Here is a 461,373-nt window from a genome sequence, read left to right as displayed (position 1 = left end):
GGGAAGAACCTTCTCACGTAAAGAAGCACATGATTTAATGAAAACAGCAAAAGGCAGGGAGCTTTTATCTCCAAAGAATGGTGCTGTAAAAATTGATCAAGCCCTATTACATTTAGGAAGAAAGTCATTTTACGAAGAAACATTTGGAAATGAAGTCTTTTTAACTGATATTCTTGGTGCTTTTAACGGGCCGCTTACGATTGAAAATTTTCAGAAAGCGATAAAAGGGTTAAACGGAAAGGGCACAACGAATTTACAGGTGGAATTAGCAGAAACCGTAACGATTGGTAGGAAAACATATAAAAAAGGAACGAAAGTGGATACCGGGTTTGATGTGGCGAAAGGTTCGAATGAAATTCTTGGTTTGCCGATGGTAAGATCAGAGGGAAGATTAAAAGTTGGACTTAGCTGTGCAGCATGCCATGCTACTGTTGACCCTATTAATAAAAAAGTCATAGAGGGTGCTGTTAATACGGATGCTAATTTCGGTCTGCTCCTTGCTTTAGGTACCAACACAACTGCTTATTTTGCGCGTACTGAAATTGCCTCTTTAAAGGATTATATTAGGAATTTAGATAAAACGGTTGTAACGAGTGAAGGGAAAAGAGAACCATTACCTGATCCATTGGCGTTAGAAGAGGCCGTTGATGATAGTGTAATTAAATGGCCAAAAGGAAACTTTGATATTACTACTGATTTTATCAGCAATCCGACGCAGATCCCGGATTCTTTCACTTTAGGAGACCATCCATACAGTTGGAGCGGGTTTGCCATGGCTGGACCGTTTAAAGGATTAAGTGCATTAAATAATGCTGTTCACGCCCAAGGCTCTGATTTGACTACGATCGCTGACGCCAGTCGAGCTCTTCTTGGCATCGACAAAGAGGTCTATCTAGGAACCCTTCTGCAAAATGCAGCAAATCGGAAATATCGTTTTGTTCCAAACAAAGGGTTGAAACCCTCTAAATTTTTTGCCCAAGTGGATCCTACCCCAGAGGCTCCAGGAGTATCTAAAGCGATCACATTACCAACTTATCCGAGATCATCACTTGTTTCTCCAAATGGGCTAATCGTTAGCACCCCAGGCACTAATGTTGGAGAACAAAACAATGCAATGTCAGCTTTTCAAAATACCTTTGTTCCTCCGAAATCACCAATTAAGATAACAGATATGGAAAAGAAATTAGGCCAACAGGTATTCCTACGCGGATCCTGCATAACGTGTCATGCAGGAAGTTTTTATACCAATAATAAAATCATACCTGTAGAAAAAATAGGTACGGAACCGGCTCGCGCAATTGGCTTAAGAAAAGCAGGCGAGTTTTTAACAGATCCACTTATTTACTCACCTGATACACCTGTGCCTGTACCAAAACGCGCATTAGTGTTAAAAGTTCCAACGCGGGGATTTGACCCTAATCAAATCAAACTTGCATATGGAATTGGAAAGACAAAGGGGGGCTATAAAGTCCCTAGTCTTATAGGCCTTTATTGGTCTGCCCCATATCTCCATGACGGAGGTGTAGCGGTTGGAGCAAATGCTAAAAATCAATTAGGAATAGCAGGAACGTTAAATACAGGCGTTTTACCTGATCCGTATAATAGTTTACGCGCTTTAGTTGACAAAAATTTGAGATCTCAGGTTGTAAAAGTGAATGAATCCACAGAAAGCCTAATGAAATCAAATGTAACTGGACAAGGGCACGAATATTGGGTAGATGATTCAACAGGTTTTTCTCAACAAGAACAAGATGCTTTGATAAAGTATTTACTAACGTTGAAACAATAAACCTTCCAATGACTTTAGAAGGATTAGAAGCTTGTCGTTATCTTACAGGAAAAGATGTTAAAACCAACGTAACCCTTATCTTTACAGTAAATCAAGCACTATTAGTTGCTCGAGCAGGTGCTACCTATGTTTCACCTTTTTTAGGTCGGTTAGATGACATTTCAAAAGATGGAGTACAATTAGTTGCAAAAATTGCAGAATTATTCCGTATCCACCAATTAGATTCTCAAATTATTGGTGCATCTGTTCGACATCCGGATCATGTAACTCGTGTTGCTATGGCCGGTGCTCACATTGCGACTATTCCATATTCAGTAATTGAGCAGCTTTCTAAGCATCCACTAACAGAACAAGGCATTGCAAAGTTTGTTGCTGATTGGGAAAGAGTTCCCCAAATTTAAAAGAAAACATTTTCATTATTCGACATATATGTAATTAGATGTTTTGGGAATACAATCATGGGTGCCATCCAATCTGGATGGTTTTTTATTTTGTAGATACATTTGTTTCTCGACAACAAATTAGAAAGATTTGCGAACAAGTCGAAAATATATAAAGATGAACAAAGCCTTATATATTTTCGACTTGATGCTAAAGGTCCGGTTTATCATCCACAACTATACTTGAACTTAGGCTCTGTTTGAATATAAAAAGCATTTCTTACATGTGCACTCCAGTTTGCAAAGGCTGATTTCCATTCAGGCGTGTTAAAGAATTCATCTACCGTTTGAGTTTCAGAATGCCAAACGATAAAGAGGTTGAGTGGGGCAATTCCTCCTGCCCAAATTCCATTATTTGCATCAGTATCTTCTTCCCTTACTAATAATAAAGGTAGTCCAAATTGAAAAGCCATTGAAGGTTCTACTTGTGAATAAACGGATCCAATCCAGAATGGAGGGGAGGGTGGAGGGGGTCCTTCATTGGTATCAACTGTTTGAATTTTAAATCGACGAAGGTTTACGGCCAACATTCCATAGCTTGAAGAAACTAACCGACGAATATCAGTTAAAATGGATTCAGGATAACTTTCACTTAAAGGTAATGTACGCGGAAAAAGCAAAGCATCCTCAATCTCTAAAATGAGGCGGTTTAGAAACAGTTGCTGGTTGTCATTTAAATGAGTTGTCGTACTTAAAAATACGGGAATACGATAAGCACGGTCAATACACTCTTGGTGTGCCGAATTTATTTTACGTAAAGAGCTTTGCTCATTAGTACTCACTTCCTCTTCATCCTTGCGTGAAGAGCTATTCTTATTTTTACTCACTTACTCATCTCCTTTTTTATTAGTATATGGGGAAGGAATAAGTGAGCTTGGACATAACAGCTAAGAGGAAAAAAATAAACCACAACAGGGTTGTGGGAAATGGATTATAGATATGAGTACTTTGTACATAAATTAAAGATAACTCTCCAATAAATCCAATAGCTCTTTAGGTGTGTGGATGATTTTGTCTGGTTGAATAGTAGAGATGGGTTTATCTTTATTTCGATGATTCATCCAGATTGCCTGCCATCCCGCTTTTTTTGCGCCTATTACATCATTTTCAAACGAATCCCCTATGTATACGGTTCTGTCCGCTTTTAAGTTGAGCGTTTTTTCAACAATATGGAAAGCCTCGGGAGCCGGCTTAGCACTTCCCATGGCTCCTGAAATGAAAATATTTTCTTCAGGAATCCACCTGGTCAAACCCAGCTGGTTTATTTTCATAAGTTGATGTTCGTGAGGACCATTTGTTAGGATCGCAAGCTGTTTGCCCATTTTGCTAAGTAGTTCGAGGAGCCTTTCGATTTCGGGAAAAAGGACTATTTTTTTTTGCTCATTTTCATAAGCTTTTTGAAAATCCATTGCCTCTTGATCGTTGATTTCAATTTCAAAATCCCTGCAGGCCGTCTTAATACGATAAGTATGCAGCTCTGCTAATGATATGGTCCCTGCTTCGCTTTCATTAAATAAGAATTCGCTATGCTTTCTGCTGGAAATATAAAGCTTTTCAATGGGTGCATTCTTAAAATGGCTAAACTGTCTTCCGAATGCAATTTGAAAAGGTTGTAACTGATCATAAATCGTGTCATCTACATCAAATATAATCGTATCCATCTATCAAACCTCGCTACAAAATAATTTTCCTAATCTAGTAAAGATATCATAGCATCTTTCATTCGTTGCTGCAGATTTAATAATTGCAACAATGATGTTGTAATAGTCTGTTATTAACGAAAAAAATCTGCCAGTCGCTTTTATGCAGGAAATCATTGGATGCTTTTCTTTTTTTCTTGTACAAACGGAATTTATCATTTATATTTATACATTATAATGTAATTTTATTAGTACTAAAGGGGAGTTTGTACAATGAAGGATCTTTTAACAAAATATATAGATGACATCCAAACAAAGCTTTGGGAGATCAGTGATTCTCTATACCATCATCCTGAGCTTGGGGATGAAGAATATGAATCTATGAAAAAATTAGTGGATTTCCTGGAAGCGCAGCAGTTTACGGTTGAAAAAGGAATCGTTGGCCGCCCTACTGCCTTTAAAGCTGTATATGATAGTAAAAAAGCGGGGCCGACCATTGCTTATTTATCAGAATATGACGCCTTGCCGGGTGTCGGACACGGGTGCGGCCATAATATGATCGGTACGATGAGTGCCGGCGCCGGAGTTCTCTTAAGCAAAGTAATCGATGAAATCGGCGGCCGCGTTGTCGTGTTAGGAACACCTGCCGAAGAAACGAATGGTGCGAAGGTTCCGATGTCCGAGCAAGGAATCTTTGATGATATCGATGCAGCGATGATCCTGCATCCAGCCGGTGAGTCCTATGAGAGCGGCGAATCCTTAGCCATGGATGCGATTCAATTTGATTTCCGCGGCAGAACGAGCCATGCGGCAGCTTCTCCTGAAAAGGGAATCAATGCTCTTGATGGTGTACTTCAATTATTTAATGGGATTAACGCTCTTCGCCAGCATGTGACCTCAGATGTGCGCATTCATGGAATCATTAAAGAGGGCGGAGTTGCCGCCAACGTCGTGCCTGATAAAGCAGTTGCCCAATTTTATATTCGTGCCAACGACCGCCAGTATTTAAATGAAGTGGTGGAAAAGGTGAAAAACATTGCCAAGGGTGCCGCGTTAATGACGGGTGCAGAAGTTCATATCAGTAATTATGAATTGAGCTATAATAATATGGTCACCAACCAAACCTTATCTCAGCTGTTTACGAAAAATCTCTTATCTACCGGTGTGAAGAAAATCAAAAAATCGAAGGATTCCTATGGTTCGATTGATATGGGGAATGTCAGCCAGGTGGTTCCGGCCATTCATCCATATATCGGTCTTGACAATCCTGAATTAGTCGGCCATACAAAGGAATTCGCGGACACGACGATTACAGATAACTCTCATATGATTCTTTCCAACGGTGCCCTAGCCCTCGCCTTAACAGGGTATGATTTAATAAACAATCCAGAAGTGTTTGAAAAGGTGAAAAATGAATTTCGTGAAATAATAAAAAGCTAAGCTTCACTGAAAATGCGCCTTTATACGCAAGGGCGCTTTTTTATTTATAAACAGCCATATTACATGTATATAGTATGATAAGAATTGGTAATTTAATAAAAAAATATTCTTCTTTTCAAATAATAATTCATGTGTTAAAATTCACTTTGTTGAATAAAAATCCAATTATTTAAAAAGAGGAACAACTATTATAGGGGGCACACAACAATGAAAAAAACATATTTATTCATTACCATGGTTTTTGCATTAGTCATGATGGCTGCTTGCAGCAATGCCAATAATCAAGGGGCAAACCAACAGAAAGTTTTAAAGATGGGCACATCTGCTGATTTTGCACCATTCGAATCAACCGATCCTTCAGGTAAAATTATTGGCTTTGATGTCGATTTGGCAAATGCTATTGCAAAAAAATTAGGATACAAACTTGAAATCACAGATATGAAATTTGATGGATTAATTGGAGCATTACAAACAAAACGTGTCGATGTCGTTCTTGCCGGGATGTCTGCTACAGAGAAGCGTAAACAAAACGTAGATTTCTCTACAGAGTATAATCGTTCTGGTGAAATGTTTATTACGTTAAAGGGTGCTAATATTAAATCAATCGCTGATCTTAAAGGAAATACAGTAGGTGTCCAGCTTGGAACAATCCAGGAAGAAGGAGCCAAAAAGCTTCAGGGAACAATGAAATTTGATATTAAGGCAGAGGATAATGCACAAACCTTAATACAAGACCTATTATCAAAACGAATTCAAGTGGCTTATATGGATAAGTCAGTAGCTACAGGCTATATCAAAAAACAAAACTTAGCAGGATTTGATGACCCAACAAGCAGTTCACCAGGAATGGCCGTTGCTTTTCCTAAAGGAAGCAAATTAGTCAATGATGTGAATAAGGTTCTAAAAGATATGGAACAAAACGGACAAATGAAAGCATTAAAAGATAAGTGGTTAAAAAATCAATAAAATATTGAAATGAGGTGTAAGGCATGAATTTGGATTTTAGCCAAATCGTGCCTTATATCCCTTATATCTTACAAGGGATATGGGTTACGCTTAAATTTGTAATTGTATCGATTATTTTTGGTTTTACACTTGGGACCATTTTAGCTCTGTGTAAAATTTCTCATATAAAAGTGTTAAACGTCATTGGAGATGTCTATACCTCGATTTTCCGCGGGACGCCATTGATTTTGCAATTAATGATTATTTATTTTGCGATTCCACAATTAACAGGCTATGATATTTCTCCATTTCTTTCGTCTATTTTAGCTTTTGGACTCAATTCTGCTGCATATGTTTCCGAGATTATTCGAGCCGGAATTCAAGCGGTGGACAAGGGGCAGACAGAAGCGGCACAAGCGCTTGGTGTTCCTTACCGGATGATGATGAAGGATTTGATTCTGCCGCAGGCATTAAAAAATATTTTACCGGCGCTTATGAATGAATTTGTCACCCTGACAAAGGAATCCGCCCTCGTCTCGACGATTGGTTATTTAGATTTGATGCGCAGGGCCCAGGTGGTTGGTGCAGATATCTATCGTAATTTTGAACCTTTGATTTTTGTCGGCGTCATTTATTGGGTATTGGTTTTTATCTTAACTCTGGCTGGCAAACAGGTTGAGAGGAGGTTGAAATACAGTGATTAAAGTAGAAAACCTCTTTAAAAAGTTTGGTGAAAATGAGGTATTAAAAAATATTTCAACCCAGATTGATAAGGGAGAAGTGGTTGCGATTATTGGGCCATCCGGGTCTGGTAAGTCTACACTTCTTCGGTGCATGAATTTGCTTGAAACCCCAACGAAAGGAACTGTACTGGTCAATAATCAAGATATTACGGATCCTAAAACGAATATTATGAAAGTCCGCGAGCAAATCGGTATGGTGTTTCAGCACTTTCACTTATTCCCGCATATGACGGTTTTAGAAAACCTGACATATGCGCCGATGAAGGTTAAGGGTGAGTCGCGTGAGCTCGCCGAAAAGAAAGCGCGGGACTTATTAGCCAGAGTGGGGTTAACGGAAAAAGAAACGGCTTTTCCCAATAATCTTTCGGGCGGACAGAAGCAGCGTGTTGCGATTGCCCGTGCCCTGGCGATGGAGCCGGAGTTGATGCTATTTGATGAACCGACATCGGCACTTGACCCGGAAATGGTCAAGGAAGTTCTGAACGTTATGAAAGACCTGGCCCAGTCCGGCATGACCATGGCCATCGTCACACACGAAATGGGCTTTGCCCGAGAAGTAGCCGACCGCATCCTCTTCCTTGAAGGCGGCCAGCTCCTTGAAGAAGGCACCCCAACAGAATTTTTCAACAACCCAAAAACAAGCAGAGCAAAAGACTTTTTGGAAAAAGTTTTATAAGTGGCCATAAATGGTAAAAACATTTTTAATAATCTGGAATTTCAATACGAAAAACCTAAAAAAACTCCTTAAGCTAACGTGTGCTTAAGGAGTTTTTTTTATAATGTGATTTGAAATCGATTCCTTCTAGTAGGATCGTGTTGTAAGAATTCAAGGGATTAAATGTGCTTCAGATAGTGAGCCTTCTTTGTTCAGGCCATTCTATAGGCCTAAATTATCAACTATTTATAAAATCACTGAATTTATATTTTTAAAATAGCAGAAAATTTAAAAAAGACAAGATTTTGTCAAATAGTTGACAGACTATACGGCTTCATTTTTTTATCATAAGACTAATAAAACAAAATGGTTTATTTTACAATGGATAAAAGTGAATACATTCCATTTTGTTTACTGATCACACCTTTTTCTTGTAACCCATTCATTACATACGACACGCTTACACGCGAGGAACCTACTACGTAAGCGAGTTCTTGATGGGTGAATGGAATGGTAATGGTCAGCCCTTTAGCTGTTTTTATACCGTAAGACGACGCCAATTGATGAAGCATCGAAAGTACACGCTGCTCCACATCCGAAAAACTCATAAGTTTCGTCTGAAGAAGTAGAGCCGATTGTTTTTGGCTTAACGAACGCAGCATCCTTAAGGAAAGTTTTGGATCGTTTAGGATGACATCACAAAATGCGTTTTTCGGAATTCGAAGCAAACGAACATTCGACGAAGTGGACGCACTAAACTCACAATTTTCATCTGTCCATACGGTTGATTCACAAAGTAAGTGACCAGAGCCAACAATATACAAATGGCGCTCAGCCCCTGTTGGTGACAACAAAAATACGCGAACGCGTCCTTCAAGCACCAAATACACGTATGGTTGCATCATATCCTGTTGAAACAAAAGGGTTTCGCGTGGAAAAGTCAATTCGGTACCGTGCTCGGAAAAAAGTAAGGAGGTCCAATCGCCTCGTTCGAGCCATAACGATTGGGTCATTTGTTCACCTCGTATCTGTATTAAACAAAATGTAAACGCTTATAAAATGACAAAAGGATGATGACACATGATTCACCCATTTCAAGACAAACGAACACTGTTTCCTACAATAGGAGAAACGATTCATTTATCGAGTTGTTCTCAAAGTGCGATCTCAATTCCCGTCAAGGAAGGGATTGATTCGTACCTGACGAGCTGGACCGAAAACGGGATGGACTGGGACGGCTGGATGACGAAAGTATATGAAGCAAAAGTTGCATTTGCCAACCTGATTAATGCATCACCTGATGAAATTGCTGTGTTGTCCAGTGTATCCGATGCCGCTTCTTCCTTTGCTGGTTCCCTTGATTTTTCAGAGAAGCGCAAAAAGGTAGTGACAACAGACATTGATTTTCCATGTATCGGTCATGTCTGGCTTTCACAAGCACACCGAGGTGCAAAGGTTACATTTGTACCAGAAAGTAACCATATGATTTCGCTCGAACAATACGAACAAGCAATTGATGATGCAACCCTTGTCACATCAATCCCGCATGTTTCTTATTATAACGGGTTCATTCAAGATGTGAAAGCCGTTTCGGAGATTGCACATGCAAATGGATCCCTTCTGTTTGTTGATGCTTATCAGTCTGCTGGGAGTGTGCCAATTGATGTAAAAGAAATGGGCATAGACGCTCTTGCAACGGGCGCCCAAAAGTATTTACTTGGTATTCCAGGGATTTCGTTTCTTTATGTAAAAAAGGAGTTAGCTGAAGTACTAGAACCAAAAACTACTGGTTGGTTCAGCCGGGTGAATCCGTTTGCGTTCAATCATAAATTGCTTGATTATGCAGAAGGCACAAGTCGCTTCGACACAGGTACCCCAATGATGATTAATGCGTATGCCGCCCATGCCGGGATTATGCTTTTAAACGAAATCGGGGTAGGCCAGATTAGAAGCTATTTAATGAAATTATCGACAGTTGCCATCGAAACAGCGAAAAAACTTGATTTATCAATTGCGAGCCCTCTTGATGTGAATATAAAAGGGAGTAATACCGCAATACGCGTCGAAAACGCTTCGCAACTTGAACAATTCTTAAAAACAAAACGCATTGTAGTCTCTGCAAGAAATGATGTCTTACGTGTTGCCCCACATTTTTATAATACAGATGAAGAAGTCGAACGGGCAATTGAGGAAATCTATCATGCGATTCGACATCACTAGAAACAGTTACATAGGAAAAGCACTTGTAATCGTGTTTGGAACGATGCTTGTTGCGTCATCTTATTATCTGTTTCAGCAACCAAACGGCATCGTCGCACCTGGTCTTGGCGGAATTGCCATGATTCTTGCCAAATGGTTACCGTTTTCTCTCGGACTCATTTATTTTGTGCTAAACATCCCTCTCTTTTTAATTGGGTACAGAGCTGTCGGACTATTATTTGCCCTTCTTAGTTTAGTAGGGATGAGTAGTTTGTCTCTTTGTTTAAGTCTTTTTAACCACATACCTGGTGTTCACTTCCCCCTTCTTGGCTGCATTCTGAGCGGCATCCTCTCAGGAATCGGGATTGGAATGGTGATTGCTGCAGGTGGAACAACCGGCGGATTGGATATTGTGAGTGTTGTCATCAGCCGGATTTCACCACGATTTACTATTGGCAAAACCATGATTGTGGTGAATGGTCTTGTTTTATTATTTTCATTACTGAGTAATGGGGTCGAGCAGGCGATTTTCACCTTTGTCAGTATGTTTCTTGCCGGCAAGAGTGTGGATGTGACGCTCTCCTATACAAAACAATTTGTGAAGGGTGGGGGACTAATTGGCTAATGAAAAAGTATTAAATCGTGAAGAAGGATTAAGTCGTTCTCTAACAAGTGGACAGCTAACCATGATTGGGATTGGCGGGGCTATTGGAACTGGGCTCTTTATGGGAAGCGGGATTGCAATTGGCTACGCGGGACCTGGCGTCCTATTAAGCTATATCGTTGCTGCATTTATCGCCATCATTATGATGTTTAGTTTATCTGAAATGGCCGTTGTTCATCCAACAGCTGGTTCATTTGGAACGTATGCTGAAATGTATTTAAGCCCATGGGCCGGCTTTTTAATTCGGTATACTTACTGGGCAGCACAAGTGATTGCAATCGGTGGAGAAGCGGTAGCCGTTGGACTATACATGCAGTACTGGTTCCCAAGTATTCCTGTCTGGCTTTGGACACTTGGTTTCGGGATTGTGATTGTATATTTGAATACTCGTTCCGTTAAAAATTTTGGACAACTTGAGTACTGGTTTGCGATGATCAAAGTCATTGCAATTGTCCTATTCATTATTTTGGGTTTATCAATGGTGTTCGGAATTGGTCATTCACATGCTGTCGGTTTTCACCACTATACTGATCAGAAAGGTTTCATGCCAAATGGATTCCACGGAGTTTGGATGGCGGTTCTTATGGCAATCTTCTCATTTTACGGCGTAGAAATTGTGGCTGTCACTGCTGGCGAATCAAAAGATCCTCAAAAATCCGTTCCAAAAGCAATGAAAACGATGGTTTTACGTTTGTTCTTATTCTATATTTTATCCCTTGCCATCATTGTTGCCGTTGTTCCTTGGACACAAGCTGGTGCTCACGAAGTATCGGGTTCACCATTTGTGAAAATCTTTGAAGGGTCAGGCATTCATTATGCAGCGGGCATTATGAATTTTGTTGTTCTAACGGCGGCGTTATCAAGTATGAATGCTAACCTATATTTAACGTCACGGATGCTGTTTTCATTATCAAGGGGAAACTATGCACCGAAATCATTTGGCAAGTTATCAAAAAATGGTACCCCCGTTGTTGGGATCTTAATCTCTAGTGTCGGAGTATTAATTGCAACAATTTGTTCAATGTACTACCCAGATACATTTAACAAATTATTTGGGATTGCTATTTTTGGCGGGATACTCGTATGGTTAATGATTTTAATTAGTCACTTACGTTTCAGACAAACAGTCCATCTTCATTTTAAAGGACCGTTACCGGTTAAAGCACCAATGTTCCCGGTATTTCAATGGGTTGGAATTCTATTACTAAGTGGTATTCTCATTACGATGTTGTTTTATCCTGAATGGGTAGATGCATGGAAAATCGGTGTTCCATGGGTTGTTCTTGTGACAATCGGATACTTTATCCAAAAAAGTCGAGTGCAATCAAAAGAAAAAAGCGAAAGCCTAATTATGAAGCAAAGAACGCCTTAAATGGCATTTTCAGACTCAAGACAAATCCAAAGAAAAAACGGATTTGTCTTGAGTTTTTACGATTAGTCGGGAAGAGCCATAGGCTTAAATCTATCGAAATAAAAACTTTTTGCTTATTAAAAAGATATTTTGCCACTATCTATTAGTGATTTTTCATAATTAATTTGTCCTTCTAATAAATTACATTATATATTCATCCATTGTTTAGGATCCCTGAACTATACTTAATAAAAGGAAAGATGGTGGGGAGATGGGGAAAAGGCATGAGGGTCCTGACAGGAAATCGGATTTAAATGTCATCTATATCGTCCTAGATGATGTGGGCTATTCTGCGTTAGGTTGCTATGGCTCTGAGATTGAAACACCGAATATTGACTCATTAGCTGAAAATGGCCTCCGTTACAATAACTTTAATGTCACTCCATTGTGCTCACCTACTCGCGCCTGTCTCTTGACTGGCCGCAACTGCCACTCGGTAGGCGTGGGGATGATAACGGAAATTGATTGGGGCCCGGAATACCCTAATAAACGAGGGCGAATATCAGAGTCAGCGGCCACGCTTGCAGAGGTCCTGCAACGGAATGGGATGGCTACCTATATGGTTGGAAAGTGGCACCTCGTACCAGGTCATGAAGCCGCTTCAAGCGGGCCCTTTGAAAACTGGCCGCTTTCAAAAGGCTTTGACCGATTTTACGGCTTTTTATTAGCAATGACGGACCAGTATGCGCCTGATTTGGTCTATGATAATCATCGTGTTCCCAAGTCTGATCATCCGAATTACCATTTATCCGAGGACCTTGTGGATAAAACACTTGAGTTTTTGACCGATCATCTCTCCGTCACGCCGGACCGCCGCTTCTTTCTGTACCTGGCCTTCGGGGCCACTCATGAGCCCCATCAAGTACCAGCGGAATTAATCGATAAATATGAAGGGGTATACGATAAAGGCTGGGATCAGATTAGGGAAGAGCGGTTCAAACGGCAAAAGGAAATGGGAGTCATCCCACCGGACACGAAACTTGTTGAACGAAATCCGGGGATTAAGCCGTGGGACGAATTGACAAGGAAAGAAAAAATATTGTTTAGTCAATTTCAACAGACATATGCCGGCTTTCTGACCCATACAGATCAGCAAATTGGCAGACTGCTCGGTTTTTTAACATCCAAAAACCTCCTTGAAAATTCGATCATCGTGTTGCTTTCTGATAACGGAGGCAGTCAGGAAGGAGGCTGGAACGGCTCTATTAATGAGACTGCCTATTTCAATGGGATCTGGGAAAGCGTAAATGAAATGTTTCATCATATCAATGAAATCGGCGGCCCTAACGTAAGTGCCAATTATCCAAAAGGCTGGGCGCAAGCCGCCAACACCCCTTTTAAATATTATAAGCAAAATACCTTTTATGGCGGCACGCATGTCCCCCTCATCATTCACTGTCCTCCGAGTATTCCTGACCGCGGCTCCATTCGTTCCCAATTTTATCACGCGATTGATATTACTCCGACCATCCTGGACCTTCTCAACATGGAGGCGCCAACAATTTTTGAGGGTGTTCAGCAGATGCCGCTTCATGGTGTCAGTATGCTGGAAACCTTTTATGAGCCGAATGCTCCATCAAAAAGACAAACACAATATTTTGAAATGCTGGGAAACCGGGCGATTTGGCAGGATGGATGGGTGGCGGTTACCAATCATCAAACAGGGGTTCCTTTTGATCAGGATCAATGGGAGTTATATCATGTAAACGAAGATTTTTCGCAAAAGTTTAATCTGGCAGAGAAATATCCTAGAAAGTTAGAAGAGCTTCAAGCCTTATGGTGGGAGGAAGCAGTAAAATATGGTGTTCTTCCGCTGGATGACCAGCCCTTTAGAAAGGGGTATGAAGGCCTGCAGGAAGGAAGAACAACGTTTATCTTTTATCCCGGAATGGCTCATTTGCCATCAATGGCTGCTCCCAAAATCAACCTGTCTTCTTACTCGATCACCATTCGCATCTTTCGTTCCAACCGTACTGCAGAAGGGGTATTAATTGCCCATGGAAATCATTCAAGCGGGTATACCTTATATATAAAAGATAACCTCCTATTCTATGAATATAATTATGTTGGCACCATTTATAAAATCCAATCTTCCACGGAAGTACCGACTGGTTATTCCACGATTCGATTTCATTTTGCACGAAAAATGTTGATTCAAGGAACAGGCAAGCTTTCGATTAATGGCCAGCTGGTTGGAACCGTTTATATGCCGCGGACATTACCCTTTATTCTTTCTTTTGAGGGATTGGATATTGGCCGGGATCGACTAACCCCCGTCAGCGCTAACTACCCTCTGCCTGAATTTCCGTTTAGCGGGCAAATTGAAAAAGCGGTTATTGAAATTTATGAAGAACCGATTTTTAAAAGGGATTCCATTCGCATATCGATTAATGGAACGACGCTTTATCTTTAAAGGAGGGACGAATTTGGGTAAGTTCAGCCCATTCCACCTGCTGGCAAAGCCAACGGGCCCCATCTGTAATCTTGATTGCCAATACTGCTTTTACACAAAAAAGGAAGAGGATTATCCAAAAAATCATTCTTTTCATATGACGGATGAAATTTTGGAAATGTATATTCAGCAATATATCGCCTCCCAGGATACAGAGGAAATTATCTTTGCCTGGCAGGGTGGCGAGCCGACCTTAATGGGGGTGGATTTCTTTCGCAAAGCCGTATCACTGCAAAAAAAATACGCAGACGGGAAACAAATCAGAAACACGCTACAAACCAACGGTACACTTTTAAATGACCGATGGTGTGAATTCCTGGCAAACCATCATTTTTTAGTAGGAATCAGCTTGGACGGACCTGAGTCGATCCATGATCAGTATCGGGTGGACCGCGGGGGAAAGCCAACATTTGAATCCGTGATGAGAGGGCTCTCCCTGTTAAAGAAGCATCAGGTTGAATTTAATGTCCTTGCCTGTGTCACAAGGGATTCTGCTTATCACTCCCTTGAAATCTATCATTTTTTTAAAAAACAAGGCATCGAATTTATTCAATTTATCCCTATTGTAGAACAGAATAAGGGGCAGGTATCCCCCTGGACCGTGGAGCCCGACATGTATGGCGTATTCCTCATTCAAATTTTTAATGAGTGGGTGCGGCACGATATCGGCTCTGTTTTTGTCATGAATTTTGAATGGGCGTTAGCCGCTTGGGCAGGAATCCCGTCTCCAATCTGCATTTTTTCAGAAGAGTGCGGTCGGGCCATGGTGATGGAACACAATGGCGACCTGTTTTCCTGCGATCATTACGTTTATCCTGAATATCGATTAGGGAATATTAAAGACGGCTTGGCGAACATGGCAAACCTGCCATTCCAGCAGGCCTTTGGAAAGGAGAAGCGGGAATCGCTTCACTCGGATTGCCGAAATTGCGAGGTTCGCTTTGCCTGTCATGGTGAATGCCCGAAAAATAGATTTGTCGTTTTGAATCCAAATGAACCAGGAATAAATTACTTATGTGCCTCCTATAAAAAATATTTTCGGCACATTGCTCCTTACATGAAAGTGATGAAGGAGCTACTAGAAGCAGGCTTACCGGCTTCTTTCATTAAAGAAATTTTATGATCTTTCTATCAAACCATGCTCTTTTAACGATTCGACCAGCATCGCTTTTGGTTGAAAACCGGTAATCCGTTTTACAAGCTCTCCATTTTGAAAAAGCAACAGGGTCGGTATTCCCAGTACTTGAAACTCGCTGATAAAATCCTCATTATCATCGGCATTCACTTTTACAATTTTCATATCATATTCCAAATCGATTTCCTCCAACACGATGCCAATCATTCTGCAAGGGGGACACCACGGGGCCCAGCAATCGATCAGCACGGAATCGCTCGTTTGGATTTCCTTCAGAATTTCTTGCCCCTCAGCATGCAAAATACTCATGAAACTTCCTCACCTTTCCTTTGTTGTTGATTGTAGTATATGTTGAGTGATAACATAAGTAAAATTAATACTTTTAATGGTATCTATAAGTAAAAACTAATGTGAGGTATACCATGACACTGTTTCAATTAGAAGTATTCCTAAAGGTAGTGGAAACGAAAAGTTTTACGAAAGCCGGAGAGCAAATCGGTCTCTCGCAATCAGCCGTCAGTCAAGCCGTCGCCGCATTGGAATCCGAGTTAAATATCAAATTATTAAACCGGCACAAGAAGGGAGTAAGTTTAACAGAAATCGGCGAACGCATTACCAGTCTGATTCGAGACTTAATCATGATTAAAACAAAAATCATCAATGAAGCAACCGGAATCACGGAACTTGAAACGGGGACGATCAGAATCGGAAGTATTTCTGGCATGTCAGCTAAACTATTGCCAGGAATGATCAGTTCCTTTAAAAAACGATTTCCCGGGGTTGAAGTTATTCTCTATGAAGGTAATTATGAAGAGGTGCAAAATTGGATTAAATTGTCGGTTGTGGATGTTGGCGTGGTCACCGAGGAAAAGCATGAATTTGAATTTATTCCCTTGCTGCAGGATAAAATGGTTGTTTTTGTACCGGAGCATCACCCATTGAGTCATCAAGCAACGATACAATTAAAGGAAATCGCCAGCGAGCCTTTCATCATGCCAAAAGAATGTAATCGTGTCCTGCGAGCCATCTTTAAGGAGCAAAGGATATCTCCAAACATCCAGTTTGAAGTCAGTGACATAGCCACTATCATTGCGATGGTTCAAGAAGGAGTGGGAAATACGATCCTCCCGGAGTTGGCGATCCCCTCAACATTATCTAAAGTCACTGCATCATACTTATGTCCGCAAATGTACCAAAATTTAGGTCTTGAGATCCATTCAACAGAATACATGAATCCCGCATTAAAGGCTTTTATTCAAGAGGCACAAGAGTTCACAAAAAATTTATCATTAAAATTATATAATAGCTATCACTCTGTTATTGTGAAAAAAGGATAAACAATCTGCCCCGTTTAATTAATCGTTTATTATAAAGTAAGGCTTGCCTCAGACCATTACCTGAGTAAGCCTTTTTTTATGCGGATTTCCGTTGACAGTGTCTAGTCAATTCAGGAAATTTTGAAATATCTTTTGGATGGTAATTAAAATATCAAATGAACAATATTACTGTTTAATTCAGTCCCTCCGGACTAGATAAGCCCTCTGAATGAGTTTATTCGGGCCTATTATACTATTTTTACACTATTAATATTATTAAACTCTGAATTTATAATTTTTAAAAAAATATAGCATTGTATTTCAATTATATTTATGATATTTTATTAATGTAATTTACGCAAACGTTTGCTCTAAGGAAATTAAAATGTAATAGTTAAAAATCGGAAATAATCCAACAAATATCATTCAATTATGGTTTGGTAACTGAGAGTCAAAAATTAATTTTATTAATAATGTATGGTATATTATGCAAGCGATTGCTTTACCATCAATTATTTTATTTAAGTATTAATTTATTTTTGGTACAAAAAATAAATTAATATATTTTAAGTTTGTTTTGAAAACGTTTACTAATATGTGTAATTAAAAGGAGGAAAATCATGAAACTTTGGTCGAAAGTGGTATCTGGAGTGGTTTCTGCTGGTTTGATAGGAGGCATGTTGGCGGGTTGCGGTAACAGTAATTCAGTTTCGAAAGACGGTGCTGGTAATACGAGCGGTAAAATCACTAGTGGACAAACCTTAACCATATGGTCATGGGATGGAAAGCCGAAAATCGATGTCTTAAAAAAGACAGCTGAAGAATGGGCTAAAAAACATGGCGATACTGTTAAAGTTGTCGATCAGTCCGGAAACTCAAATGGTTTCCAGTTCTTTGCCACATCGGCTAGAACAGGCAAAGGTCCTGATTTGGTTTTCGGTATGCCGCATGATAACAATGGTCAGTTTGCTCAACAAGGATTGATAGAACCTGTACCGAGCAATGTGATCAACTCAAGCGATTATAACCAAACGGTACTCGATGCCGTAACGGTCAATGGTAAAGTTTACTCCATGCCAGTTTCTGTTGAAACAACGGCCTTATACTATAACACCGATAAAATCAAAACAGCTCCAAAAACTTGGGACGAGTTTGTCCAAGATGCGAATCAAAGCGGTTTTGGATTTGAAGTGACCAATCTGTACTACGATTTCGCTTTCCTAGGCGGACTTGGTGGCTATGTGTTTAAAAATAACAGTGGAACCCTTGATCCAAAGGATATTGGTTTAGCGAACGACGGAGCCGTACAAGCATTTAATCTTTTCCATGATATGAATGCTAAATATCATTGGATGACAGCCGATGTAACCGATGCGATTGCCAAAGCTCAGTTTACTTCCGGTAAAATTGGAATGTATATTAGTGGTCCTTGGAACGTTCCTGATATCAAAAAATCAGGTATCCATTATGCGATTGCACCACTTCCAACGTTATCAAACGGACAAGCAGCCACTCCTTTTATGGGTGTAAAGACTGCATTTGTTAATGCACGCAGCCCACAAAATCTGCGTTCAGCTGAATGGAGCTTACTGCAAGCCGTTACAAACGCGTCAACACAAGAGCAGCTGTTCAATGCAAGTCAAGCCATCCCAGCCACCCTGAAAGTTCAAAATGAAACAGCAGTTCAAAATGATCCAAATAGCAAGCCTTTTGCAGATCAAGTAAAAACGGCTGTGCCAATGCCGAATATTCCTCAAATGCAAGCCGTATGGGGTGCACAAAGTGTAATTAAAAATATTGTTAGCGGCAAGGTGTCTCCAAACACAGGTGCTAAGGATTTTGTTAAAAACATTCAAAAAGGGATCCAGGTTCAAGGTTCTTAAAATCCAATGAAAACAAGAGAAGGTGACAATCCGTTACCTTCTCCCTTGGTTACATAGAAAACACAATTTACGCAAACGAATCCTCCTTATTATAGGAACCTTTTTATTAAAAAATTTTTTATTAGCATTTAAACACCTCAGATACTGTTTGTCACATCTCATCACCTCAGAAATGCTAAATTAATCTTCTCTACTTTTCCAGAAATCAGACACCATTTATAGACAAAATACGAAGATTTTTATCTCGAGTCAGGGTAGGTCCATCTATTAAATTTTTAAAAATAACGGATTTTAATAAAAGAATAGAAGGTGAGTTATAAAATGTCGTTCATTTGTTTGAAATATAATCGATATTTCAATCTTCTTATAGTTGCTATTTTGTTCTTAACAATTTGTATAGGGTCGTTTCCTGCCAGTAGAACTTTAGCGGATTCTACTTCGACTAAAGTTATTGTTCATTATCATCGTTTTGATTCCAACTATACGAATTGGGACGTCTGGATGTGGCCTTATCAGCCTGTTAATGGTAATGGAGCAGCTTACCAATTCACTGGTACAAATGATGATTTTGGCGCTGTTGCAGATACGCAAGTGCCTGGAGATAATACACAAGTTGGTTTGATTGTTCGTAAAAATGATTGGAGCGAGAAAAATACACCAAACGATCTCCATATTGACCTTGCAAAAGGCCATGAAGTATGGATTGTACAAGGGGATCCAACTATTTATTACAATCTGAGCGATGCACAGGCTGCCGCAATACCATCTGTTTCAAATGCCTATCTTGATGATGAAAAAACAGTACTAGCAAAGCTAAGTATGCCGATGACGCTGGCGGATGCTGCAAGCGGCTTTACGGTTATAGATAAAACCACAGGTGAAAAAATCCCTGTCACCTCTGCTGTATCCGCAAATCCGGTAACTGCCGTTCTTGTTGGAGATTTACAACAGGCTTTGGGAGCAGCGAATAATTGGTCACCAGATGATGATCACACACTGCTAAAAAAGATAAATCCAAACCTTTACCAATTATCGGGGACACTTCCAGCTGGTACATACCAATATAAGATAGCCTTGGACCATTCTTGGAATACCTCCTATCCAGGTAACAATGTAAGTCTTACTGTTCCTCAGGGAGGGGAAAAGGTTACCTTTACCTATATTCCATCTACCAACCAGGTATTCGATAGCGTCAATCATCCTAACCAAGCATTCCCTACATCCTCAGCAGGGGTCCAGACAAATTTAGTCCAATTGACTTTAGCGAGTGCACCGGATGTCACCCATAATTTAGATGTAGCAGCAGACGGTTACAAAGCGCACAATATTTTACCAAGGAATGTTTTAAATCTGCCGCGGTATGATTATAGTGGAAATGATTTGGGTAATGTTTATTCAAAGGATGCAACATCCTTCCGGGTATGGGCTCCAACAGCTTCGAATGTCCAGTTGCTTTTATACAATAGTGAGAAAGGTTCAATAACTAAACAGCTTGAAATGCAAAAGAGTGATAACGGTACATGGAAACTTCAGGTTTCTGGTAATCTTGAAAACTGGTATTATCTATATCAAGTCACAGTGAATGGGACAACACAAACGGCAGTTGATCCATATGCGCGTGCTATTTCTGTCAATGCAACACGCGGTATGATTGTGGACCTAAAAGCTACCGATCCTGCAGGGTGGCAGGGAGATCATGAACAGACACCTGCGAATCCAGTAGATGAAGTGATTTATGAAGCGCATGTACGCGATTTTTCGATTGATGCTAATTCAGGTATGAAAAATAAAGGGAAGTATTTAGCGTTTACAGAGCATGGAACAAAAGGACCGGATCATGTAAAGACAGGTATTGATAGTTTGAAGGAATTGGGCATCACCACTGTTCAATTGCAACCTGTTGAGGAGTTTAACAGTATTGATGAGACCCAGCCTGATACGTATAACTGGGGCTACGATCCAAGGAACTATAACGTACCAGAGGGAGCTTATGCCACAACTCCAGAAGGAACAGCGCGTATAACAGAATTAAAGCAATTAATTCAAAGCCTTCATCAGCAGCGGATTGGTGTCAATATGGATGTTGTTTATAACCATACCTTTGATGTGATGGTTTCTGATTTTGATAAAATTGTCCCGCAATATTATTATCGTACCGATAGTAATGGCAATTATACGAACGGATCAGGTTGCGGCAATGAATTCGCGACTGAGCATCCAATGGCACAAAAGTTTGTGCTTGATTCAGTTAATTATTGGGTAAATGAGTACCACGTGGATGGCTTCCGTTTTGACTTAATGGCTCTTTTAGGAAAAGACACGATGGCAAAAATATCAAACGAGCTGCATGCCATTAATCCTGGTATTGTTTTATATGGAGAACCATGGACTGGCGGCACATCGGGATTATCTAGCGACCAGCTTGTAACGAAGGGTCAACAAAAGGGATTAGGAATTGGCGTTTTCAACGATAATATACGTAATGGGCTCGATGGGAACGTGTTTGATAAAACGGCACAAGGCTTTGCAACAGGAGATCCAAACCAGGTGGATGTCATTAAAAATGGAGTAATCGGTAGTATTCAAGATTTTACTTCAGCACCTAGCGAAACGATTAACTATGTTACAAGCCATGATAACATGACGCTTTGGGATAAAATTTTAGCAAGTAATCCAAGTGACACTGAGGCTGACCGAATTAAAATGGATGAATTGGCACATGCCGTAGTATTCACTTCACAAGGTGTACCATTTATGCAAGGTGGAGAAGAAATGCTGCGGACAAAAGGCGGAAATGATAACAGTTATAACGCTGGAGATAGTGTGAATCAGTTCGACTGGTCAAGAAAGGCGCAATTTAAGGATGTTTTTGACTACTTTTCTAGTATGATTCATCTTCGTAATCAGCACCCGGCATTCAGGATGACGACAGCGGATCAAATTAAACAGAATCTTACATTCTTAGAAAGCCCAACAAACACGGTAGCTTTCGAGTTAAAGAATTATGCAAACCATGATACATGGAAAAATATAATTGTCATGTATAACCCAAATAAGACTTCCCAAACCCTTAATCTACCAAGTGGAGATTGGACCATTGTAGGATTGGGAGATCAAATAGGTGAGAAATCATTAGGGCATGTAATGGGTAATGTTCAAGTACCGGCTATAAGTACGCTTATTCTCAAACAATAAACCTCTTAAAATGTTAAAGATTAAAACGTTTAAAAGAAATAATTAGAAATACGTAAAAAATGTAGATCCATTTACATGAAGTATTATGTAGATGGATTTTTTTATCAATTCCCCCTATTAATTTTATACGAAAGGGATCCTGGAAGTACTAATATTCTTTAGTCACGATAAATATTAGTAAACTTTGAATAAACTAAAGTTTACTGAGTATTAAAAATTAATCGTTGTATTTCAATTTTATTTATGATATTTTAAATATATAGTTTTATGCAAACGTTTGCTTTAAGTTATTGATAGAAAAATAGTATAATTCAATGTGATTTGAAACGATTGTTTAAATGGTAATTTTGTTAATAAATTAATATTTTTATGCAAGCGATTGCTTTGAATGGAATTCTTTCAATTATTCTTCACGTTCATTTTGGCCCATTAGGTTTAGAAGTAAATGCTTGAAGTAGCAAAGATATAAAAAATGGTAACGAATACACTAACAAAAAAACAGTATTGTAAACGGTTGCTTATTGAAATTCTTGCTAAATTATATTTTCAGGGGGAAAGAATATGAAACTTTGGTCAAAAGTAGTATCTGGTGTTGTGTCTGTCGGTATGGTAGGTGGCATGTTGGCAGGTTGCGGTAACAGTAATTCAGTTTCGAAAGACGGTGCTGGTAATACGAGCGGTAAAATCACTAGTGGACAAACCTTAACCATATGGTCATGGGATGGAAAGCCGAAAATCGATGTCTTAAAAAAGACTGCTGAAGAATGGGCTAAAAAACATGGCGATACTGTTAAAGTTGTCGATCAGTCCGGAAACTCAAATGGTTTCCAGTTCTTTGCCACATCAGCTAGAACAGGCAAAGGTCCTGATTTGGTTTTCGGTATGCCGCATGATAACAATGGTCAGTTTGCTCAACAAGGATTGATAGAACCTGTACCGAGCAATGTGATCAACTCAAGCGATTATAACCAAACGGTACTCGATGCCGTAACGGTCAATGGTAAAGTTTACTCCATGCCAGTTTCTGTTGAAACAACGGCCTTATACTATAACACCGATAAAATCAAAACAGCTCCAAAAACTTGGGACGAGTTTGTCCAAGATGCGAATCAAAGCGGTTTTGGATTTGAAGTGACCAATCTGTACTACGATTTCGCTTTCCTAGGCGGACTTGGTGGCTATGTGTTTAAAAATAACAGCGGAACCCTTGATCCAAAGGATATTGGTTTAGCGAACGACGGAGCCGTACAAGCATTTAATCTTTTCCATGATATGGATGCTAAATATCATTGGATGACAGCCGATGTGACCGATGCGATTGCCAAAGCTCAGTTTACTTCCGGCAAAATTGGAATGTATATTAGTGGTCCTTGGAACGTTCCTGATATCAAAAAATCAGGTATCCATTATGCGATTGCACCACTTCCAACGTTATCAAACGGACAAGCAGCCACTCCTTTTATGGGTGTAAAGACTGCTTTTGTCAATGCACGCAGCCCACAAAATCTGCGTTCAGCTGAATGGAGCTTACTGCAAGCCGTTACAAACGCGTCAACACAAGAGCAGCTGTTCAATGCGAGTCAAGCCATCCCAGCCACTCTGAAAGTTCAAAATGAAACAGCCGTTCAAAATGATCCAAATAGCAAGCCTTTTGCTGATCAAGTAAAAACGGCTGTTCCAATGCCGAATATCCCTCAAATGCAAGCCGTATGGGGTGCACAAAGTGTAATTAAAAATATTGTTAGCGGCAAGGTGTCTCCAAACACAGGTGCTAAGGATTTTGTTAAAAACATTCAAAAAGGGATCCAGGTTCAAGGTTCTTAAAATCCAATGAAAACAGGAGAAGGTGACAATCCGTTACCTTCTCCCTTCCTTAATATAAAGGTGGGATTAACATGGAAAGTACAGTTAACACGAATAACCATATAAAGTCAAAACTAAAAGGCAAAAAACGGAAAAAAACAGATTGGTCAGCATATGGGTTTTTATCTCCTGCTATCATCTCTATTTCCGTATTAAGTATTGCTCCGATTCTATACACGATGTACATTGCTTTTACTAATTTCAACTCTTCGCATTTTCTTGACTTTCAATGGGTCGGCTTGAAAAACTTCGAGGAGATTTTAAATCCTAATAATCCTCTATCCACTCTTTTTATTCCGACTTTTATCTGGAGTATCGTATTTGCAGTTGTCTCAACTCTTCTTAATTATTTGGTGGGATTAACCTTAGCGGTAATCCTTAATAACAAAAATATGAAGGAGTCAGCGATTTATAGGTCCATTTTAATCATCCCTTGGGCGGTTCCTGCACTTATTAGTTTGCTTGCATGGCAGGGCCTTTTAAATGAGTCTTATGGACAAATTAATACACTTTTGCATTCGATAGGACTTCCTCGTATTCCATGGCTAAATGACCCGACATGGGCAAGGATTTCCATCATTATGGTGAACTTATGGGCAGGCTTCCCTTACATGATGACAGTTTGTTTAGGAGGATTACAGGCGATTCCAACTGAATTGTATGAGGCAAGTGCAATCGATGGTGCTGGATGGTTACAACAATTTCGAAAAATTACGATGCCAACTATTTGGAAAATCAGCCTTCCACTTATTATCCCGAGCTTTGCATTCAACTTTAATAACTTTAATGCAGTCTACTTGTTGACACAGGGGAACCCTGCTCGGTCTGATAATCAGTTTGTTGGTTATACCGATAACTTAGCATCTGCAGCTTATAAGATGACCTTGCAATTTAACCGGTTTGATTTGTCGGCGACGATTTCTATCATTTTATTTATATTCGTGGGTGTCCTTACATTAATCCAAATGAAGTATACCCGTGCTTTTGAGGAGGATAACTAATGAAAGTGCAACGTAAGAAATTAAAACCGGGTGAAGGTGTTGTTCTTTGGATTTCTCGTTTGGTTATTTGGTGTGTTATTTTGCTCACGATCATTCCTTTGCTTTTTGTTGTTACAGCTTCTTTTAATTCATCAAATACGTATTTCTCAGCATCACTAATTCCGACACATCCATCATTAGCCAACTATACTAAGCTTTTTCAAGATGGACAATTTCTTATCTGGGTGAAAAATAGCATGATCGTTGGTTTGAGTGTCGCTATTGGTCAAGTTTTCTTTACAGCGACCTCCGCTTTTGCCTTTTCAAGATTACGCTTTTTTGGTCGGAAATATGGATTAATGACTCTTTTGATTTTGCAAATGTTTCCAAACTTCTTGGCGATCGCCGCAATTTATGGAGTTTTATCCCAGTTCGGAATGATTGATAATATTTCCTCTTATATTCTTGTCATGCTTGGGGGAAGTGCTTATAATATTTGGCTTCTAAAAAATTATTTTGATACGGTTCCGAAAGAACTGGATGAATCAGCCATCATTGATGGTGCAAATACTTGGCAAAGATTTATTAAAATCCTGCTTCCATTATCGATGCCGATGTTGGTTGTCATCTTCCTATTCACGTTAATGGGCGCATTTGGTGAGTACGTTTTAGCAGGGACGATTATTCAATCGCCTGAAAATTATACTTTAGGTGTAGGTATGTATCAGATGATCAGTGGGAAATTTGCGCAAAGCTGGGGAGAATTCGCTGCGGCAGCGTTACTATCTGCATTGCCTTTAACCATATTGTTCGGATTGCTACAAAAATACATTGCTTCCGGGTTGGTTGCTGGTTCCGTCAAAGGATAATAAACGGCGTACTGAAACGATTTGTAAAAATAAAATCTGTTTACATGAAGTACTGTGTTTACGGATATTAATCGAGTGAGGAATCATACAAAATGAGTAAAAAATGGTGGAAAGAAAGTGTCGCCTATCAAGTGTATCCAAGAAGTTTTATGGATTCCAACGGTGATGGTATTGGAGATTTAAAAGGTGTAACCTCCAAGTTAGATTATCTTAAAGATTTAGGCATTGATGTCATTTGGATTTGCCCAATGTACAAATCGCCAAATGATGATAATGGTTATGATATTTCGGACTATCAGGATATTATGGATGAATTTGGGACAATGGCAGATTTTGATGAGCTTCTTGAAGAAGTTCATAAACGGGATATGAAATTGATCCTGGACTTAGTTATCAACCATACTAGTGATGAACATCCATGGTTTCTTGAGTCAAGATCATCGAAGGACAATCCAAAACGAGATTGGTATATTTGGAGAGATGGAAAAAATGGCAAGGAACCAAACAATTGGGAATCCATTTTTAGTGGTTCTGCTTGGAAATATGATAAAGAAACAGATCAATATTTCATGCATATTTTCTCTACCCGTCAGCCAGATTTGAATTGGGAAAATCCTGACGTAAGAGATTCTTTACAATCCATGGTAAATTGGTGGCTGGAAAAAGGGATTGATGGTTTCCGTGTTGATGCCATTTCTCATATCAAAAAAGAACCTGGAATGCCGGATATGCCTAATTCTGAAGGTTTAGATTATGTTCCTTGCTTTGACTACATGATGAATGTGGAGGGCATTGATGATTTTCTTACCGAATTTTCGCAAAAAACCTTTAAAAAATATGACATTATGACTGTTGGAGAAGCAAATGGTGTAGGGCTTGATGATGCGGATAAGTGGGTTGGTGAAGAAAACGGCTATTTTGATATGATTTTCCAATTTGAATTTTTAGGTCTTTGGGATAAGGATTCAAGAAGAGTCAACGTACCTGCTTTAAAGAAGGTTTTAACCAAATGGCAAACCGGATTGGAAGGAAGAGGCTGGAACGCATTATTTATTGAAAACCATGACCAGCCGAGGAGAGTTTCAAGCTGGGGAAATGACCGTAAATATTGGAAAGAAAGCGCGAAAATGCTTGGGACTATGTATTTCCTCATGAAGGGAACTCCATTTATCTATCAAGGTCAGGAAATTGGCATGACAAATGTTAAATTTCCATCGATTAATGATTACAATGATGTAGGCATGATTAATTACTATCATATTGAAACAGCAAAAGGACGTTCACACGAAGAAATTATGGACGTAATTTGGAACCAAGGCCGTGACAATTCCCGGACTCCAATGCAATGGGATTCATCGAACATGGGAGGGTTTACAAAAGCAAATCATACTTGGTTTGGTGTGAATCCAAACTATACTGAAATCAATGTAGAATCTCAAATAAATGATCCTGATTCCATTTATCACTTTTATAAAAAAATGATTCGCTTAAGAAAAGACAATCCTGTTTTTGTTTATGGTAAATACGAATTGTTATTAGCCAATCATCCAAAATTATTTGTTTATTTACGTCAGTTGGGCAGCAAAAGAGCCATTGTTATTAATAACTTTAGTGAAAAACCTACAAGATTTAGAGTCCCAGGAAAAGTATCGTATTCTACATCAGAACTTATTCTTAACAATTATGATACAGCGGGACCAAAATTACGGAAGGAGTTTACACTAAAGCCTTATGAAACAAGAGTATATTTATTGAAATAAAAAAGGGGCAATGCCCCTTTTTTATTATGATGATTTGGATTAATTAGAACTAAGAGTAATTAATTCTTTACAAGACTGCCGTTTTACAATTTTATATGGGACGATAATATTTTTAGGTAAAAGATTTGGAGATTCGATCTTTTCTACTAAACTTAGCGCAGATTCATATCCTAATTGAAAAATCCGAACATCTACTGAGGTTAATGGGGGATTGGAAATTTCAGAAAAAATAACATTATTAAAGCTAACAACGGATATATCATCTGGCACAGTGTATCCTTTTTCAGATAATGCACTTAGAACCCCAAGAGTCATAAGGTCATCTGTTACAACAATAGCTGTTGGCGGGTGATTGAGTAAAAGGAGCTGATCAACCGCTTCTTTTCCGCCCTCTTGTAAAAATTCCATATGACAAATATATTCGTCGGGAATATCCAAGCCGGCAATTTTAAGGGCATCTTTAAAACCAGATAACCGTTCTTTTGTCACCATTAAATTGGGATTTCCTCCGATAAAAGCTATATGTGTATGTCCGAGACTTATAAGATATTCTGTTACATCTTTTCCAGCCGAATAGTTGTCGTTGTCTATATACGTGATATCCTCGCCTGATTGTTGAGGTTTTCCGATTAAAACAAAAGGAAATTTTTGCTCAATTAAATATTGCATGACCTTATCATTAATTCTGGAGTAGAGAAGGACAATGCCGTCGACCCGTCTCCCCTGTACCATTTTGACAACACCATTGTAAATTTCCTCTTCGGTTTCTCCAGTTAACATGTATAAGGAGTATTCTCTAGTATGAATAAAAGAACTAATACCACGAATAACCTCTGGGAAAAAAGGATTTTGGAATGTCTTACTTGCAGAGCCAGGCATGACAATTCCAATTGCATTTGTCATTTGATTGATTAAACTTCTGGCGTTTAAATTCGGAATGTATCCTAGATCATCTATTGCTTTTTGGACTCGTTTTTTTGTTTTATCACTAATAGTAGAATTATTTGCTAGAACACGTGATACTGTAGATGGGGCGACATTCGCCAATTTTGCAACGTCCTTTATGGTAACAGTCATTTTATGCATCCTTTCATCATTATTGCTCACTAATAATCTTTTCATATATTCAATAAATATTTGTTTTTAATTGAATTTTTTATTTACAAGGAAGCGCAAACGTTTGCAATCCTTATTATTATAAAACTTTAGTACCGCTTTTATCAACTTTAATTTGATTAAATTTATTACTTATTTGTTTATATTTGGTGTTTTTTAATCGGCGTAACTCTCTTATTTTGAAGCGATTACTATTTGGAAATCCCTACATACCTTGTTCATATCCACTTTAAAAAGTACCTATATTAATATTATAATGATAAAAGTATATTTAGCTAGAAGAAAAAATATAACAATTCAAAATTTGCTTTCAATAACATTGACTTTAGTAGTTTTAAATACTACCATTAAATAAGAAATGCAAACGTTTGCTTAATTAAAATAGGATAAGGAGAACTATTAATTATGTTGAAAGAAGCAATTTATCACAGGCCCAAAAATAATTTTGCTTATGCTTATGATAACAAAACCTTACATTTGCGTTTACGGACAAAGCGTAATGATGTGGAAAAAGTATATGTAGTCTCTGGCGATCCATACTCATGGGAGAAAACGCAAGAAGACAACTGGTGTTGGAAACCATCGGAAAAGGCAGAGATGATAAAAAAAGGCAGCACTGATTTATTTGATTACTGGGAAGTTGCCATTCAGCCAAAAACTAGACGATTAAAATATGGATTTGAATTATTGGCTGGTGAAAATAAGCTGATCTATACGGAGAAAGGATTTTTAGAAGAAGCTCCTCTAGATGATAACTCCAGCTACTTCACCTTCCCATTTCTTAATGAAGAGGACGTTTTTCAAATTCCTGCATGGGTGAAGGATACGGTGTGGTACCAAATTTTCCCGGAACGCTTTGCGAATGGGAATCCACTAAATAATCCTGATGGGACATTACCTTGGGGAAGTACGGAACCTACTCCAACCAATTTCTTTGGGGGCGATTTTGAGGGTGTGATTCAACACCTTGATTATTTAGTGGAATTAGGGATTTCAGGAATCTACTTCACTCCTATTTTTAAAGCTCATTCCAACCATAAATATGACACCATCGATTACATGGAGCTCGACCCGCAGTTTGGTGATAAAGAAACATTTAAACGTCTTGTCCAAGTCTGTCATGAAAAGGGAATCAAAGTAATGCTTGACGCCGTTTTTAATCATAGTGGTTTTTACTTCCCTCCCTTTCAAGATGTTCTTGCGAATGGGGAAAAATCCAAATATAAAGATTGGTTTTATATTCACGATTTCCCTGTACAAACAAAGCCAAAACCGAATTATGATACATTTGCGTTCACACACGCAATGCCAAAATTAAATACTGGGCATCCAGATGTTAGAGCCTACTTGTTAGAAGTAGGACGCTACTGGGTGAAGGAATTTGATATTGATGGCTGGCGTTTAGACGTAGCAAATGAAGTATCCCATGACTTTTGGCGGGAATTTAGGAAAGAAGTAAAAGCGATCAAGCCGGATCTCTATATATTAGGTGAAATTTGGCATGATGCCATGCCTTGGTTACAAGGGGATCAATTCGATGCCGTCATGAATTATCCATATACGAACGCTGCCATTCAATTTTTCGCTAAAGGGAAAATAGCTGCAGAAGAATTTGTGAATAAAACAACGGAAGCCCTCCTGATGTATCCAGAAAATGTAACAGATGTGGCATTCAATTTACTGGGAAGTCATGATACACCCAGAATTTTAACGGAATGTAACGAAAATAAACAGAAGATGAAACAGCTGTTTTCATTTTTGCTTTCTTCACCAGGATCGCCATGTATTTATTATGGAGACGAAATTGGAATGACAGGTGAAATGGACCCAGGATGCCGTAAGTGTATGATTTGGGATGAGGAAGAACAAGATCAAGATTTACGTAATTTCGTCTCTCAATTAATCCGATTGCGCAAAGAAAATTTGGCATTTGGAAACAATGGAACACTCCAATTTCTTTCCGCCGATAATGAGACAAATCATGTCATCTATACGAAAACCTATCAGGATCTTAACATAGTATTTATTTACAATAATTCCGATAGGACAATCACGGTAGCTCCACTACTTAACCTAAAGGGCAAAAAAGTAACAAATTTACTGTCAGATGATGAGTTTATTCCGAAAAAAGATAAGCTGGATGTTGTTTTGCCTCCATATGGAATGAGTATCTTATCATTTAACTAGTTTAGATTGACTACATGGGCGGTACAGAACGTATCGCCCCATTAAGCATTGGATATTATAAACGTTTCCTATACTGGTTGAAAAACACATTTAAGGGGGGATTGTGTGAAAATGAAATGGTGGCAAACGGCGGTGGTTTATCAGATTTATCCTCGAAGCTTTCAGGATAGTGACGGTGATGGTATTGGTGATTTAAAAGGGATTATTCACCGATTGGATTATTTAGCAAAGCTCGGGATTAATGCGATTTGGCTTAGTCCAGTATATGAATCGCCGAACGATGATAATGGTTATGATATTAGTGATTATCAAAATATCATGAAGGAATTTGGCACGATGGATGATATGGACGAGCTGATTAAGCAAGCTGAACTTAGAAACATCAAAATTATTATGGATTTAGTTGTGAATCACACATCAGATGAGCACAAATGGTTTATCGAATCTCGGAAAAGTAAAGACAATCCGTATCGTGACTATTATGTTTGGAAGGATCCAGTAAACGGCGAAGTGCCTAATTCACTGAGCTCGGTCTTTAGTGGTCCAGCCTGGGAGTTTGATCAGGAGAGTGGACAATACTACTTGCATCTTTTCAGCAAAAAGCAACCGGACTTAAATTGGGAAAACGATAAAGTGAGACAAGAAGTTTGGGATATGATGAATTTTTGGCTGGAAAAGGGTGTTGGCGGATTTCGGATGGACGTGATTGATTTAGTTGGCAAAATTCCTGATGAAGAAATAACAGGAAATGGACCGAAATTGCACGATTACTTACAGGAAATGAATCGAGAAACCTTTAGTAAATACGATGTGTTGACAGTAGGAGAAACCTGGGGCGCAACTCCAGAAATTGCAAAACTTTATTCTGACCCAAAACGCAATGAGTTATCGATGGTCTTTCAGTTTGAACATGTTTGTCTGGACCAACAACCCGGTAAAGAAAAATGGGACCTAAAGCCGCTAGAGGTAGAGGAGTTAAAACAGACCCTTACTAAGTGGCAAACTGCTCTAGGAAATGAGGGTTGGAATAGTTTGTTTTGGAATAACCATGATCTACCCAGGATTGTATCCCGTTGGGGAAATGATACCAACTATCGCGTGGAAAGTGCGAAAATGTTTGCGATAGTCCTGCACTTGATGAAGGGCACGCCTTACATCTATCAGGGTGAAGAAATTGGCATGACAAATTACCCGGTAGATGATATTAGTGAAGTGGAAGACATTGAAAGTGTGAACATGTATCATGAGCGTTTGGCGAAAGGCTATGAAAAAGAAGATATTATTGCTTCAATCAATGCTAAGGGACGGGATAATGCAAGGACACCAATGCAATGGGATGATTCCATAAACGCTGGATTTACAACTGGAGATCCTTGGTTACATGTTAATCCAAATTTTCATGACATTAATGTAAAAGATAACCTAGAAGATTCGAATTCTATTTTTTACTGCTATCAAAAATTAATTCAACTAAGAAAGGAAAATCCAATTGTTGTCTGGGGAGATTTTGAATTAGTGAAGGATGTACCTGTGAACGTCTTTATGTATTTACGTCACTATAAAGGCGAAACTTGGGCTGTTGTAGCCAATTTTGGAGAAGAGAATACAACCTTACATCTATCGGATTTTGGCCAAAGTAATGATGTGATTATTAGTAATTATAAAAAGTCATCTGCAGATTTTGATCAAATTGACTTAAACCCATACGAAGCATTCGTTGTAAAGCTATGATTATTTCGAAAAAAGATGAGGCTGTCCCAAAAGGGTCTGACCCTTTTGGGACAGCCTCATTTAGTTTAATTACAACAAAACCGCTTAATACAAAATCATCTTTCTCTGAGACACTATATAATGGTAAATTCCGCTTCAGAATGGCATTTACGACTTGAAGTTCGTTTAACAGAATACATGAATCCCACCCTGCCGGCTTTTATTCATGAAGCACAGGAATTCACAAAGGACCTATTATTTTAACAGCTATTATTCAGTCATTGTGAAGGGGGCCAGTCCCCCGTTGCTCTAACTCTGTAAAATAGCGGGGGACTGACCCCCGTGATTGTTGCCTAAAGCAAAATGAAAGGGCCATGCATATTTTATTGAAAGACTATTACTATCTTAGGATAGTTGTTAATGGTATTCAATAAATTGGCGTGGTTTATTTTGCTTGAAGGGACTGGTTTTTATTGGCGCGAACACCATTGGCTAGTATTCTGCAAAAATCGTTTGCAGCGGCATGCATGGAAATGGAGGAGCGTGTAAGTTATGGACAAGCTGGTGATTTTTCAGAAAATGCACTTGTCCATTCAAAACGTGAAAATGTATATGAAATGGGAGATAGCACTCCAAAAATCGTCATTGTGGGAGCAGGTTTGGCGGGGCTCACGGCTGCTTATCGCCTAAAGCAGCAAGGGATCATCACGACGATTTACGAAGCGACGGATCGCGTTGGCGGACGGTGCTTAACAATGAGGGGCTTCTTCAAAGAAGGGCAAATAATTGAACGGGGAGGGGAATTGATCGATACGGGCCATAAACAGATACAGGAATTGGCAAAGGAGCTTGGCTTAGAATTAGATAATGTCATCCTGGCAGAACCCGCTGGTACCCAACCATTTTATTATTTTAATCAAGCTCCTTATTCCTTTCAAGAAGTGACAAACGATTTTAAAACGATCTTCCCTAAACTCCAAAAGGATTTAAAAGTAGTAGGGGAAGCTACACTATATAATCAATATACAAAACGTGGATATGAACTGGATCATATGTCGATTGTTGACTATATCAACGAAATCGTTCCAGGCGGAAGCCAATCGAGATTTGGGAAGTTATTAGAACTTGCCTATACTATTGAGAATGGGGCGGATGCGAAGGAACAGAGTGCTTTAACTCTTCTTTATATGTTAGGCTATGCTCAAAAAGACCACTTTCTGATTTACGGAGACTCGGATGAGTGTCTCCATATTAAAGGGGGGAATGATCAGCTCCCGGCATTATTAGCTAAAAATCTCGTTGGACAAATAAGATTCCATTCCCCGCTGATTAAGATTGAACAATCCGCTCAAAATAAGATTAAACTCGTTTTTGAAAATACCGGAGAGGTTTTGGCGGACAAGGCCATTCTCGCGATCCCTTTTAATATTTTAAGAACCATAGATTATGAGAATGCTAGCTTTCGCCCGTTAAAAAAAATAGCGATCGAAGAACTGGGTATGGGGATTAACACGAAGCTTCACGTCCAATTTCGCAAACGCTTCTGGAATGAGTTTGGAAATAATGGGGAAACCTTTGCCGATACAGGGTACCAGCAGACATTCGAATCGACACGTACACAGGCCGGCACGTCAGGCATTCTCGTTAATTTTACGGGGGGAGAAACCGCTGCGAAACAGCTAGCCGCCACAGATAAGGAAATTGGCGAAACAACGAAGGATTTTTTGGACAAGCTCAGCTCATTATTGCCTGTTAGTGTGAATTACTGGAATGGTTTGGCAACGGTTGATCACTGGCTTAGTAACCAATGGACAAAAGGGTCCTATTCGTATTGGAAGGTTGGTCAATATACCAAATTTGCCGGTATTGCGGGGGAGAGGGAAGGCAATATCTTCTTTGCCGGCGAGCACACATCGATTCACTCTCCCGGTTATTTAAATGGAGCTGTCGAATCCGGGGAACGGGCTGCAAAAGAAATTATCAATGATCTCTTTATTGAGGACTAAAATATGGAGTCAGATGTATACCAGATAGGATTCACTTCGGTTTTGTCCTTCCATTCACAGTGGAAGGGCATTTTTGTCGTGGGGTCTTGTCGTAGCGTCTTATCGTGGGGTCAGTCCCCCGTTGGGTTAATGCGGTAAAGCACCACACCAGAAACTTACAATTGTTCTAATTATCCTTTACATAATTTTGATATTTTTTTAAATAATGAGAATAATAATTAGTTATAGGATAAAAACCGCTGATTAATAGAAACTGCCAAAAAAATCATTTGCGTTTTGTTCAAACGCTACTTAACATTTGTTCAAAATATATGCTATAGTATGTTTTGTGATAAAAAATGTTTGCAAACTTTTAATGGTGAAGTAGATTACATCCGTAATCGTTAATATGTTTAATAATTTTGTTGAAAAAGCAATTTCTATTGCTTTTTCTTATTTAAAGGAGAGAAATGCTGTGGGTTTTGTTGGCTTGTTCTTATCGGGTGCCGTATTATTTCTCAACAGCCTCATGTTATTAGGCAAGGCGGAAGCGAAAAGTGTAGGGATTTTTAATCTCTTCGTCGGGGCCATCCAAGTGATCATCCCATTTTATTTAATGGTAGCTTTGGGACATAATCACTGGGATTTTTATAATGATGCATCGATATTTTTATTCGGCTTAACATATCTATATGTCGGGATGACCTTATTGAAGGGACTGGAGGGCACTGGTCTCGGTTGGTTTAGTTTATGGGTTGCGATGATTGGGATCGTTTATACGATTACTTCTATTATTCAGTTTCATAATGTTGTTAATGCACTGACATGGGGCATGTGGTCATTTTTATGGTTCCTGTTCTTTTTATCCAATGCCTTAAATAAGAAAATAGATTCTTACATTGGTATTGTTGCCTTCGTCCAATCATGGGTCACACTAACCATCCCCGCCTTGCTTTATTTCTTAGGCATATGGAATAAACCAGTCGTCAATCAAATTTTCACCTACGTTTTAACTTTAGCCTTTGTCTATTTTGCAGTAAGTCTAATAAAAATGAAATTTTCATTTAAAAGAGAAAAATTGGGGGTCAGTCCCCCGCTCGTTTAATGCGTTAATGAATAGGGGGACAGTCCCCCACCTGTTTAAAGCGTTAATCTATGTGGGGTCTGACCCCAAAAAGGTGCCTGTCACCAACCGAGCATTACGGTGGTGAAGGCACCTTTTTTATTTTTAAGCTATGGTTTTCTCCACTTTTTCTTCGAGGTTTTTACTCTCCCATTTTGTAATAACAAGGGCTGCAAGTGAGTTTCCGACAATGTTGACAGCGGTACGGGCCATGTCAAGGATTCGGTCGATTCCGGCAATAAAAGCAAGTCCTTCCACAGGGATGCCTACACTACCAAGTGTCGCAAGCAATACAACAAACGATACGCCTGGAACTCCGGCAATTCCTTTGGATGTGAGCATCAAGACAAGCACTAAGGTAATTTGATGGCCGATACTTAAATGAATTCCGTACATCTGGGCGATAAACAAGGCCGCAATTGCCTGATAAAGGGTCGAACCATCAAGGTTAAAGGAATAACCCGTTGGAATTACGAAGGAAGTGATGGCTTTTGGACAGCCGAGATTCTCCATTTTTTCCATGATTCTAGGCAGTACAGTTTCTGAGCTTGCCGTGGAATAGCCTAGTAACAATTCGTCCTTTAAATATTTTATTAATTTTAAAATATTATATCCGACAAGCTTCGCCACCAATCCCATCACGACGAGAATGAAGAAGATCATGGCCCCGTATACTACAAGGACCAGTTTCCCAAGTGGAATTAAGGATGATAATCCGAAAGTTGAAACAGTCACACCAATTAACGCAAATACCCCAAGAGGAGCAACCTTCATAATTTGGTTGGTGACATAAAACATGGCATCCGCTGTTCCTCGGAAAAACTGAAGAACCGGTTTTCCTTTTTCCCCAATGGCTGCTATCCCTAATCCAAACATAACGGAAAAGAAAATAATCGCGAGCATATCGCCATTGGCTAACGATTGAATGATATTGGTAGGAACGATATTGACCAATGTGTCGACCATCGAATGTGATTCGGATGTTTTAGCTGTGCTTACATACGCGTTAATATCCGCTTTGCTTAAGTGAGAGCGATCGACACCTGTTCCTGGATGGAAGAGGTTAGCGGCCAAGAGTCCGACTACGATGGCAATCGTGGTAATGATTTCAAAGTACAGGAGGGTTTTCCCGCCGAGTTTACCTAGTGACTTCATGTCGCCCACCCCAGCAACACCGACGATCAGACAAGAAATCACTATTGGAATGACGATCATTTTAATTAAGTGAATAAATATAGTTCCAATTGGTTGCAGGTAATTAGCTAAGTGAGGATTTCCGTAAAAAAACCCTCCAACCGCAATACCCAGTACCAAGCCTATGAAAATTTGCCATGCTAAACCTATTCTTTTCATTTCTAGCACCTCTTTGCTGAAATTTTACATATTTAATTGTAGTTTTCCCTATTTATATTAACAATATATAATATAGATAAAAATCATCTCAATTTGAGATAGGAGGATATTGGTTTGGAATTAAGACAGTTAAAGTACTTTGTTGAGGTTGCGAGACTCGAGCACTTTTCAATGGCAGCAGAAAACCTTCATGTTGCACAGTCTGCTTTAAGCCGTCAGATTGGACTGTTAGAAAAAGAATTAGGTGTTGAGTTGTTTGAAAGAGAAGGGAGGAATGTTAAATTAACGTTCATTGGAAAATTATTCGCAGAGCAGGTGATGCTTGCATTAAATGCGGTTGACAATGCCACGCAGCTCATCGAAGAATATCTGGAGCCGGAGCGCGGAATGATTCGGATTGGTTTCCCATCCAGTTTAGCGAGCAGTACCCTGCCATCCGTCATTTCCGCTTTTAAAAAAGCGCACCCAGACGTTAGATTTCATTTGCGGCAAGGATCGTATGATTTTCTAACGGAAGGTGTAAAGAATCGAGAAATTGATTTATCATTTATCGGTCCTGTGCCGCCTAACGAACCTGATCTACAGGTAGATATCCTTTTTTCAGAGCGCTTTTTAGCTCTTTTGCCTGAAACACACTCGCTCGCAACTGAAGACAGCTTATCTTTACGTCAATTAGAGCACGATCTATTTGTATTATTCCCAAAAGGCTTTGTTCTTCGCAAAATTGTTGTGGATGCTTGCCACCAAGCTGGATTCCGCCCAATCATTCCGTTTGAAGGAGAAGATTTGGATGCCATCAAAGGGCTGGTTTCATCAGGAATCGGCGTCACACTTCTTCCCGAAAGTACCCTCTTTGAAAATCGGCCAAACGGAACCGCTCCCTTAAAAATCATCCACCCAGAAGTAAAAAGAACAGTGGGCGTCGTTACCCCAAAAACACGCCAGCTCTCTCCATCAGAAAAACTGTTCTACCAATTTGTGCTCAAATACTTTAGAAATTTAAGCTTGTGGACATAATGGGGCCAGTCCCCCACTGGTTTAAAGCGTTAATCTGGAGGGGGACTGACCCCCTAAACTAAAATTTTTACTAAAAAAGTTGACCTCAATTTTTATTTCTATTACATTATGTTATATAAGAAAGGGGGATGGCTATGGCGACGATTAAGGATATTGCCGAGCGTGCGGGGGTATCGATTGCAACGGTATCAAGGGTGCTTAATTATGATACGACGCTTTCTGTCAGTGATGATACGAAGAGGAAGATTTTTCAGGTGGCAGAAGATTTATCGTATCGTAAAAAAACAGAACGCCGCCCCTCCTACAGGATTGCCATTGTGAATTGGTATACCGAGGAAGAGGAATTGGATGATCTGTATTATATGTCGATCCGCCTGGGGGTAGAAAATCGCTGCGAGCTTCATAAGCTGCAATTTATTAAGCTTTCACTGGATCACCTCTCTACCATCCAAAATGAAGAGATTCATGGTGTGATCGCCATCGGAAAATTTAGTCCAAAGCAGGCGGAAGAGATAAAAAAAATAACTGACAAGATTGTATTCGTTGATTCTTCTCCAGATGACGACCAATATGATTCCGTGATTAGTAATTTTGAGAAGGCAACGATGAATGTTCTTCATTATTTCCTCGACCAAGGCCATCAACGAATCGGCTATATTGGCGGGCGCGAAATTTTTAAAGATCATACTTCTGAAATTCCAGACCTAAGGGAAGCAACCTTCAGAAATTATATGAAGCAGCGGAAGCTCCTAGATGAGTCTTGTGTGTATATTGGCTCTTATTCCGTTAATAGCGGATATGCCTTAATGAAAAAAGCGATCAAAGAGCATAAGGAAAACCTCCCGACTGCTTTTTTTGTTGGCAATGACCCATTAGCGATTGGATGTTTAAAAGTGCTGCATGAAGAAAACATTTCTGTTCCCAATCAGGTAAGCATTATTGGGGTTAACGATATCAGCATCTCGAAATATGTTTTCCCATCGCTAAGCACAGTGAAAGTCTATACGGAATTAATGGGAGAAACAGCAGTCGATTTGCTGTTAGAAAGAATGACAGAACGGCAAGTTGCCAAAAAAGTAATCCTTTCCACACAGCTCGAAATTCGAGAAAGCAGTAAATAATAAAATCTCACTTGATAAATTTTTAGTTAATTTTTTACTAAAATCATTGACCGTTTTTTACCCGCCTTGATAAAATAAAGATATCATTTAACAACAAAATCAATTGAGGTGAACGGTTCTAATGGATAGAAAAATGCTGGTAGAAAAATTCTGTGGAATATTCCCAGGCGGCGGGGAACTGCGTACATTCTTTTCTCCGGGGAGAATTAATTTAATAGGTGAACATACAGACTATACTGGCGGCCATGTTTTTCCTTGCGCGATTACATACGGAACCTATGGTGTCGCAAGAAAAAGGCAGGATCAGCTCATCCGATTGTTTTCCATGAATTTTGAAGAGAAGGGCATCATCGAATTTTCACTAGATGATATGAAATATGATGCGGCTCATAGCTGGGCGAATTACCCAAAAGGTATGATCCATTTTATTCAGGAAGCAGGCTTTGAATTGCCTTTCGGGCTTGACCTGCTTATCTATGGTAATATTCCAAATGGGGCAGGTCTCTCTTCATCAGCTTCACTCGAAATGCTGACAGGTGTCATCGTCAATGAAATTTTTGATTTCCACTTGAAGCGCCTTGACCTGGTTAAGCTTGGGAAGAAAGTGGAAAATGATTTTATTGGTGTCAACAGTGGGATTATGGACCAATTCGCCGTTGGAATGGGCAAAGAAAATTGCGGAATTCTGCTAGATTGTAATACATTAACATATGAGTACGCTCCATTAGATATAGAAGGACACAAAATCATCATCATGAACACGAACAAGCGCCGGGAGCTTTCCGACTCTAAGTATAATGAGAGAAGAAGTGAATGTGAAGCGGCTTTAAAGCTTCTCCAGCAGGGGAAAGATATTCAAACTTTAGGCGATTTAACAGAGGAAGAATTTGAAGCGCACAAGAATCTGATACAAGATGAAATTTTAGTAAAAAGGGCTAAACATGCCGTATATGAAAATCAACGTACCTTACAGGCGCTGCTTGCCTTAAGGGAAGGCAATTTGGCTGAGTTTGGAAAGCTGATGAATGCGTCGCATGTTTCATTAAGAGATGATTATGAGGTGACAGGCGTCGAGCTTGATACTCTTGTCGAGGCGGCATGGAATCAAGCGGGAACCATTGGTGCCCGGATGACAGGGGCCGGTTTTGGCGGCTGTGCCATTGCGATTGTCAAAGAAGAGGAAGTGGAAACGTTTATTTCGGAGGTAGGTAACGACTATCTGGCGAAAATCGGCTATGAAGCTACTTTCTATACAGCGAGTATTGGGGACGGAACGAAGGAACTATTCAAATAGAAGCGGAGGATTTTAAAATGAGCATATTAGTTCTTGGTGGTGCAGGTTATATTGGGTCACATGCAGTTTACCAGTTAATTGATCAAAAATATGATGTCGTCGTAGTGGATAATTTACAAACGGGCCATGAGGATGCCATCCACCCGCAAGCGAAATTTTATAAAGGGGATATTCGCGATAAAGCCTTTTTACAAACCGTGTTTGAAAAAGAGCAAATCGACGGCGTGATTCATTTTGCCGCCAATTCCCTTGTCGGTGAATCGATGACCAATCCGATTAAGTACTTCGATAATAATGTTTACGGAACACAAGTACTATTGGACGTGATGAAGGATTTCGGCGTCAAAAAAATCGTCTTTTCCTCTACTGCGGCCACCTATGGTGATCAAAAGGTCATGCCGATCACCGAAGAAGCGGTCACCCTTCCAACCAATGCTTATGGGGAAACAAAGCTGGCGATGGAAAAATTAATGAGATGGTGTGACGAGGCGTACGGAATTAAATATGTTGCGTTACGGTATTTCAATGTGGCCGGTGCAAGAGCCACGGGAGAAATCGGCGAAGACCATCATCCTGAAACTCACTTGATTCCGGTGGTTCTGCAGGTTGCCTTGGGTCAGCGCGAATATATCTCCATTTTTGGCGAAGATTATGATACCGAGGATGGAACATGCATCCGCGATTATATTCATGTAGAGGATTTAATTAATGCCCATATCTTAGCTCTTAGTTACCTGGCTGAGGGTGGAGAAAGCAATGTGTTTAACCTTGGCAGCGGCGGCGGGTTTTCGGTGAAGGAAATTGTCGAGGCTGTTAGAAAAGTGACGGGTCACCCCATACCGGCAAAAATTGAGGGAAGACGTGCCGGCGACCCGGGTTCTTTGATTGCGTCCTCCGAAAAAGCGAAACGTGTTCTCAGCTGGAATCCAACGCGGACTTCCATTCATGAAATTATCGAGCATGCGTGGAATTGGCACCAGGCCCATCCAAACGGGTACGCAAAGTAAATGATGAACGTTTTTTTGGACATACAGCAGCTTGTCGGGCGGGCCATTTCATTGAATATGATTCAAAAAGAGGACGAAATCTATGCCAGGAATCAGATTATGGCTCTTTTAAATTTGACGGATTTCCCTGATATACAAGTGGAGAATACAGGGCTTGATATTCCTGATCTTTTGGATAAGCTGGTAGAGTTTGCGGTTCAAGAGGGAGTTATCGAGGACCTATTTGACGAAAAAGAAATATTGAGCAGTAAGATCATGAATGTTTTTATGCCAAGACCCTCCGATGTCAATAAGAATTTTTATGAAAAATATCGGGAGCAGCCTGAAAAGGCAACGGAATTTTTCTATGAGTTAAGTCAGAGGAGCAATTATATACAGACGAAACGAATCAGTAAAAACATTAATTATAAAGCGGATACTCCTTACGGGAAGCTCGATATAACCATCAATTTATCGAAGCCGGAAAAGGATCCTAAGGAGATTGCTAGGGAAAAGGAAAGAAAAACGGTTACTTCTCAATACCCGACATGCCTGCTTTGTGCGGAAAATGAGGGATATGCCGGAAGAATCGGCCACCCGGCAAGGTCGAACCATCGAATGATTCGCCTCGAGCTAACGGAGGAGCCTTGGTTTTTCCAATACTCGCCATATGTTTATTATCCTGAGCATTGTATTGTTTTGTGCCGGGAGCACCGGGATATGGTCATTAACCGGGAAGCTTTTCAAAGGCTGTTAGAATTCGTCGAGAAATTCCCGCATTATTTTATCGGATCGAATGCGGATCTGCCGATTGTTGGAGGCTCCATCCTTACCCATGACCATTATCAGGGCGGCAACTATGAGTTTGCGATGGCGAAGGCGGAAGAGGAATTCACTTTTACCATCGATGCCTTTCCGGCGATTCATGCCGCTATTATTAAGTGGCCGATGTCAGTCATTCGATTAAGAAGTGCCTCAAAGGAAGAGCTCGTCGAGACATGCGATTTCATACTTGGAAGATGGAAGAATTACTCAGACGAGAGTGTCGCTCTCATCGCCTATTCGGGTGAAACGAGGCATAATACGATTACGCCGATCGTTAGAAGACGGGAACAGGAATACGAGGTCGACCTTGTTTTGCGCAATAACCGCACAAACGAGGAGCATCCGCTAGGGATTTTCCATCCACATGCAGATGTTCACCATATCAAGAAAGAGAATATTGGTTTAATTGAAGTGATGGGCTTGGCTGTCCTGCCGGCGCGCCTGAAGACAGAATTGCTGGAGCTGGAAAAATATTTACTGGAAGAGTCAAATCAGATTGAAGCCTATCATATCCCTTGGGCCGATGAATTGAAAAAACGATATCAAGAGGAATTGACCGCTGATTCCGTAAAGAAAATTGTGCAAAAAGAGGTAGGGCACAAATTTTTAAGGGTTTTAGAGGATGCGGGCGTCTTTAAACGGAATGAGGAAGGACAAGAGGCTTTCATAAAATTCATTTCTTCTTTAAATAGATAGGAGACAGTGCAATGAAAATTTTACAACAGCCTTTTGGTGTGCTGGATGGCCAAACGATTACAGCCTATACGTTAATCAACGCTCAAGGAATGGAAGTCACAAGTATTGACTACGGGTGTATCATTACCAAAATCGTGACCCCTGACCGGAACGGGGTATTCGAGAATATCGTGCTTGGTTTTGATACGATTGAAGAGTACGTGGAACATTCCCCTTATTTTGGGGCTGTTGTCGGAAGATTCGCAGGGAGGATTAAAGGGGCGGAATTCGTACTGAATGATCAAACCTATCGATTAGCCGCCAATGATAATGGAAACCACCTTCACGGCGGTGTAAAGGGCTTTGATAAAGTCCTGTGGAAAACGAATTTGGTTGAAAACGAGGATTCTGTAAGCCTGGAATTTTCCTATTTAAGTAAGGATGGGGAAGAAGGTTATCCCGGGAATCTCTTGATGAAGGTTACCTACACATTGAATAATGAGAATGAACTGGTGATTAGCTATACAGGCGAAACGGATCAGACCACTTTGCTGAATGTCACGAACCATACGTATTTTAATTTAAGCGGGAATGGGAAAAGGGACATCGTCCAGCATGAATTAACATTAAAGAGCAGCCGTTTTCTTGAACTGGATGAACAGCTCATTCCAACGGGTGAGTTTTTACAAGTCGAGGAGACACCGTTTGATTTCCGTGCTGGAAGAAAAATTATTGATGGTGTGGAGTCCAGCCATCCCCAGAATCTTCTTGCCGGAAAGGGCTATGATCATCCGTTCCTATTAGATGAAAACAATCACGGGGAAATCACTCTAGCCGATCATGAAAGCGGCCGGGTTTTAATGGTCGAAACCGACCAGCCAGCCGTCGTCCTCTACACCGGCAATCAAATGGGAGATCAATTCTCCATTCAGGGAGTCCAATCACAAAAATACCTGGGCTTATGCCTCGAAACCCAAGGCCTGCCCGACTCCATCCACCACCCGCACTTCCCGTCCAGCATTTTGGAAAAGGATGAAGTGTTTACTTCGGTGACAAAATATAAATTTGGGGTCAGACCCCCGCTACGTTAAAGCAGCGGGGGACTGACCCCCGTTGCTTTAATGTGATAAAGTCTGGCACACACTTTTAGTCCCATTTTTCTTTTTTCTTTTTAATTTTGTGATTAATATCTTAAATTCTATTGTAAAATGAGAAAGATGAAATACTTAGTCGAAGGTATATAGCGTTCCATATTACTTTGCGGGGTTTTTACAACAATGAATGACAGATATTACCGAGTGATTGGAGTTTGTGTAAATGGTAAAGGACCAAACGAGGTATTCTCGGCTTGCGAATATTACAAAATTAATTAATATGAAGCTGGAGCTTCGTGATGTATTAGAGCACGTGACAACCGCCATATCGGAGGAAATCGTCCAGTGTGATGCTGTTGGGGTTTTTTTACCACAGGGAGATGGGACCTATCGCGGCTATGCTGGAAAACCAAAAACCATTAATGGATTAACACTTGATTCACAGTTGATTGATCCTAATATAGATAAGTTGGCAAGAGAAGTAATTGAAACAAAGAAAACCATCTACATCCCTGATACTTCAAAGGATCATCGGCCAGATACTGTGCCGGTCGAAGCCTTTCAAATCAAATCCATGCTAGCTCTCCCAATTTCATTTGAGGAAGAGCTATTTGGCTTAGTTTTTTTGTTTGATTATGGGATCCCAATGAATTTAACCGATTCAGAAATTCAAAGTGTTGAGGCCTATGTGAATATGGCGGCAGTGGCGATTCGAAATGCCAATTATTTAACACAGAAGGAAGATCTCCTTACAGAAAAGCAACTGCTGCTGGATGCCACTCGGGAGCTTTCAATGTGTGCCTCGATGCAGGAAAGTATAAAAAAATGTTATTTCTATTTAGAAATGGTGTTGGATTCTGATCAAATGGGTGTCCACCTATTAGCTGAGAACCGTTTTAAATCAAGTAATCTTGAAGAAGATCTGATTGGAAAATTTGCGAAGAAGAATTTTAATGACTTGATTCAAATGGTGATTAAAACAAAAAGGGCGATCAACGTCCCGGATTTAGCGGCTGATGGGAGGTTTAACCAAGATTTTTCCATAAAAGGTCTATTTATAATTCCACTCGTATCCATGTCCGAGGTTCTAGGGATTATCGCCGTTGTGAATATGGAAGAAGATGGACTCGTATATACCGAATCGCAAATCCAACTGGCGCAATCGATCGTTGATGCCACTGCTTCAACATTAACCAGCCTTTTGTATTTGAACCAATTGGAAAACGTGGTTGAAGAGCGGACAAGGGAGCTTGCTGATGCCCATGAGAAAAATATAAATGTCATTGAAAATATTTCAGATGGATTTATCGCGTTAAATAAAGAATGGAAATTTATTTATGTCAATCAACAGCATTCATTACCTCTTAATAAAAAGCCAATAGAAGTATTAGGCAAAAGTATCTGGGAGGTATATCCGGAGTATGTTGATACTGTTTTCTTTAAAGAATTTCATCGGGTCATGTCGGAGCGGATCCCCGTGCACTTTGAAACACGCTCTGCCTATAGTGATATATGGTATGAAATCGTTGCCTACCCATATGGTGATGGAGCTTGTGGTCTGATTAAAGACATAACGGAAAAAAAGAAGTATGAGATGGAACTGAAAAGGTTATCGGGGCTGGAATTAATCGGGCAAATGGCTGCAGGGATCAGCCATGAAATCAGAAACCCTTTAACAACCGTCCGGGGATTTTTGCAAATATTAAAGGATGAGAAAGAATTTGAAGGGTATAAACATTACTTGGATTTAATGATGGAAGAGCTTGATCGTGCCAATTCCATCATAACTGAGTTCCTTTCCATGAGTAATACAAGAACTTCGGATTTACAGCAGCTAGATTTAAATTCCATCATACATGATATGACTCCGTTAATTCAGGTTGATGCATATAATCAAAAAAAATATATCCATATCGATACGCAAACTATCCCATCATTGCGTTTAAATCGAAATGAGATCCGCCAATTAATCATCAATCTTTACCGAAACGGCTTAGAAGCGATGGGTGAAGGGAAGGTCTTATCCATCAGAACCTACCAAGAAGATGGTTTTGTCGTTCTTGCCATTGTGGATCAAGGTGACGGGATCAAACCGGAAGTACTAGAAAAATTGGGTACTCCTTTTTTCACAACCAAAGAAAAAGGCACCGGCCTGGGGTTAGGGGTCAGCTACGCCATCGCTGCCCGCCATCATGCAAAAATTGATATTCAGACGGGGGAAGAAGGGACCACCTTTTATGTTCGGTTTCATTCTCCTGAAGGTGGGAACGCTGAAAAGTAAAAAGAACCTCATTCCTTTTTGGGAGTGGGGTTCATTCGTATGTGATGGGGGTCAGTCCCCCGCTCCTTTAATGCGTTACAGTAACGGGGGACTGACCCCCATGGACTAGCCCCCATGGACTAGCCCCCATGGACTAGCCCCCATGGACTAGCCCCCATGGACTAGTCCCCGAAAAGATGCGCTTGTTTCCAGTGAATGCCGCCGTCTGATGTGGTGTACATGATGCTTGGTTTTGTGTTCTCGGTTGTGATCCACCAGCCGTGATTGGCATCAGCGATGGCCAGGTACGATTCACCGTATCCTGATAAGGCCACTTTGCTATTGACCCATGTTTTTCCTCCATCTTTTGTCCAGCCGATGGAATTCGGTTGATCGCAGGCAGGGCATGACCCGCTCATGAAAGCTACTTGTGGGTTTACGACATAAAGAGTTCCTGGCTTCGACCCTTTGTTGGTTGGTCCTTTATTATACCCAAGGCTAAATCCAGGAGCTGGTCCGCCGCCTGCAGTAGAATTGGCGATGACTGTTCTCCATGACTTTCCTCCATCAGTTGTGTGGAAAACAGAGTAAGAAGTTTGAGTCATTCCAGTGCCGCCAATTAGCTCAATCCACGAATCATTCGTTCCTGCTGACCGGATAATCGCACCTGCAAGAGGGGATTCAAGCTTTTTGGTCATCACCACTTTCCACGATTTTCCCCCATCTGTCGTTCTATTTACATAAAAAGCATTATTACGTTGAGTAACGGCCCAGCCATTATTCACGTCATGAAAATACGCGTCTCCGGCCATGTTTTTGGGTATCAGAAGTGAATGCCAGGTTTTCCCGCCGTCAAGTGAAACGGCATTTCCACTCAAAGCGGTTGTTTTTGAGGTGAAATGAAGAAAAGCTTTATTGGGCGTCGATCCGGAAGACACCCAGTGCTGGCCGCCATCACTGGAGTGAAGGAGCGTCAAATTGTTTCCACCTTTGTTAATAGTTGCCCAAATATCTGAATGATTTAGAGCAAATAATTGCTGAACGGTACCCTTATCTGTGTAGACAACTGTCCATTTTGCCCCTCTCGACGTTGTTTTTGCTATCCATCCATTTCCACCGAGCCAGCCGGTATTAAAGTCAGCTAATCTGACGGCAGTGACCATGCTCATATTGATTTTACTTTGTGCTGATGTATTTGTTGTAGGAAGAGTTGATGATGGTGCACTCGTTTGACTAGATCCAGTATTTGTACTGTTAGCGGAAGAATTTGATGTTTGATGAGTGGGTGGTTTGCTGGTTACTGAGACTGTGTTACTTGTTTTTTGGTTATCCGCTGGCCCGCATCCGGCAAGGACAATGGAAAGACCGAAAACCATCAATAGGATCTTATTTTTCAACACGTTGAAATCCCCCCTTTTATAAATATTAGACTTAGTTTATTCAAAATGAGTTACACTACAACCTGCAACAGTCATTTATGGAAAAAAAAAGTACCTCCCTCCATAAGACAGGAGAGAGGTTTTTTCAAGTTACGCTTTTAAATTAGCTGTTTTGTTTTCTTTCACCGTCATTTTGCGAAGGAATGGAACGACCCAGCGGTCAAGACCAACGCGGCCTGCGTTGTAGCCGGCAGCAATGATGATCACACCTAGTAAAATATCTAATGGATTAGTAGATACGGTTCCGGCCATCACATAAGAGAAGTTCATCACTAAACCGAAGAACACTGCCGAGGTTGTTAAGCAGCCAAGAATTAATCCTAAACCAACGAGAAATTCACCTAATGGAACGATTGTGTTAAAGATATGTGCGTTTGGTAAGGCAAAGTGTTGTAAGAATCCTACATAGGTATTGTAAACGATGCTGCCATCTGGACCTTTCACTGGATTCGCTACGGCGCCTTTTAGGAAGCCGGTCGCATCAAATCCCCCTGATAATTTGTGGAAGCCGGCCATTAAGAATTCGTAGCCAAGATATAAACGTATGACCGTAAGAATGGTTGCAGCAGCTTTGTTTTCTCTTAAAAATTTGTTAAACATATAAAAGACTCCTTTATGAAAAAGTATTATTAATAACTTGATTACACTGTTATTATAATCCTTTTATCTTGAATTGAGAGTTTATTGTTCAATGTTTCACATATTTGTAAAAAAGATTTGAACAATTTATTACGGGGGCAGTCCCTGCTGCTTTACAGGAGGCTACTGAAAAAGCACATTTTCACGATCCTGATAAAAGACCAGCAGGAAATGGCTCATTAGATTTTCTTGCACCCTTTTTATTCGAGATAAAAATAGGCCAAAAAATTGTATTGCAAAGCGCTTACATTTCTTTTATACTTTAAATAAATCGATTTACTAAATCGATTTAGTGATAAAATTTACCAAAAAACAGCAAAGAAAGGATCTTTAACATGCAAAACGTGATTGTCCCGTTGAACGCTTTTGATAGATTCGAAGTGTTAGAGAATGGGCAAGTATCCTTTATAGAATTGATTGCACAATCAGGCGCTCTTGGGGTTGAGATTCGTCGTGAACTATTGCCGGTAGGAGAACAACAGTTAGAAACGATTCGAAATGAAATTGACAAATATGGACTTTTTACCGTTTACTCTGCTCCGGTTGAATTATGGAGAGAAGACCATCGATTCAATGAAGTGGAAATCACTGAAGTGTTTCAAGAGGGGAAAACGCTTGAAGCAAAGTGGCTGAAGGTGTCGCTTGGGCATTACAATAAGGCGAAATCGAAGGTCAGGGAATTAACCACCTTTTTAAATAAACATAAGGAAATTCAATTACTGGTCGAAAATGACCAGACCCTACATGGCGGGAATATCAATCATTTAACCACCTTTTTCGAAAGCGCTGCTGAAGACAATATCCCGGTTAAAATGACCTTTGATGCTGGGAACTGGTTTTATTCTGGTGAGGACGTTGAAGCTGCTTTGGAGAAGCTTTCACAATATGTCGTATATCTTCATTTAAAACAAGTGGAAAAAGGGCCAATTACGGTGCCAATTCAACAGGAAGGGAACGACAGTTGGCAAAGAGTATTACGTCATTTTCCGCTTGAGATGGTAAAAGCGTTGGAATTCCCGATAGAGCCGAAGGAGAAAATTGCAGATTATATTCGGTTAATGACGGATTTAGCAACTAGAAGTGAGGTGATCGTATGAAACAGCTGGATGTGATTACCTTTGGTGAGGCAATGGCGATGTTTATGGCCATTCAGCCAGGGGCATTGCATGAATCCAATCAATTTACACTTGAACTCGCCGGTGCTGAAACCAATGTAGCGATTGGACTTGCAAGATTAGGTCTTCAAGCTGGATGGGTCAGCAAAGTAGGCAGGGATGCTTTTGGCAGGTTTATTGTTAACCGGCTGTTGGATGAAAACGTTGACATAGACCAGGTTTTAATGGATGAACATCATCCAACAGGATTTCAATTGAAATCGAAGGTGACCGAAGGGGATCCTGAGGTTCAATATTTTCGTAAGGGCTCAGCTGCCAGCCATCTTCAAATCGTTGATTTTCATGAAGAGTATTTTCTTTCTGCTCAACATTTGCATATGACTGGGATTCCATTAGCCATTTCGGAGCAGACAAGAGCTTTCGCTAAACATGCTTTATCATTTATGAAGAAAAATGGCCGAACGGTTTCATTTGACCCGAACTTAAGGCCATCCCTTTGGTCAACTGAGAAAGAAATGGTTGAGCAAATCAATGCGATTGCTTTCCAAGCAGACTATGTACTGCCGGGGATTACTGAGGGTGAGATGTTAACAGGTTTTAAAAAACCTCGTGATATTGCGTCCTTTTACTTAGAAAAAGGTGCCCAGCTTGTCGTCATTAAGCTCGGTGAAGAAGGAGCCTTTTATAAAACAGCAACAGTAGAGGGAACAGTTCCTGGTTTTAAGGTGCAGGAAGTAGTAGATACGGTTGGTGCTGGCGATGGTTTTGCCGTAGGTGTCATTAGCGGAGTGCTTGAATCCTTATCCGTTGAGGATGCCGTTTTAAGGGGGAATGCGATTGGTTCTTTAGCTGTTCAATCTCCAGGCGACAATGATGGCTATCCAACCAAAATACAGCTGCACAAATATATAGAAAACTACTTACAGGGAGTGAAATGAGATGAAACAAACAATTGCTAAACAAAGATGGCTGCGCTTAATTCCGATTGCCTTCATCACGTATAGTCTAGCCTATCTTGACCGTGCCAACTATGGATTTGGTGCGGCGGCAGGATTAGCCAAGGACTTGCACATTACACCAGGCACTTCTTCCTTACTTGGTTCACTGTTCTTCTTAGGTTATTTCTTTTTCCAGGTTCCTGGAGCTCATTATGCGGAAAAAAACAGCGCGAAAAAGTTGATTTTCTGGTCGTTGATTTTATGGGGCGCATTAGCATCCTGCACGGGCCTTATTCGCAATGTTCATATTTTATTTGTCATTCGTTTTGCTTTAGGTGTTGTTGAAAGCGCTGTTATGCCATCGATGCTCATCTTCTTAAGTCACTGGTTTACGAAGTCTGAGCGTTCACGCGCCAATACCTTCTTAATCTTAGGAAACCCAGCCACTGTATTATGGATGTCGATTGTTTCTGGTTATCTGTTAAAGGCTTTTAACTGGAGATGGATGTTTATTTTTGAAGGGCTTCCTGCAATCATCTGGGCCTTCCTTTGGTGGAAATTAGTTCAGGATAAACCGAAGGACGCAAAATGGTTAACTGAACAAGAAAAGCTAGATTTAGAGCAACAGATGGAAAAAGAACAAGAAGGCTTAAAACCTGTTAAAAATTATCGTGAAGCATTTAAATCGAAACCAGTTATTTTATTAAGTTTCCAGTATGCATTATGGAGCATTGGAGTTTATGGATTTGTTATGTGGCTCCCTTCAATTATTAAAGCAGCTCCGAATATGGGGATTGTGGAAACAGGCTGGTTGTCATCTATACCTTACATCCTTTCCGTTATTTTAATGTTAGTAGCTTCTTACTTCTCAGATAAAACATTAAACCGTAACGCTTTTGTTTGGCCATTCCTGCTAATAGGAGCAGTAGCCTTTTATATCTCTTATGCCATTGGAACAAATCATTTCTGGATTTCCTTTATCCTGTTGGTAATCGCAGGCGGTGCGATGTATGCACCATATGGTCCATTCTTTGCAATTATTCCGGAAATCCTTCCTCGTAATGTTGCTGGAGGCGCGATGGCCCTGATCAACAGTATGGGCGCTTTAGGTTCGTTTGTTGGTTCTTATGCAGTAGGTTACTTGAATGGGGTCACAGGAGGATTTGGTGCATCTTACGTCTTTATGGCAGGTTCCCTATTCCTTTCTGCGATTCTAACAGTTTGGGCGGTAAGCGCAGCAAAAAAGCAAAGTAAAATTAATGGTGTCAAAGTAAGTGCATAAAACAAGCAGGCAGCTTTAGAGGTCACTCTAAGGCTGTTGCTATTAAAGGAGAGGTTTGGATGAGTGTTGAGGAAATCAAAAGAAGAGCGGTGGTTGCTGTCATTCGGGGAGCGTCGCTCGAGTCCATTATTCCGATAGGGAAAGCATTAAAGGAAGGTGGAGTTACGGCTCTTGAAATAACAATGGAAACTCCAAAGGCACTGGCAATCATAGAAAAAGCAGCCGATGTGTTTGGCGATGAACTTTTGGTAGGAGCCGGTACTGTTCTTGATGCTGTGACGGCAAGGGCAGCGATTATGGCAGGCTCGCGGTTTATTTTTTCACCGACAGTCAATATCGAGACCATCCGGATGACGAAACGATATGGCGTCATCAGTGTTCCTGGCGCCTTCACACCAACGGAAATTTTGAACGCCTATGAACATGGTGCCGATGTCATAAAAGTATTTCCAGCAGGGTGTGTTGGCCCAGGCTATTTTAAAAATATCGCTGGACCGCTGCCGCAAATTCCGCTCATGCCAACAGGAGGAATTAATCTGGAGAATGCAAAGGAATATATGAAGGTTGGTGCTGTAGCGGTTGGGGTAGGGACTTCTTTGGTCGATCCCAACAGGGAATTATCGGAGACTTATTTAGCGGAAGTAACCGAAAAGGCAAGAAAGCTGATGAAAGAGGTTCGGTTAGCCCGAGGATGAGGGGATCATCTACTTTCTTCTTCTAAACTGGAAATATAACCGATTTATAGCTAAAATGAAGTCATTGAAGCATGGTGAAAGAGGAAGATAGAATGGAAAAAGTGACTATGGCCGACGTAGCGAAAGAAGCTGGTGTGTCAAAAAGCACCGTTTCGCAATTTTTAAATAAACGGTTTGAATATATGGGAGAAAAAACCAAGCAAAAAATTGGAGAAGCGATTGAAAGGCTTGGATACCAACCGAATTATATTGCCAGAAGCTTAAAGCAAAAGCGGACTTCGATGGTTGCGATTATTGTGGCCAATATTATGCACTATTTATCAACAGAAATCAGCCGGGCGATTGAGGATTTCTGTCAAGACAATGATCTGCATGCCATCGTTTGTAATGCTGATGATGATCCGGAAAAGGAGAAGCGCTATATTGAAATGCTGCGAGCAAAGCAGGTAGATGGGCTGATTATTTTTCCAACCGGACAAAATAATCATTTATATGAAAGTATGATCAAGGAAGGTTACCCGGTCGTGTTTGTCGACCGAAAAGTAGAGACCTTTGATGCCTTTTCCGTGGTAACGGATAATGTCGAGTCTACTTATAAGGCGATTCAAAGCTTTATTGCAAAAGGTCATCAACACATCGCCTTTGCCGTCCAGCCGCTAACCGTTAGCACGCGAAAGGAGCGGTTAGAAGGCTATAAAAGGGCACTAACGGATGCTGGTTACCCTATTCGACCTGAGTTCATGATCGAATCAAGTATTGATGAGATGAAAGGCAAATTGGAAACACTCTTTTCCTTGAAGGAACGGCCAACGGCACTGTTTGCTGGTAATGACCGTGTATTTTTAACGGTTGTTGAATTTTTAAAAGAAAAGGGACTAAAACTTGGACAAGATATCGACTTGATCGTCTTTGATAATATTCCGTTTGCTCATTTGGTGGAAACGCCAATCTCATTTATTGTCCAGCCAGCGTCGGAAATGGGGAAAAAAGCAGCTGAATTGTTGTTTGACCAAATCAATAAAGTGGAGATTGAACCAGAAGAGTACGTGTTCCCGAGCAAGATGGTGTAAGAGGTTAATGGTGCCTGACACCATCTTGGATTCTTCATTGAAAAATAGATAGAAGAGGAGTACAATTTTAATAAACCGATTTAGTAAATCGATTTATTTGTGTTAAAAGGAGCTCAAAACATGAAAATACAACTAGCCTTGGATCGGCTGGAAATCGCCGATGCCATACAAATAACGAGAATCGTAGAGGATTCCATTGATTGGGTAGAAGTCGGTACCTCTTTAATCAAAGAATTCGGGATGGCGAGTGTGCGAGAGTTGAAACAAGCTTTTCCCCATAAAGCCATCGTAGCTGACATGAAAACGATTGATAATGCCCGATATGAATTTGAAATGGCCTTTCAGGCGGGAGCCGATATCGCCACCGTCATGGGGGTTTCCCCGTTAGTAACGATTGATGCCTGCATGGAAGTTGCCGCTCATTATGATAAAAAGGTGATGTTTGATTTATTAAACACATCTGATGATCAGGTAAGGGGATTATTGAACTATCCGGACGCCATCTTTTGCGCCCACGTTAGTAAGGATGAACAAGAGGAATCCGGTGCACGGAATAGGGGGATAAAGAGGGAGCTCTTTACAGGTACCTCCATTGAAATTGCTGCAGCAGGTGGAATTACCATTGATTCGTTAGCCGATTTAAGGAAGTCCTTGAATCCATCGGTGGTCATTGTAGGCTCAGCGATTACCAAAGCAAGTAATCCAGCAGAAGCCGCAGCAAAATTGAAACAGGCCATTTTAAAGGGGGAATAGAAGATGTTAGTAGTTCCAACGATTTTAAAGGAAGTAGAAACTGTTCTAAGTCAGGTGGCAGAGGAAGAGCTCCAGCAATTGGCTTTAGAATTGCAAAAAGCAAAGAGGATTTTTATCATTGGCGAGGGCCGCTCCGGGTTAATGGCCAAATCGTTCGCGATGAGATTAATGCACTTGGGTGCAACTGTATTTGTCGTTGGTGAAACCATCACTCCATCGATTGCAGAAGGTGACCTTCTTGTGGCCGTTTCTGGCTCAGGAACGACGAAGAGTGTGGTCTGGACGGCTGAAAAAACACAATCGCTGGGCTGTTCAGTTATTGCGGTTACAACCAATCCTGAGTCAGCGCTGACGGTGTCAGCCACCAAGGTCCTTCATGTACCGGCAGCAACTAAGTACCGTCGTGAAAATGAGCTGCAAACGATTCAGCCGCTCGGATCCTTATTTGACCAATGTGTTCATATTTTGTTTGATACGATTTGTTTACTGTTCAGTAAGTTGAACGAGGTCGATCATACTGCTGCATTTGGGAGACATAGCAACTTGGAGTAGAATGAACACGAAAAATCAATAAAGTTTTGACTGGAAAAAATGCAGTTTATTGTCAGTATCCGGACAATAAACTGCATTTTTTATATCTACATACAATGACAAGCATTGTAATCTTAGATTTTCAGTGGACTCCTTTAAAGCGGCGGGGGACTGACCCCCAAATTTTTTTGAATCCTTTTCAAAGTTGATACGTAAGATATTATGGGTTAGAATATGAGAATTATATTATTTTATTTTCAATTGATAGGAGAATTATAGAATGAAAAAATTGATTGTGATATTTGTTTTGCTTTTTAGTTTTGTTGGCCCAAGTTTTTCGGAGGCGAGGGGTTTCAGCGGGGGGCATAGTTCGTTTAGCCACAGCTCTTCCTCATTTGGCTCGCATTCAACAACGACAAGGTCGAGCAGCTATCGTTCAGGTTACAAAGCGCCTCCAAGCAGTGTGTCCAGGTCACGATCCTATACGCAAAATCGCTCTTCAAGCAGGGGAAGTTTCTGGAGTCATGCAGCCGCCTTTGGGGCAGGGACCTTTTTGGGCAGCATGTTTCACCCGTTTGGCGGGCACTATTACGGTCAAACCTATGGTTTCTCGATGTTTGGATTCCTAATAGATTTATTAATTTTATTCATTATTATTAAAATCATAAAAAGCATTTTTTCAAGAAGAAGGTATTAGGGGGCGCTAAGAAAGTGGAATTATTTTTAAATGAGCAGGACGTTGTCGATAGCGTTTGTGTATTTACCGCTGCAAAAGAATATACCAATCCGGAAAACATTGACGTTGAATTAGCTTATCATCCTTCTTACGGGATTTCTGCTGATGCACGCTGCCACGGCCGAACAAGAAATCTCAATGAGCAGGATGTCATTGATGCTGTGGCCGTGTATCTACGTGATTACCATAACTTTGATCCCAATCGGTTACTCGTGGAATTAAGCTTTACGGAAGCCGTTGGAATTACGGCATCTGTCCAACTAAAAGATTACTAGTCACACAAAAGCCCCGACCCTTTGCAAGTAAGGATCGGGGTTTTTAAAGTTAATTGCTCAATTCTTCCCCGGCTATGACCACCGTGCTGCAATCTTTCTTCAATTGCTTGATAAACCAGAAGTGGATCAGAGCCCCTAAAATAAGACCCATTAAGCCTTCTCCATTCATATAGATCAAATTTCCGTTCATCATACTATGCTTATTGAAGTAGATATCCCCAAGGACGTATGTATTTCGTAACAGTACGATATTTGTGACGGTTAAAGATAACGGTGTAGGCTGTGATGATATTCCGAAAACGCATGGCCTTCGGGGAATCGAAGAAAGAATCGAAGCCTTAAAGGGGACTGGCATTGATGCGACAAAGGCGGTTAAAGAAAGATATCCTGGTGTGAAAGTGATTATTTTAACCACCTTTAATGAAGATGAGTATGTGTTTAACGGCCTTAAGAATGGGGCCGATGGTTTTATCCTCAAAGACTCTGATTCAAAAGAAATCATGAAGACGATCAAAGTCGCACTCGAAGGGAATATGCTGCTGCATTCACAGGTCACAAGCAAACTCATCAATGCCCTAAAGACCGTTCCAAAGCCTCTTGCTGAAGAAAAGAAGGATTTGTCGAAGCTTCTGACATCAAGGGAATTGGAAGTCGTTGAACAAGTGATGGAAGGAAAAAGCAATAAAGCCATCAGTGATACGTTATTTTTAACAGAAGGCACTGTAAAAAACTATGTTTCTCGCATTCTCGATAAATTAGAGCTCAAAAGCCGAGCGGAGCTTATTATTTATTTAAAGGGTAACCAGTAAAGGTTTTTAGGAAGCCTTAATGAACAATTTGTTTCCTCTTTTGGAAAAATATTTCATTTGCAGGTTTATAAGCTTGTCTAACTCTTGGCTGCATGTCAGGGTCTGGTGGCTGTTTAATCCGGTTTTATTAGCTGTTTCTATTAATTTTTTCTTTATGCGATTGATTCGTTTTAATAGTAATAATTCTAGTGAAATTTTGTTCATGGCCGATTCAGTCTCTCCTATTATTTAATGTAATATTGATTATATAAGATATTTTGAATAACGAAATAGCTTCGACAGATGTTCTAATAATAAGACATAAAGCAACAGTTATTATTAACAAATATTTGTAAGTACTGTAAAAATAAAGTGTTAATTGGAAATTTTGAGAGTCTGTTTTTCAAGGAAATGCTGAACCATTGATGATACATTTTCTTAATCCTTCCTTTACATTAATTTAAACTCCCTTAATACAAGCTTTACACTCCGAGAGTAAAGTAGGGAATGTAAATAATGAACTGATAGGGGGAGCTTTAATGAAAGGCAAGAAATTGTTAAAAATGATAAATGTACTAAGTGCTGCGGCTTTGGGAACTTTGTTATCTGTGTCTCCAGCTGTTCATGCCCAAGTAGAGGGCGGAAAAAAGGCAGAAACCACTACCACTCCGATTAAGCATGTTGTCGTTATTTTTGGTGAAAATGTTTCCTTTGACCATTACTTTGGTACATATCCGTATGCGCTAAACATAAAGGGGGAACCTCAGTTCAAGGCTAAAGCTAATACGCCGGAAGTAAACAATTTATTAACACCAAAGGATTATAATGGGACGCAGCCGGATATTTCAAAAACAAACCTTATTACCAATAATCCAAACGCAGCTAACCCTGTCCGCTTAGATCGTTCGCAGGCGATGACGGCTGATATGGATCACACTTATCATGATGAAATCGCTTCTACTGATGGCGGAAAAATGGATAAAGCTGTCGAGACAACCGGAAAAGGGGATAACCCGGATATCGTTATGGATTATTATGATGGCAACACGGTCACAGCCCTCTGGAATTATGCGCAAAACTTTGCGATGAGTGATAATTCTTTTGGAACAGTTTATGGACCTTCGACACCTGGTGCTTTAAACTTGATTTCCGGTGAGACTCATGGTGCTACTTTATATGATAATAGTGGTAAGCCAGTAACCAATGATATATTAAATGAGTTTGAAAATGGTACGATTACCGGAGACCCCAATCCACACTTGGATAAGGCTTCAACCGGCGTAACCGCTCAAATGGACGATACTAATAAAAACGTGGGCGATTTGCTGAATGCAAAAGGAATTACGTGGGGATGGTTCCAAGGCGGCTTTGCGGATCCAACGGCAAAGCATACGAATATCGGCGGTGCTGCTGTGACCGATTATAGCCCGCACCACCAGCCTTTCGAATATTATAAGTCTACCGCAAACCCTAATCATTTGGCGCCAAGTTCTCCTAGCATGATCGGAAAGACGGACCAAGCCAATCACCAATATGATATGAAGGATTTCTGGACGGCAGTGGACCACGGCAATATGCCAAGTGTCAGCTATTTGAAGGCCCCGATGTATCAGGATGGACATGCAGGCTATTCTGATCCATTAGATGAGCAGCAATTTATCGTCAATACGATTAACCATCTTGAAAAAACACCTGAATGGAAGGATACCGCGGTAATCATTTCTTATGATGATTCCGATGGCTGGTATGATCATGCCTATGCGCCAGGCAACGGTGAATCCGTTGAGTCCGGTAAAGCTGGTTACGGCCCTAGACTACCGCTTTTAGTGGTATCACCATATGCGAAGAAGAATTTTGTTGATCATACTTTAACGGATCAAAGCTCTATTCTTAAATTCGTTGAGGATAACTGGAATTTAGGCCGCATCGGCGGCGATTCGTTGGATGTCAAAGCAGGTAGCTTGAACGGCCTGTTCGATTTTAAAAAGGGACCGCAACAGAAAAAGCTTTTCCTTGATGAAAAAACAGGTGAGCCTGTAAAAGGGCAAAGATAAGGCCGAAAAGACTGGAGAATGAAAATTCCCCAGTCTTTTTTATTAGGTCTGTTTTTCCGTCAAGTACGTTTTTACGATAGGCGGTTCATAATTTAGGAATTGGTCAAGCAGGCTTTTTGGATCATCGTCCACAATTGCCATCGACCTGAACTTTTCATCCAGGAATTGTTCGTTCGTCATATGATTAAATAAGGAAACCATCGGATCGTAATAATGGTTGATGTTTAAAAATCCACAAGGCTTGTGGTGGAGACCTAACTGGGCCCATGTGAAAATTTCAAAGAATTCTTCCAGTGTTCCGGGACCTCCCGGCAAGGCGATAAAACCGTCGGCAAGCTCAGCCATTTTCGCTTTTCTCTCGTGCATCGAGTCCACAACAATCAACTCTGACAAGCCTTTGTGGGATATTTCTTTCCGTTCCAAAAAGCCAGGGATCACCCCGATAGCTTGACCGCCCTCATCTAAAACGGAATCGGCAACGGCACCCATAATCCCCACACTCGACCCGCCATAAACAAGGGCAATATTGCGTTTTGCTAATTCTTTACCAAACTTTTTCGCCTCTTCTTTATAGATGTCAGAGGCACCAATTCGCGATCCACAAAAAACAGCAACATTTTTCAATGCCTATCCCCTCCTATAAATTAGCACTTTCATTATACAGAACATTCAGCATTTTGTTAAACTTAATATCGATACCCTGGGTTTTGTCCTTACATTAAATATTTATGATAAGAAGAGAAATCTTTACCAGCTAATTGAAAAAAATCGTATAATTTATTACAAATGATATTGACAAGTATTGCAGTGCTGAAGGAATTAATTTGAAAGATAATATTTGAAAAAAGATAGAATGGGGGGATGTTAACGTGAAGACATCTGGGATGAACCATCAACAAATCTGCACGCATTTAGGGGATCAGTATGATCGCTTTCATGGCGCTGTTGTGCCGCCTATTTATCAAAACTCACTATTTGTCTATGAAAATTTTGATAGCTTTGTAGAGGCCATGCAAGATGAGCAGCACAACTATCTTTATTGGAGAGGAACAAATCCAACGGTGGAAATTGCTGAGCAGAAAATAGCCGCACTTGAGAAAGGGGAAAAGTGTAAACTGTTTGGCTCAGGTATGGCTGCTATCTCGTCCGCTATCCTCACGTTTGTAAAATCCGACGATCATATTGTAAGCGTAGGAAATATTTATGGTCCGGCAACCAAGTTCTTTCAGTATATCGAGAAGTTTGGTATCAGCCATACCAATGTCCAATCAGCAGATGTGGAGGAAGTGGAAAAGGCTATAACACCGGCAACTAAAATGCTCTATCTGGAGAGCCCGACTACGATGACCTTTAAACTAATTGATCTTGCTAAAATGGTCAAGCTTGCCAAACACTATAATCTCCGTACGATTATTGATAATACTTGGGCAACGCCGATTTTTCAAAACCCGTTGGAGCTTGGAATTGATATCGTTGTTCATTCTGCTTCCAAGTATTTAGGCGGCCATAGCGATATTGTTGGCGGTGCTTTAATTACCAGTGCTGATATCATGAATCGCCTTTTCTATGATGAATATCAATTATTCGGAGGTGTCATGCCTCCATATGAAGCATGGCTTCTAACAAGGGGACTGCGCACGCTGCCGCTTCGCATGAAGGCACATCAAGAAAGTGCACTTCAGGTTGCGGAATTTTTGGAGCAGCATTCTACGGTCAAACAAGTCAATTATCCCGGACTGCCAAGCCATCCGGATTATGAGTTGGGGCAAAAACAACTGAAAGGCTGCTCCGGATTATTCAGCTTTGAACTGAAACAGGGTACATATGAATCCGTAAGAGCCGTTTTAAACGGATTAAAGCAATTTCAAATTGGCGTTTCATGGGGCGGCTTTGAAAGTCTTGCACTATCACCGAATTATGGCTATAACACCGAATCCCTAATCGCCTCCCAAATCAGCCCAGGCCTCATCCGCATCTCCGTAGGCCTGGAAGATTGCAGCGACCTCATTTGTGATTTGGAACAAGCTCTGTCGAGGGTCTAGTCGGGGGTCAGTCCCCCGGCGGTTTAACGCGGTACAGTAATGGGGGTCTGACCCCAAAAAGGGGGAAATATGAAATTATTTCATTATCATTTTTGGACACCGCATCTCGAGGAAATGGAAGACTTTTATACTGAAAGCGGCTTTGCTGTTAAGCTTCGCTTGGGTAAAAGGGATGGCAAGTTCACTTCTTTTAATCCGCCGTTAACATGGGGGGATTTTCGGCCAAACCCGCCGTTATTTCGCATTATTGAAATGGTGTCAGGCAGTGTGAATGTAACGTTTGGGTACGGTAAGGCCACAAAATTTGATCACCTGGGCTTCCTCGTTTCACAAGAGGAGTATGACTTGATTTGTCAAAATGCCAAAGGGCAGTCGCTAACTGTAGAAGAAGGAGAGCGCCGAACCTTTGTTTACACCCCTTTTGGTTTTAAAATTGAGCTGCAGCTTAGGGAAGACGCCGTTGCGTCTATCCATGGTGAAGAGATACAGAGAATGGTGCTCATTATCGCAGACCCAAGAATTCCTCAGCTTTTTCAAGATCTGTTATGCGATGTGCCAATTCAGTTAGAATTTGTGCAGGGTGAGGCGACTAGAGTAGGGCTTATCGAGTTGAGCTCTCCACGCAATGTTGAAAAGGCCGATCCTTGCGGGGTTCTTCTCAAATAAACTGATGAGTTCCTACAAAAAGTGGGAGCTCTTTTCCTTAATCTTGTAATGCAAGCCACTCGCTAAGGTATGGAACAAACGATAACTTCTTTGGCTTTCCATCCAGCATCGCAATAAATTCAAGCTTATTTCCATCAGGGTCTTCGAAATAAACCGAAGCAGCAGGAATCCATGCCTGGACGATGGGTTCAATATTTTCTTTCCCCTGTGATCCAATCACGTTTATATTTAACTCTTCCAACCTTTTTTTGGCTGTTAGTAATTCATCCAATTCAACTTGGAAAGCAAAATGCCGTTTTTGAATCGGCTGTTCTTTTGGGCAGGGCCAAAGTCCAATCGTTTGATTTTTTGATTCATTTACCCACATAAAGGCGGCTCTCTGATTCCTATATCCAAAAAATTAGACCCAAGCTTTTATAGAAATCGACTGAGCGCTCCACTTCATGAACCTGCAGATGTGTTTCATATAATTCCATTCCTCTCTCCTCCTCTTCTTATACTCTAATTTTATAAAAATAGAAAAAGAAAATACCATTCAGAGGATGGAATCTATCTCGGACTTTAGTATGATGAGGTCGTCTGTTGGGGACTGACCCCCACTGCGTTAAAGTGCTATCACAGCGGGGGTCAGACCCCTCAAATAAACTTCCTATGTTAATTGAATTATCTTATACTGTAGGTATCTTGTTTGTAAAGGATTGCAAAGACAGATAATAAATTAGGTGTTTTTTGTATATTCATACTAAAAGGACAACATGAGGGATGATTTATGAGAATTTTGATTGCTGATGACAATGCAGCATCTCGAAAAATATTGAAGCATTTCATTAAATATGTGCCGATTTATGAAATTGTCGGCGAGGCTGTAAATGGTGAGGATTTAATTAACAAGGTCATGATGGAAAAACCGGACATTGCTTTAGTGGATATTCAAATGCCATTATTGAACGGCATGGAGGCAGTAAAGTCTTGTAAAAAAATTGTTCCTTCTTTACAGGTAATCTTTATTACCGGCCATGATGAATATGCTTTAGAGGCCTTTGGTGTGCATGCAATCGATTACATTATCAAACCAATTGAGCGGGACAGGCTATATGCGGCATTGGAGCGCGCGTCTGCCTTCAAAAATCGCCCTGTTACGATTCAAGACCCGCCAATTAAAAAGGATTTAATGATTAAGCAGCACAATCAATATTCCTTTGTTCCATTAGATGAAATTATTTTTATCGAAAAAGCAGACCGCAAGTCTGTTATTCATACAATGAACCAAAAAATCGAGTTTAATGAGGCTTTAACTAATCTTGAAGAAATCCTTGATTCACGATTTGTTGCTTCTCACCGATCTTATATTATTAATTTGCAGTATTTATCAAAAATTGAAGTGTCAGGCCAAACGTATTTAGCACATTTTAAAAATTACAAGGGGACAGCGAAAGTCTCCAAACATAAATTAGTGGAATTACAAAAAAATAAATCATTGTGAGACTCAGTTAATCTGGGTCTCATTTTTTATTTTCTAAAAAATCATGAAAATTTTGTCCAAATGGATGATAGATATGCCTAAAGGGTAAAAATATCGGTTTCAATGCACGAAAGGCTTGTCTGAAGCTCGTTAGACAACAATTTTGTAAACGATTACAATCCGATTATAGAAAGATGAAAGGAAAAGAACAAAGATGGTTGGGATTGTAGACGTAGCAAAAATAGCAAAGGTTTCAACAGCCACCGTCTCCAGAGTACTTTCAAACAACATTAACGTTTCAGTTAAAACACGTGACAAGGTATTGGAGGCAGTTAACAGGCTCGAATATAAGCCAAACCGTCTGGCAAGTAATCTTAGGAAATTGTCTTCAAATACCGTTATGGTGGTGGTACCTGATATCACAAATCCTTTTTTCTCTAGTATTCTCCAAGGATTTAAAGATGTTGCTTTAGAAAACGGCTACCATGTTTTATTGGGAGACACAGGTAATAGTCTTGAACAAGAGAGAGAGTATATCAATCTTGTAAAAGAGCGCGTTGTAGATGGTCTGATTCTTGCCACAGCCAGACTCCCAAAAGAGGAGATTTTGGCGGCAAGTCAGGAAATCCCTGTTGTTCTTGCTTGTGAGTACATTGATGGCTTCGATATACCAACGGTTTCAATTGATAATGTCAGTGCAGCCCGTGAAGCAGTTGAATACTTGATCCATAATGGCCACAGAAGAATTGGGCTGATTACCGGACCATTTTCAGTAATCCTAAGCAAGGATCGTGTGAAAGGCTATTATCAGGCAATGAATTTAAATGAAATCCCAATCGAGGGAGTGTTGATTCAAGAAGGCGATTTCACGGTTACTTCTGGATATGAAACCATGTTGAAGCTACTGGCGTTGGAGGAAACACCGACAGCGGTATTTGCAACAAATGATGAAATGGCTGTTGGGGCAATGAAAGCGATTAAACAAAAGGGGCTGGATGTTCCGAGGGACATATCCGTTATCGGTTTTGATAATATTCCACTGTGTGAGCTTATCGAACCAGAACTGACAAGCATCTCACAACCGAGATATGACATGGGGTATCAGGCAATGCAAATGTTGTTAAAGATCATTAAAAAAGAAGATTTGACTCGAAACCAAATTGTATTACCTCATCGTTTGATGATTAGAAAAACATGCTGTACCCATTACCCTTAATTAAATAAGAAGTTTAATAGTTATATTGGAAAATAGAACAATTGTAAGGAGGTGGTTCCAGAGATTCAAACGTTTTTTGAAGTGTGATTCCTTTTTAAAACGAGCACATATTTTAAAATTCAATGTAATCGATTACAAAAAGGAATATATGAAGGTCTGGAGTCATTACGTTTAGCAAAAAAACTATTAATGGAGGAAATTACTCGATGAAAAAAAAATCTAAAGTTTTAGCCACATGCCTTACCGCTGCGATGTTAAGTACTGTTGCATTAACTGGTTGTGCTTCACAAAATTCTCAATCTGCTTCTAGTTCATCTAGCAGCAATTCTTCAAATGGCAAACAAATTACAATTGGATTTTCGTTTGGAATGAATTTAGTTAAGCACTGGAATCTTGAAGTAAAAGGTGCTGAAATGGCTGCCAAAGATAACGGGGCAAAACTTGTTTGGAAAAGCGCTGACTTAAACCAACAAACTCAAGTTGCTGATATCGAAAATATGACACAGTCTGGGGTAAAGGCTTTAATAGTAGCACCTGTCGATTCACAGGGAATCGTCCCAACTGTAAATGAAGTAAAAGGAAAAAATATACCTGTATTAACGAGCGATATCGGCGTAAGTGGAACTGACGTTAAATCCCATGTATCCTCTGATAACGTTAAGATCGGAGAAATGGCTGCAGATGAATTGGCAGCATTAATGGGCAAGAAAGGTGATGTTGGAGTTATTACATGGACAACTGTCTCTGCTACCCAAGACAGGGAAAAAGGCTTTTTAAATGAACTCAAAAAATATCCGAATATCCACGTCGTTGCTTCACAAGACTGTGGCGGCGACAGAAATCAAGCCCTTTCAGTAACTGAAAATATGATCCAAAAGAATCCTCATCTTAATGGTATTTTTGGCGTCAATGCATCTGCTGCTATGGGAGCTTATGGTGCTACTACAGCTGCAAATATGAAACTTCCAATTATGGGTGTTGACTCCGATGACGATTTACTAAAAGCAATAAAATCAGGTGGAAACGTAAAAGCGACTATCGCTCAAAACCCTTACGAAATGGGCTATACAGTAGTAAAAACAGCACTTGCTGCACTTAAGGGCGAAAAGGTAGAACCAAAAATCGCCATTCCTGCAGAGTTGGTAACAAAGGATAACGTTGACAAGATCCTTGATCGTGATAATGCATTTTTAGCTAAAAAATAATTGCTTAGAAAACCATAATATAAGGCTGTCCCAAAAGAGAGGGTTCAAACCCCTTATGAGACAGCCTCATATTAACCGGTGTTTGAAAGGAGGCAGGGCCACTTGAGTGAAGAAGTTTTACGAATGAAAAATATATCGAAAAGCTTTTCTAGTGTGAAAATCTTGGAAAAAGTGGATTTTGACCTAAAAAAAGGTGAGGTACATGTATTAATTGGTGAAAATGGTGCTGGTAAGTCCACTTTAATGAAAATATTGACGGGTGTTTATCCAAAGGATGAAGGTGAAATCTTCCTGGAAAACAAGGACAGCGGGAAGCTTGAATCCATTGAAATTTCAAATCCTAATGCTGCCATACATCTTGGGATCAATATGGTCTTTCAGGAAACGAACTTACTGGAAGAAATGACGGTGGCTGAAAATATCTTTATTGGATATGAACCAACGAAAAATGGGTTCCTTGATAAAAAGACTATGTATAGTCAAACAATAGAATTGCTTAAAAGGGTTCATTTAAACATTTCACCAAATTCATTAGTAAGTAATTTAACTGCTGCACAAAGGCAATCAGTAGAAATTGCCAAAAGCCTTTCGCATAACGGAAGGATTCTCATTCTTGATGAACCTACATCAAGTTTAAGTGAAAGGGAAGTTCGTACCCTATTTGAAATTATTGCCGAATTAAAAGCGCAAGGAGTTAGTATTGTTTATATTTCTCACCGGATGGAGGAACTATTTGAAATCGGTGATCGCATTACGGTTTTACGTGATGGAACCTTCGTGGGCACTCTTAATGTAAGGGAAACAAATGAAGAAGAAATCGTCAGTATGATGATCGGAAGAAAACTGGAGGATACCCAAAATAGTTCTAATCGAGGAAAGAGAATCGATTACTCAAAAATAGCCTTTGAATGTAAAAATGTCACGATTGGAAATTTTAAAGACACAGTCGATTTAAAAGTCCATAGTGGTGAAATTGTTGGATTATACGGGCTTGTTGGTTCCGGACGGTCTGAACTGGCACAAATTTTTTACGGAATTGATTCGATTCGGAAGGGCACTGTGGAAAAGGCAGGCAGAAAGCTTTCCATCCGTAATCCGGAACAAGCCATCAAGAATGGAATTGCTTTATTATCTGAAGATCGAAAAAAATATGGCTTTATTGGAGGAAAAAGTATACGAGATAATATTGTCTTAATGAAATTAAGAGAATTGTCTTTCTTCCGCCCTTCTTTAAAAGAAGAGACTAATATTGCCTTAAAATATATGAACGATTTAAAAGTTGCCGCATCCAGTGAACACCAAGCGATCTCAAGTCTGAGTGGAGGAAATCAGCAAAAGGTTGTTTTCTCCAAAATCTTAGCTATGAATCCGGATATCCTCATCCTTGATGAGCCAACCCGTGGAGTCGATGTTGGAGCAAAAGCTGAAATTTACGACATTATCAATGATCTGGCTGAATCCGGGAAAGCCATACTAATGATTTCTTCTGATTTGCCCGAAATATTGAGAGTCAGTGACAGAGTGGTTGTTATGCATGATGGAAGTATCAAAATGAATGAAGTAAATGATAATCTTAGTCAAGAAAAAATTCTACAGGCAGCATTAAGCTAATTATATAAGGTGGTGGTTTCAAAATGGCTCAACAAGCTTTTGCGAATAATAAAAATGAGACAATCGAAATTAACAGTGAACAAGCTAAATTAACAAAAAAGAATAAGAGAAAAGAAATATTACGACAGTTTTCACTTCTTTCTATTCTTATATTACTAATCGTATTGTTCTCAGTCACAACGGAAAGCTTTTTTTCAATGATGAACTTTACAAATATATTAAGGCAAGTAGCAGTTACAACTATAGCATCAATTGGTGCATTTATGATTATCTTGTTAGGGGACATTGACTTATCGGTGGGGTCGTTATATGCACTGATTGGTGTCTTGGCAGCCTTTGTCTGGCAAGGAACCGGAAGTCCCATTTTAACACTAGTAACAGCACTGGCAGCAGGAGCGGTTATTGGATTCGGAAATGGATTTATTACCGCAAAAGGGAAAATCCCGGCTTTCGTCACAACGCTTGCAACCATGGGAATAGCCAGAGGGATTGCCTATATCGTAACAAATGGAACGCCAATTGGTATTGTAGATCCGGGATTTACGGTGTTTGGAACAGGTTATGTTGGCGGCATTATCCCAGTCCCAGTAGTCATCATGATTGTCGTCTTCATTTTGGGATATATCATCATTAATAATACAAGATTTGGAAGATACGTCTTTGCAGTTGGCGGAAATGCCCAAGCCAGTCACTGGTCTGGACTTAATACAAATAAAATTCGAATTATCGTGTTTACCATTGCAGGATTATTGTATGGCTTAAGCTCTATTATTCTTGCAGGACGATTAGGTGGTGCCTTGCCAACAGCCGGGCAAGGGGCAGAAATGGATGCTATTACGGCAGTTATTCTTGGCGGTACCAGTTTATCTGGCGGTAAAGGTAAAATCGGCGGCGTACTCATTGGTTGTTTAATCATTGGTGTTTTAAACAATGGTCTGGATTTAATCGGCCTTTCCTCCTATTGGCAGCAAGTTATTAAAGGAGCCATTATTATTGCCGCAGTCCTTTATGATACAAAATCAAAAAATAAAAATTAATTTTGCTAGATTCACTTTCAAATAAAAAAATCATAAAAAGAAGGGTTGAAAGCTATGAAGTACTCTTACAACACACTTGTTTACGCAGGAGAGGATATTGAAACAAGCATTGCCCGACTTGCGAAATTTGGTTATGACGGTGGTGAGTTCGTCGGAGAACCTGAGAAAATGGATGCGAACCGGATTAAGGAATTACTAGATAAATATAATATTGAGGCCTCCACCATTTGTGCGATTTACAATGCTGAAAGAGACTTGGTTTCCAGCAATGAAAATATTAGAAAAAATGCAGTTGAATATATTAAAAGCTGCGTAGATTTTGCTAGCACAATTGGTGCAAAGGGTATATCTCTGACCCCTACTGCTTGTATGAAAATCTACGGAGAAGCTGATCGGGAAACTGAGCTGAATTGGGCTGTGGAAGGAATAAGAGAAGCTGGAATTTATGCGGGTGAACATGGCGTTCGATTGACAATTGAAGCATGGAATCGCTACGAAAACTATCTTATAAATCGTTTAGAGCAATCACTAGAGTTGGTTAATCGTGTTAATCTGCCAAACGTAGGAGTTATGGGTGATACGTATCATATGAATATTGAAGAGGTAGATATTGCAGACACAATCAGAATGATTGGAGATAAATTATATCACCTTCACATCGCTGATAGTAATAGGGCAGCACCAGGCAGAGGACATATCGATTTTACACCGATTGCTCAGGCATTAAGGGATATTAACTATAACGGGTATTTAACCATGGAGCTATTGCCTCCGTTTGCAGATCCATTTAATGGCAGTAAATGTGAAGAGTTTTATGATCAATATACCGAAGAGTCTATTACTTTCCTAAAAAACTTATTTGAGGAGATAAAATAAGATGAAAACGACAATGAAAGCTGCTGTGTTGTATGGTAAAGAAGACTTACGGATGGAAGAAATTCCAGTTCCTGAACTTGGGGATACAGATGTATTGATAAAAGTAAAATATACCTCAATCTGTGGTACGGACCCGCATATTTATGAACGCCGTTTTCCATCACCACTTCCATTAATCATGGGTCATGAATTTTCCGGTGAAGTGGCAAAGGTGGGTTCCAATGTAAGCTTTGTACAACCTGGTGATCGGGTTACAGCAGACATCAATATTGCCTGCGGTACATGCTATTATTGCCGCCATGGGCAAAAATTGCATTGCGAAAAGATTACTCAATTAGGGGTGCATGTAAACGGGGCTTTTGCAGAATATGTTAAAGTTCCTGAGAGTAATATTCATAAGATGCCTGAATCTATGACATGGCTCGAGGGAGCTTATATTGAGCCGCTCGCATGTGCGATCAGCGGTCAGGATAAAGCGAATGTTCAATATGGTGAAAACGTTGTTATCATCGGCGGGGGTCCTATGGGTATCGCCCATGCATTACTTGCAAAACTGAAAGGCGCAAGCAAAGTAATCCTTACTGAACTAAATCCTGTCAGAATTGAACTGGCTAAAAATATCGGTGTGGATTATGTCATCAATGCAGGTGAAGAGGATCCTATCGAAGCGGTTAAAGGATTGACAGACGGACGTGGCGCTGACGTTGTCATTGAAGCTGTTGGTTCTGCCTATACTTACGCGCAAACTTTTAAATTTGTAAGAAAAGGCGGAAAAATCCTTGTTTATGGAGCTGCGCCTGCAAATGTAACAATCCCTGTAAGTCCATTTGAAATCTATAGCAAGGAATTAACAATTGTTTCCTCCTATGCAGGAACTTATGACACATTCTCTAAAGCTATTGATTTAATTGCAAGCAAACGTTTCAATCCGGCTCCAATCATCACAACTCAATTTGATTTTGCTGATGTGAAACAAGGAATTGAAAATGCAGAGCATAATAAGGATATCCTGAAAACGGTTGTGAAAATTTCAGATTAAGTATGTTAGTGGTCAGAGTTCCTTGCGGGATGAGCAGGAACTCTGATTTTTACATTATCCAAGAGGTGAATTCGAATGTATAAATACAGTGTGACACAATGGATCTTTGGCAATGAGCCACTTAAAACAAGTTTAGATAGATTAAAGAAACATGGATATTATGGTGTTGAATTGGCAGGCGAACCAACAAAAATAGATGTTAAGTCTACAAAAAAATTGATAGATGAATATGGACTAGTCACTTCATCCCTATGTGGGATCTTCCCGGAAGAAAGAAACCTTTCGTCTGATTCTGCTGCTATAAGGCAAAATGCAGTTGATTATGTAAAAGCGAACATTGATTTATGTGCAGAACTTGGTACTGATGTTCTAATCGTTGTTCCATCGTCAGTGGGGAAACTTGCTCCAGATACAAGCTATGAACAAGCCTGGAATTATGCTCTGGAAAGTGTGAACAGCGTGGCAGACTATGCCGCCAAAAATAACGTTTATTTGGCGATTGAAGCCTTAAACCGCTATGAAACGTATCTTGTCAATAATCTAACGTTAGCAAAGAAATTTGTCGAGTTAATCAATAAGCCTTCAGTAGGAGTTATGGCTGACCTCTTCCATATGAATATTGAAGAACGTAATAGTGTTGAATCGATCCTTATGATAAAAGACTATTTAAAGCATGTCCATTTTGCAGACAACACCAGAGAAGGGGTCGGGGTTGGTACGATTGACTTTAAACAAGTTCTTAAAACCCTTTCTGACATTGGATATGAAAAATTTATCGCGATGGAATTCCTGCCGCGTGTTTCTAATCCATATGTTCAGTCTGGTGCTACAGGACAAAGTGATCTATATGATGAATTTACCAAGATTTCAATTGAAAACTCAAAAGCTTATGAAAAAGAGTTATTAATCCTTTAAAGACAAATGAAAGGAGAATTAGATGATCATCATTCATGCCTATTTCAAAGTTGATCCCAAAAAACGTGATGAGTTTCTTGAACAGGCCCAACGTGTAACGGTCTCCACCCAAGCAGAAGAAGGAAATATAAGCTACACTTTCTACGAAAACCCAGAAAAAAAAGGTGAGTTTGTATTACTAGAGAAGTATAGGGACCAAACTGCGGTTCAGCAGCATGAGGAAACAACAGCATTTAAGGTTTTTGTCAGTCAATTATCAAACTATTTAGTTGAACCATTGATTGTTGAATTATTTGAAGCGCAAAAAATAGAGAAATAGCTAGGTAAAACAGCAACCAGAGAAACGAATAGTTCAACAGATGTAACCGATTACAATTCTGAAGGAGACAGAGCCATGAATAAAATAAAAGTAGGAATCATCGGAACCGGTTTTATCGGCCCAGCACATATTGAAGCGATTCGAAGACTTGGATTTGTAGAAGTCTTGGCATTGGCGGAAACAAGTCAGGAATCCGCAGAACAAAAAGCGGCACAGCTTGAAATTCCAAAAGCATATGGTGATTACCGTGAAATGCTGAAAGACAGCGAAATCCAGGTTGTGCACAATTGCACACCGAATCACCTTCACTTTGCGATTAATAAAGAGATTATTTTGGCAGGAAAGCATGTCATTTCTGAAAAGCCATTGGCCATGAACAGTGAAGAATCAGCAGAATTATTGGCATTAGCTGAACAACATGGGATCGTCCATGGGGTGAATTTCAATTATAGACAGCATGCAAGTGTCCAAAACTTACAGGCAAAAATTGCAAACGGAGACCTTGGAAAAGTAAATTTGGTCCACGGAAGTTACCTGCAGGATTGGTTGTTATATGAGACAGACTTTAACTGGCGCCTTGCTCCGGAAGTTGGCGGCAAATCCCGTGCCGTTGCCGATATTGGGTCGCATTGGTGTGACACGGTCCAATTTGTAACCGGAAAGCGGATTGTAGAAGTTTTTGCTGATTTAGCAACAGTTATCCCAGTAAGAAAGAAAGCAAAAAATAATATTGCTACCTTTACTACACAAAATTTAGAAGATCAAGAATACGAAGATGTTCCGATCAATACAGAAGATTACGCATCTGTTCTTGTCCGTTTTGAGGATGGATCTAGAGGAGTTTTTACGGTATCACAAGTAAGTGCTGGCCGGAAAAATAGATTAAGCTTTGAACTTAACGGAAGTGAAAACTCTGTTTTCTGGAATCAAGAGGAACCGGAAAAATTATGGATCGGCCACAGAGATCGTGCAAATGAAATTTTGTTGGCTGACCCTTCCTTGTTTACTCCAGAAGCAAGGTCTGCGATTCATCACCCGGGCGGACACAATGAAGGATGGCCGGATGCTTTGAAAAACATGATGTTGAACTTTTACTCATTTGTCCGTGATGGCAAGAGCTTAAAAACCGACAAGGTTAATTTTGCGACATTCGAGGACGGACATGTGTCCATGTGTATTACAGACGCTATTTTAGAAAGCCATCAGCAGCAAAAATGGGTGAAGGTTCAGACGGTCAGGGAGGCGCTAGTATGAAACTAGGAGTTTTTACCCCTTTATATCAAAATCTTTCATTAGAGGAAATGCTCGATAAATTAGCTATTATGGGTGTTGAGGCGGTTGAATTAGGGACAGGGAATTATCCCGGCAACCATCACTGTAATCCGGATGAATTGCTAGCCTCTCCTGAGAAAGCAAGATCCTTCATGCATGCAATTGAAAGCAGAGGTATGATCATTAGCGGGTTAAGTTGTCATGGCAATCCGCTGCACCCAGATAAAAAATTTGCGAATGATTCCCATAAGGTCTGGAAAAAAACCGTTTTGTTAGCAGAACGTTTGGGAATACCGGTTGTGAATGGTTTTTCCGGCTGTCCAGGGGATTATGAAGGGGCAAAAAATCCAAACTGGGTAACCTGTTCCTGGCCGCCTGAATATTTAGAGGTACTGAACTGGCAATGGAACGATGTCGTAATTCCGTACTGGAAAGAAGAAGCCCAATTTGCCAAATTACATGGCGTAAATGTTGCCTTTGAAATGCATCCGGGTTTTGTCGTGTATAACCCTGAAACCTTGCTGAAATTAAGAGAGCATGCTGGAGAAAACATTGGTGCCAATTTTGATCCAAGTCACCTAATTTGGCAAGGCATTGAACCGGTTGAGGCGATTAAAAAACTGGGCCGCGAAAATGCGATTTTCCATTTCCATGCGAAAGATACCTATTTAGACCGTGCCAATATTAGTGTAAATGGAGTATTGGATACAAAACATTACAGTAATATCTTAGATCGTTCCTGGACGTTTAGATCCGTCGGTTACGGTTCTGATGAAAAATTCTGGAAGGACATTGTTAGTACCTTACGGGCTGTCGGCTACGATTATGTCATTTCCATTGAACATGAGGATATGCTTGCCTCAACAGATGAGGGTCTAAAGAAAGCGATTTCCCTTTTAAAAGGAGCCCTGTTCAAAGAGCAACTAACAGAGATGTGGTGGGCGTAAGCCAATGCGTGAAAAAGGCTGGGTTTCCAGCCTTTTTTCGTTTCACTGCAATAAATATTAAGTTTGTAAGTATTTTCTGATGGCATACGGTGCTTCTTGACGATAAGCCATTTTCCAAGCCTTTAAGACATTTTCTCTTGTTACACATATTGCAGGTACAACATAGTATGAAGCTACTTCCTTGCCAAGTAATGAATATCCCGCAATAATGGCTTGAGCGACTCCGTTTTCATAAGGCAGCTGAGCACCTAGACCCTTTACATTTCCTCCGGAAGCAATTTCAATTGCAACGTTCGTTCCCAAATCAACGGTCGTAATAACTAAATCTTTTTTTCCAGCTTTGTGTGCTGCGGCTAGTACCCCTTCTGCAGGTACATCCCAAATGGCAAAAATACCATCTAAATCAGGGGCTCTTGCTAATAATCCTGAAGCAGTTTTTTCAGCATCGTTAGGAGTGCTAATTCCAGCATGTTCAATGATACTAATATTTGGATATTTTTCTTTAATCGTAGTTTCGAATGCCTCTACACGCTGATTGTTTACAAAGAAATCCAAATCATGGAAAATTACTCCGATTTTTCCTTCTCCATTGAGTGCTTTTCCCATAATGTCGCCGGCGAATACACCATTTTGATAGTTATCTGATGTAACGACGCTTACATAATCTTTACCCACTTCTAATCCTTCAGGCATGCTATCCATAAAGATCAGTTTGATTCCAGCTTTTGCAGCTTTTTTAAAAACGGGAGCTGTTGCAACTCGATCAACCGGCAAACTTACGATAACATCCGGTTTTTTCGCGATAATTGTTTCGATATCTGAAATTTGTTTTTCAGGCTTAAATTTTGCATCTGTAACAGCCATAACTTCTATACCCATTCTTTTGAAAGTATCTTTTAAACCATTGATAATCGCTGTTGAAAAATCATTTTCTGTATAGTGCATCGCGATAGCAGCCTGATAATTCTTTTCCTTCAGCTTTTTCAAGTCTTTCAATGATAGCTGGAGTGTTTTGGCCGAAACGGCCACTTCACCGTATGGTCCTGTACTTAGAATTTTTTGTTCGGGAATGTTTTGATTGATTGTGCTTCTTAAAGTCTCGTTTACGGTTGCCAAAAACTCTTTTACATTAAAGGGTTTTGTTACATAATTATCAAACCCCATGTCTAATGCGGTTTGAATATCTTGCGGCATCGCATTGGCACTTACAGCTATAACAGAAATATCCTTCGTTTGTTTGCTTGATTTTAACAATTCCAACACTTCATAGCCATGGATATCCGGGAGGTTTAAATCTAAAAGTATTAAATCTACTTTATCATTTGCGGCCTTTTCTAATCCTTCTTTTCCGGTCCGGGCTGGTAAGAGTGTGTAGGAGGGCTGTACTTTCATGAGGCTGTGAACTAAGTGCAAGTTGGACTCGTTATCTTCAATATAAAGCAAACGGTAGTGATCGGCCTTACCTTCATTTACTTCAGCTGGGATAACATCTTCCCCCCATCGCATGGCAGCTTTTAAATCATTGGGCAGGGGGAGACTAAAGTAAAAATCACTGCCTATTCCTTTTTGGCTCGTTACACTAATTTCCCCGCCCATTTGAAGCACAAGCTGTTTTACTAAAGACAATCCAATGCCGGTGCCTTCTTCTTGTGTTCCTTCTATTCGATAAAATGGAACAAACACTTTTTGATATTCCTCATTGGAAACTCCAAACCCTGTATCCACGACATGTATAATCTGTTCGTTTCCTTTCAAATGAGAGAAGATAATCACTTTGCCGCCTTCCCGGTTATATTTAATCGCATTATCAAGAAGGTTAAGAAGGATTTGCTTAAGACGAATAGGATCAGCAAGAACTATGGTATTTTCCCGTTGATCAAATTGTTTATGAATGGTAATTTTCCTCAAATTCGCCCTTGGCTGAATGATTCTGATACATTCATTGATAATGACTAGAAAATCAACTTCTTCAATCAACATTTTTAATTGGCCAGTCTCGATTCTGGATAAATCTAAAATATCATTAATCAGGCTTAATAAAAGTCGTCCACCGTTTAAAATTTCCTGGACGAAATCCTGCTGCTCATCATTTAACGTTTCTTCTAATTCTAATAGCTGTGCAAAACCAAGGATACCATTCAATGGTGTACGGAGTTCATGACTCATCTTCGATAGAAAGTCTGACTTGGCCATATTCGCTTTTTCGGCTTCTTCCTTGGCTTGCAAAAGGTTATTTTCCGTGTTTTTCCATAATGTAATATCAGAAATTGTAACAAGGGCAGCCTGTCCTTCATCTATTTTAAGAGGAGTTGAATTGATGGAAAGCCATTTAATGCCACTTTCACAGTAGTTGACCCCTAAGATAAAATTTTGGAATGAAGCACCCTGCTCGAGTGTGATGACTCCAGGCAGTTCAGAATAGGGTAAATGTGACATGTCTTCTCTTACAAATTCTAATTGCATCAAGCTGGATTCATTTAATAAATCCGATTTAATGCCCAGTATTTTTTCAACATTTTCATTCAGTGCAACGATTCTACCCGATTTTTCATGAATAATGACACATTCGGACATAGTCCGAAGAACTTCCTTTGCTAAATTATCGTTGTCGGTGACTTCCATAATTTCCACCTAGCCCTTGGATTGTCATGAGTTCTTGAAAGCATAGCTTCAACTACATGTTACTATTATTTCAGTTTGTTTCAAAATCGGGGAAAGGAGGGGTCAAGGAAGGGGGTCAGTCCCCCACTGCGTTAAAGTGATATAACAGTGGGGGACAGGCCCCACACAAAAGCACCTCTTTCCCAATTTGGAATGAGGTGCTTTATTGTGTTATGCGCAGTGATTAGCTGTTTTGTTTTCTTTTGCTGCTGTAGTTTTGCGAATGAATGGTACCACCCAACGGTCTAGACCGATGCAGCCTGCATTGTAGCCGGCGACAATGATAATCACACCTAGTAAAATATCTAATGGGTTCGTAGATACAGTTCCGGCCATTACATAAGAGAAGTTCATCACTAGTCCGAAGAACACGGCAGCGGTGGTTAAGCAGCCAAGAATTAATCCCAAACCAACGAGAAATTCACCTAATGGAACGATTGTGTTAAAGATATGTGCGTTTGGTAAAGCGAAGTGTTGTAGGAATCCTACATAGGTATTGTAAACGATGCTGCCATCTGGACCTTTCACTGGATTGGCAACGGCACCTTTCAGGAAGCCGGTCGCATCAAAACCACCTGATAATTTGTGAAAGCCGGCCATTAAGAATTCATAGCCAAGATATAATCGTATGACCGTAAGTATGGCTGCAGCAGCTTTGTTTTCTCTTAAAAATTTGTTAAACATATAAAAGACTCCTTTATGAAAAAGTATTATTAATAACTTAATTACATTGTAATTATAATCCTTTTATCTTGAAACAAGTGTAATTTGTTCATCATTTCACATATCTGTCAATAAGGTTTGAACATTTTATTACGGACTATAACATTATTCGTAATTTTTGAAAAATTATTATTTTTTAACGCAATGTTATAACAAAATAACGTGTTTTGCAGAAGATAATGAGGTTTTAAAAGTATTGATATGACCGACATTTTCTTCCTTGATATATTAATATTATTTGTTATTTTTTCAAATATTTTTACTTTAAGTTTTCATATTCTCATGAAAAAAACTCTATGGTACGATCAAGAAGGTTACTTGTCATGCTGCTAACAAAGTTCCATACATATTGGGTCAAGTCATCATTATGATTACCTGAATCAAAATAAAAATAATCATTTCGAGGTGTATGATGAGTGCAATAGAGAATGATCAACGTGAAAATATGAAGCTTTTAATGGAAATTTTTAATCTCAAAATAAAATTAGGAGAATTATACCTTCAAACGGGACCATCCAGTTCAACCTATATATCGCTGAAAATAAAGCTGGATATGCTTATTGAAGAATACATGGAAGAAAAGCTGCTAACTTTGGGGTCATACTCATCTTTAGTAGAACCTGACCCGGTGCCGGTTACAAGCTGATCTTTTATATAAAATGAAAAAACTGCACAGTCTATTCACTGTGCAGTTTTTTTTAGTAATAATGTACGATCAAGATTCGATTAGATTTGTGACAGAAACACTTTGTTTGCTAGTAGGCTGGTCGAGCGGATGGATAGTTGCTGTACAGTTTTGTTGATCGACGTGCTCGATATAAATCGGTGTTCCGTTATACGTAACATTCGCCATAGAAGTTGAATTTGCTATTTCTTGTGCTCGTTTTGCGTCCATTGTCAAGTCTCCTTTTTGTTTTTAACAATTACAGTATTTGCTGAGAACTCCTATATATACATTTTTTAAAAGAAAGAGGAAAAATATCAGCGCACCCATTTTATGTTATTGCCATCGTTACCAATCAACATTGTCTTCCTACACACATACAATACTAAAAATGGTGAGGAGATGAAGATTCTTGTCAAATTGGTATGGAGGGAAAACTTTTCCGGCATACGCGTATGTAACACTGACAGGGACGGAGCCTATCAAGGTGAAACCCGGGGAAAGTATTAAATTTAATCAAAATGGGGCAATACGAAATATTAAGTTTAATGATCCCAGTGATACGATAACGATTCTGAAATCGGGCGATTATCAGATTGAATATACAATATTGCTCGGTGGTCCTGCCTCTACTTCGGTATATGGACTATTTTTAAATAATTCCTTAGTGGGCGGAGAGCTTACCAACTATGGTATTCAAAGACAGGTTGATGGCGCTAATCTAATGCTGGTTGGACAAGCGATTATCCATATTTCAAAGCGGTCAAAACTACGACTTACCAATATAGGTCCATCTACGGATACGCTATTACCTGTTCTGGGCGGAATAGGAATCAATGCGGCATCATTATCCATTGTAAAACTTAGCTAAATTTGTTTATAGGAAAATAAAGCAGGCCGATCTCTATTTTTATAGATTAAAAGTGTATAAACTTTGTATTTTTGGTTCATACTAGTACTACAATTTTAATCGAAAGGGAGAAGCTGGTGGTGGAAAACTAATAGATTGTTTGTCCAAGTTGTCTTTAATATGTAGGATTTTGATTTTGCATATTAATTCGTTTAATTGCATATCAATTTTTGAAACCGTAAATAAATTGTTGTTATTGCTTGCTTGGATGGTTTTGTCAAAATTTGTTTTATGAATTCTTTTGAATATGCAAACGCTTTCAATTATAATTAACACAGGTGGATGGCATGTGTGGCCATCATGGTATACGGCGTAGGACGGGGCCGATACTCTCATTGAATACTAGGATCACTAGACATTGGACCGAAATGATTGACTACCATTTATCAGAAGAAGCCTTTTGTATAAAGAGACGGATGGATAAAAAAAGAAAGGGGAAAAAATCATGGAGAATGGAAAAATCTTGTTTGATAGTTTTGTTAAGGAAGACCGTTTTGAACTTAATTCCTATCTTACTTATTTATTTGAGCTAATCTATGACTATTTTCCAGAGCAAGATGATAGGTTGGCAAATTAGGGGCCTGACCCCCGGCAGAGTAATGCGTTAAAGCAATGGGGGACTGACCCCACACAAAAGCACCTCATTTCCATTTGGGAATGAGGTGCTTTTGTGTTATGCGTGATGAGGCGCTGTTTTGTTTCCTTTTGCAGTTGTAGTTTTTCGTAAGAATGGTACAACCCAGCGATCTAAGCCGATACGGCCTGCGTTATAGCCTGCAGCGATGATAATCACACCTAGTAAAATATCTTATGGGTTCGTAGATACGGTGCCGGCCATTACATAAGAGAAGTTCATCACTAGTCCGAAGAACACGGCAGCGGTGGTTAAGCATCCAAGAATTAATCCCAAACCAACGAGAAATTCACCCAATGGAACGATTGTGTTAAAGATATGTGCGTTTGGTAAGGCAAAGTGTTGTAGGAATCCTACATAGGTATTGTAAACGATGCTGCCATCTGGACCTTTCACTGGATTCGCTACGGCGCCTTTTAGGAAGCCGGTCGCATCAAATCCCCCTGATAATTTGTGGAAGCCGGCCATTAAGAATTCGTAGCCAAGATATAAACGTATGACCGTAAGAATGGCTGCCGCGGCTTTGTTTTCTCTTAAAAATTTGTTAAACATATAATAGACTCCTTTATGAAAAAGCATTATTAATAACTTGATTACACTGTTATTATAATCTTTTTATCTCGAATTGAATGTAAAATGTTCACTGTTTCACATATTCGTCAATAAGTTTTGAACATTTTATTACGTGGGGTCATTAAGTGGGGTCAGTCCCCCGCTCTGATACAACTTTAACGCAGTAACGGTGTGGGGGACTGACCCCTAAAGTAATTTATCGAAATAAGGAGGAAAACGAGGAAGGATGTTGAATTATGTAATTTGTGAATGAATAATTTTTAGATTTGAAAGAGGTGTGTTAAAAGTTGGCAAGAAAACTCCGTTTTTGGATGCCTGGTGCTATGTATCATATCACAAGTCGAGGTAATCGAAAGTCTGTCATTTTTTATGATGATGAAGATCGTTTGGTTTATTTGGATTTATTAGAAAAAACACGTGATTATTTCCCTTTTCACCTCCACACATATTGCCTCATGTCTAACCACATTCATCTCCAATTAGAGACCATTGAACATCATCTTAAGGATATTATGAAGATGCTAAATTCAAGGTATGCCATTTATTTTAACAAACGACATCAGATTGATGGACATGTTTTTCAAGGTAGATATAAGGCAGATTTTATTGATTCGATTGATTATCTTTTGAAAGTAGGACGGTATATTCATTTGAATCCTTCCGAAGCATGTATTGTATCATCCCCCGAAGCCTATCAGTGGAGCAGCTATTCTGCCTATATTTCAGATTACGACAATCCGCATATTACAACCACCAAAATTTTATCCTATTTTCCAGAGCCGCAGAAAGAAAACTATCGTAAATTTGTGGAAGAAGATTTATTACCCCATTTTAAATTAGCCGAGCAACAGAACAGAATGAGCGAATTCAATTGTTAAAAATGAATGTTCCATTATTTTATCCAATATGATAAAAAATATGGGGTCAGTCCCCCGCTGCTTTAAAGCGGCGGGGGACTGACCCCGATTAAAGGAAATTTATTTCTAGTGTCGAAATAAATAGAGGAGAAGTCATTTTACATTGGAGGCATCGGTTATGGCAGGGATAAGAGGAATGGAGTCAGAGGATTTGTATCAATTGAAATCGGTGGTGAATCCGCAGTTTTCTCCTGATGGTGAGTCGTTTGTTTATGTTCAAACTTCGATTGACAAGGAGCATGATGAGTACCAGGCACATCTTTTTTACCAAGTGCTTGATCATAGCAGGCAATCTGTTCAATGGACTTTCGGAAGAGGGAAAAATCACTCACCGAGATGGTCACCGGATGGAAAAGAGCTTGCTTTTGTATCGAACCGCACCGGGAAAAATCAAATTTATGTTTTGAGTTTAAATGGCGGAGAAGCAAGGCAGATAACATTTCTTCCAAGCGGGGCGAGCAATCCTGTATGGTCTCCAGATGGAACAAAGCTTGCTTTTACAACTTCTGTCCAAGCGAATAAATTTGGCCAGGAAGAGGAAAAACAGGAAAAACCGGTTCCGCTTGAAGTGACGATAATGAAATATAAATCCGATTCTGAAGGATTTTGGCAGGGAAGATATAAACAAGTTGCTTTGGTGGAACTGAATGGCGGGCAAGTCACTCAGCTAACGGAAGGGGATTACGATGTAACCCTTTTTAGCTGGTCACCAGACGGGAAATATCTTGCATTAGGAGCAGACTTAACAGAGAATGCTGATTTATCATTCATACATGATATCTACCTCTTTGATATAGATAAAAAAGAATTCAACCTAATCACCGATGGTGCCGGCCATTTTGGAAATGTGAGCTGGTCGCCAGATGGAAACTATTTAGGGATGATTGGGCACGATCGGAAATTTGAGAATGCGACACAGGCAAAGATCTGGCTTTATCAATTAAATACAAAGAAGTTCTCTTGTGTAACATCTGAGTTGGATTTTCCGGTAGGAGATTTTATGGTAGGTGACTTTCAACAGGGCGCAACCGCTCCAGGTTTAATCTGGTCACATGATAGCAAAGGATTTTATTTTATCGGATCAGACCATGGAAGTACCAATATTTACTTTGGAGATATTGGTGGTGAAGTACGCGAAGTATTTGTAGGTCAGCAGCATGTATATGGACTATCCGTGCATACGGAATCACAAAAGGCACTGATTGCAAAAAGTACACCAACAGAAATGGGGGATTTGTATTTGTTATCGTTGGCTGAAGATGGGGAACTTCAAAAGCTAACTGATGTCAACGAAACGGTGTTAACGGATATAGAGCTGGTCGAGCCGGAGCCTATTGAGTTTGAAGGAGCAAAGGACTGGAAGATTCAAGGCTGGCTGATGAAGCCCGTTGGATTTGAGGAAGGAAGAACATATCCATTATTGCTGGAGATCCATGGTGGTCCGCATGCTATGTACGGAGATACCTATATGAATGAGTTTCAAATTTTAGCTGCAAAAGGATATGCGGTATTGTATGTAAATCCACGTGGCAGCCATGGTTATGGCCAAGAGTTTGTCAATGCTGTTCGCGGTGATTATGGCGGCGGTGACTATCAGGACTTAATGAAGGCGGTTGATTACGTTTTAGAAAAGTATGATTTTATTGATGGTGAACGAATCGGTGTGACCGGCGGAAGCTATGGCGGCTTCATGACGAATTGGATTGTTGGACATACCAATCGCTTTAAGGCTGCTGTCACCCAGCGTTCTATTTCAAACTGGATTAGTTTTTATGGAGTAAGTGATATTGGGTATTATTTTACAGAGTGGCAGATTGATGGTGATTTTCGAGATATGCCAAAGCTTTGGGAGCATTCACCGCTGGCCTATGTAGAAAATGTTGACACACCTTTATTAATTCTCCATAGCGAAAAGGATTACCGCTGTCCCATCGAGCAGGCAGAGCAATTATTTATTGCATTAAAACGATTAGGTAAAGAAACAAAGTTCATCCGTTTCCCTGAAGAAAATCACGAGCTTTCCCGCAGCGGCAAGCCGTCATTAAGAAAAAGCCGGCTGGATTGCATTGTAAGCTGGTTTATGGAAAAAATATAAGCAGCAGGGCCAGTCCCCCACTGCTTTAATGTAGTAAAAAAGCGGGGGACTGGCCCCCGCTGCTTTAACGCGTTATAAGAACGGGGGACTGACCCCTAAAAGTACTTCGACATGATGTCATTGATTTCTTGCGGGTTTATGACGATTTGTGAGTTGTTGGCTTTTAGGATATCGTCATACATGGTTTGACTGACGCCGTGTAGTTGATGGTAGGTCAGCTGTTTGTTGGCATCAAAGTTTTTCACTGCAAGGCCAAGACTTAGGATGTCAGATGTTGACATGTTGGTTGCAACGACAAAGTCTGGAATTGAGTTGGCCAATGAAGGAAGTCTTGGAATATTTGTTGGATCAAGCGCCTTTTTGGCAATTCCTTTAAGCGCTTCTTCCTGCATTTGCTGACGGCCATACTCTCCAGTTGCAAGCGAGTGGCGTTCGTGAACGATTTCTGCAACCATTTCACCATCAAGAGTATGAACACCTTTTGTAATCACTTTGTCTTTATTATGTTTATACCATGGTGCAGTTAAGGTCACATTCGTTGGTACATCCATGGTAATGCCGCCAATCGCGTCAACCATCGATTGGAAGCCCTGATAATTTGTTTCGACATAGTAGTTGATCGGCACGCCTGTAAGCTCGCCGACAGCTTTGACAGCTGCTTCAATTCCTGCTTTTGTTCCTTCTGTTGCCTGCATAATATATTGAACACTTGTCAATTTTGTATAACCATAACCATCAAGGTGAACGCGTGTATCACGCGGAATACTTACCACTTGGTATTGATTATTTTTTAAATCAACGTGAATGAGCATCATTGAGTCTGAGTGGCCGATCTTTTGCCCTTTTCGTTGGTCCGACCCAATCAGTAATGCGTTAAAAACTGAATCTTTTGGTGCTGCTACTTCATTTTTATTAGCTGAACTTACGACAGGGATATTTGTAAAATGATTCTTTGGCTGCAAACGATTATACTCATAGCCCAGTACACCGGCCGCAATAATGACCACGCCTAGAACACCGGCAACAGCCTTTTTCCATTTCGGTTTTTTTGCATGTTTTTCGCTTCTCATCGTTCTCCTCCGTTCTTTCTAGCATTCTATTAATGAAACTCCATACTAGAATTCAACAAATTTTTTACAAGGTTAATGATTCAAAGGCAGAATTATTAAGGATATCTATTTAACGTTTGATTAAAATCGAATTCATAGTGATGCTGTCGAAAAATGTAAAATTAGTAAACAAGGAATATCATACGGTAATGATAACATAATTGCAATGTTAATAATAATCCCAGTTCACAACCATTTTTCATATTTAGGAAGGATTATCCACACAGGATGATTGGGAAATTTTCTTTCGATAGGATAATTGACCCTAAATCTTTCATTTTTGAAAAAATTCCTCAAAATCCCAATAATGTAATAGTATAATAGTCTAGTATATTTAAAAAATTGGGGAGGAAAAATGAGAAAGACAGTCATCTTAGTTATTGCAATGTTTATGCTTTTCCCGCATTTACTAGTGGAGGGAAGCACGAGTTATCCTGACGTGAATCAATATATCGCTTCTAAGAAATTAGCACCTGTAAAAGTAGAATACAATCATAAAGATTTTCCAATCTTTAATTATCGTTATGGCAAAGGGATGGTGGAAGGGGTTGTCGCCCATGAAACGGCGAATGATTACTCGACCCTTTCGAGTGAAATTGCCTATATGTCCAAACATTACGATAATGCATTTGTACATGCTTTTGTTGATGGATCCCATATTGTTGAAATCCATTCTCCGGATTATGGTGCTTGGGGGGCAGGGAGCTATGCCAATCAACGGTTTGTGCATGTCGAATTAGTACGAGTACATACTTTTGACCAATTCGCCCGTTCGATTAATAACTATGCCAGTTATATTGCTTCCATTCTCTATCACTACGACTTGCCGGTTACAAGTGCCGAGAAAAATGGCATCGGGACGTTGTGGTCACATAACGCAGTGACAAAATTCCTTGGTGCGACCACCCATGGAGATCCCCTTGGATATTTTACTAAGTGGGGGTATAGCTGGGATAAGTTTGCTCAATTAGTAACGAGTAAATTTAATCAGCTGCCTGACAAAGTGGATTCTACGAATAAACTGGGCATGCTTCGAAGCGGGAACGCGGTGATTTACTCTGTCATACCCGATACAGTTTCGGCGGCCACCGTTTCGACCGATACTGTTTATTACATAAAAAAGGTGAAAATTGAAAAGGGTCAAATCTTTTATTTATTAAGTAATGATACGGGGGATATAGGCTGGGTAAAAGAATCCAATGTATCAACCTTGCCGGCTACCGTTGTCGATAACACGACAAAAATGTTTCTGATTAAAGGAACCGGGAGTGCGTTTAGAAAGGAATGGGGTGGAAAACAGGATACTGTATTTGCCAATCTTTCCGCCTATAAAGGACAATTTTTCAAGGTGCAATTAACGGAAAAAGTCGGAGCTTCAATTTGGTATCGCGGACTGTTAGGCGGGCAAACCGTCTGGATTGATTCGAATGGTGTGGAAGCTATTAAAGAGATCAATACAAGTCAATTAGGTCATATTAAAAATAGCAGCACAAAGATTTACAAATATATTGGCGATGAATCGACGGTGGTTACAACTGATTCCACTTATTTAGGAACCGTATATAGCTTGAACAAACAAGCCATTGCCAACGGTCAAACCTACTACTTGGTTAGTGGCGATCATGGAGTCGTCGGCTGGATGAAGTCTTCTGATTTAACGGTCATGCCGTCTGCCTTGCTCGATACAAAAGTCAAAATGCTTCTGATAAAAGGTACGGGCAGAGCATATAGCAAGGGATGGGGCGGAAGCAAAGATATCGTTATTGGGAATCTTTCGGGGTATCATGATCAATGGTTGAAGGCTGTGGCAACGGAAAGAATCGGAACGGCCTTGTGGTATCGTGGGGTTCTGGGCGGAAAAACGGTGTGGATTTCGTTGAGTAACCTATTTGCCATCAAGGAGAGCAGTACAAGCCGTTTAGGATTTGTGAAAAGCGGAGGGGGCAAAATCTATAAAAGGATTGGTGACAGCTTCTCCTCATTTTCAGCCGGTTCGACATATACCAATTCAGTCTTTTATATAATGAAGCAAGCTGCAGTAAAAGATCAAACTTATTACTTACTAAGTAAGCTGCCCAGCAGTGTGTCAGGAGTGATCGGCTGGGTAAATGCGACGGATTTATCGACACAGAGCCATACTGTCGTGGATCACCGCAGCAAAAAATTCGTAGTAAAAGGTGCAGGAACGGCCTATAGCAAACCATGGGGCGGTAAGAAAGACATTATCTACCTAAACCTCTCTAAATATAAAGGGAAAATATATCAAGTCTCTTCTACCGAAAAAGTCGGCCAAACCACTTGGTATTGCGGAGTCCTGAGCGGCAAAAAAGTTTGGATAGGGTCAGTCCCCTACCGCCTTACCGCAATAAAATAGGGGTCAGTCCCCCACTGCATTAAAGTGTTATCACAGTGGGGGACTGACCCCTGAAGTTTAACTCATGTATTTACACTTTTTTGTTTATTTCTTTATAGGCCACTACCTTTAAGGCGGTTATTTCGTCTGGTGTTAGTTTGCTGCGCAGGATCTGGAGGACTTGGGCTTTGGTCATAGTTCCGGCTTGGACTTTTGAGTACATATCTTTTAGCTGGGACAGACCTATTCTTGATATTAATAATTGTGCCGCTTGTTCTTTTGTGTCGAATGGCAGCTTTTTGCTTTGGAAATTGGTTGTGCTGCTATTACTGGTGGTATTACTTGATTTTCCAGCAACCTCGGTGGCTTGATTCGCCTGGCTTGAGCTAGTACCCGCAGCTGAATTTGACTTATTAATAAGATTTTTTAACTGTGGATCGTTTTCGATTGATTTTTTCAAGTTAGGGTCGTTCTCAATTGATTTTTTGATTTTTTCCATCTCACCGGATTTTTTAAATTCCGTTGATACATTGTCAATCAATTTATTGGAGGCAATATTCAAGGCGACCCGATAGACTCCGAAACCGATTCCAGCTAAAAGAACGAGTGAAGTGACAATAATAATTAATTTCTTCATTATAAACTCCTTATTTATGAAAAAAATTACTTTATCCTATTAAAAAGGGCCGGACCCTCAACGTACAATATATCGACACTTGGCAAGCGACTCTATATTGTCTGTAAAACGAGGGGTCAGACCCTTTTAGGAGATCCTCTTTTTTATCTAGCTGCTTTAACAACTACGACTGTAGCTTTGCTCACATTTTTCGCTTTATCCTTCGCGGTTATATAAAGAGTGGTGCCTTTTCTTTGAGCAGGAATTTTCACGCTGAAAGTTCCTTTGCTGGAGACAGTTCCAGTCGCCAACACTTTTGAACCATAACCGATGGTAATTGTTGCGCCAGCTTCTGCTTTACCATTGACTGCACGATCATTCGAGTCAACAGAATAAACAGTTGGTTTTACAGGAGCAGTCTTATCAATTACAGTTACTGTTCTTGCCTTGCTCACGTTGCCTGCGACATCCTTCGCGGTTACCGTTAGAACTGTACCAGCCTTTTGGGCTTTAATCTTAATGGCGAAAGTACCTTTAGAAGATGTTTTTCCTGTCGCAACCGTTGTTTTTCCATTTTTGATGGTAATGAGAGAATTCGCCTCTGCCTTCCCGTTGACTACTGTGTCATTGTCATCCACTGTATAAACAGTTGGCACACCTGTATACTTATCAAGGACTTTGATTGTTTTCGCCGCACTTACATTGCCAGCGGCATCCTTTGCGGTTACCGTTAGGATTGTATTGCCTTGTTGTGGCTTAATGGAAAGGGCGAAAGTTCCATTCGCGGCTGCTTTTCCGGAAGCAACGGTCGTTTTTCCACTCTTCACCGTAATGTAGGAATTAGCCTCAGCTTTTCCGGAAATCACATGGTCAAGGTTACTGAAAGAATTAACTGTTGGCGTAGCTGGTGCCTTAGTATCTTTAATGGTTATTTCTTTTGTAATAATTGGCAGGTTCAAATAGTAAGCCTGTACTTTGACTGTTCCTGTCTTTTTGGCAGTCAGCTTATTGCCGGAAAAAGTTGCAACGGAAGAGTCGTTTGTTTTCCAAGTAATACCTTTACTAAGGTCAAAAGAAATGCCTTGTTGGATTACTTTAAAGCTGTAGCTTGCACTTGAGCCAAATTCAATTGTGCTCGCACCATAGATGTCGCCGCCTTCAGAACGAATCAAAGCAGATGAAAACCCTGCAGAAGCAGCTTTAGTTGGGTCGATCACGGTTTCCGCTTGAGCTTTGATGCCAAGCAGGTTTTGCATAGATACGTCTAATTTCTTTGAGAATAAGCCGACAAGACTTTTGAATTGCGGATCAGCAAGGGTCGCATCAATTGCAGCATTGACAACATTATCAAAGCTTTTGGGTTGAGCTTCGAAGAAGTTTTTCACTAATTCCTGCTCAAGGTTTTGCTCAAAGCTAGCAAATAATAAAACGGCCTTGTCAACGGAAAGCTCTCCGTCAAAAATCTTTGTGAAATCGGCAGCGTGGTCTTTTTTAAACTGATCAAGCGCAGCCTTGAATTCAGTGGTATTTGTTTTGTATTCAAGCTTAGCTAGGTCGGTGGCTATTTTAACCGCTGTTCCTTTTACTGTTTTATTGTCGATTTTTGCTACTAAACTAGCTCCCAGAATAGTAGCAAAGTTAACTTTTGCTATATTGCTATAAGCGGCCTTAATATCAGCAATATCGGAAGCTGTTAGTTTGCTATAGATTTTACTGTGGTAGGAGACAATGTCTGTTGTCATCGTCGCAGCATATGCGGTATGAGATGAAACAGCTAAGTCAGCTGCCATTGGTGTTAAGACGAGTGTACCCGCCAAGATAAATTTAAAAGCATTCTTATGTAGTGGTGTTTTCATTAGTATGTCCTCCAGTATTTTTCACTTCTATTATTATACTGTAAAAAATAAAAGGATTAAAGTTTTTGTGGCGAAAAATGTAAAATTTTTAGATAATTATTCATCCTACAAAAAGACTATAACAAATCAAAAAAAAGACGGTGTAAAAAAGAATCATTGAAAAATGCTCTTTTTACATCGTTCTTTTTTTTTACAGCCTCAATCAAAATGATTTTTATCAATCTGTTATAAATTTATAGCGCAAAATGGCTGCTAGCCCTGCACCATGTTTGAATTCACCTTGCTGTACCAGGGTTTTCAACTTTTCCATGCTTATTTTGTGCACTTCAATTTGTTCACTGCTCTCTAGGTTTTGTTGAGCAGGTATTAAACCGGCTGCGGCAAACAAAAATATTTCTTCACTTGTGGAGCCGGGAGAAGGATAAAAGCTGCCTAATTCGAGCCAATGTTCAGCTGAATGACCTGTTTCTTCTTCAAGCTCCCGTTTAGCGGCTTCAATCGGAGTCTGGTCATCGGCGTCAATCATACCGGCCGGCAGCTCCCATTCCCAGCTTTTTATGGAATGACGGTATTGTTTTAAACAAAGGACCTCATTATCCTCCGTAATCGGGAGGATACAAACTCCTTTGGCAAAACTCAAATAGGAAAAAGTCTTCTCTTCCCCGTTCGGCAAAGTAACCTCATCTGTAATAACCTCAAAACGATCAATCTTTTTCATTATAGAACTGTTGATTTTCCAATCCATTTATATCACCTTTCTGGGGCCAGTCCCCCACTCTGATACCACTTTAAAGCGGTGGGGGCCAGTCCCCCATTCTGATATCACTTTAAAGCAGCGGGGGTCAGTCCCCCTTTTTTATCTTTATACATTTCCTGGTCGGCTAGTTCGAGTATTTCTTCGACCGTTATGATGGTACCTGGTTTATAGTGGTAAAGGCCGTGGCTCGCTGAAACTGGGTAGGGTTTATTGATTTTCCGGAATTCTTTTTCAATGTTTTCCCATATTTCTCGGACTTTTTTGATTTCCTTGTGGAAAAAAATAATGATAAATTCATCGCCGCCTTGGCGAAATAATACATCATCATGGTTAATACAACGAATGATGGTTTCACAGCATGTTTTTATTAAGTCATCACCAGTGGAGTGGCCGAAACGGTCATTGACTAATTTTAAATTGTTGATATCGATATAGCAAATAATGAACTCTTGAGAGCTGCATCCATCATAGAAGTACTTTCTAAGCAATTCCATTCCGCTTCTCCGGTTCATCACACCAGTCAGTATATCAATCGAAGCGTGCATTGAAAGCTCTGCTTCTTTCTTTTTCAGATCCGTTATATCCGTCGTCCCGATTAAAATGCATACGTCATCTAAGTAATCCACCAACTCAAAATTCAGAATGGACCAAATGGACCTTTCATGACTAATTTGCTGTTCGGTCACGTAGTGCTTAATGCTGGGCTGCACTTCTAACTGTTTGAATAAACGATCCCTTTCCTTTGGGTCTTTAATCAAGAAATCAGTATTTATCTGGTTAATATTTTTTTCCTCAAGATGGTAATATTCCATTGCGTATTTATTCACTAGTAAAATTTCGCCAGTCTGTCGCTTTGCAAGGATTAAGGGAGTTGGATTCATGTTAAATAATCTGATGAAGCTTTCTTCATTCCTTTTTAATTTAAGCTTGTTTGAAAAATCATTTTGTCGGAACTTATAAAATGAAAAAGCGAGTGTAAAGGAAATGACGGCAGCACCTGTAGAGTTTATCATTTTTGATAGAAACAATAAATAATGGTGTTCCATGAAAAATAACCCTATAAGGAAAAATAAATGGATTCCTAAAAACATAGAACATAATGTTCTTGGTCTAATCGGAAAAATAACAGCAACGGATAATAATATAATGATATAGGCATATATATTCCCGGTGAATAACTGACTATTAAGGGACGAGACTGCACCGATCATTAAATAAAGAAAGATATAGAGATGAATGATGAATCTCTTATTTACGTTTTTATACCAATGATAAATCAAAAGAAAACAGAGTGAGATGAGCAGCCCTGTTATATGTACGGCAGAAAGCGTGAATTTAAAAATTGGATTCTTTATGGGTCGAAAAAAGAAAAAATCTACAATAAAAAAACAAGGATAGGTTATGATTAGCATATAAGAAACGAGCTTGATCCGTTCAAATAAAACCTTATTATTAAAATCAAAAAATTCATTATCTGGAAAAATGAGAAGTTTCTTAACCAACAAAAATCCCTCCAAGGATCTCAGGCAGGGGTATTTCCTACTATCTTCATATAGAAAAATGATACCATAAATTTGCTTGGGGGTCAGTCCCCCGCTGCGTTAAAGTGATAATAGAGTGGGGGACTGACCCCGGAAGGGTTTTTAAATGAAAAAAATTGTATTACTGTTAGTTTTGGTGTTTTTGGTGGTGTTGGGGATTTTTTTTGTGAATGCGGGGAGGTTTTTGGTGATTCCTGATGATATTCATAAGTCGGATGCGATTATTGTGTTGAGCGGGGACCGTGGCGAGCGGATTGAAAAGGCGGCTGAACTTTATCATCAGGGGTATGGAAAGTATTTTGTCATTTCGGGCGGTATTGTTTACAACGATATCACGATTGCTCAATTGATGAAGGAGCATGCGATGAAGCTGGGGGTTCCTGAAAAGGCCATCATCCTGGAGGAACGTGCCGATAGCACGTATGAAAATGCGCACTTTACGAAGGCCGTGCTTAAGCCTTATCCGATTCATTCAGCGATCGTCGTTTCTTCCAACTATCATATGAAAAGGGTCAAAATGCTATTTGATCGGGAATTTAAAAATACCAATATCAAACTTTATTATGCGAGCGCAAAGGATCGTTATTTTAACGAAACCCGGTGGTGGAGTAATAATAAGAGTATAATGACCACGATTAATGAATATATCAAAATGCTTGGATATGCCTTGGGGAAGAATTATTAGAAGAAAATCCATCCCACTTTTCGGGGAGAAGTGTCGTGCAGCGGCACTTCTTTTTTTATGGTTGTTAACTCTTTTAAAAAGGGTCCCGAGTGGTCTTACATAATCTCTCCCAATGGAACCAATAATAAATTCGTTTGTGTGAATTTATTAATAGGAGGAATTGAGGATTGGCCAAATATTTTTTCATCATTATTATAATCGTGTTAGTGGTGGCAGGGCAGATGATTCCTCCCCGGGCATTTGGGGCAAAGTCAGACAGCACGGTTCAGCTGCGCTTGCTGGAAACGACCGATGTGCATGTGTTTTTGGCGAATTATGATTATTATCAAACCAAGCAGGATGACAAGGTTGGCTTAGTGAAAACGGCGACCCTCATCAAACAAGCTCAAAAGGAAGTGAAAAATTCGCTGTTGTTCGATAATGGCGATCAGATTCAAGGAAATCCTTTGGGGGATTATGTGGCGAAAGTGAAGGGATTAAAGCCGGGCGAGGTCCATCCGGTCTATCGCTCATTTAATCTGTTGGGCTACGATGCCACCACACTCGGCAACCATGAATTTAATTATGGCTTGGATTTTTTAAAGGAGACATTGAATGATGCAAAAATGCCGGTGGTCAATGCGAATGTGGTCAAGGCCGGTACCGACCAGCCGTATTTTAAACCGTATGTGATTTTAAAAAAGACGGTTGTGGATGAGCGCGGGAAGAAGCAAACGTTTAAGGTTGGGGTAATTGGCTTCGTGCCGCCGCAGATTATGGAATGGGATAAGGCGAATCTGGAAGGAAAAGTAGAGACGAAGTCAATTGTCGAATCGGCGCAGAAATATGTGCTCATGATGAAAAAGAAGGGGGCCGATGTGATTGTGGCCCTTGCCCATACGGGAATCAGCGACGAGCCTTATCAGCCTGGGATGGAGAATGTCGGTTATTATGTCACTCAGATAAAAGATATTGATGCGGTGTTTACCGGCCATCAGCATAACACCTTCCCAGGGCCGATTTATAAGGATTTACCGAATACGAATCTCGAAAAAGGAACGATTAATGGGAAGCCGGTAGTGATGGCCGGGGCGTTCGGCAGTCATCTTGGTGTGATCGATCTGCAATTGGAGAAAAAGCGCGGAAAGTGGCAGGTGGTTGATAGTAAAGGATTTCTACGCCCGATTGCAGATGCTGCAGGCAAATCACTTGTGCAAACGGACGAGACATTAATGAACGCAATCAAACCGGAGCATGAAGCTACGATTAAATATGTTAAACAGCCTGTTGGCGAAACAACGGCACCGATTTATAGCTATTTTGCGCTCGTTCAGGATGATCCTTCTGTGCAAATTGTCAATAATGCACAAACGGAGTATTTGCAGGGAGCCTTAAAGGATCCGGCTTTTAGCAAGTATGCTGGTATCCCTGTGCTCTCGGCGGCGGCGCCGTTTAAAGCGGGCGGCCGAGGCGGTCCGGAATATTACACAGACATTCCGGCAGGAACATTGGCTATTAAAAATATCGCGGATTTGTATTTGTACCCGAATACACTTCAGGCGAAATTAGTCAATGGGGCACAGCTTAAGGAATGGCTGGAAATGAGCGCGGGGCAATTCAATCAAATGAACCCGGCTGCGAGCGGCGATCAGCCGTTAATTAACCTTTACTTTCCGTCGTATAATTTTGATGTGATTGATGGTGTGCAGTATCAAATTGATGTGACGAAACCAGCAAAATATGATGCAAACGGGAAAGTCATTAACGCGGGTTCCAGTCGGATTCTGAATTTAACCTATCAAGGAAAACCGGTTGCAGCTGACCAAAGGTTTATTGTTGCGACGAATAACTACCGTGCCTCAAGTACTACCTTCCCTGGAGTCAGTCAGGGGGAAGTAATCTTCAAGGCACCTGATGAAAATCGACAGATCGTCATGAACTATATTCAAGCGCACAAGCCGCTGAATCCTTCTGCGGATCAAAATTGGTCGCTTGCCAAATTCAAAGGGACTGCAACAACTGTGTTTGATTCTTCACCGAAGGCTCAGGCCTATGCCAACCAGTCCCCAATTATTAAATATATGGGGCCATCAGCCGGTGGATTTGCGAAATATTCGATTGATTTGACGGAATAGGTTGCGGTGTTTCACGTCTTGAGTTTTAAGTCAGTAAAAAGAGACCTTGGGTTTTCACCAAGGTCTCTCATCGTTGTCAGGAGGAATTTCAGCCCAACCAATCCCAGTTTTCCAGGTCGTTCAAATCGATATGCCGCGGTATGGTGCCGTCCATAACTTCTCCTTCATGCATCAGGTAGTAGTGCCGGATGGGCTTCAGGTTATCGTCGAATTCATAGACGAGAGGGGTACTGTTAGGAATATTAAGGCTTGCCACACCGTCATTGGGAAGGCAGTCGAGATATTTCACGAGGGCCCTTAACGTATTTCCGTGAGCGGAAATAATGATATGCTGGTTGCGTTTTAAGTCAGGGACAATACGTTCGTGCCAGTAGATTAAAGCACGCTTTTCTGTATCGAGAAGGCTTTCTGTAAAAGGAATGTTTTCCTCCCCGATACCGGCATATTTTGGGTCGGATTGGTCACTTACATGCCCTTCGCTGGAAATGGCCGGCGGCTGAACGGCGGCAGATCTCCGCCATTCATTGACCTGTTCTTCCCCGTATTGTGCGATGACTTCGTCTTTGTTCATTCCCTGCAATGCGCCATAATGCCGTTCGTTTAGTCTCCAGGATTTATGAATGGGGATCCAGACTAAATCCATTTCATGCAGCATAATCCATAATGTTCGTATCGCCCGTTTCAGAACGGAGGTATGGGCAACATCAAAGGTAAATCCATGCTTTTTAAGAATGGATCCCGCCTCCCTTGCCCCCTGATAGCCATCATCGGTGAGATCGATATCCTTCCAGCCGGTAAACCGGTTTTCAAGATTATAAAGACTCTGTCCATGACGAATTAAAACAAGTTTCTTCAAACGTAACCACCCTGAATTTGTTTTTCTATCAGTTTGTGCATATCCCGCTGGAAAGATACCGAGGCAATCCGGATATGGAAGTGTCCACCTCACGTGGACAAAAGCGGGGGAATGTCCACGAACGGTGCCTGTCACCAATCACCAATTTTCTGTATGGAATCCATTCCCAAGGTGAATAATTACTTAGTGAGTGCTATGAAAGTGAAGGATGGAGTTATGGGACATTTAGTTGTAGTGACAATGGTTCGTACGTTTGTTTCTTATTTTATTTTAATGGTGGCCACGTTTTGGATTGGCAAGCATGTTAATGCACATAAAAATTATTATAATTTTGCGCTGTCGATTTTCTTTGGGTCATTTATTGCGAATATGGCTTTTGATGTGGACCTTAAATTTTTCCCAATGCTGGCGTCCTTTTTAACAACAATGATTATTTATTTCGTATTGGCAATCGCATCAGCTAAAAGCAGGAATTTCCGTAAGTGGATATCGGGGCAACCCATCGTGATCATCGAAAATGGTAAGCTATTAGATCAAAATATGAAAAAAGTGAAATACTCAATTGATTATTTGAACCAGCAGCTTCGCGAGCAGGGAATATTTGATATTTTTGAAGTGGAATATGCTTTATTAGAGGTAAGTGGAAATATATCCGTTTTAAGAAAAACACAATATCAGCCTATAAATAAGAAAGACCTTAATCTGGGCAATCCCAGTCAAAAAAATGATCTTCCAGTTGAACTAATCATGGATGGGGTCATTATCGAAAAAAACTTTCAAGGGTATTATTCAAAGCAATGGCTGGATCAAGAACTGAAAATAAGGGGGTTGCAAGTAAAAGAGATTCAATATGCCGTTATCGGGACCAACGGTTCTCTTTTCATTGACCTGTATCAGGACAAACTCACATCTCCCGCGGATATGGAATAGGTGCCTATCAACATAAGAATTCAAAAAAGGAGAACCAGTAAAATTGGTTCTCCTTTTCCAAGGCTTTTATTAAGAATGGCCCTGCTGCCCATTGATTGCTTCTATCATTTCGTTTCGACCCATTCCTCTCGAATCCACAAACCTCTGTATTCGCTTCAACGCCTCCTGAAGCTGGGACATCGAGGCTGCATAAGAGCATCTCACATACCCTTCACCGCTCTCACCGAAAACATTACCGGGAACGACCGCCACTTTTTCCTGCATCAGCAGTTGTTCGGCAAATTGCTCTGAGCTTAGGCCGGTTTTCCGAACAGAAGGAAAAACGTAAAAGGCGCCGCCTGGTGAATGACAATCGAGTCCGATTTGATTCAGTGCCTGGACGACATAATTTCGCCTTCTGCGATAACTTCTTCGCATCGCTTCCACTTCATGATAGCTGTTTCGGAGCGCCTCCACCGCACCATGCTGGAGCATATGCGGGGCGCACATCGTCGTATATTGATAAATCTTCAGCATGACCTCCACCAATTCCTTCGGAGCGGCAAGGAACCCTAAGCGCCAGCCAGTCATTGCGAAGCCCTTTGAAAAACCGTTTATTAAAATCGTCCGTTTATACATGCGCTCCACTGCCGCAAAGCTGGTAAAGGTGTCGTCATAGGTCAATTCCGCGTAAATTTCGTCGGAAACAACCAACAAATCGTGCTTTTCAATCACTTTTGCGATTTCAGTAAGCTCATCCCCAGTCAACGTACTGCCAGTCGGGTTGTTCGGGGAGCACAGCAAGATGGCCTTTGTTTTTTCCGTAATAGCCTGTTCGATTTGCTCGGGTGTGACCTTAAATCCATTTGCGGGAGAGGTGGAAACAGCGACAGGTGTTCCGCCCGCTAAAGTAACCAGCGGGGCATAGGCCACAAAGGCCGGCTCCACAATCAACACCTCATCACCCTCATTTAAAATGGCGCGAAAGGCTAAGTCGATGGCCTGGCTCGCCCCCACGGTGACAATAATTTGCTGTCCGGGATCATAATGGACCGCAAACCTTTTCTCCAGGTAGGTGGAAATCTCCTGCCTTAGCTCCAATAATCCCGGGTTTGCCGTATAGGAGGTGTAGCCTTGTTCCAGCGATAAAATCGTGGCTTCGCGGATATTCCAGGGGGTGATAAAGTCCGGTTCCCCGACCCCTAACGAAATGACACCCTCCATGCTGGCAGCCAGATCAAAGAATTTCCTGATCCCGGAAGGCTTTAGCTCTTTGGCTGTATTGGAAAAATAATTGGCATAGTTCATGGTGAAACCACCATTCGGCGGTCCTTCTCATCGCCGCCGCTAAAGCGCACCCCATCATGTTTGTATTTTTTTAACATGAAATGAGTCGTCGTAGAAATAACATTATCAATGGTCGATAATTTTTCGGAAACAAAGGTGGCGATTTGGTTCATGGTTTTTCCTTCAATTGTAATGGACAGGTCATAGGCACCTGACATGAGATAAAGAGAAGAAACCTCAGGGAACCGGCTGATTCGTTCAGCTACTTCATCAAAGCCTACACCTCGTTTTGGCGTGACCTTCACATCAATCATCGCGATGATGCTTTCTTGACCCTCGACTTTGCTCCAATCTATTAACGTCGGATAGCTCATGATGATGTTTTTTTCTTCCAGATTTTTTATCGTGTTTCTGACTGCGTCTTCACTGCTCTGAACCATGGCTGCAATGGTCTTGACTGGTATTTGGTGATTTTCTTCCATTATTTTTAGAATTTCAACTGCCTCGTTGCTTAGTTTCATTTGCTGTGGTCCTCCTCAAGATGTCCCCATGGCCTTGGGGAAATGTGTCGAATTAATAATCAGTTAGATAATATTAACTATGATAATTGATTTTTAAAAATCGCACAATTCAATAAACATTATCTTTTAATTAAAATTTGTATAGGTGCCGGATTTCACACACTTTTCACATATTTGTTCCTCAGTTTTTTCGAAAGTTTTGTCTATACTTAAAATGAAGTCGGACAAACAAAGGAGCGATGGAGTTGAAAAAAGGAATCATTGCTGGCGTTGGAGCGGTGATATTGCTAGGGAGCGTCTATGGAATTAAAAGTGTATCTGCTGCTGAGAATCCACAAAAGGTCCAAACCCAAGCAGTGTCTCATTCCAGTCTTTCATTAGGGAAAAAGCTGCGTACACAATTTAAGGATCAAATTCAACAGGTCAAAACCATACGTGCGGAACGTGTCAGTTTAAAAAAACAGGTGGCTGGCAAAAGGAAGCAGCTGCATGAACTGCTTCTAGCTGCGAAACAAAGCAAAAATAAAAACGTATTAAAGCAAGCTAAGGCAGTGAACCATCAACTAAAGGTGATAAACAAGGATCGAAAAGCATTGTTAAAGGAAGCGCGTGCTGAACGAAGGGATCTTAAGCAGGACCTTAAAAATCATAATGGTAATGCGCTGGCCCAATTTGACAAATTTATTGCCACACAGAAGCAAGTGAATGGAAAAATCAAAGAGGAAATTACCCAACTTAATAAGGCCATTGACCTTTTAAACTAGTGGATTTCAAAAGAGATAGTGTTACAGGACTATCTCTTTTTTATTATATAATGGGACGTGAGGTGATTCATGATGAAGCATGTTTTTGTAATAGACGATGAACGAAATATTCGTGATATTTTACAAAAATACCTTGAAAACGAAGGTTACAAAGTGACGCTTTTTTCCGATGGCGGGCATGTTTATGAAGAAATGCTGCGCTTACGGCCTGATTTATTGATCATTGACATCATGATGCCTCATGTCAATGGCCTTGATCTATGTAAAAAAATCAGAAAACAAAGTGATATTCCACTTATTTTTATATCAGCACGAGATAGCGAGTTTGATCGGATTTTGGGATTGGAGCTTGGTGGGGATGATTATTTAACAAAGCCCTTTAGCCCAAGGGAGCTATTGGTGCGAATTAAGAACATCTTTAAACGAATGGAGCGGAACAATGTAAGCGGCGGGCAATTCATAAACGTCCGTGATGTGGCGATTGATACTGAACGACGGTACATAGAGAAGGACGGGCAGGAGATCAAATTAACAACAAAGGAATATGACCTGTTTGTTTTTCTTGCCCGCAATAAGGGAAAGCCATATACGAGGGAAGAAATGCTGGAGTATATTTGGGGCTATGATTTCTCCGGGGATGGCAGGTTGATTGATGATCTTGTAAAACGTGTTCGAAAAAAATTGGAAATGCATGATTCCATGGTGGAGCTGTCAACGATTTGGGGTTATGGGTACCGATTGGATGAATAATATGAAAATCGGCCCAAAACTGTTATTAACTTATTTCCTGTTAATTATCAGTCTCTTTTTTATTACCAGTCTATCGTTCCATTTTATCTCACAGCGATATTTAATTCATGAAACTGAGGTCCAGCTCCAAAAAGAAGCAAAGGTCATGAGCGGTTTCCTAAGCAACGCGGCTTTTTCTAACGAGATTGCTCAAAGGAAACTGTCCAATCGTAAAGCGGTCACGGTTTCGAAAAAGTTATTGTCTTCAAAAATAATCATTTGGAATAATCAACGTGAGATTATTTATACGGACTTAAATGATGCTGCAAGAAAGCAGTTTTTACAAGAACGTAATGGAGAAAAGTTTGTTTCGAAAACAGATGCCATCAAATCAAAAAATGGCAACAGGAAAGGCTATGTCACACTGATTGCCCGTCTTGATGAGCTCCAGGCTATCAATTCTTTGATGAGGAAATCGCAGCTGATCAGCCTGGTTATTTCAGCTCTGATAGCGGTCTGTTTAGGGCTGATTTTCGAAAAAAGCTTAACCAAGCCAATCCGGCAACTGACAAATTATATGAAAAATTATTCAGTTCTTGGAGAAGGCAAGGAGATAACCCTTCATACTAAGGATGAAATTGGTGAATTGGCAGCTAGTTTCAATGCTTTGGCACGTAAATTAAAACAGTATGATGCCAACCAAAAGCAATTTTTTCAAAATGCCTCCCATGAATTGAAAACGCCCTTAATGGCGATCCAAGGAAATGCGGAGGGGATTTTAGACGGGGTTGTAACGGGCGGGGACGTTCACCATAGCCTGCAGGTGATTGTCACGGAGAGCCAGCGGTTAAAGCGGATTGTGGAAGGCATCACTTATTTAGCCAAGCTGGAAAGTGTGGAGGAAACTTTTGTTTTTAGAGAGGTACCACTGGATGCATTGATTCAGGAGTCTGTTCAAAGTGTCGCGGCGCTGGCTGAAAAAAGGGGAAATAGAATCATCGTTGAAAGTAATGTAGTGGAATCCGTCCGGGTCGATGAAGAAAAAATGAAACGGGCTTTTATTAACTTGTTAGGCAATGCCATTCGCTATGCAGAATCGACCATTGTTGTCAAAAGTTATCATGTTAATCACCGGGTTGTCATGGAGGTACAGGATGATGGCAGAGGATTGCTTCCCGGAGAAGAAAATAAGGTGTTTCAACGATTTTACAGCGGCGAAGCAGGGGGAACGGGGATTGGATTAGCCATTACAAAAGCAATCATTGAAGGGCATAACGGGACAATTACAGCCTATAATGGAGATCCTAAAGGAGCTGTGTTCCGCATTATTCTGTGACAAGGCAATCGGCATAAGTGCCTGTCACCATTATATAGAAAGGGGTAATTTTATTGAAAAAATCTATTGCCAAAGTTAATGCAATTTTGATCGGGGATATCCCTGAATCCTTTGTGACAAGGATAATCCCGGAAGCGCATCTGGAGTTTGGGGGGTTAGAGGGTGACCGTCACTTTGGTTTAACTCGCCCGGCCGATTCCAGACAGCTGATGTTTCCCAAGGGAACAGAGATTTTCAATCGCCGGCAGATTACCATCGTTTCAAAAGAAGACTGTGAAAAAATTGCGGAAGAATTGGGTGTGGAACAGATTCAGCCGGAATGGATAGGCGCCAATCTTTTGATAAGCGGATTTCCTGGACTGACAAAATTAACGATGGGATCAAGAATTCTTTTCCCCAGCGGTGCCAGTTTAATGTGTATGGGTGAAAATTTACCTTGTACCTTTGCGGGTGAGGAGATCCAGAAGCATTATCCACATCATGATAAGCTTGCTTTGAGATTTGTTAAGGCAGGTTATCAGCGGAGAGGGATTGTTTGTTTAGTCGAAAAAACTGGCGTTATTTATGATGGTGATGAAGTACAGATTTTAATCAATGATTTTCATAATCCGATGCAATAATATTTTTTGAAAGGGGAGCTGGACCAGCTCCCCTTTTTTGTGTATCCACCTTTATGCCGTTCATGCCCACACGCGAATCCCCCCATTCGAATACATTGTCTAACGAGAATGTCGAATGGAGGGAAAGTATGAAAACACAAAAATGGTTTTGGCCAATCGTTTTATGTGCCATATTGGTTCTCCCCTTAATTCTTGTTATGTTCCATCCAAACTCCACGCATAAGAATCCGGATTCACCACCTTCAGCACAGACGCATAAGGGGAAGGATTCAACGAAAAATCCAACACTACACATCTACTGGGGTGCTGATTCCACAACCAAAACGAATCAGGCATTTCTTAAGTGCATAAAGGATCACTATGGTAAGCCTTCTGTAATGGGCCGATATTTGAGGACAAAAGATGGGGTCTCGACCGGATTGACAGCAAAAGAAGCCACTTTTCTTCATAAGCAGGGGATAAAAATTATTCCTATCTTTAATCACTTCACCAACGCTACTTCCTATAAAAATGGAACGGCGGAAGCAAAAGAAGCAATTGCCTATGCCAAAAAGCTGGGAATTCCAAAAGGGACTGCTATTTTTGCCGATATCGAGCCGAGCTATCCGGTTGATGAAGCCTTTATTCGCGGCTGGATCGATACCTTGTTATCGTCGCCCTATCGACCAGGGATTTACGGGGTTTTTACAAATGACAATGCAATCAGTTCAGCCTATCTAAAGGCTGCTGCAAAGGATAAGAAGGTTCAGCAGCAATCCGTCATATGGAGCAGCAATCCAAACCCGGGCATCACGAAAAAGAGCAAGGCCCCAAAATATTTGCCGAATGCTCCGAAAAACGTGAAGGTGACCATCTGGCAATATGGAATGGACGGAAAAGCCTGTAATATTGATACCGATTTGATGAAGTCTGCCGGCATGACATTTCTATGGTAAAAGAATTGAGGATTGGGGGGCGCCCAATCCTCTTAAACTTTTTTTATTTACCAATGATGATGGTATCCAAAACCGCCGTAGAAAGGGAAATAGTGATGATGGAAGCCGTATCCATAAAAATATGAATTAAAGCCGACTCCAACAACGGGAACACCGACAATTATAAGCATTTTTGCACTTGCTTTCGCTTAGTTTATTACATTTTAGAGATATGTCATTAATGTCATAAATGAGCATTTTCTTTAAAAAATGGGCAGTGCCTAAAAGATTGACAGGATATTCAAAACAAATAATCAGAAAAATCATTTATAATAATATAAAAAATCGTTTTTCTAGTTAATTTCTGGGGGGGACCCGATTTGTCTATGAGGGAACTGTGCAAAACACTTATTGTGGACGATGAATTGTTAATCAGGCAGGGTGTAAAGCATTGTATTAATTGGGAGCAGGAAGGCTTTACGATAATTGGTGAAGCCGCGAATGGACAAGAAGCACTTGATTTAATCGCCAAAACGAATCCACATATCCTGATCACGGATATTGTCATGCCGATTATGGATGGCGAAGAATTAACGAGAATGGTAAAGGAACGTTATCCACATATTGAAATCATTATTTTAAGTAGTTTTGGAGAATTCGACTATGTCAGGTCTGCTTTCCAAAATGGCGCCGTTGATTATATTTTAAAACCAAAGCTTGAAGCAAAAGGTTTATTAGAAGTTTTGAAGAAAGCGGTAAGCAGAATCCCCAACTTCCAGCTGAAGGAGAAATGCGTCGATTCCTCCCCTCCAATCGATCAAATCCTACACAGAATGATGAATGGATATGCTGCCGATTATGGACCAGAAGTGATAGCAGAAGCTTTTCCTAATGAGTATTTCTGTCTTTTAGGGGTGGATCTGAAGAATCATTCATCTAAAAGTGCCGGTGATATAAAGGCTAAATTGGTGGCGTTGGGACAGGCCCATCATACTATAAATGCTGACCAGAATATTCTTGTATTTCTTCTGAACATTAACAAGGGCGGCCTTGAAAAGGTTAGAAAATTTGCCAGGCAGCTTGCTGAATCTGAGCCGTGGTGCGGTGTTGCATTAAGTGAAGAATTCTCGGATTTATCCATGTTGGCCGATATTTACAAAGGAAGTCTGTTAAAACTGCTTTCCTATCGATTTTATTTTCCTCATGATCTTCTGTTAATGGAAAAAAATCTGCCGCCGCTTCCTGCTAAACAAAACCCTTTTAATCTTGATTGGTTTACAGGTGAATTTAAGCGGATGCATTTTGATACTGCCTTCACCTATTTAAAAGAGCATATCGAGGCACTATCCGGCTGTTATACAACTGATGTTTTTGAGTATAAAGCTTTTTTCGGAAACGTCGTTTTTAATATTACTATCCTGCTTAGTAATATGGATTATGATGTGAAGGAATTGGAGGATGTCAAGTATACCTATTTCAAATCAATTGATGAAGCCCAAACGGCAGGAGAGGCAGTACAACTATTAAACCAGTTTATTGAAGAAGCAAAAAAATGCATCCATTCGAGGGAAAATCAGCAGGAAAATCCGAATATGAAAAAGCTTATGGAATACATAATAGAGCATTATGCAGAACCGCTTACCCTTACGGATGTGGCAAAGCATTTTCATTTTAATCCCTCCTATTTTTCAAGTTATTTTTCAACCCATCATCATGAAGGGTTTATTGAATATTTGAACAGAATTCGTATCGAAGAAGCTGCTAAGCTGCTTCTGAAGGGGAATGTCACCATTTCGGAAATCAGCGGAATGGTCGGCTATTCCGATCATAGTTATTTTTGTAAAGTATTTAAGAAAATGAAGGGATTGTCCCCTAGCCAATACAAACGAAAACAATACTTAAGATAAGAGATGGAAACGATGAGATTCATTCCTGAACGCTTTAAGCATAATGGCTTGTTTATCAACATGTTTATCATTACGGTGATAATTATCATCATGGTTTCGGTCACCATTACCTGGACGACGATTCGGATGTCGGAGCAATTTTTCTTTGATCGATTTAGTATCATGAACGAAAAAGTGATGGATCAGGTAAAAGACAGCTTTGAGTCGTTTCATTATTCAATTGTCCTTGCCTCTTCCAATTTACAGGAAAGCGGTACGGTCAAATCTGTTTTTACAGAAAAGCAAACACCTGCTCAAGAGATGAACTCCTTTTTTAATATGAACCAGCTGATAGAACGAATCCAATCCAATTTAGATGCCAATGAGGTGGAAATTATTCTCACGGGGAAAAATGGCGAGAGCTTTAGGACAGACCGTACTTCCTGGCCGATTTCGGATGAAGAGCTAAAGACGAGCGTTCTTACCAGCAATACGCTAAAGGAACCGAAGCGATTGATGTACCAATCCGACTATCGGCCAAATCAAGCGGAGGAAACGGGGGACAAGCACTTTATTATCGCATCCAAGGCATTAATGGACCGTATGTCAGGCAACGTCTATGGCTCCATGTATTTTGCCATTCAAGAAAAGGTGTTTAGAAATTTTTATTCCAACTATACAAGTCCCGGGAATAATGTTTTCCTGGTGGATCAGTCAGGATTGATTGTTTCGAGTAACCAGTCCAAGCTGATTGGGTATAGATCCGCGGATTTGTTAAAATATGCTTCCGAACTCAAAAACCATTCACACCAATACATTGTCGGAAACTTTATTGGGAAGGATCAAATTATTGTGATGGACTACCTTCCATCCTTTCATATGTATTTATTTAATATCATTGACAAACAAACGGCCATTGGTGATTTGATCGATAAGAAGGAAATTGTTCTCATCTCAGTGGGTATCGTCTTGTTGGCACTGATTATTGTCCTTCTTGCCTCCAGGAGATTAACGAATTCCTTATCGAGCCTGGTTAAGCAAATTGGCAATGCCTCCAAACATGATTTTCATCGGTATGTAGCTGTCTCTGGTACATACGAAACGAGGCAAATTGGCATTTCCTTTAACTCCATGCTGGATGAGCTGCATGAGTATGTAGAGCAGCTTATGCTTTCGCAAAAGCAACAACGGAATGCCGAGCTGGCAGCCCTGCAGCAGCAAATTAATCCCCATTTTTTATATAATACTTTGGCTTCCATTAAATTTATGGTACAGCAGGGTGGAAAAGAAGAAACCGAAGCGATGATTAATGCGTTGATTTCGTTGCTGCAAAACACGGTGGGCAATGTGAGTGAAACGATCTCTGTGAAGCATGAATTGGATAATTTAAAAAACTATGTCTTTATTAATCAAAAACGCTATGGCAATCGAATAAAGGTAAACTATTTTCTTTCGCCGGATTGTCTGAACTATCCAGTACCAAAGCTTATTCTTCAGCCCTTTATGGAAAATTCATTTTTCCATGGCTTTAACAAAAAGTCTGAAGGTACAATTAATGTCCTTATCTGGCGGGAGGGAGACAACTTAATTTGCGAAGTGGCGGATAATGGGGACGGAATGGAAGTCGGGGCAGATAACAGCCTGCCGAAAACGAAACGAAAGCAACAGCTTTTCTCCGGAATTGGTGTGCAGAATGTCCATGAACGCATTCAGCTTATTTATGGTGAGCCATACGGTGTAGCGATCTCGAGCGAACCCGGAAACGGAACAAAGGTCCGCATTACCATGCCGATTCCAACAGAATAAAAAAATAGTCATAGAATCTAAAAATAATCCAAATGCTGAAATGGAAACGTCTTCATTTTGCAAAAATATTACAAAACTATGAAAATATCGTCCTAACGATTACCAACCAGCCGGTGCTACCATAGTACTTGTAGGAAGTTAACGCTTACATTACTAATATTGGGGGGAATTTCGATGAAAAAAGTACTGGCACTCTTTTTAGCAAGCATTCTATTATTGTCTGCCTGTTCTTCCGGGTCAAGTAATAAAGCTTCCGGCAGCGCCAAAGATACGAAAGAAATAACTGTATTGGCATGGGACCCAAACTTTAATATTAAAGCAATGAATCTGGCAAAAGAAGCATACAAATCTGTAGATCCAAAGCTCAATATTAAAGTCGTTGAAAACGGGCAGGCAGATATTGTACAAAAATTAAACACATCGTTAAGCTCTGGTACCACAAAGGGGCTGCCAAATATCGTGTTAATCGAAGACTATCGTGCACAAAGCTTCCTTAAATCTTATCCAGATGCCTTTTATGATTTAAGTAAATCCTTTAATGCCGATGATTTTGCTCAGTATAAAATCGCGCCAACCAGCCTGAATGGCAAGCACTATGGACTACCATTTGACTCTGGTGTCACGGGCCTATATGTAAGAACGGATTATTTGAAAAAAGCCGGCTATACGATCGATGATTTGAAAAACATCGACTGGAATAAATATATTGAAATTGGTAAAAAGGTAAAAGCAGCAACAGGAAAAGCCATGCTCACTCAAGATCCAAAGGACCTTGGCCTTATTCGGATGATGATTCAGTCCAGCGGCTCATGGTATTTAAAAAGTGATGGCACGACACCTGACTTAGCAAATAACACAGCATTGAAGGAAGCCTTTAAAACGTATAAAGCGATTTTAGATGCAGGCTTAGTCAAACCAGTATCTGATTGGAGCCAGTTTGTTGCCGGATTTAACAGCGGTGCTGTTGCAACTGTCCCTACTGGAAACTGGATTACCCCTTCCATTAAAGCGGAGGCCTCTCAAGCTGGCAAGTGGGCGGTTGCACCACTTCCAAAACTTGCTGGTGTTCCCAATTCTGTTAATGCCTCTAACTTAGGCGGAAGCTCCTGGTACGTTCTTAATGTACCTGGTAAAGAAAAGGCAGCTGAATTCCTGGCAAAAACATTTGGTTCCAATGTGGATTTCTATCAAACTCTAAACAAGGAAATCGGTGCAATTGGTACTTACAAACCTGCAGCGGATGGCGAGGCATATAAAGCGAGCGACTCTTTCTTTGGAGGACAAAAGGTGATCACCGATTTCTCCAAATGGACGGCGCAAATCCCGCAGATTAACTACGGCTTACACACATACGAAATTGAGGATATTTTAGCTGTATCGATGCAGGATTATCTAAAAGGCAAAGACCTTAATAAAGTACTCGAAGACGCGCAAAAGCAAGCGGAAGAGCAAATTAAATAATTCATAAGAAAATAAGCCTTGGGAACCCGCCGGCTTCTCCAACTCAGTTTTTCGGAGCGAACTGAAGTGTCAGGCGGGTGGCCATAGGCTTTTTTTAAAAGACAAGGTAAGGAGATGAAAGATAGTGTTACCAGCAAAAGCGAACCTAGAGAGAATTCCGTTAGCAAAATCCGGCCGGAGTCTTCGATTGAAAAACACATTGATTGGATGGTCCTTTATTGCACTTGCCACCGTGATGATTTGCTTGTTTTATTTCTACCCGATGATTCAATCGCTCATCCTGTCTTTTAAATCGGGTACAGGAGTTAATTTACAATTTGTTGGGCTTGATAATTACGTTCGTTTAGTTAAGGATCCAGTGTTCCTAACCACTGTGAAAAATACTGTCATTTATCTCATCATTCAAGTACCAATTATGATTATTCTCGCATTGTTTCTTTCCGTTTTATTAAATAATAAAAAACTGAAGCTAAAAGGAATCTTTCGCACCGCCATTTTTCTGCCGTGTGTTACGTCTCTTGTAGCCTACTCGGTTATTTTCAAATATTTGTTTGGACAAGAAGGAATTATTAACATTTTATTCCTGAAAATTCACCTTATATCTGAACCGATTCAATGGCTAACCGACCCATTTTGGGCCAAAGTTACGATTATTATTGCGATTACATGGCGTTGGGCCGGTTATAATATGATCTTCTTTTTATCTGGACTGCAAAATATTGATGAATCTATTTATGAAGCAGCGAAAATTGATGGAGCATCGTCTCTTCAGCAATTTTTCAAAATTACAATTCCGATGATGAAACCAATTATCCTGTTTACGACCATCACTTCAACAATCGGAACGCTTCAACTGTTTGATGAGGTTATGAATATTACCAAGGGTGGACCGGGGAATGCGACCATGACGATTTCGCAATACATCTATAACCTTTCGTTTAAATATACGCCAGATTTTGGCTATGCCGCGACTGTCTCTTATGCGATTGTGATCTTGATTGTCTTTTTCTCCATCATTCAGTTCAAAGTAGCAGGTGATAAAAATGAATAAATTTAAACGTGTATTCAGCTATTTGGTGCTGATCATTGCTTCAATCATCTCTGTTTTCCCCTTTTTATGGATGATAGTCAGTTCAACGAATAAATCAGTCGATGTCACTCAGGGGAGGTTATTGCCAGGCAGCCATTTTCTGCAAAACCTTCACCATTTATTGGACACAGCGGATCTCGGAACAGCCTTGCTGAATTCTGCTAAGGTTTCCATCAGCACCACACTGTTGGGATTGCTCATTGCTTCTTTAGCTGGTTACGGTTTTGAAATTTATAAAAGCAGGGCAAAGGATATCGTGTTCAACATCCTTCTGCTTTCGATGATGATTCCGTTTGCAGCGTTAATGGTTCCGTTATTTCGGATGTTTGCCAACATATCACAAACGCTCCCTCTGATTGGGATGGATACCATTCAAGCTGTTGTGCTGCCGACAGTTACAACTGCTTTTCTCATTTTCTTTTTTAGACAAAGTACGAAAATGTTTCCGAAGGAGATTCTCGAAGCGGGCCGGATGGACGGCTTAACGGAACTCGGAGTATTTTTCAAGATTTATATCCCAACGATGAAAACCTCTTATGCAGCGGCAGCCATCATTACATTTATGGCGAGCTGGAATAGTTATTTATGGCCGCTTGTAATCCTGCAGTCACCGGAAAACCAGACGGTACCGTTGTTGATTTCCAACCTCGGATCGAGCTACGCCCCCGATTTTGGGATGATCATGACCGCGATCGTCATCGCAACCCTACCGGCAGCACTGATTTTCTTTGTGATGCAAAAGCATTTTGTTGCAGGTATGATGGGGTCTGTGAAATAAAATAAATATAGGGTGATGAAACACGAATATTATGTCCTTCGACGGAATTACTGGTAAAACGCGCGGAATTCTTCTAAACTAGCTATTCAATAACAAAGGTGTGATAAAAATGTCAACCAGTTCAAATTTAAATTGGCTTACTGATTTAAATGTATTTGCTGTAAATCGCATTCCAGCACATTCCGACCATAAATATTACCGAACGTTGGAGGAGGCAAAAGCGGCGGGTCCAATGAACATGCGCCATGGCCTGAATGGTGACTGGAAATTCTATTATTCTGTCAATCCGGATCATCGGCCGGAACTATTTTTCCAGCAGGATTTTGATTGTTCGCACTGGGCGAATATCACCGTGCCGGGGCATATCCAGCTGCAGGGCTACGGGAAACCGCAATATGTCAACACCATGTATCCATGGGACGGTCATGCAGAGATCCGTCCTCCTGAAATCCCGATAGAGGATAATCCCGTTGGAAGCTATGTGAAATTTTTTCATCTGCCTGATTCGATGGCAAATAAACCGGTCTATATTTCGTTTCAAGGTGTCGAATCAGCCTTTTATGTATGGTTGAATGGTGAATTTGTCGGCTATGGTGAGGATTCCTTTACTCCGGCTGAATTTGAATTGACCCCTTTTGTAACCGCTGGCGAAAATAAGCTTGCTGTAGAGGTTTATCAGCGCAGCACCGGCAGCTGGCTGGAGGATCAGGATTTTTGGCGTTTTTCAGGAATTTTCAGGGATGTATACCTCTATACGGTACCGGAGATACATATCGAGGATGTATTTGTCCGAACAGAGTTGAATGCCAATTTTTCCAAAGGAGTTCTAACAGCGGATTTAAAGTTTCAATCTGCCCGGCCTGCATGTATCGTCGCAGAGCTGTTCGATGCCAATGAAGGCTTAGTCGCTTCCGCCCTGGGGGACAGCCTTTCGATTGAGGTAGACCGGCCGCAGCTGTGGAGTGCGGAAAATCCTTATTTATACCAATTATATATAAAGGTGTATAACGAGGCTGGACAATTGGTGGAGGTGGTTCCGCAAAAAGTGGGCTTCCGAAAATTTGAGCTCGTTGATAAAATCATGCGGCTGAATGGGGAACGGATTGTGTTCAAGGGTGTGAACCGGCATGAATTTAATTGCCGCCGAGGCCGTGCGATTACGAAGGAGGACATGCTTTGGGATATTCAAACGCTTAAGCAGCATAATATTAACGCTGTTCGGACGTCCCATTATCCTAACCAAAGCTATTGGTATGAGCTTTGTGACGAATACGGGATCTATTGTTTAGATGAAATGAATCTTGAAACGCATGGCTCTTGGCAAAAGATGGGCGCTGTTGACCCGTCCTGGAACATTCCGGGCAACAAATCTGAGTGGCAGAACATTGTCATGGACCGGGCTGTTTCAATGGTGGAACGGGATAAAAACCATCCATCGATTTTGATTTGGTCGTGCGGCAATGAATCGTATGCCGGTGAAGTCATTCTCAACGTTTCCCGCTATTTTAAATCCGTTGATCCGAGCCGGCTTGTCCATTATGAGGGAGTGTTCCATAACCGTGATTATGATGAGACAAGTGATATGGAAAGCCGGATGTATGCGAAGCCTGCCGATATTGAAAAATATCTCTCGGAAAACCCGGATAAGCCGTACATCAGCTGCGAGTATATGCACGCGATGGGGAATTCACTCGGCGGGATGAAAAAATATACCGATTTAGAGCAAAAGTACCCGATGTATCAGGGCGGTTTTATCTGGGATTATATTGATCAGGCATTGGTTATGAAGGATCGATACGGCAAGGAATTTTTAGCATACGGGGGTGATTTTGACGATCGCCCGACCGATTATGGCTTCTGTACCAATGGAATCGTCTATGCCAATCGCGAGGTATCACCCAAGATGCAGGAAGTAAAATATTTGTATCAAAACTTGAAGCTGGCGCCGGACCGGAACGGTGTTGTGATTACGAATGACAGCCTTTTTACCGATACGTCCGGGTTGGTGCTCGAATACCGGCTTTTTCATGAAGGGAAGGAGCTGTATTGCAATCAGCTTTATGTGGTCGTTCCAGCTTTGAGCGAAGGCCGTGCCGAATTTGATTGGCCACAAGATATCGCAAGCGATGCCGGCGAGTATTGTATTCATGTTTCCTTCAAATTGAAGGTGGATCAAATTTGGGCGAAGGCAGGATATGAGGTTGCTTTCGGACAATTTGTATTTCCAGTGCATGGTTCACCAGCGAAACTCCCATCAGGTGATTTAAGGATTGTTCATGGGGATGTGAATATCGGGGTTCATGGCCGTGATTTTTCAGCTATGTTCTCGAAACAGGCGGGGAGTCTCATTTCTTTAAACTATTCAGGAAGAGAAATGATTGCCTTGCCGCCGGCTCCGCTATTCTGGAGGGCGACCACGGATAATGACCGGGGCTTTTCCCAGAGTTTCCATTCCGGGGTTTGGCTTGCTGCGAGTCTGGCCCGTAAATGTACAGGTTTTGAGGTTGAAGAAGCGGAAGGCTTTGCTACAATTGCCTTTACCTATAAATTTTCAATTAGTGATGTGGTCGAGGTGAAGGTAGCGTATACGGTTTTTCCGGACGGGAGACTTCACGTGAAATCAAAGTATCTTGGGGCTGACAATAATCTGCCGCAAATCCCGATCTTCGCCTTAACATTTAAGGTTTCGGCGGATTATGACCAATTGGAATGGTACGCCATGGGACCAGAGGAAAATTATCTGGATCGGTGCAGCGGCGCAAGGCTTGGTGTGTTTAAAAATCAGGCATCTGAAAATCTTTCTGGATATGTGATGCCGCAGGAGTCTGGCAATCGTACCGGAGTTCGCCGGGTAAGTCTGACAAATCAAGATGGTATGGGGATTAAAATTTCATCCGTTAGCATACCGCTCGAGTGCAATTTTTCGCCTTATACCGCATTCGAGCTGGAGAATGCACAGCATCATTTCGAGCTCCCCAATATTCACTATACCGTTGTGACGATTGCAGGCAGACAGATGGGTGTCGGCGGCGATGACAGTTGGGGGGCACCGGTACACGCGGAGTATCTGATTCGTGCTGATCAAGAGATGGAATTTGAATTTATGATTCAGCCGGTGTGAATATTTGCTGAAAAATGCGCAGATTCGCTAATAGAATGTGGAAATTCGCTAATAGACGGGTTCGATTCGCTAATAGAATATTGAAGTTCGCTAATAGACTGCAATAATTCGCTAATAAAACTTTAATACGCAAATAAAACGGCTGGATTCGCAAATAAATCAATTCAATCCGCAAATAAAAGGTTTTTTAATAAAGAAAAATCCACCTTTATTTGCGGAAATCAACGATTATCTGCGAAACCCAGCAGACCACACAATAAAAAAGACCGCCAGCCAAATGGCTGGCGATCTAACCCATCTATTTTTCCTGCAACCGGATTAATTGCGTCCCGGTTTTGCCGTTATCAATCGATTTAACGAGCCCGATACCTTTGGCATAATAGGTGATATACCCGGAGTCGTCCTTTACCTCGATACAATTTTTAAAAGTTCCCGCAGGCGTTTTTACTATTTTCGTTATCGATGTAATCCGGGCTTTTCCTTCGCCATCAAAGCCGACATTCCAGGCTTGTCCAATTTTGATTGGATATTTGATATCGGTATAATATTCAGAGTCGATAAACCCAGTAAAAAGTCCCTTGCTGTTTTCACGAACAATAAATAGCTGCTTGTCACCTCGGCTTGGTAAATAGGTCCATTGATCCCAGCCATTATATTTTTTCCCTGAAGGAATCATCCTGTAGGTACCCGTTGCAGACTTATAAGTATAGATCTTTGTTTTATCGAGTAAATAGCTGGCTTTTTTAGCGGTAAAGCTCAAATACTTTGAAAAAAGATAGGCATTCTTCGTTTTGTAGTGAATTTCAGACCACCCTGATTTCGTTTTCGCGTAGACTGTCACCTTCCTGCCCTTTTTGAGGGTGCCGATTTTTTTGGCGTTCATGGAAGGTTTTTCCCTTACATTTAAAAGACTGGCGGTTACGGTGGCAGCGGAACTGGAAGCGGCATGTGCATCCATCAGAAACGGAAGGAACATGCTAAGTGAGAAAATGAGAGAAATGGATAGTTTGATGAGTTTTTTCATAGTCTCCTCCAAATCTTTTTATTACTATAATTGTAGCGAATGGGAGAAGAGGGGGTAAATGAATATTTAACCCAATATTTAGACAATTAACATCAAGAACCGTCCAAATTTTGTAGAATGGAAGGTCGACAAAAAAGGATGACCCGGCTGAGTCATCCTTTTTAAAATGCTATTTTAATATTTTAATCTTAACTGTTTTTCTTCCCCATTGTAATGCCTGGCTCTTGGTAGGAAGATAGATATCAATTTTATTTCCTTTAATGGCACCGCCTGTGTCAGCTGCGATCGCATAGCCGTAGCCTTCCACATAAACTTTTGTGCCTAACTTGATCACTTTCGGATCGACGGAAATTACTTTTACATTTGGATTCTTCTTTAAGTCAATTCCGATTGCAGTCTTACCGGAGCATCTTGTGCAGCTGGCTGTATAAGCAGAAGCGCTAACTGTAAGTACTTTTACAACTTTTGGCGCCGGTTTACTAACTGTGACCTTAGTCGACGGTTTTTGCACCGATGTAGCTACGACCGGCTTCGTAATTTTTAATACTTGCTTTGGGTGAATAATATCAGATTTAAGGCTGTTCCATTTTTTTAAGTCACTAATTGCGATTTTATATGTATGGGCAATCTTATAAAGTGAATCTCCACTCTTAACTGTATATGTATTGGATGCTGCTAATGCGCCGCTATTTATGCCTAAAGCCAAAAAGGATGCAAATCCAAATGTTATTAAAAATTTCTTCATATTGGAAACCCCTCTTTTCTATGTTATATAAAAGATAACATAGAAGTATTACAGTTATATTTCAATAGTTTACTAGTTTAATGACATTTTTTTTACATAGCCGGCAAAAATCCGAAATTTGTTGTCAAAAAGAAAATCCCCTCGAAGCTTCGAGGGGATGTCATTTTATAGTACTTTTACCAACACCGCTTTGCTGACATTTTTCGCTGCATCCGCTGCGGTTATTGATAACTTTGTACCTTTCTTTTGTGTCTTGATTTTGACATTAAATCGGCCGGCTTTATCAGCATGGGCAGTCCCAATGACCCTGCTGCCTGCCTTAACGGTGATGACGGCATAGGCCTCAGCGGTTCCGGTCACTTGGGTGGTCGTCCGATAAACCCTATTTACTTTTGGAGAATGTGGTGCTGTTTTATCCAAAACTGTGATGAGCTTGGAGGCACTGCTATTGCCAATTGCATCGGTAACCAATACGGAAACTCTGCTGCCTGCTTTTGCGACGGGGATGGTGATAGAATAGGCGCCATTTGTGTTTGCGGAACCCGTATATACTTTCGTCCCAATTTTGACTGTTACCTTTGCGTAAGGCTTGGCAGTTCCGGAAACGGCAGTCGAATGATCCGATACGGCATTAACCTGTGGGACTGCCGGCTTAGGGAGCAAGATTTTTAAAAGATAAGGTGCTGAGCCGCTGGCCAAATTGGCATCAATGTAATATTTTCCTGTCTGTTTGGCGGTAAAGGTAAGACTCTCATTCGATGTATCTGTTTGGGTACTTGAGCTCAATTCCGGCACATAGTTTGCTGATTCATAATCGACCGTTTTTGAATTAGGTCCATAGACATATAAATCAAGATCACTGCCGTTAGTAGCTGCGGATGTCATGGTCAGTGTGACCTTATCGCCTTTTGCCAGATTGATGGAATAAACATCATCGATATCATTTTCATCTAAAAAGTCCCTTATTACTCTTGTCTTAAGCGGAATGGCAACGGGGATGTCATCATCCTTTACCGTTGGTTTGCTCGTCAGCTTGATTGTGTATTTTCCAGCACCTTGTTCGGCTTGAGCCGCAATATAATAGGTGCCTGTTTTTGTAACGGGATAGCTTACATATTCTTCTGATCCGGAATCCGTCAGGGAGCGAATCGGTGTTCCAGTATTAATATTTGTTGTAGATGAACCATACAAACGATAGTCAAAATTCGTTCCCTTCGGGCCATTAAAGCTGAAGGAGTACGTTTTTCCAGCTGTAAGTGTGACCGCCTGGATATCCAAAACATCACTGTCAGCATTCAGTTCACCGGTTGCGGTTAATCCATTCATTTTCATTCCCGGCAAGCGGTCATCATACACATACGTAATGGGTGCTGACGGATTAGACTCTTTGCCGCTCGAATCGACTGAAGTTACGGTATATTCATAGGTTTTTCCAGGAACTGCTGTCCCGTCTTGAAAATGTCCGCCGGTCACGGGGCTGCTCGTAATCTGTATAGGTGAGCCAGTTCCTACTTCCTTGCGATAAACATTGTAGCCAGAGAAGAATCCGTAATTGTCCCAATATACGGTTGGTGTGTTCTGATTAAACCGCACATTTACTCCAGCAGGAGGAGCCAGCACACCAGCATTATCAAGGTTAAACGTTAATGCCTTATAAGCATTCAGCTTCTTGCCGCTTAGGATCTTGGTTTGTAACGAAGCTAAACTATCACCGGATGCGAGAATAATATTTTTTAATGTTACCGGATTCAAGTCCGGATATTTATTCTCTAAAAGGGCGGCAACTCCGGTAACATGCGGTGTCGCCATCGATGTGCCGCTAAAATAGGCATACGCATTATCATAGTTTTCATCAGCAAGGTAGTTAAGGTTTATTTTTGCCACATCGGGATTGTTACTTGTTACATAATCAGCATAAGGTGCATCCAAAAGCTGGTAGTGATCCCCATCGTAAATCGTTCCAGCAGCCCCTGTCACCGGGCGCGTTTCACCCTCTCCTGAGATGTTGAGCGATAGGGTATCTGTTACAAAACTGGTATTTTCATTTTGATATAAAATATCTTCTCCACTAAGAAGGAGCGATTTGCTGCCTTTTTTCAAAAATTGATCAAGTGTGCTGATATCGCTGGACGTCAGGTTCGGGTTGTCCGAGCCCATTGCGTCCCCCGTAAACCAGATGACCGTATCGTACCCGCTTAAGGACGCCAGATTAGGTCCGTCTTGGTCGGTAGCCACAGTTCGTACCGTAAAGGAGAGACCGGCATTTTTTAATAGAGTCGAATAGATGTTTAAAACAGGATCATTGCTGGCAGTGGATTCATTATCTTGAACCAGCAGAATTTTGGATGCTGATGTAACCCCTAAATAATCGACCGCTTTTTGAAATGCAGTCTGCCGGTCGATGGTGCTGAAATTTTCAAAGCCAAATCCGTTAAAAATGGCTTTGTAATGGGAAGTGGTATTGTTTATTTGGGCAGCAGCACCGATTTCGCTTTTTTTCGGAACCGTGCTTAAAATGTTTACTCCGGGAGCGGCAATATCTACGGACTGGGAGCCGTAATTTGAAAAATCAGCGAGGTTTCCCGCATTATCAAGCGCCGCAACGGAGATAATATTTGGACTATCGTAGCTTGCAGGATAGTCAGGTTGCTGGTCATTATCAAGCCCGTCATTTCCAGCGGCAGCAACAAACAGCATATTGGATTTTTCAATTGTCTCCTTCAAGGCTTGGTCATCTTCGCCACCGGCCCAGCTGTTATTGGAAATCTTGACGCCCATCCTGGTGGCATATTCAATGGCTGAAATGGCATCAGCTGTTGAGCCGCCATCCGGGCCAATGAATTTTAACGGCATGATTTTCACATTCGGAGCAATACCGGTTATGCCAATTCCATTGTTGCCAGAAGCGGCAATGGTCCCGGCCACATGTGTGCCGTGTTCATCCCCATCCTCTGGGTCGAAAACGGTATTATCATGGTGATAGAAGTCCCAGCCATTAACATCATCGACATACCCATTTCCATCATCATCAATGCCGTTGTTCGGAATTTCGCCTGGATTCGTCCAGATATTATTTTTTAAATCAGGATGATTGATATCGATGCCTGTATCAATCACGGCAACTACTACTGGACCATTGTCAGGCAATTGATTAAATGATTGCATTGCTTCGGGGTAATCGATATCCATATTGTTCACCCCGGTGGTTCCGTTCACGTTCTGCCCAGTATTATTCAAACCCCATAATTTATTAAAATAAGGATCATTGGGTAAGTCAGTAGGAAGATACTTATAATTGGGCTGAACAGAGAGCACAGAGGGGTCGTTCTTTAAGGTATTGATAAGACTATCAATGTTCGCACCCTTTTGCGTTTTCACGACCTCAGCACCGATCGAACCAAGCTTCTTCAGAATTTTAAAGGCATGCCTGCTGCGAACGTTGACGGCAGAAGTGTTATTCTTGTATTTAATAATTAATTGATCCGGCTCATACTTTTGTTTAAAGGAACTTATTCTAGTCGCTGCATTTGGAGGAGTGCTTTTTATGGATGGATGGTTCCCCTCGACGCTGCTTTTTCCAAGTCCAGTCGAGGTTCCGTTTATTGCGGCACTTGCCATATTTGAGAAGGAAGTAGAAAAGGCAAGAAAAAAGACCACCATTTTAATAGATAAATGTTTAAACATGAGGAAAGCTCCCAACCCGGTGCCTGTCACCGTACTTATTATTCTATTAAAATATTTTACAGTATTCATAGACAAAATAATATATGGTTTTCTTGAGGACATCCTTTAAACAGAAAAAAAGCAGGTTCGCCATCCATTAGGATAGTTAACCTGCTTTGTCCTATTTTATTTACGTGTTAAATGTTCATTCTCAACCGCTAATTCCAAATATTTGAGGAATTCCTCACGAAGGTCGGGTCTTCTTAAGGCGTAATCAACGGTTGCCTGCAGGAAGCCCTGCTTGTCCCCAACGTCATATCTGCGGCCTTCAAAAATATAGGCATACATGGCTTCTTTTTGGGCCAGTTCTTTTAGGGCATCCGTTAATTGGATTTCGCCGCCCTTACCAGGACTTGTGTTCTCGAGGATTTCAAAAATTGCCGGATTGATAATGTATCTGCCAAGAATTGCGATGTTGGAAGGTGCACTGCTGGCAGCCGGCTTTTCTTCCAATCCTCTTACTTTAAACACACGTTCCTCAATTTCTTTGCCATCAATAATTCCGTATTTATCTACGTCTTCGAGGGCAACCTCTTGAACGCCGAGGATGGTCGTTTTGTATTCCTCGTATTTTTCAATCATTTGCTTTAAGCATGGCTTTTTAGAGTAGACAATATCGTCGCCAAGCAAGACGGCAAATGGCTCGTTGCCAATGAAGCTTTTTGCACAATGAATCGCGTGGCCAAGGCCTTTCGGCTCTTTTTGACGGATATAATGGATGTTGACCATATCGGAGATTCGACGAACCTCATCCAACAGTTCCACTTTTCCTCGTGATTCCAATTCAAGCTCCAGTTCAACTGATTTATCAAAATGGTCCTCAATGGACTTCTTGTTTCTTCCGGTTATAATGAGAATTTCTTCAATCCCCGATTCGACAGCTTCCTCAATTATGTATTGAAGTGTTGGCTTATCGACAATCGGCAGCATTTCCTTCGGCTGGGCTTTTGTAGCGGGAAGAAACCTTGTCCCTAAGCCGGCTGCAGGAATAATCGCTTTACGTACTTTCAACTTTTTCTCCTCCTTATGTCTAGTACTTAATGATATCTTACCATACCTATATCATACAACAGTCCCATTAATTTTTTCTTAATAATTTTCGGTGGGTAACATTTTCGGTGACACTTTTCCGTGACAGGCACCGTTCGTGGACATTTTACCCCTATTTGTCCGCGTGGGGTGGACAATCGTGAATTGTACTAAATCATCACAAGTATGAAATATAAGGATGAATTGTAATTTTTTATCATAAATATTCGATGTAAGGAGGATTTTAATTGTTCATGTCGAATAATTGTAATGTAGTTTGCTGTAGATAATGCCCCCAATTTGCTATCCGTTTTTTCCCCAGACGATCGAAACTCAACCAATTTTTATTCTGTTTAAAAAGGAGTGATCATCTTGTCACGTAGGCCGCGTGCATGGCTGCCAGGTGCGAAATACCATATTACCAGTCGAGGAATTCGAAAAATGGCGTTATTCGAAGATGATGAAGACCGACGTAAATTCCTCCTTTTAATAGAAGAAACACAAAACCAATACCCCTTTAATCTTCAATCCTATTGTCTGATGACCAACCATATTCACCTTCAGCTCGAAACAATCGACACTTCTCCCAGCAGCATTATGAGTAATCTTAATACAAAGTATGCCAAGTTTTTCAATAAAAAGTATCAGTATTCAGGACATGTATTTGACAAACGGTATCATTCTGAACATATTGATTCGGCTGCCTATGAATTGGATGTCAGCAAGTATATTCATTTAAATCCGTTGAAGGCCGGGTTGGTAGCTAAACTGGAGGATTACCCTTGGAGCAGCTACCGAGCGTATATTCTAGGTGAAGAAAATCCTCTCATCAATAAAACACAAATATTTTCTTATTTTCCAGATCCGAAAGCTGCACATTATGATCAATTTGTGAAAGCGCCGGATTTAATACCACCGGTCCCAAAATTTTTATAAAAATGGAGGTGCACGCAATGTCTGCTAAAGTAACGAGTGTAGGATTGAAGGGAATGGAGGGCTATCGCGTGAATGTTGAGGTCGGGACGTTTATAGGGGCAGAGTCTGTAAAAATTGTCGGCCTGCCGGATGCGGCTGTCAAGGAATCAAAGGAACGGATCATTGCTGCACTAAGGTCGCTCGGTTATACCCTTTCCGGCCAAAAGATCATCATCAATCTTTCTCCTGCAGAACAAAAGAAAAGCGGACCCATGTTTGATTTTCCTATGGCAATCAGTGTGCTGTTAAGCCTAAATGAATTAGTGATCGAGATTCCAAAAAACACAGGCTTCATAGGAGCTTTATCGTTAGATGGCTTGATCCTTCCATTTGAAGGAATGCTGCCTTCTGTTCTCGCTGCCAAAAGACTGGGCATTGAAAAACTCTATCTTCCTTTTGATCCAACCCTTCCAAAGATCGAGTTCGATGGAATGGAATTTATTTATGTATCGGCATTGCAGGAGGCCATTTTACATCTTTTGGGGCAGTGGAATTCCCCGCAGCGAATTGGATATGAAGAACAAGCTAAAGGAGTTGATTATTTAGATTTTCAGCAAATTGTCGGACAGCGCCATGCGAAGCATGCGTTAGAGGTGGCGGCAGCAGGAGAGCATCATGTCCTGATGGCCGGCCCGCCGGGGTGTGGTAAAAGCTTGCTGGCTGAGAGCTTTCCTTCGATTTTGCCTCGACTAACAAAAGAAGCACAGCTGGAAGTGATGAGCTTGTATCAATTGAGCGGAACTTCTTTTCCTCAGATTACATTACCACCATACCGTAATCCCCATCATTCCGCTTCAAGCATTTCCATTATCGGTGGCGGGCAGTACCCTAAACCAGGAGAGATCTCCTTGGCTCATCGAGGGGTTTTATTTTTAGATGAGATAGCTGAATTCCCTAAAAAAACGTTGGACATGCTCCGCCAGCCTTTTGAAAATGGTCATGTAACGATTAGCCGGACGCATGCGACGCTTACCTATCCAGCATCGTTTATTTTAATTGCTGCCATGAATCCTTGCCCTTGTGGATATGCCGGGTCTCAATCCCATTATTGTACATGCTCGCCGAAGCAGATACTTGCCTATAAAAATAAGCTTTCCGGACCACTAAGGGACCGGCTGGATATTCAGCTTTACTTAAAGCCGATTGATTTTAAAAAGATAATCGGCAGGGAGGAGCCGTCGAAGGTTATTCGAAAAAGAGTGGAGGATGCACGTGCCAGGCAATATTTTCGATACGGGAGGGAAATCTGCAACAGCAGGGTACCATATGAGGAATTAATCGACAGGAGCCCCCTAACCAAAGAGCAGCAGGTGACACTTCAGCAATTTTTCATTAAACGGAATTGGAGCAATCGCACACAAATAAAAATCATCCGCCTCGCACGGACAATCTCTGACCTTAATGGTAGACATAGCATATCAGATGAAAGCATTTGGGAAGCAACCATGTTAAACAGCGGTCAGGAAAAAAGAGAATCAGCATTAAGAGGGATGTAGCCAGCTGCTGCATCCCTCCTTTATAGGTGCCTTTTATTGGTGCCTGTCACCCTTCGTGGACATTTGTGGGTGTTTTGTCCGTTTAGGGTGGACACGGTTGTTGAAGTAACTGACTTCCCTTGGTGTGTGGTTGGATTGGTATGGAAAGGGATCAGAATTTTCTTTGGATTACTAGCATGATTTATTTTACAACGGCGCCGGTTTCAGGTCCTGCATAGATTTGCACTTTACCAAATTGCTTTGTTTGAATGATATACACATTCTGTTGTGGTTCTCCTAAAATTTCGTATTGAAGACCCCCAAATTTGCTGGGATGTAAACGAGTCGGCAGGGCATTTTCTTTTACGGGTGCGACATTTAGGGGGTAGACTCTCCATGAAGATGCGGAAGCAGGAAGAAAAAGTGTCTTATGTTGACGATTACCGGTGTCATTGGAAGAAGGGGGTTGCGTACCGGAACCGGTATTACTGGCGGGATTATTGCCTTTTTGCAGTGTTAGCGCCTTAGCGAGACCGTTTACATGGCCACGTGCCACGTTTTCAATCCAATCATGATTTTTCATTTTAGCTGCGTCAGACGCATGGTCAATAAAGCCATTCTCTGTCAGAAGGGCAGGCATTTTCGACTCCCTAAGGACATGGTAGTTTGCTTTCTTTCTTCCCCGGTCGGTCAACTCGTTCAATTTTACAACTTCGGGATGAATAATTCGTTGAATTTTAGCTGATTGTGAATTGTCAGACAGGAGGTCATGAATATAATCCTCATAACCGGTTCCTCCACCTGAATTAATATGAACAGAAAGATAATAATCTGCACCCCAAGCATTCGCCATATCCGTTCGCTCCTGAAGCGAAACCGTTTGGTCTCCAGTGCGGCTCAATTTAACGGTAGCATTTTCATACTCTTTTTCTAAAATATCGCGAATTCTCGTGGCGATGGAAAGTGTCACATTCTTTTCGAACAAACCATTTCCATCCGCTCCCGGATCAGCCCCTCCATGGCCGGGATCAATAAAAATTTTTACCATTATAATCACCTCATACTATTATATGCATCGATAAGGACAATCGTGAGGGTGGTGACAGGCACCGTTCGTGGACATTTCCAAGCATTTTGTACGCGTGGGGTGGACAACAATTCGATTGAAATAGTTTATACGATAATGTCCCAACAGTTACCAACGTGTGAATGCTATTTTTATAGTCTTAAAGACTCATGTTTTTGATAGAATAGTAAAGGCTAATTTATTCAGCGCTAAGGGGGAAATATGAAAGTTTTATCAAGGGCTCTACTCTATTCTATTCTTCTATTATTAACTCTCTCCATTCTCACTCCAAGTGAGTCAACGCATGCGGAAGCAGTCTGCAAAGGATTAAATCCTCTAACGGATCCATTGGCGATTCGAATGGAACAAGGTGAAACGGTTATTTGGGAGCATGTAAATCCAACTCTCCTTTCAGCTAAAGCAAAATATGAACAATTATTGCAGGAAAAAGGCTGGACCATCCGCTATAGCTCTGCCTACCGTCCTTTTCAATATCAAAAGCATTTATATGAAATTGTAACCGGACCTTCAAGTGTTTGTAAAAATATTGAAAAGAATAAGCACGGCCTTGCTGCTTTAGTTTCAAAGCCCGATCCAAATGCTCCGCACACAAAAGGAATTGCATTCGATGCAACCATATATGACGAACACGGCAAAGCATTAAATGGCCTCCATTTTGTTAGTGCCTCACTTATTAACTTAGCCAAACAAGCAGGTTTAAAATTTATTAATACTAGTAAAGACGGGGTTCACCACCAAATCATTGACCTTGCTCTAAAACAACCTCCAGCTCCAAAAGAAACTACCTATCTTGCGAAAGGAATAGTAGTATCTGCTGCCGGATTGGATGTAAAAGCTTCACTCAATATAACAGCGCTAAAAATCGGCTCCATTTCTAAAAATGCTCAAATAGATATAACAGCACAATCAGGTGATTGGTATAAAATTAAATTTGTTCGTACTGATGGCTGGATATTGGGAAACAATGGCAGCATAAAAATTTCTTATATTAACAGTATTAAGGTTCCTTATTATGTAAACTTATTGAGCAAGCCAAGCTTTACTTCGAAAAATTATGGGAAGATTGCCTCGCAAACTGTTTATTTTATAAAAAATAACGGAAATGGCTGGTATCAAATTTCTTCATCAGTAGGAGCAGTCTGGATCTTCATCAATCCAAAAACATTAAAAGAACTTAAAACAAATAAAAAAGTCACTTTATATAATCAGCCATGGACCACATCAAAGGCGAATGGACAAATTGCCCCGCAAAAAGTAAAAGTCTTAATTGACCGCGGCGATGGCTGGTATCAGATCTCAACATGGTTAGGTGCCAAATGGATTTTGGTAAGATGACATGCCGCAAAAGCCTGCGCCTTTTTGAAGCGCAGGTTTTTTCTATTTTAACATCAGGGAAGTGCCCACCCCAAACGGACAAACAGGGTCAGAATGTCCACGAACGGTGCCTGTCACCAAAAAAGTCACCAAAAAAATACGTCTCAAGCCCTAGATCTTTTTACTTTCCCAGTCTATGGCGGGAAGGATTTTTTTGGTGTATTGTTGAACTAATGAGGGATGAACCCATGATTTTTTTAATAAAATGAAACATTGAACGAAAAGTGTTCGTATAAATAGTCAGGATTCTTAAGGTCAGGAGTCGATTTGCATTGAACCCTATTTTATCGTTAATTTTACGATCGTTTGTAGCCGTGCCCATCGCTGTTATCGCATAGATCATCAGTTTTTTTATGTTTAGTCAACCCTTCTTGGCTTCTACAGGTTTAGCGATCGTTGCCGGGATTTTTACCCATTTAATATTAGGGGGCTATATGCTATCCCGTTTTTTGAAAAAACATCATCTTGCGAGAAAAGAATATCGTTATATTTTTAAAAATTTAATCGAAGCCAGAAGGAAAATCCGCCGTTTGCAAAAAGGGCTTTTCGGGGTTCGCGATCTTGCTTTTGTCAAACAAAGAATCGATATTCTCCGCATTACCAAAAAAATATTCAAAATCACTATTAAAGAACCAAAGCGGTTTTACAAGGCCGAGCAATTTTATTTTTCGCATTTGGATTCCGTTGTGGAGCTAACAGAGAAATATGGATTCCTTTCCTCACAGCCAAAAAAGAACATGGAAATCGAACAATCGTTAATCGAAACAAGGAAGACTTTAAATGAGCTTTCTCAAACATTGGAACAGGATTTATATAAAATTATTTCCGATGATATCGATCATTTGAATTTTGAAATTGATGTAGCCAAGCATGCAATAAAAATGGATAAGGACTCTAAATTTCACGAGGAAAACAGGTGGTTAAAATGAGTGAGAACAATTTAAATAGTGGTAATTTATTGGATGATATTCTAGCGAATCCTTTCGGGGATCAACAAGACACGTCATTTAGTCCATCATCTCCACAGATACAGCAACAAGAAAAGCCGAAAAAACTGATTGATGTAATTCCGGAGGAAAATCGGGCAAAAGCGTACCAGCTGGCTGAGCAAATTGACCCGAAAAACCATCAGGCGATGATTCTATATGGTACCCAGGCGCAAGGAAAGCTGCTTTCCTTCTCCCATACGATGCTTGAGCATGTGCAAAAGAAGGATGTTGGGGAAATCGGGGAAATCATTAATGATTTAATGAAGAGACTAAACGAGGTAAGTCCGGATGAGCTGACAGAAGGAAAGCCGTCCTTATTTGCGCGGATGTTCGGGAAAATTTCCGGCTCGCTGCAGGAGGTGCTTTCCAAATATCAAAAGACAGGCGCTCAAATTGATCGGATTAGCGTCAAGCTCGACCGCAGTAAAAATGCACTGATGTCCGACATTAAATTGCTGGAGCAGCTCTATGAAACCAATAAAGAATATTTTCATGCGTTAAATGTGTATATTGCAGCGGGGGAAATTAAGCTTGAGGAAATGCATCAGAAAACGATCCCTCAACTGAAAAAAGCGGCGGAAGTTACAAATGATCAAATGAAGTTTCAAGAGGTTAAAGATATGCTCCAATTTGCCGACCGCTTGGATAAACGGTTGTATGATTTGAAACTGAGCCGCGAAATTACGATTCAAAGCGCTCCGCAAATCCGTCTGATTCAAAATACCAATCAGGCCCTTGTGGAAAAAATTCAATCGTCCATTATGACGGCGATCCCGCTTTGGAAAAATCAAGTTGCGATTGCTTTGACGTTGATTCGGCAGCGTCATGCCGTTGAGGCGCAAAAGCAAGTTTCCAAGACAACCAACGAACTATTGTTAAAAAATGCTGAAATGCTAAAAACCAATACCATTGAAACAGCCAAAGAAAATGAGCGCGGCCTCGTAGATATCGAAACCTTAAAGAAAACGCAGGAAAGCCTAATTACCACACTCGAAGAAACCATGCGAATCCAAGAAGAAGGCCGAAACAAGCGTCGCCTAGCCGAGCAAGAACTGGCTACCATGGAAAACGAACTGCGACTCAAACTATTAGAAATCAAAGGGCAATAATGCGGGGAATAAATAATGCCTGTCACCATAGCTAGCAATATGCTAGCTATGGTGACAGGCACTATTCTTTGCATGATCTTTATTTATTAACTTTAACTGCGTTGTAGTATTCTTCGAGGGTGATTCCTTGGCTGGTGATTTTTTTGGCTAATTCTGTTCCTACGTAGCGGATGTGCCATGGTTCGTATTGGTAGCCGGTGATGGATTCTTTTCCTTTTGGGTAGCGGATGATGAAGCCGTAATCGACAGCGTGTTTTTGCAGCCATTTGGCTTCCGGGCTGCCTCCGAAGCAATCAGTCGCCGCACATTTCCCATCCCCTTCTGTCACATCTATGGCCAGGCCTGTTTCATGCTCGCTTGTTCCGGGAATTGCACTATAGGTCCTTGCCTTTTCATACCCGTCCCTATTCACATAGGTATTAAAAAGAGAGATTTGAGTCGCTTCGGATCTGTATGCCGACACTCCCAAAAAATAGACGCCTTGCGCTTTGGCGGCAGCAAATAGTTTTTTGATGGCAGAAGCTGCTACCCTGCGCATTTCCCGCTTTTCTGACTTCGCTGCTGCAGTCGGAATAAACGGGATTTTGGTATAAACAAGATCGCTCGGCTTATAGCCAGTGGGCAGCTTATTTTGCTTGTTGACCAAAACCGCCATGCTCTCAGGATTAGCCTCATCCTGCCTCTTTTGTGCATCCAGCCTTTCCTGCTCCTTCAGTATTTCCGCTTGAGTCTCCTGCTTTTTCCCTGCAGTATTATAATTAAAGAACGAACAGCCTGCTAATGATAGAGCTGCCACGAAACAACAAATTCCTATTGAAATTATTTTAACCATACCAAACTTCCTTTTTGAAAAATTAATAACCCAAATTCACTTCATTCAAGGATATTCCTATCTCTAATGGACGTCAATACGTGAATGAAGTTACAAAAAAACAGTAATTCAACATAAGATACAATAAAACGACAGCAATCTCTAGAATATCAAAAATGAAGACAAGTGAAAATGGAAATTTAGGCATGAAAATCATCTGGCCTCCCCGTTCCAAAATAAGACAATCGCCCAAACTTTGACGTGCCTACAAAATTTGTTATCATGGTGATGGACTTTATTTTCCTCGACATATGATTTGGAGGTTATTATGGAAAATCTATTAAAGGTAATGACGGTTTTCGGAACAAGGCCCGAAGCAATTAAAATGGCCCCGCTGGTAAAAGAGCTGGAAAAAAACAAGAATAAAATCCAATCAATCGTAACTGTTACAGCTCAGCACCGTGAAATGCTGGACCAGGTTTTGAATATTTTTGAGATTGTTCCTGATTATGATCTGAATATTATGAAGGATAGACAATCTTTGATTGACGTAACCACTCGTTGTCTAGTAGGTTTAAATGAAATTTTTCAAAAAGTGAAGCCGGATATTGTTTTGGTTCATGGTGATACCACGACAACGTTTGTGGCGAGCCTTGCGGCTTTTTACCATCAAATTCCGATCGGGCATGTTGAAGCCGGGCTGCGCACGAGAAATAAATACTCACCTTACCCTGAAGAAATGAATCGCCAGCTGACAGGGGTGCTGTCCGACCTTCATTTTGCCCCAACTGAACAGTCAAAACAAAATCTTTTACATGAAAATAAACCGGAAGCATCCATTTTTGTGACGGGAAATACGGCAATCGATGCCTTAAAAACAACCGTCAGGGACCATTATTCCCATCCTGTTTTAGACGAGCTTGGTTCCGACCGACTAGTACTCATGACCGCCCACCGCCGCGAAAATACCGGAAAACCAATGGAAAATATGTTCTCGGCGATTAAAAGGCTGGTCGACAAGTACGAAGATATCCAAGTGGTTTATCCCGTTCATATGAACCCGGTGGTCCGGGAAATAGCGGCGAGAATCCTTGGGGATCATAACCGTATCCATCTTATCGAGCCATTGGATGTCATTGATTTCCATAATTTTGCTTCAAGGTCATATTTACTTTTAACTGATTCTGGCGGAGTTCAAGAGGAGGCGCCATCTTTAGGTGTGCCCGTTCTGGTGCTGCGTGACACAACCGAACGCCCTGAGGGAATTGCAGCAGGCACTTTAAAGCTTGCCGGGACTGATGAAGAAACCATCTTCCAGCTTGCGGATGAATTACTATCCGACAAAAGCGCACATGACCAAATGAGTAAAGCATCGAATCCATATGGAGACGGTCAGGCTTCAAGAAGGATTGTCGAAGCTATCCTTCAACATTTTGGTGTCTAGGCTGAATATTAAGAAATATCTTTTTTCACTGATCCGGAAGGATTTCCCATATAGCCTTGTGAAGCATAAGCTATGGGACATTTGACCCTTTTAAAGGACTTGTATATAACATATATTTTTAGTAACACATAAATCGTACGAAACGGCAAAACCATTGAAAAATGGTGACGCAAAACTAAAGGGGCTAATGTTTTTTAAACGATGCTTGCCAGTTACCGAACACGAACAACTCCTGCGATTTATGTAAACCGATTGAGGAGGTTTCATGTGTGAAAAAAATCATTATTAAAGGTAAATATTATTGGCATTCTTTTCAGCACCATTATAACGAGATGTTGCACCATGATTGTCTTTGTGAGGAATTAAAATCAAAATATAAGGTAAAAGCCATCTATCATAATAGCAAGGCCATTGAACTGGCGACGCTATGCAGCTAATTCTAATAAAAATGGAGAAGCCTAGGAACTGTTCCTAGGCTTTTAATTTATGTTCAATTTCAAATTTCTGCACAAAGTTACAGCTGGAACAGGCTCGTCCAATGAGTCTTTTGGTTTTTGCATTTTGATAATAGATTTCTTCAAATCCACAGACAGGGCATTCGATAATATGGAAGATTTCTCGTTCCCCTAATACGGCATCCAATAAGGCTTCAAAATACAATCCCAATACACCCCTATCGACTGTTTTCCCTAACCTTAACAAATTGTCCATGTGAGAAATGAAGAAAATTGTCAGTCGGACAAGAAATGTTTTCGACAGGATTCCTTATAGAAAGGCTTGACCTTTCTATTCAACGATATTGGAAAACGTAAGTAATTGATCAATGAATTTCCAATAAATTGGACATCCTAATACTGACTAATTCCGTTAAGGGAGGAATGATTTTGAAAAAAAATGAGGACAAAACAAGTGAAGGCTTAAATCAAATTTTTGAAATCATTAATGCGAAGGGAGACACTGGCGAGTTGAAGGAAATCGTGGAAAACGGTGAAACAACAGACCGCGAAAAGGAATAAGAAAAAACCAGGGTCAGACCCCTTTATACGATGGAGGCTGGCCCTATTCATTTCCATACTGATAGGAATGGGATTTAAACCAAAATTGGATGGTTCCGTCTGTATGTTGTGAATACTTCAGCTGCCCCTGTTCCAAGGCCTGAATTAAGCTATCCTTTGCCAGTTCCTGTTTCACCATTAATTCGTTTATTAATCTATCAAACTCGTTGGACTCTTTATCTGAGGATATCACTTCGAGGCGTGCCTCCATGACATCGAGGAATTCACCTTTATGATTTACCAAATTGTCGGGAGCCGGAAGTGCCGCTGCCTTTTGAAGAAGTTTCATTTGTTCCATTTTTGTTTGACTAGTATCCATACCGGAAAGGAAGCTTTTTAATATTTGGTCACTTTGAGCATTCAATGCCTGCTCCTTGGATACATAATGAACCAATTTATTCTGATCAACCTGCTTGGTTACTATTAAAAAAATACCTGCAACGGCAATGCAGAGTAACATCCCAATCATTGCAAATATGACCTTAAATCTAGGATTCTCTTTTTTTGGAACAGCCATTTTTTCACCAGACAAGAGAAGGCCCTTCACTTGCAGCTCTTCCAGCTCACGGCGGATTTTTTGTTGGGCAGGAGTCAGCATTACAAGTCCCCCATAGATATTTTTTACTAATCCTATCCTACTACAAAATGTAACAAAAAATCCATTTAATCACCAATTTTCCAACAGTATTTAATAGGATATTTCTTACTTCATACAAATAACTCAAAACTATGTAAAGAACTCACAAAATATTGCACACCTTTCTTTATCTCCAAAACCCGAAAGAATTGGCTCATCCAAAATAGGAAAAAATAGTCCTCTAGCAGAATTTCCAATCCCCATCCTAAAATGCTAGAATGGAAGATAAATAGTGAACGATTTTACAATTAATGGAGGATAACCATGAAATATATTTGGTCACTAAGCTTTTTCCTGCTTTTCTGTTCCTATATGGCAACACATACCTATGCAGATGAACTTAATATTCAGCCTAAAATCTCAAAATCAAATACTAGCATTATTTTTGATGAAAACAAAGAATTTGATAATCAGGAATTAATCGTGAAATTTGCGCCAGACACTGCAAAAGCTGAAAGAAGCTCAATTTTAAAACAAGCCAATGCCATTGAAGAATCCTATTTGGCGGACAGCGGTTTTTCGGTTGTTAAGCTCGCCAAAAAGGATGCCCCATCAACGGTTGCGAAAAATCTATTAAAGAATAAACAGGTCGTTTTTGTGGAACCGAACCATCAGATGAAAAGCACCTATATTCCACAGGATCCAAGCTACAACCAACAATGGTATTTGAGCAAAATTAACATGCCTAAAGCGTGGGATCTAACGAAGGGCTCCTCCAACATTACCGTAGCCGTCATTGACGATGGGGTTCAGCAGGACCACCCTGAATTGAAAGGGAAAATTGTCAGCCCCTATAATGCAGTGACCGGGGGAACGTACTATCCTCCACAGGAGCATGCAACACATGTGGCTGGCATTATTGCCGCTTCCCACAATCATTTAGGGATTGCCGGGATTGCCCCCAATGTAAAAATCATGCCGATTAATGTATTTAACGGTGATGAAGCAAGTGACATTGATGTCGCAAAGGGGATTAAATATGCAGCGGACCACCATGCCGATATCATCAATATGAGTCTCGGAAGTGAAGGCTATAGCTATCTATTAGATTATTATGCATCTTATGCCAAGGCGAAAGGCGTGCTCCTCATTGCGGCAGCAGGAAACGATGGCTCATTTACACCGATGTACCCCGCCGCATTGGGGTCGGTAGTAGGTGTCAGTGCAACCGATAAGGCCGATAGAATCACCTATTTTTCAAATCGGGGTTCGGATATTGATTTTGCTGCACCGGGTCTGAATATCTATTCTACGATAAACGGAAGTTCTTATGATTCACTGTCCGGCACCTCGATGGCCGCTCCCATTGTCACCGGAGTTGCCGCACTCGTTCGGTCGAAAAATCCATTTTTAACCCCTGACCAGGTTCTTGCCGTCATGGAAAAATCAACTGTGGACCTGGGGGCCAAAGGCCGGGATGACTATTATGGCTATGGAAGAATCGACGCCTTTAAGGCCGTTTCCAATACTCCATCTCCGATGTCCAATATAACCGGACCAAGTTCGTATACGATGACGGGGAAAAATAAAGCAGCCATTTCCTTCATTGTTTCAGGCAAGTCAAATGTTTCCGTCCTTATAAAAAATGCGAGCGGGAAAGTCATGAGGCAGGTTCTTGCCAATAAAAGCTTCTCCCACACAAAAGTATCCGCCCTTTGGGACGGAAAATCAGATGGAGGCAAATTTGTTTCGACTGGAACGTACAGTGTCCTGGCAAAAATCTCGAATAGTAAAACTACCGTCTATAAAACGGCCATCATTAAGGTAGTCAATCATACGTATCGTGATATTATCGTGTCAGGTGCCTATGCATTTTCGCCGGTATTGAAAAGACAAATTACGGTACCTTACCAGTTAACACAACCAGCAAAAGTAACAGCCGTCGTTACCGATCAAGCTGGAAAAACAGTCAAGACCCTATTCGCCAACAAAACATTATCAGCAGGATGGAAATCATTGATTTGGGATGGGAAAACATCAAGTGGCAAACGATTGAAGGATGCTGATTATTATCTATCCATCTCACTCCTTGATCAAGATAATAAAAAGTTTAAAACGAAAAAGGTTCAGGTCAAAGTGGACAGCACTAGGCCATCCGTAACGGTATCTGTTCCCGCTTTGATAAAAGTAGACAGTTACTCCCATCCATCAGGAACTTTTGCTCTTACTGAAACGGCCGCAATGGTTGTCAATGTCCTTGATGAAAAGGGGACGATTATTAAAAAAGTCATAAATCATCAAGGCACACCGGGCACCGTTACGATCAGCTGGGATGGGAAAAATGCGAAAGGTCAGCTTGTGGAGGAAGGAAAATACCGGTATCAAATTCAGCTAAAAGATATAGCGGGAAATACGGCGACCATCAACAGCAATCTGTTCGACGTGCAGGATTGGCGGATTCCGACTATCCAGTCCACAAAGGATGTTGATTTTAAAACAAAAGGCACGATGACTTTCGGCTATAGTTTGATCAAGCCAGGAATAGTGACAATCGGCATTTATCAGGGCAGTACCTTGATTAAAACCATCCAAACGGATACTGAAGAACCTGCAGGAAACAGCAGCTTCCAATGGGACGGAACGGATGACTCCGGTGCACAAGTGCCGGATGGCGATTATCAATTGAAAATTAACACTGTCGATCATTACAACCTTTCGTATCTATTCACAGGGAATGTTCATGTGCAGCTTGAGCAGTAGAATTTAACTGAACAATACTATTAAAATGCTAAAATAAAAAACAAAGCACACGAGATTGATACTATCTCGTGTGCTTTGTTTTTAGGAAAGTGTCTTTCCATTATGAAAATAATTTTTTACGGGGGCGATTCCAAACCTTTATGTAGGTACTGCCTTCCTTGCAGCGGAAGATCTTAATCCCAATCAGTTTTAAAGGTGTGAAGATTTCTTTCATTTGCAGTAATGGCATCATTCGACCTCCCTAACGGTTTATAGTTTCATCATACAAGAATTTAAATTGAGTAAAAGTGCTAAATTATCGATAAATTTCGATTATTTTTGAAAGGTTCAAACTGGAAAATCCTTTTTGTGAGTTTTTCCCTATTTCAAATATAAATATCCAACTTTTGATAGAATCAAACAAACGATGGAAGATTAATAAAAAAATTACAAAAAACTCTATGAATCTTAATGAAATATTAGTAGAATATTCATGCAATCCAATTTTTTTGTCGAAGGGCGGGAAATGTGTGAAGAGAAAGATAAAGAGAAGCATGAAGAGGCGAATGTTTAATAGTACTTTAGCTGCATTGTTAGCGCTTACAACTGTACCGTTGAACATTTTTCCACATAGTGCGAAGGCAGCGGGAACAACAGCAGAAGCTGGGGATACTGCAACACTTCGTATTTTGGAAACTACTGATCTTCATGATGCTGTAATGGCTTATGATTATTACCAAGATACAGATAAGGGTATTAATTATGGTCTTTCAAAGACAGCAACATTAATCCAACAAGCACGATCAGAAGTAGATCCATCGAATTCTATGTTATTTGATGCGGGTGATTTGCTGCAGGGAAATCCAATGGCAGATTATGTTGCAAAAGTACATCCATTAACTGAAAATGATGTACATCCAATGTTCAAAGCTATGAAGCTTTTAAATTATGATGCAGGTATTGTAGGAAACCATGAATTTAACTATGGATTGGGATACCTTAACACGGCATTAAAGAATGCTCCATACCCATTTGTAAACGCTAACATCTATGTTGATGACCACGATAATGACCCAACCAATGATAAAAACTATTTTACCCCATATCAAATCCTTGATAAGAAGTTTAAGGATGTTAACGGTGTTGAACAAACTGTAAAAGTAGGAGTTATCGGTTTCGCGCCACCCCAAATCCTTCAGTGGGATAAAGATAATCTACAAGGTAAAGTTATTGTAAAAGATATTGTTCAAACAGCTCAAAAATACATTGCACAAATGAAAGCTGAAGGTGCACAGGTCATTGTTGCGATTGCTCACTCCGGTTGTGACGTTACAAATGACGGCCAACAGGATGCTGAAAATGCAGTATTCTCTTTAAGTAAAGTAGATGGCATTGATGCCCTTCTATTTGGACACGCGCACTATAATTTCCCTGGCGGCAAAGAGTTTCATGTGGTCAGTAATGTGAATAACCCAGATTTACCAGGTCTGGATAATACAAAAGGAACCATTAACGGGACACCTGCCGTTGAAGCTGGCTTCTGGGGCAATAACCTTGGTGTTCTGGATTTAGCTTTAGTTCAGAAGGCTGACGGAACCTGGACAGCTGATAAAGCTGCTTCAAAATCTGTTGATCGTCCTGTAACAGCGGATACTGCTGTAGACAGTACCATTGTTGATGCAGTAAAAGCAGAGCATGAAGGTACCCTTGCTTATGTACGTGGAAAAATTGGCGAAACCAAAGCGCCAATGAACAGTTATTTCTCACGTGTCATGGACGACCCGACAATTCAAATCGTAAACAATGCTCAAACAGATTATGTAAAAAACTGGATCAAAACAAATAAGCCAGAATTAGCTGATCTCCCTGTTATCTCTGCAGGTGCTCCATTCAAAGCGGGCCGACAAGGTGCTGGCGATTATACAAATATTGTTAAGGGTGATCTTTCTATTAAGAGTGCCAATGATTTATATTTGTATAACAATACATTGAAAGCTGTCGAGTTGACAGGTGCTCAAGTTAAAGAATGGTTAGAGATGTCTGCATCCCAGTTCAATCAAATTGATCCAAACAATGCAGATCCTCAGGAGTTAATTAATTATAACTTCCAACCGTATAACTTTGATGTGATTGATGGTGTGAAATATCAAGTCGATGTAACTCAGCCGGCTAGATACAATTTCACTACTGGTGATGTCATAAACCCTGACGCACATCGTATCATTGATTTTACCGATATGAAAGGTAATCCCATTGATCCAGTTCAAAAATACATTGTTGCCACAAACAACTATCGCGCTAGTGGCGGCGGTAATTTCCCTGGAACAAAGGGTGGAAATGCCCAAATCGTTGTGGATTCTCCATATGAAAACAGACAAATTTTAATGGATTATATTCAAACACAGGGAGTGGTTAACCCTACTGCTGATAATAACTGGAGAATTGCACCAATCAATGGTGTGGCGAAAACTTTAACATTTAAATCATCTCCAGCAGCAAAAGATGTTTTATCATCAACGCCAAATATTAAGGATGTTGGACCTCTATCTGATAACTCAGGTTTTGAGCAATATACTTTAGACCAAAACGTTCATATTCAATTACTAGGTATCAACGACTACCATGGACAGCTTGATACTTGGAGAGCAATTAAAGATTCAACTGGCAAAGTTGTTGATTACTCTGGCGGTATTGAATGGCTAGCAGGATATTTAGAACAAAGAGAAGCTACAAACCCTGCAAATACCCTTATGATTCAAGCGGGTGACCTTGTTGGAGCAAGTCCTCCAGTATCAGCTTTATTACAGGACGAGCCTACCATCCGTTTCATGAATGAACTTGGTTTTGACGTAGGTACAATCGGTAACCATGAATTTGATGAAGGCGTAACAGAAATGAAGCGTCTAATCTACGGCGGAGACAATCCAAAAACGGCAAAATATGAAGCAGAGTATGGCAAGTTTACCGGTTCAACAATGGACTATGTGGTTGCAAACGTAGTGGATGAAAAAACAAATGAACCAATTTTACCACCATATGTGGTAAAAGAAGTTAATGGTGTTAAGATTGGCTTTATCGGGGTTGTCACTACTGAAACACCAACTATTGTTACTCCAAGTGGTGTTGCTGGTGTTAAATTTACGGATGAAGTTGAAGCCGTTAACGAGTATGCAAAAGAATTAACAGATCAAGGCGTTAAGACGATTGTCGTCCTTGCACATGATCCGGGTACTTCCAATACAGACGGCTCAAACGCTTCCGGAAAAGTTGTTGATATGGCTAAAGCAATGGACCCTTCCGTTGACGTTGTTTATGGCGCACATGACCATAAATATTTAAACACAACAGTAAATGGCAAGCTTTTAGTTCAATCATGGTCATATGGAACAGCATTCTCTGATATCGATTTAACAATCGATCCTGTTACACAAGATATCGTCAATGAAAAGGCTGAAGTGGTTGATACACTTCACAGCAAAATCACTCCAGATGCCCACATCAAAGCAGAACTTGATGGCTATCAAAACGACATCAAACCGATTACAAGTCAAGTAATGGGTGAAACAACAGATGTATTAACTAACACTGCTAACGCGGCCGGTGAGTCTCCACTTGGCAACCTAATTGCTGACGGAATGAAAGCAACAACAAGTACAGATTTCGCATTCATGAATTCAGGCGGAATTCGTAACCCACTTCCAAAAGGAACCATCACTTGGGGTGATTTATTCAAGGTTCAACCATTTGGTAATGATCTAGTTACAATGACCATTACTGGTGATCAAGTAAGAACTTTATTAAATCAACAATTCCAAGCACCGCCAAGCTACAACAAAATCATGGCAATCGCTGGTCTTCATTACACTTGGTCGGACAAATTGCCATATGGTCAAAAAGTTCTTGATATCTATCTTCCAAATGGATCAAAAATTGATCCAAATGCAGATTATACCATTACGGTTAATAACTTTATGGCAGACGGCGGCGATGGATTTACGATCCTTAAGTCCGGTAAAAACCGTGTAACCAATATTGTCGACCTAGACGCATTTGTTAACTATTTTAAATCCTTTACTGAGCCGGTAAGTGCTCAAATCGAAGGCAGAATTTTAATGGATACGGATGTAACCGGAACTGTCAAGGATGTTACTGACAAATCCACAACTGTAACAGGTACAACTGAATCTGGTTCTACAGTCGTAGTAAAAGCTGGAGATAATCAGCTTGGAAATGGTGTTGCAGATGAAAATGGCAGCTTCTCTGTAGATATTCCAGTTCAAAAAGCTGGTACAGAACTAACGGTTACCATTACTGATAAAGGATTAAACTCGAAAGATTTCAAAGTGGTTGTTAAGGACGTAACGGACCCAGCAGCTCCGATTCTTAACCCAATTAGCAATAAAGATATGCAAATAACAGGTCAAGGTGCAGAACCAGGAACAAATGTATATATTACAAATGGATTCTTTAAGGTTCATTTAATTGCTGATGCTGATGGCAAATTTAGCACACCATTACTTGCGCCACTACCTGCAGGAACTCAAGTGTTTGCATTCGCTGTTGACGCAGCCTTTAACTTAAGTCCAATTGGCTATACAGTTGTAACTGATGCCATTGCCCCAAATAAAGCAGTTGTAAATATTGTAGGTGATTCTGATAAAGTAGTAACCGGTACAGCTGAAAATGGTGCTAATGTTACTGTTAAAGCAGGGGAAGTTTTACTTGGTAGCGCAACAGTTGATTCCAATGGTAAATTTTCTGTCACATTAAAATCAACTCAAAAAGCTGGTACAGTTTTAACGGTTGTTGTAACAGATGCTGCTAAAAATAGTAGCGAACCAGTAACTGTAATCGTGGTTGATAAAACAGCTCCAGTTGTTACGGGTGTAAGCAACAATGGTCTTTACAATAAAGATGTAACAGTTAAGTTCAATGAAGGTACTGCCACATTAAATGGCAAGGCATTTACAAGCGGAACAGTTGTAAAAGCAGATGGCGTTTATACATTGGTTGTAACCGATAAAGCCGGAAACAAAACAACGGTGAAATTCACCATTGACAAAACAGCTCCAACAGCTCCGAGCGTTGATAAAGTAACTGCTAAGTCAACAAAAGTAACAGGTAAGGCTGAATCCGGTGCAACTGTTATTGTCAAAGTTGGAACAAAAATAATTGGCCGCGTAACTGCTGTTGGTGGTAAGTACTCTGTCACCATCTCCAAGGAAAAGGCAGGCACACTCCTTTTTGTAACAGCTCAAGATAAAGCTGGTAACGTAAGTAAAGCAACAAAAGCAGTAGTCCAAAAATAGGTAATAAGAAATATCCCTGAAGATTTCTTCAGGGATATTTTTGTACAAAAAAAGAGGATGAACCCATCCTCCTTTTGATCACTTACTTCTTCACTGTTATCGTTCCGCTAGAATTCCCAGGCTGAATGGAATAAGTAAATGTACCAGGTTGCGGATCATCTAAAAGAATTGTATTTTTACCGCTTTTTAAATCAACATTTATTTTTAAATCGTTTGAAACAAGCTTAATATTATTTCCTAAATTGCTGTCTACGTTAAAAATCAATTTGAGCATGGTGTAGGCTTTTAAGGTTGTATACCTCGGTTCCATGCCTTCACTGGTAACATGAATAGTCGCCACTTGAAGATTATTATGCTGCTCAAGCCTTGCCGTTTGGGTTTGCGGCTGCCCTGTCACCCACACTTTCATTTGTTTAAAATTTATCGCAAGTACTAAAATAACAATTACTATAATCGCCCCGACCAAAACCGTTCTGTAATTTGAAGTTTTTTTGCCTTTTCTATCACTGGCCATTGAAAGTTCCTCCTGTTTATCGTTATTCTAGGCTAATATTCTTTGAATCAACCAAATTCCCCCAAGAATGAAGGCGATGGATGATACAATGGCAATTGCTTTTCGTGAATACTTCGTACGATGCAAGTAAGTTAACAGTGGTAATAATAAAATCACGATGGTAAGCTGAACAATCTCAATTCCAATATTAAAACTAGTTAAATCAATTGCCAATTCACTTTTAGGAAGACTCATCGATTTTAAGAGATCTGCGAATCCCATTCCGTGGATCAACCCAAAAATAAACGTAATGACCCAGCGGAAGCTGACCTCTTTGCGGAAAATATTTTCCAATGAGACGTAGCAAATACTTAACGCAATGGCCGGCTCGACAATTTTTGCGGGAACATCAATGATTCCCAGAACCGTGAGCGTCAATGTAATACTGTGTGCAATTGTAAAAGCGGTAATCGTTGTAGCGGTCTGTTTGAATTTTTGTCTGGCAATTAAAAGCGATAAAAGAAAGAGTAAATGGTCATAACCGGTTAAAATATGATTCATCCCTAGCTTTAGGAATGAAAACCAACCACTGGTAGAACTAGAATTAGAATTAGAATTAGAATTAGAATTAGTTTTAGTTGCTGCTGCTTTTGTCGGGTCTTTTTGAACAGGAGGCGTACTCTGTTCAGTAGTATTTAAATTAGCATAATCATTGTCGCTAAGAATCATAGACCATGTACGATTGCTTTGTGAAAGGGCGGAAGTACTGTTCTCCGTTCCGTAGTTGATTTTTAATAAGTCTACATAAGTCGCTGTTGATTTAGTATTTATATAAAGACTGTCCGAATAGGATATCGATTGTGAAGGTTGAATAGCCGGATAAGCAACCTTTAGATGAAACTGCGTCGCATCTCCTTTTCGGTTTAAATCTGTTTCAAGCACTTTGGTCCATTTCACGGGAGTACCATTTATTTTTAATGTAAGATGATTTCTTAATTCTGAAATGATTTTACCTTTTATAGCTTTGTATTCGTTTGGGTCTAGCATTCCGTTTCCATTTACATCTCCACCTGTTAATTCCACTACCGAAATTTCATCTAGGGCAAAGGTCATGATTGTATTGGATTTTAATAGATTTAAAGTAGTGTAACTAGCACTATAGGCATGTGCTGAAGCAGTTTGTATAGAAGTTAATACTAGCACAAACGGAACAGTTAAGAGGAAAATCACTCGTCCGTAAGAACGCAAAAATGGTAATAATTTGTTGGGATTCATTGATAGCCTCCGGTAGTAGTGTGGTTTTTGGGAAGAAACACGATAAATATACCACAAGTTTTGTAAAAATTTCATAAATGTTTAGTGAAAAATTAATAATATTTTAAGAAAAAGATAGAATAATGTAAAATTCCATAATAATATAATAGTAGGCTGTTTTTTCCTCAATTAACAGAGGTAAAAAATAGGAGTGATAGGGATAAATTCCTGTTATTCAAATAGGTAGGAAGCCATATATAATTATGGTTGTAAGGGTTTACAAAATTTTAGTAAGGGGGAAAGTCATCAGTGCACAAAATGATGAGAAAGTACAAAAAGTGGATTAGCATTGTCCTAACAACATTAATGCTATTTTCATTAGTAAGTCCGCAACTGGCAGCCAAGGCGGCAAACACAGATCCTGTTACTCTAGCAAAATGGGATTTTAGTAAGGGTCAAAACCTTACAGCAACTGATGGAATTACAGCAAATCTTGACAAGACTTTGTCAATTGCTGGTGCAACAATGACGGGTTATGCTGGAGGTCCGACAACAGGAATTTCTGTTCCGACTTCTACAACTTGGACAACAGCGAATCCTTCCTATTGGCAAGTCTCGTTGTCAACAAAAGGCTATCAAAATATTACTTTATCATCCAAACAAAGAGGTTCCAATACAGGTCCTAAGGACTTTAAGCTTCAATATAGTACAGATGGAACCAATTTCGCTGATGTTCCAAGTGGAGCAATTACGGTTGCTAATAACTGGACAAGTGGGGTTTTAACAAGTGTTTCAATACCTAGTGATGCATCTGATAAAGATCTCATTTATGTAAGATGGCTTAAAAATTCAACAACTGCAATTAATGGCAGTGCTGTTGCCTCTGGCGGTACGAGCCAAATCTCAGATGTAGTACTATCAGGCGTGCCTACAGGTGCTCCAACACTAGATAAAACAGCGACACCTGACGCAACAAAAATTACATATGCGTCCTATCCAACTGTAACCGGTACTGCTGGTGCTGTTGCAGGGAACGCTACTGTAAACCTTTACTATGATGATAACACTAAAGCTGCTACAACAACTGCTGCAGCAGATGGTTCATTCACTGCAACAATTGTAAATCCTCAATCAAAAGCAGCCATTTATGTGACTGCCCAAGAAAATGGAAAAGACCCTTCAGACAAAGCGACTGTAAACTATTCTGGCACCGTTGTTGCCAAAACAGCCGCACCGCTTGCGTCTAAGATTACTTATTCCAGCTACACAACTGTTACAGGTGCCGTAGGAGCCGTGGCAAATAACGCATCTGTAAAAATTTATGACGAAAGCAACAATTTGCTTGGCTCAACAACAGCTGGGAATGATGGTTCCTTTACTGCAACTATTACAAACCCACAATCAAAAACACTGATTAATGTAACAACACAAGAAACAGGCAAAGACCTGAGTGACAAAGTTGCCATCAACTATACAGGTCCGACAAGCGGCGCTCAGCCTGGAGACGTTGTATTCAGCCAAATCTATACGAACGGTGGAAACAGCGGAGCTTTCTACAATACAAAATTTTTCGAGCTTTACAACAACACAAATAAAGATATTGACTTAAGTACCTGGTCAATTGTTTATACCTCAGCGAGTGGTACGGCATTTTCTGCTGGTAAAGCTCTATCAGGAACCATTAAAGCACACGGATATTTCCTGATTACGGGAGCCAAAGGTGCAACGGGGGCAAATCTTCCAGTAACTGCAGATAAAGACCTTTCTACTCTAAGCCCGAGTGGTTCAGGTGGTGGTACTTTAGCTCTTGCAAAAACTACTTCTCAATTAAGTGGTTTAAATGATCCTAACTTGATAGATTTAGTTTCCTATACAAATGGTACAACGACGTTCAGCAATAGCTTATATTGGGGAAGCAGAATTTCTGACTCCGGAATCGGAGGCGGAACAATCGAACGCAAAACCAATATCGGTACCGACCCACGCTCGGCATTTGGAATGATCAATAACTGGTTTACAAAAGACCCTTCCAAAGATTTTGTGTTAAATAAAGTCCTTTTTGGATCTGCCCAAGATGAGATTGTTGTCCACAACTCAAAATACATGGTTGCTCCGGACTCATCCAAAATTACTTTTACAAGGGATAATAACGGAACTGACACAATATCAGGCCTTGCTGGAGCTGTTCCAGCATCTGCGAATGTAAAAATTTATTATGAAAGCGATGGAGAACTAACCACTCCACAATCCGTAACAGCTGGGGCTGATGGTTCATTTACGTTCAGCGCGCAAGATAATAACCAATATACTACTATTTATTTGACCCATACAGACACAGCTCAGACAACACCAAGAGAAAGCATTTATACAAGAGTCAATCTATCCGGGACAAATGCTGCCGTAACACCAATTTCTGATTTACGCAGCAACGATGAAAATGGCTTTGCAATCAACACTGGCTATACGACTACGATTGAAGGTGTGGCAACAACTGATAACACACCAACAGAAAACTTGAAAACGAATTTCTTCGTTCAAGATTCTCCGACAAGCGGTATCAATGTTGTGAACAACCTTGACCCTTCTGTCGCTGTAAAAGCAGGCAATAAGTACAGCATTACTGGACAAGTAGTCTTTAATGCAGGGATGACGCAATTTATTCCATCAAGCATGAAAGATTTGGGTGCCGATAAGGCTCCAACAGCGAATGCAATTGGAATCAGTTCTGTAGGTGAAGGCTATGAAGGCACATTAGTGACCTTTACGGGAAAAGTAACCAATATTCCTACCAATGGTCCAGACTACGATATTACCGTAAGTAATGATGCAGGAAACATGGCAATTGTCCGCCTACAAGGCTCGGCTAGCGCTGTTGATTTGGGTTCAACCTATACCTTTACAGGAATCGTTAATCAATATAAGAAGGCAAACCCTTATACAAGCGGCTTCTTCTTATTACCGAGATCGACATCTGACATTAAAGGCCAATTGAGCTTAACTCATACACCAATCACCAAAGCCTATATCGGCTTGGATGCAAACTTTAAAGCATATGCCAAAAATGCAACATCCGTAAAATTATATTACAAAGGCGAGTCAGATCCATCCTATACATCAATGGATATGACAACTGCCGATGGCCATAACTATAATGGGAAAATCCTGAAGGACGCTGTGCCACAAGGGAAATTCTTCTATTATATTGAAGCGAAAAACAGCGATGAAACAAAATCAGTCGGTACGGCTGATAATCCGAACCCAGTTGTTGTTACCGAAGACACAGACGGTCCAGACTATTCGAATTTGGCCCCTGTACCTGGCGACAGCAATGAGCTGAGATATCCAACCATCTCTGCGGATTTAATTGATCCACATGGGGTCGATACTCATTCAGTCACCATTTCAATCGATGATAAGGACTATACTTCTGCTGCTGTCATCACGGATACAAATGTGAAGCTTGCGCTGACCATAGACCAATCATTAACTGAAGGAGATCATACGGTTGTCGTAACAGCAAAAGACACGCTTGGAAACTCTTCTTCAAAAACATGGACATTCAATGTAGCACACAGATTTACCGGTGGTAATCACTATCGTGGAACAACGCACAACCATACGAATATTTCACACGATGCAGCCGGAACTCCGGAAGAGGCGTTGCAGGCAGCTAAAAAATATCATTATGATTTCTTTGCCTTCTCTGACCACTCTCATGACATTGATTCCAGCCTTGCTGGTAAAGACACGGTTGACCACAATGGCATGAAAGAAAGAACAGGCGGTCCACAATGGCAATTAACGAAGGATTTAGCGAAGCAATACACTGAAGACGGCAAGTTTGTTGTTTTCCCTGCATTTGAAATGACTTCTACAACATGGGGACATTCAAACGTATTCGGAACACAAAACTTTATCGACCGTGTTGTCGATGGCGGCGCATACCAAAACTTGCAAAAATATTACAGCTGGGCCATCACATATGACAATATCGTTGCCCAGTTCAACCATCCGGCAATGTCGGCTAATGCATTTGACAACTTTATTCCGTACAACAAGAAAGTTGACCAATTATTCACATTGCTTGAAGTAGGAAATGGTTCTGGTGCGTATTCATATGCCAATGCAGAAGACAAGTTCTACAGTGCCCTTGACCTTGGATGGCACGTTGCTCCAACCTATGGTGAGGACAACCACGATGGAACATGGGGACAAACAAAGAAACGTACAGTGATTGTGGCAAAAGATTTAACACAGGATTCCCTGCTTGACTCGATGAAAAACATGCGTGTCTACATGTCTGAAGATCCTAACTTCAAATTGGACGTATCCGCAAGCGGATTCTATATGGGTTCTACGGTTGATACAAATACGTTAGACTTCAGTATTAAAGGAAGCGACCCTGTTTTAGAAAAAGCATCGGACCCTGATTACAGCTATATTAAAACAGCATCCAACGATGCGATTGCAAAAGTAGAATTGATTACAAATAAGGGAACAGTTTTGCAAACCTACACACCAACTGATGATTCAACTTCACTTGACTGGCATCCAGACCGCATCACTGTTGCAGGCGGCCAGCAATGGTTTGTTGTAAAAGTAACGCAAAAAGACGGAGACAGAATTTACTCCTCACCAATCTGGTCACCGGCAAAAGAATTGTCAGTCAACGTCAGTGATGTCAGCACATCTGACGGTGCCATTGTTGGCGGTGTTTCAGCAAATCTTACTGCAGGAATCAGCAACCAAGGTTCCGTGGATGTAAGCAAAATTACGGCTAATTTCTATTATGACAGTGTTGATGCCAACCATCTAATTGGTACATCAAGCGTTGATTCACTTCCTGCCAACACATCAGGAAGCGCAAGTGTAGTTTGGCAAAATCCAGTAGCTGGAACTCACAATATTATTGTCACATTGGCTGCCGGTGATGGGCATGACTTAGGCGATAATAAATTCTCACAATCCTTTGTGATTAAAGCGCCATTAGGCAAAACAGTCATGATTGATGGCACACACAGTAACGAAAATACAAAAGAAGATACTGGAACTTACAGAGATAACCTTAAACTGTTCACTACATTAATGAAGCAGCAAGGTTATACAGTGGTTGATAACTCAACACCGCTTTCTGACCAGCTATTGAGTAATGTTGCAGTTCTTTATATCACACATCCGGCTACTGCTTATACAGCGGATGAAATTGCGGCCATTAATAAATTCGTTCAAAACGGCGGATCGTTATTAATGACTGAAAAGAGTAACTTTGGCGGTTCAAACCAAAATGAAAATGCCATTCTTTCCGGAGTTGGATCGAGGATCCAGGTAAACAATGACGGAGTATTTGATGAAACTGCAGACGGTAACTTCTGGAGTACACCACTTACTTCAAACTTCTCGGTAAGATTGCATCCAACGCCTATAAACACATTATTAGACTTTGTACCGACAATTGAGTATTACAGCGGATCAAGTCTAGCAGGAATCGATGGAAGCGGAAATAAGGTTCCATTAACCAACAGCGATAAAGTCACTGTGCTTGTACGCGGAAATGAATCTACGTTCCAAGATACAACAACGATCAAATCTGACTCTGTTCAGTATAATGTTCAAACTTCAAACGGTAAAAACGGCCCAGCCTTAACAGGTGTTAAAGGAGGCTCTGCCATTCCGATGATTGCCTCTGAAAATCTTGGTAAAGGAAGAATTATCGTTTCTGGTATGAACATCTTTAACGATAAGCAAATGGATCAAACCTATAATGCGAAAGGAAATGACCCATTTGCGGTGAATGCTGTTAACTGGTTATCACACCTTGAGCCGAAGGTATTATCAATTGGCGATGCCCGTAAGTTAACGGAAGGAACAAATACGGTTGTAGAAGGTACCGTAACGGCAACATCCTTCTTTGATGCAGCCTATATTCAAGATGACACTGGCGGTATTATGGCGTTTAACGACGTTCCAGCAGGAAGCTTGAAGGTCGGCGATAAAATCCGTGTTTATGGACACATCAAAATCTTTGAAAATAACTTTGAATTAGAGTTTGGTAGTTTTGCAGACAGCATCGTGAAACTTGGCACAGGAACGCCAATTGAACCGAAGTTGGTAACAACCAAGGATGCAAATGCGGAAGAAAACCAAGGACTTTTAGTCAAAGTTAAAGGTACAGTGGTTTCAAAATATGATGATAATTCCTATGTCATTGATGATGGCACTGGTCCAACATTAGTCTTTACAGATGGATATGTAGTCAACCAAAGCGGCCCTGTACCTGTTCTTAAGGCAGGCGACACGTTAGAAGCAGTAGGTATGGCAGGTAAGTTCTCTGAAGGGAACCGGATTCGTGTACGTGATACAAGAGAATTAATTGGTACACATATTACTGCACCAGTCGTAACCGGAATAGATAATAACGGTATCTATAACCATGATGTTACAGTTAACTTCGATAAGGGAACAGCGACATTAAATGGCAGAGACTTTACAAGCGGTACAGATGTTAGCGACGATGGAACGTACACATTAGTTGTAACCGATCAATATGGAAATGCAACAACGGTGAACTTTGTAGTGGATAAAACTGCTCCTGCCGTTAGCGGCGTTGAAGATAACCATTACTACAATCAAAATGTCACGATTTTCTTTAATGAAGGATCGGCGAAATTAGATGGTGCTGACTTTACAAATGGATCAGGAGTCACTGATGAAGGAGCCCACAAATTAGTGGTAACAGACGATGCAGGAAACAAAGCAACTGTTAAATTTACCATTGATAAAACCCTTCCAGAAGTCAAAGGTGTTGATGAAAATGCTCTCTACAATCAAGATGTTACCGTAACATTTAATGAAGGGACGGCCCTCTTAAATGGACAAGAGTTTACAAGCGGCACCGTAGTGAGTGAGGATGGAGTTTACACATTGGTTGTAACTGATCAAGCCGATAACGTCACAACAGTTGTGTTCGCTATCGATAAAACCGCTCCGGTAGTAACGGGAGTAGCAAAAGAGGGTCTCTATAAAAACGATGTTGTGATTTCTTTTAATGAAGGAACTGCCACTTTAGATGGGGATAACTTTACTAATGGAGACACCGTTTCTAAGGAAGGCAGCCACACACTGGTAGTAACAGATGCAGCCGGCAATAAGACAACAGTTCAATTTACTCTTGATAAAACGGCTCCAACTGTCAGTGGCGTCAAAGATGGTTTCTACAATTATGATGTGACCATCACATTCGATGATGGAACGGCAACCCTAAATGGTGAATCGTTCAAGAATGGTTCCATTGTTAGTGATGAAGGCTCTTACACAATCGTCGTAACGGATGAGGCCGGAAATAGTACCGTTGTAAACTTTACAATTGATAAAACTAATCCATCCGTAACTGGTGTGGCAGACGATAGTTACTACAATGGTGATGTCACCATTTCCTTTAATAAGGGAACAGCCTCATTAAATGATGAAGCCTTTACCAGCGGCACGATTGTTAGTAAAGAAGGATCGTACACATTAGTGGTAACAGATAAGGCCGGGAATGTCACAACAGTACACTTTACCATTGATAAAACAGCACCTATTGTAGGTGGAGTAACAGACAATGGTTTTTACAATCATAATGTTGCTGTTTCATTTAATGAATTAGGTGGCTTATTAAATGGAAAACCTATTCCATCAGAAACTGTCGTTTCCGACGAAGGAACCTATACCTTAATGGTATCGGATCAAGCTGGGAACATCACAACCGTTCACTTTACAATTGATAAGACGGCTCCTATTGTAAGTGGAGTAGAAGAGAATGCTTTCTACAATCATGATGTCCTTGTTCGGTTTAATGAAGGAACAGCTACCTTAGATAAGAAGGAATTTACAAGCAATTCGACAGTTACGAATGAAGGTACCCACACAATCAAGGTAACGGATCAAGCTGGTAACAGTACAACCGTAACGTTTACCATTGATAAAAAGGCTCCTAACTTAAAGGTGACAGTCGACAAGCCAATACTGTCTCCACCAAATCATAAATTGGAATCCATTAAAGTAACACTTAATTATTCGGATGATCTATCAGGGATTGATTCTGTGGATTTAGAATCAATTACAGTAAACGAAGCCGCTGCTTCTTTAGAAGACATCCAAGGTGCAAACTATGGAACAAAGGATACAGAATTTAGCTTGCGTTCCGAAAGAAATGGTAACGGTAACGGCAGGATATATACAATCACCTATTTAGCCAAAGACAAAGCAGGAAATATAGCAAGAGCCACTGCCACCGTTACAGTTCCGAAGGGAAACCAAGGGAACTAATAGATTGAAAAAATGCCTCTGAGAGTTTTCAGGGGCATTTTTTATATAGCAAATAAATTTCCTAGAGTAATATTTTCAAAACACAACGTACTGACTAGAAAAAAATGGTAAAATCATATTGGATATATTTTCAAAAAGGAGGGGTAAAAGGAATAAGTCAACATGGGGGTCAGACCCCCAACGCTTTTAAGCGTTAAAGCGCCGGGGGTCTGACCCCTTAAAAAAATAGATTACTAGACAAAGGGTGGAGGAAAATTGAAGTTTAGTTGTTTAGGAACAGGTTTTTTAGTTGTTTTATTGTTATTTGCGATCATGATGCCAAGCAAAAGCGCAAGCGCAACCGCCTTGACAGTACAGCAAACCTTTTCAAGTAAGGTGACAGCCGAGCTAAAGCAATACATCAAAAAGGCTGGTGGTACTGTTACCATCCAGTACCAGGATTTGAAAAGCGGGCAAGGATTCCAAATTAACGGGAATAAGCCTATGCTCGCTGCCAGTACGATCAAGTTACCGCTCACATTGTACATCATGGAGCTGGCTGCGAAAAAGAAAATCAACCTAAACCAAAAACTTGTTTACAAGAAGCATCATTATTATGGCGGCAGCGGCGTGATTCAATATCAAAAGGTGGGAACAGCCTATACGATCCGTGACCTAGTCAAAAAAGCAATCATCTATAGTGATAATATTGCGTTCATTATGCTGAAGGAACGTGTGGGTCAAGCGAATCTGATTAAATTTATGAAGAGTCTCGGTGGTCAATATGCCTATCCCAATGGACATAATTATATGTCTGCCGCTGATTTAACCCTTTACGCGAAAAAGGTTTATCAATTCTCCCTCACAAACCCGCTTGGTAAAGAATTGATAGGTTATATGAAAAAAACCATCTATAACACCACAATCCCCCGTGGTATCAAGGGACCGTCTATAGCGCACAAGGTGGGAATGATCCCAATGTACCTGGTTTATAACGATGTAGCGATTGTTTTTGATCAACACCCATTTGTATTAGCGATTATGACGAAAAATATTTCCTATAATAAATCGCAAAAGGTGATCGCTGATTTGGCCGCAATAGCTTATAAAAACCATAAAGCTAAGTACGGCACAAAATGACCTTTCAAAATTATTAACCTGCAGTAAATGCTAATGTAATAGTTTTAAACATATATATAAAACCAAGGTTTTATAAGGGGGATGAATATGTTTAAAAAGACCGCAACAGTGTTTATTACTATGCTGCTATTATTTAGTTCGGGATTTTACTCTGAGTCCGTTACACATGCTGCAGAATATCAATCTAGTAAGGTCATCTATTTGACATTCGATGATGGACCAAATCAGTACACACCTATGATTCTTGATATTTTAAAAAGAAAAAAGGCCCATGCTACTTTTTTTATGATATCTGGAAATATAAGCCGCAATCCCAAAACGGTGAACAGGATGATCAAGGAAGGCAACTATCCCGCGTTACATAGTGTTTCCCATGATATAAAGAAGTTATATCGCGGCAGTTCTAATAATGTCGCAAATGAAATGGAAATTACCAGACAGACCTTATTAAGGGTTGCCCATTTTAATAGCCATCTTACTAGAGTCCCGTACGGCAGCAAGCCCTATATGACAAAAGCTTCCCTCAATGCTTTAGCAAAAAAGGGCTTTAAGATGTGGGACTGGAATATCGATACATTGGATTGGAAGTATAATCGAACCAATCCGAGCGTCATTACATCAAGGGTCAAATCCGGACTTGTCGGGAAAAAAGGGCCGATCGTCATTCTTTTCCACGATTCAAAGGGAACTGCCCAGCAGCTGCCGACCATCATTGACTATCTTAGAAGCAAGGGCTACAAATTGGAAGTATATAACCCCAAGCATCATATTGTCATGAATTTTTGGGGTGATCGCCGGTTTTAAATAGACTTTGTAAAAAAATGAATATTAATTTTTTTACACTATTGATTGGAGCGGAAGGCGCTCGACTCCTGCGGGATACAGAGGTTACGGGAGACCCCGCAGGCGTCAAAGCGCCGAGGAGGCTCCCGAACCTCCCCGCGGAAAGCGAGCGCCTGGAGCGGAAATCAACAACTAAGTTAAATAACCCAAAACACAAAAAAGGCAAACCAGATCAAGGGTTTGTCTTTTTTGTGTAAACAAAATGAAATTTTTAACAACCTAAATTGATAAGTAAATATGTTATAATTCCAACTGAATTATCTATTGATTATTTTCCTAGAATAATATAAAGAGAAAATTGGAGGGGAGAACATTTGTTATTTACCTCAACGGTATTTCTGTTCCTGTATTTACCCATTGTCCTGACACTTTACTATATCGTACCAAGAAAACTGAAAAACACTCTATTGCTATTTGCCAGCTTGTTTTTTTATGCATGGGGTGAACCTAAGTTTCTATTAATCTTAATCTTTTTCATTTTGATAAATTATGTATTTGCCATATTGGTCGATAAATATAGAGATCATAGGGTAAAAGCTAAGTGGTTGTTAGGGTTGACCGTTTTTGTTAATCTGTCCATGTTAGGCATTTTTAAATATGCCAATTTCTTTGTTACAAATATCAATTCGCTGTTTGGCAGCTCGATTGTATTAAAACATATTGCATTACCATTAGGGATATCTTTCTTTACCTTTCAAGGCTTAAGCTATGTGATCGACGTGTACCGAAAAGATGGTAAAGCACAGCGCAATTTGATCAATATGGCTATGTACAAAGCGCTGTTCCCTCAGCTAATCGCCGGCCCAATTGTCCGTTATCAAACGGTTGCCGAACAAATCACGGACCGAAAAGAAACGGTTGAAAAGTTTGCGGTAGGAACGAAGCGTTTTATTATTGGCCTTGCCAAAAAAATGATTTTGGCAAATAATTGCGGCTGGGTTGCAGACCAAATTTTTGCCATGCCTGCCGATCATTTATCTGTCGGTCTAGCCTGGTTAGGGGCTATTGCCTATTCACTGCAAATTTACTTCGACTTTTCAGGATACTCTGATATGGCCATCGGGTTAGGGAAAATGTTTGGTTTTGATTTCTTGGAGAACTTCAATTACCCTTATATTTCCCGATCTGCTACAGAGTTTTGGAGAAGATGGCATATTTCGTTAGGTACTTGGTTCAAGGATTATTTATATATTCCTCTAGGAGGGAATCGCGGCACCACCCTTCAGAACTATCGCAACCTTTTTATTGTCTGGCTGGCCACCGGGTTCTGGCACGGTGCAGCATGGACGTTTATCGCATGGGGTTTATATTACGGAGCATTAATTATGCTGGAAAAAGCCTTTTTGCTCAAATTTTTAAAGCGGATTCCAAGAGTATTTCAGCATCTTTATGCACTGCTTGCTGTCATCATTGGCTGGGTGTTTTTCCGTGCAGCAACATTTGGTTATGCCTTCAGTTATGTAAAGTCCATGTTTGGAGCAAATGGAAATTCTTTATGGGATCAGCAGGCCGTTTACTACTCTGCCCAAAATGGAATGATCATTCTTCTGGCCATTATCGTCTCTATTCCAGTTTTCCAGGTGATCAAAAAACTCTTACCAAAAGGGAGAAACCTTGGAAATGTATTCAGTCGGAACTTAATCGTTTCAACAGGTTATGTACTCATTTTCTTCTTGTCGCTGGTTAGTGTAGTTTCATCAACCTTTAATCCATTTATTTATTTCCGTTTCTAATTGATATGGAGGACATTATGAAAAAAACGAATGTACAAGGGATTATACTAATAACCGTTTTTCTTTTAACGATATTTGGTTTCTTTCTCAGCAAATTGGTCATCCCGTCAAAGGCGCAATCTGTTATCGAAAATAGAAAATTGACGCAAAGACCTGATTTAACCGCTAAAAATTTATTGGCGGGGGATTACTCCAAGCGTTTTGAGCAATATTATAATGATCAGTTTCCAATGCGGGATTCCTTTATTGAAGCGAACGCCGCCATTAATAAAGATGTTTTGAAACAAAGTGTAGTAAAAGATGTTTATGTTGCCCAAAATGGCTATCTGTTGTCGAAAGTACCTGCCGTTACACCGGCAAACGCAAAGAAAATTGCCGGAAGAATTAATGATTTTGCTAATAATATGGCTAAAAGGAATGTCACTGTATTCACAGCCTTAATGCCAAATAAGTCCACGATGATGGAATCGGAATTTCCAAGTTATTATCCAAGCTACGGTCAACAGGATATGGATCTTATCTATAAAAACCTAAATAAGCTTGCCCATCCGATTGATTCTCGGGATACACTGAAAAAACATTTAAATGAGGAATACATGTTTTTCTATACAGACCATCACTGGGAGGCAAAGGCGGCATTTTATGCTTATCAAAATGTGATGAACTATATTATTAACACTGAAAAAAGCAAGGATCATGTTTTTAACTATAATAATTACTCATGGAATATAGAGGGTAAACCTTTTTATGGTTCGGATGCGCGAAAAACAACCAGTGCGAATGCAAAAAAAGCCGATCAAATTCTTGTCGCTAAGCTTAAAGGCCGATATAAGCCTTATATTGTAAAATCGGGAACACGTACACTCAGCGGATTATATAACAAGTCTTATTTAAATTTACCGGATAAGTATACGAACCGTTATTTGGCTTATATAGGCGGGGATTTTCCTGAAGTAAAGATTACGAATCCGAACATGCCTCACGGTAAAAACGTCTTAGTGATAAAAGATTCTTACGCAAATGCATTTGTACAATTCCTTGTGCCGCATTATAAAGAAACACATATATTGGACTTAAGGCATTACAATAAAATGTCAGTGGAACAATATGTGGTGAAGAATAAAATCGACCAAGTTATCTTGCTAAATAATATAAATTCATTAGTTGTTACTCCGGCACTAACAAACTTTAACCATCCCGGACAGGGCGAAAATCAGTAAGACAAGAAAAAATAAAATAATGATAAAAACACCCCTAAGAATATTAGTGGGTGTTTTTTTGCGGATTTCCAAAAACAGGTTTACTATTAACGGTTGCCATTTAAAACATTAATTTTAAATGAAATTGTAAAAAGCTAGGTAATAGGGTACCTATAATAGTTTATACTGAAATAATGAGGGGGACATTTTCTTTCGTAAAATGAATGGATAGGTCATAAACCAATCATATTAATAAAAGGAAATCAATGGAGTGAATAATGATGTTTGAACAATACGAGATCGCTGTTCTAATACCTTGCTACAATGAGGAATTAACAATCGGGAAGGTAATAGATGACTATAAAAGAGTACTGCCAAATGCCAAAATCTATGTCTATGATAATAAATCCAGTGACGAAACATCAAAAATAGCCTTGGAACATGGTGCCATTGTGCGATATGAACCACGCCAGGGAAAAGGAAATGTTGTTCGATCCATGTTTAGGGATATAGAAGCAGATTATTATATCATGGTTGATGGAGATGATACCTATCCAGCAGAGTTTGCTCCTAAATTATTAGAGCCTTTAATGAATAAAGAGGCAAACTTAGTGATTGGGGATCGCTTATCAAATGGAACCTACACAGAGGAAAACAAGCGTAATTTCCATAATTTCGGTAATTTCTTCGTTAGGAGTTTAATTAATTGGATTTATAAAAGTGAAATTAAAGATATTATGACCGGATTTAGAGGTTTTGATCGATTTTTCGTGAAAACCATGCCGATCTTAAGTCCAGGCTTTGAGATTGAAACTGAAATGAGTATTCATGCTTTAGAAAATCGCTTCCTTATTAAGGAAGTTGAAATTGATTATCGCGATCGCCCTGAAGGAAGCGAATCGAAATTAAATACCTTTTCAGACGGATATAAGGTAATCATGACGATTTTAAAGCTCTTTAAAGATTGTAAGCCGTTCTTGTTTTTTGGAATTATTTCTTTGCTCTTTTTGATTGTGGGACTTTCCTGTGGTATTCCTGTGATTGTCGAGTTTATAAAAACTAAATATGTCACAAGGGTGCCGACAGCTATTTTATCGACAGGCTTGATGTTATTATCGATGCTGTTCTTTATGTGCGGTCTCATTTTAGACACTTTGGCCCATAAGCACAAGCAATTGTACATGATTGAGCTACTCAAAATTAAAAAGATAATTTAGTAAAGCATACCTATTGCAGCTAGGGGAAACAGTTCTGTGAATATAAAAAAATTGATTTTAGTCATTCTTTCAATTCTTGGGATTTTGGTTACCAATGAATACTATACGGATCAGGCTTTTTCTTTTCTTTTGTGCGCCTATTTAATTATTCATATCATCTTGCTTTATAGAAATATGGACATTTTAACATTTTCGTTTTCAAAATTATTGGTCAGCCTTTTATTGGCCAGTTTTTGGCTGTATAGTTCCAATAATGGGCATCTGAAATTATCAAATTTCGATTTTTCTTATGTCATTCTCCTTGTATCCATTGCTGTAATCGCATTTTCTTTCTATTTATTGATGACAGAGCTCAGCAGGCCATTTGCAGCAAGGAAAGGAAAGCAAAGCAAATGGTGGTTGTTCATTTATATCGCTATTCCGATCGCCAATTGGACAAGGTACTTTTTGGCATATTACCCTGGGAAAATGACCTATGATTCATTTTGGCAATGGTCGATGGCACATGGGATCAAACAATATAATGCATGGCATCCGATGCTTCACACTTTGTGGATTCAAGCAGCATCAACGATTTATGATTCACCGGCGGCTTATATTGTCAGCCAAATAGTGGTTGTTGCCTGTATTATCGGATATTCTTTATATGTTCTTCAATCATTTGGTGCCCCAAGATGGTTACTGGTTGCTTTATCTTTAGCGTATGCATTTTATCCGGTCAATGGATTTTATGTTGTGACAATGTGGAAGGACATTCCGTTTGCTGCCTTTTTATTATTAACAGCCGTTTATTTTTCCAAAATTACGCAAACGAATGGTCAATGGCTTGATAAAAAATTACATTGTTTGATGTTTATTATGGTTTGCTTTGTGACAATGAATTTGAGAAATAATGGATTTATTGCCTTGCTATTAGCGCTTATTTTCCTTATTATTCTCATGGGAGCGATTAGAAAAAAATTACTGGTGATGTCCGGAATCATTGTTGCTCTGCATTTATTGTTCAATTATCCATTAATGACCTATTTGCACGTTATTAAGAATCCTTTGAACCAAGCATTGGCGATTCCATCACAACAGATTGCGGCAACTTTTAAAAATAATGGCCGATTCACACCAGAGGTAAAAAAGTATTTTAGTAACATTTTGCCGGCAGACCAATGGGTAAAGGATTATAATCCCTATACAGTAGACCCAATCAAGCATGATCCATTATATAATTCGGAAGTGATTACAAAGGATTTTGCGGCATATTTGGTAAATTGGGAGAAATTATTACGACTAAACCTTGGAATATATGTGAACGCCTATCTCAGTCAGGTGTCTGTTTTATGGCAATTTTATTCTCCACCTGATTATCATGTATATGTCGGTCCACCATTGAATTTGGAGGATTATCCATTAAATGTACGGATGGCAGATTTATCGTTTTTAAATTCGCTTAAGGGTCAATCAGAGATGTCTACGATAAATAATGCTTATGTTGCTTACGTAAAAGAGGTAAGGGAGGCTTTTCCGAATGAAAGGATCCTATCCCTTAAACAGTACAAGAGCACAGCGTTAAAAACGATTGATCCTTTGAAAACAACTTCCAAACAGGTGGAGTTGAAAAATCACTTTGATGCTCAATTTAAAGGGCTGCAAAGTAGTGGTTTATGGCAATCACTATTTGCCAAAGGAGCGATCTATTTGTTTTTATTACTGCTTGGCTTAAGTGCCTCCATCCAAAGATATAAAGGGAAAGGTTTCCTTGTGTATGCACCTGCCCTATTTGTTTTGCTGACGATTGCGATCGCCATTCCTGCAACAGATTTCCGCTATTCCTATAGTTTTATTATGAGTGTACCGTTCCTGTTGTTATATGGTAAATTCAAATCACCACTAAAAATGGAGTTCAATCATGATAAAGAATAAGCTTTCTATCGGAATCTTCATGATGATTTTATCTGCGACGTTTACCGCTGTCGGCCAGGCTTTTTGGAAACTATCTAGCAGCGGTTTCCAATCATGGCAGCTGTACATTGGTTTTTTATGTTACGGAATTGGTGCAATTTTAATGATTATTGCTTTTCGCTTTGGGAGTCTGTCTGTTCTTCACCCTCTGCTAAGTATTGGATATGTGATTGCCATATTAATCGAAGTATTTTTTTTAAGTGAAAAACTAACGCTTGTAAAAATAATAGGGAATGTTCTTATCATATCAGGGGCAATCTTTATCGGCGTTGGCGGTAAAAGTGAATCGGTGAAAAGTGAGTCGGTGAGTAAATGAATTGGATTATTTTGGTAGCAATGACGTTCATTGGCTCAATGGGTGGCCTTTTATTTAAGCAAGTCTCGAGATTTGATCGTCCCAAAGAAAAGCTGTTTTTTTTCATATTAGGCTGTGGTATGTACGGAATCGGTGCACTGTTAAATGTGTATTTATTGAGAATGCTGCCCTATTCGATCGTTTTTCCATTAACATCGATAACATATGTTTGGACGATGGTTTTATCGAAGTATATCTTAAAGGAAAAAATTAATAGGTTTAAAATTATTGGTGTTACATTAATCCTGCTTGGTTCCTTTGTCATTGTTCAATAACCAATCGAATGTAACGTAAATAAAAAAAATCAAGGAGTTATTCCTTGATTTTTTTTATTTAGTAAAATTTTTATTGCTATCCATTAGTTGAATATATAAGAAAATATTCCTATTTTTTCATTTTTGAATAAGTATTTCGCCCGTATCTATTTAAAAAGTTTTTTTAATAAGGGATAATAATACTAGTATTGTAGAATTTTGCAAATTTTAAGAGAGATTTGATGAAAGAAAGGCGATGAGGGTGAGATTGGATGAAAAAAATAGGGAAAATTGTTCTCTTGTCAACCAGTTTAGTTTTTAGCGGGGCGGTGACACCGTATACTCCCTGGAAGGCAGAAGCTGTTAGTATCTTAAAACTGGCCTATATCAGCTATCAAACTACTGGTAATGTTTATATGCGCCAAGGACCGGGTACAAAGAATCAAATCATTATGTTGATCCCAAAATCAACAGCTGTTATAGCTTTTGAACAAACAGGAAATTGGTATCATCTAACCTATCAATCTATGGTCAAAGGAAAAAAGGTAACGAAAACAGGCTGGGTTAGCGGATCCTATTTAAAAAAAGTAGTGACGGCTAAAGCACCGGCTATAAGTTCCCAACAATTTATACAAACCATGTTTCAAACGGCCGAAAGTCTAAATCTTCGTTCCGGTGCAGGCACTACATATAAATCTTTATTAACCATCCCTAAAGGAACGGTTATTTCCAGCTCTGAAAAGATCGGGAGTTGGTATAAGACCGTTTACTCCTATACATTGAATGGAAAAACGGTAAAAACCACTGGGTGGGTAATAGGTACATATTTGAAGGAATACTATCAATCTCATACGATTACAAATGCCTATTATTTTACAATAGGAACAGTCAGCCTGTACCCCACAGCTGATACGAAGAATAGAGCTGTTTACAGTGTTCAAGAAGGCAATGGTTTTAATTCCGTCTATCAAGTGACGAATAGCATCGGGGAAACTTGGTATCAAATTACGTATAACGGCAAAAAGCTTTATGTGAATAGCCGTAATGTCAGAAAATCGGTTCCCCAAACCTTTGCACCTGCAGATTATCAAGCAAATGTCGATACCTATTTGTATGATTCTGTCGGGAAGATCTTTACGAAGATCCTGCAGATTCCAAAGGAAACGTTCCTTTCGATCAATCAAAAAATTGGTGACTGGTATGCCGTCACTATTAATGGAAAAAAGGGCTATGTATATGATGGTGATGTGACGAAATACAGTCAGCCTACTGAAAAAAACTTAGATGCACCGGCAGATTTCATCGCTGTAACAGATGGGGTTTTACGGATTTATCCTGATGATGCTTCAAATCTTCTTTCGTCCATCCCTAAAGGAACAAAGCTGACGCCAACCGACATAACCGAAAACGGTTGGTATAAGGTTGTCTATAACGGGGTGACAGGGTACATCAATGGAACCTCACTACAAAAAGTCGCGGATAACCCGCCGGTTAATCCGGAAGTACCTTTTTCACAGGCAACTTACTTAATCTTGGCAGATTTAAATCTACGACAAACAAGCGACACAAGTTCGACGAGGCTGGCCGTCATTCCGAAGGGGACCATTGTCATTCCGACGAGTAAAACTTCGGACAACTGGTATAAGGTGTCTTATGGCGGAAATACCGGTTATGTTTACGGAACTTATCTCGAACAAGTCATAACAGGTGATCCAATGGGAAATCGGGATAGCTATCAATTCATTGATCTTAGGACGCAGTCTCCGGTCACGGCCGCGCAAATTAACAATTACATTGCGGGTTATGTGAAATTAACTGGTAAGACAAGCATTCTTGCCGGCAAAGGGCAGGTTTTTATTGATGCAGGAAAAAAGTATGGCGTAAATGCTCTTTACTTGGCGGCACACGCGATCCATGAAAGCGCCTACGGAACATCGCCGATTTCCATAGGGAAAAATAATTTATTCGGCTTTGGTGCTTATGATGCGGCGCCATATATGTCGGCGTACCGTTTTGAGAGCGTAGATGATTGCATTTACTATATCGCCAGTGAAATTAAATCAACCTATCTAAATCCTTTAAGCTGGAAGTATCAAGGTCCCTATCTCGGCTTCAGCACCAAATCAATGTCAAACACAAGAATTGATGAGAATAGTGAAGGCATGAATTTTTATTATGCGAGCGATCCCAACTGGGGCAAGGCGATTGCACAGCATATGGAAAATATTCTTCACTATGATAAAGCCTATTATGCAAATGCAAATGCGGATACCATTATTCCCGCAAGACCGGATGTTCCGGTTGGAAGTGATTTGTTCCCTCAGGGCATTGTCGCTATTTCGAAAGACAGCTCAATCGGTATTCCAAAAGGCAATTCGTTTTTTGTTCTTGAAAAAACAAACGATTTCCGTTTGAGAGTCAATTACGCGGGAAAGGAATTCTGGATAAACAATATTAAATTTAGTTCTTATTCCAACTATCTATCCGTTTTAAATCTCGGCAGAGTGACCATCGATCAATTAAATGTACGTCAAGACCCTTCTACGGCAAAGGCGCCAATTGCTGTCTTATCCTTGAATGATCTTGTCCAAATCGTGCTCCAAAAAGATGGATCATTGGTGATGGATCCTAATAAATCCTGGTACGAGGTGGTATTGCCCAATGGTACTACCGGATGGGTAAGTTCAGCTTATATTTATAGCAGAGATTTTAAATAATAGATTAATAGTTTCATAAAAGCTTTGAATTTAGAAAAGAAAGAGATAGAGAGATAGGAAGTGGCTCAGGTGAAATACATGGGGAAAGTCTTAATTTTATCAACAGGATTACTAATTGGGAGCGGGATGACCGCCCCTATTACACCCAATCGACCGTCACAGCCAAGCAGATCAATGATTATATTGAGAGAAATGTAGCTGGGAGACAGAGTGTTTTAATCGGAAAAGGGCAGGCTTTTATAGATGCGGGAAATAAATTTGGGGTGAATTCACTATACCTTGCCGCCCATGCCATTCATGAAAGCAACTTTGGCATGTCCAATATTTCATTAGGGAAAAAGAATTTGTTTGGCTATGGTGCTTATGATGCCTCCCCGTTTTTTGCGGCATACCGTTTTACAACCATTGAGGATTGTATCAATTATATTGCCCAAAAAATGAAAGCAGATTACTTAAACCCAGATGGCACTCATTTCGAGGGTGCGTTCCTTGGATATCGTACCAATGATGCATATGGAACAAGGATTGACAGCAAGAGTATCGGAATGAATTTTTGGTATGCAAGCGACCCCAACTGGGGCAATGCCATTGCCCAGCATATGCAAGGAATTCTGCCATTTGATAAACAGTACTATACAAATGCAGTGATTCATCCTTCCGTTCCTTTAACACCGGGAATCCCTATAGGAAGCGATATATTTCCGGCAGGGATCCAAGCCATTGCCAATATGGATTTAACATCTGATGTTAAAAAAGGCACGACGTTTATCCTGCTCGAAAAAACAAATGAGTACAATGTGAAAGTCCAAATTGGGAATAAAATTTCCTGGATTGATTCCATCCGTTTCTCAAAATACAAGGGCTATCTATCCGTGTTAAACCTGGGAAGAGTCATTACCCCAAGTTTAAATGTCCGATCCGATCCGAGTACGATAGATAATAAAAATATTATCGGCCAATTGTACTTAAATAATTATGTCCAATTACAATTGGATCCTGCCGGAAAATTAATTATGGATAGCACGAAACAATGGTACAAGGTGAAATTGGTAAATGGAAAAGATGGCTGGGTAAGCACCTCCTACATTGCCAGAGAACTTTTATAATCATACAAACAAAAGACGTGTGAACGGGCACACGTCTTTTGTTGTGTGTTTTTAAAAGGAATGAAATGAGAGTCAATCAGAGGAGAATAACGGACTATGAAGGCATTTACACAAGGGTTTCAAGAATTTTCGCTGCTCCAATCTTTGAAAAAACCTAATGCTGGGTCATGATGGAAAGGGGTGTCACTTTCATCCGATGAATGATGGTACTCGAGACAGTCTTCACAAAAGCCATTTACCATATAGTCCGCTGTTTCTTCGTTTCCACAATCTTTACATCGAGGCATAAAAAGCACCTTCCTTTATATTTTATTCTTTGAACTAGTATATCCTCATTATGACAGTTGAATACCAAAAATTCTGTCAAAATTTAAGTAGATTTTTAATGAAATAGGATCTTAATTAAGCCATTAGTCAAGCGGATGTCTCTTGATAATGAAAGTGAAAAAGTGTATAGTTTTAATTGAGTTTTTTTGTCAACCTTTGTCAGTTTTTAACGATAATTATTTAAAAGTTTCTGTGAAATACGTTTGCTTAACCATCCAATTGCCAGTTCGATAAATATCGATGAAAAAGGAGTCTGAAAAATGATTTATGCAGAAATACTTGCAGGTGGAAAAGGAACAAGAATGGGCAATATCAATATGCCTAAACAATTCTTAACCCTTAATAGTAAACCTATTATTATCCATACAATTGAAAAGTTTATTCTAAATGACCGCTTCGAAAAAATCCTGGTAATAACTCCGAAAGAATGGATTAATCATACAAAGGATATTATTAAAAAATATATCGGCAGCGACGAGAGAATTATTGTAGTGGAAGGTGGTAAAGACCGCAATGAATCGATCATGAGCGGCATCCGCTATCTCGAAAACACCTTTGGAATTAATGATGAGGATATCATTGTTACACACGATTCTGTAAGGCCGTTTTTAACACATAGAATCATTGAAGAAAACATTGATGCGGCTCTTAAATACGGTGCAGTCGATACCGTTATTGAAGCCATTGATACCATCATTCAATCAGAAGATGGCGAGTTCATTTCGAATATTCCGGTGAGGGATACGATGTATCAAGGGCAAACTCCTCAGAGCTTTAATATTAATAAATTAGTCGGCTATTACAATGAATTAACAGATGCCGAAAAGATGATTTTAACGGACGCATGTAAAATTTGCGCGATTTCCGGCGACAAAGTGAAGATTGTAAAAGGTGAATTGTTTAATATTAAAGTCACAACACCTTACGATTTAAAAGTAGCGAATGCCATTATACAAGAGAGGATTCCGCAATGATTAATCAAGTGTATCGTTTAGTTTCTCCACGGCAGTTTGAGATTTCGTATAAAGACAGATCACTTCAATCAGATAATGTTGTCGTTCGTCCTACGTTTCTGTCTATTTGTGCAGCGGACCAACGCTACTATACAGGCTCACGCGGGAAGGAAGCGATGGCTAAAAAGCTGCCAATGGCGCTAATTCATGAGGGAATTGGAAAAGTGGTTTTTGATCCTAAAAACGAATTTGCCCCCGGCACCCGTGTCGTCATGGTGCCGAATACGCCTACAGAAAACGATGAAGTGATTGCGGAAAATTATTTGCGGTCAAGTAAATTCCGATCTAGTGGTTATGACGGTTTTATGCAGGATTATGTCTTCTTAAAAAGGGACCGAGTTGTTCCACTTCCTGAAGAAATTGATCCAACCGTAGCAGCATTTATGGAGTTAATTACGATTAGCATGCATGCACTCGTTCGTTTTGAAGCAAGGGCCCATTCACGAAGGAATGTATTTGGGGTCTGGGGAGATGGGAATTTAGGCTATATCACCACCCTTATCTTAAAGAAACGTTTTCCTGACAGTAAGGTGATCATCTTTGGAAAAACTAAATATAAAATGGATCATTTTTCGTTTGTGGATGAATCCTACCTAATTGATGAAATCCCTGAAGAGGTACAGATTGACCATGGATTTGAATGCGTAGGCGGCAAAGGCAGCCAGAGTGCGATTGACCAGATGATCGATATTATTAACCCTGAAGGATCCCTTTCCATCATGGGTGTATCGGAATATCCTGTTGAAGTTAATACCCGTATGATCCTCGAAAAAGGTCTGACTATGATTGGCAGCAGCAGAAGCGGACGGGCCGATTTTGTCAATACGGTTAATTTTATGGTTGAACATCCAGAGGTCGTGGAGTATTTCAGCATGCTTGTCGGTGAGATTCACGAAGTAAAATCGATTCAAGATTTAGTGGAAGCTTTTGAAAAGGATTTAACAACCTCTTGGGGTAAAACGATTATGGAATGGAAAATATAATTTAGGCTTTTTTTGTTGAAAGGTTGGCATGACATGTATGCATTAAAGATTCTTCCTACGATTGTGACGAAATATTTTATTAGGTTTGTTTTTAACTTGTCATGCCTATTTTTTAAAGTAAATCCTGAAAAGGTCACATTTGCTTCCTACCGAGCGACGAAAATCGAAGGGAATTTATTTCATATCCACAAGGAATTACACGGAAGATTTCCCAATTGGACGTGTAATTTTCTTTTTAAAAAATATAATACTTCATTTATTGGGAAGTTCGATTATTTGCTGCATATGGTAAAGGCCAGTTTTCATTTGGCCACCTCACGTTTTTTTATTATCGATGACTTTTATTTTCCTGTCTATGCGATAACCCCCCGTAAAGGAACGGATATTGTTCAGCTTTGGCATGCGGCCGGAGCTTTTAAAAAGTTTGGGATCAGCACGGTTGATAAACCATTCGGACCAAGCTCGGAATATTTAAAGCATATTAAAGTCCATTCGAATTATACACGGGTCTATGTAAGTTCTTCAGAGATCATCCCTTTTTATGCAGAAGCATTTGATATGTCAGCGGATCGGATTTTTCCATTAGGACTCCCGAGAACGGATTATTTTTTTAACGGATATGAGCAGGAACGGTTAAAGGAATCGATTCGAAAGAAATACCCTGGTATGAAGGATAAAAAAATCATCTTGTATGCGCCAACCTTTCGAGGGAAAAGCCATTATCAGCAATCTTTCCAATGCCCGATTAATTTTTCGGTGATGAGAAAGCACCTTGCTGAGGGGTATGTGTTACTCATCCACCTCCACCCCTATATGGGTTCTGATTTAACTATTAATGAAGAAGAGAAGGATTTTGTTTTTCATATAAAGGATACTTTTAACATAGAACAGCTGTTAACTGTAGCGGATATCCTTGTTACGGATTTCTCATCCGTTATTTTTGACTATAGCTTGTTGGTTCGACCAATTGCCTTTATTGCGAATGATTTGGATGAGTATATAAAGGAACGCGATTTTTATTATCCTTTTTTATCTTTTATTCCTGGTCCTTTTTTTACGGAAACAGAATCCCTTGTTAATTGGATTGCCAATGATGAATTTGATTTGGTGAAAATAAAACAATTTAGAGATCACTTTTTTGATTGTATAGATGGCAAAGCGAGTCATCGAATTGTCAATCACCTGCTTGAAAAGCAAACTTAGTAGTTGATTTCCGCTCTACAAAGAAAAGCTTCGTTGAATTGTCAGCGCAGGGACAGGCTGCCTTTTGCCTGTCACGAGGATGCTCGCTTTCCGCGGGGCGGGCGGTGAGCCTCCTCGGCGCTTTTGCGCCTGTGGGGTCTCACCTGTCCCGCTGCTCCCGCAGGAGTCTCGCACCTTCCGCTCCAATCAACTTCTCATATAACTTATTTAAAACATCAATATTTCAGAAATGAGTGCAGAGGTAACAAATGGCAGATATTCAATCTCAGCAAAATGAAAATAAACAACTAAATAAGGAGCCCGATTTACTTTACCGTTTATTTCGTAAAATCGTTTTCCGAATTCTTTACTACCTATTCTGCTTACTTCCTTTAAATCCTAAAAAGGTTTTATTTGCTTCAGATAGTCGTACTGATATGAGTGGGAATTTTGATTTTGTTTATCGTGAATTAAAAAAGGAAAAGCCGGAATATCAGTATCGATTTTTGCTGAAAGCCAGTACAGGTGCTCCAAAAACCTACTCGGAATTATCCCGATTGGCCTATGATCTTGCGACAGCCAGGTTTATCGTGGTGGATGATTTTTATCCCATTGTCTACCCGCTAAAAATCAGGACGGGTGCCGATTTTATTCAATTATGGCATGCAGTCGGGGCATTTAAAACCTTTGGTTATAGTCGAGTTGGCCGTCCGGGTGGCCCGGATCCCCATTCCAAAAATCACCGAAACTATACAAAAGCGATTGTCAGTTCGAAAAATGTGGCCAAGCATTATGCAGAGGGGTTTGGCATTAATGAGGATAAGGTAGTCGCAACCGGTATTCCTAGGACGGATGTATTTTTTGACCAAGAATACCAAACAAATGTAAGAGAAACTTTATACAGCAAGTACCCATTCTTACGTGAAAAGAAGGTCATTATTTTTGCACCGACCTTTCGCGGGGATGGCCAACAAAGTGCCTATTACCCGCAAGAATATATGGATTTGAAAAAGCTTTATGATTCTTTACATGATGAGTATGTTTTTTTATTTAAAATGCACCCCTTTGTAAAAGACTATTGGGAAATTCCTGATGAATATCGTGACTTTTTCTATGACTTCTCAAAGTATCGTGAAATTAATGATTTATTATTTATTTCAGACATCTTAATTACCGATTATTCATCTGTTTGTTTTGAGTATGCTTTATTAAATAAATCAATGATTTTCTATTCTCCGGATGTTGAGGAGTATATTGCATCAAGGGATTTTTACTATAATTATTATTCCTTTATTCCGGGTCCATTAGTTCGGACGGTGGATGAATTAATTGGAACGATTCAGGACAAACAGTTTGAAATGGAAAAACTGCAATCTTTTGTGGAATACTTTTTTGACCATACTGATGGAAAATCAAGCAAACGCGTCGTGGACAAGCTTTTTAATTGATTGGAATTTATACTCGATTATCATATTCCAAAAATATTTTGGCAAATTTATGCTAAGAATAATGAAAAGTGACTTTGTTTATGGATGGCGTTTTTTATTAAATAGAGGAGATTTTTTATGACCAAACTTGAGTATATCACCAGACCGGATCTAAAAGAGGTTAAGGTAAGTATTATCACACCTGTTTACAATGTTGAGGAATATATTGAAGAAACATTAGATTCCCTTGTAAATCAGACTTTAGATCATGTTGAAATTATCATGGTGGATGATGGTTCCAGTGATCGGAGCCCTGACATTATTGAGGAATATGCGAACAAATACAATAATATTGTGCTAATTAAACAAGAAAATTCTGGACCGGGAGAAGCGCGGAATAATGGACTTGAAGCTGCACGCGGTGAATTTATCAGCTTTGTTGATTCAGATGATCTCCTTCCTCCTGACGCATTAGAAATCATGTACAAAGCCGCTCAAAAGCAAAAGGCAGATGTCATTATTGGAACTTCTTTGAGCTTTAATAGCAGAGAAACCTGGTTTATTGCCAGCCATTTTAATAATGGTGTATACCTTCGAGGCACAAAGGATTTGGTTTCAAACCCCGAACTAGTATTTTCATTGGGACCTTGTAACAAGCTGTACAGTTCGAAAATCGTAAAGAATGTTCGATTTCCAAAAGGAATCCATGTTACCGAGGATCAGCCCTTTGTGATCGAAGCTTATTTAAAAGCTAAAAAGATTTACACGGTTGACAAAATCATTTATAAATACCGTTCCAGGGAAACCGAATCCAATTTATCGTTATCACAAATCGTTCGAGTGAATTCAGTAAAAGTTTTGACAGATATTTTTGCAAGTCTCCGTCTATCCGATGCATTATGGGATCAATATATCTCCAATTCTGTCACTCGATTAGCCTTAAAGAAAAGCTATTACAGCCGAATTGTTTCAGCTGATATTTGGCCTGCTCTTCGAAGTGCCATTGTAAGCAAAGATAAAGAAGTTCAAGTGACCACCTTTTTGCTTGTCTTGGACTGGGTAAAATCACTTGATCCTAGCCTGTTTAATCAACTCCCAGCTTTGCATAGAATCATGACCTATGAAATCGCAGAAAGAATCTTGCTCGTCACTCCCGAGGCAAGGAAAGTCTATTTGCAATGGTTAAAGGCTGTATTCCCATTACTGGATCCAGGTTCATTACATGCTTTAGAAACCTCTACTAAAAAACTGATCTTTTTAGCGGTTAAAAAAGCATGGAAGCAAAATAGCCTGTTCCCTATCTTTTATTTTCTGACCAAAGTAAGATTGAAGAAGATAAGAACAAAGGTAAGAATGGCCTATGCCCGCCGCGTCGCGTTTTCATTTTTTAAATTACTTCCAGTTCAGAAGAAAATCACTTTGGCGACAAATAAATTCCCGATTTTAACGGATTCATTTCAAAATATTTATAATGAGCTGATTGAAAAGCGCCCGGATTATGTGATTAAAGGGCATTTTAAGAAAAAACGCAATATGAAGGATTTTATTAGACTATATTATGACATTGCGACATCCAAGTATTTAATTTTAGATGATTATTATCGCCCTTTATACAAGCTGAAGGTGCCAAAGCGAACTGAAGTGATACAAATATGGCATGCCGCCGGCGCATTTAAAAAATTTGGACATAGTGCAGTAGGATATCTGGAAAGTAATACTCGAGAGTTTGAGCGGAGTGCCCACCAAAATTATTCAAAAGCTGTTGTGACAAGTAAGGAAATCATTCCTCACTATGCAGAAGCTTTCGGTATGTCGAAGGAAAACATTTATCCTCTTGGTTTAGCAAGAACAGATGTCTTCTTCAATCATGATGCAATTGAGTTTGTCCGGAAAAGATATTTGGGCACATACCCAATGCTTAATGGCAAAAAAATCATCACCTATGCCCCGACATTCCGTGGGGGACCTGGAAAGCGAGCCAATTTTAACATTAAGCTGAACCTGGCGAAAATGGCAAAAGAACTTTCTGACGAATATGTACTGGTGTTGAAATTGCACCCATCTGTTACGAAAAAGGTACAAATTCCAGATGCGGCAAAAGACTTTGTGTTAAATTTAAGCAGCAATGATATTAACAATGTCTTGATGATTACAGATATTTTAATTAGTGATTATTCATCGTTAGTATTTGAATTCTCCTTAATGGAAAAACCAATGATTTTCTACGCCTATGATTTAGAGGATTATCTGGAGGATCGAGGCTTTTATTACAATTACACAGACTTTGTTCCCGGACCGATTGTTAAGACGACAGATGAGGTCATTGAACAAGTAAAAACAGCGGATCATTTTGATAAAGAACGGATTCAAAGTTTTAAAGAACGCTTCTTTGACCATCTTGACGGTAAATCGGCCGAGCGGTTCGTCGAAACCCTAATTGAGCCATAATAAAAATTGGCAGGCTTTAAAAGTCTGCCTTTTTATTTAATAAAATATGGCATATCTTCCAGAGAACTGGTTTGAAATAACAAACATCCGGATATATAATATTGGTTGAGTTATTTTAAGATCAATCCAGATGTGGATATCATATATAAAAAGTTGTCTGCCTGTTTATAGATAAACAAGGTAAGGAGATGCTCGTTTTGAAAAAAGTATTAACTTATGGAACGTTTGATTTATTGCACGTTGGCCACATAAACATTTTAAAAAGAGCAAAAGAATTAGGGGATTTTCTTATTGTGGGTTTATCGACCGATCAATTTAATATAGAAAAACATAAAGAAGCCTACCACAATTATGAAGACCGAAAACTAATTCTCGAGTCGATTAGTTATGTGGATTTAGTGATTCCAGAATACAGCTGGGAACAAAAAATATTGGATGTAACAGAACACGGTATTGATACATTCGTAATGGGTGATGACTGGAAGGGCAAATTTGATTTCCTGAAGGAGTATTGTAACGTGGTTTATCTGCCTCGTACAAGCGGTATCTCCACATCCAAAATAAAGTCGGACTTGCATAGTGTGAACAATGGTTAGAGAAGTCATTATATCTATTTATCTGATTCTGTTTAAATGCATATTTGACCTGTGCAATTTGCTCCCTTTAAAAAATAAGGTTACTTTTGTAGTTTCATTCGGGGACAACAGCAAATATGTCTATCACGAAATGTGCAGGCAAAAGATTGATATTGATACCGTATTTTTGTGCAAGGGATTGTCTAAGCAGCATTTTCTCAGCTACAGGAATATCAAACTATTATCTATTGAATCGCTCAATGTAATCGATACTTTCAAATCCATTTATCATTTAGCTACCTCTAAATATGTAATCATTGATAATTATTTTGGATTTTTAGCCGTAACAAATTTTAAGCAAGGTGTTGAATGTATTCAATTGTGGCATGCAGCTGGTGCCATCAAGAAATTTGGTTTAGAGGACCTATCCATAGGTACTCGAAGCAAAAGGGCCAATGACAGGTTTTTACGTGTCTATAAAAATTTCCATAAAGTGATTGTCGGTTCAGACGCCATGGCCGCCATTTTTAAAAATGCCTTTAACTTGGACGATCAAAATATCTTAAGAACGGGGATTCCCCGCAGTGATTTTTTTTATGACGATAAACTGAGAAATGATATCATTTTACAATTAATCAGCGAAAATGAAAACATTAAAGATAAAAAGGTTATTTTGTATGCGCCAACCTTCCGCGACGGTGAATTGGATCAATTTAAACTGAATCTGGATATCGATAGCATGTACCAAAAACTGAATGACGATTATATTGTTCTGCTGAGATTACATCCTGCAGTCAAAAATACAACAGATTACGATAAAATGTATCCAGGTTTTGTTTATGATTATTCCTCACCGAAGGTTAATATTAATGAACTCTTACTTATTACAGATATTCTGATATCGGACTATTCCTCCATTCCATACGAATTTTCTTTATTGAAAAAGCCAATGATATTCTTTGCTTATGATTTAATGCAATACAAGAAGGAAAGGGGACTTTGGGATGACTTCAGTGAAATGGTCCCTGGTCCAGTCGTTTATCATACAGAAGATATTATCAACATTATTTTAGAAAATAAATTTGATTTGGAAAAAATAAAGGAATTTTCAAAGAGATGGAATAAATATTCCACAGGGAAATCAAGTGAAAATTTAGTTGATTATCTATTTAAGGAAGAAAGAATGGGAATGTTAACACAACAGAGGGCATTATAAATTGATTAGATCCTGTTAAAATAGGAATGAATAGAAATTTTATTTGATTTATGATACACTGATTTGGTGCTTCGAGGCACCGCGCTTCGAAAGAGTTTTTGTTATTATATTGTTAAGGAGATCCATAACATGAATTCAATGTTTACGGTCATAAGGGAACAAATAAACAGTTTTTATCTGATACGCAGATTATCCCTTTTCGAATTAAAAAGTGCAAATAACAGCCATTACTTGGGCATGCTTTGGGAAGTCATTAATCCGATGATACAAATCGGGATTTATTGGTTTGTCTTTGGCTACGGAATCCGTAACGGCAGATCCGTTAACGGCGTCCCCTATTTTTATTGGCTGCTTGCAGGAATTTCGGTCTGGTTTTTTGTAAGTCCTGCCTTTATGGAAGCGTCAAAGTCGATTTATACAAGGATATCCCTTATTGCTAAAATGAGTTTTCCGATGAGCGTTATTCCTACTTATGTGATTATTTCGAAGTTTTATCAGCATTTACTATTGCTTGCAATCATCATTGGTATATTTCAATTCACCGGATATCCGATCACGATTTATTATTTGCAAATCCCTTACTTTATGTTTGCAACGATCATGTTAGTGGTCGCAGTATCATTAATTACTTCAACCCTTTCCGTTATTGTGCGGGATGTACAAATGATTGTACAGGCAATTGTCAGAATGCTGCTGTATTTAACACCGATTTTATGGACACCTGAAAAATTACAGTCGGTTATTCATAATCTTATGAAGATAAACCCTCTTTATTACATTACCGAGGGGTATCGTGCCGCCTTACTTGGACACTCATGGTACTTCATTGTACATTCGAGGTATTCACTCTATTTTTGGGGAGTTGTCCTCGTCTTATTATTTATTGGATCCATCCTTCACTTGAAATTCAGGAACCAATTTGTCGATTACTTATAAAGTGGAAGTGATTTAATCATGAAAACTGTTACTGTTGAAAATGTATCGAAGAATTATAAAATGTATAAACGAACGTCTGATAAGCTTTTAGATATTATTTTGCCTGGTGGATATGGCGAAGATTTTTTTGCTTTACAGAATATCAGCTTTACTGCAGAAAAAGGCGATGTTATTGGTCTCATTGGTGTGAATGGTTCCGGTAAATCCACACTTTCCAATATTATTGCCGGAGTGGTTCCGCCTACAAATGGATCTGTCGAAACCATTGGTCAAACTTCTTTGATTGCAATTGCTTCAGGATTGAACAATAATTTGACCGGCCGAGAGAATATCGAATTGAAATGTTTGATGCTTGGCTTCAGTAAGAAGGAAATTCGTGAATTGGAGCCAGAAATTATCGATTTTTCCGAACTGAGCAGATTTATTGATCAGCCTGTCAAGACCTACTCAAGCGGGATGAAATCACGACTGGGCTTTGCGATATCGGTAACGGTTGATCCAGATATTCTTATCATTGACGAGGCTTTATCTGTTGGTGACCAAGCTTTTGCTGAAAAATCCAGACAAAAAATGGAGAGCTTTAAGGAAAGCGGGAAGACCATCTTTTTTGTCAGTCATGCGATTGGACAAATTAAAGAATTTTGTCAGAAAGCCCTTTGGCTGGAATACGGTCAAATCCGAGCATTTGGCCCAACTGAAGAAGTGGTTCCGCAATACGAAAAATTCTTAAAAGAATATAAAGCGATGTCTAAAGAAGAACAGCAGCGCTTTAGGGAAAATGCGTTGCTAAGGCAGGGCCGTCTGATTTTAAGTTCGGCAAAATAGAAAAAAGCACCTGTTACCATGGTAAAATGTTGACACTTTTTACCTTGGTAACGGGTGTTTTTTTATGTGGTTTGTGCAACCTATGGTTATAGAAATTAATTTCCTTTTGGCTTAGGAAAGGAATTGAAAACTGTGGAAAAAGTATCCCAAAAATGGTTCCATGTCGCCATGGTCTACATCATTCTTCAACCAATCCTAGACCTCTTTACATCCTTATCCCTCCACCTGTTTAACAGGGACCTGACGATTGGCCTCATTGTTCGGTTTTCCTTCCTGCTGTTTATGGGTGTCTATCTGATGTTTACATATCGTATGGCCAGATTTTACCTTGGTATCTTGGCTTTATTCGTTGTGATCCATCTGTTCGTGAATCACACCTTTAAACCTGTCTTCCATCCCATTTCTGAAGTGAAATATATTTTAAAGTTATTGTACTTTGTCGTGGCACTGCTATTTTATTTTGTTGTTTTACGGACGGATGGTAAGGAGAGGTTAGTAAAGAATCTTGTGATCGCAATGACATTGATTGGCTTGGTGATGGTTTTATCAGGGATGACCGGCACAGCCTTTAACAGCTATCAAGGAGGAAAGGAGGGGAATGTCGGCTGGTTTTATGCCGGCAACGAAATCGGAGCGATTTTGGCCATGGGTTTTCCCGTCGTCGTTCTTTCTGCCGTGAAAAAATCTAAATGGCTATGGATTTCGGTTATATTTCTGATTTATTCATTATTCGCCTTAGGAACAAAAGTGGGCTTTGGTGCGATGGTCATTGTCCTTTTCATTGCATTGACGATGGTGATTGTAAAAGAGCGAAAATGGCTGCATTCGCTTCTGCTAGCGGTCATTCTGGTAGGAACTTTCTGCTATTTTCCGTTCTCTCCGCTGGCAAAAAATATGAATATGCATTTGTCCTGGCTTGGTTTAAATCAGAAAACATCTACGGAGACTGCGCCAGTAACCGAGGAGCAGATGGAAAATCTGGTTTACAGCGGCAGAGAAAAATTTCTTGCGGTCCAGCGGCATTACTTTCAGGAGGCACCGCTTAGCCAAAAACTCTTTGGTATGGGTTATGGAGGAAACTATCAAAAGTCCGCCAAGATGGTGGAAATGGATTTTTATGATGTCTTTTTTTCTTTTGGAATCTTAGGAACTGTTGTTTATTTTTTGCCGTTTCTGTTCTTTCTTTTACGAGCAGTTTTTCTGGTCTTCAAAAATATCTCTTCGAGTTTGACGCTGCCCAATGTCCTTATTGCCAGCGGCATCCTGCTGGGGTTGGGGATTTCCTATACGGCGGGCCATGTCTTAACAGCCCCGGGAGTAAGTATCTATTTGGCAGTATTGATGGCTTATTATAAGGAAATCGAGACATACTAAGGAAAACTTTTGGAAAGTGGGATAACAGTGCCGAAAGTAAGAGTCCTGTTTTTTCAATTTTTGTTTTCTGCCATTTTTGCCGGGGCTGCCGTAGTCCTCATGGAAGGGATTTATCGAGGAGGTGCTGCTCCGTTTTTTTACTGGATTAAAGAATACCCGGCAAGTTCGATTTATTTATTTTTTTTGCTGTTTTTATTTTTCCAAAGCCTCCTTCTCTTTAATTATAAAGGCTTTTTCCTCGCGGCCATTCTGTCGATCCTGTGCTTCAGCTTCCTCTCCTTTGCCAGTTTTACGAAAGAGAGATTGAGAGGAGACCCGCTCCTGCCAACTGATTTAAAAATGCTGGGGGAAGCGAAAAACATGCTCCACTATTTTTCTGCGTTATCGAATGGGACTGTGCTGGAACTTTTAATGGCGGCTCTTTTCTTTGGCGGATTGCTTCTCTTTCTTTTTCTCAAAATAAAGAACCATACTGGAACAAGGTTTTTTTATTTGTCTTCAACGATTGCCGTTATTCTTTTAACCGGGTTTGTTTATCAGGATATCTTTTTAAAAGAAAGTGCGCTTAAAAAAGTCTTTTCTGTCCAAATTCATTTCTATAATCAAAAGTTGAATTATACCGAAAACGGAGTTCTATTAAGCTTTTTGCGAAATACCTCTACCGTATCTGCCGAAGAACCGGAGCATTATACGCCGGAAAAGATGACGGCTTTGACCGGGAAGCTGGAGGGTAAAAAAGCAGCCGGTACCATGAAGCCCAATATTATCATCGTGATGAGTGAGGCCTTTTGGGATCCTACTGTTATGAAAAAAGTTCATTTTAATAAGGACCCGCTGCCGATTTTTCATAAGCTGGCTGCCGGATTTACCTCAGGAACCGTGTTGACACCGGTCTATGGCGGCTCCACCTCTAATACGGAATTTGAAGTGTTAACAGGGATGACCAATCAATTCCTCCCGCCCGGAAGCATTCCGTATAAAAGTTATCTGAAGAAGCCAGTGCCGGCGCTGCCGAATTTATTGAGATCGCAAGGGTACGAGACCTCGGCAATTCATCTATATCATAATTGGTTCTATGACCGGCATGTGAAATACCGTTTGCTGGGTTTTGACCGGTTCATCAGCCTCGAATTTTTTCCGAGTCCGGTGAAGGATATGATGTATTACCGCGATCAGGAACTGACCGATGAAATTCTCAAGCAACTGAAGGCCAGTCAAGCTCCCGACTTTATTTTTGCCGTGACGATGCAGAACCACGGTCCGTATCCTGCGGATAGGAAAAAGTTTTATGCGTCGATGAAGGCTGAAGGAAGTGGCCTGACTCAGAGCGGGAGAAAGATAACAGAATTCTATGCGGATAATTTGGTGCAAATCGATAAGGAGCTTGGCCGGCTCATCGCCAATCTGGAAAAATCAAAGGAGAAATCAATCGTGGTCTATTTCGGCGACCACCTTCCGTTATTAGGCGAAAATTATCAGGTTTATCGGGAAGCCGGCTATTTTCATGATGACCAAACCTATCCTAACTATCAAAAAATGTACAGTACGCCAATTCTGGTCTGGAATAATTTTGGTCTGAAGCGGGAAAAGCTTGCGCTCAGCAGCTCCTTTATCGGCCCATACGTACTCGATCGCGCCGGGCAGCAGGGCTATTATTTGACTGACTTTTTAAATAAGCAAATGAAGGAAGGGAAGTCCGTTTTTCCAAGACAGGATTATTTGAAATATTCTTCGCTATCTTCGAAGGAGATTAAAACCTATAAACAACTTCAATATGATTTATTGCAAGGAAAGGGCTATGGTTTAAAGAAAGTTGCAGGTATAAATATTAAACCAAGCCCCCGTTATCGGTTGGGTGCGGCGGACCCGCATATTAAATCTGTTGAAAAAAGTACTCATAATGGAAAACGTTCGTTTTTCTTAAAAGGAACTCATTTCACGACAAGCTGCCAGGTCTTTATCAATGGCAAACAGACTTCCTCCATCTTTATGAATGAAAATTTAATCTATGCTTATGCGCCAAAAGGAGTAGTGCCCTCCTCCATTCAATTGCGAATCTATGATAATAAGGGGACCTTATTGGCGAAAAGTAATCAGGTGATGGTGAGGGATTAGGAAGGGTGTGGGGTTGTTGGAATTCCGCGAGTTTGGGTTGGGATTCCGCGGGTTTGGGTTGGAATTCCGCGGACCTCCCAGATAATTCCGCGCGTTTCAGGAATAATTCCGCGAACCCGCAAAAAGTTACCTAATTTAAAAGGTAAAAACCAGTCTGCAGCCATGATCTTTGCAGCGAGGACAAAGAGATTCCGCGGGTTTTGACCGGAATTCCGCGAGTTTGGGTTAGGATTCCGCGGGTTCGGGTCAGAATTCCGCGGACATCCCAGATAATTCCGCGCGTTTCAGGAATAATTCCGCGAACCTGCAAAAAGTTACCTAATTTAAAAGGTAAAAACCAGTCTGCAGCCATGATCTTTGCAGCGAGGACAAAGAGATTCCGCGGGTTCGGAGAGGAATCCCGCGGACCTCCCAGAAAATCCCGCGCGTTTCAGGAATAATTCCGCAAACCCGCTAAAAAGTACCTAATTCATAAGCTAAAAATCCGCCGTTTGTAGCCACAATAACATTACCTCAACAACCCGGCAACCTTCTCCCAACGGGCATCCCATGAATTTTCCTCGCCCACACGCTGCCTTAGGCTTACCCATTCAGCTGAATGGACGTCCTCCTTCGATTCCATCATCCAAACTAACTTTTCAATCATTTCCGGTCCGGAATGAATAATCTCGATTACATCCTGATAGGGCTCGACCTCAGGCAGTGCGGTTGAAATGACTGGTTTACCGGCAGATAAATACTCATACATCTTAATTGGATTCACACTTTTCGTCAGTTCATTTATTTTAAAAGGAATCAAACAAATATCAAACTCTTGAATGTAGTTGGGCAAACGCTTATAGGGCTTTGAACCGAGAAAATAGACATTTTCCAAGCCGCGAAGATTGCTGATATTGGTATCAATCGGCCCGATCATCACGAAGGAATAGGAGGGCAGCGCACGGGCGGCTTCTTCAATTAACTTAAGATCAATCCAATCGCTGATTCCGCCGATAAACCCGACAATCGGTTTGGGAATTTCGTCAATGTCCCATGGGGTTAGCAGGGTTTCCTCCTGAACCTTGGAAAAATGCTCATATTCCGCTCCGTTTGGAACAAGGTGCAGATTACTGCTCCACTCGGACCGGTCCTCCAGCAGCTTTCTTGCGGTTGCAAAACAAACATGCGAAACGCCCATTAATTCCTTTTCAAGCTCTTTTACAAGCTTGGGCTTAATGAAGCCGGTGAACGATGCATGGTCATCCACACAATCATAATAAACCGATTGAAAATTCATTTTACCTAATAAATCCACTGAGCTTGGTAAAAATGAATATAATTCCAGCTCACCGTCAAATTGACGCGATGCTTTTTTAATCGGAATCGAGATAATCCACTGATTGATTTTATTCACCAATCGATATTTATTGCCAAAAGGAAGCACCGGCGGCGGGCTTAACACAAATAAATTTTCATCATGCTGCTGCAGACCGTTGTACCATCTCTTCCAGCTTTTTAACAGCTGTTTATTTTTCAACGGAGCAATCAGGGTCACCGGAGGTTCGACATAAACAACCGTTCGGCCGTCGCCGGCAGCCCGCTTCATAAAATGGTGGGGGCGGTGCTGGGCTCCATCCCAAACACCTGCCGAAATGGCAACCATAACTTTCTTCTGATGTTGCGGCATGGTTTAATCCTTCCTTCTCAATTTAATCATCTTCCTAAGTTCAACTACTTCCTGACATTTAAAAATAATGGAACCGGCAGCGAATAGCCCTAACGTCACAGCAGATAAAATCATCAAATGCAGAAACGAATTGGAAGCTGGTAAAATAATCGCGATTAATTGTGATAGAGCATAGACAATGAAAAATAGGCAGAGCAGCTTGGCGAAAGCTTTTGAAAAAGCAACCAGTTCTGCTTTTTCAATCATTACAGCTGCTGGAAGCCGATAGAACAATAAAGCTGTTTGAAGGGCCATCGCAACTGAGGCAGCGAGAGCAATACCCCCGACCCCCATATAGCGGGATAAAAAAATGCTTAAAACAATATTTACAGCCACCGCAAGAACACTGCTCGTCATCGTCGGTTTCGTTTCCTTCAATGCGACAAAACAGCGGTTTAAATACTCCTTCAACGCAATAAATACCATTCCAATGGAATAAAAGAAAAAGGCATGTGCCGTCATCTGTGCCGCCGTTTCGTCAAAAGCGCCGCGTTTAAAGGCCAGGGCAACTAATAGCTGACTCTCGACAAGCATGACGACAAGGATGGGAATCGCAGCAAAACTGATCATGCTTAAGCCTTTAAAAACCAGTCTTACAAACTCGGCCCCCTTAATCACCGCTGCATCCACGACCGAAGGAAAGATGACCGTGATCAAGGACAGTAACAGAATACTCAGCGGCAGGTACATCAATTTGTTGGCGTAGTTTAACGATGAAACACTGCCTTCCGGAAGGCGGGAGGCCACCATCCGGTCGACAACGGCATTGACTTGATAGGCGACAGAAGCAATCATAATCGGCGAAAACATTTTCAGCGTATCGACCAGTTGCTTTTTGTACTTTTTAAAAGCAAAATGGATACGAAGGACTTGATATTTTTTTATAAACGGGTATTGCAGGAAAAACTGGCTGATCGCCCCAAGCAGTGTTGCAACGGCAATTCCGTAAATGCCATATTCATTGGTAAAAAAAATAATGGCGAGAATGACCAATAAATTTTGCGGAATGGCGACGAAGGCCGGCGGGGCGAAAACTTTTTCGTATTCCAGAATGCCAGTCATAATCGCCGATAGGACAAAAAAGCAAAAACTCGGCAGCATAATCATCGTTAATTGATTGGTTAAGTGACTTTCCTCTTCGGTAAATCCAGGCGCCATGATTTTTGTAATCAACGGTGTCAAGAAATAAAAAAGGATGGTCAGCACAACAGAGAGCAGAGTAAACATCGTAGCCAGGACGCTGATTGATTCATTTTTCCCTTTTGCTTCGGCATATAGCGGTGCCATGCCGGTCGTAATGGCCATTCCAACAGCGGTAAACATTAAGACCGGAATAATGGAAGCAACGAAAAACGCATCCGTGACGGTGGAGGCCCCGAAATAGGCGGCCATTAACAGATCGCGACCAAACCCTAATAGCTTGCTGACAATCGCAATTAACGTTATAATTCCAACAGATTTAATCAATTTCATACAGTCACCGTCTTCATTTCGGAGGCATCATATTCATTATGGTCAATTCCGGACATCATTAAGCAAACAAATTCCTCCAATAAAAAGTAAAGAGGCATTCAATATGAATTATGTAGATATTTTAGGAATCAATTTTTTAAATAAAGGCTTTTCAGAGGTCGTGGGTCTTCTAACGGAACGAATTGAGAAAAATGACAAAACCTTCGTTGTTACGGCAAACCCCGAAATTGTCATGTATACAAGGGAAAATCCCGAGTACAAAAAAATTGTCCAATCCGCTGATTTCGTTGTTCCCGATGGTTCTGGAATCATTCTTGCAGCGAAGCTTTTAGATAATCCACTTCAGGAGCGGGTCACTGGATACGATTTGATGATGCAGCTCCTTAAGCTTGCCAATGAACGCCAGTGGCGGATTTATCTTTTAGGCGGACAGGAGGAAACAAATCAGAAAGCGGCTGCAACGATCCGCGGGCAATTTCCTCATGCGCAGCTGGTGGGCTCGCACAACGGATTTTTTAACTGGGAAGAAAATGCAATTCGAAAGGAAATCCAATCGGTCAGACCGGACCTGATTTTTGTGTGTTTAGGATTTCCGAGGCAGGAAAAATGGATTTCCGAGAACATTGATCATTTTTCAAAGGGAATCTTCATCGGTGTCGGCGGGAGTATTGATGTGTTGGCTGGTGAGGTTAAGCGGGCCCCGGAGGTATGGCAAAAAATGAATCTGGAATGGTTTTACCGGTTAATGAAGCAGCCCTCCCGCTTCGGACGTATGCTCGCACTGCCAAAATTTTTAATTCAAGTTATGAAAAAAAGGTCATCGAAATGATGGCCTTTTTAAATTACTTACATGAAAACCCTGTTATATGGAGATAAACATAAATAGATGTGTAATATTTTAATGAAATGAGTCATCTATTTTATTGAACCAAAGGGTGATTATGATGAAGGTTCTTCATTTAAATGCCGGTGTTGAAACTGGAGGTGGAATGGTTCATATTCTTGACCTTTTACATAACTTCAAAGGGACAGATATCATTTTAGGATTATTTGAAAAAGGACTAATGTATGAAAAGGCGCTGGAAAGGGGCATTAAGGTCGTTCTGTTTAATCAAAAATCCAAGTTGGATTTTAAGATGATTAAGAGAATTTTAATGCTTGTCGACGGAGAAAATATAAAAATTATCCACACACACGGACCGAGAGCTAATTTCTTTGGCTGTTTTATTAAAAAAAAGCGGCGGAATTTAAAATGGATTACGACGGTTCACAGTAATCCGCACCATGACTTTCTCGGTAAAGGCATATCCGGAGCTTTTTTAACCACTCTCCATCTTTGGGCATTAAAGAAACCGGATCACTGCCTGGCCATTTCCAAGCGGTTTAAGAACCTGCTCGTCTCTGAAGGTATTGAGGAAGGAAAAATTACTTGGATCTATAATGGGATTGATTTTGAAAGACCGTGTGAGGGCTTCTCGCTTTCCAGACAAGAATTTAACGTCAATGACAATGACTTTCTATTGATTATGGTGGCAAGATTATGCCCGGTAAAAGGTCATTCACTCGTGTTTTCGGTCGTCAAAGAATTGCCTGGGGTTAAATTACTGGTCGTTGGTTCGGGTGATTTGGAGAAGGAATTAAAACAGCAGGTATCCCATTTGGGGATTGGGGATAAGGTTGTTTTCTTAGGCCATCGTCAGGATGTGGATGCATTATACCAAATTGCCGACTTGAAATTGCTGGCTTCCCTTAGCGAAAGCTTTCCGCTTGTTCTACTGGAAGCGGCCCGGGCAAAAAAGCCGGTCATCACTTCAGATGTGGGCGGTGTCCGCGACTTGATTCCATCCGGCGAATATGGCTGGATTGTGCCTGTTGACGATAAAAAGGCACTTCAGGAAGCCATTAAAGAAGCGATGGAATACAGGGAGTTGGGAATCTTAAAGGAAATTGGGTTAAATTTGTATAATCGGGCCTCCACCTATTTCACTCTCGACCATTTTCGCGAAAGCGTCCTAAATACCTACAAAAATCTCGTTTAGTTCAGGATTATTCTTGTTTTAATGACATATTTTTTACAATAAGATTTCTTTAGCCCAAATTCAAATCTTTGTGCTATAATAAACTCGTTGTACTAGCGTACTTAGAAAAATATGCCTTGAGTCTTTATTTTACAAAGGGGCATTATATTCATAAGGAGGGTCTTTATGCTATTTTTGACCTTTTTATTATGTTTTTTATGCTCCATTCTTCTAACTCCAATGATAAAAAAATTGGCATTTAAAGTCGGAGCAACGGATAATCCGAATCAACGAAAAGTTCATCAGAAGATTATGCCGCGTTTAGGCGGTATAGCGATATATATCAGTTTTATTTTGGGATTGCTGCTTTTACATCCTGACAGTCCTTACCATGCTGCCATTGTGGTCGGCAGTTTAATCATCGTCGCAACGGGTGTCTTGGACGATCTCTATGAATTATCCGCTAAAATAAAGTTGGTACTGCAAATTGTTGCAGCCGTAATTGTCGTATTATGGGGCGGGGTTCAGGTTGATTTTATCAACTTACCGTTCGGCGGATTGATTCAGTTTGGCGTGCTTAGCACACCGATTACGATTTTGTGGATTGTCGGCGTTACGAATGCCATTAATCTTATTGATGGATTGGATGGTTTAGCGGCAGGTGTTTCATCGATTGCATTGATTACCATTTCAGCTATGGCGATCGTAATGGGGAACGGTTATGTGATTGTAATGGGAGCGCTTCTGTTAGCCAGCACATTAGGCTTTCTCGTTTTCAATTTCCACCCTGCAAAAATTTTCATGGGCGATACGGGTGCGTTATTCCTGGGCTATATGATTTCCGTACTGTCCTTATTAGGATTTAAAAATGTAGCGATTATCTCGTTTGTAGTACCGATTATTATTTTAGGCGTGCCGATTTCAGATACCGTGTTTGCAATAGTCCGCCGTCTTTATAATAAGAACCCTTTATCAGCACCAGATAAATCACATTTACACCATTGCCTGCTCAAGCTTGGTTTTACTCATAAACAAACGGTTTTATTGATTTATTCGATGAGTGCGATGTTTGGTCTAATGGCGTTTATTTTTACCATGTCAACCGTATGGGGATCGTTCATTATTCTCGCGGTTATCCTGCTGGGAATTGAACTATTCGTCGAAAGCATTGGTTTGATTAATAAAAATTACCGGCCGCTCCTCAGGATCGTCCAGGTATTAAAAGAAGCAGATACAAAAAAGGACCTTTAATTGAAGGTCCTTTTTTCCTTAAGAAGAGAGCAATGAAAAAAACTCGGCGCTAAACGCCGAGTTTTTTAGTTATTTGCTGTATCATTTGATGTCGGATCGTTTGATGTGCTGGTTTTAATTCCAAGCTGCTCTTTTAAAATTTGTTTCGTTGCATCTAATGAAGTTTTGTCCAATTGGTAATAATAAATGCCATTGATATAGGAATCGGATCCTTTAATGGTCATGGATTCCGTTTTTAAACTGGTCCCTGCTTGTAAATAGCTTAAAAAGGAAGTCATTTTATCAAAGGTTAAATCGGTTGTCATGTTTTTACCAATAGCTTCTATGACATTGGAATAGCTCGCGATGGATTTGACAGATGTTGCTTTCGAAAGGATCGCTTTTACAATTTCCTGCTGGCGTCCGCCACGATAAATATCACTGTCATAATGGCGGGTACGGGCAAAAGCAAGCGCTTGTTCACCGTTTAAGTGCTGCATTCCTTTTTGGATTGTAATCGCTCCCTTATGATCGTGTGAATCCTGTTCAGAGAACGTGTAAGGTACATTAACATCCACACCGCCAAGAGCATTGATGACATCCATAAACGCATTAAAGTTCATTTTTACATAATTATCGATCGGAATATTTAGCAATTCTTCCACTGTATCAAGGGTAAGACTCACACCACCATAGGCATGGGCATGGGTGATTTTTGTATAAATATTTTTTCCAGGAATGTAAACGTAAGAATCACGCGGAATGCTTAACAATTTGACAGAATGATTCTTTTTATTGAAGGTTGCCACCATTAACGCATCGGAACGGGGATTGCCCTCCTTGCGTTTTGTGCTGTCATCTACCCCGATAAATAGAATCGAAGTATTATCAGGTGAAGTATTTTTATTGACGATTTTCGTAGTTCTTACGACTGGTTTATAGGATTTGTTCATGACTGATTCTGCTTTATTGTATAAAAAAGCTGCGTAAGCCGATGCACCCAATACTAAAACTAAAATGGGCAATAGCAACCAGGTCAAAAGCCTCTTTCGTTTTTTTCTTCCCTTTTTATTGAACTTTTCTTGTCTATTTACAGACATAGATGCACTCCTTTACACTTTTATAGAAAATTGTCTAATTTTGTAGTCTAGTCTTTAAACCAAGTTTAATTTTATTATATTTTAAGAGATTGGTAAATTGAAATTTTACGAAAATTTTACGAAAAAGGGGTTTAAAATATAAAAGGAGTCCTTTTTATACAGACTCCTCAAGGTATACCTGTTCACCTTCTTTTATTTTTCCTTGCCCATTCGTTAATTCTGTCATCCAATTGCTAAAGGATTCTTTTTGACCTTCTTCGACAAATACTTCGAATTCCACGGTGTCCAGATAGTGAATATCCTTGATGGTGTAAACCGAAGAACGCAATTCATTTTCAATTTTCCCAAGCCAAGTATATTCAACTGTTACATGCATAATGCTCATTAATTTTCGTTCCACCACTCCAGCGGCATTGATACCATCCGAAGCTGCTTTCCCGTACGCGCGAATCAGACCGCCTGCCCCTAATTTAATGCCTCCAAAATAGCGGGTGACGACGACAACAGAATCCTTTAACTTTCTTTTCTTGAGTACCTCGAGAATGGGAACGCCGGCTGTACCGCTTGGTTCCCCGTCATCATTGGCCTTTTGAATCTGGTCTTGTTCGCCAATCAAATAGGCTGAACAATTATGAGTCGCATTCCAATGTATTTTCTTGATTGTCTGAATAAAATCCTGGGCCGCGGTTTCCGTTTCCACTCTTTTTATATGGGCGATAAATCTTGATTTTTGTATAATGATTTCATGTTCACCGGAATCTTTCACTGTGAAGTAGCGGGTTAGCATAAGCTTCCTCCTTATCATTAAAAAGAATACGTATTAGTGTAATATAACTTTAACATGTGTGTAAACTTTGCATGCTATAATATAGTAGATTCCCGATATACTGATGTTTTATAGGAAAAAGGTATGAGAAACACTACTCTTATTATACTACTTTTTACCCACGCATCATTATCGGATGATAAAATTAGTTAAAATTCACCTTATAATTTGATAAATAAAATATGATTAAAGGATTTGACGAATTTCTATGAAAATAAAAAAGATTGATATGAAGACCATTGATGAGATTCGTGAAAAAATGATTGAAACCGTAACCTGCAGCAAAAGTGATATTTTTCAAATTGGTGAGCAGTGCCGGCAGGATTACGAACAAATGACGAATGAATTGGACAATATTAAAAAAATGGTGGTCAAGCTTATTGACGAAGGTGATTCACTTGAAGAACAGGTTAGAAGAGCTAGAATAAGATTAACAGAAGTAAGCACGAACATTAAAAACTTTTCTGAGGCAGAGGTAAGGGAAGCCTATGAAATCGCCCATCAGCTGCAAATGGATCTCTCCATTAACTGGCAGTATAAAAAGCAGCTTCTGGATAAACGGGATGACCTTGAGCGCAGGTTAATGGGATTGGATGAAACGATTGATAGGGCTGATCATCTTATTTCGCAAATTTCCGTCGTCAAAAATTATTTGGCCAGCGAAATGGGTGAGGTCCTTGAGGATGCAAAGGCGAAGCAGGATTTTGGATTAAAAATTATTGAGGCCCAGGAAGAAGAACGAAAGCGCTTGTCGCGGGAAATTCACGATGGGCCAGCCCAAATGCTTGCCAATGTCATCATGCGTTCGGACCTTATTGAACGAGTATATCGGGACGCAGGACCAGAGGAGGCGTTTTCAGAACTTAGCGGCTTCAAAATAATGGTTCGATCCGCTTTATATGAAGTCCGTCGCATCATTTATGACCTTCGTCCGATGGCGCTTGATGATTTAGGACTAGTTCCTACCCTCAGAAAATATTTACAAACAATCGAAGAATATCATAACCATTCAAAAATTGATTTTGTGAATATAGGCCTGGAACGCAGACTTCCGACTAAGTACGAGGTAGCATTGTTCCGAATGATTCAGGAGTCTGTGCAAAATGCACTCAAGCATGCCAATGCCTGCGAAATAAAGGTCAAGTTGGAAATGACAAACTCTACCATTACCGTTTTAATTAAGGACAATGGAGTTGGATTTGATATTAGTAATAAAAAACCAGAATCCTTTGGTATAATAGGTATGAAAGAGCGTGTCGATCTCCTGGATGGTGAAATTACCATTGATTCAAAGATTGGCAGAGGAACCGCTGTATTCATTCGTGTTCCATTAACCGACTAACCAGACAAGTTGAACCTCCAATTGGAGAGAAGAAAAGAATCGAAATTAGAAGGATTAAGGGAGGCGAGAACATTGATGACGAAAATTGCTATTATTGATGATCATCAATTATTTAGAGAAGGGGTAAAGCGAATTCTTGAGTTTGAAAAAACATTTGAAGTCGTGGCCGAAGGTGATGACGGCTCTGAAGCCCTAAGAATTGTACAAGAGTCCAATCCTGATGTTGTCATCATGGATATTAATATGCCGCAAAAAAACGGTGTTGAAGCAACGCGCGAGCTAGTGGAAAAATACCCTGATACAAAAGTGATTATTTTATCAATTCATGATGATGAAAATTATGTAACCCACGCACTGCAAACAGGTGCCCAGGGCTATTTATTGAAGGAAATGGACGCAGATGCTCTTATCGATGCTGTTCGCGTTGTAGCGGAAGGCGGGTCCTACTTACATCCAAAGGTTACTCATAACTTGGTAAAAGAATACCGCCGCTTAACAGCTGGACGAGTACCAGGCGGCACATACGTTCAAACGGTTGAAATCCGCCGGCCGCTTCATCTCTTGACCCGCCGCGAATGCGAGGTCCTGCAAATGCTGGCTGACGGTAAGAGTAACCGCGGTATCGGAGAAGCCTTGTTTATCAGTGAAAAAACAGTTAAAAATCATGTCAGCAACATCCTGCAAAAAATGAACGTAAACGACCGCACACAAGCAGTTGTCGTCGCGATCAAGAATGGCTGGGTGGAAGTACGATAATCTTATAGCACGCCTTTGGCGTGTTCTTTTTTTTCTAATGCAAAATGACCAGTTTTCATATAAAATAAAAAAACAAATAGTAGAGTAATAGACAAGGGGTAAATATGTTATGAAAACGGCTGTGGTCACGGATAGTACAGCGTACATTCCGAAAGAATTGCGAGATAAATGGAATATTAAGATGATCCCGTTAAATGTCATTTTCGGCAGCGAGTCCTATCAGGAAGAAGTCGACATTACGGCAAGTGAATTTTACGATGAGGTGAAGCAGAAAGACCTTCCCAAGACCTCACAGCCTTCCATCGGGCAATTTGTCGAGCTGTTCGAAAGGCTATCCCATGAATACGATGCCGTGATCAGCATCCACCTTTCCAGTGGAATCAGCGGTACCTTCCAAGGTGCCGGAACCGCCGGAACGATGGTAGAGGGAATCAAAATATATCCGTTTGATTCCGAAATCAGCTGTATGGTCCAAGGTTTTTACGCGCTCGAAGCAGCCAAAATGGCTTCACAGGGTGAATCCACCCAGTCAATCCTGGTGCGCCTCGAAGAATTGAGACAAACGGCACGTGCCTATTTCATGGTTGATGATCTCGGCCATCTCCAGCGAGGCGGCCGCCTTTCGAGTGCCCAAGCCTTCATCGGCAGCCTGCTCCAGGTGAAGCCGCTCCTGCACTTTGAAAATAAGATCATTGTGCCATTTGAAAAAATCCGCACCCGGAAAAAAGCCATGAAGCGGATTGCCGACCTCCTTGGTGAGGATGTCAAGGACGGTGCTGCCTATCAAGCGGTCATCATCCACGCTAACCGGGAAATAGAAGCACAAGAATGGAAGGCTGAGCTTTCTGCTTTATATCCAAATGTTGAATTTTGGATCAGCTACTTCGGCGCTGTCATCGGCACCCACCTCGGCGAAGGCGCCATGGGAATGGGCTGGATGAAAAAATAAATGGATGCTGCAGCCATCCCGGGCATTGAGTCTGGGGTGGCTTTTTGTTTTGGATGGGTGGTTCGCGGGATTATGTTGGATTTACGCGGAATCCGGGTTAGAGTTAGCGGAATTCTGTCCGAAAGTCGCGGAATTAGTCTGAGAACCCGCGGATTTCCGTTTCAAACCCGCGGAATCGACCTATAGCAAAGAAAAGTTCATGCCCAAGACAAGTAGATATCTATAAGGATAGGTCATTTCAAGCTATCGAGCGGAATTATTCGGGATTTACGCGGAATCCGGGTTAGAGTTGGCGGAATTCCGCTCGAAACTCGCGGAAATAATCCGAACCCCCGCGGAATTCCGTTCCGAACCAGCGGAATCGACCGACGGCAAAGAAAAGTTCATGCCCAACGCAAGTAGATAGCTATTAAAATAGGTAATTTAAAGCAGTTGCGCTGAATTACTCGGGATTTACGCGGAATCCGATTCAAAGCTGGCGGAATTTCGCTCGAGACTCGCGGAAATAATCCGAACCCCCGCGGAATTCCAACCCAAACCCGCTGAATCCCTCCCAACACCAGAGCATTTACACCTCACCTCAACAAAAAAAATTTCCAAATCCGGCAGGAATCTCGACAATTAATGTAGAAATATGTAAAAAAACAAAAGGAGTGATGATCTTTGATAGCAAGAGAGTTACCCATGCCGCTCAGATTGATATTAACTGAAATTTTATTCAAACGATTGATACTTGGCCATAGCAAATTCCAAGAGGTCGAAAGCAATCTGGCAAGAAGAAGAGCAGGATATTGGGGTGAAATCATTTTAAGCAACTATATGAAGAAACTGCCTCCAGGAAAGTACCTCATTTTTCACGACCTTCACCTAGAAATCCACGGAGTCCACTTCCAAATTGATACACTGCTCCTCTCCCGAAGCTATATTCTCATTATTGAAGCCAAAAATATCTCCGGTACCCTCATATTTGATAGCACGTTCAACCAACTCATCAGAATTCAGGATAACAAGAAAGAAACCTTTGAGGACCCGCGTGTTCAGGCAAAATGGCACCGTACCCTTTTACAAGATTGGTTCGCTTATCGCGGAATAACCCAACTGCCAATCGAAACCCTCGTTTTTTTTGCCAATGTTAAAACCACCTTAAAAACAATGCCTGGAGATCGAGGTGATTTTAGTAAGGTATGTAAAGGCAGAGACGTTTTAAATAAAATATATGATTATGAAAAAATCTATCACCAAGAAAAAGTCGATTCCACAGCCATCACCGAAATGGGAAATCTCCTAATAAACAATCACAACCCGCAAAAAATAAATATTCTGGATGAATTCAAACTTGGGCCCGACTCTATCCGTTCCGGAGTAATATGTCCAAAGTGCTTGCATATGCCAATGCTCTATTCAAAAGGAAAATGGCATTGCTCAAAATGTCAAACGATCTCGAAGGACGAGTTTATTGAGGCCAACTACGACTATTTCCATATCATTAAACCAACCATTACCAATTCCGAATGCCGCCATTTCCTCCACCTGCCTTCCAACAATATCGCCCAAAAACATCTCCAATCATTAAACTTGGAATGGACTGGCAATACAAAAAGCCGCATTTACCATCAACCGATAGAGAAGGTGCCCCCGTGCGTTTTGCCACAATTAATGGAATGCTGATCCCGCAAAAAGAGGATTCACTGCCGATATCCAAAATTGCAGCCATCCCGCAGCAGCCCGTAAATCCAACATTCCGATACAATCCCGAGCTTCAGCATCTGCTAGCGGGTAAACAGCTCCTCCCCGACGATATCCCGCATCCACACATCGAAATTCAAGCCCACTATCAAAATGGATACATCAACTATCGTAAAGGAATTGACTACCAGTGGAAAAAGCCTTTCTGTGCCAGATGCGGCAATAAGGATCCGCAATGGTTTGCAGTGTTTCCGTGTGCACGATGCGGAGAATCCTGCCTCTACTGCCGCCAGTGTCTAATGATGGGAAGAATCAGCGAATGTACGCCACTTATCGGCTGGAATGGACCAGAACCAGAATTTTGCTTACCGCCTAAAGTCATGGACTGGAGCGGAACATTATCAAAGGGGCAGCAGGAGGCATCAAACCAGGTAGTCGAGGCGATACAACAAAATAAAGAGCTTCTCGTTTGGGCCGTTTGCGGGGCAGGAAAAACCGAGGTGCTCTTCGCAGGAATTGAAGCAGCACTCTCAGCGAAAAAAAGGGTTTGTATTGCGACGCCAAGAACCGACGTGGTCTTGGAACTAACCCCAAGAATCAAAGCTGCATTTCCCGGCATATCAGTCGCATCCTTATTCGGTGGAAGTGAAGACAGACATCTGTCAGCACCTCTTACCATTGCCACAACCCATCAGCTCCTCCGTTTTTATCAGGCTTTTGACACGATCATCCTCGATGAAGTGGATGCTTTTCCATACACAGTGGAGGAATCGCTTCAATATGCAGCCGCCAATGCCCGCAAGCCTGTCTCTGCCATTATTTATCTGACCGCTACACCCAATTCAAAATGGCAAATGGAATGCAGGCAAGGGAAAAGAGATTTTACCACCATCCCGGCCAGATTCCACCGGCATCCGCTCCCTGTGCCCCAATTTAAATGGTGCGGGAATTGGAAGAAGCTGTTGAAAAAAGGTCAGCTTCCTCCCAATGTCCTAAAATGGATAACAGCCCGTCTCCAAATTGAAAAGCAAGCGTTAATCTTTTTTCCCCATATTCGCTTAATGGAAAAAGCCCTGCCAATCCTCTGCAGACTAAATGAGAATATTGAGGCTGTCCATGCGGAGGATCCTGATCGGAAGGAGAAGGTTTTAAAAATGCGTGCGAAGAAAATTCCTTTACTTCTTACGACCACCATTCTCGAGCGGGGTGTTACCTTTCCGAATATTGATGTTGCGGTAGTGGGGGCAGAGGATGGGATTTTTACAGAAAGTGCCCTTGTACAAATAGCCGGCCGGGCAGGGAGAAGTGCTGATTATCCCAATGGGGACATCACCTTTTTTCATTTTGGAAAAACGGAAGAAATGCTGAAGGCTCGCAAGCAAATTATCACCATGAACCGTGAGGGAATCAAAAAGGGGCTGATTGATACATGAAGGGATTCCAACAAAATCGCTGTTTAATCTGCCATGGGATAATCGCGCCCATCATTGGCTGGCAAGCCCTTATTTCAGCTAAAAAGGAACCGTTATTATGCTCTGAATGTGAAGGGAAGCTTGAAAAAATTTCAGGTGAAACCTGCAGCATATGCGGCCGTCCACTTCATAATCTGACTGAAAGGTTTCGCCATGGTGATCGGTGCCATGACTGTCAGCGTTGGGAAGAGGACGTGGATTGGAATGGATATCTTGAAAAAAACACTTCCCTCTATCTTTATAATGAATTTTTAAAAGAAGTTATTGCAAGATATAAATTTCGCGGTGACTATGTACTGTCCAAAGCATTTGCGGAATCGATCAAGGAAATCCTGGACTTAATGGCCTGTGATCTATTTGTTCCCATTCCATTAAGCGAAACAAGGCTTTATGAGCGGGGCTTTAATCAATCAGCTGCACTAATCGTTGAAGCGGGATTCGAAGTATCCCCTCTTTTAACGCGCGTTCACTCGGAGAAACAATCGAAAAAGTCCAGGTCCGACAGAATTCATCTCCCACAGGTTTTCGCTCTCCGTCCAGCCATCTCGGTAGAAAACAAAAAAGTAGTGTTACTAGATGATATTTATACAACCGGTTCGACCCTGAGGCATGCAGCAAAGCTAATAAAGCAAGCGGGTGCAGCCAGCGTTCAATCGCTTACGCTTGCAAGATAAAAAGTGGCAGCTGATGCCGCCACTTGCAGGACTAAAATTTCATATTTAAAGCTGTTTGGGCATTATGAACGTCCTGGCCAAGCAATTGCTCCAGATCGTAGGCAGGGTAGTAGCCATGTTTGTGCATATAGTTGAAGGCTCTTTCATGTCCATGAATGGCGGCAATTAACTGATTGGTAAAGGTTTTTCTTAAGGCAGGCGTCGCCGTTTCGGTAATGGCATGGGCCAGACATCGGACTGATTCTGATGATAAGGCAAGGAGTTCGGCAGCAAAAAAGCTGACATCTTCCCGGACCGTGATCTCCCTTGGCTGATAGCCCGGTGCTGACGAATAAAATTTGAGCAGCTCATTTAAATTTGATTCCAGCTCGTGGATGCACCTTCTGTAAAGTTCCTTTAATTCATGATCGGGTACCTTATTGATCGACATTTTTAATTTCATCAGCCCGAGGGATTGGAAAGCTACAATTTCATGCAATTCCATTGTTTCATGCCAGGCGAGCGGCTTTCTTACTTCATGATTCATTCGGATGCCTCCATTCATTTTTTTACCATTTAGCCTATTCCCTGAGCTTTTAACTGGCAATTTGTCCAAATGAATATTAAAATGGAATTATATACAACTCTCCATTTTAGGGATAATTATCCACTTTTATACAACTGAATAGCAGATTGTCACTATTTCTCCCGTGTTTTTGTCAATAATTCGACAAAATTATTATTCGGTTTTAGCAGGATAATCATAGGGCAAAATAGAAATGTATTTACATAGCTTTTAATAAAAGGAGGAGTTCACTTATGAATTATAACGTTCGTGGTGAAAACATTGAGGTAACTCCAGCAATTAGAGAGTATGTAGAAAAGAAAATTGCAAAATTGGAACGGTATTTTACCGAATCACCTGAAGCAAAGGTTAATGTGAATTTAAGATTCAATCAAGATAAAACTTCAAAAGTTGAGGTAACCATACCACTGCCGCATCTTGTTCTTCGTGCAGAAGAAACAAATGTTGATATGTATGCGGGGATTGACTTAATTTCTGACAAGCTTGAGCGTCAAATTCGCAAACACAAAACAAAGGTTAACCGCAAATTCCGTGAAAAAGGTGAATTTCCAATCACATTTGCAACTGCAGAAAGCACTGAGGTTCATGATTTAGACGATGATGAGCTTGAAGTAGTTCGTACGAAACGGTTTGACCTAAAACCAATGGATAGCGAAGAAGCAATCCTGCAAATGAATATGTTAGGCCATAATTTCTATGTCTTCACCAATGCCGATACAAACCGTACCAACGTTGTTTACAAACGTAAAGACGGACGCTACGGCTTAATTGAAGCTCATTAATGAAAGATAGAAACGCAGTCCATAGGGGCTGCGTTTTTTTATTTAGTAATATATCAGATTTTTCTGTATAATAGAATTACTAGGTTAAAATAGTTTTCACTTAATTATGGTGAATTCCCGCGGAATAACCCAAAACAGGAGGTATTTTTCAATGACTTTTTCAATCATCGGCTACGACCCAGTCGAAAAAGAATGGGGAATCGCTGTTCAATCCAAATTTCTAGGTGTCGGGGCAGTAGTTCCTTGGGCGAAGGCAGGTGCAGGGGCAGTGGCGACACAATCCTACGCAAACACCGCCTATGGACCGAAAGCGTTGGCATTGATGGAGGAAGGTAAAACTGCAAAGGAAGCGCTCGCCCTATTATTACGGGATGATCCAGAAAGAGAAATGCGTCAAGTGGGCTTGATAGACGCCTTCGGAAATGCCACCACCTATACCGGAAAAGAGTGCTATGACTGGGCAGGCGGGGTGACAGGCACCCATTTTGCTGCGCAGGGGAATATATTAGTGGACGCTAAAACGGTAGAGGCGATGGGAAGGATTTTTTCAGAAGCCGAGGGGCCACTCGCAGCCCGTCTTCTTGCCGCATTAGATGCCGGTCAGGAGGCTGGTGGAGACAGCAGAGGGATGCAATCAGCTGCGTTATATGTAGTAAAGGAAAAAGGCGGCTACGGCGGTTTCAATGATCGCTTTATTGATCTAAGAGTAGACGACCATCCAGACCCAATCAAAGAATTAATTCGAATCTATCATCTGCAGCAATTGTATTTTGCTCCATCAAAGTCTGATCGTATAGCGGCCATTGAAGGAGATGTCAAAAAGGAATTGATTCATCATCTCTCCGAAACGGGCTATCTCAAGGAAGAGGCGACTGGCGATGATGAAATTTACCAAGCTCTAACCAACTACATCCATACGGAAAACTTTGAAATGCGCGAGCAAAAAAGAGGATACATAGATTTAGATGTACTGGACTTTATGAAAAAATAATCGTTGTTGGATGAAGACCACAGTATTGGAATGTGGTCTTTTTCTTTTTAATGGGCTGGAGTTTATTATGAATTTGTGTAGATAACGAGTATTTTCGCGGAATAAATTGAGAAACTCGCGGAAAAGTAGGAAAACCTCGCGGAATTAAATCGGACTCCCGCGGAATAAGATAAGAAACTCGCAGAATTTACCAGATATCCCGCGGAATCATCGCCTGCCTCTGCAAAAGTCATCCGCCAACCTCTGTATAAAATAAATAAAAAAGGCGAAATCCCTCGAGATTTCGCCTCTAAACCTAAATATTATTTCCCAGCCCCGCAGCAGTTCTTATATTTTTTCCCGCTTCCGCAAATGCATGGGTCGTTGCGGCCGATGTCCAATTGCTTGACCTTCGGCTTTTGCTTAACAGGTTCACCATCTTCTTTCGGATTTACCGCCTGGCCTTTAGCGACTTCCTGGCGCTCAAGATTGTTGCGGATTTCTGCTTTCATGATGTACATGGAAGCTTCCTCTTCAATCGAGGTGACCATCGCTTCAAACATGGCGAAGCCTTCATGCTGGTATTCCCGTAATGGATCGGTTTGACCATAGGCACGCAAATGAATACCGTCACGAAGCTGGTCCATGGCATCGATATGGTCAATCCATTTTGAATCGACGGCACGAAGCATAACCACTTTTTCAAATTCACGCATTTGCTCTGGGAATAGAATTTGTTCCTTTTCATCGTAACGTTCTTTCACCTTCGCAAAAATCGCCTCGGTTATTTCTTCTGGTTCTTTTTCTTTCAGCTCATTAAGCGTAATGTCGCCTTCAAATAGAAGGTTTGCGTTCACATAATCAATAATTCCCTGCAGGTCCCAAGCTTCCTCATCTTCAGCTAAGGAGGCATGAACCGCAACGGAGCGCTCAATCGTTCTCAAAATCATTTGTTCCACAATTTCGCGAAGATTTTCGGATTCTAATAATTCATCGCGCTGCTTATAAATAATTTCCCGCTGCTGGCGAAGAACATCGTCATATTGTAATAGCTGTTTCCGGGCATCGAAGTTGTTGCCCTCCACGCGTTTTTGGGCGGATTCAACGGCTTTTGACACCATTTTACTTTGGATTGGCTGGTTATCATCCATGCCCAGGCGCTGCATCATCGCTTTCATATTGTCAGAGCCGAAGCGGCGCATCAATTCGTCTTCCATCGATAAATAAAACTGAGTAATCCCCGGGTCTCCCTGACGACCAGATCGTCCGCGGAGCTGGTTATCAATACGACGGCTTTCATGACGCTCGGTACCAATTACGGCAAGACCGCCTAACTCGATTACACCTTCTCCAAGCTTAATGTCCGTACCACGGCCGGCCATGTTCGTGGCGATTGTAACCGCTCCACTTGTACCGGCTTCCGCGATAATCTCTGCTTCGCGCTCATGGTTTTTTGCATTCAACACATTGTGTTTGACACCTTTTTTCAATAAAAGCTTGGAAATAAGCTCTGAGGTTTCGATCGCCACCGTACCAACAAGAACGGGCTGCCCCTTTTTATGACGATCTGCGATATCTTCAACAACCGCTCTAAATTTACCATCCATTGAAGAGTAAATTAAATCTGGGCGGTCATCACGGGCAATCGGACGATTGGTCGGAATGACGATTACATTCATATTATAAATATTGCGGAATTCTTCCTCTTCCGTTTTTGCGGTACCCGTCATACCGGCTAATTTTTCATACATACGGAAATAGTTCTGGAACGTAATCGTCGCCATGGTCATGCTTTCATTTTGGACTTCCAAGCCTTCTTTTGCTTCAATCGCCTGGTGCAGACCTTCACTATAGCGGCGTCCCTTCATCAAACGGCCGGTAAATTGGTCAACGATGACAATTTCGCCGTCCTGAACGACATAATCAACATCCAAGTGCATGCTGACATTAGCTTTTAGGGCCTGATTAATATGATGGTTTAAAGACACGTGACGCATATCAAACAGGTTTTCAATGCTAAATGCCTTCTCCGCTTTGCTAATCCCTTCTTCGGTGAGCATAACGCCTTTGGTTTTTTCATCATAGGTATAATCCTGTTCCTTTTGCAGATTCCGGACGAACGCATTCGCCTGAATATAAAGAGCGGCCGATTTTTCAGCTGAACCCGAGATGATAAGCGGTGTCCGTGCTTCATCAATAAGAATCGAGTCGACCTCGTCAATTACCGCATAAAAAAGAGGACGCTGCACCTTTTCTTCCTTATAAAGCACCATATTATCACGGAGATAATCGAAGCCGTATTCATTGTTCGTTCCATAAGTGATGTCAGCAGCATATGCTGCCTGTTTTTCATCTTTATCCATGCTATTCAGGTTTAGGCCAACGGTTAGGCCCAAGAATTGATAGAGGGCACCCATTTCCGTAGCGTCACGGCTGGCCAGATATTCGTTGACGGTAACCACGTGCACCCCTTTGCCGGACAGGGCATTTAAATACACCGGCATGGTCGCGGTTAACGTTTTACCTTCCCCTGTTTTCATTTCCGAAATGTTCCCTTCATGGAGTGAAATCCCTCCCATTAATTGAACATGATACGGATATAATCCAAGGACACGGCGGGCACCTTCCCGAACCACTGCAAAGGCTTCGACAAGCAGGTCATCAAGTGACTCGCCATTTTGATAGCGAGCTTTAAATTCCTCAGTTTTCTCCCGCAGCTGATCATCTGACAGCTTTTCCGTTTCGCCTGCAAGGGCTTCAACTTCATTTGCCATTTTATCTAATCGTTTCAATTCGCGTTTATTCAAATCAAATACTTTATTTAAGATCCCCATCATATGGTGAACGCTCCTTTTAATCGAGATAGCCAAAAGCCATAAATGAATGAATTCGCCTGAAATGGGCTGAATCCCTTCAAAATCATTCGATAATTTCTTTATCCATCTTACCACTTCCGCTATGGGGTGACAACAAAGTTCCTATGGAAGCAAAATTTGCCCCTTTACTGTCACAAATTATCCAATTGACAGCATTCATTTTTTAAAAAACAGTTTCCAATTACCCCATGAATCTTCAAGTGAATATTGTGGCAGAAATATGTATAAAAATTATCTAATATGCAATTAAACACTATCGATATGTTGCTTATTAACCCTTATAAATACAGTGTTTTTAGAGTAAAAACAGATTTGTCTACGCTTGAAAAAATATTCACAAATTGTACATTGGAATATACTTTGTCAATGTTAGATACTACCTTTAGAGAGGTTAAAATGGAAAATAAATAGAGAACGAATCCAATATGGGAAGGGTGAGTAAAGTGGCCTTTTGGGGGAAAAAGAACAGAGAGATAGATCCCGAAACCAGAGAAAATAGAATAAAAGCTGGCCCAATGCATAGGCTCTGGCAAAAAGTCAGAAATATAGATTGGAAGAACCCAGTCAACCGCTGGAAATTATTATTTGCGGCACTTGTGGGCTGCATTGTTGTATTTGGAGGGGGATATGGAGTTCTTTCCTATACAAACTCTCCTTCATTCTGTTCCAACTGTCATGAAATGACACCGGAATATACAACGTATACAGCGAGCGCTCATAATCAGATTTCCTGTGTTCAGTGTCATATCAAACCTGGACTCACAAACATGCTGACGCACAAAGTGAAATCACTGAAGGAAGTCTATTACCACGTAACTGGTGCACCGAATCAAATTGTCCAAACAGCTGATGAAGCGGTTTCCAACCAGAACTGTTTGCAATGTCATTCTAAAAACCGTTTGGTTACGCCTTCAGGGGATCTAAAGGTCAACCACCAGAAACATATTGCAGATGGTATTCCTTGTATCACCTGTCACTCTGGTGTTGTGCATGCAAAGATTGCTTCACGTGATTTAAACGTGGCGGCTGATCGCAGTAAATGGAGCCCGGCAACAGCCAAAAAATTAATAGAAGAAAAATATTTACGTCCAAACATGGGAACCTGTATTGATTGCCATAACAAGGTAAATAAAGGTGAAAAACCTTGGAAAGATCCAGAATATCTCGTTCCGCCAAACCCTGAAGAAACAGCTGCTGTGAACGAGGCGAAAACGAACGTGGCGAGTGCCGCTACAACGGATTTAAAGGGTAAAAAAGCAACACAAGAAATCATCCTGGAATCACTCAATAATATGAACCACTTGAAAATTTCCATGGCATGTTCGACATGTCACTCAGAAATCAGCACACCAAAGGATCATCGGGACACAACCTGGAACACCAACCATGGTGCAACTGCTGTAAAAGAATTAGACAAATGCTTTACATGCCACCAAGACTCTAAGTGGTCCAGGCCAATTCCTAAACAAGACATCCTTACATTATTGAAATTGGGACCAAAAGGTCAAAAATACGTACCAAGTCTTGCAACTGCTAAAGAAGAAGCAAGAAACAGCACGTTCTGTAACACCTGCCATGCACAACGGCCTGGCGGGCATTTAACAAGTGACCAATGGCTGACAGGACATGCATCGCATGCAAAAACTGATGAACAAAAAGCGCAGTGCTTTGTCTGCCATAATCTGGATAAAGCAAAAGACGAAAAACAATTTAATAATGCCCCAACAGATGTCTATTGTAAGAATTGCCATCGAACCGGATTTAAGGGTGCAGTTAAAAACTAAGAATCTACTCGTCTTTAAACAGGAGGGACTTTTGAAATGAAAGAGGAGCAAAAAGAGCTGCCTGCCCCTGCCCGTTCACGCTATAAGTTCATCAAGATCATGACAATTTCACTGTTCTTCCTAGTACTTTTCTTATCAATCGGTACAATCGGAGTGGAATCGACCTCCAGCTCAAGTTTTTGCAAAACATGCCATGAGATGAAACCAGAATATTATACTTGGAAAGCTTCAACACATAGTGAAGTGGAATGTGCAAATTGCCATATTGGATCTGGAATAAAAAATCTTGCAAAAGCAAAAGCGAACGGCTTAGTTCAGGTATATGAAAAAACAACCAATTCATATTCAGCACCAATTCAAATGCCGACGGAAATTCCAAATTCGGCTTGTGAGAAGTGTCACAATATGGCCACAAGGCAAGTAACTCCAGGGGGGGATTTAATAATCCCCCACGAAAAACACTTGCAAAAAGATGTAAAATGCGTTCAATGTCATAGTGGTGTTGTCCACGGAGATATATCTGACCGTAACGTTACATTCAAATCAGATTATGACAAATGGGATGCAAAGCTCGGAAAATCGATGACGAGTGATGTGAAATTTACAGAGCCCAAAATGGAAACTTGTATTGAATGTCATAAAGCACGTGATGTCTCAATCGCCTGCAAAACTTGCCACACAACCAGTAAGTTGCCAAAATCCCATTTGCAAAAAACCTTTAAGACTCAGGATCACGGCAAGCTGGCTGAAAAAGACGTTTTAAAGTGCAATGTCTGTCATCAGTACATGTCAGATGATGAAATTAAGGATTTACAAGTTGTACCACCTGCTCAGCAATTTCTAAACACAGGTAATGTTAAACAAAAATCCATTTCCGCACCGGAATATGCAAAAGAAAATACATTCTGTAAAAAGTGCCATACCACTATAAAACCGCCAAGCCATGGTGCAAACTTTGTCAATCTGCATGGTGCAATTGCAAAAGCAGATTCGCAGCAATGTACGGCGTGTCACAATGAGCTGAATATAACGGGAAGCAGTATCACAAGTAATGGTTTGGTTTCAAATTCAGTATCGACACAAAGTCCAGGCTCCGCGCCAGCTTGTAGCAGCTGTCACCCAGCAAGTCATGAAAACGTAAATTTCAAACAGATACACCCAATTGACATTTCTGGAGTTAAAGCGCCAAGTGCCAGATGTTATACCTGCCATTACAAACCAAAATGTATTTCATGCCATAAACAATAATGGCCAATTTACTAAATTAGGAGGGCTATTATGGAACTTCAAGTTCAGCCAAATGCCCAGGGACCTTCGAGAGAGGTTGCGAAAAAAATTAAAAAGAAACGGTTTACCTGGTGGCAATCTCTTATTATCCTTGTTGCAACCTTGGCAATATGTCTCGCAGTCGGATATTACATTAGTTCAAAATATCTTTGGAATCAAAACAATACCCAATATGATAAACAGCTGAAATATTACCAAGCGCAGGTAGACCAGAAGCCAAATGATCCAAATCTTAGAGTACAGCTTGGTTATACCTACTTTTTAAAAGGGGACAACGAAAATGCCATAAAGCAATATGAAAATGCAAAAAGCCTTGATAATAAAAACTATGGGGCATATTTAAACTTAGCTATTGTTTACGATTTGGAGAATCGTAGCGATGATGCCCTGCAAATGGCAATAAAAGCTGCTAACTTACAGCCTCAAGATTACAAGGCCCAGCTTTTAAAAGGCCGAAGCTACAGAAAATTAAAAATGTATAAACAATCAACGGCTGCATTACAGGAAGCATACCGTTTAAAACCTGGAAATACCGATATTATCTATGAAGCTGGATTAGTAGCTGAAAACCAGGGGAAAAAATCAGATGCAGAAAAAATTTATAAACAAGCACTTACCTATGATCCAACATTTAAACCTGCACAAACAGCTCTTGATCGTTTAGCAAAAAATAAATAAGAAGAGGGGATGGAAACCGTGAAGAAAAAGACTGTTTATATATGGATGGGCACCATTGTTGGATTGACCGCTGTGCTATTTGCTGTCATCTACTTTTTCCATCTTCAAGGCGACGCAGTAAAGGTGGCTGCAACAGTAAAAGGCGGGCCGCCTACATTAACCAAGTATATTCAAGGGGATATGAATTCTCCCCTTAATAAACCAATGGATGTAACAAAGGTTGGTCAATTCATTTATGTAACGGATACTAACAACAAACAAGTCCAGGTATTTGATGAAAGCGGAAACCAAATATTTAAATTTGGTAAGCAAGGGACAGGTAAAGGACAGTTCCAATTCCCTTACGGCATTACAGCTGACAAACAGGGAAATATCTATGTGGCTGATCTTTACAACAACAGAATTTCCATTTTTACTGGAAAAGGAAAATTTATTAAGTATTTTACGAATGACAAAAAGAAAGCGGATTTTCTAAAATCACCGGGCGGGCTTAGAATTTTCAATGATAAGCTTTATGTCACTGATATCCAGCTTGGAAAAGTGATGGAATATAGCTTGGATGGAAAAAAACTTCTTGAGGTTTCATCAGCTTCTACCAAGAAAGATACACTAAATGCACCAAATGCTGTTGCAGTGGATACCGATCAAAATCTTTATGTTTCGGATACTGGCAACCAGCGTCTTGTTGTTTATGATAAAGCGGGAAAATTTATTCGCATCATCAATGGCTCCATTGATGGGAAAGGTGATTCCAAATTTGTTAATCCAAGAGGTATCGGCGTTAAAGCGGATGGAACCCTTTTAATGGTTGATAACATGACCCACTATGTATATGGCTTTAATAAAAATGGCAAACAAGTTTTCCAATTTGGCGGCTTAGGAAGCGACCAAAATCAGTTTTACCTTCCAAACGGTTTATTTGTCGATAATAAGGGTGAAGTTCTTATCACGGATACCGTTAACAGAAGGGTCGCTCTTTACTTCTAACCTATTAATCTATTAAAGGAGGTGAGGCCTCAAAGAAGAAAGCTTAGAGGTTTCAAAAAAACATATAGAGAAAAAGAGAAGAAATAAGGGAGGTTTTTGGAAATGAGTAAGATCAAACTTAGTTTCTCACTGCTACTAACTATTTTCTTAGTGGGAATACTTAGTACGGCTGTTTTTGCAAGCAGTGCATATGGACTTAGTGTTTCATATGACCAGACTATTGGATTTACCTTTAAATTTACAAAAATTAGTACTGATCCAGCAAATGATTTTCTACTAACTATTTCTAAAAAAGATGCAGGAGCAAGCTCGTTTGCTAGAGTATCAGATACTCCTATCCATGGCGTTGGCACAAGTGCATATTCTTTTCCTGCAGTAAATGCCTCTGACATTGTAAAAGGTTCAATTTACAAATTTGAACTTAAAACTGCTGACGGTTCTAGTGATCTTGGTATTAAATATGCTGTTGTAACAACTAGCAATAATTTACACCTAGCAAATGTTTCTGATGATCTTAATCTTTATACTGCTACAGGGAAACATTTAGACGTTGACGGTTCAGGTCTTCCAAACTCAAACCATACTGGCCAAGATTCTGTAAAAAAACCAAGTCAAAAAACTCACGGTTTCTATCAAAACAATACAAACTCTTGTGCAAGCTGTCACCAAACACATACAGCTGCAAACGGAGAAAGCTTATTATTTAAAGATGGCGTATACAGCACATGCTCTGCCTGCCATGACGGTACTACAGGTGCATACAATGCCTTTGCTCCATCTACAGCATCAACAACAAATAGCCTTGCTGGTACTTTCAACGTTCAACAAGCTGGACACAATGGATCACTTCACCAAGCTGACGGCTCTTTAGAAGTAAGCGCAGCTCCTGGAGGTAATAACAGCCCAGTTAGTACAGACTCCAAATCAGTTAATGCAAACACTTGGGGAGCTGAATTTGACTGTGCAAGCTGTCACGCTCCACACGGTGCCGGTTCTGCTTCTGAAAACAACTTGAACATTGACCCACAAGGATGGGGCGGCGTTCAATATTATAAAGTTGGCGCTACTAAAGCAGATGGCACTACAGCAACCTTAGATGATTCAAACGGTAAGTTATTTAAAAACATTCCTATCTATGATAAATCTAGTATTCCAGCAACTATGGATACACCTTTTATCTTAGTAAAATTCACAGCAGCAGCTTCTGATATTTCAACTGATAAAACAAAAACTGGCTATTTATATTCACGTGCAGGCGTACAAACTGGAGACCAAATCATCCAAACATACAGATGGGACGGCTCTAAGTATGTAGCAGACTACTCTTTATGGTTACGCGATGTTGGCCACGTAAACGCTCCATTCCAAAATGCTAATACTGTTCTTAAAGACAGTACAAGCGCTGATATTACAGCAACAAACATGACTGTAATCTGGCGCGATGGTTTTGCATTCGGTGCAGGCGTAGCTAATGTTACAAAAGCAGACGTTTCTATTGGTATTGACGTAGAAACAAACTCTAAAGATATCGCAGCTCTTTATGACAGCACTGACAAAAATTACATTGTTGACAGCGGTACTGAAATGAGTAAGTATTGCTCAGCTTGTCACACTGACTACCTATCTGGTACTCGTACAAATAACACTGGTGTATACACAGTTGCACACCGCCACGCAACAGCTCAAGACAGATTGACTTGCGTACGTTGCCACTATGCACACGGTTCTGAAGCTACAATCTTACATGATGCAAACGACAACACTTACTTCAGCTTGACAGCTGCAGGAAAAGTATTTGATGCAAACGTTCCAGGAAATACTGACAAAGCATTAAGCTATTTTGTAGATCCAAACCCATCTTCAGCATTAAAACGTTACACTGGCATGAGCGTATGTTATGCTTGCCACGGTAAAGGTGAACAATTCTTAGGAAATCCAAATGTTAATGCTGATTCTGCAACAGGCCAATTCTTGAAAAATGGCGACCCTGGCGTTGTTGGACCTACAGGAACAAACCCTGGTGATGGAAGAACAGACCTTCCTACTCGTCACAACGCAAGTGGCAGTGACCTTACCAAATAATAAAAAAGCCAACAAATAGCTGCAACTACTTGTTAGCTTAAGAAAGTATGAAATTTAAGTGCAATAGACAAGGTAGCAATAGTAATATTGTTACCTTATTTTATTGATAAATCTAATTATTCCACATTGCCATAAAATTGTCAAAAAAATTGACACAAATATGTCAAGAAATCGCTCTAATTCCGCCCCATTTTTTCTCTAACTTCATTGCTATAATAGGCATATAACCCCTATTTATAAGGATATTAAGCGCGGAAACTTATTATCAATTTACAGAAAAAGAGATGATTAAAAATGGGAATACTCAATTGGTTTAAAAAAACATATTCATATAGTTTTTGTACATTGATCATGCTGACCTCTTCATTATTTTTCATTCCTAACACGGCCGTATTTTCAGCTCCAGGTGACCCGCCCATAATCAATATTAGCTCACCCAATGAAAATGCAAATTTTAAGGATCCAAGTCAAAGTGTTGTAATTTCAGGTACCTTCACAGATGAAAACATAACAGATACCAGTCAGCTTATTTTTACTGCAACGAATACATCAGATCATTCCATCCTTTCGAAGTCAGACCTTGATACAGACAAAACGGATTGGGCGATAACGCTAAGCCCTAATGGGAAAGGTACATGGTCACTTACGAAAACACTGGCGGAAGGAAATTATAATGTCAATATTGAAATACAGGATCCAGTAGGTGCAATCGACCAGAACATTACCTTCACGGTTGGCAAAAGACCCTATATTTCGGACATGAAAATTACGATACCTGGTGGTAAAGCAAACGCGGAGGATCTTACCTCTGTAGCAGAAAATGCAAAAATTTTTATTACCATTGTTGATGATCAACCAATGACTCAGCTTATTGGAAATGCGGATCCTGAGAAGCTTGTTAAAATCATAGGTCCAACAACAGGAACGGGAACGGCTGTCGTTAGGGAGGCTTTTAATCAAGAACAACCTGGAAAATATGTTTACAACCTTATTTATAACAATAATAGTGATACTATTTTTAAATTAAACACAACCTATGCAGTTTATCTTTCGGACATTAACGATGATAGCAATTTGCCAATATACGCTAAATCATTTAAGTTTACAACGAAGAGTGATATGGATCAAGAGGATAACCCGCATGGCCATTACCAGCTCAACACGAATATGTGCGCGGCCTGTCATAGCACCCATGTCAATTCTCCAACCTATATTAAATCAGATACGAAGCGAGAAGGCGGCACTTATCTCCTAACGTTTAATGAAAAGCTAAATGATTCTTCGATGAATTATTGTACGGCCTGCCACGACGGGACAACCAATGCTCCGATTGTTGATAAAATAGACGGAAGCCATCATCATGATTCTGCAGCAAACAACATGAGTCAAGCAGAGTCTTGTACGAGCTGCCATAATCCACATTCGGAAAGAACAGATCAAAATCCAAATATGCTGCAAGACCATTATGTATATCGTCATAATTTGGCTGATGTCAACAAAAGTGTTACTGACGACTTACAAAAGCTAACCTCAAGAGTCATTGACAGTTTTGATATATCATGTGGTGCCTGTCATGCAAATTATCTGGTTCACGATGATTCAAGCAATTCGGATAAGAGCATCTTTGATCAGGATACCTTTAAAGATGGTTATTATGATGCCTATTCTTATAACAAATCGACGACCGCAACTGGTGAAATTGCACCTGCAAAACTAAGTATTAATAAAACCAACTTGACTGTTTCCGATTATTCTTTATGTTTAAGGTGCCACAATGCTTCAAATCACAAGGATAATGCAAAATTAGCCGATATTGAACAATACTACCTCCAAACGGATTCTGGTCATAATTTTGCCCTTCCTGCAAACCAAACCACTCAGGGTGATGGCACTAAATTAAATGGATCCATTCCATGTGCTGAGTGCCATGAAACCCATGGATCGGATAACATAAATCTGCTTCGAGAGAAACTTGGAAACGATCCAAATGCGGAAATATTTAAGACAACAGCTAATGTTTGGACTTCATCTGATGAGCGTACATTTTGTTTGAAATGTCATAACAATAAAACGGAGATTTACGGGAAAACAGGCATTTTTAATATATTAAATGCAGCTGGTGACCCAATAAAAGGCCACCAAACAAGTGATACACAAGCATGCTCTGAATGCCATGGCGGTTCATCTAAATCAATCATCGAGGCAGCCCATGCACCTAAAAAAGCACTTCCATAAAAAAACGAGAGGGCCCTCCCTTCATTTTTTTTACTGTTGATAACTACAAGAAAACTGTGAATATAATAGTTGGTTTTGTTGATAATTTACGGTTGATTGTTGATAACTCACTGGATATGTGGACAAAAAGGCATTAAGTGTGGATTTATAAAACGTTATCCACAATAAAAAACTATGTGTAAATAGATTTATCCCCAAGCAGAAATTATTCAAGAGAGGTAATACACTTTGGATTTTTCGCGGCACTACCGTTATAATAAGTGAGGACTGACCAGAACATGATGAATATACTAAGGTACCGGACCATTTTTTAAAAAAGATATAGAGGTGGCAATAATGGAATTAGCAGAAATTCGCAATGAATTAGAAAAAACGGCTAAGCGATTAGCGGACTTTAGGGGGTCTCTTTGACCTTGAAAATAAGGAAGCCAGAATCGCAGAATTAGACGATCAAATGCTGCAGCCTGATTTTTGGAACGACCAGCAGGCAGCACAAGTAGTCATTAGTGAAGCGAACGGCTTAAAGGACCAGGTAAATGAATTCAACGATTTAAATGAAACGTATGAAAACCTGGAATTAACCTATGAGCTTGTTAAAGAAGAAAGTGATGACGAGCTGCAGGCGGAGCTTGAAGAAGAGTTGAAACAATTGACCGAGCGTTTAAATCAATTTGAACTGCAGCTGCTGTTAAGTGAAGAATATGATAAACATAACGCCATATTAGAGCTTCATCCGGGTGCAGGTGGAACGGAATCACAGGACTGGGGCTCCATGCTTCTTCGTATGTATACCCGTTGGGCTGAGAAAAAGGGCTTTAAGGTGGAGACACTTGATTACCTCCCGGGTGATGAAGCAGGAATCAAGAGTGTGACATTAGCGATTAAAGGGCACAATGCGTATGGTTATTTAAAAGCGGAAAAAGGCGTTCACAGATTGGTTCGGATTTCTCCGTTTGATGCATCAGGACGAAGACATACTTCCTTTGTTTCATGTGAAGTCATGCCGGAGTTTAATGATGAAATCCAAATTGATATCCGGACTGAGGATTTAAAAATTGATACGTACCGTGCCAGTGGTGCGGGCGGGCAGCATATTAATACCACTGACTCTGCGGTAAGGATCACTCATACGCCAACAGGAGTGGTCGTAACTTGTCAAACAGAGCGCTCGCAAATTAAAAACCGTGAGCAGGCTATGAAGATGCTGAAAGCCAAATTGTATCAACGTGAAATTGAGCAACAGGAAAAAGAACTGTTAGAAATCCGCGGTGAACAAAAGGAAATTGGCTGGGGAAGTCAAATCCGCTCCTATGTATTCCATCCTTATTCAATGGTAAAAGATCACCGTACCAATACAGAGATTGGGAATGTGCAGGCGGTTATGGACGGGGAACTGGATACGTTCATTGACGCTTATCTACGTTCGAGAATATCGTAAAAATAGTAAAGCCTTTGCCGATTTTGACGCGGCAAAGGCTGTTTTATTGGGATTTAATATTTGCCGGTCATGTTGAGGGATTGCGAAGTTGGATTTGTAAATTGGGGGTGAGATCTTAATAATTTGTTCCTTTGATTTCGTTGGATACCATTTCAAACATTGATTCATGCTGATCTAATTTGAACTCGATATGATTGAAATAGCTTCTAAATTCTGTGGCATTGTTTTCCATAGTTTCCTTAAGAGACATAATGCTTGTTTCAACCTTATCAAGACGTTGATCAACCGTATCAAGTCGTAATTCAACTTTATCCATACGATGTTCTAGACTATCCATGTGATATTCCAGACTATCCATGCGTTGTTCCAGATTATCCATACGATGTTCCAAACTATCCATACGATGGTCCAGTCTATCTAGTCTTTGGTCAATAGCATCAAACCGCCGATCCATCTGCTGAAATTGTTGATCAATCCGCTCAAACTGCTTGTTCATATAATCATACTGCTTATTCATTTGCTCCATCATTTGCTGCAGTAGCTGCTCCATCCATTACCCCTCCTCTTTTTCGACATTATATCATGATAACCACCTAATATCTTTAATGAATTATTATTCCCAAATTTTTATCCATCCGCTTATGAAATGAAAGATACTAACAAATGCTAATGAAAATGTACTCCTTTGACGCGGCAGATGAATGGCGTTTACAGCAAAAATCAGCCATGCTATACTCACTTTCGTTGATTAAAATAGAAAGATTAAGGGGAATAGCTTAATGAATAAAGTTTTAGAACTTCGACAGACCCATCCTAAACTGGAAATTGCCTTTGATTATGTTTTTGTACTCATAGGCGCAGCGATTATTGGGGTGGTATTCAATGTTTTCCTGTTGCCAAACCAGGTCGCTTCAGGCGGGGTAAGTGGTATAAGTACGATATTACATAGCTTGTTTGGCTGGGAGCCTGCCTATGTACAGTGGGCTTTTAATATCCCTTTGTTTATTTCAGGTGTTCTCTTTTTAGGGAAACAATTCGGTGCTAAAACACTCGCGGGGACAATTTTTTTACCTTTCATCGTTTATTTAACAAAAAATTTGGAGCCTTGGACGCATAATGCCCTGCTTGGAGCCTTGTTCGGTGGAATTGGGGTCGGTCTTGGATTGGGTATTGTTTTCAGAGGAAAAGCCTCAACAGGCGGGACGGACCTTGCCGCACAAATAATTCATAAATATACTGGCTTAACACTTGGGACATGCGTTGTTCTGATTGATGGTCTTATTGTTCTGACTGCTGCTATTGTTTTTAATATCGAAAAGGGGTTATATGCATTAATTGCATTGTATGTTACAAGCAAAACCATCGATTTTGTTCAGATCGGTTTTGGACGGTCCAAAATGGCTATGATTATTACTAGTAAACAAGAAGAGGTTCGTGAAGGAATTTTGAATAAAATCGACCGTGGTGTGACAAAACTATCAGCATATGGTGGATTTACAGACCATGAACGGCCAGTCCTTATGTGTGTTGTCGACCAAACGGAGTTCACCAAATTGAAACAATTGGTAAAAGCTCTTGATCCAACTGCATTTGTCGTGGTGATGGACGCCGCCGAGGTGCTAGGAGAGGGTTTCAAACGGGCATAGTACTGGTATACTAGTTAGGGATTGGTAAATTTTTCTGGAGGGGGATTAGCGATGAAGAAAAAGCTATTTACATTACTGTTGGGTACCTCCCTGGTAATGGGTCTAGCTGCATGTGGCGGCGGATCGGACACGTCCAAGAATACGACCCAAAAAACGACCCAAAAAACGACCCAAAAAACGACCACTGGAGGCGGTGGTGGAACAACTGATGTGGCAAGTGCCGCACAAAAAATCACCTCTCAAAAATGCTCAAGCTGCCATGGTGATAACCTTAAAGGGGCAGTTGGTCCGGACTTAACACATATTGGCGGACAGTTATCGAAGTCACAAATCTTGGACATTCTTAAAAATGGTAAATCCGGCGGAATGCCAGCAGGATTGATTTCAGGCAAAGATGCTGATACTGTGGCAACCTGGCTTGCTTCAAGAAAGTAATATCGATCTTCACAAAAACGTTCTGTTGCCCACAGAGCGTTTTTTATTTGCTGGCTATGGTCAAAATTCGTCGAATGAATACATTACATCACCATAAAAATCTTGTCATCTATTGAAAAGAAACTGTAATATATTATTGCTTTTTTTAATAGTTTATGATGTTATAATAGGGCTATGCGAAATTTTGTAGATTTTTGGAGTATTTTCATTGCAATTCGCAGAAAATAAAAGATTTTTGTCGAATTTATTTTGTTGGCAAGATCTTTCTAAAGGTGATCTTACATGATAGAAATGCAAGAAGTATATAAGAAATACCCCAACGGCGTTGCCGCCATTAACGGGATCGATGTTCGGATTAATCAAGGTGAATTTGTCTATGTGGTTGGACCGAGCGGTGCCGGTAAATCAACATTTATTAAAATGATGTACCGTGAAGAAGCTCCATCTACCGGAACGATTTTGATGAATGGAGTCAATCTCGCAAAATTAAAGATGAAAAAGGTTCCGATTTTTCGCCGAAATCTTGGAGTGGTCTTTCAGGACTTTAAGCTGTTACAAACCTTAACAGTCTATGAAAATATTGCTTTTGCCCTTGAAGTGATTGAAGCACAGCCAAAGTTTATTAAAAAACGGGTGATGGAGGTTCTTGATCTCGTTAACTTAAAACATAAAGCTAGAATGCTGCCTACGGAGCTTTCTGGTGGAGAACAACAGCGTGTTTCGATTGCGCGCTCCATCGTTAACTCACCAAAGGTGGTTATTGCGGATGAGCCGACTGGTAACCTGGACCCTGAAACTTCTTGGGAAATTATGAACATTTTTGAAGAGATCAACAAACGGGGAACAACCATCGTAATGGCAACACATAACAAGGATATTGTAAATACAAACAAACATCGCGTCATCGCCATCGAAGGTGGAAAGATTGTTCGTGATGAGCAAAGAGGTGAATACGGTTATGAAAGCTAGAACTCTTGGCCGTCATGCACGGGAAAGTTTTAAGAGTATTAGCCGTAATGGCTGGATGACCTTTGCTTCTGTCAGTGCCGTAACGGTAACATTAATTTTAGTCGGTGTTTTTTCCGTGATTATGATGAATCTGAACAAAGTGGCCCAGACCATTGAAGAGGACGTAGAGATTCGCGTTCATATCGACTTGGCGGCAACCAAAGCCGACCAGCAAAAATTGAAAGATCAAATTGAACTCGTTCCAGAAGTGAAAACGGTGACCTTCTCCTCCAAGCAGCAGGAATTGAAGGACTTAATAAAAAGTCTTGGCTCAGAAGGAAAGGCATTTAGTCTATTTGAACAGGACAATCCTTTAAATGATGTTTTTGTCGTCAAGACGAAAAATCCAACCGACACGATGAAAGTTGCCAAGCAAATTGAAAAAATGAATTATGTGGTAAAAGTTAAATACGGGCAAGGCAGTGTAGAGAAATTATTTAAGTTTGTTAAAGCAAGCCGAAACGTAGGAATCGTATTAATCCTCGGTTTATTTTTCACGGCGGTCTTCTTAATTTCCAATACGATTAAAATTACAATTATTGCCAGAAGAAGAGAAATTAAAATTATGAGATTAGTAGGTGCAACAAATAACTTTATCCGCTGGCCTTTCTTCCTGGAAGGATTATGGTTAGGGATATTAGGGTCTATTTTGCCAATCGTATTGATTTCGATTGCCTACTATAACGCTTATGACTATCTTGCTCCAAAGCTTGCCGGTAATTTTATGCAAATCCTGCCGTATAATCCGTTTATTTATCAAGTTTCAGCTATTCTGTTACTGATGGGCGCTTTGATTGGTGTATGGGGAAGCGTCATGTCTGTAAGGAAATTCTTAAAGGTTTAGTAATTAGAAGGAAGGGCAATTTTATGCCCTTCCTTACTATTGTTTATGAGATACATAGATTTTTAGGAAAAGAGAGAAGAGGACAGTGAAAAAATCAATTATATCCGTTACCGTGGCTTTGTCAGTTGGAATGGTGACAGTGTTTGGAGGGGGTTCCATTAACACGGAAGCTGCCTCCATTTCTGGTTTAAAAAGCAAACAAAATGAAATTCAATCAAAGCGCTCTAATGTTAAATCGGATATTAATAAGGCAAATACCAAAATTAATGAATTACAGGGGCAGCAGGCAAATGTAAAAAGCGATATGAAACGGCTTGATTTTGCAATCGGTGATACGAATGCCAAAATCCGCGAAAAATCAGCCAAGGTCGATGAGACGAAAACAAAAATTGCCAAGCTTCAGGATGAAATCAAAGTAATCGAAGTGCGGATGAAAACGCGAAATGACCTGTTGAAGGAGCGCGTCCGCAACTATCAGGAAACTGGCGGGATGGTCAATTATCTTGATGTGCTAATGGGGGCCAAAAGTTTTAGTGATTTTATTGACCGTGCCAATGCTGTGGCAACGATAATGGAAGCCGATCAGGAATTATTAAAGCAGGCTGAATTGGACAAACAGGAGTTTGAGGGGAAGCAAACTCTTGTTGAAAAAGACCTTTCCAGCCTTAATGCGATGGTGGCAGAATTACAACAAATGAACAAGCAATTAAGTGCGCAGCGAGCAGAAAAAAATAAATTACTTTCCAAGCTGGTTATTAAGGAACATGAAGTTCATGAAGGCATGCTCGCCATGCAGGAACAAGATCAGATTCTTGCAGCGCAGGCAGCTGCGGTTCAAAAAGCGATTGAATTGGAGAAAGAACGGGAAGCAGCTGCCGCAGCAGCTCCGACACCATCCAATGGAGGCGGCAGCGGTTCGGGCAAGATGCCGGCCATTTCCAGCGGATTTTTCACTAGACCTGCTGAAGGGGTCATTACCTCTGGATTTGGCACGCGCCCTGATTTCCGTCCGGGAGAATTCCATTTTGGTGTGGACATTGCCAAGCCGGGTTACGTGCCAATTGTGGCAGCAGCCGATGGGGTTGTCATTCGCTCCTACTATTCTAACAGTTATGGAAACTGTATTTTTATCTCTCACTCTTATAATGGACAAGTTTACACGACCGTTTATGCCCATATGGAACAGCGTTTAGTTCAATCGGGAGCGGTTGTAAAGAAGGGCCAGCAAATTGGCGTAATGGGCAGCACAGGCGATGCGACGGGCCAACATCTTCACTTTGAGCTTCATCGGGGAGAATGGGTTCCGGATCGACATAACGCCATTAATCCTGTGGGAATTGTACCTTTATAAAAAAAGGGGGGAAGCATAGCTTCCCCCCTTTTTTTATACATAACTCGTCCGCTCCTGACATATATGTTAATAATTGGGCAGGAAAAGGTGCCTATTTAACCGAAATGGGGACAGGCATTTTTTTATGAAGGAGGTTCGCGATGAATCGAAAATGGTTAGCGTTAATGATGACGGGTTCACTTCTGACAGGTGCAGGAGGAACCTATGCGGGCATGCAGTTACTAGAGAAAAAAGCGGACAGCACAGAACTTTATTCCAAACCGAACGGAACGAAATTTGAAAAGACGGATACTGAAAATCTGGCTAAAATGGATCAAGCCTATGAATTGATTTTAAACAGGTATGTGGAAAAAGTGGACAGAACGAAACTGGTCGAGGGTGCTATTCAAGGAATGCTCTCCGTATTAAACGACCCTTTCTCCACTTATATGGATAAGGATACCGCGAAGCAATTTACTCAATCATTGGACTCCTCTTTTGAAGGGATAGGCGCAGAGGTCGGCATGGTCAATGGAAAAATCGTCATTGTTTCACCGTTTAAAAATTCACCTGCAGAAAAGGCGGGGTTAAAGCCGAATGATCAAATACTAAAGGTTAATGGCAAAAGTGTTGAGGGGCTTGACCTGAATAAGGCAACCTTGCAAATTCGCGGCAAAAAAGGGACGACAGTAGTATTGGAGATTGAGAGACCATCATTAAAAGAACCTATTACGATCAAGGTTACCCGAGATGAAATTCCGCTTGAAACTGTAAATGGTTCAATAAAGGAATATCATGGAAAGGAAATTGGTTACATCGATATTACCTCTTTTTCAGAGAATACGGCCGAGGATTTTAAAAAGGAGCTTAACGCGTTGGAAGAGAAGCATATTCAAGGATTGGTACTGGATGTCCGCGGCAATCCGGGCGGATACTTAGTAAGTGTCGAGGAAATTCTCAGAGAGTTTGTTCCGAAGAATAAACCAATGGTCCAAATTCAATTGCGCAATGGGGAAAGGAAGCGATATTACACTACATTGAACCACAAGAAGAATTATCCGGTTGTTGTCCTTGTGAACAAAGGGAGTGCTTCGGCAGCTGAAATCCTGGCCGGTTCATTAAAAGAAGCAGCAGGTTATCAGCTGGTTGGTGAAACCACCTACGGAAAAGGAACAGTCCAGCAGGCGATCCCGATGGGGGATGGCAGCAATATAAAATTAACGCTGTTTAAATGGCTGACTCCTAATGGCAATTGGATTCATAAAAAAGGCATCAAACCGGATGTCGTTATTCAACAGCCGGAAATATTCAATGCACAGCCGCTGCAAGTGCAAGAACCGCTTGTGCAGGATATGAATAATGAGCAAGTCAAAACCGCGCAGCAAATTTTACATGGATTAGGATTTTCCCCGGGACGGGAGGATGGTTACTACAGCGATGAAACGGCAGCAGCTGTTAAAGGATTTCAACAATTTTGCCGTCTCCCTGTAACAGGAGTAATTGATTCTGCAACGGCAGCTAAGATGGAGGAAACAGCATTAAAGGAAGTGAAGGATGAGAAAAATGACCTTCAGCTGCAAGTTGCTCTCGGTATTGCCGCGAAATAGTAAAGAGAGGATGGCTTAAGCCATCCTCTCTTTCTTATTCCGTAAAGAAGTTATTGGAAGGATTTGTGAATTTTTGTTGAACATTTGTTGGAATTTTTGTGAACTTTGGTGAAAATATGGGAATTTCCGCGGAAATAGTTATAATGTCTGAGGAATGAGAAAAAAATCAAGTGTTTTTTCATTTTTTCAAGAATCTAGCAATAGGTTTTATAGCTATGATTTGGTAAAATAAAATTTAAGAGATTTTACATACTAGATGAATTTTTAATAGAGGCAGGTGGAAGTTTTGATACAAATATGGCTAATCGAGCTTTTAAAAGGTATAGGTAAATTATTTCTTCATCCTATATTATACTATCTCCTATTCTTAGCAGCGGTCTTAGGGGTCATGAGAGTAAAACGGGAGCGGAAGAATTTCCATGTTCGGGCGAAGGATGCCTATTTTGAGCTCCGTCAGCTATTTCCTCCAGGCCTAATGATTGGTCTCATCCTTTCGATTTTATCCATTGCAGTAGGGATTACCGTGCCATTTGCCGCCATCATCCTGATTGCTGTGTTTACCATTTTATGGAGCATGACTACGAATATTCGCTTGTTGTCGCCCGCTTATACCGTGGGGGCCGCATTTTTTACCTTAATTATTTTTGCTGAAAATAAATGGTCAATTCCTTTATTTCCAAATGCCATTCCGTCTTTTAATGACAAGGTGTATCCTTCAGTTGTCGTTCTTTTAGCATTACTTCTGATCGCGGAAGGCATTCTTATTTCTAAAAATGGCAGTTATGGAACTTCTCCAAAACTATTAAAAAGTAAACGCGGGCAAAATGTCGGCGTCCATGAAGTGAAACGTGTCTGGATGCTGCCCTTGTTTCTTCTTATTCCTGGGAATGCGCTCCACCTGCCTTTTGATTGGTGGCCGGTATTTCATTTAGGAACTGAAAAATATTCACTATTGCTTGTTCCGTTTGCGGTTGGTTTTCATCAGCAAATCCAAGGAATGCTACCTAACAAGGCGATCCAATTATATGGACGCAGGGTCATCTTGCTTGGGGCGTTTACAGCGATTATCTCGGTTGCAGGGTACTGGTATCCATTAGTGTCCATTATTGGTGCAGCTCTGGCGGTTGTTGGCCGGGAACTATTGAGTCTCATGCAGCGAGTGTCCGATGATAATCTTCCGACTTATTTTTCGAGAAAGAATCATGGTCTGATGATTCTCGGCATTATTCCAGAGTCTCCGGCAGATAAAATGGGGCTGCAGGTGGGAGAAATTATTACGAAAGCGAATGGTTTAGTGATTCGAAATGAAAAGGATTTTTATGAAGCCCTCCAAAAAAATCGTGCTCATTGCAAACTTGATGTTCTTGACACGAAAGCTGAGATTCGTTTCGTCCAGCGCGCCTTATTCGAAGGAGACCACCACCAGCTGGGCATCCTGTTTGTCCAAGACGACCGGCCATTCGTTAATGAAATATACTATGCAGAAAACGAGAGATAAAACATCTCTCGTTTTTTTATGGGGGATTTTTCATTGGGGTCAGTCCCCCGTTGCGGTGAAGCTTTAAATCAGTTGGGGAATGGCCCCCTATTTAGGCTCCTCTATTGACATTCAAATGATGATTTGAATATTATATAATCAAACGGTGATTTGATTAATAGAAGGTGATGGAATGAAAGAGCAGGATGTTTGTGAGGTTAGCTGTGTGGACTCGGTAAAAACAAGTCGCGTTAAACAGCATATTGAAAACCGTACAATTCTGGATGTAACGACAATTTTTAAAGCATTATCAGATGAAACAAGAATGAAAATTGCCTATGCGCTTACATTGGAAAATGAATTATGTGTCTGCGATGTGGCCAATATCGTCGGAGCGACAACGGCAACTGCCTCACACCATCTTAGGCATTTAAAAAGCTTGGGCCTGGCAAAGTACCGCAAAGTTGGCAAGCTCGTTTATTATTCCCTGGACGACGATCATGTAAAACAATTAATCCACATCGCATTTGCCCATCAGGAAGAGGTGACTGAACGTGGTTGAGACCATTGAAAAAAATGTTTACCGGATTCAAGGCTTGTCCTGAACGAGCTGTGCTGCTAAGTTCGAAAAGAACGTACAACACCTGGATGGTGTTGTTGATGCAAGAATCAATTTTGGTGCTGCAAAGCTAACAGTCTATGGAAAAGCCGCAATCGAAGATATAGAAGAAGCCGGTTCATTTGATAAAATAACGATTCTCCCTGAAAAAGATAAACAAATGCCTGTTCCAAAAGCTCCGTTCTGGAAGCGTTATGCCCTGTTGATGCTATCCTTTTTATTTTTGACGGCCGGCTATCTTTTTTCAGAAAATCTCCTATTCGCGGCAGCCATATTAATAGGAGGTTTCCCGCTTTTTAAAACCGGCTTAAAAAATTTACTCCATTTTGATTTTGACATGAAAACGCTGATGACAATTGCGGTCATTGGTGCTTCCGCCCTTGGTGAATGGCGGGAGGGCTCTGTGGTTGTCCTTCTGTTTGCCATTAGCGAAGTGCTTGAAGGTTATTCAATGGACAAAGCGAGGGCTTCGATTCGTTCTTTAATGAATATGGCTCCAAATGAGGCACTAATCCTGCGAAATGGCAACGAAATCACGCTTAAAGCAGAAGACATTGAAGTAGGAGACATCATGCTGGTCAAGCCGGGTCAGATGATTGCCATGGATGGTGTCATCATCGAGGGATCCTCCACGGTTAATCAAGCGGCGATTACCGGAGAATCGGTACCGGTTGAGAAGTATAGCCACGATGAAGTCTTTGCGGGAACGTTAAATGAACAAGGATTTTTAAAAGTAAGGGTAACGAAATTGAGCGAAGATACAACCATTTCAAAAATCATTCATCTAGTGGAAGAAGCGCAAGCAGAAAAAGCTCCATCTCAGCGCTTTGTCGATCAATTTGCAAAGTATTATACCCCCGTGATTATCGCGATTGCCGTGTTTGTAGCCATAATTCCGCCGCTCTTTTTCGCAGCCGGCTGGAAGGAGTGGGTCTATCAAGGACTTGCCGTTTTAGTGGTCGGGTGTCCGTGTGCACTTGTCATATCCACTCCTGTTTCCATCGTAACCGCAATCGGGAATGCTGCTCGAAATGGCGTCCTCATTAAAGGGGGCCAATTTTTAGAAGTGGCCGGGGCGCTAAAAGCCATTGCTTTTGACAAAACCGGAACCTTAACAATGGGAATTCCTGTCGTCACAGATTTCGTAAGTTTTTGTAAAAAGGAACCTAGTGAGCTCCTCGCGATTATCGCTGCCCTTGAAAGCAAGTCCCAGCACCCGCTCGCAGCGGCCATCATCAAAAAAGCGGAAGGTACAGCCTTTCGGGAACTCGAGGTTGATCAATTTACTTCCATAACTGGCAAGGGCATTATCGGCCGGGTGAACGGAACAGAATATCGGATTGGAAATGTAAAACTATTTGAGGAACTGCCCTCCGAAATACTGGAGCGAATTATCAATCTGCAAAATTCTGGCAAAACAGTGATGATTGCCGGGGACGAACAGGAGATTCTTGCACTAATCGCTGTGGCGGATGAAGTTCGAAAAAGCAGCCGGGCTGTGATCGAGAGGCTCCACCAGCTGGGAATCAAAGAAACCATTGTGCTGACAGGCGATAATCGATCAACAGCTGAAGCGATTGGCCGTCATGCAGGAATAAAGAAGGTGGCGGCTGAACTCCTGCCGGAAGATAAGCTTGCCTATATTCAAAGCTTAAAAAATCAGTTTGGACCTGTTGCCATGGTGGGCGATGGAGTTAATGATGCACCGGCTCTGGCCACCGCAGCCGTTGGAATTGCGATGGGCGGAGCAGGGACCGATGCCGCGCTTGAAACAGCTGATATTGCTTTAATGAATGACGATTTAACAAAGCTTCCTTTTACGATCAAATTAAGCCGAAAAACCTTACAAATTATTAAGCAGAATATTTCTTTCTCACTTGCGATTAAACTGTTGGCACTCTTATTGGTGGTTCCCGGCTGGCTGACATTGTGGATTGCGATTTTTGCAGATATGGGGACTACGCTGCTTGTCACATTAAACGGGCTGAGGCTTTTAAAAGTAAAAGAATAGATAGACAGGTTCGGAAAAAACTATAGAGAAACAAATGGGTGCTTTCCTTCATATAGTAAATGTAAGCACTTTGGGGAGGGGAAACATGGGACACCATCATCATGGGCATTCTCACAGTCACCACCATCACGGCCCCGTCAATTATGGGTTTGCTTTTGCCGTCGGGATTATATTGAATATCATTTTTATCATAATTGAAGTCATATATGGCATGATTGGCGACTCACTTGCATTGCTCGCTGATGCCGGCCATAACTTAAGTGACGTACTCGGACTGGTCATTGCTTGGATTGCGGTGTGGTTAGGAAAAAAAGCCCCGTCTTCTAAAAGAACCTATGGGTTTAAAAAAAGCTCGATCCTTGCCGCTCTGTTTAATGCCGTATTCTTACTTGTAGCGATTGGTGCCATTGCTTGGGAAGCAATTCAACGATTTTCTGCTCCTGCTCCTGTTGCCGGGAAGACCGTCATTATTGTCGCTCTTATTGGAATTGTGATCAATACCATTACAGCATTGCTATTTATGTCAGGCCGAAAAAACGATTTAAATATACGCGGTGCCTATTTACACATGCTGGCTGACGCGGTCGTATCAGTTGGTGTTGTCATTTCAGGTTTTATTATGGTCTGGTCAGGCTGGGAGTGGGTGGATCCGCTTGTAAGCTTGGTGATTGCCATCGTTATCTTTATCGGTACGTGGAGTTTATTAAGTGAATCCCTAAATTTATCGCTTGATGCCGTTCCCAATGGAATTGACATCCATAAAATAACGAGTTATTTGAAAAATATTCCTACAGTGATTGAAGTACATGACTTGCATGTTTGGGGAATGAGCACGACGGAGCCGGCCTTAACCGTCCACCTTGTCCGTTCAGATATAACAGATAATGATCAATTGCTGCAGCAATTGAATAAGGAACTACATGACCTATTTGGAATTGAACATACTACCATCCAAATCGAAAAGGGAACCTTTCATTGTTCCCAAGCCCCGGTGGATGCAATATAGTTGATGAAAGAACCGCCCTTGATTTAAATCTGGGCGGTTTTTGATTTTTCAAGCCTCCATATCATTTTTTTGTTGCAATTTTGTGAATATATTTTTAAAATTAATGAGAATTCAATGAATGAGGTGAACCCATTGGTAATTGAATATTTATCCGCCCTTATAATGCCAGGTTTACTCGTTTTGTTGTTTACACGGGTCACCTACAATCGGATCATCGGCCTTGTTTTAACTGTTGCCCTCATCGCGGCGTCTGCTTATAAAGGGTACACGAACACAATTTCGCTCATTATTGTCGATGCTTTCTCGTTAACAGGAGGCTTTTGGCTTGCAGTAAAAATGAAACCAAGAATCATGAAAAAGACTAATTGAACTTACAGCATAAATGGAGGCTGTCCCAAAAGGGTCTGACCCCTCCCTCAACTCTCAATATATAGTCGCTTTTAAGATATGTTCAGCTATATTTTGACGTTGTGGGGTCTGACCCTTTGTTTTGGGACAGTCTCTTTCTGTTTTAATAACAAAAAACGAATATTCGTTCGCATATTATTGGTTTGATTTTGGTGAAATGTGATAGAATGATAATATGAATTTTAGGAGAAACAACACTTCAATTCGGGAGGAAGAGTAGTGAAGGACCAATTTGAATTAGTTTCAAAGTACTCACCACAGGGGGATCAGCCCGAAGCGATTCGCCAATTAGTTGATGGAATCCAGCAAAACAAGCGATATCAAACGCTGCTTGGGGCAACGGGGACAGGTAAGACCTTTACGGTATCCAACGTAATTAAAGAAGTGAACAAACCAACACTCGTTATTGCCCATAATAAAACGTTGGCTGGACAGCTCTATAGCGAATTCAAAGATTTCTTTCCAAACAATGCAGTTGAATATTTCGTTAGTTATTATGATTACTTTCAACCTGAAGCATATGTCCCGCAAACCGATACGTTTATTGAAAAAGATGCCAGCATTAACGATGAAATTGATAAGTTGCGCCATTCGGCAACCTCCTCGTTATTCGAACGCAAAGATGTCATCGTGATCGCCAGTGTCTCCTGTATTTATGGTCTCGGTTCACCGGAAGAATATCGCGAGATGGTGTTATCTATCCGAACCGGAATGGAAATTGAACGGAATCAGCTTCTCCATCGTTTAGTGGATATCCAATATGAACGCAATGATATTGATTTTAAGCGTGGAACGTTTCGCGTTCGCGGTGATGTGGTCGAGATTTTCCCAGTTTCCCGCGATGAGCACTGTATGCGTGTTGAATTTTTTGGCGATGAAGTTGATCGGATTCGCGAGGTCGATGCACTTACTGGAGAAATTATCGGTGAGCGCGAACATGTCGCCATCTTTCCGGCATCCCACTTCGTAACCAGAGAAGAAAAGCTGCGAATCGCCATTGAAAATATTGAAAAAGAGCTTGAGGAACGGCTTGCGGTTCTTCGAGAGCAAAATAAATTACTCGAAGCACAAAGACTTGAGCAGAGGACCCGCTACGACCTTGAAATGATGCGGGAAATGGGATTCTGCTCAGGAATTGAAAATTACTCCCGTCATTTAACGTTAAGAGAGGCCGGTTCAACCCCTTATACATTGCTTGATTATTTTCCAAAGGATTTTCTGATGGTCATCGATGAATCTCATGTGACGGTTCCGCAGGTAAGGGGAATGTTCAACGGGGACAAAGCACGGAAGGAAGTGCTTGTTGAGCATGGCTTCCGCTTGCCGTCAGCTCTTGATAACAGACCTTTAATGTTTGATGAGTTTGAGGAGCATATTTCCAATATCATATTTGTCTCTGCTACCCCTGGACCATACGAGATCGAGCATACGCCAAAAATGATTGAGCAAATTATCCGCCCGACCGGATTGCTCGATCCTCCGATCGATGTCCGGCCAATTGAAGGACAAATAGATGACTTAATTGGAGAGATTCAAGAACGGGTCAAGCGAAATGAACGGGTGCTCGTTACGACATTGACGAAAAAAATGTCCGAGGACTTAACCGATTATCTGAAAGAAATTGGGATTAAGGTTCAGTACCTTCATTCAGAGGTCAAAACCTTGGAACGAATTGAAATTATTCGGGAACTCCGCCTTGGGAAATATGATGTTCTTGTCGGAATCAATTTGCTTCGTGAAGGTCTTGATATTCCGGAAGTATCGCTTGTCACGATTCTCGATGCGGATAAAGAAGGCTTCCTCCGCTCGGAACGCTCATTAATTCAAACGATTGGCCGTGCCGCCCGTAACGCAAATGGACAGGTGATCATGTACGCTGATCGAATCACAAATTCGATGGAAATGGCGATCAGCGAAACGAAACGGCGCCGTGCCATCCAGGAAGAATATAATCAGAAGCATGGCATAACACCGCAAACGATTCAAAAGGAAATTCGCGATGTCATCCGTGCGACACATGCGGCAGAAGAGCAGGAGGATTACAAACCAGCTGCATCGTTCGCGAAGATGTCGAAGAAGGAAAAAGAGCGCTTGATTGCCGATATGGAAAAAGAGATGAAGGTAGAGGCCAAGGCGCTTAATTTTGAGCGGGCTGCCGAGCTTCGTGATTTAATTTTAGAATTGAAAGCGGAAGGATAACATTAACCATGGCAATGGAAAAACTTGTTGTAAAAGGAGCCAGAGCTCATAATTTAAAGAATATAGATGTCACCATACCTAGAGATAAGCTTGTTGTTTTGACTGGACTATCCGGGTCCGGGAAATCCTCGCTTGCATTTGATACGATTTATGCGGAAGGCCAGCGGCGCTATGTGGAATCGTTATCTGCATACGCCCGGCAATTCCTCGGTCAAATGGACAAACCCGATGTGGATGCCATTGAGGGTCTATCACCGGCGATTTCCATTGATCAAAAAACAACCAGCCGGAATCCCCGTTCAACCGTGGGAACGGTCACGGAAATTTATGATTATCTAAGATTACTATTTGCGAGAGTGGGGCATCCCACATGCCCGATTCACGAGATTGAAATCTCCTCCCAAACGATCGAACAGATGGTCGACCGAATATTGGAATATCCGGAACGCACCAAAATGCAGATTCTTGCCCCGATGGTTTCAGGAAGAAAAGGAACTCATGCCAAGGTCTTTGAAGATATTAAAAAGCAGGGATTTGTCCGTGTGCGTGTCGATGGGGAAATGCGCGACCTTGGGGATGAAATCGAATTGGAGAAAAATAAAAAGCATTCCATCGAGGTCGTCGTTGACCGGATTGTTGTCAAGGAAGGTATTTCGGCAAGGATTGCTGATTCACTTGAAACCGCATTAGGGCTTGGCGGCGGCAAAGTGATTGTCGACGTGATCGGGGAAGAAGAGCTGCTGTTCAGTGAAAACCATGCCTGTCCTCATTGCGGTTTTTCCATTGGGGAGCTGGAGCCAAGGATGTTCTCGTTTAACAGTCCTTTCGGCGCCTGTCCGGAATGTGACGGGCTCGGCTCAAAGCTTGAGGTCGATTTAGACCTTGTCATTCCCAATAAAGATTTGACACTGAAAGAGCATGCCATTGCTCCATGGGAGCCGACGAGCTCTCAATACTATCCACAGCTTCTTGAGGCCGTTTGCAATCATTACGGTGTGGATATGAATATTCCTGTGAAGGACATTTCGGAACACCTGCTTGAAAAAGTATTATATGGTTCAAAGAAAGAAAAAATTTATTTCCGCTATGAGAATGATTTTGGACAAATCCGCGAGGGGAATATTGAATTTGAAGGTGTTCTCAGGAATGTGGAGCGACGGTATAAGGAGACGAGCTCAGATTATATTCGGGAGCAAATGGAAAAATACATGGGACAGCAGCCCTGCCCGGCCTGTAAGGGATATCGTTTGAAGCCGGAAACATTAGCTGTATTGATTTCTGGTCACCATATTGCGGAGATCACCGATCTATCCATTCAAGAAGCACATCAGTTTTTTGATGATCTACATTTATCTGAAAAAGAAATGCAAATCGCCAAGCTGATTTTCCGCGAAATAAAAGAGCGCCTTGGTTTTTTAATCAATGTTGGTCTCGATTATTTAACACTGAGCCGTACAGCGGGAACTCTTTCCGGGGGCGAGGCCCAGCGGATCCGGTTGGCTACGCAAATCGGTTCTCGATTAACCGGGGTTTTATATATATTGGATGAACCTTCCATTGGACTTCATCAACGTGATAATGACCGCTTAATCGGAACCCTTCAAAGCATGCGTGATATCGGGAATACGCTCATTGTGGTAGAACATGATGAAGATACGATGCTCGCTGCCGATTATTTAATTGATATCGGGCCGGGAGCAGGAATACACGGCGGTGAAATTATTTCAGCGGGAACACCTGAAGAGGTGATGGCAGATCCAAACTCACTAACAGGTCAATATTTAGCCGGCAAGAAATTTATTCCGCTGCCGATTGAACGCCGTAAATCGGATGGCCGCTATATTGAAATAAAAGGCGCCACTGAAAATAATTTGAAGAATGTCAATGTGAAAATTCCACTCGGCATGTTCATTGCTGTAACCGGTGTATCGGGATCGGGAAAGAGTACGCTGATTAACGAAATCCTTCACAAGTCGCTGGCGCAAAAGCTGCACCATGCGAAAACGAAGGCAGGAGAACATAAAAGTATTAAGGGAATTGAATATTTAGAAAAAGTCATCGATATTGACCAATCGCCAATCGGCAGAACACCAAGGTCGAACCCGGCAACCTATACCGGAGTGTTCGATGATGTTCGCGATGTGTTTGCGGCAACCAATGAAGCGAAAGTACGCGGATATAAAAAAGGCCGCTTCAGCTTTAATGTCAAGGGCGGACGATGTGAGGCCTGCCGTGGGGACGGGATTATTAAAATTGAAATGCACTTTTTACCGGATGTCTATGTCCCATGCGAGGTCTGTCACGGAAAACGCTATAACCGGGAAACGCTTGAAGTGAAATACAAAGGAAAAACTATCTCCGATATTTTAGATATGACCGTAGAAGCGGCGGTAGAGTTTTTCGAAAACATTCCAAAAATCAGCCGCAAGCTGCAAACTATTTTAGATGTCGGCCTTGGCTATATCACATTAGGGCAGCCGGCTACAACTCTTTCCGGTGGAGAAGCTCAGCGCGTGAAGCTTGCTTCTGAACTGCACCGCCGCTCAACAGGCCGTTCGTTCTACATTTTAGATGAGCCGACAACCGGCCTCCATGTTGATGATATTTCCAGACTTTTAGTTGTGCTCCAGCGGCTGGTTGAAAATGGCGACACGGTGCTGGTGATTGAGCACAATCTGGATGTCATTAAAGCGGCCGATTATTTAATCGACTTAGGTCCTGAAGGCGGCGACAAAGGCGGGACGATCGTCGCAACCGGAACGCCTGAAAAGGTCGCGGAGGTCCCGGCCTCCTATACCGGCAAATACTTAAAGCCGATTCTCGAGCGCGACCGGCTGCGCATGAAAAAACAAATTGAAGAGAAAGAAATGATGGCCAAGAGCTAAAACTACGTGTTTTAGTTCTTTTTTTTGAAACTTTCTTTGAAGGAAATCGTAATAATTGGAAACGAGTAGGCGAATTTGTCAGAGTCAGCCTTGGATTTCGAACATTAAAGTTTTTAGGGCAGAATAAGATTAATAGAAAATATTTTGATTCTGAGGTGGAAAAGATGAACGAGGAAAAAAAACGGATATTAAAAATGGTCGAGGAAGGAAAGCTGACAGTGGATGCTGCGTTAGCATTGCTTGAAGAGCTCGAAAAGGCTCAGCAGACAATGGAGCAAAAGCAGGAACAAATGGTTCACGAACTTTCAACAGCCGTTAAATTCGAGGAAGCGGGCAAGGATGACTCTTCACAAGGAAAATTCCAATCAACGAAGGAGAAAATATTCGAATTTGTTGATTCAGCTTTGAAAAAAATTAAAGACATTGACCTGGATTTGAACTTTGGCCATTCCGTTGAAATTTCGCATATTTTTCATCATGGTGATGTTCATTTAAAGGATATGGATATTGATGTAGCCAATGGATCGGTAAAAATTGCAGCCTGGGATCAGAACGATGTGCGGGTGGAATGTCAGGCCAAGGTCTATCGTGTCGACTCCCAGGATCAAGCCAGACAAAACTTTTTAAGGGATGTCACATTTGCTGTCGAAGGGCAGAAGCTGAAATTTACCACCCAGCAAAAATGGATGAAGGTTGATGCGGTAGTTTATGTACCGAAATCACAATATGAGAGAGTCCGCATCCGACTTTTTAATGGTTCGATAGCAGGTGAAGACTTGAATGTGGAGGATTTTCGCGTAAAAACCGCTAATGGAAAAATAAATCTGGAGCGGGTGAACGGCAAAAGGGCGGAAATTGAAACAGCAAACGGGTCTATTAAGCTAACCAGCAGCATCATTGATGATTTAGAGGCTGAAACAATTTACGGGGCAATTAAACTGGATGGGAATTTTAGAAAGATGGATACCCAGACGTTTAGTGGAAATGTGACCTATAATCTTAGCGGCAATCGCAGCGAGTTGATTAGCGCGAAAGCCGTAACAGGGACCGTTGATATCTTTGTTCCGGAAGGCATCCCGGTTAATGGGGAGTTGAAAACCAATCTTGGCGGCTTTAACGTGAAGCTGGAAGGAATTCAAATTCTCGAGGAGAAAAGCGAAATGATTCAAAAATTGCTTCGTTTTCAATCAGTCAACCATCCGGACCGGCTGCTCAAGGTTTTCGTCGATACGAAAACTGGATCGATCACGATTCATAAATCAGATGGGGTCATCCCTTTTAAATAGGTGGTAATTGAAATATGAAATGGCTGCTGGGGATTCTTATTAATGCTGTCTTGTTTATGGCACTTGCCGGATATTTTAACGGAAGCTTTCACCTCAACGGGTTTACAGCGGCATTGGAAGCGAGCTTCCTGTTATCCATCCTCAATATTTTAGTGCGTCCAATTTTAATTTTGTTAACATTGCCGGCAACTATTTTAACCTTGGGCCTTTTTATCTTTGTCATTAATGCGGTTACTCTCGAAATAACTGATGCCTTGATGGGTTCGGCTTTTGAGATTACTGGCTTTGGGATGGCCCTATTGGTAGTGGTCATCATGTCAATTGTTAACCTGATCATACAAAAAACCATTTTTGAACCATCAAAGAGGAATAAAAAATAGCGCAGAATCCTGCGCTATTTTTTTTCAACAATAAAGGCAATAACGCCGTGTTTTCTTAATTTTTCCACAAGGTCTTCTGCATTTTTTCGTTCAGCAAAGGCCCCAGCTTGTACCTTAAATAATTGATCTTCCGTAAAGAGAAACGAACTAAAACCTGCTGCTTCCAGTTGTTTAACAATAGCGTCTGCATTACTTTTTTCGGAAAATGCCCCCGCCTGTACCTTATAGATTCCTGTCGTATTCTTTGGCGGCTCCGGCTTTTTCTCTAAATGGTATTGCTCAGCAATTCCCTGGACAATGGCTTTCGCGTATATTTTTTGATAGGCTTCTGTTACCATTAATGCTTTTTCATGATGATTGGTGTAAAATCCGCATTCTGTCAGAACTGCGGTCATATGTGTTTCTCTAAGTACATGAAAATCAGCTGTCTTCACGCCGCGGTCTCTAAGACCAGTTAGCTGGACCAAATGCTTTTGAATTCTCCCTGCAAGTTCATAGGCTTCCTTCGGCTTTGTCGGATACACGAAGGTTTCGATTCCATTGGCATCGTTCCAGCCTGTCCCATACGCATTGGCGTGAATGGATACATAAGCATCTACTTTTAGCCGATTCGCTGCATCTGTCCTTTCCTGCAGTGGAACATCTCGTTCGTCGGAATGGGCAAAATAAATCGTTACATGTTCATAGTCGAGCAATAATTCTTTTGCAAAGGCAGCGACTTTTCGGGTAAATTCATATTCCCGCATCCCATCGGGGCTCCGCTTTCCCTCAGTGGAATACCCGTGGCCGGCATCAATCATAATTTTCACATGATTCCTCCTTCCTATTTTAAAATTCATTATTATAATATGAAGTTAGCTGGAAAAAGGACAGGGTCTTCTGGAGCCAGATAAATTGATTATTTTGAACAACGAACATAAAAAATGCTAAAATAAGAGGAAATGTTTATTGATCACTCATTATTCATTATAGAATGCTTTTCTGATAAGGAGGAAGCTTTTTGGCGAAGGTACGAACGAAGGATATTTTAGAAAAATTTAATCTTGAGTTAGTTAGCGGTGAAGAAGGCATTAACCGGCCGATTACGACGAGTGATATTTCTCGGCCTGGAATTGAGATGGCTGGATATTTTGAGTTTTATCCGGCAGAACGAATCCAGCTTCTAGGGAAAACCGAGCTGTCTTTTTTTGCAGAGCTGCCTGAACATGAAAAAGTTTCAAGAATGGAACAGCTATGCAGTGATATTACTCCAGCCATTATCGTGACAAGAGATTTAGAGGTTCCGGTTCAGTTAATTGAAGCCTCTGAGCGGGAGAGTGTACCGGTCCTACGAGCGAGTATGAAAACCACTCGTTTTTCCGGACATCTAACGAATTTTTTAGAGAGTAAACTGGCACCGACAACGGCTGTTCATGGTGTTTTGGTCGATGTATATGGAATTGGTGTTTTAATTACGGGTAAAAGCGGGGTCGGTAAAAGTGAGACCGCGCTAGAATTGGTGAAACGGGGCCATCGCCTTGTTGCTGATGACTGCGTTGAAATCCGGCAGGAGGACCGTGACACGTTGGTGGGGACTTCACCGGAATTGATTGAGCATTTACTAGAGATCCGTGGTTTAGGGATTATCAATGTGATGACACTGTTTGGAGCAGGTGCCGTCCGGAGCAATAAACGTATCACGCTTGTTATTAACTTAGAAATATGGGATTCTAAAAAGCAATATGACCGTCTTGGTTTGGATGAAGAGAAAATGAAAATTATCGATGCAGAAATCACCAAGCTGACCATTCCGGTTCGTCCTGGTCGTAACATTGCCGTCATTATTGAGGTGGCTGCCATGAACTACAGGCTGAAAAGGATGGGGGTTAATGCTGCCCAGCAATTTACGGAACGCCTTTCTGAGGTCATTGATGAAGGGGAGCAATAAGAATTTAAGGAGACAAGAAGATGACAGGAACAATTAAGCCGCTTAATCCGATTGCCTTTACACTGGGACCCATTCAAGTGCACTGGTATGGGATCATCATTGGCTCTGGTTTGGCGCTCGCCCTCTTTTTAGCGATAAGGGAGGGGAACCGCCGCGGATTAGCGAAGGATACATTTGCTGATTTAATGATATGGGCTATCCCAATTGCCATTATATCAGCCCGAATTTATTATGTCCTTTTTGAGTGGAAGTACTATGTAAACCATCCGAATGAAATTCCGCAAATTTGGCACGGCGGGATTGCCATCCATGGGGCCTTGATCGGGTCGGTTATCACGACGTATGTTTTTGCCAAAAAACGGGGAATTTCCTTTTGGAAAATTACAGACATTGCTGCCCCAAGCATTATTCTAGGACAAGCGATAGGTCGCTGGGGAAATTTCATGAACCAGGAGGCTCATGGGGGAGAAGTAACCAGGGCATTTCTTGAACATTTACATTTGCCAACGTTCATAATCAATCAAATGTATATTGATGGACATTACTATCACCCAACCTTCTTATATGAGTCAGTTTGGGATTTTACCGGGTTCGTCCTCTTAATGCTGCTTCGCCGTGTGAATCTGCGCCGCGGTGAATTATTCCTATCCTATGTTATTTGGTATTCAATCGGCCGTTATTTCATAGAAGGAATGCGAACCGACAGTTTAATGCTGACATCAAGCCTAAGAATGGCGCAAATGATTTCCATTGTTTTAGTCATAGTCGCGGTAGCGATTCTTATTTTTCGAAGAAAAAAAGGTCTTTCGGATGTTAGGTATAAGGACGAAACGAATCAAGAATTAGCATAAATGGGGGCCCATAAATGGGGCCTGTCCCCCGCTGGTTTAACGCGTTAATCTATCGGGGGACAGGCCCCTTAAAAGGAAGGATGCAACACATGAACAACAAAATTACCACCATTCTATTTGATTTGGATGGAACTTTAATTGATACGAATGAATTGATTATCACCACCTATTTGCACACGCTTGAAAAATATTATCCAAGCCAATATCAGCGCGAGGATGTCCTCCCGTTTATCGGGCCATCGCTTCATGAAGTTTTTTCAAAAATGGACCCGGACCGGGTCGAAGAGATGATCCTGGAATACCGTACTTATAATCTTGCTAACCACGATTTGCTCACAAAGGAATTTCCAGGCGTCCTTGAAACAGTTCAGAGTCTAAAGGAGAAAGGCTATAAGCTTGGAATTGTTACAACCAAGATGCATGGAACGGTTTTAAAGGGTCTTCGTTTAATGAAACTCGAAAAGTATTTTGATTGTATTGTGGCACTCGATCATGTCAAGAATGCTAAGCCTGATCCGGAACCAATTTTAAAAGCGTTGGAACAATTGAATTCCACTCCGGAGGAAGCCATTATGGTGGGCGATAATTATCATGATGTTCTTGCCGGAAAAAATGCCGGAACGAAAACAGCCGGCGTAGCCTGGACGATTAAAGGCAGAGAGTACCTGGCCAAATATGAACCGGATTTTATGCTCGAACACATGGCTGACCTATTAACCATTCTCGGAGAGTGAGTATATGAGAAAAACGTCCCGGCACCCGGTTGAAGGGGCAAATTCCTTATGGCATGTCTACAAGACAGTGCCGTTTTGGAAGGTTATGAAAAATTTCATAGTCATTCAGCTGGCCCGCTATACTCCAATTTTGGTTCTGAAAAATTGGCTGTACCGCACCTTTCTCGGGGTCAAGGTTGGCGAGCAAACCTCCTTTGGCCTTATGGTCATGCTTGATATCATGTTTCCGGAAAAAATCAGTGTCGGCCGCAATACGGTGATTGGCTATAACACCACGATTCTCGCACATGAATATTTAATTAAGGAATATCGACTCGGCCCTGTTGAAATTGGCAGTGAAGTCATGATTGGGGCGAATTCGACAATTCTACCCGGGGTCCACATTGGCGATGGTGCCATCGTTTCGGCCGGTACCCTCGTCCACAAGGATGTTCCCGCCGGCACATTTGTTGGCGGCAACCCGATGAGGGTTATTTACTCGAAAGAAGAGCTGGAAAAACGCTGGGCTGACGACCCGATATATGGATTAGAAAGATAAAGTCTGGTGAGGATACCAGGCTTTTTTTGTTGGCATTGAAAATCGATATGGCCTAAAGAAGTATTTCGCTGAATAAATCCGAAAATCAGCGGAATACTGATGGAAACGCGCGGAATAAATCTAGGTACCGGCGGAATTAACCACGAATCCCGCGGGATTCATTCAAAAACCCGCGGAATCCCTACCACACCCTCCTTTTAGGAATCCCCTATCTAATCAACCCCCCCAAGATTTTTTCATTGACTAACGTTGCCACAGGGGTTAAACTACTATTAACTTTAACTTATTACCATATTAGCAGACTAAAGGATTTTAACATAAAAAGGATGAGCATGATGAGTCGTTTATTTATGTTTGAGAAGCCATTGGGCATGAGAGATACATTACCTGAGCTATATGAAAAAAAGCATCATGTTCGTTCCCTGCTGGCAGATACAATCAAACGCTGGGGGTATCAATTTATTGAGACACCTACACTTGAATACTATGAAACAGTCGGCAATGTGTCCGCGATACCCGATACTCAGCTTTTTAAATTGCTTGATAAGGATGGGCATACGCTCGTTTTAAGACCGGAAATGACAGCCCCAATTGCGCGTGTGGCGGCTTCTAAGCTGCTGCAGGAGGACCTGCCGCTTAGGCTGGCCTATTCGGCGAATGTTTTCCGTGCACAACAGCGGGAAGGCGGACGTCCAGCTGAATTTGAACAAATCGGCGTGGAATATATGAATGATGAGACGATATCGAGTGATGGCGAGGTCATTTCCTTATTGATTTCCTCCCTAAAGCGGGCCGGCTTGCAAACATTCCAAGTGTCTATTGGCCATATTGGCTTTACCGAAGAATTATTTTTGCAAATACTTGGAACCGAAGAACGAGCCAAAACACTGAGAATGTTTTTATTTGAAAAAAATTATGTTGGATACCGTGAGCATGTTGGGTCGCTCTCCTTATCCTCTATCGATAAACAAAGACTGCTTCAGCTGTTGGAATTAAGGGGAGGAGCAGAGGTCATCGGCAAAGCGCTTGATATCATTGAAAATGAACAAGGCAAACAGGCCATCTTAGAGCTGATGGAATTAGCGGATGTTCTCGATGATTATGGTGTCGGCGAGCAGGTGAAATTTGATCTGACGCTGATCAGCCATATGAGCTATTATTCGGGCGTTTTATTTGAGGTCTATGCCGGGAACGTGGGATTTCCAATTGGGAATGGCGGCAGATATAGTTTAATAGAGAAGTTTGGCAAAAATGCCACTGCAACCGGATTTGCGCTCCAGCTCAATCGCGTGTTGGAGGCTATCGGAGAGATCCCCAAGCAAGACGGACTCCAGTGTATTTTGTTCAGCGGGGAGCGCAGGAAGGAAGCCTTTCAAATGGCGCAGCGCATGCAGGAGCAAGGTCAGCGGGCAGTGCTTCAGGACATTTCCGGTGTGAAAAACCTCGATGCTTTTTCAAAAAGATTTTCCAATACGATTTATTTAATTGGAAGGAGCCTGAACGATGAGTGAAATCTTAACCATTGCCATGCCAAAAGGGCGGATTTTTGAAGAAGCTGTCGTCTTGCTCCGGAAGGCAGGCTATCAGCTGCCACCTGAATTTGATGATTCGCGCAAATTGATTATAGAAATTGAAGGCGAGGGGCTGCGATTTATTTTAGCCAAGCCGATGGATGTACCTACCTATGTCGAGCATGGCGTAGCCGATATCGGCATTGCCGGGAAAGATGTGTTACTCGAGGAGGAACGGGATGTATATGAGCTCCTCGATTTACAGATCAGCGGCTGCTATTTGGCGGTTGCCGGACTGCCCGGCACCAAAATGAATGATGTGGCCCCGAAAGTGGCGACGAAATATCCAAATGTGGCGGCACGCTACTTCCGCGAACAAGGAGAACAGGTAGAAATTATTAATCTGAACGGATCCATTGAGCTAGCGCCGATCATAGGCTTATCAGACCGCATCGTCGACATTGTTTCCTCAGGCCGAACATTGAAGGAAAATGGGCTCGTTGAATATGAAAGAATTGTTGATGTGACATCGCGCCTCATCGTAAACCCTGTAAGCTATCGAATCAAGGATTCCAGCATTAATGAACTGGTCACAAGACTTAGTGAAGTTGTGCTTTTGGAGGTGGATTAATAAAATGAAAATACAAAAAGTAACGAGTCTCGTCTCGATCAAACGAAGCATTGAAGCAGGTACTTCCGAACAGCTTTCGATTGTTAAAACCATCATTGAGGATATCCGTTCCCGCGGTGATGAAGCGCTCCGGGACTACACGGAAAAGTTCGATCAAACACGGTTATCCACTTTTTTAGTATCGGAACAGGAAATCGAGGAAGCTTATAATCAAATCGATGAGAGTTTTGTCAAGATTGTGAAAGAAGCAGCCGAAAATATCCAGCTCTTTCATGAAAAACAGCTCCGGCCATCCTGGATGACAACAGAAGAGAACGGTACGATTCTCGGGCAAAAAATAACCCCTCTTGATTCAGTCGGTGTTTATGTACCAGGCGGAACTGCCGCTTATCCATCATCCGTTTTGATGAATGTGATTCCCGCCAAAGTAGCAGGAGTCAAAAGAATTGTCATGGTTTCCCCGCCGGACGCTGAAGGGAAATTACCTGCTCAAGTGCTGGTCGCAGCGAAGGAAGCAGGAGTGAAAGAAATATATAAAGCTGGTGGTGCCCAGGCGATTGCGGCCCTTGCCTATGGTACGGAATCAATCCTATCCGTAGATAAAATTACCGGTCCCGGCAATATTTTTGTCGCTCTCGCCAAGCGGGAAGTGTTCGGTGATGTGGATATCGATATGATTGCCGGTCCAAGTGAAATTGCGATAATTGCCGATGACTCCGCACGGGCAGACGAAGTAGCAGCAGATCTCTTGTCGCAGGCCGAGCATGACGTGCGTGCCTGCAGCATCCTTGTTACCCCGTCCATACAATTAGCGGAAGAGGTTGCTGCTGAGGTGGAAAAACAACTGGCCGTTTTGCCAAGAAAAGAAATTGCCGCCAGGGCGATTGAACAATACGGCACAATCTATGTGACAGCCAACATAGAGGAAGCGGTGGAGACCGTGAACCAGTTGGCACCTGAGCATTTAGAAATTATCACAGAAAATGCGATGGAGCTTCTTGGAAAAATCCGCCACGCGGGAGCGATCTTTATCGGACGTTATAGCTCGGAGCCTGTTGGCGATTATTTTGCTGGGCCCAATCATGTGTTACCGACAAATGGAACGGCAAGATTCTCAAGCCCGCTCAATGTGGATGATTTTCAAAAAAAATCAAGCGTTATTATATACAGTCAAAAGGCATTTAACGAGAACGGCCGAAAAATTGCCGAGTTCGCCCGGATGGAAGGTCTCGAAGCCCATGCCAGGGCAGTGGAAAGCAGATTGAAAAATGACAAAAGGGGGCCGCATTCATGGAAAGAGTGGCAACAATCGAACGAAAAACAAACGAAACAATGGTTAACCTTTCACTAGGAATTGACGGAGAAGGTCTGTCCAATCTTGAAACAGGAGTGCCCTTTCTCAGCCATATGCTGGATTTATTTACAAAGCACGGCCAGTTCAATCTGACAGTCGATGCCAAAGGTGATATCGAGGTGGATGACCACCATACAACAGAGGATATCGGGATTTGCCTCGGACAGGCATTAAGAGAGGCTCTTGGAGATAAGCGGGGTATTAAGCGCTACGGGAATGCCTTTGTTCCGATGGATGAAGCATTGGCACAGGTAGTGGTGGACTTGAGTAATCGCCCACATCTCGAAATGCGCGCAGAGTTCCCCGGCCAGAAAGTGGGAACCTTCGATACCGAGCTTGTTCATGAATTTTTATGGAAGCTTGCCCTTGAAGCAAGAATGAACCTTCATGTGATTGTTCATTACGGAAAAAATACCCACCATATGATTGAGGCTGTGTTTAAAGCCCTTGGACGGGCATTGGATGAAGCAACGACGATTGATCCCCGCATCAAGGGGGTTCCATCAACGAAAGGGATGTTATAGATGATCGGAATTGTCGATTATGACATGGGAAATCTGTTTAGTGTCAGTAAAGCACTCGAACGGTTAGGGGCGGATTATTTTATTTCCGGTGAAAAAAGTGAACTGCTTAAAGCTGACGGGCTGATTCTCCCTGGAGTAGGTTCCTTCCGTGACGCGATGGAACTGCTGCCGGCAGACGCGATAAAGGAATTTGCCGCAACAGGTAAACCATTATTGGGCATTTGCCTGGGCATGCAGCTTTTATTTGAGGAAAGTGAGGAAAACGGACCCGCAAAAGGGTTAGGGCTCCTGCCCGGAAAAGTCCAGCGCTTCTCTGGGCAAACGCCGTCAGGAGAATCCTACAAGGTCCCTCACATGGGCTGGAATCGGCTGCAATTTGTCCAATCCTCCCCGATTTTGAAAAATTTGCAGGAGGATTATGTATACTTTGTCCATTCCTATTTTGTGAATGCAGAGGAAAGTGATGTTTTAATAGCTAAAGCAAATTATCATGAGGATGTAGCTGCCGTTGTCGGCAGAGGGCAAATATTCGGCATGCAATTCCACCCTGAAAAGAGCAGCAGGCTTGGGATGGCCCTGCTAAATAATTTTTTACAGCTGGTTGAAAGCGGGGTGTCAGTAAAATGAGTTTAACGATCTATCCTGCTATTGATATGCGGGGAGGAAATTGTGTTCGTCTCCTGCAAGGGGATTACGGAAAGGAAACCGTCTATGGTGATTCGCCCTTTGATATGGCAGCGCGTTTCGCTCAAGATGGATCAGATTGGATCCATATGGTCGACCTAGATGGAGCCAAGGACGGTAAACGAGTGAATGACCGTTTTGTTATAGAAGCAGCAAGAGAATTGAAGGTTAACATTCAAATTGGCGGCGGAATTCGTTCGGAAGAAGATATCGTGCATTACCTTGAAAATGGCGTGAATCGTGTCATCATAGGAAGCGTGGCCGTTTCGCAACCTGACTTTGCGATCAAGATGATTCAAAAATACGGCAAACAAATTGTCATCGGCATTGATGCGAAAAATGGGTATGTTGCCACTCACGGCTGGTTAGAAACATCCCAAATAAAGGCGGTTGAGCTGGGGAAACGCTTTGCGGATGCGGGGGCGGAAACGTTTATCTTCACCGATATTGCAACAGATGGCACTCTTTCCGGACCGAATATTGCCGCGGTGAGTGAATTGGCAAGAGTGACGGGTAAACAGGTGATTGCATCCGGAGGGGTAAGCAGCCTGGCCGATATCAATGCGTTAAAATCTGTTACAAATCAAGGAGTAAGCGGAGCCATTATTGGCAAGGCCCTTTACGAAAATTGCTTTACCTTGAAGGAAGCGCTGGATGAGGTGAGAGTATGGCCTTGACGAAACGAATTATCCCCTGCCTGGATGTAAAGGAAGGCAGGGTAGTAAAAGGCATCCAATTTGTTCAGCTCCGCGATGCCGGCGATCCGGTTGAACTGGCGAGATTTTATGATGAACAAGGAGCAGACGAGCTTGTTTTTCTAGATATTTCAGCTTCGGTGGAAGGCAGGAAAACGATGGTGGAAGTTGTGAAGGCGGTAGCCTCAGAGCTTGCCATTCCCTTTACAGTGGGGGGCGGCATCAACTCGCTTGAAGATATGAAGCGAATTCTCCGTGCCGGTGCGGATAAAGTATCCTTGAATACAGCTGCCGTTTTAAATCCCCAAATCATCAGTGAGGGAGCAGACTATTTCGGGTCACAATGTATCGTGGTGGCGATTGATGCCAAGTTTGATGAAGAGTGGGGGACGTGGCGGGTATTTACCCATGGCGGCCGCAAACCAACTGATCTGAGAGTAGTAGAATGGGCCCAAAAGGCTGTTGAACTGGGTGCGGGAGAAATTTTACTAACAAGCATGGATTGTGATGGTGAAAAGGATGGATTTGACCTGACGTTGACAATGGCAGTCAGTGAGGCAGTATCCGTTCCGGTCATTGCATCAGGCGGTGCAGGGAATGCCGGTCATTTTGAGGATGCTTTTTTACAAGGAAAAGCAGATGCAGCCCTTGCGGCTTCCATTTTTCATTATAAAGAAACGTCTGTCCATGAAGTAAAGGAGTATTTAAGGGAGAAGGGAGTCATGATCCGATGAAATTTGATGAAAACGGCCTTATTCCGGCTATTATACAGGATGCAGCAACGAAGGAAGTTCTTACGCTTGCTTATATGAATCAGGAATCTTATCAGAAAACCTTAGCAACCGGTGAAACTTGGTTTTACAGCCGTTCCCGTCAGGAACTATGGCATAAAGGGGAGACGAGCGGGAACACCCAAAAGGTCGTTAGCATCCATTATGATTGCGACCAGGATGCGCTGCTTGTCCTTGTAAATCCTAAAGGGCCCGCCTGCCATACAGGGAGTGTCAGCTGTTTTTCAGAAAAGGTTTTTGAAGGGAAATCCAGTCAGGCTGACTATCAGATTCTCCAAACATTGGAGCAAATCATCATAGACCGTGAGCGCGAGCGTCCTGAAGGGGCGTATACGACTTATCTTTTTGAAAAAGGAGTCGATAAGATTCTGAAGAAAGTCGGCGAAGAAGCGGCAGAAGTCATTATTGCAGCCAAAAATCGCGACCAAGATGAGCTGAAGTGGGAGGCCTCCGATTTGCTTTACCACCTGCAGGTATTATTAGTGGAACAAGGTCTCCCGTTCAAAGAAGTTCTCAAAACATTAGAAGAAAGACACAACAGCCGGCAATGATTTGCCGGCTGTACTTTTTTCTCCCATTTTTCTTCTCGAACAAGTTGTATATATGGTATACTACATTAGTTATGTTTAAAGAAAGAAGATGGAGGACTTCATGGGTAAAGATTCGAAAGCAAGAAAGCAAAGAGGGAAGGTTCTTTCATTTCTACCAACAGGGGAATATTACTTCACCAAGGGGATCAAAGCATACCAGCGGCGTGATTATCGAAAAGCAAAAAAATATCTCGAGCGGGCGATGCAGCTTGAACCAGGTGAACCGATGATTGTCTGTCAGCTTGCGATTGTGTGTACTGAACTGGGCGAGTTTGAAAATTCCAATCGACTCTTGCATTTAATCCTTGAAGATCTTGATGTTGAAATGGTTGAAGGACACTATTTTTTAGCAAATAACTATGCCCATATGGGACTTTTTAAAGATGCATATCACCATGCAAAGCTTTATTTAGAATTAGAACCGGATGGAGATTTTCTTGAGGATACGGAAGAGCTTCTTGAAGTGCTGACATTTGAGGAAGAAGACCTTGAAGATGAATTATATCAACAAGATGACTTAATCTTAAAGCAGGAACAGGCAAGAGATTTATTGGAATCAGGATATTTTCCGAAAGCCATTGAGCTCTTAAAAGAAGTAGTCGAAGAATATCCGGAGTATTGGTCTGCTTACAATAATTTAGCGCTTGCCTATTTTTATCTAGGCAAATCGGAAAAAGCAGAGTCGATTCTTGAGGATGTTCTTGTCAGGAACCCTGGAAATCTTCATGCGCTCTGTAACAGTTTGGTCTTTGCATATTACCAAAGCCAGAAAGAACAGGTCATTCATCTCGTAGAGACATTAAAAAAAATCCAGCCGATTCTATCCGAGCATCAATTTAAGCTTGGGGCAACCTTTGCGTTAATCGGTGAATATGAACTTGCGTATTTTTGGCTAAAAAAGCTATATAAAGCAGGTTTCGATGGTGATGGTCCCTTTTATTATTGGCTCTCCAGCACAGCTTTTCATACAGGGCGCGAGAGTTTTGCCAAAACCATTTGGAAAAAGGTCCTTGAAATCAATCCGGAAAAAGAAGGATTTGAACCTTGGAATGACGAAAAGGAACCGGCCATTGGCTTTGAAGATCACCCAAGTTCCATTTTTCAAAAACTGGAAAGTGATTACCTGGAAGAACGCTTATTTGCGATTTTTCTTGCCGGGCTGTCAGATAAATCAAATGAAATCTTCTCCTCGAAACGAATATTTCAAAATCAAAAGCTAACCTTGATGGAACGGGAATACATTGCCTTAATCAAAACGGGAAAGCCGTCGATTACGGCGGATGCCCAAGAAATTGGCGAGCTTTTGTATCAAAATCATCAACCGATTGGCACCATTGAGTCCGGCTTATTCTTAATGTGGTTTTCCGTTTTTAGCGAAATTGCCAAGTCTGGTGTTCGCTTAAAGAACAAACATGCCTGGGCGGGAGCCGTTGAATATGTGTGGAGTAAGCTTCGCAGTGAAAAGGTATCCCAGCAGGAAATTGCCCAACGCTATGGCTTATCCGCTGCCACTGTCGGTAAATATGTTAAAATGGTGAATAACTTCTTGGATTAAGCAAATTCATGGACGATATGCGATATGTTTTATACGATTAGGTAAAGGGAATGATATTACCTAATCGTTTTTGTTTTTTGAAGGAGTGAATAAACATGTCTGAAGAAAAAATTTATGATTGTCTGATCGCTGGTGCCGGCCCTGCCGGAATGACCGCTGCCGTATATACCTCACGTGCCAATCTTTCTACCCTCATGATTGAGCGGGGCATGCCGGGAGGACAAATGGCCAACACCGAGGATGTTGAAAACTATCCTGGCTTTGAGAGTATCTTAGGTCCGGATTTATCGACAAAAATGTTTGAGCATGCAAAAAAATTCGGGGCCGAATATGCCTATGGGGATATTAAAGAGGTTGTTGACCATGGCGACTATAAACTTGTCAAAGCCGGCTCGAAAGAATATAAAGCCTATTCCGTTATCATCTCTGCCGGTGCCGAGTATAAAAAAATCGGTGTTCCGGGTGAAAAAGAGCTTGGCGGCCGCGGCGTTTCCTATTGCGCGGTTTGTGATGGAGCTTTCTTTAAAAATAAAGAACTATTTGTCATCGGCGGCGGCGACTCGGCTGTCGAAGAAGGCGTATATTTAACAAGATTTGCCTCCAAGGTTACCATTGTTCATCGCCGCAACGAGCTTCGTGCCCAGAAAATTCTCCAGGACCGGGCGTTTGCGAATGAAAAAGTGGACTTTATTTGGAATCATACGCTGAAATCCATCAATGATAAAGATGGCAAGGTTGGCAGTGTGACCCTTGTTTCAACAGAAAATGGCCAGGAACAAGAATTAAAGGCAGACGGCGTTTTTATTTATATCGGGATGCTGCCATTATCAAAGCCATTTGAGAACTTAGGTATCACGAATGAAAATGGCTATATTGAAACAAATGAACAAATGGAAACGAAGGTCCCTGGGATTTTTGCAGCCGGCGATATTCGTGAAAAAACGCTTCGCCAAATTGTAACAGCAACAGGCGACGGAAGCATCGCCGCCCAAAGCGCCCAGCATTATATTGAAGAACTGAAGGAAGAATTAAAATTAAAAAAATAATTTACAAAAACTTTAAAAAAGTAATTCTGTTTTAATTCTCCTGTAACAGTAGTGAAACAAATATTTGGTATGATATGGGTAGTAATTGACCCCCTTTAAAAATATACCTTTTCACGCACAGGCCAATAGCCTGTGCTATTTTTTTTGACTTGATTTATTTACATAAAAATGAAATTTGTATTCATTGTGACAGCTTGCCAAAAATAGTATAATGAGTAGAATAAATAAAAATTATTTTACGATATTTCTAAGTATGACGGAAAACAAAAGGGTGAAAGATCGTGCAGCGTGTCACCAATTGTGTGTTGATGAGAGAAAATCAAATACTGCTGCTGCAGAAGCCAAGGCGTGGCTGGTGGGTTGCCCCAGGTGGAAAAATGGAGCCGGGGGAATCTGTTCGCGATTCCTGTATTCGTGAATACCGTGAGGAAACAGGGATCTACCTAAAAAATCCACAATTAAAAGGCGTTTTTACCATGATTATGAAAGAAAGTGACCAAGTCCTAAGCGATTGGATGATGTTCACCTTTCTCGCAACAGAATCCGATGGTATGCGCTTCGAAGAATCCGATGAAGGCAAGCTTTCCTGGCATAAGCTGGACCAGTTGAAGAATTTGCCGATGGCCGCAGGTGATTACCATATAATCGATTACATGATCCATGGAAAAGGGATTATTTACGGCACATTTACTTATACGAAGGACTTTCAGCTAATCAGTTATCGATTAGATCCAAGCTAATAGGGGGAATGGAGCATGAGCACCGGTTCAACTAGCGATACTCAAATGGTTATTATAACGGGAATGTCTGGAGCTGGAAAAACAGTTGCGATCCAAAGCTTTGAAGATTTAGGTTTCTTCTGTGTTGATAATTTGCCCCCAACATTATTGCCTAAATTTCTAGAACTAATGAAAGAATCCGGGAATAAAATGAATAAAGTGGCCTTGGTTATGGATTTGCGCGGCCGGGAATTCTTTGATCATCTTTTTAAAGCATTGGATGATCTGGCGGAAACCTCTTGGGTTGCCCCAAGGATTTTATTTTTAGACGCAGATGATTCCACGTTAGTTCGAAGATATAAAGAAACGAGACGGTTCCATCCGCTTGCCCAGGCTGGTCTTCCGCTGGAAGGAATAAAGCTGGAGCGAGAGCTGTTGGAGGAATTAAAAGGGCGGGCACAGTTAATTTACAATACTTCCGAAATGAAGCCGCGTGAATTGCGTGAGAAAATTTTAACTGAATTTACGGCAAATAAAAAACTTATTTTTACTGTCAATGTCATGTCATTTGGGTTTAAGCACGGGATTCCAATCGATGCTGACCTTGTATTTGATGTGCGCTTCCTGCCAAACCCTCATTATATTGACCATATGAGGCCTAAAACCGGGCTTGAAGAAGAAGTATCCAGCTATGTCTTGAAATGGAATGAAACACAAAAGTTTTTGGAAAAAGTCACAGACCTCCTCGCGTTTATGCTTCCTCATTATAAACGGGAAGGAAAAGCACAGCTGGTGATTGCAATAGGATGTACAGGCGGTCAGCACAGGTCCGTCACTCTTGCAGAATATATCGGCCATTTTTTCGAGCATGATTATAAAACATGCATTTCTCACCGTGACATTGAGAGGAGAAAGGAACATACAACATGAGGGAGTTACGACAGCCAAGAATTGTCATCGTTGGCGGGGGAACCGGGCTGCCTGTTTTGCTCAGGGGATTAAAGCAATATCCTGTTGACATTACCGCGATTGTAACAGTTGCGGATGATGGCGGCAGCTCTGGAAGGCTGCGCGAGGATTTGCATATTCCTCCCCCAGGGGACATTCGCAATGTGTTAGCTGCACTATCCGATGTTGAGCCCCTAGTTGAAGAAATGTTTCAGCATCGGTTTAAAACCTCGAATGAGTTATCGGGACATTCACTTGGAAACTTGATATTAGCTGCGATGACATCAATCACCGGAAATTTTGTTCATGCCATTCAAGAAATGAGCAAGGTGTTAAATGTCCGCGGCAAGGTTTTACCGGCGGCAAATCAGAGTGTGGTCTTACATGCTGAATTGGAGGACGGGACAACGGTTTCAGGTGAATCGAAAATCCCTTTCTCAGGAAAAAGGATTAAAAGGGTTTTTTTGACACCAAAAAATATTCGGCCTTTACCGGAGTCCATTCAAGCGATTAGGCAGGCTGACTTAATCATTATTGGTCCTGGCAGCCTTTATACCAGTATTCTTCCTAATCTCCTGGTTCCAAGACTTGGGGATGAACTGTGCCGTGCTCACGCTAAAAAGGTGTATATTTGTAATTTGATGACCCAGGCGGGGGAAACACACGGCTACACCGCCAGCGACCATGTGAAAGCCATCTATGCACATTTGAATTGCTCCTTTATTAATACAATCCTTGTGAATAATGAAGAGATTCCGCAGGATGTACAGCTCCGCTATAATGAAGAGCTGGCAGACCCGGTACAGTATGATCTTCCTAATCTCTATCAACTTGGTTTGGATGTTGTTCATGCAGATATTGCGATTCAAGAAAATGGAGCATTACGGCATGATCCAAAAAAAGTGGCTCGAATTTTATATAATTTACTTATAGATGAAACCAAAAGGCGTTACGATGCGTAATAATAGAAGTTAGATATAAGGGGGTGAGGGAATGTCTTTCGCTTCGGAAACGAAAAAGGAATTAACGAATTTAGAAATGAAAACATGCTGTACGCAAGCTGAGCTTTCCGCTTTGATTCGAATGAACGGTTCCCTTTCATTCTCTAATCGCAAATTAATTGTTGATGTTCAAACCGAAAATGCAGCAATTGCCAGAAGAATTTATTCATTATTAAAAAAGAGCTACGATGTTCAAGTCGAGCTGCTTGTTCGAAAAAAAATGCGGCTGAAAAAAAATAATGTTTATATCGTCCGTTTAACCGATCGGGCAAAAGAGATCCTGGAAGATACAAAAATCCTTGGTGAAGGATTCACTTTTATTCATGATATCTCTGAGGATCTTGTGAAAAAGAAGTGTTGTAAACGATCTTACCTTCGTGGGGCTTTTTTAGCAGGAGGTTCCGTTAACAACCCGGAGACCTCATCCTATCATTTGGAAATTTTTTCGCTATATAAAGAACATAATGACTCTTTATGCGAATTGATGAATACATTTGGTCTAAATAGCAAAACACTCGAGCGAAAAAAAGGCTTTATTACTTATTTAAAGGAAGCCGAGAAAATCACCGAGTTTTTAAATATCATTGGGGCCCACAATGCCTTGCTTCGCTTTGAAGATGTCCGCATTGTCAGGGATATGCGAAATTCCGTTAATCGTCTCGTCAATTGTGAAACAGCAAACTTAAACAAAACCATCGGTGCTTCCATCCGTCAGGTAGAAAATATCCGATTTATAGATCAAACGGTTGGACTCCATATTCTGCCTGAAAAATTAAGGGAAATCGCTGAACTGCGGATGAATTACACGGATGTGACCCTGAAAGAATTAGGAGAAATGGTTTCAGGCGGAGTAATCAGTAAGTCGGGGATTAATCACCGCTTAAGGAAAATAGACGAGATTGCTGATAAATTACGTATCGGGGAATTAAGTACTAAAAAATAGATAATAAGCTGAGGAGGATTTAGTGTCATGAAGGAGAAACAGGTAGAAGTAAAATTAAAAACCGGGCTCCAAGCCCGACCGGCAGCCCTTTTTGTTCAAGAGGCAAACCGGTTTTCATCCGATATTTTTCTAGAAAAGGATGGCAAAAAGGTCAACGCTAAAAGTATCATGGGGTTAATGAGCCTTGCAGTAGGCTCTGGAGTGGTTATTAACATTGTGGCGGATGGTGTTGATGAAGAAAACGCTATCACGGCATTGTCTCAATTTATTGAGAAGGATCATTAATTGGTAAGGGTGTGGCAGATGTCACACTCTTTTATTGATTTTAAGTGAGTTATTGCCCAAAAATGAAATAAGAGTGTTATTTCGATCAAAGGAAACGTGTTCCATAACCGAAAAATGTTTTGGGGATAGATATCGCGGACAGTTTTACCGATTTCAAGAAAGGTAATGTCCTCAAGAGAGCTGATTGGGGACAGTTTGACTAGTTTCGAGTTAGGTAATGTCCTCAAGAGAGCTGATTGGGGACAGTTTCACCAGTTTCAAGGCAGGTAATGTCCTCAAGAGAGCTGATTGGGGACAGTTTAACTAGTTTCGAGTTAGGTATTGTCCTCAAGAGAGCTGATTGAGGACAGTATCTTAAAACCATTAGTTTATTAAAAAAATCTTTTAAATAACGAAGAATCCTTCAAAGTGGACTAAGTTAAAAAAAAGCAATCGGCACCAATGCCGATTGCTTTAAAAAACTACTTTTTCGCTTTCTCATCAAGAATATTACGAGTAATGATTTGGTCGATCAGACCGTATTCTTTTGCTCTTTCAGCTGTCATGAAGTTGTCGCGGTCTGTGTCCTTTTGGATCACTTCAAGCGGCTGTCCAGTGCGTTCTGAAAGAATGCCGTTTAATTTTTCGCGAAGGAAAAGAATGCGCTTAGCGGCAATTTCGATTTCTGTTGCCTGACCTTGAGCACCGCCAAGTGGCTGGTGAATCATCACTTCTGCATTTGGAAGCGCAAAACGCTTTCCTTTTTCCCCTGCAGCAAGTAGGAATGCACCCATTGACGCTGCCATCCCGATACAAACAGTCGATACATTTGGTTTAATATATTGCATTGTATCGTAGATCGCCATCCCGGCTGTGATGCTTCCGCCAGGGCTGTTAATGTATAGCGTAATGTCCTTTTCAGGATTTTCTGCTTCAAGGAATAATAATTGGGCAACAATCGAGTTGGACACATTGTCATCAATGGCGCTGCCAAGCATAATAATGCGGTCTTTTAACAAACGGGAATAAATATCATAAGCACGTTCGCCCCTGTTTGTTTGTTCAATAACTGTAGGAATCAAATTCATTTTTCTTCCTCCCTTTAAGTATAAAATTTTAAAACTTATGTATTGTTATCATACACTGATGGTCAATTAAGGTCAAACAAATCGCTTCAAATTTGTTCGACAACTTTCCCCTATTCATCATTACCAAACAGGATGATTTTAAACCTAATACAGGCTTGCAAAATAATAAGATTTCGCATATAATAGGTAAGTCGTTAATATTTTGCCCTCGTGGTGCAATGGATAGCACGCAAGATTCCGGTTCTTGAAATTCGGGTTCGAGTCCTGACGAGGGCGTACACAAGTCCCTGTGTTTGTTGAGTTTTTCATCAGACATGGGGATTTTTTTGTTGGGTGCCTTCAATTGCGGATACCACGTAACGAATTAATATGCAATTGGAGTGGGAAATTTATGACAAGAAGAAAAGGAACGGCCAGTGTAAAGGTATTGTGAAACCGTGATTCAGGCTCATCAGGCAGCAATTACCTTAACCATGAATACTGCCTGATGGGGCCTCACACTTTTCATAAATATACCAAACTAGTTATTGCCATTGTTCCCCCTCGCTTGCCCATTACCTGTTCTTGGTTGTTGAACTCTTATACTTTTGATGGTTTTTCCGTCAGTATTATAAAAAATTGAAAAAACACTGCCAGTCGTTACTTGATTTAAGCTGATATTGCTTTGTGTCATACCATTTTGTCCTCTTGTCATGGTTGTTAAAGTAACTCCATTAGGGATAACAATGGTTTTTATTTCACCGGTATAATTCCTGACTCTCATACCACCTCTAAAGCCACCACCACCATTTCCACCATTAAAGCGCCCGTTTCCGTTACTGCCGTTGCCATTACCTGAACGATTTCCTCCGCTACCTCTATTACTATTACCGTTTTCATTGCCAGCTTGTTGATTACGTCCAGAAAATTGCGGGGTTTCCATAAGCTTTAGAGTAACTTTATTCCCTGAAATAGCTGACACCTCACCGTAGACATCCGGTTTCTGAAACGTAGGTCTATTTCCATTTGCAAAATTTCCATTTCCATTGGACGCTGCGGAAGCTTGTCCAGAATTTGAAGTGTTGGAGCAACCTGCAATAACGAAAACCATTAAAACAGAAACAAAAGTTGTAAATAATCGTTTCTTTTTCATTTTCAAGACTCCTCTATATTTTTGATAATTTATGACCCCCATTATCGAGGAGAAATCTTAATTTAAACTTAAAAAATGAAGAATTTTACGTAATAACCACTCCCTGGGTTCGTGGTAATTTCTTTCATTTCTTCTTTATCAAATTTATAAATGGCTTTTTCCCGTGATCTTCGCGTTCATTGGGACTTTTTTGTATGTAAAGAAGTGCCATTGACCTATTTATAACTAAGATGAAGCCGTTAGTTATATGAAAAATTGATGAAGGAATTTTAATGGAAAGTTTATGGTAAATAAGTATCTATTATTATATGATTACTTTTGCTGATTAGATATTTGAGAATATGGATTGACTCGGAAAGCAGGTGATGAAATTGAATACAAAAGACACGAATTTTTCTAGCAGGTTAGATGGCTTTATCCTGCTGATATTAATCGCATTTTTTGTTTTAAGTATCATTTTTATTTATAGCAGCCAAAGAACAGGCGAATATGGAGCGACGAACTTTGCCCTAAAACAAGGGATTAACTATTTAATTGGATTTGCAATTTTAATATTAGTCGCCTGGCTTGATATTGATCAAATTCAGAAATTGGCATGGCCTTCCTATATAATTTTCTTTCTTTCTATTATTGCTTTGAAATTTTCACCGAGCAGGATTGCCCCTTTGATTCTGGGAGCAAAAAGATGGTTTAGTGTCCCTTTGCTGGGCTCAATCCAGCCTTCGGAGTATTTTAAAATTGCCTTGATTATATTAGTTGCTAGAATTATCACGAAACATAATTCCAAATATACAGATAAAACGATGAAAACGGACTTGCTGCTTGTCGGGAAAATTTTACTCGTCACAATCCCACCATCACTAGTTGTATATATACAGCCGGACACGGGTATGGTTTTTCTCTATTTTGTTGCAATAGCAAGCATGCTTTATTTGTCTGGTCTCCAAAAAAGATTAATAGCTATATTTGCCATTATTCCGCTCCTTGTTATGGGCTTGCTTGTGTATCTGTATTATTATCAACCCAATGTGATTTATAAAGATTTAATTCCAATGCTTTCGCCCCATCAGCAATCAAGGATAATCGGTTGGTTAGACCCTGCAGGAAACAGTAATGATGCTTATCAAACCCAAAGATCGTTGCTTGCTGTAGGCAGCGGTGAAATTTACGGCAAGGGAATCTTGCATGGCAATGTCTATGTTCCTGAAAAACATACAGATTTTATTTTTTCCACTGTAGCGGAGGAAACCGGATTTTTTGGTGCATCATTTGTGATTATCTTATTCTTTCTGTTAATTTATCGGATTGTTGGGACAGGTCTTGAATCAGAAACCGGATTTGGAGCATATGTATGTACAGGTTTAGCGTTTAGCTTAACGGTACAGATTTTCCAAAATATTGGAATGGTGGTTGGATTAATGCCTGTTAAAGGGATTTCCCTTCCCTTTTTAACTTATGGGGGGAGTTCATTGTTTTCAAACATGATTGCAATGGGAATGGTATTGTCGATTCGGAAAACGTTAGGGCTATACATGTTTGCCAATAAAGCAACGCATAAAGAGTCAATATAAAGTCTAAATAAAAAGCGTGCAGAGAAATATCGTTTTCTGCACGCTTTTTTCATTAAAACAAAAAAACAGAGACAATTAAATGTCCCTGCTAATTTTTGACGAGATAAATATTTTCTTTCTGATGATTTAATTTCTTAGTTACTTTAAATCTCTTTTCGTAATTAACAAACATGGAGATATTAACTAAAATACCTGAAGCGATTGCTAATTGAATCAGAGAAGACCCTCCATAACTGACAAATGGAAGAGGAACACCAGCAAGAGGAAGAATACCTGAGACACCGGCAAGATTAACAAAGGCTTGAACTCCAATCATACTTGAAATCCCAATTGCTAATAAACTTCCAAATGGATCTTTACATCGTGCCGCAATATGTAACCCTCGTAACACAATAAAGGCTAAGGTAATAATGACAAATCCCACGCCCCATATTCCTAACTCTTCCGCAATAACCGCCATTATAAAGTCTGTATGCGGCTCAGGCAAATATCCAAGTTTTTCAATACCCTTTCCTAAGCCTAAACCATTAACTCCACCGGAACCAATTGCTATGTAAGAATTAACCAGGTGATAACCCGAAGTTTTTGCAGTTGCAAAGGGATCCTTTAAGACAGAAAATCGCCCCATCCGCTTGGAGGTAAATACTTTATTATGGAAAATAATAATAATGGGAATGGCGGCAATAACTCCCATCAGGCCAAGTTTTAAAAAATTTTTAAAACTTATTCCTGTTGACATAATAATAGCGCTGGAAAATAATAGGATCAATTCAACGGTTCCAAAATCAGGCTGGCTGGCAATCAAAAAACAAACCATTGTTAAATAGATTAAAGGAGGAACGACTCCTTTATTAAATTCATTAATATAGGCTTGTTTTTTGGCATAAATAGCGGATAAATAGATGATGACACAAAGCTTAACAAATTCTGATGGTTCAATACTTAATGGGCCAAGTTTAATCCAGCTTTGTGCTCCTCCGGCAGCATGGCCATAAAGGGAGAGGAACAGTAATAGCAGTAAAGAACCGAACACCATAGTTCTAAGGATCTTATTGCTTTTCAAAGCTTTGTAAGGAAAAAATGAAAATATTACAAAAATGAAAAAAGCGATAATCAGAAATAGCTTTTGTTTTTGGTAAAAATAATCACTGCTGGCCCCATATCTTTGAACAGCCATCGCCATGCTCGCACTGTAGACCATGACCAAACCAAAGAGAGATAATAAAATAATCGCGATTACTAATGTATAATCATATGATTTTAGTATTTTCTTAAACATAAATCCTCTCCTTGTTTTTTTGATAACCTTGCTCAGTATATCATTTCGTATTTTAAGGCTTTATTAAAAAATAGTTATAATTTAATTAAAGGAAAGCGTGGGATTAGCCAAAGTAAATACCTTTTAAAATTAATTCTCTAAATGGTTGACAAAGAGGGATTCCGGAGCTATTATTCAAATAATTGATATGTTCTCGTTAGGTGAGGCTCCTATACAAACATAGGCCACTGCCCGGAAACGTCGAAAGACGCCAATGGGTAGAACAGGTATTGCCGGATTAAGGCTCTACATAAGGTGGCTAAGGGATATCCTTTACGTTGTATAGTGCCAAAACTCAACTTGGGGGAATCGGTTTATTTGTTATGAACTCAAAGCCCCCAGGGACAATCCTTGGGGGCTTTTCATATTATATGCTAGGGGGGAAAACTGGAAATGGACAGTAGCAATAGTCGAATGTGTAATGTGATAGAAAAGTTATTTAGTAGGATGTATAAAATTCCTTTACCATGGGATGGTTTGTCTATTTTCAGTCTGTACCTTTAAACGCTTAGACTGAATTTACTCCACTTGCCCCATAGAAGGAACATAACACTCCTGCTGATATAGGCAGGGGTTTTTATTTTGAATTTTAAAAGGGGCTGTTCACCATGCAATTCAATATTTTTTCCAATATTAAAACAAAAAATAAATTTGGATGGGCCGATATTCTTGTCCTCTTCCTATTATTAGCCATTTTATATGCAGCAGCGAAACTAGGCTCCGGTATGGAGGTGCCTTTTTCAGCAGTTCAGCAGTCAAAATTAAGCCTTGACCCAAAATGGCTTCCTTATTATGCAGGACGGTCATTACTGCGAATGTTTATCGCATTTGCTGCCTCATTAGTCTTTACTTTTGTGTATGGTCGAGTAGCTGCCTATAACAAAATGGCTGAAAAATTTATGATTCCTGCTATTGATATACTCCAATCTGTGCCCGTTTTAGGTTTTTTATCGGCAACTGTCCTTGCTTTTATGTCTTTATTCCCAGGCAGTTTATTAGGTGTAGAATGCGCATCTATTTTTGCTATTTTTACTGGTCAGGTTTGGAATATGACCTTTAGCTTTTATCATTCTTTAAAAACAATTCCACGGGAATTGGATGAAGCGATAAAAATGAACCGATTAGGCAGTTGGAATCGATTCTATAAATTAGAAGTTCCGTTTTCTATGATTGGTTTAGTTTGGAACAGCATGATGTCTTTTGGTGGAGGCTGGTTTTTCCTTGCTGCCAGTGAATCCATAAGCGTTCTCAATCAGAAAATCCATTTACCCGGAATCGGATCGTACATGGCCTTGGCAGCGGATAAGGGAGATATCAAGGCGATTATTTATTCCATTTTAACAATGATTCTATTAATTGTAGTTGTCGATCAGTTATTTTGGCGACCGATCATTGCCTGGAGTCAAAAATTCAAAAATGAACAGACAGAATCAGGTGATTTACCGACTTCTTGGGTATTTAATATCCTGAAAAGGGCAAGGTTTGTCCATTTCCTTAGCCAAAATCTTAAAAGAATATTCCATGACTGGCTGATCGTCATCTTAAAAAAACGGACCGAAAAGGCTTTTCCAAAAGTACCGAGAATACTCAAAATCTTAATCAAATGGCTGCTCGTTGTTTTCCTTATGGCAACTGTTTGTAAATATATTTACGAAGGAATAATCGAAATATCCAGGCTAAGCTGGGCTGAACTGACCCATGTAATTGTTCTTGGACTGCTCACGGCTTTACGTGTGTTTATTTCGACACTATTAGCAGTTATATGGACACTTCCTGTAGGAGTCTTTATCGGAACCAATCCACGGCTTTCAAGAATTGCTCAACCGATTGTACAGGTACTGTCATCTTTTCCGGCTAATATGGCGTTCCCAATCATTATCATTCTTTACTTAAAGTTAAAAATATCTATGGAGATTGGTGCCATTCCTTTAATGATGTTAGGGACACAATGGTATGTGCTTTTTAATGTCATTGCCGGTGCGATGGCGATTCCTTCTGATCTTAAAGAAGCGAGCTCTATATTAAAGCTAACACGCTTTCAGACTTGGAAAACGTTAATTCTACCGGCAGTTTTTCCGTTTCTTATTACAGGGTGTATCACTGCCAGTGGTGGAGCCTGGAATGCAAGTATTGTTTCAGAAATTGTTTCTTGGAAAAGTCATACCATACAAGCATCAGGTTTAGGTTCGTATATTGCAGAAGCAACGACTAAAGGAAATTGGCCAGAGATTATTTGGGGAATCATTGTCATGTGTTTATTAGTGGTAATCGTCAATCGGCTTGTATGGCGCAGATTGTTTCATCTTGCAGAAAAGAAATACCATTTAGATTGAGGTGTGAATAATGGAAAAATCACTAATTGAATTAAAACAAATCAGCAAGCGATATGATTTACCTAGTCAAGGCAATGTGACCATATTAGAGGACATTAACATCTCCATAAAAGAAGGAGAATTTGTTTCCATCCTAGGTCCTTCAGGGTCAGGAAAATCGACACTTCTCCGCATTATTGCCGGCCTCATTGCCCCGTCGCAAGGTTCAGTTTTATACAATGGAAAAAAGATTACTGGTACCAACCCAGGGGTTGGGATGGTATTCCAATCATTTGCCCTATTTCCATGGCTGACTGTTCTTGAAAATGTCAAACTAGGACTTGAAAATAAGCCGCTCCGGGAAGAGGAAAAGATGAGAAAAGCACTTTCTGTCATTGATATGATTGGTTTAGATGGGTTTGAGGGGGCGTATCCGAAAGAATTGTCCGGTGGAATGCGGCAACGCGTTGGGATAGGCCGTGCACTCGTCATGGAACCAGACATTCTACTGATGGATGAACCCTTTTCTGCACTTGATGTATTAACGGCTGAAAATTTAAAGCGTGATTTAATGGAATTATGGACGGAAAAAAAAATCCCCACTAAAAGCATTATCACGGTTACACACAGTATTGAGGAAGCTGTCTATATGTCAGATCGTGCTATCGTTTTATCACGGGACCCCGCTAGAGTTATTTCTGATATAGCCATAACCATGCCACATTGGCGGGATAAACAAGAGCCGCAATTTACTTCGCTTGTTGACCGAATTTATTCTATTTTAACAAAACGGGAAATGAAATCCGTTGATTTAACAGGAGTTCAAAAAAAGAAGCTTGAAAAGGTTCAAGAAGTTCCTGCAGGGGCTCTCACTGGTTTCATCGAGCTGGTTGATGATCTTGGTAAAAAAGTAGACTTGTATAAACTTGCCGATCAATTAAGCCTTAGCTTTAAAGATTTCCTTCCGATTGTCGAGGCAGCCCAAATGCTTCAATTTGCTAAAATTCAGCAAGGGGATATTGAGTTAACGGAATACGGCCATCGATTTGCAGATGCAAGTGTCCTAGAACGAAAAATATTATTTAAGGAACAGTTAACAAAGAATGTCCCTATAATGGAAAAAATCATATGGGTGCTGCATTCAAAGTCAAATAAAAAAATGGAGCGGGAATTTTTCGTGGAAATTTTTGAGAAAAATTTTGGTGCGGAAGAAGCTGAACATCAATTAGATATCTTAATCGATTGGGGAAGATATGCTGAACTCATTTCTTATGATGAAAAAGCAGAGGTACTTTATTTAGAAAGTGAGACGGGTGCTGCAATGGAATGATATTTTCATTTCAGTTCCCAAAACAATTACCTATACCAATTTATTGCCATACACCAAATCGACACAATCATGTAAAATAGGAATAGGGGGGATTGGAATGAATTTGAAGGCTGGTTTATGGCAGCAGCAAACATTAAAATTGGCAATGACGCAGGAACTATCACAGGCGATTGCCTTATTGCAGTATTCAGCCCAGGAGCTGACTGCATTTTTGGAGAGTAAGGCACTTGAAAATCCCCTATTGCAGATTGAACAAAAAAATGTTCAGCCAATCAATCCATTAATTGACCGTCAGCGAAAAACGCATCGAACCGCTGAAAAGGATTGGATTGAACAAATTGCAGATAAGCCCTTTTCACTAGAAGATCAATTGCTATCTCAAATAAACATAAAAAAATTATCGACGGACCAATTAAAGACGATTCGCTACCTTATACAGAGCCTTGATGAAAACGGTTACTTTTCAGGGGATCTTGAAAGAATCGCTAAAGTATTGGCAGTACCATTTGAAGTGGTTGAAGATGGGTTAGCGATCATCCAAACACTTGAACCTGCCGGAATCGGGGCGCGGAATTTGCAGGAGTGTCTATTGCTGCAGCTTGAACAGAATGAGTTAGCACAAAAGATCATAACGGACTATTTCGTCCTTTTTGCCGATAAAAAATGGAAGCAAATCGCCAAGGAACTGCAGGTTGGGCTGAAGGATATCCAGGAAGTATTTGATCAAATTCAAACGCTAAACCCGAAGCCGGGAATGCTTTTGGGTCATGAAGCAACCTCGTACATTATTCCGGATGCCATTATTGAACGAAATGGAGAAGAGTTTTCAGTAAGGATGTGTGATGATTTCCTGCCGAGAATTTCGTTTAATGACCGATATTATCAAAAATTCAGCGGAGTTCAGGGCCAGGATCAAACTGTTACTCGGTTCATGCAGGATAAAGTCCAAGACTATCAATGGATTTTAAAAAGCATTGAACAGCGGAAAGAAACGCTGACGAAGGTAGTGGCAGCCATATTAGAAAAACAAATGGAATTTTTTCAAAAAGGGTCGCAATTTTTGCAGCCGATGACAATGAAGGAAATTGCCGGGGAGCTGGATATTCATGAATCAACGGTCAGCAGGGCAGTAAGGGAAAAGTATGTACAAACACCTGTTGGAACATACTCGTTAAAATCATTTTTTACAAGTACTATTCAAACAACCTCAGATGAAAATACATCATCAGCAAAGGTGAAAAATTCAATTGCTCTATTAATAGAAAAAGAAAATAAACAAAAACCGCTTTCCGATCAGGAAATTGTGGAAATACTGAAAAATGAAGAAGGCATGGTTGTTTCACGACGTACCATTGCCAAATACCGTGAGCAACTAGGGATTCTTTCCTCATCCAAAAGAAAGAGGTTTTAAACACGATGCCACATATTACGCTATACACCAGAAATCGCTGTCCGTTATGTGATAAAGCGAAAGAGGCCCTTTTGGAACTGAAAGAAGAGTGGAATTTTTCTTTAGAAGAGATCGATATAGAAGCAAGCGATGATTTAACCGAACGATATGGATTAATGATCCCTGTGGTCCACCTTGATGGAGAAGAAGTTGGTTTTGGCTATATTAATAAGTTTGACATAAGTAACCGTTTACAAGAAAAATCTGAAAACTAAATGGTTGAAATCCATTTTTACTCCTGTTAAAATGAAACATGTAGCAGGGGTGATTTTTTTTAGATGTAGTGGGACACAATATGTCTACAGTGGACATTTTTCGACCAACTACATAGAATAAAGGAGCATGCTTCCATGCAATCATTTATTGATATCCAAAAAAGGTTAGTGCCCGACCTCCTTCAGGTTTTGCAAAAAAGATATGCCATCCTTCGGTTTATTGGTTTTATGCAGCCTGTTGGCAGAAGAAGTTTAGCTGTAAGCCTTGGCTATACGGAAAGAGTTCTTCGCAGTGAAGTGGATTTCTTAAAGGATCAAAACTTAATATACGCCAATAATGTCGGAATGAGTCTGACATCCGAAGGAAGAAATTTGCTGGAAGACCTTGAAGGGCTTATGCGGGAACTAAAGGGTATCGATGTAATGGAATTAGAATTGAAGCATCGATTAGGCATCAAAAACGTCATCATTGTTCCAGGTGACAATGACGAGTCTCCGATTGTGAAGAAAGAGCTTGGGAAAGCAAGTGCCCGTTGCATGAAAAGACTTCTCGGAGGAAAAAATATTATCGCTGTTACTGGCGGGTCAACGATGGCGGCTGTGGCAGATGAGCTTTCACCGAACCTGGATGGGAAGGAGATTCTTTTTGTTCCCGCTCGCGGCGGTGTCGGCGAGGATGTCCAAAATCAGGCGAATACGGTCAGCGCGATTATGTCAAAAAACACCCATTCCAAACATCGCGTATTCTATGTTCCAGATGAGGTTAGCAATGAAATTTACGAGTCGCTAATTAGAGAACCCGGCATTCATGAAGTATTAGAGCTCATTCAATCAGCAAGCATGGTTCTCCATGGCATTGGGGACGCTATTACAATGGCTGAACGAAGAAAAACCAGCCCGGAAATCATGCGGAAAATTGCGGAGGGAAATGCCGTTGGTGAAGCTTTTGGTTATTATTTTAACGAAAGCGGCGAGATTGTTCACAAGGTATTAACCATTGGGCTTCAGCTGGATGACTTGGCGAGAATCCCCAATATCATTGCGGTCGCAGGCGGGTCATCAAAAGCAAAGGCAATAAGAGCTTATATGAAACAAGCACCAGCATCGACCATCTTAATCACCGATGAGGGCGCAGCAAGAAAGTTAATAAAAGGATAATTCCTTTTAACTATAAAAAATCCTTACCCATTTAAAAGGAGGAAATAATCATGGCAGTAAAAGTAGGTATTAATGGATTTGGTCGAATTGGACGTAACGTTTTCCGTGCGGCATTAAAAAATAGCAATGTGGAAGTAGTAGCAATTAATGACTTAACAGATGCAAACATGCTTGCGCATCTTTTAAAATACGACACTGTTCACGGAACCCTTTCTGAAGATGTTACCGTTGATGGCGAATATTTAGTGGTTGGCGGCCATAAAGTAAAGGTTATTGCAGAACGCGATCCTGCACAACTTGGCTGGGGCGACCTTGGCGTTGATGTAGTAGTGGAATCAACAGGCCGTTTCACAAAGCGTGAAGATGCAGCGAAACATCTTGAAGCAGGCGCTAAAAAAGTTATTATCTCAGCTCCAGCATCAAACGAAGATATTACCATTGTAATGGGTGTTAACGAAGATAAATATGATGCAAATAACCACCATGTATTATCAAACGCTTCTTGTACAACAAACTGCCTTGCACCATTTGCAAAAGTATTAAATGATACTTTTGGAATCAAACGCGGTATGATGACAACTGTACACTCTTACACTAATGACCAACAAATCCTTGATTTACCTCACAAGGACTACCGTCGTGCCCGTGCTGCTGCCGAAAATATGATTCCAACATCTACTGGTGCTGCAAAAGCGGTTTCTCTAGTATTGCCTGAGCTTAAAGGGAAATTAAATGGTATGGCTATGCGTGTACCAACTCCAAATGTTTCTATTGTTGACTTAGTAGCTGAATTAGAAAAAGATGTTACAGTTGATGAAATCAATTCAGCATTAAAAGCGGCTGCTGAAGGTCCATTAAAAGGAATCTTGGCATACAGCGATCTTCCATTGGTTTCTAGCGACTATAATGGTGCTACTGTTTCTTCCACTATCGATGCATTATCAACAATGGTTCTTGAAGGAAACATGGTAAAAGTTTTATCTTGGTATGATAACGAAGTTGGATATTCTAACCGTGTTGTTGACCTTGTAGATTACATCGCTCAAAAAGGACTTTAATTTCATTTAGATAGAATTGGCATGTTTGCCAATGGAAGTCTATAATGATTTATGGTAGACATTAGGGGAGTGGGGAAGATTCCCCCTTCCTTTTTAGTTGTTACTCTATACATACAATAGGAGGTCCTTCGCATGAACAAGAAAACATTAAAAGATGTTGACTTAAAAGGGAAACGTGTATTTTGCCGAGTTGATTTCAACGTGCCAATGCAGGATGGGAAAATCACAGATGAAACACGGATTCGTGCCGCTTTGCCAACCATTCAATATTTGATGGACAACGGAGCAAAAGTTATTTTAGCCAGCCATTTTGGCCGTCCAAAGGGAAAAGTTGTGGAAGAAATGCGGTTAGCTCCGGTTGGCAAACGCCTTGCTGAATTGCTTGAAAAAGATGTGAAAATCGCTGATGAAGCATATGGTGATTCGGTTCAAACAATAATCGAAACCTTGAATGAAGGCGATGTTCTTCTACTTGAAAACGTTCGTTTCTATCCTGGTGAAGAAAAAAATGATCCTGAACTTGCGAAGCAATTTGCTGCACTCGCGGATGTATATGTCAATGATGCTTTTGGAGCCGCACACCGCGCGCATGCTTCAACAGAAGGAATCGCGCATTTTCTTCCGGCTGTTTCCGGCTTGTTAATGGAAAAAGAACTAGATGTGTTAGGGAAGGCATTATCCAACCCGGAACGTCCATTTACGGCCATTATCGGCGGTGCGAAAGTAAAAGATAAAATCGGTGTGATTGAAAATCTTTTAGAAAAAGTTGATAACTTGATTATCGGCGGAGGACTTGCCTATACTTTCGTAAAAGCACAGGGACATGAAATTGGAAAGTCCTTACTTGAAGAAGATAAGATTGAGTTAGCCAAATCATTTATGGAAATGGCAAAAGAGAAGGGCGTAAATTTCTATATGCCGGTTGATGCCGTAGTGGCAGATGATTTTTCGGCTGATGCCAATTCCAAAGTGGTGGCCATCAATGAAATTCCAGCGGATTGGGAAGCCCTTGATATTGGACCAAAAACCGCTGAACTCTATCGTGAGGTCATTCAAAAATCAAAATTAGTGATTTGGAACGGACCAATGGGTGTGTTCGAAATCGATAAATTTGCCGGCGGAACAAAAGCTGTAGCGGAAGCCCTTGCTGAAGCAGAAGGTACCTATTCAGTGATTGGCGGCGGAGACTCTGCAGCTGCAGTCGAAAAATTCCATTTAGCAGATAAAATGAGCCATATTTCTACTGGCGGTGGTGCATCTTTAGAGTTTATGGAAGGAAAGGCACTTCCTGGAGTCGTGGCCTTGAACGATAAATAAGGTATTCAACGAGTTTTGTGGCATATTCTACAAAAATGAATAGGTATTCTACAATAATCAGGTAGAATTCTACAATTGAAGGAAGAAAGGATGTACCCGCATGCGTAAACCCATCATTGCAGGAAACTGGAAAATGAACAAAACTCTTTCTGAAGCGAAAAGCTTTGCGGAAGAAGTAAAGAGCCTTGTTCCGGGACAAGACAAAATGGAATCAGTCATTTGCGCACCAGCATTATTTTTACAAAGCTTAGTGGAAAACGTAAAAGGAAGCGATGTAAAAATCGGTGCCCAAAACATGCATTTTGAGGAAAGCGGAGCCTTTACCGGCGAAATCAGCCCGAATGCACTCGCAGACCTAGGTGTTCAATATGTTATTATCGGCCATTCAGAGCGTCGTGAAATGTTTAATGAAACAGATGAATCTGTAAATAAAAAAGCAATTGCCGCTTTTAAAAATAACTTAACTCCAATTGTTTGCTGCGGTGAAACACTTGAACAGCGTGAAAACGGTGAAACAATGGACTTTGTAGGCGGTCAAATCCAAAAGGCATTAGCCGGATTAACCGATGACCAAGTGAAGCAAACCGTTATAGCCTATGAACCGATTTGGGCGATTGGAACAGGTAAATCCTCCACTTCAGCAGATGCGAATGAAGTATGTGCCCATATCCGCAAGGTAGTGGCCGAACAATTCTCGCAAGATGTTGCAAACGAAGTACGAATTCAATACGGCGGCAGTGTAAAACCTTCCAACATTAAAGAATATATGGCACAGCCGGATATAGATGGCGCCTTAGTAGGCGGAGCAAGCCTTGAGGCAGGGTCCTTCTTACAGCTATTGGAGGCTGGCAAGTATGAGTAAATCTCCTGTTGCCTTGATTATCCTTGATGGCTTTGGCTGTCGGGACGAACAAAAGGGAAATGCTGTATTCCATGCGAAAAAGCCGAATTTTGATCGGTTTTGGAAAAGTTTCCCGCATTCCCATTTAACCGCTTCAGGTGAAGCAGTAGGCTTACCAGAAGGACAAATGGGAAACTCCGAGGTAGGGCATTTGAATATCGGTGCAGGCCGGATTGTTTATCAAAGCTTAACGCGGGTGAATATTGCGATTCGTGAAGGTGAATTTGAAAAAAATGAAACCTTTACAGGTGCCATGGAGCATGTGAAGAAAAATGGGACAGCCCTTCATTTATTTGGATTGCTCTCTGACGGCGGCGTCCATAGCCATATAAGCCATATGTTTGCTTTGTTAAAGCTGGCAAAAGAAGAAGGAGTCGAAAAGGTTTACCTTCATGGCTTCCTTGACGGCCGTGATGTCGGCCCGAAGACGGCTGCGAAATATATTGAGCAAACAATGGACAAAATGAAGGAGTATGGTATTGGTGAATTTGCCACCATTTCAGGCCGTTATTATTCCATGGATCGTGACAAGCGCTGGGAACGGGTTGAAAAATCTTACCGCGCTATGGTGTATGGCGAAGGTCCAACCTACACCAATCCATTAGATGTTGTCAAGGATTCCTACGAACATGGGATTTTTGATGAATTCGTGCTGCCTTCAGTGATTACGAAAGAAGATGGAACACCGGTTGCCACTATTCAGGACAATGATGCAGTCATTTTCTATAATTTCCGTCCTGACCGGGCCATCCAAATTTCTAATACATTCACAAATGAAGATTTCCGTTCTTTCGACCGTGGGCCAAAGCATCCAAAGGATTTATTTTTCGTATGCTTAACCCATTTCAGTGAATCAGTTGATGGTTATGTTGCTTTTAAGCCAACGAATTTGGATAATACCCTTGGTGAAGTATTATCGCAAAATGGATTAAAGCAGCTGAGAATTGCGGAAACGGAAAAATATCCGCATGTTACCTTCTTTATGAGCGGAGGCCGGGAAGATAAATTTCCTGGTGAAGAACGGATTTTGATTAATTCTCCAAAGGTTGCCACCTATGACTTGCAGCCTGAAATGAGCGCCTATGAAGTAACCGATGCTTTGTTAAAAGAAATTCAAGCAGATAAATTCGATGCCATTTTATTAAATTTTGCAAACCCTGATATGGTTGGACACTCCGGAATGCTCGAACCAACAGTAAAAGCCATTGAAACGGTTGATGAGTGCTTAGGGAAAATCGTTGATTTAATTCTCGAAAAAGGTGGAGCAGCGATCATTACAGCTGACCACGGAAATGCGGATGAAGTGATTACCCTTGAAGGGGAACCAATGACCGCTCACACTACCAATCCTGTTCCGGTGATTGTAACAAAACCGGGAGTAGAGTTACGTGAAGGCGGAATCCTTGGTGATTTAGCACCAACCATGTTAGATTTATTGAAAGTCAATCAGCCAGCCGAAATGACTGGTAAATCATTGATAAAATAAGGAGAGATACAAATGCCATTTATTGTTGATGTATATGCACGTGAAGTTTTAGATTCCCGCGGAAATCCAACTGTTGAAGTAGAAGTATTTACAGAATCAGGCGCTTTTGGACGCGCATTAGTGCCAAGTGGTGCCTCTACAGGTGAATACGAAGCAGTTGAGCTTCGTGACGGCGACAAAGAACGCTACGTTGGAAAAGGCGTTCAAAAAGCAGTTCAAAATGTTAATGAAGTAATTGCTCCATTCCTTGTTGGCGAAGAATTCAGCGTTCTTGACCAAGTGGGAATTGATCATGCGTTAATCGAGCTTGATGGCACTGAAAACAAAGGTAAACTAGGAGCAAATGCGATTCTTGGTGTATCGTTAGCCGTCGCACATGCTGCAGCAGATTATTTAGATGTACCATTATATCAATACCTTGGCGGATTCAATGCTAAACAGCTTCCAGTGCCAATGATGAACATCGTAAACGGCGGAGAGCACGCTGATAACAACGTGGACATTCAAGAATTCATGATCATGCCTGTAGGTGCTCCAAACTTTAAGGAAGCATTGCGTATGGGAGCTGAAATTTTCCATACATTGAAATCTGTTCTTAAAGCAAAAGGGCTTAATACAGCAGTTGGTGACGAAGGCGGCTTCGCTCCAAACTTAGGATCTAACGAAGAAGCTCTACAAACGATCGTAGAAGCAATTGAAAAAGCTGGCTACAAGCCTGGTGAAGAAGTTAAGTTAGCTATGGATGCTGCTTCTTCAGAATTCTACAACAAAGAAGATGGAAAATATCATCTAGCTGGCGAAGGTGTTGTGAAAACTTCTGCTGAAATGGTTGACTGGTATGAAGATCTTGTATCAAAATACCCAATCATCTCAATCGAAGACGGCTTGGATGAAAACGACTGGGAAGGCCACAAGCTTTTAACTGAGCGCCTTGGCAAAAAAGTTCAATTAGTTGGGGATGACCTTTTCGTTACCAATACGAAGAAGCTTGCTGAAGGTATTGAAAAAGGAATCGGCAACTCCATCCTGATCAAGGTTAACCAAATCGGTACTCTTACTGAAACTTTTGATGCGATTGAAATGGCAAAACGTGCTGGTTACACAGCTGTTGTTTCTCACCGTTCTGGTGAAACAGAAGACAGCACGATTGCAGACATTGCTGTGGCAACAAATGCAGGCCAAATCAAAACAGGTGCTCCTTCACGTACTGATCGTGTAGCTAAATACAACCAATTGCTTCGCATTGAAGACCAATTAGGTGAAACAGCTCAATACAACGGAATTAAATCATTCTATAACTTGAGCAAATAAGGAAAATTAAAATCCTCCAAATCATTTTTGGAGGATTTTTTTAAATCTCACATACCGATATTCCAAAATGCTGACACAATAACTCTATTGTTAAAAGGGAAATAATATGGTAAATTAAGATTACTGTGAAATGTTCGTCTACAGGAGGTGGCCTTCATGCATGCATTAGTTGTTACATTATTAATAATCGTTAGTATCGCACTTATTCTAGTTGTCCTACTTCAATCAGGTAAAAGTGCTGGTTTATCCGGTGCCATTTCGGGTGGTGCTGAATCCCTATTCGGCAAACAAAAAGCACGAGGGATTGATTTATACTTACATCGAATCACGATTATCTTATCCGTTCTGTTTTTTGTACTTGCCATTGCTGTGACTTACTTTAAAATCTAAACCTGGCCTGGCGGCTAGGTTTTTTGTTTTTGTAGATAAAATTGAATTTTTGTAGATAAGAATTGATTTTTTGTAGATAAATCCTGATTGTTTGTAGATAAAATCAAAATTTTGTAGATAAACCAGATTTTCTTCGGTTAACCCTCCCCCCACAAGACTTTTTCCTAGCATGTTCCCCATCCCTTTGCTTAAACTAAGATAAGTTATCTATATAAAAGGAGATTTTTTCACATGAGAGTTTCATTACCTAAGCCATTTACCTTTAAAGGAGGAAATAGAGCGGTTCTTTTACTGCACGGATTTACAGGTAATTCTTCCGATGTCCGCATGCTTGGCCGCTTTCTCGAAAAAAAAGGCTATACATGTCATGCGCCGCATTATAAAGGTCACGGAGTACCACCGGAGGAGCTTGTCCTTACGGGGCCTGAAGACTGGTGGCAGGACGTCCTGAATGGATATGAATTTTTGAAAAATAAAGGACATGAGGAAATTGCTGTCGCCGGACTTTCGTTAGGCGGCGTATTTTCCCTAAAATTGGGTTACACTGTACCTATAAAAGGTATTGTACCGATGTGTGCACCGATGCATATAAAAAGCGAGGAAGTCATGTACCAGGGCATTCTTGAATATGCTCGTGAATTCAAACAACGAGAAGGAAAAACCGACGAGCAAATCGAAATAGAAATGAACGAGTTTAAAAAGACTCCGATGCAAACGTTAAAGGCACTGCAAGAGTTGATTGCAGATGTTCGCGAGCATATCGATCATATTTATGCCCCGACATTCGTAGTGCAGGCCCGCCATGATCAAATGATCAATACGGAAAGTGCCAACATTATTTACAATGAAGTGGAATCGGACGAGAAGGAAATCAAATGGTACGAGGAATCAGGTCATGTGATTACGCTCGATAAAGAGCGGGAACAGCTTCACGAAGATATATATGCCTTTTTAGAAAAATTAGATTGGCACGATTAAGTGCCCCCTATGAGGAGGGATTTGTTTGGAGGATAATATTCAAAAGCATATCAACAGGCTTTTGCAATATATGAAGGACGAAGCGTATAAACCATTAACGGTCCAAGAGCTTGAAGCCGCATTTGGTATACAGGATTCAAGTGACTTTAAAGAGTTTGTCAAGGCGCTCGTTCAAATGGAAGAAAAGGGGTTAGTGGTTCGGACCCGCAGCAATCGTTATGGATTGCCTGAAAAAATGAACTTAATTCGCGGTAAATTAACAGGTCATGCCAAAGGATTTGCTTTTGTGGTGCCCGATGAACCCGGACTGGATGATATTTTTATCCCGCCGAATGAAACGAATACCGCTATGCATGGCGACACGGTATTAGCCCGTGTCTCATCTGAAAGTTCCGGCCAGCGCAGGGAGGGAAGCGTAATCCGCATCCTTGAACGCGGCATCCAGCAAATGGTTGGTACGTATGTTGAAAGCAAGAGTTTCGGGTTTGTCCTCCCGGATGATAAAAAATTTGCCAGTGATATTTTTATCCCGAAGGCCGCTTCAAAAGGAGCAGTCGAGGGTCATAAAGTAGTGGTGAAGCTGACAACTTATCCGGAAGGACGAAAAAGTGCCGAAGGGGAAGTAATTGAAATTCTTGGTCATAAAAATGATCCTGGTGTGGACATTCTCTCTATTATTCATAAGCACGGCTTACCCATGGCTTTCCCGGATGAAGTATTGCAGCAAGCAAATGATACACCAGATACCATTGATGAAAGTGAATTGGCAAACCGACGTGATTTACGGAATGAAACGATTGTGACGATTGACGGAGCCGATGCCAAAGATCTTGATGATGCGGTCACGGTTACAAGGCTGGAGAACGGAAATTTTAAGCTTGGCGTACATATCGCGGATGTCAGTTATTACGTAAAAGAAGGAACACCGATCGACCTTGAAGCAGAGGAAAGAGCTACAAGTGTTTATTTAGTCGACCGTGTGATCCCAATGATTCCGCACCGTCTATCCAATGGCATTTGTTCCTTGAATCCAAAGGTAGACCGCCTGGTTCTATCCTGTAATATGGAAATTTCTTCAGAAGGTCAAGTGGTCGATCATGAAATTTTTCAAAGCGTCATCAAAACCACAGAGCGGATGACCTATTTTGATGTCAATCGGATTTTAATCGATAAAGATGAAGAAACAAGAGCTAGATATGAATCGCTTGTGCCGATGTTCGAGTTGATGGAGGAGCTTGCCGAAATTTTACGAAATAAAAGAATGCAGCGGGGCGCCATCGATTTTGATTTTAAAGAATCAAAGGTTTTAGTGGATGATGAAGGAAATCCGACTGATGTCATTCTCCGTGAACGGTCGGTAGCAGAAAGATTAATTGAGGAGTTTATGCTTTGTGCAAATGAAACCGTTGCCGAGCATTTTCATTGGATGGATGTCCCATTCATTTATCGAATTCACGAAGATCCAAAGGAAGATAAGCTGCGGAAGTTTTTCGAGTTTATCACCAACTTTGGCTACATCGTAAAAGGGACGGCCAATGAAGTTCACCCTCGGGCCCTTCAGGAAATCATTGAAGAGGTTCAAGGAAAGCCGGAGGAAATGGTAGTATCGACTGTGATGCTGCGCTCGATGCAGCAAGCAAAATATGATCCGGAAAGCCTGGGACACTTTGGGCTCTCTACCGAGTTCTATACACATTTCACTTCCCCGATCCGCCGTTATCCTGATACGATTGTGCATCGATTAATTCGTACGTATTTAATAGAAGGAAAACTGGATGAAACGACAAGGGAAAAATGGAATGCTCGCCTGCCGGAAATTGCCCAGCATTCCTCTAAAATGGAACGCCGTGCCGTTGATGCCGAACGAGAAACCGATGAACTGAAGAAAGCTGAATATATGGAAGATAAGATTGGCGTTGAATACGACGGCATCATCAGCTCTGTCACCAATTTTGGCATGTTTGTAGAACTGCCTAATACAATTGAAGGCCTAGTACATGTTAGCTATATGACCGATGATTACTACCGTTTTGATGAACGCCACTATGCGATGATTGGCGAGCGGACAGGAAACGTGTTTAGAATAGGTGATGAAATCACGGTTCGCGTGGTGAAGGTCAATAAAGATGAACGCTCGATTGATTTTGAAATTGTCGGCATGAAAGGGACTCCGCGAAGGGAACGGTCCGAGGCACCGAAAGTGTTTAAAACGGGAAGTGATTCGAAGAAACCTCGCCGGAATAATCAAGAGGGCGGGAGGAATCAAAAGAATCAAAAGTCCGGTGAAGGCGGCCAGGGCGGCGAAGGCTCCAAATCGAAAAAGAAACGCAAATTCTATGAGAATGTACCAAAAAACAAAAGCACGAAGCGGAAGAAGAAAAAATATTAGTTGAGTCATCTGCTTTGCCCGAAAGAGTGAAAAAAGCGTTATTGCGGTCAAAGGAGATCGTCTGCATTGCCCAATGGAGTGAAGAAGGAGCTTTGGCGGTCAAAGGAGATCGTCTGGATTGCCCGTAAGTGTGATAAAAGAGGTTTGGTGGTCAAAGGAAGTCGTCTGCATTGCCCAATAGAGTGAAAAAAGAGCTTTGGCGGTCAAAGGAAGTCGTCTGCATTGTCCATAAGTGTGAAAAAAGAGGTTTGGTGGTCAAAGGAAGCCGTCTAGATTGCCCGTAAGAGCGAAAAAAGAGCTTTCGCGGTCAAAGAAAGCCATCTGAACGAGCTCAAGTAAATTCAAAATTCTAGGAGGCCTAATTCCAAGGCCTCTTTTGATTGTTTGTACCAATGCATTCTGCTACAATAAAAGCAGTAAACGAGGTGAGAACATGCCAAAAGGTGAAGGGAAAGTAGTGGCTCAAAACAAAAAAGCTTACCATGACTATTTTATTGAAGAAACCTATGAAGCTGGAATGGTTTTGCAAGGAACCGAAATCAAGTCGATTCGTGCCGGAAAAGTAAATTTAAAGGATGCCTATGCCCGGATTCAAAATGGGGAGGCCGTTCTTTTTGGAATGCACATCAGCCCATATGAGCAAGGGAATCAATTTAACCATGACCCATTAAGAACGAGAAAACTTTTGCTGCATAAAAAGGAAATCAATAAGCTCATTGGTGAAACAAAAGAAGCCGGATATGCGCTTATTCCATTAAAGCTTTATTTGAAAAATGGTTTTTGTAAGTGCCTTGTCGGGCTCGCAAAAGGTAAAAAGAATTACGACAAACGTGAAGCTTTAAAGCAAAAAGAAGCCAAGCGTGAAATTGAACGAGCTTTCCGCGACCGACAAAAGATGTAGCTTACAAATAATTACAATTGAAAAATGCATTCAATGTGTTATAATAAGTTTGTCGCTAAGAGATGCGACATTGACTTTAGCTCAAAACACTTGAGCTTCCGAACGTCTAGCTTCATTTTTATAATGGGGACGCTACGGATTCGACAGGGGTAGTTTGAGCTTAGGTTGCGAGTCGAGGGGATCGGCCTCGTTAAAACGTCAAAGCCATAACTGGCAAAACTAACAACAACCTCGCTTTCGCAGCTTAATACTGCATAGCGGTTCCTCCCTCCATCGCCCATGTGGTAGGGTAAGGGACTCACTCTAAGTGGGCTACGCCGGATTCCACCGCCTGAGGATGAAGGAAGAGAACAACCAGGCTAGCTGACCGGACGCCTGTCGACAGGCATATGGATCAGCGAAGCGCCAATATGTCGACTACACTCGTAGAAGCTTAAGTGCCAATATCTTTGGACGCGGGTTCGATTCCCGCCGTCTCCACCATACATAAGGTGGATAATAAAACTAGCATAAATGTAAAAGAAGCATAATTTTGCCGCACTGGCAAGGTTATGCTTCTTTTTATATTAGGCAATTTTTTGGTCGGTTAATTTACGTATAAATTTATATATAATTTGTAAACTAAAATTATCCACGAAAGATTAAGGGTAGTGATGCTATGATAAAAGATAAGGTAGTAATAATTGGATTATTAGGTGTCCTGTCAACAATTCCAGGAGAGATTGCTTCGAGGATACTTGCTTATTTTGGTTTTAGTAAATTTAGTATTTATGAATTGGCAAGTTTTATTATTACATTAAACCGGCCTGTATTTTTCTTAGGATTAATTGTAGATATCTTAGTCGGCAGTGTTTTTGCAGTCTTACTTTACTATTTATTTGAAAAGTTTGGCACATGCCAAATAGTTATTAAAACTACTGCGTGCAGCTTACTCGCATGGTTAGTATGTGAACTTATATTCACAGCACTCATAGAAGGCAAGTATATTCGTCTTAGACCCATTAATGATTATTATTCCCATATTTTCAGTTCCATTATTTTTGGTCTTACATTAGGGCTGCTGCTAAAAACATTTATTTTCAAGAAGTTAGATTCATGATAAGTATCGACCTTTGGGGGCTTGCTTAGATCGAAGCAGTTTAATGAACCACAAAAACCATTCTATATGGAATGGTTTTTGTCTTTATCATCATTTGGGGATGTGGATGGTATTAATATGCTGTCTATTACTTTTTTAATTAAAGTTTTTGATAAAAACCCTCTGCTTGTGTTTGACCGTGTAATTTAACTTGGGATACTCCCTGTTTTTCTGCGATCTCCTCTAAGGCATTAATAATTACTTTTCCTAGACCAAATTTACGGTATGGCTTCATGATACATATCCTTTCTAATTTTCCTAAGGCATCCACAACTCTTATTCTTCCCGTTCCGACATACAGCCATTAATTTAACATAGCCTTTATGAAACTTAATTGGTTTTCGTTCGTATCATTTGTGGAAATAGATTGAAAGAAATGTTCTGTAAAGAGGAGAGTTTGTATGAAGGCGAAACGAAAATTTTATCGGATGTGGAAAGTCATTTCTTTTGCTCTTTCTGTTGTCATACAAGTTTACTGGTACCGATTTCGGAACAAAACTGATGCAGAGCGCAATCAATTATGGGAAAGAATCGGAAAGAGGTTTCGACAGACGCTCTTTGAGTTAGAAGGCCTGTTAATAAAAGTTGGACAAATCTTAAGTATTCGAGCGGACTTGCTTCCGAGCGGTTTTATTAAGGAAATACAAGACCTTGTGGACCAAGTCCCGCCATCACCATGGGAAAATATTAAAAGGGTCCTGGAAAAAGAATGGAATGCGCCAATCCTTGATAAAGTACTTTCCATTGATTGCAAAGCTGTTGCTTCCGCTTCCATTGGAGAGGTTTATCAGGGGAGATTGAAGGACGGAACGAGGGTAGCCATTAAAGTACAGCGTCCTACGATTCCATCGATCGTGAATACCGATTTCCGTTCCTTATCGATTATTATTTGGTTTGTCCATCACTTTGCCCCGGTTCCAAAAGGATTTATTAATTTCCGCATGCTTTTCCAAGAGCTTAAGCAGGTTATCGAAAGAGAACTGGATTTTACCAAGGAATTGGAGACGGCGTCTAATTTTCAGCAGCGATTTCAAAATGTTGAAAGACTTAAGATTCCGAAAGTGTACCCTGAACTCAGTACATCCAAAGTGCTTGTGATGGAATGGGTGGAGGCCGCAAGAGTAACAGACGTTGATTTTTTGGAAAAGAATCAAATTGACCGCGTTAATCTAGCGGATCGCCTATTTCGTGTATTTCTACCGCAATGGCTGGAAGCAGGGATGTTTCATGCCGACCCCCATGCCGGAAATGTGCTCGTTACTTCCGATGGGACAATCGTCCTCCTCGATTTTGGGATGTCCGGAGAAATTTCAAAGAATGATGCAGCTAATTTTCAAAACCTATTAGAGGCATTTTTATTAAAAAACTATCCCAAAATGGCAGAGGTATTATTAGAATTAGGATTTTTACTGCCAGAAACGAATCCTCGAACGATGGAAGGACTGTTGAAAAAAACCATGTCATTCAATCTTACTGATTTTAAAAAAATGGGGCTATTTGCAGCGAAAAAGGAGATTAATGATCTGGTAAAATCTTTGCCTATTCAAGTGCCAACACGCTTCATATTTTTAGGACGATCCTTCGCAACCATTGAGGGAATGCTGCATACCATTTGCCCGGGCAAGGAAACGATTGAGTTGATGGAACCTGCCTTTATGGATTGGATCAACCAAAGCCCGACCAGTAAGTGGAAAATTATCCTGAAATGGATTTCAGCGCTGCCCATCTTTCGAATTGCTCATTCCTTTTCAGATGTGCTGCATGTTCCGCAGCATTATTTAGAATTGAAGGAAACTCAGCAACAGCGAGAGCTTTATTTTTCCATATTTGAAAATCTGAAAAAGCAGGCTTTTTTTCTTGGTTTATTTGGGTTAACTGGTATTTTTACTGGAGAATATCTTCATGATGCATGGATCTGGAAGGGGTCTCTATGTCTAATTGGAATTTCAGCAATAGCGTTTTTCATCGCAAGCTTGCGACAAAGAAAATGGCTGAAAAAACTCCGTTTCCAAGGGAAATATCGCGGTTCCTAAACATAAGGGTCAGACCCCACAACGTCAATATATAGCTGAACTTTTCTTATACCGCTATTTATTGAGTGTTGAGCAAGGGGGTCTGACCCTTCTTCATCATAAAAATTGACAGCGAAAACCTCTGCCATTATAGTTAACATAGTTAATAGTTAAACTGTTGAATAATTAAATAATAGAATTATATGGAGAGGAGATAACCCCGATCATGTGCAAGACAATAAAAGAATTGGTTGACCGTTATATTGCGGTATCCTTTTCGGTGAATAAAAAAGGAGAATCTCTTGTAAAAGAACAAATCGGCAATGATCTCACCAACGATCAGCATTACATGCTAAGGTATATCAACAGATCAGGTACCTGTACCTCGTCAGAATTAGCCGATGTTTTTGAGGTGAAAAAAAGTGCGATCACGGCCATCATTAATCGGCTGTGGGAAAAAGGATTAATCCAAAGGACCCGTGATGAAAATGACCGGCGCGTGGTTTACTTGACCTTAACGGAGAAAGGGACTGACCTTTTTAACAAAATGGAAGAGCGAATCCATAAACTGGTGGAGTCCTTGATTACCAAGTTCGACGAAACAGAAATCAAACAATTTTTAGAAACCTATGAAAAGATTAATCAAGTATTAATGGACAATAAAGGACAGCAGGAGGAGTAAACCGGTGAATGTCATTTTAAAAAGAAAATGGTTTGTCTTGTTGGCTTGGATTGCCCTCGTCATCGGATTGTTCCTGCTTGCACCAAACATGAGCCAGTTGGTCAGGGACAAGGGGCAGGTGAATGTGCCGAAGGGGTATTCCTCCTATTTAGCTACCGATATTATGAATCAGGTTCAAAAGCAAAAGGATGGCGGCAAAGAAACACAAGTCGCGCTCGTTTTCCATGATTCAAAAAAATTAACAGGAGCGAAAATTCAAGAAGCCAATAAAGCGATACAAGAGCTTGAAGCGAACAAAGAGAAGCTGGGCATTACCAGCATCCTCACCCATTTTAAAGATAAGAGCTTAACCAGCCAGCTTGTTTCTAAGGACGGCAAATCCATTCTCGCGTCTGTATCGGTTGCCAACAATAATCGGCAGCCACAAGAGATTAGCGATGCATTATATAAAACAATTGATAACGTCAAGGTCGATCACTATTATACGAGCAACTGGATGATCAATGAGGATTTGATGAAGAGCTCGGAGGAAGGTCTGAAGAAGACAGAGGGAATTACGGTCGTCTTTATTTTAGGTGTTTTACTGCTTGTTTTCAGGTCATTCATATCGCCGATCATTCCCCTCATAACGGTGGGAATCACTTATCTTGCCTCGCAATCGATTGTTGCCATTTTAGTGGATAAACTGAATTTCCCGATTTCGAACTATACACAAATCTTCCTAGTTTGTATTTTGTTTGGGATTGGTACTGATTATTGCATTTTATTGCTTAGTAGATTTAAAGAGGAATTATCGCAAAAAGATAGTTTACCAGAAGCTATTGTTGAAACGTATCGGACAGCCGGACGAACGGTCTTCTTTAGCGGTTTGGCGGTCATGATTGGCTTTGCAACGATCGGTTTTTCCCAGTTCAAGCTTTATCAGTCCGCTGCAGCGGTCGCCATCGGGGTTGCGATGCTGCTGGTTGCCTTGTTTACGATTGTGCCTTTCTTTATGGCAGTATTAGGTCGGAAGCTGTTCTGGCCATCCAAAGGAAAGCTGGAGCATGCCGAAAGTAAGCTATGGGGAACTGCCGGCAGATTTTCATTGGCTCGTCCACTCCTATCATTATTCATCGTTGCCGCCATATGTGTGCCGTTTTTAGTGTTTTATGATGGCAAATTATCGTTTAATTCACTCGAGGAAATTAGCAGCAAGGTCCCGTCGATTCGCGCTTTTAATGCGATTGCCGATAGCTTTGGCCCCGGTGAATCGCTGCCAACGCAAATTGTCATCAAAAATGATGTAGCGATGAATTCGTCCGATTATATTGAACTGGCTGAAAAAATCAGCCAGGAAGTGGAAAAGGTGAACCTAGTCGATACGGTCCGCTCCGTAACAAGGCCAACCGGTGAAAAGATCAAAGAATTCTATGTCAATAACCAGGCCGAGAGCCTTGGTGAAGGCCTGGGTAAGGGAAATGACGGAATTACGAAAATAAGCAGTGGCTTACATGAAGCAGGCAGCAAGCTGTCCAAATCGGAGCCGCAGTTGGGTGATGCTGTGAGCGGAATTAATGGGCTGATTACGGGAACAGGTCAGTTAAAAACAGGACTCACTGAGGTTCAAACCAACCTGGCTAAAATTGAGAACGGGATCCGCCAAGGCACTAAAGGGTCGACCGAGTTGAAAAAGGGATTAGAAAAAACAAAAGCAGGTGCAGAGGACTTATTGGCAGGATACAAGAAACTGCAAAAGGGATATCAGGAAATGGGGACCAATCTCCACACGCTCAATACGAATTATAAGCAGGTTGGGGATGGATTACAGGCAGTGAACGATGCACTTGCCCAGATCAACGGTGGCGATTTCGCTTATTTAGAAAGCCATTATAGCGGCCTTGCGAAAGAACAGCGGTACCAGAAAATAAAAGGAACCGTTCTTGCTCTTCAACAGCAGATAACACCGTTGACAACAGGATTAAAACAATTAAACTCAGGATTATCCCAAATTTCCAGCGGCATGGATACGGCAAATGCAGGGTTTAGCAAAGCAAATGGCGGTCAGCAGTCACTAGGGGACGGGCTGGAAAAATTAATCAAAGGGATCGAGCAGCAGCAGGCAGGTCTTGACCAGCTTGCAAATGGGCAAGGGCAAATCGTTGCGAATATGCCTAAGTTAACCGATGGTCTATCAGGCATTAACAATGGTCAAAAACAGCTGCTTAATGGCTTTGGCAGTCTAACCGGACAGTTGACACAATTAACCAGCGGTCTTGATCAAAGTGCCAAGGGTCTCGACCAGGTATCTACGGGTCTAGACTCAGCTAAGACGTATTTATCAGGCTTATCGGATTCAGATAATCTAGCGGGCTTTCATTTGCCAGCAGAAGTGCTGACTAGTAAAGATTTTCAAAAAGCCATTGATACCTATATGCCCGGGGACCATAAAGTCATGACCATGGACGTGGTATTTAAAGCCAATCCGTATTCCAATCAAGCAATCAATCAAGTTAGTGACATGAAAGCTGCTGTGAAAAGGGCCGTTAAAGGAACGAAGCTTGAAAATGCTGTTGTTGCGGTTGGCGGGATTACGAGCATTAATGCCGATTTAAATCAAATGTCCAGCCGAGACTTTTCACGGACAGTCGTGCTCATGCTGCTTGGAATCGGAATCATTTTAGTATTGTTATTTAGGTCAATCATCATGCCGCTCTATTTAATCGGTTCCTTGATTTTGACATATTTTACGGCAATGGCGATCAATGAAACGATTTTTGTAAATCTATTAGGCTATACCGGAATCAGCTGGGCGGTGCCATTCTTTGGCTTTGTGATTTTGGTGGCGCTTGGGGTCGACTACAGTATCTTCCTAATGGACCGCTTCAATGAATACAAAGATTTAACGGTTCCAGAGGCAATGCTGATCTCCATGAAAAAGATGGGAACGGTTATCATTTCCGCGGCGATTATATTGGGCGGCACCTTTGCGGCGATGATGCCATCAGGAATGTTATCATTGCTGCAAATTGCTTCCATTGTCCTTGTTGGGCTATTATTATACGCCTTTGTGATCTTGCCGTTATTGATACCAGTCTTGGTCAAAAACTTTGGCAAAGCCAATTGGTGGCCGTTTATAAGATAAATTTGGGGGCATCCGCTGGGTGCCCCTATCCTTTTAGGCATTGTATAAAAAAGGAAATCATTTAGGCTGAACTCACCAACTCTTGGTGAGTTTTTTGTATGAAACTATTACTTTATATCGATTTTAATAGTTTTGTAATATTTTTAATATATTCGAAACAAATTTGTCAAAAAATCGTCTATAATGATGGCAAGAATAAAAAAAGACAACGAAGAGGGATAGGAAAATGGGGAGACGGAAAAAACGGTGGGTGAAGGTAACCTTTCTGCTTAGTTCTTTGGCAGGGCTTTTAGGTGCAGGAGCACTTACTTTTTATTATTTTGCGGCAAAAGCCGAAGCCAATGAACCTGGTAAACAACTAAAAACAAACCACAACCTTCCTCTAATACAAGTGACAGCACCGATTTCACAATTAACAAGTGAAACTCAGTATGAAAAGGATTTTTTACAGGGACAGCGGCAAAGAGCATTAAAGCAAAAAACAGCAAAAAGAGAGATTGCTAACTTAGACGGAACGAAACCTGCATCCAATGGTCCGGCAGCTCAAAAGAAAACAGTAAGCAAGGTTAACGACACTCACCAAAAACCAAAAAATGATTCGAAACCACAGCCCAATCTAACGGGACCTGTAAACGGTGGAGGAAAAACAGTCTACTTAACGTTTGACGATGGACCGGAAAGCTTTTCAGGCGATATCCTCACCCTGCTGGAAAAGTATCATTTCAAAGCCACTTTTTTTATGCTGGATGGCAATATTAAACAGCATCCTGCCGCAGTGAAAAAGATGGTCCAGTTAGGTGAAGGGGTTGGTCTACATGGCGTTACCCATAATGTCAAAAAGTTTTACGCCTCGGAACAATCCATATTGGGTGAAATGGAGCAGGATCAGGAGACATTAAAGTCGATAACAGGCGTGAAAACCTTTTTAATTCGAACACCATACGGCAGTGCTCCTTATATGACAAAGGAATATAAGCAAGCAGTTGCGGAACACGGCTTTTTAATGTGGGATTGGTCAATTGACAGCAGGGATTGGTACTACAGGGATGACAGATTTGTCACAAGCATAATAGCTCAATTAAAACAACAAACGGGACATCATCCAATTGTGATTCTGATGCATGAACAAAAACAAACACTGGACAATTTACCAAAGCTGTTAGACTACTTAACCAAGCAGCACTATGAATGCAAGCCCTTATCTGATAATATGCCGCCATATCACTTTTAAAGGTAAAAAATCCAGTTTATTCCTCTCGGATTTGTTATAATAAAGTCATGTGGGTATTTATACCAAATCTAAACACAAGTAATGGGGTTAGAAATGAATAAACTATTGCAAAGCAGCGGATTTAAAAGGTTGTTAATTTTTTTGTTTATTGCGATCATTTTATATGCATTAAGAGATATGATCAATTTAATCTTATTTACGTTTATTTTTACTTTTTTAATGGACCAATTGGTAAAGGCGATTGAACGGAAAATTAGACTGAACCGGAAAATACTTGTTATTCTTTCCTATGTGGTTATTGTCGGACTCCTCTCATACGGCCTGGTTGTTTATCTTCCGATCATTGCCACTGAAATTAAGCAGTTAATTAAACAGTTAACCGCCTTTTATACCGCTAAGCATGATAATTTTATGTTGAATTATCTTGTGAACAGAGTGGAAAAAATTCAAATCTCCAATTATTTAGAGCAGGGATTTACCCTTATTTATCGATATTTTACCGATATCAGCAAGGTTGGCCTGCAATTATTATTGGCGATATTAATGAGTTTATTTTGTTTATTGGAAAAGCCTCGATTAATTGAGTTTACCAGGAAATTCAGGCAGAGTAAGATTGCCACCATCTATGTCGAAATTGAATTTTTTGCACAAAAATTTGCGGCAACCTTTGGTAAAGTTATTGAAGCTCAAATTATCATAGCGCTTGTAAACTGTATTTTGACGACGATTTTCTTATGGATTTTAGGTTTTCCACAGTTGGGCGGACTTTCGATTATGATTTTCCTTTTAGGACTCATACCTGTTGCCGGAGTCATCCTTTCGTTTATTCCGCTAGCTGTTATTGCCTATAGTATTGGCGGATTAATGAAAGTTCTTTATGTTGGAATTGCCATTTTGGTTATACATGCCATTGAAGCCTATATTTTAAATCCTAATCTGATGTCATCGAAGACCAATTTGCCGGTATTTTATACGTTCATTATCTTGATTTTTTCAGAGCATTTTTTTGGAATATGGGGGCTGATCGTTGGTATTCCCATCTTTGTATTCCTATTGGATGTATTAGAAGTGACCGATCATAAAAAGGTATAAAGGAGAGAGAGACATGAGCGAATGTAAGTTGGATCACACACAAGAAGATGTACAATCGAAATACGAATCCCAAATGGCGTTTTTGCCAAAGGAGTTGCTGCCTTTATTTCAGAGCTTTTTTGAAAAAGAGCACTCACAGGAGCTGTTAAACGAAGTTTTCCATTTATTAAAGAAATATGATTTGGCTTCAGCAGAAGAAAAAGGTGAACGAAATATTCAGTTGAACTCCGTACTGAAAAAAGCTTAATACCAAAATAAAGACTGCCTCATCGACAAGAGGCAGTCTTTTCTCTTTAAAAGGAGCCAAGTGTATAAATTAAATTGTGCTTGGAAATCTATTCATATCGATTTGTTTTTGGAGGAGAAGATATGGGTACACATTCAGCAAGGTTATCAAGTGCGGAAATTGGCGGTTTATGGGCTGCCTATCTCCAAGAAACGATGGCCGTGTGCTTATTAAAATATTTTCTATATCATAATCGTGACGAAGAAATTAAAGTCACTTTACAAGAAGCTTTAGAAATATCGGTCGGGCACATCCAGCAAATAACAGATATGTATAATAACGAGAAAATGCCACTGCCTGATGGATTCACGGACGAGGATATCGATTTATCGGCCCCTCCATTATTTTATGATTTATTTGGGCTTACTTTTGTGTATTCCATGAGCAGGATGGGAATGATCAATATTGCCTTTATTACATCTAATATTGCCAGACAAGACATTTTGGAATTATTCACCAGTATTGTGAATGATTCAACGAAACTATATCAAAAGACAACTGCTTTAATGCTTGCTAAAGGAGTTTATGACAGACCTCCTATGATTCCTTATCCAAAGGAAGTAAAGTATATTGATGACAAGTCGTATATCAGTGCTTTTGGGAAGAAAAGGCCATTAAATTCAATGGAACTCACAGAAATATTTTTTAATACAGAACGAAATTATTTTTCCATAATATTATGTTTGGGATTGCTTCAAGTCGTAAAGGATAAAGAAATTCATGATTATATCCAAGAAGGGAAAAAAATATCCGAAAAACAAATTCGTACCTTTAATGACATACTAATAAAGGAGGAATTATTGGGAAATATCCCGTTATCCATGGAGGTAACTGATTCTACTGTTTCTCCTTTCTCCAATAAGCTGATTGTCATGCTCTTTCATTCATTGAATTCTATCGATATTACGCTAATTGGGCATGCTATGTCTGTGTCTTTGAGGACTGATTTGGTGGCCTATTATGAAAAATACATTTTAGAAATTTTATTGTACGCAAAAAAGGGATTTAAAATTATGGTTGACCGCGGCTGGATGCAGGAGCCGCCAGGAGCACCTGATCGAAGGGAATTAGAAGGGTTAGTATAACAAAAAACAAAAAGAGGTTGTCCCATAAGTTTGGGACAGCCTCTTTTCTTATTCCCATGGTTTCCTTGTTGTAAAATAACTGGCCAGTTCTTTACTGCTTTTTCGATGCTTTTTCCGTTCTTCTGCTCGAAGCTGTCCAGTTTCAAAAAGCTTCTTTTCCTCAGGGGTTTCAGGGATGACCGCCGGAACTGACGTTGGCTTTCCATTTTCGTCCAAGGCGACAAATGTTAAAAAAGCCGTTGCAGCAATCTTTCGATCACCGGTTAACAGATTCTCTGCAATAATTTTCACAAAAACCTCCAGTGAAGTGTTTCCTGTCCAGGTAACGAAGGATTCAAAACAAACCGAATCCTCTGGTGTGATTGGGCTAAGAAAATCAACAGAATCCGTTGATGCAGTCACACATTCATTCCTTGAATGTCTTGTGGCCGTAATAGAAGCAATCATATCGACATCACTCATTAATTTTCCCCCAAACATTGTATTATGGTTATTTACATCATTTGGAAAAATCCTACTCGTTCTTACAACCCGGGATTCATTGCATGTCTTCGATTCCATATTCGACCTCCAATAATAATAAATGCATATCACTTTATGATATTTTTACCAAAGTATGTATCAATAAACAAATTATCTTAATGGAAAGTTAATTAAAACTTAATCGGGAAACAAGCTATGTAACGTGGATTAATTAATATTTATTCATGCATAATAGGGGAAGTAAAATATTGATAGGAAGAAGGGGAAGCATATGACTATTAAAAAGCTCCTGCTCATGACTATTATTGCGATGATCCTTATAGTAGGAACCGGTTGTGATGTTCTTAATAATGCGCGCATGTATATAAATCATCCAAAGGAATTAGCCTCAAATCAAAAGGAACAATTCATTCAGATAGTCAAAAAAGATCCTTCTGTACAACAGAGAGTAAGTGATTATTTAAATTACAATCATTTTAATGGCAGTGTTGCGATAGTAAAGGGTAATAAAGTAATTTTTAACCAAGGTCTTGGCTTTGCTGATGTGAAACATCATATCGCAAACAGATCTTCTACTACCTTTGCCATCGGCTCCGTTACGAAGGCATTTGTTGCGACCTGTATTATGCAGCTTCAAGAAAAAGGGTTGTTATCGATTGAGGATCCGATTTCTAAGTATTTCCCCCATTTTCCAAATGGACGAAATATAAGATTAGTAAATTTACTATCACATACCTCAGGACTTCAAAAGCCAATTTGGCATCCGGGTGAAACGACTCCATTGTCAATTATAAAAGCAGAAGAAAAAAAATCACTTTTATTTCCAGCTGGAACAGAATGGGATTATAAAGATGTTAATTATATTGTCCTTGGTTATATTGTGCAAAAGGTGTCAGGCACCTCTTTACATGACTATATCCAGAGGAATATATTTGATAAAGCCGGCATGAAGGATTCAGGGTTTATTACCCGAAAATTTCCGCATTCTGTGATGTCAAATGGGTATAAAAGAACCGGTGGACATTTAATTAATATCAAAAATTTTAACACCTATTTGCTATTTGGCTGTGGTGATATTTATGCGACAGCTTTGGATTTAACAAAGTTTGATCAAGCATTATTCACTGGAAAGCTTGTTTCGATGAAATCATTGCATAATATGATTACGCCAAGAAGTGTTTCAACATATGGTCTTGGACTTTATAACTATGGCAACCGCATTTTCAGCAGAGGGGTGCTTGGCGGCTGGGAAACACTTCATGTTTATTTTAAAGATAAAACTGCCATGGCGATCTTGGTAAATATCCGTGATCCAAGAGTTAAAGTCAAAAGCATGGCCGTAGATCTTCATTCGTTATTAACTATGCAAAAATCACCAATTCAAAAAGTTAAGGTTAGCTAGCTTGCTTTTATGATGATTTTCCTCCAATATTTATTAATAACAAACATGATAAGATTTAGGAGGCATAAAAGTTGAGCATGCAAAATCAGATTATGCAAGAATTAAATGTTAATCCAACCATTGATCCACAACAGGAGATCCGTAAGCGGATTGACTTTCTAAAAAATTATTTGCTGAAAACAAAAGCAAAAGGATACGTTCTGGGCATTAGCGGCGGTCAAGATTCAACTCTGGCAGGCCGACTGGCTCAGCTTGCCGTTGAAGAACTAAGAGCTGAAGGGAATGAAGCTGTTTTTATTGCTGTCCGACTTCCTTATGGTGTTCAAAAGGACGAGGAGGATGCTAAGGCTTCATTAGGATTTATTCAAGCAGATCAAGAGCTTATTTTTAATGTAAAAGGTGCAGTAGATGAAGTTCAAAAAGAATATGATGAGATTACCAAAGGTTCTCCTTTAAGTGATTATCAAAAAGGGAATGTCAAAGCCAGAATGAGAATGATTGCTCAATATGCAGTTGGAGGAATGGAAGGCCTGCTTGTAATCGGTACCGACCATGCTGCCGAAGCAGTAACCGGCTTCTATACGAAATATGGTGATGGCGGAGCCGATATCCTTCCGTTAAGCGGCCTGACAAAACGTCAGGGTAAGGCATTACTGAAGGAACTGGGTGCAAATGAGCGTTTATATCTAAAGGTTCCAACGGCTGATCTGCTGGATAATAAGCCAGGTCAAGCCGACGAAACGGAATTAGGCATTACCTATGATGAATTGGATGATTATCTTGAAGGGAAGGAAGTTTCACATGAAACTGCCGCAAAAATTGAAAAGCGGTATATGATAACAGAACATAAAAGGCAGCTTCCTGTGACCGTGTTTGATACTTGGTGGAAATAAATTCAAAAAACCTATCAGAAAAAATAACTGGTAGGTTTTTTATATTTTTTTGATTGATTAGGGCAAAATAAACGAAATATCCTTTGACAGAAAAAAAGGGATGTAATATGATTAGGTAATGAAATTCCTAGAAAAACAATCAGAATTTGGGGGTATTGAAAAATGAAGAAATTAACAGCCATTTTTGCACTTGTTTTAAGTTTTATGGTCGTGCTTTCAGCATGCGGTACAAGCAATAATGCTGATAATAATAAAAAGACCACGGGAACAAAAACAACGAATCAAGATTTATTAGCGAGCATTAAATCAAGTGGAAAGCTTTTAATTGGTACAGAAGGTACATATGCACCATTTACGTTCCATGATCAAAGCGGTAATTTAACCGGCTTTGATGTGGAGATTGCAACAGAGGTTGCCAAGCGTCTCGGTGTTAAACCGGAATTTAAAGAGACTCAGTGGGATGCGATGTTTGCAGGTCTTGATGCAAAGCGCTTCGACATGGTCGCCAATGAAGTAGGAATCCGTCCAGACCGTCAGCAAAAATATGATTTCTCAACTCCATATATCACATCGGCCGCAGTCCTGATTGCTCGTAACGACAATACTAAAGTGAAAAAGTTCGAAGATATTAAAGGACTTAACGCAGCGCAGTCAATGACAAGTAACTTTGCTGATATTGCCAGAAAATACGGGGCGAACATTGTCAGCGTACCAGGCTTCAATGAATCAATGGATTTACTTGCTGCAAAACGTGTCGATGTAACCGTTAATGATAAGATTTCATTTTTAGATTACAAAAAGCATAAGCCTGATGCACCAGTGAAAATTGTAGCTACACAAAGTGAAGCTTCAACAAGCGGATTTATGTTTAGAAAAAACAACAAAACATTCGTAGATGCAGTTAACAAAGCATTAAAAGATATGATTTCTGACGGAACGTACAAAAAAATCTCTGAGAAATGGTTTGGTGAAGATGTTCTTAAATAGTATTGACCCTACAAGAGTAGCCAAATTAATGGATATTGCTCAAAGTTCCTTTCTGCCCCTTTTGAAAGGGGCTATTTTTTATACAATACCTTTGACGCTGATCACCTTCGTCATCGGCTTGATCCTAGCCATTTTAACGGCACTTGCCCGTATTTCTCATAGTAAAATTCTGCAAATTATTGCGAGAGTCTATGTATCCATCATTCGCGGTACTCCATTATTGGTTCAGCTCTTTATCATTTTTTATGGGCTGCCAACCATTGGGGTAACCTTGGATTCCTATACGGCTGCAATCATTGGGTTTTCGTTAAGTGTCGGGGCATATTGTTCAGAAATAATCCGCGCGGCGATCATTTCCATTCCAAAAGGACAATGGGAAGCGGGCTATTCTATCGGCATGTCCTATTCACAGCTATTGCGAAGAATCATCTTGCCGCAGGCTGCACGGGTTTCGATTCCGCCTTTATCGAATTCATTTATTAGTCTTGTTAAAGATACGTCATTAGCATCGCTTGTCCTGTTAACGGAGATGTTTCGAAAGGCGCAGGAAATTGCTGCCTTCAATTATGAATTTTTATTGGTCTACTCTGAAGCGGCACTGATTTATTGGGTCATTTGCTTTTTCCTTTCCATCCTTCAGCAGGTTATTGAAAAGAAACTGGACCGTTATGTGTAATGGAGGCGAATGACGATGATTTCAATTAAAGGATTATATAAGCAATTCGATCAGCTGGAAGTGTTAAAAGGGATTGACCTGGAGGTGGAAAAAGGTAAGGTCGTGGTTGTGATTGGACCATCAGGTTCTGGTAAAACGACGATGCTTCGCTGCCTCAATGTATTGGAAACACCGACAAAAGGCGTCATTTCCATTGAAGGTCACAGCCTTGATTTTTCGGGAGCGATAGCGAAAAAAAATGTTGCTTCGTTTCGCCGCTTAACCGGGATGGTTTTTCAAAGCTATAATTTATTCCCTCATAAAACCGCTCTTGAAAATGTAATGGAAGGTCCTGTTACGGTAAAGGGTGAGGGAAGAGAGTCTGCCAGGAAAAAAGCTGTCGCGCTTTTAGAAAAAGTGGGACTTGGCGATAAGGTTGATTATTACCCTGCACAGTTATCAGGCGGTCAGCAGCAGCGCGTAGGCATTGCCCGGGCCCTTGCGATGGAACCGGAAGTGATGCTGTTTGATGAACCGACTTCGGCCCTCGACCCAGAGCTTGTTGGTGAGGTTTTAAAAGTGATGAAGGATCTGGCACAGGAAGGCATGACGATGATTGTTGTGACCCACGAAATGCGCTTTGCCCGTGAAGCAGCTGATGAAGTAATCTTCATGGACCAAGGTGTCATTGTGGAAAGAAACTCACCGGAAGAAATTTTCACTAATCCGAAGGAAGAGCGAACAAGAAAATTTTTGAATATGATTCAGTAAAATGCCATGGCTTGCGAGCCATGGCATTTTTTTCAGAGCTTATTAAACTTCTTCTTTATTAACACCTTGAGCAATTGCACCAAGTTCACCTTTTAAATTATGTTTACCTGAGTAGTTTTCAATCAGTTCCTTTAAATCCAATCCCGTTGTCTCTTTTAGTGATTCTTGCAACCCAGTCATCAAACTTGTTACATTTCCGCTGACAGATGAAATTCCTCCGCCATTTCCAGAATCAATAACAGTTACCTTATCAATATTACCAATAGGTTCCGCAACAGCTTTTGCGTATTCTGGCAACATTTTAATAATCATATCCATAATGGCAGCGGAACCGAATTCTTCAAATGCCTTAGCCTTTTCACGCAATATATTGGCTTCGGCCATCCCTCGTTTTTCAACGGCAGATGCTGTAGCTTCTCCTTCAGCAGCAATTGCTTTTGCCTTTGCAAGACCTTCTAATTCAACCTTCTTCGCTTCAGCTTCCGCCCTGTTGATTTCCTGGATTTTTAAAGCCTCCGATTGATTTTGAATTCGAATTTTTTCAGCTTCAGATTCTTTAACCTTTTTATAATATTCAGCATCAGCCAATTTTACAACATTAGCGGTATACTCTTTTTCTTTTCTGAGAATCTCTTTTTCTTCCAATTCAATTTTCTTTTCACGTTCTACGATTTCTACTTGCATCTCTTGTTGTTTTAATTCTTGTTTCCGCCCCATGGTTTGAAGTTCAAACGCAATAGCGGCATTCGCTTTTGCAGTATCTTCCGCAATCTTAAACTCGGCAAGTTTTAGCTCATTATTTTTCTTTGCTTCTGCGACTTCAGCATTTCTTTCATACTCAGCGGAAGTAGCCTCTTTCTTCGCTTGTGCAACTTGAATTCTTTGTTCCTTCTCAGCATTCGCGCGAGCAACCTCTGCATCCCGTTTAACTTCTGCAGTCCGCTTGGCCGCTAAACTATTTATGTAGTCATGGTCATCTGTAACGTGTGTAATATTAAAAGTAACAATTTCAATACCAAGTTTCTGTAAGTCAGACTCACTTGTTCTTTTTACCGAGGTAGAAAAGCTATCCCTATTTTTATTCGCTTCCTCAACCGTTAATGTAGCGATAATCGCTTTTAAATGACCCTCTAAAATCTGCCGAATTTGTTGTTCTCGATGATCTATTTGCACACCTAAAAAGTTCTCCGCAGAACTAATTAAATTTTTTGTATCGTTATAAAATTTCACCGTGGCAACAGCCGTAACATTAATCGGGACATCCTCTCTTGTTACAATTCCTTTTGCCTCAATTGTTAAGTTCGAAGGTTGTAAACTTAAAGTTCCCATTTTATGTATAATGGGTAAAACAACGGCTCCGCCACCTACAACAACTTTTATTTTCTTACCGTGTTCATCGGTTTCTACGTTTTTGCTGCCCAATGCACTACCTGTAATAACCATTGCCGTATCTCTACCTACAACTTTATAACGGCTAATTGCATAAAGGATAACCCCTAATACTACTACAATTAATACGCCGCCAATCCCAATTGTTGAAAGCATTGAATCTCCTCATTTCATATTAAATTTTAAATAGATCTGTTTCATTCGTTCTCTGATATACTACAAAACGATTATCTTTCACTTCCCAAACAATTACCTCTGTTTCTAGCGGAATTGCTTTTCCATCTCTACTGATTGCTGTTTTAAATATATACCCTAAATCGTGTTCAACTTTTACTTCACCTAATGAATCCGCTCCTTCCTTAATTTCCATCGTAATAATTCCTTTTCTGCCCACCATATCCTCTAAATTCACCGCAGAAGAACTCTCCATGTGTTTCAATGGTCGTAAGAAAAAATAAGAAATAACAAAAGTTAGAACAAAAGCTGCGATTGCAGATATAATTAAAACACCTATAGAAGAAAAGGCTGAAAGGATAAACTTTTGAAGTATTAACCCAACCCCACCTTGAAAACTGGCAAACAATACGGCTTCACTTGGTCCAAAAGGTAATACATCCAAATGGCCCGTTAATGCATCGATTACGTCTCCTAATAGTAAGATAATAATTAATAAAACAACCCCACCAACCAATAGATACCAATAAAGGTGTTCCATCGTGGCTCCATCGATGTGCATAGTCTTCATCACCACCTTTCAAGATAACCTTATTTAAATATGAAACTACAAAAATAATAAGTATTGTATATTTACATACGTATTTATATGAAAAAAGTTCCAGGCAATATCCAGCCGATTCATAAAAAAAGGATGAATTCATATTTCATCCTTTTTTGCTGTTACAGAACAATCTCAAAAGTTGTCCCCTGATTCGGTTTGCTTGAAACATTGATTGTTCCGCCGTGTGCCTCAACTAAATGCTTTACAATGGATAAGCCAAGTCCGCTTCCGCCTAGAGCCCTTGTTCTTGATTTATCCACGCGGTAAAACCGCTCAAATATTCGAGGTAGATCATTTTCCGGTATTCCTTTACCATTGTCCGCAACGACAATATGCAGTGTTCCATCCTCTTCAAAAACTTTCACCTCAACCATTGTATTCAGTTCTGAGTACTTTCTGGCATTATCCAATAAATTAATGACTACCTGTTCAAACCGGACGGGGTCAATGAACCAAAGGAGATCCTCCGAGCAGCATAATTGGAGATTCATCTGGTGCTCTTTAAAGGCAGGCGAAATTTTTTCGTAAGTCCCTTCAAAATAGGGGCGCAAATGAACTGTTTTTTTTTCAATTGTAAAATTATTCTCATCCATCTTTGCCAAATGAAATAATTCTTTGATCAGCTGTGAAAGCTTGGCCGCTTCCTCATGGATAATCATTAAATATTTATCCCGCTCAGCAGCTGCTGTATCAGCACGGCGGGCTATATCCGCATAGCCTTTGATATACGTTAAGGGCGTTCTTAGTTCATGTGAAATGCTCGCTAAAAATTCATCTCGCTCATTTTTCAGCATCTCTAAATCACGTGCGAGTACCTTGATGGAATCAGCTAACTCTCCGATTTCATCTTTTCCCAAGCTTGGCAGTGATACGGAAAAATCTCCTTTACTCAGCCGTTTTGTTGCTTCACTCATTTGAACGAGCGGGTTGGTCACATAAATTGTCAAGAAAATAATAATGATTCCCATAAACACAATGGACAATATTCCGGCTAATAAAAAATGGCGATTTAAATCGGAAATTAAATCCTTAATTTTTTGTGTGGTTTGAAACATATAGACATAGCCCTTAATTTTCGCATCCACTTTGATGGGGCTGATGGAGGCAATATAGGCCTCATGCTGCCAATCCTCTTCTAATATTAATCCGTCATGCGGCACCTGTTTTGGTGTGGAACGAATGATTTTCCTCATTCCCTCACTTACTGTGTTGGAAGACATAACAATCTTCCCCGTATGGTCCGTTAGGATGACTTGCGTATCGGTTCGGGATTCCATCAGGGCAATATGCTTAATCGTTTCATCGTGAAAAGAGGCCTCGAGGATTTCACGATGATTGTTCCCGCGTGTCTGAAGTGCCTGCAGCTCATCATGCACTCTTGAATGGATAATATTATTGTGTAAAAAAAACATAGAAATCGATTCTAATAGAAAAATAGCCAGAAAGAAAAGGACACCTATTTTAATGGAAATTTTATTCATCTTCTTTGACACCTCTCTCTCAAGGATACTACAGCAAGCATCAAGAAGATGTAGCAGAAATCAAACAAAAATAAGATGCCCCGATTTTTCGGGACACCATATGTAAAAAGGGAGGTTAATTTGAGTGAGCGAGTATTCCTTGCTACTGCTCCTTCATCTTAGCGGTAAAGATTGAAGATGTTATGAAGAAGTTGTGGTGAATTTGTGAAGTTGAAAACATCACAGACTTGAGATGATATAGTAATGGTAGAGGGAGTGGTGTCCGATGAAGATATTACTTGTAGATGATGAAAAAAGAATTATTGAAGTTCTCGAAGCCTACCTCGTAAGGGAAGGGTACGAAATATATAGTGCGGATAATGGCATCGATGCCTTAAAAAAAGCCAAAACAGTTGAACCTGATTTGATTATTTTAGATCTAATGCTCCCGGATATATCCGGTGAGGAGGTTTGCCGTCTGTTAAGAAAGGAATCGGATGTGCCGATCTTAATGCTGACAGCAAAATCTGCCGAGGATGACCGGATTAATGGCATTGTGATTGGGGCTGATGATTACTTAACAAAACCATTCAGCCCCAGGGAAGTGGTCGTCCGGGTCCAGGCTATTTTAAGAAGAGTGAAGAAATCTGAAAAACTCGAACTTCTGGAATTTAACGACAAGAAGCTGATCATTGATTTAATCAAAAAAGAGGTAATGATTAACGGCACTAATGTTATTTTGACACCAATTGAATATAAGCTGTTAACCAATATGGCGCTGAATCCGGGACGAGTTTACAGCAGGATGGACCTTCTTGAAAAAATTCAGGATGAAGGCATGTTTTATGAAGGCTACGAGCGAAGCGTTGACACGCATATCAAAAACCTCCGAAAAAAAATTGAAATGGATACAAGACAGCCGGATTTTATCCTTACTGTTTTTGGAATGGGCTACAAATTTGGAGGGGTATTAGATGCTGCAAACGCTCCGGTCTAAGATTTTGTTCTATTTTTTAACCATTAGCATGATTGGAATCATCTGTGTAAGTTTTTTCATCCAATATGGTTTTGAAGAAAGCTTTAAAAGCTATTTAGACGGGAATCGTGATAAAAAGATTGATAGAATCATTGGTGAAATAGAAAAAGACTATCAAAATACTGGTCATTTCACCAGTAATGATATCTTTAATTTACTGCATGAACATGCGATGACGGACCAGCTTTACTTTCAATTGTATGACCGTTTTGGCCAGCTTCAATTGGATTCATCTAAAATCAGAGGAATGCTGAATAATCTTGGATTGGCAGAGCCGACGCCAAGCGGGGAAAAATGGCAGTCCAAAACGTATACATTAAAAGTGGATAAAGTAGTAATCGGCAAACTGACAGCCATTTATCCGGAAGGGTTAATCGATAATGAGTATACCTTTTTGCAAACCATTCAATTTTATATTCTTGGAGCGGTTTGTGTAACCATTGTTTTAGCGATCCTCTTTAGTATGCTTTTCTCAAAAAAATTGACATCTGGCTTAAAAAAAGTATCCTTTGCGGCAAATGAGCTGCAGCAGCATAATCTTAATATCCGAATTCCGCTTACCGGATTGCCGACAGAAGTAAAGCATCTCGCCATATCCTTTAATAATCTCGCCGAATCCTTGGCAAAAGAAGAAATGCTTAGAAAACAATTTACCGGGGACTTAGCCCACGAGTTGCGTACGCCGCTTGCAACTTTGCGCAGTCAAATTGAAGCCTTTCAGGATGGAATATGGAAGCCCACCCCACAGCGCTTGCAGCAGAGCCATGAGGAGCTGATGCGCTTAGTTAGGCTTGTGAACGAGCTTGAAAAATTGCTTGCAGCTGAAAATCCGCAAATTCGTTTGGAAAAAATTGAGCTGGAAGCTGGCAGTGTATTGGCAGCTCTTTGGGAAATGTTCTTTCCATTATGTAAACAAAAGGGTGTCCACCTCCATATCGATGAACCGGATCAAGAGGAATTGTTTTTAGCTGACAAGGATAAATTGGTGCAAATTCTCGCGAATATCCTGAATAATGCATTGAAATATACGCCGGAAGGAAAAAACGTCACCATATCGGTGCTAACTGAAAGAGAGGGGTATGTTGGTTTTAAAATTGAGGATGAAGGCTCTGGGATGGCAGAAGACGACATCCCGCATATTTTTGAACGTTTCTACCGCGGCGACAAATCCCGCGATCGAAAAACAGGCGGAGTCGGTATTGGTCTCTCCATTGTCAAAGCGCTAATGGATGCCCATAAGGGAATCATTAAGGTTAAGAGCAGATTAAATAATGGAACATGTATGATTATGTGGTTCCCAAGAGAAGAATAGAAAAAAGGGCTGGTCTCGCGCAAATAGCCGCGGGGCCAGCCTTTTTTTAATGATTCAACAAATCACTCACATGATAGATCCTGCCGTTTTCAACATTGCCGCCTAATACTAAATCAACTAACGCCTCTGCGACAGCTTCTGCTGGAAGGAGAGTGTTGTTCGTCTTAAACTCCTTAAATTTTTCCAGCTCTCTAAAAGCTTCACTGGAGGAGGAGCGTATCGTTTCCTGCATCTTCGTATCCATTACGCCAGGGCTGAAAGCAATAATTTTATTGTTCGAACTTAAAGCCGTCTGTTCCAGTGCCGCAGTTTGCGTAAACATATTGAGTCCTGCTTTGGCACTACAATAAACACTCCAGCCTTCAATGGAGCGGCTTGCCGCACCGGATGTAATATTAATCGCATGGATGGAGGTGGATGTTTGCTGTGCTTTCTTTAAAAAGAGATTGGTAATTAGAATGGGTGCAATTAAATTAACCTGGATATTGCTAATAATGGGTGTTTGGTCTAAATTGCCCACAGTGTGGATCGGATCGATCACACCCGCATTATTAAATAGGAAGATTTCTTTCGGGTTATTTAGAAAAATATAATGGGCAATGACCATAAATACTTCCTGAACCTCTTTTTCCAACGAAAGATTACAGGAATAATGCTTATAGTTGCTGCCCTGTTGAAGGGCAAAATTCCTCAGTTCCTCATTTTCGGTGCGCGCAACTGAAATAACGGTAATTTGTTCATTTAACAGCCGTTTGGCGATCGCTTCGCCTAATCCCCTTGACGCTCCGGTTACAATGGCATATCTCATTTTTTCCCCCTGTTTTTAGCAGCTGATTTAAACTGTCATTAATTAGCAAAACGTAGTTTCATTGTAGTCCTATCATTTCGGTAAAGCAAACGAATTGAAAACGATAAAAAAAATGGCTGTTTTCGCAACAAAGCTTGCAAAAACAGCCTCAATAAAACAACGCGGCATCAAGAAATGAGCCGCGTTTTTAAAATTTCCCCGTATATTGAAAAACTAACACGGCGAGCCCCAGCACCCATACATAAATCGCAAAGGGCTTTAAGGAGTGTTTTTTCAAAAAACCAATCATCCATCTTACGGCAAAATAACCGAAAACCGCTGAAGAAAAGATTCCAACCAGCAGGGCCGATAAAGTTATTTCTTCGCCGCCGCCGCGGACCAAATCAAACGATTGCAGAACTACTGCCCCGGCAATCGCCGGCGTTGATAACAAGAAAGAAAAATAGGCAGCCGTTCCTCTGTCAAGCTTACGCCACAGGGCTGCAACAATGGTCATACCTGAGCGGGAAATCGCCGGGAAAATGGCTGCTGCTTGAAATGTTCCAATAATCAATGCATCCGTATAGCTGATATCATCCATTTTCTTATAACCATGTTTGATCGAATCGGCAGACCAGAGAAAAATGCCAGTAATTAAAAACTCCCAGCCTATCGTCACCCCTGTTTTCGAGATTTCTTCAAAATAATCCTTAAACAATAATCCGATCACCACTGCTGGAATTGTTCCGACAATGAGCAATAAGGTTAATTTACTAAACGGATTTTTAATGATTTTCGTAAATTCATGCTTATAAAAAACAAATACAGCAAGCAGTGTCCCGATATGAAGCATTGTATCAAGTAAAAGCCCCGCTTCCTGCAGGCCAAACAAGTTTCTTCCTAAATAAAGATGTCCTGTACTGCTGATCGGTAAAAATTCCGTTAATCCCTGAATCGTTCCCAATATAAGTGCTTCTAATTTTGTTAACATAAACTCCCTCTCTTTTTCAGTATTGGAGTGCTTGTATAATAAATATTCGGAAAAGCTGTCTCTATTCAATCAATTTTTCATTTCGAGTTCATTTTAAGTGCAAAACCATTCAGTTCTCCCATAAAATAAGTGTAAGGCATATTGGGGGAGGAGAAGGCATTTTGAAAAGCAGCCACTTATTATTTAATACATCGATAGGTGTGAAGAAACCTGAAAATATACGCAATAAAGAGCAAGCATGCCCTTTTTGTGCTCGAGACCAGCTCACAAATCTTCTTGAGGTTGACGGGTCGATTATTCTTTTGAAAAATAAATATCCTGTTTTAGAGAATGCTTATCAAACCGTTTTAATTGAAACAGATGAATGTCAAGGGGAATTATCATCCTATTCCAAATCCCATTTACATAAACTTTTATCCTTTGGGATTAGAAATTGGCTGGAGATGGAGAAAAGCGGTAAATGGAACTCGGTGATTTTTTTTAAGAACCATGGTCCCTTATCAGGAGGAACAATTGCTCACCCGCATATGCAAATTGTTGGATTAAATGATATCGACTACAAGGAAAAAATTGCCGAGAATGCTTTTGAAGGAATTCTCATCGAAGAAATGGATGGGGTTAAATTATCCTTATCAACAAAACCTCGTGTAGGCTTTTATGAGTTCAATGTTGAAATGCCTGATGCCGGATATATAGAAACTTTTGGAGATTTTGTTCAAACAGCGGTTCATTATATTCTTAACAACTTCCCGTTCAAGGCATCCAGCTATAATGTATTTTTTCATCATATTCATAATAAAATAGCGGCCAAAATTGTTCCGCGCTTTGTTACCACTCCGCTATATATTGGTTACGGCATTCCTCAAGTTCCCAATAATTTGGAGTGGATGGCCGAGCATGTAAGAACCCTTTATTTTCCTGCCAAATGAGCTGGTGGATATATGGATGAACTATGAAAATTAACCCATTCTATGGTTAGAAGTTGTGATTTTTTTTTATTAAAAATATAATGGAGTAATGTACAAGATCCTTTTTAAGGTTTTAGATGTTTAAGGAGAATGAAAGCATGACTTCAGATAAAAATTCAAATTCAAAACTCGATTATAGTTTGGTCTTTATTTTACTATTGCTATTTTTAGCCAGCTGCTTATCGATTTACAGTGCCCAAGCGAGCGGACAATACAAAGAAAACTTTGTCGTTAAGCAAATACTTTGGTATGGCGTGGGCGGATTGATCGCAACTGGTGTAATGACCTTGGATTCCGATCAATTAAAAAAGCTGACCTGGTATGTGTATGGGTTTGGGCTTTTCCTCCTTGCCCTTTTAATAGTAGCTCCCGCTAGTCTTGCGCCAACCATTAATGGGGCGAAAAGCTGGTTTAAGGTGCCGGCAATGGGATCGCTTCAGCCATCTGAATTCGTAAAAGTCTTCCTCATTATGGCTCTTGCACGAGTAATTGATGACCACCACCAGAAAAATCCAGTCAAAACCATGCAAACAGACTTTTGGCTACTGATCAAGCTAGGCTTGGTAACCCTAGCACCATTAGCTCTTATTATGAAACAGCCAGACTTGGGAACAGGCCTCGTGTTACTATCTATTTTATTAGGGATGATATTTATTTCCGGGATAACCTGGAAATTGCTTGTGCCCATTTTCTCATCCGTAGCAACAATGTTTTCTGTTGTTTTTTATTTCGTATTAATAAAACCGGACCTGCTGGAGAAGTATCTTGGAGTAAAGCAATACCAATTTGGCCGAATCTATTCCTGGCTGGATCCTTATAATTATCAAAGCGCAGAGGGGTATCAGCTGACAAGATCGCTTCTTGCCATTGGTTCCGGCGAAACGATGGGAAAAGGTTACGGGAACAGAGATGTCTATTTACCGGAAGGGCATACGGACTTTATATTCAGCATTGTTGGTGAAGAATTCGGATTCATCGGCTCAAGCGTGTTGATTAGTATATTTTTCTTATTGGTTTACCATATTACCAAGGTTGGTATGGAGACGAAGAATAATTTTTATACCTATCTTTGTGTCGGTGTCATTAGTATGATTACCTTTCACGTCTTTCAAAATATCGGGATGACGATCGGGGTATTGCCGATTACCGGTATCCCGCTGCCTTTTATCAGCTATGGCGGAAGCTCACTGATGGGGAATATGATGGGGCTTGGCTTAATTTTCTCGATCCGCTATCATTACAAAAAATATATGTTCTCGACAACAGCTTAAAGAAGGTGTCAGCATGGACAAAGAATTTGCGTCACAATTTGAGGCTTTGCTTGAAAAATACAGTGAACTCCTTTTAGGGGAAAGTTCAGAAGAAACAAAGGAAAAGGTGAAGGCATGGGCTTTGTATTCACATATCGCCAAATCCATGCCAGCCTTAATCAATCATTGGAACGGACTTTACCCTGAAGGAAAAGAAGAAATGAAAAGAATCGTGAATGAAATCAAACTGCTAAATGAACAGCACCGGAAAACGTCGCAAAAATAGAATGTTTCATTATTATTTTTTCCTCAAGAGCCAACCTTGAGGATATTTTTATGCTCAAGCAGTTTTATTTGGAGACATGTTTCAAGAGTATAGGATGAGGGGGGATAACGGACACGATTGAAGATTTTTCGGGATGAAGTGTCCGCAAGAGAGGGTATAACGGACACAGTTGAAGATTTTGAAGATGAAAGTGTCCGTAAGAGCGGTTATAACGGACACAGTTGAAAATTTTGAGGATGAAAGTGTCCGTAAGAGAGGGGATAACGGACACAGTTGACAATTTTGAGGATGAAAGTGTCCGTAAGAGAGGGGATAACGGACACAGTTGATGAATTTTAAGATGAAAGTGTCCGTAAGAAAAGGTATAACGGACACTGTTCAAAATTTCCAGAATAAAATTGACCGTAAGACTGACTAGAACAACCATTTCAACAAAAAACACACGAATTTATTTATCGTGTGTTTTCCCATTAACTCAGATATAATCCGTTCACTCATGCCGCCGCATTCTTACTGAATCATGCCGCCGCTAGGGAGTTGGTTTGTATATCCCTGGAACTGCTGGTAGGATTGCTGAAGCTTTTGCTGGTCTGCAGCTTCAATGGAGTACCAGCCTTTTCTAAACATTAAATCATAAAGGTCTCGTTGGCATTTTTGCGTTTCGGTAAAAATTTGCAAAATATCATTATAGAGACCTTGATGACTGGCCTCATGCAGTGCCTGACTATAGGAAGTAGTCATATATTTTTCCGTAGTCAGCAAATCATTGATAAAATCGCGCTCATTCATCTGTGGTGTTTTTGGCACCTGTGCTTCTGGATTTTGAATCTTTTGTTGGTTTTGAAATTGATTCATGTGTGTTTCTTCCTCCTTTCCTACTGCATTCCATTTAGTGGCTGCTGGGAATTGGCATGATGGCCTAAATGATTAAGCAGCTGCTGATAGTGGCGTTGATGCATTTGCCCACATTTTTCTGCTTCTGCTTTTAATTCCGGGTCCTGACATTGCTGGGCAAAAAAATGTGCCTTTTTAGCAGAAAGTAAATTCCAAGACATCATATCGGTTAAATAAAGGGAATCCTTTGTTGAAATAACTCCAGGCGGCTGCTGCCATGTAGCCTGCTGATTTTGCATATTCATATTTTGCTGTTGCATCCTAAAACCCTCCTATTTTATTTCTTCTTAAATTGGTTATTCTGGCTGTTCCGTTTGCCGCCGCCGTCATTTTCGACGCTTGGTCCGGCATTGCCCTCCACACTGGCTGCACTGATTCCAGCCTTGGAAGGGTGCTTTTTCATTTTGCCCATGTTCATCACCTCGATATTAGAATGCCCAATGGACCATTTATTCCTCTCAAAAATTAAATTTCAAAAAAATTTCAAAATTCCACCATTAACGATTGCACAAATTTTCAAAATATTTTATAGTTAAAGGTAGCAAAACTCCTTTAAATGGAAAAAATTTTTTGAAATAAAAATGAATGAGTATTCATTCAAAAAGGTTGAAGGGGGAGACAATGTTGAACCAACTTATTAAAAAAGCGGCCGTCTTAGGATCTGGCGTAATGGGCTCAGGAATCGCGGCCCATCTGGCAAACATAGGCATACCAACCTTATTGTTGGATATCGTACCACGGGAATTAACCGAAGAAGAAAAAGCAAAGGGACTAACCTTGGAAGACAAACAGGTCCGGAATCGGATCAGCAGTCTGTCCATTCAAAAGCTATTGAAGCAAAAACCGGCACCGTTATCTGTGAAAAGAAATGCAGCCTTAATTGAAGCAGGTAACCTTGAAGATGATTTAAGCAAATTAAAAGATGTTGACTGGGTCATTGAAGTAGTGGTCGAAAATTTAAATGTGAAGAAACAAGTATTTGAAAAAGTGGATCAATATCGTAAACCAGGCAGTATCATTAGCTCGAATACATCTGGGATCTCGGTTGAAGCAATGGTAGAGGGAAGATCGGATGATTTCAAAAAGCATTTCCTTGGGACACACTTCTTTAATCCACCGCGCTATTTGAAGCTGCTCGAAGTGATTCCAACCCAATATACTGACCCGGAAGTTCTTTCATTTGTGAAAACCTTTGGTGAGGATGTGTTAGGAAAAGGGGTTGTTGTCGCCAAGGATACACCCAATTTTATTGCCAATCGTATCGGAACCTATGGCCTGCTGATTACCCTTCAAGAAATGCTGAAGGGCGGTTATAGTGTCGGCGAGGTTGATTCTGTTACGGGTCCGTTAGTGGGCCGTCCAAAGAGTGCCACCTTCCGGACACTTGATGTAGTTGGATTAGATACGTTTGTCCATGTGGCTAACAATGTATTCGAACAGGTAGAAGGGAAAGAGAAGGAAGTTTTTGCGGTGCCTGCATTCATGAATACCATGCTTGAAAAAGGCTGGCTCGGCAGCAAATCTGGGCAAGGCTTCTTTTTGAAAAAAGGCAAAGACATTCTTGAACTGGATCCTAATACATTAGAATATGGTCCACGCAAAAAATTACAATCTGCATCGATCGAACTCTCCAAGCAGGAAAAAGGTATGTCCAATAAATTGAAAGCGCTTGTTTTTGCAAATGACCGGGCTGGACAATTATTATGGAATATTTTAACTCCGGTGCTGGTCTATTCAGCACAATTACTAGGTGCAATTGCCGATAATATAGTCGCCATTGATCGTGCGATGAAATGGGGCTTCGGCTGGGAATTGGGCCCATTTGAAACATGGGATGCCATTGGCGTTGAAAAATCTGTTCAAAAAATGAAGGAATCTGGTTTAGAAGTTCCAGCATGGGTAACGGAAATGCTTGAAAAGGGATTTACTTCCTTTTATAAAGAAGATTCCTTCTACCGCAATGGTGAATATTCATCAGTGGAATTGAATCCAAAAGTCATAGATCTAAAAAAAGTGAAGAAGCAAAATGGCGTGATTAAAAAGAACAGCGGTGCGAGCCTTATCGACATAGGCGATGGTGTAGCTCTCCTTGAATTCCACTCACCTAATAATTCAATCGGACTGGATATTATTCAAATGGTTAATTACGCAATCGATGAGGTGGAGAAAAACTACAAAGGGCTGGTCATCGGGAATCAAGGTAAAAACTTCTGCGTCGGTGCCAACCTGGCAATGATTTTAATGGAAGCACAGGATGATAATATTTACGAAATAGATATGGTGGTTCGGCACTTCCAACAGGCCATGCTGAAAATAAAATACAGTGCAAAACCAGTGGTTGCTGCTCCATTTGCGATGACTCTTGGCGGCGGAGCTGAAATTTGTTTACCGGCATCTCACATCCAAGCATCAGCAGAAACCTATATGGGACTTGTCGAATCCGGTGTTGGGTTAATTCCTGGAGGCGGCGGAAACAAGGAGCTTTATATTAAGCATTTAGAAAGCTATCCGAATGGAGTACCATTCGACCTCCAAACGGTGGCCAATAAAGTCTTTGAAACAATCGCGATGGCAAAGGTGTCGACCTCGGGCGAGGAAGCAAGGGAGAATAATTACTTAAATCTTGCAGATGGAATCAGCGTGAACAGCGACCACTTGTTATATGATGCGAAGCAGACCGTTCTCGCTCTTCATGATAAAGGCTATAAACCAAAAGTACGCAGAAAAGTGCCGGTTGTCGGGGAAACAGGTTATGCCACCCTATTACTGGGCGCAGAGGCGATGAAATTGTCCGGCTATATCTCGGAGCATGATTTGAAAATTGCCAAAAAGCTTGCTTATGTCATTGCAGGCGGCAAAGTTCCGTTTGGAACTGAAGTGGATGAACAATATCTATTGGATCTTGAAAGAGAAGCATTCTTAAGCCTTGTAGCAGAGCCGAAATCACAGCAGCGCATGCAGCATATGCTTGTAAAAGGAAAACCTTTAAGAAATTAATTACTAGATTAAGAGATTGGAGGGAATGTAATGAGAGAAGCAGTTATCGTGGCCGGGGCCCGGACCCCGGTAGGGAAAGCGAAGAAGGGAACGCTTGCCCATGTTCGCCCTGATGACTTGGGCGCACTGGTAGTCAAAGAAACCTTAAAACGTGCCGGAAATTATGAAGGGAATATAGATGATTTAATTATCGGCTGTGCGATGCCGGAAGCCGAGCAGGGAACGAACATGGCTCGCAACATCGGGGCTTTAGCCGGTCTGCCATACACTGTACCTGCCATCACCATCAATCGGTTCTGTTCTTCAGGTTTACAGGCGATTGCCTATGCGGCACAGGGGATTATGCTGGGTCACACGGACACAGCCATTGCAGGCGGAGCAGAGTCCATGAGCATGATTCCGATGATGGGTCATGTGGTCCGGCCAAATATTAAAATAGCCGAAACAGCCCCGCAATACTATATGAGCATGGGGCATACAGCTGAACAAGTGGCAATGAAATATGGAATCACCCGTGAAGAACAAGATGCGTTTGCGGTAAGAAGTCATCAGCGTGCAGCAAAAGCAATTCTAGAAGGTAAATTTGCCGATGAGATCGTTTCGGTGGATGTAACGGTCCGTACGATTGGTAGTGACAACAAATTGGTTGAAAAGACGGTTCAATTTTCCCAGGATGAAGGAGTCCGCCCGGATACGAATCTTCAAACGTTGGCAAAACTGCGGCCTGCTTTCTCTGTAACAGGCTCTGTTACGGCTGGAAATGCGTCACAAACAAGTGACGGCGCGGCAGCAGTCATGGTCATGGACCGGGAAAAAGCAGAATCACTTGGGCTTAAGCCATTGGCAAAATTTCGATCGTTTGCAGTGGGCGGCGTTCCACCGGAAATTATGGGGGTGGGTCCTGTTGTAGCGGTGCCAAAAGCGTTGAAACTGGCGGGACTTGAGCTTTCAGATATCAGCTTGTTCGAATTAAATGAGGCATTTGCATCCCAATCCCTGCAAGTCATTCGTGAACTTGGCCTAGATGAAGAGAAAGTAAATGTAAACGGAGGCGCCATTGCTCTTGGCCACCCGCTTGGCTGTTCAGGAGCAAAGCTAACATTGTCACTTATCCATGAATTGAAGCGCCGAAATGAACAATTTGGTGTGGTAACGATGTGTATCGGCGGCGGAATGGGTGCTGCAGGAGTATTTGAACTTCTTTAAAAAATAGGGGCAAAATACTTGGCCCCTTTTAGGAGGAATTTAGAAATGGCCAATCAAACGGAAAAAATCATTAAAGGCGGAAGCTTTTTAATTGAAGATATTCCTTGCGATCGTGTTTTTACTCCCGAGGACTTTACCGATGAGCAAAAAATGATTGCGAAGACCACGGAAGATTTTGTGGAAAATGAAGTGCTGCCACATGTTGAATTCTTAGAAAAACATGAATTTGACCGTACCGTAAAACTTTTAAAAGAAGCGGGCGAGCTTGGGCTTCTTGCGGCAGATGTCCCTGAAGAATACGAAGGATTGGGATTAGACAAAGTCAGCTCATCCCTAATTACAGAGAAAATGGCGAAGGCTGGCGGCTTCTCGCTCTCTCACGGTGCACATGTGGGAATTGGCTCACTTCCCATTGTTTTGTTTGGAACCGAAGAACAAAAGAAAAAATATTTACCTGCCCTCGCATCAGGTGAAAAATTGGCTGCTTACGCCTTAACAGAGCCGGGTTCAGGTTCGGATGCACTTGGCGCTAAAACAACAGCAAAATTAAACGCCGAGGGTACTCACTATATCCTGAACGGTGAAAAGCAATGGATTACCAACGCCGGTTTTGCCGATCTATTCTGTGTATACGCCAAGGTGGATGGAGAGCACTTTACAGCCTTTATCGTAGAAAGAGACTTCCCGGGTGTTTCTACAGGTGCAGAAGAGAAGAAGATGGGGATTAAGAGCTCTTCGACTCGTACCTTGATTCTTCAGGATGTCCCAGTACCAAAAGAAAACCTCTTAGGCGAATTTGGCAAAGGCCATGTCATCGCTTTTAATATTTTAAACATTGGCCGTTATAAACTGGCGGTCGGAGCAGTTGGCGGTTCTAAAAATGCCTTTGCAATGACTGTAAAGTATGCAAATGGGCGCCAGCAATTCAAAACGCCGATTTCTCAATTCAATCTGACAAAAGAAAAATTCGGTACGTTGGCATCGAAGATTTATGCAGCAGAAAGCTCCGTGTATCGTACGATAGGATTGTATGAGGATAACCAAGGCAAGCTATCAACTGAGGAATCAAAGGACATTAAATTAGTCGCAAATTCGATTGCAGAATATGCGATTGAGTGCTCCTTAAATAAATTCTTTGCAAGTGAAGTTCTTGATTACGTTGTTGACGAAGGCGTGCAAATTCATGGTGGATACGGCTACATGCAGGAGTACCCAATTGAAAGAGCCTACCGTGACTCACGGATCAATCGGATCTTTGAAGGAACAAATGAAATCAACCGTCTCCTTGTACCCGGAACCTTTTTGAAAAAGGCGATGAAAGGCGAGTTGCCGTTATTCCAAAAAGCATTACAGCTACAGGAAGAATTGATGATGTTAATGCCGGAAGATCCAGGCGATGAGCCGCTTGCACAGGAAAAATATTTAGTAAGAAATGCCAAGAAAATTGGCTTATTGGCTGCTGGTTTAGCGGCTCAAAAATATGGCAAAGCACTTGAAAGAGAACAAGAGGTGCTTTCCAACATAGCCGACCTCATCTCGAATGCATATGCAATGGAATCTGTTGTGTTACGCACGGAAAAAGCGATTGCAAAAGCAGGTTTGGAAAAGAACAAACAAAAGCTTCTTTACACACAGATTTTCTGTCAAGAAGCCTTTAATGAACTGGAGCAGATTGCCAAAGAAACCTTGGTGGCTATCGAACATGGAGATATTCTTCGAATAATGCTCTCCTCGCTAAGAAAATTAACCCGCCACACACCAACCAATGTCATTGTGAAAAAACGCGAAGCAGCAGATGTAATCATTGCAGCTGAACGATACCTAGTTTAATTCAATGGGGCCAGACCCCCGCCGCTTTAACGCATTACCGGAGCGGGGGTCTGACCCCTGTCAATTTTGAATGGCGGAAAAATGCAATATTTATTTAAAATTGTCGTATTATTATGCTTTTTTCTATTAGGAATTTCGACTTTAATGTGGTAATATTCAATTGTTACGTTTGTTTAATTAAGGAAAAATCGGCGGTGAAACAGATGTCTATGATTTTTTACTGGTACCCGAAATGCGGTACTTGTCGAAAAGCAAAGAAATGGCTGGATGATCATCATCTTTCCTACAAAGAAATACATATTGCTGATAATCCCCCTTCAAAGCTTGAGCTGGAGGATTATTATCAAAAAAGCGGTTTAGAATTAAAGAAATTCTTTAATACCAGTGGCCTAAAATATCGGGAATTAGGTATTAAGGACAGATTAAAATCTGCAACTGAAGCCGAGCTGCTTGATTTATTGGCTTCAGACGGGATGTTAATCAAAAGACCAATTTTAACGGATGGGAATAAAGTTACGGTTGGTTTTAAAGAAGAAGAGTATGAAAAAACGTGGTTGTAAGCGTTTTAATGCGTGCTTTTCCGATTATTAAACAGGGAAATCGATTTTTTTATCGATGATAGATTTAAGAATAATTTATGGAGGGATTTTCGTAATGAGCACACCAAAGGACTTACGTTATTCAGAAGAGCATGAGTGGGTAAAGGTTGAAGGGGAAAAAGTACGTGTTGGGATTACTCATTTTGCACAGCACGAACTAGGAGATATCGTATTCGTTGAACTTCCTGAAGTGGGCGATGAAGTAACTGCTGATGAAGCATTTGGCAGCGTGGAATCCGTTAAAACAGTTTCTGAACTTTATGCACCTGTAAGTGGTAAGGTGGTTGAAATAAACGAAGATTTAAGTGACAACCCTGAATTTGTTAACGAATCTCCATATGAGAAAGCATGGATGATTGTTATTGAATTATCTAATAACAGCGAATTAGATAAGTTAATGTCTGCTGAACAATATGAAGAAATGATTAATGAAGATTAATCAATGGACGGGAAGCGCCTTTTTAGAAGGTGCTTTTCTTTTTTTTACCATTATTTCAATCAAAAGATAAGGGTAAGCTAAAATAATTAATTATTTTTGGACGAACATTCATAAATGGGATACACACGTTATATGTATAAGTAGAATATGTTAACATTAAACCAACAACTCCATTATAAGGTGATTAATTATGAGTGACTCGTATGTTGACAAGGTTCTAATTGTGGAAGGAAAATCAGACAAAAAAAAGGTAAAAAGTATTGTGAAGGAACCGGTTGAAATTATTTGTACAAATGGAACGATCAGTATAACCAAATTAGATGAACTGATTGATTTTCTTGAAGACAAAGATGTTTATATTCTGGTGGATGCCGATGAAGCAGGTGAAAAGCTGCGCAAACAATTTAAAAGGGAATTTCCTCATGCGGAACATATCTATATTGACCGGATGTATCGTGAAGTAGCCACCGCCCCTGAACATCATCTTGCCACTGTATTGCTTGGGGCAAATATTGACGTTCATACCCAGTATTTAGAGAATTGCTGAGCGAATTGTTATGAAGGAATGGAACAGAGAAGAATACTCTTCATTCATGGAAAATCAATCATCCGGCCTTGTTTACTTTTATACGCCATTATGCGGTACCTGTCAGGTTGCTTCGAGAATGCTTCAAATTATTGAGGAAATGGTCCAAGTCCCAATGGGGAAAATGAATATCAATTTCTACCCAGAGCTCGCCAAGGCACACGCGGTTGAAAGTGTTCCGTGCCTATTGTTCATTCAAAATGGAATGGTGGCAGAGGTATTGTATGCTTTCCATTCAGTTCCTTACTTACTAGAAAAAATAAAATATTATTTTAACTAAAAAAACAGATGCGAAACATCTGTTTTTTTTGTCGAGCGATTATTAAAGGAATTCCTGGTGTTATACGGAATATAGATAGTATTGCCTATAGACCGGAGTGATGAGAAATGATTGATTCTATTCGTTGTTTTCTTCTTAAAACAAAAGAACATCGACATGTCCTTCAATTAATAAAAGAAACGGATTCTATCATGATTAGCTTCATCTCAAACAACGAAAGCATCACATTGTCCTTAAAAAATGGCGAAATCACATTGCTTCACGATTCAGAGGAAATGTTCAATAGATATGAAATTTATGGTGATTTCTCAGCCATTGAGCAGCTCCTTACCGGCAAGGAACGATTAAGAAACTTGGTCAAAAGAGAGAAATTGTCGATAGTGGCACCGTTTAGAAGGATCCTCATGCTGGAGTCGCTTTTTTATTTAACAAAAGGGACCGACGTTGCTTCAGCCTAAAAAATACCAGAATAATTTTTCAGAAAATGAGAAAATTCCGTTGACACTCATTTTTTTCCGTGGTACGATTGCTTTCGTGATAAAAAATTGCTTAAGTCATTTAACGTGTTAATTGAATATAGTTGTTGAAAAGCTCTTATCAAGAGAGGTGGAGGGATGTGCCCGATGAAGCCCGGCAACCGTCAATGTTTATTGAAATGGTGCCAATTCACACAAAGCATTTGCTTTGGGAGATGGGAGAAAGGTTCTATTTATAATGCCTTTCTGCCTGTGCAGAAAGGCATTTTTATTTTTCTAAAATAGAATGTTTTAATAAAAATTTCAAACCCTATATTTAAGGAACACTGTGTAAATGGATTTGACGGATAAAAGAAGGTGATTCAATGATTTCGATTAAAAATGTCCGAAAGGTTTTTCCATCGAAGCAGGGGCAGTTAAAAGCAGTAGATGATGTCAACCTGGAAATAAACGAAGGAGAAATTTTCGGTGTAATTGGCTACAGCGGAGCTGGGAAAAGTACGTTAATTCGTATGCTGAATGGTCTGGAACTTCCTTCTGAGGGATCTATTACCGTGGCTGGCCGAGTTATTTCACAAATCAAAGGCAGTGATCTTAGGAAAGCTCGCCAAGAAATCAGCATGATTTTCCAACATTTTAATCTGCTATGGTCAAGGACAGTGAGTGAAAATATTGCTTTCCCATTAGAAATAGCGGGTGTCAAAGGACCGGAAAGAGCTAAAAGAGTAAATGAACTGATTAAACTAGTTGGTTTAGAGGGAAGAGAAAATGCTTATCCATCGCAGCTAAGTGGCGGACAAAAGCAAAGAGTCGGCATAGCAAGAGCGCTGGCGAATAGCCCGAAGGTGTTACTATGCGATGAAGCAACCTCAGCACTAGATCCGCAAACGACAGATTCAATTTTGGATTTGCTCGTTGATATTAATAAAAGATTAGGTTTAACGATTGTGTTAATCACCCATGAAATGCATGTTATCCGTAAAATCTGCCATCGGGTCGCAGTCATGGAAAACGGGAAAATTGTTGAGCTTGGTCACGTGCTGGACGTATTTAAGAACCCAAAAGCTCCAATAACCAAAAGATTTGTTCAGCAGGTTACTGAGCCCGAAGAAACGAAAGAAACAGCCGAGCATCTTCTTGAGAGGTATCATTCGGGTCAAATCGTTCAGTTGACCTTTATCGGGGAGGCGACCGAACAGCCGGTGATCACTAATCTAATCCGAGCGAATGATGTGACGGTTAATATCCTGCAAGGGAAAATATCGCAAACCCAAAGTGGTTCATATGGTACCCTGTTCATTCATCTCGATGGCAGACGGGAAGCAGTCGATAAAGCCATTGACTTTATTCGCACGCAGAATGTTGGCGTGGAGGTGGTAACAAATGAACAGTAATTATTTTCCGAATGTCGATTGGCAGGCAATGTGGGAGGCAACAGTCCAAACGCTTTATATGACTGCGGTTTCGGTACTGGCAACCTTTATTTTAGGAATCTTGCTTGGGTTAATTCTATTCCTGACATCTTCAGGGAATATGTGGCAAAATAAGCCGATTAACGTGGTCATTAGTGCAATAGTGAATGTCTTTCGGTCCATCCCGTTCATTATCTTAATTGTCTTATTAATTCCTTTTACAAACCTATTATTTAAGACAATGATTGGTGAAACCGCAGCATTACCAGCACTGATTATTGGGGCAGCTCCGTTCTATGCCAGAATGGTTGAAATCGGTCTTAGAGAAATTGATAAAGGCGTTATTGAAGCGGCAAAGTCAATGGGTGCCACAACGGGCACAATCATTTGGAAAGTGCTGTTGCCGGAATCGATGCCGGCGCTTGTTTCAGGTATTACCGTTACCGCCATTGCTCTTGTCAGCTATACAGCCATGGCCGGAGTCATTGGTGCAGGAGGTCTTGGGAATCTTGCCTACCTGCAAGGTTTTGAACAAAACCAAAATGATGTCACTTTTGTGGCAACGATTATTATTTTGATTATCGTGTTTGTGATTCAGTTTATTGGTGATGCATTTACAAAAAAATTAGATAAAAGATAAAAGGTGAGGTCAACATGAAAAAATGGATTAGTTTAGTATTAGCGTTATCATTAGCCCTTGTATTAGCAGCATGCGGAACATCCAGCAACAATTCTTCAAGCAGCAGCGATAAAGGGTTAACAAAATTAGTGGTAGGAGCTTCAAGTGTTCCCCATGCTGAAATTTTACGTCAAGCACAACCTATTTTGAAAAAAGATGGAATTGACTTAGTCATTAAAACATTTCAGGATTATATTTTACCGAACAAAGCATTGCAGTCAAAGCAGCTTGATGCAAACTACTTCCAACACATTCCTTATTTAAATGCCCAAAATAAGCAATTTGGTTATGGCTTTGTTAATGCTGGCGGGATTCACATTGAACCGATTGGTGTTTACTCGAAAAAATATAAAAAATTAAGTGATCTTCCTGATGGCGCACATCTAATCATGAGCAACTCAGTTGCCGATCATGGCCGTCTGCTATCTTTACTTGAAGCACAAGGCTTAATTAAATTAAAACCAGGTATTGATAAAACAACTGCAACGATCAAAGATGTGGTATCCAATCCAAAACATTTAATTTTTGATGCAAAATATGAAGCAGCCTTATTGCCAAAAATTTATCAAAATGGTGAAGGCGATGCCGTATTAATTAACTCCAACTATGCGATTGGCGCAGGATTAAATCCGCTTAAGGATTCCATTGCGATTGAAGGTAAAAACTCGCCATATGTAAATATCATTGCGGTACGTAAGGGTGACGAAAACAAACCGGCTATCAAAAAACTGGTAGAGGTTCTTCATTCTAAAACGATTCAAGACTTTATTCTTAAAAAATACAAAGGGGCCGTTGTCCCAGTATCACAATAATATATATAAGAAGAAATACAGAAAAGTCGGTGATTGATTCACTGGCTTTTCTTATTTGGCCATAGGACTATATACATGAAATAATTTACAACGGTAAAAATAGATAAGTATTAAACCTGAAATTGAGATAGCAAATTATAAAAAAATAGGGTATGATTTTATCCGAGTGTGTTTGTCTGCATTAATATAAACCCCTCAGAAATGCTGCCTAATTTGGCAAATTTCACATTGTTTGGAAATTCATTCTCAATTAGTAGCCGATCAGTGAAAATGATTTCTTGTTATTACTGTTTAGGAGTTGCTAACACATTTCATTTGTTATAAGATTGTAATGAGAATAGAATGAGAATAGAATTCTAGACCCAATGGTTAACTTGATACAAAACTTTCTTTGCGGAGGTATAAATATGGCTGGATCAACTTTACAGATCAAAGATCTACATGTAGCAATTGATGGGAAAGAAATTTTAAAAGGTGTAAACCTTGAAATAAAAGGTGGAGAATTCCACGCAATCATGGGACCGAATGGTACTGGTAAATCTACTTTATCATCTGCGATCATGGGTCATCCTAAATATGAAGTAACAAGCGGTAACATTTTATTAGACGGACAGAATGTCTTGGAAATGGAAGTAGATGAGCGTGCGCGTGCAGGCCTGTTCCTTGCGATGCAGTATCCAAGCGAAATTAACGGCGTAACCAATGCCGACTTTTTACGTTCGGCTATCAACAGCCGCCTTGGTGAAGGAAATGAAATTTCATTAATGAAATTTATCCGTAAAATGGATAAACAAATGGAATTCCTGGAGATGGACCTGGATATGGCACAGCGTTATTTGAACGAAGGGTTCTCCGGCGGTGAGAAAAAGCGTAACGAAATCTTACAATTAATGATGCTTCAGCCAAAAATTGCCATCCTGGATGAAATTGACTCCGGTCTTGACATTGATGCCTTAAAAATAGTTTCCAAAGGGATTAATGAAATGCGCGGAGAAGACTTTGGCTGCTTAGTGATTACCCACTATCAACGACTATTAAATTATATCACTCCTGACTATGTGCATGTTATGATGCAGGGCCGAATCGTTAAATCAGGCGGACCAGAGCTTGCACAACGCTTAGAAGCAGAAGGATATGACTGGATCAAAAAAGAGCTTGGAATTGAAGATGAAACAGTTGGGCAAGAAGCGTAAGTAAGTGTTAGGAGGATTACAATGACAACAGAAACGAAATTACCTTTTGATCAGGATTTTGTTCGTTCTTTTTCAAAACAAGCAGGCGAACCTGCTTGGATGGAAGAGCTCCGTTTAAAGGCATTGGCTGATTTTAATAATCTTCCAATGCCAAGGCCGGATAAAACAAAAATCGATAAATGGAACTTTACCCAATTAAGTTCACATACCGTAAAAAGTGAACCATTCACTTCATTAAGTGAATTACCGGAAGAAGTAAAAGCACTCGTTGCGGAAAATAAAAACTTATACATTCAACGCAATCATACACCAGCCTTTTTATCATTATCCGAAGATCTAAAAAGTAAAGGTGTCATTTTTACCGATCTTCTAACAGCGGCAAAAGAACACGGGGATGTGTTGAAAAAATACTACATGACTCAAGCGGTGAATGCCGATGAGCATCGTCTGACTGCACTTCATGCAGCGCTTGTCAATGGCGGCGTATTCTTATATATTCCAAAAAATGTTGAAGTTACTGAACCGATTCAAGCTGTATATTTACATGATAATGCTGAGGTAAATCTTTTTAATCATGTACTTGTTGTTGCAGAAGATAACAGTTCAGTCACATATGTAGAAAACTATATTTCAACAATGGAATCAGCAAATGGAATTTTTAATATAGTAGCGGAAGTGGTTGCGAATACAAATGCCCAAGTGAAATACGGTGCCGTTGATTATCTTGCAAAAGGAATCACTACTTATGTAAACCGCCGTGGTGTAGCCAGCCGGGATGCTCGGATTGAATGGGCTCTTGGGTTAATGAATGAAGGAAATACAATTTCCGAGAACACAACGAATCTTATTGGAGACGGTTCTTTTGGTGATACAAAAACAGTTGTGGTTGGACGTGGTGAACAAACACAAAACTTCACAACAAAAGTAGTTCATTTTGGTAAACACACAGAGGGCTATATCTTAAAACATGGTGTAATGAAAGATAGTGCCACATCGATCTTTAATGGCATTGGCAAAATTGAGCATGGCGCATCGAAATCGAATGCTGAACAAGAATCCCGTGTTCTTATGCTTAGTGAAAAAGCACGCGGTGATGCCAACCCTATTCTTTTAATTGATGAAGATGATGTAACAGCAGGACACGCCGCTTCAGTAGGCCGTGTTGATAAAGTTCAGCTTTATTACTTAATGAGCCGTGGAATTCCAAAAGCGGAAGCCGAGCGCTTAATCATTCATGGATTCCTTGCACCAGTTGTCAATCAGCTTCCAATTGAAGGCGTTAAAAAGCAATTAACTGAAGTGATTGAAAGGAAAGTGCGATAATGAATATCCAGGATATTCGCAACCAGTTTCCAATCCTAAACCAAGAAGTTAATGGTAAACCATTAGTATACCTGGATAGTTCTGCGACATCCCAAAAGCCTGTTAAAGTCATCGAGACAATTGAAAAATATTACCGTGAAATCAATTCCAATGTTCATCGCGGTGTGCATACATTAGGAACAAGAGCGACAGATGCATATGAAGGGGCAAGGGAAAAAGTTCGTAAATTTATTAATGCCAAGTCCACTCAAGAGGTTATTTTTACAAGAGGAACGACGACTTCGCTTAATACAGTCGCAGCCAGTTATGCGGCCGCGAATTTAAAAGAAGGCGATGAAATCGTCATTACCTATATGGAGCACCATAGCAATATTATTCCATGGCAGCAGGTTGCCAGAAGAACAGGTGCCCAGTTAAAATATATTGACCTTCAAGAGGACGGAACCATCTCTCTTGATACAGTAAGGGAAACGATCACGCCTAATACGAAAATTGTTTCGGTTATGCAAGTATCCAATGTGCTTGGTGTCATTAATCCTGTTAAAGAGATTGCCCAAATTGCTCATGAAAACGGCGCAATTATGGTGGTTGATGGAGCTCAAAGTGCGCCCCATATGACCATTGATGTTCAAGATTTAGACTGTGATTTCCTCGCTTTTTCCGGCCACAAAATGTGCGGACCTACCGGAATCGGTGTTCTTTATGGAAAGAAACATTTATTAGAAAACATGGAGCCAATCGAATTTGGCGGCGAAATGATTGATTTTGTTCATTTACATGAATCAACTTGGAAAGAGCTCCCTTGGAAATTTGAAGGCGGCACCCCAATCATTGCAGGTGCTGTCGGTCTCGGAGCTGCCATCGACTTTTTAAATGAGGTTGGTTTGGACAATATTGCCGAGCATGAACATAAGCTTGCTGCATATGCTTTAGAAAAGATGTCAGCTGTTGAAGGAATGACGATTTACGGACCAAAAGATGCTGCTAATCGAGCAGGTCTGATCACGTTTAATATCAAAGATGTCCATCCGCATGATGTAGCGACTGTCCTGGACGCTGAAGGTATTGCTGTCCGAGCTGGTCATCATTGTGCGCAGCCGTTGATGCGTTGGTTAAACGCAACAGCTACAGCTCGTGCAAGCTTTTATTTATATAATACTGAAGAGGATATTGATAAACTCGTTGAAGGGCTTGTCAAAACAAAGGAGTATTTCAGCGATGTCTTCTAATAATTTAGACGATCTTTACCGTCGAGTCATCATGGACCATTATAAAAATCCCCGTAATCGCGGGGTTTTAGAGGATGGCAGCCATACGATAAATATGAATAACCCAACCTGTGGGGACAGAATCCAATTGACCTTTAAAGTGGAGGATGGAAAAGTAGTCGATGCCAAATTTGAAGGAGAAGGCTGCTCGATTTCCATGTCCTCCGCTTCGATGATGACCCAGGCCATCAAGGGGAAAAGTGTGGAAGAAGCGTTAAAGCTGGCAAAGATTTTTTCCGATATGATGCTTGGAAAAGAGTATGACGATGATATTGATTTAGGGGATATCGAAGCGCTTCAAGGTGTTGCGAAGTTTCCTGCCCGAATCAAGTGCGCTACTCTAGCATGGAAGGCAATGGAAAAAGGATTAAATGGTGAGGAACAAAATTAAGACAGGGCTTCACCTGTTAAAAAGGGAGGAACACTTTTATGGCAAAAAAAATGCCTGAAATCGGTGATTATAAATATGGTTTTGCCGATAAAGACGTTTCCATATTCCGGTCAAAGCGTGGTTTAACACGTGAAATAGTGGAAGAAATTTCAAAAATGAAAGGTGAACCAAAGTGGATGCTGGATTTCCGCTTAAAATCACTTGAGCATTTTTATAATATGCCAATGCCACAATGGGGCGGCGACCTTAATTCATTAAACTTTGACGAAATCACCTATTACGTAAAACCATCTGAGAAATCCGAGAAGTCATGGGACGAAGTACCGGAAGAAATTAAAGCAACATTTGATAAGCTTGGTATTCCTGAAGCGGAGCAAAAGTATCTTGCTGGGGTCTCCGCCCAATATGAATCCGAAGTTGTTTACCATAACATGAAGGAAGATCTTGAAGCACTTGGAATCGTCTTTAAGGATACAGATTCCGCATTGCGTGAAAATGAAGAACTTTTCCGTGAGCACTGGGGAAAGGTCATTCCGCCGACTGATAATAAGTTTGCGGCATTGAACTCTGCTGTGTGGTCCGGGGGCTCCTTCATTTATGTACCGCCAGGCGTGAAAGTGGATACGCCATTACAAGCATACTTCCGCATCAATTCTGAAAATATGGGTCAGTTTGAACGGACATTGATTATTGTAGATGAGGGTGCACATGTACATTATGTTGAAGGTTGTACAGCACCAGTCTATACCACGAACTCACTTCACAGTGCAGTTGTTGAAATTATCATTAAAAAAGATGCTTATTGCCGTTACACTACGATCCAAAACTGGGCAAACAACGTGTACAATCTTGTAACAAAGCGTGCTACCTGCGATGCCAATGCGACTATGGAATGGATTGATGGCAATATTGGTTCGAAGCTAACAATGAAGTATCCTGCTGTCATTCTTAAAGGGGAAGGTGCCCGCGGTTTGACTTTATCGATTGCGATTGCCGGTAAAGGTCAGCACCAGGATGCAGGTGCGAAAATGATTCACTTAGCACCGAATACTTCTTCCACAATTGTATCGAAATCAATTTCGAAACATGGCGGAAAAGTAACCTATCGCGGAATGGTCCAATTTGGCCGTAAAGCAGATGGCGCACGCTCCAATATTGAGTGCGATACGCTGATTATGGATAATCAATCTACTTCAGATACGATTCCGTATAATGAAATTCTAAATGATAACATTTCGCTCGAGCACGAAGCGAAAGTTTCTAAAGTATCTGAAGAGCAGCTCTTTTACCTGATGAGCCGTGGTATTTCAGAGCAGGAAGCAACCGAAATGATCGTTATGGGCTTCATCGAACCATTTACAAAAGAATTACCAATGGAATACGCCGTCGAAATGAACCGTCTCATTAAGTTCGAGATGGAAGGCTCGATCGGTTAATATGTGGAACCGCCTTGCCCATTGTGGCAGGCGGTTTTTTTATTGGTGAAGATTCTGCGAAAGATATTTAAATTGGGCTATTGGCGACAAAACAGAGGAGGAAGAAGCCGAAACTGTCGCCAATGAAGGCTATAGGGGACAAAATAAAGGGGAAGGAAACCGAAACTGTCGCCAATGAAGGCTATAGGCGACAAAACAGAGGAGTAAGAAGCCGAAACTGTCGCCAATGAAGGCTATAGACGACAAAATAGAGGGAGAGGAAGTCGAAACTGTCGCCAATGAAGGCTATAGGCGACAAAAAAGAGGACGAAGATGCTGAAACTGTCGCCAATGAAGGCTATAGGCGACAAAAAAGAGGACGAAGAAGCTGAAATTGTCGCCAATAAATGCTATAGGCCAGAAAAAAATCAGATAGAAGCAGGTGAAAGTATCGTGAGTAACACAAAAACTCTCCAAACAAAATATTTCTAAAAAACTACCACACCTAAAAAAGTTAAACTCGATTTCCCAAATAAAAAACAGCCTAACAATAGGCTGCCCTAACAGAAAAAATTAAATCTACAATTCATAGGATGTCCACTGGCCATACCCTTTTACAGTTAAATTCTTACTTAAAATTCTACTTAGTCTCCTTTTACACTCAATAACTCTACACCAATCTTGGATCACATTTGCTGTAATTTTAATATCAGGAAATAGAAGCCTAATTTCTTCTACACACCGCAATACGGCTGACTCAACTGATTCTTTATGTTCGCATTTAGAACAAACAATTATATTCCCCGAAACAAAAATGAAAAATGAATGGCATCGTAAACAGGTCATTCCCTTTTTTAACATTTCATAACGATAGCTTGGTAAACCCTGATAAGGAGAATCAATTAAATGTGCTGATAAAAGCTGATCAGCAAATTTGGAATGTTTGCTCGTTAACTTTGATCGTTTCATATTAAATTTTTCCATAAATTGACTAAGCTGTGTCGGATAAATAATGGGTTTGTTTATTGGGGCTTGATATAAAGTAAAAGTGGGGTTCATAAAAATAAGATGTGGTTCTATTGGCAAATAACATCCAATACTTTGAAGAAACTGACGAAGTAATATTTCATTGCGTTCCAGCTGATGCAAGGGATTTTTAATATCATTTCCAGATAAGGTATAAAACTTGTCATCTTCATATTTATAATTGCCTTCATAATTTTTTACTTCAAAAAGGTCAATGACACCTTGAGAAAAAATAACGGAGTCGCTCTGAAACTTTGAATTGTTCTGCTCAAGTAATAAATCATTTATAATAATCCTTTCACCTATAAGGTTCTCCATTAACTTGTCAAACATCACTTCCCCTGCAAAGCCTTTTTCTAAGTTGTGATAATACTTTATTTCTTTTTCTGATAGGGACATTCTTAAGTTTAAAAATCGATAAATTTTTAATTTATCTGATTCAAAACGAGGCTTGATGGGCATATTTGATTTTTCCATAACCTTCCTCCTTCTCTACATTTAATTCTACAAAAAATGGGACATACTTGAGTGGCAGCTTAATGAATATTTTGTTAATGTTTTCAATTCTTACCTAGCCGAAATATCCAAACCGATAACAAAAAATGCTATTATAAAGAAACGGAGGTGTTCACATTGATCTACATTGGTGTTACAGGCTGGGGGGATCATGATAGTTTGTATCCCGGGCAAATTTCCCCGCGGGATAAGCTAAAGGAATATGCAGGGCATTTCCCAGTTGTGGAGGTTGATACGGCCTTTTATGCGATACAGCCCAACAGGAATGCCGAAAAATGGGTCAATGAAACACCCGAATCCTTTCAATTTATTGTCAAAGCCTATCAAGGCATGACCGGGCATATGCGGGGCGAGATCCCTTTTCAAAATAAACAAGAGATGTTCCAGGCCTTCAAGGAGTCGCTCCAACCTTACATAGATAAAAATAAATTAGCCATGGTCCTGTTTCAGTTTCCGCCATGGTTCAAATGCACACGGGAAAATGTTGAGTATTTAAGATGGTGCAAGAACGAAATGGGCAATCTTCCATGTGCTCTTGAATTCCGCCACCAATCATGGTTTACACACCAATATCACGAAAAAACGCTGGATTTTTTAAAAAAGGAAAATTGGATTCACAGTATTTGTGACGAACCTCAATCCGGCGAGGGTTCCATTCCGACGATTCTGGATCCAGTCAATCCCAATACCGTTCTAATCCGATTACACGGCCGTAATGTTCATGGGTGGCAAAAGCGGAAGGAGGATAATTGGCGGGAGGTCCGCTACCTTTATCGCTATAATCGGCAGGAGCTGGAAGAATGGGCAGAATCCATCTTGAATTTACAAAAGGAATGCAAGCAGGTTTACGTTCTTTTTAATAATAACTCCGGCGGTGATGCAGCAGACAACGCAAAAGAGCTGATCGATCTCTTAAAGATAGAATATAAGGATCTTGCTCCAAGGCAACTAGATTTATTTTAAAGGAGTATTCAAAAATGGAATGGGTTATATTATTGCTGGTTGGTCTATTGGCCAGCTCATTAGGTTCCTTGATTGGACTAGGTGGCGGGATTATCGTTGTCCCTGCCTTGCTCTACTTTGGGAGTATGCCCTGGTTTGAACATATTACGCCACAGATGGCTGTCGGAACCTCTTTATTTACCATGATCTTTACGGGCTTGTCCTCGACGCTTGCCTATATGAAAAAGAAAACAGTTGATTATAAGAGCGGTCTGATTTTTATCATCGGAAGCGGTCCGGGCAGCATCCTCGGCGCCTGGGTGACAGAAAAATTAAATTTGCATTCCTTCAATATCTTTTTTGGACTATTTATTCTTCTTGTTTCTATTGTCCTTTTATTAAAGGATAAATTAAAACCGATTCCCTATAAGAAAGATAATGGAATCGTCCGCACTTTTACAGATAATGAAGGGAAAATCTTTGAATATGGCTTTAATCCCTTTTTAGGAATTCTCATCTCCTTTGCTGTAGGATTTCTATCGGGGATTTTTGGTGTGGGCGGCGGCTCATTAATGGTTCCTACCATGATTTTGGTGTTTTTCTTCCCGCCGCATGTGGCAGTGGCTACATCGATGTTTATGATTTTGCCCACTTCAATCCTCAGCTCGATTACCCATCTTGCGCTCGGGAACGTCAATTGGCTATACGCTTTGGCATTAATTCCGGGAGCATGGATAGGAGCAAAGGTAGGGGTATATTTAAATTCCAAACTAAAAAGCACAACGATCGTGCTAATTTTAAGGACAATCCTAGTGATTGTTGGGATTCGGTTAATCTATCAAGGCATCTCAGGACTGCTATAAAGGATGGAATGAAGAAATGGAAGTTATCCAGATTTATCATACCAATGATATTCACAGCCACCTGGAACATTGGCCAAGGATTGAGCAATTTCTCATAAATCAAAAAGAGGCTCATTTTAAAAAAGGTGAGGATGTTTTCCTTTTTGATATTGGCGATTTTGTGGATCGATGGCATCCTTATTCTGAGGGAACAAAAGGCAAGGGGAATATCGAGCTGTTGAATAAATGTACATACACAGCTGTAACAATCGGGAACAATGAAGGCGTTAATTTCCCTTTTGAAGATTTAGACCATTTATATGACGAGGCGGATTTTGATGTATTGTTAGCCAATCTATATAAGAAGGGAAAGATTTCACCCGATTGGCTGAAGCCCTATAAGATCTATCAAACCTCGAGAGGAACTAAGGTAGGGGTTATTGGCTTAACAGCCCCTTTTTCCCACCTTTATCAATTGTTGGGATGGGAGCTGACAGACCCGATTATGGAACTGAAAATAGGCCTGAAATCCATTTCAAAAGAAGCGGATATTATCATCCTCCTCTCCCATCTCGGCATTGAGGCCGATGAAAGGATTGCTTTGGAATTTCCGGAAATTGACGTAATCCTAGGCGGGCATACCCATCATTTTTTAGAAAAAGGAAAGCAGGTTGAACATACCCTCATTGCCGCTGCTGGAAAGTATGGTGAATTTGTTGGCCAGGTCATTCTCCAAGTGGACGAGCATAAAATGATTCATCGTAAAGAAGCCATTTTATATAGTTTTGAAAATCTGCCTGTGCAAGAGGACACAGATGTTTTTTTTAAAAAAGGCAAAGAATTATTGCAGCAAAAGGTTACAACTTTATCGGCACCGCTTCTTTCTAATCCCTTTCAAGAAACAAAGCTTGCACAGATACTTTGTGAGGCACTTAGGGAGTGGTGCGAAGCAGATTGCTCATTTATCAACGCTGGCCTTTTATTAGGTCCTCTGTCCGGTGATGTCTCTCTTTATGATTTGCTCACCATTTGTCCACACCCGATTAATCCTTGTATGATTGAATTAACGGGGCGTGAACTGCATGCTGTACTAATGGAGACAAGAGATGACACATTGACTAAGCGGCACTTAAAAGGGCTTGGCTTTAGAGGAACTGTGATCGGGACCTTTGTTTACAGCCGGATAGGATTTGCTGAAAACAACTCCATTTACCTTAATGGTCAAGAATTAGATCCGGACAAAAGCTATACCTTGGCCCTTCCGGATATGTTTACGTTCGGTCACTTTTTCACTGAGATTTTTCCGAAAAAAGCAAAACACTATTTTCTTCCGGAATTTTTGCGTGATATTTTAAAATGGAAATTACAAGCGAAATGATGGGATAATACACTCTTTTTCAAAACTTTCATAAAGTGATAAGGGAAGGGGTGTGGAAATTGATTGAACTTTCACCAATTGAACTAAACGGCCATACCTTTTTGGCTGTAACCGTTTTACTGCCAAAAACCACATTGCTGGCAGTAACAAGCGATAAGGGATATATCATGTGCGGCGCCTTGGATGTCGGTTTATTAAATGATAAATTAAAGGACCGTAAAATTATAGCTGGCCGGGCTGTTGGAGTGAGAACAATAGAGCAGCTTCTTAATGCACCACTAGAGTCGGTCACCTACGAGGCAGAAGAATTGGGAATCACTAAAGGCATGATCGGCAAAGATGCACTAATGTACATGATATAAAAGCCTGCATAGTCCAGCAGGCTTTTTTTCCTTTTATAAGGCTAGTTCACCCTCACACTGCATACATATAGCTTGAGGGGGGATTTTCTTTGGTGAAATTTCGCGCAAAGGTCCGGAAACGGGGACCTCTGCCACTCCGTTACGTAACGTTGTTAACATTGGTATTTTTCCTTTTATCTACTGCGGCCGGTTTTTGGATTATTAATAAAGGAATTGAACCAACGCTCATGCGATATGCAACATCTCAATCCAGGAAAATAGCTACGCTTGTCATCAATAACGCTATTAGTCAAAAAACGGTGGATGTTGGGGATGTCATTGAAATAGTGCCTGGCACCAATGGAAGTGCCCCGACGGCCAAATTAAAAACGGAAATCGTCAATCAGAAATTAGCTGAATTAACGAATCAAATCCAAAAAAATATTACATCGGCTGAAAAAGGCGATATTGCGACATTGGAGCAGCTCACTGATACAGAGATTGAAACCAATCCGTCAAAAATGTCAGATGGCATGGTCTGGTACGTTCCAATGGGGCAAGCAACGAATCTTGCTTTGTTTGGGAATTTAGGTCCGAAAATTCCGGTGAAATTTACGGCAATCGGGGATGTCAGGCCGGATGTAAAGGTGAAGCCAACGCCTCTCGGAATTAATAATACATGGATTGATGTATCCATTGACTTTGTAGTGCATGTCCAAATTATTACCCCGTTCGCGACTAAAATTACGACACTTAATCAGCATATTCCAGTTGGCGGCAGATTTATCGAAGGACCCGTTCCGCAATTTTATAACAATGGCGGAGGAATGCTGCCGGCTATTCAAATGCCGCAGTCTGGGACTTCGAATGGAAATTCAAAAACCAAATCGGGCAAATAAAAAACGAGGATGTCATGTGGCATCCTCGTTATCTTCTTTTTCTTAGTTTGATCCTATCCATTCGTTCCCACATGGCTAAATGGGGAGTAGGGTCAAAAGACCACTCTGTGTATCCATTATCCTTATACATGCCATAATGCAAATGTGGCGGGAACTTACCAGATGTTCCAGGGGGGCCATATCCTGAGCTTCCGACTGAACCGATTACCATTCCGGGCTCAACGATTTGTCCTACTTTTAAATCCCTGGAAAAGCCGCTCAAGTGGGCAAAATAATGATACGTATTATTAATATCCCTAATCCCGATTCGCCAGCCGCCAAATTTGTTCCAGCCTTTCATCTCAACAATTCCATAGTTTGTTGCTCTTACTGGAACACCATAACCGGCAAATATATCGGTCCCTTCATGCATTCTCCTGCCCCCCCAGCCCCTCGCATCGCCCCATGTACTGCGGTAGCTGTGGTTTGAGCGGATGGGCATTGGAAAGGAATGTTCATCTAAATGAAGGCGGCCAAAATGCCGGTATATTTTTGCCTTTCCAACGATTATTCCGACCGTTTTATCACGATGATAATAATTCCATAAGCCAATTTTTAAATTATCATGATCAACCCCATAGGAAAGGAGATAATTAGCAAACGCATATAAAATATCTTCATCATTATCTGATTCAGCTTTTCCATCCCCATTCCCATCCATTCCCATCCCATTAAAAAACTGGATGGTACCGGGATTTTCATCTGATGGATTCGGATTTGTCAGACCTGCCCATTTTTCAGGACTGATATAAATGCCTATTACGCTTTCCGCTTTAGGTAAGTCGCGGCGAACCTGGCGAATATTGCGCTCATATTGATCGATGGCGGCCAAGTAGTACCAAGGAATTTGCGTAACCGTTTCGACCTTCTTATACAGCTTCATTCTTTCTCCATAGGGATTAAGTTCTTTCGCCTCGGCATCCCTGACAGCATAGGTTGAAATAAAGAATAAAGCAATAGTTCCAATAATCAGAAATGCCCGCACAGGAATCCTCCTTCCGATTAATGTACAAGATTAGTTTATGATTTCGGACGGTTTTCATTATCGTCAATAAATGGTAATCAAACAGGGAATGTCTAGATAGAATAAATTGTCATTAATTTTTAAAACTTAACCTTGACGATTCACCTTGTCGTTCTATGGACAGTGTGTTAAAGTGACATCTGTAGACACTCATTTATCATACATATTTAGAGCATAGGGGTGGAAGAAATGAGCACGAAAGAACAAAATCTAAGAAAGCCGGATTGGCTGAAAATAAAATTAAATACCAATGAGCATTATGTTGGTTTAAAAAAAATGATGCGGGAAAAAAACCTCCATACGGTTTGTGAGGAGGCTAAGTGCCCGAATATTCATGAATGCTGGGCAGAAAGAAGAACGGCAACATTTATGATACTTGGTGATGTCTGTACGCGTGCTTGCCGATTCTGTGCAGTCAAAACGGGCTTACCTTCAGAATTGGATTGGCAGGAGCCGGAAAGAGTGGCTGATTCTGTTGTCTTAATGAATTTAAAGCACGTTGTTGTAACGGCTGTTGCCCGTGACGATTTAAAGGACGGCGGGGCAGCTGTTTTTGCTGAAACCGTTAGAGCTATTCGCAGAAAAAGTCCATTTACAAGTATTGAAGTCCTTCCTTCCGATATGGGTGGGAAAGAAGAAAATTTAAGAATACTAATGGAAGCAAAGCCTGATATTTTAAACCATAATATCGAGACAACAAGAAGGCTGACTCCTAGTGTCAGGGCACGAGCTAAATATGATCGTTCACTTGAATTTTTACGTCGTGCAAAAGAAATAAACCCGGATATCCCAACCAAATCCAGCTTAATGATTGGCCTTGGCGAAACGAAAGAAGAAATTCTTGAAGTAATGGATGATCTTCGGGCAAACAACGTCAATATTATGACAATCGGGCAGTATTTGCGTCCGACAATGAAGCATTTAAAGGTTCAAAAATATTATACCCCAGAGGAATTTGAAGAATTAAGACAAATTGCCATGAGTAAGGGCTTCAGTCACTGTCAGTCAGGTCCATTGGTAAGATCATCTTACCATGCTGATGAACAAGTCAATGCGGCAGCTAAGCAAAAACAAATCCTCGGTGAGCAGGAGCAAAAAGAAGCATAAACAAAGGTGTGCCAACATAAGGGTCAGACCCCCTTGCACAACACTCAATATATAGTCGCTTTTAAGATAAGTTCAGCTATATATTAACGTTGTGGGGTCAGACCCTTATTTCTTTTAATGATTGGAATGGTACCCATGGTCATCCGGTGTCAGACCATTTTCATTTTCACTTTGATTCATCCGCTTACCTTGAGGTGATTTTTTCATTTGTGTAATTAAATGGTTAACGGAATGGCGTGCATTTCGACTGGTTGAATCAAGATGTGATAGACTCTCAACATCCTTCATCAACGCTTTATTATCTGAGACATAAACATGAAAGTATCTTGGAACAACAGACATTGCCGTCTTCTTTACTTGGTCAGCAGTCATATTCCGATTTTTTGTGTCCGTTACATAGGACACTAGTACCTCTTGGTCGGTTACTAATGTGGCTACATCATGGACATGGGGTATACTTGTACTCAACGTGCTGATCATATTGGCAAGCTGCTCACGATTAAGAGCGGAATAGTGATTATTATTGTCATTCATAATTGGGCTTTTCTGATGACGGACATAGCCATAATTGTTGCTTACGTTCCGAATGCTTCTCGTGGCGCTCTCATTATAAAGATCTGTTCGATTATTGTTTACGTTAATGCTGTTACCGCTTTCCTCGTAAACATCATTGGTGTTCATGCCCTTTGAACAGCCGGTAAGGGCTGTGACCGCACATAATCCGAGGATGACGATTATTTTTCTCAATGAAATCACCTCCTTTTTTTAGAATAGCCAAAAGGATGATTTTTTCTCTTAGTAATTGATGGGGAATCGGTTATAATGAGTAGTAGGATTGGCTGGTAAAATGAGGTGATAGCATGATAATGATTAATAATACCGTTTACGAAATTGTCGAGGATTTTCGGAATGGTTTTAATGAAGAAGCCTTAAAAGCAAGGTATAGTGATATTTTATCAAGGTATGATTATGTTGTCGGTGATTGGGGTTACAGTCAGTTGAGGCTCAAGGGCTTTTTTGACGATCAAAATCAAAAAGCAACATTTGATACAAAAATCAGTACACTGCGCGAATATTTGTACGAATATTGTAATTTCGGCTGTGCTTATTTTGTCTTGAAAAAAGTGAAAAAGTAAAAGAAGGGCCTTAGGGTCCTTCTTTTACTTTTCTATTCATTTTGTGAATAGGGAGGCTGGGCGTCGGTGTCAGGGTCATCATGTGTAAGGTGGGCACCTTCCATTTGCCGTGGCATTTCTTGATGCAACGATTTGAATTCGTAATTAAAGGCACTATAATAGCGCTGCCCTTCCTTCCACGGGGTACTTTTATTCTGAACAGGTTCATCCTTCCGTCTTGGTGACCCATAGGGGCCTTCAGGATATTCCTCAGCCGTTAAGTAATTTTCCTGTTTTTCGACATTGGAAAGCTCTGTGTATTCTTTATCGTCCATACTAGTTCACTCCTTTTTCCTCTTTAGTATGAGAAAAGGGAATGAAAAACATGAGCACGAATATAAACTAAACTAATTCATACAAAAAAGAGCGTAATTCCTCAGCATCCTCTTCATTTAACTGAAAAGCAAACTCCAAATAGCCTTCTTCTTCGAGATCATCCTGGCCAATGATGGCAAAACGATTTCCTTGAATATCCAGGACCAGATGCTTTCCGTAATGGCGGCCTGTGTGAACAATGGCAAGGTCAAACCGTTGATTTGCCCCTACAAAGCTGACAAATCTTGTCTTTGTATTTTCTGTATCATCATATAAGAAAAAACGATCACTCATAAAAATGGTCTCCTTTGTAAACAACTTTTTCGACATCCTCTTTATATTATCAAACTTTAGGCCACAAAGGGAGTTTTGATTTTTCATTTAAGGAAATGACGAAAAAATACGAAAAGTGTCAAAATGTGGTATAATGGAGATAGTTTCGTATGCAAACTCTGGAGAGGATGAAGTGAATGGTCCGTTGGTACATGAAAAAAGCCAAAAATGTATTACAATGGTGGAAGTTACTTTTACCTCTTTCGTCCATTCGGTACTTTCCTCCATTATTTTTAATACGAGATCCGATTTTGGAGGGTGTAACGGCTGCATTTAATCAAGGACATGAGGTAGCAGTCATTGTTTTTACGATCAAAAACATAAGAGAATTGGCAGAAAACCAGCGAGATTTCCATTATACATACCTGCATAAGAAAATGAAAAAAATCTTTCACCATTATATTAAACAGGAAATTGAAGAGAATGATGTCATCGCACTCCATGACTTTTACGGCGAAGCCTTTACTTTATTACTAAAGGTGGATTATGATCGCCATACCATCTCGGATATTGATGATTTTGTTAAAAAGATTGCACTTCAAGTACAGAGCAGTTTAATCCGGCAGAATCCTTCTTTCCAGCTTACTTTTGATGCAGGCTATATGTTTGTCGAAAAAAATTATTACTCTGTTCAGAATTCTATTGAAAGAGCACATAGACAAGCATTTGCTGTTGCGGAGAGAAGAGTTGAAAAGGAATTAAATGAAATGATGTTTATGATCAAAAAGATCATATCAAAGAAGGATTTGCATTTATTGGCACAGCCGATTATTGATGTCGCAACAAATAAAATAAAAGCCTGGGAGATGCTGACCCGAGGACCAAAAGGTTCCGCCTTGGAGGACCCTGAGCCTCTTATTTCGGTTGCAAGGCAGACAGGTTTGCTCTATGAACTTGAAATGATTGTGTTTGAAAAAACGTTACAGCAAATAAAGGCCTCAAAATGCCGTGCTGATATTTTTGTAAATTGTACACCACTTACAATAGGGAATATTCGCTTTACAGGGGATGTAAAAAGCTTGATGGCACAATATCGCGGAATATCTCCCAAACAAATTACCATTGAAATTACGGAACGAGACTCCATTGATGAGATGAAGGATTTCAAATATAATTTAAAAATATTAAGGTTAATGGGCTTTAGGCTTGCTGTCGACGATACAGGGGCGGGGTATTCCAGTTTAAATACGATTAGTGAAATTATGCCGGATATCATTAAAATCGATCGTTCTGTAATTGAGAATATCGATAAAAACACGGTAAAGGAATCGATGTTAAAAGGATTGCTGCTTGTAGCGAGGGAGGCCGGATCCTTAGTGGTGGCGGAAGGTATTGAAAATGAAGAAGAAGCATCCGTACTGACAAGGTATAATGTGGATTTGGCTCAGGGTTATTTCTATGCGAAGCCTACCGCATTGGCCAGAGGGATTGCAACATGAGAAGGAAGTGGATGAAATGTATTTTGTTGACCGAGAAAAAATCGAAGCTATTTTAGTTTTTTTTGAAGAACAAATCAGCCTTTTCTTAAAGCAAAAGGGCTGGTCAACCCCAATTGAAAGAGCAGCATTAGAACGCTTGACTCATCTGATGATTGAATCGGTTTTAGATGTGGGCAACGCCATGATTGACGGATTTATTATGCGTGACCCCGGAAGTTATGACGATATTATTGAAATTTTAACAGACGAAAAAGTGATTTCACTTGAAACAAGTAAAAGTCTAAAAACCCTTGTCCAATATCGTAAGGTTCTTGTCCAAAACTACACGGACATAGACCATCAAACCCTTGAAAACCAATTTAGTGAGCATATTTCAGCCTTGAAGGATTTCGCCGTAAGGGTACGAGTTTATCTTGAAAATGAATTAGGACCTGTTTCAGCCTTTAAAAATTAATTCGCAAAGACTGCACCTGAGCGGTCTTTTTTCCTTTTGGGCCATAATAACTTTTGTAGGAGTGATAGAGATGCAGAAATATCAAGGCTATTTAATCGACCTGGACGGAACAATGTATAAGGGAACTGAACGAATTGAAGCTGCTTCTGATTTTGTTAAAAGGCTTCGGGAGAAGGGGATTCCCTATCTCTTTGTAACGAATAATTCTTCACGGACACCCTCACAGGTAGCAGAAAAGCTTCAGGGCTTTGAAATTCCTGCTGAGGAAAATCAAGTTTTTACGACTAGTCAAGCCACGGCTAATTATATTTACAGTCAAAATCCGCTTGCCTCCGTTTATGTGATTGGAGAAGAAGGGCTCAAAACGGCAATAAAAGAAAAAGGGTTTCAACTGGCGGGAGAAAATGCTGATTATGTTGTGGTCGGAATTGACCGGGAAATTAGCTATGAAAAATTAGCGATTGCCTGTTTAGCTGTTCGGAACGGGGCCGCTTTTATCTCGACTAATGGAGATATCGCGCTTCCAACAGAGCGAGGCCTTCTTCCGGGCAATGGTTCAATTACAGCCGTTATTTCTGTTTCAACGCAAACAAAGCCGCTTTTTATTGGAAAACCGGAATCCATCATTATGGACCAAGCCTTAAAGGTACTAGGCACTGCCAAAGAAGAAACATTGATGGTGGGAGATTATTATGATACAGATATTTTGGCGGGCATTAACGCAGGAATCGATACATTGTTGGTCCATACAGGTGTGACGACAAAGGAACTATTGGCCGGCTATGACCAAAAGCCGACCTATGCCATTGATTCTTTAGAAGATTGGAAGCTATAAGAAAAAGGATGGAAGCCCATCCTTTTCTTATTTATTCTTTTTTCTCTGCTTCAACTCGAGCTGCACGGTGTGCGAGTCTGCTGGAAGCTGCAGCGGCAATTGCTCCGACGATGTCATCGAGGAATGTATGACATTCACCTGTTGATTTATCATTCAAATGGGCAAGAATACCCGGTTTTTGTTTATCAATATAGCCGTAATTGGTAAAGCCGATGGAACCATAAACATTCACAATGGATAAAGCAATAATTTCATCGACACCATAAAGGCTTTCGTCTCTTTTAATAATGGATTGGAGCGGTGCTTCTAACAGACCTTTTTCTGCCAGCATATCAAGCTGGATTCCCGTTAATATGGCGTTTTGAACTTCACGCTTTGAGAGAACCCGCTCAACATTTGCCACACAATCCTCCATTTTTAAATTATCATGATATTTATTTTGCAAAAAATAAACTAATTCGGCAATATCCTGAATTTCGACGCCTCTTTCTTTGATCCATCTGCGAGCGGTTTCTTCAAGAATATCCATTTTTTTGTCGGCTGTCATTCAATCACCTTTTCTTGTCTTTTTCCTATATTATACTTTCTTTCCATAGCATATGCGTTAATTTTTCAAATGAAACAAAATCAATTGACTATGTCAGAACGTTTCATCAAGTATTGGAAAGCCCAAACATATATATAAACATGGAGAGCTTGGGGGAGAGGTGTGCGTATGCTCCGAGAATTATTGGAAAATCAATATGGTATTAAGGTAGAGGAATATGTAAAGGTTGATACTTATGATGCACTGAGAGGAAACGGATGGCTTTATTTAATTTCCAGACCGGGGAGCAAGGAGGAATCTGATATTACCGAGCTGGAACAAATCGCCCAACACCTAAGAAATTATGGCGATCATCATGTACCGATGTTTTTGCCTACTAAAGATGGCAGCTTGATTACAACATGGGAGCAGAATAAATATTGTGTGTTAGCGAATAGGCAGCCAGAAAAGGTGCAAAAGCTAAAATTAGGGAGAAAACTAGCGAAATTTCATGAGCGAGGCAGAAAAGTACCCTTCCAAATCGAACGCTCAAGCAGGATCGGTCAATGGAAGGAATTGTGGGAAAAGCGTCTTGAACAAATGGAAAAGGTTTGGAATGGCTTAATATTTCAAACACCTGAGGACGAGTTCGAAAGAATGTTTATTGAATCATTCCCTTATTATATGGGCATGACGGAAAATGCGATTCAATATTTAGTGGATACAGAGATTGATGATGAACCGCTTGAAACGGATAGTGGAACCGTATGTCATGAACGATTCTCAAAAAATTCCTGGGGTGGCAATTACCTCATTAAGAACCCCTTTGATTGGGTATTTGACCATCGCAGCCGTGACCTGGCAGAGTGGACGAGAGAGCGCTATTTCCGCAACAGCCAAACATATGGACAGGAATTAAATGATTTTTATTCAGAATATCAAAGCATTTCATCACTATCCTCCTTTTCATGGCGGTTATTATACTCGCGATTACTGTTTCCCTTGCATTACTTTGAGTGTGTGGAAGAGTATTATATAACCCGTTCAGAACAGGACCGGAAGATATTAGAAGAGCGGCTAAGTAAAATTTTACGGCAGTCAACTGAATATGAACGTTTCCTTGGCAGCTTTTATTCCATCTCAGGAGCTCCTGTTAAACGATTGAACCTTCCGCTATTGGAATGGCTGGTTAAATAATATTTTACGAAAGTCTATGTTAAAATAACATTGTTACTATTTAAAGAGAGAAGAAGGGAATCAGCATGAAACCATATATTTACATCACGAGAAAGCTTTCAGAGGAGGTTATTCGTCCTTTCAAACAAAAATATCAAATCAACATGTGGGAGCACGAAGATATTCCTTGTCCAAAAGAAGTCCTTCATTCGGAAGCGAAAAAGGCTGATGCCTTGTTGACCATGCTGTCCGATTCTATTGATGAAAGCATATTAACAGCAGGAAGCCAAATAAAAGTAGTCGCTAACCTTGCCGTTGGCTTTGACAATATTGATGTGACTGCAGCCACTAAAGCTGGGGTTGCTGTTTGTAATACACCCGATGTATTAACCGATACAACAGCCGATTTAACGTTTTCGTTACTGATGGCTGCTGCCCGCCGAATTGTCGAGGCGGCGGAATTTGTGAAAGAAGGTCAATGGAAGAGCTGGAGTCCAATGCTGCTTGCTGGTACCGATGTCCATCATAAAACTCTAGGTATAGTCGGTATGGGGAAAATTGGTGAAAATGTTGCGAAACGGGCAACAGGCTTTGACATGAATATTCTTTATCATAACCGGACGCGAAAACCGGAAGCGGAAAAAGCATATGGGGCTGTTTATAGTTCATTTAATGAACTCGTTGAGAAGTCTGATTTTATTGTATGTTTAACACCGCTTACAAAAGAAACGAACCGATTGTTTTCCCGTGAAGTATTTCAAAAAATGAAGCCTTCAGCGATCTTTGTCAATGCTTCAAGAGGTCCTGTTGTCGATGAACAGGCTTTGTTTGAGGCATTAAAGGCAGGAGAAATTGCCGGCGCAGGTCTCGATGTTTTCGAAAAAGAACCTATAAGTTCGGAACATCCTTTATTGACTCTTTCTAATGTAGTGGCACTCCCGCATATTGGCAGCTCAAGTGTGGAGACAAGAACAGCCATGATGAAGCTATGCCTGGATAATATTGACGCAGTTCTAAATGGGAATGAACCCCTAACATTGGTCAACAAAGATTGGAAACCCTTAGTAAATGCAAAATAAAAAAGCGATTGCCGTCTTCGGCAATCGCTTTAAAAATTAAAAGACTTGTTCAACTTCGACAACACCAGGAACTTCCTCTAATAGTGCTCTTTCAATTCCTGCTTTCAAAGTAATCGTTGAGCTCGGGCAAGATCCGCAGGCACCAAGCAAACGAAGTTTCACAATACCATCCTCTACATCAACTAATTCACAATCCCCGCCATCGCGAAGAAGAAATGGACGTAATTTATCTAATACTTCCTGAACTTGTTCAAACATTTCTTGTTCTGCCAAAATAATCGACTCCTTTCCTATCTATATTATAATGTCATCGACCGTAAAAATCCATTCTCAGATATTGACTAATCCCCTATATCGGTCCATATTCTTTTATCTTTACTATCAAAATGTTGTAAAATAAAAGAAAAAAGTAAGGAATGGATATGATGGAATTGAATGAAGTTGAAATCGTTCTCTATGGTGCAGAACAACTGTGTCCGAGCTGTGTGCATTTGCCTTCCTCGAAAGAAACATTTGAATGGCTGAAAGCAGCTATTGCCAGAAAGTTTCCTGAACAGCCTTTTATCATCACATATGTAGATATCCTTAACCCGCCGGAAGAAGGCGATAAGCACCATTTTGCCAAAAGAGTCATTGAAGACGACATGTTTTATCCTGTCGTAGTCATTAAGGAAAAAGTTGTCGGCGAAGGAAACCCGCGTTTAAAGACCATTTTTTCTGAAATGGAAAAGTACGGTTATAAAGCTGAATAAAGAAAAGCATGGTGTGGTCAAGACAAACCGGTTGCATTAGCCGAAAAGAGAAAAAGGAGCTCGGACGGTCAAAGCAGAGCCGTTGCATTGCCCGTGGAGTAGAAAAAAGAGTTGCCACGGTCAAAGCAGAGCCGTTGCATTGCCCATTGAGCAGAAAAAAGAGAGGCAACGGTCAAAGCAAAGCCGTTGCATTGACCTTGGAGTAGAAAGAGGAGTTGCCACGGTCAAAGCAGAGCCGTTGCATTGCCCGTGAAGTAGAAAAAAGAGTTGCCACGGTCAAAGCAGAGCCGTTGCATTGCCCGTGAAGTAGGAAAAAGAGCTGCCACGGTCAAAGCAGAGCCGTTGCATTGCCCGTGGAGTAGAAAAAAGAGTTGCCACGGTCAAAGCAGAGCCGCTGCATTGCCCGTGGAGTAGAAAAAAGAGTTGCCACGGTAAAAGCAAGGCCGATGCATTGCCCAATAAGAGGAAAAAGGAGCTTAGACGGTCAATGCAACCCGGCTCTATCACCCAAGAATAAAAAAGAGAGGGTCAGCCTCCCTGTTACGGGGTCTGACCCTCTCTTTTTGTCATCCATTATGGTACTTATACATCCAAAGGATACCTGATTTTAATATACGGGCGACACGGCCTGTGATTGCTTGGTTGGCCATCATGCCGAAGCCTTGCTTTTTCCCAAGAGATCCAAGTACACCCTTTAATTTAATCGCTGGGAAGGAGGCAGGCGGTTCTTCACCCTTCCATCGCTTTTTCAAGACTTCAACAATTTGTTCCGCCTGTCCTTCAGCTAATTGCGCACTTGGTGCATGAGGAAGATTCGCACAATCACCAAGAATGAAAACATGCTCATCATTTGGTAAATGATGGCGGGGAGTAATCGACATTCGACCCATTCGATCCTTTTCCCCCTCAAGGTCACGAACAATTTTGTTGGCTTGAATTCCGGCGGTCCAAACGATAACATCACAATGGATAGCTTCATCGTGATTATATAAAAGGTTTTCCTCAACCTTTGTTATATTGGAATTGTTAATAATCTCAACATTATGTTTATTAAACCAATTTTCAACATATTTACTTAAACGATCCGGAAAATCAGATAGAATATGCTTGCCGCGGTCAAATAACTTAATTTGCAAATCCTCACGGCTCTCGCTTAGCTCACTTGCTAATTCCACGCCGCTTAAACCAGCACCGACAATCCCAACAACAGAGCCAGGTCCAAGATTGTTTAACGTGGAATACGTAAGACGTGACTTTTCAATACTTTGAATGCTATAGGTGTACTCATCTGCCCCAGGGACACCATGGTATTTATCCTCACAGCCTAACCCAATAATTAAATCATCGTAAAAAATCGGCTCATCTTCCAAAAGAAGAACTTTCTTTTCAGACTGATCAATACCGGTAACTTCCCCGTATTTGATCGATAATTGCGGATGTTCCGGGAAAGCCACTCGGACCTCTTTATCAGAAATCGTGCCGGCTGCTAAAGCATAATATTCTGTTTTTAAGCAATGGTATGGTACTCGGTCGATCAGTGTGATTGAAACATCCTCAGGCAGCTGGTTTGGAAGCAGTTCATTTAAAATCTTCATACCGCCGTAGCCTCCGCCAAGGATTACAAGGTTTTTCATATAATAATTCCCCTTTAATAAAACAATTGATGTCTTAACATTAATGTTTGTTTTTTTATTGTAAATATTTCATTAATAAAAATGGGATTTTTCAATAAATGATTCTCATAAAATATCCATAAATTTTACCCATAAAGAGTATATCTGAATTGTGTCAAAATAACAACATAATTATCTTTGTTCTTGACAAGTATACATAAAACGTGGTAATTGACGATGTTTAATAAAAATAGTAGGATTAGTTAATAGTGGAGAGGTGAAAGTTATTGATTAAGCCCATCATAGAATTCTGTATCAGCAATTTAGCAAGCGGGTCCCAAAAGGCGTTAGAGATATTAGAAAGAGATCCGAATCTTGATATCATCGAATATGGCTGTCTTGGACATTGCGGCAAATGTGCCATCACTCTTTTTGCCCTTGTTAACGGAGACGTTGTAAAAGGTAAAACGCCTGAAGAACTGGTTGAAAATATATATCAGTATTTAGAAGAAAACCCAATGTTTTAAAATAATAGCGGGCAGCCGCTCCATTATTTTAAACTCTATCATATTATATTGTAAAAGCTTGGGAGGAGGAAACCAAAATGGGTACTGATGTTGTAATCTTAACAGAAGCAGCAGCCTTACAAATTAAGGACATGATGAAGCATAATGAAGAAGAAGGTGCTTATTTACGGGTAGGCGTAAAAGGCGGCGGATGCAGCGGCTTATCTTATGGAATGGGATTCGACCATGAGGTGAAGGAAGACGATATCCAATGTGAACAATTTGGAATAAAAATTATTGTAGAAAAAGAAAGTGCCCCCATTTTACAAGGCACAAAAATTGATTACAAGCAATCCATGATGGGCGGCGGCTTTACGATTGATAATCCGAATGCGATCGCTTCATGCGGGTGTGGTTCGTCCTTCAGGACAGCAACAGCGGCCGGAACTCCGGAAGAATGTTAACTAGTAAACATAAAGGCGTCCAATTAGGACGCCTTTTCATTTTATTTATCAAACATGGAAGAACTGTGCATTGGCTGTACTTTTGCTTTTGGGTCCATATAAGATTTGGCATTATTCACGGCTGTAGGTGCTTCACCAAATCCACAGGCAATTAATTTCACTTTACCATCATACGTGCAAATATCTCCGGCGGCATAAATCCCTGGAATATTTGTTTCCATTTTTGAATTGACTAAAATGGAGTTCTTTTCAATTTGTAAGCCCCATTCTTTAATAGGTCCGAGTGAGGAAACAAATCCGTAGTTACAGATGACGGCATCTACCTCAAGTGTTTCTTTCGCTTCACCATTTACCCCTTCAAGCACCACTTGTTTAATTCCACTTTCATCGCCGATTAACTCTGCAGGAACAAATGGGGTTTTTACATCTACCTTCGATTTATACAAGTTTTCAACGCTATGCTCATGAGCACGGAATTTGTCTCTCCGGTGAACAATTGTGACCTTCTGAGCGATAGGTTCAAGCATTAATGCCCAGTCAACCGCTGAATCTCCACCGCCAAATACGACTACTTTTTGACCAGCAAACTTGTTTAAATCTTCAATGAAATAATGGAGATTTTTGCGTTCATATTGAAGAGCGCTTGAAAGCTCTAATCTACGAGGTTGAAATGCACCATTTCCAGCAGTAATGATGATGGTTTTCGAATAATGAACTTCGGAGTTAGTCGTTAATTTGAATGTCCCGTCTTCAAGCTTTTCCAATTTTTCAACGGATTGCTCTAATGCAATTTCAGGTTTAAATTTTGCCATTTGTTCTTTTAAATTATTAATCAATTCCTGTGCGCGGATTTTTGGAAACCCAGCAACATCATAAATATATTTCTCGGGATACAGCGCCGATAATTGACCGCCAAGCTGTGGTAAGCTTTCAATAATTTTTACTGTTGCCTGTCTCATTCCCCCGTAAAAGGCTGTAAATAGGCCGACAGGACCGCCGCCGATAATCGTTATATCAAAAACATTTTGATCTTCTTGCACTCGAATTCCCCCTACAAAGTAGTAACTACCCCATTTACCTATAATACCATAATTATACTAAAACCTCATACTATTCGATAGAATATTCAGAATGCTTGTTTTGAAATTTACTCCCTATTATTTATAAAATGCTTTAAATAAACGGAAGATTCCCAAAATTCAATTCTTAAAAATTGATAAAAATCGCTTGAAAACTGAATGAAAAAAGCATAAGATGAATTGTGGATATATTGTTACTATTGTGTGACGAAAAAAGAACATTTTTTTGCCGGTTAAGTAATATATAGTGAGTAATACTTATTTAATTCTGTCATCCCTATTTTTATCAGAAGGGTTTTTTCTTTAATCATATACGTGAATTATATCACATACAAATTATTTCCAAATAAAAATGATGAAAACAGTGGATGATAAGAAAAAAGATTCTAAATAAAAAACTAAAAAGGTGGAAGTGATCACTTTGAGAAAGCCTAAAATTGTAATTATCGGTGCTGGATATGGCGGACTTATGACGACTGTTCGTTTACAAAAATTAGTTGGTGTTAATGAAGCAGATATCGTTTTAATTAATAAAAATGATTACCACTATGAAACCACTTGGTTACATGAAGCTTCTGCAGGAACGCTTCATCATGACCGGGTTCGCTATGAAATTCGTGACGTTATTGACCGGAGTAAAGTCGACTTTATCCAAGATACGGTAGTACAAATAGATAAAGATTCTAAGAAAGTTATTTTAGAAAAAGGCGAAGTTAATTATGATTATTTAGTCATCGCTCTTGGCGGCGAGGCAGAAACATTTGGTATCAAGGGATTAAAAGAATATGCATTTGGTATTTCAAATGTAAACTCATCCCGTCAGCTGCGCGAGCATATTGAGTATCAATTCGCCACTTATAACATGGAAGAAGAAAAAAGAGAAGACCGTTTAGCTATTGTTGTTGGCGGTGCCGGATTTACTGGAATCGAGTTTCTTGGCGAATTAACAAATAGAGTTCCTGAATTATGCCATGAATATGATGTTGATTTTAATAAAGTGAAAATTATCTGTGTTGAAGCTGCACCAACGGTTCTTCCAGGCTTTGACCCTGAACTTGTAAAATATGCCGTTTCTCAATTAGAGCGTAAAGGTGTTGAATTCCTAATTGGAACGGCAATTAAAGAATGTACGACTGAAGGCATTCTAGTGGCAAAGGGTGAAGATGAACCACGTGAGATTAAGGCTGGAACAGTTGTCTGGGCTGCAGGTGTCCGTGGAAACTCCATTATTGAAAAATCTGGGTTTGAAGCAATGAGGGGCCGTGTAAAGGTACAGCCTGATCTTCGTGTACCAGGATTTGATGATGTCTTCATCATTGGTGACAGTTCTCTTATCATAAACGAAGAAATTAATCGCCCATATCCGCCAACCGCTCAAATTGCTATGCAGCAAGGAGAAGTTTGCGCCCGCAATCTTGCTGCCCTTGTACGGGGGAAAGCAGACCTTGAAACATTTGAATTCCATAATAAAGGAACTGTTTGCTCCCTTGGCGAAGACGATGCCATCGGCGTTGTCTTTGGTAAAAAGGTAACAGGTGCAAAAGCAGCCTTCATGAAAAAGGTCGTTGACAACCGCTCCCTTTTCATGATCGGCGGGGCAGGTCTTGTATTGAAAAAAGGAAAATTAAAAGTATTCTAAACGAAAAGGACAGAGTGATCTGTCCTTTTTTGTTTTTCAGTTTCAGACAGTTGTCAGATACTCGGCAAAAACATGAGGTGTACGTAAAGCCGCTATTTTACGGACAAAAGTGTCCGTAACGAAGGCTATAACGGACAAAACGGGGCAAGAAACAATGAGGAAGTGTCCGTAATGAAGGTTCTAACGGACAAAACTTGGCAAGAAACAATGAGAAAGTGTCCGTAATGAAGGTTCTAACGGACAAAAAAAGGCAAGAAAAATGAAGAAAGTGTCCGTAATGAAGGCTCTAACGGACAAAACGAGGCAAGAAAAATAAAGAAAGTGTCCTTTATATAGCCCATCGGAGGATCAATATATGTAAACCTGAACATTCCAGAATTAGAATATTTCTATGGTAAGATAAAAGCATATTGGCATAGGGGAGGACATAAACGCATGAGCAATCGGGAAAAGCGCGGAAAGGTTTGGTTAGCTGTTTCAGGTCTTGTGAAATCGAGTGATGGAAAATGGCTGGTGGTCAAAAAAAGATACGGCGGATTAAAAGGGCAATGGTCGTTACCTGCGGGCTTTGTAGACGAGGGAGAAACGGCTGATCAGGCGATAGTTAGGGAAATTAAAGAAGAAACCGGAATTGATTGTGTAGTAAAGGGACTAATAGGATTAAGAACGGGCATAATAAGAGAAGAGATTAGCGATAATATGATTGTTTTTTTACTTGAGCCAAAAGATATCTCCCAAATCAAGCACCAGGATGATGAATTATTTGAAGCAAAATTTATCGCGCCGGAGGAATTGCTTCATGAAAAGGGTGCTTCTGTCCTTCTGCATTACCTCATTGAGCAAAACAATATCACACTTAAAACGGGGATTGATGGACCGGATCCTGGGAAACAATTTGGTTATACCGCTTATAAATTATTTTTTTAATTTTTTGAAAATTCAAGTAACAATTAGAAAAAGAAAGAAAACTTTACATGTATCCGTTTTCTTCTCTATTTTTGGTCAAATACGCGTCTTTCTTTTTTATTAAATTCTTGATATATTATCAGAAAATTAAATTAATTTTAGGAGGATGAAAGGAATGCAAGTAAAAACCATTGATCCAAAAGCGTGTGATTTCTGTTCAGGAGAAGGATACTTTCAACTATTACTTGGCGGCTCAGAAACATGTACCTGCTGCGAAGGTACTGGGAAGAAAAAAGAAAACTAAAAAACGTAAAGCCTGCTTCTTCGAATAAATTTTTCGAGGGGCTATTTTTTTTGCTTTAAATGTGTATGAAATTTAATTTTTAGGTGATAATATTGATTTCCTTTTGGACATTCAGTACACTTAGTGTTGATGTGTTAAAGGGGGAATTCCAATGCAAATGAGCATTCCTATTCTAGTTATTTCGATGGTGCTATTTTTTGTTCTATTTTTTGGAATCGGCTTTATTTTAAATATGCTGCTTAGAATGTCTTGGGTTATGGCAATCATTTACCCGATTGTTGCGATTTTAATAGTTGATAAGGTTCGTTTTATTGAATATTTTACTGATAGTAAAGCCGCCTTTGTTAAGCTGGGGCATCGATTCAGCGCGCTCGCAACCGCTGATATTCTCATCCTTTCAAGCGGTTTGGCAGGGGCGATTGCTGCCGGCTTTGTGATTAAACTTTTGCGGAAAAATGGATATCAAATGTTTTAGAGGCTGTCTCAAAACAAAAGGTCAGACCCCACCACAATAATATATAGCTGAACTTATCTTAAGAGCGACTATATATTGAGTGTTGAGTGAGGGGGTCAGACCCTTTTAGACAGCCTCTTTTTTATTGGAAAATTTTTTCTTAAACCTTTTTTGAATAATTCGCTGCCTCCAAGGAAATGAATATTTTTGGAGGAGTGAAATTTTGATGATTAGAATAAAAAATGGAATAAGACGTTTTGCAATGGCATGTTTATTCTTTTTGGCACTCATTGCAACATTTCAATCCATTTCTGGTGTGAATCCACAAGAACTATTCCAACGACTAATACAACTAGTACCGCACATTTCTACTAGTCATGCATCAGCAGCGGCGGTGCCAACTTTAGAGAATTCGTTTGACTGGTCACAATACCCGAAAAAAACAGTAGTCGCAACAGGCTATACAGCTGGATATGAATCAACTGGCAAATATAAGAGCAATCCTGAATATGGAATTACTTATTCAGGAGTAAAGGTCAAGCGCGATTTGTATTCGACAGTAGCTGCAGATATACATGTTTTTCCAATTGGTACCATCCTGTTTATTCCTGGGTACGGATACGGTGTTGTGGCTGATATCGGCGGAGCGATTAAAGGAAATGAACTGGATCTTTATTATGAAACTGTTGAAGATGTTTATCAAAAATGGGGCAAGAAAAAGCTGGATGTATATGTTGTTCACCAAGGAGACGGAACTTTGTCCGAAAAGCAATTACAGGCATTGAATGAAGCTAAATCCATGCAAGTATTCCGCCAGCAGTATATACGATCAGAAAAAAGATAAGCAGGCCAATAGTGCCTGTTTTTTCTTTTTTCGTTATAATAAAAACATAACCTACGGAGGTGGAACGGACATGTTTCATGTAAAAACTCAATTTGAAGTGTCGGCCGAGCATGAGGGCTTAGTAGTTGGTTTATTTGAAAAGCCGGAAAAGTTTACAGGGCTTCTTTCTGAGCTTGATAAACATTTTGACGGACAGTTAACTGAACTTGTTAAGTCAGGTGATATTTCCGCAAAACATAAGAATATTAGTAAAATACATAGTTTTGGTAAAATTGGCTCGAAAAGAATATGGTTTGTTGGGTTAGGGAAGGAAAAGGAGCTATCCTTTGAAAAACTATCAGGGGCGTTAGGAAACGTTTTTAAAGCATTAAAATCAAGTAAACTGGAAGAAACGGCTCTTCTGTTGGATTCCTTTACAACAGAGCAAATGGATGGCTGTGATGCGGCCCATGCTGTAAGTGAAGCATTTGCGCTTGCCACGTATCAGTTTGAAGGCTACCGGCAAAAATCGAATGAACCGGAAAAAAAACTTAAAAGATTGACCGTATACAGCGAAGTTTTTGATGAAGAAGAACTGCAGGCATCGCTATCAGTCGGTTACGCTTTTGGCAAGGGAACCAACTCTGCCAGAACGCTTGTTAACATTCCTGGTAACCTGCTGACTGCAACTGATATGGCGAACTATGCTAAAGAGCTTGCTGTCCAATATGATTTTGAAGTGGAAATATTAGAGAAGGCCGAAATCGAGAAGCTTGGCATGGGGGCGTTTCTAGCTGTCAATCAGGGTTCAACAGAGCCGCCAAAAATGATCGTTTTGAAATATCAAGGAAAAGAAGAGTGGAAGGACGTTATTGGGCTAGTTGGAAAAGGCATTACCTTTGATACTGGAGGTTATTCCATCAAAACAAAAGCCGGAATTGTTGGCATGAAAACCGATATGGGCGGTGCCGCAGCCGTTCTTGGAGCAATGGAGATTATCGGCGAGCTAAGGCCGGAACAAAACGTTGTTGCCGTCATTCCATCTACTGATAACATGATAAGCGGCGGCTCCTTTAAACCTGATGATGTCATTACATCGATGAGCGGCAAAACCATCGAAGTGTTAAACACTGACGCAGAAGGCAGGTTAGTTTTAGCAGATGCCATGACTTACGCGAAACATCATGGAGCAGAATATTTAGTTGATGTGGCCACCTTGACTGGAGGAGTGATTACTGCGCTTGGACTTCATACAACAGGTGCGATGACAAACCACGAAGCATTATATGAGCAGGTACTGGAGGCCTCTATGGAAGCTGGTGAAAAAATGTGGCAGCTTCCATTATTTGAATCAGAAATTCAGCGGGTACGAAACAGCCAGGTCGCCGACATAAATAATTCACCAGGCAGCGAAGGCCACGCGATTGTCGCTGGCGCTTTTATTGGCGAATTCGCCGAAGGAACACCATGGGTTCATTTAGATATTGCCGGCACAGCAACAAAGGCAAAGGATTATGATCTCGGACCTGCAGGTGGAACCGGCGTCATGACCCGCACGCTCGCCTTATTTGTGGAACGATTTGAACCAATTAATAAATAGGATTTTATCAGAGTGTTATATAAATGAGATGCCCACTCCAATTGCATGTCTGCCGCATATGAAATAGTGTAGGCAAGTATACATGAATAGGAGGTATCGCGTTATGTACCCTTATCGAGCTTATGCTCCGGTACAGGATCAAAGATTTTTCGGCTTTGGACTTGGTTTTCCACTTTTGGCAATCGGGGGGCTTAGCTTTTTAGGCGGTTTTCTCGGGGGAGCAATTGGCAGCCGACCATTTTATGGCTATCCACCCTATGGGTACCCAGGCTTCGGCTATCCACCAATGGGCTATCCACCCATGGGATTTCCAGGTTATTATTAAACAGGTGAAAACAGCTCAAGCGGGCTGTTTTTTCATTTTAACAATAAAAAGGAAAGATAAGATAAAAACCGAATAAGTTAGAATTAGAGCATACATAAATAATTTTAGAAAGGACTTAAAAAATGATTAAAAACACACTAATTGAGGCATTAGGAATTGAAATTACTCATATTGAAAAAGGGAAAGTAATCGCGACGATGCCTGTTGATGAACGGACAAAGCAGCCGTTTGGTTTATTGCATGGCGGAGCATCTGTAGCCCTGGCGGAAACAGTGGCAAGTATTGGTGCATATGAATTGGTGGATAAAGAGAATCAAGCAGTTGCCGGTCTGGAAATCAATGCGAATCATGTGCGTCCAGTCACAGAAGGGTATGTCACCGCAATCGCAACAGTTTTACATCAAGGGAAATCCACAATGGTTTGGGATATCAAAATCACCGACAAACAGAATCGGCTCATCTGTGTCTCCAGATGTACCATGGCAGTCATTTTTATAAAAAAATAATGAGCTAAATATTTATAGGGATGACCTATTTTTCCAATGGTTTTTCTTTTATCTATAATTAGGAAAATTCAAAAAATCATTTTGAACTCGTGGTATAATGGAAAATATAAAAAAATTTTAATTAGCACAATTTTTTGTACATGTTTCTTTATATAATGGTAGTAGAAGAAGATCCTAAGAAAGGAAGGTGAAAAAATGAATGCCAGGCATCATTATTTGTTTATTGATTTTGAATTTACGATGCCAGAAAGAAATGTACGGATGAAGGAGTTCTATCCTGAAATTATCGAGGTAGGTATGGTTTCAGTCATTGACGATCAAATTATCGAGCAGTTTTCATCTTATGTGACACCCTTGAAATTCCCAACACTAACGGAACGCTGTAAATCTTTTTTACATATTTCACAGCAACAGGTGAACAAGGGGATTTCATTTCATGAACTGATTCGCAAAATGGAGGAGTTCAATAAAAATTATGAAACCACAATTGTTACCTGGGGAAATATGGATATGAAGGTATTACGTCATAATTGTCTTGCGGCGGGGTTAGCCTTTCCCTTTCATGCCGCAGAATTAGATCTATCTATGGAATATAAACGCTTTTTTGGTGACCAAAATCAAACCGGGTTATGGAAAGCGGTGCAGGAATATGGAAAAGAGGGGACTGGCAAACATCATCGGGCATTGGACGATGCATTAACAACTTATAATATCTTTCGACTTGTTGAAAAAGACAAACGCTATTTAGAAAAACCAAAACCGACCACGATTGGTGACCGAATTGATTTTTCCAAGCTCTTGAATAGGTTCGCATAAAAGGCCAAATCATAATCATTGATTTGGCCTTTACGATTATTTCATTTTAAAATAGTCCTTTTCAAGCGAATCGAGCATTTTTAAGCTCATATCTGCCCAATCGGAAGGAGTTTCTGTTAAATCCTTTTTCATTTTCCCCACAGCCTCTTTTAAGGATTCCTGATAATCGGGTACATTTTGTTCATAAGGTTTGACCATTTGCTTTGGAATGTTGGCTTGTTCTCTATAGCTAAGCGCACGTCTTTCATGAAAAACAAGGACATCCGCACTTTTTGGATTGTGCAAATCCCCTTGCAAAGGATGTTTTACCACGGCTAGTACTCTAACTAGATAATGCTGAGGCCGATCTTCTGTCACTTCTCCGATATATTTCCCTGTTTTGTAAATTGCAGTTACCGTATCACCAATTTTTATTTCTGACAACCTTAATCCCTCCTGTGTCCATATTCTTTTATTTTAGTAAATTGAAAAACAAAGTGCAAAAAAAGCTACTTTCGGTTAAATTATAAAAATGGAGGGATGATAAATGAGAAAAAGTTTGCAAGTAGGTGTCCTTGTTTTAATAGCCTTATTTGTTTTGAATGCATGCGGGACAAGCACCAAAACAACGGAAAAGAAGGAGGGAACAAAACAAGTGTCAAACACTGTATATCCTCAATTGACTAATGAGGTAGCAGATAATGAAAGAGTAGTTGAGATGGAAACATCCATGGGGAACATTAAAATTAAATTATTCCCTGAATATGCTCCGAAAGCTGTTGAAAACTTAGTGAAGCACAGTGAACAGGGCTATTATAACGGACTTATTTTTCATCGCGTTATTAAAAATTTCATGATCCAAGGCGGAGATCCGAATGGTAATGGAACGGGCGGAGAAAGCATTTATGGTGCGCCTTTTAAAGATGAAATATCGAAAAATCTATTCAATATTCGCGGTGCCTTGGCGATGGCGAACTCCGGTCCAAACACGAACGGGAGCCAATTCTTTATTGTTCAAAACCCATCATTAGACCCTTCGATGAAAGCACAAGTGGAAAAAGCAGGCTATCCAAAAGAAATTGTTAATGCCTATGAAAGGAACGGCGGTTCACCGTGGCTGGACGGCGGATATACAGTTTTTGGGCAAGTAATAGAGGGAATGGATGTTGTCGACAAAATTGCAGCTACCCCAGTAGACGGTAAGGATAAACCAGAAAAGGACGTTGTGATTAAAACGATAAAGGTTTTAAAATAGATTTTATGGACAATCCATTTGGTATGGAGCTCATTTTATTGCTATAATTAGGTAATCGAGCATTCCTTTAAAGAAGGGTGATAATGATGTTCCATCCAATTGTATTAGCTGATTTTATGTATTTTCCAAAAGATAAATCAGATTATATTCCCGGTCTGATTTCTTTTATGTTCTTTTTTATTGGGGCCATATTAACATTTCGATTTTTTATTGCCCATTCTAGAAAGGAAGCAAAGAAAACAAAAGAACTGGAAGAACAATTGAATAATAATCATGCTAATCAAAAGGAACAGTAAACCTATGCTGTTCCTTTTTGTTTGCGAATATTTTGCAGACTTAAAAGGCACACTAACCGCAAATTGTCTTAAGTCTGGGGGAATACATAGATGAAAAAAGGCTTTATACTTATTCCGCTTCTTCTTCTAACGGGATGCATGGAGCAGCAAATAACAAAAACCGATGTGGAATTATTTAATTCCGTGGGTGATTCTTTAGGAAAGGTGAAGTTGGCTGAGCAATCCAGCGGCGTGAAAGTAAGTGTTAATTTAAAAGGTTTGGATCCGGGTGTTCATGCCATTCATATTCATGACAAAGGCAAATGTACGGCTCCGGAATTTAAATCTGCCGGAAATCATTTTAATCCAGAAAAAAAACAGCATGGATTATTGAATCCAAAAGGGGCACATGCGGGTGACTTACCGAATCTGATTGTCGAGGACGATGGGTCGGTAAAGGCGGATTTGATGGCACCGAATGTGACTTTGAAAAATGGTAAAATGTCATTGTTTACAAAAGAAGGAACATCCATTGTCGTTACTGCTGAGAAAGATGATGGAATGACACAGCCGGCAGGAAATTCAGGAAATCGAGTGGCATGTGGTGAAATCACTAAAGATAAAAATAAAGGCCAAAAAGCTGCTCAGGATGAAAAAAAATAGATGTGAAAAGGTTGTCCTACAAGATATGGGACAGCCTTATTTTTTTATTTTAATAAAATTATTGTCACATTAGGCAATAATCTAAGCTTATCCCAAAACTAAGACATACACTACCATGTAGACAGTTTAGGAGGGATATTATGACAGAGCGTCAATATTACGGAGGATTCCCAGGCCAGCAGCAAATGGGTTATCCGCAAATGGGAGGCCATCCACAAATGGGAGGTTATCCGCAAATGGGCGGCTATCCACATATGGGTTACCCACATATGGGTGGATACCACCACACTGGGTATCCACATATGGGAGGCTATCCACACACAGGCTATCCACAAATGGGGGGCTATCCACACACAGGCTATCCACAAATGGGAGGCTATCCACACACAGGCTATCCGCAAATGGGAGGCTATCCACACACAGGATACCCTCAAATGGGAGGACACCCTCAAACAGGCACCACTACCGGTGGTACAAGCGGTTTGCCACAATTGGGACAGCCACAGCCATCAACAGGGCAACGGAAAGAAAAGAAATAGTGGTTGAAGGTCCTGCCCATTTAGATGGGACAGGACCTTTATTTATAAAAAATGTGCCAAAAACTTGATTTCTGTTCCTATTTTCCCGACAATAAAAATGGTTAAAAAACTACAGGGGTACATAAACGATGGAAAATAAATTGTATTATCAGGATGCCTATATTCGAACCTTTTCAACAAAGGTGGTAAAGCAAGAATGGGATGAGGCGGGAGGCAATTATGTGGTTTTACAACAAACAGCCTTTTATCCCACTGGTGGTGGACAGCCACATGATATTGGAACGATTGGGGGACAAAAAGTAGTAAATGTAGAAGAAATGAATGGGGAGATTCGTCACTACCTAGAACACCCTATCCTTGAGATAAACTCTGAAGTAATCGGTGAAATCGACTGGAAAAGAAGATTTGATCATATGCAGCAGCATGCCGGGCAGCATATTTTATCAGCTGCCTTTGATCATTTATTCCAGTATAAGACGGTCAGCTTTCATTTGGGAATAGATACTTTGACCATCGATATCCAGACAGAGCATTTATCAGAAGCTGAAAGCTTGAAAGCAGAGGAGCTTGCAAACCAAATAATAGTAGAAAATCACCCGATTGAAACGAAGTGGGTCAAAGAAGAAGAATTGTCCCAATATTCCTTACGCAAAGAGACAAAAGTCAAAGAAGATATTCGTCTTGTCATTATCCCGGAATTTGATTATAACGGCTGCGGTGGAACACATCCTAAAACAACGGGCGAAGTGCGGGCAATAAAAATATTGGATTGGGAACGGCAAAAGAAAAATATCAGAGTTCAATTTGTTTGTGGGAATCGTATTTTGGCCCAGCTTCATAATAAGCAAAATGTGATTCTTTCCCTTACCAAGCTTCTCAATGCCCCAGAAAAGGACATGGAACAAGCTGTCCTTCGTCTTCTTGAGAATGGAAAGAGCTTGGAAAAGGCTCTTGAGCATGCGCGGGAGCAGCTGCAGGAATACGAGGCAGACGACCTGCTTGCTCAACATAAGGATAAAATAGTCATGAAGGCCTATCAAAATCGACCTATTCAAACGCTGCAGAATCTGGCAAGACTGATTACCTTGAAAGATGATTCTGCTTTGGTTTATTTGGTTTCAAAAAATGAAAACCGATTGCAGCTTGTATGTGCCAGGGGAGCAGCAAGAACAGAAAGTATGAAAAATATCTTAGCGGAATCTCTTTCACCTATCAATGGCAAGGGCGGCGGGAACGAGACGTTTGCCCAAGGAGGCGGAGAGGCGATTCTTTCTGAAGACCAAATGCTTCAGCACATAAAAAATTTGTCAAAATAGAATTTTTTAACCCAGTAAATAATAAAACTAAATGTTTTTTATATAAAAAGTTTTATATGAAAATTTTTTTATTTTATAATATATATAAGTGAAAAAATATTTAGTATCTTGAAGGGATGATTCAGATTGGAAAAACAACAAGTTGGAGTCGTTGGTGTAGGTGTTATGGGAAGAAGTCTTGCGCTTAATTTCGAAAGCAAAGGCTTTTCGGTTTCCATCTATGACCTATCTGCGGAAAAAGTAAATGAAATTCTTGACAATCATAAGGGTAAAAAACTCTTTGGAACCAACAATATCGAAGAATTTGTTCAATCACTTGAGAGCCCGCGCAAAATATTATTAATGGTCAATGCGGGAACGATTACAGACAAGGCGATTGAATCGCTGATTCCTTATTTAGATAAAGGCGACATCCTCATTGATGGCGGTAATAGTTTCTATAAAGATACAATCAGAAGAAATGCCGAGCTTGCCGAAAAAGGTCTACTGTTCATCGGTGCGGGTGTTTCCGGCGGTGAGGAAGGAGCACTGACAGGTCCAGCAATTATGCCAAGCGGACAAAAGGAAGCCTATGATGCTGTCGGGCCACTTTTAACAGCCATTTCGGCAAAAGTGAACGGAGATCCTTGCTGTACATACATCGGACCAGATGGTGCTGGTCATTATGTTAAAATGGTTCATAATGGAATCGAATATGGCGATATGCAGTTAATATGTGAATCGTATCATTTAATGAAAAATCTGCTTGGCCTATCAACCAACGAGCTTCATGAAGTTTTTAAAGAGTGGAATGAAGGTGAGCTAGATAGCTATCTCATTGAAATCACGGCCGACATTTTTTCGAAAAAGGATCCGGAAACGGGCAAGCCGTTGGTTGATGTTATTCTTGATACTGCAGGGCAAAAAGGAACCGGGAAATGGACCAGCCAAAGTGCGCTTGATCTTGGGATACCATTATCGATTATTACAGAATCTGTATTTTCGCGCTTTTTGTCTGCTATGAAAGATGAGCGCGTGAAGGCTAGCAAAATTTTACGCGGTCCGTCAGTACAGGAGTTTTCCGGTAATAAACAAGCATTTATTGAACTAATTCGAAAAACCTTGTATCTAAGTAAAATTGTCTCTTATGCTCAAGGCTTTGCCCAGTATAAGGTCGCATCTGTAGAGTATGGCTGGGATCTAAAACCGGGAGAAATAGCGATGATTTTCCGCGGGGGATGCATCATTCGTGCTGCCTTCCTGCAAAACATCAAAGACGCCTATGACCGCAATCCAGACTTAGACAATCTTTTATTGGATTCGTATTTTCAATCAATCGTCGATGACTACCAAGAGGCGGCAAGAGAAGTAGTCGCTGTAGCCATTAAAGCGGGAATTCCTGTTCCTGGTCTTGCCAGTGCCCTGGCTTACTATGACAGCTACCGCTCGGAGGTTCTTCCTGCAAACCTGCTTCAAGCGCAAAGGGATTACTTTGGCGCCCATACTTACCAAAGAACCGACAAAGAAGGTACCTTCCATACCGAGTGGTTAAATAAATAAAATGGAGCCAGCAGGGGTTTCCCCTCTGGCTTTTTAATTTCTTTGAAAGAAAGTATACTAAAGGGAGAATCGGGAAAGGTGTGAACAATTATGGGATTTTTTGATGGGGTAATTGGCAACGCCTCAGAGGTAAGTGCAGCGGAAATTCAGAGAGAGTATGCAAAAATTCTATCGTCGAATGAGAGAATTGAAAAAGCCTATAAACTGATAAGGGACTTGTTTATTTTTACAAATAAGCGGCTCATTTTAGTAGATAAGCAAGGATTAACCGGGAAAAAAGTCGAGTACCATTCGATTCCTTATAAAAGTATTACGCATTTCAGTATTGAAACAGCAGGGCACTTAGATTTGGATGCAGAGCTTAAAATTTGGATTTCTGGAAATGCTTTGCCGCTACAAAAGCAATTTAATAAGAATTTAAACATTTATGAGCTGCAAAGTGTTCTAGCAGAATATGTTCTTAAATAATTTTGCAGGAGGATGGAGGATGGAGAAAAGTCAGCTTCCAACTAATTTAAAGTTTGTTGATATTTTAAACGAGTGGGATCCGTTTCAATTGAAAGACGGCGGGTATGATACCGAAATTGCGGACACGATACAAGCCATTCATGAATACGACGATCCAGACCTTTTAGCTGAGAGAATCCAACGTATTTATGAGTTCTCCTTTGAAGAGGTCATCCCGCTGGAAAGCTGCCTTCAAGTGGCAAAGGAGCTTTTGATCATTAAAAACAGCAGTGAGTGTACCATTAACTAAAGTACCTCGGCAAAACCATAAAAAGAGGACATACCACGAGGGTATGTCCAGTTCAAAAAAGGGGGAATACTAGAAAGCCTTATGGATTAAGGTTTGCCGGTATTTCTCTTTTTTATACATAAAAAAAGAAAAAAAGCGGTTAAACCGCTTTTAATTATTTGGAATAGATAACCCTTAGTTCAATGTAGAGGAGTTTGTATGAAACTTTTGGTCTAATAAATCAGCTGCAGGGATATCCAATATGGTTGACAGCCTTAAAATGGTCTGCCGGCTTGGAATTTGCTCACCAGATTCGTATTTCTCAATCGTATTGGTTCCCACTCTTAATTTTTGTGCCAGCTCTTGCTGCGACATGTTTTGCATTTCACGGCAATTTCTTATTGTTTGGCCGATTGACTTCATACTGATCACCTCATCCTGTAAAAAATTTGTTTTATATATTCTATCATAAAAAAATCATTTAACCTAAAATAGTTATGAACATTTTGTTAATTTCCACAAATACTCATTCGAAGGTTTCTTTTTAAAAAAACTGTTTCGTTTTTTGATTATAGTTATTCACTATGGTATAATTTTTTAATGCGTATAAAAGGGAAAAAATAATGATGAATTTAGGAGTGTTTTCATGTCAGAAAAAATTGAGATTGGCAGTATATTGAATGGAAAGGTAACAGGAATTCAGCCATATGGGGCATTTGTGGCACTTGAGGAAAATACACAAGGCCTTGTCCACATTTCTGAAATTACCCATGGCTATGTTAAGGACATTAATGATCATCTTAAAGTGGGCGATGAAGTAAAGGTAAAAGTATTATCTGTAGATGAAGGGGCTGGAAAAATCGGCTTATCTATCCGTGCTACAGAGGAGGCTCCTGTTCAACAGACTGCTAAAGTAAAGAAGCCTAAAAAACGTCAAGCTGCTGCGATTGTTCCTGAGGTGGAAGGAATGCAAGGATTTAATACCTTGAAAGATAAGCTTCAAGATTGGATTGACCAGTCACAAAGAGAAGATTTAATTAAAAAATAAGCAAGGTAAGACCTAGTTAATTCTAGGTCTTATTTTTTTGGTAAATTAATCAAACGGAAAAAGATTCAAATCAGTTCATTCTTTTCGTCTGCTCGGCTAAAATATAATTAATGTACATATCTTTATTGAGAAAAGAAGGAGGGTTTCTATGACAGCTAGAGTTAATTCAAATCATTTAATTGAACAAACCGAAAAATATGGAGCACCTAATTATCATCCCCTGCCAATCGTTATATCAAGTGCAGAAGGTGTTTGGGTACAAGACCCTGAAGGGAACAAATATATGGATATGCTCAGTGCCTATTCAGCTGTAAACCAAGGTCACCGCCATCCCAAAATTATTCAGGCTCTAAAATGTCAGGCCGACAAGGTCACATTAACTTCACGGGCCTTTCATAGTGATAAACTTGGTCCTTGGTATGAAAAGGTAAGCCAATTAACCAAAAAAGAAATGGTCCTTCCAATGAACACTGGGGCAGAAGCGGTCGAAACCGCTTTTAAAGCAGCGCGGCGCTGGGCCTATGATGTAAAAGGGGTTGCTGAGGATCAAGCTGAGGTTATAGCGTGCAATGGAAATTTCCATGGACGGACAATGACCGCCGTTTCATTATCTTCCGACCCTGAATACAAAAGGGGCTTTGGACCGATGCTTCCCGGGATCAAATTGATTCCTTATGGAGATTTAGAGGCACTAAAGTCAGCTATTACACCTAATACAGCAGCATTTTTAATAGAGCCGATTCAAGGAGAGGCCGGAATTGTCATCCCACCGGAAGGCTTTATGAAGGCTGCATTTGATCTTTGTAAGGAAAACAATGTTTTGTTTATTGCCGATGAAATTCAGGCTGGTTTAGGCCGAACAGGAAAAATGTTTGCCAGTGAATGGGAAAATATTGAGCCAGATATGTATATTCTTGGTAAAGCACTCGGGGGTGGTGTCTTCCCGATTTCCTGTGTTGTCGCCAACAAAGATGTTTTAAGTGTATTTAATCCGGGATCACACGGGTCTACCTTCGGAGGCAACCCTTTAGCGTGTGCTGTTTCCATTGCTGCTCTTGATGTACTCGTGGATGAAAAACTTGCCGAGAGATCATTGGAGCTTGGAGAGTATTTTATTGGAAAATTAAAAGAAATAAAGAATCCTAAAATTAAGGAAGTCCGCGGACGGGGCTTGTTTATTGGCGTTGAACTAACAGAGCCTGCACGAAAATACTGCGAAGAATTAAAAGACCAGGGGCTTTTATGTAAAGAAACCCATGATACTGTCATTCGGTTTGCTCCGCCGCTCATTATTAGTAAAGAAGAATTGGATTGGGCGATAGAGCGCATTACAAAGGTGTTAAGTTAACAGATCGAACTTTTAGGGGTGCAATAATGGGGAGTGAAGTAAAGGGAAGAGGGAAAAAAAATCTGCTCGAGTCCACCCAAATTGTGATTCTTAAAGCATTGAAAATGCTTGGATTTGGCGAGGAAATGTATGAATTGCTGAAGGAACCTTTACGTATGTTTCAAGTAAGAATACCGGTGCGTATGGATGATGGTTCCATCAAAATTTTTACCGGTTACCGCTCCCAGCATAACGATGCAGTTGGACCAACAAAGGGTGGTGTCCGCTTTCATAAAGATGTCAATGAGGACGAAGTTAAGGCGCTGTCGTTGTGGATGAGCTTAAAATGCGGGATCGTTGATTTACCTTATGGGGGAGGGAAAGGCGGCATCGTATGTAATCCCAGAACGATGTCACAGGGAGAATTAGAACGGTTAAGCCGAGGATACGTTCGGGCTATAAGCCAGATTGTCGGACCAACAAAAGACATTCCATCACCAGGTATTTACACGAATTCACAAATAATGGCCTGGATGATGGATGAATACAGCCGTCTTCGGCAATTTGATTCCTCCAGTTTTATTACCGGTAAACCACTGGTGCTTGGAGGTTCAGAAGGACGGGAAAAAGCATCTGCACGAGGAGTAGCCATATGTATTCATGAGGCAGCCAAAAAACGGGGTATTTCAGTAAAGGGAGCCAGAATTATTATCCAAGGGTTTGGAAATGTTGGGAGCCACCTTGCCAAGTTTATGCACGAGTCAGGTGCGAAGGTTATTGGCATTTCAGATGTCTACGGGGCCCTTTATGACCCGGATGGACTAAATATTGATTATCTTTTAAGCCGTCGCGATCGTTTTGGAACGGTCACAACCCTTTTTGATGGAACGATTACCAATCAGGAGCTGTTGGAAATGGACTGTGATATTTTAGTCCCTGCCGCTATTTCCAACCAAATAACAGCAGGTAATGCTCATAATATCAAGGCATCCATAGTGGTTGAAGCGGCGAATGGACCGACGACGCTGGAAGCGGCCCAAATCCTTTTGGAGCGGGATATTTTAGTTGTTCCGGATGTATTAGCCGGCTCCGGGGGTGTTACGGTCTCATATTTTGAGTGGGTGCAAAATAAACAGGGATATTATTGGACTGAAGCGGAAGTAGCAGAAAAATTACAAGAAAAGCTCGAGCATTCCTTCAATCAAGTTTATGACCTGGCTCAACATCGGAACGTGGATATGCGTTTGGCCGCATATATGGTCGGAATAAGAAAAATGGCTGAGGCTGCTCGGATAAGAGGCTGGATTTAAAGAAAAGGATGGAGTCAAACTATGGAGAATTTTACTTTCAGGAATCCAACAAAGTTGATTTTTGGAAAAGGACAATTGGAACAATTAAAAACTGAAATTCCACAATACGGAAAAAAGGTTTTGCTTGTTTATGGCGGCGGCAGTATTAAACGAAACGGCCTATATGAACAGGTGCATGGTGTTTTAAAAGAAATAGATGCCCAGGTTTTTGAACTGCCTGGAGTGGAGCCTAATCCAAGAATTACCACCGCACGTAAGGGTATTGAAATCTGCAAACAAGAAGACATCGAATTCATTTTAGCCGTCGGCGGGGGCAGTGTAATTGATTGTACAAAGCTAATTGCTGCAGGATCAAAATATGATGGAGATGCATGGGATTTAGTGACCAAAAAAGCAGTTGCAGCGGAAGCTCTTCCGTTTGGAACCGTCTTAACATTGGCCGCAACCGGTTCGGAAATGAATGCAGGATCGGTAATCACCAATTGGGAAACCAATGAAAAATATGGCTGGGGAAGCGAAGTTACTTTCCCGAAATTTTCAATTTTAGATCCAGTCAATACGTTTACTGTTCCAAAAGATCAAACAATCTATGGAATGGTTGATATGATGACACATGTTTTAGAGCACTATTTTCATTTAGAAGAAAATACACAATACCAGGACCGGATGTGTGAATCATTGCTGATCACTGTCATGGAAACTGCCCCGAAGCTGCTGTCTGACCTTGAAAATTATGACGATCGGGCAACGATTTTATACGGAGGAACTATGGCGTTAAATGGGATTTTAAATATGGGTTACCGCGGGGATTGGGCGACACATAATCTCGAGCATGCGGTATCTGCTGTCTATGACATCCCTCATGGCGGCGGCCTTGCCATTTTGTTCCCAAACTGGATGAAGCATAATTTAAACGTAAAGCCGGAACGCTTTCAGCAGCTTGCTGTCAGAGTGTTTGGAGTAGACCCGAACGGAAAGAGTGCTGAAGAAGCCGGCCTTGAAGGAATTGAAAAGCTGCGTGATTTCTGGAACAGCATTGGTGCCCCTTCTCGATTAGCAGATTATGATATTGATGATAGTAAAATTGAGTTAATGGCTGATAAAGCAATGGTTAACGGTGCTTTTGGCAACTTTCAAAAACTAAATAAGGAAGATGCAATAGCCATTTATCAGGCATCTTTGTAAAAAGTATAAGGAGGTTGTCCTTTTGGGATAACCTCCTTAAAAATTTTGTAGAAAAATGCACACGCTTTCAATGATGGACCTTCCTTGATTATCTGACCTACATTCGTTAAAGTGATTAGTGAAAATAAAATAATGGAGGATCATCTATGACACATGTTCGTTTTGATTACTCAAAAGCCCTAACCTTCTTTGGAGAGCACGAGCTTACATACTTGCGTGACGCGGTAAAGGTTGCGCACCATTCCTTGCACGAAAAAACAGGAGCAGGAAGTGATTTTCTAGGGTGGATCGAACTCCCTACTCAATACGATAAAGAAGAGTTTTCCCGAATTCAAAAATCGGCTGAAAAGATTAAATCCGATTCGGATGTCCTTCTTGTCATTGGGATTGGAGGTTCATACCTGGGAGCACGAGCTGCGATTGAAATGCTTCAGCATAGCTTTTATAATGCACTGTCTAAGGAAAAACGTACGACACCGCAGATTATTTTTGTTGGTAACAATATTAGTTCCTCCTACATGAGAGATGTCATGGACCTTCTTGAAGGGAAGGATTTCTCGATTAATGTAATTTCTAAATCAGGAACTACCACAGAACCAGCGATTGCCTTCCGGATTTTCCGTAAACTATTAGAGGAAAAATATGGTGTTGATGAGGCGCGAAAACGGATTTATGCGACGACTGACAAAGCGCGTGGTGCCTTAAAAACCTTAGCTAATGAAGAAGGCTATGAAACCTTTGTTATTCCGGATGATGTTGGCGGACGTTATTCCGTTCTTACGGCTGTCGGCTTACTTCCCATTGCAGTAAGCGGTGCTTGCATTGAAAAGATGATGGAGGGGGCGGCCCTTGCACAAGAGGATTTCAGTCACTCTGAGCTGGAAGATAATGCAGCGTATCAATATGCAGCCGTTCGCAATGCTCTGTATAACAAAGGTAAAACCATTGAAATGCTCATTAATTATGAACCAGGCCTTCAGTATTTTTCTGAATGGTGGAAGCAGTTATTTGGTGAAAGTGAAGGAAAAGACCAAAAAGGAATTTTCCCATCATCGGCCAATTTTTCAACAGATCTTCATTCCCTGGGTCAGTATGTTCAAGAAGGGCGTCGCGATTTATTTGAAACCGTCATTAAGGTCGAACAGCCGCGCCATGAATTGACAATTGAAAAAGAAGAAAGTGACCTTGATGGCTTAAACTATCTTGCAGGCCAAACCATTGATTTTGTAAATAATAAAGCCTTTGAAGGAACAATGTTGGCCCATACAGATGGCGGCGTGCCAAACTTAATTGTTACGATTCCAACACTTGATGAATTCACATTTGGCTATCTTGTTTATTTCTTTGAAAAAGCCTGTGCCATGAGCGGATACCTGCTTGGTGTGAATCCATTTGACCAGCCAGGTGTTGAAGCCTATAAAGTCAATATGTTTGCTTTGTTGGGCAAACCTGGATTTGAAGAAAAGAAAGCTGAGCTTGAAAAACGATTAAAATAAAAATGGAGGGACGACTTTTTAGTCGCCCTTTTTTATTGAAATCCTTTTGTTTGGAGAAACTAACAAGCAAAAGGAGGAGAGGTTATCATGATACAACTGTCATCAAAGGTTGAGGGAATGGAATTTGATTTGTTTAAATTAGAGCAAAAATTAAAGCCAATCGGTTATTCAATTGGCGGAAACTGGGATTATGACCATGGTGCCTTTGATTATAAAATCGATGACATTGAGGGATATGAATTTCTCAGATTGCCCTTTGAAGCCGTTGACGGCCAGCTGGACGCCAATAACTGCACGGTCCAGCTCGGAAGACCATTTTTATTATCACATGTCTATCAAACTGGAATCGATGACCGGGTTGATTCTGCCGGTACCTTTAATCAATTTCAAGAACCGCTTGATGAAGATGCCAGTTTTCCTCGAAAATTTATTGATAAGGGTAAAGCGCTTGTTGAAGAATTGGAAGCTGTCCTACTTTCAGATTAATTATTTAAAAAGTAAAAAAAGATCATTCTCTTCAATTTTTAATGAATGGGAGGGGTTAAGTATGGTCTCTTCCCCTCTTTTGATTCCAATTAGAAAACTCTTATTCATTAAAAATTCCTGACATGCTTCGATAAAGGTTTTGCCAATATCACTTTCATTTATAGAATGAGCGGATAATCGGCTTTCCTGCAAGTGATGAACAAAATCTGACAGCAGCCCGTCCCCGTTAGAATGAAGACTGTTGACCATAAAAACACTCGTCAGTTTATTGGATTGGATCACTTCATCCGCTCCTGCTCTCAATGCATTGATCACCTGCTCAGCTGTCAGAATCTCCACAATACATTTGATTTCCGGACATAACCCCTTGATTGTCAATAAAGCTAAAATGCTGTTCATATCTGCCTGAAGCTCATCATTTCCTCGGTCTGCGGTGATCAAGACTTTTTCCGCTTTTTCAATATTACTTTTTAAAATTGTTTCATCGACATGACTTTTCCCCTGGATAAAATGAACAAACTTGGAGCTCAGGGGGTTTGAAGGCAAAGTTTCATCAATTAACACCACCATTTGCGAATATTTTGGGCTGGTAATTTTCGCAATTAATTCCTTGGACCTTTCATTCCAGCCAATGATGATGATATGTCCTTCCCCTTTAAACTCAATTTTCCCCTCTGAAAGGGCATCTTGTTTAGTCACTGCCGCCGCAGCCAATGTTCCAAAATAGGACGAAACAATGCCTGCTCCAAGCAAAATTAAGAGCAGGGCTGTGAGTCTTCCCCAAAAAGAAGAGGGGACATAGTCCCCATAGCCTACGGTTGTACCAGTAATGATCGCCCACCAGATTCCATCATAAATCGTAGGAAAGGTATCAGGCTCAAGAAAATGTATAAAAATACCAAAAAATAGGAAAACTAGTAAAGCAATTAAAAGAATGCGAATTAATAGCGGTAAACGTAGAAAGCTGATATAAACACGGTTTGGCAAAGCCATCACCTCATGATCTTTTTCCTATTATTAACAAATGGGGAGTATTTTATCACAGGTCTTTGTTCACAAAAAGTTCGTTACTTTTATATTTACCCTACTTGTAATTCTTTCAAAAAACTAATAAATTATGATTAATAACATGTAAATAGTATCAATTCTGAAATGAGGTCGACGGCATGAAGAATAGCATGAACGCTTTGTTGTCAATTATTGAAAGTACCAGATCTGAAATGATTGTTTTAGCACATCAGTATGGATATACCAGCCCGAAAGTTGTTCAATGCAGCCAAAAACTCGATACTCTTTTAAATGATTATAGGAATATAGAGCAAAAACAATATTTTTTTCAATAAGGCCTTCCGGCTTCCGGAAGGTTTTTTTATGTTAAGAGACTGGAAAAAAAGGGATAATTTTTATCTGAATTGCAAATTTTATATACAACCGCAGGTTTTGACAAAAGATTATTGGGGTGTAAAGAGTGTTGAATAATACGAAGAAAGAGCAAGGGTCTATCATCTTTGCTTTGATCGTTCTGATGATCTACCTTTCTCCATTGTTTATTTTACAGGACAATGCCCATATTCGTGTTCATGATAATTTGGATTCAAACTTAACATGGTATAAGGTTTTAGCACGAAGCGGTGAAATGTTTGGTCCGTTGAACGGGATTATTCCCCAAATTATTAATGGAGCTCCGAGAAATACCTTCTCCTCGGAATTCAGTTTAATTGTCTGGCTTTATTCTTTTTTCCCGACGATGATTGCTTATGGTTTAAGCCAAGCCTTAACAAGATTTGTCGCATTTTTTGGAATGTATTTACTCCTTAAAAAGCATTTTATCCCCGGCTCAGACTGGTGTTTTTTACATATTGGCGGAGCACTTGCCTTTGCCTTAACCCCTTATTGGCCATCGGGGATGCTGAGTACTTTAGGGATGCCGCTTGCCCTCTGGGCGTTTCTCAATATCCGGAATGGAACAGGAACGTGGAAGGAATACCTGGTTTTAACTTTATTGCCCTTATATTCAAGCATTGTTTTAGGCTTTTTCTTTTTTTTATGCGCCTTGGGTATCTTGTGGATTTTCGATGTTTTGCGCGGAAAAAGCTGGAATTTACGATTCCTGTTGGCCATTGTTTATATGACCGGAGTCTTTTTGCTTGTTGAATATCGCTTGCTCTATTCCTTCTTATTCTCGGCTGAAGCCAATAGCCGGGATGAATATATTCATGCCTATCTGCCATTTTGGCGGGCGGTTCGCCTTACATTTAAAAATTTCCTTTTTGGGCATACACATGTGATGACGTTACATACCCTTTTTATCCTTCCAGCATCTTTTATTGCACTTTATTTTATTTATGCTAAAAAATTATGGAAACAGGAAAAGCTATTTGTCTTTCTATTTACATTGAATTTTTTGTTATCCCTTTGGTATGCCTTTTGGTTTTATCATGGATGGCTATCGCTGACAAAACAATTTCATTTTTTGAATACGTTTAATTTTGCCCGTTTTCACTTTTTAAAGCCCTTGGTCATTTATGTGTGCTTTGCTCTTGCATTAAAAATCATTTCTCTTCAAGGAATAAGCTGGGCAAGAGCCGCAAAATCCCTGGCAGTCCTTCAGATTCTGCTTCTTGGATTAACCAATGACGAAATTATTTACCATCAAAAACCCACCGTTAAGCAATTTTATGCGGAGGAATTATTTAAGGAAATTCAAGAGTATATAGGTGTTCCCCAAAAAAATTATCGTGTTGCAAGCATTGGGATCCATCCTGCTGTTTCACAGTACAATGGATTTTACACACTTGATACGTATAATAATTTTTATCCATTAGCCTATAAACATCATTTTCGAAAAGTGATTGAGAAAGAATTGGCTAAAAATAAAACGATACAGAATTACTTTGATCAATGGGGCGGCCGCTGCTATCTCTTTACGAGTCAACTGGGAAAGAACGTAATGATTAAGAAACATTCAAAAAGACATTTGAAAAACCTTCAGCTTAATACACATGTTTTTAAAGAAATGGGCGGAAAATATATTTTCTCCGCCCTGCCCATCGATAATGCGGCGCAAAATCAATTGATCCTTGAAAAAGTGTTTCAATCGAAAACGGCTGCATGGAAGATTTATTTGTATAAGACTATGTAATATCGGAGGTATTCCATTGTGATAGAGCCAATCCTTACAATTATTGTTCCTTGTTATAATGAAGAAGCAGTCTTGCCAATGACCATTTATCGGCTTCATCAGGTTGTAAAGGGGCTTATTTCTGAGAGTCTTGTTTCAGATAAGAGCAAAATATTGTTTGTTGATGACGGCAGTACGGACCGGACATGGGACTTGATCTATAAAGAAGGATTAGAAAATGAGTTGGTGCGCGGTTTAAAATTATCGCGAAATGTCGGACATCAAAATGCTTTGTTAGCAGGTTTATTTACTGCTAAAAATTCTTCAGATTGTTTGATTTCGATAGATGCCGACCTGCAGGATGATATCGAAGTGATTCGCGAGTTTATAATCAAATACCTGGAAGGCAATGAGATTGTTTATGGAGTTCGCAAATGCCGGGATACGGATACATTTTTCAAACGTACTACAGCCCAAGGCTTTTATAAGCTAATGGAGAAAATGGGTGTGGACCTCATCTATAACCATGCTGACTTCCGCTTAATGAGCAAACGTGCCGTAGAAGAGTTGGCACATTTTAAGGAAGTAAATCTTTTTTTACGCGGCATTGTACCACTGCTCGGCTTTCAAACAGCAGTTGTTCAGTATGACCGAAAGGAAAGGGAGGCGGGTGACACAAAGTATCCTTTCAAAAAAATGCTGGCCTTTGCTTTTGATGGGATTACTTCTTTTTCTGTTTCCCCAATCCGCTTTGTCCTAGTGATTGGCTTTGTCTCCTTTTTTTTGAGTCTGCTCTTTGGCGGATATTTTCTAACGCTAAAGTTTTTGGGAAATACCGAAACAGGCTGGACCTCCTTGATCACGTCCATTTGGCTTATCGGAGGCTTGCAGCTGATTGCCATCGGCTTAATTGGAGAATATGTTGGGAAAATTTACAAGGAGTCGAAACAGCGCCCAAAATATATTATCGATATTGATTTATTTAATCTTCCGGAGCAGCGGCATCATTTACTCCAACAATCACTGGACGAAGAATTTTTTCAGCATGAGCTAAGAAAAATTACGGAAACAAATTAGGGTTTTCCATTTTGGAAAGCTCCTTTTTGTGTCGTACAATCCTTCCTACTTGAATAAAAATACGTAGACAGGCTTTTTTGGCGGGAGGGATTGGAATGAATGCATTTTTAAGCTATATTTTATTGGGATTATCTCTGGCGGCCCCAATAGGTCCCATTAATGCTGCTCAAATTGACCGCGGAATTCGGCATGGGTTCATTCATGCCTGGCTGATTGGGGTAGGAGCAGTATTGGCAGACGGAATTTATATGCTGGTTGTTTATATTGGCATTGTGAAATTCCTTGAGGCTCCATTAGTGCAGATATTTTTGTGGCTATTTGGCTGTTTTGTTCTCGTTTATACCGGTATCGAAAGCATAAAGAATGCAGGCAAAATAAATTTGGAGTATACAAGAAACAAGGAACCGCTGACAAAATCATTTGTTTCCGGATTTTTAATGTCCATTTCCAATCCATTAACCATTCTTTTCTGGCTTGGAATTTATGGTTCCATTCTTGCCAAAACAGCCTCTGCATATGAAAACAGCCGATTGATTCTTTACAGCTGCGCCATCTTTATAGGTCTTTTGCTATGGGATATATCGATGGCAGGAGTTTCCAGCAGTTTCCGGAACTTTGTGACATCGCGGCTTTTAGTCATGATCTCAGTTTTGTCCGGTCTTTCATTGATTGGATTTGGCTTTTATTTTGGATTTCAAGCCGTTCAGCTTTTTATTTGATTACAAAAAGGCCGGGCAGCTACCCGGTTATCCTTATGCTGTCGGCCATGGATTAAGAATTTTCTTTTTAGTCCACTTAAAATGCATGATGAAGGCGATTACGCCAATGATGCAAACAAATAATAAGCTTATAAAGAACCCCGGTCTGCTGGTTGCGTGAAATAAAGTGCCGCTGATGGCAATTAAAATAAAGATGGCGCCGGCCCCGTTCTTAATCTTCTCTTTCACTTTTAAGTCAAGAATTTTTCTGGAAGAGGCAAGAATAAATAACCAATTATACAGAAGCATTAAGCCTGCCGCTGTCGTGATATATTCATATATCCTTCCTGGCATCACTAATGCGGTGACAATGGAAGCGCTGATTCCGATGATGGTCAAAAACAATGCTGGCAGAGGGATTGTTAATTTCCCTTTTTTCGAGAATATCCTCGGTGCATCCCCCTCCTCTGCAAGTGTTTCAAGAATGCTTGTAACTCCAAAAAGGGAAGCAGTCATGGTGGAAAAACCGGCAATGATAAGGGCTGCATTAAAGATATGGGGCACAAATGAAAGCTGGTAGGCCTTTAAGGCAATGACAAATGGACTTTCCTTCGAATTGAAAGAGTTCCAAGTTACCATGATAACGGCAAGGCCGATTGAAAGGATATAAATGGTGGTAAGGACCATCAACATGATCTTTCCAGCTTTCGGTGCTTCTTTCGGATCGTTTAATCTTGCAGCCATTAACCCCAATACTTCGATTCCGCCATATGCATAAAAGGCAAAAATGACAGAGGACCATAGACCTTTAATACCATTTGGAAAAATATCTTTCATACCTTTCGGATATTGAATGGGCTTATTTCCATCGAGGACACCAAAAATGGCAAGGCAGGCAATGATAATAAACATTAAGATGGCGGAAATTTTCAATATAGCAAGTACGTTTTCCATTCTGTTCAAAGCCTTTACACCAACTAGAAGAACAACAAGCCCGAGCACCGAATAACCCGTGGCAAACAACCATAATGGAATTTTAGGAAACCAAAACCTCGAAAAAATGGACAAAGCGGTCATTTGACTTCCCATGATCAGCATTTCGGAGCACCAATAAACCCAGCCGCTGCTAAAGCCGGCCCATCTGCCATAAGCCTTTTTGGCATAGGTGCGAAAGCCGCCTGTTTGCGGGTCTTTTGATGTCATTTTGGAAAGGGCATCAAATACGAAATACGATCCAATCGCCGCCATAATAAATGCTACTAAAATGGAGGGCCCTGTCATTTTTATGGCCAAACTGGAACCTAGAAAAAAACCGGTCCCGATTGTACAAGCCACTCCGAATAATGAAAGCTGCCACCATTTCATCACATTACCCCTCCCTCAAAAAAGGCTGGGAAATCAATCCCCACCCTTTAAATTGTCCGCCCTGTTGCACCCGGGGACTTATCCGTATTATCTTGATTGTTATATTCGGAATCATTTAAACCTGGTTTTTGTTTATCATTTCCTAAATAACTACCTCGATGCTTTTGCTGGATTTTATTAAATTCATCCCAATTTTCATTAACCAAAAAAACCCCTCATTTCTTCATGCAGATACATTAGTTAAAGTACACGTCTAAATGAAACTTATTCGTAAGGAATTTTTATGGAATTAAAATTTTATTACATAAACCATCGGAAAAACATTGAAACTAAAATAGAGTGATAAAGGTGAATTCAGCATCTGTTTTTATATATGAAAGGGGTTCGACCTATGCTATCAACCGAGCAGCTGGCAGATTTACGCTTGCAATTGTTGAAAGAAAAAAGCGAAGTGGAAGAATGTCTGGAGCAAAATGACCATTTGGGCTTAGAACGGGGGCATGACCATGAGTCAATGGGGGAATTATCAAGCTATGATAACCATCCCGCAGACGATGGAACGGAGTTATATGAAAGGGAGAAGGACATTGCCTTAAATGAACACTATGAACTGCAATTAAGGAATATCAACCATGCCCTGGAGGCAATGGAAAACGGGACATATGGCAAATGCGAAGTCTGTGGGAAGGATATTCCGATTGAGCGGTTAGAGGCACTGCCTAATACAACTTATTGTAAGGAGCACAGTCCGGATCAGGTTGTTTCCCATGATCGGCCGGTTGAGGAAGGAGTCCTAATGCCGCCATGGGGGAAATTTGATATGGATGATAAAAATGAAGATGTTGCCTTTGACGCAGAGGATTCCTGGCAGACGGTCGCACAGTGGGGGACATCGGAAACTCCATCTGATTTAGCATTCCCACAGGATGATTACAGTGATATTTATGCGGAAGCAGATGAAAATATTGGCTATGTCGAGGACTATGAGAACTTCGTGGGAACGGATATGTATGGAAAAAATATTACGGTCTATCCAAATCCACAGCATGAGCATTATGAAAATGCTCTTGATGATGAAGGCATTATGACAAGCTTTGGAGACTTGCCGGCTTTCGAGCACGATGCATATGTTGACAACGGTGAAAAGTAAAAAAGAAAACAGCTTTCACTAATGAGAGCTGTTTTCATTGAATTCTTATTTTTGCTCATCGTCTGCTGTCTCGTCGACAACACCTTCCATATAAACATCACTAGCCTGCTCATGGGTAGTGGCAAAGCCAGAGGCCAGCTCATTGTTACTTTGATAATCACTGGCATGAAAAAAACTCCCGGCAATTTTTGCACTGTCTGTTTGATTCTTTTTGTTCATTCCAAACACTCCTTTTTTTAAATACTACAGACGTATTTTCTACTTAAAAAAATAATTCATTCATTGGAGTTGAACCACATGCCTAAAAAAAGCGAGTTTCCAACAAGGGAAGAATTGGATCACGCCTTTCATTTTCTTCAGGATCAAATTACACTTATTTCCGTTAGGGAAGAAGAGGAAATGGAAAGGACTGAAACAAAGGGACGAGAGGGATGATGTTGAATCTGTCCAAATAAGGTTCAAGGGTGCAAGAATTTTTCTCTAGACCCACCTAGACTTGGTTTGGTATGCTTTTCAAGAGAATTTTCCGGGGTGGTAAAAGATGGAATTAAGAGAAACTCTTGCAAGAAAAGTGGCATGGATTAGTGTAATCAGTAACATTGTTTTGACATTGGGGAAAATTTTCATCGGATTTATCGGAAAAAGTGATGCCGTTTTTGCTGATGGGATCCACTCTGCTGCCGATGTCTTCGCCTCCATTATTGTTTTATTGGTGATAAAAATTTCCAATAAACCTGCAGATAAGGAACATCCGTATGGTCATGGCAAGGCAGAAGTGATTGTATCCGAAATCATTGGGATTCTCCTTTTTTTTGTTTCCCTTTATGTGGTCTATGAAGGAATCAGTGGATTTTTTCATAAGGTTGAACCTCCAAGCTTCCTTGCGATGTGGATCGCTCTTTTTTCCTACATTGCAAAAATTATCCTATACCACACTTCGCTAAATGTTGCCAACAAACACAGCAGTAAAGCGGTTGAAGCCATTGCGTTAGACCATAAAGCAGATATTGTGGCGTCCATTTCGGCAGCGATCGGCGTTCTGCTTTCGCTCATTGGGGAACATCTGCACATTCCATTCCTGTTATACGGAGACAAAGCTGCTAGTATTTTTGTTGCCTATTTAATATTTAAAATCGCAAAAGACATGTTAACTGAAGCCTTCGACATTTTGCTTGAGCGCAATATTAATAGTGAGACCATTCAAGATTACATAACGATTGTCTCAGAGTTCCCTGAAGTAAGGCGGATTGACCGGATACGTGCCAGAGAACATGGCCACTATGTCCTCGTTGATTTACGGATTGCCATTGATCATTTTAAAACGATTAAAGAAGGCCATGACCTTGCTAAATCAATCAAAGGGAAATTGATGGGCAAATTTGACAATATAAACGAAGTATTGATTCATTTAAATCCTTATTTTCCGGAAGATCAATAAATCTGTTTGTGCTTTTGCCCATTTGGGTTTATGATAAGATAGGAAAATAAAATGTTTTAAAGGAGTTGATATTTTTGAGTTATTCCGTAGACCCGGACCCAAGTAGGCGCGGGGAAGTCAATGTGATCCTTGAATTGATTGAATTGAATATCAAGAATATCAGCTCTAGAGAAGGTTGTTGGCTTCCTCAAACAAAGTGAGTGAGGAGGTTTTAAACATGTTGGAAATATACAAAAGTACCGAAACGAAAGCACTTGAAAAAGTGGATGTTGTTTCAAAGGGCTGCTGGATTAACATGTACGCCCCAACGGAAGATGAAATCAGCCGGGTTGCAAACGATGCCGATATTGACGTTGACATTTTAAAGGATGCGTTGGATGATGAAGAACGTCCAAGGATTGAGCGCGATAACGGTCAGATAAACATCATCGTCGACTTTCCATATGTCGTCAACGATGAAACCGGACTGGAGCTTTATGAAACCATTCCTATCGGGATCATATTAACAGATGATTTAATCATCACTGTCTCCTTAAAGAACACAACCATATTAGAGGATTTTCGGAAAAATAGAGTCAAAGAATTTTTTACTTTTAAAAAGACACGTTTTGCCCTACAAATCTTGTTTATGATTTCTTCTTACTATCTCCGTTATTTAAAACAAATCAATAAGAAAACAAATGAAATTGAACGTCAAGTTCATCAATCATTGAAAAATAAAGAGCTATATGCTTTTCTTGCCTTAGAAAAAAGTTTGGTATACTTTACTACTTCATTAAAATCAAACAAGGTCGTTCTTGATAAAATCCTGCGCTTTAATTATTTAAAAATGTACGAAGAAGACAAGGACTTATTAGAAGATGTTATTATTGAAAAAACGCAGGCAATCGAAATGGCCGAAACCTATCGTTCCATCTTAAGCGGGATGATGAATGCTTTTGCATCGATTATCTCGAATAATTTAAATATAGTCATGAAATTTTTAACGTCGATCACCATTATTTTATCCTTTCCAACGATGGTCTCGAGTTTTTACGGAATGAACGTCAATATACCGGGTCAGCATAGCCCGCATGCCTTTTACATTACCTTATTCCTTTCAGGGTTGTTATCGAGTGTCACAGCCTTCATCTTTTGGAAAAAGAAATATTTTTAGGTTACCAGCCTTTTTTGGGCTGGTTTTCTTTTTATGATAATGATTCCTTATCATAGAAGATAATAAAAAGCAATGCGAAAAAAGGATAATTTCAGCCCGCTTGTATAAAATAGTGGCAAGTGGAGGGTGATAAAATGAAAGAAAAAGAGAAGAATTTATCAAAGGAATTATACGGATTAGAGCCGGAAATGAGCTTGTTATCCGTCAATTTCGCAACAGGGGAAAATTCATTTTTAAATGAACGAGGTCAAGAGGATAAAGAGGAGAATCAGCAAGAGTAGCGGCGCCGTTTAAAGCGCCGCTGTTTTTGTCTAAAAATGCTGTCGGTAATATTTTGAATATTTTAAATAGATTTTAGTTGAATGCTAGTTTTTGATAATGATAAGATTGAAATCGGGATTGTAAGCGCATTCAATCCTTAAAATGGTACATATAGGGAGGAATCACATTGAATCAAGCCACAATCAGTCTAAAAGAAAAGGTAGAAAAATTTTTACTTGGAAAAAAGAAACTGTACATTGATGGTCAATTTGTTGAAAGTCTCTCACAAAAAACATTTGATACTTATAATCCGGCAACAGGGGAAGTTCTTGCTGCAGTTTATGAAGCTGGACCAGAAGACATTGACCGTGCCGTAAAAGCTGCCAGAAAAGCTTTTGATGAAGGCCCTTGGAAAAAAATGAGTGCAGCAGATCGCGGCAGATTAATGTACAAGTTGGCGGATTTGATGGAACAAAATAAAGAAGAGCTCGCTCAATTAGAAACACTCGATAACGGAAAGCCAATTCGCGAAACAACTGGTGCGGATATTCCTCTTTCTGTTGAACATATGCGGTACTATGCTGGTTGGACAACGAAAATTGTTGGTCAAACTATACCAGTGAATGGACCATTTTTTAACTATACCCGTCATGAAGCCATTGGCGTTGTCGGACAAATTATCCCTTGGAACTTCCCGCTGTTAATGGCGATGTGGAAGCTTGGCGCAGCGCTTGCAACAGGCTGTACCATTGTTCTAAAACCGGCAGAACAAACTCCTTTATCTGCCTTATATTTGGCAGAATTAATCCAGGAAGCAGGCTTCCCTGCAGGAGTCGTGAATATTGTTCCGGGCTTCGGCGAAACAGCCGGTCAGCCGCTTGTTGATCACCCACTTGTTGATAAAATAGCTTTTACCGGCTCAACGGAAGTCGGTAAGTCTATCATGGCACGCGCTGCTAAAACACTTAAGAAGGTAACTCTTGAGCTTGGTGGAAAATCACCAAACATTATTTTACCAGATGCCGATTTAACAAAGGCCATCCCAGGTGCCTTGAATGGGGTTATGTTCAACCAAGGACAGGTTTGCTGTGCGGGTTCGCGCGTCTTTATTCAAAAGAAACAATTTGATAATGTCGTCGCCGATATGGTGAGCCATGCCGAAAAAATCAAGCAGGGTGCCGGCTTGCATGCAGATACAGAAATCGGACCGCTTGTTTCGATTGAACAGCAAAAACGTGTTCTTGGCTATATTGAAAAAGGCTTGGCGGAAGGAGCAGAATTATTGGTAGGCGGAGATAAACCGTTTGAACAAGGCTATTTTGTTTCTCCGACGATTTTTGCAGATGTTCGCGATGAAATGACCATCGCCAAAGAAGAAATTTTCGGCCCAGTTATTTCTGCGCTGCCATACGAGGATTTGGATGATCTAATTGATCGCGCCAATAATAGTGAATATGGTTTGGCTGCCGGCGTATGGACGCGAGATGTTGCAAAGGCTCATTATGTTGCCGAACGTCTTCGTGCCGGCACGGTTTGGGTCAACTGCTACAATGCATTTGACGCTGCCTCTCCATTCGGCGGCTACAAGCAATCAGGTATCGGCCGCGAAATGGGCTCCTATGCCTTGAACAACTATACAGAAGTGAAGAGTGTTTGGGTATCGTTGAAATAAGATGGGTCTGGCGAGAACTGGGAAAATTCCGGTTCTCGTTTTTTTATTGCTTAAAAAGGGCATACTAAACATATATTGGCAAATTTAAGGAGGATATCATGAAATCATTTGTTGTCAGCTTTCATCAAGAAGATAATGTCGATACTATGCAGATTCAAAAGCTCAGCCAGGAGGACTTCGGAAAAGCAACAGAAGGAGGAACAAGACATTTATTCGATTTAGATACAAACATCGGTTTTTTTGTCTTTTTTGATGCAGAAGACGCGGACGGAGTTGTTTCCTATTTAATGCTTCAATATGAGGAAGAAAACGAAGACCCAGTCGGCTGCTATTCCTTCCGTCTAGAGGATTTTTATGAATTTACCGCTCTCTACTTAAACGATCTGGAATTTAATGAAGAAATCGACGAAGAGGAAGAAGAATACGGCCCGATTCACCATTTGGCACACCTATTATTTCATATCGTTGAAGAAGGCAGGGATTTGGAGGTTTAAATTTGAAGGTTTTGTGGGTTTAGGCGCCGATATTGGCGCCTATTTAATTTTTATTAGCGAATTTTGAATGTCTATTAGCGAATCTGCCGAGTCTATTAGCGAATTTTAACATTCTATTAGCGAATTCCGCTTTTCTATTAGCGAATTGAAAATTACCAGGGGAAGGACCTTGGAAAATAATAACGATATCTGTTCGTCCCTGAATAATTAAGACCCGCGGAAAAAAGTAATCTTTTAGCAGTATGAATAGAATCTAAATGAGCAAACTCCCGAAACTCCCGATTAGTGATTTTCATATCGAACAGCAAAAAATAATCCTTCAGTGCGTCAATATGAGCATCGACAAAATACTTCTCGCAACGAGGACAATGCCACTTTTGTTTCCCTCGTTCCAGTGGAAGATGATGACATTGAGGACAATGGACCCCTGTTTTTAATTCTGACCGTTGAATCCCATACTTTTTAAGAAGATAGGTAGTAGGAGGTGTATTCAATTTTACAAGGAGACGGGAAAACTTTCGAAGGTCCTTCGAAGAGATGAGAGGATCTGAATACATTTTCTCAAATGCTTCTATTCTTTTCAGAAGAATGTCGGACTTGCATACCCGCGGCTTAACTCGGTGTGCGTTTTTTCCGGTGACTACATAGGTCGAATATCCATTGCTTAGCACGACTACATATTCAACTGGCACGTCCGGAAAATGATGTTCAGCCAACAATTTCTTGATGTGTTTTTGGTGCCTTTCTGCTTGTGCAATCGGATAGGGATAGCCTTTTTCTTTGTCATTGGTAATCTGGATAAACTGCTCGTTATCGGTGTCAAAAATTAATTTACCAGCCATATGTTTGACTTCGATAATGAGTGCAAACTCTTGAGTTAGAAGAAGGGTATCAATCTGGCAGTTGTAGTCACCATCCGGGAGATTAAGGTCGTGGAGGATGAGGTATTTTTGTTTGAGGAGCTCGCGAAAATAGAAATCTAGTGATTTTTCCCCTTCGAAGCCGGCGAGCCTTCTTGCCAGTTCCTCTTTTATTTGCTGGTATTTCGCGTGACTCAAAGGAAGTCTCCTCAAAATTGCTGCTAAAATAAGGATTTTTAATGGTATTGACCTGTCTTTCATTATCAAATAAAATCACTCCTCTCAATTTAGTAATGTTATTCTAAACAGAAAATAAAAACCCTGCCGAAATTTATCAAAATTTGTAAACATTTTGTTAAACATTTGAAAAAATCATGAAATGACGGTACGATTTTTAAGAATGGAGGTAACAGAAATGACCAATCGAGATATAAAACGAACCTGGGCTGTTCAGCATCACCAGCATAGTCCAATACACGCAGCAGGAATGGTTTTAGACCCTGCAAACATGAAAGAATTTGATCCATTTCTATTTTTAGCCGAGGATTTTTTCAAAAAAGGAACGTTTGACTTCCATCCGCATCGTGGAATCGAAACCGTTACGTATGTAATTGAGGGCAAGCTCGAACATTATGACAACAAGGCAGGAAAAGGCGAGCTCCAGCCGGGCGACGTTCAGTGGATGACGGCAGGAAGGGGAGTTATCCATATCGAAGACCCGGCAGAAGGGGACACCGTTCATTCCCTCCAGCTATGGGTGAATCTCCCGAGGGAGCATAAAATGACCGAGCCGCGTTATCAAAATCTTCGCAGTCAAGAAATGCCAGTTCGTGAAGAAGCAGGTGTCTTAATTCGAATTTTTTCCGGGTCTTCCGGCGGCATCCAATCCAATACAAAAAACTATGTTCCAGTGACATTTGTTGAAATCAACCTGGAGTTGGGGGCTTCGGTAACTCAGGATTTACCGGGGGATTATAATGGATTTATGTATGTTCTTGAAGGAACCGGCCTTTTTGGAAATAACAATGTAGAAGCATCCAAAGGACAGGCATTACAATTAGGGAATGCTGAAGCCGGAAAAGACAGTGAAGTTAGCATCCAAGCAAAAGAGCCACTTAAAGTGTTGCTATATGCAGGTAAGCCATTAAATGAACCAATAGTTGCAAGAGGGCCATTTGTAATGAATACCGAGGAAGAAATCCGCCAAGCATACCGCGATTATATGGACGGGAAATTTGCAGAGTAAGGTATGGTATCCAGTCAAAAGCTGGATACTATTTTTTTTGCCCAATATAAACAGACATATTTTATTCAAAAAAAACCCATAGTTTCTGCACACTTTTTCATTATTTTATAGATAGCAAGTAATGAAACTGAGGTGAGGAACTTGAAGGGAAAAATGGTTGTTATTATATTTCTGGCATTCACTCTGATGAACGGAAGATTAGCTTTTGCAGCCGGACAAAATGGAATGAACATGGATCATTCGCAAAAAAAACACGACATGAGCAACATGGACATGAGCGGCAAGGACAAAAACATGGACAAGAGTGGTTCGAAAAAAGAAAACACCATGGCCGGCATGGACATGGGCGGCAATGAACCTGTGAAAGAAACACCGCCAAGTCTAAAAGTGTTAGGAACATATGGGGCCGTTAATCTATCCTTCATTTTAATAGGAGTCTGGAGTAAATGGTTCAGAAGAAAGGATGGTTCCAATGGCTATTCCAAATAACAAACTAGCACAAGAGAAAAATAGGATAGAAGGGAAAAAAACGATTAATCTCTTATCTATACCTTTCGTCAATAAGTTTATTAAAAGCAGATGGTATCCAGGTATTTTTCAATGGGTTGTCCTCATCGTTTTTTCTGTTATTGTATATGAATTGGTAGTTGGAACAGTTGACCCGACACGCAATGTCGGAACCTCTCTGACTTGGGTTTTATGGTGGCCGCTTATACCGATCTTTTTCCTCGCAGTGGGAAGATTCTGGTGCGCCATCTGCCCATTTGGTAAGCTAAGCGACATTATTCGAAAAACAGTTGGCAGCGAAAGACCGACACCAAAGTTTTTAAGAAAATACGTACTTTGGCTTATTGATCTTTTCTTTATCGCCATCACTTACAGTGACCATATTTGGGGAGTGGTTGAATCACCCAGAGGCTCGGGATACTTGCTCCTTCTACTTGTTACAATGGTTGTCGCGACATCCGTTTTCTATGAAAGAAGAACTTTTTGTAAAACTTTATGTTTTCTAGGAGGGCTTTCAGGAAACTACTCACGCTCTGGAGCATTGGAACTGCGCGGCACGCCGGAAATTTGTAAAACATGTAAATCTCAAAGCTGCTTTAAAGGAAGCGAAAAGGCAGAGGGCTGCCCGATGTTTCAGTTTGTAAGAACAATGGATTCGTCAGCCGATTGTAACTTATGCGGAAATTGTGTGAAATCATGTCCAAATAATTCAATTCGAATTTCGCCTCGGGTACCGACCTCCGAATTATGGGGCATTAAAAAGCCAATGATAGAGCATACTTTCCTGGCTGCTGTTATTATGGGGATCGTGTTCGTACAAAACATAACGATGGTAGCGATATGGCAGGATATATTAAACGCAATAGGCGCTGTCACGGGAACAGATAATTACAATGTAAACTTTACTGTAGCGTTTATCATCTCAATGGCCATTCCTGTCGGCCTCCTATTTGGAACAGCAAAAATTGCGACCTTGTTGGGTGGGTCAGTTGATAAAGTAAAACAAAACTTCATTCGGTTCGGATATGCAATCATTCCACTAGATTTGGCAGGACATCTTGCCCATAACCTGTTCCACATCATCACGGAAGGAAAAGCAGTCTGGTATAATACTGCAGCATTATTTGGTGCACATGTTTCAAGGGGCGACCTCGCCTTCTTACCAGCTTCAACAGTGCAATTAATGCAATACATCATCGTCCTTTTAGGAACAATTGGCTCAATTTATACTGCTTATCGGATTGGCAATAAGGGAGCATTTAAAATATTGGCCCCCTATTACACAATGATGATCTTACTGGCGATTGCAAATATTTATCTATTCTCTTTACCAATGATGCATAGAGTATAATTCATGATTAAAACGTCATAACGACAACAAAAAAGCCAGTCAAGCGACTGGCTTAGTTATTTTTAGCTGGTTTCTTTTCAATAACGACACGTGCCTTGCCCATGAAGAGAATCGTAACGGCTGCAATCGCGATCGGAATCAAGGCAAGCATGAAAGTATGTGTAATGGAATCTGACATAGCATGAATAATTTTATCCAAAATAAAACCAGGAATCTTCGTCCGAACACTTTCTTTAAAAATATCTTGCGGATTCCCCATTTTAAAGGAAGAAGCCCCCTGCATTCCTTTAAATGCTTCTTTTAATCGATCCGTAAACCCATTGGTTTGAATTGACCCAAAGATGGTCACCCCCAGAGTCATCCCAAAAGAACGAAGGAAAGAGTTAGTAGAGTTGGCCGAACCACGGTATTGCGGTTCTAAATTGTGCATCGATGCCGTTGGTAATAAGGAGAAAGAAAAACCAACACCGAAACCTACTAAAATCATATAAATGGTTACCATAAAACGAGCCGTATCTGTTGTCATATTTCCAAGAAGAAGCATTCCAGCCACATAGGAAATAATTGAAATGATCATCAGATTTCGATAGGAGGTCTTGTTGAGGAAAATCCCGCCGCAAGAGCTTCCGGCAACAGAGCCTAACATCATCGGTGTTAAAATTAATCCTGCATTCTTAGCTGTGCCACCGTATACGGCCTGAACAAAGATCGGAATAAATACCGTTAAAATAATAAAAGTACCGCCATATAAAAACGAAAGTATTTGCGATGTTGCGAACAAGCGTCTTTTAAATAACCACAACGGTAATATGGGTTCCTGAGCCTTTAATTCTACGAAGAAAAAGGCAGCAAAAAAGAGAATGAAGCCGGCAAATAAACTAATAATTTGCGCGGAATTCCAATCATATTCCTTGCCTCCAAACTCAAGGGCAAACATTAAGCAAACAACTGAAACGACCAGAGTAATCGCTCCAGCCCAATCAATTTTTTGCTTTGAATGCTCCAATGACTCGTGGTAAAAGCGGATAATGAAAAATACTGATACGATTCCAATTGGTACATTCACATAAAAAATCCAGTGCCAGCCAATATAATCGGTAATATAGGCTCCTAATAAAGGACCTAACACACTGGATGCCCCAAATACTGCCCCTAGCAATCCGGTCATTTTTCCGCGATTTTCCGGCGGGAAGATATCGAAAACAATCGTAAAGGCGATCGGCATCAGTGCTCCGCCGCCGATGCCCTGAATGGCACGGAAAATACTTAACTGAATGATGCTGTGGGCAAGTCCGCACAAGGCAGAGCCAATAAGAAATACGGTTAAGCCAAAAATAAAAAACCGCTTCCGGCCGTACATATCAGATAATTTTCCGAAAATGGGCATCCCTGCCATAACGGCTGCCATATATGCGGAGGTAACCCAAATAAATTTATCAAAGCCGCCAAGCTCAGAAACAATTGTCGGCATCGCGGTCGCCACAATGGTATTATCCATCGCAGCCATAAGAATTCCCAAAAGTAATCCAGCGACAACGAACTTTAGATTATGATCCTTTTTAATCATGAAATGTCTCCTATCCATCCTAATTTTTCTGCTGAGACAGGTCTCCTTTACAGTCTGTAAAAAGATTTGATAAAATAGAAATATCTCGATAATCAAGATAAATTTATTTTAAAAGGAAGGGTGCGCCCTGTCAATGGATATCTGCAATCATCCTGAACTGGTGAAAAACCTCATAAAAAATTTAAGAAAGTTGACCACAAGATCAGTACTTTTTCAACAAACTGCCGCCCATTCCCTCGGCGTAGTTCATACAGATTTTAAAACGGCTGATATTTTAAATGAAACAGGACCGCTAACAGCTGGGGAATTAAGTAAAATTACAGGCCTTAGCACAGGTTCCGTTACGGCCTTAATTGACAGGCTGGAGCATGCAGGATATGTACGGAGAGAAAAGGATCCGAACGACCGCCGCCGCGTTATCATCATTCCTGTAAAAGAAAAGCAGCACTGCATTAAAGAACACTATGCTCCATTAAATAAGGCGATGATGGAGCTTTGCGCCCAATATAATGAAGAAGAGTTAACGCTTATTACAGGATTTATCGAAAAAACGATTGCCGTTCATGAATCAGAAATCAGAAAGGCAAGCAAGTCGGACAGCGAATAAAAAAAGACCAGCAATATGCTGGCCTTCTAGTAATTATGATTTTAAAAGATCGTGGTCTACGTATCGTGCTCCATTCATTTCGCTTAGAACATTGATGGCAACTTTTGCTCCGTCCCCAGCCGTAACGATGGTATGTACACTTACACCGGCTGCCGTTCCGGCGGCCCAAATTCCTTCAATATTTGTTTTTCCCTCAGGAGTAACATCTAAAACGGTTTTAATTCTTGGTTCCGTACCAGGCTTAGTTGTTAAGCCGATTTTTTCAGCAAGATCAACGAAAAGGCCTGTGGCGACAATCACTTGTGCTGCTTCATAAGTATTTTCGTCTGTTTCAACTGTAAAACCACTTTCCGTTTTGCTTACGTCTGTAACAGAAGCTTGGACTAATTCAGCGCCAAATTTAGCTGCTTGCTTTTTCCCAGTTTCAACAAGATCCGGGCCGGTGATTTCAGAAACACCGTAGTGATTTTCAATCCATGCCTTTTTGGTAATGCTTTTGTCGTTATCAATTAAAACCGTCTTTTTACCGGCTTTTGCGGTAAATAAGGCAGCGCTGGCTCCAGCCGGGCCGGCGCCGATAATCGCAACATCAAACATATTTATCCCTCCAATGAAATTATAATTATTCTAATTAAGTGTACCCTTATAAGAAAAAAATGTAAATAAAACTGCTTGCAGCTGATATAGTATAAGAAGGGAACTATCACATTATTTTCCTGTTCTTTTTCATTTACGTAACAAGTTTTTTACTGTAAAATTAGGTTTTGTAAATCATATAAGAATAATAGGAATTAAATACATACGATTGAAAATCTATTATTTTTATAGTTTACTTAAAAAACAATTTAGGGGGAAAGATCAAGTGGGTCGTAAAAAAGTAAATATTCTTGTTGCCCTTTTACTTTGTGCCTTCCTTGCACTTGCCGGCTGTTCTTCGAATACGAAGGATTCTTCCAGCTCAAAAGACAATCAAGGTACTAATAAACCGGATACATTTGTTTATGGAATTGACGGAGATCCGGGAAATGCCGTTAACGTAATTACTACTGGTGACCGTTACGGATTAATGGAAATCAAAGCATTATATTCTCCATTGTATATGTATAACGGAAAAGATAATGTGAAATATTTCTTAGCGGAAAGCATGACGCCATCAAAAGATTTCTTAACGTATACAGCTAAATTAAGAAAAGGCGTAAAATGGCATGACGGTCAGCCATTTACAGCTGATGATGTCGTTTTCACTTATAACGAAATGTTAAAGGAATCGAACGGCGGCTGGGCTCGCAGCCAGTTAATTTTTAATGGTAAGCCGGTGAAAGTCGAAAAAGTAGATGACTATACAGTTAAATTTGTACTACCAACCGTAAGTATGGGCGCAATGGAAGCACTTGGCAATATCTTCATTATGCCAAAGCATATTTACCAAGGTGAAACCAATATTGCCAACAGCCCTAAAAACGCAACACCTGTTGGAACTGGTCCATATAAATTTGCTTCATACAAAGCTGGAGAAAGTGTATCTTTTGAAGCAAATAAAGATTATTTCTTAGGAGCACCAAAAATTCCGAAAGTCGTTTACCGAATTATTATGGATCCAAATACAGCTATTTTAGCCCTTCAAAAAGGCGAGATTAATGCCCTTGCCATTCAACCTTCTGACACTAGCAAATTCAAAGGAAACTCAAACATTACCCTTAAGCCTTATGATGAAGGAAGAATTGGCTATTTAGCCTTTAACTTAAGTTCAAAAGCTGTTCAATCAAAAGAGGTAAGACAGGCAATTGCTTATGCGATGAATCGCAATGATATCCTTACAGCCAGTTACCTTTCCAGCGATTATGCAGTACCTGCGTACTCTTTCTTACCAAAGAAAGCAACCTATTTTACGGATAATGTAGAACATTTTGACTTTGATACGAATAAAGCAAAAGATTTACTCGCAAAAGCGGGCGCTTCCAACTTAACATTAAAATTAGCCTACACGGCGAATAACCCGATTCAACAAAAGCAAGCAGCTGTTATTCAGCAAAACCTTAAAGCAGCCGGCGTGAATGTTCAGCTTGTCGGCATGGACTCTACCGCATTAAGTAAAAAACTTACACAAGTCCAAACTGATTTTGACATGTATCTAAACGGATACATCATGGGAATTGACCCTGACACATTTAACTCTTTATTTGTCACAAATGGTGAAGCAAACTTCATGCATTACAGCAATAAAACGGTGGATGCTTTATTCAACCAAGGCCGTGTTGAAAAAGATGACGCTAAGCGTAAAGCCATCTATGAAGAAGTTCAAAAAGCCATCATCGATGATGCGGCATTCTATCCAATTACCGAAAACAAACGGATTCTTGCCATCGATTCCAGAATTAAAGGAATTGAAGATGCTGGGCTAGTACCAGTTTATACGTTTGAGGATATGTCCAAGCTTTCTTATTAAAAAAATAGTAGTATGATAGATAAAGATAAACAGTTCGCTGTTTATCTTTATTTACTAATGAGACTTACATTCGCTGTAAGGAGTGGGATTCCTTTTGTTAAAGTATTTTTTGAAACGAATTTTACAGGCTATTCCTTTGCTCATCATTATTTCGATTATTTGCTTTGCCCTTATCCAAATGGCACCTTATGATGCGGTCGACACGATGACGACTCCGAATATGTCAAAGAAAACGGTTGAGTTGATTAAAGCCAGATATGGCTTGGATAAGCCGGCCTATGTGCAATATTTCTATTGGGTAAAAGGAATCGTGAACGGTGAGTGGGGCAATTCGATTGTCACGCATGAAAGCATTGCAAAGGATCTTTCTGCAAGAATTCCTAATACGATTCTGCTAGTGCTTCCTTCTTATATTCTTGCCTTAATCTTATCGATTATTTTCGGTCTTTTTTCAGGGGCAAAGAAAGGCAAACTGGCTGATAAAATCATCGATGGTTTAAGTTCCTTCGGAATTGCGATCCCTAGCTTTTGGATGGCGATGATTCTTGTTTTTATTTTTGGCTACCTGCTTAATATGTTCCCTATCCTTGGGATGCATACGATCGGCCAAGAAGGTTCCATTTCGGATCTTCTGAGTCATATTGTCCTGCCAGGTACGGTATTGACGTTATCCTTTATGCCCGAGCTTGTCCGTTATGTGAGGTCATCGACCATTGGTCAGCTTTCCGAAGATTATGTTATGGTGCAGCATGCCTATGGTGCCGGGTCTTCATGGATTTTATTCAAACATGTCTTAAGAAATGTGCTCCTGCCAATTATAACGATTGTGGGCATGAGTCTTCCTATGCTCGTAACAGGGGCGGTTGTGACTGAAACCGTTTTTGGCTGGCCGGGAATCGGCACCTATTTTGTCAAAGCAATTCAAGGGTTTGACTATCCGGTTGTCATGGCGATTATGCTGCTTTCAGCAAGCCTTGTCATCATTGGGAACTTGGTATCCGATCTGCTATATGCAATCGTTGACCCGCGAATTAAAGGAATGGGGGACTAAATAGTGGCTGGGAAGAGAAATAGGAGAATTGAAAAATTTAGAAAAGAACTTCGAAAAAATAAAACAGCAGCCGCTGCTCTAATTATTCTGGCAATCATTATTCTTGTATCCATTTTTGCCTTTTTATCACCCTATTCCCCGGATCAGGTGGATGTACGAAATGTTCTCCAAGGGCCATCATCCAAGCACTTATTCGGGACGGACGAGCTTGGTCGTGATTATCTGACAAGAGCCTTATACGGCGGGCGAATTTCTCTTACAGTCGGGATTTTGGCCATGCTGATTTCCACAAGTATTGGCGTTCTTGTTGGAACCATCAGCGGTTACTTTGGCGGACGAATTGACAACGTTCTAATGAGGACAGTTGACGTCATCTCGTCGATTCCCTGGATGATTCTTGTAACGGTTGTCAGCATTTATCTTACTCCTGGATTAAAAGCTATTATTCTCGTGATCGGCCTGTTTACGTGGATGAGTACGGCAAGACTGGTTCGAGCAGAGACGCTTTCATTAAAGGAACGGGAATATGTGCTTTATGCCAAATCGTCAGGGCAATCTTTGAAAAAAATTATCTGGAAACATATTATTCCTGCGGTATTTCCTACCTTTATCGTCGCCTCAACGGTAAGCATCGCGAATGCGATTTTAATGGAATCGGCCCTCAGCTTTCTCGGACTCGGGATTCAACAGCCGCTATCTTCATGGGGAAGCATGCTTCAAAACGCACAAGGCAATCTTGGCAATGCCCCGTACATGGCGATTTTACCCGGGGTTTTCATTGTCTTAACGGTTTATTCCTTTAATAAATTAGGCGACATTCTTCGAGCTGTCGTAGAGCCGAAGACAAGCGGGAGGTAGAAGCCATGGAACAAAAATTACTGGAAGTAAAAAATCTTCATACTGCCTTTTTCGATGGTGACCGTAAATTAGAAGCGGTCCGCGGTGTTGATTTTTCCGTTCATAAAGGGGAAATATTGGGGATTGTTGGAGAGTCCGGCAGCGGAAAAAGTGTGATGGTGAAGTCGATTCTTGGAATCGTCCCTAAAAATGCCAAGGTCGATGCAACAGAAATTGTTTTGGATGATCGAAACATTGCCAGCCTGTCTAAAAAGGAAAATCGAATGATACGAGGGCGCGACATCGCGATGATTTTTCAAGACCCGATGACCGCTCTTAATCCGCTCAAAAAAGCAGGCGACCATTTGATTGAGCTTCTGGTAAGAGTCAGAGGCATGAAAAAGAAGGAAGCGAAGGAAGAAGCCATTGAGCTTTTGAAAATGGTCGGTATCCCTTCCCCGGAAAAACGGGTGAATCAATATCCGCATGAATTTAGCGGCGGAATGAGACAAAGAGTGTTAATCGCGATGGCCCTGGCATGTCAGCCAAAGCTGTTAATCGCTGATGAACCAACAACCGCTTTAGACGTTACCATTCAGGCACAAATTTTAGAGTTATTAAAAAAGCTGCAGGAAGAAAGCGATATGTCCGTCGTCTTGATTACCCATGACCTGGGGGTTGTCGCAACGATTTGCAGCCGTATTTTAGTTATGTATGCGGGAACGGTAATGGAGGAGGGCTTGGCCCACGAAATCTTTTACACACCGAAACACCCTTATACAAAGGCACTATTAAATTCCATTCCAAGAGTGGACGGAGAAAAAGCTAGATTACAACCTATTAAAGGATCAGCCCCATCATTAACAGAATCAACAAACGGCTGTCCCTTCGCAAGCAGATGTGATGCTGCTGTCGATAAATGCTTTAAGGAAACACCAGATTATCTAAGCTTCTCTGCAACACAAAGAAGTAAATGCTTTTTGGCAGGGGAGGGGGACAATAAATGACAGAAAAATTAGTAGAGATTAATAATCTGAAAAAATACTTTCCGCTAAAATCTTCACTTTTTCAAAAAAGCAAGCAGGCTGTCAAAGCGGTTGATGATGTATCCTTCCATATTTATAAAGGAGAAACCTTTGGTCTTGTCGGCGAATCAGGGTGCGGGAAATCGACATTAGGAAGAACCTTAAATCGATTGTATGACCCAACTGCCGGAGAAATTATTTTTGATGGAAAAGACATTGCCAACCTGAATTCAAAAGAGCTTCAGCCTTATCGAAAAAGAATACAGATGATTTTTCAGGATCCGTATTCATCCCTGAATCCCTACATGAACGTTGAGGAAATCATTGATGAACCACTAGAAATTCATAGTGGCCTTTCAAAGGCAGATCGGACAGAAAAAATCCGGGAAATACTTGAAAAAGTCGGTTTGAAAAAGGAAGATATGGAGAAATTTCCTCATGAATTTAGCGGTGGACAGCGGCAGAGAATTGGGATCGCCCGCGCGCTCTCGATTAATCCTGACTTCATCCTCTGTGATGAAGCCATTTCAGCATTGGATGTTTCAATTCAAGCGCAGGTTATTAATATGCTTGAGGATTTACAAAGCGAAATGAAGCTTACCTACTTATTTATTGCTCATGATTTATCGATGGTCCGCCATATTTCCAACCGGATAGGCGTCATGTACCTTGGGAAAATGGTTGAGATTTCAAAAAGTGATGAGCTGTACAATAAACCGCTTCATCCTTATACACAAGCATTGCTGTCGGCTATCCCGATTCCCGATCCAATCAAAGCGCAAAATAATAAACGGGAAATTATAAAAGGCGAACTTCCCAGCCCGATTGAGATGGAGACAGGCTGTCGGTTCCGATCCAGATGCCCTTTTGCCAAACCTATTTGTGCTGAGTCAGATCCACAATTGAAGGTAGTAGATGGCGAGCATCTCGTTGCCTGCCATTTATATTAATGGAGGATGCGGCAACTGTCGGATAAGGTGTATCAATTGTCGGATAGAATACTCCACCTGTCGGATAAGATGTCCCAATTGTCGTATAATGCGCTCCCATTGTCGGATAGCAACATCTAATTAGATATAATTAAAATGTAGGAGTGGATTATGATGGAAAAGGTTAAATTAGCACTCAACTATGCTCTAATGCTTGAAATGATGAAAGCTAAGGGATTTAATAATACAACCATCGTGGCTCTTTTAAATGAACGGAACGTTGAAATCCTTGAAAGTATTGGCGAAGGGATTCCTTCTTGGGAAACGATGTTGGAGTATTATCATCAAAATTCGGCAAAATGCCATCAAGCATTGAAAAATGGCTATGAAATTACTATTTTAACAAAAGGCGCTCTTAAATCATTATTGTCGATTAAATTCGGAATGAAAGAAGGCGTGGATTTCCACGATACTGGTGAAGGCCTCGACCGTGTGAATATAGCGGACGATCATCTTCTAGCCTTAAAGGACATCATATCTAAAAACTGGACAATCGTGGAGAGCTTCGAATCTGAAAAACCTATCATTAAAATTGAACTTACTTATAAACCTATTTTCAATTTCTCTAAATAAAAATAAAAAGAACCATCAATTCCTTCATGGGATTGATGGTTCTTATGTTTAAACTGATATAAATGATCTTTCTTCGTCTTCGTTGTCCTTGTTCTCATATTGGTAAAGACAAACGGGCTTCGTTTTGCTTCCGGATTCATTTTTCCGTCACGCGCCAATTTTTCACGCTGCTTTTTGGCTTTTGATTTTGCCACTCTAATCACTCCTCAAAATATGTTTCATTCCATTATATAACAAATTGTTGAGAAGGACAGTCCTTTTTTATATTTCTTGGACTTTGGATTGTTTGTGACCTTTTGGCGATTTTTTTCGCGTATGAAGGAAGTAATATAAAACAGTTCCGATTAGGATATAGAAAGCGCAATAATAATATAAAGAGCTATAATCCATTTTTGCTGCAAGTAATCCAACCAGAAAAGAGCCTAAAGCAATTCCCGTATCATAAATGGATAAAAAGGTGGCCGTTGCTAAGCCTCTATTACGAGGTTCTGCATCTTGAATTGCAATCGTTTGGAAGGTAGGGAAAAGTGTTCCCCAACCTATGCCGATCATACCAGCTGAAATAAGGAATGTAGTGGCACCAACACTTTTACTTAGAACAAACATCCCGATCGCAAATAGAATAATCGCCGGATAAGAAATCACATTGGGACCATATTGATCCAGCCATTTTCCAGTAAAAGGTCTTGAAAGCAATAAAACAACGGCGTAAACAACAAAGAAAAGACTCGCAATACTTTTCAAATGAATTTCATTCGCATAAACGGATACGAATGAAAGCAGCGCAGAATAGACAATCGCAAGAAAACTGCCAACTACGGCAATTGGAGCTGCCGATGGTTCGAAGAGATGTCGAATTGAAAAGGCCGATTGGATAACTTGATTGGCTTTTTCTGACTTGCTAAGCTTAACGCTAAGACCAGTAATCAAAGAGCCTAAAGCCACGATCACACTTATTACAAACAAAATTTTGGATCCCCACTGCTGGATGGCCATCAAACCGACAAACGGGCCGATTACCATCGCCATATTGGTCGACATCACGAAATAGCCCATTCCTTCTCCTCTGCGAGAGGTAGGAATAATGTCAGCCACGATGGTTCCAACAGCTGTCGTTGCCATTCCAAATCCAACACCGTGCAGTAGACGAATCATTAGAAATCCAATAATGTTTTTAGGGAAAAAGTATAGTAGGGAAGCGCCTGCGAAAATGATCAGTGCTGTTAACAGGACTTTTTTATGCCCGCCCCGCCCCAGCCATTGACCGGTTAGTGGGCGTGATACGATGGCAGAGAGTAGAAAGACAGTTGTCATTAATCCTGCCTCTGAAGCACTGCTGTGAAATTCCTGTAAGGCATAAATAGGAAGTGTCACAAGCAAAATATAAAATGTTAAAAATAGAAAAAAGTTACTTAAGGAAATACTAATAAAATCCTTGGTCCATAATTTAGACTTGGACATGTGTCATTCACTCCTTTATAAAAGTCCATTTAACCATGAGCTTTGCAATTTGTGCAGTTCTTCTTGTGAGGATTCCGGAAAATCCTTTAATAATACCTGGTTCAATTCAGTTACAGCTTTTTCCCAGCTTGGATACTCCTGTAATGCTTCTTCAGTTAATTGGATATGTTTTTCCCGCTTATCTTGGCCAGGGATCTGCCTGACATATCCCTGTTTGACAAGCCTCTGGATGGTTCGGGTCATCGGTGGTGCCTCGACGAATAAATAATCACACAGCTCTTTTTGGGTTAACGAACCTTTCTTTTTTAAAACAAAAATTACGGCCCACTGCGATCCGTATAATCCCATTGGTTTCAATACTTCATTAAGCTTATTGGTAAGGTGGCGTGAGAGTTGGTGAAGAGTATGGAATAATTCGTGGCTATACAAGAAAAGTCACTCCGTTTAATAATTAGTTACCTAGGTAACTATATGACTTTTTAATAGAATTGTCAAGATTTAGACACAATTTAAGTCTATGAATGGCTGCTTCGCGGAATTAAAGGGGATACCCGCGGAAAAGTTCCGAAAGCCTGCGGAATTAACTCAGAAGTCCGCGGAAAAAACAAAAAATCCCGCGGAATTATCACCCAACTCCGCGGGATTACAAACAATCATCATCTTAACACATTAAAATACCTAGCCTCTGGATGGGCAAATACAATCGCTGAAACCGAAGCCTCAGGCTCCATCATGCAACCATCTGTAAGCTCAATCCCAATCTCCTCGGGCTGAATTAACTTAAACAGCTTCTTTTGATCTTCTAAATTCGGGCACGCCGGGTAGCCAAACGAGAAGCGCTGTCCTTGATAATGGGCAGCAAACCGGTCTTGCATAGTAAAGTCAATTGGATCCGGAAAACCCCAGCGATCGCGCATTTGCCGGTGAATCAGTTCGGCAAAACCTTCAGCTGTTTCAAGTGCCATTGCTTGAAGGGCGTGGCTTTCCAAAAAGCGTCCTTCCGCTTTAAATTGATCCGCCCGTTGACGAACACCTTTCCCAGCCGTAACGGTAAAGAACCCGACATAATCCTTCTCACCGCTATCGACGGATTTCAAGAAATCAGCAAGACATAAATAGGGGGCCGATTCCTGACGAGGAAAATCAAATGTTTCAATGATCTGTTCCGGATTTTCCGGGTCAAAAATCAACACTTTATTTCCATCCGATTGTGCAGGGAAAAACTGATAAACCGCCGCAGGAGTAATCCAGCCTTCTGCGTTTGCATCAGCAATCAATTGATCGACAATTCCTTTTACCTTCAAGGCTTTTTCATCTTTTTGAGCCAGTAAATTGGAGATTTTTCCCTTTACCCCAAGATGGTGTCCAAGAAGCATTTGCATGTTAATATACGGCTCAATATGGGAAAGAGAGTACGATCGTAACAAATGCCTTTTTGTATCCTTAGGAATCAATACTGGTACTTCTGTTGATACCGTTGGCTTCGGTTTTACCGCCACAGATACAGAGGACACTCGTTGAAACTCTCTTGGTACCTCTACCGCTGCAAGCTTTTTACTTCTTTCTTCTAAAAGATATTCATACTCCTCAGGATTTTGCACCTGATTCGCAAGCGATAACCCTGTCATTGCATCCTTTGCATAAAGGACAAGCCCATCATATTCCTTGGAAATTTTCGTATCGGTAAATTTCCTTGAAAGCGCCGCACCGCCGACCAGGATCGGTGTGGAGATTCCTGCTTCTTTCATATCCTGAGCGGTTAATACCATTTGTTGGGCCGATTTCACAAGCAAACCTGATAAGCCTACGATATCAGGTTTTTCATTGCGAATCGCCTGTACCAAATCAGTTGGAGAAACCTTAATCCCAAGATCAACCACTTGATACCCATTGTTGCTAAGAATAATATCGACAAGATTTTTCCCAATATCATGCACATCACCTTTAACGGTAGCCAAAAGGACCTTCCCTTTTGAAGCGGAAACATCGCCTTTTTCCATATAAGGCTCCAAATAGGAAACAGATGCTTTCATCACTTCAGCACTTTGGAGGACCTCGGCAACAATCAACTGATTGTCATTAAATAGCCGTCCGACTTCCTTCATGCCGTCCATCAATGGGCCGTTAATAATATCAAGTGGGGCAGGATATTCCGCAAGTGCGAGCTCCAAGTCCGGCAGTAATCCTTCTTTTGTCCCTTCCACAACATAATAGGCAAGCCGCTCTGCTAAACTCATGTTGGGAATGGTCGTCTTGGCCTCTTTCTTTTTGCCACGATAGAATTCGGTGAACACCGCTAAAGTTTCATCTGTTGTGTTAAAAAGAAGGTCCTCTGCCAGTGCCACTTCCTCTTTTGAAATGGAAGCAAACCGTTCCAGTTTTTCGGTATTGACAATCGCATAATCAAGCCCGGCCAATGTACAATGGTAAAGAAAGACGGAATTTAATATTTCACGGCCGACAGGAGGTAGACCGAAGGAAACGTTGCTGATACCCAGAATCGTTTGGACTCCAGGAAGCTGCTCCTTGATCATCCGAATTCCTTCCACGGTCGCTTTCGCTGAGCCAATGTATTGTTCATCTCCGGTGCCAACTGGAAAAACAAGCGGGTCAAATATCAAATCCTGAGATTTCAAACCGTATTTATGAACTAACAGGTCATGGGATCTACGGGCAATTTCAAGCTTCCGTTCTGCAGTTACACCCATGCCGGTTTCATCAATGGTTCCAACGACAACAGCCGCACCATAGCGATGAATTAACGGAACCACTGCTTCAAAACGTTCTTCTCCATCTTCAAGGTTTATCGAATTAATAATCGCTTTTCCTTGTGAAAATTTAAGAGCCTTTTCGAGTACCTTTTCATCTGTAGAGTCAATTACAAGTGGAACTTTAATTTTCTTGACGGCTTCTTTAATGAAATTTTCCATGTCTACAATCTCGTCGCGATCCGGATCGGCGAGGCAAATATCAATGACTTGGGCACCGCCTTTTACCTGTGCACGGGCAATTTCAGAAGCTTCCTCAAATTTCCCTTCTGTGATCAATCGCTTAAACTTTCGTGACCCAATGACATTGGTCCGTTCACCAACCAAGATTGGACGCAGTGTTGGATCATCATAGATAAAGGGTTCGATCCCGGACACCATATGAACAGAAGAAGGGCTGAATTCGCGTGGCTGATAATTTTCCATTGCTTCTGCAATCGCCTTGATATGCTCTGGAGTTGTGCCGCAGCAGCCGCCAACGATATTAAGCCAGCCATGTTCCGCAAAATCAGCGAGTTTTTTCGAAAGAGTTTCCGGTGTTTCATGATAATGGCCTTCTTCATCCGGCAACCCGGCATTCGGGTAGCAGCTAACTGCGACGGACGATAAATTGGCTAAAGAGCGAACATGGTCCTGCATGAATTCCGGTCCGGTTGCACAATTTAAACCAACCGCAACAGGGTTCATATGTTCAACAGAAATATAGAAGGATTCAATCGATTGACCGGCAAGCGTCGTGCCCATTGGTTCAATCGTTCCTGATAACATCAGCGGCAATGTTTTGCCCGTTTTTTCAAAGGCACGCTGAATCCCTGTAAAACCAGCTTTCACATTCAGCATATCCTGGCTTGTTTCAAGCAGCAGCAAATCAACACCGCCATCAATCAAACCAATTGCCTGTTCCTCGTAGGAAGCAGAAAGCGCATCGAAGGTGGTACCACCGGTGACACTTAAAGTTTTCGTGGTCGGCCCCATGGAGCCTGCAACATAGCGGGGCCAGCTATCCGTAGAAATTTTTTGAATTTCGCCAATCGCAATCATCGCGGCTATTTTATTAATCTCATAGGCTTTAAATCCAAGCCCATATTCATCCAACACAAGACTTGTCGCCCCGAATGTGTTGGTTTCGATAATGTCTGCCCCGGCTTCCAAGTATTCTCGATGAATATTGGCAATTACGGAAGGAGCGGTTAAGACTAAGTTTTCATTACAGCCCTCAAATTCCTCACCGCCAAAATCGGCAGCAGTGAGATTGGCCCGTTGGAGCATCGTGCCCATCGCACCGTCCATAATAAGAATTCGTTTTTTGAGTTGGTCTTTAAATGGTGTTTTCGGCAAAGCTGTTCCTCCTAACCTCATTCGCACGCTGACGGGCATAGAGTGCAAGCTCCGTCGTTATTTCATAGCGTAAAAATGGCGTAATTAAGTAAATTCCGTTAAATAGATCAAGTGCTGCATCAATTAGTGATTTCGTAATAGCAATCCCTTCGCGCACTGCTTGAAGCGGGTTATCATTCAATTTTTCCATCCGGCTACGAATCGAATCGTCAATCTTGATTCCCGGCACTTCGTTATGAAGGAACTCCGCATTTTTACTGCTTAACAGCGGCATTAAACCTATATAGATGGGTGCTTCTAAATGTTTCGTATTTTCATAGACTTCAAGCAATTTTTTTTCTGAATAAACCGGCTGCGAAATAAAATAATCAGCCCCAAACTGAATCTTTTTCTCAAGCCTCTTCACCGCCTTTTCGAGTGTGCGGACATTTGGATTAAAGGCAGCTGCGATACTGAAAGCTGTTTTTTGCCCAAGGTCTTTTCCGGAAAAAGAAAGACCTTCATTCAGCTGCTTAATCATTTGAATCAGCTCAAATGAGGAAACATCATATACGGACGATGCACCCGGAAAATCACCGACACGGGCAGGGTCACCGGTTATGGCTAGGACATCATTCAAACCTAAGGTATGGAGCCCCATCAGATGGGATTGCAGTCCAATGAGATTGCGGTCGCGGCAGGCAATATGAATGAGCGGCCTCATCCCTAATTTTTCTTTTGTTAAATACCCTAATGCTTCATTGGAGATTCGAACGGTTGCTAGGGAATTGTCCGCCAAAGTAATCGCATCAATGCCCGCTTCTTTAAGAGCCTTAGCTCCCTCGAAGAATTTTGTCGTATCCAGTTTTCTAGGTGGGTCTAATTCCACAATAACGGAAGGCTGTTTCTTCACTAACTCCTGTAGGGGAGGGTAGTCCCTTTCTGGTGTTGGTGATTCGACAATAATCTTCCGTTGTTTTAATTTTACGACTTTTTCGGTAATAGGAACAGTATTCTTTAATTCTGTAGCAAATGCCCGAATATGTTCCGGTGTCGTACCGCAGCATCCGCCAAGCAAGCGGACACCTTCATTGCGGAAGGCTATAGCGGATTTCCGAAAATACTCCGCATCCCCCTCATAATGAAATTTTCCGTCTGTATAGGTTGGAAGGCTGGCATTTGGATAAGCAGAAAGAAAAGCATGCTTTGGAAGTTCAATCTGCTCAAAGGTTAACAACATATGATGCGGACCGAGTCGGCAATTAAGTCCAATGACATCAGCGCCAAGACTTTCCAATCTTTTTAAAGCATCATTTACTGGTGTTTGGTTCTGTAAAATTCCCGGCTCTTGCAGAGATACTTGGGCAATAATCGGCAGCTTTGTTTCCTTCCTTGCGATGGTTAGAACCGTTTCCAGTTCCTCCAAATCATAAAAGGTTTCAAGCAACAAGCCATCCACGCCTTCAAGCAAGAGGCAGTACAATTGTTCACGAAAGCTCCGCTTAATTTCTTCTATAGTAACAGTGCTTGGTTTAATACCGCGGTTGCCGCCGATTGTTCCTATTACATAGGCATTTGATTGGGCGGCCAATTTGGCATTGCGGACAGCGGCACTGTTAATTTCCTTGACCGAATCCTCGAGGCCGTAGCGCTGCAGTTTTAAATAATTGGCTGCATACGTATTGGTCTGGATAACATCAGCACCAGCCTCGATATACGCTTTATGGATATTTTGGATTTGCATTGGCTCCGAAAGATTCAATTCTTCGAAACAGCAATCAGTGCCGTACGAGTAAAGAAGGGTCCCCATCGCTCCATCGGCGATTAAAATTTGATTTTCTAATTTTTCTAAAAAACTCATGATGACTCTCCTCTAAGTGGTACCAATTCTTTCACCTGCTGTAATGCCCACGAAAAATCTTTAATCAGATCATCAGGATTTTCAAGACCGACTGATAAGCGGATCAAGCTGTTGGTAATCCCGCGTTTTTCCCGTTCTGCCTGCGGCATCGCAGCATGCGACATCTTGGCCGGGTAGGATAAAATGGATTCCACCGCACCAAGGCTAACCGCAAATACAGGGATTTGGACATTCTCGACAAAGGATCGAAGTGCTTCTTCATCCTCTAATTCAAAGGATAAAACGGCCCCAGGACCGGCAGCCTGCTGTTTTTGCAAATCATGCTGCGGATGGCTTTCAAGGGCAGGGAAATAGACCCGTTTGATCAGTGGATGCGAATTTAGAAATTCTGCTATTTGGACAGCGGCCTTTTGCGATTGCTCCAACCGGACATGAAGGGTTTTTATCCCCCTAAGAACCAGCCAGGCGTCCTGAACACCAAGAACGGCACCAAAGGAATTTTGTAAGAAGCCAAGCCGTGCTGCTAAACTTTCATCTTTTACAACGGCAAGACCTGCGACAACATCGCTATGTCCTGATAAAAATTTTGTGGCACTGTGAAGCACAACATCCGCACCAAGCTCCAGAGGTCTTTGTAAAGCAGGTGTTAAAAATGTATTATCAACAAAGGTTAAGGCGTTCACTTCTTTTGCCAATTCAGAAATCGCTTGGATATCGGTCACTTTTAATAAGGGATTTGAAGGTGTTTCCACATAAAAAGCTTTCGTATTCGGCTGAATTGCCTGCTTTACTTGATGTATATCAGTCATATCCACAAAGGTATGTTCAATTCCGTAACGGGTTAATACTTGTGTTACCATTCGGAATGTACCGCCGTACACATCCTCGGTAATCACGATATGGTCGCCAGCTGAAAGCAGCAGGAACGCTGTTGAGATCGCTGCCATTCCCGATGAAAAGGCAAATCCTCTTGTTCCGCCTTCAAGTTCAGCAATCACCTCTTCCAATGCTTCCCGCGTCGGGTTCAAACTACGACTATAGTCATATTTGCCAAACTGATCAATATCAAATTGATGAAAGGTGGATGCGTGCTGGATCGGCACACTGACAGCACCCGTAACTGCATCAATTTTATGCCGATTATGAAGGAGCCTCGTTTCAAAACAATATGCTTCGTTTTCCATTAAACTCTCACTCCTTCTTTAATATTGGCAAATGCTAGCTCCAAGTCGTTAATAAGGTCTTCAGCATCCTCTATTCCTACAGAAAAACGCAATAAGCGATTGCAAACTCCTGCTGCAATTCGAACCTCTTCCGGAATATCTGCATGTGTTTGCGTGGCAGGGTAAGTGATAAAGCTTTCAGTCCCACCAAGGCTTTCAGCAAACGAAATCAATGAGAGTCCTTGCAAAAATGGATTGACCCATGTTTCCTCTTTTAAACGGAAGGAAAGCATTCCCCCTTTTCCGGGGTATAAAACATCAGTGACGCCTTCATGCTTTGAAAGGAATTCTGCTACTTGCTTAGCATTTTTTTCATGCTGTTTCATTCTAAGTGATAATGTTTTCATACCACGCATTAACAGCCAGGAGTCAAATGGACTGAGAACGGCACCTGCTCCGTTATGATGGAAGGCGAGCGCTTCACATAGATCTTTTCCTTTAGCAACAATGAGGCCTGCAAGTACATCATTATGGCCACCCAAATATTTGGTCGCACTGTGGATGACAATATCAGCACCAAGCTTGATCGGTTGCTGCAGAACAGGAGTATAGAAAGTATTGTCAACAATCAGCAATAATCCGTGTTTCTTGGCGATTTTCGAAACCTCGACAATATCCGATTGCTGCATGAGGGGATTCGTAGGAGTTTCAAGAAAGATGGCCTTCGTTTTAGGGGAAATCTTACTTTCAATCTCACTAGGACAACATGTATTCACATATTGACATGCCAATCCCCATTTTTTGTAGCCTTGCTCCAATAATCGGTACGTTCCACCGTATAAATCTTCACTAACTAGCCATTCATCCCCTGATTGAAATAAAGAAAGAATTGTAAGGATAGCTGCCATTCCCGAACTGCAGGCAAAACCTTGATCCCCGTCTTCCAAATCAGCAATCGTCTTTTCAAGAAGCTGTCGTGTTGGATTTCCTGTCCGTGAATAATCAAACCCTGTTGATTGCCCGATTCCTTCGTGGCGGTAAGCTGTAGAAAAATAAACAGGAGGATTCACCGTTCCTGTTACGGTTTCACTGCGATTTCCAATCTGAGCAAGCTTCGTTTCAATTTTGTACATTTCTAATCACTCCTCCTAGGTATCTAAAAAATTACTTTTTTATTAATTCTCCATAGTCTTATGTCTTGTTGATTCATCGCAGTAATCCGTTAAAGGGACAATATAATAAAAAAGCCTTCTATAAGAAGAAGACTTTTGTCAGTGTGACTGGTTCGTCATTCTTCTTATCTTGCAAATTAATTAATAATTTGCAGGACTTAGCACCTTTTCAATGAACAAGCCATTGAAGGTTGCTGAGGCGTCAAAGGGCCATTCCCTCAACCTCTCTTGATAAGAAATAAATATTTAGATTATTTATAAAATTTACTACAAATTGCGTGGGGTGTCAATTTGTTTTTTTAAAAATAAGAATTTCCGGTCAGAAAAAATAAACTAATTTATTTCCAATAAACTAGTTGACACCAAATAAAAGAGATGATAATTTTGATATACGGATTGTTCTTAATAAAGAACCTAATGATAAACAAAGCGATAAGTTTAGTAATATCTACTCGTTCATTTATCTGAAAATCAAGAGAGATTAATTTATTATTATAATTCTATGGGTAATTGTGCATTTGGTGTTCTATTTAAAGAACCTATTAATAAAGTTATAATTATAATTTCAAGATGAAATTTATAGCATAAAGCATGTAGAAATATACATACAGGCTTGTAAAGTTTGGCAGGAGGAAAAGATGAGCGCTATTGCTGGAATTTATCATTTAAACGATGAACCTATAAATCTTGAACATGGGATGCGAACGATGAAGGAATTGGAGAAATTCCCTGCAGATGATGTTCAAACATGGCATAGTGACAAAGTCTTTCTTGGCTGCCATGCCCAGTGGATTACCCCGGAATCCATTGGAGAAAAGCTTCCGTATTTTGATCAGGAAAGAAAGTTGGCCATAACAGCAGACGCAATTATTGATAATAGGGAAGAATTATTTGAAAAGCTACAAATTAAGAAATCCAAACAAAAATTAATAACTGACAGTGAGCTTATTCTACTTTCCTATGATAAATGGGGTGAGGATGCTCCAAAGTATTTAGTTGGAGATTTTGCTTTTGTGATTTGGGACGAGAGAGAACAGAAACTTTTTGGTGCTAGGGACTTTTCTGGAGCTAGGACACTATACTTTTATCGCAATCAACAATATTTTGCGTTTTGTACAGTCATATATCCACTATTATCTTTTCCTAATATAAAAAAAGAATTAAATGAAAAGTGGCTTGCAGAATATCTGGTAATTGGCGGAATGATTGACGCAGTTGATGCCTCAAAAACTCCTTATAAAAATATTGATCAGATTCCTCCGTCCCATAGCTTTACAGTTAAGAAAGGCAATATTAATTTAACTAGGTATTGTACTATGACTCAAGGGGTAAGGTTGAAATTAAAGTCAGATGAAGATTATATTGAAGCTTTTCAGGAAGTATTTCATAGAGCTGTTACGTCAAGGTTGAGGACTTATCGTAAAGTGGGATCCCAATTAAGTGGAGGATTGGACTCTGGAACTGTTGTTAGTTTCGCAGCTAAAGCACTAAAAAAAGAACACAAAACATTACACACTTTCAGTTATATCCCTCCAAATGATTTTAAAGATTTTACACCTAGGTATTTGTTGGCAGATGAAAGGCCATATATTAAAGCCACAGTACAACACGTTGGAGGAATTGAAGATCACTATTTAGATTTTGAAGGAAAAGACTCGTATTCCGAAATTGATAGTTTTCTAGAATTATTAGAAACACCCTATAAATTTTTTGAAAACTCTTTCTGGATAAAAGGGATGTTTGAAAAAGCTTATGAAGAAGGAATGGGTGTGTTACTTAATGGAGATAGAGGGAATTTTTCTATTTCATGGGGTTATGCAATGGATTATTATTCTCTACTTTTAAAGAAATTAAACTGGATTCATCTTTATAAAGAACTGGATCAATATTGTCGAAAAGTTGGTGGACCTAGACTTGGCAGGTTGCCCATTATCGCAAGAACAGCTTTTCCTATTATTGATCGTATAAATCCTAATTATAAAGGTTATAAGCTTCCTAAGCTTATAAATATTGAATTTGCAGAGAGAACAGGTGTATTTGATAGACTTAAAAAAAAGGGAATTGGTGAAACCGGGTGGTTTAATAATTCAGATCTTTTTAATGAGAGAAAGAGACATTTTAGTGATGTTTTCCAATGGAATGCAGGGAACTCTCTTTCTGCAAAATTGTCACTACGCTATCCATTATGGAGTCGTGACCCGACCAATGATATGAGGGTGATTAAATATTGTTTATCTGTACCAGAGGAGCAGTACGTGCAAAATGGTTTAGACCGAGCACTGATTAGACGGGCAACTAAAAATTATTTGCCTGATAAGGTTAGATTAAATCAACGAATACGAGGGGTACAAGGTGCTGACTGGGTTCATCGAATGGTGCCGCACTGGAATTCATTTAGAAATGAAATTGAAATGCTAAGGAAAGATGAAAGAGTTTTAGAATTTTTAAATGTTCAAGAGATTGAGGCAGCCATTAAAAGTCTCGATGAAAAACCTAGAATTGAAAGAGCACCTGACCCTAGCTATAAAATATTAATGCGTAGCCTAATACTCTATCGATTTATAAAACAATTTTCTTGAAAGGAGGTGATAGTATGAAAAAAGATTGGCAAAAACCAGTTTTGGAAGTGTTAGATGTTAAAATGACAAGACTTGGAGGAGATGGACAATATACTGATAAGGCATTTCCACAGGATACTCCTCAAAAAGATCTAACTTTTCACAGTTAAAAATTAAAAGTAAAGAATAAAGCTATTAAATTCACAAGGTACCATACATACGGAACCTTGTAGAACGAGGTTATTTAAAAATCAGTGTTAAGAGCCCTTATCAATAGAAAAATAAGGGCTTTTAATTTAACCATGGATATTTTGGAGTGAAAAGAATGCAAAATACTAAAACAAAGCTAGTATATAAAGCTTTTGGACTAATTATTAATAGTGAAATTCTATTACCTGAGTTACCCACTTTAGAAAATAAGGTTGAAACAACGGATTTAGAAATAAAAATTCAAGATTTAACAAATCTTTGGAATAAGTTATCACACATAAAAAAGGAGTTTAAAATTTTTGAAAATAAAGTTTTATTTCGGGTCCCCACAATTGCAACCTTTTACATTCAAGACGGAAAAAAAATAGTTATTTCCCCGTTGGAAGAATATGATGAGGATGTTGTACGGCTTTATCTCCTTGGAACTTGTATGAGTGCAATCCTGATGCAAAGAAAGATATATCCTTTACATGGGAGTTGCTTGGCGATAGAGGGAAAGGCATATGCTATTATAGGTGATTCTGGCGCTGGAAAGTCAACACTTGCCTCAGCATTTTTAAGTGAAGGATACCAACTTTTAAGTGATGATGTTATAGCTGTGTCTATTTCAAATGATAATTTAATACCTATTGTAACTCCATCATATCCACATCAGAAACTTTGGGAAGAGAGTTTGGAAATTTTTGGGGTGGATTTTAGCAATTATCGTTCTATTTATGGTAGAGAAACTAAGTATACAGTTCCAGTTTATTCAAATTACTTCTCAAACCCACTTCCTTTAGCAGGTATTTTTGAATTGGTAAAGTCGGATGATAAAGAAATTAAAATAAATAAAATTGAAAAACTTGATAGTTTTTATAGATTATTTTATCATACCTTTCGAAATTTTCTAATTCAGGATTTAGGGCTGATGGAATGGCATTTTCATACCACCACAAGAATACTTGAAAAGATGGAAGTCTATTCAATAAAAAGACCAATTCATGAATTTAGTACCAATAAATTAATATCAACAATCTTAAATATAATAAACAAGGAGGTCAAATAATGTATAAAAGTATTTCATTAAACCAAACTGTTTCCCAAGTAAAAGGCAATATCGTAAGTAATATGGGCGGAGAAAAAGTTATGTTAAGTGTGAGTAAAGGAAAATATTACAATTTAGGTGAAATTGGCGGTGAAATTTGGGAACTTATTGAAGAGTCAGTTGCAATAAATCATATAATATCAAAGTTGCTTTCAAAGTTTAATGTTGAAAGGTCTGAATGCGAAGAACAAGTTATTTTCTTTTTAGAACATCTATTAGAGGAAGGGTTAATCGAAACAACAGTTTTATAGTCCAAAAAATTTGTTGAAGTAGGGACGCTGAATGGATATTTTTAGAAAAGTGAAAGCTTTTTTGTTACTAAAAAAAAATACAAAGCTTTTAATGTTAGAAGCTTTTTTTCTCCTTGGCTGGGCTCGGTTACTTAAAAGTATGTCATTTTCAAAAGTTGCTCCTTCCTTTGGAAAGTATATGGAAGAGACATCCTTTAATGTAGATGAATCTAGAATACAGGTGTTAAAAGATATTTCTCATGCTGTAAATCTTATGAGTCTTAATACATTTTGGGAATCTATGTGTTTAGTAAAAGCAATAGCTGCAATGAAAATGCTTGAAAGACGTAAAATTGAAAGCACACTGTATTTAGGAACTGCAAAAGATGAGACTGGAAAGCTAGTTGCCCATGCATGGTTGCGAAGTGGGCCATTTTATATTACCGGCTATGAAGTGATGCATAAGTTTATTGTTGTAAGCAAATTTGCTAAAGAAATTAGGAGTTTGAAGGTGGAACCATGAAGAAAAAATTGAATCTCAATTTAGACACCATTCCCAAAGAGCTAAAATTAATACTTAATCTTTTAAAAACAGAAGATAAAATTGAATTAATAGAAGAGCTCCAAGATATTGATTGGCAGTACTTTCAAGAGCTTGCATTTCATCATCGGATTTATCCATTACTTTATGAAAATGTAAAAAGGCTAGCGGTAGATTTTATTCCTCCATTTATAATTCAACACCTTGGTGATGCATATAAGAGGAATACCTTTGAAATGCTACATTTAAGCGGAGAAATGGAATATTTAGGTAATGTTTTCGATGAAAATCAAATCCAAATGCTTGTTTTAAAAGGCCCGGTACTAGCAAAAGATCTATATGGAGATATTTCCCTTCGAACTTGCAAGGACTTAGATATTCTTGTTTCAATTCACGAATTAGAAAATGCTGATAAACTTCTTCAAAAAGAAGGATATATAAAAAGAGATTATATTAATATGTCATTAGATGATTGGAAGTGGAGAAATCATCACATTGAATATTTCAACCCAATAAAGAGAATAAATGTAGAAATTCACTGGAGACTGAATCCTTTTCCAGGAGGTGGTCCAAGTTTTAAGGAATTGTGGGAGAAAAAAAGAAAAAGCTCACTCACCAATAATCCTATTTACTTTTTAGGGAGAGAGGATTTATTTTTATTTCTTGTTTCACATGGATCCCGACATGGTTGGTTTCGCCTTCGATGGTTATTGGATATAAATCAAATGATAAAACAGGATTTAAATTGGAATTATCTTATTAAAGAATTAAGAAGACATCATTACCTTCCTGCAGGGGGGCAAGCAATGGTGTTATCATCATGTTTACTAAATACTCCCATTTATAAAGAAATGGAATATATAGTTAAGGGAAGAAACCCTCAAAAGCTGGCACAAGCGGCTATTTTTTATTTGGAGAGAATGTTAGATTTACATACTGAACCAGTACCTAAGGATGTTGATGTTTATCATAAGAAGCACTTGTTTTGTTTAATGACGATGAGCCAAAGGTGTCTATATTTCCTAAGCTTTTTATATCCTTATCCCCTTGATGTAGAAACATTACCCTTACCCAAAAAACTTCATATATTATATTTTCCATTACGTCCTTTTTTATGGATATGGAGAAAAACAAAGAAACATGCGTTACCCTAGGAGGAAGTAGAAATGGGACCTTTTTGGCATTTCATAAAAAGTATTCATTCATTCGCAGGAAAGATTCTTTATATTAACCTTTTAGGAATGATATTGATCAGCTTATTTGAAGGAATTGGGATTTTCCTTTTAGTTCCACTGATAAGCATAACAGGGATATTTAACGTTCCTTATGGAGACATTGAAGCATTATCTTGGATTAAAAATATTTTTTTAGGCATACCTAAAGATATAAGTCTGTTAATTATATTAATTAGCTATATTTTGCTAATTGTAGGGCAGAGTCTATTACAGCGAAAGCAAACGCTTATTAACACTAAAATACAATATGGATATTTAATGCATCTTAGGGAAGAGACATATAGGCTCTTAGTTCAATCAAACTGGGGCTTATTCTTGAAAAAAAGGAAATCTGATATCATTAATTTAATGATAACTGAAATTGCTCGGGTAAGCGGCGGCACTCAAATGTTTCTTCAATTCATTGCAGGCTTTATTTATACCTTAATTCAGATTGGAATTGCTCTATGGTTGTCTGCTCAATTAACAATAGTTACATTGATTTTTGGATTTACAATTATTTTCCTTTCTCGAAGGCTTATAAAGAGGAATAGTGAAATTAGTGAAGAGAATATTAAATTAGGAAAAGCCTATTTAGCTGGGATAACAGACCACTTTAATGGAATTAAGGATATTAAAAGTAATACACTTGAACAAACTCACATTGAATGGGTAAATACATTAGGTTTAAAAATAGAGAAAAATGTATTAGAAAGCGTCAAATTGAGTACCATATCTCAATTAATTTATAAAGTTGTATCAGCTTTTATTTTGGCAGGGTTTGCCCTTTTCTCAATAAAAATATTCCAGGCACAACCAGTACAGTTGATGTTAATTGTAGCAATTTTTTCAAGATTATGGCCTAGATTTAGCGGAATCCAAGATAATTTAGAACAATTAGGATCTATTATGCCTTCATTTAAACAATTAATAAAATTGCAAAATGAATGTTTGGATGCAAAAGAAATAAATGAAAATTCCTATTCGAATCTAAAACCATTATTCATTAAAAATGGAATAGAGTGTAGGGATGTATCTTTTCGTTATGATTCGAATCAAACTACATTTGCACTTCAAAATATTAATGTTTTCATACCATCAAATCAAATGACAGCCATTGTTGGACTATCAGGTGCAGGAAAGAGTACTTTAATTGACTTATTAATGGGGCTTAATAAGCCAGAGGATGGTCAGGTCCTTTTGGATGGAATACCACTTACAGGTGAAAATCTTATGTCATTAAGACGTTCTATAGGCTATGTAGCACAGGATCCTTTCCTGTTTAATTCGTCTGTGAGAGATAACTTATTATTGATGTGTCCTGATGCAAATGAGGAACAAATATGGGAAGCACTAGAATTCTCCTCTGCATCTGAGTTTATCAGAAAACTCCCTGAAGGAATTGACACATTGATAGGTGATAGAGGTATAAGGCTTTCTGGAGGAGAGCGTCAGAGGTTAGTATTAGCGAGAGCAATCCTTAGGAAACCATCAATTCTATTTTTAGACGAAGCTACAAGTTCTTTAGATACCGAGAATGAAGCTAAAATTCAAAAAGCAATTGACAAGTTGAAAGGAACAATGACGGTAATCGTTATAGCTCATCGACTATCCACCATCCGAAATGCAGACCAAGTCATTGTATTGGATCAAGGAATGGTGATTCAACAAGGTCAATTTAATCAACTGGCAAGTGAAAAAAGGGGAGTATTTAGTAGTTTGCTAAGTAAGCAAATGGGAGTTAGTGTTTGATTTTGAATATACCACCTTTTATGAGAATTAATTAACAAGGAATATATAAGTTTTTTAATTGACATGTTCTCTATAAAGAACTATATTATTAATATAAAGTTTTCACTTACATTATTTTAATGAAAACTTCGAAACAATCCTAGTGATGAACACTGAATTGTTTTTTTAAAAATAAATGTTCATTATCTAGAACGAATATTAGTAAATAAAAACTTTACAAAAAAGGTGGTCTAATGAATAGCTTCGATCAATTTAACAATATGGGAAAAAGAAAAGCCAAAGATATTAACTTAAAAGAATTATTTCAGGTGATTAAGCGACGATTTTGGATTATAGCAATAATTACCATTTTAGCTGGTTTAATCGGGGTAGCTCAAAGCAGCTCCAAGCCGGTTCCACTTTATAGTTCATCTTCTAGAGTTATAATAGGAGCCGACGAAGAATCTAGAACAACTCTCCAGGTCATTGTAAAAGATTCAACCATTTTAGATAAAGTGATTAAAGAATTAGGTTTAAATATATCAGCTGAAGCGTTGTCCAGCCAAATTAGTGTAGCGAGTGTTGATAGTTCCCAAGTTGTTAGTATTAGTGTTGTAGATAAAGATCCAAATCAAGCTGCAAGAATTGCGGATACGACAGCGAAAGTATTTAAGGATGAAGTTCCTAATATAGTTGGGAAAGACTATGTAAGGCTATTATCAAATGCTAAAGTAAACTATAATCAAATTAATCAAAGCAATAGCAATAGCAAGTTAATTGCAGCGATTATTGGTGGAATGGCATTTGGAATTGGTTTAGCGTTTTTATTAGAATCGTTGGACGATAAAATTCGTTCTGAGCGAGAAATAGAATCACTATTAGGACTGCCCGTACTAGGAAGAGTACCAAAAGCAAACAAAAAGAATGTGAAAAGGAAATCTAATAATATGCAGCTTGAATTAGAATTGAGAGGTGAGACTATTGGTAAGTAAAAGGAGGGAATTAGCAGCAACCAAAAAAAGAACTATCATTACCTACTGTCATCCCGATTCAATCATTTCGGAACAATTCCGAACGATTCAAACTAATATCAAATTCATGTTGGCTGAACAAAAAAGTCGAACCTTTTTAGTTACTTCACCAGGTGATGGAGAAGGGAAATCGACAACTGTGGCTAACTTAGCAGTGTCAATTGCTCAACAAAAGAAAAAGGTTCTCTTAATTGACGCAAATTTAAGGAACCCTTCCTTGCATTCCTTTTTTAAAATACCAAACTCAAATGGATTAACAGATGTTTTAACTGGAAGATTATCGTTTGGGGAGGCCGTTCATCATACTGAGATTTGGAGACTTGATCTTTTATCAAGCGGATTGGTTCCATTTAATCCAGTTGAATTATTAGGTTCACAAATGATGCAGGATCTGCTGAAGAAAGCCACACAATTATACGACACTATATTAATAGATTCCAATGCGATTCTTGAGGTGACTGATACAAAGATTTTAGCAAATCAATGTGATGGAGTTATCTTGATCATAAAAAATGGCAAAACAAAATTAGAAAAAGCTGCTGAAGCAAAAAAAGTATTAGAATTTGCTAAGGCCAAGCTAGTCGGTGTTGTTTTAAATCAATAACTTTTGAGAGTAAGGAAGTAAGGGAATTTTTTTTGTTCCATCTGTTCTCTATTAAGAACCACTTTGTTTTTAAAATATATTTTTGGATATTGGTAATGTCTCCTTTCCACTATCAATGGAGGTACTCGGTCACGCTGTGGGTCTATTGGACCTTAGACGCAAGTCGTCGAGAGTGTGATGTGAGGATGGGTTAGATGCCCAACTTTTAAAAAATATTAATCATGCGTTCTTCTTAAAGAGCGTATCATTAACATTTTTTAATCTAAGGAGTTGTGAAAATGAAAAATTTCGATCAATACCCAAAATCGATTAAAAGGGCAGTACGGTACATTAAGCAGGATGCTCCAAAGGAGCAGCTTGAAGATATTAAAAAGTTAATCGAGAGCGCAATCAAGTTAAGAAGTATAAAAGTAGATTAGGACTTATAAAAGGTGGGGGAGTATGACTTATCGGCAAAGGTTATCATTATTTATATTTATTGATTCCTGCATTGTTTTAACTGCTATTTTTTTTAGTCGATTTTTAGTAAATGCAACATTTTATGTAATTACATTTCCAATTGTCATAAGTTCAATAGTCATTTTACTGAGTCATCATCTCCTATCATTAAAATTTCATTTGTATAAAAAAGCATGGGAATATGCAAGTATTGGGGAGTTAATAAGTATTTTAAAGGCTGTGACAGCTTCCATTGTTATCGCTGCTGTTGCACAAGAAATCGTGATTCATCAAATTTTCCTCCGTCTACTCATCGTAACATGGTTGCTAAATTTATCACTAATAGGTGGTTCTCGGTTTTGCTGGAGAATGTACAGAGATTCCTATTTACATCAAGATAAAAATAAAAAGAGAACACTAATTGTGGGTGCTGGGTCTGCAGGGATGATGGTTGCTAGACAGCTTCACAATAATAATGAAGCCGACCTATTGCCAGTAGGATTTATTGATGATGATGAAAAAAAACATAAGCTGGATATTTTAGGAATACCCGTCTTCGGTGGAATTACAGAGATTGAGACTATTGTGAAAGATTTTGATATTGATAACATTGTTATTTCAATCCCATCACTAAGTAAGAAAGAATTAAATTTCATTTTTCAGGAATGTGTGAAAACCAGTGCCAAAACGCAAATTCTGCCAATGCTTGAGGATTTAATGACAGGAAAGGTATCAGTAAATCAATTTCGTGATGTTCAAGTAGAGGATCTACTTGGCCGTGATCCGGTTGAATTAGATATTGATAGCATTTCAGAAAATATTACTAATAAAATCGTTTTAGTTACTGGAGCAGGTGGCTCCATTGGATCAGAAATTTGCAGGCAAATTTCAAAATTTCATCCTAAACAATTAGTATTGCTTGGGCACGGTGAAAACAGTATTTATTCCATCGAGATGGAATTAAAAGAAACCCATAAAAATGCAGAAATCGATTTTGTCCCTGTGATTGCAGATTTGCAGGACGCTAAGAAGATGATGTCAGTTATGAGTACATATCAACCTGATACTGTTTATCATGCTGCTGCTCATAAACATGTTCCATTAATGGAAGCTAACCCTGAAGAAGCTATCAAAAATAACATTATTGGAACGATGAATGCAGCAAAGGCTGCAAGCTGGAATGGGGTTAAAACCTTTGTGATGATTTCAACGGATAAAGCTGTTAATCCAACAAGTGTGATGGGGGCAACCAAAAGGCTTGCTGAAATGATTATTCAGAAAATGGATAAAGAAAGTGGTACGAAATTTGTTGCTGTTCGCTTTGGAAATGTTTTAGGGAGCAGGGGCAGTGTAATTCCATTATTTAAAAAGCAAATTGAAAAGGGTGGGCCCGTCACGGTTACGCACCCTGATATGATTCGTTACTTTATGACAATTCCAGAAGCATCAAGACTTGTCCTTCAAGCTGGAGCACTTGCAAAGGGTGGCGAAATCTTTGTTTTAGATATGGGAGATCCAGTGAAAATTGTTGACTTGGCTAAGAACTTAATAAAACTATCAGGTAATTCCATCGAAGAAATTGAAATTGAATTCTCGGGTATGAGACCTGGAGAAAAGCTATTTGAGGAGCTTTTAAAAGAGGATGAAATTCATGACTTGCAAATTTATCCAAAGATTTATATTGGAAAAACTTCAGAACTCTATATTCAAGAAATAGAAGAGATCATCGCAACATACGCAAGTCTCAATAAAAAGGAAATTCGAGAGCGGCTCCTGTCACTTGCAAATTACAATGGGGCGATAAAACCAGAACTTTCAGTTTCTGTTTAAGAAAAAAGATTAATAGGTGGATGGTTTCATGCGAAAAAGGGTATTATTCTGTGCAACTGTGGATTATCATTTTAAAGCTTTTCATTTGCCATATTTAAAATGGTTTAAAGATCAAGGATGGGAGGTTCATGTTGCTGCTTTTGGGGATATCGAGCTTCCTTTTGTTGATAAAAAGTACAATATTCCCATTCAAAGGTCTCCTTTTAATAAAAGTAACATCTTAGCATATAAAGAACTGAAATCAATTATTTACAAAAACCAATATAAAATAATTCATTGTCATACTCCAATAGGTGGTGTACTTACACGGTTTGCTGCCAGGAGGGCTAGGAAGCAAGGGACAAAAGTTCTTTATACTGCTCACGGCTTTCATTTTTGTAAAGGAGCTCCATTATTTAATTGGCTGCTCTATTATCCTATTGAAAAATTTCTGGCACTATATACAGACTGCCTCATTACGATTAACCAAGAGGATTTTAATCTTGCAGAAAAACACAAATTTAAAGCTGGATTAATCCGGCATGTGCATGGTGTTGGAATAAGTACAGAGCTTTTTCGACCGGCTGAAGAGACACAAAAAGCTTTATTAAGGAAAAATCACGGGTATAAAACCGATGATTTTTTAATGTTTTACGCTGCTGAATTTAATAAAAATAAAAATCAAAAATTATTAATTGAATCAGTTGCGCTTATTAAACAAGTTGTCCCAAATGCAAAGCTTTTGCTAGCTGGAGAAGGACCATTACTTAAGGAATGCCAAAACCTGGCTGTTAAATTAGGAGTAAGTCATATGATAGATTTTCTTGGTTATCGAAATGACATTTCTGACTATTTAAAAATGAGCGATACAGCAGTGGCTTCTAGCCTAAGAGAAGGGCTTCCAGTCAATATTATGGAAGCAATGGCATGTGGATTGCCGGTCATTGCCAATGATAACCGTGGGCATCGGGAACTTGTCGAAAATGAATATAACGGCTGGATCATAAAAAATAACCCAGAGGAATTCTCAAACAGGATCAAGATTCTCGCAAGAAACAAAGATTTACGTACTTTACTTGGTTTGCATGGGCGGAACATTGTACACGCAAAATACAGCATTTATAAGGTATTAGAAGAAAAAAGTGAAATTTATAAAACTGAAATGGGAGAAATGGAGGATGTGTTGTGGGCAGTCCACTGAGGATATTGCATGTTGTTGTCAATATGAACCGGGGAGGTGCAGAAACATTAATAATGAATTTGTATCGGAATATCGATAGAGCGAAGGTTCAATTTGACTTTTTGACATGTAAAGAGGGGGTATTTGACTCCGAAATAGTTAAGATGGGTGGAATTGTTCATAGGATACCTTATATTTCCGACGTCGGACACTTTAGATATAAAAAAGAACTTAACAACTTTTTCATCGCAAATAATCAATATAAAGTGGTTCATTCACATATGGACAAAATGACTGGCTTAGTACTACGTGCTGCTAAACATGCTGGAATTTCAATTAGGATTTCACATAGCCATAATACTAGCAGTGAGGGAGGATTCGGTGCAAGGGTTTATAAATGGTATATTGGTAATCTTATTTTCTCAAATGCAACGAATCTGTTGGCATGTTCACAAAGTGCAGCTCACTGGTTATTTAAATGGAAAGCAAGAGAAGCGAAAATTCTAAAAAATGGAATTGATCTTAATCAATTTACTTTTAATCAACAAATTAGAAACGAAGTGAGAGGTGAATTACAGTTAACAAATAAATTTGTTTTAGGCCATGTAGGGAGATTTACCCATCAAAAAAATCATTCTTTCCTTATTGATGTTTTTGAAAAGTTTAGCAAAGTTAATAACAATGCTGTGTTGGTTTTAGTGGGAGACGGACCGTTACGTTTTGAGATTGAGAAAAAAGTTCAGACATTTAACTTAGTAGACAAAGTAAAGTTTGTTGGAATCCGTAGTGATATCAATCGTATTCTTCAAGCATTTGATGTATTCGTTTTTCCATCTTTTCATGAAGGATTGCCTGTTTCGCTAATTGAGGCACAATGCGCAGGATTACCTTGCCTCTTATCAGATAAAATTTCACAGGAAGTTGATCTTGGCTGTAATTTAGTGGATTTCCTACCACCTATAAACGAAACCCGATGGGTTCAAAAGCTAAAATATATCGAACCCTTAAGGTTTAACAGAGGGATTGTTACAAAATCAATTTCTAAGAATGGGTATAATATAAAAGAAACAGCAGGAAATATAGAAAATTTTTACCTAAGCATATCGGGGTGAGAGTATGAAAATGATAACGGTGTTTACTCCAACATATAATCGGGCCTATTGCCTACATAACTGTTATCAAAGCCTACTTCGTCAAACAAGTAAAGATTTTGTTTGGCTAATCATTGATGACGGATCGACTGATCATACAAAGGAATTAGTCAGAGAATGGATTGCTGAGAATAAAATTGAAATTAAATATCATTGGCAGGAAAACCAAGGGATGCACGGTGCGCATAATACTGCCTATGAAATCATCGATACAGAACTAAATGTATGTATAGACTCTGATGACTACATGCCAGATCAAGCTATTGAAAAGATTACAGTATTTTGGAGAAAGTATGGAAGTGAGAAAGTAAGTGGCATTATTGGGCTTGATTCCGATACTGATAATAGGATTATAGGAACAAGTTTACCTGAAGAAATGAAGCGTTCAACTTTGTTTAACCTTTATTACAAGTATGGGGTAAGTGGTGATAAAAAACTAGTTTATCGTACTGAATTAACGAGGATGTTCCCATATCCAATATTTAATAGTGAGAAATATGTGGGATTGGCCTACAAATATTATATGCTCGATAAAAAGTATGAAATGCTTTTAATGAATGAAGTGATATGTTGTGTTGAATATCTCACAGATGGTTCATCGCTAAATATGATTAATCAGTATCGAAGGAACCCAAGAGGATTTGCCTTTTATCGTAAGGAGCTAATGAAGTTACCCTTTACAAGTGTAACGTTTAAATTTAGACAGGCGATCCATTTTGTTTCAAGTAGTTTAATGATAAGTAATAAGAAGTTTTTAATGGAAACACCAGCTAAAGGGCTAACTTTTTTAGCTACTCCGTTTGGAATTCTACTATATTTTTATATCAAAAAGAAAACAAAGACAACCGTAACAAATTAGCAGTTTAAAAGAACATTGAAAGGAAAAAATATATGACTATTCTATGGATCAACTTAGCCATAGTTTTTATTTTGTCTTTTTTTTCAAGATATTTTGCAGTTCCTTCCTATGATCCATTTGCTTCTGTTCCAATAAGGCCTAATAAACTGTTAGCGTTTGGTGCAATGTTATCACTAGCTATGATTTCAGGACTCCGTTCTAATATAGGGGACACATACTTTTATAAACATTCATTTGAAACGAATGATTATACTTGGAAATTTATCACTACCCAAAAAGAAATTGGATTTGGGATTCTGCAAATGATATTAAAAAGGTATTCGAATGATCCACAAATTTTGATATTAACAACTGCAATAATAACTAATATATTAATTGTGCTTGTTTTATACAAATACTCAAGAATGTTTGAACTTAGTATGTACGTTTATATTACAGGTGGATTATTTTTAGTTTCAATGAATGGGTTGAGACAGTGTTTGGCAGCTGCGATTGTTTTTACTGCAACAAAGTATTTAATTAATGGCAATTGGTTGAAGTACATGGTCATTGTACTTCTCGCTTCCACTATTCATGAAAGTGCTTTTGTATTAATTCCAATTTATTTTATGGTTAGGTTCAAGGCGTGGTCAAAAGCCACTTTTATTCTGTTATTATTTTCTGTGGTCATTGTATTTGGTTTCGATAAATTTTCTTCGGTGTTATTTTCTGCCTTAAAGGACACCGAATTCGGTCATTACCAAAACTTTAATGAAGGTGGAGCAAATATCCTCAGAGTTGCAGTTGATGGTGTGCCTCTTTTAATTGCATTCTTTGGAAGAGATAAGCTTAGAAAGATATTTCCTCAAAGTGACTATATTGTGAATATGACCATGATTGGATTTGTCTTTATGATCATTTCAACTAAAAATTGGATATTCGCAAGATTTTCTATCTATTTCAGTTTATATGAACTAATCCTAATTTCTTGGATTGTAAAGCTTTTTACGAAAAGGGATCGCAAGATAATATATTATACCCTCCTAATTTGCTATCTTTTTTATTACTATTACGAGAGTGTAATTTCATTAAATATAATCTATCAAAGTAATTATATTCACGTTGCAGGGGGGTGAAGAATGTGGAACAAGTGCCCAAAAGAATATTACATGTTGTAAGCTCGATGGAACGTGGCGGAGCAGAAACATTATTAATGAATATATATAGGAAACTTGATAGAACAAAGGTCCAGTTTGATTTTCTCTCACATTCAAATCAAATCGGAGATTATGAAGAAGAGATTATTAATTTAGGTGGGAGAATATTTAAAGTTTCTAGTTTGGGTCAGCTTGGTCCTATTTCATATATTAAAGAATTAGTAAAAATCATGAAATCAAATAATTTTGCAGCTGTTCATTCCCATACAGACTTTCAAGCTGGAATTCCTGCATTGGCAGCAAGAATAGCTGGTATTAATAGGCGGATTTGCCACTCGCACAGTAATAATTGGCCAAAAGGAAATCAAATAACAGAAGTTGTTACCTTCAAAGTTCTTCAATCAATTATTAGGTTGTTTGCTTCACATTATTGTAGTTGCAGTTATGAAGCAGCACAATTTCTTTTTGGGAATAGGCTGGTTGAAAATGGAAAAGTGAGCATAATTAAAAATGGAATTGATATCAACGAATTCACAAAATATGGAATTCGTTGTAAAGATGAGATAATTAATGAGTTTGGATTACCATTTAATTCCAAAATAATTGGACATGTCGGACGATTTTCAGAATCAAAAAATCATTCATTAATATTAAAGGTTTTGAAAAGATTGTTAGATGAGGACAAAAGTTATTTTGTTTTACTAATAGGAGATGGTCCATTAAGAACACAAATTGAGGAGGAAGCAAAAAAACTAGGCATATCTGAACATATAAGATTGTTAGGAATACGAACTGATATCCCTAGACTTATGAAAGCTTTTGATGTTTTTCTATTTCCATCGAGGTTTGAAGGGTTCGGAATTGTAACCATTGAGGCACAGTCTTCTGGAACCCCATGTGTCATTTCTGATACTGTTCCAAAAACAACTGATATGGGATTAGGGTTAGTGACTTTTGTTAACCTAAATGAAAGCCTTGATGTTTGGTGTAGCAAAGTAAAGGAGGCGACAAATTGGGAAAGACCAAAAACTAATATAATTGTTGAAAATGTATCCAAGAAAGGCTATAACATTCAAAATAATCTCAATGATTGGTTCGATTTATATGGAGTAAGCAAAATGAACTGAGAGAACCTTTTGATTTTTATTATGCGAGGGACTACATAATGAAGAAAAAAATATTAATTTCATCTTTTGATTTAGCGATAGGTGGTGTGGAAAGAAGCCTAATTGGGTTATTGAGCCATATCGATTATACAAAATATGATGTAGATTTAATGTTATTTAAACATGAAGGTGAATTCCTTTCATTACTGCAGTCAGGTCCAAAGCTGCTCCCGGAAATTTCAGCCTACACCACCTTCAGGATGCCAATCAAGCAAATTGCAAAACAAGGACATTATCCTATTGCTTTATCAAGAATGATGGCAAAAATTATGGGTTCCTTTTATGGGAAACTAAATAGATTTGATGAACCAGGCTATCTTGTTATTCAATATGGATGGGAATTGTCCAACCGATTCTTACCTAAATTAAATAAAGAGTATGATGTGGCCATAGGTTTCCTATGGCCACATCATTTTATCGGGGAAAAAGTTAAAGCGAAAAAAAGGATTGGCTGGATTCATACAGACTATTCCAATATCAATGTGAATAGAAAAATGGAATCTAAGATGTGGAAAAAAATTGATCATATCGTCGCTGTTTCAGATGAATGCTCAAATACATTTATGAATATTTTCCCGGAATTAAAACAAAAAACAACAGTTATTGAGAATATTCTTTCACCAGTAATAATAAGAAAACAGGCCAATGATAATGCACCAGTAGATATGAAAAAGATTCCTGGAAAAACCATGTTATTAACAGTAGGCCGTCTTTCACATGCAAAGGGCTTAGATCATGCAATTAAGGCATGCAAGGAATTGGTGAACTTAGGGTATGATGTCGAGTGGTATGTAGTTGGTTATGGTCCACTTGAGAATGAATTAAGAGAACTTATAAGTTTATTAGATTTGACAGAATGTTTCCACCTATTGGGGAAAAAGACTAATCCGTATCCGTATATTAAAGCATGTGATATTTACGTGCAGCCTTCAAGATATGAAGGGAAGGCTGTTACTGTTAGGGAAGCTCAAATTTTGGGAAAGCCAATTGTGATAACTAATTTTCCAACAGCTAAGAGCCAGGCTAAGGACGGAATAGATGCTTTAATCACTTCCCAAGATGTTCCTGGTATTGTTAAAGGGATTCAAAAGTTAATGGATGATGAAAGTCTTAGAAATAAACTTATATCTAATACGCTTTCAATGGAATATGGAAATGAGAATGAGGTAGAAAAATTGTATAACTTAATTGAATCATAATTTAAGGTGAGGTGATATTATGGCTATTCTAGTTACAGGAGGAGCGGGTTACATAGGAAGCCACACATGTGTGGAATTATTGAATGCCGGTTTTGAAATTGTCGTCCTTGACAACTTTATGAACAGCAAACCGGAGTCATTAAATCGAATAAGAGAAATTACTGGTCGTGAATTTACATGTTATAATGTGGATTTACTTGATGAGTTAAAGATGTCTAATATATTTACAGAGAATGATATTGAGGCAGTCATACACTTTGCTGGATTAAAAGCGGTTGGTGAATCAGTCAATGTTCCACTTAAATATTATCAAAACAATATAACTGGCACCCTTGTCCTATGTGAGATGATGAAAAGAAATAAAGTGAAAAAACTTGTTTTCAGTTCATCAGCAACCGTTTATGGAATGCCGGAACGCTTTCCAATTTCGGAGGATTTCCCTCTAGAAGCTTTAAACCCATATGGGCGGACGAAACTCATGGTTGAAGAGATTTTACGAGATTTATATGCATCTGATAATGATTGGAGTATAGCTCTTTTGAGATACTTTAACCCTATCGGTGCTCATAAGAGTGGTTTAATTGGCGAGGATCCAAATGGTATACCAAATAACCTAATGCCGTACATTACACAAGTTGCTATTGGTAAGCTGAGGGAATTAAATGTTTTTGGAAACCATTATCCAACCCGAGATGGAACGGGTGTCCGGGATTATATTCACGTAGTGGACTTGGCAGCAGGTCATTTGAAAGCACTTAAACAGATTTCAAATTCTACAGGTGTTCAAGCATTTAATCTTGGTACTGGAAAGGGATATAGTGTTTTGGAAATGATATCAGCTTTTGAGAAGGCCTCGGGGAAAAAGGTACCATATAAGATTGTTGAAGCAAGACCTGGTGATGCAGCTGTATGTTATGCAAATCCTTTAAAAGCAGAACAGGTGCTAAGCTGGAATGCGATTAAAGATATTGATGAAATGTGTGCAGACTCGTGGAGATGGCAGGAAAAAAATCCGAACGGTTATTTAAATCAAATTACGGAAAGAGAAAATCTCCACTTATCCAGAAGTGGAGATTTTTTTATAAAAAGTTAAATATATTTAAGCGAGGTTATTTTAAAATGGCAATATCCGAAACTCTTACTCAGCAGAAATTCGTGGAAATACTGAAAAATACCTATTTAAAGGGACAGGAATCAGAACATATAAACGTAAAAGAATTAATTGAGGAAATTAAGCAGCAAGTAGAAATAGCGAAAATTTAAGATTGTGGGGAGATACCTTAATGAAGCGGATGTTTGATTTCTTAGTTTCATTGTTTTTATTTTTAGTCTTGTCCCCCATCTTCCTTATTTTTGCATTGTTAGTAATGTTCAAATTAGGCTCTCCAATTATATTCAAACAACAGCGTCCAGGCCTCGATGAAAAACCATTTTACCTATATAAACTTCGAACGATGACAGACGAAAGAGATCATAAAGGCCAATTACTGCCAGACTATAAAAGGCTGACACCTTTTGGGAAATTTCTAAGAAAATATAGTTTAGACGAATATCCACAGTTAATTAATGTGATTAAAGGAGATATTAGTTTAGTAGGCCCAAGGCCGCTATTAATGGAATATCTTCCTCTTTATACAAAAGAACAATCGAGAAGACATAATGTAAGGCCAGGTATAACTGGTTGGGCGCAGGTAAATGGCCGCAATGCCATCACATGGGAAGAAAAGTTTCAATTTGATGTCTGGTATGTAAACAACCAATCATTTATGCTCGATATGAAAATTTTATTTTTAACGATTTTTAAAGTTATAAAGTCAGAGGGAATAAATCAACCTGGAAATGCGACAATGGAAAGTTTTACTGGATCAAATTCTACCGTGAGAGGAGGGCACGGATGAATTTCGTGGTAATTGGCCGTGGGGGGCATAGCAAAGTAATTTCCGAGATCATTCTTTCAAAAAAAGAATATGAAATTGTAGGTTATTTGGATGATAAATACGAAAAAGTTAGTTTAATAGAAAATACCTTTTGTGGACCAATATCTTCTGCAAAAAGAATAATGGAATATTTTGAAGACCTTAGGTTCATCGTGGCAATTGGCGATAATAGAACGCGGCAAGTAATCGTTCAGAAATTAAATCTTCCCGATGAATATTATGTAACGGTTATTCACAAATCAGCTGTAATCAGTCCTAGCTCCAAGATAGGTCCTGGAACGGTAGTCATGCCCGGGGCTGTCATAAATGCTGATACTGAAATTGGCACGCATTCTATTATAAACTCGGGAACAGTGATAGAGCATGACAGTAAAATAAGCGATTTTTCGCATGTGTGTCCAGGAGCTATCCTAACAGGTGCTGTTGATCTCGGTCAAGGAGCCTATATTGGTGCAGGCGCAACGATTATTCCAAGCATTAAAATTGGTGAGTGGAGTATTGTTGGAGCCGGGGCAACAGTTATTCACGATATTCCTTCCTTTTGTACAGCTTTCGGTATACCTGCAAAAGTGAAAACCAATCATTTAAGTGTGAAGGTGAATTAATTGATCAATACAACATATAAAAAAAGGATTTTCCTTTCTTCTCCGCATATGAGTGGAAATGAACAAAAATATGTTAATGAAGCATTCGAAACCAACTGGATCGCTCCACTTGGCCCCAATGTAGATGCATTTGAAAAAGAAATAGCCGATCTTGTAGGAGTCAATGAAGCTGTTGCCGTTAGTTCAGGAACTGCAGCGATTCATTTGGCTCTTTCTTTATTAGGTGTAAAAAAAGGGGACATAGTTTTTTGTTCTAGCCTAACTTTTATAGCTAGTGCAAACCCAATTATTTATCAAGGGGCGGAGCCGGTATTTATCGATTCTGAACCAGAAACTTGGAATATGTCACCTCTGGCTCTTGAAAAGGCACTACAGGATGCTTCTAATGAAGGAAAATTACCAAAAGCGGCCATCGTAGTGAACTTATATGGTCAAAGTGCAAAAATGGATGAAATTGTATCAATTTGTAATCATTATGATGTTCCTATTATTGAAGACGCTGCTGAATCGCTTGGTTCTACATATAAAGGCAAATCAAGCGGAACATTTGGTAAGTACGGAATTTACTCATTTAATGGCAACAAAATTATTACTACGTCAGGTGGCGGAATGCTTATTTCAGATGACATTGATTCATTAAAACAAGCTCGATTTTTGGCTACCCAAGCAAGGGATTCTGCGCCACATTATCAACATAGCAGAATAGGGTTTAATTATCGGATGAGTAATATTTTAGCTGGAATTGGCAGGGCTCAATTAGAGATTTTAGTTGATAGGGTGGAAAAGAGAAGGGAAGTATTTAAACGATATCATCAAGAATTAGCTCATTTATCAGGATTTTACTTCATGCCCGAATTAGACAACACAAGATCGAATCGCTGGCTTACAGCTCTTACAATAAATGAGCATGAAGCTGGAGTGTCGGTTGATGAACTATTAAATGCCTTGCAAAACGAGAATATTGAAGCAAGACCAGTCTGGAAACCGCTTCATTTGCAGCCAGTTTTCCAAGGAGTCCGATACTACCCACATAGTGAAAGTGAGAATATTTCAGAACACTTATTTGCAAACGGAATTTGTTTACCATCTGGAACAAATATGAGTGAAGAAGATCAAATGAGAATAATACATTGTATTAAAAATACGAGAAAGAGATGTGTTTGATACGCACGAATATATCTGGGAAAAACGGGGTAAGTGTAAATGATCGGAAAAAATATATATGACATTCGTAAGCAAAGAGGATTCACGTTATCCGAGCTTGCTGAAAGAGCAAATATTTCAAAATCTTACTTAAGCAATATTGAGCGAAATATAAATCGGAATCCGTCCATCCAGGTAATGGGAAAAATTGCATTTGTATTGGATGTTGACCTTAAAACCTTATTACAAACAGGAGTAAAGGAGGAAAAGGATCAACAACCTGATATGGAATGGATGGAATTGATAAATGAATTAAAAGAATCAGGCATCGAAAAACAAGAATATAAGACATTAATTGAGTTTATTAAGTGGCAGAATCAGAATTTAGAAACAAAAAAATAAAAGTATCTGTAATGTTAATTTTTCTGAATCTGACCGACTTTCACGATTTTCTCAATTAAATTACATTGAAGGCGGGCGGGGCCATTTGAATCAAAAAGTAAGTGTGGTCGTACCAATATATAAGGTTGAACAGTATGTTTCCAGGTGCATCAATAGCATTTTGAAGCAAACCTACGCAAATTTAGAAATTATTTTAGTAGACGATGGATCACCTGATCAATGCGGAGTGATTGCCGATCAATATGAAAAGGCAGATAGCCGAATAAAGGTGGTTCATAAGGATAACGGAGGTTTATCGGATGCCAGAAATTATGGCATGCAGAATGTAACAGGTGAATTCACGATGTTTGTAGATAGTGATGATTGGTTAGAAGAATGCATGATTGAAAAAATGGTTCAGACTAGCAATCAATTTAGTGCTGATGTGGTACAATCGGCTTTTTATTATACGCATGACCATTTTCTTCTTTTTGATAACCGTGTTTATTCAGAAACCCACCCACCTGTTATTCTTGATAATCAATCACTAATGAAACAGCTAGTAATTAACGAGACAGTTAAAAACTTTGCTTGGGGTAAACTTTATAAAACGAAAATCATAAAAGACCTTCCCTTTAAAAAAGGTGTTTTATTTGAAGATGTATTTTGGGCCCATCAGGTCATGCAAAGGGTAGATACTTTTATCATTCTAAATACCCCGTTGTATTATTACTACCAAAGAGAAGATAGTATTGTAGCAAACTATTCGCCAAGAAATTTAGATATTATCAAGGGGTTAAAAGAGAGACATCACTTTATTGAAGAGTACTATAAAGACTTATCAGATGAGTCATATAAGATCCTCTTAATGACATGCTTAATACATTATAATCTTCTTTTACAAAACAGAGAAAAAGATATAGGGGCATTATTCAGGAATGAAATAAAGCTGTATATTAGGGTGAATTTTACTACATTTATAAAGGCGGTGAGGGATGATAAAATTTTAAAAAGACAATTATTATTGTTTAGAATTCATCCATATTTGAACGTCTTGTACATTATTTCCCAAAAGATGTTAAGAAGACTAAGAATATTTCCCCAGCCAGTTGGATTAAAACGAGTAGATTTTAAAATGTAGGAAAGTCTTAAAGAAAGTAACTCCAGGTTGAAATGGGGGCTCTTCTTTTATTTTCAATGGAGGCTGTTTAAATTGATCAAAAGATATTTAGCCCTTGCCATTGTTTATATATTTAACTGTCTTCCAATAAAGAAAAACAAAATTTTCCTATTTAGCTATTATGGAAGTCAATATGGGTGTAACCCCAAATATATAACAGAATATATTCTTCGGAACTATCCTAAAGATAAGTTTGATTTGGTTTGGGCTTTCAATAATCTTGATGATAAAAAGCATTTAAGTGGGTTTCGAAAAGTGAAGACAATGTCATTAAGGTATTTTTATGAATTATGCACGTCAAAGGTAGTTATTACCAACTTTAGAACAACAGAATTATATGTTAAGAGAAAAAATCAATACTACATACAGACTTGGCATGGTTCTATAGGCCTAAAACAAATTGAAAAAGATGTTGAAGAATCTCTCCCCTATCAATATGTACAAATGGCAAAAAGGGATTCTTTAAAATGTGACCTTTTGTTATCAGGAAGTGAATTTAGTACAAAAATGTTTAAAAGAACTTTTTGGTTTGAAGGAAAGATTTTTGAAAAAGGTTCACCACGATATGATGCATTATTTCAGGAAAATCAGTTAATTAAAGAAAAAGTTTTAAGGGGGTTAAATATTAGTGATGATAAAAAAATTATTTTATATGCCCCAACCTTTAGGAAGGATAACCAGTTAGATGTTTATAATGTAAATTACTCGGAAGTTATTAAAAGATTAAAAAGAAAGTTTCATGGAGAATGGATTTTCTTAGTCAGGCTTCATCCACATTTGATAATAAAATCGGAGCTGTTATTACATAAAGAAAATGTTATTGATGTAACTAGTTATGATGACATCCAGGAGCTCTTAAATATCACTGATATCTTAATAACGGATTATTCATCTTTGATGTTTGACTTTTCCGTTACACAACGGCCATGCTTCTTATATATACCAGATATACAGGAATATGAGAAAAATGATAGAAAGTTATATTTTGATATTAAGGACCTACCTTTTATCAGTTCAGAAAATAACCAAGAATTATTTAATCAAATAGAACATTTTAATGAAAAAGAATATAAAAGGAAATTAAATGAATTCTTAAAAAGCATTGGATCATTTGAAAAGGGTAATGCAAGTGGAAATTTGCTTAAGCACATTGAGGAAATTTGTTTTACTAGAAAAGAGTAGAAATAATATGAAATCGAATCCATATATTATTGGTCATACAGCCAATGGATATAAACGTGAAAATAATAAAGCAAAGGGTGAAAAGAAATATAACATTATGAAAAAAACTATACTATTTGTTATAGATTCATTAGATTGTGCAGGGGCTGAAAAAAGTTTAGTTACCCTTTTATCTCTTTTAGACTACTCTAGATATTCTGTAGATTTAATGCTTTTTGGATATGGGGGATTGTTGGAGGAATTAGTTCCAAAAGAAGTGAATATATTAAATCCACTAAAGTATACAACATTTGCGACATTAAACTTGAAAAAAGCATTAAAATACTCTCTACTTAATTTTAACTTTAAAATGTTGTCTTCTAGAATGAAATATTCATTTGAAATAAGGAAAAAAAAATATAATAACCCTCAAAAGGCGAGAGTCTTCTGGCAGTGTGTTTCAAAGGTCATTGAAATTAACCCAAAAGAATATGATATTGCTATTAGTTACGCACAAGGTGTTCCCACTTTTTATGTGGAAGAAAAGGTTAAAGCAATAAAAAAGTATGCATGGGTAAATGTAAGTTATCGATTGGATGAAATAGAAGAGGGATTTCAAAGAAAGTTTTATAATCAATATAATAAAATTGTGGCAGTATCTGATTCTGCTAAAGAAATATTTCTAGAGACATTCCCTTATTATTCTAAAAAAGTTGATGTCATTTACGATATAAATAATCATGAATTTATATCAAACATGGCTAGGCTGGGGGAGGGTTTTACAGATAATTTTGATGGAGTCAAGATTCTCACAATTGGAAGACTTTCTAATCAAAAAGGATATGATATTGCTCTTGAAGCATGTAAAAAACTGAAGGAAAAAGGAATTAAATTTAGATGGTATGCGTTAGGGAAAGGATTGTTAAGAAAAGAAATAGAAAAATATATTATTGAGAATAACTTAATTGAGCATTTTATATTGTTAGGGGTAAAGGCCAACCCTTATCCTTACATTAAAAATGCAGATTTATATGTACAAACATCAAAATTTGAAGGATTTGGACTTGCAATTGCAGAGGCTAGAATGCTTAATATACCCGTAGTCACTACAAGATATGATGCAGTTTATAATCAAATGATCAATGAAAAGAATGGTTTAGTTGTAGATATGAATGCTGATGCGGTTTGTGAAGGAATAATAAAGGTAATTAGTGATAAGGATTTAAAAGAAAATATTATTAAATACTTACAAACTGAAAAGAAAGGGAATATTGAGGAGATTGAAAAGTTCTATAAATTAATAGGCTAAAAGAAGGCGTGTTAAAAAGAATGAAGAAAAAAATAATATTTATGTTAATAAATATGAATGTGGGCGGAACGGAAAAAGCTTTACTTAATATGATTGCCGAAATTCAAAAAGAAAGTTTTGACATTACTATTTTGATGTTAGAAGAATATGGGGGCTTTCTAAACTTTATTCCAGATAGTGTTCATATTGAATATTTAAAAGGTTATAACAATATTAAAGAAATTTTGAATTTGCCCCCACACATGACTGCTTTTAAACTTTTTAAAACTGGTCATATAATAAAGGCTTTCAACATAATGTTCCTTCATGTTATTTCAAAAGTTTTGAAAGAGAGAAGCACTTTTTTTAAATATATCTTAAAAGATTATAAAAAGGATGAAACTGAATACGATATTGCAATAGCATATGCCGGTCCAATGGATTTCATTAGCTATTTTGTTATAAACAAAATCAAAGCTAAAAAGAAAATTCAGTGGATTCATTTTGATATTTCGAAAATTGGGTTTAATAAAAAATTTGCCTCTAGAATATATAAAAACTTTGATAAAATTTTTGTAGTTTCTAAACAAGGTAAAGAAAAATTAACTACATTATTACCAGCCATTACAGAAAAAGTTGATACCCTTTTAAATAGCATTTCATTTCAATCAATAGAGGAAATGGCTAATGATGGAAATGGATTTGAAGATGAATTTAGTGGTATTAGAATTCTAACTGTCGGCCGGCTTACAAAAGAAAAGGGGCAGGATGTAACTATTTCTGTTTTAGCTAAACTTAAGATTGAAGGGTATAACGTAAAATGGTACTGCATTGGCGATGGGAATGCTAGGATGGAATATCAAGATCTCATAGATAAATATCAAATTAATAATGATTTTATTTTATTAGGTACCAAAACTAATCCATACCCTTTTATGAAACAATGTGATATATATGTGCAACCATCACGACATGAAGGTTATTGTATTACATTATCAGAAGCAAAGTATTTTAAAAAGCCAATCATAACAACTAATTTCACTGGAGCTAGCGAACAAATTACAAATAACCATTCAGGTCTTATTGTCCAATGTGATCAAGAACATTTGTACCTTGCTATTAAAAAATTACTCGATGATCAAGAATTAAGATTTAAGCTGCAAACTAATTTATACTTTCAAGAATATAACTCAAACACTGACATCAATAAATTATTAAATATAGCTGCTGTTAATTAATGTCCCGAGTATTAATCCGTGGGGCATTTTTCTTACATACAAATGAAAGGGGGATGAAATAATGAAGAAGGTACTCTTTATGCTCACTAGTATGAATATTGGTGGTGTTGAAAAATCATTACTCACCCTGTTATCTGAAATGCCTAAATCAGAATATGAAATTACCATTTTATTATTAGAAAAGAATGGCGGATTTTTAGAATATCTTCCTGATTGGGTGAAGGTAGAGGAAGCAGTTTGGTTTAATAAAATAAAGCCTGTTATCATGCTGCCCCCACAGCAGACGATAAAAACTTACTGGAAGGATAAAGAATATATAAAAATATGGTCTTTTATATTATCCTATTTCATATCCAAATACTTTAATAGTCGCTATTTTTATTATAAAAATATTGCTAAGAGCATTCCATTTAATAAAAATGCATATGACATAGCAATATCTTACCAGGGACCGACAGATATTATCGATTATTATATTGCGAATAAAGTAAAAGCCCAAAAGAAAATATCATGGGTTCATTTTGATATTTCTAAACACGTGGTAAATAAAAGGCTATATGAAAAACTGTATAAAAAGTTTACTAAAATTAATGTTGTGTCCAATGAAGCCAAAAAACGTTTGTTGGAGCAAATTCCCGAATTGAAAAATAAAGTAGACGTTTTTATGAATATAATACCTTCTAATTTAATAATTGAACTATCTAAAAGCCCTATAGAATTTGATGAAAAATATAAAGGCATTAAGATTGTAACAGTTGGGAGGCTTTCAAAAGAAAAAGGTCAGGATTTAGCGATTAAGGCTTTATCTAAACTTAGAAAAGATGGTTATAACGTTAGATGGTATTGTATTGGTGAGGGAAATGATAGAGAGGAATACGAATCCCTGATAAAAGAATATAGCTTAAAAAATGATTTTATTTTACTAGGATCTTCCAGAAATCCATACCCATATATAGTTAATGCAGATATATATGTTCAAACTTCTAGACACGAAGGCTATTGCCTTACTTTAGCCGAAGCAAAATGCTTAGGGAAACCAATCATTACGACAAATTTTGTTAGTGCATACGAACAGTTGATAGATGGACATAATGGATTCATTGTGGAATGCAATGAGGAAGATTTATATAAAAAAATAAAATATTTAATTGATAATCCATTACATAGGAAGAAATTAGTTGAGAATCTTAGTGGTTCCGTCTTAAAAGAAATGAAAAAGGTGTTAATTTAAAATGAAGGGAATTTAAGTGATGAATCCTAAAATCAGTATTATTGTACCGGTATATAAAGTTGAGCCATACATACAAAAATGTGTTGATTCAATATTGGCTCAAACAATGACAGATTTTGAATTAATACTCGTGGATGATGGATCACCGGATAATTGTGGAGAAATTTGTGATGAATATGCTCGGATAGATAATCGGGTTAAGGTGATACATAAGGATAATGGAGGGCTTGCAAGCGCGAGAAATGCAGGCCTGGATATTGCCATAGGTGAATATGTTGGATTTGTTGATAGCGATGATTGGATTGAGCCAGATATGTACGAACTACTATACAACATGTGTATAAATAATACTTGTGAAATTGCAAATTGCACAAGTATAATCTATTTTAAAAATAAAGTGGTAAAAAACGGGAATCACCCCTTAACAATTCACAGTAAAGAGCAAGCAATGAAAACAATGCTCGAAGGCGATTTATACGATGAGGTAGTATGGACAAAGTTAATAAAACGAAGTCTCCTCATAGAAATTAGATTTCCAATTGGAGTAATTTACGAAGATACTGCCTTCACTTATAAACTAATTGATAAGTGTAGTAAGATTTGTTGTATTGGGGCTCCTAAGTACCATTATATAAAACGGGAAGAAAGTATAATGGATCGTGCTGTAAAGAACCTTAGAATTGATGGGGTATTAATCTATGATGAAATGTACCAATTTATAAAAAGGAATTATCCGGAATTAAGTAATTTAGTGGCTTTAAAGTTAGCAAATAGTGCAATGACCATTTTAAATCTAATATCATCAACCCCTGACTTTCCAAAGCATAAAAAGAAATATTTAAAAGTTACAAAAATATTAAATAACTATTTTAAATCAACCATTAGGCTTAAAGAATATCCTAAAACAGTAAAAATATTGTTAACTGCAACAAAACTACAGCCTTATCTTTATAAGTTATTAATTAACTATAGGAGAAAAGTAGGATGAAGGAACTGTTATTAAATGTATATTACAAAATACTAAATATTCAAGAAAGGGTTTTAATATTTTATAATTATTTGATTAATAAAATGGTGAAACCACCCATTGTTCGTACAACTGATGAAACTTTGGATTATATCTTAAAAGGGAGAATCTCAGTTAGCAGATATGGTGATGGTGAGTTTTCTCTTATGAATGGACAGAGTTTAATGTTTCAACCGTATTCTTCTGAGTTAGGATTTCGATTAAAAGAAATTATTGAAAGTAAAAAAGAAAAACATATAGTCTGTATTCCTAATGTATTTAGTAGCGTTGATTGGTGTTCTGAAAAACCCAAAAAATACTGGTTAAACTACCTAAGTTTAAAACGCAGCAAAATATATAAATTTTTAGACATGAAAAAAGAATATTACGATTCTTTAGTTACCCGGTTATATATAGATCATATCGATAAAAGTAATGCCGCTAAGCGATTTCAAAAGTTTAAAGAGTTATGGGATGACAGAGAAGTTACCATTGTAGAAGGTTCAAAGAGTGGGCTTGGTGTTGGTAATAATTTATTTAATAATGCTCGTTCGTTAACAAGAATAATTTGTCCTGCAATAAATGCGTTTGCAAAATATAATGAGATTTTGGAAGAAATAAAAAAACAAGACAAATCAAAACTAATTTTAATAGCCCTTGGACCAACTGCTACTGTCTTATCATTTGATTTGGCTAATTGTGGATATCAGGCAATTGACATAGGGCATATTGATATAGAATATGAATGGTTTTTACAACAGGCAGAAGAGAAGTTACCAGTAAAGAATAAGTATATTGGTGAAATTCCCAATGGGACAAATGTTAAAGAAATCAAAGATTTTATTTATAATAGTCAGATAATTTCAAAAATAATATAAGTGTAAAGAATTCAGCCACCCTTTATAGTTAATACTTTTAAAGAAGGAATTAGATATGAGAATAAACAATTCTATTAAAAATATAATAATAAGTCTATTTTCTCAAGTAGTTATTGTTTTACTAGGATTCATTTCTAGAAAGATATTCCTAGATAGCCTTGGGGCAGATTATTTAGGTATCAATGGATTATTAACCAATGTTTTATCCATTATGGCACTGGTAGAAAGTGGGATTGGTATAAGCATTGTATATAATTTATATAAACCTTTGGCAGATAACAATCAAAATAAAATAATTGCATTAGTGCAGCTTTATAAAAGGGCTTACAGTATTCTAGCTTTAATTATACTAGTGATTAGTATTGCCCTATTTCCTTTGTTAGGACATTTAATGAAAAATGGAAGTTCTATTTCTAATCTTGCTATTATATACTTATTATTTGTTGCAAAGAATATGATTTCCTATTTAAACGCTCATAAATGGTCACTTATTAATGCAGATCAAAAAGGTTATGTTTTAGCTGGAATGAACTTGCTTTTCCAAGTTATAACTGTAATTGCCAGAATTATTATTCTTTTAATTAGTAAAAACTATATCTTATATCTAGGAATAGAACTATTTGTTTATGCAATTCAAAATTTAATTAATGGGAATATTGTTAATAAGAGATATCCTTATATTAAAACTAATATCAAATATAAAATTGATCGTGAGGTAAAAGAAAACTTAGTTAAGAATGTAAAGGCAATGTTTTTACACAATATTGGAGGTTATTTAGTTTATGGAACAGATAATATCCTTATATCTTCCCTCATTAATGTAGCAACAGTTGGTCTTTATTCCAACTATACCATGATTATTCAACAATTGTCTGCATTGGCTAATCCAGTCCTTAGTGATATTGGAGCAAGTGTTGGAAATTTAATTGTGACAGAAAGTAATGAAAAAAATTATTCAATATTTAAAGTTTCCTATTTACTAAACTTTTGGATAACATCGTTATGTGTAATATTTTTGTATAATTTATTAGATCCCTTTATTAGTTGGTGGCTTGGGAAACAGTATGTTTTAGATAATTTTACTTTTACTATTATTTTAATAAACTTTTATTTAGATAATATGAGAATTGCCATTTCGATATTTAAAAATAAAGCAGGTATATTTGTACAGGATAAATATGCTCCGTTAATTGAGGGAGCAATTAATTTAATTGCGTCTTTAATACTGGCTAAATTTTTTGGATTAGCCGGTATTTTTATTGGGACAACAATTAGTACTGTTGCAACTGTACTTTGGACACAGCCATTTTTTGTATATAAACACGTTTTCAAAAAAAGTGTGTTCTTGTATTTTATTAAATATGGATTTTATATAGCTCTAACTTTTGTAACTTGTTTTATTACAACATTTATTTGTAATTCTCTGGTTATAGGACAAAGCTTTTTAAATTTAATTATAAAGGGTATTACCTCTTTAATAATTCCTAATTTGATTTACTTAATTATTTTTTATAAAAGTGCGGAACTAAAGTATTTAAAATCCATTTTAGGAAATTTATTATCTGGATTAAAAGGTAAAAAATTTATAAGGAGAAAAGTTAAAGTAATTTAGTATTTATTTTCATCAATTTCCAATGGATTTAGTTTATTGATAGGTGGCTGATCCAGTCCCTTATTTTTATTTTTTATAAAGGTTTTAGTTGAAATACTCGAGGTGAGGTTTAAAAATGCTCGAATTGAAAAGGTAGTTCTTAAGAAATTTAATTTTTGTGTAAATAGTTATCATAAATGGAGAAATTGGGATAACTTGTAAAGGTAAATGAATAAACTTATTCATTGCAGACTGTCGACAAATCCGAGAAAAATCGGGTCTGCCGGCAGTCTTTTTTGTATAATTGATATATGAAGATTTTAATGAGGTGGATACTATGCTTTCAAAAAATACACAGATGAATCGTGACCAAATAGAAATGATAGCTTTAGAACAACTTGTACCTGCGAACCATTTGGTTCGCAAAATAGAAGCTGCCATAGATTTCTCATTTATCTATTCACTTGTACAAGATATGTATTCATCTGATCGAGGTCGTCCGAGTATTGACCCTGTAGTATTGATTAAGATGGCGTTTATCCAATATACCTTCGGTATTCGCTCTATGCGTAAAACTATAGAGGAAATCGACACAAATATTGCTTATCGTTGGTTTTTAGGCTTTGGATTTTATGATAAAGTACCACATTTCTCAACCTTCGGTAAAAATTACGAAAGACGTTTCAAGAACACTGATTTGTTTGAGCAGATTTTCTATCGTATTTTGAAGGAAGCTTCTGATAAAAAATTAATAAGCAGTGATCACGTTTTTATTGATTCCACACATGTTAAAGCAAGTGCAAATAAGCGTAAAATTGAGAAGAAAGTCGTTCGAAAAGAAACCAAAGCATATGAAGCGCGATTACAAGAGGAGATTAATAGTGACCGCGAAGATCACGGGAAAAAGCCATTTCCTCCAGATAAATTTGAAAAGGAAGAAAAGAAAGAAATTAAAGAAAGCACCACGGACCCAGAAAGTGGTTATTACGTAAAGGACGAGCGTACTAAACAGTTTGCTTACTCATTCCATACAGCTGCTGATCGAAATGGTTTTGTTCTGGGTACGATTGTTACACCAGGGAATATACACGATAGCGTTATTTTTGAACCACTTCTAGAAAAGGTCATTGAAAAACACGGGAAACCTGAGGCTATTGCTGCTGATGCTGGATATAAAACGCCTGCCATTGCCCAATACTTATTTGAAAATGATATAACGCCTGCATTACCTTACACTCGCCCTCGTACGAAGGATGGCTTCTTAAGAAAGCATGAATATGTTTATGATGAATACTATGATTGTTATATCTGTCCGAAAGGACAAATATTAAAATATGCAACAACGACAAAGGAAGGTTATCGACAATACTTCTCTAACCCCATTGAGTGTAAAAATTGCCCATTATTATCACAGTGTACACAGAGTAAAGAACATAAAAAACTAATTCAACGACATGTGTGGGAAAACTATTTAGAAGAAGCCGACCATCTTCGTCATACAGAAGAAAATAAAACTATATATGCAAGACGTAAAGAAACGATTGAGCGTGTCTTTGCGGATGCTAAGGAAAAGCATGGAATGCGATGGACAACCTTAAGAGGTCTAAAAAAATTGTCTATGCAAGCGATGCTTACTTTTGCTGCCATGAATTTGAAAAAGATGGCCAGCTGGACATGGAAAAGTCCGGTAATGGCGTAAATATATGAATAAGATAAGTCTAAGTTTTGCTCTTACGAGCAAAAGTCCAACAAAAAGGCATCCGAATGGACACATTCGGATGCCTTTTGTCTACAATCTGAAATGAATAAACTTATTCATTGTTCCAATGTAACCACAAAAACAAATGACTTGCCTCAATAAATTGATAAGCCAGGAATTGCATTTTCATTTGATGATAGTTATAGAAATTATGATTGGTACAAATATGGGAAGGGATTGTTTGGGCATTATGATGTGAAAGTAAATTTAATATCAAAGTATGTCATCATTTTGATTATAAAAAATAACATACACAGGATGAAATAGATATGTTACTAGAAATACAATCTAATGGCTATGAGATTGCTCATCATAGTTTTATCCATAAAAAGGCTACTAAAAATTCACTGGAATTTGGAATAAGTGGATGGATAAAAAATGAATTTACTTCCTTAAATAATTGGGATGAATAGTCTAAACCTTTCAATTACGATGGAAGGCTTTAAAAAAACAGTTTCTTTTGCAGTACCTTACTTTTTATTTGAAGAGGAAAATATCAAAGAGTTTTTGGCAAATTTTTTAAAATTGTGAGAGATCATATAAATTGGAATAATTCACCACATCTAATCATAGAGGTTTTGCACCATCAATTTGCTTAGATACTTATTATTCAAAGAACCTTTTTTACAAAAAAATTATGAAACTAACTAAGAAAACAAGGAAAAACTTGATATAAACATGCATTTGATTTTACTCAAATAATTAAATTAGGAAAAAATGGATGGGAAGAAGAATCAAAAAAATCAGGAACATGAAGAACAGCTCCTAAAAACTTTACAAGCAATAATTAAGCAAGAAAAATTGGCTTACATTCTATTCAATGTCTGAGATTGCTGGAATAGCAACTATTAATGATACTAATTTTGAAAAATGCGTTAAAAAGTTAATTTAAAATCCATTTGCAAAATGGATTTTAATATCTGACTTATGCAAAAGTAAAGAATTAAATCTAAGTAAAGAAGATATTTCTTATTTAGACGGAGTTAAATACTTTCCAAAATTAGAAACTATTATATTAAATGAAGGTATAATTCCTAATTTCAGGTACTGTAACTGTTCATCTATAGTTAACAATTAAGATTGACATAATAAAAAGCCAAAATGGAAAAAGGAAAGGAATAATCTATAATTTAATAAACTATTTTTTAAAATCTAGATTGATTAAATAGATTTCTGGCATATTATAAGATAAGTTTGGGGGAATACATATGGGAAAAAGGTATGAAGAATTGGATTCAATTAGAGGGATAGCAGCATTAGTTGTATTGTTGAGTCACTTTTTATTTATATTTATAAATGTAGGAGGTTTTTTAAAGTCTAACTTTGGGATAGTTTTGTCGGCTTTGTGGAATGGACATGGGTCAGTAATAATGTTCTTTGTAATAAGTGGATTTGTTTTGTCTTTAGCTTTTATTAAAGACAATAAGCCAAAATACACTCATTATTTAATAAAACGATTTAGTAGAATTTATATACCTTATTTAATTATCCTTTTTATTGCAATTATAATTAAGTTTTTTCTTGAATCCAAACTAGGTAATGTACCTAATCTCTTTTTAGGAGATGGATGGTATGAGGCGATTTCTTTAAAATCTGTAATAAACCATGTCTTATTCTTAGGTGAATATAATCATGATACATATATTATGGTGATTTGGTCACTTATTCATGAAATGAGGATATCAATTGTTTTTCCATTAATAGTTGTTTTTTTGCTTAAATTTGATTGGAAGATAAGTATAGGAAGTGCCATAATTTTATCCTTTATTAGTAATATCCTTATCAATGTTTTTCCCACAAACTTTACTAGTAATATATCCAGTAATTATTTTATTACTTTACATTATTTATCTATGTTTATTTTTGGTTTTTTAATTGCTAATCACAGAGAAAAACTAATTGATAAAGTTAAAGATTCAAAATTAAAAATTCCGATGTTTTTTATTGGCTTAGTGATATTAAATTATCCGAATGTTCCATATTCTGTATTAGCAAAACTTACTGGAGATCTTGGCTATCGACCTGCATTAATGATAATGGACTGGATAACTACATTCGGTGCAGTTTTAATTATATTATTTGTGTTAAGTTCTAAAATTTTATCCAAATTCTTGTTAATAAAACCTATTAGGCTCCTAGGTGAAATTTCATATAGTCTATATTTAATTCATCCAGTAGTATTGTTAACCATAATTTATGTATTTTATGGCACACTTTCGATTCCATTATTGTTAATAACGTCATTTATTTTAACTTTGATCTTGTCATGGTTTAGTTATAAGTATATTGAGAAACCATCAATCCAACTTGGTAAATATTTAACGTCATCAAATAATGTAATTCAAAAACAAGCCTCGGCCTAGTGTTCTAAATTTTGGTAATAACTGGACGTTGAGTTCCATTTGATTAAATAAAGAGAAAACAAAATTGACAAGTTATTAAAATTCTAACCTAGGTGTTTATAGTAATGGTTAGATGTTCCATAAGGTTAAGTGTTTCAAACTTAATAAAGTTGGGAAGAGGTTATAATGAATGAATTAACAGTTCTTATTCCACCATATAACGAAGATAACAAAAATGGATATTCAGTAAGGCATAATACGAAATTTAATATAAATTATTTTACATTAAATCTTACCCTATATCAAATTGAGTTTAGAGGAACGTTAATAAATAAAATTAAAGGTTGAGTGAAATAATGAGTAAATTATCTCTTTTTACAGTTATAGAAGATGGTAAAGCTTCAAGAATACTTGACTTGATAAGATTTATTTCTTCACTTGTAGTTTTCTTATTTCATTTCTATGTTCCATTACCTGGTTATCAAGCAGTAATGATATTTTTTGTTCTCAGCGGCTATTTTATATCCTCTAGTGTTTTAAAATTAATTAGTGAAAATCGATGGAGATGGAGGGATTACCTTTTAAAAAGGATAATAAGGCTTTGGATTGTTCTTATCCCAAGCCTTATCTTGACATTACTTTGGGCAAAAATTCAATTTAATTTATTTGGAGTAACTAAGATTTCCGAGTTTTTAAATTGGAAAATCTTAGTTGGTAATTTATTTTTTCTCCAAGGTATCACCGTACCGGAATATGGTTTGAATGGCCCATTATGGAGTTTAAGTTATGAATTTTGGTACTATATTATGTTTCCATTTTTAGTGTTATTAATTTTTTCCCCCAGTAAAGGAAAGAAGCTCTTATATGTATTGATTTTAATAGTTATTTCAACTTTTGTTGGGTTAAAAATAACTGAATATTTTCTAGTGTGGCTATTGGGGGCCATTATTCCTGTAATTAGGCCAATAAATTTTAAAAGTAATTTATCGGGGAATTTAATAATATTATTTTTTTCTTTCTTGGTTTTAGCATCAATGAAGGGATACGTATTCTTTGTGAATTACCCTAAACTACAAATTATTCCTGACTTAGGTATTGGTGTTTCTTTTAGCATATTACTTTATCTAATAGTTTCCTTTTTTAATTCAAAAGGAGATAAATCAAAAGTTAATATTCCTAAGCAATTGGCAGCATTTTCTTACACCCTTTATCTTACTCATTTTCCATTAGCGCATATAATTTTTACTTGGAGAGCATCTACCTTATGGATATTTACTGGTATAGAAGCGGTAATTATGAAATGTTTAATTATGGTTTCAGTAATTTTGTTTGCTTGGTTGATCGCTTCATTAACTGAGAAGCATACTGAAAAAGTAAGAAAGTCAATTTTTAAGTTAATTAAATCCATTGATAAAAAGAATATAAAGCCAGTAGCCGTGGAAAAGAATTAATTTTACAAAGAATTATTGGTGAAAAATACTTTTTATATCACATGGTTTTTATTTGTCATTTGATAACTTATAAAAGGTGGGGTAATCCCAAAAATGGAATTCACAAAACAAGATATGAAAATGTCCAAAGGAGTAGCAATCATGTTTATGCTGCTCCTTCATCTTTTTTGTCGGAAAGATGTGCATGGATTGTATGATACCTTTCCATTAATCAATGGTGTGCCTTTGGCATATTATTTTGGGTTGTTTGGTGATGTCTGCGTACCTATTTATTGTTTTTCCAGTGGGTACGGGTTATTTCTAAGCATTACAAGTTCTAATGGACCAATTTTTAAAAAGAATGGCATGCGTATTTTTAAATTATTAATTAATTATTGGATTATTTTATTTCTATTTGTGGGAATCGGCATTCTTGCTGGTATGTCCGCATCACTACCTGGAGATTCTATGTCGTTTATAATGAATTTTTTAGTATTTTCTAATTCATATAATGGAGCATGGTGGTTTCTTCAAACATATATTATTCTTGTCCTGACAGCTCCTTTCCTTTTTAAGATTGTTAGAAAGTATAATTCATACGTATTGATATTAATTTCAGGTTTCATCTATTTATCTACCTATGTCCAACGCATTAAGCATGTGATTGATTTTGGCGATAGTACTGTACTGAATATCATTGTAAATGCAATTGTTTTATTTGGTACTTCGCAGTTGCCGTTTATTGTTGGTGCGGTTTTCGCAAAAGAGAAATTTTATTCATACCTACAAAAAAGTGTAAATGGGATCCATATGAAAAATGTTTTTTGTTTATTAGGAATTGTCCTTTTGGCTGTTATACACGGATTTTACCAGTCAATGATTATTGCACCTATTACAGGGACAGCTTTTATTTGCTTATTCAATCTCATGGATAAAAGTAAATTTGTTCAAAAAGTTCTAAATTACTTAGGAAATCATTCGACAAATATTTGGTTAACCCATATGTTCTTTTATATTACTATTTTCCCAAGTCTTACATTTGCACCAAAGTATCCATTACTCATTTTTGTTTGGCTAATCATTCTATGTCTAATTTCATCCCATATTATCAACTTCATTTATAAACCAATTATACAAAAGATTGAGAAAAAGAACTCGCTTCTGAAGCACGTTAGTAAGGCAGTGGGGTAAAAAAGCTATCTACTATTTGGAGGTCGGGAAAAATGCCGAAAATAAACCAGTTTAATAGGGACACGATTCCCGATTTACTTTACCAAAGGGCAAAACACTCAGCTCAGGATATTGCCTACAGATTTCCTGAACTTCAACAAATTTATTCATGGTCCAAAGTTTGGAGTGAGATTCAGCAGTTGGCAAAGGGGTTCTTGCAGTTAGGGGTTAAGAAAGGTGATCGGGTTGCCCTGCTAATGGAGGGAAGGATTGAGTTGATTCTTTCGATGTATGCAGCTGCTTGTGTTGGGGCTGTGGCTGTCCCTCTTAATACATATACCAAGAAGAATGAACTGAAAACTTACCTTAATGATTCAAGACCTGTCATGATGATAATTGGCACAAAGGGTCAACATTTGCATTATCCAACAATATTAAGTGAAATTATCTCAGACCATAATGCCAAGGATTCTGACAGCCAATGGATTCCATCTAATATTTTTGTCCTTGATGAACAATCAAGGATTTCTACTCCTTTTCGAACGATTTCAGAATTAATTCAATATGGTCGGAAAAAGACAGAACACGACTTTATTATTGCTTGTCAATTGAATCAAGCCAAGGATCCATTTTTACTTCTTTATACTTCCGGGACTACCGGACATCCGAAAGGAGTTCTCCGTTCCACAGCTTCCTTTCTCTTTTCCAATAATGATAAAAAGGAACATGGAAAGCTAACGATGTTCATGATGAGGATATGTGACAAGATTACCCGACATTTTTCACTAATGAATTTAATGCCATTATACCATTTGGGGGGAGTGTCCACTCTATTTTCATCATTGAAGTCATGTAATATTCAAATCACTATGATTAGCCACTATAACCCCGTTACCGCTTTAGCTGTCATTGCAAAGGAAAAATGCAGCATTTTGGTTGGAACACCATTTATGATATTGCAAATGCTTACATCTCCCAGTCGGGCCCAGCATGATCTGTCATCACTATTTGGTTTGGCTTGTGGAGCAGCACCAGTCAATCGTAATTTTGTAGAAAAAGTCACTCGTGAATTGCACCTTCTCTTTTTAGTAACTGGCTATGGATCGACCGAAGCAGGTCCTGTTGCAAATGGTACCTATTTTTTTGGTTCAAAAAACAACTTGCTATTATCATTATTGTTCAATATATTTAAGTCTACAAATGTATTGAGCGGGTTGATATATCAAAAGGATATAGAAAAGAGTGAATATAGTATTGCAGGTAAGGTGGATAGGGATGTTGAGGTACAAATTTTAGATAAAAATACAGGGGAAGTTTTGTTGGTAAATAAGCACGGTGAAATTGCAATTAGAAGCTACAGAGTAATGCGATATGCCAAGAATAACAAAGATATGAATCGCTTTACAGAAGATGGATGGTATAAATCAGGAGACCTGGGATTTTTGGACGAAAAAGGACAATTGATAATTGTAGGGAGACTAAATCGAATTATTTCGCGGGGTGGAGAAAAGGTATCACCCGTTGAAATTGAAAATGTTTTGTTAAAACATAAGGATATTGATGACGCGATAGTGGTTGGGATTCCAGATGAGTTGTATGGTGAGCAGATTTGTGCTTGTATTATCACTGAAAGAGACTCCAATCTGACCGCTGAAAAATTGAGCTCCAATCTTATTCCACATTTATCAGCTTTTAAAATCCCAAAATATTTCGTATTTCTTAACGAATTTCCAATTTTCTCAACGGGTAAGGTTGCTATTTCTGAGATACAAACAATTGCTTTAGATCAGATAGGGGTACAAAAAGAATATGCGTAGATACTATCCGGGAATTACCATTTTTAAATTCGTGGGTGCTCTTCTTGTCTTGCTCGATCACGGGTGGCTCTATATTGGTATTGTTGCCATGCCGGACCAACAGCTGCGGTTTATCATTAATATCCTTTCTTTTGTTGTGCCTTGTTTCTATATAATTGCAGGATTTTTGGCTCATAAGGGATGGTCGCACGCGGAAAATCCGCGTAATTATGTCAAGAGATATCTAAAATGGATTCTTATTTTGTATGGTTTCTTTTGTCTTCTATTTATATTTGAAAATACTATTCCGGAAATAATACACAAGGGTTTTACATTCAATAATCTTTTCTTCCAGGCGAAGATTTTATTTATGACGATTATTTTAAATGGGCCCTATCTGCAATTTTGGTTTATCCCGCCATTAATCTTTGGAATAGGGGCAGCCTTTTGGTTTAATCAGAAAGACCTTCTGCATCTGGGGGTAATTCTCGCACTCCTTGGGTTCCTTTTAAGCCAATTTACATCGGGGACATTACGTGGATCATTTGAAGAAATAACAGATAATCTAACTTTTCTTAATCCTCGGTATGTGGAATATTTGGCAATGTTTATAAGAGGGTATTTCGGTAATGGCTTTACATTTGTGTTGGTTGGTGTTGTATTAGCAAATTATGAAGAAAAGTTTTTGCAGATAAAAATAAAGAATCTTCTCATCTTTGCTATCTTTGTATCTTGCTTTGAAACCTTTTTTCTTTTACGATTTGCCAAGTGGAGCACCGAATACACAATGGCTTTTAGTATTCTTCCTAACACATTGCTGCTTTTTTACGGAGTCCTCAATATTAAAAGCCAAACGGTACAGTTCTATCATAAAGCTCTCAATTTTTTTAGCATTGTAACGTATTTTACTCATATTCTGTTCATCAAAATGAATCTTTTTTTCTTAAACTGGAGTACTTCGCACATGGGTAATGGTCAGTTTTTTATTTGTCTTCTTTTAACTATAATGGAGTGCAGTGGTCTTTCATATCTATTAACTCTTCGGAAAAAGCATGATAAGGCTAAAAATCAAAGCTACCTATCCTCATGATTAAATAAAAGTTTATTATTTTGATTGTTGGTAACTAATAGATGTAACTAAACTTTTTTAAGAAGGTGTGAATAGTGAAACTTGCGTTTATTTCCGATATCCATGGAAATGCTGTTGCCCTTGAAGCAGTGTTAAATGATATTAAAAACAATGAAGTCGATAAAGTCTTTGTGCTTGGTGATATCTGTTTTAGGGGACCTGAACCCAAAAGATCGCTTGAGTTAGTTCGCTCTTTACAAACTTGAGGTTATCAAAGGAAATGCGGATGAATGGGTGGTCCGTGGCATTAACAACGGAGAGGTACCCGATAGTGTTTTTGACATGATGAATAGAGAAAGAGAGTGGACCGTATCTCAACTTGATGAAGGAAGTTTAGATTATTTAGTTACTTTACCTTCAGAACTAAAGCTAGAAATAGAAGGCATTTAAATTCATGCCTATCATGCCACTCCAGATAGTTTATTTGAGGTAATTCTTTCGAATGAAAGTGATCAAAATTTAGAAGAAAAAATGATGAAAAATGAAGCGGGTATATATTTATATGCGCATATCCATAAGCCATTTATTCGATACATTAATGGTAAAAGTATAATTAATTTAGGAAGTGTTGGTCTGCCATTCGATGGATTGGCGAAATCATCCTATGCCTTAGTTCATATAGAAAATGGCGGTTTTCAAACATCTATTGTAAGAGTAAATTACGAATTAAATAAAGTTATAAATCAGTTTCAAGAGTCGGATTATCCTTATTCTGAGCAAATGATAAATGTCTTAATTAATGCAAAAATATAAGTTTATTTAAAGACTCTAAGAAGAATTAAAATTTTAAAAATAAAAAATATGTCGAATCAATGTTCTTTAAATGGAACGGAAAATGCTTTATAATTTTCAGATAGAGATGTAGATTTAATTTTAAGTAAAGAAATTCATCATTAAAGTAAATAAATTTTTTTGTTCTGAATGTTCTTTATAATGAACTACAATGCACCAAGGAGGTGAAATAGTGATAGCAGAAAAGGTTTATACAAGACCGAAGGTCTTAAGCCATCAACTTATTCGGTTTGAAACAAGGCATTGTTGGAATCCAGGGAAAGGTAATAATCCAGGTTCCGATGGAAATGGCGGCATTAATTTTCCAATAGGAAAGAATCCAAACCCTCAGCCATGTGGAGCCGGAACGGGAAATGGGAAAAATAACACCGGAAAAAGAGATACAAATGGCAGCAGCGGAGGAATTGGTCAGTGTAATCCGAATGTTAACTAGTACTAAAATATGTTGGGGAAGTCTAACGGGATATTTTGATTAGCTTCCCTTTCAAAAGTTTGTCTAAAATTCCATTAGGAGCCCAAAATGATAACAAAAATTGGAGACCATATTATTCAATTAAGTTGTGAATCTAGTACTCTTAAACAATTTTTCGAAAAGAATTACCTCATCCTAGGTAATGATGAAAACCAAAAAAGTGATATAACGATCCAGATTAATGAAGGCTATGGGGTTCCCTTCAAGGATTATGAAGTTGAAATCACTAAACATAACGACAAAGTCTTCTATCGACGAGCCGATTATTTTATTGAAGTAGATTCAGATTTTAAGGGTGCCACTATTTCTGTTTACAATGATTTCGCATTGAAGCATGCCTTAACCAATTTATATAGTTCATTCATTGTACACCATAATTGGGGTCTATTAATTCATTCTTCATGCGTCATTGAAAAGGGCAAGGCCCATATATTTGCCGGTCAATCTGGGGCAGGAAAATCAACCGTTGCAAAACTTTCCTATCCGCGAGATTTGCTTTCAGATGAGGCGACACTTGTAAAAATTTCAACTGAAGGTGTACAGGTATTTAATTCACCATTTCGCAGTGAACTTGAAGCGGACCAATTCGCTGGAAATGTGGAATTAGCTAGTGTTCAACTTCTTAATCAGGCACTTCAAAACAAACGAATTCGTGTAGGAAAGTCGGATGCGCTTTTTCATTTAATGGATAAAGTGTTCTTTTGGCCTAATTGTCAGGAAGAAACCAAAACTATTTTGAGGCTTTTGACTTGCTTAGTGAAAAATGTTCCGGTATATGAGCTTTACTTTCAAAAAAATAATACATTTTGGGAGTTAATATCATGATGACTCAATATATTCAAAAAGATAATTATGAAGCAACAGAACTGGATGGGGAATGGATCATTTTAAATACCGATCAATATATGATCACCAAATTAAATGATGTGGGTGGACATTGTTGGTCATTATTAGAAAATCCCCAAACAGTAGATACTCTTACGGAGTCAATTGTTGATAACTTTTTAACGACTGATTCAGAGGTGCAGATTAAAAAGGATATAACGGAATTTTTAATGAATCTGGTTGAATGCGGGCTGATCGTACATGTTGATTGATGAACAAACCTTTCAGTTGCTCAAAAATACCATTACAAAGAACGGTTGGCTTGAGATCCCCTCAACTGGAAACAGTATGTTTCCGTTTATCCGACAAGGCAATCTGTGTCGCTTTGTTTCATATGAGCGTTCTACATTAAAAAAAGGTGATGTCATTTTATTCACCCATGCAGGTCAATTAATTGCCCATCGTCTTGTTGGAATAAACCATATGAACAATAATCCTTTGTTCCTATTAAAGGGTGATACGAACCTCAGCTGTGATCAGCCTATCACGGAAAATTGTATTTTAGGAAAGTTAGTTAGCGTCAAAAAACAGAATAAAATAATAACGCCCAATCGTTCATATGCCCATCTATGGGGAAGATTGATTCTAAGCTTTCCTGTTATATCAGTTATTTTACGAAAATATTTACAATTGAAACTTAAGTTTCAATATTAATCCGGCATGGAGTGTCTAATTATGAAGGAAAAGTTTTATTCCCTACAAAAACAGTATTTTAACATGAAAGAAATGAAGCGGACCTTTTCTTTTATCATGCCCTTTATATTGAGACGCTGGAAATCATATCTCATCATTCTTTTTTTACTGGGAGTAGATATATACTTAACTATTGCATTCGCCAAATATTATGGTCAAATCACGGATGCAGCTATACATGGCGGCTACCACCAGATTTTATCGTTAGTTCCATATGTCGCTATTCTCATTCTTATCAGTATCACCTCAAATGTCTCCTATACATATTGCAATCTGATTGCGACAAATGGTGTGGAAATGGATGTAAAAAACAACTTTTTCCACCATATTTTAAGGCTCCCCTCAAGGGAAGCTTCTGTTCTTCGTTCAGGGGAATTAATGTCCCATTTTTCCAATGATATTCAAAATGTTGATGGTGTAATTGGCAGCAGTCTGCTAAGTCTTCTTAGGCTGCCGATCATTTATATCGTTGTTTTTATCTATTTGGTACATATAAATTTGACCCTTTGTTTAGTTAGTTTAATGATTGCTCCGATTGCTGCAGTTTCCGCAGGTATCGTTGGCTTAATGCTTCGAAAAAATAGCAGATTGATTCACAGCCTGATCGGTAAAATTAATAGTCATTTAAATGAGACCTTTCATGGCTTTACGGTGATTCGCTCCTTTACTCTTGAAAAGCTTCAATATAATAAGTACACAAGACAAAATCAAGAACTTTTACAATTAGAATTACAAAATGCGAAACTTCAAAGCATATATAACGCTGGTGAGCAGGTCATTGGCCTGATTACCTTTATCGTAAATCTGTCCATTGGGGCCCTTTTTGTCTCAAAAGGTGTATTAACTGTGGGGGCTTTACTAACATTTCTTAATTTAGTCAACCATCTATTTTATCCAATCACCGGCATAGCATCAGTCTGGGCAGGGTTTCAGCGATCAATTGCGGCTCTGGAGCGAGTTCTGGATGTTGCGGAAAAGCCGGCCGATTATCCTGATTTGCCCTCATTTTCACCCGCCTTGGATGATTTAGAATCTATCCAGTTTGAAAATGTTACTTTCGGCTATGAGGAAAATAAAAAGGTATTTGAGCATTTTGATTTGAAAATTCCCGTTGGAAAAGTGATAGCGCTTGTCGGTCCAAGCGGAGCTGGAAAAAGTACTTTATTTAATCTTCTGCAAGGATTTTACAAGCCGCAATCAGGTGAAATACAATTTTCAGGGCGCTCGATTCATGAGTTAACCGCTTCAAAATTAAGAAGCTCGATTGCCCATGTTCCACAAGAAACATTTCTATTTGCCGGTACCATCCGTGATAATCTCCTAATTGCTCGTCCTAATATTAGCGATAAAGAAATGGTAGAGGCCGCTATCAATGCTGAAATCCATGATTTTATCGTTTCGCTTCCGAAGGGATATGATACCGAGGTAGGGGAAAATGGAATCAGGTTATCTGGCGGACAGAAACAAAGATTGGCCATTGCCAGGGCTATATTAAAGGATGCACCCATTCTCTTATTGGATGAAGCGACCTCTGCATTGGATGGAGAAACCGAATACTATGTAAAAGAGGCGCTAGAATTATTGATGGAGGGGAGAACGACAATAGTTATTGCTCATCGTATGTCGACGATTCAAAGTGCTGATCTCATCCTTGTTATCGATAATGGAAAAATTGTCCAACGCGGAACGCATGCAGAGTTAATCAATCAAAATGGATTGTACCGAAATCTATATCAGACTTCTTTTAAAACTAGGGCATTATCCTTGGTTTCAAAATCTTAACAGGTGGTGCGAGAAAATGATCATTGACCTTATAAAAGCTCTATACAACCCTCACCTGCCACTTCCACAGGATTTTCACACCGTTCTCACCGAAATTGAACGGGATGGAATCTCATCCCAAATCTATTTTTTACTAAAACAACAAGGTAGACTTGAGCAAACTCCAGAGTTCTTTCAAAAATTCTTAAAAGAACAATACACAAAAGGATTGTACCAAAATATTTTTATCAAAAATCAAATGGATCAGATCCTTCAGGCCTTTGAAAAGGCAGGAATTGACGTTATTCCTCTAAAGGGAGTCTATTTAGCTGAGAAATTTTTCGGCCATTTAGGCTCTAGAATAACTTCTGATATAGATTTATTAGTTAGGGGGGAAGAGCTAGACAAAGCGATTCGGATTGTCAAAGAGCTGGGGTTTACCGATGAAGAGGCGGAAGTGCCGGACCATTTCCATTGCAGCTTTGATAAGCCATTGCCTCACTCAGCGATTCCCTTAGGTGTTGAACTGCATTGGGCGATAATCAAAGAGAAATCCTCCAGCCTGGATATGAATGATGTTTGGGAGCAATCGAAGCCGGTTGGATCTTTCCGCCATATAAAGGAATTATCCGACCTTTATACTTTTTATACGATTTGCTTGCATGGTTGGCAGCATAATTTAGAATCTATGAAATATTTTTTAGATATTATGCAAATCATTTACAAAAAAAAGGATGAAATTGATTATGATCTTCTAATGAAGTTATCAGCTTCCCACCAAACCTTAACAAGGATCACAAGGATCTTATCGATTGTTTATCAGCAATTTCCTCATTTAGAGGCAGTGAAAAAATTCCCATATAAAATTGTAAAGGTATCTTGGAAATATCGTGATAGAGGTGTAAAAAAATATTTTCATTTTTTAAATCTTAAATTTTTCAGTTATGACTTGGGGAAACATAGTTTGCTAGAGCTTATTCAATGGTTCCTTCCATCTAGAATGGATGCCGTGGCGCAGTTAGGGAGAGGGTATGAGGAATTTTCAACTTCAAAACTTTATTTGCTTTTATATAGGAATAGAATGAGTAAATTGATTTCGTTAAAAAATCGAAAATGCCCCTAAATGATCTCATATAACGTTTTTAAAAATTTACGTAATACGAAGAAATATCTTTACAGATAAAGTAAATAATCTTATAATCCTTAATAAAGAACGATTTTTTCTCCAATAAGAAACTGCGAAAAGGAAGGAGGTAACCTGCAAACTTGAATCGAATTAAAAATCTTATTTTTATATCCATATTTACGTGTTCATTAATAATCCCAACATCTGCTTTCGCCGCATCAAACACTACTCAATCAAATTCCAACACTGGGATTCTCCAGTTGATTTCTACCTTTTTAACAAGCTTTAATAGTCAATCAACTATTGCCACTGTTCAAAATACCACTAACAACAATGGGAGTTATTCTAATAGTTACAATGATGATTGGTTCGGCTGTTTTTGGAACTGGTTTTGTGGTGGGAGTAATGGTGATGGCGGGGACGACGATCAATGTAAGAATATAACGGGAAGCTTTGGCAATGATGAGGGTTGTAAAAGCTCAGCAAATATATGGAAAGAATGGTATTGCCATTAGATTTGATTAAATTACATATTGAAAGCGTCTTTAAGCTTTTTGATCGGACCTTAAAAATATGGACATTAATATTAGGTGGCTTCTTGGCATGATTTCGGTATTCAACCGGACGCATGCCTTTTTTTTATTATTCAGGATAGATGAAACATCGTAATCTCCGGCCTGCAAAACAATCGAACGGCCAACCCAGTTGTACCAATCCCTCGATTCACATATAAAGGCATCTTCCTTTTCCCAACCTCATAAAACCCATCTGAATATCTGTGGGCAAGCTCCTGCCTAATAATGGGACCATAAAAAGGTATCCGAACTTGTCCCCCATGTGAGTGTCCTGAAAACTGTGCGCTTATAGGATGTTTTATACTCTCTTCGGCAATATCAGGTTCATGAGCAAGCAGCAACACACAATCCTCATTGGTTAGACCGTCCGCTGCTTTTTTTATATTTGGAGCACCATACATTACATCATCGATGCCTGCAATATAAAGACGCTGCTGATTACTCTCGATAAAATCGCGATTATTCACTAACACATTGAACTGTGAGTTTTGTAAAGCTTGAATTACGTTATCTTTCGTATAGAAATCATGGTTTCCAATGACAGCCCATTTTCCCCCTCGATGTGCCTTTAATGATTTAAGTAATGGAATAGCTTTTTCAGGTTCATTATTGCCAATTTGTATAAGATCTCCCGTAAAGAAAATAATATCTGGATTTAAGCTGTTGATCATCCGAATAACTGGTTGGAAATCCTTAACTCCATAATGAAACCCTAAATGCACATCACTAAATTGAACAATCTTCCAACCAACAAAAGCTTTAGGAAGGTTGTTTATTTGCAAAGTGACATTTTTTATTTGATACCAAAACCGTTCTATTTTAAATGAATAGGTCCCCGTAACCATCCCTGTTGCTAGTAAGCCTAAAAACAATTTTCCAGATTTCTTTAAAAAGGTACGACGATTCAGCGTCTGCTGATTTGGATGTATTTCAGTCATTGTTTACTCCTTTTAAACAGACACAAAATTATTGTACTGGGAGGATTTAGAGGGAAATAAGATGTTCTGTTTAAAGAACATTATAATTGATATATATTGTTAACTCAACATTAAGCACGTAAAAAAGCCATATTGATACTACCAAGCTATTTTGTAAAGAGATGATGGTACAAGATGTCCTTGTATAGACAATTATTTAACAACTACATAATTTCACAACCTGAGAGCTACATTAATTTCCTATTACATATTTTTCATTTAATTTGATACCCCAAAAATAAGCCGTTATGTTTCGAAAGTTATATTGGATGTAGTTTTACTCTTAAATGCTTTCTAATTTACAATAAATCTGTCTTAAATGGAGGGGGAACTATGATAAAAAATGAGTTTGAACTACCTAATGAATGGATTGAGTTAGTAAAAGAAGCAATGAAATCTGATATAACTAAAGATGATTTTAAGATTTTTTTAGAAAAAGAAAAAGAGAAAAGTAAAAACCATAAATTTTACAGAGTTTATCGTTAACTTACCTAATTGCTTTTGCAATCGGTATATAATTCTGGCAGTTTATTATTGAGTGGAGAATGAGCCACTACACACAGGATTTATAATAAATCTTATATGTAGTGGTTTGTTATTTAACATAGTTTATTGCTTTAAAGCATTAAGACATTTTTTGACATATCCCTTACAATTTATGTCGAAATTTTTGGAATTTTTTCCAATCAGTATTAGAAAGATATATAGTATTATTACATTAGTAATATTTATTTAGTGCTTTATCACTACATATGATAAAAGCAAACCTGCGCGAAAGTCAGGGACGCAAAGCCACAGGTCTAAGGTAATTTTATTGCTATTGATCGCTGGGTTGCCTAATTTTGGAGGCTATTTGTGTGTCAGTAAACACTCCGGTAAAAACTGAAAAAGAATTAGATGAAGAATGGTTAGCCCTCATTTGTGAAGCACGAAAATTAGGAATTTCAATTGATGAAATTAGAGATTTCCTACAATCATGATAGGCCTATTACGGCCTCTTTTTTTTACCTTTAATAAGTGCATAATTTTTCACTCAAGTCATTGAAGTTAGTACCACAAAGAGTAAGGTACTAGTTATACAGAAAGACTTTTATGTTACTTTTACTATCAATCGTCCCAAGCAATACATTTTCCACCACGGTCTGATGCTGATTTTTAAGTGTATCAACCAGCCATCCTTCCTCTTTATTAATCCGCTGAAGCTCCTGCAAGTTTATTTTCCCCTCTTTTATAACCGTTTTGGGAAAATCAAATGCCTCCGTTTTCAATTGATACGTCGATGGTGTAACCGCTGCATACTGCGGATCCAAAAAAATCGACATGCTCCCGTCAGCTTCCCATAGTACCAATGCAACTTTTTTAACATCTACGACTTTTTCCTTCCTTAATTCTGCCAATAAATAATCAAGAGAAATTCTTGCTTTCTTTAAGCCTTTATAAAGAATCTCGCCATTTTTAATGAGTGGAAACGGATCTGAATCAATCATTTTTCGAAACCCTGTCCATTTTAAGGTTAAGAATACTCCTGCCATATATAAAACAATCAAGACGATAGTTGAGACTAAAGATCCTGTCATACCAAGACTTTCGTCAGATAATGGATGGGCAATAATGTTTCCTAACATAAGGGCGATAATGAAATCAAGCAATCTTAATTGGGAAATGGAGCGACTCCCCATGACTTTTGCTGCAATGACCATGAAGAAAAAGGTGACGGCTGCTCGTAAAACCCATTCCGTTACTGTAAGAGAATCGTGCTCAAAGAAAAAGCTCACTTGAAACACCTCATAAAACTTAATTTCTTTTTTTATTATGTCTTTAATTTCCTTTTTCATAAACTGAAAGTAAAATGTCTCACATCCAAAAATTAAAAAGCCAAGAATGAGCCTGATTGCCTCATTCTTGGCTTTCCTTTAGTAGTGTAAAAACTTGACACAAACCGGATATGGAACCTCAATATCAGAAGCCAGCATGGTTAGTTTTCCAGTATCTCCATCCCTCGCATATAATACAAGATTCCCGGATTCTTGATTCGAACCAATGACAAATTTGCCAGTCGGGTCAATTGAAAAATCACGCGGCCAGGCACCCTCTGAAGACACTCTTTCTACAAAACTAAGCTCGCCGGTTTCCTCATTCACTCTGAACACTGCTATACTGTTATGTCCGCGATTGGCTGCATAAACAAAATGACCATCTGCTGAAAGATGAATCGCACTACCTTGGTTATTTTCTTTAAAATCATCTGGAAGTGTGGAAATATACTGTTTTGCTGTAAAATGGCCCTCTTCATATGTTAAAAAGATTACTTCAGAACTAAACTCGGTCATCACATATGCGAACCTATTGTTTGGATGGAAAGCCAGATGTCTTGGGCCGCTGCCGGGAGGTGTATCTAATCGGCTGACCTCAGATAATGTTCCATCCTCTTTTACAGCGTAGGTTATCAGCGAATCTATCCCTAATTCCACCACCGCCAAAAACTTTCCGTCAGGTGTAATACCGGCATAGTGTGTATGCGGTTTTTCCTGCCGTGGATCTGGGCCGGATCCTTCATGCTGAATAACAGAAACAGGGGGCTGAATGGAGCCTGTTTCTGAATCTAGCAAATAAGAATCAACAGTGCCCTTATGATAATTGGCACTAAATAACAGTTGATTATTACGTGCCATGCTCACATGGCAGGGTGAGGAGCCTGATGCAAGCTGCGAATTAATGAAGGTAAGTTCTCCATTAGTGGCATTAATTGAGTAGGAAGAGACACCGCCTTCGTCTCCTTTTTTTACTACCGAATAGAGATAGCGATTATCTTCACTAATGTTTACATATGTAGGGTTACCTAACTCTGCAGCCACTTTTACATTTGAAATTTTTGCATTTGCTGTATCCAAGGTAAAAGAATAAATTCCTTTACTATCACCTTTTGTATAGGTTCCAATATACCCATTGAATTTTGTCATCATAAACTCTCCTTGAAATATGTATTCATTTTATTTTATCAAAAGTAATGTAGAATATTTATAAAAAAGATTCATGTGTTTTTTCTATATCCACACAACTGATCTAAAAAACAATGTTATATAGGCAGAAATCTATTCCTCCATGAATATAGACACATACACTATTTTGCAGCTAATTTGAGGAGGAGATAAAAATGGATAGACAAATGCAAGGAATTCAAGGTGCTCCCGTTCATGATATCCATCATGGACACGGAGGATATTATCCTGATCATGGATATCATCACGGACACGGTGGATACTATCCTGTTCCAGTCGACTACCATCATGGCCATGGAGGCTATTATCCTGGATATGACTACCATCATGGCCATGGAGGCTATTATCCTGGTTATGGTTATCATCATGGCCATGGAGGCTATTATCCTGGATATGGTTACCATCATGGCCATACTGGCTACTATCCAGGTTATGGGGTCCACCACGGGCATACTACCGTGCATCCTTAATGATTGTTAAAGACATTAGAAAAGCATGCAGTCTTACTTCTGCATGCTTTATTATTTCATCCACACTTGTGACCATTTTTCCATTTCCCTCAAAACCGGTTCGATGGCCAGTCCTTTTTCTGTTAACGAATATTCAATTCTTACTGGCGTTTCCGGAAAAACATCCCTTTTCACAATACCCTCTTGCTCCAGATCCTTTAACCGTTCAGATAAAACCCTACCGCTGACAGGTAGGGAAGCTTCTATTGTACAAAATCGCTGTGGGCCTGTTAATAGTTGATAAATGATTAGGCCAGACCAGCGTTGGCTAAGTATTTTCATAGCTTTTTCAAATTTGGGGCACAATTTTGATGGAATCATGTTCTATCACCTCGATAGTCATATTATACATAAAGACATTACATTTTAACAATTAGTTACTTGACATAAATGTATTACATAATTATAGTTAGTTACATAAAGTAACTGAATTGATGAGGTGAAAGACATGCTACCATCCTTGTTTTTAGCACATGGTTCGCCTATGTTAGCAATAGAAGATACTAGCTACACCCGATTTTTAGAAAATTTGGGTCAACAGTATAACCCAAAGGCCATCGTGATTTTTACCGCCCATTGGGAAACCGAAAATTTATCGATTTCATCCATGGATGAAACCTATGAAACCATTTATGATTTCTACGGGTTTCCACCAGAGCTCTATGAAGTTAAATATCCTGCGAAAGGATCAAGAAAGCTGGCGCAGCATTTAAAAGATCTTTTTACAGCGCAGGGAATTTCTGCTCAATTTGATACAAGCAGGGGGCTTGACCACGGTTCTTGGACGATGTTATCGAAAATGTATCCCAACGCAGATATTCCGGTTGTCCAGCTATCAGTTAATCCTTTTTTGGCACCTGAAAAGCAGTATCAAATTGGTGAGGCAATAAGGAGCCTCGGAAAAGAAGACATTTTGGTTATTGGCAGCGGTGTTACCGTTCATAATTTACGAATCATAAAATGGAACCAATCAGAGCCAGAACCATGGGCAGTTGAATTTGATGATTGGCTTTTAGAAAAAATAAACAATCAAGATTTGCCTGGTCTTTTCGATTATGAAAAATCAGCTCCAAATGCCAAGCTAGCCGTCCCACGACCAGAACACTTTATTCCTTTTCTCATTGCCATCGGAAGTGGAAACGGTTTGGAAAATGCCAAGGTCATTTTTAGGGGTTATCAATTTGGAACACTGAGCTATCTTTGCATGGAATTTTAAAAACACAAGATAATGTGAAAGTTCTTTGTTCATTTTGCACGATGTTGATTGGAGCGGAAGGTGCGAGACTCCTGCGGGAGCAGCGGGACAGGTGAGACCCCACAGGCGCTTAAGCGCCGAGGAGGCTCACCGCCCGCCCCGCGGAAAGCGAGCATCCTCGTGACAGGCAAAAGGCAGCCTGTCACTGCGATGATAATTCTAGGAAGATTTCCTTAGTGGAGCGGAAATCAACATACTGGTTTCACATTGCCAAACACAAAAAAGTGCCATTCATTTATGGCACTTTTTTGAATGAAGAGTATTTTCATTTGCAATAATAAAGAACTTTAGTAAAATTTAAGCAAGTATAAAGAAGAAAGTATCAATAAGAGGAGTATGGTATATGGCCAATAACAAAAAAAACACTAAAAATGTGAATTCATCCTCAAAGTTTACCTTCTGGGTAATCGGCTTAGTCGCCGTGTGTATTCTTGGCTTAATTTTTTTAGGCAATCATCAAAAACAACAGCCAAGTACAAATTCAGCTTCCAAACCGAAAATTGATTATACTAACGAGCCGTATCTCGGAAAAGCTTCAGCACCCGTTTCCATTATTGAATTTGGTGATTATAAGTGCCCGAATTGTAAAAATTTTGGCCAGAATGTCGTGCCTCTGATCCAAAAGGACTTGATTGATACCGGTAAAGCTAAATTATATTTTATGAATGATGCCTTTATCAATGTAGACTCAACGCGTTCTGCCCAATTTGCCGAAGCAGTCTACCATGAGTTAGGTAACGATACTTTTTGGAAATTCCACGAGCTTCTCTATAAGAAACAGCCTTCAGAAAGTAAATATGAAAAGATGGACGTTTATACTGAAGATTTCCTAGTTAAAACTTTAAAAGAAGTGGCTAGTGAGAGCGATGTAAACAAGGTGGTTAAATACTTTGATGCGGGTAAATCAAAGGCGGCATGGCAAAAGGATCAAGACTATGCCGATATGCTTGGCGTAACGGGAACACCAACCATTTTTGTGAATGGGAAAATGTTTCAAGGAACGACTATAGATGATTTGATGAACATGGTAAATAAAGCGGCAAAGGGGAAATAAGATGAATAAACCCTTAACGATTTCCTGGCTTGCTGCTATTATTGCGACACTTGGCAGCTTGTATTTTAGTGAGGTTCGTCATTTTATCCCTTGTACATTATGCTGGTACCAAAGAATTTTCATGTATCCCTTAGCGATTATTTTAGGCATTGCCGTTTATCGAAATGATAATGGTATTTACAAATATGTTTTACCATTATCCATTATCGGAATGTTGATTTCAGGCTACCATACAATCCTGCAAAAAATTCCTTATCTGCAGCAATTTGAAATGTGCACGTCCGGGGTTCCATGCTCGAAGGATTATTTAAACTGGCTGGGATTTATTACGATTCCGATGATGGCCTTTGTTGCTTTTACGATTATTACCCTATGCTTGGTGGTTCTTGCCCGAAGCATTAAAAAAGAGACTATCCAATAGTCTCTTTTTTAATGGCTTAATTCTTCCTGCTGCTTGGCTTTTAATCTTGCCTCTAAAATGTGCACCATTTGTAAGAAATGATCTGCCTCTCTTACGACATGGTCGGCTAAAAGAGGATCAATGATATTTTTGATTTGGCAATTTTTGATAAAATCTAATCCCGCCTGCTTAAAGGCCCGGATTTCCTGTGCAGCCGTTTCGCTGTCTTTATTCAGTTTGCCAATGATTGGATAGGTAGGCTTTTTCTTGTATAGCATAGATTCGACGTCCCTGGCCTGGTTCAGCAGCACTTCAAAATCATCCCCGAATTTCAACGCAGCTCTTACTAAATTCCGTTCAGACTGATCAAGAAGTGAGGCTATAAATCTGGAATGCTCCATCATGATCTTTAGCCAAAATACATTTTCTTTAATTATCGCATCCTGGATTGGATCTAAGATTCCTTCATTGAATTTTTTCAACGTTCTCATAAAATATTCTGCTTCACGGGCAATATGATCGACAAGCAGAGGGAAGTTAAAGCCGGTAACCTTACAATTGATAATAAGAATGAGGAGATTCCTTTTGAAGTTCCGCAACCCTGCAACAAGATTAATCGAATCCTCGTTTAACTTTCGGACAGCCGTGACATTATTGGGCGTTTGGTAGGCCCGTTTTTCCTGTTCCTCAAAATAATGATAAAAACGATCGGTTTGTTGAATCAGGTGCTTGTCTTTTCGGCTAAAACCTTCACCCAAAAAGTATGAGTGCTCTTTCATAATTCGCAGCCAAAATTTATTTTCTACTAAGGATCTCTCAATAAAGAGTTGTTCAGTTAATGATTCAGGTTTCGCTGCAAATGATTCAGGGGCAATTAACATTTGATTGGTAGGATCGACTCCTCCATGGCCTTGATTAACCATTGTCTGCCTCCCTTCAAAAATTACATACACTTTATGTTTATTTTCTTTTAATGTTTTTCATGATAATTATAATTTGGCAAAGAATAGGAGTAGCAAATAATCAATTGGAGGAACTGATGAAAGCTTACGGACATTATGCTTATTTTTCCAGCTTGAATTGTCCGTTAGAGCCGTTGTAACGGACAGTATGCTTATTTTTTTAGCTTGTGTTGTCCGTTAGAGCCGTTGTAACGGACAGTATGATTATTTTTCCAGCTTGAATTGTCCGTTAGAGCCGTTGTAACGGACAGTGTGCTTATTTTTTTAGCTTGTGTTGTCCGTCAGAGCCGTTGTAACGGACAGTATGCTTATTTTATTAGCTTGTGTTGTCCGTTGGAGCCGTTGTAACGGACAGTATGCTTATTTTTCCAGGATGTATTGTCCGTGAGAGCCATTGTTACGGACAGTTTGCTTATTTTTCCAGCTTGTGTTGTCCGCAATAATTAAATAAAAATTTATAGATTGAACAAGCTAAAATGATAGGATAAAAATGACCCAAAAGGAGTAATAAAAGATGGTCCTTATTTTTTATATCATCTTGAATATTATTGCTCTATTTCTTTTTGTTAAAAATAAAAAAACAAACCTTCATATCCTTGAAATATTAGTTTATTGGATGGTTGCTTCATACCTTTTTCAAAATTTTTCCGCCGTTTGCTACATGAATTATAAGACTTTAATTATTCCTGATAAGATTAGCTATCAATTAGCACATGTGCTTAACCGTTTGGTACTCTTTCCATTGATAATGGTAAGTTTTCTTCACTTTTTTCTCTTTGCAAGTTCATTTTTGAAAAAATTTTTATTAATCATCGGTTTTACATTACTATTGGCAGGAATGGAATGGGCTGCAGATTTGTTGCGCGTTCTGATCCATGAAAATTGGCATATTTGGTGGACCTTTGTTTTTTGGTTGGGTGCTCTTTTCATTTTATTTGGATTTATGAAGTTCTTTCGAAGAATTCTATATAAAGGGGGAGTGAGGGTATGAATTTTATAATTGATTGGAATGAATATTTTATTTTAATATCATCGACTATTATATTCAGTTTGTTTTACCTTATAAGAAATTACTTTCCTCCTATTTTAGTCACTATTATTTGGGTGTTTAATATCGTATTTGTTGCATCCATTGATTATTTTCTTGCTGGCACTCCTTTCAAACTTTATTATTTTTCCGATAATTCATCCTATGAGGCTTCTGCAGCCATCTTTCATTTAATTATGTATCCATGTGCCTCGTTACTTTTTTTGTACGGCTATGATAAGTTTGAGCTCTATGGGAAGAAAACCATTTGGTATATTATTGGCTGGACTGGATTTTCACTTTTTTTTGAATGGTTATGCGTCAAAAACCATGTCTTGACCTACACTGGCTGGAAGTTTTATTATTCCATTCCCACATATCCTACTGCATCGGTCTTGTTAATTGTTTTGTTTCATTTCATCAAAAAAAAGATCAAAGATCCACTTTTTATGAGCAGCAGAAAAATATAAAAAGGAGCGGTGAAACAAAGCTGTTTTCCGCTCCCTTTTTATAACGAAGGATATTCGGAAGGAATATTAGTACATTCCACCCATGAAAGCAGCACCGACAATGATTAAAAGGATAAACAATACAACGATTAACGCAAAGTTGCTGTGATGTCCATCAGTCATTAAATATCACCTCCTATGGTTGTTCATAATAATCTATGCTTGTTTACAGGATTGTGTTATGGACAATGGTTGAAACTGTAGAAAGATGTAAAAAAATATTTGTGAAAAATAAATAAACTGACTCGATTTGGAGTCAGTTTAAATTTATGAACATTTTTAACTATATTGTGGTCGCAATTTAGTCCGTTTGTTGACATACTGTTCGGCACTTAATGCCGCAATTGCTCCATCAGCTGCCGAGATGACGGCCTGCTTAATCGGTGTTCTTCTCGCATCGCCGCCTGCAAATACACCTTCTGCGCTTGTACGAAGATGGTCATCGACCATAATATAGCCTTCCTCGTCTCTCATAACGGAACCTCTTAAGAAATCTGTTCCGGGTTTCATCCCGCCAAGGTATAAGAAAACACCATCGATTCCCCATACTTGTTCTTCTTTTTTATCGGTCAAAATGATTAATTCCTCAACGCTTTGAGTCCCACGAATCTCTTTTAACCGATGGCGCCGGTAAATTTCAATCTTCGGGTTATTTTCCAACATGGATAAATCTGCATCGCCTTTTAGATTTTCAGTTGGAATTAATAATTTCACAGTTTTACAATATTTTGCAAGTGTCTCGGCTTCATGAATGGCTTCTTCATTGTCACCAACAACTGCAACAACCTGGTCTTGATAAAAAGCCGCATCACAGGTCGAACAATAACTGACACCACGGCCTGTAAATTCTTCTTCCCCATTAATTTTACCGGACGGGGCTTTCGCACCAACTGCAATAAAGATACTTTTTGCTTTAATGGTTCCTTCAGCCACTTCAATTTCTTTAATTTCATTTGAAAAATCGACCGAAAGGACTGTTGTCCGAACAAAATCTGCACCAAAATCCTTTGCTTGAGCCTGCATTCTTGATAACAGCTCAAGACCCGTCAATTCCTCGCGAACTCCAGGGTAATTGGCAATTTTATGAGTGATGGCAAGGGTCCCGGCCTTTGGAGCTTTATCGATTACAAGTGTTTTTAATTTTCCGCGTGCCGCATACACGGCTGCAGATGCCCCGGCAGGTCCGCCGCCAATTGTAACGAAATCAAATACTTCCGTAAGGATTTGATCATTGATTGGCCGGAAAATAGCGTCAGCACTTTCGACCTTTGTACTTTCTTTTGTTTTAACTGGTGTTTCCTCATCAGAAAGCTCCAAAAGCTTTTTAAACTTTTTCTCTTGAAAGCCCAATACAAGCTTGCCATTAATAAAGGTAGCAGGGGTACCATAAATCTTCTTTTCCTTTAACTGATCAAAATATTCTTTATGTATAGATGCATTTCGTTCTTCGTATTCAAAGCCCCATTCCTTCAAGGCTGATTTTACTTTTTCACAGTAGGGACAGCCGGTACTGCTATAGACAATAATTTCATGCTTGGACATTTTATTTCCCTCCTAAAAATTAATATCTTTTTATAATTGTTATAATATAGAAAACAAAGATGAAAGTCAATATTAAATAATAATAATTATAAATAAAAAACTGTTTCTATCTTTATTATTTCAAAATGAATGAACTGAAAGCCTGTATAAATCGATAATGAATGTTGACGGATTCGTGACGTTTATACCATCAATCATGTTACATTCCTGTAATATAACGTAAAAATTCATCCTCCATTTTCTTTTAAAGGAATTATTAGGTTTCATATCTAAATTGGACTATAATTCCAATCCTTTAAGAAAAGCTTTTATATCAAGTGAAAACATTCTTCAATTATACGTTCCAATTATTGGGTAATGAATGGGAATGTTACATTTGATAGTCTTAATGTTAGAGAAACGACCGAGAGAAATGGGAGGTTTTAAAACTTGAAGAAACTTAAAAAACTTATGATTGCAACAGGATTAATATTATCCATGTCAGCATTTACTATAGCAAATCAATCTGAAGCAGCAACGACCACACATAAAGTGCAATATGGTGAATCATACTGGAAAATAGCAAAAGGATTCGGTGTTCCTATAAAAAGCTTAATGGCGGCAAATCATTCGAAACCCTTATATGCAGGGCACACGATGGTCATTCCAAATTCTATGATCTCTGCAACAGATAAGGATTTAATGGCACGTCTTGTTCATGCAGAAGCAAAAGGTGAACCATATGCAGGGAAGGTTGCTGTTGCAACTGTCATTTTGAACCGATTAACCAGCTCGAAATTCCCTAATACGATTAAAGGAATTGTTTATCAAGTCCATTCAGGCCATTATGCCTTTACGCCTGTTCAGAATGGAAGTATAAATCAAGCAGCAGATGCAGCTTCTAAAAAAGCTGTAAATGAAGCATTGGCGTTTTATGGCAAGGGAAAAGGTTCGATCTATTTCTATAATCCAAAAACATCAACAAGCAAATGGATTTTCTCGCGCCCGGTTACAACAACAATCGGTCATCATCGATTTGCGAAATAAATGATTAAAAACAGTAGATTCCAATTGAAGGAATTTGCTGTTTTTTTATGCAAAAAAAAGGTTAGCAAATCAAGGTTGGGCCTTACAGCCCTTAAACGGGTACTATCTCATGTAAGTGAATAATACATTAAAAGGTAGGATGCATAAGAGGGGGAGCGTGAAAAGTGGAAAAGAAATTTGTAAAGCTTGAGACATCAATACCTGGTCCAAGATCGCAGGAGCTTTTGGAAAAACGAAATAAATATGTTCCAAAAGCAATCAGTAATAATATTCAATCTTTCGTGAAAAAAGCACAAGGAGCCCTCGTCGAAGATGTGGACGGGAATAAGTATATCGATTTTGCCGGGGCTATCGGTACAATTAACGTCGGGCATTCCCATCCTAGGGTGGTTTGGGCTCTTCAGGAGCAGGCAAGCCAATTTATTCATACTGGTTTTAATGTAATGATGTATGAATCTTATATTCAGTTGGCTGAACGGCTTTGCAATATCGCTCCCGGAGATTTTGAAAAACAGGCTGCGTTTTTTAACAGTGGTGCTGAGGCGGTTGAAAATGCCGTGAAGATTGCCAGAAAGTATACGAAACGTCAAGGGATCATCTCTTTTACTAGGGGGTTCCATGGCCGGACACTCATGACCATGACGATGACAAGTAAAGTGAAGCCTTATAAGTTTGGATTTGGACCTTTTGCTCCAGAGGTCTATAAAGCCCCATACCCATATGTATATCGACGTCCAGCGGGAATGGATGAAAAGCAATACAGCGCCATGATGATTGAACAATTCGAACAATTTTTAGTTAATGAAGCGGCGCCGGAAACGATAGCTGCCGTGGTTATGGAGCCTGTCCAAGGCGAAGGCGGTTTTATTGTTCCGGATGCTGCTTTCGTTAAACGAGTTAGCGAGATTTGTAATCAATATGGAATTCTGTTTGTGGCGGATGAAATACAAACTGGTTTTGCCCGTACAGGAAAGTACTTTGCTATCGAACATTTTGGGGTTGTCCCTGATTTAATTACCATTTCTAAATCAATGGGGGCCGGCGTTCCAATTAGCGGTGTGATTGGCCGTGCAGAAATAATGGATTCGGCTGAGGTTGGAGAGATTGGCGGCACCTATTCCGGTTGTCCGCTCGGCTGCCGTACTGCATTGACTGTTCTAGATATTATTGAGAGTGAAAATCTTAATGATCGAGCTGAAAAATTAGGGATTCGTGTGAAAGAAAAAATGCAGCTGTTAGCTGATCGCTTCGAATGTATCGGAGATGTCCGCGGGCTTGGTGCGATGTGTGCGATGGAAATTGTGCGGGATAAAAACGATAAAACGCCTGATAAAGCAATGGTTGGAAAAATTGTAAAAGCAGCAGGAGAGCGCGGCCTACTATTATTGAGCGCAGGGATTTTCAGTAATGTCATCCGAATCCTTATGCCCTTAACGATAACGGATGAACAGCTTGAAGAAGGTTTGCTGATTTTGGAGGAAGCAATAGAAGCTGTCGTAACGGAGGTGGTATAAAATGAAAAGCCGTTTAATACGGCTTTTTTGTTTTGAAAATCTTATGGTTGCTGTGGTACGATAAAGTATAAAAGCGTTATCTGGAAAGAGGTAGGGTGGATGATTAATACGATTTTATTCGATGTGGACGGGGTTCTTTTAAGTGAGGAACATTATTTTGATGCTTCCGCCCTGACGGTATGGGAATTGTTAATCAGTGAAAATTATTTAGGTCTGATGCCGGATCAATTTAAAACAAATTTGACTGATGAAGAAATAAAAGCTATTAGAGAGCAAGTTTTTCAGAATGATGAAGTTCTAAAGTTCCAAAAATCACGAGGATTAAATGCTAACTGGGACATGATTTATTTATCGTTCAGTCATCAGCTAATCCACTTATTATCACAAATTAAGGATAGTGAATTTGTTAACATTAATAAGTGGCTGCAGGGGCCTATTAATCGTGAAATTTTACTGGAGATAGGACAGGTTTTAAAAAATTACAAGGTAAAAACGAATTTTGATTTATTTGTAGAAGACTTCCAGCGCTCAACTGCTGTTAAACAAGAGCTGCTTGGATACCTTAACGAACTGGCATTTGAAAAATTAGGTGTGGAAACTTCTATCTTCAACGAAGATCGAACTCTTTGGTCAGTTTGTGAGCATGTTTCCCAGGAATGGTATGTTGGGGATGATAATGTTCTTGAATCTACAGGCCGTGACTCCGTTCAGCTCGGTAAAAGGGGCTTTTTAGCAAATGAAACAACACTAGCGTTACCTAAAGATATTGATAAACTGTTTCAGGATTTAAAACAAGCCGGCTTCAAAATTGGAATTGGCACGGGAAGACCAGCATTGGAAACGATTGTTCCATTTCATCATTTGGATTGGTTAAAGCACTTTAATGAAAATCATATTGTAACTGCAGATGAGGTGCTGGATGCAGAGAAGGCGTTTCCTGATAAAGGGTCCTTATCCAAACCTCATCCATTTACCTATATTCAAGGTATTTATGGTAAAGGGACTTCTGTTCAGGACTGTTTACAAGTCGCATTGCCGCTAGAAAATAGTGATGAGGTTTTGGTTGTAGGAGACTCTTTGGCTGATTTATTAGCAGCACGACAAATGGGCTGCCAATTCGCTGCTGTTTTAACAGGGCTCTCCGGAAAAGATGCCCGCAAAGAATTTGAAAAACATCAAGCAGATTATATTCTTGATTCTGTTTTGAATGTAAAAGATATACTTTAAAAAAGGATGGCCGTTGTGCCTAACGGGTTCCGTTCCCTATCACTAACTTTGATATGTAAAATAAGCGGAGATTTTTCGGTTATTTGCAAAATGGAGCTCGTTTCGGGGTAAATAAGGGGAGGATTTCCGGCTATGCAAAGGAAAATCCCACATTTTCATGTTTTTCGAGTCAATAGGCGGAATCTCTCCGTCTATTTTAGTTATTTTTAGTGCTATTTCCAAATTAAGAGAAATTTCTCCGCTTATTTATCAAACAAGGTGCTTAACTTGCCCCCCAACCGATAAGAGCGGGCCCAGATGAGGGAATCGGCATCTTTTTATCAGGTACCGGATATTAAAAATGGCTCAGTTGAACTGAGCCATTTTATTTTTAATTGCAAAAACAGATACAAAAGGAAGTACAAATTGGGCTTCGGGTTTTGCGACATGAAACGGAACCCGTTAAATTGTGCCATCCTTTTTTATATATGTTGAATTTTAATAACTTAAATGCTGCTCTCTACTCTCTGCGGCTCAATCTGTCCTGGTTCAAATGTATCTATATTTGGCAGTTCTAATAACTGTACTTCTTCTAACCCATTAATTAAGGTTAAGGCTTGAATTACATCTGCATCCAATTTTTTATCCAGGGTTAATACCATGATTGCCTCGCCGCCGACTGCAGCTCTGCCTACCTGCATGGTACCGATATTGATTAAATAATCTCCTAAGAGCGATCCAACCTTGCCGATGATTCCAGGGACGTCTTGGTGCTTTACATATAAGAGATGATGCTCCGGCTTTACGTCGATCGGGTATTGATTGATTTTCACGATTCTGGCGCCGTAGCCATTTAGAACGGTTGCCCCAATTTTAGCTGTCTCTCCATCCTGAGAAACGGACAGCTCCATATAATTGGCAAAGCCTTTGTTGGTCGCATTTTTTTGGACATTATAGGAAACCCCCTGTTCCTTTAAAAGGTGAAGGGCATTGATTAGATTCACCGAATCGCTTAAATGATAGGATAGTATTCCTTTAATCATGGTCCGGGTTAATAATTCCGTATCTTCCTCGATTAAATCCCCATAATAATTGATTTCAATTTTTCCGGGAGCCTGTTTTAATAATTGCACTACCAACTGCCCCATTTGGTCGCCTAGGTTTAAATATGGCTGCATTTTTGCTTGTGCTTCACCTGACATTTGCGGCATATTCACGGCATGGTGAATCGACTGTGATTCAAATATATCAATAATTTCGGCACTGACCTCTTGGGCCACTTTTTCTTGTGCTTCAATCGTGGAGGCCCCCAAGTGCGGAGTTACAATGATATTCGGATTTTGCAGCATTTCAGGATCGGCAACCGGTTCCTTTTCAAATACATCCAAAGCAGCACCGGCAACATGGCCAGATTGAACAGCTTTGACTAATGCTTTCTCATCAATAATGCCGCCGCGGGCACAATTAATAAAGCGAACTCCTTTTTTGGTTTTTCGTAAATACTCTTCATTTACCAATTTTTTTGTATCATTTGTCAGTGGGGTATGAATGGTAATGAAATCTGATTCTTGGGCAATAAGATCTAGGCTTGCCTTTGTTATTCCGAGTTTTTTGGCTCTTTCTTCAGTTAAATAAGGATCAAAACCTAGAATGTTCATGCCAAAGCTTTTTGCTCGTTTTGCTACCTCGGTACCAATCTTACCCATACCGATAACGCCAAGCGTTTTCTTGTATAACTCGACGCCCTTAAAGGAATTTCTGTCCCACTCACCAGTAGATGTTTTCTGGTGGGCCTGCGGGATTTTCCGGGCTAAAGAAAGCATCATCGCCAATGTATGCTCTGTTGCCGCAATCGTATTAGCACCGGGTGCATTTATCACGATAATTCCCTTTCGAGTGGCGGCATTTACATCGATATTATCGACACCGACACCCGCCCTTGCAATGACCTGAAGCCGGTTCGCTGCCTGGAGCAATTCTCCAGTTACTTTCGTTTGGCTGCGGACGATTAGGGCATCGTATGCTCCAATGATGCTTTTTAACTCCTCCGTTGGAAGAGTCGGCTGCCTGTCAACAATAAAATTTGGATGATTGAATAAACTTTGCAATCCTGTGTCACTAATACCATCCGTTACAAGTACTTTATACATGTGCCATCAAAACCTCCTTGTTTTCATTAAAGTGATTAAAAGCAAAACGTCCCTCATAACAGACAGATTTGTCTTGTTATGAGGGACGTGATCTACCGTGGTGCCACCCTCTTTTGAGGCAATCCCTAAGGACAGTCCTCCTCCATACTTTAACGGTTTCTCACCGGGCAGGCTTACTTTTTGTTTTCAGCGTGCCAGTTCAGAAGTGCTTGGCATTTTTAAGAAACGACACCGGTTTGCAGCAACCACCGGCTCTCTGAAGCCATCCCTTAACAGCCCTCTTCATCAATACTTTTCATTATTGGTTGAATATACGGAATATTCTACAGCCTAAAAACAAGACTTGTAAAGGAAAAATATTATATAATTTTTTTGAAAAATTTTTTTAAAAATAGGAATCGCGACATGATGCGGCAGTAAGCGGTTACAATAGAATGCAGCGAAAACGTTTCTATTGTAAAAAAATTAAGAGAATCATATAATGTCTACTATATATATACATTTGTTCATCTGAAAAAGACAGTCTTAGGAGTGAATACCATGAATGTAATTTCAATAGGATTATTAGGTTTAGGAACAGTTGGTTCCGGTGTTGTAAAAATTGTTGAAAGTCATCAAGATAAATTAATTCATCAAATAGGCTGTCCCGTTGAAATTAAAAAAGTTCTTGTGCAGGATTTACATAAAACAAGGGCTGTCGAAGTGGTCCCCGGCTTGTTGACATCGAATCCGGATGAAATTTTAAATGATCCAGAGATAGATGTAGTGATTGAAGTGATGGGTGGAACGAGTGAAACCAAACCCTATTTGCTAAACGCCCTCCGTCAAGGAAAGCATGTGGTAACAGCTAATAAAGACTTGATGGCATTACATGGCTCTGAACTGCTAAAAGTGGCCTCTGAACATGGCTGCGATTTATTTTATGAAGCGAGTGTTGCCGGGGGCATTCCTATCCTAAGAGGGCTTGTTGATGGTCTTGCGTCCGATAGAATAACGCAATTGATGGGTATCGTCAATGGTACGACAAATTTTATTTTAACAAAAATGAGCCAGGAGGGCTTGCCGTATGAAGCAGCCCTAAAAGAAGCTCAAGAGCTCGGTTTTGCTGAAGCAGATCCAACGGCTGATGTTGAAGGCTTGGATGCAGCTCGAAAAATGACCATCCTTGCTACTTTGGGCTTTTCCATGCATATTGATTTGGAAGATGTAAAGGTTTGCGGGATTTCAAATATTTCAGAGGAAGATTTACGATATGGAAAACAGCTGGGATATACCATGAAGCTGATTGGAAATGCCCATCGTGAAGGTGAAAAAGTGGAGGTAAGTGTCCAGCCAACTTTCTTATCCGATCAACATCCGCTCGCTTCTGTGCATAACGAATACAATGCCGTTTATGTGTATGGTGAAGCTGTTGGTGAGACGATGTTTTACGGTCCTGGTGCCGGAAGCCTGCCAACTGCCACGGCAGTTGTTTCCGATTTAGTCGGAGTAATCAAAAATCTGCGCCTTGGTGTTAACGGTCGAAGCGCCGTTACTCCACAATATCCGAAACGCTTAAAGGATGATTCGGAAAAGTTCTCGAAATATTTTATAAGAATTCATGTCCAAGATGAAGTTGGTGTCTTTGCTGATATCACCTCAATCTTTGCCAAATATGGAGTTAGCTTTGAAAAAATTCTTCAGATGCCAGTTAAGAAAAATGAGACAGCGGAAATTGTCCTTGTTACACACAGGGCTTCTATTACCAGCTATGAGAAAATCTTAGTAGAATTAAAGGATCTAACTGCCGTAAAAGAAATTAAAAGTTCCTATAGAGTGGTGAGGAAATCGCTATGAGATGGCCAGGATTATTAGAAGCATACAAAGAATTTTTACCGATTAACAATGAATCACCGAAGCTCACTCTAAATGAGGGAAACACTCCGTTAATTAAACTTGAACGACTTTCAAGGGAATGGGATGTGGAGCTATATGTAAAAATGGAAGGGGCCAACCCGACGGGGTCATTTAAGGACCGTGGGATGGTAATGGCGGTCGCAAAGGCTGTAGAAGAAGGAAGTAAGACCGTTATATGCGCTTCAACAGGAAATACATCTGCATCTGCTGCAGCCTATGCGGCTCGTGCAGGAATACGGTGTGTCATCGTGATTCCTGAAGGGAAAATTGCCCTCGGCAAACTGGCTCAGGCAATGATGTATGGAGCTGAAATTATTTCGATTAAGGGAAATTTTGATCAAGCGTTAAAAATGGTTCGAAATATTAGTGAGGAGGAACCGATTACCCTGGTCAATTCGGTAAATCCTTTCCGCTTAGAAGGGCAAAAAACGGCGGCTTTCGAGATTTGTGATCAACTAGGGTTTGCACCTGAAGTTTTGGCCATACCGGTGGGGAATGCCGGAAATATCAGTGCTTATTGGAAAGGCTTTAAGGAGTACAATGTTAAGAAAAGCACGGGGTTACCAAGGATGTATGGTTTTGAAGCAGCGGGCGCAGCGGCCCTTGTCCATAACCGGGTATTTGAGAATCCGGAAACGATCGCAACCGCCATTCGAATCGGCAATCCAGCCAGCTGGGAGCTGGCAGTAAATGCCGTCAAGGAATCAGATGGATTATTTGATGAAGTAAGTGATGAGGAAATCTTAATGGCTTATAAGAAACTGGCAGCAGCGGAAGGAATTTTTGTTGAGCCGGCTTCAAGTGCATCGATTGCGGGCATCTTTAAGAGCATTCAAAAAGGCAAAATTGATAAAGGTACCAAGATTGTCGCAGTCCTGACAGGGAATGGCTTGAAGGATCCGGATACTGCCATCAATTGCAGCCAGGTGAAGCTCATTCAATTGCCAAATGATGAAAAGGCAGTGGCTGAGCATATTAAGGGAGTTGTCTGCGGATGACTCTAAATAATCGCTATTCAATCAAAGTGCCGGCAAGTACAGCCAATCTGGGCCCAGGATTTGATTCGATGGGATTGGCACTGGATCTCTACTTAACATTAGAGGTCGAAAAGAGCGAACAGTGGGAAGTTTCTTCAAGCAGCTATGAACTGCAGAATTTGGCTACTGATGAACAGCATTTTATTTGCCAAGTTGCGATCCAAACTGCTAATAAATTTGGGAAAAAACTGACGCCTTGCAAAATTCAAATTGACAGTGATATTCCACTGGCACGAGGATTAGGGTCAAGTGCTTCGGCAATCATCGCAGCGATTGAACTTGCTAATATTGTGGGAGGTCTGTCTTTAACAAGGCAGGAAAAGCTTTTATTGGCAACGGAGTTAGAAGGACATCCGGATAATGTTGGTGCTTCACTGTTTGGAGGCTTGGTGATTGGATGTTATCAGCAAAAGGAAGTAGATTTATTATCCTTCCATGATTTGGAATTCGAAGTGGTGACGGTTATTCCGGATGAAACTTTATTAACGAAGGAGTCCCGCGAAGTTTTGCCGTCCGTTATTTCTTATCAAGATGCAATCAAAGCCTCGTCAACTGCGAACCTTTTAGTTGCAGCATTACTTAGTCAAAATTGGGATTTGGCCGGCAAAATGATGAAACTGGATTCTTTCCATCAGCCTTATCGGAAACCGCTGATCCCCTTGTTTTCTGAAATAGAACATGAAGCCAAATTGAATGGTGCCTTTGGGGTAGCATTAAGTGGTGCAGGACCAACCGTGATTTGTTTTATGGAAAAAGGAAATGGGAGACAATTGGTCGAGACGCTGACAAAGTCATTCCCGACGATGTGTGTAAAAAAATTAAAGATCGACCATCATGGGAGTTGTGTTAGCAAGATAGAACAATGTATAAAGTAGAATTACTTCGTGAAAAAGTTAGGGCAGATTGGTCCCTAACTTTTTTCATGAAGATATTTTTCGAATTCCCGGGAATTAAGTGGCTGGCTAAACAAATATCCCTGCATTTGCAGGCAGTTTTTTGATATTAGAAAGTCCCTCTGGTACTCTTTCTCAACGCCTTCTGCAATCACATTAAGATGAAGGCTTTTGGCAAGAGTGATGATGGCTTCCGGTATCTCTGAATTGCTTAAATCCTCTTCGATGTTCTGGATGAAGGATTTATCAATTTTTAGTGTACTGATTGGCAGGTTTTTTAAATAACTTAGTGAAGAATATCCCGTACCAAAATCATCAATCGATATCGCTATTCCTAAACTTTTCAAGTATTGCAATGCTTGAATGATTTCAGGTGAATTATTGAGTAAGATACTTTCAGTAATTTCAATTTCAAAATGGCTAGGTTCCAATTGACATTCTTCCAGGATTGCCTTTACCTTTTTTGCCATTGAAAGAGGCTCTTGAAATTGACGGGCAGAAAAGTTTACGGAAATGGTTAAGGGCTCTGAACGATTCCGATTCCATTTACTAACCTGCTTACAGGCTTTTTTCATGACGAATTCCCATAATGGCTGGATTAGCCCGGTATCCTCGGCTAGTGGAATAAATATTTCGGGAGAAACAGAACCAAATTCTTCATCACTCCATCGTACCAATGCCTCAGCGCCAAAGATGGTCGATGAATGAACGTTGATTTTTGGCTGATAGTGAATGTCAATTTTGCCTTTTTCGATCGCCTTTCTTAAACGTGCTTCTAACCGAGGGTTTTCTTGGCTTAATTTATTAATTTGTTCATTGAAAATGATGACCTTATTTCCACCCATTTTTTTGGCTGCATACATAGCCATGTCTGCATAGATAATCAGGGTTTCTAAATTTAATGTATGCAGAGGATATAAACTGATTCCACAGCTTGCTCCTAAATAAATCTCCATTCCATTCATCATATAAACCCTTTTTATGGCATCTACAATTCTTTCTGCAGTGGTCTTTGTTTCATCCAGATCAAGATCTTTTAGTAGGATGATAAATTCATCGCCGCCTTGCCTTGTAATGATAGAATGATCGTCTGAAAGGCATTCTTGAATCCGGCCCGCGACAATTCTCAGTAACTCATCTCCTTTGCCATGTCCAAATGAGTCATTAACATGTTTAAAGCGATCTAAATCGATAAATAGAACAGATACAGTCCCGCCCGTTAATTCGGCTTGTTCAATGAGCGGCTGTAATTTTTCTTGAAAATATCTTCGATTAGGCAGTCCCGTAAGCGGATCATGATACGCTTGATATTCAATTAATTCCCTGCTCTGATTCAAGTCATTCACATATTTGCGCAAACGGTTCGATAGAGCATTCACATTTTCCGTCAGCAATCCAAGCTCGTCTTTCCGGTTTAACTGAAGATTTATCCCGAAATTACCTTTCGTAATTTCATTAACCTGCTCGACGATATAACCGATGGGTTTTGTAATGGAGCGAGAAAAAACTAAGCTGATGATGAGCACCAGGATCATAATCACAATGGAAAGAAGAATATGAACCATTAACTCATGTAAAAGTTCATTTTGGATGAGACCAAAATTATATACAAGGCCAATGACATAGGGCTCACTTTTTGACCTAACGGGGACGAAGGTCTTCATAATGTTCATACCATTTAAATGATCTTTATACGATTGCACGTGATTGGTGCTAAGTGCTTTCCTAATAAACTTGGTATCCGTCTTAACATTTGAATATTTGTATGTTCCATACCAAATGGGTTTTGCTGAAATTCGAATATAACTATTTCCATTTAAATGGACTACTTCATTTTTTTTGCCAAAATTCTTTGGATTAAAAACAGAGAGCTCCAATACGCCCGGTACCATCGTGTAATCCTCGATAATCTTTCCTGGGCCGAACCTTCTTTCGTATTCCAAAACCCTGTTATCACGATAATAGGGATCGATGATGTAATTGGTCGTTCCATCAAAATAATAGCCCCATTTATCAATATGATCAGGATTAGAGGAGGCAATTTCCATTGGCCCTGACCAATAATAGGGTAGCGTTAATCCTTTTCCAACCGAAACCGGTTTAAGCGTAAACAATTGTTGATAGGCCGTATACCAATAACCCCAGCCTTTTGTACTCAGATTAATTTCTTTCGGGTCAGAGGATTTTACCCCAATGATGTCATCTTTGGTCTTGGCTAAGAGGGTAATATGGGAAACCTTTAATTCTTTTGCAAGAGTCCTTAGCTGATCATTTGTTACATTCTGATAATGCGGGGGCAATGCTTTTTCGATGGCCACGGATGCAACTCTTAGCTCTCTGGCAAGAATATCCTCAACATATTCTGAACCCTGCTTCGTATTTTCAACCTGTGTTGAGACCTCCTTTGTGATCATCGCAATTTCTTTTTCATTATAGTTTAGCAGTTGATTCTTCGAACGAATATAATGGAAAGCATTATTAACAACTAAAATAAAAAACACGATAATGGAAAAAATCAACGGCAGCTTTCTCTTGATGGACAATGACACAACACTCCAATTACTATAGATGTTTATATAATTTGTTTTTTAATTAACTAAAATTCAAAAAACAGAAGAATCAAAGAAATACGCGGGGGGAAGGAGCAAAAAACAAGCAGCAGTTCAAAACTGCCGCATTTTTAAACTATACTCTTATTATATCAAATGGCATCCTTTTTCTGAAAATATAACCTAAGAGAGTCATTGATTAAGAAAATACAGATAGCAGTTAGGATAAAAAATCCAATCGGCACTAATAAGATCCATGAATAAAAATCATGATTAGCCATCTTTGAAAATTTAGTCTCAACTATAAAATTAGCATAATATTCAATTTAATGTAAAAATATACAGCGTTTTATTTGTATTTTCCTTCTTATATAATGAGGGATAGAATAGGAAAGAAGACAGCCGTAATGTGGTTAAAATGTAGAGAAATACTCGTATTGTTACCGATATTTTAAGCGCGTTAATACAGAATAGAAAGTAGGGATTTTTTTGCCTGATTTTTTGTCATTGGGTATTTCAGAGACAATTGTTAATTTATTACGAAGCTATGGTGTTGCAACGCCAACCCCCATTCAGGAACGTGCGATTCCATCTGTAATGAATGGACAAGATATTATTGCACAAGCACAAACTGGTACGGGTAAAACATTTGCATTTATATTACCTATCCTTGAAAAAATTGACCCGGACACCGATATGATACAAGCACTCGTGGTAACTCCGACGAGAGAATTGGCACTGCAAATTACCGAAGAAATTGAAAAATTAATAGTAGATATGCCGAAAATGAATGTTTTAGCTGTTTATGGCGGACAGGATGTTGAGAAACAGCTAAAGAAATTGCAGAAAAACGTCCAAATTGTTGTCGGAACTCCAGGCCGTTTATTAGACCATCTAAGAAGAGGAACGGTAAATTTATCGAATGTATCCATCCTTGTTCTAGATGAGGCGGATCAAATGCTCCATATCGGATTTTTACATGAAGTAGAGGATATTATTAGCGAAACGCCCGAAAGCAGGCAAACCTTATTATTTTCAGCAACGATTCCACCAGAAATTAGATCGTTAGCCAAAAAATATATGATTAACCCAGAATATATTCAAGTGAAAAAAATCCAAGGACCGGCAGATAATGTCAAGCAGATGGCTATTCACATTACGGATCGGGCGAAACAAGCAACACTTATTCAATTAATTGAGACACACCGCCCTTTTTTAGCCGTGATTTTTTGCCGAACGAAACGGAGAGTTAGCAAACTGTATGATGCATTGAAATCGCATGGTTTTTCCTGTGATGAATTGCATGGTGATTTGTCACAAGCAAAAAGAGAGCTTGTGATGAAACGGTTCCGAGAAGCTGATTTCCAATTGCTGATTGCAACGGATGTAGCTGCGAGAGGCTTGGACGTCGAAGGGGTAACACATGTGTTTAATTATGATATCCCCCAGGATGCAGAAAGCTATATTCACCGAATTGGCAGAACTGGAAGAGCAGGGATGAAGGGACTGGCCATTACCTTCTACTCATCTGCAGACCGAACCACTCTGGAGTTAATTGAAAAGCAACTTAACATTACGATTCAAAAACAAAACCTTGTAAAAAAACAAGAGAATAACAAAGATTCAGCTTATACTGAACAAGGAAAAACAAAAAATCAGTATGATGAGCGGAGTAAACAACGAAAATCGGTTACTAGAAAAAGAATAAACAGCCGGACAACCGCAAAAAGTGGGGAAACAACTTTTCAAACAAGCTCAAGAAAAAATAGGCGTGGAAGATAAACAAAAAGGAAATTTCAATATTAAAAAGCCCAATTTCTCTGTATTAAAATAGAGAAATTGGGTTCTTTTTCATTATTCCATAAAATTTAAGATTAAGTTCAGTTCTTTTTAATATTAAATGGGTATTCTTATGTTGATGAATAAAATTCAGCTAAACGTGGAAAAGTTCATTTTTCATTTACATTTTGTTCATTTTCCGTCAATACCCATTTAGTATTTTTGATTAATGAAAAAATATCTTTAAGGAGATGAGAGGTTCTTCTATGAGCCAGGAAAAATTTAAATTCAAATGGCATCATTTGGCGTTAGCAGTCATTCTATTAATATCAATTATTCTTAATTTTTATAAGTTGGGGCAGGAAGGGTATGGAAATACGTATTATTCTTCCGCAGTAAAAAGTATGCTGGACAGCTGGCATAACTTTTTCTTTAATTCTTTTGATTCGAAGGGGTTTATCACTATTGACAAGCCTCCGGTTGATTTTTGGTTTCAAACATTAAGTGCGTATATTTTCGGATTTAAAGGATGGAGTTTATTTCTGCCGCAAGCTTTGGCAGGAGTACTTTCTGTCGCTTTACTTTACCATCTCACAGCTCGTGTATTCGGAATTGGTGCAGGGCTGCTGTCGGCCCTATTTTTAGCAGTTACCCCTATTGTGGTGGCAGCAGACCGGACAAACGAAGTGGACAGTATGCTGATGTTTGTAACTCTGATTGCCACATGGGCCCTCAGTAAAGCAGTCGAGAAAAACCATTTAAAATGGCTGCTTCTTGCCTTCTTTTTGGTTGGTATCGGGTTTAACATTAAAATGATGGAAGCGTACCTTGTTCTGCCGGCATTTTATCTGTTTTATTTCATTTCAACTAAATTAACCTGGGCCAAAAAGTTTGTTCACTTATTGACTGCAACGGTCGTTCTTGTGGTTGTTTCCTTGTCGTGGTCGGTAATCGTCGATTCGATTCCATCAAATCAGCGTCCCTACGTTGGGAGCACCCAAGACAATTCCATGGTAACGCTGGCAATTGGATATAACGGAATTAATCGTTTGGTAGGTCAGCAGCGCGGCGCCCAAGGGAATTTTCATTACGGGGCGCAGGGAGGTTATCAAGGCCGTATCCATAACGGTTCACAGCAAGGCCAGGGATTAAATGGCTGGAACAGGGCAAACGGAACCCGCCAATATACAAGGACAAATGCCCCAACATCGATGGGACAACAAACGAACAGCCATAAATTCCAGTTTACGAGGGGGATGTCACGTAATGGGAGTGGAAACGGTTTTTCCGGATTTGGACAAACAGGGAATCCCGGCCCTTTAAGGCTGCTTACAACACCTGAATTGGATGGGCAGCTGAGCTGGCTATTGCCAGTGGCTATAATCGGAATTGTGTCACTGCTGTGGGGTACTCGTTTCTGGAGTCCTCTGGACAAAAAAGGCCAAACAGCGATCTTTTGGGCCGTATGGGTTTTGACCATGTTTGTATTCTTTAGTATTGCAAAAAGGTTCAGCAGCTATTACATGGTAATGATGGCTCCGGGGATTGCTGCCTTGGCCGGGGCAGGCTTTAAACAGATGTGGAGTCAATGGCGCGATCAAGTAAAAATAGAGAAATGGTTTTTCCCACTTGCAATCCTATGTACTGTGATTTTTGACCTTTCAATCGTAAGGAAATATCCGTCATTACGGGATCCGCTTTCGATTGCAATTGCTGTGCCTGCCTTAATAGCTTTGATTTGTTTGCTGCTTACTCAAACAGCGGTCAGGAAAAAAATATCCATACTTGCCATAATTGCTGGTGTATTTGCTTCAATAGCAGCCCCAACGGCTTGGGCAATGACACCAATGGAATATGGGGGTTCGGTAACCAAACCATTTGCCGGTCCGGAGTTGCAAAACCAGCATGGACGGGATGAAATGTCAGCTAATCCCAAACTTGAAAACTATTTAAAGGCAAATTATCAAAAGGGAACATATCTGGTAGCTACATTAAACGCTACTACAGCTGTGCCTATCATTCTTGACACCGGTCTGCCTGTAATGGCTATGGGAGGATTTATGGGGAATGACCCGGCGCTGACGGTTGATAAGCTTCAAAAGCTGGTGAATGATCGCCAAATTCGCTATTTCCTTCTTCAAGGAAGGTCATTTGGTGGTCAGCAAACGTCGGTTCTTAATTGGATTAAAACTAACTGCAAGATCGTACCTAATAGCGAGTGGCAGAACTCTCAATCCGGCCAAAGCCAAGGCGGATGGATGGGATTTAGTAATTCGTCCATGACACTTTATGAATATGTAAAAAATAAATAACAGGTAAAAAGAATATGCCTCAAGAGACGTAATACGGAATCTTGAGGCATTTTTTTAATCTAATTGTGAGGTAATTTAAATCTCAATACTAATATCAACATAAATATCCAGGATTTTTTGAAAGTCTTCTTCCACTATCTGGCCCGATTGTGGAAGAAGGACCAAATAAATTAAGCCTTAATACAGAAGACTCATAATTTTGTGTTTTAAGGCTTATCCTTTAAAACATGAAATATGCCAATCACAATATAAAATTAAATGCCAAATACATACCTATCAGATACCGCAGCAAATTTTACGACAAACAAAAAACCCTTGCATATATGTGCAAAGGTTTTGAAGTATGGAGAATAGGGGGCTCGAACCCCTGACCTCTTGCATGCCATGCAAGCGCTCTCCCAGCTGAGCTAATCCCCCAACAAGAATTGGTACAAGAAGAATTATATATGAAAAGGGCAATTCTTGCAAGAGGAAATTTTAATATAATAATATGACCTAACTAATACTTTCAATTTCCACCTTTTTTACTCCTTTTAAATTTGAAACAGAGGTATAAACATCCGTTGTCATTTCACGATAATCAACCGAAACCAGGATTTGAACAAGATGATCGCCGTTATCTAAATCTTTTATGCGAATCCGTCTAACAATATATTTTTTCTCTAAAAGAAAGGAGATGGCATATTCGATTTGGGTTTTATCCCGAATGAATAATTGAAGATTGATCTCTTTTTCCCGCAATTGTTTTGGCCCAAAAAGCTTCATTAAAAAAGGAATTAATTCAACACTTATCATCAGCAGGGCAACGCCAGTAAATGCTTCTAAATAAAAACCAGCTCCTACAGCTATGCCAATTCCAGCCGCACCCCAAATCATGGCTGCTGTCGTTAAACCGGAAATGCTGTCATTCCCTCTTCTCAAAATTACACCAGCACCTAAAAATCCAATACCGGAAACAATCTGTGCAGCTAGTCGAAGTGGATCCATTGTAATTTTGACTTTGTCGGAGTTTGGAAACATATAGGCTGACTCAATTGAAACGATTGTAAGGAGACAGCTTACAATACATATTACCAGACTTGTTTTTAATCCAACTGGTTTTCTTTTAAGCTCACGTTCCAAGCCGATAACGAGTCCAAATACGGCAGAAACCCCGAGTTTAATTAAAATCTCAAGAGTAATATTGTTCATGTCATATTCACATCCATTTATAAAAAATTAAATTCTTTGATTAAGTAATAGAAAATATTATACGATAGCTATATATAAAAGAGAACATTGGATGACTTTATTTAAAAGGAGACTATCATGGAGGAACCAAAAATTAATCCCTACGCTGCCCTTACTGTGGGCGTTATATCTGTTTCGGCATCAGCGATCTTTGTAAAGCTATGTACCTCACCTTCAGGAGTTATCGCTTTTTACCGATTATTTTTCACAGTTCTTTTTATGCTGCCCATTGTTTTAACAAAACAGCATGTATCTGAACTTCGCCAGATTACCAAAAAGGACTGGATTTTTTCTATCGTTGCAGGAATATTGTTAGCTTTTCATTTTATTCTTTGGTTTGAATCGTTAAATTACACTTCCGTTGCCAGCTCAACCGTTCTGGTGACATTGCAGCCTATATTCGCTTTTATAGGGACTTATTTATTTTTTAAAGAAAAACTATCTGTTAAAGCCATTTTAAGTGGATTAATTGCTGTGGCTGGAAGTGTCATTATTAGTTGGGGAGATTTTCAGATTAGCGGATCCGCTCTATTTGGTGATTTTCTCGCGCTCGTTGGCTGCGCCTTAGTAACAGCATATTTACTTTTCGGTCAAAATGTTAGAAAAAGATTATCATTAATAACCTATACTTTTGTTGTCTATTTAATCAGTGCCATTACCCTCTTGATTTATACTATATCAGCTGGGCAGTCACTATTCCCGGAGAAATCAAGTGATTGGATTTATTTTATTTTGCTTGCACTCTTTCCTAATTTACTTGGTCATACATTGTTTAACTGGTCGTTAAAATGGTTAAGCACCTCAACCATCTCTATGGCCATTTTATTTGAGCCTGTGGGCGCGACAATTTTGGCTTATTTTATATTGGGTGAATACGTTGTATGGTCACAAGTAATCGGAGGGATGATTGTGATTGCGGGTATTGCTCTTTTTGTTCTTGATGAAAGGAAAATAAAAATAAAGTCTGCGGTAACCAGTAAGAGTTAAACAACAGAAAAATAATCCGATGCATCGGGTTATTTTTTTTGAGGATATTTAAATAGAGGGAATATTCGCAGATTTTGTGGATAATCAGGTTGAATAGCGATAGGTATCAACTCTTTATTGTGGATAAGATTGTGTATAAAATTTTCTGATTAAAATGAAACCAAATGCTCTAAAATATAAGGGGAACTTTTTTTAAAAAAACTTTAGAAATTATATTGCAATCATTTATTTATCATGGTATATTAAATCTCGTCCTCTTCAAGAGAGAAACAACGAAAAAGAAATTGAAAAAAAGTTGTTGACAAGAAGAAGAGCGATGTGGTAAATTAAAGAGGTCGCTTTTGAGCGATAAAGCAAAATTGTACAAGCTAATATTTAAATAATTGGCTTTGCAAAAAATTGTTCTTTGAAAACTAAACAAACAAGACGTGTAAACAAACAATAATATTCGTTTCTTTTTGAAACGAAGCCAACGTAATATTTTTGAGCTAATCAACTTTCTTGGAGAGTTTGATCCTGGCTCAGGACGAACGCTGGCGGCGTGCCTAATACATGCAAGTCGAGCGAATCAATGGGAGCTTGCTCCCGTTGGTTAGCGGCGGACGGGTGAGTAACACGTGGGCAACCTGCCTGTAAGACTGGGATAACACCGGGAAACCGGTGCTAATACCGGATAATCCTTTTCCTCTCATGAGGAAAAGCTGAAAGACGGTTTCGGCTGTCACTTACAGATGGGCCCGCGGCGCATTAGCTAGTTGGTGAGGTAACGGCTCACCAAGGCGACGATGCGTAGCCGACCTGAGAGGGTGATCGGCCACACTGGGACTGAGACACGGCCCAGACTCCTACGGGAGGCAGCAGTAGGGAATCTTCCGCAATGGACGAAAGTCTGA

The 461,373-nt window shown here is 39.7% G+C and carries 417 protein-coding genes, 2 tRNA genes, 1 rRNA gene, 1 other RNA gene, 4 pseudogenes, 5 riboswitches and 1 other annotated feature (2 of these 431 only partly in view); of the genes and pseudogenes, 332 read left to right on the top strand and 93 right to left on the bottom strand.

Annotated features, from left to right (window positions below; all coding sequences use genetic code 11):
- Both ACZ5XR_RS24365 and ACZ5XR_RS24360 read left to right on the top strand, forming a co-directional pair.
- On the top strand, positions 1 to 1,789 hold the 3' portion of the coding sequence (locus ACZ5XR_RS24365; protein ID WP_464499055.1) for an electron transport protein. The gene continues 161 nt to the left of window position 1, outside the view; the window shows 1,789 of its 1,950 coding nt (coding positions 162-1,950); its start codon lies beyond the left edge, outside the window; it ends in the stop codon at positions 1,787 to 1,789.
- A pseudogene (locus ACZ5XR_RS24360) lies at positions 1,783 to 2,190 on the top strand (transaldolase family protein); the annotation flags it as partial. The gene ACZ5XR_RS24365 and the pseudogene ACZ5XR_RS24360, both read left to right, overlap by 7 nt.
- Before the next feature lie 206 nt (positions 2,191 to 2,396).
- Here ACZ5XR_RS24360 and ACZ5XR_RS24355 read toward each other — a convergent pair.
- Together ACZ5XR_RS24355 and ACZ5XR_RS24350 are read right to left on the bottom strand one after the other, a co-directional pair.
- Positions 2,397 to 3,011 (bottom strand): hypothetical protein, encoded by a 615-nt coding sequence (locus ACZ5XR_RS24355; RefSeq protein ID WP_464502426.1) that lies wholly within the window; start codon positions 3,009 to 3,011, stop codon positions 2,397 to 2,399.
- 177 nt (positions 3,012 to 3,188) lie between these two features.
- Entirely contained in the window at positions 3,189 to 3,890 is a 702-nt protein-coding gene (locus tag ACZ5XR_RS24350) for an HAD family hydrolase (protein ID WP_464499054.1), read from the bottom strand.
- Between the two features lie 252 nt (positions 3,891 to 4,142).
- Between ACZ5XR_RS24350 and ACZ5XR_RS24345 the strand changes: the two genes are divergently transcribed.
- The 4 genes from ACZ5XR_RS24345 to ACZ5XR_RS24330 all read left to right on the top strand — a co-directional run bounded on the left by ACZ5XR_RS24345 (position 4,143) and on the right by ACZ5XR_RS24330 (position 7,673).
- Positions 4,143 to 5,309 (top strand): M20 family metallopeptidase, encoded by a 1,167-nt coding sequence (locus ACZ5XR_RS24345; RefSeq protein ID WP_464499053.1) that lies wholly within the window; start codon positions 4,143 to 4,145, stop codon positions 5,307 to 5,309.
- Positions 5,310 to 5,516: 207 nt separating this feature from the next.
- Positions 5,517 to 6,275 carry an ABC transporter substrate-binding protein gene (locus ACZ5XR_RS24340; protein WP_464499052.1) on the top strand — a complete coding sequence of 253 codons (759 nt, stop codon included), beginning with the start codon at positions 5,517 to 5,519 and terminating at the stop codon, positions 6,273 to 6,275.
- Between the two features lie 23 nt (positions 6,276 to 6,298).
- The gene (locus tag ACZ5XR_RS24335) at positions 6,299 to 6,958 is read left to right on the top strand and encodes an amino acid ABC transporter permease (RefSeq protein ID WP_464499051.1); all 660 of its coding nucleotides are present in this window, start codon (positions 6,299 to 6,301) and stop codon (positions 6,956 to 6,958) included.
- A complete protein-coding gene (locus tag ACZ5XR_RS24330) occupies positions 6,951 to 7,673 on the top strand; it encodes an amino acid ABC transporter ATP-binding protein (protein WP_464499050.1) in 723 nt (240 codons plus the stop codon). The genes ACZ5XR_RS24335 and ACZ5XR_RS24330 overlap by 8 nt, the downstream gene beginning before the upstream one ends.
- A gap of 350 nt (positions 7,674 to 8,023) precedes the next feature.
- Here the strand turns inward: ACZ5XR_RS24330 and ACZ5XR_RS24325 are convergent, their stop codons facing one another.
- Positions 8,024 to 8,665, bottom strand: a complete 642-nt coding sequence (locus tag ACZ5XR_RS24325; RefSeq protein WP_464499049.1) for a Crp/Fnr family transcriptional regulator — start codon at positions 8,663 to 8,665, stop codon at positions 8,024 to 8,026.
- Between the two features lie 67 nt (positions 8,666 to 8,732).
- On the opposite strand from ACZ5XR_RS24325, the gene ACZ5XR_RS24320 reads away from it, so the two are divergent.
- The 5 genes from ACZ5XR_RS24320 to ACZ5XR_RS24300 all read left to right on the top strand — a co-directional run bounded on the left by ACZ5XR_RS24320 (position 8,733) and on the right by ACZ5XR_RS24300 (position 15,501).
- Positions 8,733 to 9,872, top strand: a complete 1,140-nt coding sequence (locus ACZ5XR_RS24320; RefSeq protein ID WP_464499048.1) for an aminotransferase class V-fold PLP-dependent enzyme — start codon at positions 8,733 to 8,735, stop codon at positions 9,870 to 9,872.
- A complete protein-coding gene (locus ACZ5XR_RS24315; RefSeq protein WP_464499047.1) occupies positions 9,853 to 10,476 on the top strand; it encodes a YitT family protein in 624 nt (207 codons plus the stop codon). The genes ACZ5XR_RS24320 and ACZ5XR_RS24315 overlap by 20 nt, the downstream gene beginning before the upstream one ends.
- Positions 10,469 to 11,887, top strand: a complete 1,419-nt coding sequence (locus ACZ5XR_RS24310; RefSeq protein WP_464499046.1) for an amino acid permease — start codon at positions 10,469 to 10,471, stop codon at positions 11,885 to 11,887. The genes ACZ5XR_RS24315 and ACZ5XR_RS24310 overlap by 8 nt, the downstream gene beginning before the upstream one ends.
- 250 nt (positions 11,888 to 12,137) lie before the next feature.
- On the top strand, positions 12,138 to 14,339 hold the full coding sequence (locus tag ACZ5XR_RS24305; protein ID WP_464499045.1) for an arylsulfatase: 2,202 nt from the start codon (positions 12,138 to 12,140) through the stop codon (positions 14,337 to 14,339).
- A gap of 13 nt (positions 14,340 to 14,352) precedes the next feature.
- Positions 14,353 to 15,501, top strand: coding sequence for an anaerobic sulfatase maturase (locus ACZ5XR_RS24300; RefSeq protein ID WP_464499044.1), 1,149 nt, complete (start codon positions 14,353 to 14,355; stop codon positions 15,499 to 15,501).
- Here the strand turns inward: ACZ5XR_RS24300 and ACZ5XR_RS24295 are convergent.
- The gene (locus tag ACZ5XR_RS24295) at positions 15,496 to 15,822 is read right to left on the bottom strand and encodes a thioredoxin family protein (RefSeq protein WP_464499043.1); all 327 of its coding nucleotides are present in this window, start codon (positions 15,820 to 15,822) and stop codon (positions 15,496 to 15,498) included. The two genes, ACZ5XR_RS24300 and ACZ5XR_RS24295, sit on opposite strands and share 6 nt — an antisense overlap.
- A 113-nt stretch (positions 15,823 to 15,935) precedes the next feature.
- Between ACZ5XR_RS24295 and ACZ5XR_RS24290 the strand changes: the two genes are divergently transcribed.
- The 7 genes from ACZ5XR_RS24290 to ACZ5XR_RS24260 all read left to right on the top strand — a co-directional run bounded on the left by ACZ5XR_RS24290 (position 15,936) and on the right by ACZ5XR_RS24260 (position 27,379).
- Complete coding sequence (locus ACZ5XR_RS24290) at positions 15,936 to 16,850, top strand: LysR family transcriptional regulator (protein ID WP_464499042.1); 915 nt, start codon at positions 15,936 to 15,938, stop codon at positions 16,848 to 16,850.
- A 599-nt stretch (positions 16,851 to 17,449) separates the two neighbouring features.
- Positions 17,450 to 18,712, top strand: coding sequence for a sugar ABC transporter substrate-binding protein (locus ACZ5XR_RS24285; RefSeq protein WP_464499041.1), 1,263 nt, complete (start codon positions 17,450 to 17,452; stop codon positions 18,710 to 18,712).
- Positions 18,713 to 19,033: 321 nt separating this feature from the next.
- A complete protein-coding gene (gene pulA, locus ACZ5XR_RS24280; RefSeq protein ID WP_464499040.1) occupies positions 19,034 to 21,907 on the top strand; it encodes a type I pullulanase in 2,874 nt (957 codons plus the stop codon).
- 561 nt (positions 21,908 to 22,468) lie between these two features.
- On the top strand, positions 22,469 to 23,731 hold the full coding sequence (locus tag ACZ5XR_RS24275; protein WP_464499039.1) for a sugar ABC transporter substrate-binding protein: 1,263 nt from the start codon (positions 22,469 to 22,471) through the stop codon (positions 23,729 to 23,731).
- A gap of 71 nt (positions 23,732 to 23,802) precedes the next feature.
- On the top strand, positions 23,803 to 24,771 hold the full coding sequence (locus ACZ5XR_RS24270) for a carbohydrate ABC transporter permease (protein WP_464499038.1): 969 nt from the start codon (positions 23,803 to 23,805) through the stop codon (positions 24,769 to 24,771).
- On the top strand, positions 24,771 to 25,619 hold the full coding sequence (locus ACZ5XR_RS24265) for a sugar ABC transporter permease (protein ID WP_464499037.1): 849 nt from the start codon (positions 24,771 to 24,773) through the stop codon (positions 25,617 to 25,619). Before ACZ5XR_RS24270 ends, ACZ5XR_RS24265 begins: the two co-directional genes overlap by 1 nt.
- Positions 25,620 to 25,711: 92 nt before the next feature.
- The gene (locus ACZ5XR_RS24260; RefSeq protein ID WP_464499036.1) at positions 25,712 to 27,379 is read left to right on the top strand and encodes a glycoside hydrolase family 13 protein; all 1,668 of its coding nucleotides are present in this window, start codon (positions 25,712 to 25,714) and stop codon (positions 27,377 to 27,379) included.
- A 39-nt stretch (positions 27,380 to 27,418) separates the two neighbouring features.
- Here ACZ5XR_RS24260 and ACZ5XR_RS24255 read toward each other — a convergent pair whose 3' ends face one another.
- On the bottom strand, positions 27,419 to 28,456 hold the full coding sequence (locus ACZ5XR_RS24255; RefSeq protein ID WP_464499035.1) for a LacI family DNA-binding transcriptional regulator: 1,038 nt from the start codon (positions 28,454 to 28,456) through the stop codon (positions 27,419 to 27,421).
- 444 nt (positions 28,457 to 28,900) lie between these two features.
- Here ACZ5XR_RS24255 and ACZ5XR_RS24250 point away from each other — a divergent pair, with 444 nt between their 5' ends.
- From ACZ5XR_RS24250 to ACZ5XR_RS24235, 4 genes are all read left to right on the top strand, one after another.
- Positions 28,901 to 30,682 (top strand): alpha-glycosidase, encoded by a 1,782-nt coding sequence (locus tag ACZ5XR_RS24250; protein ID WP_464499034.1) that lies wholly within the window; start codon positions 28,901 to 28,903, stop codon positions 30,680 to 30,682.
- 111 nt (positions 30,683 to 30,793) lie between these two features.
- On the top strand, positions 30,794 to 32,413 hold the full coding sequence (locus tag ACZ5XR_RS24245) for a glycoside hydrolase family 13 protein (RefSeq protein WP_464502425.1): 1,620 nt from the start codon (positions 30,794 to 30,796) through the stop codon (positions 32,411 to 32,413).
- A gap of 452 nt (positions 32,414 to 32,865) precedes the next feature.
- Positions 32,866 to 34,398, top strand: coding sequence for a flavin monoamine oxidase family protein (locus ACZ5XR_RS24240; protein WP_464499033.1), 1,533 nt, complete (start codon positions 32,866 to 32,868; stop codon positions 34,396 to 34,398).
- A 454-nt stretch (positions 34,399 to 34,852) separates the two neighbouring features.
- Positions 34,853 to 35,482, top strand: a complete 630-nt coding sequence (locus ACZ5XR_RS24235) for an AmiS/UreI family transporter (protein ID WP_464499032.1) — start codon at positions 34,853 to 34,855, stop codon at positions 35,480 to 35,482.
- A gap of 123 nt (positions 35,483 to 35,605) precedes the next feature.
- Here the strand turns inward: ACZ5XR_RS24235 and ACZ5XR_RS24230 are convergent, their stop codons facing one another.
- Positions 35,606 to 36,853 carry a cation:dicarboxylate symporter family transporter gene (locus ACZ5XR_RS24230; RefSeq protein ID WP_464499031.1) on the bottom strand — a complete coding sequence of 416 codons (1,248 nt, stop codon included), beginning with the start codon at positions 36,851 to 36,853 and terminating at the stop codon, positions 35,606 to 35,608.
- 114 nt (positions 36,854 to 36,967) lie between these two features.
- On the opposite strand from ACZ5XR_RS24230, the gene ACZ5XR_RS24225 reads away from it, so the two are divergent.
- The 7 genes from ACZ5XR_RS24225 to ACZ5XR_RS24195 all read left to right on the top strand — a co-directional run bounded on the left by ACZ5XR_RS24225 (position 36,968) and on the right by ACZ5XR_RS24195 (position 46,146).
- Positions 36,968 to 37,870 carry a LysR family transcriptional regulator gene (locus ACZ5XR_RS24225; protein ID WP_464499030.1) on the top strand — a complete coding sequence of 301 codons (903 nt, stop codon included), beginning with the start codon at positions 36,968 to 36,970 and terminating at the stop codon, positions 37,868 to 37,870.
- A gap of 134 nt (positions 37,871 to 38,004) precedes the next feature.
- Positions 38,005 to 38,991: a LacI family DNA-binding transcriptional regulator gene (locus ACZ5XR_RS24220; protein WP_464499029.1), complete on the top strand. Its 987-nt coding sequence runs from the start codon at positions 38,005 to 38,007 to the stop codon at positions 38,989 to 38,991.
- A 121-nt stretch (positions 38,992 to 39,112) separates the two neighbouring features.
- The gene (locus ACZ5XR_RS24215; RefSeq protein WP_464499028.1) at positions 39,113 to 40,285 is read left to right on the top strand and encodes a galactokinase; all 1,173 of its coding nucleotides are present in this window, start codon (positions 39,113 to 39,115) and stop codon (positions 40,283 to 40,285) included.
- Positions 40,286 to 40,302: 17 nt separating this feature from the next.
- Positions 40,303 to 41,292, top strand: a complete 990-nt coding sequence (gene galE / locus ACZ5XR_RS24210) for a UDP-glucose 4-epimerase GalE (protein ID WP_464499027.1) — start codon at positions 40,303 to 40,305, stop codon at positions 41,290 to 41,292.
- Positions 41,293 to 41,295: 3 nt separating this feature from the next.
- Complete coding sequence (gene galT / locus ACZ5XR_RS24205) at positions 41,296 to 42,792, top strand: UDP-glucose--hexose-1-phosphate uridylyltransferase (protein WP_464502424.1); 1,497 nt, start codon at positions 41,296 to 41,298, stop codon at positions 42,790 to 42,792.
- Between the two features lie 11 nt (positions 42,793 to 42,803).
- Positions 42,804 to 43,862: an aldose epimerase family protein gene (locus tag ACZ5XR_RS24200; RefSeq protein WP_464499026.1), complete on the top strand. Its 1,059-nt coding sequence runs from the start codon at positions 42,804 to 42,806 to the stop codon at positions 43,860 to 43,862.
- Between the two features lie 226 nt (positions 43,863 to 44,088).
- Positions 44,089 to 46,146: a GAF domain-containing sensor histidine kinase gene (locus tag ACZ5XR_RS24195; protein ID WP_464499025.1), complete on the top strand. Its 2,058-nt coding sequence runs from the start codon at positions 44,089 to 44,091 to the stop codon at positions 46,144 to 46,146.
- A gap of 161 nt (positions 46,147 to 46,307) precedes the next feature.
- Here the strand turns inward: ACZ5XR_RS24195 and ACZ5XR_RS24190 are convergent, their stop codons facing one another.
- Positions 46,308 to 47,525 carry a WD40/YVTN/BNR-like repeat-containing protein gene (locus ACZ5XR_RS24190; protein WP_464499024.1) on the bottom strand — a complete coding sequence of 406 codons (1,218 nt, stop codon included), beginning with the start codon at positions 47,523 to 47,525 and terminating at the stop codon, positions 46,308 to 46,310.
- 129 nt (positions 47,526 to 47,654) lie between these two features.
- Entirely contained in the window at positions 47,655 to 48,164 is a 510-nt protein-coding gene (locus tag ACZ5XR_RS24185) for a DoxX family protein (RefSeq protein ID WP_464499023.1), read from the bottom strand.
- 374 nt (positions 48,165 to 48,538) lie between these two features.
- Between ACZ5XR_RS24185 and ACZ5XR_RS24180 the strand changes: the two genes are divergently transcribed.
- The 10 genes from ACZ5XR_RS24180 to ACZ5XR_RS24135 all read left to right on the top strand — a co-directional run bounded on the left by ACZ5XR_RS24180 (position 48,539) and on the right by ACZ5XR_RS24135 (position 56,407).
- The gene (locus ACZ5XR_RS24180) at positions 48,539 to 49,300 is read left to right on the top strand and encodes a sugar phosphate isomerase/epimerase family protein (protein ID WP_464499022.1); all 762 of its coding nucleotides are present in this window, start codon (positions 48,539 to 48,541) and stop codon (positions 49,298 to 49,300) included.
- Complete coding sequence (locus tag ACZ5XR_RS24175; RefSeq protein ID WP_464499021.1) at positions 49,297 to 50,256, top strand: sugar kinase; 960 nt, start codon at positions 49,297 to 49,299, stop codon at positions 50,254 to 50,256. Before ACZ5XR_RS24180 ends, ACZ5XR_RS24175 begins: the two co-directional genes overlap by 4 nt.
- 1 nt (position 50,257) lies before the next feature.
- Positions 50,258 to 51,538: an MFS transporter gene (locus tag ACZ5XR_RS24170; RefSeq protein WP_464499020.1), complete on the top strand. Its 1,281-nt coding sequence runs from the start codon at positions 50,258 to 50,260 to the stop codon at positions 51,536 to 51,538.
- A gap of 59 nt (positions 51,539 to 51,597) precedes the next feature.
- Positions 51,598 to 52,233, top strand: coding sequence for a bifunctional 4-hydroxy-2-oxoglutarate aldolase/2-dehydro-3-deoxy-phosphogluconate aldolase (locus ACZ5XR_RS24165; protein ID WP_464499019.1), 636 nt, complete (start codon positions 51,598 to 51,600; stop codon positions 52,231 to 52,233).
- A gap of 92 nt (positions 52,234 to 52,325) precedes the next feature.
- Positions 52,326 to 53,303, top strand: a complete 978-nt coding sequence (locus ACZ5XR_RS24160; RefSeq protein ID WP_464499018.1) for a LacI family DNA-binding transcriptional regulator — start codon at positions 52,326 to 52,328, stop codon at positions 53,301 to 53,303.
- Positions 53,304 to 53,423: 120 nt separating this feature from the next.
- Positions 53,424 to 54,056: a 3-hexulose-6-phosphate synthase gene (gene hxlA / locus ACZ5XR_RS24155; protein WP_464499017.1), complete on the top strand. Its 633-nt coding sequence runs from the start codon at positions 53,424 to 53,426 to the stop codon at positions 54,054 to 54,056.
- A 3-nt stretch (positions 54,057 to 54,059) separates the two neighbouring features.
- Positions 54,060 to 54,608, top strand: a complete 549-nt coding sequence (hxlB, locus tag ACZ5XR_RS24150; protein ID WP_464499016.1) for a 6-phospho-3-hexuloisomerase — start codon at positions 54,060 to 54,062, stop codon at positions 54,606 to 54,608.
- Positions 54,609 to 54,867: 259 nt separating this feature from the next.
- Positions 54,868 to 55,284, top strand: a complete 417-nt coding sequence (locus ACZ5XR_RS24145) for a hypothetical protein (RefSeq protein ID WP_464499015.1) — start codon at positions 54,868 to 54,870, stop codon at positions 55,282 to 55,284.
- A 14-nt stretch (positions 55,285 to 55,298) separates the two neighbouring features.
- Positions 55,299 to 55,598, top strand: a complete 300-nt coding sequence (locus ACZ5XR_RS24140) for a DUF2653 family protein (RefSeq protein ID WP_464499014.1) — start codon at positions 55,299 to 55,301, stop codon at positions 55,596 to 55,598.
- 254 nt (positions 55,599 to 55,852) lie between these two features.
- Positions 55,853 to 56,407: a LuxR C-terminal-related transcriptional regulator gene (locus ACZ5XR_RS24135; protein ID WP_464499013.1), complete on the top strand. Its 555-nt coding sequence runs from the start codon at positions 55,853 to 55,855 to the stop codon at positions 56,405 to 56,407.
- A gap of 6 nt (positions 56,408 to 56,413) precedes the next feature.
- On the opposite strand, the gene ACZ5XR_RS24130 is transcribed toward ACZ5XR_RS24135, so the two are convergent.
- Positions 56,414 to 56,611, bottom strand: coding sequence for an aspartyl-phosphate phosphatase Spo0E family protein (locus tag ACZ5XR_RS24130; protein WP_464499012.1), 198 nt, complete (start codon positions 56,609 to 56,611; stop codon positions 56,414 to 56,416).
- A gap of 314 nt (positions 56,612 to 56,925) precedes the next feature.
- Here ACZ5XR_RS24130 and ACZ5XR_RS24125 point away from each other — a divergent pair, with 314 nt between their 5' ends.
- On the top strand, positions 56,926 to 58,440 hold the full coding sequence (locus ACZ5XR_RS24125; protein WP_464499011.1) for a phospholipase C: 1,515 nt from the start codon (positions 56,926 to 56,928) through the stop codon (positions 58,438 to 58,440).
- A gap of 42 nt (positions 58,441 to 58,482) precedes the next feature.
- Here ACZ5XR_RS24125 and ACZ5XR_RS24120 read toward each other — a convergent pair whose 3' ends face one another.
- Positions 58,483 to 59,064 carry an LOG family protein gene (locus ACZ5XR_RS24120; RefSeq protein ID WP_464499010.1) on the bottom strand — a complete coding sequence of 194 codons (582 nt, stop codon included), beginning with the start codon at positions 59,062 to 59,064 and terminating at the stop codon, positions 58,483 to 58,485.
- Between the two features lie 245 nt (positions 59,065 to 59,309).
- Between ACZ5XR_RS24120 and ACZ5XR_RS24115 the strand changes: the two genes are divergently transcribed.
- A complete protein-coding gene (locus tag ACZ5XR_RS24115) occupies positions 59,310 to 60,482 on the top strand; it encodes a trans-sulfuration enzyme family protein (RefSeq protein ID WP_464499009.1) in 1,173 nt (390 codons plus the stop codon).
- 69 nt (positions 60,483 to 60,551) lie between these two features.
- A complete protein-coding gene (locus ACZ5XR_RS24110) occupies positions 60,552 to 61,148 on the top strand; it encodes a VOC family protein (protein WP_464499008.1) in 597 nt (198 codons plus the stop codon).
- A gap of 37 nt (positions 61,149 to 61,185) precedes the next feature.
- On the opposite strand, the gene ACZ5XR_RS24105 is transcribed toward ACZ5XR_RS24110, so the two are convergent.
- Complete coding sequence (locus ACZ5XR_RS24105; RefSeq protein ID WP_464499007.1) at positions 61,186 to 61,515, bottom strand: VOC family protein; 330 nt, start codon at positions 61,513 to 61,515, stop codon at positions 61,186 to 61,188.
- Positions 61,516 to 61,917: 402 nt separating this feature from the next.
- Here ACZ5XR_RS24105 and ACZ5XR_RS24100 point away from each other — a divergent pair, with 402 nt between their 5' ends.
- The 11 genes from ACZ5XR_RS24100 to ACZ5XR_RS24050 all read left to right on the top strand — a co-directional run bounded on the left by ACZ5XR_RS24100 (position 61,918) and on the right by ACZ5XR_RS24050 (position 73,047).
- Positions 61,918 to 62,631, top strand: a complete 714-nt coding sequence (locus tag ACZ5XR_RS24100) for a LytR/AlgR family response regulator transcription factor (RefSeq protein WP_464499006.1) — start codon at positions 61,918 to 61,920, stop codon at positions 62,629 to 62,631.
- 193 nt (positions 62,632 to 62,824) lie between these two features.
- Positions 62,825 to 63,826 (top strand): LacI family DNA-binding transcriptional regulator, encoded by a 1,002-nt coding sequence (locus tag ACZ5XR_RS24095; RefSeq protein WP_464499005.1) that lies wholly within the window; start codon positions 62,825 to 62,827, stop codon positions 63,824 to 63,826.
- A gap of 206 nt (positions 63,827 to 64,032) precedes the next feature.
- On the top strand, positions 64,033 to 65,031 hold the full coding sequence (locus ACZ5XR_RS24090) for a sugar ABC transporter substrate-binding protein (RefSeq protein ID WP_464499004.1): 999 nt from the start codon (positions 64,033 to 64,035) through the stop codon (positions 65,029 to 65,031).
- Between the two features lie 102 nt (positions 65,032 to 65,133).
- Entirely contained in the window at positions 65,134 to 66,642 is a 1,509-nt protein-coding gene (locus tag ACZ5XR_RS24085; protein ID WP_464499003.1) for a sugar ABC transporter ATP-binding protein, read from the top strand.
- Between the two features lie 23 nt (positions 66,643 to 66,665).
- Positions 66,666 to 67,679 (top strand): ABC transporter permease, encoded by a 1,014-nt coding sequence (locus tag ACZ5XR_RS24080; protein WP_464499002.1) that lies wholly within the window; start codon positions 66,666 to 66,668, stop codon positions 67,677 to 67,679.
- A gap of 54 nt (positions 67,680 to 67,733) precedes the next feature.
- Complete coding sequence (locus ACZ5XR_RS24075) at positions 67,734 to 68,555, top strand: TIM barrel protein (protein WP_464499001.1); 822 nt, start codon at positions 67,734 to 67,736, stop codon at positions 68,553 to 68,555.
- A gap of 1 nt (position 68,556) precedes the next feature.
- Positions 68,557 to 69,594 carry a zinc-dependent alcohol dehydrogenase gene (locus ACZ5XR_RS24070; protein WP_464499000.1) on the top strand — a complete coding sequence of 346 codons (1,038 nt, stop codon included), beginning with the start codon at positions 68,557 to 68,559 and terminating at the stop codon, positions 69,592 to 69,594.
- A gap of 75 nt (positions 69,595 to 69,669) precedes the next feature.
- Entirely contained in the window at positions 69,670 to 70,509 is an 840-nt protein-coding gene (locus ACZ5XR_RS24065) for a TIM barrel protein (RefSeq protein WP_464498999.1), read from the top strand.
- A gap of 22 nt (positions 70,510 to 70,531) precedes the next feature.
- On the top strand, positions 70,532 to 70,828 hold the full coding sequence (locus ACZ5XR_RS24060) for a putative quinol monooxygenase (protein ID WP_464498998.1): 297 nt from the start codon (positions 70,532 to 70,534) through the stop codon (positions 70,826 to 70,828).
- Between the two features lie 75 nt (positions 70,829 to 70,903).
- Entirely contained in the window at positions 70,904 to 72,082 is a 1,179-nt protein-coding gene (locus ACZ5XR_RS24055) for a Gfo/Idh/MocA family protein (protein ID WP_464498997.1), read from the top strand.
- On the top strand, positions 72,079 to 73,047 hold the full coding sequence (locus ACZ5XR_RS24050) for a sugar phosphate isomerase/epimerase family protein (protein ID WP_464498996.1): 969 nt from the start codon (positions 72,079 to 72,081) through the stop codon (positions 73,045 to 73,047). The genes ACZ5XR_RS24055 and ACZ5XR_RS24050 overlap by 4 nt, the downstream gene beginning before the upstream one ends.
- Positions 73,048 to 73,104: 57 nt before the next feature.
- On the opposite strand, the gene ACZ5XR_RS24045 is transcribed toward ACZ5XR_RS24050, so the two are convergent.
- A complete protein-coding gene (locus ACZ5XR_RS24045) occupies positions 73,105 to 75,669 on the bottom strand; it encodes a substrate-binding domain-containing protein (protein ID WP_464498995.1) in 2,565 nt (854 codons plus the stop codon).
- Between the two features lie 210 nt (positions 75,670 to 75,879).
- Positions 75,880 to 76,392, bottom strand: coding sequence for a DoxX family protein (locus ACZ5XR_RS24040; protein ID WP_464498994.1), 513 nt, complete (start codon positions 76,390 to 76,392; stop codon positions 75,880 to 75,882).
- Positions 76,393 to 76,840: 448 nt separating this feature from the next.
- Between ACZ5XR_RS24040 and ACZ5XR_RS24035 the strand changes: the two genes are divergently transcribed.
- Positions 76,841 to 77,077 carry a hypothetical protein gene (locus ACZ5XR_RS24035; protein WP_464498993.1) on the top strand — a complete coding sequence of 79 codons (237 nt, stop codon included), beginning with the start codon at positions 76,841 to 76,843 and terminating at the stop codon, positions 77,075 to 77,077.
- Positions 77,078 to 77,146: 69 nt separating this feature from the next.
- On the opposite strand, the gene ACZ5XR_RS24030 is transcribed toward ACZ5XR_RS24035, so the two are convergent.
- Positions 77,147 to 77,326, bottom strand: a complete 180-nt coding sequence (locus tag ACZ5XR_RS24030) for a small acid-soluble spore protein H (RefSeq protein ID WP_464498992.1) — start codon at positions 77,324 to 77,326, stop codon at positions 77,147 to 77,149.
- Between the two features lie 181 nt (positions 77,327 to 77,507).
- On the opposite strand from ACZ5XR_RS24030, the gene ACZ5XR_RS24025 reads away from it, so the two are divergent.
- Both ACZ5XR_RS24025 and ACZ5XR_RS24020 read left to right on the top strand, forming a co-directional pair.
- Entirely contained in the window at positions 77,508 to 77,966 is a 459-nt protein-coding gene (locus tag ACZ5XR_RS24025; protein ID WP_464498991.1) for a hypothetical protein, read from the top strand.
- A 484-nt stretch (positions 77,967 to 78,450) separates the two neighbouring features.
- Entirely contained in the window at positions 78,451 to 78,582 is a 132-nt protein-coding gene (locus ACZ5XR_RS24020; protein WP_464498990.1) for a hypothetical protein, read from the top strand.
- Positions 78,583 to 78,678: 96 nt separating this feature from the next.
- Here ACZ5XR_RS24020 and ACZ5XR_RS24015 read toward each other — a convergent pair.
- Positions 78,679 to 79,191: pseudogene (locus tag ACZ5XR_RS24015) on the bottom strand (DoxX family protein).
- Positions 79,192 to 79,499: 308 nt separating this feature from the next.
- Between ACZ5XR_RS24015 and ACZ5XR_RS24010 the strand changes: the two are divergent.
- Both ACZ5XR_RS24010 and ACZ5XR_RS24005 read left to right on the top strand, forming a co-directional pair.
- The gene (locus ACZ5XR_RS24010; protein WP_464498989.1) at positions 79,500 to 80,090 is read left to right on the top strand and encodes a transposase; all 591 of its coding nucleotides are present in this window, start codon (positions 79,500 to 79,502) and stop codon (positions 80,088 to 80,090) included.
- 157 nt (positions 80,091 to 80,247) lie between these two features.
- A complete protein-coding gene (locus ACZ5XR_RS24005; RefSeq protein ID WP_464498988.1) occupies positions 80,248 to 82,224 on the top strand; it encodes a S9 family peptidase in 1,977 nt (658 codons plus the stop codon).
- Positions 82,225 to 82,319: 95 nt separating this feature from the next.
- On the opposite strand, the gene ACZ5XR_RS24000 is transcribed toward ACZ5XR_RS24005, so the two are convergent.
- Positions 82,320 to 83,294 (bottom strand): LCP family protein, encoded by a 975-nt coding sequence (locus tag ACZ5XR_RS24000; protein WP_464498987.1) that lies wholly within the window; start codon positions 83,292 to 83,294, stop codon positions 82,320 to 82,322.
- A 394-nt stretch (positions 83,295 to 83,688) separates the two neighbouring features.
- On the opposite strand from ACZ5XR_RS24000, the gene ACZ5XR_RS23995 reads away from it, so the two are divergent.
- Positions 83,689 to 85,707: a GW dipeptide domain-containing protein gene (locus ACZ5XR_RS23995; RefSeq protein ID WP_464498986.1), complete on the top strand. Its 2,019-nt coding sequence runs from the start codon at positions 83,689 to 83,691 to the stop codon at positions 85,705 to 85,707.
- 70 nt (positions 85,708 to 85,777) lie between these two features.
- Here ACZ5XR_RS23995 and ACZ5XR_RS23990 read toward each other — a convergent pair whose 3' ends face one another.
- The 4 genes from ACZ5XR_RS23990 to ACZ5XR_RS23975 all read right to left on the bottom strand — a co-directional run bounded on the left by ACZ5XR_RS23990 (position 85,778) and on the right by ACZ5XR_RS23975 (position 90,417).
- Positions 85,778 to 86,323, bottom strand: a complete 546-nt coding sequence (locus ACZ5XR_RS23990; RefSeq protein WP_464498985.1) for a hypothetical protein — start codon at positions 86,321 to 86,323, stop codon at positions 85,778 to 85,780.
- 143 nt (positions 86,324 to 86,466) lie between these two features.
- Positions 86,467 to 88,158, bottom strand: coding sequence for an Ig-like domain-containing protein (locus ACZ5XR_RS23985; protein ID WP_464498984.1), 1,692 nt, complete (start codon positions 88,156 to 88,158; stop codon positions 86,467 to 86,469).
- A 217-nt stretch (positions 88,159 to 88,375) separates the two neighbouring features.
- Positions 88,376 to 88,903 carry an NUDIX hydrolase gene (locus ACZ5XR_RS23980; RefSeq protein ID WP_464498983.1) on the bottom strand — a complete coding sequence of 176 codons (528 nt, stop codon included), beginning with the start codon at positions 88,901 to 88,903 and terminating at the stop codon, positions 88,376 to 88,378.
- A 77-nt stretch (positions 88,904 to 88,980) separates the two neighbouring features.
- Positions 88,981 to 90,417 (bottom strand): GGDEF domain-containing protein, encoded by a 1,437-nt coding sequence (locus ACZ5XR_RS23975; RefSeq protein WP_464498982.1) that lies wholly within the window; start codon positions 90,415 to 90,417, stop codon positions 88,981 to 88,983.
- Positions 90,418 to 90,562: 145 nt separating this feature from the next.
- On the opposite strand from ACZ5XR_RS23975, the gene ACZ5XR_RS23970 reads away from it, so the two are divergent.
- Together ACZ5XR_RS23970 and ACZ5XR_RS23965 are read left to right on the top strand one after the other, a co-directional pair.
- Positions 90,563 to 91,141, top strand: a complete 579-nt coding sequence (locus ACZ5XR_RS23970; protein ID WP_464498981.1) for a YdcF family protein — start codon at positions 90,563 to 90,565, stop codon at positions 91,139 to 91,141.
- A gap of 167 nt (positions 91,142 to 91,308) precedes the next feature.
- A complete protein-coding gene (locus tag ACZ5XR_RS23965; protein WP_464498980.1) occupies positions 91,309 to 93,255 on the top strand; it encodes a bifunctional 2',3'-cyclic-nucleotide 2'-phosphodiesterase/3'-nucleotidase in 1,947 nt (648 codons plus the stop codon).
- Between the two features lie 88 nt (positions 93,256 to 93,343).
- Here the strand turns inward: ACZ5XR_RS23965 and gpmA are convergent, their stop codons facing one another.
- Positions 93,344 to 94,111, bottom strand: a complete 768-nt coding sequence (gpmA, locus tag ACZ5XR_RS23960) for a 2,3-diphosphoglycerate-dependent phosphoglycerate mutase (protein ID WP_464502423.1) — start codon at positions 94,109 to 94,111, stop codon at positions 93,344 to 93,346.
- Between the two features lie 111 nt (positions 94,112 to 94,222).
- Here gpmA and ACZ5XR_RS23955 point away from each other — a divergent pair, with 111 nt between their 5' ends.
- On the top strand, positions 94,223 to 95,041 hold the full coding sequence (locus tag ACZ5XR_RS23955; protein ID WP_464498979.1) for a DUF421 domain-containing protein: 819 nt from the start codon (positions 94,223 to 94,225) through the stop codon (positions 95,039 to 95,041).
- Positions 95,042 to 95,110: 69 nt separating this feature from the next.
- Here ACZ5XR_RS23955 and ACZ5XR_RS23950 read toward each other — a convergent pair whose 3' ends face one another.
- Complete coding sequence (locus tag ACZ5XR_RS23950; protein ID WP_464498978.1) at positions 95,111 to 96,328, bottom strand: aminotransferase; 1,218 nt, start codon at positions 96,326 to 96,328, stop codon at positions 95,111 to 95,113.
- A complete protein-coding gene (locus ACZ5XR_RS23945; protein WP_464498977.1) occupies positions 96,325 to 96,828 on the bottom strand; it encodes an Lrp/AsnC family transcriptional regulator in 504 nt (167 codons plus the stop codon). Before ACZ5XR_RS23945 ends, ACZ5XR_RS23950 begins: the two co-directional genes overlap by 4 nt.
- Positions 96,829 to 97,073: 245 nt before the next feature.
- Between ACZ5XR_RS23945 and ACZ5XR_RS23940 the strand changes: the two genes are divergently transcribed.
- The 5 genes from ACZ5XR_RS23940 to ACZ5XR_RS23920 all read left to right on the top strand — a co-directional run bounded on the left by ACZ5XR_RS23940 (position 97,074) and on the right by ACZ5XR_RS23920 (position 101,212).
- Positions 97,074 to 97,592 carry a hypothetical protein gene (locus ACZ5XR_RS23940; RefSeq protein WP_464498976.1) on the top strand — a complete coding sequence of 173 codons (519 nt, stop codon included), beginning with the start codon at positions 97,074 to 97,076 and terminating at the stop codon, positions 97,590 to 97,592.
- A gap of 69 nt (positions 97,593 to 97,661) precedes the next feature.
- The gene (locus ACZ5XR_RS23935; protein ID WP_464498975.1) at positions 97,662 to 98,342 is read left to right on the top strand and encodes a response regulator transcription factor; all 681 of its coding nucleotides are present in this window, start codon (positions 97,662 to 97,664) and stop codon (positions 98,340 to 98,342) included.
- A complete protein-coding gene (locus ACZ5XR_RS23930) occupies positions 98,335 to 99,657 on the top strand; it encodes a sensor histidine kinase (RefSeq protein WP_464498974.1) in 1,323 nt (440 codons plus the stop codon). Before ACZ5XR_RS23935 ends, ACZ5XR_RS23930 begins: the two co-directional genes overlap by 8 nt.
- 53 nt (positions 99,658 to 99,710) lie before the next feature.
- Positions 99,711 to 100,277 (top strand): MOSC domain-containing protein, encoded by a 567-nt coding sequence (locus ACZ5XR_RS23925; RefSeq protein WP_464498973.1) that lies wholly within the window; start codon positions 99,711 to 99,713, stop codon positions 100,275 to 100,277.
- A 128-nt stretch (positions 100,278 to 100,405) separates the two neighbouring features.
- A complete protein-coding gene (locus tag ACZ5XR_RS23920; protein ID WP_464498972.1) occupies positions 100,406 to 101,212 on the top strand; it encodes a glycoside hydrolase domain-containing protein in 807 nt (268 codons plus the stop codon).
- Positions 101,213 to 101,259: 47 nt separating this feature from the next.
- Here the strand turns inward: ACZ5XR_RS23920 and ACZ5XR_RS23915 are convergent, their stop codons facing one another.
- A complete protein-coding gene (locus tag ACZ5XR_RS23915; protein WP_464498971.1) occupies positions 101,260 to 101,382 on the bottom strand; it encodes a hypothetical protein in 123 nt (40 codons plus the stop codon).
- Positions 101,383 to 101,577: 195 nt separating this feature from the next.
- Between ACZ5XR_RS23915 and ACZ5XR_RS23910 the strand changes: the two genes are divergently transcribed.
- From ACZ5XR_RS23910 to lacZ, 6 genes are all read left to right on the top strand, one after another.
- The gene (locus ACZ5XR_RS23910; RefSeq protein ID WP_464502422.1) at positions 101,578 to 103,098 is read left to right on the top strand and encodes a response regulator; all 1,521 of its coding nucleotides are present in this window, start codon (positions 101,578 to 101,580) and stop codon (positions 103,096 to 103,098) included.
- A gap of 12 nt (positions 103,099 to 103,110) precedes the next feature.
- Positions 103,111 to 104,883: a sensor histidine kinase gene (locus tag ACZ5XR_RS23905; RefSeq protein WP_464498970.1), complete on the top strand. Its 1,773-nt coding sequence runs from the start codon at positions 103,111 to 103,113 to the stop codon at positions 104,881 to 104,883.
- Between the two features lie 174 nt (positions 104,884 to 105,057).
- Entirely contained in the window at positions 105,058 to 106,344 is a 1,287-nt protein-coding gene (locus tag ACZ5XR_RS23900) for an ABC transporter substrate-binding protein (RefSeq protein ID WP_464498969.1), read from the top strand.
- 124 nt (positions 106,345 to 106,468) lie between these two features.
- Positions 106,469 to 107,395: a carbohydrate ABC transporter permease gene (locus ACZ5XR_RS23895; protein ID WP_464498968.1), complete on the top strand. Its 927-nt coding sequence runs from the start codon at positions 106,469 to 106,471 to the stop codon at positions 107,393 to 107,395.
- Positions 107,388 to 108,212, top strand: coding sequence for a carbohydrate ABC transporter permease (locus tag ACZ5XR_RS23890; RefSeq protein ID WP_464498967.1), 825 nt, complete (start codon positions 107,388 to 107,390; stop codon positions 108,210 to 108,212). The genes ACZ5XR_RS23895 and ACZ5XR_RS23890 overlap by 8 nt, the downstream gene beginning before the upstream one ends.
- Before the next feature lie 109 nt (positions 108,213 to 108,321).
- Positions 108,322 to 111,333, top strand: coding sequence for a beta-galactosidase, LacZ type (gene lacZ / locus ACZ5XR_RS23885; protein ID WP_464498966.1), 3,012 nt, complete (start codon positions 108,322 to 108,324; stop codon positions 111,331 to 111,333).
- 298 nt (positions 111,334 to 111,631) lie between these two features.
- Here the strand turns inward: lacZ and ACZ5XR_RS23880 are convergent, their stop codons facing one another.
- From ACZ5XR_RS23880 to galU, 4 genes are all read right to left on the bottom strand, one after another.
- The gene (locus tag ACZ5XR_RS23880) at positions 111,632 to 112,357 is read right to left on the bottom strand and encodes an SH3 domain-containing protein (RefSeq protein WP_464498965.1); all 726 of its coding nucleotides are present in this window, start codon (positions 112,355 to 112,357) and stop codon (positions 111,632 to 111,634) included.
- A gap of 169 nt (positions 112,358 to 112,526) precedes the next feature.
- Positions 112,527 to 113,102 carry a 3D domain-containing protein gene (locus tag ACZ5XR_RS23875; RefSeq protein ID WP_464498964.1) on the bottom strand — a complete coding sequence of 192 codons (576 nt, stop codon included), beginning with the start codon at positions 113,100 to 113,102 and terminating at the stop codon, positions 112,527 to 112,529.
- Positions 113,103 to 113,267: 165 nt separating this feature from the next.
- Positions 113,268 to 116,786 carry a S8 family serine peptidase gene (locus ACZ5XR_RS23870; protein ID WP_464498963.1) on the bottom strand — a complete coding sequence of 1,173 codons (3,519 nt, stop codon included), beginning with the start codon at positions 116,784 to 116,786 and terminating at the stop codon, positions 113,268 to 113,270.
- Positions 116,787 to 116,951: 165 nt separating this feature from the next.
- Positions 116,952 to 117,836, bottom strand: a complete 885-nt coding sequence (gene galU, locus ACZ5XR_RS23865) for a UTP--glucose-1-phosphate uridylyltransferase GalU (protein ID WP_464498962.1) — start codon at positions 117,834 to 117,836, stop codon at positions 116,952 to 116,954.
- Between the two features lie 390 nt (positions 117,837 to 118,226).
- Here galU and ACZ5XR_RS23860 point away from each other — a divergent pair, with 390 nt between their 5' ends.
- Both ACZ5XR_RS23860 and ACZ5XR_RS23855 read left to right on the top strand, forming a co-directional pair.
- Positions 118,227 to 118,790: an REP-associated tyrosine transposase gene (locus tag ACZ5XR_RS23860; protein WP_464498961.1), complete on the top strand. Its 564-nt coding sequence runs from the start codon at positions 118,227 to 118,229 to the stop codon at positions 118,788 to 118,790.
- A gap of 17 nt (positions 118,791 to 118,807) precedes the next feature.
- On the top strand, positions 118,808 to 120,325 hold the full coding sequence (locus tag ACZ5XR_RS23855) for a YifB family Mg chelatase-like AAA ATPase (protein WP_464498960.1): 1,518 nt from the start codon (positions 118,808 to 118,810) through the stop codon (positions 120,323 to 120,325).
- Between the two features lie 181 nt (positions 120,326 to 120,506).
- Here ACZ5XR_RS23855 and ACZ5XR_RS23850 read toward each other — a convergent pair whose 3' ends face one another.
- Positions 120,507 to 121,352, bottom strand: a complete 846-nt coding sequence (locus ACZ5XR_RS23850; RefSeq protein WP_464498959.1) for an N-acetylmuramoyl-L-alanine amidase family protein — start codon at positions 121,350 to 121,352, stop codon at positions 120,507 to 120,509.
- A 240-nt stretch (positions 121,353 to 121,592) separates the two neighbouring features.
- Here ACZ5XR_RS23850 and ACZ5XR_RS23845 point away from each other — a divergent pair, with 240 nt between their 5' ends.
- From ACZ5XR_RS23845 to ACZ5XR_RS23835, 3 genes are all read left to right on the top strand, one after another.
- Positions 121,593 to 122,726 carry a hypothetical protein gene (locus ACZ5XR_RS23845; RefSeq protein WP_464498958.1) on the top strand — a complete coding sequence of 378 codons (1,134 nt, stop codon included), beginning with the start codon at positions 121,593 to 121,595 and terminating at the stop codon, positions 122,724 to 122,726.
- Positions 122,727 to 123,103: 377 nt separating this feature from the next.
- On the top strand, positions 123,104 to 123,694 hold the full coding sequence (locus ACZ5XR_RS23840) for a 5-bromo-4-chloroindolyl phosphate hydrolysis family protein (RefSeq protein WP_464502421.1): 591 nt from the start codon (positions 123,104 to 123,106) through the stop codon (positions 123,692 to 123,694).
- Entirely contained in the window at positions 123,691 to 124,863 is a 1,173-nt protein-coding gene (locus ACZ5XR_RS23835) for a toxic anion resistance protein (protein WP_464498957.1), read from the top strand. Before ACZ5XR_RS23840 ends, ACZ5XR_RS23835 begins: the two co-directional genes overlap by 4 nt.
- Before the next feature lie 79 nt (positions 124,864 to 124,942).
- On the opposite strand, the gene ACZ5XR_RS23830 is transcribed toward ACZ5XR_RS23835, so the two are convergent.
- Positions 124,943 to 125,695, bottom strand: coding sequence for a M15 family metallopeptidase (locus ACZ5XR_RS23830; RefSeq protein ID WP_464498956.1), 753 nt, complete (start codon positions 125,693 to 125,695; stop codon positions 124,943 to 124,945).
- 307 nt (positions 125,696 to 126,002) lie between these two features.
- Here ACZ5XR_RS23830 and wecB point away from each other — a divergent pair, with 307 nt between their 5' ends.
- Positions 126,003 to 127,118: a non-hydrolyzing UDP-N-acetylglucosamine 2-epimerase gene (wecB, locus tag ACZ5XR_RS23825; protein WP_464498955.1), complete on the top strand. Its 1,116-nt coding sequence runs from the start codon at positions 126,003 to 126,005 to the stop codon at positions 127,116 to 127,118.
- A 134-nt stretch (positions 127,119 to 127,252) separates the two neighbouring features.
- Positions 127,253 to 127,338, top strand: a riboswitch (cyclic di-GMP riboswitch).
- Positions 127,339 to 127,387: 49 nt separating this feature from the next.
- A complete protein-coding gene (locus tag ACZ5XR_RS23820) occupies positions 127,388 to 127,555 on the top strand; it encodes a hypothetical protein (RefSeq protein ID WP_464498954.1) in 168 nt (55 codons plus the stop codon).
- Between the two features lie 34 nt (positions 127,556 to 127,589).
- Here ACZ5XR_RS23820 and ACZ5XR_RS23815 read toward each other — a convergent pair whose 3' ends face one another.
- A complete protein-coding gene (locus ACZ5XR_RS23815) occupies positions 127,590 to 127,778 on the bottom strand; it encodes an acyltransferase (protein ID WP_464498953.1) in 189 nt (62 codons plus the stop codon).
- 224 nt (positions 127,779 to 128,002) lie between these two features.
- Between ACZ5XR_RS23815 and ACZ5XR_RS23810 the strand changes: the two genes are divergently transcribed.
- Positions 128,003 to 128,134 carry a hypothetical protein gene (locus ACZ5XR_RS23810; RefSeq protein ID WP_464502461.1) on the top strand — a complete coding sequence of 44 codons (132 nt, stop codon included), beginning with the start codon at positions 128,003 to 128,005 and terminating at the stop codon, positions 128,132 to 128,134.
- A gap of 43 nt (positions 128,135 to 128,177) precedes the next feature.
- On the opposite strand, the gene ACZ5XR_RS23805 is transcribed toward ACZ5XR_RS23810, so the two are convergent.
- On the bottom strand, positions 128,178 to 128,771 hold the full coding sequence (locus ACZ5XR_RS23805; protein WP_464498952.1) for a hypothetical protein: 594 nt from the start codon (positions 128,769 to 128,771) through the stop codon (positions 128,178 to 128,180).
- A 303-nt stretch (positions 128,772 to 129,074) separates the two neighbouring features.
- Here ACZ5XR_RS23805 and ACZ5XR_RS23800 point away from each other — a divergent pair, with 303 nt between their 5' ends.
- Complete coding sequence (locus ACZ5XR_RS23800) at positions 129,075 to 131,510, top strand: S8 family serine peptidase (RefSeq protein ID WP_464498951.1); 2,436 nt, start codon at positions 129,075 to 129,077, stop codon at positions 131,508 to 131,510.
- 100 nt (positions 131,511 to 131,610) lie between these two features.
- Here ACZ5XR_RS23800 and ACZ5XR_RS23795 read toward each other — a convergent pair whose 3' ends face one another.
- Positions 131,611 to 131,742, bottom strand: coding sequence for a hypothetical protein (locus tag ACZ5XR_RS23795; protein WP_464498950.1), 132 nt, complete (start codon positions 131,740 to 131,742; stop codon positions 131,611 to 131,613).
- Positions 131,743 to 132,055: 313 nt separating this feature from the next.
- On the opposite strand from ACZ5XR_RS23795, the gene ACZ5XR_RS23790 reads away from it, so the two are divergent.
- A complete protein-coding gene (locus ACZ5XR_RS23790; protein WP_464498949.1) occupies positions 132,056 to 136,798 on the top strand; it encodes a bifunctional 2',3'-cyclic-nucleotide 2'-phosphodiesterase/3'-nucleotidase in 4,743 nt (1,580 codons plus the stop codon).
- Between the two features lie 82 nt (positions 136,799 to 136,880).
- Here the strand turns inward: ACZ5XR_RS23790 and ACZ5XR_RS23785 are convergent, their stop codons facing one another.
- The gene (locus ACZ5XR_RS23785) at positions 136,881 to 137,312 is read right to left on the bottom strand and encodes a cupredoxin domain-containing protein (RefSeq protein WP_464498948.1); all 432 of its coding nucleotides are present in this window, start codon (positions 137,310 to 137,312) and stop codon (positions 136,881 to 136,883) included.
- A gap of 27 nt (positions 137,313 to 137,339) precedes the next feature.
- Positions 137,340 to 138,566: a HupE/UreJ family protein gene (locus ACZ5XR_RS23780; RefSeq protein WP_464498947.1), complete on the bottom strand. Its 1,227-nt coding sequence runs from the start codon at positions 138,564 to 138,566 to the stop codon at positions 137,340 to 137,342.
- 297 nt (positions 138,567 to 138,863) lie between these two features.
- On the opposite strand from ACZ5XR_RS23780, the gene ACZ5XR_RS23775 reads away from it, so the two are divergent.
- The 11 genes from ACZ5XR_RS23775 (at position 138,864) to ACZ5XR_RS23725 (ending at position 159,348) form a co-directional block, all read left to right on the top strand.
- A complete protein-coding gene (locus tag ACZ5XR_RS23775; RefSeq protein WP_464502420.1) occupies positions 138,864 to 146,852 on the top strand; it encodes a DUF4350 domain-containing protein in 7,989 nt (2,662 codons plus the stop codon).
- Positions 146,853 to 147,107: 255 nt separating this feature from the next.
- Positions 147,108 to 147,971: a serine hydrolase gene (locus tag ACZ5XR_RS23770; protein ID WP_464498946.1), complete on the top strand. Its 864-nt coding sequence runs from the start codon at positions 147,108 to 147,110 to the stop codon at positions 147,969 to 147,971.
- A gap of 87 nt (positions 147,972 to 148,058) precedes the next feature.
- On the top strand, positions 148,059 to 148,775 hold the full coding sequence (locus tag ACZ5XR_RS23765) for a polysaccharide deacetylase family protein (protein WP_464498945.1): 717 nt from the start codon (positions 148,059 to 148,061) through the stop codon (positions 148,773 to 148,775).
- A gap of 353 nt (positions 148,776 to 149,128) precedes the next feature.
- The gene (locus ACZ5XR_RS23760; RefSeq protein ID WP_464498944.1) at positions 149,129 to 150,547 is read left to right on the top strand and encodes an MBOAT family O-acyltransferase; all 1,419 of its coding nucleotides are present in this window, start codon (positions 149,129 to 149,131) and stop codon (positions 150,545 to 150,547) included.
- 17 nt (positions 150,548 to 150,564) lie between these two features.
- The gene (locus tag ACZ5XR_RS23755) at positions 150,565 to 151,767 is read left to right on the top strand and encodes a DHHW family protein (RefSeq protein WP_464498943.1); all 1,203 of its coding nucleotides are present in this window, start codon (positions 150,565 to 150,567) and stop codon (positions 151,765 to 151,767) included.
- Positions 151,768 to 152,024: 257 nt separating this feature from the next.
- Positions 152,025 to 152,963: a glycosyltransferase family 2 protein gene (locus ACZ5XR_RS23750; protein WP_464498942.1), complete on the top strand. Its 939-nt coding sequence runs from the start codon at positions 152,025 to 152,027 to the stop codon at positions 152,961 to 152,963.
- 36 nt (positions 152,964 to 152,999) lie between these two features.
- On the top strand, positions 153,000 to 154,877 hold the full coding sequence (locus ACZ5XR_RS23745) for a DUF6020 family protein (protein ID WP_464498941.1): 1,878 nt from the start codon (positions 153,000 to 153,002) through the stop codon (positions 154,875 to 154,877).
- Positions 154,864 to 155,232: an EamA family transporter gene (locus tag ACZ5XR_RS23740; RefSeq protein WP_464498940.1), complete on the top strand. Its 369-nt coding sequence runs from the start codon at positions 154,864 to 154,866 to the stop codon at positions 155,230 to 155,232. Before ACZ5XR_RS23745 ends, ACZ5XR_RS23740 begins: the two co-directional genes overlap by 14 nt.
- Positions 155,229 to 155,546, top strand: coding sequence for an EamA family transporter (locus tag ACZ5XR_RS23735; RefSeq protein WP_464498939.1), 318 nt, complete (start codon positions 155,229 to 155,231; stop codon positions 155,544 to 155,546). The genes ACZ5XR_RS23740 and ACZ5XR_RS23735 overlap by 4 nt, the downstream gene beginning before the upstream one ends.
- Positions 155,547 to 155,797: 251 nt before the next feature.
- A complete protein-coding gene (locus ACZ5XR_RS23730; protein ID WP_464498938.1) occupies positions 155,798 to 158,242 on the top strand; it encodes an SH3 domain-containing protein in 2,445 nt (814 codons plus the stop codon).
- Between the two features lie 53 nt (positions 158,243 to 158,295).
- Positions 158,296 to 159,348, top strand: a complete 1,053-nt coding sequence (locus ACZ5XR_RS23725) for a glucosaminidase domain-containing protein (protein WP_464502419.1) — start codon at positions 158,296 to 158,298, stop codon at positions 159,346 to 159,348.
- Between the two features lie 119 nt (positions 159,349 to 159,467).
- On the opposite strand, the gene ACZ5XR_RS23720 is transcribed toward ACZ5XR_RS23725, so the two are convergent.
- Positions 159,468 to 159,635: a hypothetical protein gene (locus ACZ5XR_RS23720; RefSeq protein WP_464498937.1), complete on the bottom strand. Its 168-nt coding sequence runs from the start codon at positions 159,633 to 159,635 to the stop codon at positions 159,468 to 159,470.
- 300 nt (positions 159,636 to 159,935) lie between these two features.
- Between ACZ5XR_RS23720 and ACZ5XR_RS23715 the strand changes: the two genes are divergently transcribed.
- From ACZ5XR_RS23715 to ACZ5XR_RS23665, 11 genes are all read left to right on the top strand, one after another.
- On the top strand, positions 159,936 to 160,649 hold the full coding sequence (locus ACZ5XR_RS23715; protein ID WP_464498936.1) for an IspD/TarI family cytidylyltransferase: 714 nt from the start codon (positions 159,936 to 159,938) through the stop codon (positions 160,647 to 160,649).
- Positions 160,646 to 161,671 (top strand): ribitol-5-phosphate dehydrogenase, encoded by a 1,026-nt coding sequence (locus tag ACZ5XR_RS23710; RefSeq protein WP_464498935.1) that lies wholly within the window; start codon positions 160,646 to 160,648, stop codon positions 161,669 to 161,671. Before ACZ5XR_RS23715 ends, ACZ5XR_RS23710 begins: the two co-directional genes overlap by 4 nt.
- A 33-nt stretch (positions 161,672 to 161,704) precedes the next feature.
- The gene (locus ACZ5XR_RS23705) at positions 161,705 to 162,874 is read left to right on the top strand and encodes a CDP-glycerol glycerophosphotransferase family protein (RefSeq protein ID WP_464498934.1); all 1,170 of its coding nucleotides are present in this window, start codon (positions 161,705 to 161,707) and stop codon (positions 162,872 to 162,874) included.
- Positions 162,875 to 163,122: 248 nt separating this feature from the next.
- Positions 163,123 to 164,301 carry a CDP-glycerol glycerophosphotransferase family protein gene (locus ACZ5XR_RS23700; RefSeq protein WP_464498933.1) on the top strand — a complete coding sequence of 393 codons (1,179 nt, stop codon included), beginning with the start codon at positions 163,123 to 163,125 and terminating at the stop codon, positions 164,299 to 164,301.
- Positions 164,302 to 164,418: 117 nt separating this feature from the next.
- Positions 164,419 to 166,728 (top strand): bifunctional glycosyltransferase/CDP-glycerol:glycerophosphate glycerophosphotransferase, encoded by a 2,310-nt coding sequence (locus ACZ5XR_RS23695; RefSeq protein ID WP_464498932.1) that lies wholly within the window; start codon positions 164,419 to 164,421, stop codon positions 166,726 to 166,728.
- A 197-nt stretch (positions 166,729 to 166,925) separates the two neighbouring features.
- Positions 166,926 to 167,324, top strand: coding sequence for a glycerol-3-phosphate cytidylyltransferase (tagD, locus tag ACZ5XR_RS23690; protein WP_464498931.1), 399 nt, complete (start codon positions 166,926 to 166,928; stop codon positions 167,322 to 167,324).
- Positions 167,317 to 168,519 (top strand): CDP-glycerol glycerophosphotransferase family protein, encoded by a 1,203-nt coding sequence (locus ACZ5XR_RS23685; RefSeq protein ID WP_464498930.1) that lies wholly within the window; start codon positions 167,317 to 167,319, stop codon positions 168,517 to 168,519. Before tagD ends, ACZ5XR_RS23685 begins: the two co-directional genes overlap by 8 nt.
- A gap of 129 nt (positions 168,520 to 168,648) precedes the next feature.
- Positions 168,649 to 169,455 (top strand): ABC transporter permease, encoded by an 807-nt coding sequence (locus tag ACZ5XR_RS23680; protein WP_464498929.1) that lies wholly within the window; start codon positions 168,649 to 168,651, stop codon positions 169,453 to 169,455.
- A gap of 18 nt (positions 169,456 to 169,473) precedes the next feature.
- Positions 169,474 to 170,280 (top strand): teichoic acids export ABC transporter ATP-binding subunit TagH, encoded by an 807-nt coding sequence (gene tagH, locus ACZ5XR_RS23675; RefSeq protein WP_464498928.1) that lies wholly within the window; start codon positions 169,474 to 169,476, stop codon positions 170,278 to 170,280.
- A gap of 132 nt (positions 170,281 to 170,412) precedes the next feature.
- Positions 170,413 to 171,654, top strand: coding sequence for an O-antigen ligase family protein (locus tag ACZ5XR_RS23670; protein WP_464498927.1), 1,242 nt, complete (start codon positions 170,413 to 170,415; stop codon positions 171,652 to 171,654).
- A 27-nt stretch (positions 171,655 to 171,681) separates the two neighbouring features.
- Positions 171,682 to 173,769: an LTA synthase family protein gene (locus ACZ5XR_RS23665; protein ID WP_464498926.1), complete on the top strand. Its 2,088-nt coding sequence runs from the start codon at positions 171,682 to 171,684 to the stop codon at positions 173,767 to 173,769.
- 508 nt (positions 173,770 to 174,277) lie between these two features.
- Here ACZ5XR_RS23665 and ACZ5XR_RS23660 read toward each other — a convergent pair.
- Both ACZ5XR_RS23660 and murJ read right to left on the bottom strand, forming a co-directional pair.
- A complete protein-coding gene (locus ACZ5XR_RS23660) occupies positions 174,278 to 175,435 on the bottom strand; it encodes a glycosyltransferase (protein ID WP_464498925.1) in 1,158 nt (385 codons plus the stop codon).
- Between the two features lie 3 nt (positions 175,436 to 175,438).
- On the bottom strand, positions 175,439 to 176,947 hold the full coding sequence (murJ, locus tag ACZ5XR_RS23655) for a murein biosynthesis integral membrane protein MurJ (protein ID WP_464498924.1): 1,509 nt from the start codon (positions 176,945 to 176,947) through the stop codon (positions 175,439 to 175,441).
- Between the two features lie 103 nt (positions 176,948 to 177,050).
- Between murJ and ACZ5XR_RS23650 the strand changes: the two genes are divergently transcribed.
- From ACZ5XR_RS23650 to ACZ5XR_RS23640, 3 genes are all read left to right on the top strand, one after another.
- On the top strand, positions 177,051 to 177,776 hold the full coding sequence (locus ACZ5XR_RS23650; protein ID WP_464498923.1) for a WecB/TagA/CpsF family glycosyltransferase: 726 nt from the start codon (positions 177,051 to 177,053) through the stop codon (positions 177,774 to 177,776).
- Between the two features lie 112 nt (positions 177,777 to 177,888).
- Complete coding sequence (locus tag ACZ5XR_RS23645) at positions 177,889 to 178,986, top strand: glycosyltransferase family 4 protein (protein WP_464498922.1); 1,098 nt, start codon at positions 177,889 to 177,891, stop codon at positions 178,984 to 178,986.
- A 165-nt stretch (positions 178,987 to 179,151) separates the two neighbouring features.
- A complete protein-coding gene (locus ACZ5XR_RS23640; RefSeq protein WP_464498921.1) occupies positions 179,152 to 180,216 on the top strand; it encodes an MraY family glycosyltransferase in 1,065 nt (354 codons plus the stop codon).
- A gap of 65 nt (positions 180,217 to 180,281) precedes the next feature.
- Here the strand turns inward: ACZ5XR_RS23640 and ACZ5XR_RS23635 are convergent, their stop codons facing one another.
- Both ACZ5XR_RS23635 and ACZ5XR_RS23630 read right to left on the bottom strand, forming a co-directional pair.
- Positions 180,282 to 181,295, bottom strand: a complete 1,014-nt coding sequence (locus ACZ5XR_RS23635) for an LCP family protein (protein ID WP_464498920.1) — start codon at positions 181,293 to 181,295, stop codon at positions 180,282 to 180,284.
- Between the two features lie 154 nt (positions 181,296 to 181,449).
- On the bottom strand, positions 181,450 to 182,082 hold the full coding sequence (locus ACZ5XR_RS23630; RefSeq protein WP_464498919.1) for a YigZ family protein: 633 nt from the start codon (positions 182,080 to 182,082) through the stop codon (positions 181,450 to 181,452).
- A 247-nt stretch (positions 182,083 to 182,329) separates the two neighbouring features.
- Between ACZ5XR_RS23630 and ACZ5XR_RS23625 the strand changes: the two genes are divergently transcribed.
- From ACZ5XR_RS23625 to ACZ5XR_RS23600, 6 genes are all read left to right on the top strand, one after another.
- The gene (locus tag ACZ5XR_RS23625; RefSeq protein WP_464498918.1) at positions 182,330 to 183,463 is read left to right on the top strand and encodes a sensor histidine kinase; all 1,134 of its coding nucleotides are present in this window, start codon (positions 182,330 to 182,332) and stop codon (positions 183,461 to 183,463) included.
- A 72-nt stretch (positions 183,464 to 183,535) separates the two neighbouring features.
- Complete coding sequence (locus ACZ5XR_RS23620; protein WP_464498917.1) at positions 183,536 to 184,219, top strand: response regulator transcription factor; 684 nt, start codon at positions 183,536 to 183,538, stop codon at positions 184,217 to 184,219.
- Positions 184,220 to 184,328: 109 nt separating this feature from the next.
- On the top strand, positions 184,329 to 185,168 hold the full coding sequence (locus ACZ5XR_RS23615; RefSeq protein ID WP_464498916.1) for a DegV family protein: 840 nt from the start codon (positions 184,329 to 184,331) through the stop codon (positions 185,166 to 185,168).
- A 663-nt stretch (positions 185,169 to 185,831) separates the two neighbouring features.
- The gene (locus tag ACZ5XR_RS23610) at positions 185,832 to 186,836 is read left to right on the top strand and encodes an NERD domain-containing protein (RefSeq protein WP_464498915.1); all 1,005 of its coding nucleotides are present in this window, start codon (positions 185,832 to 185,834) and stop codon (positions 186,834 to 186,836) included.
- On the top strand, positions 186,806 to 188,287 hold the full coding sequence (locus ACZ5XR_RS23605; protein WP_464498914.1) for an ATP-dependent helicase ComFA: 1,482 nt from the start codon (positions 186,806 to 186,808) through the stop codon (positions 188,285 to 188,287). Before ACZ5XR_RS23610 ends, ACZ5XR_RS23605 begins: the two co-directional genes overlap by 31 nt.
- Positions 188,284 to 189,000 (top strand): phosphoribosyltransferase family protein, encoded by a 717-nt coding sequence (locus ACZ5XR_RS23600; RefSeq protein WP_464498913.1) that lies wholly within the window; start codon positions 188,284 to 188,286, stop codon positions 188,998 to 189,000. Before ACZ5XR_RS23605 ends, ACZ5XR_RS23600 begins: the two co-directional genes overlap by 4 nt.
- Positions 189,001 to 189,031: 31 nt before the next feature.
- Here ACZ5XR_RS23600 and ACZ5XR_RS23595 read toward each other — a convergent pair whose 3' ends face one another.
- Positions 189,032 to 189,526 (bottom strand): spore coat protein, encoded by a 495-nt coding sequence (locus ACZ5XR_RS23595; protein ID WP_464498912.1) that lies wholly within the window; start codon positions 189,524 to 189,526, stop codon positions 189,032 to 189,034.
- Positions 189,527 to 189,798: 272 nt separating this feature from the next.
- Here ACZ5XR_RS23595 and hpf point away from each other — a divergent pair, with 272 nt between their 5' ends.
- Together hpf and ACZ5XR_RS23585 are read left to right on the top strand one after the other, a co-directional pair.
- The gene (gene hpf, locus ACZ5XR_RS23590; protein WP_464498911.1) at positions 189,799 to 190,347 is read left to right on the top strand and encodes a ribosome hibernation-promoting factor, HPF/YfiA family; all 549 of its coding nucleotides are present in this window, start codon (positions 189,799 to 189,801) and stop codon (positions 190,345 to 190,347) included.
- A gap of 151 nt (positions 190,348 to 190,498) precedes the next feature.
- Positions 190,499 to 191,338 (top strand): DUF1028 domain-containing protein, encoded by an 840-nt coding sequence (locus ACZ5XR_RS23585; protein WP_464498910.1) that lies wholly within the window; start codon positions 190,499 to 190,501, stop codon positions 191,336 to 191,338.
- A 302-nt stretch (positions 191,339 to 191,640) separates the two neighbouring features.
- Here the strand turns inward: ACZ5XR_RS23585 and secA are convergent, their stop codons facing one another.
- Positions 191,641 to 194,154: a preprotein translocase subunit SecA gene (gene secA, locus ACZ5XR_RS23580; RefSeq protein ID WP_464498909.1), complete on the bottom strand. Its 2,514-nt coding sequence runs from the start codon at positions 194,152 to 194,154 to the stop codon at positions 191,641 to 191,643.
- 554 nt (positions 194,155 to 194,708) lie between these two features.
- On the opposite strand from secA, the gene ACZ5XR_RS23575 reads away from it, so the two are divergent.
- From ACZ5XR_RS23575 to prfB, 7 genes are all read left to right on the top strand, one after another.
- Entirely contained in the window at positions 194,709 to 195,977 is a 1,269-nt protein-coding gene (locus tag ACZ5XR_RS23575; RefSeq protein WP_464498908.1) for a cytochrome c3 family protein, read from the top strand.
- Positions 195,978 to 196,013: 36 nt separating this feature from the next.
- Entirely contained in the window at positions 196,014 to 197,225 is a 1,212-nt protein-coding gene (locus ACZ5XR_RS23570) for a cytochrome c3 family protein (protein ID WP_464498907.1), read from the top strand.
- A 30-nt stretch (positions 197,226 to 197,255) separates the two neighbouring features.
- Positions 197,256 to 197,942, top strand: a complete 687-nt coding sequence (locus ACZ5XR_RS23565) for a tetratricopeptide repeat protein (protein WP_464498906.1) — start codon at positions 197,256 to 197,258, stop codon at positions 197,940 to 197,942.
- Positions 197,943 to 197,960: 18 nt separating this feature from the next.
- Entirely contained in the window at positions 197,961 to 198,929 is a 969-nt protein-coding gene (locus ACZ5XR_RS23560; RefSeq protein WP_464498905.1) for a 6-bladed beta-propeller, read from the top strand.
- A 102-nt stretch (positions 198,930 to 199,031) separates the two neighbouring features.
- Positions 199,032 to 201,011, top strand: coding sequence for a cytochrome c3 family protein (locus tag ACZ5XR_RS23555; RefSeq protein WP_464502418.1), 1,980 nt, complete (start codon positions 199,032 to 199,034; stop codon positions 201,009 to 201,011).
- Positions 201,012 to 201,305: 294 nt separating this feature from the next.
- Entirely contained in the window at positions 201,306 to 203,246 is a 1,941-nt protein-coding gene (locus tag ACZ5XR_RS23550) for a multiheme c-type cytochrome (protein WP_464498904.1), read from the top strand.
- Between the two features lie 336 nt (positions 203,247 to 203,582).
- A protein-coding gene (gene prfB / locus ACZ5XR_RS23545) for a peptide chain release factor 2 (RefSeq protein ID WP_464498903.1) occupies positions 203,583 to 204,684 on the top strand; the annotation gives its coding sequence in 2 pieces (ribosomal slippage) (positions 203,583 to 203,654 and positions 203,656 to 204,684; 1,101 coding nt in all).
- Positions 204,685 to 204,799: 115 nt separating this feature from the next.
- Here the strand turns inward: prfB and ACZ5XR_RS23540 are convergent.
- Entirely contained in the window at positions 204,800 to 205,234 is a 435-nt protein-coding gene (locus ACZ5XR_RS23540) for a hypothetical protein (protein WP_464498902.1), read from the bottom strand.
- Between the two features lie 229 nt (positions 205,235 to 205,463).
- Between ACZ5XR_RS23540 and ACZ5XR_RS23535 the strand changes: the two genes are divergently transcribed.
- The 15 genes from ACZ5XR_RS23535 to ACZ5XR_RS23465 all read left to right on the top strand — a co-directional run bounded on the left by ACZ5XR_RS23535 (position 205,464) and on the right by ACZ5XR_RS23465 (position 223,825).
- A complete protein-coding gene (locus tag ACZ5XR_RS23535; protein WP_464498901.1) occupies positions 205,464 to 206,330 on the top strand; it encodes a YitT family protein in 867 nt (288 codons plus the stop codon).
- A gap of 51 nt (positions 206,331 to 206,381) precedes the next feature.
- On the top strand, positions 206,382 to 206,765 hold the full coding sequence (gene cccB / locus ACZ5XR_RS23530; protein ID WP_464498900.1) for a cytochrome c551: 384 nt from the start codon (positions 206,382 to 206,384) through the stop codon (positions 206,763 to 206,765).
- 282 nt (positions 206,766 to 207,047) lie between these two features.
- Complete coding sequence (ftsE, locus tag ACZ5XR_RS23525) at positions 207,048 to 207,734, top strand: cell division ATP-binding protein FtsE (RefSeq protein ID WP_464498899.1); 687 nt, start codon at positions 207,048 to 207,050, stop codon at positions 207,732 to 207,734.
- Positions 207,724 to 208,617 carry a permease-like cell division protein FtsX gene (gene ftsX, locus ACZ5XR_RS23520; RefSeq protein WP_464498898.1) on the top strand — a complete coding sequence of 298 codons (894 nt, stop codon included), beginning with the start codon at positions 207,724 to 207,726 and terminating at the stop codon, positions 208,615 to 208,617. The genes ftsE and ftsX overlap by 11 nt, the downstream gene beginning before the upstream one ends.
- An 85-nt stretch (positions 208,618 to 208,702) precedes the next feature.
- A complete protein-coding gene (locus ACZ5XR_RS23515; RefSeq protein WP_464498897.1) occupies positions 208,703 to 209,968 on the top strand; it encodes a murein hydrolase activator EnvC family protein in 1,266 nt (421 codons plus the stop codon).
- 140 nt (positions 209,969 to 210,108) lie between these two features.
- Positions 210,109 to 211,554 (top strand): S41 family peptidase, encoded by a 1,446-nt coding sequence (locus tag ACZ5XR_RS23510; protein WP_464498896.1) that lies wholly within the window; start codon positions 210,109 to 210,111, stop codon positions 211,552 to 211,554.
- 286 nt (positions 211,555 to 211,840) lie between these two features.
- The gene (locus tag ACZ5XR_RS23505; protein ID WP_464498895.1) at positions 211,841 to 213,052 is read left to right on the top strand and encodes a PDZ domain-containing protein; all 1,212 of its coding nucleotides are present in this window, start codon (positions 211,841 to 211,843) and stop codon (positions 213,050 to 213,052) included.
- A 172-nt stretch (positions 213,053 to 213,224) separates the two neighbouring features.
- On the top strand, positions 213,225 to 213,593 hold the full coding sequence (locus ACZ5XR_RS23500; RefSeq protein WP_464498894.1) for an ArsR/SmtB family transcription factor: 369 nt from the start codon (positions 213,225 to 213,227) through the stop codon (positions 213,591 to 213,593).
- The gene (locus ACZ5XR_RS23495) at positions 213,580 to 215,661 is read left to right on the top strand and encodes a heavy metal translocating P-type ATPase (RefSeq protein WP_464502417.1); all 2,082 of its coding nucleotides are present in this window, start codon (positions 213,580 to 213,582) and stop codon (positions 215,659 to 215,661) included. Before ACZ5XR_RS23500 ends, ACZ5XR_RS23495 begins: the two co-directional genes overlap by 14 nt.
- 85 nt (positions 215,662 to 215,746) lie before the next feature.
- Positions 215,747 to 216,667 carry a cation diffusion facilitator family transporter gene (locus ACZ5XR_RS23490; RefSeq protein ID WP_464498893.1) on the top strand — a complete coding sequence of 307 codons (921 nt, stop codon included), beginning with the start codon at positions 215,747 to 215,749 and terminating at the stop codon, positions 216,665 to 216,667.
- 132 nt (positions 216,668 to 216,799) lie between these two features.
- A complete protein-coding gene (locus ACZ5XR_RS23485) occupies positions 216,800 to 217,036 on the top strand; it encodes a CsbA family protein (protein WP_464498892.1) in 237 nt (78 codons plus the stop codon).
- A gap of 258 nt (positions 217,037 to 217,294) precedes the next feature.
- Entirely contained in the window at positions 217,295 to 219,274 is a 1,980-nt protein-coding gene (gene uvrB, locus ACZ5XR_RS23480; protein WP_464498891.1) for an excinuclease ABC subunit UvrB, read from the top strand.
- A gap of 8 nt (positions 219,275 to 219,282) precedes the next feature.
- Positions 219,283 to 222,159, top strand: a complete 2,877-nt coding sequence (gene uvrA, locus ACZ5XR_RS23475; protein ID WP_464498890.1) for an excinuclease ABC subunit UvrA — start codon at positions 219,283 to 219,285, stop codon at positions 222,157 to 222,159.
- Positions 222,160 to 222,323: 164 nt separating this feature from the next.
- Positions 222,324 to 223,445 (top strand): DUF4097 family beta strand repeat-containing protein, encoded by a 1,122-nt coding sequence (locus tag ACZ5XR_RS23470; RefSeq protein WP_464498889.1) that lies wholly within the window; start codon positions 222,324 to 222,326, stop codon positions 223,443 to 223,445.
- A 14-nt stretch (positions 223,446 to 223,459) separates the two neighbouring features.
- On the top strand, positions 223,460 to 223,825 hold the full coding sequence (locus tag ACZ5XR_RS23465; protein WP_464498888.1) for a phage holin family protein: 366 nt from the start codon (positions 223,460 to 223,462) through the stop codon (positions 223,823 to 223,825).
- A 14-nt stretch (positions 223,826 to 223,839) separates the two neighbouring features.
- Here ACZ5XR_RS23465 and ACZ5XR_RS23460 read toward each other — a convergent pair whose 3' ends face one another.
- Entirely contained in the window at positions 223,840 to 224,625 is a 786-nt protein-coding gene (locus ACZ5XR_RS23460) for an N-acetylmuramoyl-L-alanine amidase (protein WP_464502416.1), read from the bottom strand.
- Between the two features lie 200 nt (positions 224,626 to 224,825).
- On the opposite strand from ACZ5XR_RS23460, the gene hprK reads away from it, so the two are divergent.
- The 19 genes from hprK (at position 224,826) to ACZ5XR_RS23365 (ending at position 241,152) form a co-directional block, all read left to right on the top strand.
- Positions 224,826 to 225,752 carry an HPr(Ser) kinase/phosphatase gene (gene hprK, locus ACZ5XR_RS23455; RefSeq protein WP_464498887.1) on the top strand — a complete coding sequence of 309 codons (927 nt, stop codon included), beginning with the start codon at positions 224,826 to 224,828 and terminating at the stop codon, positions 225,750 to 225,752.
- A 20-nt stretch (positions 225,753 to 225,772) separates the two neighbouring features.
- Complete coding sequence (gene lgt, locus ACZ5XR_RS23450; protein WP_464498886.1) at positions 225,773 to 226,603, top strand: prolipoprotein diacylglyceryl transferase; 831 nt, start codon at positions 225,773 to 225,775, stop codon at positions 226,601 to 226,603.
- A gap of 89 nt (positions 226,604 to 226,692) precedes the next feature.
- Entirely contained in the window at positions 226,693 to 227,337 is a 645-nt protein-coding gene (gene ppaX / locus ACZ5XR_RS23445) for a pyrophosphatase PpaX (RefSeq protein WP_464498885.1), read from the top strand.
- 4 nt (positions 227,338 to 227,341) lie between these two features.
- A complete protein-coding gene (locus ACZ5XR_RS23440) occupies positions 227,342 to 227,875 on the top strand; it encodes an acyltransferase (protein ID WP_464498884.1) in 534 nt (177 codons plus the stop codon).
- A gap of 335 nt (positions 227,876 to 228,210) precedes the next feature.
- Entirely contained in the window at positions 228,211 to 229,386 is a 1,176-nt protein-coding gene (locus tag ACZ5XR_RS23435) for an ATP phosphoribosyltransferase regulatory subunit (protein WP_464502415.1), read from the top strand.
- Positions 229,379 to 230,017: an ATP phosphoribosyltransferase gene (hisG, locus tag ACZ5XR_RS23430; RefSeq protein ID WP_464498883.1), complete on the top strand. Its 639-nt coding sequence runs from the start codon at positions 229,379 to 229,381 to the stop codon at positions 230,015 to 230,017. Before ACZ5XR_RS23435 ends, hisG begins: the two co-directional genes overlap by 8 nt.
- A gap of 4 nt (positions 230,018 to 230,021) precedes the next feature.
- Entirely contained in the window at positions 230,022 to 231,368 is a 1,347-nt protein-coding gene (hisD, locus tag ACZ5XR_RS23425) for a histidinol dehydrogenase (RefSeq protein WP_464498882.1), read from the top strand.
- A complete protein-coding gene (gene hisB, locus ACZ5XR_RS23420; RefSeq protein WP_464498881.1) occupies positions 231,308 to 231,895 on the top strand; it encodes an imidazoleglycerol-phosphate dehydratase HisB in 588 nt (195 codons plus the stop codon). The genes hisD and hisB overlap by 61 nt, the downstream gene beginning before the upstream one ends.
- Positions 231,896 to 232,522 (top strand): imidazole glycerol phosphate synthase subunit HisH, encoded by a 627-nt coding sequence (hisH, locus tag ACZ5XR_RS23415; protein WP_464498880.1) that lies wholly within the window; start codon positions 231,896 to 231,898, stop codon positions 232,520 to 232,522.
- Entirely contained in the window at positions 232,519 to 233,256 is a 738-nt protein-coding gene (gene hisA / locus ACZ5XR_RS23410; protein ID WP_464498879.1) for a 1-(5-phosphoribosyl)-5-[(5-phosphoribosylamino)methylideneamino]imidazole-4-carboxamide isomerase, read from the top strand. The genes hisH and hisA overlap by 4 nt, the downstream gene beginning before the upstream one ends.
- Entirely contained in the window at positions 233,247 to 234,008 is a 762-nt protein-coding gene (hisF, locus tag ACZ5XR_RS23405; protein ID WP_464498878.1) for an imidazole glycerol phosphate synthase subunit HisF, read from the top strand. Before hisA ends, hisF begins: the two co-directional genes overlap by 10 nt.
- Positions 234,005 to 234,616 carry a bifunctional phosphoribosyl-AMP cyclohydrolase/phosphoribosyl-ATP diphosphatase HisIE gene (gene hisIE, locus ACZ5XR_RS23400; RefSeq protein WP_464498877.1) on the top strand — a complete coding sequence of 204 codons (612 nt, stop codon included), beginning with the start codon at positions 234,005 to 234,007 and terminating at the stop codon, positions 234,614 to 234,616. Before hisF ends, hisIE begins: the two co-directional genes overlap by 4 nt.
- 100 nt (positions 234,617 to 234,716) lie before the next feature.
- Positions 234,717 to 236,210 carry a tetratricopeptide repeat protein gene (locus ACZ5XR_RS23395; protein WP_464498876.1) on the top strand — a complete coding sequence of 498 codons (1,494 nt, stop codon included), beginning with the start codon at positions 234,717 to 234,719 and terminating at the stop codon, positions 236,208 to 236,210.
- A 95-nt stretch (positions 236,211 to 236,305) separates the two neighbouring features.
- Positions 236,306 to 237,256 carry a thioredoxin-disulfide reductase gene (trxB, locus tag ACZ5XR_RS23390; protein WP_464498875.1) on the top strand — a complete coding sequence of 317 codons (951 nt, stop codon included), beginning with the start codon at positions 236,306 to 236,308 and terminating at the stop codon, positions 237,254 to 237,256.
- 281 nt (positions 237,257 to 237,537) lie between these two features.
- Positions 237,538 to 237,996: an NUDIX hydrolase gene (locus ACZ5XR_RS23385; protein WP_464498874.1), complete on the top strand. Its 459-nt coding sequence runs from the start codon at positions 237,538 to 237,540 to the stop codon at positions 237,994 to 237,996.
- A 15-nt stretch (positions 237,997 to 238,011) separates the two neighbouring features.
- Complete coding sequence (gene rapZ, locus ACZ5XR_RS23380; protein WP_464498873.1) at positions 238,012 to 238,905, top strand: RNase adapter RapZ; 894 nt, start codon at positions 238,012 to 238,014, stop codon at positions 238,903 to 238,905.
- The gene (locus ACZ5XR_RS23375) at positions 238,902 to 239,885 is read left to right on the top strand and encodes a gluconeogenesis factor YvcK family protein (protein WP_464498872.1); all 984 of its coding nucleotides are present in this window, start codon (positions 238,902 to 238,904) and stop codon (positions 239,883 to 239,885) included. Before rapZ ends, ACZ5XR_RS23375 begins: the two co-directional genes overlap by 4 nt.
- A 31-nt stretch (positions 239,886 to 239,916) precedes the next feature.
- Positions 239,917 to 240,867, top strand: a complete 951-nt coding sequence (whiA, locus tag ACZ5XR_RS23370) for a DNA-binding protein WhiA (protein WP_464498871.1) — start codon at positions 239,917 to 239,919, stop codon at positions 240,865 to 240,867.
- 27 nt (positions 240,868 to 240,894) lie between these two features.
- A complete protein-coding gene (locus ACZ5XR_RS23365) occupies positions 240,895 to 241,152 on the top strand; it encodes an HPr family phosphocarrier protein (protein ID WP_464498870.1) in 258 nt (85 codons plus the stop codon).
- A gap of 461 nt (positions 241,153 to 241,613) precedes the next feature.
- Here ACZ5XR_RS23365 and clpP read toward each other — a convergent pair whose 3' ends face one another.
- Positions 241,614 to 242,219 carry an ATP-dependent Clp endopeptidase proteolytic subunit ClpP gene (gene clpP, locus ACZ5XR_RS23360; RefSeq protein WP_464498869.1) on the bottom strand — a complete coding sequence of 202 codons (606 nt, stop codon included), beginning with the start codon at positions 242,217 to 242,219 and terminating at the stop codon, positions 241,614 to 241,616.
- Between the two features lie 204 nt (positions 242,220 to 242,423).
- On the opposite strand from clpP, the gene ACZ5XR_RS23355 reads away from it, so the two are divergent.
- Positions 242,424 to 242,495, top strand: a tRNA-Arg gene (locus tag ACZ5XR_RS23355).
- A gap of 244 nt (positions 242,496 to 242,739) precedes the next feature.
- Here the strand turns inward: ACZ5XR_RS23355 and ACZ5XR_RS23350 are convergent.
- The gene (locus ACZ5XR_RS23350; protein WP_464498868.1) at positions 242,740 to 243,351 is read right to left on the bottom strand and encodes a hypothetical protein; all 612 of its coding nucleotides are present in this window, start codon (positions 243,349 to 243,351) and stop codon (positions 242,740 to 242,742) included.
- Positions 243,352 to 243,716: 365 nt separating this feature from the next.
- Here ACZ5XR_RS23350 and ACZ5XR_RS23345 point away from each other — a divergent pair, with 365 nt between their 5' ends.
- Positions 243,717 to 244,922: an FtsW/RodA/SpoVE family cell cycle protein gene (locus tag ACZ5XR_RS23345; protein WP_464498867.1), complete on the top strand. Its 1,206-nt coding sequence runs from the start codon at positions 243,717 to 243,719 to the stop codon at positions 244,920 to 244,922.
- Between the two features lie 88 nt (positions 244,923 to 245,010).
- Here the strand turns inward: ACZ5XR_RS23345 and ACZ5XR_RS23340 are convergent, their stop codons facing one another.
- Positions 245,011 to 246,201: an FtsW/RodA/SpoVE family cell cycle protein gene (locus ACZ5XR_RS23340; protein WP_464498866.1), complete on the bottom strand. Its 1,191-nt coding sequence runs from the start codon at positions 246,199 to 246,201 to the stop codon at positions 245,011 to 245,013.
- Between the two features lie 185 nt (positions 246,202 to 246,386).
- Positions 246,387 to 246,554: riboswitch (M-box (ykoK) riboswitch) on the top strand.
- A gap of 294 nt (positions 246,555 to 246,848) precedes the next feature.
- Between ACZ5XR_RS23340 and ACZ5XR_RS23335 the strand changes: the two genes are divergently transcribed.
- The 16 genes from ACZ5XR_RS23335 (at position 246,849) to ACZ5XR_RS23260 (ending at position 264,535) form a co-directional block, all read left to right on the top strand.
- Positions 246,849 to 248,573, top strand: a complete 1,725-nt coding sequence (locus ACZ5XR_RS23335) for an ABC transporter permease (protein ID WP_464498865.1) — start codon at positions 246,849 to 246,851, stop codon at positions 248,571 to 248,573.
- Between the two features lie 10 nt (positions 248,574 to 248,583).
- Entirely contained in the window at positions 248,584 to 249,882 is a 1,299-nt protein-coding gene (locus ACZ5XR_RS23330) for an ABC transporter ATP-binding protein (RefSeq protein WP_464498864.1), read from the top strand.
- A gap of 97 nt (positions 249,883 to 249,979) precedes the next feature.
- A complete protein-coding gene (gene rpoN / locus ACZ5XR_RS23325) occupies positions 249,980 to 251,293 on the top strand; it encodes an RNA polymerase factor sigma-54 (RefSeq protein WP_464498863.1) in 1,314 nt (437 codons plus the stop codon).
- 5 nt (positions 251,294 to 251,298) lie between these two features.
- The gene (locus ACZ5XR_RS23320; RefSeq protein ID WP_464498862.1) at positions 251,299 to 251,547 is read left to right on the top strand and encodes a glutaredoxin family protein; all 249 of its coding nucleotides are present in this window, start codon (positions 251,299 to 251,301) and stop codon (positions 251,545 to 251,547) included.
- Between the two features lie 135 nt (positions 251,548 to 251,682).
- Positions 251,683 to 252,705 carry a sugar-binding transcriptional regulator gene (locus ACZ5XR_RS23315; protein ID WP_464498861.1) on the top strand — a complete coding sequence of 341 codons (1,023 nt, stop codon included), beginning with the start codon at positions 251,683 to 251,685 and terminating at the stop codon, positions 252,703 to 252,705.
- Positions 252,706 to 252,755: 50 nt separating this feature from the next.
- A complete protein-coding gene (gene gap / locus ACZ5XR_RS23310) occupies positions 252,756 to 253,763 on the top strand; it encodes a type I glyceraldehyde-3-phosphate dehydrogenase (RefSeq protein ID WP_464498860.1) in 1,008 nt (335 codons plus the stop codon).
- A 132-nt stretch (positions 253,764 to 253,895) separates the two neighbouring features.
- Complete coding sequence (locus ACZ5XR_RS23305) at positions 253,896 to 255,080, top strand: phosphoglycerate kinase (RefSeq protein ID WP_464498859.1); 1,185 nt, start codon at positions 253,896 to 253,898, stop codon at positions 255,078 to 255,080.
- A gap of 100 nt (positions 255,081 to 255,180) precedes the next feature.
- Entirely contained in the window at positions 255,181 to 255,942 is a 762-nt protein-coding gene (gene tpiA / locus ACZ5XR_RS23300; RefSeq protein ID WP_464498858.1) for a triose-phosphate isomerase, read from the top strand.
- A complete protein-coding gene (gene gpmI, locus ACZ5XR_RS23295; RefSeq protein WP_464498857.1) occupies positions 255,935 to 257,467 on the top strand; it encodes a 2,3-bisphosphoglycerate-independent phosphoglycerate mutase in 1,533 nt (510 codons plus the stop codon). The genes tpiA and gpmI overlap by 8 nt, the downstream gene beginning before the upstream one ends.
- Before the next feature lie 12 nt (positions 257,468 to 257,479).
- Positions 257,480 to 258,778 carry a phosphopyruvate hydratase gene (eno, locus tag ACZ5XR_RS23290; protein ID WP_464498856.1) on the top strand — a complete coding sequence of 433 codons (1,299 nt, stop codon included), beginning with the start codon at positions 257,480 to 257,482 and terminating at the stop codon, positions 258,776 to 258,778.
- Positions 258,779 to 258,934: 156 nt separating this feature from the next.
- A complete protein-coding gene (gene secG, locus ACZ5XR_RS23285) occupies positions 258,935 to 259,168 on the top strand; it encodes a preprotein translocase subunit SecG (RefSeq protein WP_464498855.1) in 234 nt (77 codons plus the stop codon).
- A gap of 231 nt (positions 259,169 to 259,399) precedes the next feature.
- The gene (locus ACZ5XR_RS23280; protein WP_464498854.1) at positions 259,400 to 260,146 is read left to right on the top strand and encodes an alpha/beta hydrolase; all 747 of its coding nucleotides are present in this window, start codon (positions 259,400 to 259,402) and stop codon (positions 260,144 to 260,146) included.
- 25 nt (positions 260,147 to 260,171) lie between these two features.
- Positions 260,172 to 262,535 carry a ribonuclease R gene (gene rnr, locus ACZ5XR_RS23275; RefSeq protein ID WP_464498853.1) on the top strand — a complete coding sequence of 788 codons (2,364 nt, stop codon included), beginning with the start codon at positions 260,172 to 260,174 and terminating at the stop codon, positions 262,533 to 262,535.
- Positions 262,536 to 262,968: 433 nt separating this feature from the next.
- Complete coding sequence (smpB, locus tag ACZ5XR_RS23270; protein ID WP_464498852.1) at positions 262,969 to 263,436, top strand: SsrA-binding protein SmpB; 468 nt, start codon at positions 262,969 to 262,971, stop codon at positions 263,434 to 263,436.
- A 125-nt stretch (positions 263,437 to 263,561) separates the two neighbouring features.
- Positions 263,562 to 263,919, top strand: a transfer-messenger RNA (tmRNA) gene (gene ssrA / locus ACZ5XR_RS23265).
- Between the two features lie 175 nt (positions 263,920 to 264,094).
- Entirely contained in the window at positions 264,095 to 264,535 is a 441-nt protein-coding gene (locus ACZ5XR_RS23260; protein WP_464498851.1) for a hypothetical protein, read from the top strand.
- Between the two features lie 142 nt (positions 264,536 to 264,677).
- Here the strand turns inward: ACZ5XR_RS23260 and ACZ5XR_RS23255 are convergent.
- Positions 264,678 to 264,875 (bottom strand): annotated as a pseudogene (locus ACZ5XR_RS23255) (GNAT family N-acetyltransferase); the annotation flags it as partial.
- Positions 264,876 to 264,975: 100 nt separating this feature from the next.
- On the opposite strand from ACZ5XR_RS23255, the gene ACZ5XR_RS23250 reads away from it, so the two are divergent.
- The 7 genes from ACZ5XR_RS23250 to ACZ5XR_RS23220 all read left to right on the top strand — a co-directional run bounded on the left by ACZ5XR_RS23250 (position 264,976) and on the right by ACZ5XR_RS23220 (position 274,086).
- Positions 264,976 to 266,607 carry an ABC1 kinase family protein gene (locus ACZ5XR_RS23250; RefSeq protein ID WP_464498850.1) on the top strand — a complete coding sequence of 544 codons (1,632 nt, stop codon included), beginning with the start codon at positions 264,976 to 264,978 and terminating at the stop codon, positions 266,605 to 266,607.
- 205 nt (positions 266,608 to 266,812) lie between these two features.
- On the top strand, positions 266,813 to 267,268 hold the full coding sequence (locus tag ACZ5XR_RS23245; RefSeq protein ID WP_464498849.1) for a MarR family winged helix-turn-helix transcriptional regulator: 456 nt from the start codon (positions 266,813 to 266,815) through the stop codon (positions 267,266 to 267,268).
- A 4-nt stretch (positions 267,269 to 267,272) separates the two neighbouring features.
- On the top strand, positions 267,273 to 270,392 hold the full coding sequence (locus ACZ5XR_RS23240) for an MMPL family transporter (protein WP_464498848.1): 3,120 nt from the start codon (positions 267,273 to 267,275) through the stop codon (positions 270,390 to 270,392).
- Between the two features lie 226 nt (positions 270,393 to 270,618).
- Positions 270,619 to 271,623 (top strand): polysaccharide deacetylase family protein, encoded by a 1,005-nt coding sequence (locus ACZ5XR_RS23235; protein ID WP_464498847.1) that lies wholly within the window; start codon positions 270,619 to 270,621, stop codon positions 271,621 to 271,623.
- Between the two features lie 93 nt (positions 271,624 to 271,716).
- Positions 271,717 to 272,715 carry an AI-2E family transporter gene (locus ACZ5XR_RS23230; RefSeq protein ID WP_464498846.1) on the top strand — a complete coding sequence of 333 codons (999 nt, stop codon included), beginning with the start codon at positions 271,717 to 271,719 and terminating at the stop codon, positions 272,713 to 272,715.
- Between the two features lie 13 nt (positions 272,716 to 272,728).
- Positions 272,729 to 272,962 carry a hypothetical protein gene (locus tag ACZ5XR_RS23225; protein WP_464498845.1) on the top strand — a complete coding sequence of 78 codons (234 nt, stop codon included), beginning with the start codon at positions 272,729 to 272,731 and terminating at the stop codon, positions 272,960 to 272,962.
- Positions 272,963 to 273,084: 122 nt separating this feature from the next.
- A complete protein-coding gene (locus ACZ5XR_RS23220; RefSeq protein WP_464498844.1) occupies positions 273,085 to 274,086 on the top strand; it encodes a DUF3231 family protein in 1,002 nt (333 codons plus the stop codon).
- A 48-nt stretch (positions 274,087 to 274,134) separates the two neighbouring features.
- Here the strand turns inward: ACZ5XR_RS23220 and ACZ5XR_RS23215 are convergent, their stop codons facing one another.
- Positions 274,135 to 274,647 carry an acyl-CoA thioesterase gene (locus ACZ5XR_RS23215; protein ID WP_464498843.1) on the bottom strand — a complete coding sequence of 171 codons (513 nt, stop codon included), beginning with the start codon at positions 274,645 to 274,647 and terminating at the stop codon, positions 274,135 to 274,137.
- Positions 274,648 to 274,840: 193 nt separating this feature from the next.
- On the opposite strand from ACZ5XR_RS23215, the gene ACZ5XR_RS23210 reads away from it, so the two are divergent.
- From ACZ5XR_RS23210 to ACZ5XR_RS23190, 5 genes are all read left to right on the top strand, one after another.
- Positions 274,841 to 275,971, top strand: coding sequence for a serine hydrolase domain-containing protein (locus ACZ5XR_RS23210; RefSeq protein ID WP_464498842.1), 1,131 nt, complete (start codon positions 274,841 to 274,843; stop codon positions 275,969 to 275,971).
- Positions 275,972 to 276,042: 71 nt separating this feature from the next.
- Positions 276,043 to 276,864 carry an ammonia-dependent NAD(+) synthetase gene (nadE, locus tag ACZ5XR_RS23205; protein WP_464498841.1) on the top strand — a complete coding sequence of 274 codons (822 nt, stop codon included), beginning with the start codon at positions 276,043 to 276,045 and terminating at the stop codon, positions 276,862 to 276,864.
- A gap of 162 nt (positions 276,865 to 277,026) precedes the next feature.
- Positions 277,027 to 277,851 carry an amino acid ABC transporter substrate-binding protein gene (locus tag ACZ5XR_RS23200; protein WP_464498840.1) on the top strand — a complete coding sequence of 275 codons (825 nt, stop codon included), beginning with the start codon at positions 277,027 to 277,029 and terminating at the stop codon, positions 277,849 to 277,851.
- Complete coding sequence (locus ACZ5XR_RS23195) at positions 277,838 to 278,527, top strand: amino acid ABC transporter permease (RefSeq protein WP_464498839.1); 690 nt, start codon at positions 277,838 to 277,840, stop codon at positions 278,525 to 278,527. The genes ACZ5XR_RS23200 and ACZ5XR_RS23195 overlap by 14 nt, the downstream gene beginning before the upstream one ends.
- Positions 278,528 to 278,542: 15 nt before the next feature.
- On the top strand, positions 278,543 to 279,277 hold the full coding sequence (locus tag ACZ5XR_RS23190) for an amino acid ABC transporter ATP-binding protein (protein ID WP_464498838.1): 735 nt from the start codon (positions 278,543 to 278,545) through the stop codon (positions 279,275 to 279,277).
- A 42-nt stretch (positions 279,278 to 279,319) separates the two neighbouring features.
- Here the strand turns inward: ACZ5XR_RS23190 and ACZ5XR_RS23185 are convergent, their stop codons facing one another.
- The 3 genes from ACZ5XR_RS23185 to ACZ5XR_RS23175 all read right to left on the bottom strand — a co-directional run bounded on the left by ACZ5XR_RS23185 (position 279,320) and on the right by ACZ5XR_RS23175 (position 282,925).
- Complete coding sequence (locus ACZ5XR_RS23185) at positions 279,320 to 280,822, bottom strand: flotillin family protein (protein ID WP_464498837.1); 1,503 nt, start codon at positions 280,820 to 280,822, stop codon at positions 279,320 to 279,322.
- Positions 280,823 to 280,841: 19 nt separating this feature from the next.
- Positions 280,842 to 281,402: a hypothetical protein gene (locus ACZ5XR_RS23180; protein WP_464498836.1), complete on the bottom strand. Its 561-nt coding sequence runs from the start codon at positions 281,400 to 281,402 to the stop codon at positions 280,842 to 280,844.
- 161 nt (positions 281,403 to 281,563) lie between these two features.
- The gene (locus tag ACZ5XR_RS23175; RefSeq protein WP_464498835.1) at positions 281,564 to 282,925 is read right to left on the bottom strand and encodes a sensor histidine kinase; all 1,362 of its coding nucleotides are present in this window, start codon (positions 282,923 to 282,925) and stop codon (positions 281,564 to 281,566) included.
- A gap of 265 nt (positions 282,926 to 283,190) precedes the next feature.
- Between ACZ5XR_RS23175 and ACZ5XR_RS23170 the strand changes: the two genes are divergently transcribed.
- Together ACZ5XR_RS23170 and ACZ5XR_RS23165 are read left to right on the top strand one after the other, a co-directional pair.
- Complete coding sequence (locus ACZ5XR_RS23170) at positions 283,191 to 283,901, top strand: response regulator transcription factor (RefSeq protein ID WP_464498834.1); 711 nt, start codon at positions 283,191 to 283,193, stop codon at positions 283,899 to 283,901.
- Positions 283,879 to 285,252: a sensor histidine kinase gene (locus ACZ5XR_RS23165; protein WP_464498833.1), complete on the top strand. Its 1,374-nt coding sequence runs from the start codon at positions 283,879 to 283,881 to the stop codon at positions 285,250 to 285,252. Before ACZ5XR_RS23170 ends, ACZ5XR_RS23165 begins: the two co-directional genes overlap by 23 nt.
- 46 nt (positions 285,253 to 285,298) lie before the next feature.
- On the opposite strand, the gene ACZ5XR_RS23160 is transcribed toward ACZ5XR_RS23165, so the two are convergent.
- Both ACZ5XR_RS23160 and ACZ5XR_RS23155 read right to left on the bottom strand, forming a co-directional pair.
- Positions 285,299 to 286,060, bottom strand: coding sequence for a (S)-benzoin forming benzil reductase (locus tag ACZ5XR_RS23160; protein ID WP_464498832.1), 762 nt, complete (start codon positions 286,058 to 286,060; stop codon positions 285,299 to 285,301).
- A gap of 187 nt (positions 286,061 to 286,247) precedes the next feature.
- Positions 286,248 to 287,030, bottom strand: coding sequence for an undecaprenyl-diphosphate phosphatase (locus tag ACZ5XR_RS23155; RefSeq protein ID WP_464498831.1), 783 nt, complete (start codon positions 287,028 to 287,030; stop codon positions 286,248 to 286,250).
- 161 nt (positions 287,031 to 287,191) lie between these two features.
- Between ACZ5XR_RS23155 and ACZ5XR_RS23150 the strand changes: the two genes are divergently transcribed.
- From ACZ5XR_RS23150 to ACZ5XR_RS23140, 3 genes are all read left to right on the top strand, one after another.
- Positions 287,192 to 287,959 carry a DUF4931 domain-containing protein gene (locus ACZ5XR_RS23150; RefSeq protein ID WP_464498830.1) on the top strand — a complete coding sequence of 256 codons (768 nt, stop codon included), beginning with the start codon at positions 287,192 to 287,194 and terminating at the stop codon, positions 287,957 to 287,959.
- Between the two features lie 137 nt (positions 287,960 to 288,096).
- Positions 288,097 to 289,269, top strand: coding sequence for a rod shape-determining protein RodA (gene rodA, locus ACZ5XR_RS23145; protein WP_464498829.1), 1,173 nt, complete (start codon positions 288,097 to 288,099; stop codon positions 289,267 to 289,269).
- 13 nt (positions 289,270 to 289,282) lie between these two features.
- A complete protein-coding gene (locus tag ACZ5XR_RS23140) occupies positions 289,283 to 289,534 on the top strand; it encodes a DUF2573 family protein (RefSeq protein WP_464498828.1) in 252 nt (83 codons plus the stop codon).
- A gap of 510 nt (positions 289,535 to 290,044) precedes the next feature.
- On the opposite strand, the gene ACZ5XR_RS23135 is transcribed toward ACZ5XR_RS23140, so the two are convergent.
- Genes ACZ5XR_RS23135 through ACZ5XR_RS23125 form a run of 3 tightly spaced genes read right to left on the bottom strand, consistent with a single transcriptional unit; the run spans position 290,045 to position 290,840 of the window.
- Entirely contained in the window at positions 290,045 to 290,389 is a 345-nt protein-coding gene (locus ACZ5XR_RS23135; protein WP_464498827.1) for a spore coat protein, read from the bottom strand.
- A gap of 20 nt (positions 290,390 to 290,409) precedes the next feature.
- Positions 290,410 to 290,688: a hypothetical protein gene (locus ACZ5XR_RS23130; RefSeq protein ID WP_464498826.1), complete on the bottom strand. Its 279-nt coding sequence runs from the start codon at positions 290,686 to 290,688 to the stop codon at positions 290,410 to 290,412.
- 17 nt (positions 290,689 to 290,705) lie between these two features.
- Positions 290,706 to 290,840, bottom strand: coding sequence for a YuzL family protein (locus ACZ5XR_RS23125; protein WP_464498825.1), 135 nt, complete (start codon positions 290,838 to 290,840; stop codon positions 290,706 to 290,708).
- A gap of 209 nt (positions 290,841 to 291,049) precedes the next feature.
- Here ACZ5XR_RS23125 and ACZ5XR_RS23120 point away from each other — a divergent pair, with 209 nt between their 5' ends.
- The 17 genes from ACZ5XR_RS23120 (at position 291,050) to ACZ5XR_RS23040 (ending at position 307,826) form a co-directional block, all read left to right on the top strand.
- Positions 291,050 to 293,425 (top strand): 3-hydroxyacyl-CoA dehydrogenase/enoyl-CoA hydratase family protein, encoded by a 2,376-nt coding sequence (locus tag ACZ5XR_RS23120; RefSeq protein ID WP_464498824.1) that lies wholly within the window; start codon positions 291,050 to 291,052, stop codon positions 293,423 to 293,425.
- A gap of 30 nt (positions 293,426 to 293,455) precedes the next feature.
- Complete coding sequence (locus ACZ5XR_RS23115; protein ID WP_464498823.1) at positions 293,456 to 294,631, top strand: acetyl-CoA C-acetyltransferase; 1,176 nt, start codon at positions 293,456 to 293,458, stop codon at positions 294,629 to 294,631.
- Positions 294,632 to 294,676: 45 nt separating this feature from the next.
- A complete protein-coding gene (locus tag ACZ5XR_RS23110; protein ID WP_464498822.1) occupies positions 294,677 to 296,461 on the top strand; it encodes an acyl-CoA dehydrogenase family protein in 1,785 nt (594 codons plus the stop codon).
- Between the two features lie 203 nt (positions 296,462 to 296,664).
- On the top strand, positions 296,665 to 297,021 hold the full coding sequence (locus tag ACZ5XR_RS23105) for an arsenate reductase family protein (protein WP_464498821.1): 357 nt from the start codon (positions 296,665 to 296,667) through the stop codon (positions 297,019 to 297,021).
- Positions 297,022 to 297,115: 94 nt separating this feature from the next.
- Complete coding sequence (gene gcvH / locus ACZ5XR_RS23100; RefSeq protein ID WP_464498820.1) at positions 297,116 to 297,499, top strand: glycine cleavage system protein GcvH; 384 nt, start codon at positions 297,116 to 297,118, stop codon at positions 297,497 to 297,499.
- 190 nt (positions 297,500 to 297,689) lie between these two features.
- The gene (locus tag ACZ5XR_RS23095) at positions 297,690 to 298,046 is read left to right on the top strand and encodes a toprim domain-containing protein (RefSeq protein WP_464498819.1); all 357 of its coding nucleotides are present in this window, start codon (positions 297,690 to 297,692) and stop codon (positions 298,044 to 298,046) included.
- 10 nt (positions 298,047 to 298,056) lie between these two features.
- Positions 298,057 to 298,365 (top strand): thioredoxin family protein, encoded by a 309-nt coding sequence (locus ACZ5XR_RS23090; RefSeq protein WP_464498818.1) that lies wholly within the window; start codon positions 298,057 to 298,059, stop codon positions 298,363 to 298,365.
- Positions 298,366 to 298,472: 107 nt separating this feature from the next.
- Positions 298,473 to 298,823, top strand: coding sequence for a hypothetical protein (locus tag ACZ5XR_RS23085; RefSeq protein ID WP_464498817.1), 351 nt, complete (start codon positions 298,473 to 298,475; stop codon positions 298,821 to 298,823).
- 133 nt (positions 298,824 to 298,956) lie between these two features.
- Positions 298,957 to 299,063: riboswitch (SAM riboswitch) on the top strand.
- Positions 299,064 to 299,206: 143 nt separating this feature from the next.
- Positions 299,207 to 300,235: a methionine ABC transporter ATP-binding protein gene (locus ACZ5XR_RS23080; RefSeq protein ID WP_464498816.1), complete on the top strand. Its 1,029-nt coding sequence runs from the start codon at positions 299,207 to 299,209 to the stop codon at positions 300,233 to 300,235.
- On the top strand, positions 300,225 to 300,893 hold the full coding sequence (locus ACZ5XR_RS23075; protein ID WP_464498815.1) for a methionine ABC transporter permease: 669 nt from the start codon (positions 300,225 to 300,227) through the stop codon (positions 300,891 to 300,893). Before ACZ5XR_RS23080 ends, ACZ5XR_RS23075 begins: the two co-directional genes overlap by 11 nt.
- 14 nt (positions 300,894 to 300,907) lie before the next feature.
- A complete protein-coding gene (locus ACZ5XR_RS23070; protein ID WP_464498814.1) occupies positions 300,908 to 301,744 on the top strand; it encodes a MetQ/NlpA family ABC transporter substrate-binding protein in 837 nt (278 codons plus the stop codon).
- Positions 301,745 to 302,151: 407 nt separating this feature from the next.
- Positions 302,152 to 302,937 (top strand): Fe-S cluster assembly ATPase SufC, encoded by a 786-nt coding sequence (sufC, locus tag ACZ5XR_RS23065; protein WP_464498813.1) that lies wholly within the window; start codon positions 302,152 to 302,154, stop codon positions 302,935 to 302,937.
- Positions 302,938 to 302,958: 21 nt separating this feature from the next.
- Entirely contained in the window at positions 302,959 to 304,260 is a 1,302-nt protein-coding gene (gene sufD, locus ACZ5XR_RS23060; RefSeq protein ID WP_464498812.1) for a Fe-S cluster assembly protein SufD, read from the top strand.
- Positions 304,260 to 305,489, top strand: coding sequence for a cysteine desulfurase (locus ACZ5XR_RS23055; protein ID WP_464498811.1), 1,230 nt, complete (start codon positions 304,260 to 304,262; stop codon positions 305,487 to 305,489). Before sufD ends, ACZ5XR_RS23055 begins: the two co-directional genes overlap by 1 nt.
- Positions 305,479 to 305,919 carry a Fe-S cluster assembly sulfur transfer protein SufU gene (gene sufU / locus ACZ5XR_RS23050; RefSeq protein WP_464498810.1) on the top strand — a complete coding sequence of 147 codons (441 nt, stop codon included), beginning with the start codon at positions 305,479 to 305,481 and terminating at the stop codon, positions 305,917 to 305,919. Before ACZ5XR_RS23055 ends, sufU begins: the two co-directional genes overlap by 11 nt.
- Before the next feature lie 38 nt (positions 305,920 to 305,957).
- The gene (sufB, locus tag ACZ5XR_RS23045; RefSeq protein ID WP_464498809.1) at positions 305,958 to 307,355 is read left to right on the top strand and encodes a Fe-S cluster assembly protein SufB; all 1,398 of its coding nucleotides are present in this window, start codon (positions 305,958 to 305,960) and stop codon (positions 307,353 to 307,355) included.
- Between the two features lie 312 nt (positions 307,356 to 307,667).
- Entirely contained in the window at positions 307,668 to 307,826 is a 159-nt protein-coding gene (locus ACZ5XR_RS23040; protein ID WP_464498808.1) for a hypothetical protein, read from the top strand.
- An 87-nt stretch (positions 307,827 to 307,913) separates the two neighbouring features.
- On the opposite strand, the gene ACZ5XR_RS23035 is transcribed toward ACZ5XR_RS23040, so the two are convergent.
- Entirely contained in the window at positions 307,914 to 308,837 is a 924-nt protein-coding gene (locus ACZ5XR_RS23035) for a nuclease-related domain-containing protein (protein ID WP_464498807.1), read from the bottom strand.
- Between the two features lie 156 nt (positions 308,838 to 308,993).
- Between ACZ5XR_RS23035 and ACZ5XR_RS23030 the strand changes: the two genes are divergently transcribed.
- From ACZ5XR_RS23030 to yunB, 5 genes are all read left to right on the top strand, one after another.
- Positions 308,994 to 309,839 (top strand): DUF72 domain-containing protein, encoded by an 846-nt coding sequence (locus ACZ5XR_RS23030; RefSeq protein WP_464498806.1) that lies wholly within the window; start codon positions 308,994 to 308,996, stop codon positions 309,837 to 309,839.
- Between the two features lie 14 nt (positions 309,840 to 309,853).
- Positions 309,854 to 310,681, top strand: coding sequence for a sulfite exporter TauE/SafE family protein (locus ACZ5XR_RS23025; protein WP_464498805.1), 828 nt, complete (start codon positions 309,854 to 309,856; stop codon positions 310,679 to 310,681).
- 16 nt (positions 310,682 to 310,697) lie between these two features.
- Positions 310,698 to 312,038 carry a bifunctional metallophosphatase/5'-nucleotidase gene (locus ACZ5XR_RS23020; RefSeq protein WP_464498804.1) on the top strand — a complete coding sequence of 447 codons (1,341 nt, stop codon included), beginning with the start codon at positions 310,698 to 310,700 and terminating at the stop codon, positions 312,036 to 312,038.
- Between the two features lie 59 nt (positions 312,039 to 312,097).
- Positions 312,098 to 312,400 (top strand): YunC family protein, encoded by a 303-nt coding sequence (locus tag ACZ5XR_RS23015; protein WP_464498803.1) that lies wholly within the window; start codon positions 312,098 to 312,100, stop codon positions 312,398 to 312,400.
- A 92-nt stretch (positions 312,401 to 312,492) separates the two neighbouring features.
- A complete protein-coding gene (gene yunB / locus ACZ5XR_RS23010; RefSeq protein ID WP_464502414.1) occupies positions 312,493 to 313,278 on the top strand; it encodes a sporulation protein YunB in 786 nt (261 codons plus the stop codon).
- 28 nt (positions 313,279 to 313,306) lie between these two features.
- On the opposite strand, the gene ACZ5XR_RS23005 is transcribed toward yunB, so the two are convergent.
- Positions 313,307 to 314,302 carry a M23 family metallopeptidase gene (locus tag ACZ5XR_RS23005; RefSeq protein ID WP_464498802.1) on the bottom strand — a complete coding sequence of 332 codons (996 nt, stop codon included), beginning with the start codon at positions 314,300 to 314,302 and terminating at the stop codon, positions 313,307 to 313,309.
- Positions 314,303 to 314,530: 228 nt separating this feature from the next.
- On the opposite strand from ACZ5XR_RS23005, the gene lipA reads away from it, so the two are divergent.
- Positions 314,531 to 315,448 (top strand): lipoyl synthase, encoded by a 918-nt coding sequence (lipA, locus tag ACZ5XR_RS23000; RefSeq protein WP_464498801.1) that lies wholly within the window; start codon positions 314,531 to 314,533, stop codon positions 315,446 to 315,448.
- Between the two features lie 114 nt (positions 315,449 to 315,562).
- Here lipA and ACZ5XR_RS22995 read toward each other — a convergent pair whose 3' ends face one another.
- On the bottom strand, positions 315,563 to 316,195 hold the full coding sequence (locus ACZ5XR_RS22995) for a YhcN/YlaJ family sporulation lipoprotein (RefSeq protein WP_464498800.1): 633 nt from the start codon (positions 316,193 to 316,195) through the stop codon (positions 315,563 to 315,565).
- A gap of 113 nt (positions 316,196 to 316,308) precedes the next feature.
- Between ACZ5XR_RS22995 and ACZ5XR_RS22990 the strand changes: the two genes are divergently transcribed.
- Positions 316,309 to 316,584, top strand: coding sequence for a YutD family protein (locus tag ACZ5XR_RS22990; RefSeq protein WP_464498799.1), 276 nt, complete (start codon positions 316,309 to 316,311; stop codon positions 316,582 to 316,584).
- 32 nt (positions 316,585 to 316,616) lie between these two features.
- Here ACZ5XR_RS22990 and ACZ5XR_RS22985 read toward each other — a convergent pair whose 3' ends face one another.
- Complete coding sequence (locus tag ACZ5XR_RS22985) at positions 316,617 to 316,898, bottom strand: cytosolic protein (RefSeq protein WP_464498798.1); 282 nt, start codon at positions 316,896 to 316,898, stop codon at positions 316,617 to 316,619.
- 67 nt (positions 316,899 to 316,965) lie between these two features.
- Positions 316,966 to 317,232 (bottom strand): DUF3055 domain-containing protein, encoded by a 267-nt coding sequence (locus ACZ5XR_RS22980; protein WP_464498797.1) that lies wholly within the window; start codon positions 317,230 to 317,232, stop codon positions 316,966 to 316,968.
- Between the two features lie 176 nt (positions 317,233 to 317,408).
- Here ACZ5XR_RS22980 and ACZ5XR_RS22975 point away from each other — a divergent pair, with 176 nt between their 5' ends.
- The 3 genes from ACZ5XR_RS22975 (at position 317,409) to ACZ5XR_RS22965 (ending at position 319,999) form a co-directional block, all read left to right on the top strand.
- Positions 317,409 to 318,710, top strand: coding sequence for an EAL domain-containing protein (locus tag ACZ5XR_RS22975; RefSeq protein WP_464498796.1), 1,302 nt, complete (start codon positions 317,409 to 317,411; stop codon positions 318,708 to 318,710).
- A gap of 16 nt (positions 318,711 to 318,726) precedes the next feature.
- Positions 318,727 to 319,164: a DUF86 domain-containing protein gene (locus tag ACZ5XR_RS22970; protein ID WP_464498795.1), complete on the top strand. Its 438-nt coding sequence runs from the start codon at positions 318,727 to 318,729 to the stop codon at positions 319,162 to 319,164.
- Between the two features lie 70 nt (positions 319,165 to 319,234).
- Positions 319,235 to 319,999 carry a TIGR01457 family HAD-type hydrolase gene (locus ACZ5XR_RS22965; protein ID WP_464498794.1) on the top strand — a complete coding sequence of 255 codons (765 nt, stop codon included), beginning with the start codon at positions 319,235 to 319,237 and terminating at the stop codon, positions 319,997 to 319,999.
- Positions 320,000 to 320,030: 31 nt separating this feature from the next.
- Here ACZ5XR_RS22965 and ACZ5XR_RS22960 read toward each other — a convergent pair whose 3' ends face one another.
- Positions 320,031 to 320,546, bottom strand: coding sequence for a phosphatidylglycerophosphatase A family protein (locus ACZ5XR_RS22960; protein WP_464498793.1), 516 nt, complete (start codon positions 320,544 to 320,546; stop codon positions 320,031 to 320,033).
- Positions 320,547 to 320,714: 168 nt separating this feature from the next.
- Here ACZ5XR_RS22960 and yutH point away from each other — a divergent pair, with 168 nt between their 5' ends.
- Entirely contained in the window at positions 320,715 to 321,722 is a 1,008-nt protein-coding gene (yutH, locus tag ACZ5XR_RS22955) for a spore coat putative kinase YutH (protein ID WP_464498792.1), read from the top strand.
- A 65-nt stretch (positions 321,723 to 321,787) separates the two neighbouring features.
- Positions 321,788 to 322,780 carry a 2-hydroxyacid dehydrogenase gene (locus ACZ5XR_RS22950; RefSeq protein ID WP_464498791.1) on the top strand — a complete coding sequence of 331 codons (993 nt, stop codon included), beginning with the start codon at positions 321,788 to 321,790 and terminating at the stop codon, positions 322,778 to 322,780.
- 36 nt (positions 322,781 to 322,816) lie between these two features.
- Here ACZ5XR_RS22950 and ACZ5XR_RS22945 read toward each other — a convergent pair whose 3' ends face one another.
- Positions 322,817 to 323,038: a NifU family protein gene (locus ACZ5XR_RS22945; RefSeq protein WP_045518553.1), complete on the bottom strand. Its 222-nt coding sequence runs from the start codon at positions 323,036 to 323,038 to the stop codon at positions 322,817 to 322,819.
- A 167-nt stretch (positions 323,039 to 323,205) separates the two neighbouring features.
- Here ACZ5XR_RS22945 and ACZ5XR_RS22940 point away from each other — a divergent pair, with 167 nt between their 5' ends.
- On the top strand, positions 323,206 to 323,532 hold the full coding sequence (locus tag ACZ5XR_RS22940) for a YuzD family protein (RefSeq protein ID WP_464502413.1): 327 nt from the start codon (positions 323,206 to 323,208) through the stop codon (positions 323,530 to 323,532).
- 566 nt (positions 323,533 to 324,098) lie between these two features.
- On the opposite strand, the gene ACZ5XR_RS22935 is transcribed toward ACZ5XR_RS22940, so the two are convergent.
- The gene (locus ACZ5XR_RS22935) at positions 324,099 to 325,166 is read right to left on the bottom strand and encodes an NAD(P)/FAD-dependent oxidoreductase (RefSeq protein WP_464498790.1); all 1,068 of its coding nucleotides are present in this window, start codon (positions 325,164 to 325,166) and stop codon (positions 324,099 to 324,101) included.
- Between the two features lie 266 nt (positions 325,167 to 325,432).
- Here ACZ5XR_RS22935 and ACZ5XR_RS22930 point away from each other — a divergent pair, with 266 nt between their 5' ends.
- Both ACZ5XR_RS22930 and ACZ5XR_RS22925 read left to right on the top strand, forming a co-directional pair.
- Positions 325,433 to 325,672 (top strand): YuzB family protein, encoded by a 240-nt coding sequence (locus ACZ5XR_RS22930; RefSeq protein WP_464498789.1) that lies wholly within the window; start codon positions 325,433 to 325,435, stop codon positions 325,670 to 325,672.
- Between the two features lie 77 nt (positions 325,673 to 325,749).
- Positions 325,750 to 326,115, top strand: coding sequence for a HesB/IscA family protein (locus ACZ5XR_RS22925; RefSeq protein WP_464498788.1), 366 nt, complete (start codon positions 325,750 to 325,752; stop codon positions 326,113 to 326,115).
- A gap of 41 nt (positions 326,116 to 326,156) precedes the next feature.
- Here ACZ5XR_RS22925 and ACZ5XR_RS22920 read toward each other — a convergent pair whose 3' ends face one another.
- Positions 326,157 to 327,155: an NAD(P)/FAD-dependent oxidoreductase gene (locus ACZ5XR_RS22920; protein WP_464498787.1), complete on the bottom strand. Its 999-nt coding sequence runs from the start codon at positions 327,153 to 327,155 to the stop codon at positions 326,157 to 326,159.
- Between the two features lie 460 nt (positions 327,156 to 327,615).
- On the opposite strand from ACZ5XR_RS22920, the gene ACZ5XR_RS22915 reads away from it, so the two are divergent.
- From ACZ5XR_RS22915 to kapD, 9 genes are all read left to right on the top strand, one after another.
- On the top strand, positions 327,616 to 328,833 hold the full coding sequence (locus tag ACZ5XR_RS22915; protein WP_464498786.1) for an NAD(P)/FAD-dependent oxidoreductase: 1,218 nt from the start codon (positions 327,616 to 327,618) through the stop codon (positions 328,831 to 328,833).
- Between the two features lie 435 nt (positions 328,834 to 329,268).
- Positions 329,269 to 329,760 (top strand): NUDIX domain-containing protein, encoded by a 492-nt coding sequence (locus ACZ5XR_RS22910; RefSeq protein WP_464498785.1) that lies wholly within the window; start codon positions 329,269 to 329,271, stop codon positions 329,758 to 329,760.
- A gap of 154 nt (positions 329,761 to 329,914) precedes the next feature.
- Positions 329,915 to 330,043 (top strand): YuiA family protein, encoded by a 129-nt coding sequence (locus tag ACZ5XR_RS22905; protein ID WP_464498784.1) that lies wholly within the window; start codon positions 329,915 to 329,917, stop codon positions 330,041 to 330,043.
- Between the two features lie 151 nt (positions 330,044 to 330,194).
- Positions 330,195 to 330,518, top strand: coding sequence for a YuiB family protein (locus ACZ5XR_RS22900; protein WP_464498783.1), 324 nt, complete (start codon positions 330,195 to 330,197; stop codon positions 330,516 to 330,518).
- Between the two features lie 205 nt (positions 330,519 to 330,723).
- The gene (locus ACZ5XR_RS22895; protein ID WP_464498782.1) at positions 330,724 to 331,341 is read left to right on the top strand and encodes a 3D domain-containing protein; all 618 of its coding nucleotides are present in this window, start codon (positions 330,724 to 330,726) and stop codon (positions 331,339 to 331,341) included.
- Between the two features lie 70 nt (positions 331,342 to 331,411).
- Positions 331,412 to 332,920, top strand: a complete 1,509-nt coding sequence (locus ACZ5XR_RS22890) for a leucyl aminopeptidase (protein WP_464498781.1) — start codon at positions 331,412 to 331,414, stop codon at positions 332,918 to 332,920.
- Positions 332,921 to 333,023: 103 nt separating this feature from the next.
- Entirely contained in the window at positions 333,024 to 333,245 is a 222-nt protein-coding gene (locus ACZ5XR_RS22885) for a hypothetical protein (protein WP_464498780.1), read from the top strand.
- Positions 333,246 to 333,367: 122 nt separating this feature from the next.
- Positions 333,368 to 333,751, top strand: coding sequence for a hotdog fold thioesterase (locus ACZ5XR_RS22880; protein ID WP_464498779.1), 384 nt, complete (start codon positions 333,368 to 333,370; stop codon positions 333,749 to 333,751).
- A 195-nt stretch (positions 333,752 to 333,946) separates the two neighbouring features.
- A complete protein-coding gene (gene kapD / locus ACZ5XR_RS22875) occupies positions 333,947 to 334,567 on the top strand; it encodes a 3'-5' exonuclease KapD (RefSeq protein WP_464498778.1) in 621 nt (206 codons plus the stop codon).
- A 36-nt stretch (positions 334,568 to 334,603) separates the two neighbouring features.
- On the opposite strand, the gene kapB is transcribed toward kapD, so the two are convergent.
- Positions 334,604 to 334,990: a kinase-associated lipoprotein KapB gene (gene kapB / locus ACZ5XR_RS22870; RefSeq protein ID WP_464498777.1), complete on the bottom strand. Its 387-nt coding sequence runs from the start codon at positions 334,988 to 334,990 to the stop codon at positions 334,604 to 334,606.
- A gap of 103 nt (positions 334,991 to 335,093) precedes the next feature.
- Here kapB and ACZ5XR_RS22865 point away from each other — a divergent pair, with 103 nt between their 5' ends.
- The 8 genes from ACZ5XR_RS22865 to ACZ5XR_RS22830 all read left to right on the top strand — a co-directional run bounded on the left by ACZ5XR_RS22865 (position 335,094) and on the right by ACZ5XR_RS22830 (position 340,890).
- Entirely contained in the window at positions 335,094 to 335,801 is a 708-nt protein-coding gene (locus ACZ5XR_RS22865; RefSeq protein ID WP_464498776.1) for a peptidylprolyl isomerase, read from the top strand.
- 83 nt (positions 335,802 to 335,884) lie between these two features.
- Positions 335,885 to 336,097, top strand: coding sequence for a hypothetical protein (locus ACZ5XR_RS22860; RefSeq protein ID WP_464498775.1), 213 nt, complete (start codon positions 335,885 to 335,887; stop codon positions 336,095 to 336,097).
- Between the two features lie 90 nt (positions 336,098 to 336,187).
- Positions 336,188 to 336,739 (top strand): superoxide dismutase family protein, encoded by a 552-nt coding sequence (locus ACZ5XR_RS22855; protein WP_464498774.1) that lies wholly within the window; start codon positions 336,188 to 336,190, stop codon positions 336,737 to 336,739.
- A gap of 140 nt (positions 336,740 to 336,879) precedes the next feature.
- Positions 336,880 to 337,278 (top strand): hypothetical protein, encoded by a 399-nt coding sequence (locus ACZ5XR_RS22850; RefSeq protein WP_464498773.1) that lies wholly within the window; start codon positions 336,880 to 336,882, stop codon positions 337,276 to 337,278.
- 128 nt (positions 337,279 to 337,406) lie between these two features.
- Positions 337,407 to 338,594 (top strand): alanyl-tRNA editing protein, encoded by a 1,188-nt coding sequence (locus ACZ5XR_RS22845; protein WP_464498772.1) that lies wholly within the window; start codon positions 337,407 to 337,409, stop codon positions 338,592 to 338,594.
- 126 nt (positions 338,595 to 338,720) lie between these two features.
- On the top strand, positions 338,721 to 340,133 hold the full coding sequence (gene gndA / locus ACZ5XR_RS22840) for an NADP-dependent phosphogluconate dehydrogenase (protein ID WP_464498771.1): 1,413 nt from the start codon (positions 338,721 to 338,723) through the stop codon (positions 340,131 to 340,133).
- Positions 340,134 to 340,223: 90 nt separating this feature from the next.
- On the top strand, positions 340,224 to 340,601 hold the full coding sequence (locus tag ACZ5XR_RS22835) for a PH domain-containing protein (RefSeq protein ID WP_464498770.1): 378 nt from the start codon (positions 340,224 to 340,226) through the stop codon (positions 340,599 to 340,601).
- Between the two features lie 19 nt (positions 340,602 to 340,620).
- Positions 340,621 to 340,890, top strand: coding sequence for a DUF1871 family protein (locus ACZ5XR_RS22830; protein ID WP_464498769.1), 270 nt, complete (start codon positions 340,621 to 340,623; stop codon positions 340,888 to 340,890).
- Positions 340,891 to 341,064: 174 nt separating this feature from the next.
- Here the strand turns inward: ACZ5XR_RS22830 and ACZ5XR_RS22825 are convergent, their stop codons facing one another.
- On the bottom strand, positions 341,065 to 341,292 hold the full coding sequence (locus ACZ5XR_RS22825; protein ID WP_464498768.1) for a helix-turn-helix domain-containing protein: 228 nt from the start codon (positions 341,290 to 341,292) through the stop codon (positions 341,065 to 341,067).
- Between the two features lie 223 nt (positions 341,293 to 341,515).
- Here ACZ5XR_RS22825 and yugI point away from each other — a divergent pair, with 223 nt between their 5' ends.
- From yugI to ACZ5XR_RS22795, 6 genes are all read left to right on the top strand, one after another.
- Positions 341,516 to 341,917: a S1 domain-containing post-transcriptional regulator GSP13 gene (yugI, locus tag ACZ5XR_RS22820; RefSeq protein ID WP_464498767.1), complete on the top strand. Its 402-nt coding sequence runs from the start codon at positions 341,516 to 341,518 to the stop codon at positions 341,915 to 341,917.
- A gap of 148 nt (positions 341,918 to 342,065) precedes the next feature.
- Positions 342,066 to 343,265 (top strand): ornithine--oxo-acid transaminase, encoded by a 1,200-nt coding sequence (locus tag ACZ5XR_RS22815; RefSeq protein ID WP_464498766.1) that lies wholly within the window; start codon positions 342,066 to 342,068, stop codon positions 343,263 to 343,265.
- A 26-nt stretch (positions 343,266 to 343,291) separates the two neighbouring features.
- Positions 343,292 to 344,554, top strand: a complete 1,263-nt coding sequence (locus tag ACZ5XR_RS22810) for a Glu/Leu/Phe/Val family dehydrogenase (protein ID WP_464498765.1) — start codon at positions 343,292 to 343,294, stop codon at positions 344,552 to 344,554.
- A gap of 21 nt (positions 344,555 to 344,575) precedes the next feature.
- Positions 344,576 to 345,739 (top strand): iron-containing alcohol dehydrogenase, encoded by a 1,164-nt coding sequence (locus ACZ5XR_RS22805; RefSeq protein ID WP_464498764.1) that lies wholly within the window; start codon positions 344,576 to 344,578, stop codon positions 345,737 to 345,739.
- A 146-nt stretch (positions 345,740 to 345,885) separates the two neighbouring features.
- Positions 345,886 to 347,235 (top strand): glucose-6-phosphate isomerase, encoded by a 1,350-nt coding sequence (locus tag ACZ5XR_RS22800; RefSeq protein ID WP_464498763.1) that lies wholly within the window; start codon positions 345,886 to 345,888, stop codon positions 347,233 to 347,235.
- Positions 347,236 to 347,322: 87 nt separating this feature from the next.
- Positions 347,323 to 347,721: a YugN-like family protein gene (locus ACZ5XR_RS22795; RefSeq protein WP_464498762.1), complete on the top strand. Its 399-nt coding sequence runs from the start codon at positions 347,323 to 347,325 to the stop codon at positions 347,719 to 347,721.
- On the opposite strand, the gene ACZ5XR_RS22790 is transcribed toward ACZ5XR_RS22795, so the two are convergent.
- Complete coding sequence (locus tag ACZ5XR_RS22790) at positions 347,722 to 348,714, bottom strand: ion channel (RefSeq protein ID WP_464498761.1); 993 nt, start codon at positions 348,712 to 348,714, stop codon at positions 347,722 to 347,724.
- Positions 348,715 to 348,887: 173 nt separating this feature from the next.
- Here ACZ5XR_RS22790 and ACZ5XR_RS22785 point away from each other — a divergent pair, with 173 nt between their 5' ends.
- From ACZ5XR_RS22785 to ACZ5XR_RS22770, 4 genes are all read left to right on the top strand, one after another.
- Positions 348,888 to 349,064, top strand: a complete 177-nt coding sequence (locus ACZ5XR_RS22785) for a Spo0E family sporulation regulatory protein-aspartic acid phosphatase (protein ID WP_464498760.1) — start codon at positions 348,888 to 348,890, stop codon at positions 349,062 to 349,064.
- Between the two features lie 125 nt (positions 349,065 to 349,189).
- Entirely contained in the window at positions 349,190 to 350,863 is a 1,674-nt protein-coding gene (locus ACZ5XR_RS22780) for a DUF6044 family protein (protein ID WP_464498759.1), read from the top strand.
- Between the two features lie 18 nt (positions 350,864 to 350,881).
- Positions 350,882 to 351,919 carry a glycosyltransferase family 2 protein gene (locus ACZ5XR_RS22775; protein ID WP_464498758.1) on the top strand — a complete coding sequence of 346 codons (1,038 nt, stop codon included), beginning with the start codon at positions 350,882 to 350,884 and terminating at the stop codon, positions 351,917 to 351,919.
- 95 nt (positions 351,920 to 352,014) lie between these two features.
- Entirely contained in the window at positions 352,015 to 352,638 is a 624-nt protein-coding gene (locus ACZ5XR_RS22770) for a LysE family translocator (protein ID WP_464498757.1), read from the top strand.
- 33 nt (positions 352,639 to 352,671) lie between these two features.
- On the opposite strand, the gene ACZ5XR_RS22765 is transcribed toward ACZ5XR_RS22770, so the two are convergent.
- On the bottom strand, positions 352,672 to 353,982 hold the full coding sequence (locus ACZ5XR_RS22765) for an amino acid permease (protein WP_464502412.1): 1,311 nt from the start codon (positions 353,980 to 353,982) through the stop codon (positions 352,672 to 352,674).
- 47 nt (positions 353,983 to 354,029) lie between these two features.
- Entirely contained in the window at positions 354,030 to 354,188 is a 159-nt protein-coding gene (locus tag ACZ5XR_RS22760) for a hypothetical protein (protein ID WP_464498756.1), read from the bottom strand.
- A 185-nt stretch (positions 354,189 to 354,373) separates the two neighbouring features.
- Here ACZ5XR_RS22760 and ACZ5XR_RS22755 point away from each other — a divergent pair, with 185 nt between their 5' ends.
- On the top strand, positions 354,374 to 355,132 hold the full coding sequence (locus tag ACZ5XR_RS22755; RefSeq protein WP_464498755.1) for a yteA family sporulation protein: 759 nt from the start codon (positions 354,374 to 354,376) through the stop codon (positions 355,130 to 355,132).
- A gap of 45 nt (positions 355,133 to 355,177) precedes the next feature.
- Here the strand turns inward: ACZ5XR_RS22755 and ACZ5XR_RS22750 are convergent, their stop codons facing one another.
- Entirely contained in the window at positions 355,178 to 355,351 is a 174-nt protein-coding gene (locus ACZ5XR_RS22750) for a DUF4025 domain-containing protein (protein ID WP_464498754.1), read from the bottom strand.
- Between the two features lie 78 nt (positions 355,352 to 355,429).
- On the opposite strand from ACZ5XR_RS22750, the gene ACZ5XR_RS22745 reads away from it, so the two are divergent.
- From ACZ5XR_RS22745 to ACZ5XR_RS22720, 6 genes are all read left to right on the top strand, one after another.
- Complete coding sequence (locus tag ACZ5XR_RS22745) at positions 355,430 to 355,567, top strand: hypothetical protein (RefSeq protein ID WP_464498753.1); 138 nt, start codon at positions 355,430 to 355,432, stop codon at positions 355,565 to 355,567.
- A gap of 106 nt (positions 355,568 to 355,673) precedes the next feature.
- Positions 355,674 to 356,570 carry a cation diffusion facilitator family transporter gene (locus tag ACZ5XR_RS22740; RefSeq protein ID WP_464498752.1) on the top strand — a complete coding sequence of 299 codons (897 nt, stop codon included), beginning with the start codon at positions 355,674 to 355,676 and terminating at the stop codon, positions 356,568 to 356,570.
- 217 nt (positions 356,571 to 356,787) lie between these two features.
- A complete protein-coding gene (locus tag ACZ5XR_RS22735; RefSeq protein WP_464498751.1) occupies positions 356,788 to 357,726 on the top strand; it encodes a magnesium transporter CorA family protein in 939 nt (312 codons plus the stop codon).
- A 134-nt stretch (positions 357,727 to 357,860) separates the two neighbouring features.
- Positions 357,861 to 358,007: a hypothetical protein gene (locus ACZ5XR_RS22730; RefSeq protein WP_464498750.1), complete on the top strand. Its 147-nt coding sequence runs from the start codon at positions 357,861 to 357,863 to the stop codon at positions 358,005 to 358,007.
- Between the two features lie 167 nt (positions 358,008 to 358,174).
- Complete coding sequence (locus ACZ5XR_RS22725) at positions 358,175 to 359,659, top strand: aldehyde dehydrogenase family protein (protein WP_464498749.1); 1,485 nt, start codon at positions 358,175 to 358,177, stop codon at positions 359,657 to 359,659.
- Positions 359,660 to 359,757: 98 nt separating this feature from the next.
- Positions 359,758 to 360,153 carry a cytosolic protein gene (locus tag ACZ5XR_RS22720; protein WP_464498748.1) on the top strand — a complete coding sequence of 132 codons (396 nt, stop codon included), beginning with the start codon at positions 359,758 to 359,760 and terminating at the stop codon, positions 360,151 to 360,153.
- 152 nt (positions 360,154 to 360,305) lie between these two features.
- Here the strand turns inward: ACZ5XR_RS22720 and ACZ5XR_RS22715 are convergent, their stop codons facing one another.
- A complete protein-coding gene (locus ACZ5XR_RS22715; RefSeq protein WP_464498747.1) occupies positions 360,306 to 361,211 on the bottom strand; it encodes a nuclease-related domain-containing protein in 906 nt (301 codons plus the stop codon).
- 217 nt (positions 361,212 to 361,428) lie between these two features.
- On the opposite strand from ACZ5XR_RS22715, the gene ACZ5XR_RS22710 reads away from it, so the two are divergent.
- From ACZ5XR_RS22710 to ACZ5XR_RS22700, 3 genes are all read left to right on the top strand, one after another.
- Positions 361,429 to 362,259: a pirin family protein gene (locus ACZ5XR_RS22710; protein WP_464498746.1), complete on the top strand. Its 831-nt coding sequence runs from the start codon at positions 361,429 to 361,431 to the stop codon at positions 362,257 to 362,259.
- 153 nt (positions 362,260 to 362,412) lie between these two features.
- Positions 362,413 to 362,748, top strand: a complete 336-nt coding sequence (locus tag ACZ5XR_RS22705) for a hypothetical protein (RefSeq protein ID WP_464498745.1) — start codon at positions 362,413 to 362,415, stop codon at positions 362,746 to 362,748.
- Positions 362,732 to 364,117, top strand: coding sequence for a 4Fe-4S binding protein (locus ACZ5XR_RS22700; RefSeq protein WP_464498744.1), 1,386 nt, complete (start codon positions 362,732 to 362,734; stop codon positions 364,115 to 364,117). The genes ACZ5XR_RS22705 and ACZ5XR_RS22700 overlap by 17 nt, the downstream gene beginning before the upstream one ends.
- A 52-nt stretch (positions 364,118 to 364,169) precedes the next feature.
- Here ACZ5XR_RS22700 and ACZ5XR_RS22695 read toward each other — a convergent pair whose 3' ends face one another.
- Complete coding sequence (locus ACZ5XR_RS22695; RefSeq protein WP_464498743.1) at positions 364,170 to 365,684, bottom strand: MDR family MFS transporter; 1,515 nt, start codon at positions 365,682 to 365,684, stop codon at positions 364,170 to 364,172.
- A gap of 133 nt (positions 365,685 to 365,817) precedes the next feature.
- Between ACZ5XR_RS22695 and ACZ5XR_RS22690 the strand changes: the two genes are divergently transcribed.
- Positions 365,818 to 366,291, top strand: coding sequence for a MarR family transcriptional regulator (locus tag ACZ5XR_RS22690; protein ID WP_464498742.1), 474 nt, complete (start codon positions 365,818 to 365,820; stop codon positions 366,289 to 366,291).
- Positions 366,292 to 366,324: 33 nt separating this feature from the next.
- Here the strand turns inward: ACZ5XR_RS22690 and ACZ5XR_RS22685 are convergent, their stop codons facing one another.
- On the bottom strand, positions 366,325 to 366,888 hold the full coding sequence (locus ACZ5XR_RS22685; RefSeq protein ID WP_464498741.1) for an FAD-dependent oxidoreductase: 564 nt from the start codon (positions 366,886 to 366,888) through the stop codon (positions 366,325 to 366,327).
- 265 nt (positions 366,889 to 367,153) lie between these two features.
- Here ACZ5XR_RS22685 and ACZ5XR_RS22680 point away from each other — a divergent pair, with 265 nt between their 5' ends.
- The 6 genes from ACZ5XR_RS22680 (at position 367,154) to ACZ5XR_RS22655 (ending at position 373,212) form a co-directional block, all read left to right on the top strand.
- On the top strand, positions 367,154 to 368,737 hold the full coding sequence (locus tag ACZ5XR_RS22680; protein ID WP_464498740.1) for an ABC transporter substrate-binding protein: 1,584 nt from the start codon (positions 367,154 to 367,156) through the stop codon (positions 368,735 to 368,737).
- A gap of 94 nt (positions 368,738 to 368,831) precedes the next feature.
- Entirely contained in the window at positions 368,832 to 369,788 is a 957-nt protein-coding gene (locus tag ACZ5XR_RS22675) for an ABC transporter permease (protein WP_464498739.1), read from the top strand.
- 3 nt (positions 369,789 to 369,791) lie between these two features.
- Entirely contained in the window at positions 369,792 to 370,646 is an 855-nt protein-coding gene (locus tag ACZ5XR_RS22670) for an ABC transporter permease (RefSeq protein WP_464498738.1), read from the top strand.
- 5 nt (positions 370,647 to 370,651) lie between these two features.
- Entirely contained in the window at positions 370,652 to 371,632 is a 981-nt protein-coding gene (locus ACZ5XR_RS22665) for an ABC transporter ATP-binding protein (RefSeq protein ID WP_464498737.1), read from the top strand.
- Positions 371,629 to 372,600 (top strand): ABC transporter ATP-binding protein, encoded by a 972-nt coding sequence (locus ACZ5XR_RS22660; protein ID WP_464498736.1) that lies wholly within the window; start codon positions 371,629 to 371,631, stop codon positions 372,598 to 372,600. Before ACZ5XR_RS22665 ends, ACZ5XR_RS22660 begins: the two co-directional genes overlap by 4 nt.
- A 150-nt stretch (positions 372,601 to 372,750) precedes the next feature.
- A complete protein-coding gene (locus tag ACZ5XR_RS22655; RefSeq protein WP_464498735.1) occupies positions 372,751 to 373,212 on the top strand; it encodes a hypothetical protein in 462 nt (153 codons plus the stop codon).
- Here the strand turns inward: ACZ5XR_RS22655 and ACZ5XR_RS22650 are convergent.
- The 7 genes from ACZ5XR_RS22650 to ACZ5XR_RS22620 all read right to left on the bottom strand — a co-directional run bounded on the left by ACZ5XR_RS22650 (position 373,182) and on the right by ACZ5XR_RS22620 (position 382,915).
- Positions 373,182 to 373,406 carry a hypothetical protein gene (locus tag ACZ5XR_RS22650; RefSeq protein WP_464498734.1) on the bottom strand — a complete coding sequence of 75 codons (225 nt, stop codon included), beginning with the start codon at positions 373,404 to 373,406 and terminating at the stop codon, positions 373,182 to 373,184. The genes ACZ5XR_RS22655 and ACZ5XR_RS22650 overlap by 31 nt on opposite strands.
- A gap of 67 nt (positions 373,407 to 373,473) precedes the next feature.
- Positions 373,474 to 374,673 (bottom strand): MFS transporter, encoded by a 1,200-nt coding sequence (locus tag ACZ5XR_RS22645; protein ID WP_464498733.1) that lies wholly within the window; start codon positions 374,671 to 374,673, stop codon positions 373,474 to 373,476.
- A gap of 15 nt (positions 374,674 to 374,688) precedes the next feature.
- Positions 374,689 to 375,102: a MarR family winged helix-turn-helix transcriptional regulator gene (locus tag ACZ5XR_RS22640; RefSeq protein ID WP_464498732.1), complete on the bottom strand. Its 414-nt coding sequence runs from the start codon at positions 375,100 to 375,102 to the stop codon at positions 374,689 to 374,691.
- A 227-nt stretch (positions 375,103 to 375,329) separates the two neighbouring features.
- Positions 375,330 to 378,800 (bottom strand): methionine synthase, encoded by a 3,471-nt coding sequence (metH, locus tag ACZ5XR_RS22635; RefSeq protein WP_464502411.1) that lies wholly within the window; start codon positions 378,798 to 378,800, stop codon positions 375,330 to 375,332.
- Entirely contained in the window at positions 378,760 to 380,619 is a 1,860-nt protein-coding gene (locus ACZ5XR_RS22630; RefSeq protein ID WP_464498731.1) for a bifunctional homocysteine S-methyltransferase/methylenetetrahydrofolate reductase, read from the bottom strand. The genes metH and ACZ5XR_RS22630 overlap by 41 nt, the downstream gene beginning before the upstream one ends.
- Positions 380,616 to 381,803, bottom strand: a complete 1,188-nt coding sequence (gene metC, locus ACZ5XR_RS22625) for a cystathionine beta-lyase (protein ID WP_464498730.1) — start codon at positions 381,801 to 381,803, stop codon at positions 380,616 to 380,618. Before metC ends, ACZ5XR_RS22630 begins: the two co-directional genes overlap by 4 nt.
- Positions 381,803 to 382,915, bottom strand: a complete 1,113-nt coding sequence (locus ACZ5XR_RS22620; RefSeq protein ID WP_464498729.1) for a methionine biosynthesis PLP-dependent protein — start codon at positions 382,913 to 382,915, stop codon at positions 381,803 to 381,805. The genes metC and ACZ5XR_RS22620 overlap by 1 nt, the downstream gene beginning before the upstream one ends.
- A 161-nt stretch (positions 382,916 to 383,076) precedes the next feature.
- Positions 383,077 to 383,192, bottom strand: a riboswitch (SAM riboswitch).
- Positions 383,193 to 383,592: 400 nt separating this feature from the next.
- Between ACZ5XR_RS22620 and ACZ5XR_RS22615 the strand changes: the two genes are divergently transcribed.
- The 46 genes and pseudogenes from ACZ5XR_RS22615 (at position 383,593) to ACZ5XR_RS22390 (ending at position 430,607) form a co-directional block, all read left to right on the top strand.
- On the top strand, positions 383,593 to 385,533 hold the full coding sequence (locus tag ACZ5XR_RS22615; RefSeq protein ID WP_464498728.1) for a lasso peptide isopeptide bond-forming cyclase: 1,941 nt from the start codon (positions 383,593 to 383,595) through the stop codon (positions 385,531 to 385,533).
- Positions 385,534 to 385,547: 14 nt separating this feature from the next.
- Entirely contained in the window at positions 385,548 to 385,682 is a 135-nt protein-coding gene (locus tag ACZ5XR_RS22610) for a paeninodin family lasso peptide (RefSeq protein WP_464498727.1), read from the top strand.
- A gap of 155 nt (positions 385,683 to 385,837) precedes the next feature.
- Positions 385,838 to 386,770 carry an aldolase gene (locus ACZ5XR_RS22605; RefSeq protein ID WP_464498726.1) on the top strand — a complete coding sequence of 311 codons (933 nt, stop codon included), beginning with the start codon at positions 385,838 to 385,840 and terminating at the stop codon, positions 386,768 to 386,770.
- Positions 386,770 to 387,060, top strand: coding sequence for a lasso peptide biosynthesis PqqD family chaperone (locus ACZ5XR_RS22600; protein ID WP_464498725.1), 291 nt, complete (start codon positions 386,770 to 386,772; stop codon positions 387,058 to 387,060). The genes ACZ5XR_RS22605 and ACZ5XR_RS22600 overlap by 1 nt, the downstream gene beginning before the upstream one ends.
- A gap of 31 nt (positions 387,061 to 387,091) precedes the next feature.
- A complete protein-coding gene (locus tag ACZ5XR_RS22595) occupies positions 387,092 to 387,562 on the top strand; it encodes a lasso peptide biosynthesis B2 protein (protein ID WP_464498724.1) in 471 nt (156 codons plus the stop codon).
- The gene (locus ACZ5XR_RS22590; RefSeq protein WP_464498723.1) at positions 387,559 to 388,734 is read left to right on the top strand and encodes a nucleotidyltransferase domain-containing protein; all 1,176 of its coding nucleotides are present in this window, start codon (positions 387,559 to 387,561) and stop codon (positions 388,732 to 388,734) included. Before ACZ5XR_RS22595 ends, ACZ5XR_RS22590 begins: the two co-directional genes overlap by 4 nt.
- A 12-nt stretch (positions 388,735 to 388,746) precedes the next feature.
- A complete protein-coding gene (locus ACZ5XR_RS22585; RefSeq protein ID WP_464498722.1) occupies positions 388,747 to 390,546 on the top strand; it encodes an ABC transporter ATP-binding protein in 1,800 nt (599 codons plus the stop codon).
- A gap of 233 nt (positions 390,547 to 390,779) precedes the next feature.
- On the top strand, positions 390,780 to 391,517 hold the full coding sequence (locus ACZ5XR_RS22580) for a YveK family protein (protein ID WP_464498721.1): 738 nt from the start codon (positions 390,780 to 390,782) through the stop codon (positions 391,515 to 391,517).
- A complete protein-coding gene (locus ACZ5XR_RS22575) occupies positions 391,498 to 392,160 on the top strand; it encodes a CpsD/CapB family tyrosine-protein kinase (RefSeq protein ID WP_464498720.1) in 663 nt (220 codons plus the stop codon). Before ACZ5XR_RS22580 ends, ACZ5XR_RS22575 begins: the two co-directional genes overlap by 20 nt.
- Before the next feature lie 278 nt (positions 392,161 to 392,438).
- Positions 392,439 to 392,579, top strand: coding sequence for a hypothetical protein (locus ACZ5XR_RS22570; protein ID WP_464498719.1), 141 nt, complete (start codon positions 392,439 to 392,441; stop codon positions 392,577 to 392,579).
- A 22-nt stretch (positions 392,580 to 392,601) separates the two neighbouring features.
- The gene (locus ACZ5XR_RS22565; RefSeq protein WP_464498718.1) at positions 392,602 to 394,428 is read left to right on the top strand and encodes a polysaccharide biosynthesis protein; all 1,827 of its coding nucleotides are present in this window, start codon (positions 392,602 to 392,604) and stop codon (positions 394,426 to 394,428) included.
- A 28-nt stretch (positions 394,429 to 394,456) separates the two neighbouring features.
- Positions 394,457 to 395,608, top strand: coding sequence for a glycosyltransferase family 4 protein (locus ACZ5XR_RS22560; RefSeq protein WP_464498717.1), 1,152 nt, complete (start codon positions 394,457 to 394,459; stop codon positions 395,606 to 395,608).
- Positions 395,593 to 396,699: a glycosyltransferase family 1 protein gene (locus tag ACZ5XR_RS22555; protein WP_464498716.1), complete on the top strand. Its 1,107-nt coding sequence runs from the start codon at positions 395,593 to 395,595 to the stop codon at positions 396,697 to 396,699. Before ACZ5XR_RS22560 ends, ACZ5XR_RS22555 begins: the two co-directional genes overlap by 16 nt.
- Before the next feature lie 4 nt (positions 396,700 to 396,703).
- Positions 396,704 to 397,597 carry a glycosyltransferase family 2 protein gene (locus tag ACZ5XR_RS22550; protein ID WP_464498715.1) on the top strand — a complete coding sequence of 298 codons (894 nt, stop codon included), beginning with the start codon at positions 396,704 to 396,706 and terminating at the stop codon, positions 397,595 to 397,597.
- Between the two features lie 32 nt (positions 397,598 to 397,629).
- The gene (locus ACZ5XR_RS22545; RefSeq protein WP_464498714.1) at positions 397,630 to 398,712 is read left to right on the top strand and encodes an EpsG family protein; all 1,083 of its coding nucleotides are present in this window, start codon (positions 397,630 to 397,632) and stop codon (positions 398,710 to 398,712) included.
- A 47-nt stretch (positions 398,713 to 398,759) separates the two neighbouring features.
- Positions 398,760 to 399,860, top strand: coding sequence for a glycosyltransferase family 1 protein (locus ACZ5XR_RS22540; RefSeq protein WP_464502410.1), 1,101 nt, complete (start codon positions 398,760 to 398,762; stop codon positions 399,858 to 399,860).
- Between the two features lie 35 nt (positions 399,861 to 399,895).
- On the top strand, positions 399,896 to 401,098 hold the full coding sequence (locus tag ACZ5XR_RS22535) for a glycosyltransferase (protein ID WP_464502409.1): 1,203 nt from the start codon (positions 399,896 to 399,898) through the stop codon (positions 401,096 to 401,098).
- A gap of 19 nt (positions 401,099 to 401,117) precedes the next feature.
- Entirely contained in the window at positions 401,118 to 402,191 is a 1,074-nt protein-coding gene (galE, locus tag ACZ5XR_RS22530; protein WP_464498713.1) for a UDP-glucose 4-epimerase GalE, read from the top strand.
- Positions 402,192 to 402,217: 26 nt separating this feature from the next.
- Complete coding sequence (locus ACZ5XR_RS22525) at positions 402,218 to 402,361, top strand: hypothetical protein (RefSeq protein WP_464498712.1); 144 nt, start codon at positions 402,218 to 402,220, stop codon at positions 402,359 to 402,361.
- A 20-nt stretch (positions 402,362 to 402,381) separates the two neighbouring features.
- Positions 402,382 to 402,996: a sugar transferase gene (locus ACZ5XR_RS22520; RefSeq protein WP_464498711.1), complete on the top strand. Its 615-nt coding sequence runs from the start codon at positions 402,382 to 402,384 to the stop codon at positions 402,994 to 402,996.
- Positions 402,993 to 403,640, top strand: coding sequence for an acetyltransferase (locus ACZ5XR_RS22515; protein ID WP_464498710.1), 648 nt, complete (start codon positions 402,993 to 402,995; stop codon positions 403,638 to 403,640). Before ACZ5XR_RS22520 ends, ACZ5XR_RS22515 begins: the two co-directional genes overlap by 4 nt.
- Before the next feature lie 48 nt (positions 403,641 to 403,688).
- A complete protein-coding gene (locus tag ACZ5XR_RS22510) occupies positions 403,689 to 404,804 on the top strand; it encodes a DegT/DnrJ/EryC1/StrS family aminotransferase (protein ID WP_464502408.1) in 1,116 nt (371 codons plus the stop codon).
- Between the two features lie 39 nt (positions 404,805 to 404,843).
- Positions 404,844 to 405,185, top strand: coding sequence for a helix-turn-helix domain-containing protein (locus ACZ5XR_RS22505; RefSeq protein ID WP_464498709.1), 342 nt, complete (start codon positions 404,844 to 404,846; stop codon positions 405,183 to 405,185).
- Positions 405,186 to 405,270: 85 nt separating this feature from the next.
- A complete protein-coding gene (locus ACZ5XR_RS22500) occupies positions 405,271 to 406,305 on the top strand; it encodes a glycosyltransferase family 2 protein (RefSeq protein ID WP_464498708.1) in 1,035 nt (344 codons plus the stop codon).
- A gap of 72 nt (positions 406,306 to 406,377) precedes the next feature.
- Complete coding sequence (locus tag ACZ5XR_RS22495) at positions 406,378 to 407,526, top strand: CDP-glycerol glycerophosphotransferase family protein (RefSeq protein ID WP_464498707.1); 1,149 nt, start codon at positions 406,378 to 406,380, stop codon at positions 407,524 to 407,526.
- Positions 407,527 to 407,533: 7 nt separating this feature from the next.
- A complete protein-coding gene (locus ACZ5XR_RS22490; RefSeq protein ID WP_464498706.1) occupies positions 407,534 to 408,814 on the top strand; it encodes a glycosyltransferase in 1,281 nt (426 codons plus the stop codon).
- Between the two features lie 20 nt (positions 408,815 to 408,834).
- On the top strand, positions 408,835 to 410,031 hold the full coding sequence (locus ACZ5XR_RS22485) for a glycosyltransferase (RefSeq protein WP_464498705.1): 1,197 nt from the start codon (positions 408,835 to 408,837) through the stop codon (positions 410,029 to 410,031).
- A 61-nt stretch (positions 410,032 to 410,092) separates the two neighbouring features.
- Complete coding sequence (locus ACZ5XR_RS22480; protein ID WP_464498704.1) at positions 410,093 to 411,262, top strand: glycosyltransferase; 1,170 nt, start codon at positions 410,093 to 410,095, stop codon at positions 411,260 to 411,262.
- Between the two features lie 19 nt (positions 411,263 to 411,281).
- Entirely contained in the window at positions 411,282 to 412,250 is a 969-nt protein-coding gene (locus ACZ5XR_RS22475; protein WP_464502407.1) for a glycosyltransferase family 2 protein, read from the top strand.
- Complete coding sequence (locus ACZ5XR_RS22470; RefSeq protein ID WP_464498703.1) at positions 412,247 to 413,146, top strand: SP_1767 family glycosyltransferase; 900 nt, start codon at positions 412,247 to 412,249, stop codon at positions 413,144 to 413,146. Before ACZ5XR_RS22475 ends, ACZ5XR_RS22470 begins: the two co-directional genes overlap by 4 nt.
- Before the next feature lie 55 nt (positions 413,147 to 413,201).
- Positions 413,202 to 414,758, top strand: coding sequence for a lipopolysaccharide biosynthesis protein (locus ACZ5XR_RS22465; protein WP_464498702.1), 1,557 nt, complete (start codon positions 413,202 to 413,204; stop codon positions 414,756 to 414,758).
- Between the two features lie 316 nt (positions 414,759 to 415,074).
- Positions 415,075 to 416,436, top strand: a complete 1,362-nt coding sequence (locus ACZ5XR_RS22460) for an IS1182 family transposase (RefSeq protein ID WP_464498701.1) — start codon at positions 415,075 to 415,077, stop codon at positions 416,434 to 416,436.
- 329 nt (positions 416,437 to 416,765) lie between these two features.
- On the top strand, positions 416,766 to 416,909 hold the full coding sequence (locus tag ACZ5XR_RS22455; RefSeq protein ID WP_464498700.1) for a hypothetical protein: 144 nt from the start codon (positions 416,766 to 416,768) through the stop codon (positions 416,907 to 416,909).
- A 795-nt stretch (positions 416,910 to 417,704) separates the two neighbouring features.
- A complete protein-coding gene (locus ACZ5XR_RS22450; RefSeq protein ID WP_464498699.1) occupies positions 417,705 to 418,859 on the top strand; it encodes an acyltransferase family protein in 1,155 nt (384 codons plus the stop codon).
- A 335-nt stretch (positions 418,860 to 419,194) separates the two neighbouring features.
- Positions 419,195 to 420,289, top strand: a complete 1,095-nt coding sequence (locus ACZ5XR_RS22445) for an acyltransferase family protein (protein WP_464498698.1) — start codon at positions 419,195 to 419,197, stop codon at positions 420,287 to 420,289.
- A 93-nt stretch (positions 420,290 to 420,382) separates the two neighbouring features.
- Positions 420,383 to 421,459 carry an acyltransferase family protein gene (locus ACZ5XR_RS22440; protein WP_464498697.1) on the top strand — a complete coding sequence of 359 codons (1,077 nt, stop codon included), beginning with the start codon at positions 420,383 to 420,385 and terminating at the stop codon, positions 421,457 to 421,459.
- Positions 421,460 to 421,491: 32 nt separating this feature from the next.
- A complete protein-coding gene (locus ACZ5XR_RS22435) occupies positions 421,492 to 423,255 on the top strand; it encodes a class I adenylate-forming enzyme family protein (RefSeq protein ID WP_464498696.1) in 1,764 nt (587 codons plus the stop codon).
- On the top strand, positions 423,248 to 424,324 hold the full coding sequence (locus ACZ5XR_RS22430; protein WP_464498695.1) for an acyltransferase family protein: 1,077 nt from the start codon (positions 423,248 to 423,250) through the stop codon (positions 424,322 to 424,324). The genes ACZ5XR_RS22435 and ACZ5XR_RS22430 overlap by 8 nt, the downstream gene beginning before the upstream one ends.
- 74 nt (positions 424,325 to 424,398) lie before the next feature.
- Positions 424,399 to 425,116, top strand: a pseudogene (locus ACZ5XR_RS22425) (metallophosphoesterase family protein).
- A 211-nt stretch (positions 425,117 to 425,327) separates the two neighbouring features.
- Positions 425,328 to 425,588 carry a hypothetical protein gene (locus ACZ5XR_RS22420; protein ID WP_464498694.1) on the top strand — a complete coding sequence of 87 codons (261 nt, stop codon included), beginning with the start codon at positions 425,328 to 425,330 and terminating at the stop codon, positions 425,586 to 425,588.
- An 87-nt stretch (positions 425,589 to 425,675) separates the two neighbouring features.
- Positions 425,676 to 426,452, top strand: a complete 777-nt coding sequence (locus ACZ5XR_RS22415; protein WP_464498693.1) for a hypothetical protein — start codon at positions 425,676 to 425,678, stop codon at positions 426,450 to 426,452.
- Entirely contained in the window at positions 426,449 to 426,724 is a 276-nt protein-coding gene (locus ACZ5XR_RS22410) for a PqqD family protein (RefSeq protein ID WP_464498692.1), read from the top strand. The genes ACZ5XR_RS22415 and ACZ5XR_RS22410 overlap by 4 nt, the downstream gene beginning before the upstream one ends.
- Positions 426,714 to 427,166: a signal peptidase I gene (locus tag ACZ5XR_RS22405; RefSeq protein ID WP_464498691.1), complete on the top strand. Its 453-nt coding sequence runs from the start codon at positions 426,714 to 426,716 to the stop codon at positions 427,164 to 427,166. The genes ACZ5XR_RS22410 and ACZ5XR_RS22405 overlap by 11 nt, the downstream gene beginning before the upstream one ends.
- A 21-nt stretch (positions 427,167 to 427,187) precedes the next feature.
- Positions 427,188 to 428,987, top strand: a complete 1,800-nt coding sequence (locus ACZ5XR_RS22400; protein WP_464498690.1) for an ABC transporter ATP-binding protein — start codon at positions 427,188 to 427,190, stop codon at positions 428,985 to 428,987.
- 16 nt (positions 428,988 to 429,003) lie between these two features.
- The gene (locus tag ACZ5XR_RS22395; protein WP_464498689.1) at positions 429,004 to 430,089 is read left to right on the top strand and encodes a nucleotidyltransferase family protein; all 1,086 of its coding nucleotides are present in this window, start codon (positions 429,004 to 429,006) and stop codon (positions 430,087 to 430,089) included.
- A gap of 143 nt (positions 430,090 to 430,232) precedes the next feature.
- Positions 430,233 to 430,607 carry a hypothetical protein gene (locus tag ACZ5XR_RS22390; RefSeq protein WP_464498688.1) on the top strand — a complete coding sequence of 125 codons (375 nt, stop codon included), beginning with the start codon at positions 430,233 to 430,235 and terminating at the stop codon, positions 430,605 to 430,607.
- Between the two features lie 131 nt (positions 430,608 to 430,738).
- On the opposite strand, the gene ACZ5XR_RS22385 is transcribed toward ACZ5XR_RS22390, so the two are convergent.
- Entirely contained in the window at positions 430,739 to 431,605 is an 867-nt protein-coding gene (locus ACZ5XR_RS22385; protein ID WP_464498687.1) for a metallophosphoesterase, read from the bottom strand.
- 372 nt (positions 431,606 to 431,977) lie between these two features.
- Here ACZ5XR_RS22385 and ACZ5XR_RS22380 point away from each other — a divergent pair, with 372 nt between their 5' ends.
- Together ACZ5XR_RS22380 and ACZ5XR_RS22375 are read left to right on the top strand one after the other, a co-directional pair.
- On the top strand, positions 431,978 to 432,130 hold the full coding sequence (locus tag ACZ5XR_RS22380) for an anti-repressor SinI family protein (RefSeq protein WP_464498686.1): 153 nt from the start codon (positions 431,978 to 431,980) through the stop codon (positions 432,128 to 432,130).
- A 264-nt stretch (positions 432,131 to 432,394) separates the two neighbouring features.
- Positions 432,395 to 432,484: riboswitch (cyclic di-GMP riboswitch) on the top strand.
- Between the two features lie 17 nt (positions 432,485 to 432,501).
- Positions 432,502 to 432,624: an anti-repressor SinI family protein gene (locus ACZ5XR_RS22375; RefSeq protein WP_464498685.1), complete on the top strand. Its 123-nt coding sequence runs from the start codon at positions 432,502 to 432,504 to the stop codon at positions 432,622 to 432,624.
- A 90-nt stretch (positions 432,625 to 432,714) separates the two neighbouring features.
- Here the strand turns inward: ACZ5XR_RS22375 and ACZ5XR_RS22370 are convergent, their stop codons facing one another.
- Together ACZ5XR_RS22370 and ACZ5XR_RS22365 are read right to left on the bottom strand one after the other, a co-directional pair.
- Positions 432,715 to 433,419, bottom strand: coding sequence for a DUF421 domain-containing protein (locus tag ACZ5XR_RS22370; protein WP_464498684.1), 705 nt, complete (start codon positions 433,417 to 433,419; stop codon positions 432,715 to 432,717).
- Positions 433,420 to 433,557: 138 nt separating this feature from the next.
- Positions 433,558 to 434,604, bottom strand: coding sequence for a lactonase family protein (locus ACZ5XR_RS22365; protein ID WP_464502406.1), 1,047 nt, complete (start codon positions 434,602 to 434,604; stop codon positions 433,558 to 433,560).
- 194 nt (positions 434,605 to 434,798) lie between these two features.
- On the opposite strand from ACZ5XR_RS22365, the gene ACZ5XR_RS22360 reads away from it, so the two are divergent.
- Entirely contained in the window at positions 434,799 to 435,113 is a 315-nt protein-coding gene (locus ACZ5XR_RS22360) for a hypothetical protein (protein WP_464498683.1), read from the top strand.
- Between the two features lie 51 nt (positions 435,114 to 435,164).
- On the opposite strand, the gene ACZ5XR_RS22355 is transcribed toward ACZ5XR_RS22360, so the two are convergent.
- Positions 435,165 to 435,473 carry a winged helix-turn-helix transcriptional regulator gene (locus ACZ5XR_RS22355; protein WP_464498682.1) on the bottom strand — a complete coding sequence of 103 codons (309 nt, stop codon included), beginning with the start codon at positions 435,471 to 435,473 and terminating at the stop codon, positions 435,165 to 435,167.
- Between the two features lie 127 nt (positions 435,474 to 435,600).
- On the opposite strand from ACZ5XR_RS22355, the gene ACZ5XR_RS22350 reads away from it, so the two are divergent.
- The 3 genes from ACZ5XR_RS22350 to ACZ5XR_RS22340 all read left to right on the top strand — a co-directional run bounded on the left by ACZ5XR_RS22350 (position 435,601) and on the right by ACZ5XR_RS22340 (position 437,882).
- On the top strand, positions 435,601 to 436,368 hold the full coding sequence (locus ACZ5XR_RS22350) for a dioxygenase family protein (RefSeq protein ID WP_464498681.1): 768 nt from the start codon (positions 435,601 to 435,603) through the stop codon (positions 436,366 to 436,368).
- 382 nt (positions 436,369 to 436,750) lie between these two features.
- On the top strand, positions 436,751 to 437,461 hold the full coding sequence (locus ACZ5XR_RS22345) for a DsbA family protein (RefSeq protein ID WP_464498680.1): 711 nt from the start codon (positions 436,751 to 436,753) through the stop codon (positions 437,459 to 437,461).
- Between the two features lies 1 nt (position 437,462).
- Positions 437,463 to 437,882 (top strand): disulfide oxidoreductase, encoded by a 420-nt coding sequence (locus tag ACZ5XR_RS22340; RefSeq protein ID WP_464498679.1) that lies wholly within the window; start codon positions 437,463 to 437,465, stop codon positions 437,880 to 437,882.
- Between the two features lie 8 nt (positions 437,883 to 437,890).
- Here ACZ5XR_RS22340 and ACZ5XR_RS22335 read toward each other — a convergent pair whose 3' ends face one another.
- On the bottom strand, positions 437,891 to 438,784 hold the full coding sequence (locus ACZ5XR_RS22335; protein WP_464498678.1) for a DUF2935 domain-containing protein: 894 nt from the start codon (positions 438,782 to 438,784) through the stop codon (positions 437,891 to 437,893).
- Positions 438,785 to 439,337: 553 nt separating this feature from the next.
- Here ACZ5XR_RS22335 and ACZ5XR_RS22330 point away from each other — a divergent pair.
- On the top strand, positions 439,338 to 439,814 hold the full coding sequence (locus tag ACZ5XR_RS22330) for a hypothetical protein (RefSeq protein ID WP_464498677.1): 477 nt from the start codon (positions 439,338 to 439,340) through the stop codon (positions 439,812 to 439,814).
- On the top strand, positions 439,811 to 440,320 hold the full coding sequence (locus ACZ5XR_RS22325) for a hypothetical protein (RefSeq protein WP_464498676.1): 510 nt from the start codon (positions 439,811 to 439,813) through the stop codon (positions 440,318 to 440,320). Before ACZ5XR_RS22330 ends, ACZ5XR_RS22325 begins: the two co-directional genes overlap by 4 nt.
- A gap of 66 nt (positions 440,321 to 440,386) precedes the next feature.
- Here the strand turns inward: ACZ5XR_RS22325 and ACZ5XR_RS22320 are convergent, their stop codons facing one another.
- Positions 440,387 to 440,482 carry a YjcZ family sporulation protein gene (locus tag ACZ5XR_RS22320; protein ID WP_464498675.1) on the bottom strand — a complete coding sequence of 32 codons (96 nt, stop codon included), beginning with the start codon at positions 440,480 to 440,482 and terminating at the stop codon, positions 440,387 to 440,389.
- A 156-nt stretch (positions 440,483 to 440,638) separates the two neighbouring features.
- Positions 440,639 to 441,901, bottom strand: coding sequence for an FAD-dependent oxidoreductase (locus ACZ5XR_RS22315; RefSeq protein WP_464498674.1), 1,263 nt, complete (start codon positions 441,899 to 441,901; stop codon positions 440,639 to 440,641).
- Positions 441,902 to 442,330: 429 nt separating this feature from the next.
- Between ACZ5XR_RS22315 and ACZ5XR_RS22310 the strand changes: the two genes are divergently transcribed.
- The 3 genes from ACZ5XR_RS22310 (at position 442,331) to ACZ5XR_RS22300 (ending at position 445,668) form a co-directional block, all read left to right on the top strand.
- Positions 442,331 to 442,927, top strand: a complete 597-nt coding sequence (locus ACZ5XR_RS22310; protein ID WP_464498673.1) for a cell wall hydrolase — start codon at positions 442,331 to 442,333, stop codon at positions 442,925 to 442,927.
- A gap of 164 nt (positions 442,928 to 443,091) precedes the next feature.
- Positions 443,092 to 444,441 (top strand): 4-aminobutyrate--2-oxoglutarate transaminase, encoded by a 1,350-nt coding sequence (gene gabT, locus ACZ5XR_RS22305; protein ID WP_464498672.1) that lies wholly within the window; start codon positions 443,092 to 443,094, stop codon positions 444,439 to 444,441.
- A gap of 99 nt (positions 444,442 to 444,540) precedes the next feature.
- Entirely contained in the window at positions 444,541 to 445,668 is a 1,128-nt protein-coding gene (locus tag ACZ5XR_RS22300; RefSeq protein WP_464498671.1) for an HAD family hydrolase, read from the top strand.
- A 485-nt stretch (positions 445,669 to 446,153) separates the two neighbouring features.
- Here the strand turns inward: ACZ5XR_RS22300 and serA are convergent, their stop codons facing one another.
- Positions 446,154 to 447,797 carry a phosphoglycerate dehydrogenase gene (gene serA / locus ACZ5XR_RS22295; protein ID WP_464498670.1) on the bottom strand — a complete coding sequence of 548 codons (1,644 nt, stop codon included), beginning with the start codon at positions 447,795 to 447,797 and terminating at the stop codon, positions 446,154 to 446,156.
- Positions 447,798 to 447,875: 78 nt separating this feature from the next.
- Positions 447,876 to 448,095 (bottom strand) — a binding site (T-box leader).
- 242 nt (positions 448,096 to 448,337) lie between these two features.
- On the opposite strand from serA, the gene ACZ5XR_RS22290 reads away from it, so the two are divergent.
- From ACZ5XR_RS22290 to thrB, 3 genes are read left to right on the top strand one after another with little or no spacing between them, the layout of a single operon-like run.
- Positions 448,338 to 449,633 (top strand): homoserine dehydrogenase, encoded by a 1,296-nt coding sequence (locus tag ACZ5XR_RS22290; RefSeq protein ID WP_464498669.1) that lies wholly within the window; start codon positions 448,338 to 448,340, stop codon positions 449,631 to 449,633.
- On the top strand, positions 449,630 to 450,691 hold the full coding sequence (gene thrC, locus ACZ5XR_RS22285; RefSeq protein WP_464498668.1) for a threonine synthase: 1,062 nt from the start codon (positions 449,630 to 449,632) through the stop codon (positions 450,689 to 450,691). The genes ACZ5XR_RS22290 and thrC overlap by 4 nt, the downstream gene beginning before the upstream one ends.
- Positions 450,688 to 451,605: a homoserine kinase gene (gene thrB, locus ACZ5XR_RS22280; protein WP_464498667.1), complete on the top strand. Its 918-nt coding sequence runs from the start codon at positions 450,688 to 450,690 to the stop codon at positions 451,603 to 451,605. The genes thrC and thrB overlap by 4 nt, the downstream gene beginning before the upstream one ends.
- A 35-nt stretch (positions 451,606 to 451,640) precedes the next feature.
- Here thrB and ACZ5XR_RS22275 read toward each other — a convergent pair whose 3' ends face one another.
- Positions 451,641 to 454,166: an EAL domain-containing protein gene (locus tag ACZ5XR_RS22275; RefSeq protein ID WP_464498665.1), complete on the bottom strand. Its 2,526-nt coding sequence runs from the start codon at positions 454,164 to 454,166 to the stop codon at positions 451,641 to 451,643.
- Positions 454,167 to 454,661: 495 nt separating this feature from the next.
- Between ACZ5XR_RS22275 and ACZ5XR_RS22270 the strand changes: the two genes are divergently transcribed.
- The gene (locus tag ACZ5XR_RS22270; RefSeq protein ID WP_464498664.1) at positions 454,662 to 455,954 is read left to right on the top strand and encodes a DEAD/DEAH box helicase; all 1,293 of its coding nucleotides are present in this window, start codon (positions 454,662 to 454,664) and stop codon (positions 455,952 to 455,954) included.
- A 263-nt stretch (positions 455,955 to 456,217) separates the two neighbouring features.
- Positions 456,218 to 458,263 carry a glycosyltransferase family 39 protein gene (locus tag ACZ5XR_RS22265; RefSeq protein ID WP_464498662.1) on the top strand — a complete coding sequence of 682 codons (2,046 nt, stop codon included), beginning with the start codon at positions 456,218 to 456,220 and terminating at the stop codon, positions 458,261 to 458,263.
- A 344-nt stretch (positions 458,264 to 458,607) separates the two neighbouring features.
- Here ACZ5XR_RS22265 and ACZ5XR_RS22260 read toward each other — a convergent pair.
- Positions 458,608 to 458,680 (bottom strand) — tRNA-Ala (locus tag ACZ5XR_RS22260).
- Between the two features lie 78 nt (positions 458,681 to 458,758).
- Positions 458,759 to 459,454: an MgtC/SapB family protein gene (locus ACZ5XR_RS22255; protein WP_464498661.1), complete on the bottom strand. Its 696-nt coding sequence runs from the start codon at positions 459,452 to 459,454 to the stop codon at positions 458,759 to 458,761.
- A 117-nt stretch (positions 459,455 to 459,571) separates the two neighbouring features.
- Between ACZ5XR_RS22255 and ACZ5XR_RS22250 the strand changes: the two genes are divergently transcribed.
- Together ACZ5XR_RS22250 and ACZ5XR_RS22245 are read left to right on the top strand one after the other, a co-directional pair.
- A complete protein-coding gene (locus ACZ5XR_RS22250; protein WP_464498659.1) occupies positions 459,572 to 460,480 on the top strand; it encodes a DMT family transporter in 909 nt (302 codons plus the stop codon).
- Between the two features lie 498 nt (positions 460,481 to 460,978).
- Positions 460,979 to 461,373 (top strand): 16S ribosomal RNA (locus ACZ5XR_RS22245) (it continues 1,155 nt past the right edge of the window).

Source organism: Neobacillus sp. Fa239 (assembly GCF_055395235.1).
This window is presented reverse-complemented; position numbering and strand designations above follow the sequence as displayed.

What these genes read in the sequence shown, in the direction of transcription:
- ACZ5XR_RS24350 (WP_464499054.1), bottom strand. Translation starts at nt 3,890, where the DNA reads ATGGATACGATTATATTTGATGTAGATGACACGATTTATGATCAGTTA.
- ACZ5XR_RS24345 (WP_464499053.1), top strand. Translation starts at nt 4,143, where the DNA reads ATGAAGGATCTTTTAACAAAATATATAGATGACATCCAAACAAAGCTT.
- ACZ5XR_RS24340 (WP_464499052.1), top strand. Translation starts at nt 5,517, where the DNA reads ATGAAAAAAACATATTTATTCATTACCATGGTTTTTGCATTAGTCATG.
- ACZ5XR_RS24335 (WP_464499051.1), top strand. Translation starts at nt 6,299, where the DNA reads ATGAATTTGGATTTTAGCCAAATCGTGCCTTATATCCCTTATATCTTA.
- ACZ5XR_RS24325 (WP_464499049.1), bottom strand. Translation starts at nt 8,665, where the DNA reads ATGACCCAATCGTTATGGCTCGAACGAGGCGATTGGACCTCCTTACTT.
- ACZ5XR_RS24320 (WP_464499048.1), top strand. Translation starts at nt 8,733, where the DNA reads ATGATTCACCCATTTCAAGACAAACGAACACTGTTTCCTACAATAGGA.
- ACZ5XR_RS24315 (WP_464499047.1), top strand. Translation starts at nt 9,853, where the DNA reads ATGCGATTCGACATCACTAGAAACAGTTACATAGGAAAAGCACTTGTA.
- ACZ5XR_RS24305 (WP_464499045.1), top strand. Translation starts at nt 12,138, where the DNA reads ATGGGGAAAAGGCATGAGGGTCCTGACAGGAAATCGGATTTAAATGTC.
- ACZ5XR_RS24295 (WP_464499043.1), bottom strand. Translation starts at nt 15,822, where the DNA reads ATGAGTATTTTGCATGCTGAGGGGCAAGAAATTCTGAAGGAAATCCAA.
- ACZ5XR_RS24290 (WP_464499042.1), top strand. Translation starts at nt 15,936, where the DNA reads ATGACACTGTTTCAATTAGAAGTATTCCTAAAGGTAGTGGAAACGAAA.
- ACZ5XR_RS24285 (WP_464499041.1), top strand. Translation starts at nt 17,450, where the DNA reads ATGAAACTTTGGTCGAAAGTGGTATCTGGAGTGGTTTCTGCTGGTTTG.
- pulA (WP_464499040.1), top strand. Translation starts at nt 19,034, where the DNA reads ATGTCGTTCATTTGTTTGAAATATAATCGATATTTCAATCTTCTTATA.
- ACZ5XR_RS24275 (WP_464499039.1), top strand. Translation starts at nt 22,469, where the DNA reads ATGAAACTTTGGTCAAAAGTAGTATCTGGTGTTGTGTCTGTCGGTATG.
- ACZ5XR_RS24270 (WP_464499038.1), top strand. Translation starts at nt 23,803, where the DNA reads ATGGAAAGTACAGTTAACACGAATAACCATATAAAGTCAAAACTAAAA.
- ACZ5XR_RS24265 (WP_464499037.1), top strand. Translation starts at nt 24,771, where the DNA reads ATGAAAGTGCAACGTAAGAAATTAAAACCGGGTGAAGGTGTTGTTCTT.
- ACZ5XR_RS24260 (WP_464499036.1), top strand. Translation starts at nt 25,712, where the DNA reads ATGAGTAAAAAATGGTGGAAAGAAAGTGTCGCCTATCAAGTGTATCCA.
- ACZ5XR_RS24255 (WP_464499035.1), bottom strand. Translation starts at nt 28,456, where the DNA reads ATGACTGTTACCATAAAGGACGTTGCAAAATTGGCGAATGTCGCCCCA.
- ACZ5XR_RS24250 (WP_464499034.1), top strand. Translation starts at nt 28,901, where the DNA reads ATGTTGAAAGAAGCAATTTATCACAGGCCCAAAAATAATTTTGCTTAT.
- ACZ5XR_RS24245 (WP_464502425.1), top strand. Translation starts at nt 30,794, where the DNA reads ATGAAATGGTGGCAAACGGCGGTGGTTTATCAGATTTATCCTCGAAGC.
- ACZ5XR_RS24230 (WP_464499031.1), bottom strand. Translation starts at nt 36,853, where the DNA reads ATGAAAAGAATAGGTTTAGCATGGCAAATTTTCATAGGCTTGGTACTG.
- ACZ5XR_RS24220 (WP_464499029.1), top strand. Translation starts at nt 38,005, where the DNA reads ATGGCGACGATTAAGGATATTGCCGAGCGTGCGGGGGTATCGATTGCA.
- ACZ5XR_RS24215 (WP_464499028.1), top strand. Translation starts at nt 39,113, where the DNA reads ATGGATAGAAAAATGCTGGTAGAAAAATTCTGTGGAATATTCCCAGGC.
- galE (WP_464499027.1), top strand. Translation starts at nt 40,303, where the DNA reads ATGAGCATATTAGTTCTTGGTGGTGCAGGTTATATTGGGTCACATGCA.
- galT (WP_464502424.1), top strand. Translation starts at nt 41,296, where the DNA reads ATGAACGTTTTTTTGGACATACAGCAGCTTGTCGGGCGGGCCATTTCA.
- ACZ5XR_RS24200 (WP_464499026.1), top strand. Translation starts at nt 42,804, where the DNA reads ATGAAAATTTTACAACAGCCTTTTGGTGTGCTGGATGGCCAAACGATT.
- ACZ5XR_RS24195 (WP_464499025.1), top strand. Translation starts at nt 44,089, where the DNA reads ATGGTAAAGGACCAAACGAGGTATTCTCGGCTTGCGAATATTACAAAA.
- ACZ5XR_RS24185 (WP_464499023.1), bottom strand. Translation starts at nt 48,164, where the DNA reads ATGTTTAACAAATTTTTAAGAGAAAACAAAGCTGCTGCAACCATTCTT.
- ACZ5XR_RS24180 (WP_464499022.1), top strand. Translation starts at nt 48,539, where the DNA reads ATGCAAAACGTGATTGTCCCGTTGAACGCTTTTGATAGATTCGAAGTG.
- ACZ5XR_RS24175 (WP_464499021.1), top strand. Translation starts at nt 49,297, where the DNA reads ATGAAACAGCTGGATGTGATTACCTTTGGTGAGGCAATGGCGATGTTT.
- ACZ5XR_RS24170 (WP_464499020.1), top strand. Translation starts at nt 50,258, where the DNA reads ATGAAACAAACAATTGCTAAACAAAGATGGCTGCGCTTAATTCCGATT.
- ACZ5XR_RS24165 (WP_464499019.1), top strand. Translation starts at nt 51,598, where the DNA reads ATGAGTGTTGAGGAAATCAAAAGAAGAGCGGTGGTTGCTGTCATTCGG.
- ACZ5XR_RS24160 (WP_464499018.1), top strand. Translation starts at nt 52,326, where the DNA reads ATGGAAAAAGTGACTATGGCCGACGTAGCGAAAGAAGCTGGTGTGTCA.
- hxlA (WP_464499017.1), top strand. Translation starts at nt 53,424, where the DNA reads ATGAAAATACAACTAGCCTTGGATCGGCTGGAAATCGCCGATGCCATA.
- hxlB (WP_464499016.1), top strand. Translation starts at nt 54,060, where the DNA reads ATGTTAGTAGTTCCAACGATTTTAAAGGAAGTAGAAACTGTTCTAAGT.
- ACZ5XR_RS24145 (WP_464499015.1), top strand. Translation starts at nt 54,868, where the DNA reads ATGAAAAAATTGATTGTGATATTTGTTTTGCTTTTTAGTTTTGTTGGC.
- ACZ5XR_RS24130 (WP_464499012.1), bottom strand. Translation starts at nt 56,611, where the DNA reads ATGAACAAAATTTCACTAGAATTATTACTATTAAAACGAATCAATCGC.
- ACZ5XR_RS24125 (WP_464499011.1), top strand. Translation starts at nt 56,926, where the DNA reads ATGAAAGGCAAGAAATTGTTAAAAATGATAAATGTACTAAGTGCTGCG.
- ACZ5XR_RS24110 (WP_464499008.1), top strand. Translation starts at nt 60,552, where the DNA reads ATGAAATTATTTCATTATCATTTTTGGACACCGCATCTCGAGGAAATG.
- ACZ5XR_RS24105 (WP_464499007.1), bottom strand. Translation starts at nt 61,515, where the DNA reads ATGTGGGTAAATGAATCAAAAAATCAAACGATTGGACTTTGGCCCTGC.
- ACZ5XR_RS24100 (WP_464499006.1), top strand. Translation starts at nt 61,918, where the DNA reads ATGAGAATTTTGATTGCTGATGACAATGCAGCATCTCGAAAAATATTG.
- ACZ5XR_RS24095 (WP_464499005.1), top strand. Translation starts at nt 62,825, where the DNA reads ATGGTTGGGATTGTAGACGTAGCAAAAATAGCAAAGGTTTCAACAGCC.
- ACZ5XR_RS24090 (WP_464499004.1), top strand. Translation starts at nt 64,033, where the DNA reads ATGAAAAAAAAATCTAAAGTTTTAGCCACATGCCTTACCGCTGCGATG.
- ACZ5XR_RS24080 (WP_464499002.1), top strand. Translation starts at nt 66,666, where the DNA reads ATGGCTCAACAAGCTTTTGCGAATAATAAAAATGAGACAATCGAAATT.
- ACZ5XR_RS24075 (WP_464499001.1), top strand. Translation starts at nt 67,734, where the DNA reads ATGAAGTACTCTTACAACACACTTGTTTACGCAGGAGAGGATATTGAA.
- ACZ5XR_RS24070 (WP_464499000.1), top strand. Translation starts at nt 68,557, where the DNA reads ATGAAAACGACAATGAAAGCTGCTGTGTTGTATGGTAAAGAAGACTTA.
- ACZ5XR_RS24065 (WP_464498999.1), top strand. Translation starts at nt 69,670, where the DNA reads ATGTATAAATACAGTGTGACACAATGGATCTTTGGCAATGAGCCACTT.
- ACZ5XR_RS24060 (WP_464498998.1), top strand. Translation starts at nt 70,532, where the DNA reads ATGATCATCATTCATGCCTATTTCAAAGTTGATCCCAAAAAACGTGAT.
- ACZ5XR_RS24055 (WP_464498997.1), top strand. Translation starts at nt 70,904, where the DNA reads ATGAATAAAATAAAAGTAGGAATCATCGGAACCGGTTTTATCGGCCCA.
- ACZ5XR_RS24050 (WP_464498996.1), top strand. Translation starts at nt 72,079, where the DNA reads ATGAAACTAGGAGTTTTTACCCCTTTATATCAAAATCTTTCATTAGAG.
- ACZ5XR_RS24045 (WP_464498995.1), bottom strand. Translation starts at nt 75,669, where the DNA reads ATGGAAGTCACCGACAACGATAATTTAGCAAAGGAAGTTCTTCGGACT.
- ACZ5XR_RS24040 (WP_464498994.1), bottom strand. Translation starts at nt 76,392, where the DNA reads ATGTTTAACAAATTTTTAAGAGAAAACAAAGCTGCTGCAGCCATACTT.
- ACZ5XR_RS24035 (WP_464498993.1), top strand. Translation starts at nt 76,841, where the DNA reads ATGATGAGTGCAATAGAGAATGATCAACGTGAAAATATGAAGCTTTTA.
- ACZ5XR_RS24030 (WP_464498992.1), bottom strand. Translation starts at nt 77,326, where the DNA reads ATGGACGCAAAACGAGCACAAGAAATAGCAAATTCAACTTCTATGGCG.
- ACZ5XR_RS24020 (WP_464498990.1), top strand. Translation starts at nt 78,451, where the DNA reads ATGGAGAATGGAAAAATCTTGTTTGATAGTTTTGTTAAGGAAGACCGT.
- ACZ5XR_RS24005 (WP_464498988.1), top strand. Translation starts at nt 80,248, where the DNA reads ATGGCAGGGATAAGAGGAATGGAGTCAGAGGATTTGTATCAATTGAAA.
- ACZ5XR_RS24000 (WP_464498987.1), bottom strand. Translation starts at nt 83,294, where the DNA reads ATGAGAAGCGAAAAACATGCAAAAAAACCGAAATGGAAAAAGGCTGTT.
- ACZ5XR_RS23995 (WP_464498986.1), top strand. Translation starts at nt 83,689, where the DNA reads ATGAGAAAGACAGTCATCTTAGTTATTGCAATGTTTATGCTTTTCCCG.
- ACZ5XR_RS23990 (WP_464498985.1), bottom strand. Translation starts at nt 86,323, where the DNA reads ATGAAGAAATTAATTATTATTGTCACTTCACTCGTTCTTTTAGCTGGA.
- ACZ5XR_RS23985 (WP_464498984.1), bottom strand. Translation starts at nt 88,158, where the DNA reads ATGAAAACACCACTACATAAGAATGCTTTTAAATTTATCTTGGCGGGT.
- ACZ5XR_RS23980 (WP_464498983.1), bottom strand. Translation starts at nt 88,903, where the DNA reads ATGGATTGGAAAATCAACAGTTCTATAATGAAAAAGATTGATCGTTTT.
- ACZ5XR_RS23970 (WP_464498981.1), top strand. Translation starts at nt 90,563, where the DNA reads ATGAAAAAAATTGTATTACTGTTAGTTTTGGTGTTTTTGGTGGTGTTG.
- ACZ5XR_RS23955 (WP_464498979.1), top strand. Translation starts at nt 94,223, where the DNA reads ATGTCCACGAACGGTGCCTGTCACCAATCACCAATTTTCTGTATGGAA.
- ACZ5XR_RS23950 (WP_464498978.1), bottom strand. Translation starts at nt 96,328, where the DNA reads ATGAACTATGCCAATTATTTTTCCAATACAGCCAAAGAGCTAAAGCCT.
- ACZ5XR_RS23945 (WP_464498977.1), bottom strand. Translation starts at nt 96,828, where the DNA reads ATGAAACTAAGCAACGAGGCAGTTGAAATTCTAAAAATAATGGAAGAA.
- ACZ5XR_RS23935 (WP_464498975.1), top strand. Translation starts at nt 97,662, where the DNA reads ATGATGAAGCATGTTTTTGTAATAGACGATGAACGAAATATTCGTGAT.
- ACZ5XR_RS23930 (WP_464498974.1), top strand. Translation starts at nt 98,335, where the DNA reads ATGAATAATATGAAAATCGGCCCAAAACTGTTATTAACTTATTTCCTG.
- ACZ5XR_RS23920 (WP_464498972.1), top strand. Translation starts at nt 100,406, where the DNA reads ATGAAAACACAAAAATGGTTTTGGCCAATCGTTTTATGTGCCATATTG.
- ACZ5XR_RS23915 (WP_464498971.1), bottom strand. Translation starts at nt 101,382, where the DNA reads ATGCTTATAATTGTCGGTGTTCCCGTTGTTGGAGTCGGCTTTAATTCA.
- ACZ5XR_RS23910 (WP_464502422.1), top strand. Translation starts at nt 101,578, where the DNA reads ATGAGGGAACTGTGCAAAACACTTATTGTGGACGATGAATTGTTAATC.
- ACZ5XR_RS23905 (WP_464498970.1), top strand. Translation starts at nt 103,111, where the DNA reads ATGAGATTCATTCCTGAACGCTTTAAGCATAATGGCTTGTTTATCAAC.
- ACZ5XR_RS23900 (WP_464498969.1), top strand. Translation starts at nt 105,058, where the DNA reads ATGAAAAAAGTACTGGCACTCTTTTTAGCAAGCATTCTATTATTGTCT.
- ACZ5XR_RS23890 (WP_464498967.1), top strand. Translation starts at nt 107,388, where the DNA reads ATGAATAAATTTAAACGTGTATTCAGCTATTTGGTGCTGATCATTGCT.
- lacZ (WP_464498966.1), top strand. Translation starts at nt 108,322, where the DNA reads ATGTCAACCAGTTCAAATTTAAATTGGCTTACTGATTTAAATGTATTT.
- ACZ5XR_RS23880 (WP_464498965.1), bottom strand. Translation starts at nt 112,357, where the DNA reads ATGAAAAAACTCATCAAACTATCCATTTCTCTCATTTTCTCACTTAGC.
- ACZ5XR_RS23875 (WP_464498964.1), bottom strand. Translation starts at nt 113,102, where the DNA reads ATGAAGAAATTTTTAATAACATTTGGATTTGCATCCTTTTTGGCTTTA.
- ACZ5XR_RS23870 (WP_464498963.1), bottom strand. Translation starts at nt 116,786, where the DNA reads ATGTTTAAACATTTATCTATTAAAATGGTGGTCTTTTTTCTTGCCTTT.
- ACZ5XR_RS23855 (WP_464498960.1), top strand. Translation starts at nt 118,808, where the DNA reads ATGTCTGCTAAAGTAACGAGTGTAGGATTGAAGGGAATGGAGGGCTAT.
- ACZ5XR_RS23850 (WP_464498959.1), bottom strand. Translation starts at nt 121,352, where the DNA reads ATGGTAAAAATTTTTATTGATCCCGGCCATGGAGGGGCTGATCCGGGA.
- ACZ5XR_RS23845 (WP_464498958.1), top strand. Translation starts at nt 121,593, where the DNA reads ATGAAAGTTTTATCAAGGGCTCTACTCTATTCTATTCTTCTATTATTA.
- ACZ5XR_RS23835 (WP_464498957.1), top strand. Translation starts at nt 123,691, where the DNA reads ATGAGTGAGAACAATTTAAATAGTGGTAATTTATTGGATGATATTCTA.
- ACZ5XR_RS23830 (WP_464498956.1), bottom strand. Translation starts at nt 125,695, where the DNA reads ATGGTTAAAATAATTTCAATAGGAATTTGTTGTTTCGTGGCAGCTCTA.
- wecB (WP_464498955.1), top strand. Translation starts at nt 126,003, where the DNA reads ATGGAAAATCTATTAAAGGTAATGACGGTTTTCGGAACAAGGCCCGAA.
- ACZ5XR_RS23805 (WP_464498952.1), bottom strand. Translation starts at nt 128,771, where the DNA reads ATGCTGACTCCTGCCCAACAAAAAATCCGCCGTGAGCTGGAAGAGCTG.
- ACZ5XR_RS23800 (WP_464498951.1), top strand. Translation starts at nt 129,075, where the DNA reads ATGAAATATATTTGGTCACTAAGCTTTTTCCTGCTTTTCTGTTCCTAT.
- ACZ5XR_RS23795 (WP_464498950.1), bottom strand. Translation starts at nt 131,742, where the DNA reads ATGATGCCATTACTGCAAATGAAAGAAATCTTCACACCTTTAAAACTG.
- ACZ5XR_RS23790 (WP_464498949.1), top strand. Translation starts at nt 132,056, where the DNA reads ATGTTTAATAGTACTTTAGCTGCATTGTTAGCGCTTACAACTGTACCG.
- ACZ5XR_RS23785 (WP_464498948.1), bottom strand. Translation starts at nt 137,312, where the DNA reads ATGGCCAGTGATAGAAAAGGCAAAAAAACTTCAAATTACAGAACGGTT.
- ACZ5XR_RS23780 (WP_464498947.1), bottom strand. Translation starts at nt 138,566, where the DNA reads ATGAATCCCAACAAATTATTACCATTTTTGCGTTCTTACGGACGAGTG.
- ACZ5XR_RS23775 (WP_464502420.1), top strand. Translation starts at nt 138,864, where the DNA reads ATGATGAGAAAGTACAAAAAGTGGATTAGCATTGTCCTAACAACATTA.
- ACZ5XR_RS23765 (WP_464498945.1), top strand. Translation starts at nt 148,059, where the DNA reads ATGTTTAAAAAGACCGCAACAGTGTTTATTACTATGCTGCTATTATTT.
- ACZ5XR_RS23755 (WP_464498943.1), top strand. Translation starts at nt 150,565, where the DNA reads ATGAAAAAAACGAATGTACAAGGGATTATACTAATAACCGTTTTTCTT.
- ACZ5XR_RS23750 (WP_464498942.1), top strand. Translation starts at nt 152,025, where the DNA reads ATGATGTTTGAACAATACGAGATCGCTGTTCTAATACCTTGCTACAAT.
- ACZ5XR_RS23740 (WP_464498940.1), top strand. Translation starts at nt 154,864, where the DNA reads ATGATAAAGAATAAGCTTTCTATCGGAATCTTCATGATGATTTTATCT.
- ACZ5XR_RS23735 (WP_464498939.1), top strand. Translation starts at nt 155,229, where the DNA reads ATGAATTGGATTATTTTGGTAGCAATGACGTTCATTGGCTCAATGGGT.
- ACZ5XR_RS23730 (WP_464498938.1), top strand. Translation starts at nt 155,798, where the DNA reads ATGAAAAAAATAGGGAAAATTGTTCTCTTGTCAACCAGTTTAGTTTTT.
- ACZ5XR_RS23720 (WP_464498937.1), bottom strand. Translation starts at nt 159,635, where the DNA reads ATGCCTCGATGTAAAGATTGTGGAAACGAAGAAACAGCGGACTATATG.
- ACZ5XR_RS23715 (WP_464498936.1), top strand. Translation starts at nt 159,936, where the DNA reads ATGATTTATGCAGAAATACTTGCAGGTGGAAAAGGAACAAGAATGGGC.
- ACZ5XR_RS23710 (WP_464498935.1), top strand. Translation starts at nt 160,646, where the DNA reads ATGATTAATCAAGTGTATCGTTTAGTTTCTCCACGGCAGTTTGAGATT.
- ACZ5XR_RS23705 (WP_464498934.1), top strand. Translation starts at nt 161,705, where the DNA reads ATGTATGCATTAAAGATTCTTCCTACGATTGTGACGAAATATTTTATT.
- ACZ5XR_RS23700 (WP_464498933.1), top strand. Translation starts at nt 163,123, where the DNA reads ATGGCAGATATTCAATCTCAGCAAAATGAAAATAAACAACTAAATAAG.
- ACZ5XR_RS23695 (WP_464498932.1), top strand. Translation starts at nt 164,419, where the DNA reads ATGACCAAACTTGAGTATATCACCAGACCGGATCTAAAAGAGGTTAAG.
- ACZ5XR_RS23685 (WP_464498930.1), top strand. Translation starts at nt 167,317, where the DNA reads ATGGTTAGAGAAGTCATTATATCTATTTATCTGATTCTGTTTAAATGC.
- ACZ5XR_RS23680 (WP_464498929.1), top strand. Translation starts at nt 168,649, where the DNA reads ATGAATTCAATGTTTACGGTCATAAGGGAACAAATAAACAGTTTTTAT.
- tagH (WP_464498928.1), top strand. Translation starts at nt 169,474, where the DNA reads ATGAAAACTGTTACTGTTGAAAATGTATCGAAGAATTATAAAATGTAT.
- ACZ5XR_RS23660 (WP_464498925.1), bottom strand. Translation starts at nt 175,435, where the DNA reads ATGCCGCAACATCAGAAGAAAGTTATGGTTGCCATTTCGGCAGGTGTT.
- murJ (WP_464498924.1), bottom strand. Translation starts at nt 176,947, where the DNA reads ATGAAATTGATTAAATCTGTTGGAATTATAACGTTAATTGCGATTGTC.
- ACZ5XR_RS23650 (WP_464498923.1), top strand. Translation starts at nt 177,051, where the DNA reads ATGAATTATGTAGATATTTTAGGAATCAATTTTTTAAATAAAGGCTTT.
- ACZ5XR_RS23645 (WP_464498922.1), top strand. Translation starts at nt 177,889, where the DNA reads ATGATGAAGGTTCTTCATTTAAATGCCGGTGTTGAAACTGGAGGTGGA.
- ACZ5XR_RS23640 (WP_464498921.1), top strand. Translation starts at nt 179,152, where the DNA reads ATGCTATTTTTGACCTTTTTATTATGTTTTTTATGCTCCATTCTTCTA.
- ACZ5XR_RS23635 (WP_464498920.1), bottom strand. Translation starts at nt 181,295, where the DNA reads ATGTCTGTAAATAGACAAGAAAAGTTCAATAAAAAGGGAAGAAAAAAA.
- ACZ5XR_RS23630 (WP_464498919.1), bottom strand. Translation starts at nt 182,082, where the DNA reads ATGCTAACCCGCTACTTCACAGTGAAAGATTCCGGTGAACATGAAATC.
- ACZ5XR_RS23625 (WP_464498918.1), top strand. Translation starts at nt 182,330, where the DNA reads ATGAAAATAAAAAAGATTGATATGAAGACCATTGATGAGATTCGTGAA.
- ACZ5XR_RS23615 (WP_464498916.1), top strand. Translation starts at nt 184,329, where the DNA reads ATGAAAACGGCTGTGGTCACGGATAGTACAGCGTACATTCCGAAAGAA.
- ACZ5XR_RS23600 (WP_464498913.1), top strand. Translation starts at nt 188,284, where the DNA reads ATGAAGGGATTCCAACAAAATCGCTGTTTAATCTGCCATGGGATAATC.
- ACZ5XR_RS23595 (WP_464498912.1), bottom strand. Translation starts at nt 189,526, where the DNA reads ATGAATCATGAAGTAAGAAAGCCGCTCGCCTGGCATGAAACAATGGAA.
- hpf (WP_464498911.1), top strand. Translation starts at nt 189,799, where the DNA reads ATGAATTATAACGTTCGTGGTGAAAACATTGAGGTAACTCCAGCAATT.
- ACZ5XR_RS23585 (WP_464498910.1), top strand. Translation starts at nt 190,499, where the DNA reads ATGACTTTTTCAATCATCGGCTACGACCCAGTCGAAAAAGAATGGGGA.
- secA (WP_464498909.1), bottom strand. Translation starts at nt 194,154, where the DNA reads ATGATGGGGATCTTAAATAAAGTATTTGATTTGAATAAACGCGAATTG.
- ACZ5XR_RS23575 (WP_464498908.1), top strand. Translation starts at nt 194,709, where the DNA reads ATGCATAGGCTCTGGCAAAAAGTCAGAAATATAGATTGGAAGAACCCA.
- ACZ5XR_RS23570 (WP_464498907.1), top strand. Translation starts at nt 196,014, where the DNA reads ATGAAAGAGGAGCAAAAAGAGCTGCCTGCCCCTGCCCGTTCACGCTAT.
- ACZ5XR_RS23565 (WP_464498906.1), top strand. Translation starts at nt 197,256, where the DNA reads ATGGAACTTCAAGTTCAGCCAAATGCCCAGGGACCTTCGAGAGAGGTT.
- ACZ5XR_RS23555 (WP_464502418.1), top strand. Translation starts at nt 199,032, where the DNA reads ATGAGTAAGATCAAACTTAGTTTCTCACTGCTACTAACTATTTTCTTA.
- ACZ5XR_RS23550 (WP_464498904.1), top strand. Translation starts at nt 201,306, where the DNA reads ATGGGAATACTCAATTGGTTTAAAAAAACATATTCATATAGTTTTTGT.
- ACZ5XR_RS23540 (WP_464498902.1), bottom strand. Translation starts at nt 205,234, where the DNA reads ATGGAGCAGCTACTGCAGCAAATGATGGAGCAAATGAATAAGCAGTAT.
- ACZ5XR_RS23535 (WP_464498901.1), top strand. Translation starts at nt 205,464, where the DNA reads ATGAATAAAGTTTTAGAACTTCGACAGACCCATCCTAAACTGGAAATT.
- cccB (WP_464498900.1), top strand. Translation starts at nt 206,382, where the DNA reads ATGAAGAAAAAGCTATTTACATTACTGTTGGGTACCTCCCTGGTAATG.
- ftsE (WP_464498899.1), top strand. Translation starts at nt 207,048, where the DNA reads ATGATAGAAATGCAAGAAGTATATAAGAAATACCCCAACGGCGTTGCC.
- ftsX (WP_464498898.1), top strand. Translation starts at nt 207,724, where the DNA reads ATGAAAGCTAGAACTCTTGGCCGTCATGCACGGGAAAGTTTTAAGAGT.
- ACZ5XR_RS23510 (WP_464498896.1), top strand. Translation starts at nt 210,109, where the DNA reads ATGAATCGAAAATGGTTAGCGTTAATGATGACGGGTTCACTTCTGACA.
- ACZ5XR_RS23500 (WP_464498894.1), top strand. Translation starts at nt 213,225, where the DNA reads ATGAAAGAGCAGGATGTTTGTGAGGTTAGCTGTGTGGACTCGGTAAAA.
- ACZ5XR_RS23490 (WP_464498893.1), top strand. Translation starts at nt 215,747, where the DNA reads ATGGGACACCATCATCATGGGCATTCTCACAGTCACCACCATCACGGC.
- uvrA (WP_464498890.1), top strand. Translation starts at nt 219,283, where the DNA reads ATGGCAATGGAAAAACTTGTTGTAAAAGGAGCCAGAGCTCATAATTTA.
- ACZ5XR_RS23470 (WP_464498889.1), top strand. Translation starts at nt 222,324, where the DNA reads ATGAACGAGGAAAAAAAACGGATATTAAAAATGGTCGAGGAAGGAAAG.
- ACZ5XR_RS23465 (WP_464498888.1), top strand. Translation starts at nt 223,460, where the DNA reads ATGAAATGGCTGCTGGGGATTCTTATTAATGCTGTCTTGTTTATGGCA.
- ACZ5XR_RS23460 (WP_464502416.1), bottom strand. Translation starts at nt 224,625, where the DNA reads ATGATTGATGCCGGCCACGGGTATTCCACTGAGGGAAAGCGGAGCCCC.
- lgt (WP_464498886.1), top strand. Translation starts at nt 225,773, where the DNA reads ATGACAGGAACAATTAAGCCGCTTAATCCGATTGCCTTTACACTGGGA.
- ppaX (WP_464498885.1), top strand. Translation starts at nt 226,693, where the DNA reads ATGAACAACAAAATTACCACCATTCTATTTGATTTGGATGGAACTTTA.
- ACZ5XR_RS23440 (WP_464498884.1), top strand. Translation starts at nt 227,342, where the DNA reads ATGAGAAAAACGTCCCGGCACCCGGTTGAAGGGGCAAATTCCTTATGG.
- ACZ5XR_RS23435 (WP_464502415.1), top strand. Translation starts at nt 228,211, where the DNA reads ATGAGTCGTTTATTTATGTTTGAGAAGCCATTGGGCATGAGAGATACA.
- hisG (WP_464498883.1), top strand. Translation starts at nt 229,379, where the DNA reads ATGAGTGAAATCTTAACCATTGCCATGCCAAAAGGGCGGATTTTTGAA.
- hisD (WP_464498882.1), top strand. Translation starts at nt 230,022, where the DNA reads ATGAAAATACAAAAAGTAACGAGTCTCGTCTCGATCAAACGAAGCATT.
- hisB (WP_464498881.1), top strand. Translation starts at nt 231,308, where the DNA reads ATGGAAAGAGTGGCAACAATCGAACGAAAAACAAACGAAACAATGGTT.
- hisH (WP_464498880.1), top strand. Translation starts at nt 231,896, where the DNA reads ATGATCGGAATTGTCGATTATGACATGGGAAATCTGTTTAGTGTCAGT.
- hisA (WP_464498879.1), top strand. Translation starts at nt 232,519, where the DNA reads ATGAGTTTAACGATCTATCCTGCTATTGATATGCGGGGAGGAAATTGT.
- hisF (WP_464498878.1), top strand. Translation starts at nt 233,247, where the DNA reads ATGGCCTTGACGAAACGAATTATCCCCTGCCTGGATGTAAAGGAAGGC.
- hisIE (WP_464498877.1), top strand. Translation starts at nt 234,005, where the DNA reads ATGAAATTTGATGAAAACGGCCTTATTCCGGCTATTATACAGGATGCA.
- ACZ5XR_RS23395 (WP_464498876.1), top strand. Translation starts at nt 234,717, where the DNA reads ATGGGTAAAGATTCGAAAGCAAGAAAGCAAAGAGGGAAGGTTCTTTCA.
- trxB (WP_464498875.1), top strand. Translation starts at nt 236,306, where the DNA reads ATGTCTGAAGAAAAAATTTATGATTGTCTGATCGCTGGTGCCGGCCCT.
- rapZ (WP_464498873.1), top strand. Translation starts at nt 238,012, where the DNA reads ATGAGCACCGGTTCAACTAGCGATACTCAAATGGTTATTATAACGGGA.
- ACZ5XR_RS23375 (WP_464498872.1), top strand. Translation starts at nt 238,902, where the DNA reads ATGAGGGAGTTACGACAGCCAAGAATTGTCATCGTTGGCGGGGGAACC.
- whiA (WP_464498871.1), top strand. Translation starts at nt 239,917, where the DNA reads ATGTCTTTCGCTTCGGAAACGAAAAAGGAATTAACGAATTTAGAAATG.
- ACZ5XR_RS23365 (WP_464498870.1), top strand. Translation starts at nt 240,895, where the DNA reads ATGAAGGAGAAACAGGTAGAAGTAAAATTAAAAACCGGGCTCCAAGCC.
- clpP (WP_464498869.1), bottom strand. Translation starts at nt 242,219, where the DNA reads ATGAATTTGATTCCTACAGTTATTGAACAAACAAACAGGGGCGAACGT.
- ACZ5XR_RS23350 (WP_464498868.1), bottom strand. Translation starts at nt 243,351, where the DNA reads ATGAAAAAGAAACGATTATTTACAACTTTTGTTTCTGTTTTAATGGTT.
- ACZ5XR_RS23345 (WP_464498867.1), top strand. Translation starts at nt 243,717, where the DNA reads ATGAAATTGAATACAAAAGACACGAATTTTTCTAGCAGGTTAGATGGC.
- ACZ5XR_RS23340 (WP_464498866.1), bottom strand. Translation starts at nt 246,201, where the DNA reads ATGTTTAAGAAAATACTAAAATCATATGATTATACATTAGTAATCGCG.
- ACZ5XR_RS23335 (WP_464498865.1), top strand. Translation starts at nt 246,849, where the DNA reads ATGCAATTCAATATTTTTTCCAATATTAAAACAAAAAATAAATTTGGA.
- ACZ5XR_RS23330 (WP_464498864.1), top strand. Translation starts at nt 248,584, where the DNA reads ATGGAAAAATCACTAATTGAATTAAAACAAATCAGCAAGCGATATGAT.
- rpoN (WP_464498863.1), top strand. Translation starts at nt 249,980, where the DNA reads ATGAATTTGAAGGCTGGTTTATGGCAGCAGCAAACATTAAAATTGGCA.
- ACZ5XR_RS23320 (WP_464498862.1), top strand. Translation starts at nt 251,299, where the DNA reads ATGCCACATATTACGCTATACACCAGAAATCGCTGTCCGTTATGTGAT.
- ACZ5XR_RS23315 (WP_464498861.1), top strand. Translation starts at nt 251,683, where the DNA reads ATGCAATCATTTATTGATATCCAAAAAAGGTTAGTGCCCGACCTCCTT.
- gap (WP_464498860.1), top strand. Translation starts at nt 252,756, where the DNA reads ATGGCAGTAAAAGTAGGTATTAATGGATTTGGTCGAATTGGACGTAAC.
- ACZ5XR_RS23305 (WP_464498859.1), top strand. Translation starts at nt 253,896, where the DNA reads ATGAACAAGAAAACATTAAAAGATGTTGACTTAAAAGGGAAACGTGTA.
- tpiA (WP_464498858.1), top strand. Translation starts at nt 255,181, where the DNA reads ATGCGTAAACCCATCATTGCAGGAAACTGGAAAATGAACAAAACTCTT.
- gpmI (WP_464498857.1), top strand. Translation starts at nt 255,935, where the DNA reads ATGAGTAAATCTCCTGTTGCCTTGATTATCCTTGATGGCTTTGGCTGT.
- eno (WP_464498856.1), top strand. Translation starts at nt 257,480, where the DNA reads ATGCCATTTATTGTTGATGTATATGCACGTGAAGTTTTAGATTCCCGC.
- secG (WP_464498855.1), top strand. Translation starts at nt 258,935, where the DNA reads ATGCATGCATTAGTTGTTACATTATTAATAATCGTTAGTATCGCACTT.
- ACZ5XR_RS23280 (WP_464498854.1), top strand. Translation starts at nt 259,400, where the DNA reads ATGAGAGTTTCATTACCTAAGCCATTTACCTTTAAAGGAGGAAATAGA.
- smpB (WP_464498852.1), top strand. Translation starts at nt 262,969, where the DNA reads ATGCCAAAAGGTGAAGGGAAAGTAGTGGCTCAAAACAAAAAAGCTTAC.
- ACZ5XR_RS23260 (WP_464498851.1), top strand. Translation starts at nt 264,095, where the DNA reads ATGATAAAAGATAAGGTAGTAATAATTGGATTATTAGGTGTCCTGTCA.
- ACZ5XR_RS23250 (WP_464498850.1), top strand. Translation starts at nt 264,976, where the DNA reads ATGAAGGCGAAACGAAAATTTTATCGGATGTGGAAAGTCATTTCTTTT.
- ACZ5XR_RS23245 (WP_464498849.1), top strand. Translation starts at nt 266,813, where the DNA reads ATGTGCAAGACAATAAAAGAATTGGTTGACCGTTATATTGCGGTATCC.
- ACZ5XR_RS23235 (WP_464498847.1), top strand. Translation starts at nt 270,619, where the DNA reads ATGGGGAGACGGAAAAAACGGTGGGTGAAGGTAACCTTTCTGCTTAGT.
- ACZ5XR_RS23230 (WP_464498846.1), top strand. Translation starts at nt 271,717, where the DNA reads ATGAATAAACTATTGCAAAGCAGCGGATTTAAAAGGTTGTTAATTTTT.
- ACZ5XR_RS23225 (WP_464498845.1), top strand. Translation starts at nt 272,729, where the DNA reads ATGAGCGAATGTAAGTTGGATCACACACAAGAAGATGTACAATCGAAA.
- ACZ5XR_RS23220 (WP_464498844.1), top strand. Translation starts at nt 273,085, where the DNA reads ATGGGTACACATTCAGCAAGGTTATCAAGTGCGGAAATTGGCGGTTTA.
- ACZ5XR_RS23215 (WP_464498843.1), bottom strand. Translation starts at nt 274,647, where the DNA reads ATGGAATCGAAGACATGCAATGAATCCCGGGTTGTAAGAACGAGTAGG.
- ACZ5XR_RS23210 (WP_464498842.1), top strand. Translation starts at nt 274,841, where the DNA reads ATGACTATTAAAAAGCTCCTGCTCATGACTATTATTGCGATGATCCTT.
- ACZ5XR_RS23200 (WP_464498840.1), top strand. Translation starts at nt 277,027, where the DNA reads ATGAAGAAATTAACAGCCATTTTTGCACTTGTTTTAAGTTTTATGGTC.
- ACZ5XR_RS23195 (WP_464498839.1), top strand. Translation starts at nt 277,838, where the DNA reads ATGTTCTTAAATAGTATTGACCCTACAAGAGTAGCCAAATTAATGGAT.
- ACZ5XR_RS23190 (WP_464498838.1), top strand. Translation starts at nt 278,543, where the DNA reads ATGATTTCAATTAAAGGATTATATAAGCAATTCGATCAGCTGGAAGTG.
- ACZ5XR_RS23185 (WP_464498837.1), bottom strand. Translation starts at nt 280,822, where the DNA reads ATGCTTTCAACAATTGGGATTGGCGGCGTATTAATTGTAGTAGTATTA.
- ACZ5XR_RS23180 (WP_464498836.1), bottom strand. Translation starts at nt 281,402, where the DNA reads ATGCACATCGATGGAGCCACGATGGAACACCTTTATTGGTATCTATTG.
- ACZ5XR_RS23175 (WP_464498835.1), bottom strand. Translation starts at nt 282,925, where the DNA reads ATGAATAAAATTTCCATTAAAATAGGTGTCCTTTTCTTTCTGGCTATT.
- ACZ5XR_RS23170 (WP_464498834.1), top strand. Translation starts at nt 283,191, where the DNA reads ATGAAGATATTACTTGTAGATGATGAAAAAAGAATTATTGAAGTTCTC.
- ACZ5XR_RS23165 (WP_464498833.1), top strand. Translation starts at nt 283,879, where the DNA reads ATGCTGCAAACGCTCCGGTCTAAGATTTTGTTCTATTTTTTAACCATT.
- ACZ5XR_RS23160 (WP_464498832.1), bottom strand. Translation starts at nt 286,060, where the DNA reads ATGAGATATGCCATTGTAACCGGAGCGTCAAGGGGATTAGGCGAAGCG.
- ACZ5XR_RS23155 (WP_464498831.1), bottom strand. Translation starts at nt 287,030, where the DNA reads ATGTTAACAAAATTAGAAGCACTTATATTGGGAACGATTCAGGGATTA.
- rodA (WP_464498829.1), top strand. Translation starts at nt 288,097, where the DNA reads ATGACTTCAGATAAAAATTCAAATTCAAAACTCGATTATAGTTTGGTC.
- ACZ5XR_RS23140 (WP_464498828.1), top strand. Translation starts at nt 289,283, where the DNA reads ATGGACAAAGAATTTGCGTCACAATTTGAGGCTTTGCTTGAAAAATAC.
- ACZ5XR_RS23135 (WP_464498827.1), bottom strand. Translation starts at nt 290,389, where the DNA reads ATGAATCAATTTCAAAACCAACAAAAGATTCAAAATCCAGAAGCACAG.
- ACZ5XR_RS23130 (WP_464498826.1), bottom strand. Translation starts at nt 290,688, where the DNA reads ATGCAACAGCAAAATATGAATATGCAAAATCAGCAGGCTACATGGCAG.
- ACZ5XR_RS23125 (WP_464498825.1), bottom strand. Translation starts at nt 290,840, where the DNA reads ATGGGCAAAATGAAAAAGCACCCTTCCAAGGCTGGAATCAGTGCAGCC.
- ACZ5XR_RS23120 (WP_464498824.1), top strand. Translation starts at nt 291,050, where the DNA reads ATGTTGAACCAACTTATTAAAAAAGCGGCCGTCTTAGGATCTGGCGTA.
- ACZ5XR_RS23115 (WP_464498823.1), top strand. Translation starts at nt 293,456, where the DNA reads ATGAGAGAAGCAGTTATCGTGGCCGGGGCCCGGACCCCGGTAGGGAAA.
- ACZ5XR_RS23110 (WP_464498822.1), top strand. Translation starts at nt 294,677, where the DNA reads ATGGCCAATCAAACGGAAAAAATCATTAAAGGCGGAAGCTTTTTAATT.
- ACZ5XR_RS23105 (WP_464498821.1), top strand. Translation starts at nt 296,665, where the DNA reads ATGTCTATGATTTTTTACTGGTACCCGAAATGCGGTACTTGTCGAAAA.
- gcvH (WP_464498820.1), top strand. Translation starts at nt 297,116, where the DNA reads ATGAGCACACCAAAGGACTTACGTTATTCAGAAGAGCATGAGTGGGTA.
- ACZ5XR_RS23095 (WP_464498819.1), top strand. Translation starts at nt 297,690, where the DNA reads ATGAGTGACTCGTATGTTGACAAGGTTCTAATTGTGGAAGGAAAATCA.
- ACZ5XR_RS23090 (WP_464498818.1), top strand. Translation starts at nt 298,057, where the DNA reads ATGAAGGAATGGAACAGAGAAGAATACTCTTCATTCATGGAAAATCAA.
- ACZ5XR_RS23085 (WP_464498817.1), top strand. Translation starts at nt 298,473, where the DNA reads ATGATTGATTCTATTCGTTGTTTTCTTCTTAAAACAAAAGAACATCGA.
- ACZ5XR_RS23080 (WP_464498816.1), top strand. Translation starts at nt 299,207, where the DNA reads ATGATTTCGATTAAAAATGTCCGAAAGGTTTTTCCATCGAAGCAGGGG.
- ACZ5XR_RS23075 (WP_464498815.1), top strand. Translation starts at nt 300,225, where the DNA reads ATGAACAGTAATTATTTTCCGAATGTCGATTGGCAGGCAATGTGGGAG.
- ACZ5XR_RS23070 (WP_464498814.1), top strand. Translation starts at nt 300,908, where the DNA reads ATGAAAAAATGGATTAGTTTAGTATTAGCGTTATCATTAGCCCTTGTA.
- sufC (WP_464498813.1), top strand. Translation starts at nt 302,152, where the DNA reads ATGGCTGGATCAACTTTACAGATCAAAGATCTACATGTAGCAATTGAT.
- sufD (WP_464498812.1), top strand. Translation starts at nt 302,959, where the DNA reads ATGACAACAGAAACGAAATTACCTTTTGATCAGGATTTTGTTCGTTCT.
- ACZ5XR_RS23055 (WP_464498811.1), top strand. Translation starts at nt 304,260, where the DNA reads ATGAATATCCAGGATATTCGCAACCAGTTTCCAATCCTAAACCAAGAA.
- sufU (WP_464498810.1), top strand. Translation starts at nt 305,479, where the DNA reads ATGTCTTCTAATAATTTAGACGATCTTTACCGTCGAGTCATCATGGAC.
- sufB (WP_464498809.1), top strand. Translation starts at nt 305,958, where the DNA reads ATGGCAAAAAAAATGCCTGAAATCGGTGATTATAAATATGGTTTTGCC.
- ACZ5XR_RS23040 (WP_464498808.1), top strand. Translation starts at nt 307,668, where the DNA reads ATGCTGAAACTGTCGCCAATGAAGGCTATAGGCGACAAAAAAGAGGAC.
- ACZ5XR_RS23035 (WP_464498807.1), bottom strand. Translation starts at nt 308,837, where the DNA reads ATGGAAAAATCAAATATGCCCATCAAGCCTCGTTTTGAATCAGATAAA.
- ACZ5XR_RS23025 (WP_464498805.1), top strand. Translation starts at nt 309,854, where the DNA reads ATGGAATGGGTTATATTATTGCTGGTTGGTCTATTGGCCAGCTCATTA.
- ACZ5XR_RS23020 (WP_464498804.1), top strand. Translation starts at nt 310,698, where the DNA reads ATGGAAGTTATCCAGATTTATCATACCAATGATATTCACAGCCACCTG.
- lipA (WP_464498801.1), top strand. Translation starts at nt 314,531, where the DNA reads ATGAGCACGAAAGAACAAAATCTAAGAAAGCCGGATTGGCTGAAAATA.
- ACZ5XR_RS22990 (WP_464498799.1), top strand. Translation starts at nt 316,309, where the DNA reads ATGATAATGATTAATAATACCGTTTACGAAATTGTCGAGGATTTTCGG.
- ACZ5XR_RS22985 (WP_464498798.1), bottom strand. Translation starts at nt 316,898, where the DNA reads ATGGACGATAAAGAATACACAGAGCTTTCCAATGTCGAAAAACAGGAA.
- ACZ5XR_RS22980 (WP_464498797.1), bottom strand. Translation starts at nt 317,232, where the DNA reads ATGAGTGATCGTTTTTTCTTATATGATGATACAGAAAATACAAAGACA.
- ACZ5XR_RS22975 (WP_464498796.1), top strand. Translation starts at nt 317,409, where the DNA reads ATGGTCCGTTGGTACATGAAAAAAGCCAAAAATGTATTACAATGGTGG.
- ACZ5XR_RS22970 (WP_464498795.1), top strand. Translation starts at nt 318,727, where the DNA reads ATGTATTTTGTTGACCGAGAAAAAATCGAAGCTATTTTAGTTTTTTTT.
- ACZ5XR_RS22965 (WP_464498794.1), top strand. Translation starts at nt 319,235, where the DNA reads ATGCAGAAATATCAAGGCTATTTAATCGACCTGGACGGAACAATGTAT.
- ACZ5XR_RS22960 (WP_464498793.1), bottom strand. Translation starts at nt 320,546, where the DNA reads ATGACAGCCGACAAAAAAATGGATATTCTTGAAGAAACCGCTCGCAGA.
- yutH (WP_464498792.1), top strand. Translation starts at nt 320,715, where the DNA reads ATGCTCCGAGAATTATTGGAAAATCAATATGGTATTAAGGTAGAGGAA.
- ACZ5XR_RS22950 (WP_464498791.1), top strand. Translation starts at nt 321,788, where the DNA reads ATGAAACCATATATTTACATCACGAGAAAGCTTTCAGAGGAGGTTATT.
- ACZ5XR_RS22945 (WP_045518553.1), bottom strand. Translation starts at nt 323,038, where the DNA reads ATGTTTGAACAAGTTCAGGAAGTATTAGATAAATTACGTCCATTTCTT.
- ACZ5XR_RS22940 (WP_464502413.1), top strand. Translation starts at nt 323,206, where the DNA reads ATGGAATTGAATGAAGTTGAAATCGTTCTCTATGGTGCAGAACAACTG.
- ACZ5XR_RS22935 (WP_464498790.1), bottom strand. Translation starts at nt 325,166, where the DNA reads ATGAAAAACCTTGTAATCCTTGGCGGAGGCTACGGCGGTATGAAGATT.
- ACZ5XR_RS22925 (WP_464498788.1), top strand. Translation starts at nt 325,750, where the DNA reads ATGGGTACTGATGTTGTAATCTTAACAGAAGCAGCAGCCTTACAAATT.
- ACZ5XR_RS22910 (WP_464498785.1), top strand. Translation starts at nt 329,269, where the DNA reads ATGAGCAATCGGGAAAAGCGCGGAAAGGTTTGGTTAGCTGTTTCAGGT.
- ACZ5XR_RS22905 (WP_464498784.1), top strand. Translation starts at nt 329,915, where the DNA reads ATGCAAGTAAAAACCATTGATCCAAAAGCGTGTGATTTCTGTTCAGGA.
- ACZ5XR_RS22900 (WP_464498783.1), top strand. Translation starts at nt 330,195, where the DNA reads ATGCAAATGAGCATTCCTATTCTAGTTATTTCGATGGTGCTATTTTTT.
- ACZ5XR_RS22895 (WP_464498782.1), top strand. Translation starts at nt 330,724, where the DNA reads ATGATTAGAATAAAAAATGGAATAAGACGTTTTGCAATGGCATGTTTA.
- ACZ5XR_RS22890 (WP_464498781.1), top strand. Translation starts at nt 331,412, where the DNA reads ATGTTTCATGTAAAAACTCAATTTGAAGTGTCGGCCGAGCATGAGGGC.
- ACZ5XR_RS22885 (WP_464498780.1), top strand. Translation starts at nt 333,024, where the DNA reads ATGTACCCTTATCGAGCTTATGCTCCGGTACAGGATCAAAGATTTTTC.
- ACZ5XR_RS22880 (WP_464498779.1), top strand. Translation starts at nt 333,368, where the DNA reads ATGATTAAAAACACACTAATTGAGGCATTAGGAATTGAAATTACTCAT.
- kapD (WP_464498778.1), top strand. Translation starts at nt 333,947, where the DNA reads ATGAATGCCAGGCATCATTATTTGTTTATTGATTTTGAATTTACGATG.
- ACZ5XR_RS22865 (WP_464498776.1), top strand. Translation starts at nt 335,094, where the DNA reads ATGAGAAAAAGTTTGCAAGTAGGTGTCCTTGTTTTAATAGCCTTATTT.
- ACZ5XR_RS22860 (WP_464498775.1), top strand. Translation starts at nt 335,885, where the DNA reads ATGATGTTCCATCCAATTGTATTAGCTGATTTTATGTATTTTCCAAAA.
- ACZ5XR_RS22855 (WP_464498774.1), top strand. Translation starts at nt 336,188, where the DNA reads ATGAAAAAAGGCTTTATACTTATTCCGCTTCTTCTTCTAACGGGATGC.
- ACZ5XR_RS22850 (WP_464498773.1), top strand. Translation starts at nt 336,880, where the DNA reads ATGACAGAGCGTCAATATTACGGAGGATTCCCAGGCCAGCAGCAAATG.
- ACZ5XR_RS22845 (WP_464498772.1), top strand. Translation starts at nt 337,407, where the DNA reads ATGGAAAATAAATTGTATTATCAGGATGCCTATATTCGAACCTTTTCA.
- ACZ5XR_RS22835 (WP_464498770.1), top strand. Translation starts at nt 340,224, where the DNA reads ATGGGATTTTTTGATGGGGTAATTGGCAACGCCTCAGAGGTAAGTGCA.
- ACZ5XR_RS22830 (WP_464498769.1), top strand. Translation starts at nt 340,621, where the DNA reads ATGGAGAAAAGTCAGCTTCCAACTAATTTAAAGTTTGTTGATATTTTA.
- ACZ5XR_RS22825 (WP_464498768.1), bottom strand. Translation starts at nt 341,292, where the DNA reads ATGAAGTCAATCGGCCAAACAATAAGAAATTGCCGTGAAATGCAAAAC.
- yugI (WP_464498767.1), top strand. Translation starts at nt 341,516, where the DNA reads ATGTCAGAAAAAATTGAGATTGGCAGTATATTGAATGGAAAGGTAACA.
- ACZ5XR_RS22815 (WP_464498766.1), top strand. Translation starts at nt 342,066, where the DNA reads ATGACAGCTAGAGTTAATTCAAATCATTTAATTGAACAAACCGAAAAA.
- ACZ5XR_RS22810 (WP_464498765.1), top strand. Translation starts at nt 343,292, where the DNA reads ATGGGGAGTGAAGTAAAGGGAAGAGGGAAAAAAAATCTGCTCGAGTCC.
- ACZ5XR_RS22805 (WP_464498764.1), top strand. Translation starts at nt 344,576, where the DNA reads ATGGAGAATTTTACTTTCAGGAATCCAACAAAGTTGATTTTTGGAAAA.
- ACZ5XR_RS22800 (WP_464498763.1), top strand. Translation starts at nt 345,886, where the DNA reads ATGACACATGTTCGTTTTGATTACTCAAAAGCCCTAACCTTCTTTGGA.
- ACZ5XR_RS22795 (WP_464498762.1), top strand. Translation starts at nt 347,323, where the DNA reads ATGATACAACTGTCATCAAAGGTTGAGGGAATGGAATTTGATTTGTTT.
- ACZ5XR_RS22790 (WP_464498761.1), bottom strand. Translation starts at nt 348,714, where the DNA reads ATGGCTTTGCCAAACCGTGTTTATATCAGCTTTCTACGTTTACCGCTA.
- ACZ5XR_RS22785 (WP_464498760.1), top strand. Translation starts at nt 348,888, where the DNA reads ATGAAGAATAGCATGAACGCTTTGTTGTCAATTATTGAAAGTACCAGA.
- ACZ5XR_RS22770 (WP_464498757.1), top strand. Translation starts at nt 352,015, where the DNA reads ATGAATGCATTTTTAAGCTATATTTTATTGGGATTATCTCTGGCGGCC.
- ACZ5XR_RS22765 (WP_464502412.1), bottom strand. Translation starts at nt 353,982, where the DNA reads ATGAAATGGTGGCAGCTTTCATTATTCGGAGTGGCTTGTACAATCGGG.
- ACZ5XR_RS22755 (WP_464498755.1), top strand. Translation starts at nt 354,374, where the DNA reads ATGCTATCAACCGAGCAGCTGGCAGATTTACGCTTGCAATTGTTGAAA.
- ACZ5XR_RS22750 (WP_464498754.1), bottom strand. Translation starts at nt 355,351, where the DNA reads ATGAACAAAAAGAATCAAACAGACAGTGCAAAAATTGCCGGGAGTTTT.
- ACZ5XR_RS22745 (WP_464498753.1), top strand. Translation starts at nt 355,430, where the DNA reads ATGCCTAAAAAAAGCGAGTTTCCAACAAGGGAAGAATTGGATCACGCC.
- ACZ5XR_RS22740 (WP_464498752.1), top strand. Translation starts at nt 355,674, where the DNA reads ATGGAATTAAGAGAAACTCTTGCAAGAAAAGTGGCATGGATTAGTGTA.
- ACZ5XR_RS22735 (WP_464498751.1), top strand. Translation starts at nt 356,788, where the DNA reads ATGTTGGAAATATACAAAAGTACCGAAACGAAAGCACTTGAAAAAGTG.
- ACZ5XR_RS22730 (WP_464498750.1), top strand. Translation starts at nt 357,861, where the DNA reads ATGAAAGAAAAAGAGAAGAATTTATCAAAGGAATTATACGGATTAGAG.
- ACZ5XR_RS22720 (WP_464498748.1), top strand. Translation starts at nt 359,758, where the DNA reads ATGAAATCATTTGTTGTCAGCTTTCATCAAGAAGATAATGTCGATACT.
- ACZ5XR_RS22710 (WP_464498746.1), top strand. Translation starts at nt 361,429, where the DNA reads ATGACCAATCGAGATATAAAACGAACCTGGGCTGTTCAGCATCACCAG.
- ACZ5XR_RS22705 (WP_464498745.1), top strand. Translation starts at nt 362,413, where the DNA reads ATGGTTGTTATTATATTTCTGGCATTCACTCTGATGAACGGAAGATTA.
- ACZ5XR_RS22700 (WP_464498744.1), top strand. Translation starts at nt 362,732, where the DNA reads ATGGCTATTCCAAATAACAAACTAGCACAAGAGAAAAATAGGATAGAA.
- ACZ5XR_RS22695 (WP_464498743.1), bottom strand. Translation starts at nt 365,684, where the DNA reads ATGATTAAAAAGGATCATAATCTAAAGTTCGTTGTCGCTGGATTACTT.
- ACZ5XR_RS22690 (WP_464498742.1), top strand. Translation starts at nt 365,818, where the DNA reads ATGGATATCTGCAATCATCCTGAACTGGTGAAAAACCTCATAAAAAAT.
- ACZ5XR_RS22685 (WP_464498741.1), bottom strand. Translation starts at nt 366,888, where the DNA reads ATGTTTGATGTTGCGATTATCGGCGCCGGCCCGGCTGGAGCCAGCGCT.
- ACZ5XR_RS22665 (WP_464498737.1), top strand. Translation starts at nt 370,652, where the DNA reads ATGGAACAAAAATTACTGGAAGTAAAAAATCTTCATACTGCCTTTTTC.
- ACZ5XR_RS22660 (WP_464498736.1), top strand. Translation starts at nt 371,629, where the DNA reads ATGACAGAAAAATTAGTAGAGATTAATAATCTGAAAAAATACTTTCCG.
- ACZ5XR_RS22655 (WP_464498735.1), top strand. Translation starts at nt 372,751, where the DNA reads ATGATGGAAAAGGTTAAATTAGCACTCAACTATGCTCTAATGCTTGAA.
- ACZ5XR_RS22645 (WP_464498733.1), bottom strand. Translation starts at nt 374,673, where the DNA reads ATGTCCAAGTCTAAATTATGGACCAAGGATTTTATTAGTATTTCCTTA.
- metH (WP_464502411.1), bottom strand. Translation starts at nt 378,800, where the DNA reads ATGAGGTTAGGAGGAACAGCTTTGCCGAAAACACCATTTAAAGACCAA.
- ACZ5XR_RS22630 (WP_464498731.1), bottom strand. Translation starts at nt 380,619, where the DNA reads ATGAGTTTTTTAGAAAAATTAGAAAATCAAATTTTAATCGCCGATGGA.
- metC (WP_464498730.1), bottom strand. Translation starts at nt 381,803, where the DNA reads ATGGAAAACGAAGCATATTGTTTTGAAACGAGGCTCCTTCATAATCGG.
- ACZ5XR_RS22620 (WP_464498729.1), bottom strand. Translation starts at nt 382,915, where the DNA reads ATGTACAAAATTGAAACGAAGCTTGCTCAGATTGGAAATCGCAGTGAA.
- ACZ5XR_RS22615 (WP_464498728.1), top strand. Translation starts at nt 383,593, where the DNA reads ATGAGCGCTATTGCTGGAATTTATCATTTAAACGATGAACCTATAAAT.
- ACZ5XR_RS22610 (WP_464498727.1), top strand. Translation starts at nt 385,548, where the DNA reads ATGAAAAAAGATTGGCAAAAACCAGTTTTGGAAGTGTTAGATGTTAAA.
- ACZ5XR_RS22605 (WP_464498726.1), top strand. Translation starts at nt 385,838, where the DNA reads ATGCAAAATACTAAAACAAAGCTAGTATATAAAGCTTTTGGACTAATT.
- ACZ5XR_RS22600 (WP_464498725.1), top strand. Translation starts at nt 386,770, where the DNA reads ATGTATAAAAGTATTTCATTAAACCAAACTGTTTCCCAAGTAAAAGGC.
- ACZ5XR_RS22595 (WP_464498724.1), top strand. Translation starts at nt 387,092, where the DNA reads ATGGATATTTTTAGAAAAGTGAAAGCTTTTTTGTTACTAAAAAAAAAT.
- ACZ5XR_RS22590 (WP_464498723.1), top strand. Translation starts at nt 387,559, where the DNA reads ATGAAGAAAAAATTGAATCTCAATTTAGACACCATTCCCAAAGAGCTA.
- ACZ5XR_RS22585 (WP_464498722.1), top strand. Translation starts at nt 388,747, where the DNA reads ATGGGACCTTTTTGGCATTTCATAAAAAGTATTCATTCATTCGCAGGA.
- ACZ5XR_RS22580 (WP_464498721.1), top strand. Translation starts at nt 390,780, where the DNA reads ATGAATAGCTTCGATCAATTTAACAATATGGGAAAAAGAAAAGCCAAA.
- ACZ5XR_RS22570 (WP_464498719.1), top strand. Translation starts at nt 392,439, where the DNA reads ATGAAAAATTTCGATCAATACCCAAAATCGATTAAAAGGGCAGTACGG.
- ACZ5XR_RS22565 (WP_464498718.1), top strand. Translation starts at nt 392,602, where the DNA reads ATGACTTATCGGCAAAGGTTATCATTATTTATATTTATTGATTCCTGC.
- ACZ5XR_RS22560 (WP_464498717.1), top strand. Translation starts at nt 394,457, where the DNA reads ATGCGAAAAAGGGTATTATTCTGTGCAACTGTGGATTATCATTTTAAA.
- ACZ5XR_RS22550 (WP_464498715.1), top strand. Translation starts at nt 396,704, where the DNA reads ATGAAAATGATAACGGTGTTTACTCCAACATATAATCGGGCCTATTGC.
- ACZ5XR_RS22545 (WP_464498714.1), top strand. Translation starts at nt 397,630, where the DNA reads ATGACTATTCTATGGATCAACTTAGCCATAGTTTTTATTTTGTCTTTT.
- ACZ5XR_RS22540 (WP_464502410.1), top strand. Translation starts at nt 398,760, where the DNA reads ATGGAACGTGGCGGAGCAGAAACATTATTAATGAATATATATAGGAAA.
- galE (WP_464498713.1), top strand. Translation starts at nt 401,118, where the DNA reads ATGGCTATTCTAGTTACAGGAGGAGCGGGTTACATAGGAAGCCACACA.
- ACZ5XR_RS22525 (WP_464498712.1), top strand. Translation starts at nt 402,218, where the DNA reads ATGGCAATATCCGAAACTCTTACTCAGCAGAAATTCGTGGAAATACTG.
- ACZ5XR_RS22520 (WP_464498711.1), top strand. Translation starts at nt 402,382, where the DNA reads ATGAAGCGGATGTTTGATTTCTTAGTTTCATTGTTTTTATTTTTAGTC.
- ACZ5XR_RS22515 (WP_464498710.1), top strand. Translation starts at nt 402,993, where the DNA reads ATGAATTTCGTGGTAATTGGCCGTGGGGGGCATAGCAAAGTAATTTCC.
- ACZ5XR_RS22510 (WP_464502408.1), top strand. Translation starts at nt 403,689, where the DNA reads ATGAGTGGAAATGAACAAAAATATGTTAATGAAGCATTCGAAACCAAC.
- ACZ5XR_RS22505 (WP_464498709.1), top strand. Translation starts at nt 404,844, where the DNA reads ATGATCGGAAAAAATATATATGACATTCGTAAGCAAAGAGGATTCACG.
- ACZ5XR_RS22490 (WP_464498706.1), top strand. Translation starts at nt 407,534, where the DNA reads ATGAAATCGAATCCATATATTATTGGTCATACAGCCAATGGATATAAA.
- ACZ5XR_RS22485 (WP_464498705.1), top strand. Translation starts at nt 408,835, where the DNA reads ATGAAGAAAAAAATAATATTTATGTTAATAAATATGAATGTGGGCGGA.
- ACZ5XR_RS22480 (WP_464498704.1), top strand. Translation starts at nt 410,093, where the DNA reads ATGAAGAAGGTACTCTTTATGCTCACTAGTATGAATATTGGTGGTGTT.
- ACZ5XR_RS22475 (WP_464502407.1), top strand. Translation starts at nt 411,282, where the DNA reads ATGAATCCTAAAATCAGTATTATTGTACCGGTATATAAAGTTGAGCCA.
- ACZ5XR_RS22470 (WP_464498703.1), top strand. Translation starts at nt 412,247, where the DNA reads ATGAAGGAACTGTTATTAAATGTATATTACAAAATACTAAATATTCAA.
- ACZ5XR_RS22465 (WP_464498702.1), top strand. Translation starts at nt 413,202, where the DNA reads ATGAGAATAAACAATTCTATTAAAAATATAATAATAAGTCTATTTTCT.
- ACZ5XR_RS22460 (WP_464498701.1), top strand. Translation starts at nt 415,075, where the DNA reads ATGCTTTCAAAAAATACACAGATGAATCGTGACCAAATAGAAATGATA.
- ACZ5XR_RS22455 (WP_464498700.1), top strand. Translation starts at nt 416,766, where the DNA reads ATGTTACTAGAAATACAATCTAATGGCTATGAGATTGCTCATCATAGT.
- ACZ5XR_RS22450 (WP_464498699.1), top strand. Translation starts at nt 417,705, where the DNA reads ATGGGAAAAAGGTATGAAGAATTGGATTCAATTAGAGGGATAGCAGCA.
- ACZ5XR_RS22445 (WP_464498698.1), top strand. Translation starts at nt 419,195, where the DNA reads ATGAGTAAATTATCTCTTTTTACAGTTATAGAAGATGGTAAAGCTTCA.
- ACZ5XR_RS22440 (WP_464498697.1), top strand. Translation starts at nt 420,383, where the DNA reads ATGGAATTCACAAAACAAGATATGAAAATGTCCAAAGGAGTAGCAATC.
- ACZ5XR_RS22435 (WP_464498696.1), top strand. Translation starts at nt 421,492, where the DNA reads ATGCCGAAAATAAACCAGTTTAATAGGGACACGATTCCCGATTTACTT.
- ACZ5XR_RS22430 (WP_464498695.1), top strand. Translation starts at nt 423,248, where the DNA reads ATGCGTAGATACTATCCGGGAATTACCATTTTTAAATTCGTGGGTGCT.
- ACZ5XR_RS22415 (WP_464498693.1), top strand. Translation starts at nt 425,676, where the DNA reads ATGATAACAAAAATTGGAGACCATATTATTCAATTAAGTTGTGAATCT.
- ACZ5XR_RS22410 (WP_464498692.1), top strand. Translation starts at nt 426,449, where the DNA reads ATGATGACTCAATATATTCAAAAAGATAATTATGAAGCAACAGAACTG.
- ACZ5XR_RS22405 (WP_464498691.1), top strand. Translation starts at nt 426,714, where the DNA reads ATGTTGATTGATGAACAAACCTTTCAGTTGCTCAAAAATACCATTACA.
- ACZ5XR_RS22400 (WP_464498690.1), top strand. Translation starts at nt 427,188, where the DNA reads ATGAAGGAAAAGTTTTATTCCCTACAAAAACAGTATTTTAACATGAAA.
- ACZ5XR_RS22395 (WP_464498689.1), top strand. Translation starts at nt 429,004, where the DNA reads ATGATCATTGACCTTATAAAAGCTCTATACAACCCTCACCTGCCACTT.
- ACZ5XR_RS22385 (WP_464498687.1), bottom strand. Translation starts at nt 431,605, where the DNA reads ATGACTGAAATACATCCAAATCAGCAGACGCTGAATCGTCGTACCTTT.
- ACZ5XR_RS22380 (WP_464498686.1), top strand. Translation starts at nt 431,978, where the DNA reads ATGATAAAAAATGAGTTTGAACTACCTAATGAATGGATTGAGTTAGTA.
- ACZ5XR_RS22365 (WP_464502406.1), bottom strand. Translation starts at nt 434,604, where the DNA reads ATGACAAAATTCAATGGGTATATTGGAACCTATACAAAAGGTGATAGT.
- ACZ5XR_RS22360 (WP_464498683.1), top strand. Translation starts at nt 434,799, where the DNA reads ATGGATAGACAAATGCAAGGAATTCAAGGTGCTCCCGTTCATGATATC.
- ACZ5XR_RS22355 (WP_464498682.1), bottom strand. Translation starts at nt 435,473, where the DNA reads ATGATTCCATCAAAATTGTGCCCCAAATTTGAAAAAGCTATGAAAATA.
- ACZ5XR_RS22350 (WP_464498681.1), top strand. Translation starts at nt 435,601, where the DNA reads ATGCTACCATCCTTGTTTTTAGCACATGGTTCGCCTATGTTAGCAATA.
- ACZ5XR_RS22345 (WP_464498680.1), top strand. Translation starts at nt 436,751, where the DNA reads ATGGCCAATAACAAAAAAAACACTAAAAATGTGAATTCATCCTCAAAG.
- ACZ5XR_RS22340 (WP_464498679.1), top strand. Translation starts at nt 437,463, where the DNA reads ATGAATAAACCCTTAACGATTTCCTGGCTTGCTGCTATTATTGCGACA.
- ACZ5XR_RS22335 (WP_464498678.1), bottom strand. Translation starts at nt 438,784, where the DNA reads ATGGTTAATCAAGGCCATGGAGGAGTCGATCCTACCAATCAAATGTTA.
- ACZ5XR_RS22330 (WP_464498677.1), top strand. Translation starts at nt 439,338, where the DNA reads ATGGTCCTTATTTTTTATATCATCTTGAATATTATTGCTCTATTTCTT.
- ACZ5XR_RS22325 (WP_464498676.1), top strand. Translation starts at nt 439,811, where the DNA reads ATGAATTTTATAATTGATTGGAATGAATATTTTATTTTAATATCATCG.
- ACZ5XR_RS22320 (WP_464498675.1), bottom strand. Translation starts at nt 440,482, where the DNA reads ATGACTGATGGACATCACAGCAACTTTGCGTTAATCGTTGTATTGTTT.
- ACZ5XR_RS22315 (WP_464498674.1), bottom strand. Translation starts at nt 441,901, where the DNA reads ATGTCCAAGCATGAAATTATTGTCTATAGCAGTACCGGCTGTCCCTAC.
- ACZ5XR_RS22300 (WP_464498671.1), top strand. Translation starts at nt 444,541, where the DNA reads ATGATTAATACGATTTTATTCGATGTGGACGGGGTTCTTTTAAGTGAG.
- serA (WP_464498670.1), bottom strand. Translation starts at nt 447,797, where the DNA reads ATGTATAAAGTACTTGTAACGGATGGTATTAGTGACACAGGATTGCAA.
- ACZ5XR_RS22290 (WP_464498669.1), top strand. Translation starts at nt 448,338, where the DNA reads ATGAATGTAATTTCAATAGGATTATTAGGTTTAGGAACAGTTGGTTCC.
- thrC (WP_464498668.1), top strand. Translation starts at nt 449,630, where the DNA reads ATGAGATGGCCAGGATTATTAGAAGCATACAAAGAATTTTTACCGATT.
- thrB (WP_464498667.1), top strand. Translation starts at nt 450,688, where the DNA reads ATGACTCTAAATAATCGCTATTCAATCAAAGTGCCGGCAAGTACAGCC.
- ACZ5XR_RS22265 (WP_464498662.1), top strand. Translation starts at nt 456,218, where the DNA reads ATGAGCCAGGAAAAATTTAAATTCAAATGGCATCATTTGGCGTTAGCA.
- ACZ5XR_RS22255 (WP_464498661.1), bottom strand. Translation starts at nt 459,454, where the DNA reads ATGAACAATATTACTCTTGAGATTTTAATTAAACTCGGGGTTTCTGCC.
- ACZ5XR_RS22250 (WP_464498659.1), top strand. Translation starts at nt 459,572, where the DNA reads ATGGAGGAACCAAAAATTAATCCCTACGCTGCCCTTACTGTGGGCGTT.